Raw genomic sequence first — 461,373 nt, forward strand, 5'->3', positions numbered from 1 at the left:
CCGCGATCACCCGGCAGGCCGCCGCGCGCTCCAGCAGACCCGCGGCGTAGGCGGCCGCCACCTCGCCCACGCTGTGGCCGCACACCGCATGGGGGCGGATGCCGCGCGCACCCAGCGCGGCCACCAGGCCCGCCTGCACGGTGAAGAGCAGCGGATGGGCCACCTCCGTGGTCCCCCAGTCGTGCGCGTCGTCGGGTCCGGTGAGCGCTTCGAGCACCGAGAAGCCCATCAGCGGGGCCAGTTGGGCATCCACGGCCTCGGCCTCCGCCCGGAAGGCCGCGTCTTCCGCGAGGAGTTGACGCCCCATGCCGGGCCACGACGCGCCGCTGCCGCAGAAGACGAAGCCGACCCTGCCCCGCTCGACCGCCCGGGCCCGTGCCCCTCCCGGCACCGCCTCCCCCGCGGCGAAGTCCCGCAGCCGCCCGGCCGCTTCCCGCGCGTCCGGGGCGAGGACGGCGAAGCGCTCCTCGCGCCGACCGCGCCGTCGACAGGCCGTGTACGCCACGTCATACCAGGACTGTGAGCCGTCCCCGGCCTCCAGGAAGTCGGCCCACTGCCCGGCGGCCTCGGCCAGCGCGGCCGGGGTCCGCGCGCTGACCACCAGAGGCACCCGTCCCCCGGGGCCGGTGCTCGCGGGCCGCACGGACGGCTGCGGAGCGGCGGCCACGACGACATGGGCGTTGGCGCCCCCGAATCCGAAGCAGTTGACGCCCACGACGCCGCGCCCCATGGGCGTCAACGGCCTGGCGTGCGGCACCGGTTCGAGCCCCAGACCGGCGAAGTCGATGGCCTCGTTCACCGGTTCGCTGTGCAGCGTGGCCGGGATCCGGCCCTCCCGCAGCACCAGCATCGCCTTGAAGAGCCCCGCCATACCGGCTGCGGCCTCCAGGTGACCCAGGTTCGACTTCACGGACCCCACCGGCAGCGGACCGCCATCCTCCCGGTGACGGCCCAGCGCCTCGCCCAGGGCCCGGCACTCCACCGGGTCCCCGGCCTGCGTCCCCGTGCCGTGCGCCTCCATGTACGCCACCTCGCGCGGGGCGATGCCGGCCCTGTCGTACACCTGGCGCAACAGTGCGGCCTGGGCCCGCGCGCTGGGCAGCGCCAGCCCCTCGGTGCGGCCGTCCGCGTTGACCCCGCCGGCGACGAGCACCCCGTGCACCCGGTCCCCGTCCGCCAGGGCCTGCGCCAGCGGCTTGAGGACGACCACCCCGGCGCCCTCGGCGCGTACGAAGCCGTCCGCGGCCGCGGCGAAGGGCCGGCACCGCCCCGTCGGCGAGAGCATGGCCGCCATCGAGAACCCCGCGAAGGAGTTCGGGCTGAGGAGCACGTTGACCCCGCCCGCGAGGGCCAGGCGGCTGCGTCCGGTGCGCAGCGCCTCACATGCCTGGTGCACGGCGCTGAGCGCGGAGGAGCAGGCGGTGTCGACGACCAGTGATGCCCCGTGCAGGTCGAGCGCGTAGGAAATCCTGTTGGCCGCGTTGCAGTTGGCCGCGCCGCTCATCGTGTAGGGGCTCACGCCCCGTGGCCGGTACTGCTGGAGGTCGGCGAAGTCATGGGTGGCCACCCCGATGATCACGGCGGTGTCACCGCCCGCCAGGTGCGCCGGGTCGATACCGGCGTCGTCGAGCGCCTCCACCGCGCATTCCAGCGCCAGCCGTTGCTGGGGGTCCACCCGGGCGGCTTCCCTCGGTGCCATGCCGAAGAACCCGGCGTCGAAGCCGGTCACGTCGTCGAGGAAGGCGCCCGCGGTGGTGTACGACTTGCCGGGCCGCAGCGCCCCCGGCTCTCCGGGCATACAGAACCGCCGTACGTCGAACCGGTCCGGAGGCACCTCGCCCACCAGGTCACGGCCTTCGGCCAGGGCGTCCCACAGCCCGTCCAGCGAGGAGATGCCGCCGGGGAACCGCAGCCCCACCCCGACCACCGCCACCGCGTCACCCGACACCGTCACGCGCCACCTCCGGGTCCGAGCCAGCCAGGCACATGTCGTTCTGTCTGCTCGGCGGAGGACGCATCCATGGCGGGGCGGACCGTTGATCCGCCATCAGCAAAAATTCATATGAACTCCCCAGGGGGAGGCGGTCGAGGCCCCGGTTTCCCGTGGGCGATCCCCGGCGGGGCGCGTCGAGGCAACCCGGCACGTCCGGAACCCCGAGGTGAACCGCCCGGCTGCCGGGCCCGGCGGCGGCGACGCCCGGCCCGGCGGCGGCCGCTCCGACTACCGCGGGTGCGTAGCCGGGTAAGTCCGGCGATCCGTCCACGGCAGCCGTTCCTGACGAAATCCCACTGCGCCCGGCGGTCCTCGTTCGTCGAGTCGGACGGGCCGGGGAGCGTAGCCCGGGTCCGCACGACGGGGGACTTTCCGGAGCCCGAACGGTCCGCAAGCACCCCCCTGTACCGCGCAGCGCAGGCGGGTTCGGCCTGATCCGGCGGGTCACCCCTCCAGCACAACACCACCCATGGGTGGTCGAGAAGTGAACTCCCGGTTCGACATTCGAATTAAGGAGAACTTGCCCTGTCAAAGGCGAAGAGGGTCGCGCGTTCCGTGGCCGTGGCGTTCGCCGCGGCCGCCGCGTTCACCGCGGCCGTGCCGACCGGCAACGCCTTCGCCATCGACCACGTCACCTGCCGCGGTGGCGAGAACTTCTTGAAGATCTGGTCGCACAACAGCGGAAGCCAGAGCGTGGACTGCTACGCGAACGCCGGGAAGACCAACTTCGGCGGCTGGTGGGTCGACAAGATCTCCACGGGGAACAACGACTTGATCTACTACGACGCCAATGGCGACTCGGTGAAAATCGAGCGGTGGCACGAGATCACCTTCCCGAACCGTCCGCCGAAGGTCGACGCCATCGAAATCCTCTGACGGAGCAAGAGGGCGACTGCCCGGGACAGTTCAATTCACCGGCTGTCCGACTCCGGGCACCGTCGATTCCCGGTCGAGCATCGTCATTTCCCGCAATCACCATTTCCCGCAGGGGGATTCCTGTTCGCAGTCGGCCCGCCGATGCCGGCCATGCCTTTCGGGCGTGGCCGGCACCGGTTTGCTTTACGGCCGCTATTGAGACGCTATTGAGGTGCGACCGCCTTGGCCCACTCGTCGATGGCGACCACATCGGCCCACTGCGGGAACAGCCGCTCGACGAGGACCCGGTGCAGCTCCGGGTCGGTGTCCAGGCAGGCGTCGGAGAGGACGGTGAGGCCGAAGTCCAGGTCGTTCGCCTGGCACAGGGTGGACAGCACCACGGCGCTGGTGGCGATGCCGGTGAGCACGAGGCTGTCGATACCGCGCGCCCTCAGCACCACGTCGAGATCGCTGCCCGAGAACGCGCTCGCCCGCCTCTTGGTGACCACCACGTCACCCGGCCGGGGCGCGACTTCGGGGTGGATCCCGGTACCCGGGGCACCCTCGACGAAGAGGCCGGCCCGTGCGATGGCGGCGAGAGGCCTGTTGCGCGTGCCGACCTCCGGGAAGCCGGGACGCAGCGCGATGACCACATAGATCACGGGGATGTCCGCCGCCCGGGCCGCGTCGATCGCCCTGCGCAGACGCGGCAGGTATCCGGAGCCGTCATCCGCGATGTCCACGATGGCCTGTTGGACGTCCATCACGAGAAGGGCGCTGCTCATGTCGTCTCCAGGAACGAAGTCGGTGCGGCGTCGGAACGGTCCGGGTTCCGAACGGCCCGGTTCTGATGTTCGGATCCTACGCGGCACGTCGACGAGCCCGAGGGCCCGTCCATCCGGCATGGCCCCCTCATGGTGCGCGCGATGAGCCATGCGCGTCCGCGGCGCCGGCCTCGTCCAGCAGCCGGGCCAGTTCCTGGTGCCCGGACCTGTTCGCGTCGTCCAGGGGCGTACCGCCCCAGCGGTCCACCGGTCGCGGGTCGACTCCCCTGGACAGGAGGAACTCCACCGTGTCCCGGTGCCCTTCGGCAGCGGCCAGATGCAGGGCGGTGCGTCCGTCGTAATCGGCCGCGTCGAGCGGGACGTTGCAGGCGGCCAGTCGGCGGACTTCGTTGAGATCGCCCCTGCTGGCGGCGAAGCACAGGCCCACGATGCCCTCGGTGGCGCTCTGATGGCGCTTGAGACGGGGATCGCGTCTGCCCGCCTCGGCGCCGACGCCCGTGAGCAGGTCGTAGGTGTGCACGTTGTAGCACTCGACCAGCCTTCGGCAGACCTCGATCCCGCGTACCGAATTCCCGTGGCTGTCCAGACGGGGTGACCAGATGGCGATGCCCATCAGCTGGGGCACGACCAGCATCAGGGCACCCGAGACGCCGCTCTTGGCGGGCAGGCCGATGGTGAAGGCGAACTCCCCGGAGAAGTCGTACATCCCGCACGAGGACATCAACGACAGGCAGTGGCGCACCGTTTGGGCGGAGAACACCGGGTCCTCCGTCAGGGGGCACACCCCGGCGTTGGCCAGGGAGGCTGCCGCGACGGCCAGTTGTTGCGCATCGACCTCGATGGAACAGCACTGGAAGTAGAACTCCAGGGTGGTCAGCAGATCCGTGCCGGGAGGGAACGCGCCGCGTTCCCGCATCGAGTAGCCGAGCGCGAAGTTCCTGTCCGCGGTGTTGCGTTCGGACAGGTACACGGAATTGTTGAAGCCGACACCGCGCCCGCCGGCGAGTCGCTTCCAGGTATCGGCCACGTAGTCGAAGCGGTCCGCGGCGGCCAGACCGCGCCGGATGAGAGCGCAGCTCATGATGGCACCGGCATTTATCATCGGGTTGTGCGGCAGCCCCGCCTTGTTGAAGGTCAGCTCGTTGAACCCCTGGCCGCTGGGCTCCCTTCCCACGTGACGGTGGACGGTGTCGGTCCCGTGCTCTTCCAGGGTGAGGCAGTAGCTGACGGTCTTGGACACCGACTGCAGACAGAAGTTGACGTCCGCGTCGCCGATGGAGAACCGCTGCCCGTCCACCGTGCACACCGAGATCGCGAACTGGTCCGGGTCCACCCGCGCGAGCTGGGGGATGTACGTGGCGACGGCGCCGCCCTGGTCGGCGCGGACCTCCTGGTAGATGCGCCGGAGGTCGCCCACCAGCGCGGGGAAGTCGGGAACGGCGAGTCCCCCGCAGGCGGCCCGCTCGATGATGCCCCGGTTGTGCCGGGTCGCGGCGGTGAACTCCTCCACGGTCAGCAGCGACCGCTCGGCCTCCGGCAACACGGGCCGAATACCGTCCAGTTGGGCGACCGTCTCGGCGATCCGGGGGTCGTCGGGCAGGATGCCCGCCTCGCGCAGCACCTTCAGCAGCCGGTCCGGAGAGAACCGGCCGGACTCCTCCTGGAGGAAGCAGCCGATGGCGTTCGTACGGACTCCACTGCTCCGACTGACAGGCATGGCACCCCTCCGTCGATCTCCGGTCGATCTCCAGGAGCGCACAGACCCCAGAACCCTCCATCGCGCCGATGATTTCCGGCCACAAGCGACGATAATCAGCCTGACGATGGGTCTGCGTACGCAAGTTGGTGGTGCGGATGCAGACACCAGCGCGTGCTGCCTTCCGCGCGCCATACGGGTGCCGGCTCAGCCGGGCGAGTCGAGGGACGTCGGCATCCAGGCCCGTTGGAAAAGGGAAATGTGCGGTCGGCCGGGATGCGGTAGAACCGGCGCATGGAAGGACAGCGTCTGCCCGGCGGGAGAACTGTGGGGGCGGTACGGATCGGGGACGCGGTCCACCGGCCCCTGCAGCCGTGGACGCCCGGCGTGCACGCGGTGCTGCGCCACCTGGAAGCCGTGGGGTTCGAGGGCGCGCCCCGAGTGCTGGGGGTGGACGACCGGCAACGCGAGATCCTGACCCGTCTTGAGGGCGAGACGGTCGGTGAGGACCTGCCCTGGCCTGCGTGGGTGTACTCGGACACCGCGTTGGAAGGCGTCGGCCGGTGGGCCCGGCGGCTGCACGACGCGACGGCGGGGTTCGTCCCGCCGGAGGGCGTGCGATGGCTCGCCGGGCAGACCTGGCGTCCCGGTTTGATCATCGGTCACCATGACGCGGCCCCGTGGAACGCGGTGTGGCGCGACGGCAGTGTGGCCGGGTTCTTCGACTGGGACACCGCCGGGCCCTCGTCGCGCGAGTTCGACCTGGCCTTCATGGCGTTGACCTGGGTGCCCTTGCACGCCCGCCGGTTGGCCGAGAAGACCGGGTTCACGGCGTTCGAGGACCGGTCCCGGCGCCTGCACCTGCTGCTCGACGCTTACGGGTACGACGGTGATCGGGCCGCATTCGGGGCCGTCGTCGCGCAGCGGGCCCGGACCAATGCCCACGTCATCGAGCGTATGGCGACCGGCGGCGACCCGGTCTGCACGGCCCTGCTGCCGGTCGCCGCCGATCTTCGCCTCGCGGCCGTCGAGGTCGAAGACCTGCCCGTGGGCTTCTGGCTCAGGCCGGCAGACGCTTGACGGCCGCCGCACGGACTGCGGCACGAGGATCTTCGGCTGCACTTCTCGGAGGCCGGCCGGAGTACGGCAGAAACAGGCAACAGGCTCCTGAACCGCCGGTGATGCGTCTGCTCAGAGGTTCTTGCGCCGGGCGGCGGGGTCGCGTTCGGCGCCGTGTCGGACGACTGTGCCGACGCCGGGGCGTGCGTAGCGTTCGAGGGACCGATCCGAGCGCGGATCCCGCGCCCTGCGACTTCTGCGCCCGTCCCCTGCAAGCAAGGAGCGAGACCATGAAGGCTGTTGTGATGACCGGCGCGAACAAGCCGTGGGAGGTCCAGGAGGTCCCGACACCGACGGCCGAGCCGGGGCAGGTGCTGGTGAAGGTCCGCGCTTCGGGCATGTGCTACACCGACGTGTGGGCCACACAGGGCTACGGCGGCGACATCTACCCCCAGACCCCGGGCCACGAGGTCGTCGGAGAGGTCGTCGGGGTCGGCGCGGGCGTGCACACCCGCCAGGTCGGCGACCGGGTCGGCACCACCTGGGTGCAGTCGGCGTGCGGCCGGTGCGACTACTGCCGTGAGAACCGGCCGCTGACCGGCCAGACCGCGATGAACTGCGCCGCGCCGCGGACCACCGGCTTCTCGGCGCAGGGCGGCCATGCGGAGTACATCGCGGTCTCTGCCGGGGGAACGGTGCTGCTGCCCGACGGCCTGCCCTACGAGGACGCGGCGCCGATGATGTGCGCCGGCTACACCACGTGGAGCGGCCTGCGGGATGCCGACCCGCAGCCAGGAGAGAGGATCGCCATCGTGGGCATCGGCGGGCTGGGGCACGTGGCCCTGCAGCTCGCCAAGGCGTCGGGCTTCGAGACCATCGCGGTCACCCACTCGCCCGACAAGCACGATCTGGCCACCCAGTTGGGTGCCGACCACGTCGTCGCAGACGGCAAGGAACTGCACGACCTGGGCGGGGCGGACGTCCTGCTCATCACCACCAACGCCTTCGAGGCGGCGGAAGAGGCGATGGCGGGCCTGAGGCCCAGCGGCCGTGTCGTGCTGAGCGGTCTGGACTTCACCCGGCCGTTCTCGATCTCCTCCGAGGGCATCCCGTTCCACATGATGCGCCAGAAGGTCATCGGCTCCACCCACGGCGGCCGGCACTACCTGTCCGAGGTCGTCGGCCTCGCCGGCCGGGGGAAGGTCAAGCCGATCATCGAGACCTTCTCCCTCGACCAGGCCACCGACGCCTACGACCGGCTCTCCACGGGCAAGATGCGCTTCCGCGGCGTGTTCCTCCCGCACGGCGCCTGACCGGTGCACGTCTGCCCGGCCGGCTGACGCGCGGGCCGGGGTGCCGGGCGGCGGACCGCGCCGCCCGGCACCCCGGCGCCTTTCACACCTTCTTCGGACAAGGACCCCGCCATGCGTGAAGCGCAGCACCTGTACATCAACGGGGAGCGGACCGCGCCGGTCGACGGCACCGTCCAGGAGCTGACCGAACTCGGCGGCAAGGCGCCCCAGATCGTGCTGCCCGACGACCTGCCCGGCTCGCTGAAGGTCGCCGTCGCCGAGCGGATGCGTACCGGCTACGTGCTCATCAACGACGCCGACTTCGACTTCAACACCTTCTGGGCGGCTACAAGCAGTCCGGCAACGGCCGCGAGTGGGCCGGCTTCGGCATCGGCGAGTACCTGGAGACCAAATCCATCGTCGGTGTCACCGCCTGATACGCCACCCGCGTCGACGCCGACGCACGCGTCGACGGAACGTCCCGTAACTACGCGCTGTAAGGCAACATCGGCTCATGAGTGACTCCCGGGGCAGCAGCGCCCCAGGCAAAGGCAAGCTCGCACACCGACTGCTGCCGATGGCCGGGCGCGACCCGGACGAGACGCACCGGGTCGCCACGCCGCTGGAGCTGCTGTTCGATCTGACGTTCGTCGTCGCGGTCGGTACCGCGGCCCACGACTTCGCCGAACTGCTCGCCGAGGGGCACCCCGCACCGGCTGTCCTGGCGTTCCTCTTCTCCATGTTCGCGATCAGCATCGCCTGGATCAGCTTCAGCTGGTTCGCCTCCGCCTTCGGCACCGACGACTGGCTCTACCGGGCGCTGACGATGGTGCAGATGATCGGCGTCGTCATCTTCGCGCTCGGCATTCCCGCACTGTTCCACTCCGCCGAAGAGGGCGACCACCTGAACCTGCGGATCATGGTCCTCGGCTACATCGTGATGCGCGTCGCGATGGTGCTCCAGTGGTCGCGGGTGTACCGGGAGTCCCCCGAGTTCCGCAAGGTGAGCAGGGCGGAAGTCATCTGGACCCTGATCGCCCAGGTCTGCTGGACGGTCGTCGCATTCGCCCAACTGCCGTACCTGGCCGTCATCGTCGCCGTCGTCGTGATCGGAACCCTGGAGCTGCTCCTGCCGGTCCTCTCCCAGGGCGGGGCCGGCGGCACCCCCTGGCACCCGCACCACACCGCCGAGCGCTACGGCCTGTTCGCGATCATCGTGCTCGGCGAGAGCGTGGTCGGCACCGCAGCCTCCTCAGGGGATCTCCTCGGCGGCCCGGACGGCACACAATGGACCGTCAACGCCGTCGCCGTCATCGTCGCCGGCATCGGACTGACCTTCGGAATGTGGTGGGTCTACTTCGCCACCCCGTTCGGCGACATCCTCGCCCACCGCCGCAGGCGCGGATACCTCTTCGGCTACGGGCACATCCCCGTCTTCATCGGCATCGCGGGCGTCGGAGCAGGACTGCACGTGGCCGGCCTGTACATGGAACACCACGCACACCTCGGCCCCACCGCCGTCGTCCTGTCCCTGGCTCTGCCGACCGGCCTCTACCTGCTCATGGTCTACCTGCTCCACACCCTGCTCCTGTCGGCGGCGGACCGCTTCCATCTCCTGCTCATCGCCATCACCCTCGCCGTGCTCGCCGCCGCGGCACTGCTGTCGGCCGCAGGAGTCTCCGTCGCCGTGTGCCTGCTCGTGGTCATGCTCGCCCCCTACGTCACCGTGATCGGGTACGAGACGATCGGCTACCGCCACCAGCAACAGATGCTGGACGAGGTGCGCTCCGGACACCGGCGAACCGGCTGACCCCACCCGCCGCCGGCGCGATCTGCTCAGCATGCACGGGGCGGTGTGGCGCTGCCCCTTCCGACCGGTTCGACTCACGCCGCGGCACCGAGCGGCTGCTCGCTCGGCGACTCCCGCGGCGACCACCGGCAGGCCGCGCGGATCCTGGACTCCGCACTGGCCCGCGACGACGCGGTGAGCACCGTGGACCTCGTGGAGGCACTGGTCTACCGGGCCGAACTCGCCATCGCACTGCGCGACGGCGGGACCGCGGACACCCTGCCGGCCCGCGTGCGCGCGACCGCGCTGGACGGCACCGACCGCGAGCGCCTCGTCGAGGCCCTGGACAACGCCGCCGAACTCGAACGCGTCCGCGACACCGAGCGCTGAGCCTCGGCGGAAAAGTCGCACGGGTCACCGGCGGCAGCCGGGCGTCGCCGAACGCCCTGCCCGACAGCCCACCGCCGGGCAGGGCCACAAGGGCCGGACGGCGTCCGGAAGATGAGGCTCCGGATCCGCCCGGGGCCGTGTGCACACGCCCGCTCACAGGGTGGGCAACCGCGCCGCAAGGGGCGCCGCAAGCAAGTCGTCGAACGGACTGCAAGCGCGCTCCAGAATTCTGTGCACATGACAGCCGAAAGCATCTTCGCGGGTCGTTTATCCTCCCCGTTTCCCCCCACCGACACGGGCGACGTGCTGCGGTTCTCCCTGCTCGGGCCGGTGCGCGCCTGGGCCGGGGACGAAGAAGTCGATCTGGGCTCCCCTCAGCAGCGGGCCCTGCTCGGGGTCCTGCTGCTGCGGCGGGACGAACCGGTCTCCTGCGAGCGCGCGGTGCAGGCGCTCTGGGGAGAGGCGGCTCCGCGCCGGGCCGGCGGGACCGTCCGTACGTACATCTGCCGGCTGCGGCGCGTCCTGGGAGAGGCCGTCGGCCCGGGCGGGCTGGAGATCCGGTCGCGCGGAGGCGGGTATCTGCTGACGGCGTACGGGGCGACGGTCGACGTCGACACGGATCGGTTCCGGGAACGGGTGGCGCTGGCGCGCCGGGCCCGCGGGCAGGGTGATCCGGACGCGGCGCTGGGCCACTTCCAGGACGCCCTCGCGCTGTGGCGGGGAACGCCCTTCGCGGAGGCGCAGACCACGTACTTCCTCACCGAGCGGGAGCAGTGGCTGCGGGCGCGGTCGGCGGCGGTGGAGGAGATGGCGGCCGTGCAGGTGCTGCTCGGGCACCACGCGGAGGCGATGGCGGCGCTGGAATCGGCGCTGGCCGCCGAGCCGTTGTGCGAGCGGCTGTGGGAGCTGCGCATCCAGGCGCTGGCGGGGATGGGGCGGCGGGCCGATGCCCTGGCGGCCTATCAGGAGGTCCGCCGGCTGCTCTGCGCCGAGCTGGGGCTGGAGCCCGGTCCCGGGCTCCGGGAGCTGCACCGCGGGCTCCTCGCGCGGGAACCGGAGCGGCAGGAGCCCGCGGTGGCCCCGGGACCGGGGCCGTCGTGGCCCGCGCCCGCCCAACTGCCCGACGCCCCGGAGGGTTTCGTGGGGCGGGCGGCCGAACTGGCGGAAATCGCCGCCCGGCTGGACCGCGGGTCCCCCACGGCGCTGGCGCTGACCGGCCCGGCCGGGGTCGGCAAGACCGCCCTGGCGGTGCAGGCGGCGCACGCCCTGGAGGCGCGCTTCCCCGACGGGCGGCTGTACGCGGCGCTGAGCGGGCCGGACGGCGCCCCGGTGGGACTGCGGACGGTGCTCGCGGAGCTGCTGCGCGCCGTCGGTGTTGCCCGCGCCCGGCCGGACGGGCCGCTGCCGGAACTGGCCGGGCTGTGGCGGTCGGCGACGGAGGGCAAGCGCATGCTGCTGGTGCTGGACGATGTGGCGGACGGTGCCGACGTCCTGCCGCTGCTGCCCCGCTCCCCCGGTTCCGCGGCGCTGGTGACCGGCCGCCGCGCACCGGCCGGGGTGCCCGGCCTGCACAGCATGGTGCTGGACGGGCTCACCCTGCCGGACGCGCTGCATCTGCTGGGTGCCGCGATGGGGCACGAGCGGCTGCGGCGGGAGGCGGTGGCGGCGGCCGGGCTGGCCGATGCCTGCGGTTACCGGCCGTTGGCGCTGCGCGGTGCGGCGGCGCGGCTGCTGGCCGCGCCGGGGCTGGGCGTGGACGAGGTCGTGCGGTGGTGGCGCGCGGGGGCCGGGGTTCAGCCGGCCGACGTCTGTCCGACCAGGGAGGCGGGCCTCATGTCCGTCCAGTGACGCTCGATGTGGTCGAGGCATTCCTGCCGGGGGGCGGGGCCGTGTGCCACGGTCCACCCGGCGGGTACCTCGGCGAATTCGGGCCACAGGGAGTGCTGGTTCTCGTGGTTCACCAGGACCTGGTAGGTGGCGTCCTGGTCCTCGAACGGGTTGGTCGACATGGGGTGGGCCTTTCGGTCGTCTCGGTCGGCAGAGTGGTGGTCGGCGGAGCGTCAGTTGTCGGAGTGCCGGCCGTGGGGGGTGGTCAGCTTGCCGTAGTCCTGGTCTCCCCTGCTCAGTGCTCCGAACAGGCCCGCGTGGAAGCGGAAGTAGGACTTCTCCTGGACCGGGTGCGGGTCGGGCATGGCCCGGTGCAGCTTGTGCAGGTTGACGGAGGCCACCGCGGGGTAACGGTGGTGCTCGGCGTGGTAGTTGGCGTTCCAGACGACGTAGCGGACGAGCCGGTTGGAACGGACGGTACGGGTGTTGCGGGAGATCTCGGGGACGCCCCACAGCCCGTAGTGCTCCGGCAGGCTCAGGAAGACACCGGCCGGCAGGGAGAACACCAGCGGCAGCCAGTAGGCGATCAGCAGCGGGTACGGGAAGAGGACGGTGAGGACGGCCGTCAGGACGATCCAGGCGCAGATCGCCGTGTTGTCCTGGCGGGCCTGGCGCCGGCGGTCCTCGGTGCCGACGCTGGCCGGGAAGTCGTTGCGCCAGGTCTTCCAGATGCGCCGGGGGAAGCCGGGCCAGAAGGGCACCCCGGACAGCGCGTAGAGGTAGGCGCGCAGGGTGGTGAAGGTCTCCTCCGGCTCGGTGTCCCCCTCGACCCCGGTGAAGCGGTGGTGCACCAGGTGCTGGTGACGGTAGATCGTGAAGTTGAGGAGGATGGGGGTGGACCAGGCGGCCCCGGCGACCCGGTTGGCCCGCTTGGAGCGCAGATGGCTGCCGTGGACGCAGTCGTGGGCCGCGTTGATGAACCCGGCGAGCACGAAGCCCAGGACCACGGAGCCGAGCAGCGCCCACCATCCCGAGTCCGCCCACAGGGCGAGCGCGGCCACCACCGCGTAGCCGCCGAGCAGTACGGTCGTGCGGGCCGTGACCCGGCCCCGGTCGGCGGTGGCCAGGCTGCGCAGCAGGGTCTTGTCGATCCCCTGCCGGTGCGTTCGTCCGGTCATCGCCGTACACCTCCCACCGGTACGGCCGGGGCCGTGGCCCGGCGCAGAGCGGCCTCGATCTCGCGTGCCCTGGCCCGTGACGCGGCGATGGCGACGCACTCCAGTGGGGCGCCCAGTTGGGGATCGGTGCCGACGACGACCACGCCCTCCTGGGTGTCCGGGGAGAAGGCGAGGCCCTCGGTGCGCAGGATGTGGAGCGCGTCGGGCAGCGGCAGCGGGGGGATGTCCCGCAGCCCGGAGATCACATGGTGGTCGGCGTAGTCCGGTCCCAACAGGCGTGCGCCGATGGTGTGCAGGGCCAGGCTGCCGCCCCAGCGGGCGTTCACCTCGTTGAAGAGGACGGCTCCGTCGGTGGTGCGGATGGCGTCGATGTTGATGTGGCCGCGGTAGCCGATGGCCGCGGCGAGGGCGACCATGCGGGCCGCGGCGGTCAGGGCGTGGGAGGCCGTGCCGGGCGGCAGGTCGGCGGGGAGTTCGAGGCCCACCCAGACCAGTTCGCCCGCGGCGGGGTCGGCGTCCGGGCGGCGGCGGATGCCGCCGCTGTTGAGGAAAGTGATGCCGCCGTCGTCGGCGATGAGGTATTCGGCGTAGAAGCTGTGGTCGGCCGGGTGGTAGCTCTCCACGACGGCCACCCGGTTGTGCTCGTCGGCGAGTTCGGCCCACAGCGCGTCGGCGGTGGCCCGCGGGTCGGTGACGGCCAGGGTCCGGTGGACCCCGGGCAGGGGGTCGGTGGAGCCGAGGGTGAGGGCGGTGTTGCCCTGCCCGCCGAGGTCGTCGTCGCGTTTGAGGATCACGGTGCCGGTGCGCGGCAGGTGGCGTTCGACCGCGGCGGCCAGGGACCTGGCGTCGGTGACGACCGAGCCGTCCGGTACGGGCAGCCCGGCGCCGACGGCGAGTTGGCGGAAGTGCGACTTGCGGTTGAGGAGGACGGGGCCGCGCTGGTCGGCGAAGCGCAGTCCGGGGACCGGCGGCAGGTCCAGCAGCCGGGCGAGCGCGGCGACGCCCTCGGTGTGGGCGGCGGGCAGCAGCTCCGCGGTGCCCCGGCCGTCGAGCGCGGACCGCAGTCGTCGTACGAGGTCCGGGGCGACCAGGGCCTCGTCGGTCAACTCGCCGTGGTGGGCGACGACCTGGACGGTGTCGCGGTCGACGCCGAGCTCCCCCAGGACGTACCGCAGGAAGGGCTCGTCGAGGGTGATCGGGCTGACGACGATGTCGTGCTCTTCGACCAGCCAGAGCTGGCGGTGGACGGCGCGGGGGGCCGCCGTGCCCACGTTCAGGAGGAGGATCCTCATCGGGTCACCGCACCATCCCGTAGCACTGGGCGCCGCGGGGGCTGGCGGCGGCGAAGACGCCTCCGGTGGCGTCGGGCCCGGTGGCGCAGACCTTGCCGAGGGTCATGGCCGGCGCGACGGTGACCTGGTGGCCGCGGCGGCGCAGTTCGGCCACGGTGGCGGCGGGGATGCCCTCCTCGGCCTTCACGCCCAGGGGGGTGAACTCGCGGGGCGCGAAGGAGGTGGGGACGTGCTCGGTGTGGAACGTGGCGGCCTCCACGGCCTCTTGGGGGGACAGCCCGAAGTCCACGTGGTTGACGAAGAAGTTGAGCGTCCACTGGTCCTGCTGGTCGCCGCCGGGGGTGCCGAAGGCGAGGTAGGGCTTGCCGTCGTCGGTGCTGACCAGGGTGGGGCTGAGGGTGGTGCGGGGCCGCTTGCCGGGGGCGAGGCAGTTGTTGTGGCCCTCGGCCAGCCAGGCCATCTGGCCGCGGGTGCCGAGGGGGAAGCCGAGGCCGGGGATCACGGGGGAGCTCTTGAGCCAGCCGCCGCTGGGGGTGGCGACCACCATGTTGCCCTCACGGTCGGTGGCGCTGACGCAGGTGGTGTCGGACTTGGCGGAGGTCTTGCGGAGGACGGTGCGGAGGACGGTGGGGACGCCGTTGGCGATCTCGGCGCGCCACTCCGGTTCGAGGGGGCCTTCCGTGGCGTCGAGGACCGGGGGGATCCAGGGGGTGCGGCCGTCGGGCGAGCCGGGGCGCAGGTCGGCCGACGCCTCGCCGGTGATGAGGGCGCGGCGGGCGGCGGCGTAGGCGGGGTCCAGCAGGGCGTCCAGCGGGACGTCGGCGTGGTCGGGGTCGCCGTACCAGGCCTCCCGGTCGGCGAAGGCGAGTTTGGCCGACTCGATGACGGTGTGCAGGTGGTCGGGTCCGGCGAAGTCCATGGCGCCGAGGTCGAAGCCGGAGAGCAGGGACAGCTGCTGGAGGAAGACCGGGCCCTGGGACCAGGGGCCGGACTTGTGGACGAGGCGGCCGCGGTACTCCAGGGAGACGGCCGGCTCGGCGGTCGGCCGCCAGGAGGCGAGGTCCTCGCCGGTCAACAGGCCCTTCTGGGGGCGGCCGGTGGAGTCGAGGACCTCGGCGGTGGCGAGGAAGGCGTCGATGGCCTCGGCGACGAAGCCCTCGTGGAAGGCGCGGATCGCGGCGTCGGCCTGTCCCTGCCGGTCGGTGGTGGCGGCGGTGGCCTCGGCGACGATCCGGCGGAAGGTGCGGGCGAGGGCGGGGTTGCGCATCCGGGCACCGACGGCGGGGGTGTTGCCGTGGTGGAGGTAGGTGGCGCCGGACTCGGTCCAGTGCTCGCGGAAGAGGGGGGCCAGGGCCTCGATCATCAACGCGGCCCGGGGCAGCAGCGGGTAGCCGTCCTCGGCGTAGCCGATGGCGGGTTCGAGGACGTCGGCGACGGTGAGCCGGCCGCGGTCGCGCAGCAGGGTCATCCAGGCGCTGAAGGCGCCGGGGACGCTGGCGGCGAGGAGGCCGGAGCCGGGTATGCCGGTCAGGCCGCGCTCGCGGATGGCCTCGACGGTGGCGGCGCGGGGCATCGGGCCCTGGCCGCAGATGACCTCGACCTCGCCGGTGGCACCGTCGTGGACCATGATCGGTACGTCGCCGGCCGGGCCGTTCTGGTGGGGTTCGACGACCTGGATGACGAAGGCCGCGGCGGCGGCCGCGTCGAAGGCGTTGCCGCCGCGGTCGAACATGGCGTTGCCGGCGGCGGAGGCCAGCCAGTGAGTGGAGGCCACGGCGCCGTGGTAGCCGTGGAGTTCGGGTCGGAAGAGCACGGAGGGAAGCCTTTCGGGACAGGACGGGACGGGCCGTACGGCCATGGGGTGGCGGGCGGGGCCGGTCAGGCCGGGCGGGCGGGGGTGAGGACCTCGGCGGCGATGTCCTCCAGCACCGAGAGGCTCCCCTGGTAGGGGAAGTCGGGGCGCGGCCAGTGGACGACGAGGTCGGTGACGCCGATCCCGGCGAACAGGCCGGTGGCGTCCCGGTGGGTCTCGACGGACTCCAGTACGCCGTCGATCATGGCGCCGGTGACCACCAGGCGGCGGACGGTCGCCGGGTCGCGGCCGATGGCCTCGCACTCCTTGTCCAGGAGCGCGGACTGCTGCCGGACGACGGGTACCGCCTCCTGGTACGGGAGGGGTTCGCCGTGGCCGGGCCACGCGATGGTGATCCAGATGTCGGCGTGGCGGGCGGCCAGCCGGATGCCGCGCGGTCCGAGGGCCGCCACGGCCAGCGGGAGGCGGGGGCGCTGGACGCAGCCGGGGTGCAGGCGGGCGCCGGTGGTGGTGAACCACTCGCCCTGGTAGGTGGTTTCGGGTTCGCGCAGCAGCCGGTCGGTGAGTTCGACGAACTCGCCGAAGCGGTCGGCCTTCTGGCGCGGGGGCAGGGCGGGGATGCCCAGGGCGTCGTCGTCGAAGCCGCCGGCGCCGGCGCCGATGCCGCAGATCGCCCGTCCCCCGGAGATGTCGTCGAGGGTCATCATCTCCTTGGCGAAGGCGACGGGGTGACGGATGCCGGGGCTGGCGACCATGGTGCCGAGGCCGATGCGGGAGGTGGCGGTGGCGGCGGCGGTCAGGGTGGGCATGGTGGCGAACCAGGGCTTCTCGCGGAACCAGCGCCACATCAGGTGGTCGTAGGTCCAGGCGTGGTCGAAGCCCAGCTCCTCCGCCCGCGTCCAGACCTTGCGGGCCTCGGTCCACCGCTTCTCCGGCAGGACGATGACTCCGTGTCGCATGTCGTGACTGCTCTCTCTTCGGTACGTGTCGGTCAGCGCAGCGGCGGGCAGCCGGTGGCGAGGGCGGCCACCCGGAGCACGATGTCGGACAGTTCGCTCTCGCAGGTCAGCGTCTCGGGGGTGCACAGCTCCTCCGGGGTGGGCCCGGTGTAGTCGGCGACGCGGGGGTAGAGTCCGTTGGCCGCCAGGTCCATGGCCACCGCCTTGCAGCGGCGCAGGAGTTGGGCGAGCACCTCGTGTCCGGAGACCGGGGCGCGCAGGGTGAGGAAGTAGCAGTCGAAGACGCTCGTCCACACGCGCGGCTGGCGCTCGGGCGGGTTGTCGACCAGGTGCTGGAGCAACGACCGGCCGTCGACGACCAGTTTGGCCGCGACGCCGAGGTGGATGCGCTGGCTGAGCGCGATCTCCCGGGCCAGGGCGTCGGCTTCGCCGTCGGGCACCGGGGGCAGTCTGCGGCCCCGGAAGAGGCCGCGCACGGCGGCGTAGTCGGCGGCCCAGGTGCCGCTGAAGGTGCTGTGCATCCGGTACATGCTGGGCCGGATGGTGTCGTTGTAGATCTCGCGGGTGCTGGAGCCGGTGTAGAGCATCATGGCGCTGTAGGCGCGCACATACTCGGTGATCTCCCGGGCGATGGCGGCGCGGTCGCCGTGGCCGGCCGCGAGCTGTTCCAGGCGGGCGGCGATCAGCCGCCAGATGACGAACGAGATGTGGTGGCCGGTGATCCACCGGAACCAGAACAGGCGCTCCAGTTCGGGCGCGGTGGCGGGCGGGGTCACCAGGGCCCCGTCGGCGGCGGCGGTCAGCAGCTCGCGGCAGGACTCGGTGAGGTCCTCCCCCGCGGTGCCGTCCGCGAGCCAGGGCTCGCCGGGGTGCGGCAGGGTCAGCGGTTCCAGCGCGTAGGGGTAGTCCCCGAAGTCCCAGCCGAGGGCGGTGGGCAGGGACAGGGCGGCGGTGGCGGAATTCCTGCTCATCATGCGCTTTCCGGAAGGTCGTTGGTCGGGAGGTAGGTGGTCGGGAGGTAGGTGAACTCGATTTCCAGGCCGTTGACGTCGAAGCAGTAGAAGCTCTGGACGCCCTCGGCATCGGTGACGATCTCGGTGGGCGGGTCGGTCCGCAGGAACTCGTAGGCACCGGAGGCGTACAGCTCGTGCCAGAGGGCGAGCTTGGCGCGCAGGTCCTCGGGCGAGTCGACGGCGATACAGAGGTGCTGGAACTGGACGCGGTCCTCGGGGCCGTGGCGGCGTTCGCGGCCGGTGCGTTCGATCAGGTGGAGGCGGATGCCGTCGGTGACGATCTCGGTGATGCGCGAGACGCCGGGCAGCCGACTGACGGTGAGGTCGGAGAAGGTCTCCGCGGTCCAGGTGGGCCGGCAGCCGAGGAAGTCCCGGTACCAGGCGAGGGAGTTGTCGAGGTCGAAGGTCTGCACGCCGATGTGGTGCAGGCGGGCCGGGGGCAGGGTGGATGTCACGGGGTCTCTCCGCTGGGGTCGTGGTCGGCCGGCGTGGCGCGGGTCAGCCGCTCGTCGAGCACCGGTCCGACGACGGCGGTCGGGTCCGGCCGGGTCATCTCGCCGTGGGTGCAGTCGACGGGGTGGACGTGCAGGTCGCCGGTGAGGTGCGGACGCCAGAGGTCCGGGGTGTACGGGGAGCCGGCGGGTTTGTCGGCGGTCGCCCGGAACAGCAGCAGGTCTCCCCTGAACCGTCCCAGGACGGGTTCCGCGTAGGTGTGGCTCATCTCCCGGTAGACCCGGACCAGGTCGGACACCTCCACGTCGGCGAGGCCGGCGAGGGTGCCGTCTGGGGTGACGTCCTGGCCGAGGGAGGCGGCGAGCTGGCGCAGGGCCGTGGCCTCGTCGGCGTCCCCTTGCTCGTCCTCTCCGTCCTCCGGTACGCGCGGATAGCTGTCGAAGAGGGCGAGCAGGGCGACGTCCTCGCCCTCGTCCTGGAGGCGGACCGCGAGCATATGGGCAATCAGCCCGCCCACGGACCAACCCGCCAGGGCGTACGGGCCGTTCGGCTGGACCTCGCGGATACGCGCCAGGTAGTCCTTGACCACGTCCTCCGGCGAGCCGGCCGCATGGCCGGGGGTGCCGAGGCCGGGTGCCTGCAGGGCGTACACCGGCCGGCCGGGCTCCAGATGGCGCAGCAGGCCCGCGTACACCCAGCCGATGCCGGCGGCCGGATGGACGCAGAACAGCGGGGTGCCGCGGCCGCCGCGCAGGCGCAGGACGGGTGCCAGGGGGTCGGCCGTTCCGGCGCCGCCGTCGGCGGCGAGCCGCTCGGCGAGGGCGGCCGGGGTGGGCGCGTCCAGCAGGTCCCGGATGTTGACGGCCGTGCCCAGGGCGGTCCTGATGCGGTCGGCGAGGCGGATCACCAGCAGGGAGTGCCCGCCCAGGTCGAAGAAGGAGTCGTCGACCCCGGCCCGGGGCACGCCGAGGACCTCGGCGAACAGGTCGCACAGGAGCTGTTCGCGCCGGGTGCTCGGGGCGCGTCCGGCGCCGGTGCCGGTGGATGCGGGCAGCGGCAGGGCGCGGCGGTCCAGTTTGCCGTTGGGGGTCAGCGGCAGTTCGGGCAGGGCGAGCAGGGCGGACGGCACCATGGGGGCGGGCAGCATCCGGGCGGCGCGCCGGCGGATCACCGTGAGGTCGGGGGTGGTGCCCGGTTCGGGCACCACGTAGCCGACCAGGCGCCGGTCCCCCGCGCCGAACGAGTGCACTGTGGCGGCGGCCCGCGCCACGCCGGGCTGTTCGCGCAACACGCCCTCGATCTCGCCGAGTTCGATGCGGTGGCCGCGCACCTTGACCTGGGTGTCGGCGCGTCCGGCGAACTCCAGGACGCCGTCGGGCAGCCAGCGGGCCAGGTCCCCGGTGCGGTACAGCCGGGCGCCGGGCGGTCCGAAGGGGTCGGCTACGAAGCGTTCGGCAGTGAGCGCCGGACGGCCGAGGTAGCCGCGGGCCAGCTGGTCGCCGCCCACGTACAGCTCTCCGGCGGTCCCGACGGGGACCGGCCGCAGGCGGTGGTCCAGGACGTACATCCGCACGCCGGGGAAGGGACGGCCGATGGGCACCGGTCCGGGGCCCACGGGTTCGCCCGGGGGCAGCCGGTGGTCGCAGCAGTTGACGGTGGTCTCGGTGGGGCCGTAGGCGTTGACGACCGTAACCTGCGGGTGGCGGTCGCGCCAGGTGCGCAGGGCGGCTCCGGTGAGCGTTTCGCCACCGATGACCAGGCACCGTTCGGGCGAGGCGTGTTCGGGCAGCGCGGACAGCAGTTCCAGGTGGCTGGGTGTCACCTTGGCGAAGTCCGGCCGCGTGGTCCCCCGTACGCCGTCCTCGGTCAGCTCACCGATCCGGACGCAGCCGCCGGTGGTGAGCTGGCCGTGGAGGGTGGTGACGGTCAGGTCGAAGGAGAACGAGGAGTGCAGGGCGCCGGTGCCGGGGACGCCGGGGTAGGCGGAGCGGCAGTGCCGCAAGTAGGCGGCGAGCGCACGGTGTTCGGTCACCACGCCCTTGGGGCGGCCGGTGGATCCGGAGGTGTAGATGACATAGGCCGGGTGTGCGGGGTGGAGCGGGCCGTTGCGTTCGGCGTCGGTGACGTCGTGGTCGGCGTGGCCGCGGGTGTCGACGGGGCCGTCGAGCACCACCCGGGGCGCGGCGTCCCCGGTCATGAAGGCGATGCGCTCGGCGGGGTAGGCGGGGTCGACAGGGAGGTAGGCGGCGCCGGCCTTCCAGACGGCGAGGAGGGCCACCACGAGGTCGGCGGAGCGGGGCAGTGCCACGGCGACGCGGTCCTCGGGGCCGACTCCGCGGGCGATCAGCCAGCGGGCCAGGCGGTTGGCCCGACGGTTCAACTCGGCGTAGTCGAGGCCTACTTCGCCGCAGACCACGGCCGGTGCGGCCGGGACGCGTGCGGCCTGTTCCTCGAACAGCCGGTGGGCGAAGGCCGTTTCACCCTCCGGGGCCGGGGCGCCGTTCCACTCGGTCAGCAACTGCCGTCGTTCGTCGGCGCCCAGGACGTCGATGTCCGACAGGGCGGCGGAGGGGTCGGCGAGGACGGCGCCCAGGACCCGGTGCAGGCGTTCCGCGACGGCGACGACGGTGCGGTGGTCGAACAGGTCGGTGCTGTAGTCGATCGCGCCCCACACACCGGTCGGTTCCCCGGCCGGGTCGAACTCCTCGCGGAGGTTGACGGAGAGGTCGAACTTGGCGACGGCCAGCGGTTCCGGTTCGGTGTGCGCCTCCAGCCCGGGCAGGGGGATGCCGGTGTCGGCGAGACCGCTGTTGAAGGGCATCATCACCTGGAACAGCGGGTGACGGCCCGCCGACCGGGCCGGGTTGAGCTCCCTGACCAGGTGCTCGAAGGGGATGTCCTGGTGGGCGAAGGCCGCGAGGTCGGTCTCGCGGGTCCGCTCCAGGAACTCCTCGAAGGTCGGGTCGCCGGAGAGGTCGTTGCGCAGGACGACGGTGTTGACGAAGAAGCCCACCAGGTCGTCCAGCGCCTCGTCGGCGCGTCCGGCCACCGGGGTGCCGACGGGGATGTCGCTGCCGCCGGTCAGCTTGGACAGCAGCACCGCCACCGCGGCCTGGAAGACCATGAAGGTGGTGACCCCGCAGCGGCGGGCCAGTTCCATCAGGCCCCGGTGGGTGTCCGGGTCGACCCGGAAGTCCACGGTGGCGCCGCGGTAGGAGGCCACGGCGGGCCGGGGGCGGTCGAAGGGCAGGCCCATCTCGTCGGGCAGGCCGGCCAGTTCCTGTCGCCAGAAGTCGGCCTGGTCGGTCATGTCGCCGAGGGCCTCGCGCTGCCAGAGGGTGTAGTCGGCGTACTGCACGGGCAGTGGCGCCCACTGCGGTGCGGCGCCGGAGCGGCGGGCCGCGTAGGCGGTGCCCAGGTCGCGGCCGAGCGGGTCGAGTGACCAGCCGTCGCTGGCGATGTGGTGGACCAGGATCATCAGGACGTGCTCGTCCGGGGCCAGTTCGAAGAGCCGGGCACGGACGGGGATGTCGGCGGCGAGGTCGAAGGTGTGCCGGGCCGCCTCGCGCAGCCGCTCCTCCAGCCCGTCGGGCGTGGCCCGTTCGACCGTGAGGACCGGTACGGCCTGCTCGGCCGGCAGGATGTGCTGCACGGGTTCGCCGTCGGTCTCGGGATAGACGGTGCGCAGGGCTTCGTGCCGTGCCACCACGTCCCGCAGGGCCAGCCGCAGCGCCTCCTGGTCGAGCGGGCCCGAAAGCCGGGAGACCAGGGGGTTGTTGTAGGTGGGGCTGGGGCCTTCGAGCCGGTCGAGGAACCACAGGCGCTGCTGGGCGAAGGACAGCGGGATCCGCTCGGGGCGGGGCCGGGGAGCCAGCCGCGGTCCGGCGGCGTCGGCGGCGTCGACGAGTGCGGCGAGCCCGGCCGGGGTGGGGTGCTCGAAGAGCGCCCGGACCGGCAGGTCGGCGTGGAGCCGGGCGCGTATCCGGCTGATGGCCCTGGTGGCGGTCAGGGAGTGGCCGCCCAGGGCGAAGAAGTCGTCGTCGATGCCGGCCACGGGGGCATCCAGGACGTCGGACCAGATCTCGCAGAGCGCCTTCTCGACGCGGGTGCGGGGTGCGCGGGCGGTCGTCTCCGCCACGGGCGAGGGGAGTTCGCGGCGTTCGAGCTTGCCGTTGGGGCTCAGCGGCATGCGGTCGAGGGTGATGAAGGCGGAGGGCACCATGTAGTCGGGCAGGGCGGCGGCGACGTGGCGGCGCAGTTCGTCCGTCCCGGGTGCCTCGCCGGTGGGCACGACGTAGGCGACGAGGCGTTTGGCGCCCGGCCGGTCCTCGAAGGGGATCACGGCGACCTGGGCGAGGCCGGGGTGCTGCCGGAGCACCGTCTCGATCTCGCCGAGTTCGATGCGGAAGCCGCGGATCTTGACCTGGTGGTCGGCGCGGCCGATGAACAGCAGTTCCCCGTCGGCCCGCCAGCGCACGAGGTCGCCGCTGCGGTACATCCGGGCGCCGGGCGGGCCGTACGGGTTGGCGACGAAGCGGCCGGCGGTCTGGCCGGGCCGGTCGACGTAGCCGCGGGCCAACTGGTCACCGGCGATGTACAGTTCGCCGACCACGCCCGCGGGGACCGGCTGGAGCCAGCGGTCGAGGACGTAGACCTGGGTGTTGCCGATGGGGCCTCCGATGGGCGGGTCCGCGGGCCAGTCCTCGGCCCGGGCGGGCATGCGGTAGCCGGTCGCCATATGGGTCTCGGTGGGGCCGTAGCAGTTGTCCAGCCGGCGGCCCTCGCCGGCGCGGAAGATGTCCTGGACGGCGCCGGAGAGGACGAGGGCCTCGCCGCCCTGGCCGACGTGCCGCAGGGCGGGCAGGCTCGTGCCCGCCGTCCGGGCCGCCTCGCACACCGCGTTGAGCACCAGGTTGGGTACCACCGTCAGGTCGCTGATCTCCTGGTCGGCGAGCCAGGCGACGAGCCGCTCCGGGTCCTTGCGGATCGTGTCGTCGGGGACGACGATGCAGCCGCCGGACGTGGTGGCGATGAGCAGTTCCATCGGGGAGACGTCGAAGCTGATGGCGGAGAACAGGGCGATGCGGCGGGGCGGCTCCCAGGTGGCCCACCAGACGACCAGGTTGACCAGGGCGGCGCCGGGCATGGAGACGCCCTTGGGCACACCGGTCGATCCGGAGGTGTAGATGACGTAGGCCGGGTGCGCGGGCAGCAGCGGGGCGGTGCGTTCGGCGTCGGTGAGGTTGCCGTCCGGCAGGTGGGAGACATCGACGGGTTCGGTGAGGACGAGGGTCGGCCGGGCGTCGCGCAGCATGAAGGCGTTGCGCTCGGCCGGGTATTCGGCGTCGATGGGCAGGTAGGCGCCACCGGCCTTGAGGACGGCCCAGATAGCCACCACCAGGTCGGCGGAGCGCGGCAGTTGCAGCGCCACGAGCGCTTCCGGGCCGACGCCGTGGGCGACCAGGTGCCGGGCCAGCTGGTTGGCCCGGGCGTTGAGCTGGGCGTAGGTCAGGGTGAGGTCGCCGGTCTGCACGGCGGGCGCGTCGGGGGTGCGGACGGCCTGGGCCTCCAGGAGGTCCGGGAGGGTGGCGGCCGGGACGTCGAGCGCGGTGTCGTTCCAGGTGGTGAGGATGCGCTCGCGCTCCTCGGGGGCGAGGACGTCGAGGGCGCCGCAGGGCCGGGACGCGTCGTCGGCGACGGCGGTGAGGAGGCGGACGAGCCGGTCGGCGATGTCCTGCACGGTGGCGGTGTCGAACAGGTCGGCGTTGAACTCGACGTTTCCGCCGACGCCGTGGTCCTGCTCATGGAAGTTGACGTTGAGGTCGAAGCGGGAGACGCCGAAGGTCTGCTGCCGGCCGGTCACCGCGAGTCCCGGCAGGGACAGGGCGGTGTCCAGGTCGTTCATGGTGATCGACACCTGGAACAGCGGGTTGCGGGCCAGGGAGCGGACGGGGTTGACGGCCTCCACGACCTGCTCGAAGGGAATGTCCTGGTGGGCGAAGGCCGCGAGGTCCCTCTCGCGGGTGCGCTCCAGCAGGTCCTCGAAGGTGGGGTGGCCGGAGAGGTCGTTGCGCAGGACGACGGTGTTGACGAAGAAGCCCACCAGGTCGTCGAGCGCCTCGTCGGCGCGTCCGGCCACCGGGGTGCCGACGGGGATGTCGGTGCCGCCGGTCAGCTTGGACAGCAGCAGGGCCAGGGCGGTCTGGAAGACCATGAACATGGTCACGCCGCGGCGGTGGGACAGTTCCACGAGCCGCCGGTGGACGTCGGCGGGCACCCGGAAGTCCACGGTGCCGCCGTGGTAGGAGGCCACGGCCGGGCGGGGACGGTCGAAGGGCAGGCCCAACTCGTCGGGTATGCCCGCCAGTTCACGCTTCCAGAAGTCGGCCTGTGCGGTGGTGTCGTCGAGGGCCTCGCGCTGCCAGAGGGTGTAGTCGGCGTACTGCACCGGCAGTGGCGCCCAGTCGGGCTCGGCGCCGGAGCGGCGGGCCGCGTAGGCGGTGCCCAGGTCGCGGCCGAGCGGGTCCAGCGACCAGCCGTCGACGGCGATGTGGTGGACCAGCACCATCAGGACGTGCTCGTCCGGGGCCAGTTCGAAGAGCCAGGCACGGACGGGGATGTCGGCGGCGAGGTCGAAGGCGTGGCGGGCCGCCTCGCGCAGCCGCTCCTCCACCTCCGAGGACGCGACGTGCTCCACGGTGAGCACGGGTACGGCCTGTTCGGCCGGCAGGACGTGCTGCACGGGCGCGCCGTCGGTCTCGGGGAGGATGGTGCGCAGGGCCTCGTGCCGTGCGACCACGTCCCGCAGGGCCAGCCGCAGCGCCTCCCGGTCGAGCGGGCCCGAAAGCCGGGAGACCACGGGCACGTTGTAGGTGGGGCTGGGGCCTTCGAGCCGGTCGAGGAACCACAGACGCTGCTGGGCGAAGGAGAGCGGGATCCGCTCAGGGCGCGCTTCAGGCCGCAGTGGGGCGACGGGCATGGTGGACAGGCCGTCCAGGGCGTCGGCGAGCCCGGCGGGGGTGGGGTGCTCGAAGACCTCGCGGACGGTGGCCCGTACGCCGAGGGCGGCACCGATCCGGCCGGTCAGCCGGATGGCCAGCAGGGAGTCGCCGCCCAGGGCGAGGAAGGAGTCGTCGGGCGCGACCCGGGGCAGCCGCAGCACCTCGGCGAACAGCTCGCACAGCCGGCGTTCCCCGGCCGAGCGCGGGGCCGCCGCGGGGGCGGTGTCGCCGGGGTGCGGTGCGGGCAGCGCGGCGCGGTCCAGCTTGCCGTTGGCGGTCAGCGGCAGGGCGTCCAGGGGGACGACGGCGGCGGGCACCATGTGGCCGGGCAGGTGGCGGGCCGCGTGCCGGCGGACGTCGTCGGGGGTGGCGCCCCCGGCGACGGGGACGACGTAGGCGATCAGCCGCCGGTCGTTGCCGCCGAAGTCGTGGACGTGGACGGCGGCTTGGGCGACGGCGGGGTGCTCGCGCAGCACCGTCTCGATCTCGCCGGGCTCGACCCGGAAGCCGCGGATCTTGACCTGGTCGTCGGCGCGGCCGGCGTAGCGCAGCAGGCCGTCCTCGCCGCGGCGCACGAGGTCGCCGGTGCGGTACATCCGGGTGCCGGGCGGGCCGTACGGGTCGGCGACGAAGCGGTCGGCGGTCTGTCCGGGCCGGTCGAGGTAGCCGCGGGCCAACGCGGCACCGGCGACGTAGAGTTCGCCGGTCTCGCCGGTGGGCACCGGACGCAGGCGCTCGTCCAGGACGTGGGCGGTGGTGTGGCGGACGGGGCCGCCGACGACGACGTCCTCGGCGGCGGTGGACGGGGCCCACAGGGCGTCCACGGTGCACTCGGTGGGGCCGTAGAGGTTGTGGGCGGTGACGCCCGGGGTGTCGCGCAGCTCGCGCCACAGCGGTTCGCCCAGGGCCTCGCCGCCGAGGACGACCAGCCGGGGGCGGGCCCCCGGGTCGCGGATCAGCCCGTACGGAAGGAGCTGTTCGAGGTGGGAGGGGGTGAGGTCGATGACGTCGAGGCGGTGGCGGCGGACGTAGTCGGTCAGCGCGGCGGGGTCGCGGCGGGTCTCCTCGTCCAGCAGGTGCAGTTCGTGGCCGGCGACCATCCACAGCACCGGGTCCCAGGAGGCGTCGAAGGCCAGCGGCGCGATGCCGCCCACCCGCAGCCGCTCGCCGGCGGCCGCGAGGTCGGCGTACTGGGTGTCGGTGTGGTGGTGGAACAGATTGGTCAGGCTGCGGTGTTCGACCACGACGCCCTTGGGCGTCCCGGTGGATCCGGAGGTGTGGATGACGTAGGCGGGGTGGGCGGGGTGCAGCGCGGCGGTGCGGTCGGCGTCGGTGAGGTCCGTGGCCGGGTGGTCCGCGACCGCCGCGAGCGGGGCGTCGAGCACGGCCGTGGGGGCGGCGTCCCGGAGCAGGGCGGCGGTGCGCTCCGCGGGCTGGCCGGGGTCGACCGGCAGGTGGGCCGCTCCGGCCTTGAGGGTGGCGAGCAGGGCCACCAGCGCGTCCACCGAGCGGGGCAGCCGCACGGCCACCCGGTGTTCGGGGCCGGCCCCGAGCGCCACGAGGTGGCGGGCGAGGCGGTTGGCGCGGGCGTTGAGGTCCGCGTAGCCGACCGTCTCGTCCCCGCACACCACGGCGGTGGCGTCGGGGGTCCGGCGGCACTGCTCCTGGAACAGTTCGTGCACGAAGGTCATCGGATCACCGGGGCTCGAGTTCGAAGATGACCTCGTTGGCCACCATGTCGATGGAGTGCTTGCGGCGCAGCTGCCAGCCGCCCTCGGCGAAGACGGACTCCCAGTCGGCGGCGGTCGGCATGAAGGTGTCCATCAGGTCGTGGGCCACCTCGAAGCCGAGGGTGAAGACCCGCATGTCCTGGTCGGCGACGCCCACCGAGCGGGTGGCGTCGCCGAGGAGGAAGCGCCGGACGTTGGGGAAGAGCTGGCGCAGCCGGGCCAGGGTGGCGACGCACTGCTCGCGCGGCCAGAAGTCGTGTCCGGCCATGAAGCAGGTGAGCAGCTCGACCTCGGCGAACTCCGGTCGCGGGTCCATGGCGAGCATGTCGGCCTCGACGAAGGAGATGCGTGCGCCCAGTCCGGCCGCGGCGGCGTCGGTCTCGGCGACCTTGAGGGAGTCGCCGGCGATGTCCACGCCGATGGCCCTGGTCCCCGGGTGGCGGCGCAGGATCTGCAGGAGGCGTTCGCCGCTGCCGCAGCCCAGGTCGGCGGCGACGCGGGGGACGAAGCCCAGGCCGTCCATGGCGGTCCAGAACCAGGCGTCGTAACAGAAGGTGCTGATCTCCTTGCAGGAGCGGGAGATGGCGATCGCGTCGCGCTGGTAGAACGTGCCGTGGCGGTTCTCGTTGCGCAGCACTGTGGGCATCTGGCGGAACAGTTCGCCGCTGCCGCGTACCAGCCAGTGGAAGAGCGAGCGGGTCCGGTTGATCTCGGCGAAGGACTCGGCGGGGGTGATCCGGGTGCCGTCGCGGTGGACGATGCCGACCGAGGCCAGGGCGCGGAACATGCCGAGGGTGGCGGCGGGGTCGAGGTCGTGGCGGGTGGCGAACTCCTGGGTGTCCAGGGCGCCTTGCTCGCCGAGCTCGTCGAGCGCGCCCAGTTCCCAGGCGGCGCTGATGGCCCAGGAGGCGACGGTGGAGTTGTAGATGCGGGCGGCGGTCGTCCAGGAGCCGGCGTCCGTGTCGAGGGCGGTCTCCGTGTCGATGGCGGTCTCTGTGCCGACGGTGGTCTCTGTGTCGATGGTGGTCATCGTCTTCACCTGTTCAGGTCGAGGGCGTGTCGAGGGTGGGTTGTCTGCGGGGGGAGCCGAGGCGGGCTCCGCCGGTGCAGAGGGCGGCGGCCGTCACGAAGAGCAGTCCGCCGATGCCGGAGGCGGCGAAGCCCCAGGCGGGCGTCGACCGGTCGATGACGATTCCGATCAACGGGGAGCTGAGGGCGCCGCCGATCCGGGTGGCCGAGTCCTGCAGTCCCATGGCCGCGCCGCGGGCGTGCGGCGGGGCGAGGTTGCTGACGTTCTCGGAGATGGCGGCCAGCGTCGGCGCGCAGACCAGCTGCATCGGCACCAGGGCCAGGCCGAGCAGCCACCACGGGCCGGTGATGAGACCGACCGGGATCACCAGGACCGCCAGCAGGGTCATCAGGGCGGACTGGGGCAGGGAGCGGCGCACCGCGCCGTGCACGATGCCGCCGACGATGGAGGCCAGGGCCATGATGGCGACGGCGGTGCCGGTCCAGGCGACCTCGCCGCTCGCGCGCAGGGCGGCCATGAGGGCGAGTTCGGTGCCGCCGAGGACGAACAGCACGGCCATGGACACCAGCAGGGTCGCGGTCATCCGGCCGTCGAGCCAGGAGCGCACTCCCCCGGGCACGGGTGCGGCGGGTTCGCGGCTGCTGCGCAGCGGGGGGTTCTGCAGGTGGAGCAGGAGGGCGGTCAGGGCGACCACCGCGCCGATCCCCGTCAGCACGATCCGGCTGGAGAGGTTGGCGGCCAGGAAGAGGGCGACGGCGGGGCCGACGACGAAGGAGGTCTCCATGGCGATGGCGTCCACCGAGAAGGCGGTGCGGCGGGTGTGCTCCGGCACCAGCGCGGTGAGCACCTGGCGGGAGAGCGAGCTGACGGGGATCACCAGGGCGCCGGCCGGGAACGCGGCGATGAGCAGGGCCTCGTAGGGCAGCCAGGGCGTGCCGATCCAGTAGGCGGTGGCCACGGTGCCGCACACCGCGAGGACGGGGCGCAGCCCGTGGCGGTCCAGGGCGCGGCCGACGAGCGGTGCGCCGAGCATGGTGCCAACCGTGGTGGAGGTGGCGACGAGTCCGGCGGCGACGTAGCCGCGGTGCAGGTCGGTGACCACGTGCAGGGTCAGCGTCAGGCCCATGGCGGTGACGGGCAGGCGGGCCACGAACATCAGCAGGATGGAGCGGGCCACGCCGGGGACGGCGAACAGTTCGCGGTAGCGCCCGGTGCCGCTGACGGCGGGTTGCTGTGCGGTCATGGCCGGCCCCCGAGTCCGAGGGTGATCTCGTCGGCCTTCAGCGCGTAGTGCTCGTGGCCGAGGAGGCTGTTGAGGATGACGGCGGAGCGCCAGGCAGCCAGGCCCAGGTTGGGGTCGGCGATGCCGTGGGTGGCGCGGGCGGCGTTCTGCACATGGATCCGGTTGGTGTCGGGGCCGTCCCAGGGCACCCGGTAGTCGGCGGCCACGGCGTAGCCGTCGCCGTCGAGCGGCATGCGGTCCTCCAACGGCGCCATGAAGGAGGGGCGTTGAGGCCGGTAGCCGGTGGCCAGGACGACGATGTCGCTGCGGTGGGGGCGGCGGGTGCCGGTGACGGTGTCGAGCAGCGTGGCCCGGAAGCCGTCGTGGTCCTGCGCGAGCTCGTCCAGCCGGGTGCCGGCGAGGAGTTCGTGCCGGAAGGGGGTGTCGGTGAGGTAGTCCAGCTCGTAGAGACGCTTGTAGACCTGGGCGAGGAGTTCGCGGGTGATGCCGGTGCCGGCGCAGCGCTGCCGTGCGAGCTGGTCCGCCCGTTGCTCGGGCGGCAGGTCGCGGAAGTACTCCACGTAGCGGGGGTTGAACCACTCGTCGGCGAAGGGCGAGTCGTCGAGCGGGGCGAAGCCGCGGCGTCCGGTGACCCAGGTCAGGCGGCGGGGCGTGCCGGCGCGGCCGGACATGAGGTCCAGGGCCACTTCCGCGGCGCTCTGTCCGCCGCCGACGAGCAGGACGTCCCGGCCGTCCAGCGGGACGTCGCGGGTGAGGTGCTCGGCGGCGTGCCACAGGCGGGGGTGGGTGATGTCCCGGGCGCAGTCGGGCAGTCGGGGGGTCTGCCCGACGCCGAGGACGAGGTGGTCGGCGTGGCGGGTGCCACGGGTGGTACGGACCAGGAAGCGGTCGCCGTGGTGTTCGACGGCCTCGACGTGCTCGCCGAGGCGTACGTCCAGCAGCTGGGCGGCCCAGGTGAAGTACTGGTCGAACTCCTTGCGGCTGACGTGGTCGGCGGCCGCGATGAGGTGGCGGTAGAGCCGCCCCTGTTCGTGGAGGAAGTTGAGGAAGCCGAAGCGGCTGCGCGGGTCGACCAGGCTCACGAGGTCCTTCACTCCGCTGACCTGGAGGCGGGAGCCGCTCCAGAGCAGGCCGGGGTGCCAGGTGACGGAGGTCCTGGACTCCAGGGCGGTGACGCGGAGTCCGTCCAGGGGCGCGGCCAGAGCCGCCAGGCTGAGGTTGGCGGGTCCTCCGCCGAGGGCGAGGACGTCGGTGGGGCGGTCGTGGTTCATGCGCAGTCGGATCCCTGTAGTTGCCAGGAGATGTCGGCGGAACGGGCGGTGCTGATGAGGTCGCGCACCGGGGAGTCGGCGAAGGCGGCGCGGACGAGCTCCTCCAACTCGGCCTCGGTGCCCGGTTCGGCGTCCTGGGGCAGGTGCACGGTGCAGGAGACGTCCTGGAGGTGGACGACGGCCGAGGGGACGGCCTGGAGCAGTCCGCCGACGTCCTCCCGGCCGGCGGCGGTCACCTCCCAGGTCAGCGGCCGGCCGGTGGTCTCGCGGCTGCGGCGGCCCAACTGGGCGGCCACATCGGCCGCGAGGCCCATGAGCAGGTACTCCTGCGGGTTGGGCCCCCAGTCGACGCCGGTGAGCTGCTTGGGTGCGTCGATCCGCAGGTCCTCCCCGGCGCCGGGGCCCAGCGGGCGGGAGAGGAGCTGGGTGCCGCTGACCCAGCGCACCAGGCAGGCGGCGGTGCCGGTGGCCGGGACGTGCCCGTCGGCCGCGTCGGCCGCGTCCGGCAGGGGGCGCGAGGCGAACTCCAGGGCCACCGGGGCGTGCTGGGTCAGGGTGCGGTAGTTGGGGCTGAACTGCTCGACCTGGCCGACGAGTTCGGCCACGACGTCGCCGTCCGGGACTCCCCCGATGGCGATCCGCGAGCTGTACGCGCCGTCCTGGCAGGTCAGTTCCATGTCGGCGCTGTCGAAGACGATGCCCTGGGCGCTGCCGCCGCCGACCAGGGTGGTCAGCGCGCAGGAGGCGATGCCGGTGAGCGCGAGGTGCAGGGGCAGCGGGCCGTCCGCGCCCGGGGTGCCGGCCGGGTCCCCGACGTCGACCTGGAAGCGGCGCGCGGACTTGATCGAGCCGAACAGCGCGGGGCCCAGGCTCGCGGACAGGCCGCGGTGGGGCGAGGACCGGGCCTTCGCGGTGTACCAGAAATCGGCCTCGGCGGGGTCGTTGCGGATTTCGTGGACCACTTCGCTGAATCCGGCGGTGTTGAAACTGTTCCTCATGACATGCCCTTCTCGTCCGACGCGTCCTCGGCCGGCGTGTTCTCGTCCGGCGTGTTCTCGTCCGGCGTGTTCTCGTCCGGCGCGCCGAGTGCGTTGTCCAGGTCACGGATCAGGTCCTGGGCGTTCTCGATGCCCGCCGAGAACCTGACCAGTCCGGGATTGATGCCGATCTGGGCCCGCTGGCGTGCGGTGAGCGAACTGTGCGAGGTATTGCTGGGCATGCTCACCAGGGATTCGACACCGCCGAGGCTGGTGGCGACATAGGGAATGCTGAGTTTCTTCATGAAGTCCAGCGCCGCCTCGTCCCCGCCGCGCACCTCGAAACTGACCATGCCGCCGTATCCCGCATAGTCCTCGCGCTCCAGATCCGCATAGCGCGCGCCGCCGATTTCGGGGTGGTGGACGGCGGCTATCCGCGGGTGCCCGGCGAGATGGCGGGCGATGGCGCGGGCGTTGTCGTTCTGGGCCCGCATGCGCAGGGGCAGGGTCTTCAGGCCGCGTTCGAGGAGGAACGCGGTGAGGGGCTCCAGGGTGCCGCCGAAGCGCAGCGCCTGCGCCCAGATCCGGTCGAGGAACTTCCGGCGGCCGACGACGGCACCGGCGGTCAGGTCGCTGTGCCCGCCGAGGTACTTGGTGGCGCTGTGCACGACCACGTCGGCGCCCAGGTCCAGCGGCCGCATGTTCACCGGGGAGAGGAAGGTGTTGTCCACCACCAGCAGGGCGTTGGCCTCCTTGGCGATCCGTGCGATGCGCCGGATCGAGGGGGCCTTGAGCAGCGGGTTGGTCAGGGTCTCGAAGAACAGCAGCTGGGTCTCGGGGCGGACCGCGGCCTCGATGGCGTCGAGGTCGGTGGGGTCGACGAAGGTGACCTCGCGGCCGGCCGAGGGCATGTCCTCGCGCAGCAGGTTGTAGGTCCCGCCGTAGGCGTCGTAGGCGGAGATGATGTGGCTGCCGGCGTTGGTGAGCGCGTAGATGGTGCTGGCGATGGCGCTCATCCCGGAGGAGGTCACCAGGGCGCTGCGGCTGCCCTCCAGGGCCGCGATCTTCTCCTGGACCGACCACTGGGAGGGGTTGCCGTAGCGGGTGTAGATGGGGACGTCGCGCGAGGTGCCGTCGGAGAAGGCCGCGTAACTGGCGTCGTCCAGCAGGAAGGTGCTCGTCTGGAAGACCGGGGTCCCGACCGCACCGGTGACCGGGTCCTCATAGGTGCCGGCGTGCACGGCGAGCGTCTCCGGGGAGACCGAGCGCGACAGGACCCGGTGGTGCGGGGTCACGGGCCCCGCGAACCGCGACCGGGTGAGGTCGTTGAACCATTTCGCTCCTCCGGTACGGCCCTCTTCGAAGCCGACCGCCGTGCGACTCTCTTTCGTCACGTGCTCCCCTAGGTGAAGTCAATCAGGGCCGGAACGGCGTTGCCCTGCCGCCTTCGAAAAAGTTAGGGGAGCGGCGCCGACGAGACGTCAACGCCGTGTCAACGCACTGTCAACGGCGGCGATTCGACGGGCACTCCCCGGTAAATGCGCGGCGGTTCCGGGGACTTGACACCCCGATCCGGACGCACCTAACTTTTGCCGCGGAATGCGACACGGTCCCCCGTCCGGACCATTCACAGGGACCATTCACAGGGAGGTTGCATGAAAACCTCGGAAATCAACCCGGCTGTTTTCGCGGAAATCAGGGACATCAAATCCCGGTACATACGCGACCGGTCGGTCTTCGTCGAGGGCCCGCGGATGGCGGGCATTCTCCGGTCGTTGGGGGCCTCGGCAGCGGATCTGGAGAGCCTGGAACTCGTCAGCGACGGGCTGAGCAGCGATCCGACGCTGCCCTTCCGGAAGTCCCGGAACGGCCGCTTCCGGCTCGATCCGGTGGCCCGGCGGGCCAGTCGGCTGGAGTTCCAGCCCTTCGTGCTGTCCAAGGAGGAGGACTTCGTCCGGCACGACTCGGGCGAGCTGCGCGTCTTCGAGGAGGTGCAGGACGACCTCCAGCTGAACACCGCCTTCCAGGCGCTGCTGGCCTTCAAGCTCCTGGTCGTCGACGGCGTGCGGACGGCTCATCGCCCGTTCCTGGACTACGGGTCGACGGACTGGATCTGTACGTTGTTCAACCTCAGGACGGTCACCGACGCCGCCCTGCTGGGCGAGCCGGCGCTGGAGGGCGTGCACAGCGACGGCGTGGACCACACCATGACCACGCTCCTCGGCAGCACCAATATGACCGAGGACAGCGCGGTGACGTACCTCCACGACATGGGCGAGACCAACGGCGTCCGGTGGCACGAGACCGACCCGGAGCTGGTGCTGGGCCACGTCCGGCACGGCCGCTTCCTGGACACCCTGCTCGTGGTCGACCACGAGCGCAAGCACAGCGTCTCCCCTGTGACCGCCGCCGACCCCGGGCAGCCCTCCACCCGGGACATGCTGATCTTCTTCACCCGCCGGCCGGCCGCCGCGGGTCATGTGTCCCACCACTACGACTCGTTGCGGCCGCACACCGGCCTTCCGATGTCGGTGGACCTGCCGACGCTCGACGCCGAGCCGGCCGGGGCGGAGTGCCATGTCTGAGCCGTCCACCGTGTCTGAGCCGTCCACCATGTCCGAGCCGTCCGCCGTCACCGACGGCGGGATCGAGCGGGTGTGGTACGAGGGCTCCTGCCACTGCCGGGGCGTACGCTTCTCGGCCCGCGCGAGCCGCAACCTCACCCTCACCCTGTGCAACTGCGGGATCTGCTACAAGTCGGGGCACCAGGAACTGATGGTCCCGGAGGAGCGGTTCACCCTGCACCAGGGGCAGGAGTACCTCAAGCCCTACCGGTTCGGCAACCGCATCGCCGACCACACCTTCTGCGCGGTCTGCGGGATCATGCCCTTCTACCGTCCGCGCTCGCACCCCACCGGGTACTTCAGCGTCAACGCCCGCTGCCTGGACCTCTCGGCTGCCGAGAACGTCGAATTCGTCGAATTCGACGGGCAGAACTGGGAGGAGAGCATCGCCGCCGGACAACACGTCCTCAGCGAATGACGCGCCCGCCCGCCCCCTTCCCCGGCCCCGGCCCGGCCGCCCCCGCCCGGCCCACAGGGGACCGGCTCAAGTGGGAGACGGCCGGTCCCGGCGGACTGGGGGCCTGCGCCGCCGAGATGGACTACGGCACCGCACCGGCGGTGACCGCCGCGCTGCGGACCGCCGTGACCCGGGACCAACTGGGCTACCTCACCCCGTCCTTGGCGGCCCGGGCCGGTGCGGCCTGCGCGGCCTGGCAGGACGAGCGCTACGGCTGGCGGGTGGACCCGGAGGACGTCCGGCTGCTGCCCGACGTGGTGCGCGCCTTCCACGTGGCCGTCGCGCACTTCTCCCGCCCCGGCTCGCCGGTGATCGTCCCGGTACCGGCGTACACGCCGTTCCTCACGGTGCCCGGGCTGCTCGGCCGCCCGGTCCTCCAGGTGGAACTCGTCCGCTCCGGCGGCCGGTACGTCTACGACCTGGACGCACTGGACCGCGCCTACGCGGCCGGCGGACACCTGCTGGTGCTGTGCAACCCGCACAACCCCCTCGGCAGGGTCATGGAACGCGGTGAACTGCTGGCCGTCAGCGAGGTGGTGGAACGGCACGGCGGACGGGTGTTCGCCGACGAGGTGCACGCGCCCCTGGTGCTCCCCGGGCACCGGCACGTGCCGTACGCGTCCGTCTCGCCGACGGCGGCCCGCCACGCCCTCACCGCCACCTCGGCGTCCAAGGGCTGGAACCTGGCCGGGCTCAAATGCGCCCAGGTCCTGCTGACCAACGACGCGGACCGGGACCGGTGGACCCGGCTCGGACGGCTGGCCACCGACGGGACGGCCACCCCGGGCGCCGTGGCCGCGGTGGCCGCCTACCGCTCCGGACGCCCCTGGCTCGAATCCGTACTCGCCCAACTCGACGACAACAGACGGCTGTTGGCCGATCTGCTGGCCGAGCACCTGCCGGGGGTGGGATACGTCCCGCCGGAGGGCACCTTCCTCGGCTGGCTGGACTTCCGGGGACTGGGCCTGCCGGAGGACGGCCTGGCGGAGTTCTTCGCCCGCCGGGCCGGGGTGACGCTGGTCGACGGCACCGACTGCGGCCCGCCGGGCCGGGGTTTCGTCCGGCTCAACTTCGCCACCACCCCCGAGGTGCTCACCCGGATCGTGGAACGGCTGGCCGCGGCGGCCGGGTGAGCGGGTTCGGGCAAGCGACGCCGCCGTCAGCGCCGCGGGACCGGGTCCACCAGACCGGGGGGCATGATGTGCGCACCGGCCACCAGCGTCTCGATGAAGACGGTGGCCACCGCGTCCGGGCGGCCGCAGGAATAGGCGGCCAGGGTGCGGCGGATGGGCGGCTCGGGCAGGAAGACGCGGCCGGCGAAGTGCGGTGGAAGCATGTTCGCCGGAATCAGCGAGGGACCGAGCCCGGACAGCGTCAACAGCGGTGCGGCGGCGCTCTGTTCGGTGTAGATGGCGGTGCCGGGACGGAATCCGGCCGCGGCGCAGGCCTCGTCGAGGAAGCGGGCGAGGCCGTTGCGCGGGGCGAGGCGGACCCACTTGCGGTCGCGCAGCGCGGAGAAGGGCACCCGTGTGCCGACGGGCAGGGTGCACGGGTCGTCCGGGGGCAGCACGATGACGAACTCCTCGGTGCCCAGCAGGTGCACCGGGTGGTGCCACATGTCGGGCAGCGGGCCGACGGCCAGGTCGGCCTCCCCGGATTCCAGCGCGGCGTGCAGCTCCCCGGCGTTGATGTACTCGGTGAGGACCAGCCGGATGCCGGGCTGCTCGCGGTTCAGGATGCGCAGGGCGGGCGGCATCACGCCGATGCTGATCGACTGGAGCGTGGCCACCCGCAGCACACCGGTGAGGCGCCGGGGGCCGCCGTCGTCGCCGGGACGGTCCGCCGGGGAAACGTCGTCCGGCCGTACCGCCCCGTGCTGCGCGCCGGACAACGACGGCCCGGGGACCGGACACGGACAGCCGCTCCCCGCCGGCACACCGACCACGTCGACCTCGCCGCGGAACACCTCGCTGCCGCGAACGGGGACCCGCACGGAGACGACGGGCCCCGGGGCCGCGACGGCCGGAACGGCGGTACGACGACGGGACTCCTGCCGCAGGACCGCCGCGTGCACCCGCTTGAGCTCGGCACCGGCGTCCACCCCGAACTCCTCGGCCAGACAGGCGCGGGTCCGTTCGTAGACGCGCAGCGCCTCGGCCTGGCACCCGATGTCCGACAGGGCGGTCATCAGGTGGCCGATCAGATGCTCGCGCATGGGGTAACGACGCGCTTCCGGCGCGAGCTCGGTGGCGACCGCGGCGGCCTCGCCGAGCGTCAGACGGGCCTGGGCCAGCGACTCCACGGCCGTCAGGCGGACCTGTTCCAGCCGGGCGTACTCGTCGGCGAGCACCGGGAGTTCCTCGAACTCCTGGTAGGGGCATCCGTCCCAGAGGGACAGGGCCTCGGTGAGCGCGTTGCGCGCACCGGACGCGTCCTGCCCGTCCAGCAGCCGGCGGCCGGACCGGACCAGCGTCTCGAAGCGGTGGGCGTCCACCTGTTCCGGGGAGAGCTGCAGGATGTAGCCCGGCGCCCGGTAGTTCAGCACGGAGGGGCTCTTGCACCCAGTGACCGGGTCCAGTGCACGGCGCAGGTGGCTGACGTAGGTCTGGAGGGTGGCGACGGGGCGGCGCGGCGGCGCGGCGCCCCACAGTTCCTCGATGAGCAGCCCGGTGGGGACCACCCGGCCCGGTCTGATGGTCAGCAGCGCCAGCAGCGCCCGGTGCCGGCGCGGCCCCAGGACCAGGTCGCTGGCGCCGTACCGGGCCGATATCTGCCCCAGTACGCGCAGCCGTAACGCGGACGGACCGGCTGCGGCCGGCCGGTTCACGGTGCCGACGCCCTCACAACTGTCCAGAGGAATCGTGGTCTCCCGCACGGACATCGTTCACCGTCCCCCAGAACTGTGCCGAAAAGCGCGCCTGTGCCCGCGGCACGCATGTGGGGATGATCTTGGCATATGGCTGTCCGAATCCCATAGGTCTCGGAAGCCGATTTTTTTCACCAGTCGGTCGTACGGATCCTACCCATGGGCTCCCTCTCCTCCCTTGGTGCACCGTACGTCACATATTTCCGCTCCCTGCCCACCAGTTGGAACGGCCCGGGGCGGCTCCGCGGCCGGCAGGTTCCTCGCCCCGGCCGACGCGGTCCCGCTCCTGCGTGGAGTGCTCGATGAGGCGGTCGGCGCGGTCGGCGGTCTCAAGGGCGAGGCGGAGGCTGCTGCCGGACCCGGCCGGTCAGCAGGGACTTCGTGGCTTCATGTATCTCAAACAGGCGCCCAGTGCGACAGTGAGAGCGGCAACGCCATAGGCCCATGCCTGCAAAGGGAATCCGGGCAACAGTCGCCCGGCGAGGTAGAGGACCGTGCCGGCCACGGTGACGGCGAGCCACTCCCAGCGGCCGTCCAGAGCTGCGAGGGCGATGACGAGCAGGGAGTACCAGAAGTAGCTGGGCGAGGACAGCAGCAGAGCCGTGCCGGTCACAAGGAGGGCACCGCTCCAGGGGCGTGTCGGGTCGCCGCGCCACCATACGAACAGGGCCGTCAGGGCGAGCAGGACGACAGCGGCGATTCCGGCGGCCGAGTCCGGCAGGATCAGCCGTAGCAAGGCGAAGCGGCGTACGTTGCCGGGTTCGTAGCCCTCTTCGTTCAGATAGCCGGGGAGATAACCGAGGACACCGGTTCCGGAGGCCAGGACGTAGGGCAGGTAGGCGAGCGCGACCGCGCCGAGGGCGGCTGCCGCCACGCTCCCGATGCGTCGCGCGCCGCGCTGTCCGGACAGAGCGCCGGGCAGCGCCAGTACGGGCAGCAGTTTGACCGCGATGGCCGCGCCGAGCAGGGCGCCGCGACGCGTCCCGGCGCTGACGGTGCCCAGTGCCAGCACGGTGAGCAGGACGCCGAGGGTGTCGATGTGTGCGTTGTTGACGGCTTCGAAGGGGACGGCCGGGCACCAGCCCCACACCGCAGCCCGGGCAGGGGCCCGTTGGGGGTCGCCGCGTCGCCGCAGGACGGCGAGCAGGGCGACGGTGGTGGCGAACGCCAGGACAGCGCCGCCCACTTGGAGCGGCTTGTGACGAGCACCGGGTGGCGAGAGGGTGTGGACGACGAAGAACCAGCCCTCCGCGACGGGCGGGTAGATCGTCGGCACGGCGGGCCGGTTGATGCGGACGCACGCGCCGCTGTCGGTGCGCCTCAGTCCCCAGCCGTCGCAGGCTCCGTCGGCGGGAAAGAGCCACTCGTCCCGAAGACGGGCGAGCTGGGGGGCGGCCGGCGGGTGGGCGTAGGGGGAGACACCAGCCGCCTGCACACGGCCGTCCCAGGCGTAGCGGTACATGTCGTCGCTGGTGCGGGGCGGTGCCGCCAGGCCGGAAAGCACGACGGCGGCCGAGCCCGCGAGCACCAGGAAGGTCGCGGTGCGCGCGGGGACCTTGCGTACGGCCCGGACCCCGGCGGCGAACAGTGCCCAGGCGATGGCGTATCCCACGAGCAGACGGCCCGGGGCGCTCCGGTTGTCGCCGGCGTGGAGGGTGCCGATGACAGCGGCGCTGAGTGCGACGAGCACCGCCACGACCAGGGTGGTCCGCGCACGGCCGGCGCGGCGGTCCACCGGCTCCGCGGGGTGGTCGGGCAACGGCTCGGCGGGCCGGGGAGCCGACCGGCGCGTGGGGGCGCTGTCGGTCATGAGTGATGGGACCTTTCGGTGATCGGGGGCTGTGCATCGGGGTGATGCGCGCGCCTGCGGCGTAGTTCCGCGAACGGGCGCCCCTCGGCCGTCCACCTGCCGGTCAGGATCCAGCCGGCGGAGTCCGCGGCGTTCAGGAGCGCGGTGGTGCCGAGTCTGGCCCAGGGGAAGGGCCGCCCGTGATGGCCGTGGGTGTCCTCGACATGCACGGTGAGACGTTGGTCCACGTCCTGCGGGGCGGCCTCGGCCAGCAGGCGCCCGCCGGGGGCGACGAGTTCGCGCATGCGGCGGAGCAGGGCGGCGGGATCGCCGCCGATGCCGATGTTGCCGTCCATCAGCAGCACGGTGCCCCAGCGGCCTTCGCCCGGGAGGCGGTCGAAGGCCGACCGCCGGACGGCGGCGCCACCACTGCGCCGGGTCCGCTTCACGGCGTCCCGGCTGAGGTCCACACCCAGCGCCGGTACGCCGCGGGCGGCCAGTGCGGCCACCATGCGTCCCGGTCCGCATCCCACGTCCAGGACGGGGCCCGTACATCGGTGCAGCACGCTCATGTCCGCCGCGTCGGGAGGCGCACACCAGCGCTCCATGTCCAGCGGCAGCATGTGCTCCTCGTCGAAGCCGCCGAAGCCGCCGAAGTCGTCGGGGCGGTCGGGGCGGTCGGGGTGCGACAGGCGGCGCAGGAACAGCGGGCCGCGCCCGGTGCGCAGAGCGTGGGCATAGGGATCGCCGACCCACGGAGCGCCCGGTTCCGCGGGCCCGGCGGGGCGGCCGGGGAGCGTCGGCATGCGCTTCCCGGCCCTGACCACCGCCGGGTCCTCCGCCCGGGGCTCCGCCACGGCCGGTTCCGGCCGCTCGGCCACGGCGGAGTCGACGCCGACCGCCGTCCCGCTCATCGGACCACCTCTGCCATCGAGTTGAGGACGGCGGCGAAGCAGGAGCCCCGTGCGCAGCAGGCGGCGACCGCGGCGGCATCGGCCGCGGTGTCCACATCACGCAGTACCGGCAGGTCGGTGACGGTCAGCCCTGCCTCGGCCAGGCGGATGCGCTGGATCGCGCCCGTACGGTCCGTGGACATGGGCACCCCGCGGACCAGGGCACCGGCCCGGGCGGGATCGGCGAGGCCGAGCGCCCAGAAGCCGCCGTCCGCGGCCGGACCGAACCAGGCGTCGCGGCCGTCCCGGCCGAATCCGGCGATCATGTCGGCGGCCAGTTGCGGGGTGTCCATGCCGACCAGAAGCGTCGGACCGTCGCAGTGGGCGAAGGCGGCGACGATCCGCTCGTCCAAATCGCCGGGGCTCTGGGGTACGACGTCGTAGCCGGGCGGCAGCCAGGGGCCGGAGGCGCCGTCGAGAGCGAGCACGCGACGGCGTGCGGGGGCTTGCAGCAGGGTGCGGAGCGTGTCGGTGAGGGCGGCCTCGGCCAGGGCGGCCGCTTCCTGAGGGGTGCAGGGCGGGGTGAGCCGGGTCTTGACGCGGCCGGGCACGGGTTCCTTGGCGATCACCAGCAGGGTCACCGGAGGCAGGGCGTTCATCGTCCGCCTTCCCGCACGCCGGCGACAGCGGTCGTGGCAGTGGGCATCTCGGCGAGCACGGCACGCATGTCGTGCACCGCCTGCCAGGTGCCCCGCCAGGTGCCGGTGACCTTGGAGCGGCCGGTGCGCGGGTGATAGGGCACCTCCGTCTCGCGCACCCGCCAGCCGGCGTCGGCGCCGCGCACCACCATCTGCAGCGGGTAGCCGGAGCGCCGGTCGGTCAGGCCGAGGGCCAGCAGGGCTTCGCGGCGGACGGCCCGCATCGGGCCGAGGTCGTGCAGGCGCACTCCGGTGCGCCTGCGGACGAGCCGGGCCAGCTCCAGGTTGGCCAGGCGGGCGTGCACGGGCCACGCCCTGGGGGACGTGGGGCGCCGCCGGCCCAGCACCAGGTCGGCGGTGCCGCCCAGCACGGGTGCGGCGACGTCCGGCAGCAGGGCGGGATCGAGGGAGGCGTCGCAGTCGCAGAAGCAGACGACATCGGCGGTGGCCGCCATCAGGCCGGCGTGGCAGGCGGCGCCGAATCCGCGCACCGGCTCGGTCACCACGTGGGCGCCGAGTGCGCGGGCGATGTCCGCCGAGCCGTCGGTGGAGCCGTTGTCGACCACGATGGCGCGGCCGCCGGGCGGGATCCGGTCGAGCACCCACGGCAGGGCCTCGGCCTCGTCCAGACAGGGCAGCACCACATCGACCCGGGCGGGAGAAGAGGGGGAAGTCGGGATCACCCCACTCACCCTACGAACGCAAAGGGTACGTAAGGGACTTGAGGTCCTTACGGATCTCTGACGTCGGCGGCAGTCCTTACGAATCCCTGACGTTCGCCACTACTCCCCCTGACGGCCGGGGGACGGTGTGAGACTCGATACCGTGAAACGCGTACTCGTCGTGGACGACGACCCGACCGTCTCCGAGGTCGTCGCCGGATACCTGACCCGGGCGGGCTTCGACGTCGATGTGGCCGCCGACGGTCCCTCCGCCGTGGCCAGAGCTACCGCGCAGCCGCCGGAACTGGTGGTGCTGGACCTGATGCTGCCCGGCATGGACGGGCTGGAGGTCTGCCGCCGTATCCGCGAGACCGGTCCGCTGCCCGTGATCATGCTGACGGCCCGGGGTGACGAGGAGGACCGCATCCTCGGCCTGGAGGTCGGGGCGGACGACTATGTCACCAAGCCTTTCAGCCCGAGGGAGCTGGTCCTGCGGGTGGAGTCGGTGCTGCGCCGCGCGGGGGCGCCGGCGACGGCGCAGGGCGCACCGTCCGTACCACGCCTGACGGGGCTACGGGCCGGACCGCTCACTCTGGACCCCGCGGCTCGCCGGGCCACCCGCTGCGGTCGGGAACTCGCCCTGACCATCAGGGAATTCGATCTGCTGGAGTTCTTCCTGCGCAATCCCGGGCGGGCCACCAGCCGGGAGGAACTGATGCGTCGTGTGTGGGGCTGGGAGTTCGGCGACCTGTCCACCGTCACCGTCCATGTACGCCGGCTGCGCGAGAAGATCGAGGACGACCCGGCCCATCCCCGGCTGATCAGCACCGTGTGGGGCGTCGGCTACCGCTTCGACCCACCTGCGGCGAACGGGGCGGACGATGCTGCGTGACACCTCCCTGATCGCCCTGTACGCGACGATCGGCGCGGGCGCCGCCGGACTGTTCGGTGTGGCCGCCCTGAGGCTGCTGCACAACCGCTCGGTCGCGCTGTCACTGGCCGTGGTCGCCGCCGTCGCCGTGGCCGCGATGCTCGCCGGGACGATGCTCGTGTCATGGGCGATGCTGCTGTCGGATCACGACCTGTGGGTCGTCACCATGGTGTGCTCCATCGCCGCGATCGCCTCCCTCGCGGTGGCGCTCGTCCTGGGCCGCAGTGTCGTCAAGGGCAGCCGGGCCCTCGCCGAGGCCGCCCGCGCCCTCGGCGACGAGGGCCGCTTCACCCCGCCCAGCACCGCCCCGACGGCCGAACTCGCCCAACTGGTCCGCGAGCTGGACGCGACCAGCGCGAAGCTGGCCGCCTCCAGGGAGCGCGAGCGGGCCCTGGAGGAGTCCCGTCGGGAGCTTGTCGCCTGGATCTCCCACGACCTGCGCACCCCGCTCGCCGGGCTGCAGGCGATGACCGAGGCGCTGGAGGACGGCATGGTCGACGACCCGGGCGTCTACCACGCCCGGATCCGCACAGAGGTCGAGCGGCTCGGCGGGATGGTCAGCGACCTGTTCGAACTCTCCCGCATCCAGGCCGGCGTGCTCGCCCTGAAAACGGCCCGTATGTCGGTCTACGACCTCGTCGGCGACGCGATCGCGGGCGTCGGCGCTCTCGCCAGGGAACACGGCGTACGGCTCATCGGCGACGGAGTCGAGCCGGTGCCGATCGAGGTCGACGGCCGCGAGATGTCCCGCGTCCTGGCCAACCTCCTCGTCAACGCCATTCATCGCACGCCCACCGACGGAACGGTCGCCGTCTCCGCCCGGGAGGAGGGCGGCAGCGTCGTCGTCTCGGTGACCGACGGCTGTGGCGGCATCCCGGCCGAGGACCTGCCCCGCGTCTTCGACACCGGCTGGCGCGGCACCGACGCCCGCACCCCGCCCGCCGGTGCGGGCCTGGGCCTGGCCATCGTGCGGGGCATCGTCGAGGCCCACAGCGGCCGGGCCGCCGTCCACAACGTGCCCGGCGGCTGCCGCTTCGAGGTCCGCCTGCCGACAGCCGCCTGAGCCCGCTTTCCCCTTCCGAGAAGGGCTGCCCCTGTGAAGTGCGAAGGACAGCCCCCGAGTTGTCACCGGGCAAGGCTCAACCGGCCCGCAGCGCAGCCTTCGCGAACTCCGCCATTCCCTCGGCGAAACCCACCACCGGCTTCCAGCCCAGCTCGTCGCACAGCCTGCGCGAGGAAGCGGTGATGTGACGGACGTCGCCGAGCCGGTACTCCCCGGTGACGACGGGTGCGTCACCGCCGTGTGCCGCGGCCAGCGCGGAGGCCATCTCCCCCACCGTGTGCGGCTCGCCGCTGCCGACGTTGTACGCCCGCAGGACACCCTCCGGCAGAGCGGACAGCCCGTCCATGGCCGTGAGGTTGGCCCCCGCGACGTCCCGCACATGCACGAAGTCCCGGCGCTGACCGCCGTCCTCGAACACCTGAGGCGCCTCACCGCGCGCGAGCGCGGACCGGAACAAGGAGGCGACTCCCGCGTACGGGGTGTCCCGCGGCATGCCCGGCCCGTACACGTTGTGGTACCGGAGCGCCGCCGCCCGGCCACCGGTCGCCCGCGCCCACGACGCGGCCAGGTGCTCCTGCGCGAGCTTGGTGGCCGCGTAGACGTTGCGCGGATCGGCCGGCGCCTCCTCCCCCACCGGCCCGGCGGCCAGGGGCTCGCCACAGTGCGGACACGGTGGTTCGAAACGGCCCGCCTCCAGATCGACGGTCCTCCGCGGCCCCGGCCGTACGACGCCGTGCCGGGCACACTCGTAGCGGCCCTCGCCGTAGACCACCATGGAACTCGCCAGCACGAGCCGGTGTACCCCGGCCGCGGCCATGCCCGCCAGCAGCACGGCCGTGCCGAGGTCGTTGCAGCCGACGTAGTCGGGCGCGTCCGCGAAGTCCTTGCCGAGACCGACCATCGCCGCCTGATGGCAGACGGCGTCCACGCCCCGCAGAGCGTCCGCCACCGCTCCCCTGTCGCGCACATCCGCATGGCGCCAGTCGACGCCGTCGGGGACGGGCGGCGGCGTACGGTGGACGGCGGGCAGGAGCGCGTCGAGCACCCGTACTTCGTGCCCGGTACTGGTGAAAGCGCTGACGATGTGCGAGCCGATGAAGCCCGCACCTCCGGTGACCAGGATCAACATGCTCCGACGCTAAGCCCGATCGCACGCCTGCGGATGCCGGCGGGGAAATCCGTCAGGGGTTCGTAAGCCTTCCGGACCGGCGGATCCCGTGCCGGCGGTGCGCAGGACACCCGTTGGACGCCGTCGCTACGAAGGTGGACGCCGTCGGCTGCGACGGACCGTCTTCGCCACCACCAGCAGGGCCGTGAACGTGGCCACGGCCACCAGGGTCAGCAGCCAGTTGTGCGGGTAGTCGAGCGGCAGCACCGTCGAGTTGGGGCGGGGCCCCGGTCGCAGCAGCACCGGCAGCGCCACCAGGGTGAGGGCACCCCCGACGAGCAGCGCCCCGCGGACGGGCCCCCGCGCCTGGCCACGGACCAGCGCCGGCCCGACGAGCAGCACCAGCGGCGCGATCAACGCGTCGTGCAACGCCACCGCCCCGCCGAGCCACTCCAGCACACCCACCAGGTCCTGCTGCCTGTCCAGCAACAAGGACGCGCCGACACCCATCAGCGCCAGCCCGGCGGCACCGGCCAGCAGCCGCAGCACCTTGACGCTCATGACAACACCTCCAGCCGGCCGACCCACTTGGTCTGCAGTACGCCCGGACGGTTCGGAGCGATCAGACGCACCGGGTAACCGTGGTCGGGCGACAGTTCCTCACCGTTCAGCCGCAGAGCGAGCAGGGTCAGCGGGTCCCGGGCGTGCTCGTGACCCATCTCGGAGACCCGGTAACCTCCCCGGGTCTGCAACGACACCACCCGTACCCGCGCATGGACCGGGGCTCCCGCCCGCTCCAGCAGGTCCACGACGCGCACCCCCGTCCAGTGCGCCGACTTGCTCCAGCCCTCCACGCAGGCGATCGGCAGCTCGACCTCGTGCTGGGGCAGTGCGCGCAGTTCGTCCAACGTCAGCGTGCAGGACCGCGGTCCGGCGACGGTCAGGCGGTAGCGCTCGGCGTGGACCGGGCCGACCCCGGCCGCGGCGGCGGTCCGGTTGACCGGCAGGCCCTCGGGACCATGGTCGGGGTGGCGGGGTGCGAGGAGGGCCAGGTCCTTCAGCGGGGTGAAGGACTGCCCCACCGTGGTCACGGTGACGACGCCGACCGCCGCTGCCACCGCGGCGAGCAGGGAGCGCCGGTCCGGGGCGTCCTCGGCGGGCAGGGACAGCGTGCCCGCCGAGCGACGGCTCCAATGTGCCGCGATCTCGGGCGCCTTGACCGCGATGTGCAACACCAGCGATCCTGCCAGCAGCCAGGCCACGGCGTAGTGCGCCTCCACGAAGGAGAAGGGCCACGGGTACCACAGGGCGGTGTTCAGCAGGCCGGTCGCCGACTCGAAGAGGGCGGCCGCGACAAGGACGGCCACCGACACCCGTTCCAGGGCATGCCGCACCGAGCGCACCGGGGGCCACGCGAACAGGCGGGGATACACCGTCCACAACTTGGCGAACAGCAACGGGATCGCGGCGATACCGGACGCGACGTGGAGCCCTTGCGTGAACCGGTAGCCCCACACCGGACGGCTGGGCAGCTCGCTCGCGAGCCATCCCGGCGGGTGCTGCATCAAGTGGCTGATCAAACCGGTGCAGAAGCACACCGCGAACGCCAGGCCGAGCCACCGCCCGATCGAGGTCGCCGTACGGGCGTCATGCAGCCGGCCCTTGAACACGGGCGGGAAGAAGCGCGATCTCATGCCTTCCATCCCACCCGGAGGAAGACCGCCATGGAACGTCCGACCGCCTTACGGAACAGGAACGTCTCCCGATGCCGCGATCCCGAGCTGTGCTTGCGCGGCTAGCGTGCCGGGCATGACGAACGCGGAGATCGGTGTCATCGGCGGGTCCGGCTTCTCCTCCTTCCTCGACGAGGTGACCGAGGTCCAGGTCGACACCCCTTACGGAGCACCCAGCGACTCCCTCTTCCTCGGCGCGATCGCCGGCCGGCAGGTCGCCTTCCTCCCCCGCCACGGCCGCGGCCACCATCTGCCCCCGCACCGCATCAACTACCGCGCCAACCTATGGGCGCTGCGCTCCGTCGGCGTACGTCAGGTGCTCGGCCCGTGCGCGGTGGGCGGACTGCGCCCGGAGTACGGGCCGGGCACACTGCTGATCCCCGACCAGCTGGTGGACCGCACAAAGTCCCGGGTGCAGACGTACTTCGACGGGCTGCCGCTCGCGGACGGCACCGTGCCGAACGTGGTGCACGTGTCACTGGCCGACCCTTACTGCCCCGTCGGACGGGCGGTCGCGCTCGAGGCCGCGTGCGGACGGGACTGGATGCCGGTGGACGGCGGCGCCCTGGTCGTCGTCGAGGGGCCACGGTTCTCCACCCGTGCGGAATCCTTGTGGCACCGGGCGCAGGGCTGGTCCGTGGTGGGCATGACCGGTCATCCCGAAGCCGCGCTCGCCCGTGAACTGGAGTTGTGCTACACATCGTTGGCCCTGGTCACGGACCTCGACGCGGGGTCGGTGACCGGGGAGGGCGTCTCGCACGACGAAGTGCTGAAGGTCTTCGCGGCGAACGTGGACCGGTTGCGGGGCGTGCTGTTCGACGCGGTGGCCGCGCTGCCCACCACCGAGGGACGGGATTGCCTGTGCGTGAACCCGCTCGGCGGAATGGCCCCGGGCTTCGAACTGCCCTGACCGCACGCAACACCGGTTCTTACACGCCTTTGCCATCGCTCTGCCGTGCCTGCGAAGTACGCACGGCAACGTGGTGCCCGCACCCGAGGAACACGGGGGATCCGGGAAGTCCGGGGAACCCGGGGCGGAGGAGAGGGCAATGACGTACAAGAGCAGCACGGCTCGGCGCGCGGGCGTGGCGGTCGGCATAACGGCGGTGATGGTCTCGGCACTGCCGGCGGCGACCGCCACCGCCGCCGCGCCCATGAACCGCCCCGAGGCCACGGCGGCGCCCGCCTGGTGCCCGACGGTGAGCGGGCACCGGGTCGACTGCGGCCGGCTGGACCGCCCGCTCGTCGCGGGGAAGCCGAAGTCCGGCACGGTCAAGGTGAGTTACGCGGTCGTACGCCACAGCGCCCCCGGCCCCGCCGAGGGCACCGTCGCCGTCAACCCGGGCGGCCCGGGCGAGACCGCGGTCGACAAGGCCGAGGCGTTCGCCTGGGGCCTGGAGAGCCTGCTGAAGGACCACGATCTCCTGCTCGTCGACCCGCGCGGCACCGGGACGTCGCAGCCGATCCCGTGCGGGGTCACCGACGCCGAGTACCGCTTCGGCACGCGGGCCCAGCAGCGTGCCGCGGTCGAACGGTGCGCCAGGAACCTCGGACCCAAGGTCGCCGGTTACACCTCGGCGGCCACCGCCGACGACATCGACGCGATCCGCGCCCGCCTCGGAGTGCCGCAGCTCAGCCTGTACGGACTGTCCTACGGCACGTATCTGATGCCGGTGTACGCCGCGCGCCACCCCGAGCGCGTGCGCTCCATCGTGCTGTCCGGCGCCTACCCCCTCGCCCTCGACCCGCTGGCGCGGCCCAGCGCCCAGGCGGTCTCGTCGTCCCTGAAGCGCGTGTGCGAGCGCAGCGTCCCCGTCGCCTGTGACGGCGAACGGACCGTGAAGGACCTGGCCACGACGGCCGCGCGGCTGCGGACCGAGCCCATGACGGTGCCGGTCACCACCGGACACGGCGTCCACCAGAAGCGGTTCACCGAGGACAAGCTCGCCAACCTGCTCTTCGAGGCGGCCAGCAGCCAGGTCGGCCTCGAACCGGACAAGCCCTCGCTGCTGGGGCAACTGCCCCGCGCCCTCGACCGCTTCGTGAAGGGCGACGCCGCGCCGCTGCGGAAGCTGGTCCAGGAGGAGGGGAGGACGGGCAGCACGGTGGACCAGGCGCCGTACATCGCGGTCACCTGCAACGACTACCGCAAGGCCTGGCCGAAGGACGCGCCGCTGTCCGAGCGGTGGCGCCAGTACAACGCCGCGCTGGCCTCCGTACGCCCCGGCGCGTACGGGGCGTTCAGCGCCAAGGGCTTCACCGAGGGCACCACGGACGCCGGCGACGTGTGCATCGGCTGGCCGCGGGAGAACACCCCCGACCCGCAGCCCACGAAGGTCGAACTGCCGGACGTCCCGGTCCTGGTGCTCTCCGGGGACCTCGACGCCAACACGCCCGTCGCGAGCGGCAGGAAGGCCGCCCGGCAGTTCCGCGGCAGCCGGTTCCTCACGGTCCGCAACATGGGGCACGTGCCCGAGCTGGAGCAGAGCCGCTGCGTCACCGGCATCTCCTCCCGCTTCCTCCGCACCGGCGAGCTGGGTGACACCTCCTGCCTGCGCGCCCTCCCGCCGATCACCGTCGCCCTGGTCCGCGGCTGACGGCCCGGGCCGGTGCCATGACCGCCTCCACCGCCGACAAAGATGATCACATGATCGATGGAACAGAGAGCCGCCGGACGGTGCTGGTCGTCGAGGACGACCCGGGAGTGCGCAGCACCCTGGACCAGCTGCTGCGCTTCGAGGGCTACCGGGTGCTGATGGCCTGCGACGGCCTGGAGGCCCTCGGCCTCCTGGAACGGGAGCGGCCCGACATGGCGGTGGTGGACGTGGTCATGCCGGGCCTGGACGGCCTCGGCCTGTGCCGGATGCTGCGCAGGCGCGGCGACCGGCTGCCCGTCCTGGTCCTGACGGCCCGGCACGAGATCGGCGACCGGGTCGCGGGGCTCGACGCGGGTGCCGACGACTACCTGGCCAAACCATTCGCGACGGAGGAACTCTTCGCCCGCATCCGGGCGCTGCTGCGGCGCACCGACCCACCGGAGGACAGCGGGACCCTGACGGTCGCGGACCTGGCCCTGGACCCCGCGTCCCGGCAGGCGTTCCGGGGGAGTCGCCAACTCGACCTGACCAAGACCGAGTTCGATGTCCTCGAACTGCTCCTGTCCCACGCGGGCGTGGTCCTCGGCCGGTCGCAGATGTACGAGCGCATCTGGGGCTTCGACTTCGACACCACCTCCCGCTCCCTCGACGTCTACATCGGCTACCTGCGCCAGAAGACCGAACAGGGCGGCGAGCCCCGGCTGATCCACACCGTCCGCAACGTCGGCTACACGATCCGGCCCGCATGACGCTCCGTACGAAGATCACCGCCGTCGTGGCCACGGCCGCCGCGCTCGCCATGTCCCTCGCCGCCTTCATGTCGTACCGGGGCGTGAGCACCTTGGTCGCCGACGAGCTCGACCGGGGCCTGGACGACCGTACGAACACCGTTGTCGCCTTCCTCGCCGCCGGCCTGACCCCGCCCGCCCGGACGGACATGATCGAGCAAGTCGTGTCCGCCCGGGGGACGGTGAAGCCGACGGCGCCCGGCCGCGACACCCTGCCGGTCCCGCCGGACGCGCTGCGGGTGGCCCGGACGGGGAAGGGCGAGAGCCGCGCGGACGTCGTCGTCTCCGGCACCGAGTACGGCACTCTGACCAGGCCCCTGCCCGGAGGCGGGGCGGTCATGGTCGGCCAGAGCTACGAGGGCGCCGCGCGCCTCGACCACCAGTTCCTGTGGCGGATCTCCTGGACCACGGCGGCCGCCGTCGGTTTCGCGGCGCTCGTCGGCTGGCTCGTCCTCGGACGGATCCTGCGGCCGGTCCGCCGGCTGGCCGTCACCACCCGGCGCATCACCACCACGCAGGACCTCGCCACGCCGCTGCCGCCCGCCGGCTCCGACGAGATCGGCCAACTGACGCACAGCTTCGAGCACATGCTCTCCGCGCTGCGCCGCTCCCGCGCCCAGCAGCAGCAACTGGTCCAGGACGCGAGCCACGAACTGCGCACGCCGCTCACCTCGGTGCGCGGCAGCGCCGAGCTGCTGCAGCGGGCACGCGGCAGGCTCGCCCCGGAGGACGAGGAGCAGATCCTCACCACCCTGGTCACCGAGACCGCCGCCCTCGACGCCCTGGTGCGCGAGCTCGTCGAACTGGCCACCGACCGCCACACGCAGGAGGATCCCGAGGCCGTCGACCTGGCCGCCGCCGCGGAGGACGGCGCGCAGCGCCTGCGCCGCCGGACCGGCCGCACCGTCCTCGTCGTCGGGGACGACGCGAACCCGCCGGTGCCGGTACGCGCCCGGCCCCGCGCGCTCCAGCGGTGCATCGACAACCTGCTGAGCAACGCGGTGAAGTTCAGCCCCGAGGGCACCGCGGTCGTCGTGCACATCGGCGGGGGCACCCTGACCGTACGGGATCAGGGCCCGGGCATCGCGCCGGGCGAGCGGCACGCCGTCTTCGACCGCTTCTACCGCGGCCCCCGCACACAGGCGACACCCGGCTCCGGCCTCGGTCTGGCCATCGTGCACGACATCATCACGGCCGACTCCGGAACCGTCTTCGCCACCACGGCGGACGGCGGCGGTGCGGAGGTCGGCTTCCACCTCCCGCCCCACGGCCGTGAAGGCCCGAAGGGCCCGACGGGAGGGAGGCGTTCGCGGAGAGCGGTGTGATCGGGCGAGGCGGGACGCGGCCCGGGGCACTCGGCCTCGCCTGCACGGCTCTCGCCGGGCCGAGGTTCCGCTCCGCGGGCCCCGACTCCGGCGGTTACGGATTCCTCCGGAAGGACGGCAGGACCGTCGGGGCGATCGGCCCCCTCACCGAGAAGGGCGCGAGCCCGGCGTGGACGGAGCACGGCGGGCGGGTGCGCAGCGCGCCGTTCGACGTCTTCGAGGATGATCCGGGCGATACGCGTGCCGCCCTCCGGGAGCCGAGATCGTCCGACTGCTCCAGCGCGGGTCGGAGACTGTTTCCATGAGGAGCCTGACGCCATCCTACGGACAGCCCGCGATACGGCGTATGCGCCGTCTTGTCCCACTGCCATCCCAGGGCTGACCAGCAGTTCCGGACCAGTCACGGCCCAAGCCTGGTGGAGGCCAATTTTTTCCTACCCCGATCAAGTGCCTGCGCACGGCGCGGGCGCGCGCCACCTCTGCAGCGCGGCCTGCCTCCTGTCTGCGCCCCGGCCGGCCGCGCCCAGCGGCGCGCTCGGCGACTGCGGGCACATTGGAGGAGAAACCCTAGGCAGCAACCCAGCCAATTTCGAGACCGCGTACGGGCTTGGGGAACATCGGTACAGCCATTAACGCTAAGCACTTGATCATGGTCGTGAGCTGAGCGTTGTGGCGTCCGAGCGGGGTCGGCGTTCTGGAGTGCGGCGAAGTCGGTGCGGGCCGCCTCGATGGCTTCGGGGTACGCCTGGGTCTTCTCGCGTTCGGCGAGGGCCCGGTAGATGCTGGCGACGCTCGGGCTGAGACCTTTGCGTTTTCCGGTGGGGATCATCAGGTCGGGATCTGCTCGACGGACTCGCCGCCCGCGCGGCGCCGCAGCACGGTGTGCAGCATGTCGTCAGTGATGACCGGCGGCTGGCCGCCGTGCTTGCCCTTGCGGGCCGCGATGTCGAGGCCCTCCATCGTCGATTCGCGGATGTTCTCCCGCTCGGTCTACGCCATCGCGGCGAAGAACGCGAACAGCAGTGGCGCCGCGCCGATGGCGGTCGTAGCGGGGCCCGGCGAGCATCTCCAGGATCAGGCCGTGGGCGGTGAGATGGTCGGCGAGCACCGTGAGTTCGGCGGCGCCGCGGCCTCATCGGAAGCGACCATCGGGAGGGTGGTCAGACTGGGTGGTGATCGGGGACGGCGTTGAGTTCGATGTCGTGTTCGAGTAGGGCCTTCATCGCGCAGAGCGCGGTGGTGAAGCCGCCGACGGTGTCGTTCACCCAGCGGACGGTGTCGTCTCCCGAGCCCTGGAAGCCGGTCTCGGTGGCCTCGACGAAGGTGACCTGTTCCGTGTGCGGGGTGAACTTCAGCTCGACCGTGGTCGGCTGCTCGTAGTTGCCCCACTCGAAATGGCTGCGGTGCGTCGAGGGCGGGGCAGGTGCGTGACCTGCCGGTGTGATCCATCGCTCAGCTGTTGACGCAGGCTTTCGATCTCAAGGTGCTGTGCGGCCAGCTGCTGGGAGGGCCGCACCCTGGCGTGCCGTCCGCTGGAGATGGTGCCCGTCGAGTGCGTGGCCCGCGGCTATCTGACCGGCTCCGGCCTCACCGAGTACGAGCAGACCCGCACCGTCTGCGGGCTCGCCCTGCCCGAGGGGCTCACCGACGGTTCCGAGCTGCCGTCGCCGATCTTCACCCCCGCCACCAAGGCGGCGGTCGGCGAGCACGACGAGAACGTCTCCTACGAGGAGGTGGCCCGGCAGGTGGGCGCGGAGACCGCCGCCCAGCTCCGCCAGACCACCCTCGCCGTCTACGGCCGCGCCCGGGACATCGCCCGCGACCGGGGCATCATCCTCGCCGACACGAAGTTCGAGTTCGGCTTCGCGGACGGGGACCTCGTCCTCGCCGACGAGGTCCTCACCCCGGACTCCTCGCGCTTCTGGCCCGCCGACGAGTGGCAGCCGGGCCGCGCGCAGTCCTCCTTCGACAAGCAGTTCGTCCGCGACTGGCTCACGTCCCCGGCCTCCGGCTGGGACCGGCACGGCGAGCTGCCGCCGCCGGAGCTGCCGCAGGAGGTCGTGGAGCGGACGCGGGCGAAGTACGTCGAGGCGTACGAGCGGCTGACGGGCCTGAACTGGTCGTAGCCGCCGAGCCGTTCGTACGCGCCCGTACGGGGCGGGGGTCGGATCCGGCCTGCGACAACTGCCGGTGGCCCGGTCCGGCCGGCCGCCTCGGGGCCCGCGGCCCCGGAATCAGTGCGAGGGCGCCACGTCCCACACCCAGACGCCGCCCTCCTTCTTCGGCTCCTGCCCCGACAGGGCGGTCACCGCCTCGCGGAGCGGCGCCCCGTTCACGCCCGGGTCCAGCACGAGCGCGTCGGCCTTCCAGAAGCGGAGGTCCGCACGGAACGCGCGGCGCTGCTGCTCCCCGATCTCCGGGAGCTTGCCGGTCTCGTGGACCTTGCGCAGGAGCTCGGACATGAAACGCGGCTCGGGTCCGTAGATACCGATGCGGTCGGGGCCGTAGGGGCCGTTGAAATAGCCGCCCGGGAAGGCGAAACCGAGATCCGCGCGCACCTGCCAGTGCAGCGCCTCCACATCGGCCGGGCTCGGCACGGGCACCGGCACGAGCGTCCGGCCGGGGCGTACGTGCTCACGCCAGGTGCCGTCCGTGATGAAGGCGGGCACCGGGACGCGCTCGACGGTGCGGTACGGCGTGGGCACGAGCGGCAGCACGGCCACGGCGAGCGCGGCCCAGCCGAGCAGCCGGTGCGAGCGCTCGCGTTCGCTGCGCAGGCGGCGCGTGGCGAGCCGGTCGCAGGCGAGGGCGAGGAGGATGCCGAGCGCGGGCACGCAGATCATCGCCACGCGGGACTCGATGACCGACTCGAAGAACGGAAGGTCGCCGATCATCCGCCAGGGGCCGGGAAGCGTCTTGTCCGTACCGAGCAGCGGGATGTTGCGGCCCATCGAGAGGACGGCGGCGGCGAGCGCGGTGAAGCCGAGCGCACGCACCAGGGGCCGCCGCCACATGCGGACGACGACGATGACGGACAGGACGACCAGCGGCCAGCCGAAGAAGGCGTTCTCCTCGGTGCGGTTGACCGACAGCGCGGCCGCCTTCGCGTCGTCACCGGCCAGCGACCGGGTGGCGTACTCCAGCAGCGCCATCGGGTTGTTGCCGACCTCGCCGTGCAGCACGCTGTGGTAGCTCTGCGGCCCGAGGAACTGCCAGCCCACGGGGACGGCGACGATGGGCGCGGCGACGAGCGCGGCGACACCGAGGCCGCGCAGCAGCCGCCCGGAGACGGCGCGCGCGGCGTCCGGGTCGGCGACGGCGTAGCCGAAGGCGAAGAGCAGGAGACCGGTCACGGCCAGCAGCAGCGCCTCCTCGCCGAGGAAGACCTGGTAGGCGAGGAAGAGGCCGAGGAGGACGGCGTTCCGCGTCGGCCGTTCGCCCTCGCACAGCCGCACCGCCCGGTCGATGATCAGCGGGATCATGAACAGGACGAGGAAGTTGGGGTGCGCGTTGCCGTGCGAGATCATCGGCGGCGCGAAGGCGCAGAAGGCACCGCCGAGCGCGGCGGCCCAGCGGGAGCGCACGAAGCGCTTGGCGATCAGCCAGTACCAGGAGCAGGCCGTCACGGCCAGACCGCCGGTCAGCACGATCGCCCAGGTGACGTGCGCGCCGAAGGCGAGCGTCACGGGCGCGAGCGGTACGGAGAGCCCGAGCATGACCGTGTTGGCCATGAGGTTCACGCCGAGCGGGGCGTTCTGCAGGTGGGTGAAGAGCGGGTTCCGCAGGTGCGCGACGTTGTCGGCGGTGACGGCGAAGAACCACTCCCACTGCGTCTGGTCGGAGCCCGAGTCGGCCAGGTAGGCATGGCCGAGGCCGCCCCACAGCCCGCCGTAGAGGACGAAGGCGGCGAGGAGGTAGAGCAGGGGGATCGCCAGGCGCGCGCGGTCGCCGTGGTGCCAGCGGAGCCGGACGAGGTCGGCGAGCACGGTGGGGTAGGCGGACGGCCGGATCTTGGAGCCGGGCTGGTGGGCCCAGCGCACGGGCACCTCCGCGACCTCCCAGTCCCGGCGGCGGAAGAAGTGCAGCAGCTCGACGTCGTAGCTCCAGCCGTCGAGGCGGGACTCGGCGCACGCGGCGCGGACCTTGTCGCCGTCGAAGAGCTTGAAGCCGCACTGGGTGTCCCGTATGCCGGGCACGGCGGCGGCCCGTATCAGCCGGGAGCCGGCGCGCCCCATGAACTCGCGCACGGCGTGCTGGCGGACGGCGATCCGCGAGCCGGGCAGCGCGCGGGAGCCGACGGCGGCGGCCGCGCCCTCGTCCAGACGGCGCGCGAGGAGGGCGAGCTCCTCGATCGGGGTGGCCAGGTCGGCGTCGGTGACCAGGACGCGGCGACCGCGCGAGGCGAGGACGCCGGTGCGGACGGCGTGGCCCTTGCCGCGGTTGTCGGGGGTACGGATGAGCCGCACGCGCGGCTCGTCGGCAGCGGCGGCCTCGGCGATCCGCGCCGTGGCGTCGGTGGAGCCGTCGTCGACGACGATCAGCTCCCAGGTGACCGCTTCTTCCGTGCTGCCGAGGTGGGTGCGGATCGCTTCGAGGGTGGGGGCGAGGCGGTCCTCTTCGTCGTAGGCGGGGACGATCACCGTCAGGTCGACCGCTCGGCTCGCCGCCGGTCGGCTCACTGCCGTGGCTTCGGGGCGCCTTCGCGTCTGCTCGGGAAGGCCAGCGGGCGACTGCGGGTCCACTTGGGTTGCGCGCGCCCCCGCGGCGGAGCCGCATGACGCAGCACTGCCCCGCGCCCCTGATGGAGCGCCCGGCTGCGGGGCGCCCGAGGGTGCGTCATCGGACGGCTGCGCGGTCATTCCTGATCCCATCCCTCGGCCGATGGGTGGTGGTCGGGGACGGCGTTGAGTTCGATGTCGTGTTCGAGTAGGGCTTTCATCGCGCAGAGCGCGGTGGTGAAGCCGCCGACGGTGTCGTTCACCCAGCGGACGGTGTCGTCTCCCGAGCCCTGGAAGCCGGTCTCGGTGGCCTCGACGAAGGTGACCTGTTCCGTGTGCGGGGTGAACTTCAGCTCGACCGTGGTCGGCTGCTCGTAGTTGCCCCACTCGAACCGGATCAGACGTCCCTCCCGTGGCCCCGCCCCGTCCGGATGGCCGTACTGGTTCATTCCCGCTCTCTCTACTTTCTTCCGTCGAGGACGTCGCCCGCCTGTCCCCGCTGAAGTTCAAGAACCTCAACGTCCTGGGCCGCTACAGCTTCACCCCTCCACCCCGACCCAGGGCCTGCGCCCGCTGCGCAACCCCGACGCTCCCGAGCTCGACGACGAAGACGGCGCCGAGGACTGAACCGCCGGGCAGCTCAGCCTGCGTGAACCGCCTCCGTTCCGGTCAGGAGGAACGAAGTTGCGAGCCACTGCACGTCGGTCGTGCTCTGGTGGAGGTGGTGCCCGCTGCCAGGTCAGAGGCCGTGATCGATGACGTCGTGGAGGTACTGCACGGCGAGCTTCTCGGCATTGCGGTGCCGTTCAACGACCGCTGCGTCAGCATCGGACCATCGGCGGTAGAGATCTACAGTGGCGAGGAGCGCCTGTCCGGCCTCGTGGCGGTCGTAGCCGCACAGCGTCGCCTGAAGGTCGCGTGCCTCGTCGGGCGCGATGGACTCCAGGTGGCGCACACCGCGGGAAGGCGCACCCACCCGTCGGGCGGCCAGTGGGCCGAGCACGCTGTCACGCAGGTAGGCGAGGAAGCCGATGGTCTCGAACAGCTCCCCGCGGCCGAGCTTCGTCGCGCCGTAGTGCACCCAGACCCAGAACCGGTCCTCGATCCATTGGAGGTCGAACGCCGGATTGGCCGGCGGCTGCTGGGCGAGGGCACCCGTCAGCTGGCCGTCGCGGTCCCACAGGATCTCCGGGTCCTCGATCCGCTCGGCAAAATCGGAAGCCCGCACGAACTTGAAGTCCACGTGCAGGAGAGGCGGCCCGACGAGCGTGATGATCACACGCGGCTCGCCGACATGCTCCCCGGTGAACCCGGCTACCAGGGAAGCCCAGGAACTGATCAGTACGAGCCGCTCCCGCATGACCGCCTCGTACGCCTCGTCATCGATGGCCAGGATGAGGTCCACATCCGAGTAGACATCGGGGCGGCCGCCCACGAACGACCCGGTGATCGCCACACCGGCCACACGCGCATCCTTTTGGATCCGGGGCAGTACGTCGCTGAGGAACTGGCTGTGCAGGGAGGGGACGTCCATCTGCTTTCCTTCCGGTCGGAGCAAAGCAGATCAAAGTAACACTTAGGTGGGCGAGAATCGCAACCCAAATTTCTCACAAACGGTCCTTTTCTCGAACAAGATCAAAAGTGACTGTGCGGAGATCGCGGACTGCCGGATCGGTTCGCAGAACTCGTTCTCACTCAAAGGTGGGTTCGGGGCACTTCTGAGAATCGTTTGTGACAGCATCCGTGGGCATGATGGCCCCTCAAGAGGCTTCCCCGAGCGACGCCGACGACGTCGAGCGCCACCTCTGTCCCCGCTGCAAGGCCGACCCGGGTTCGCCGTGCCGCTCGCGCTCCGGCGCGGTCGCCAGCACCTACCACACCGGCCGCTTCACCAAGGTGCCCCGGCTCGCCAAGCTCCTGCGGGTGCCGACCCCCGCCGACCGCGGGCCCGGCCAGCCGTGGCGCCCCGGCACCCCGGTCCCGCTCGCTCTCGCGCCGGACACCCCGACCGCTGACATCCGCATCGGGTACGCACGGTGCTCGACGGTCACCCAGGAACTCCAGTCGCAGCTGGACGCCCTCGCCAAGCACGGCATCCCGCGCGACAAGGTGTTCTCCGAGAAGATCAGCACCCGCGTACGCGTACGCCCGCAGTTCGAGGCCGCGCTCGCGCTGGCCCGCCAGATCAAGGCCCACGCCCCGCACTGCCGCGTCATCTTCACCGTCTACGAGATGAAGCGCCTCGGCCGCGACGCCGCCGAACTCACCGCACTCGCCGACCACCTCACCGCCCACGGCCTGGTCCTGGAGATGCTCGCCGGACCCCTGCCCGGGATGTACGACCCGAGCGGCCCCGGCCGCCTGCTGTTCGCGTTCTTCGCGGCGATGGCGGAGACCGAGCGGGAGAACATCCGGGAGTCGACCCTCGAAGGACTCGACGCTGCGGCCCGCAAGGGCAAGCACGGCGGCCGCCCGCCCGTCATCACCGACGACATGCTGCACACCGTGCTCCGGCGCCGGGCGAACGGTGAATCGGTCGAGCAGATCCAGCCCGACCTGATCATCCCCACCGGCAAGCGCAAGGGCCAGGCCCCCAGCGTCGCGAGCATCTACCGCGCGCTCGCCGAGCACGAGAAGACCGAGGCGTACCCCGAGGCCGTCGCTCAGGCGCACGCCGACTTCGCCGACCTCCGGGACGTCGACGACATCCCTCGCCCCCGCCGGGTCCGTATCCGACGCCCTGACGACCCGCTGGCAGCCGACGAAGCCGACCTCCGCCAGCGACTCCAGACCCAGCCTCACCCGCACGCGGAGACCGCCACCCAGGAACCTTGATCGTTCTCGGCGCCAACCGCTGTACCGATGTCCCAAGCGCCGCCAATTGCATCGGATGCGAACTCGCGACGGTTTGCGAAGGACTGCCGAGCGGATGTGGGTGGCCCTGGATGACCAGGGTTCTTCCGCATGGAGATGACGGTGACGGTAGCTGACACCGGGCCGTCGCTACCAGCCGCTGTCACTCGTACGACTGGATGACCTGCGGGATCTTCACGCACTCGCATCTGATGCGGTTTTCTCGCATCGGGTGCGAGTGACGGAGGGTGGCGGGCCAATGGGGTTCGGGACGGTGCCGGGGGCGGCGAGGTTGCATCTGGTGGACGGGGTCGCGTTGCTGCGGCCCGAGGAGCAGGTCTTCTCCGCGATGCTGAAGGGGTTCGCCAACCAGCAGCTCGCGCGGAACCTGGCCCGCTCCACGGTCGAGGGCCGGGAGAACACGGTGAAGGCGTTCACCGCCCGCGTGAACGCCTTCCCCTGGCAGTGGACGCCGGCGATGGTCGACGAGTGGCTCGGGGACCTGCGGTCGCTACGGGACCTGAAACGTTCGACGATCCGCTCCTACTCGGAAGCGGTCCGCGCGTTCTGCCACTTCGCCACCGACCCGCTCTACGAATGGGCCGCCACCTGCGAAGAACGCTTCGGCACTCATCCCGTCCAGGTCGTGCATGAGTGGAACACCGCCGTACACGTCCAGGAGAACGAGTCGGACGCGAAGAAGCGCCCCTTCACCAAGGCGGAGTTGCACGCCTTCTTCTCTTACTGCGATGACGAGGTCGCCCGCATCCGGGCTTTCGGCCGCAAGGGCTGGCTGCCCGCCTTCCGTGACGCGACGCTCTTCAAGACTGCGTACTCCTACGGGACGCGGCGCAACGAGACGCGCATGCTGGACGCCGCGGATTTCGGCCGCAATCCGCACGGGGCCGAGTTCGGCGAGTACGGCCGGTGCCAGGTGCGGTTCGGTAAGGCGAAGAAGGGCTCGCCGCCCAAGCGCCGCAGCGTGCTGACCGTCTTCGACTGGACCCCCGACGTCCTGGACGAATGGTTCACCGAGGTCCGGCCCCTTCTCGGCGCAGACGGAAACCCGGCGGCCTGGCCGTCCGAGCGGGGCTTACGGATCGGCTGCCAACGGCTCAACTCCCGCTTCATCGCCTACCGCGAGGCCCTCGGCCTGGACGAGGGGCTGGACTTCCACTCCTTCCGCAGGTCCTACGTCACACACCTGATCGAGGACGGCTGGGACCCGCGGTTCGTCCAGGAACAAGTCGGCCACGAGCACGCCAGCACCACCTCGATCTACACCTGCGTTGGCTCGGACTTCCGCACCCGCACCCTGCGCCGGCACCTGGACGCCACCATCGCGGCCGCCCTGGAAAGCCAGAACGGGAGGCAGGCATGAAGCGCAAAGTCAGCTACACGTGGAAGCTGCGTGAAGTGATGGCAGCCCACGACATGTTCACCACCACCGCACTTGTCCCGCTGCTGCGTGACCGCGGCATCGAGCTGTCCGCCTCACAGGTCCACCGCCTCGTCTCCGGCACCCCAGAACGGCTCTCGCTCCAGGTCATGGCCGCGCTCTGCGACATCTTCGCCTGCACCCCGGCCGACCTCGTGACCACCACCGCCGTCAACGCCGGTGTCCGCAAGACCGCCTCCGATGACGCCCCGGCCCCACCGACGGCGGTCACAAAGCTCAGGCCCCGCCCCGCCCGGATCCTGCCCGACGCATGAGCCCCTCCTACACCCCTGAACAGCGCGAACGCTGGCACAAGAAGACCTGCTGTCGCTGCGGACGCCACGGCTGGTTCGCCGCCTGCTGGCCGGACGGCTACGTCTGCCGCACCTGCCATGACAAGGCCCTGCGAGTCCGCGGCTGCTGTCCAGACTGCGGCACCGACCGGGCGCTTCCCGGCCTGCGGCCCGGCGACCGCACCCCCGTCTGCCCGGCGTGCGCAGGCTTCACCGTCTCCTACGAGTGCTCCCGATGCGGCTTCGAGGGAAAACTGCACGGCCGACATCTGTGCACCCGGTGCACCTTCGCCGACAAGCTCGCCGAGCTCCTGGACGACGGCTCCGGACGCACCCGCCCCGAGCTCGTCCCGCTGGCCGATTCCCTACTCGCCATGGACAACCCGCTGTCCGGCCTGACCTGGCTCTACATGCGCAAGGGACGCACCGGTTCCGCCGGCGACCTGCTGCGTCGGCTCGGCCGCGGGGACATCCAGCTCACCCACGAGGCATTCCACACGCTCCAGCCCTGGCGAGCCGCCGCCCACCTGCGCGAGCTCCTCATGGACTGCGGCATCCTGCCCGCCATCGACAAGCAGATCTGCTCGTTCGAACGATGGCTCGTCAGCCACCTCGCTACCATCCCCGATCTTGAACACGCTCAGGTCGTCCGCCGGTTTGCCACCTGGGAAGTCCTCGCACGGCTTCGGACCCGCGCGGAGAGGAAGCCGGTCACCCCCGCCAGCCGCCGGTTCGCTGGAGACCAGGTCAAACACGCCACGGCCTTCCTCAACTGGCTCACGGATCACCGCGTCACCCTGATCACCTGCCGCCAGGCTGACATCGACGCCTGGCACGTCGAGCACAACGAACACGCCCGCAACTGCATCCGGGGCTTCCTGCTGTGGTGCATGACCAGCAAGCTCACCCGGCGCTTCCAGCTGCCCACGGCCGCCATCCGCCGGGCGTCCCCGATCACGCAGCACGAGCGCGTGAACCTGCTCGGCCGCCTCCTCGCCGACCACAGCCTTCCCCTGCGGACCCGCATCGCCGGAACCATCGTCCTGCTCTACGCACAACCGCTCAGCCGCGTCGTCCGGCTCACCATCGACGACGTCACCAACGACAACGGCCTCGTGCTGCTACGGCTCGGCGACCCGCCATCCCCGGTCCCCGAGCCGGCCGCGGGGCTCCTGCTCCACTGGATCGACAACCGGGACAACATGAACACCGCGACCAACCGCGACTCCCGGTGGCTGTTCCCCGGCCGCAGGGCCGGGCAGCCGATGCACCCCGACACCCTCGCGGCCCTCATTAACGACCTGGGCATCCCCACCGTCGCCGGCCGCACCGCGGCCATCCGGCAACACGTCCTGGAGATGCCAGCCAGCGTCGTCGCGGAGGCCCTCGGCTACCACCACGTCACCACAACCAGGATCGCCTCCGAAACCGGAGGCACCTGGAGCCGCTATGCCGCTGGAGAACACCTAAAGTCACCATCAGGCTGGACACCACGGACAACACGCGAGCGTTGAATACATAAGCTCATCAGTCGATCTCTCACAAAACGCCCCTGCGCTCCCAATACTGAACCGGAAGGGCATGCGAGTTACGGTATCGCTGCACTAGTTTCTCGAAATTCCGCCCTTCCAGCGGAGACGCTTCGGCCCGACGCTTCCGAATGTACGGCTCGATGGCTTCCCATACTCGTGGAGGTGATCTGTGAAAGCAGGCGAGCACTAAGTTGAATTCCAGCAAACGATGCTCGACGAGGACACCGAGGACTTCCAGCTGATCGTGCAGTTGCCAGAAGCTATGAAAGTCATCAGCACTCAAGCATGCGGGGTCAAATTGCTCTGGAGAGCCGAATTCGCCAGCTAGCAGGCGATGTCGGAAGGTGCGCGCCTCAGGGCTGTGGTATTTGTCCTGGAAGGAAAGCAGTAGATTTATGTGACGCGCGTGGCGCGCTTCCTTAATCTGCGAGTAGGCAAAGAAGCCTGCCACGATCACTACAACGGTGCCGAGAGCGGAACTCACAGCACTGACAACGGACCACACATCCCCCATGGCGGCAAGTACAGCACCACGAGGGGCTAACGAACAGGCCGCCTAAACATACGGTGTCTGTGTGATTCCAGCGCACTGCTGTTGTGGTCAAAATCGGCTACCACCACGTTGCCATGCACCGCCTCACACCAAGGCTGGAAGCACCTGGAGTCGACCCAGGTGATCACTCACGGTTGCCGACGGCGTGTACCCCACGAGGAACTGGCGGCAGTTGAATAGGCGAGCTCACCAGTCCCAAGCCCGGCGTAGCTACAAGGATTGCTGCGTGACCCGTGCGTGCGGGGTGCGTTCATCGGCTACGCGAAAGATCATCGCGTGCGGCCGCTGGATCGGTGTGCTTCGGGAATCGGCATTCTCGGTAGCGTGACCCTCTGTTGTATGGGGTGCCCACGTGTCCGGCTGATCCGTGCGGGGGCTTTCGACGAAGAGTGATGAGGTTGCAATGGGTGAACTGACGAAGCCCGAGGTCGACGTTCCGGAGGGTGCCGCTCCTACCGAGCTGACCATCCGGGACCTGATCGTCGGGGACGGGGCTGAGGTGAAGCCCGGCATGGTGGTCAGGGTCCACTATGTCGGGGTGACCTTCGAGTCCGGGAAGGAGTTCGATGCCTCCTGGGACCGGGGCCAGCCGTTCAAGTTCGCCCTGGGCAGTGGCAGGGTCATCAAGGGCTGGGACCGAGGGGTGACGGGGATGAAGGTCGGCGGTCGACGCGAGATCATCGTTCCCCCACGTCTCGGCTACGGCAAGCAGTCGCCCTCGCCGTTGATCCCGCCGGGCTCGACCCTGGTCTTCGTGGTGGACCTGCTTGACTCGTATTCCAGCACAGCCGGGTGGAGTAATGCCTAGGGAGTGTCGTCAAAGGGCTACGCCCACATGAGAAGTGAGGCGAGGGTGACGGCTGCCTGGTAGCACTCGGCGATCTTGTCGTAGCGAGTTGCGATGCCTCGCCATTGCTTCAGCCTGTTGAAGCAGCGTTCGACGAGGTTACGGCGTTTGTAGATCTGCTTGTCGAAAGCGGGCGGGCGCCCGCCGGAGCGGCCGCCTCGGAGGCGGTTGGCGATCTGGTCCGCTCGTTCGGGAATAGTGTGGGCGATGTTGTGCTGCCGAAGCCAGGCGCGGATCGCCTTCGGACTGTAGCCCTTGTCGCCGATGACATGAGCGGGTCGGGTCCGGGGCCGTCCCGGACCCGACCGGGGCACCCGGATGGCGCCCATCACAGCGGTGAACCGCGTGCAGTCGTTGACATTGCCGCCGGTCAGGACCAGGCCGAGCAGGCGGCCGACTCCGTCGACCGCCAGGTGGAGCTTGCTGGTCAGCCCGCCGCGCGAGCGGCCGAGAGCCTGGTCGCGGAGCCCCGTTACCTTTTTCGTGGCCCCGCAACGGGGTTCCCGGCCTCTGGTCCCGGCATGACTTGCAGCCCCTGTCGATCATGATCGAAAAGGTGGTGTCACCGGGTACCGGAGGCATTGGCAGACCGCTGATTAGGGGCACGAGCGCCGATCCTGTTCCGGGTGAGGCAGTCTCTTCGTAACGTGGATGCCGGCACGCTGATGCCGCAGGTGAGGCCGGGGAGGGCGCGACCGCTGTGGAGAGTGCACGTGATCGACACGGGTGACATCGACGTCTACCTGGGCCTGGACGTGGGCAAGGGCGAGCACCATGCCACCGCCCTGACTCCGGTGGGCAAGCGGGTCTTCGACAAGCGGCTGCCCAACACCGAGCCGAAACTGCGTGAGGTGTTCGCCAAGCTCCAGGCCAAGCACGGCACTGTGCTGGTGGTGGTCGACCAGCCGGCTTCGATCGGAGCTCTGCCGCTGGCGGTGGCCCGTGACATGGGCTGCAGCGTCGCCTACTTGCCCGGCCTGACGATGCGACGGATCGCCGATCTGTACGCCGGTGAGGCCAAGACCGATGCCCGGGACGCGGCGATCATCGCCGATGCCGCGCGGACGATGCCGCACACGCTGCGAAACCTGGCGCCGTCCGACGAGACCATTGCCGAGCTGGAGATGATCGTCGGCTTCGACGACGACCTGGCTACCGAGTCCACGCGGATCAAGAACCGTCTGCGTGGCCTGCTCACCCAGATCCACCCGTCGTTGGAGCGGGTCCTCGGTCCCAGGCTGGATCATCCCGCCGTCCTGACACTCCTCGAACGTCACGGATCCCCGGCCCAGTTGAGGAAAGCCGGGCGACGCCGACTGGTGACCCTGCTCAGACCCAAGGCCCCGCGGCTGGCCGAGCGCCTGGTCGAGGACGTCTTCGACGCCCTCGACGAGCAGAGCGTCGTCGTGCCCGGCACCGACGCAGCCTCGCTGATCGTCCCCAGCCTCGCCGGCTCACTCACCTCCGTGCTCGACCAGCGCAAACTCCTCGCCGCCCGCATCGAGGAACTGCTGGAGGCCCACCCTCTTTCCCCGGTCCTGACCTCCATGCCCGGCATCGGGGTCAGGACCGGAGCCCGCATCCTCATCGACGTCGGCGACGCCAGCGCTTTCCCCACGGCCGGCCACCTGGCCGCCTACGCCGGACTGGCACCCGTGACCAGGAGCTCCGGCTCCTCCATACGCGGCGAGCATCCCTCCCGACGAGGCAACAAACAGCTCAAACGAGCCTTCTACCTCGCTGCGTTCGCATCGCTGTCCCAGCCCGAATCACGCACCTACTACGACAAGAAGCGACGGCAGGGAAAGCACCACGTCGCCGCCCTCGTCTGCCTCGCCCGGCGGCGCATCGACGTGCTCTTCGCCATGCTCCGCGACGGCACCTTCTACGCGCCCCCTACCGCCATCGCCGCTTGACGAAAACCATAGGGGCACCTTTTCGGGCTCCGGCGGCATGCTGGTGGGCTCGGACAATGGTGGAGTCGACCGAGGCGAGCCGGTCGATGTCGCCGGCTGCGTCCGCCTTCGCCTGCGCGGCTTGCAGCATCCGCTCGAAGGTGCCGTCCTTGGCCCACCGGCGGAAGCGGGTGTGCAGGGTGGCCCAGAACCCGTACCGCTCGGGTACGTCCCGCCAGGCAACCCCAGTGCGGAACTGACCGCAGCAGGTCCCACTCGGCATCGGACAACTCCTGGCGACGTGTCACCCAGCCATGGTCCACTGCCCAAGATCACGGGTCGATGCCGTGACGGCCTGAGCGCCAAGGTCTACCTGGCCTGCGTCGGACCGTGCGGGCTCAGACTGCGAAGCCACCGTCCACCGCCAGCTCCGCGCCTGTGATGTATCGAGCGCTCTCACCGGCCAGGTATGAGACGGCGTCCGCGACCTCCGCCGCCGTGCCGTAGCGGCCGAGCGCAGTGAAGCCGCGCTGGAAGTCGGCGGAATCGCCGTCGCCCGGGTTCATGTCGGTGTCGATCGGGCCCGGGTGGACCAGATTGACGGTGATCCCGTGCGGGCCGAGCTCCCGGGCCATGCCCTTGGTGAAGCCGATCAGAGCGGCCTTGCTGGTCGCGTAGAGCGCGCTTCCGGGGAAGGCCACGCGCTGGGCGATGCAGCTGCCGATGCTCACGATCCGTCCACCCTCGGCCAGGTACTGCAGCGCCGCCTGGGCGTAGAGGTAGGGCGCGCGAACGTTCACCGCCAGCACCCGGTCGATCTGGTCGCCTGTCACCGCCTCGATTGGCCCGACGGCGCCGACACCCGCATTGTTCACCAGGATGTCCAGCCGCCCGAACCGCTCGGCGACCGCCGCCACCGCGCCGCACACCGCCTCCGGGTCTGCGCTGTCCGCGCGGACGGCCCAGCCGCTCCGCCCCATCGCGGTGATCTTGGCGACCACCTCCTCGGCCAACTCGGCCGAGCCCTGGTAGGTCAGCGCCACATCTGCGCCGTCCTCGGCCAGCCGCAGCGCGACCGCCGCCCCGATCCCCCGACTGCCGCCGGTAACCAGCGCCACCTTGCCGTCGAGCGCCGTCGCACCCTTCATCGTCATCTCCGTAAAACTCCTTGTTCCGGTCTTGGACACGCTCAATCCAAGACCGGAACGCCCTGCGAGTCCGGCGGCATTCAGACGTCACGTTCAATCTTCAACGACGAATCCGTGCACCCCGGAAGTACGAACCGACCCCGGCTGCCCGGTGCAGTTCGGTCCGCCCGCCGGATCGGCAGCAACGCGGACCAAGGGGCTGGCGGCCGGCCGACCGCCACCGTCCAGCACCGCGCACGCCGAGCTGGTCAACGCCGGTCAGCTCGGCCTCCGCGGGCAGGTCCCGGCCGGACGGCGCGAGTTTGAAGACGTGCCCTAGCTTGATCTTTAACCTGTGCGGCGGGGCTTCGGGGTGGTCGTCTTCTTCTTTTGTCCCTGTGCTGGCTGTGTCTTCTTGGGTGTGTGCACGTCGTGGCGAGGTGCAGGACGCGTGTTTTTTCGGCCCGCCGGTCGTCCGGGGCCAGGGCGGGTGGGTTTCGGTGCTCTGGCCGGGCAGGCGGTCTGTGGGCGGATGTGCCGGAAGTCGCGGCGGACACGCGCGGGAGTGAGCCTGTCCGGAGGGCTGGGTTGCTCCCAGGGACGGCGCCGGTCGGCTGCGAGGGGGCGGACGAGACGCAGTTGGGTGTAGGCGGCGAGGATCAGCCAGGTCCAGCGGTCAGCGGCCTCGGGCGTGCGGATCTTTGGGGAGGTCCAGCCGAGGGTCTGTTTGAACAGTCGGAAGGTGTGCTCGATGTCGAAGCGCCGCAGGTAGGCCTGCCAGAGACGGTCGGTGTCTGCCGCAGTGGCGTCGGTGCCTGACCACCACAGCCAAACTGGCTTTGGTGTTGCGCCGCTGTGAGCTTCCCCCGAGATGCGGAGTCAGTTGACAGAGGGTCAGATGGGACTCATGAGAGGACCTTCGACCATGGCTGCCCCGAGAAGATATCCGCTGGAGTTGCGTGAGCGTGCGGTGCGGATGTACCGCACCTCCGACCCGAGGCCGCAGATCAAGAAACTGGCCGTCGACCTCGGCGTGCATCCGGAGGCCCTGCGCGGCTGGATCCGCCAGGCCGAGGCCGATGCCGGCGAGCGCGACGACCGGCTCACCACCGACGAGCGGGCCGAGCTCACGGCCCTGCGCAAGGAGAACGCCCAGCTCAAGCGGGCCAACGACGTGCTGCGGACGGCCTCGGCGTTTTTCGCGGCGCAACTCGACCCGACCCGGCCCAGGTGACGGCGCTCGTTGACGAGCATCCCCGCCTGGGGGTCGAGTGCGTACTCCGGGAGCTCCACATCCCTTCCGCCACTTACTACCGCTGGCGCCGCGCGGAGAAGGAGCCGTGCGAACGGCGCCGCCGGGACGTCGAGCTGACCGAGCAGATCCGCACGATCCACGCCGACTCCGGCGGGATCTACGGCTCGCCGCGGGTGCACGCCGTCCTCAAACGGGAGGGCGTCCGCGTGGGCCGCAAGCGGGTCGAACGGCTGATGCGCGAGGACGGTCTTGCGGGCGTGAGCCCACGCCGCAAGAGCGGCTTCACGCGCCGGGACCCGAAGGCCACCTTGGCCCCGGACCTGGTCAACCGGGACTTCACCGCACCCGCGCCGAACCGGCTGTGGGTCACCGACCTCACAATGGTTCCGACCGGCGAGGGGCCGCTGTGGCTCTCGGCGATCCGCGACGCGTTCTCCCGCCGGGTGGTCGCCTGGGAGACCTCCGCCCGCGCCGATGCGGACCTGGTGCTGACCACCCTCGAGTACGCCCTCTCGTCCCGCGAGGTCGAGCCGGGCAAGCTCATTCACCACGCCGATCACGGCTGTCAATACACGTCCATCAAGCTCACGACCCGGTTGGTGCGGGCGGGAATTGAGGCGTCCATGGGGTCCGTGGGGGACTCGTACGATAACGCCCTCGCGGAAAATCTGTGGATGCTGATCAAGACCGAGGGCCTGCGCGGCCGCACCTTCGCCACACGTGCCGAGGCGAACCTCGCGCTCTTCGAGTACATCGACGGTTTCTATAACCCCCGCCGCATCCAAGAACGGCTCGGCTACCTCAGCCCGATCGAGTTCGAGGAGAAGCACTACACCGACCAGGCGACGGCCGAACCAGCGAACCTGAACACCCATCAACCCGTCCCGACCTGCTGATCAGCAACTCTCACGCAGCGGGGGAACCTCACTGGGCAGGTGGCCGATGTCCAGGCGGATCACCGTCCCTTCGATGACCGGGAGGGTGCCGTCGTCGGTGGCCCAGGAGGAGCGGTGGGTGAGCCTGGGGTGCAGCCGGTCCCAGGAGCGGGCTCTGGCGGTGCCGTAAAGACGTGTGTCGGTGACAGTTTCGGTGTCCGGGACGCCCCAGGTGTCGGGCTGCCCGAAGACGAATTCGCCGCCGTGCCGGGGTGGGCGGCCCATCGTGTGTGGCTGGCGGGGTGGAACAGCCCGGCGCAGGACTCGGTCGGAGCGCATCCGGGCGAGGACCTGGACCGGCAGGTCTTTGAGGAGGAAGGCGAGACGGGGTGCGTCGTATCCGGCGTCCGCGATGACGAGCACGTCGGGGTCGCCCTCCTGCCACTGCCCGGCGGTGATCAGCCGGTGGAGCAGGTCACGCAGCTGCCGGGCAGTGACGGTGGCGCTGTCGTCCCCGGGGGCCAGGCGAAGCGCGTCCAAAGGCGCGGTCCAGGAACTGCGGCCCGGCTCGAGCGCGCAGATGATCGAGTACGGCCAGCCAGGGACAGGGATGTGCTGGTCTTTGCCCCGGCCGTATGTGTGACACAGGATCCGCTGCGGTGAGGTGTGGGCATCGGGGCGTAGCCAGCAGGTGATGTCGATGGCCAGGACCAGCCGGCCGTCGACAGCCCGCGGCAGTGGCACCGCGGCCAGGGCCCTCCGCAGCCGGCCGGTATCGACCCTGCCACAGGCGAGCGCCGCATAGAGCCCGCCATGACCACGACGGTGTTCGCCGACCAGCGACAGTTCAGCCAGCGACCTCACCGGTCCGTCACCGCACAGAACGGCGTCAGCCAGCTCGAACAACGCATCCGAACGAGCGGTGAGACAGGAGTAGAACTCGCCCCGGAAGCATGACAGTTCCGCCAATGCCTCTTGCCGGGCATCGCGATGCAGCAGAGTCATCCTCACGGCCTTCGTGCTGGACATGTGCGTTCCTTGGTCGGAGCACATGTTCAGGCGAAGGCCGCTTTGGTGTACGGCGGTTACCGAACCGAGTGATCAAGTTCGAGGCACCATTCGACGTCGGCCGTTAAAGATCAAGCTAGGGGCGATCGAGCAGAAATCTCACCCGGGATTAGATGCGAATCCGTTGGGAGGAGCGGCGGTTCGGGCGGCGGTGACGAAAGCGTCGCGGGCGGATTCGGCACTCTCGATGAGGGGGTCCCGGATCCAGCCGCCGATCAGTTGGTTCCAAGTCGAGGGGCACTCGTCGGCGAGAGCGAGGGTCTGGTCCACCTGCGTGCCGGTCAGGATGCCGCTGTCACGGAGGCAGAAGTCCAGCAGGTCCCGGTCATTCCATCTTTCCTCTTCTTCCTTGTTGGCCCAGCCAACAAGGAAGTCCCACGCAAGGTGAGCCGCGTTGTGACGGTCGTCCTCGCAGGTCTCTGCGTCACGGGGGCACCATCTGCGTTCCAAGGCGGCGATTGCGAATCGAAGCACGGCCCGATCAACCGCCACCTTCTCCAGGTACTGACAGCGTTCGCGCAGATGCTCGGCTGCGGACAGGAGGTCTGGAGGGGCCATGAGCTCCAACGGCGCGTACGTATCCTCCACCGCCGTGGCGTATTCGAGCAGGCGCAGCTTGCGCTGCTGTTGCTCGACATCGGGCAACTGCTTCACCGTCCGAATCATGGAATCCGTGGCACGGAGAAACTCCGCGGCCACATCGCCGAGTTGTGCGCGGCGCCGCTGCTCGCGTTGGTTTTGGGCCTGGACCTGCACAGCAGCCAGAGAGGCGACGGCCTGGTGGCGCCCGGCCGTGAGCGCGGCGTCCGCTGCTCGCTCGGCGCCGCGCTTGCTCCACCACGCCGACGCGAAGGCGACGGGAACGGAGAGAAGGGCGGCGATGGCGCCCATGTCCGCCATGTCCATGAGGCCATCTTGCCTGGGCACGGGGCGGCTTGGTGGACGTTTGGCGCAAGCGGTCGGGGTGGCGCCCCCGAGGCGCAGAAGGAGCTTCCTGCTTCCCCGCCGACGGTCACATCACGGAGCATAGATGTTTGCGATTGGCCGGGGCCAAGAGCGCCTGGGGTCCTGTCTCGCCGGCTCCCCCAACGCGGTGTGTGCTGGCGTCGGGGTTGTTCAGATCGGGCTTGGGGTGGTTGCGGGTGAGCGCACGCCAACGCACTACGACTGGATCGTCGAGGTCGTCCATCCGGTGCCCCGGGGCCTCCATCTGCTTGATCCGCCGCTCGCCTATCCGCGGTGCCCCCTACGTTCCGCACGGGATGAGCTCCCGCACGATGGGGAACGCTACCCGACCGGCGAACAGCAAGGTTAAGTAGCGGTGGTTCGCGTGTGGTTGGGTCCTCCATCCTTCGGGGCGTCAGCAGGCATCAAGCTCGGCGACCAACCGAGCGGCTTCTCGGCGCACGGGTCCAGCCGTGGGTCCTGCGGGTGAGCGTGCCGCCCGGCGACCTTCGCGCAGAAGAACAGCGCAATTCAGCCGTCCCGTTCGGGTCTCCAGGTCCTGGCGGCGTTCGTTCCACACGCGCTGGGCCAGTTTCGGTGCGGCGAGGGAGTTCCCCCACAGTGTCGCGGCGTCGAGCCCGCGGGGCGCCGTGCCCCAGTCTTCCCAGTCGATCACGAGCGCGGCCTTCCCGACCGGTGCAGCCGGGGCCAGTTCGAACTCATCGGCCCGCCACATCAGCGGCTCGTCCTGCTCGCGCCAGGTGAAGCCCGCGAACCAGCGCGACATGGCGACGCCGGAAAGCACCGCAGCGGTCTCCGGACCGTTCCACCCTTGGGTGCCGATCCGGTCGAACCCGTGCCGCTCGATTCGCACCCACGTGTGCCGGTCCGTCCGGGCTCCGACGGAGCGGCGCTTACGCACGATCGTCTGCTGGTCGAGCCTCACCTGAAACGACTGCTCGACTCGGTCCAGGACCTCGTCCACCGGCTCACGGCGGAGATCGACACCACGCGACACAGAGAGCGTCATAGCCGGACCGTAGCAACGGCGCGCCCCCGCTCACGGCGGATTCGGCGACCGGTCGCCATGAGGGCGAACGCGGAGCGCGACCCAGACAGGGGCCCGTTCGCCGAAGAGCCGTCGTCGGTTGAGGAAGGGTACGGGCGAGGGGGAACCGGCAAAGGAGAGAGAGAAGCGGTGCCTGTGGCCACAGCAGGTAGCGGAGGCTCGGCGCTCAAGCGGGCACGGTTGGCGCGGAACATGACGCTCGAGGAGGCCGCTGACGCCTTGAACGCGATCACCGGGCTGGCGGCGGACGCGAGCTTGCTCAGTGCTTTCGAGTCGGGTCGGCGCCGTACAGGGAAACGGAACGGCTCCGGGCTGTGCGAGCTGTACCGAGAGCGGCCGGAGGTGCTGTTCGCCCATCAAGACGGGGCTGCCACCAGCATGCTGGAGGTTTCTGGCACGGCGGAGGTCGTCAAGCTGCTGACCCGCTGGACCGACCTGATCGAGGCGATGGTTGGGGTCGCCGCCGGCGCCCGGGAATACCTGGTCGTGACCGGCAGCCGGTCGCGGGAGAAGGCGTATCTGGCCGCGATCGAGACAGCGGTGGCCCAGCACCCGGATCTGGTGCACTACCGGGTGCTGTACGGGACGCCGAGGCACCGTGCCCTAGCCGATCATCTGGTGCGGCTGCTGACGCTGCGAGACCCGACGTCCCGGCGCAACGGAGTGAAGACGTTGCACATCAGGGTGGTCGAGCAGCCGGAGGCACTGGAACGGTTCTTCGTGGCATCAGAGACAGCGGCAGTGGCGCCACTGCCGAGTTTTCACGGGGCGGAAGGGTTCGACTGCGGAGTGCTGCTGGGCCGGGAGGCGGCGGTGGGGCTGGTCCAGCACGGGCGGGAGGCGTGCGCCTCCGCGCGGCCGGTGGAGACGATCGAGGCCGTACGCGCACTGCCTGTACGGCACACCTGACAGCAGGGCAAGGAGAACAGCGTGGGCGAGAACCTTCAAGCAGCGGCTGCCGAGCGGTGCGCGTCCGTGATCGGCCTGGCGCAGGAGTTGATCCGGCTGCCGAGTCGGGGCGGTATCGACGGCTACGGCCCCGTCCTGGGCGTCCTGGAAGGCTGGCTGGCGGGCCGTGCGCTGCCACACCGGCGCCTGTACGACGATACCGGTGCGCTCGTCGGCCTGCTGGTGGAGATCGCGGGCGGGAAGCCCGGCCCGTGGTGGGCCCTGGATGCCTGCATGGACACCGCCCCGTTCGGGGACGAGAGCGCGTGGTCATTCCCGCCGACGGCCGGGGACGTGGTGGACGGCTGGCTGCGCGGACGCGGCGCCGCCGATTCCAAGCTCGCCGCCTCGGTGTTCTGCCACATCGCCGCCGACCTCCACTCCCACGCCGCCGGCCTGCCCGGCGGTCTGGCCGTACTCCTGGACGTGGACGAGCACACCGGCGGCTTCGGCGGCGCCCGCGCCTACCTCAACGACCCCACCGCGCCCCGCCCCGCCGGGGTGATGATCGGCTACCCCGGGCTGGAGGACCTCGTCGTCGGCGGTCGGGGACTGTGGCGCGCCGCTATCGCGGTCCATGCCCCCTCCGGGCACTCCGGGTCCAGCCGCACGGTCGTCGGCGCGATTTCCCGCGCCGCGCACCTCGTACGCCTCCTCGACGCGGCCGACTTGCCCGGCGTCGATGGCGCATCGGGGTTTCCGCTGCCGCCGAAGCTGTCGGTGACCGCCTTCCACAGCGGCCAGGGTTTCTCGGTCACCCCCGACCTGTGCGAGCTGAACGTCGATATCCGCACCACGCCGGCCTTCGACGCCCACGACGCCGAGACGCTGGTGCGCAAGGCCGTGGCTGAGCTCGACGCGGAGCTGCCCGCCCCTCGCCCGACCGGGATCACCCCGGTGGCCAGCTGGCCGCCGTTCCGCCTGGCGACGGACGAACAGCCGGCCGCCGCTCTGCTGAACGCCGCTGCGACCGAGGGGCTGGTGGTGCGACCGAAGACGGCGGGCCCGTCGAACATCGGCAACCTGCTGGCCGGCGAAGGCATCCCGGCCACCGCCGGGTTCGGGCCGGTCTACGAGGGGCTGCATGGCATTGACGAACGGGTACGCCTTGCCGAGCTGCCGCAGGTCTACGCCGTCTACCACCGGGCGGTCCTCGATCTCCTCCACGCAGGCTGACGCCTTCTAAGCGGTCTTGGCGAAGTTCGCTGCGGCCCCCGTCAGGTCCTCACCCGGCGGGGACCGTCTCGTCAGCCGCAAGTGAGTTGCCCTCGGCGATGCTGCCGCAGGAGGACAGGGCCTCCTTGCCGGCGAACCGGGCGCGCAGCCAGGCGAGCGCGGTGGGCACCGTGGCCGTGGGCGCGGTCAAGTGGCTGAGGGCGTCGTACTGCTTGTACCAGACCGCGGCGCCCTCGGCGCAGTACTTCCGTGCCAGCGCCCGTGTGTCCCCGGCGACCGTGATGCCGTCGCCCGAGCCGATGCCCGCGATGTTGCTCGTGGTTCCCTCGAGGGAGCCGGCGTTGCCCTGGCCGATGTAGCCGGGGACGGTCGGGGTCGGTGCCAGGCCGAGGTTGGTCTTGTTGACCGCCTCGACGAGCTCGGGTACGGAGTTCGGGTTCGCGTACTCCGGCTTCGCCATCTTCTTCCACGTCAGACCGGGGTAGTGGCCCAGCGCGTCGGCGATCGAGGCGTGCTGGTGCTCGTCGACCAGCTGCTTGCCGTAGCCGTTCAGGTACTTCTTGAGGTCGAAGTCGTACGAACGCGCTTGCCCGATGAGCAACTCCGGGATGAGCCCGGACCACACCTGACTGCCTTCGATGTACCTGAGGATGTGTGAGGGCTTCACGAGCACCCCGCCCTCGGCGTATCCCACCAGGCGCTTGTTGATGTCGGGGGCGTATGTGGGCGCGAGGGAGGCGGCCCAGTTGGTCGCGACGGCGCCGCCGGAGTAGCCCATGAGGCCGACGCGCGCGTCGGGGCTGATGCCGGTCCTCGACGCCGCGCCGGAAGCGGCACGCAGGGAGTCCAGCGTGTTGTACCCGTACTCGCGGGAGGCCGTGAGGTGGGCGGCCTGCCCCTCGGTGTCAGGGAGGACGACGTCGTAGCCGGACAGCAGGAGCGGCGCCACGAGCGTGGACTCGCCGTTCGCGATCAAGCCGCCGGGCAGCTTGACGTTGCCCGCGACCGCCCGGGACGGACCGTCTTCGGGGTCGAGCGAGTCGTAGAACGACTGGTACGACACGACTTTGCGGCCGTCGCCGCCAGGGCTGCGCAGCACGGAGGTCACGCCTGCGGACGGGTGGCCCTGCTCGTCGGTGGTGCGGTAGAGCAGCTGCGTCGCCTGGAGAGGTGTCGCGATACCCAGGACGTGGTACGGCAGCGTCCGGACCTTGAGCACGTCCCCGGGCCTGTACGAGGACAGCGGCTTGCTGCCGTTGTAGGTGTAGAACGCGTCGCTCCCGGCAGTCGTCGACGAGGACTGCTCCTGAACGCCGGACGCGACAGTGGGCACGGCGGCGACGGCGAGGGCGACGACACCCGCGATCGCGGCGTGCCGCACTCTGAATTTGCGCATGACTCTCCCAAACGGTGTAAGCGGATTCAGAGAGATGACCGCTACGGCCCGAAGGGGGGGAGTGGCCAAAGGTCGGTTCCGGCGCAACCTAACAAAGGCGCACGGCAGTTGACCAGGGGTGCGCCAGAGTCTTCACGGGACGAACGGCGGCTGAGTCAGTGACCCCGCTCCGCCAATTCCCTTGGGGTGCGGCTCTCCTCCGGTGAGGTCGTTGTTCAGGCGGTGAGTTTGTAGTTGGCCTGGTCGGCGGCGGGATGGAGGCCTCGGTGTTCGGCCTGGACGTGGAAGTTCCAGTACGCCGGGAAGTCGTCGTTACTGATGACGGCGCGGAGGATGAGGAGGGCCTCGGCGCCCGGGACGCTCCATCTGCTGCCGGTAATGTCGAGTCTGTCGGTGAGGTGGCGGGCTGCGCCTTCGATGACGCCGCTGGCGATCGGCCGGCCGGCGGCGAGTGCCCGGTCGTAGTGGACGAAGTCGGCGTTGCTGTTGAGGTATTGACAGGCTTTGTCGGCGGCCGTGCGTTAATCACCCGTCAGCTTGCAGTGGTCGGACTCGGCGCGGATCTCGTCGGCGGCCTGCTGGGCGTATCCGCGGAGGATGCGGGCTGCCTTGACGGCGATCCAGCCCTCGGCGTCCGCATCGGCGGGGGCGTGGAAGCAGCGGGAGGCGGCCCACTGGGTAGGCCGCGCGGCGAGGTGCCCGTTGCCGGGTCCTTTTCCGCACGGCCCCCCACCGAACCACGCGGGCAGTTGGGTAGGCCGCCAGCGAGGTGCCTGTGACCAGGCCCTTTTCCGACGGCCCCCACCGAACCCACCGTGCTAAGCGATCTTGAGTATTTGGGCTGTGGCTGGCGTCATCGCAGCAGCCCGCCTGTTCAGGGCACGGTCGACGGCGGTGTGGAGCTCCTTGGCGGTGGTGTAGGCACGGACGGGCATGTCCTGGTACTTGACCGAGCGCCAGATGCGTTCGATGCGGTTCAACTCCGGTGATCTGGGAGGGAGGTAGAACAGATGGACTCCTATGGCGGCCAGTTCCTCGCGACGTCCCTTGAAGGCGTCGGCGTGGTGGATGGAGGCGTTGTCCAGCACGATGGTGCAGGGCCGAGAGCGCTTGAAGCCAACCGGCGACGTACTGAGTCGATCCGCTCCGCCGGGCAGCCTGGCGATGTGGTTGCAGACGAAGTCGAGCACCGTCGCCGCGTCAATCCGGTGCTCGACCGTGGTCCACAGCAGTTCGGGCTCGGGGCCGGTGTCGTTGAGCGCGCCGAGCACGTTGACCCGGCGGTTCTTGGTGTCCTCGCGGTTGACCACGACTCGTGTTCCGGTGCGGGCCCAGGTGTAGCCGGTCGGCAGGGTCGGGGAGAATCCACACTCGTCGAGGTAGTACAGGTCCTCGATGCCGACTTCGGACCTCAGCCGTACAGCCGCAGACCCTCCAGTCGTGCCCATGCGGCAGCCTGGGGCCGGGTCGGCCTGGTGCCGGATGCTGTCCCGAGTGCATTTCCAGCGGAAACCGTCCCGGTGCAGCAGCACTGACAGCCACGAGGAGTCGAGGACGACACCGCGTTCGCGGCGCAGCCACTCGGCCAGTGCCGGCAGCGTCCAGATCTCGCCTCGCACCGCGGCCTCGTCCAGCATCGCCTCCAGGGCATCAAGGTCCTCGCGCCCCCAGCGTGGCGGACGCCCCGGCCGCGCGGCGTCCGCCAGAGCCCCGAACCCTCCATCGAGAAAACGGTGCAGGGCTTTGCGCACCGTGACCACGTGTTTGTCGAGAATCGACGCGATCTGGGGCGCGGTGCGGCCCTGGGCCGCGAGCCGCACGCAGTCCAGCCGCATCCGTTCGTTAGGTACGAGATCCCGGCACTTCAACCGCCGCCGCAGCTCGGCGACTTGCTGCGTCGACAGCTCCAGACCCAGCGGCTTCATCACCATGGCAGCCCCCTCACGAGGTGGCCTACCCAAGCCGCACCACAAATCACCAAGATCGCTTAGCCCGGTTCCAGAAACGTCCCAGATCCGCTCCCAGGAAGTCCCCACTTCTGTCCCTGGGAACGGACCTTCGATCGCGGTGACATGGAGTCAGCACCACCGCACCACCTTCAGGTCAACCGATGCGAAGGAGGGCCGGTCATGGTCCTGAACACGCCCGACACGCACAGTCCCGCCGAGCAGGAGACCGCCGCCGCACCGAGCCGGGGCAGCTTCGCGCCGCGGTTCAGCACCCATGCGGTGGCTGACCTGACCCTGGGCCGCAAGAAGGAGAACGACTCGGACAAGTCGAACTACTTCGAGTGACCTGTCCCAGGGTGTGACCGAACAACCCCGGGGGCACGGCCAGGCCGTGCCCCCCGGGCGCGTCACAGCAGCCGGGAGCCGAGGAGGTTGAGGGATGCAACAGGAGTGGTTGGCGAGCGGAAACGCTGTCGGTGGTGTGCGGGTCGAAGGGCTGGACAGCCTGCGCCGTGGGGCCGGTGCGCAGGTGCGGGTCGTCACCGAGGGGCATGTGCGACTGGCGGTGATGGGCGACTGCCCGGTCGCCGAGAAACAGATGAAGGCCGCGCTGTCGGCGGCGGAGTCGGGCCGGTGGGAGGAGCTGGCATCTTGGCCGGGCTCGTACTGGGTGGTCGCGGACAACGGACTTCAGCGGTTCGTGTGCGGTGACCTGGCCGGCATCAGGCCCGTCTACTACAGCCTGCGCACGGGGCGGGTGGAGTGGTCGACCGAGATCCGACTGCTGGCCGAAGGCATGAATGCCGTACCGGATCTGGGGTGGCTGGTGGCCCGGCTGACCGTGGGCGAGCAGCACTGGCCGCACCGCACCCCGTACGAGCAGATCCGCCTGGTGCCTGGCGGGTACGGGCTGCTGCTCGCCCCCAGCGCGCCTCCTCAGCTCGTGGACGTCAGCGGCGCGTGCCCGGTGGTGGGGCTGCGGGAGGGTGCCCGGCGCTTCGGCCAGGCGCTCACCGAAGCCGTCCAGCTCCGGCTCCACACCACCGAAGGGCCAGTGGGCGCGGACCTGTCCGGGGGGCTGGACTCCTCGACGGCCGTGATGCTGGCGGCCGAGGCGGGTGAAGTGCGGGCGGTGACGTACACCGACGGCTACACCAGCGGCGAGGACATGGTGTTCGCCGCCCACGTCGCCCGCCATCTCGGCATCACGCACACGGTCGCCACCGGAATGGAGGCCGAGCTGCCGTTCTCCTTCCCCTCCCCCCAGCCGGCCGGGAGCGAGCCGGTACTGGAGGCGGCGATGTTCACGGTGGATGCCGCCTACCTGCACCCGGTGCGCGGGCTGGCCCTGCATCTGACCGGGCATGGTGGGGACGTCGTGCTCGACTCCTCCTCGGCCTGCTGGGTGCGGCTGATCCAGGACGGGCACCGCCGGGAGGCCCGACGGCAGGTGGTCGCCTTCGCCCGACTGCGCAACACCGCACCCGGCCCGTACTGGAAGGCCCTCACCCGGGCCGTCACCCTCGGGCGCGTCGGTGCCCTGGCCGAGGCCGCCGACGCGCTCGAACGCGGTCCCGTCACGCCGGGCACCCCTGGCGGGTGGTCCTGGTGCAGTTTGGGCCCGGCCGCCTCGTGGCTGACCACCAACGGGCGCCAGCAGGTTGCCGCTCTCGTCCGGCAGGCCGCGCACACCCGGCAGCCGGAGCGGGCAGACGAGTTCGACCAGTGGGCGGCCCTGCGTTCCGTCGGAGCCTCGGCCCGCGGCTGGGCACCATACGGCGACGCCCTCGGCATCCAGCCGGTCTACCCGTACTTGGACAACCAGGTCGTACGGGCGGGGTTCGCCGTCCCGGCGCCGGCCCGACGGGGCATGGTGGCCTACAAGCCCCTGCCGGCCGCCGCACTCCCCCAGCTGCCCGCGTGGCTGACATGCCGCCGCTCGAAGGGCTCCTTCACCGCCCAGCGCATCGCCGGCCTGGCCCGCAACCGGGGCCGACTCGACGCGCTGATCTCGCACAGCCCCCTGGTGTCCGAAGGGTTCGTCGACCTGGATGTGGTTCGTACGGCGCTGGCCGAGGCGGCAGGCGGGGGCCCGCCTGTTCCGCACCTCATTGTCCCCGGACGACTGGGCACGCTTCCTCACCGTGGCGAAACCGTGGGCCTGCCGCCGGGGCACCGCTCAGGTCACCGAGGGCGGGCCTCAGGTCATCAGCGCCACGAACGTCTCCTTCACCTACCCCGGCGCAGCCGAGCCCGCGCTGAAGGACATCAGCCTGGACCTCAAGCGGGGCGAGGTCGTCGCGCTGGTCGAGGAGAACGGCTCCGGCAAGACCACCCTGGCCAAGGTGCTGACCGGCCTGTTCCTGCCCACCTCGGGCACAGTGGCTTGGGACGGCATCAATCTCGCCGACGCCGACCCGATTGGTGTTCTGGCCCATCTCGCGCTCGTACCGCAGGACTACACCCGCTGGCCGCTGGCCGCCCGCGAGAACATCACCCTCGGCCAGCCCCATGCCGAAGGCGATACCGCCGTCCATGCCGCTGCCGAGGCCGCTGGGGCCGACACCGTCATCGCCGCCCTCCCGGACGGGCTGGATACCTCACTGGCCCGCTCCTGGTGGGGGGACACGACCTCTCCGGCGGCCAGTGGCAGCGCGTCGCCGTGGCCCGCGCCTTCCACCGCGACGGCGCTGTCCTCGTCCTGGACGAACCGACCGCCGCGCTCGACGCCCGTGCCGAGCACCGCATTTTCACCCGGCTCAAAACCTCGCCGGCAGCCGGGCCACCGTCTTCATCACCCACCGCCTGGCCAACGCACGCCTCGCTGACCGCATCATCGTCCTCGACCACGGCCGTATCGCCCAGACGGGCACCTTCGACGAACTCGTCACCCAAGGGGCAGGCATCTTCTTCGAGCTCTACAAACTGCAAGAAGACCGGTAAGGACCTGCTGTGCGTTCCCTCGACACCGCTCTGCTCGACGACCTCGCCAGCGCCGCGGAACGCGATGGCGTCGCCAAGACCGTCGTCGGCGCCGTCCTCGCCGACCACGACGGCAAGGTCCTGCTGCTGCACCCTCCGGCCGACGACTACCTCGGCGGGCTGTGGGAGCTGCCCTCCGGCGGCGTCGACACCGGTGAGACCCTCGTCGAAGCCCTGCGGCGGGAGGTCGCCGAGGAGACCGGGCTGACGGTCACGGACATCAGTGGCTACCTCGGCTACTTCGACTACCGCTCCGGCAGCGGACGCGCCACCCGCCCGTTCAACTTCACCGCCACTGTCACGGGTGAGACGGTCACGCTCACCGAGCACGACGCGCACCTGTGGGCCGAACCGCACCCAGCAGAACCAGGTCTCCAGCGCCGTCCAGACCGCTCTCAACACCCGGCGCCACCAGGCAGCCTGACCAACTCCCCACCCCGACCGCCCCGGTCTCTCTCCCCTCGGAGAGCGACCGGGGTTTGCTTCAGGGCTGAACCCGGACGGCCGGCGGGACCGTACCAATGATGTTGTCCTCGTTGTCCAGCCACACGTGCTGTCCTTACTACATCACTCTCACCCTCGACGGTCGCTGCATCGGCTCTCTCCGCATCCGCGGCCCCGAACTCGACGAGGTGTTCCACGACTTCGCCCGCCCCCGACACGTCCATCTTCTCCGCCGGTCCATCGCCGACAACTTGGCTCATCGCGCCCTCCCCGCGCCTCCCTCCGCAGCTGCCCGACAGAGCGACACTCCTCACGATCCGTTACCTCCGGACAGCGCCGACCCCGTGGAACCACAACTCCTATGACGCCTTCTGATCAAGAACAACCGAATCACCCAAGCCGCAGCCCCTTCCCCGGCGCGGCCAGCATCCCGTACGGTCGGGCCCGAACACTTCATGCGCACTGCCCTCAGCAACGAGGGCGCCGCGGCCGCCGCGCAGCAGCTCGCCTGCGACGTTTACAACGAGCAGGCGGACCCCGAGTCGGACGGCCCCGACGCACTCGTGGGCCTCTTCACACCGCTGGCGTGCTACTCGGTGGTGGCCATCGGGCACATCTCGGAGTCCCACCAGCGGCCGGTAAGCCACCTCTATAGGAAGGGCAGTTGCTGGTCCGGTCGCACAGGGAGCCTGACTTCCACCACGCCGAACAGTCACCCACCAATGGCTGCGCGGCTTCCAGCAGTGCCCGACCTACTTGGAGCAGGTCTGGTCGCGTGCGGGCAGCTTGCCGGTGGCGAGGTAGTGGTTGACCTTGCTGTCGATGCACGCGTTCTCGTAAAGGCCGTAGACCGCGTGCCGGTTGGCGCCTTCGAGGGTGACCAGCCGGGAACTCGGCAGCAGTCCGTGCAGGGCGACGGCGCCCTTGTGCGGAGTGCGCGGGTCGCCGGTGGCCGACACGATCAATACCTCGGCGTCCTGCTTCACTTGGGTGGGTTCCTCTCGGGGACGGTCCCAGAATGCGCACGGGTTGATGTTGTTGGTCAACGCGCCGAAGCGCGGGTACGCGGCGCGGCTGCGTTCGATGTCCCGCCAGTAGACCTCGGGATCACGCGGAGCCGCCACGTCACCGCAGATGATCGAGGACTGCACACTGCCGTGGGGCGACTGCTCGCCGGTCGTCGCGAGCCGCAGGGTCTCCGCGAACCGGGGCGACAGCCGGGTCGGCAGCCCGGCCGCGGCCTTGGCCAGCACGGATATCTGCTCACCGAGCGCCGCCCGGGAGGTATCGGTGTCGCTGTCGACCCCGGCGAGCAGGATGAACGGGATGTGGGTGTCGTCCAGTCGGAAGGTATCCGGGGCGGTGCCGACGGTCAGTGGGCCGCGCGCGGATGCCCGGATGATGCGGTCGACGGTGGCGAGCACCTGGGCACGGGTGCGGCCGAGGCCGTAGGTCCCGTTGCGGGCGGCGGCCCAGGTGGCCCAGTCGGCGAGCGCCCGCTCGTTCTCGCCGACGGCTTCCTGGAGCAGCCGGGGGCCGTACTTCCGCGGGTCGATGGCACCGTCCAGGACCATGCGGTCGGTGCGGCCGGGGAACATCTGGGTGTAGACGGTTCCCAGGTAAGTGCCGTACGAGTAGCCGAAGTAGGAGATCTTCTTCTCGCCGAGCGCACCGCGGATGACGTCCATGTCGCGGGCCGTGTTGCGCGTGTTGACGTGCGGGAGCACGGAGGCGTTGGTGGCGCGGCACTTGGCGGCCAGGTCCTTCTGGAGGGCGACTTGGCGCTCGAAACTCGCCCGGCTGAGACCGGCCGAGAAGAGGTTGGTGCCGACGGGCCAGCCGCAGTCCAGCGGGGTGCTGCGGCCGACGAAGCGCGGGTCGAAGCCGACGATGTCGTACCGCGGGCCGGCCTTCTTCATCCATGGACGGAATTCGGGCGGGGATTCGAGGGCGGTGCCGCCGGGGCCGCCGTTGTTGAGCAGGATCGAGCCGATGCGGTGGCGGGTGTCGGTGGCCTTGAGCCGGGACACCGCGACGGTCAGCGTACGGCCCTGCGGGTCGGCGTAGTCGAGCGGTACGACGACGTCCGCGCACTGCACACCGGCCTTGTCCAGGTCGTGGCCCTCGGTGTCGCCCGGGTTCTTGGCGCAGCTTCCCCAGCCCAAGTGCTGGCTGTAGTAACGGTCGAGCCCCGTTCCGGATTCCGGCGCGGTGGGGGCTGCCGCAGCCGTGACCGTGGGAGCCGTGCCGAGGCAGGCGGCGAGGACAAGGCCGACGATCGAGGTGCGGGGCAAGGCCGGGCTGGGGGTGATCACGAAGCCTCCTTGAGATGCTGAGGGGTGTGGCGGGGAGCGCCTGCCACATGTGCTGCGGGGACGGCAGCCCCGTCACAGCGGACACGGCAGTCACCGTCAGACGCTAAGCGGAGCAGCCGTCCTCACTCACTACCGCTGTCCCCCCAACCCGCAGTGGGGCCACCCCCACCGGCGACCCCGTGCACGCCCGGTCAGGGCGAAGCGCTCAGTTGCTGAGCGTTCGGTCCGGCAAGGTGTCCCAGGTGTCCCCTACCAACCGCAGCGCCAGGTTCCGGCTGTGGAAGGCGTGCACGCCGTCCACGCTGACCATGGCTTCCGCGTACAGCACCGGCTCGGGGCCGGTGGTCAGGCCGCCGACGTGGATCTCGTAGACCATCTGCCGGCTCTGCGGGGTCGCTTGGCTGCGGCAGCGGGACTGGGCGGTGACGCCGGGCAGGGGCTCGAAGCGGGCCGCGTCCCGGTCGATGGTCAGTCCGAGGGCGGCCAGGTGGAAGGCCATGACCTGGTGCACGCCGTGGCCCATCAGGGATCCGGGGAACACGGGGTCGTTCTTGAAGTGGCCCTCGAAGTACCAGCCGTCGGGGCGCAGTCGCGTCTCAGCGCGCAGGTAGCCGCGGCCGAGTGCGCCCCCGGCCGGTTCGAACGCGGTGACCTCGTCGATCAGCAGGAGCCGCCCGCTGTCGATGCGGGGCGTCCGCACGTGGGCGCGGGTGGTGTCCCAGGCGGGTCCGAAGCAGTCGTACGGCCGCCCCTCGGCGAAGGCCCGTACGGCCTCGGCGTCGAAGCGCGCGGTGCTCGTGGGCGGCGTGACGGGGTCGAAGGGAAGGTCGTGGGAGAGGCCTTCGCCCGGGGTCCAGCGGATGCCTCCGGCGGCGGCGAGCTCGGTGTCCGTGAAGAAACCCGCCTGCGCGTTGCGGAGGCTGACGACGAGGTCGTTGCCGGTGAAGCAGTCGTAGCGGAAGAAGAACAGCCGGGTGCCCCGGTGTTCGGCGTGGCCGTCGATATGGATCTCGTAGCGCAGGGTCTGCCCCACCCTGGGGGTGGGGCCGTGGTGCGTGGCCTCGCAGCCGAGGAGCCGGTAGACGCGCTCGCCCCGGTTGAGGAGGTCGACACCGAGCCAGCTGATGAGGAGCAGGTCCGCCTGGCCTGCTTCGACGAGGAGGCCGAGGGGGATGCGCCCCGCGTGGTCGAGGTACCAGGTGTCGGGCCGCAGGTCGGTCTCGGTCCAGATGGTGCCCGTGCCCATGGAGGCCGGTGCCGCGTCGATGCCGGTGACCCGGTCGGCCAACAGCAGCGGTGGCCCGGGGAGTCGGGTCTGGCGTCGGTAGCCGTCCTGGGCGGCGAACAGTGGCCCGAAGAGTTCGGAGACCGGGCCGTCCGCCAGCCGTTCCAGCTGGGCGCGGTCGAACTTGGGCCCGGGCAGCGCGGGTTGCCGTACCGGCGGCGGAACGGCCGGGTGGAGTGGCGGACTTCCCCGAAGCGGGGTGGGCAGAGCGTCCTCCGTGGTCCGTCGGCCGCGCAGGTAGCGCTCGTGCAGTGCGGTCTGTTCCGTCAGGTACTGCCGGTGGAGGGCGGTCACCCGGCTGTGGTGCCGGGCGGCGGCCGCCCTGCGGGCCGCCGCCGTGTCCGGCTCTGCGGCCCGCGGTCCGCTCGCCGGGGTCACAAGGGGCAGGGTGGGCGCGGGAGTCATCACCGTGGCGAGGCGGTCCGGCACGGGCAGCCGGACAGCGGGCGCACGGGCCGGTAGGCGCAGCACTCGCCCGGCCGCCGGTGTGTCGGCCCGTCCCCGGTCGAGCAGGCGCAACAGTGGTGCCGGGTCGCACAGTCCGGCCGCCGCCAGTTGCTCCACCGACCGGCGCAGACGGGGCAGGGCCTGCCCGCCGGGCTCGTCGAGTGCCACGGCGAGATGGTCCCGGCCTGCCAGGGTGCGGCCGATCCACTCGGTGCACAGGGAGCCGGGGCCGTGCTCGACGAAGACGCGGACGCCGTCGGCGTAGGCGCGTTCGATCACCGCCGGGAAGTCGATCGTTCGCGTGGCCTGTGCCGTGATGGCGTCGGCGGCGCTCTCCTCGATCGGCAGGTACGGCTCGGCGGTGTCGCCCCGGTAGAAGCGGACGCCCGGAACGGACAGGGTGGGCCGGCGGTGCAAGCGGTGCCATGCCTCGCGGATCCCCTCCAGTTCCGGGACGTGGGCGGCGATGTCGTAGTCGAGCTGGATCGCCGCGTGGGGGAAGCGGTTCCGTACCAGCGTGTCGCAGGCGTTCTCCTCGCCGCCGACGACGCAGACGCCGGGGGCGTTGATCGCCATCAGATGTACGGCCGGCTGGTCGGCGACGGCCTGTCGTACCTGGTGCACCGGTGCGGTGACCAGGTAGTTCCGCCAGCGGTGGCCGGTGATGCCCCGGGTGTGCCAGGCGTGCCGGGCCGCCCGGTGCTCGCCCGTGATGTCGTGGGTGAACAGCCCGCTGCGCCGGGCGTCCTGGGCCAGGGCCGCGGCGTCGGGCCATGCTTCCAGGGAGATCAGCGCGGAGGTCTCGCCCGAGGAGTAGCCGAGGGCCGCGTCGGGCCGCAGGCCGAGCACGAACCGGGTGATCAGGGTGTGCAGCGCCGCGAGCCGGGTGGTGGCCCAGATCCTGCCGAGCACACCGGTGTCGGTGAAGTCCGGGGGCGGCCAGGGCATGTCCTCGGCGTCGCAGCGGCTGCGGACGACTTCGGCGAAGTCCGGTAGGGAGTCGGTCAGTTCGCGGCCCATGTGGGGGTAGGCGGCCGAGCCGTTGGTGTAGACGAAGGCGACCTGGCCGTCGCGGCGTACGGCCGCGGGGGCCGCTCGCAGCCGGACGCGGCGTTCCGGGCCTTCCAGGACCGGCACGACGACGTCGGCCGTGCGCGGCGGCGCGGTGCGGTCGGCGAATCGTCCCGGGCGGGGGCGGATGCCGTAGCGCAGGGACGCGACGGCGGTGGCGACGGCCAGCAGGCCGGCGGCGGCGTGCGGGGTGCCGAACCATGCGGAGTTGTCGCAGCGGTCCGGCGCGCTGCCGTCGGGGGCGGTGCTCACCCTCAAGTCCGGTGGTTCGTCACCCTCTTCTTCGTCGAGGATCGCCAGGACCGTTTCCCCGGCCCGCTCGGCGTCGGGCAGGCGTTTGAGGACGAGGACGACGGCGGCGTCCCCGGGGGCGCGGCCCGCTCCGAGCTCGCGCAGTGCCTCCTGGTGCACGAGGTCGTGCGCGAGGTCGGTCGCCCCGACGACCACGGCGTCCGCCTCGTGCGACCGCAGCAGGCGGGCGGCCGTGGCGAGGGCCGCGGTGCCGGAGTCCTCCTCGGCGGAGACGGTCCAACCGGGCCCGGACAGGTCGAGTTGGCTGTTGATCCGGTTGGCGACGATGTTCAGCATGGTGCCCATCGCCGTCGCCGGGGTCATCGCGGGAGCGAAGGCGTCCCGGAGCCCGGACGGCGGGCCGGGGGCGGGGGCAGCCCGGCCCGCAGCCAGTGGGCGTCGATGCGCCGCCCCGCGATATGCAGTCCCACCTGCGGGTCGACCCCGGCCCCGACGACGACGGCCGTACGCGGCGGCGGGAGGGTCAGCCCGTGGGCCGCCTCCCGCGCGGCGTCGAGCACGAGGATTTGCTGCGGCAGGGTCTCCCGCAGGTCCAGGGGAGGGAACCGCAGGCCCTTGACGGCGAGTGCGACGGCCTCGCGCGGCTCCCGGCACGGGCGTCCGGTGCAGAGCGCGGCGATGAACTCCTCGGTGCCTCCTTCCCGGCCGACCCGGGCGGCGAGGGCGACGACGGCGAGCGGAAGGGGCGCCGGACGGGACGGGGCCGGGGGCGGGGACGCGAGCGCGTCCCCCGCGTCGAGGACGAGGTGGGCGTCGGTGCCGCCGAAGCCGAACGCGCTGACCGCGGCGCGCCGGGGCCCGGACCAGTCCTCGTGTTCCGTGAGGAGCCGGAGCGGCCCCTCCCCCAGGGCCGCCGGGGTGCCGTCGTGCGGGGTCGCCGGACGGATTCCCGCGTCGAGCGCGCCGATCACCTTGAGGAGCGCCGCCGCGCCCGAAACCGTCAGCGCATGGCCGATGTTGGCCTTCACGGAACCGACCGGCAGGTCCCGGTGGGCGACGAAGACCCGGCCGGCCGACCTGGCCTCGACGGCGTCCCCGACCGCCGTGCCGGTGGCGTGGCACTCCAACAGGCCCACGGATTCCGGGGGAACCCCGGCCGAGGCGTAGGCCGCGCGCATCGCGCGTTCCTGGCCGGTCGCATCGGGGGCGACCAGCCCACCGGCCCGGCCGTCGTTGCCGAGGCCGATGCCGCGCACCACCGCGAGCACACGCCGTCCCTGGGCCAGGGCGTCGCCCAGCCGCATCAGGGCGAACAGAACGGCACCTTCGGCGGGCACCAGACCGTCGGCTTCACGGTGGAACGGCCGACTGCGGCCGGTGGGGCTGAGCGCTCCGAGGAGGGCGAAACCACCGTGGACGAGCAGAGGTTCGGAGCAGGCCACCGCACCTGCCAGCATCAGGTCGGCCGTCCCGTCCTGGAGCCGGTCGCAGGCGAGCTTGACCGTGTAGAGCGAGGTGGCGCAGGCCGCGTCCACGGCGTACGCGCCGGCGTCGAGGCCCAGCGCGCGGGCCGCGAGCAGGGCCGGCATGCCGGAGGAGAAGCGGTTGAGGGCGTGCGGGCGGGGTGCCACCGACTCCAGCAGGGCGTCCCGTACCGAGGGGTCCTGGGCCGAGAGCCACAGGTGTTCGGCGTAGCGGACGGCGGTGGCCGTGGGGTACGAGAGGTTGCCGAGCACCAGTCCGGAGCGGGGCGGTGCAGTGAAGTGCCCTGCCTCGGCAAGGGATTGGCGGCCGACGTGCAGCACCCACTGGAAGAGCGGGTCCAGACGCAGGACTTCGGCGGGGGCAAGACCGTACCCGGAGGGGTCGAAGACCTCGTCGAAACCGTTGACGAACCCGCCGACGCCGGGAGTGAAGCGCTCCGGACGCCCGGTGCCCGGCACCATGCCCAAGCGGTCCGGAGGGGCCGGGCCGAGGCTGACCCGGCGGGCAAGGATGTTGCGCCAGAATTCGTCCGGGCTCAAGGCGTCGGGCAGCACGCAGCCGCGGCCGACGACGGCGACGGGTTCGAACGGCATCTACGCCTCGCCCCCCTCGTCGGCCGCCGCCGGGTCGGGCCGTCGGATCAGCTCCACGTCGAGCAGGTCGGCGAAGGGGGTGCCGTCCTGCCCGGTCAGCCGCACGTGGCACCGGGCGTAGGCGCCCTCGGCGCGCACCGGCAGGACGGCGCACTTCACCGGCCCCGGCGCGGGGCCCCGGTGGTGGGCGCGGAACGTGCCGACCGCCATCGGGAGAACGGCGTGCCCGAGTGCCTCCCGGGCCCAGATCACACCGATTTGCAGGCCGCCGTCGAGCACGGCGGGGTCGCTGTGCCAGATGTCGCCGGTCCAGCCCAGGGCGGTCACGCCGGAGAGAGTGCCGCGGGCGCCGTCCGGTCCCGCCGCCTCCATGGCCGTCACCGCGCGCATCAACGGCCCGTAGGAGAGGACTTCACCGTCGTAGAGGTCGGCCCGCCCCCAGGGCGGCAGGCCGTCGGCGGTTTCCGGCGCACCGAGGGGCGCCGGGTCCGGCGGGGCGTCCCCGGCCCCGGCGCGACCCGTGCAGTGCAGGGTGCCGTCCGCGTGCCGCAGCTCCACGGAGAGCTCGCCCGGGTCCGTCCCCTGGGCCCGGCCGGTGACGGTGAAGTCCGTACCGCTGCTGTCGGACGCGTTCCAGACCGCGGGCCGGAGCACCCGTACGTCCCGCAGCGTCACGGCCGCGGCGCCCGGGGCCCAGTCCCGGACGGCGGCGAGGAACCACTCCAATACTTGGGCGAGCGGCAGAACCGCCCTGCCGCCGATGACGTGGTCGGCCAACTGCGGGTGGGTTTCCCCGGAGACGTGCACCCCGGCGGGCCGGGGGTGGCGCAGGCCGGTCGGCGGCAGGGGCCCCGGGCGGCCTTCCTCCGGCGGTACGGCCAGGAGGAGCACCCTGTGGTGGCCGTCCGCCGCGCCCAGTTCGTCGACGAAGGCCCGCGCGCCGGTGTCGGCCGGCAGCAGAGGCACCCCGGCCGACTCGAAGTGGCCGGCCAGGGAAGGGGTGACCATGCCTCCCCGCCACGGGCCCCAGTCCAGGGAACGGACCCGGCAGCCCGCACGGGCCACCGCCTCGACGGCGGCGGCATGAGCGAGCGTCTCGTTGGCCATGGCGTAATCGCTCTGCCCCGGGTTGCCGAAGCGGCCCGCGACCGAGGAGAACAGGCAGATGGTCCGCACCGGGTCGGCGGCGGTCGCCTCCAGCAGGACGCGCAGCCCGGTGACCTTCGTCCCGAAGACCTGGTCGAAGTCCTCGTCGGTCTTGTCGGCGATCCGCTTGTCCGCCAGCACCCCGGCGCCGTGGACGAGGCCGGTCGCCGGGCCCCACTCCGCGCGGACGGCCTCCAGGGCGGAGCGTACGGCGGCGCGGTCACGGGTGTCGGCCCTGAAGTAGCGCACGGGCGCACCGGCCCGCTCGATCGCGGCGAGGGTCGCCCTGATCTCCCGGACGGCGAGGATGTGGCGGGCTCGCCGGGCGAGGGCGAGCGGCGGTTCCTCGGTGCGCCCTGAGAGGGCGCGGACGAGAGCGGCCTCGTCGGCGTCGGGCGGCAGGCCCGCGGGCTCCTCGTCCAGTTCGGTGCGGCCCAGCAGCGCCAGGTGGGGCCGCCCGGTCCGGGCGAGCGCGGTCAGCGCGGCGGCGGTGACGCCGCGGGCGCCGCCGGTGGCGACGAGGATGTCGTCGGGGCCCGGTCCGACGGAGGTGGTGCCGGGCGGGGAGGCCGGGACGGCCAGGGTCGTCACCCGGCTGCCATCGGCGGGCAGCCCTGCTTCCAACAGGGCCCCTCCACACAGCAGTTCACCGGCCACCGCGGCGGCGACCGCCTGCGGGGAACGGCCCGAACGGGCGCAGTCGACGGCCTTGACGGCCGCCGCTGGCCACTCCGCCGCGAGCGTACGGACCAGCGCCGTCAGGCCGCCGAGCCAGGCCCGCTCCCCGTGGGTGCCCCGTACTCCGAAGTCGCCCCCGGTGTCCTGCGCCGTGACGAACACCCCGCCCTGGTCCGCGAATCGGGGTGCCAGCAGCCGGGCGGTCCGGAAGGCGGCGCGCTGGACCTCCAGTGCGGCCTCGGCGGTCGGGTTCTCCGCGAGGCCGCCCAGCAGCAGCACCGCCCGGCTCTCCGGCGACGGCTCCACGACCGCTTCGGCGCGGACGCCCCGCTCGCCCAGGCACTCGACGACGAGCCCGGCGAGCCCGGAACCCCCGTCAACCACCTGCAGGATGTGCTCCCTCAGGCCCGGCATCGCCAGCCCGCCGGGCGGAGCGGGGACCGTGCGCGTCACGAAGCGCCCCAGGGCCGGCTGCCCCTGATCCGAGCCGGGAGGGAGCTCCGGCACCACGACGGGACCAGGAGCAGGACCGGGGGCGGGACCGGGGAGGGGCACCGTTGTCCCCGAGGCCTCCACCGCACCCCGCAGCCGCTCGACGACCTGCCGGAGTGTCCGCAGGGACGCCAGCTCCATCGGGTCGCCCTGGATGTCGGGCAGTTCCCCCGCCCGCTGCCGCAGCACGGAGAGGATCTCCACGCGTTTGATGGAGTCGATGCCCAGCTCCGCCTCCAGTTCCATGTCCAGGTCGAGCATGTCCGCCGGGTAGCCCGTCCGTTCGGCCACGACGGCCAGCAGCGTCTCCTCCAGCCGCGTCGCGTCGGGCTCCGGTGCGGGTGGCCCGACGACCACTGCGGCGGGAACCGGCGCGAGGGCCGGGGTGGCGGGAGCTGTCGGGGTGTCCGGCCCGGCGGCCGGGAAGGTGTCAACGGGCATCACGGGGGCGCCGTACGGCTCTGGAGCCGGCGCTCCCGGCGAACCCAGCAGTGCCGCGAACGACATCTCCGACATTTTCAGGAAGGCCGTGTGCGCCTCGCTCATGGACCGCAGGAAGACGGCGTGGGCGTCGGCGGTCCGGCGCTGGGCGTCCTCGATGAGGGCGGTCCGCCCGTCGTCCTCCTCCGGCGGCGGTCCGGGGGAAGCCGCCACCGGCGGGACGCCGGGCAGCGGGGGCGCGATGGGCATCTCAAAAGAGACCGGAGGCGGCGCGCCCGGAAGGGGGTCCGCCATGGCGGACGGCGGCGCGGAAGGAGCCGGTGCGGCGGGCGCGCGAGGTGACGGCGGCTCCGCCGGGGCGAGTTCCGTGGAACCGCCGGGCGCGGGAAGCGGTACGGCCGTCGCCCTCCCCCCGTCCGCTTCCTCGGGGAGCGCCGTCCGCGGCGGATAGCGCCGCCCGTGGTTGCCGCCGTCGATGGGTACGGTCATCCTCGGTCGCTGCTGCCCGTCGGCGGGACTCGGCACCGCGAAGTGGCGCCAATAGGGTGCGAAGTCCAGGGGGATGCCGCCAACGGCGAGCCGGGCCAGGGCGTCCTGGAAGGCGGTCACGCCGTGCACACCGCGCCGGTCGAGAGGAACGGCCAGGTGGGGCCGTTCCCCGAGGATCCGGTCCACGAGCGAGGTGAGGACCGTGCCCGGGCCCGCCTCGACGAACGTGCGCGCCCCGGCCCGGTACATGGCCTCGATCTGGTCCGCGAAACGCACGGGCTCGGTCAGGTGCCGTGCCAGGCGGGCGCGGATCCGGTCGGCGTCGGCCGGATAGGGGGTGGCGTCGGCGTGGGAGAGAACCTCGGGTCCGGGGGGTGAGATCACCGCATCCGCCAGGGCCGCGGCGAAGGGGAGACGGGCGGCTTCGACGAGCGGGCTGTGGAAGGCGGCGGGCGCGGCGAGCGGCAGGGTGGCGATGCCCGCGGCCCGCATCCGCTCGGTCGTCGCCGCGATCGCCGCGGGCGTTCCCGAGACGACCGTCTGTCCGGGCCCGTTGTCGTTGGCGATCCACACGTCCGTCGTACCGGCTGCCGCCAGCGCCTCGCACGTCTCGCGGCAGTCCGCGCGCACCACCAGCATCGCGCCCGGGGTCACGGCCGCGGCGTCGCGCATCGCCTTCCCGCGGGCGAGGGAGAGGCGCATGAGCGTGTCCGCGTCGTAGGCCCCCGCCGCGTGCAGGGCGATGAGCTCGCCGAGGCTGTGGCCCGCGACGCAGTCCGGCCGCAGGCCGAGCTCCTCCAGCAGGCACAGCAGGGACAGGCTGTGGGCGGCCAGGGCAGGCTGTGCCCACTCGGTGGCCGCGAGCAGTCGCGTCTGTGCGTCCCGCGCGTCCTCCGGTACCGGCGGGGGGAAGACCACACGGTGCAGTGCGACGTCCCCATGGCCCGTCCCGCCGACCGTGTCCCAGATCGCGAGGGCCCCGGGGTGGTGGCATGCCAGGTCGCCGCCCATGCCGACGTACTGGGACCCCTGGCCCGGGAACAGCCATGCCAGTCGGCCCGGTTCGGGGGTTCCGGTGCCCCAGTGCAGGCCGGACGGCAGCGACGGGCTTCGTCCGGCGTCCAGGGCGGCGGTGGCCAGGTCGAGCCGTTCGACGAGCTGGTCGGTGTCGGCGGCCAGCACGCCGAGCCGCTGGGTGGCACCGGGCCGGAAGTCCTGCTGGCTGCGGCACGCAAGGCCGGCGAGGACCGCGCCGGGCCGCTGCCGGGCGTCGCTCCCCTCCCCCGACCGCCGCAGCTCGGCGACGCGTTCGCGCAGTTCCCCGGTGGAGTCGGCGCAGAGCAGCAGGAGTTCGGTCGGGGCGGCCCGCAGTCGCGGCCGGGAGCCCGCCGGAGCGGAGGCCGTCGGCCGGTGTTCCTCCAGGGTGACGTGGAAGTTGCTGCCGCCGAAGCCGAAGCTGGAGACGGACGCGCGCCGGGGCGTGGCGCCGGGGCGGACCCACGGGCGGGTCCGCGTGCTGAGGTAGAACGGACTGGCCTCCATGTGCAGGGCGGGGTGCGGGCGTTCTGCGTTGATGGTGGGCGGCAGCACCTTGTGGTGCAGGGCGAGGACGGCCTTGAGGAGGCCCACCGCCCCGGCGGCGGTCTTGGTGTGGCCGATCTGGGACTTGACCGACCCCAGGGCGCACCACTGCCGGCCGGCGCGGCCGGATTCCTCGAACACGTCGCGCAGGGCGGTGAATTCGGCCTGGTCGCCCGCCTTGGTTCCGGTGCCGTGCGCCTCGACGAGCTCCACCGTGTCCGGTGCGTATCCGGCTTCCCGGTAGGCCCGGCGCAGGGCGAGGGCCTGGCCCTGCGGGCGGGGTGCGTAGATGGCGGCTCCCCGTCCGTCCGAGGAACTGCCCATGCCGCGGATGACCGCGTACACGCCGTCCCCGTCGCGTTCGGCGTCGACGAGTCGTTTGAGCGCGAACATCACGACCGCCTCGCCCAGCATGGTGCCGTCGGCGTCCTCGGCGAACGGCCGGCACTCCTGGGTCGGGGAGAGCACCGGGGTGGTGGTGAAGCAGCGGAACATGCCGATGTCGTTCGTCACGTCCACACCGCCGCTGATCACCAAGTCGGCGCGGTTCAGGGCGAGTTCGTCCAGCGCGGTGGACAGGGCGGCCAGCGATCCGGCACAGGCCGCGTCGGTGGTGTGGTTGGTGCCGTGGAAGTCGAAGCGGCCCGCGATGCGGCCGACGACGACGTTGGTGAGCAGACCGGGGAAGGTGTCCTCGGTGGGGTCGGGGTAATGCGCCAGGATGCGCTCGCACACCGCCTGGGCCTCCGCCTCGGGCAGGCCGTGCTCGCGCAGGGCCTTGAACCACACCGGCCGCTGGGTCGAGGCGTAGGTTTCCGTGAGGAGGGACAGCCCGGCCGCGCCGAGCACCACCGCGACGCGGTCACGGTCGGGCAGGGCCGATCCGCCGTCCGCGGCGTCCCGCAGCACTTGGTCGGCGACCGTCAGCGCGAGCAGTTGCGCCGTGTCCGTCGACGCGAGGCTCTGCGGCGGGATGCCGTAGGACAGGGGGTCGAAGTCCACGGCGGGCAGGAAGGCGCCGCGGCGGGTGTAGACCTTCCCCGGGGTGCCGGGGACAGGGTGGTAGTGGTCGTCGACCAGCCAACGGGTGGGCGGGATGTCCTGCATGAGGTTTCGCCGACCGAGGATCAGCCTCCAGCTCTGTCCGACGTCCCGGGCGTCCGGCAGCAGGGCGCCGAGACCGACCACGGCAACGGCTGCCCGGCCCGGGAGTTGACGGTCCGACATGGCGTGTCCTCGCGACAGGGGGCGGGTCGGGAGTCGGGGCACGGCACCGGGCCGCGCCGGGCGGGTCAGGCGAGTCGGCGGGGGCGGAAGGCGAACGCGGCGGCGGGGACGGCGACGCCGTGACTGCGCAGCTGGTGGGCGCGCGTGATCACGGCCGCGCCCTCGAGGAAGTTCAGCGCGATCTGGACCACGTCGCGCCGGGCGGGGTCGGCGAGGAAGCTGTCCGCGGCCCAGCGGTTGAAGGCTCCCATGGCCGGGCCGCACCAGATCTGGTAGTCCGCCCGGCGCTCGGTGTGCCCGGTGACCGCCCAGCGGCTGGACATGCCCAGGTACCAGCGGAAGGCCAGGGCCATGCGGTGCCGGGGTTCGCGCCGGGCCCGATCGGCCTGGGACGGGTCCCGCTGCTGCCAGAACCGCAGGGTCTCGGCCCAGACCGTCTCGAACGGGGCCTGGAGGACGTCCTGTTCGACGCGGGCCCGCCGCCGGTGCGGGATGTCCTCCCAGCTCTCGTGGTCGCGGTAGAGCTCGTAGAGCTGGGTGGCGCGGGCGGCGAAGAACGTGCCCCGGCGCAGGACTTGGAGCTTCACTCCGAGCTCGAACATGTCGGCCGCCGGGGCCATGGTCACGTCGGCGATGCCGGCCTGCGCGAGCATGGCCTTCGCGTCGTCCGACAGGCCCGATTCGCGGGCGGCCTGGTTGACGGTGCCGGTGAGTACGTACGCCGCCCCCAGGGCGAAGGCCCCGGCCACCGCGGCGGGAGTGCCGAGGCCGCCGGCCGCGCCGACACGGACGGGGCGGTCGTAGCCGCGCGTGGCGGTGATCTCGTTGCGCAGGTCCAGCAGGGCCGGCAGCAGGACCGTGAGCGGCCGGTTGTCCGTGTGGCCGCCGCTGTCCGCCTCGGCCGTGACGTCCTCGGCGACCGGCACATGGCCCGCCAGTTCGGCCTCGTCCGCGGTCAGCTTCCCCTGGTGCACGAGGACGTGCAGCAGGGGCCCGGGGGCGGGGGACATGAAGGGTTCCGCGACCTCGGGCCGGGACACCTTGGCGAACAGCCGCGCACCCCGCAGGATCCGGCCGTCCGGCCCCCGGCGCAGGCCGCTGGCGGCGATCCGCACCACCGCGGGGGTGAGGGCCATGAACGCCGAGGCGGAGACGGCGGGTACGCGGTGGCGCAGCGCGATGTCGACGACGCGGTCCTCCAGGTCCGGTTCGCCCGGTGAATGGATCAGGTTGACGCCCCAGTTGGGCCTGCCCGCGAGGGCGGAGGCCAGCTCGGCCACCGCCTGCTCGACCCGCTCCGGGCCCAGCCCCGCCGCGCCGAAGAAGCCGAGCATCCCCGCCCGGGCCATGGCGCCGACCATGGCCACGGTGGCGATGCCGCCCGCCATCTCCCCGGCGACGTAGGGGAATCGCACACCGTGCGTCTCACGGAACGACCGCTCTCCGAGCCACTCCGGGTAGAGCGGCGGCAGCGTGCCCAGCAGGGGCAGCCCGCGCCGGCCGACGGCGGGCGGGCCCGTGGAACCGCCGACAGCGACCCCGATATCCCCCCTTCCCGTGGGGGCGGCCACGAGGTGAACCGTTTCCCTGATGCCTGCCGCCACACTCGCGATCTCCGTCGGCGACCAGACGGCCGGGCGGTCGACGGGGTACCACAGCACGGGTGCGGCGCGGCGCGGAGCGGCAGTCGTCATGGCGCGCCCCACGGCACCCGGCACCGCCCCGGGACCGGCCGCGCTCGTCCGGCGCCGACGACCCGGCACCGCCCGGTCCGCCGCCCGGTCCACCGGATCGTCCTGGACGGGGGATCCATCACGATGCACACCTCTCGAGGACACTCACGGGCATCAGGAGAAGGGAGGACCAGGAGAGCAGCGATGGCCCCGCGGCCACGGGCATGAAAGGCCGACGGGGCTTCCCGGATTCGGCTCGCACCGGCCGACAGGGCGCCGGTCGCGTATCTCCCTTTATAAAGCCGTGCACGTCGCGAAAGCCATCACTCACCAGAGTGAGACCGGCGATCCGGCGATCACCGACGACTCGATCGCCACCTTCCAGGGCACCGGGCGGAGAACCTCGCCATGCCGGCCCGTCCGGCACCGGCAAGAGCCACTTCGCCGAGGCCCTGGCCCACAAAGCCATCGATCAGGGCACGCAAGTCGCCTGGTTCAGCCTCGAATCGCTCACGGCCCACGTCGGCCGGGCCACCGTCGACAATTCCGTCGCCAAGGCGATCGCGAAACCCGGGCCCGCCTGACCATCCTGGACGACATCGGCATGCTGCCGTCCGGCCAGGCCGCCGCCGAGACGTTCTACCGGGTGATCGACGCCGTCTACGAGCGCAGGTCCGTCATCGACCTCGAACCTGCACCCAGATAGCTTCGACACGATCATGCCCAAGACACTCGCCACGGCCGCGGTCGACCGGCTCCTGCACCACGCGCACATCGTCCTGACCGAAGGCACCAGCCTCCGGCTCACCCAGGCAACCACGGGCAAGGGCGTCGAGCCCCTCCACTGGCTCCTCAGACAGGCTCCGGAAGGGGACCGAGGTGCTTGATCACGCGTTCGCGCAGGAGGAGATAGTCCTCCCACCGGCGCGGCAGCGGGCCCGACGGGCGCTCGATGACACGGGCAGCCGTGACAGTCTGCCCGTGCTGGAACTGCTCGCGTGTCGGGTCGAGTTCCATCCCGCTGGGCAGCCGGTTCCACCAGTGGAAACCGTGCTGAGACCCGTCATGATGCACCTCGCCGACCACGAGGTCGCCGCCGAAGATGTCGTTGACGACCAAGGCCGTGATGTCGCAGTGCCCCCAGGCCGGGTTGCCTGGCTGCCATTCGGCCTGGTTGTCGGGTGAGCAGGTATCGGCGGCCCAGCTGGCTCGCAAGGCCGTGTCGAGATCGAGAAGGTTCCAAGGGATCACGTCGGCAGCATCGCAGCCGCCACTGACATCACCGACGGGCCAACCCGAACTCGCATAAGCCGCCGAACAGGGGACGAGTAGTCACACCGGACAGGGAGATCAGGTGTCCGCCCGCAAGGATCTGAAATGTCCACCCAGAAGGACGTCAGCGTGTCCGTTGGCAACGAGGACATCGCCCGCCTGTCGCCGCTCAAGCACCGCAACCTGAACCTGCTCGACCGCTACAGCTTCACCGCCTCCACCCCGGCCGCCAGCGCCCTGCGCCCGCTGCGCGACCCGGGCGCCCCAGAACTGGACGAAGACGACGACGGCCGGGCAGGAGTGAGTATCAGGAGCCGATCGGATCAATCCGTGACGGGCAGGCACTCGGCGAGCAGGGCGACGATGTCACGCCAGGCTCGCTGTGCGTGCCGCGGGTGGTAGCCGACGCCGGGAGGCGCGGCGTGGTCGACCGGTGGGTGGTGGAAGGCGTGAAGGGCTCCTCCATAGACCGTAAGGCGCCAGTCGACGCCCGCGGCCTGCATCTCGGCGGTGAACGCCTCCCGTTGCGCGGGCGGCATGATCGGGTCTTCCGACCCGACCCCGGCCCATACCGGGCAGCGAATGCGCGCCGCCTCGCCCGGTCGGCCCGTGGTCAGTGCGTTGACCGTCCCGATCGCGCGCAGGTCGACGCCATCGCGACCGAGTTCCAGGGCGACTGCGCCCCCGGTGCCATAGCCGACGGCGGCAATCCGGTCAGGGTGGGTCCGCGGTTCGGTGCGCAACACGTCTAGCGCCGCGTGCCCGATTCCCCGCATGCGGTCGGGATCGGCGAGCAGCGGCATGCAACGGGCCAACATTTCCTCCGGGTCTTCCAAATAGCGTCCGCCGTGGAGGTCGAAGGCCAGCGCCACGTACCCCAGCTCGGCCAGGGCCTCGGCCCGCCGGCGCTCGACATCGCTGAGCCCCATCCCCTCGGGTCCGATCAGGACTGCGGGCCGGCGCTCGGCACCGGCCGGGAGCGCGAGGTATCCGATCATCGTCAGGTTGTCGGCCGGGTATTCGACCGTACGGGTTGTTACCGTCGTCATGCGACTGGACGGTAATGACCGTTGCGCCCGCTCGGGGTGGTGTTCACCGATGGCAGACAGCAGCCTGTCCCGACTACACCTCCCACGGACGCGTCGTCCGCCTGTCCAATGAACCCGCGCAATCTGGGGGCTCACGGCGCCGCGAATCCAATCAGATCCGATGGTGATTGCTGGCAGGGTTCACGGCGTGTCCGACGGGTCGTGCAGCGAGCTCCGAGACCTCGCGGACCGCCAAGCCTGGTGGGGTGCTCGATGTGTTTTGTGCGCTCTGGGTAGCGCCGGTGCGCCCCTGCACGGGCATATCGATGGTGGGCCGGGCGGGCCGACCATGGCCGGTATTCGACGGGGCCATCGCACCCCGCACCGGACGAAAGAGGTCTGCCATGCGCGCGCTGAAAACCATGAGAACCGCACGTGCCTCGGCGACGGCGCTGTTGCTCGCCGTTGCCTTCCCGCTGGCGGGGCCGGCGACCACCGCGCACGCCGTCACCGTCGACGTCCTCTGCAAGGGCACAGAAGACGGGACCTACACCCCCGGTCTGACACTGGAGCCCCAACTCGTGCACTTCCGCGGGGAACAGCACATGAGCTGCACGTCCACCGACCCCACGCTGACCAGCAGGACAGAGATATTCGAGGGCGACTTCGTCATGTCCTGCCTGACGCCGCTCTTCACCGGTCCCGTCACCCTGACGTTCCACTGGAACAACGGCCGGACCAGCACGGCCGACGGAAAGTACATCGCGGACTCGACCGGCGGCAACGTGCTCAGCGTCTTCCGAGGCAAAGTGACGGCCGGTGAGTTCCTGGGAGACGCCGTCGAGACCGTCCTCGACGACACCCAGCGGAACATGCAGCAGTGTCTGCGGCCCGAAGGGCTGACCCACGAGACCGGTCCCTACAGCGTGTCGTTCCAGAGACTGTAGCCACAAGCCCGGACGTTGCGTCGCAAAAAAACAGGCGCAACGTCCGGGACCCATCGGACAGGCCCTAGCGGTGGTGCGGCGGGTGGGGCGGCGGTGGCGGGATGGTGGCCGTGCTGGGGGCGGTCTCCGGCCAGACCAGCAGAATGGGGCAGGGGGCGTGGTCGACGATGAAGCGGCTGGCGGGGCCGAGGCTGCTGGGGCCGAGGTGGGTGCGGTCGCCGTCCCGGGCGAGGATGAGCAGGTCGGCGCCTTCTGCGGCGGCCACGACTTCCCGTTCGACGCGGCCCGAGCGCTCTCGCCGGGTACACGGGCGTCCCAGCCGCTCGGCCGCTCTGGCCAGGAGCTGTTCTGCTGAGGCGGCGGCCAGGTGTTCCACTGCGGTGCCGGGGTCGCGGTCGGGGCGTGCGCGGCCCAGCAGTCCGGCGTAGGCACCGTGTGCGGCACCCGGCACCTCGTGGCCGGTGACGTGCAGCAGCACCAGGTCGGCGACTGCGGGCGTGCGGGTGCGCGCGGCGTCGACGCAGGCGGGCCAGGTGCCCTCCACGATCCAGACGATGACGGTCACGGGTGTTCAGCCTCCGATCGATTGGAGCGAGACCCACAGTGCCACCACCGCAAGCAGCAGGGCGGTGGGCACGGCGATCAGGCCGAGCCGGGTGAACTCGCCCAGTTCCACGTCGGTGTCGTGTTCGCGCACGATGCGCCGCCACAGCAGGGTGGCCAGCGAACCGGCGTAGGTGAGGTTCGGGCCGATGTTCACACCGAGGAGCACGGCCAGGACAGCGCCTGGGCCGGTGGGGGCGGTCAGTGGCAGCAGTACCAGGACGGCGGGCAGGTTGTTGATGACGTTCGCCAGTACGGCAGCCAGTGCCGCGATGGCCAGAAGGGCCGCCAGGCCGGTGCCGCCGGGCACCAGATGGCCCAGCGCACCCGCGAGGCCGTTGTCGACGACCGCGCGGACCACGATGCCCAACGCCAGGACGAAGGCGCAGAACGGGAGGGCCGCGGCCCGGACGATCGCCGTAGGAGTGGTGCGGCGCCGGGCGAGGGCGCGGACCGCCAGGACGGCTGCGCCCGCTGCCGCCGCCCAGGCCGGGTTGACGCCGACCGCCGAGGTCAGCACGAAGCCCGCCAGGGTGCCCGCCACCGTGATCAGGGCGAACAGCGGCAGTTCGCGGGGCTCGTCGGCGGGCGGGGACTCGGCGCCCGCGTCCAGGTCGGTGACGAAGAAGCGGCGGATCACCACGTACTCGGCGCCGATCGCGACCAGCCAGGGCAGCGCCATCAGCGCGGCGAAGCGGGTGAAGGTCAGGCCGCTGGCGGCGAACGCCAGCAGGTTGGTCAGGTTGGAGACCGGCAGCAGGAGCGAGGCGGTGTTGGACAGGTGGGTGCAGGCGTAGACGTGCGGCTTCGCGCGGGCGCCCAGCCGGGCGGCGGTGGCGAACACCACCGGGGTCAGCAGCACCACCGTGGCGTCCAGGCTGAGCACCGCGGTGATCAGCGAGGCCGTCACGAAGACGAGGACCAGCAGGCGGCGGGGGCGGCCGGCCGCCCGGCGGGCCATCCAGGCGCCGCAGGCGTGGAACAGGCCCTCGTCGTCGCACAACTGGGCCAGGACCAGGACGGCCGCGAGGAAACCGATCACCGGGCCCAGCCGGGCGGCCTCGGCCGCCGCGTGGTCGAGCGAGATCGCGCCGGTGGCGACGACCACCCCGGCGGCGGGGACGGCCACGACCGCCTCCGACCGGCCCCACGGCCGGATCACCGCGCAGGCCAGCACCGCCAGGAGCAGGACGACGGACAGTGCTTCTGCGAGTGAGGCGTTCAGGGTCGGAGCCTTTCCGGGTGGAGTCCTGGCACGAGGAGTTCGTCGTGCACCTTCGCGCGTACGGTCGCGACGTCACCCACGGGGGGGGGTGCCTGTGGCGTTCGGATGGGGCCGGGCCGGGAGTCGGTCGCGCAGATCGATCTCTTCGAGGGTGAGCGGGTCCTCGGGCCGGCGGATGCAGACAGGCTAGGGCCTGAGCGGCAGGCCGTCGTCCGCTGCGGTGTGCTCGGCTTCGGCGAGGGCCCGGTAGAGGGAGGCGACCGACGGGGAATTGCCCGCGTTCTTGCCGGTCTTGATGGTGAGTTTCTTCGCGATCTCGGGGACGGGGACGCCCTTGTCCCTCAGCGCGACGGCGAAGGTGAGCATGTCTGGCGTACCCGATCCTCACCGGCCGCTCAGTGCGGGGCCCGGGCACGACGGCGAGCGCCGGACCCTGCTTCCAGCGCGGCCGGGCCCGCGGTCGGCATCGAAGCGTCCTACCGCCAAAGCTGCCTGATCAGGCATCACATCCATGATCGGAGTCTCTCAGTGGAGGTTTCATCCTGGGCGTGGTGTCTCATCCTCGGGCGTTGAGGTGCGCCAGGTTTGGGTGGTTTCTCCGGTGATCCGGCGGGCCATGGTGTCGATCATTGCAAGGTAGATCATGGCTTCAGAGCTGGCGGTCAGCGTCTCGTAGTCGCGGGCCAGACGGCGGTGCATCATGATCCAACCGAAGGTCCGCTCTACTGGCCAGCGGTGTGGAATCGGAGCGAATCCCCTGGTCCCGGGCTTGCGTTGGACGATTTCCAGGTCGATGCCCAGCCGGGCGGCGCTCTCGACGAGGTGCTGGCGGTAGCCGCCGTCGACCCAGATCTTCCGCAGCCGCCGGTGTGCCCGGGAGGCCTGCCTGATCAAGGGTGTGCCGGCGGTGGAGTCCTGCACGCTGGCGGCAGTGACCAGCACGAACAGCAGCAGGCCGAGCGTGTCGGTCAGGATGCTGCGCTTGCGGCCGACGATCTTCTTCGCGGCGTCCGTGCCCTGTGTGGCGGACGGGACGGTGTGGGCGGTCTTCACGCTCTGCGCGTCGATGATCCCCGCGCTCGGCTCGGCGTCCCGTCCGGCCTGCTCACGCAGCCGGTGCCGCAGCAGCCCGTTCAGCTTCTCGAAGACTCCCTCGTCACGCCAGTACGCGAAGTAGTGGTAGGTGGTCTCCCACGGCGGGAAGTCGTGGGGCAGGTAGCGCCAGGGGATGCCGGTGCGGTCCACGTACAAGATCGCATCCAGCAGGTCCCGCAGCGCGTACTTCGGTGGCCGCCCACCGGGGATGCCGGCCTGGCGGCGCTTGGCACGCCACTCGCTCAACACCGGCTCCACCAGGGCCCATCGGTCATCGGACAGATCGCTGCCATACGCTCGGCGTTCGCCCATACTCTTGGCGTACCGCGTTGGGGAACCCACCGCCAGGGCCCGGAGGTCCACTCGCCGATTCCTGGGTGAGACCGGGCATCCTTGAATGAGACAGACTCCAAGGCTGATGTCGGAACCCAAAGCGCATAACGCGCCGCAAGTCCGATGCCGTGGTGCACCAACAGGAACGAAAACCACACGTGCCTCACTGACCGCTCTTCAGAATCGGTCTGCCACGGGGGATTCCAGGATGAAACCTCCACTGAGAGGGCGTTTAATCTAGGCGGATTGCCGCTTATGCCCTAGTAGGTTCCTCGCCAGGTTGGTGTGGTCTCGTCCGTTATGCGCTTGGCGAGGTTGTCGATGGACGCGACCTGGATCATGGCCTCGGAGCTGGCGGTAAGAGTCTCGTAGTCGCGGGCGAGGCGTCGGTGCATCATGATCCACCCGATACTCCGTTCCACCACCCAGCGCCTTTTCACGACATGAAATCCGCGAACTCCGGGGTTCCTGTTGACGACTTCGACGTCGATTCCGAGCTTCGCCCCGTGCTCGACGACGGCGTTCTTGAAGCCGGTGTCGACCCAGCTCTTGGAGATGGTCGGATACGTTTCCTTCGCTTGGTCGAGGAGGCGTATTCCCAGGGCGTTCTCGTGGAGGCCGGCGGCCGTGACGGTCACGGCGAGGATGAGGCCGAGCGTGTCGGTCAGGATGCCGCGCTTGCGGCCTACGATCTTCTTGGCGGCATCGGTTCCCTGGCTGGTCACGGGCACGTTGGTGGAGGTCTTCACGCTCTGGGTGTCGATGACGGAGGCGGTGGGTTCGGGCTTGCGGCCTTCCTTTACGCGGGCCAATCCCGTGAGGTCGTAGTTGAGTTGGGCGAAGATTCCCTCGTCGCGCCAGGCCGCGTAGTAGAAGTAGACGGTGCCGTGTCCGGGGAAGTCGTGCGGGAGGTACTTCCAGGGGATTCCCGTGCGGTTCAGATAGAGAATCGCGTTGAACACATCGCGGAGTTCGACCGTGGCCGGCTTTCCGGTGGGGCGACGGTCGAGCCGGGCTTTCCGCCAGGCCGTCAACGTCGGCTCGATCAAGGCCCATCGGGCGTCGGACAGGTCGCTGGGGTACGGCTTCCGCTGGCTCACGCCGTAGCGTGATCATGGTCGAGACGGACGGTGTCGTTCCGCTGCATGTTCGGCGATTCTCCCTGATCTTGAAACCAGACGGACTCCCGGCGTCAGAAGCGAGCGAAACGGACGACAGGTCCCGAGCAGCGACGGGGCACGAAGTCTGCATACCTCGCGAAGCCAAGCAAACTAGGGCAGCGGCAAAGGCCATTTATCGGAACAGAACTAGGTAAACGCCCTCTCAGAGGGCGATTCGTAAGCTGATGTCCGTTCACATGATCGCGAGGTGTTCGAGATGGGTCTCCTGCGTATATGCCAGGCCGGTGGCCGGCTCCTCGCCGCAGGCCAACAGGTCGGCCTCTACCGCCCGACGTCACCCCCGTCGGCCTGTTCGCCCGCGCCAACGCCCTCAGCTGGATCGCCGACCGCCGCGATCGCCTCTTCTGCCTCGTCCTGGACGGCCTTCGGCCGAGGTGATGAGACCGGGCGACGAGAGATCCCCCGGGCGGGGGACGAGGTGAACACTCCAGGCGGATCCGGCGGATGCGGGCCGCTGAACAGGATGAACACCATGAAGACGACAAGCAGCGCCACCATGGAACCGGCCTCGCCCCGCATCCGCCGGATCGCCTACGTGGGCGCGATCGCGTCGCTCCCGTACGCGGCGATGAAGCTGTACTGGTCCCTCGGCGGCACCTGGGGCATCCCGGACGGGTACCCGAACCTGCTGGCGCTGATGGAGCACAACGCGCAGGGCAAGCACTTGGACCCGTTCAACGCCGCGTTGGTGTGGCTGTACGAGCATGGGGTGGACATCACCGTGGTCATGGCCGGGATGGGCATCTTCCTGCTGCTGGGGCTGGTGAGCCCGTGGGGCCGGATCTTCCCGCGCTGGGTGCCGTTCGTGGCCCGCAGGCCCGTTCCTCGGTGGCTGCCGCTGACGCCGGCCTGGATCACCGCCTCGATCATGGCCCCGGTGTTCGGCGTCGCCGCCCTGACCGGCGTGGTGCTCGCGGCCTTCGGCCTCTTCGAATTCAACACCGGCGGGTTCTCGCCCGTCGTGTTCTACATCGCCTACTCGGGCATGGGACCCTACGGCCTCGCCCTCGGCGCCGCCGCCTGGTCCTACCAGCGCCGCACCCGCCGCCAGGCGGCGTGAAGCACTCAGTGGGTGTTCCGCGAGCGTTCGAATTTCAGCTTGAGTCGGGCCTCTGGGGCGCCTGGTGCCGACTTGGCGAGGGTGAACAGGCCGGGCTTAGGTTCGGTGACGATGTCGCGGGTCACCAGGCGTTTCAGCTTGGCCTGGGTGATTTCGGTATGCCGTGGCTCGGGGCCGAGGCCGAGCGCCCGGGAGACCTCCCTGGCACGGAGTCCTTCTTCGGCCTGCTCGAAGAGTGCCAGGATCTCGCGGTATCCGGCGGGCAGCGGCTCAGGTGGCGGGGGGCCGTCCTCAGCGGCCAGTTCCAGGATGGTCTCCCGGGTGGTCTCCGGACGGCTCAGCGTCTGCTCTGCCGCAGCGAGTTGCCCGGTGAGCCGGGCGATCCGGTCACGCAGTCGTCCGGCCGTCTCGCGGACGAGCTGCTGCCGGGTCTCGATCTTATCCAGGAGTTCCCTCATCGGCGCTCCCGCCGGTCGGGGGTACTGCGTGCCAGGCCGGCGGATCGCGCCAGGTCGGAGTGGAGACGCGGGTGAGGCGGCGGAGCATGACGTCGGTCATGGGCCAGTGGATCATTGCCACCGAGCCGGCCGGCCGTGCTTCGTAGTCGCGTGCCGGACACCGGTGGAGCATAAGGGTGCCCCAAGTCTGCTCGGCCACCCACCGCTTGGGCTCCGGCACGAACCCTCGTGCACCGGACTCGCGTCGGACGGTCCCGACATCGATACCGAGTCGAGCGCCGTGTTCGACCACCTGGTTCTTGAACCCGGCGTCCACCCACGCTTTCGTCACGGTCGGCGCGGAAGCGGCGGCCTTGTCCAGCAGCGTGATGCCGATGGCGTTGTCGTGGACACTGGCCGCGACCACCACGGCAGCGATGACCAGGCCGAGAACGTCGGTGGCGATGCCTCTCTTGCTGCCCCGGCTCTTCTTCCCCGGATCCAGCCCGGTCGTCCCCTTCGGTGCGTTCACCGACGCGCGCACGGTCTGGGAGTCCATCACGACCGCGGTCGGGTCCTCGCTCCGTCCGCGGCTTTCGCGGACCTGCCGGCGCAGCAGGTCATGGATGGTTTCGGCGGTGCCGTCGTCGCGCCATCTGCCGAAGTAGTAGTACACCGCGCTCTTCGGCGGCAGGTCGTGGGGAAAGGTAGCGCCACTGGCAGCCGGTGCTGGCCCGGTAGAGGATCGCGTTGACGATCTCCCGCATCGCGTACTGCCCCTCGTGCCCGCTGACCGAGGGATGCCGGGCCTTCCAGGCGGTGGTGACCGGCCGGATCAACTCCCAGGCCCCATCCGACAGATCGCTCGGGTACGCAGGACGCTCACCCACGTCACCAGCACACCGCAGCCGCAGCGAACCGCAAGGCCCCGAACCGGACAACCGGCCGTCAACAGCTCCGAGAACAAACCGAACGCTCGCGGAACACCCACTCAGAACCCCGTCGCACAACACGCAGGTCTTGAGAGGGCTTTTGCGGGCGGTCACCTGCGGAAACGGATCACGTTCCGGGACTCTCGCAGAACTCTCACAGATGGTCATTTGTGAGAGGTGCGGAGCATCATCCTGTTGGCCGGGAGGCGTCCCGCCGGGGGAACATCCGGCGGGACGCCTCCCGGCCAAGCTCGGTGTCACCGTCAACGGCTGTTCGCGGATGCCTTGTTCGGGGTGGTGACCGCATCCGAACCGGCGGAACGTTGCAGCGCCGCGGAGCCTTGCGCGGGCTTGGACTTCGTCAGCCACAGGCCGGTGAACACGGCGGTGGCCAACGTGACGGTGCCGGCAGCGAGGAAGGCGCTGTCGAGGCCGGCCTCGAAGGAGGCGCCGTCGGACTGCCGGGTGCGGACGACGGCTCCGAGTACCGCCACGCCCAGCACCGCGCCGATCTGCCGGGTGGTGCTGCTGATGCCTGATGCGAGGCCGCCTTCCTGCGGGCTGACCGCTTGGATGGCGGCTCCCGTCAGTGGGGACATGGTCAGGGCGAAGCCGATGCCGACGACGCCCAGCCGCCACCACACGTTCCCGTAGCCGGTGTCGGCGTGCACCATGCCGAGCGCCAGCAGTCCCAGGCCGGCCAGGGCCAGGCCGGTGGTGACCACGATGCGGAAGCCGTACCGGGCGGCGAGCCGGCCCGCGTACGGGCTGACGACCACCATGGCGACGGACAGCGGCAGGGTCTGCAGGCCGGCGCGCAGGATCGAGCTGCCCTGGACGTACACGAAGAACTGGGAGAAGAAGAACGACGAACCCATGAGCGCGGCCCCCACCACGACCATGGCGGTGTTGGACACGGTGAACAGGCGCTGCCGGAACAACCGCAGCGGCATCATCGGAGCGGAACGACGTGCTTCGACGGCGACGAAGGCGGCGAGAAGGATCACCGCGGCAGTGAAGCTGCCCAGGATCAGCGGCGAGGTCCAGCCGCGGGCACCGCCCTCGATCAGCCCGTAGGTCATCGTCCCCACCCCCAGAACGGACAGCACCGTCCCCGGGACGTCGATCGCGGGGGCGCCGGGATTGCGGGTCTCTTCGAGGCTGCGCAGACCTACCAGCAGAAGGACCACGCCGATGGGCAGGTTGACCAGGAAGATGGCGGGCCAGCCGAAGGCATCCGTCAGCGCACCGCCGGCCACGGGGCCTGCGGCCAGACCGATTCCGCTGAATCCGGCCCACAGCCCGATCGCCTTGACGCGTTCTTGCGGCACGGGATAGGCGGCGACGAGCAGGGCGAGCGAGGCGGGGCTCAGCGCCGCGGCCCCGATGCCCTGCAACGCCCGGCCGGCGACCAGCCAGCCGACCGAGGGCGCGAGGCTGCACAGCACCGACGCGGCGGTGAACACCGCCACGCCGGTCAGGTACACCCGCTTGCGGCCGAACCGGTCGGCGAAGACACCGCCGGACAGCAGCAGCATGGCGACCAGCAGTACGTACGCGTCGACGATCCACTGCAGACCGGTCAGTTGAGTGTGCAGCCGATGCTGCATATCGGGCAGCGCCGCTCCAACGATCGTGTTGTCGAGCAGGACCATGAATTGGCCCAGGCAGGTCACCGTGAGCAGCACGACCCGGTTCGGTCGACCGCCTACGGCCGCGGGCGATGCAGCCATGGGGATTCCTCTCACTCGTCGGTTGCGCCTCTCCACGGCGGACGCGGGCAGGCTCTGAGCGCTCTAAAGCAGCCAGCGGCTGCGTTAGGAGACTGTAGGGAAGGCCACCCCACAAACGCAAGTCACCACTGCGTTAAAGTGGGGAGCATGAACGAGCGACAGCGAGCCCGGCGGCCAGGCGGGCGCAGCGCCCGCGTCGGCGCGGACGTGCACCAGGCCGTCACCGACCTGATCGGCGAGCGCGGCTACGGCAACTTCACCGTCGGCGAGGTCGCAGCCCGCGCGGGCGTGGCCGACAGCAGCATCTACCGCCGGTGGGGCAACCTGGAAACCCTGCTCACCGACGTGGCGCTCACCCGCCTCAACGCGCGGTCGCCGATGCCCGACACCGGGAGCCTGGCCGGCGACCTGCGCACGTACGCGGCCCAAGTGGCCCGCGAAATCACCGGACCCGACGGTCCGGCGGTGCTGCACCTGGCCGTCGCCCTGTCGAGCAGCGGTCAGCGGGGCCTGCAGGCCGGTGCCGACCTCCGCGCCGAACGCACCCGGCAACTGCAGTCCATGCTCGATCGCGCCCGCGAACGTGGCGAGCACGCACCCGACGCGCTCGTCGTGCTGGACCACGTCCTGGCCCCGATGTACATCCGCGTCCTGTTCGGCATGGGCCCGCTCACCCCGGAATACGTCGACGGGCTGGTCGACCGATTGCTGTGACCTCGACCCGGGCCCCTTGCCCAACTCCTGTTCCAGCAGCGCAAACAGGGCTTCCGCAGAAACCTGTTGGCGGACCACGCCGACCACTGCTACGTTTCCAGAGGCCGTGCGAGAGAACGAGGAGGTGGTACCCGTGAACGCAGTATCGACATGGGTGCTCTCCTTCGGGGTCACGGTCGGGCGATAGGTCGTCCGGGAGCGCCGTCCAGTGCACTCCCGAAAGGCACGACCATGCACTTCACTTCTGAACAACGCCTCGACGACGGCATCCTCCAGCGCGAGTTCACCCTCGGCGAGATCCCCGGCACCCTGTGGACGCCCGAATCCGCCGCACCGCTCCCGCTGATCCTGATGGCCCACAACAACGGCCTGCCCAAGGGGGAATCCCGGCTGGTGGCCCGGGCCCGGCACACCGCGGCGTCCGGCTACGCGGTGGCCACCATCGACGCCGCCGGGTGCGGCGACCGGCCCCGTTCCACCGCCGAGGAGCAGGCTCGCGCCGACCTCCGGCGGGCGTTCCAGGCCGGCGAGCCGGTCGATGAGATCTTCGAGTCCTTCATCGGCCCGCTGGTCGAAAAGGCGGTCCCGGACTGGCAGACCGCCCTGGACGCCCTCCTTGCGCTGCCCGGGATCGGCGGCCCGGTCGGGTACTCGGGGTGGACCGCCGTCGGCATCCGCCTCGCGGCGGTCGAGCCGCGCATCGCGGCCGCCGGCTTCTTCGCCGGGGGTTACGTGCCCCACGCCCAGCGCGCGGAGGCCCGGCAGGTCACCGTTCCGCTGCTGTTCCTGCTGCAGTGGGACGACGAGGGGAACCCCCGGCAGGCGGCCCTGGACCTGTTCGACGCTTTCGGCAGCAAGGAGAAGACGCTGCACGCCAATCTGGGCGGGCACACCGGCACCCCGTGGTTCGAAGTGGAGGACGGGGACCGGTTCTTCGGCCGGCACCTGAAGTGAGGCCGGGCCGCCAGGCCGACGGTAGGCGGTGGGCGGTGCGGTAGCCGTCGGCGCTGTTCCCGCGCCCTGCCAGGGCGTTGCCGAGGGGGCTCATCTCGCGGCGCACGGACACGGATACGAAAGAGGCGGTCGGCGACAGGAACCCCTCGCGCCCTGTCGCCGACCGCCGTGCCGCAGTCCCCGCCTCACCCGATGGGGATACCGGGTCCTCCGGCCGTCAGCCAGACGACCATCCCGGTTACCGCTGTGCTCAACACGGTGATCGCCTTGGTGGGCCGCCGGTCGAGGGTGATGGTGAGGCCACCGATGTGGAGGTGGAGGAACGGCTTGCCGCCGGTCGTCTTCTTGGCGATCGTCATGCTTCGACTCCAGATGACTACGGGACGTTCAAGGCCGGAGGGTGCCCGGCCCATGGGATTCCTATGCCAGGTCCGTGATCCGCCGGGCGAGACGGTTGTCCGGCCGGCCGATGATGGTGCCGCTCGCCGCCGCGGCCAGGCGGTGGATCTCGTCCTTGAGCCCCTCGGTCGTAAGCGGGCCGGTGGTCCCGTGCTCGCGGATGAACTGGCGGGCTTTCTCCGGGAGTCCGTAGTAGTCGGGCGGCAGGGAGGCACGGTGACCACCGGACGTACCGGAGAACTGCTCCAGCCACAGCCACGCTCTGCTCTGTTCGTCGCGTTGGACGTGGTGCAGGTGGAGGCAGTACGCGGCGATGCGGTTGCCCGCGCCGGCCGCCAACTGCCACCAGAACTGGGCGCTGTCGGGGTAGCCGGTGAGCCGGAGCAGACAGGCGAAGACCAGGACGCCGTCCACGTTGACGCGGTCCCCGACGGCGAGGTCCTCAAGCTGTGCGGGTGCTTCGGGACGTGTGACGGTCCAGCGGGACACCATGTCCAGCATCTGCCGGGCTTTGCGGGCCTGTCGGCCCTGCAGGGCTTCGCGGGTCTGCCGGTTACGAGCGGCGTCCGCCGCCAAACGCCGCAGGGCCACGCCCACGTCGAAGCCATGGACAGGGGTGGTGGGGACGGCGGCGTCGGCCAGGAGGTCGTCGATGCCGGGGGGTGTCACGGGTTCTCCTTGCGGGGACGGCGGCGGGGGGTTTCGGGGATGCCGAGCTGGCGGCCGAGCCGTTTCTTGCCCTTGCCCCCGTGGTAGTTGACGGTGTTCTTGTCCAGCCCGAGGAACCAGGCGATCTTGCGGGTGTCGTACCCGAGCAGGTAGCGAAGGACAATCACGTCGAACTGCTGCGGCGGCAGGTCTGCAATGGCCGAGTACAGGCCCATGCCCTCCTCCAGGGCACTGAGCCGGTGGCGGGTCGCGTCCATGGCCAGGGTGAAGGCGCCCTTCGCAATGAAGGCCGGCCGCCGCCGATGGCCGCGCAGCCGCCGGACGGTCGTGTCGCGCAAGATCTCCCAGACGTCCGCTTCGAAGTCCCCGCTGCCGAGCAGGTCCTCCCACGACGCCAAGATCTTGCCGAAGACCTCGTGGATCAGCTCCTCGGCCTCGCCCCGGTCGCCGAGGAGCTCCGTGGCGTAATCGTGATAGAACTCCTGCCGGCTGAGGTAGAACGCCTCGAATTCCAGCGGCAGTTCGAAGGTCTGCTCGTTCTCCTGGGGCTCAGGCGGCAGACCGAGCGGAAGGTTGTCGTTCACCGGGCGACCTCGGGCAGCGCCGGATCCGTGTACATGGGCGGGGGAAGCTGTGCCGCCACCCATTGGCGGGCAACGCGCGCCGGAAGGGCTGCGGAGGGCGTGCTGTCCATCGTTCCTCACTGTGCAGGAGGGCGTTGCCGGATCAACTCACCGGCTTGGTCGGACGGTTGGTGGAGCACCGCCCGCTCACCAGCTAAGCGATTCCGGCCCCCGAAAACCCACGCCCCACCCGACCAATATCCCGCACCGCATCCAGCACATCACCGACCGTGACGCCACCCCCATGGATCACCTACGGCGAACGGCGGCCGTATGCACATCGTCCAAAGCATTTCGAGTAGTCGAACAGCAATGGACTGTAATTTTCGCCCTCTTGAATGTGACGCACGTCATGCGAGGGGGTGCGCGTGGATCACCGAACCCGTGAGCGACCATTCGCAGATCTGTAGGACCGCACGTACCCCCGGCCGTCGCTCCACGTCCGGTGACGCACTGTCATCCCGGTGGGTGCGGCGACTGCCTTGCCCACCTGGTCGGACAGAAGGCGCGTGTCAGCGGCACAGGCCCGCTTTCATGACGTTCTCAAGGTGCTTCATGGCTTCGTTGCTGCGCGGTTCGAGGGTCATCGTGACGCCGACGGCGCGGCCGTCGTCGGTGGCCCCGGCCCAGGTCCCGTAGCCGGGGATGCCGCCGCTGTGGCCCCAGGCAACGCACTTGTCCGACAGCTGCACCCTCATAATCCCCAGTCCCATGTCGTAGCCGTCCCCCACGCGGACGGTGGTGCGCATCTGGTTGAGCTGGGCCGGGTCGAGGAGGATGTTGTCCTTCGCTTTCAGCAGTGCGGAGAAGAAGCGGTCGAGGTCGGAGGTGGTGGAGACCATCGCGCCTGCCGCCCAGGACGCGGAGGGGTCGATCTCGGTGACGTTGCGCGGCTTCGTGCCCGGCCGGTCCTGGCGGTAGCCCTGGGGGTGGCGTTCCCGGATGGTCGTCTCGCCGGGGGCGGGGAAGTAGGTGTGGCTCAGCCCGATCCTCTGGATGACGCGCCGGTCGATCTCCTCGGCGAGGGGACGTCCGGTGACCTTCTCCACCATCAGCCCGGCCGCCAGGTAGTTGGTGCTGCTGTACCCCCAGTCCTTGCCGGGGACGAAGACGGCTTCGCGCCTGAGGGCGACATCCAGGGCGTCACGGGGAGAGAGGTAGCGGCGTTCCAGGATGTCGTCGGTGACGTCGTCCTCGTAGTCGGGAAGTCCGCTGGTGTGCCGCAGGAGTTGACGCACCGTGATGCGGTTCCCGTCGATTCCCTTTCCGCGCACGAGGTTCGGCAGGTAGGTCTCGACCGGCTCGTCGAGGCGGATCCTGCCCTCGCCGACCAGTTGCAGCACAACCACCGCGGTGAACGTCTTGGTGACGCTGCCGATCCGCACCTGCCCGTCCCGGGGCATCTTCGCGTGCGTGTCCCGGTCCCCCTCCCCCGCGGTATAGGTGCGGTCGCGCCCGTCCTTCGTATCCCGCACGCTCGCCAGTGCACCGGGTGCGCCGGTGGAGCGCAGCAGTGTCTCCAGCCCCTGCTGCACGGGGTCCGGCCCGGCGGCGGTCGCGGGTACGGCCAACCCGGCGGTGACGGCGGTGGCCAGGGCGAGGGCGGTGACGGCGAGGCGGGTACGCATCGAGGTTCCTCCGGAACAGAGTTGACAGATCTCGGTGGCAAGATCAACTCTGCTGGGAGGAACCGTCGTTGCCCATCAGTGATCACCCTGACCGGCTCCCTGATTCGCCCCTGAGACACGATCCACCGGCATAAGCGGGTCGGCCCGCCGCGGGGCGTCGGGGCGTCAGTCGAGGTGGCCGCCGGCCTTGGCCCGGTCGTTGGCCCAGCCGCCGAGGAGGAGGCCGATGACGACGATGGCGACGTGGCCACCGAGGGCGGCCGGGAATCCGCCGGGGAGCCAGCCGAGCAGTCCGGGCTTGTCGTGGTCGACGAGCAGTCGGATCACGCCCTGCCCGCCGACGGCCATCATGACCATGCCGAAGATCTGGAGAAGGATGAACTTCACGATGCCCCCTACGGCCCCTGCACAGCTTTTAGCAATGCACTTGCATTGTAATAAACTGCTGACAGCGATGCAATGCGACCGCATTGCATGAAGGAGCAAGATGCCGAAGATCGTGGACCACGAGGAACGCCGACACCGTCTGGCCGAAGCCGTCTGGACACTGACGCTCCACGACGGGCTGGAGTGTGTGACGCTGCGCAAGGTCGCGGCGCAGGCCGGGGTGTCCATGGGGCAGGTGCAGCACTACTACGCCACCCGGGAGGACATGGTCCGCGACGCGATACACCGCGCCGTACAGGCGCTCAACGCCCGGATCGAGTCGTCCATCAAGGCGTCCGGCTCGACGAGTGCGGAGACGACGCTCCGCGAGTGCCTGCGCGCGACGCTCGGCCGCGATCCGGAAAGCCTGCGGCTCCTGCAGCTGTCGGTCGCGGTGGTCGGCAAGGCGATTTCGGAACCGGCCCTGGCCGGCGTGCTGGGGCCGGGTGACGACGAGCTCAAGGACTTCACCGCAGGACTCATCGCCGCCGCCCGACAGGAACGCGGCACTCCCTCACGGGGGGACGGACGTATCGACGCCGACATCTGCTGGACGTTGGCCACGGGCCTGGGCGTCGACGTCGCGTTGGGGCAGCGTTCCCCGGACGAGGCCTTGGGAGTGCTCGACTACCACCTGGACAACCTGCTGGGCTGACGGAACCCGGCGGCGGTCGGCCGCCTCAGCCCCCGACGGGCGGGGGCGGGCCGGCGAACGCCGCCAGCCGGTCCACGACTTCGGCGAGGGGCCGGCGCGTGTCGATCTCCACGGTCGCCGACGAGCGGAGCAGCGGCTCGGCCTCGGCCGTGTCCGCCACGATCCGCTCGCGTTGCTCCGCGGTCTTCCCGAAGGGGTTGGTGTCACGGGCGGCGATGCGTTCGAGCATGACCTCCAAGGGCGCGCTGAACAGAACGATCTCGTCGAACCGGGGGGAGAACGTGTCCTGGTTCCAGACGGTGCCCGCGATGAACAGCGGCTCACCCGATGGGGCTAATCCTGAGATCAGCGGCCCGTATTCGGTGCAGTGCCTGGGCATGGCCTCCTGAGGACCGGAGGCGAACGCGCCGGTCGGCGGAAGGTGGGGTGTCGTGAGCACGGAAGAGAAGACCGTGGAGACCGCAGCCTGCAAGATCGCGGATGGCGAGGAGGAGGTGGACCGCGTAGAGGCGCGGCGCATTGCCGGCGAGGAACTGGCGGAGGCGCGGCGGCTGGCGGAGGAGCAGATCGCGGAGCTTCCGCTGGAGGATCGGGAAGCGATCCGCGAGGCCCAGGCCGAACTGACCGCACAGGGCGTCGAAGTCCACGCGGTGGCGTACTGGTGGGGCTTTGAGATCTATCTGAACGCCGAGGCTGCCAAGCTCGCGGCGCAGATCACAAAGATCATCGGCGCGGTGGTGTCCAAGCTCCCGCCGCTCAAGCCGATCGCGCCGATCATCAAGGCGTACTTCGAGCTCAGGGCCCTGTGGATCAAGCAGGCCGGGGATCCGCACGGCTGCAAGCTGGTCTCTCCCTGGGTCGCTCCGGGCATGCTCATCCCGATCCCTCTGGGGCGGAAGGAGGACACCAGCCTGTGGTGGACGGTCTTCGAGCCCGAGCAGGGCTGGACCAACGACAAGAAGTTCACCGCGCACCACAGCGGCTCGCACCCGGCGCTGGCCGAGTTCCAGGGGCGCCTGTACTGCGTGCACCGCGGCTACGGCGGGGACGACAACCACCTGTGGTGGACCGTCTACGACCCGAAGAAGGGCTGGTCGGACGACACGAAGTTCCCCGGCCACACCAGTGCGGACGGCCCCGCCCTGGCGGTGTTCGGCGGGAAGCTGCACTGCGTGCACCGCGGCGGCGGCAGCGATTCGTCGCTGTGGCACACCACGTTCGACGGCACCGACTGGTCCGCCGACACCAAACTCCCCCACCACACCAGCAACTCCAACCCCGCGCTGGCCGTGTTCGGCGGAAAGCTGCACTGCGTGCACCGGGGCAGCTCCGACACGAACCTGTGGCACACGACGTTCGACGGCGCGAGCTGGTCTTCCGACACCAAACTCACCCAACACCTCGGTATGGAAGGACCCGGGCTCGCCGTGTTCGACAACAAGCTGTACTGCGTGCACCGGGGCAGCGAGGACCAGCACCTGTGGTGGGCCGCCTACGACGGCGGATCCTGGAGCAGTGACCAGCGCCTCCCGGGCCACGCCAGCGTCTCCGGCCCCGCCGTGATCGCCTACCGGGACAGCAACGGCACCCGCGACCAGCTCCTGGTCATCCACCGCGGACACGGCTAGCACCGCTGGAACCGGCATCAGCCCCAGCACGCCGGAAGAGCGCCACGGCAGAGGAACACGCAGAGGCATAAGAAGCCACTCGGAACCCTGCTGAATCAGCCACGCTGGTTCAGCAGGACCGCCCACAGCGAGGGTGCGCTCGCACTGGCTGAACAACACCTGACGCTGATCCCGGGGAAGCGTTCGCGAAAGCGTCCCGCTTCCGGGAGGACATATTCGACTGCCTGACCATGCGCGGGGACGAGCTGTTCGAGCTCGTGGATGCATTGGTGTGCGCGGAGGGTCCGGTGACATTGCCGGTGGGCCTGACGCTGGTGGCCGAGCACCGGCGTGGGCACGGCGCGATGTACGAGGCGTTGAACAGCGGGAACGCGGACGTACCCCGGCTGCGGCAGGTGCTCGCTGGTCTGCCGCGCCCGCAGGCCGCCGACGGACGCCTGGTCCTGGCCGTCGACATCAGCAACTGGCGCCCCGACGCGCCGACCAGCGCGGACCGCCTGTTCTGCCATGTCTACGGCCGCAGCGGCCGGTCCTCGGACCAGTTCATCCCTGGCTGGCCGTACTTGGCACTTCGGCGACCGCGACATCCTCATCGTCTTCGACGCCGGCTACGACGCCCCGCGCATGGCCCACCTCCTCGACGGCCTCCCCGTCGAGGTCCTTGGACGCATGCGCTCGGACCGGGTGATGCGACGGCCGACGCCCTCGCTCAAGGAGTACGCCCCGGCCTGTCCCCGGGGCCGGCGAGCGCTGGACCTGGCTGATCATCGCCGCGCACACCCAGATCCGCCTTCTGCGCGACGCCGCCGACTTGCGGCGCGGCCATGGGAGAAGCCCGCCGAGCCCGGCCGTCTCACCCCAGCCCGAGTCCGCCGGGGGTTTCGGAACCTCCGCCCGAACCTCGTCTGCCCGGCCCGTGCACCCAAACCCTCAACTCCCGGCTCCGGACGGCCGCCCGGAGCGAAGAACCGGCGACCCACCACCCGCTACGACGTGGACAAGACCGCGAAACGCTCAGAATGCATCACCGAACGAAATCGACTCGGATCATAAAGGACAAGCTCAGGCGGAGCGCCGCGCAAGATCCTCCAGTACGGAAACCGCCTGGCCTGCGCGCTCGTACGGCACAAACAGGTGGTCGTGGTGGAATCCGGCGACGACGTTGCAACTCAGGCCCGCGCCGGCGAGTTCGACGGCCACCGCGGCGGTCAGGCCCACTGCCTCCAGGGCCGAGTGGACGCGCAGGGTGATCCACCCTGCCACGTAGTCGTACTCCAGCCCCGCCGCATCGGCGTCCTCCTCCCGTACGACCAGGGTCAGGCCCTCGGGTTCGGCGACCGTGACGACGGGGGTGACGTCCGGCGGGACGACGCCGTCGACCGTCGTGAACACGTAGCGCCCAGGATTCAGTTCCGGACGCATCCCGCTCAGCAGAGTCCGCAGATCGCTCTCACCAGCCATGGTCGGCACACTACGCGACGTCACGGCCTTCGGCCTCAGCCGGGGAACGGCCCCGCCACCGGCGGGAACCACGCCCGTACCACCACGCCCCCGTCCTCCCCGCCGGCGACCGTGCACCGCCCGCCCAGCTCGGCCGCCCGTTCCTCCATGGACCGCAGTCCCAGACCGGCGCCGGTCGAACGGCCCGTCAGTCCGCGTCCGTTGTCGCTCACCTCGACGGTGACGGAGTCGGGGACGACGCGGACGGTCAGCCCGGCGCGGTCGGCGCCGGAGTGGCGTACGGCGTTGTTGAGCGCCTCGCCGCCGATGAGGTAGACGGCGACCTCCACGGCGGCGGGCAGCCGGGGCAGGGGGTCGGGGGTGAAGTCGACGGTGATGTGCGGGGGTTCGGCGAGACGGTCGACCAACTGGCGCAGGGCGCCGCCCAGTCCGCTGCGGTCCAGGGCCGCGGGGGTGAGGCCGGCCGAGATGCGGCGGAGTTCGGCGATGGCCTCGCCGATGCCGGCCGAGGCAGCGTCCAACGACGGCGCGGCGGCCGAGTCGTCCGGTACGGCGTAGCGCGCGGCGTCGATCTGGAGCCGCGCTCCGGAGAGCGCCGGGCCGAGCCCGTCATGCAGGTCGCGGCGCAGGGTGCGGCGGGCCTCCTCGCGGGCGACGATCTCGCGTTCGCGCGCGGCCCGCAGGTCCTCGTAGAACTGCAGCGAGGCGAGCGCCGGGGACGCCTGGTCGGCGAGGAACTGGAGCACCTCCTGGTCCTGGCGGTCCAGGGTCTGGGTGCCGGGCCGGAGCGTGACGTCGAGGCTGCCGATGACGCCGCCCTCGTAGGTCAGCGGGAAGCCGGCCTCCGGCCGTCGTTCGCCGACGGCGGCCAGGACACGGGGGCCGCCGCGCGTATTGACCGTGACGGTGGCGCCGGGGAGGCGGAGGGCCTGGGTGACGGTGTCGCACAGCAGTTGCGGGGCGGCGCCGGGGGCGGCGGCGCGGCTGAGGCGTTCGGCGAGTTCGCGGACGACGTGGTACGGGCGGGCGCGGTCGCCGTAGTAGACGTGGTCCACGATCCGCGCGGCCCCCCGGGCGCAGGGGTAGGCGAGGGCACCGAGGGCCAGTCCGACGGCTCCCGCCACGAGGGCTCCCCGGCCCGGCGGGTCCGGGAGGGCCTTGAGCACCAGCGCGGCCACGACGGTGTACAGGGCGATCAGGGTGGTGGCGAGGACGAGGGAGACCAGGGCCTTGCGGGTGGCCCGGTCCAGCCGTCCGGAGCGGTCCCGGCCGATGCCGTACACGGCGCAGAACGGCCAGACGACCGCCGCCGCGTACGCGACGTACCAGAGGCTCTCCCCCAGCGGGTAGAGGTAGGCGACGTAGACGAAGACGAGCCACAGCACATACGGCAGGAGGGGAACGATCTGGCGCCGGTCGGGCGCCCGCCACCAGCGCACCGTCATGACGGTGAGGCCGATGAGCAGGATGCCGGTCATCATCGGGACGAGCGGGACGTCGGCCTCCAGCGTCGCGCGCAGGCGCGCCCACGTGCCGTGGTCCGAGGGGCGCGGCAGCGTGTAGGTGCGCGAGGGGAAGCCGCCGGGGTCGGTGAAGGCGTGCACCAGGCTCCATACCGCGACGAGGGCCAGGTACGGGCGCCAGAGGCGGTGCCGGGGCAGTTCGCCGCTGGGCAGGTACAGCGGCAGGGCGTAGAAGGCGAAGACGGCCAGGGCGAAGGAGCAGAGGGCGGCGGCGTACAGGACGTCGGTGACGGCGCGCCCGGCGTGGGTGGCGGCGGCGCCGAGCAGCGCGGCCTCCGATGCGACGTGCCCGGCGCCGGCGGCGATCAGCAGCGGGCCGGGGACGCTGTGCGGCCGGTGGACCGTCATGAAGGCCCCGAGCAGGACGAGCCCGACGGCGGCCAGGACCAGGGCCCCGCGGTCGACGATGTACGGGGCCAGCCGTGCGTCGTCGAGGTGGGTGAGGGCGAGGAGGCCCCAGACGACGGCGGAGACGAGCGTCAGTCCGTACGCCGCGAAGGCCGGGCGGATCCGCCGGCCGCGCACCGTCCGTTCCTCGGTCACCCGTCTCCCCCGGCCTCCTCCTCGCCCAGCCCCGCGTCCCGGGCCCGGGCCACGGCCTCGGCGCGGGAGGTGACCTGGAGCTTGTCGAAGATGTGGGTGATGTGGTTGCGGACGGTCTTCTCGGAGAGGACCAGGCGGCGGGCGATGTGCCGGTTGTCCAGGCCCCGGGCGATCAGCGCCAGGATCTCCACCTCGCGCGCGGTGAGCGAGGGGAAGAGCTGTTCCGCGTCGCGCTGCCGGCCGTGGCGGAAGACCGCGGTGAGGCGGGCGGCGGTGTCGGGGCCGAAGACGGCGCCGCCGGCGGCGACCGTGCGGACCGCGTGCAGGACCTCGTCGGCGCCCGCGCCCTTGACGAGATAGCCGCGGGCCCCGGCCTGGAGGGCGGCGAGCAGGCTCCCGTCGTCGTCGGACATGGTCAGCATCAGCACCGGCAGCCCGGGGTGGCGCTCGGTGAGCCGCCGGGTGATGTCGATGCCGGAGGCGTCGGGCAGGGAGAGGTCCATGACGACCGCGTCCGGCCGCTGCCGTGCCACGGCGTCGAGCGCCTCGGCGCCGGTCTCGGCCTCGGCGACGACCTCGGCGCCGGCGCTCTGCAGGGCGGCCTTCAGGCCGCTGCGGAACAGCGGATGGTCGTCGCAGATCAGGACGCGCGGCGAGCGGGCCTCTTCCTCGCTCACGTCCTCTTCCTCGCTCACATCCCCTTCTTCGCTCACACACCGACGCTAACGGCCGTCCGGGGCAATCTCTCGTTGTACCGGGCGTCAGGCGGAGTGGGTCCCGATCATCAGTCCGGCCAGGTCCTCGGGGGCGAGCCAGGACGGCGAGGGCGGCTGGCCCCAGCTGAAGAAGCTCTCGTTGACGTCGAAGACCTCGGGCTCCCAGAGCTGGTCGTCGATGATGCAGTCCATGTCGGAGTAGTACTCGGTGAAGTTGCCGGCCGGGTCCTTGAGGTACCAGAAGAAGTTCGACCCTATGTGGTGCCGGCCGAATCCCCAGATGTGGCGTTCGGGGTGGTCCTCCAGCATGGTCATGGCGCCGCGCCCGATGTCGTCGACGTCGTCGACCTGCCAGGAGGTGTGGTGCAGGAAGGTGAACGGGGCCGCCAGGATCAGGATGTTGTGGTGGTCGGTGGAGCAGCGCAGGAATCCGCCGGCGTCGCCGAGCGAGTCGCTGACCTTGAAGCCGAGGCCGTCGCGGAAGAAGGCCGTGGTCACCGGGGCGTTCGGGGTGCCCAGGACGGCGTGTCCCAGCTTGCTGGGGTGGACGGGGCCGGTGCGCAGGAGGCCGGGGGCCCGGCCGTCGGTGCGTTCGTGGCGCCCGGGTCCGTTGTACGGGGTCGGCGCGGTCGTCGGCGGGGCGGGGCGCGGTTCCACCTGGAGCACGGCCCGTACGCCGGTGGCGGGCTCGGCCGCGGTGAGCGTCCCGGCGTCCCGGGACGGGGGGACGCCGAGGCGGCGCAGGCGGGCGGCGGCCGCGTCGAGGTCGTCGGGGTCGTCGACGCCGATGCGCATCTCGACCAGCCGCCGGGTGGGCGCGGGGACGATGCGCAGCTGGCGGCCGCCGTCCCGGGTGGAGAACCAGCCGTCGGGCTGCGGGCGCAGACCGAGCTGGGTGTAGTAGGGGGCGGTCGCGGCCGGGTCCGGGACGCCGATGGTGACGGAGGAGAGGCGGTGTGCGGGCATGATGAACTCCTTTACCAGGAGGGGCGGTTGATGAGATGAGAGGCCGTGCGCAGGGCCTGGGCGATGATGGTCAGGGTCGGGTTGACGGCCGCGGACGACGGGAAGAAGCCGCCGTCGACGACGTAGAGGTTGCGGACCTCGTGGCTGCGGCAGTACGGGTCGAGGACGGAGCGGGCCGGGTCGTGCCCGGACACAGTGGTGCCGCACTGGTGGCCGGTGTGCTCGACGCCCATGCGGTGGGTGAGGACGAGCGGGTATCCGGCGCGGCGCATCATGCGGGCGCCGGTGCGCACCAGGCGGCGGTGGGCGCGGGCGCCCGCCGGGTGCCAGTCGAGGGCGATGCCGCCGTCGGGCCGGAGCAGGACGCGGTTGCCCGGGCGGGGCAGGTCCTCGGAGATGAGCCACCAGTCGACGCTGCGCCCGGTCAGGGCGTCGAGGACGCGGCGGGGCACATGGGGGTGCGCGGTGGCGACGGCCGCGGTGTGGACCTTGCCCATGAGCTGGAGGTTGCCGAGCGGGTACGGCCCGTGGGGGCCGGCCCGGTAGAAGTCGTTGACGGCGAGCGTCTTCTGGAAGACGGAGGGGTTGGGGCGCCGGGGGGCGACGGCCATGAGCATGCTGTTGTGGTGCAGCATGAGGTTGCGTCCGACCAGCCCGCTGCCGTTGCCGAGCCCCTGCGGATGGGCGGAGGAGGCCGAACGCAGCAGCAGGGCGGCCGAGTTGATCGCGCCGCAGGAGACGACGACGGTGCCGGCGGTGAGGGTGACGGACCGGCCGTTGCGGCGGGCCTCGACGGCGGTGACGGTGCGCCCGTCGGCCCCGGTGCGCAGCCGGGAGACATAGGTGTGGGTGAGCAGGCGGACCGTGGGGGCGCGCAGGGCGGGGCGCAGGGCGCAGGTCTCCGCGTCGCTCTTGGCGCCGACGCGGCAGGGGAAGCCGTCGCAGGTGCCGCAGCGGACGCAGGTGCCGCCGTCGGCCAGGTCGATGCCGAGTTCGAGGGGGTAGGGGTGCAACCCCTGGGCGGCGAGCCGCTGTTCGAGTTCGGCGATGCGGGGGGCGTGGGCGACGGGCGGGTGGGGGTACGGGCCGGAGCGGGCCGGTTCCGTGGGGTCGCGGCCGGGGCTGCCGTGCACCCGGTAGAGGCGTTCGGCCTCGGCGTAGTGGGGCTCCAGGTCGGCGTAGCCGAAGGGCCAGGCCGGGGAGGTGCCGTCCAGGTGCTCGACGGTGGCGAAGTCGCTCTCGCGCAGCCGGGGCAGGCTCGCCCCGTAGACCTTGGTGGTACCGCCGACGTAGTAGTGGGCGGCGGAGGTGAAGGGACGGCCCGAACGGGTGTGCCAGGTCTCGGCGTTGCGGTAGCGGCCGTCGCCGAAGACGGCCCCGGGCGACCAGTTGGCCTTCTCGCGGGGGAGGAAGCCGCCGCGTTCGACGACCAGGACGCGGGCCCCGGTGCCGGCCAGGGCCCAGGCCGTGGTGGCTCCGCCGGCTCCGGAGCCGATGACCACGACGTCGGCGTCGTAGCGGTCGGCGTCGCCCTGCACGACGGGCGGGGTGCCCGGTCCCCAGATGCCGTTCACCGCTCTCCACTCCCCTGCGCGGCGGGACTCCCCTGCGCGGCGGGCCGGAAGAGGCGTACGGCGGTGTCGCGTTCGTAGGGCTGCCGGTCCGGCGCGTGGACGAGTTCGAGGTGCATGCCCCAGGGGGTGGTGAAGTAGACCCACCGGGTGCCCTCGATGGGCCCCTCGCCGACCTGCTGGGGTTCACCGAGCAGGCGCACGCCGGGAGTTGCGGCGAGGCGGCGGACCGTGGCGTCGAAGTCGTCGGTCCACAGGGCGAGGTGATGGCCGCCCCAGTCGTTGTTGCGGGGCATCTCGCGGCGCCGGCCGGGGCCTTCGTACTGGAAGAGTTCGAGGTTGAGGGCGGGGCCGAGGCGCAGCATGGCGATGCGGACGACGGAGCGGGGGTGGGCGCCGAGCTGCCGCTGCATCCAGTCGCCCTCGCGGTCCTCGTACGGCCCTTCGCGGTAGGCCAGTTCGGCACCCAGGACGCCGGTGAAGAAGGCGACGGCCTGTTCGAGGTCGGGGACGGTGTAGGCGACGTGGTGGACGGCGCGGACGCCGGGCACGGTCGGGGCGGTCATGACGGGGTCCTCACGAGTGTCGGGGGTGCGGGGCGGGAGGTGCCGGGTGACGGCCGGGGGCGTCACGGTCAGGCACAGGAGTGCGGCGCCCTCCGGCCCGGCGCGCAGGGCGACGCCGTCGCCCCGGCGGGCCAGCAGCAGGTCGCGGGTGCGCAGGGCGACGCCGCCGGGTTCGGCGGTGAGCGGGCCGCGCAGGACGTACCAGGCCGCTTCGGTGCCCTCGCGCCCGGCGAGGGCGTAGCGGGTCCAGGGGCCCAGGTCCACCCGGTCGGCGGCCTCGCACTCGCTGTGCAGCATGCCGCGCCGGGCGAGACAGCGGATGCGGACGCGTTCGCCGTCGGGGGCCAGGAGGACGGTCGTCGGCCGGCCGGCGTTGGTGATCATCTCGGTGCTCCTCGGGGGACGGCCAGGACGGCGTGGAAGCACTCCAGCCCGTGGCCGCCGGCCGTCAGCCGGGCGGCCGTGCCCAGCGGCAGGGTCAGGGCGGTGCCGGGGGCGAGCGGCACGGTGGTCGGTCCGGTGCGCGCGGTGCCGTCGCCGTCGGTGACGAAGACGGTGTGCTCGACGCCGTCGGCGCGCAGTTCGGCGGTGGCGCCGGACGGCAGCCGGGTGACCTCCACGGTGCGCAGGGGGCCGGTGAGCACGGTGGAGGCGTCCACGGGTCCGGTGCGGCGCAGGTCGGCGATGACGGTGGTCGCGGTGGTGGCGGTGTCACGCATGAAAGGTCCTTTCGGGGCGGGAAGTTCGACGACGAGCCAGGACAGCGGCCGGTCGCCGGTGTTGCGCAGGGCGTGCCGGTGGCCGAGTCCGGTCAGGACGGCCGCGCCCGCGCCCACGGGCCGGGCGACGCCGTCGAGGGCGACCTCGCCCCGGCCGTCGGCGATGAAGTACAACTCCTCGGTACGGGAGTGCAGATGCTCGCCGCTGACGCCGCCGGGCGGCAGCCACGCCCACTCGACGGCCTCCCAGCCGCCGTGCAGCCCGGTGCGCCGGGCCAGGCACGTCCAGCGGGAGTGCCCCTCGGCGGCGTGCACGCCGTGGACGTCGGCGGGGTCGTGGACGGTCGCGACGACGACGGCCTCACGCATGGCCGTTCCCTCCGTACTCCTTCAAGTACCGTGCGGCCTCCGCCAGTTCTCCCGGCATCAGGTCGCCGACGAAGACGGCGTCGCCGATGCCGGAGGGCAGCGGCAGCCGCTGGCTGCCGTCGCGGTGGCGGACGGTGTCGGCGAGCGCCTCCCGAAGGACGTCCGGCGCGCACAGCGGATGCCACACCGGCAGGCCCAGCCTGCGCATCACGTCCAGGACGCGGATGCGTTCTGACGGCTCGACCAGGCCGCGCCGTTCGGCGATGACGGTGGTGAGCGCCATGTCGAGGCAGACCGCCTCGCCGTGCAGCAGCTCGGGCAGGGCCCGCATCTCGATCGTCGGACTGAAGGAGTGGCCGTAGTCGACGATCCGCTCCAGCTCGCTCTCCCACAGATTTCCCTGCAGCTCCTCCAGCATCCCGTGCACGGCCCGGCCCAGGACCTCCTCCGCGACCGGGCGCAGGCTCCGCCCGCCCCGGAAGCGCTCGGTGACGAGCCGGCTGCCGTGCTCGTCGAGCAGCTCGAAGAGGGCGCGGTCCTTGATCAGCGCCATCTTGAGGATCTCGGCCATGCCGTTGCTGAGGTGCCGCCGGTCCAGGGTGACGAGGAAGCCCGGGTCCAACAGGGTCTCGGTGGCCGGGTGGTAGGTGCCCAGCCGGTTCTTGTACGGGCCGAAGTTCACCCCGGTCTTGGCGCCCACGCCCGCGTCGACCAGCCCGATCAGCGTGGTGGGGACACGGACGTAGGGGGTGCTGCGCCGGTAGAGGCTGCAGGCCAGGCCGACGATGTCCAGCAGCACGCCGCCGCCGAGCGCGACGACCGGCTCGCTGCGCCGGGCGATGCCGAACCGGTCCATCGCCTCGACGACGGAGAAGACCGAGTTCATGGTCTTGAGCCGCTCGTGGGCGGCGAGGACGTGGATCCGGTGCCGCAGGCCGCGGGCGGCGCAGTAGGCGCGGATCCGTTCGCCGTACAGGTCGTGGACGGTCGCCTCGACGACGAGCAGCCGGCGCGCGGGGGCGGGGCCGTCGCGGGAGGTCCCCGCCCGGGCGAGCGCGGGGTTGCGGGGGTCCAGCACGTCCGGGGTGAAGGCGACCTCGTAGCGGACGGGTTTGGCGGTGCTGACCGTCCAGGAGCGGACGGGCTCGCCGGAGGTGAACAGGCCGTGCGGGATGCGGGGGGCCAGGGTGGTCACGGTGATCTCCTCACAGAGGGTGGGTGTGCGGCGTCCCTCACCACGCTCGGCGTCCCGGTGCCCCGGGCGCATGAGCGGACGGTCCCGGCCGTGTCCCGGGCGGCGCGGGGCGCCACGGCGTCGAGTCCGGCGCGCAGGAGGGCGGTGCCGACGTCGGTGACGGCGCGGCCGTGCGCCACGTGCGGCTGTCCCAGGCCGTCGAGGAGAACGAGGCCGGCCGTGCCGCCGGGGGCGACGCGCAGGACGTCGTCCGCGGTGACGGGGGACGGCAGGACGGTCGGCGCGCCCCAGCGTTCCAGCAGTTCGCGGTGGGCGGCCTCGCCCTGCGCGTCCAGGAGGCCCAGGAGGCGGGCGCACCGCGCCGCGACGAGCAGCCCGAGCGCGACGGCGTCGCCGTACCGCAGGGCCCCGACGCCGAGCGGCCGCAGGAGATCGGCGACGGCGTGCCCGTACCGCAGCGCCGCGGCCGGGCCGTCCTCGCACGGGTCGTAGCAGGTGAGGGCGGTGCGGGCATCGACGCACAGGGCGATGAACGCGGCCGGGGCGGCCCGGTCGTAGCGCCCGTCGGGGCGCAGCCGGGCGCACACCTGGTCGTAGGAGCCGGGGCAGACGGCCAGGACATTCCTGACCAGGGCGTACAGCCCCGGCCGGAGGGCGCCGGGGGCGAGGGTGGAGAGGAACTCCAGCTGGGCGCGGACGAGGAGGGGGGCGGGGAGCATACGCCCCGCCCGCCCGGCCAGGGACAGCGCCGAGTCGGTCATGGCGGGGAGCGTGGTGGGCAGCAGCACCGGCCCGCGGCCGCCGCGCGCGGCCAGGCGGCGGGCGGCGTCGAGGACGCCCGTACCGCCGAGCGCGACGACCAGTGCGCCGTCGTCGGGAACGCCCTCAAGGACGTCGTCGGAGGCGTCCTCGTGGATGTCCTCGGCGGACAGCGGACGGGCGGGGGCGGCACGCCGCAGGTGCCGCAGCACCCGCTCGGTGTGCACCGCCGGAACGCCGGGTCCCACGACGAGCAGGAACCGCCCGGCATCCAGCGCGCCGACGGTCCGCGTCAGTTCGTCCCAGGTCTCCTCCCCCGCCCGTATCTGGACGGGGAAGGAGACGGGTCCGGCGGTGACGCGCCGGTCCAGGGTCACCGGGGGGTTGTCGGAGGCAGACATCGTGTGTCTCGCAGAACGGTCTGTGCCGGACGGGCCGGATGGATCGGTTGCTTCTTGCAGACCACGCTCCGCGGCCCGACGCCCCAAGGGCATGGGACGACGGCCCCGTCGACGCCTCATACCGATGAGTCGACGCTTCACGCCGACGAGTCGACGCCTCATACCGACGACATGCCGAATGCGGCGGGGCGTCCGGGCTTCCTGCACAGCCTGGACGCCGACGACCGCCGCGCCTACCGTGGCGATACCGCCCGAGCCACCGTCCACCGCGCCCCGGCGGATACCCCGGGACACTTCCCAACCCCGCACGCCCCTCGGCGCGTTGAGCGGACCGCGAGCGTCCGCCGGGCTTCATGCGCCGCGTGTCTTTCCCCCATTCGGACGAGTTGGTCACCGGGTGTCCGCGAACGGCACCTGAACGAGTGGAGGGAGAAACGTGATGACGACGACCGAACGGGCCGGGCAGGGGCTCAGAGGAACAGCGGATCCCGGCCGTCCCCCGATGCCCGAACCCAAGGAAGTCCGATGCAGGAACGCCGGAGTGCGGAACGCGTTCGAGGACGCGTCCTTCCTCCGGCTGTGCGCCCGGATCCCCGCCCTGCTGCGGCAGATCGCCACGATGGCGTGGCGGATCGACCGGCGGGACGTACTGGTGCTGCTCGGCTGCCAGCTGGCCTCCGGCACGGCGGCGGCGGTCGGCCTGGCCGCGACGGCCGACGCGATGGCCCCGGTCCTCGGCGGCGGGCTCGTACCCGACCGCATCCGCGAGGCCCTCCCGGCGCTCGCCGTCGTCGCGGTGGCCGCCGCCGTCGCCCGCGTCACCTACGGCATCGCCTCCTGGGCCGTCGGCCGCCTGAAACCCCGCCTGATGACCGCCGCGGACGTGGCCCTGGTCGAGGCGGTCGTCTCGGTGGAACTGTCCGCGCTCAACCGGGCGGACTTCGCCGACGAGCACGAGGCCGCCGAGACCGGCGCCCTGCGCTGCGACCGGATGCTCTACGACGCGCAGGCGTTCATGTCCGCACTGATCCGGCTGATGGCCGCCTTCGGCGTGCTCACCGTGCTGCACCCGCTGATGCTGCCGGTGCTGGTCCTGGCGGTCCTGCCGTCCGGCGCGGGCGCGGTGGCCGAGGCGAAGATCGAGCACCGCACGCACTACGCCAACGTCTCCAGCCGCAACGTCAAGGGGATGATGCGCTGGCACGTCACCACGCCCCGGCTCGCGGACGAGGTGCGCGCCAACAGCATGAAGGCGTACCTGCTGTTCTGGTACCGCACGATCTCGCACCGCATCGACGCCCGCGTCGTCTCGGCGGCGGACCGGCAGCTGCGCGCCAACCTCGTGGCGGCGGTGGCCGGCGGGGTGTGTCTGACGCTGGCCTGGTGCACGCTGCTGTGGCTCACCGTCACCGGCCGGGTGTCGTTCGCCGTCTCGGCCACCGCCGTCGTCGCGGTGCGCGCCGCACTGGGCAACCTGACCAACGTGGTGCACTACTGCACCAGCCTGTTCCACTCCACGCTCTATCTCGGCGACTGGAAGCGGTTCGTGGACGACACCCGGACCCTGGCGCCCGCCCGGGGCCGCGTCCCGGCCCCCGTCCACCCGGAGACGATCCGCTTCGACGAGGTGAGCTACTCGTACCCGAACAAGGCGCGGCCCGCCGTCGACGGCCTCTCGCTCACCCTGCGGCGGGGCGAACTGGTCGCGGTGGTCGGCGAGAACGGCTCCGGGAAGTCCACGCTGATGCGCCTGGTGACCGGGCTGTTCGTCGCCGACAAGGGGACGGTGTCCTGGGACGGGGTGGACTTGGCGGCCGCCGACCCGGAGACGGTGTGGGCGCGCACCGGGCTCGTCCCGCAGTTCTTCGCCTACTGGCCGCTGACCGCCCGCGAGAACATCACCCTGGGCCAGCCGCTGACGCGGGACGACGGACGGGTGTGGGAGACCGTGGACACGGTGGGGCTGCGCGAGACGGTCGAGGAGTTTCCCGAGGGTCTCGACATGCTGCTGGCACGGGAGTTGTGGGGCGGGGTGAACCTCTCCGGCGGGCAGTGGCAGCGCATCGCCTGCGCCCGCGCCCTGTACCGCAGGCCGCCGGTGCTCATCCTGGACGAACCCACCAGCGAACTCGACGCCCGCGGTGAGCACATGATCTTCCAGGCGCTCAAGGACATGGCCAAGGACCGGATCACGATCGTGGTCACGCACCGCCTCGACAACACCCGCATCGCGGACCGCATCGTCGTCATGGAGCGGGGCCGCATCACGGAGAACGGCACGTTCGACCAACTCGTGACGGCCGGCGGGCTCTTCCAGGAGCTCTATGCGCTGTCGCAGGACCGCTGACGGCGCGGATCGCGCCACCGGGTGCCGTGACCCGCGCCCCGGCCCGGCCGACGGGCCGGGTCACGGCACCCACAGCGTCCGCGCGGCACCCGGTGGATTCCCGCCATATGCGCGGAGCAGTGGTGGCGCACCCGTCCCGTCCTACGACGACGAAGCGCCCGCCCCGTCGTTGTACGACGGGACGGGCGCTCGGCGCGTACGGAACCGCTCAGACCCGCGCGTCGGTCCGCAGCAACCGCCGACGGCGCAGCAGCACGAGCGGGACGGCGCCGGCGATGCCCAGCGCGGCGGGGGCGGTGGCGGCCGCCGCCTTGTCGATGCCCTTCTGGCCGAAGGTGTCCGGCACCGGCAGGGTCGACCAGCGGTCGATCGGCCAGGCGACGACGATCGCGCGGCCCACGACGTTGTCGACGGGCACGAAGCCATTGCCCGGCTCGTCCTGGTGGTAGCGGGAGTCCGCCGAGTTCTGCCGGTGGTCGCCCATCACCCACAGCTTGCCCTTGGGCACGGTGACCTTGAACTGGCCCTGGATGCCCAGGCTGCAGGGGGTGTTCCCCTCGAAGACGTACGACTGCTCGTCCAGCGGCTTGCCGTTGACCTTCACCGGACCGTCGCCCTTGCACTCGACGGTGTCGCCGCCGACGCCGATGACGCGTTTGATGAGGTCCTTCTCGTTGGCCGACGGCATCAGGCCGATCCAGCTGAGGACCTTCTGCACCGCGTTGGGCTGGGGGGTGGGCTCGTCCTTCAGCCAGGTGCCGGGGTCGTGGAAGACGACGACCTCACCGCGCTCGGGCTCGGCACCGAACCAGGGCGTGAGCTTGTCCACCAGCACCCGGTCGCCCCGCTGCAGGGTGTTCTGCATGGAGTCCGAGGGGATGGAGAAGGCCTGCACCAGGAACGTCTTGATGAGCAGCGCCAGCACCAGGGCGACACCGATGAGGAGGGGCAGCTCCTTCCAGAACGGACGCTGCTGCTTCTTCGCCTTGCTCTCCTTCGTCCTCACGGGCTCTTCGGGCCGCTCACCGGGCCCGTCCTGCTCCGACCGCGCACCGACCGCCACGTCCCCCACATCCACTCCTTACCTCGACCACCGTCCGCCCGGTCCGCGGGACGGCCCCGCACCCCCCGCACAGCGGGGAGTGCCGAAGGGGCCACCCTATGCGAAGAGGCTGTGCTTGGTTTCCTCCTCATGGCCACGGCCGGGGGATTCCTCCCCGTGACGCGGGTTCGCCTTTCCCCGGCGCCGGGGTCGGTGGTACAGGGGGGTCGCTCTCGTGGCCGATCCGCGCCGGGCGCTCACGTCCACCGCGAGGGCGGCCGGCGCAGGCTCAGTTCCATGAGCTCGTACGGTACGAGCTCACTCCGCCCGCTCGCGCCACTGCGAGCAGCCGTCCTGGACCCCGGCGATGCTCGGGTGGCGCACGGCGTCCAGCCCGTCGTCGGCGAGGAGGTCGGCGATCAGGGCCGAGGGGCCGAAGACCTCGGTCGCGCTCAGGTCCCAGTTCGTGAGCACGAACCAGGAGCCGTCCAGGGGCCACCAGTGCGCCGGGAACTGCATGCTCGTGGTCCGGCCGGGCCATGCGCAGGCGTCGTGGTGGCCGAGCGCCTCGTCCAGCCGCCCCCTGCGGGCCGGAACCGGGCGGCATGCGTCCTCGATCATCGCCTGGGCCCAGTAGCACTCCGTGCGCGATCCGTCGGGACTGTGGCGGGCGAGGATCTCGACGAGGCGGGCCAGACTGCCGCGGTCGATCTCCCCCAGCATCGGGTGCTCGAAGCCCTCGGGCAGGTCCAGATGCTCGAAGACCCGGAAGGAGGGGGTGTACTGCCAGTCCTCCAGACGTTTGCCGGCATGGGCCAGCGCGTCGTTCCAGCGGGTCCTTCGCCCTCCCACAGCGGCGGCGTGCAGGACCCAGCAGCGGTCGGGGAAGCCCTCCTGGGGCTCGTAGCCCAGGATGGCCTCGACGTCCTCCAGGGCCGGGCGCATACCGCCCAGCGAATCGTCGTCCGGCACGAGCTCCAACGCGAAATCCCTCAACACTTCGATCATGTACGTACGTTCTGTAGTCAATCGAGGTTAAAGGACGAGCCAAGGTGCTCAAAACCGCCCCTGTCGCTGCGCAGGAAGACCGGCCGGCAGGGCACCGAGGGTGCGGGAGCCGGTGCGGGGTGCAGCGATGGCGGACCGCCCCGCCGAATGTGCCCACGGCAAAGGCCCTTTCCTCGTGCGACGGGTCGGTGATGCGGCCGGGACGGAGGTGACCGCAGGACTTCAAGCGCGCTTGAAGTCAAGGAGGGAGATCGGCCGCGGATGCCACAACGACCCTTCCCTTCCGGCACCTTGAGGCGCCCGGCCTGCGGAGGGCCTTGTTCCAGAAACCGTTGCACAGACCGATCGGACCCACTTAGTGTTCCCTTACTTCACCGATGCGACAGTGGGAACCTGACCACTGCGCACCCCGAAAGGAGCCACACGATGGCGTCGGAACGGGAACGGACCACCCACGGCCGGGCCGCACGGTCGGTCATCACCGACCTGATCTGGGGAAAGATGATCTCGTCCCTGCTGTCCAGCACCCTGAGGCTGGGCATCCCGGACGTCCTGGGCGACGAGGCCCGCGGCGCCGCCGAGGTGGCGGAGCGGTGCGGCACCCTGCCGGACACCACCCTGCGTCTGCTACGGGCCCTGGCCGGGCTGGAGTTGCTCGCCGAGGAGCGGCCGGGGGTCTTCCGCCTGACGCCGGCCGGCGCGCTGCTGCGCACCGACAACCCCGAGGGCATGAGCACCCTCGTGCACCTCTACACCGACTCCGTCATCGTCGGTCCCTGGGAACAGCTCGACCACAGCCTGCGCACCGGACTGCCGTCGTTCGACGAGGTCTTCGGCCACGACTACTTCACCCACCTCAAGGAAAACCCGGGCCTCTCCGCGGACTTCAACCGGGCGATGGGCCAGTCCACCCGGCTGACCGCCGAAGTCGTCCCCTCGTGCTACGACTTCTCCCGCTTCCACACCGTCGTCGACATGGGCGGCGGCGACGGCACGCTGATCGCCGGCATTCTCGGCGAACACCCCGGGCTGAACGGGGTTATCTACGACACCCCGGAGGGACTGGCCCAGGCGACCACCCTGCTGGAGCGCGCCGGAGTCGCCGACCGCTGCACGCTGGAGACCGGCGACTTCTTCGCCTCCGCCCCGAAGGGCGGGGACCTCTACCTGCTCAAGAGCATCCTGCACGACTGGAACGACAGCCAGTGCCACGCGATCCTCTCCGGGATCCGCCGGGTCATCCCCGACGGCGGGCGGGTCCTGGCCATCGATCCGGTCCTGGCGGACGTCGTGGACCCGGCGACCGTCCGCGTCCACCACTACCTCAGCGACCTCAACATGCTGGTGAACGCGGGCGGCAGGGAACGCACACAGCAGGACTTCCGGGAGCTGTTCGCCGACGCCGGCTTCGGCCTGGCCTCGGTCACGCCGCTGCCGGAGCCGAGTCCGCTCTCGCTGATCGAGGCCACCCCCGTCTGACCTCCGCACCGGGTCCGGCGCAGTCAGGATCGTGTCAACGTCGCGGTGCGGAACGGCGATCGGGCGCCCGTGACGAGCGACGATGGCTTCTCGAACACCGTTCCGGCACACCGCCGCGCGGCACGGGCTCCCCCTCGTGCCGCCCGGTGGCGTGCCGCCAGGCGTGCAGAGGAGCGACGGGCGATGGCGCAGGGCAGCCTCCCGACCGGGACGGCCGAGGCGACCGGGACCGCCGGGGCGACCAGGACTGCCGAGACGGCCGGGGCACCGGGCCGGCGGCCCGGCCGGCTCAAGGTCTTCCTCGGGGCGGCCCCCGGCGTCGGCAAGACCTACCGGATGCTCGACGAGGGCCGCCGCCGGGCCCGGCGCGGTGCCGACGTGGTGGTGGCGCTGGCCGAGTGCCACCGGCGGCCGCGCACGGAGGCGATGCTCGCCGGCCTGGAGCTGCTGCCCCGCCGCCGGGTCACCCACCGGGGCGCCGCGCACACCGAGCTCGACCTCGACGCGGTGCTGACCCGCCGCCCCGAGGTGGCGCTCGTCGACGACCTGGCGCACACCAACGTCCCGGGCGTCCTGCACACCCGCCGCTGGGAGGACGTCGAGACGCTGCTCGCGGCGGGCATCGACGTGCTGACCACGCTCAACATCGAGCACCTGGAATCCCTCAACGACGTCGTACGGAAGATCACGGGAGTGCCGCAGCGGGAGACCGTGCCGGACGACATGGTCCGCCGGGCCTGGCAGATCGAGCTGGTGGACCTGCCGCCGGAGGCGCTGCGCCGCCGGCTGGCGCACGGCGACGTGTACCCGCCGGAGAGGATCGACGCCGCCCTCTCGCACTACTTCCGGCTCGGCAACCTCACCGCCCTGCGCGAACTGGCCCTGCTGTGGGTCGCGGACCGGGTCGACGAGACCTTGCAGCGCTACCGCAGCGAGCACGGCATAGGGGGCGTGTGGGAGACCCGTGAACGCGTGGTCGTCGCGCTGACCGGCGGTGCCGAGGGCGCGACCCTCATCCGGCGGGCGGCGCGCATCGCCGCCCGCTCCTCCGGCGGCGACCTGCTCGCCGTCCATGTGGCCCGCAGCGACGGGCTCGTCGGCTCCTCCCCCGCCGCGCTGGCCCGCCAGCGCCAGCTGGTCGAGAGCCTCGGCGGCAGCTACCACACGGTGGTCGGCGACGATGTCCCCGCCGCCCTGGTCGAGTTCGCCCGCGCGGAGAACGCGACCCAGCTGGTCGTCGGCGTCAGCCGGCGGGGACGGCCGGCCCGGCTCGCCACCCGCGGGGTGGGCGAGCGGGTCGTCGAACGGTCGGAGGACATCGACGTCCACCTGGTCACCCACGAACGGGCCGGGCGCGGGCTGCCCCGGCCGGCCGGCACCGGACGGCTGACCGGGGCGCGCCGGACCGTCGGCTTCGCCGCCGGGCTCGTCCTGCCCGTCCTCCTCACGGTGCTGCTGCGCCGGCTCTCCCCCGACCTGCACTTCAACCTGACCAGCCAGACGCTGCTGTTCCTGCTCGCCGTGGTCGCCGTGGCCTGCGTCGGCGGGGTGGTCTCGGCGCTGCTGGCCTCCCTGACGGCCTCTCTGCTGCTCAACTACTACTTCATCCCGCCGACCGGCCGGTTCACCGTCCACGGGGTCAACAACGTCCTGGCCCTGGTCGCCTTCGCGCTGGTCGCCGTCACCGTCGCCGCGGTCGTGGACCGCTCGCTGCGGCTGGGGCGCAGGGCCGCCAGCGCCGCCGCCGAGGCCGCGACCCTCTCGTCCCTGGCGGGCGGCATCCTGCGCGGCGAGCACTCCGTCCCCCTGCTGCTGCAACGCACCCGCGAGACGTTCGGCATGGAGACCGCCGAGCTGCGCCCGCGCGGGGAGGGCGGCGGGCGGCCGGACGCGCCCGAGATCGCGGTGCCGGTGGGCGACGACGGCGAACTGGTGCTGCGGGGCCGGGCCCTGCCCGCGACCGAGCACCGGGTCCTCACCGCGTTCGCCGCGCATCTGCGGGCCGCGCTCGACCACGCCCGGCTGGCCGAGGCCGTCGCCGAGGTGGAGCCGGTCAAGGCGGCGGACCGGATGCGCACCGCCCTGCTCGCCGCCGTCAGCCACGACCTGCGCACCCCGCTGGCCGGCAGCTGGGCGGCCATCAGCTCGCTGCGCAGCCGCGAGGTGGAGTTCTCGCCGGAGGACCGCGAGGAACTCCTCGCCACGGCCGAGGAGTCGCTGGCCAAGCTCAACCGGCTGGTGGACAACCTGCTGGACATGAGCCGCATCCAGGCCGGGGCGCTGACCCTGCGGCTCCAGCCCACCGCGTTCGCCGACGTGCTGCCGATGGCGCTGGACACCCTGCCCGAGGCGCCGGCCGCCCCGGTCGCCGCCAAGGGGCTGGACGCCGTGCCGGACGTGCTGGCCGATCCGCCGCTGCTGGAGCGGGTCGTCGCCAACCTGGTCGCCAACGCCACCCGGCACTCCCCTCCCGGGCGCCCCGTCACGGTGGCGGCCAGCGTCCTGGACTCGCGCGTCGAGCTGCGCGTCATCGACCGCGGCCCGGGCATCAGCCCCGCCCATCTGGAGCGGGCGTTCGCCCCGTTCCAGCGCCTCGGCGACACCGACAACACCACGGGCCTGGGGCTGGGCCTGGCGCTGTCGCGGGGCCTGACCGAGGCCATGGGCGGCACGATCACGCCCGAGGACACCCCCGGCGGCGGCCTGACGATGGTGGTCTCCCTGCCGGCCGCCCGGCCTCCGGCGGACTGCCCTGTTCCCGCGCTCTAGGGCGTGTCCGATGGGGCGGTGCGGGCCCTGCGGCGTCTGGTGCGGTGCATCGCAAGGCGGAGCACCACCCGCGTACTGGACGTACTCGGGTGATGCGACAACGCGGCGAGGTGCCGTACCAGGCGTCGCAGGGCCTGTGCCGCCCCATCGGACACGCCCTAGGAACACCCGGGCGGGCACTCACGACGCCGGGAAGGGCGGCGGGGAACCGGAACGAGCCACTTCCCCGTCACCCGCCACCTCGCGTGTTCCTCGGTGCCGCCGCCCAAACCCGCCATTACGGTGGGTTGCTGTGCATGCGCCCGACCCGACGCCCCTGCGTCCGCCCCCGCTGATCAGAACACGTCATCGAACGCAATGAAGAAGCCGTCAAAAAGACGTGCCGGGGCGTCAGAAGACCGCTAAAGGGCCTCGCCACGGCCGCGTCCCGGCGCTTCGCTACGGATGGCTCGAACCCGTCGGTCCACCGTCTCCGGCCCCCGGCACCCCCTCCCCGTTCCGCCCGGCCGGGAGACGCATCCCCCCACTCCTCCGACACCACGGGGTGTATCGCCCATGGCGGATCTGGCATTCATCGGCATCGCCGTTCTGGCGTTCGGTCTCCTCCACTACGCCCTCAAGGGAGTCGAGCGCCTGTGAGCATCGACAACGCCGTCGGGCTGGCCGTGGCCGTGGCCCTCGTCCTGTACCTGGTGTACTGCCTGCTCTTCCCGGAGAGGTTCTGATGGGCGCCACCCTCGCGGGCTGGCTGCAGGTGCTCACGCTGGTGGCCGCGCTCGCCCTGTCCCACCGCCCGCTGGGCGACCACATCGCCCGCTGCCTGACCGCCCCCCGCCATCTGCGTGCCGAGCGGCTGGTCTACCGGGCGGGCGGGGTGGGCGCGGACACCGAGCAGACCTGGGCCGCCTATCTGCGCGCGGTCCTGGCCTTCTCCCTCGTCTCCGTCCTCTTCCTGTACGGATTCCAGCGGCTGCAGGACCATCTGCTGCTGTCGCTGGGTATGAAGCCGGTCGCCCCGGACCTGGCCTTCAACACGGCGGTCTCGTTCGTCACCAACACCAACTGGCAGGCGTACGCGGGCGAGTCGACGATGGGCCACCTGGTGCAGACGGCCGGGCTCGCCGTGCAGAACTTCGTCTCCGCCGCGGTGGGCATCGCGGTCGTCGCCACGCTCATCCGGGGGTTCACCCGCGAACGGGCGGACCACGTCGGCAACTTCTGGGTGGACCTCACGCGCATCGTGGTCCGCGTCCTGCTGCCGCTCGCGTTCGTCTTCGCCCTCGTCCTCGCCGCGGGCGGGGTGATCCAGAACTTCCACGGCTTCCAGGACGTCACCACGGTCGCCGGCGGCCACCAGAGCATCCCGGGCGGGCCGATGGCCTCGCAGGAGGCCATCAAGCAACTCGGCACCAACGGCGGCGGGTTCTTCAACGCCAACTCCGCCCACCCCTTCGAGAATCCCACCGCCTTCACCAACCTGCTGGAGATCTATCTGCTGCTGGTGGTCTCCGTCTCGCTGCCGCGCACCTTCGGCACCATGGTCGGCGACCGGCGCCAGGGCTACGCGGTGCTCGCCGTCATGGCCCTGCTGTGGACCGTGTCGGTGATCGGGGTCACCCTCAACGAGCTGCAGAGCGACGCCAGTTCGGCGGGGCACGCGGCCGGCGGCATGATGGAGGGCAAGGAACAGCGGCTCGGCGTCTGGGCGTCCGCGCTGTTCGCCGTCTCCACCACGCTCACCTCGTGCGGGGCGGTCGACTCCGCCCACGACTCGTACTCCCCGCTCGGCGGCGGACTGCTGATCTTCAACATGATGCTCGGCGAGATCGCGCCCGGCGGCACCGGCTCCGGCCTCTACGGCATGCTCGTCCTGGCGGTGGTGGCCGTGTTCGTCGCCGGCCTGATGGTCGGCCGCACGCCCGAGTACCTCGGCAAGAAGCTCGGCAGCCGCGAGATGCGGTTCGCCTCGCTCTACATCCTCACCACCCCCGCCCTCGTCCTGGTGGGAACGGGCCTGGCCATGGCCCTGCCCGGCGAGCGGGCGGCGATGACCAACGCGGGCCCGCACGGCTTCTCCGAGGTCCTCTACGCCTTCACCTCGGCGGCCAACAACAACGGCTCCGCCTTCGCCGGTCTCCGGGCGGACACCGTCTGGTACAACACGGCCCTCGGCCTGGCGATGCTCTTCGGCCGCTTCCTGCCCATGGTCTTCGTCCTCGCCCTGGCCGGGACGCTGGCCCGGCAGCGCGCCGTCCCCGTGACCGCGGGCACCCTGCCCACCCACCGCCCGCAGTTCGTGGGCCTGTTGACGGCCGTGATCCTCCTCGTCGTCGGCCTCACCTACTTCCCGTCCCTGGCCCTGGGGCCGCTCGCGGAAGGACTGCACTGATGACCCCCACAGCGCCCGCCGCCCGTCCGCCGCACCGGGTCGCCGCCGGCCTCCTCGACCCCCGGCAGCTCCTCACCTCCTTCCCCGGCGCCCTGCGCAAGCTCGACCCGCGCCGGATGGCCCGTCAGCCCGTGATGTTCGTGGTCGAGGTCGGAGCGGTCCTGACCACCCTGTCTGCCGTGCGGGATCCCGGCGTCTTCCCCTGGGTCATCACCGCCTGGCTGTGGCTGACCGTGGTCTTCGCCAACCTCGCCGAGGCGGTCGCGGAGGGCCGGGGCAAGGCCCAGGCCGACACCCTGCGGCGGACCCGGACGCAGACGACGGCACGCCGTCTGGCCGACTGGCGGCCCGGCACCGGGAGCGTGCGCGAGGAGGAGGTGCCCGCCGCCGCGCTGCGGCCGGGCGATCACGTCCTGGTGGAGGCCGGGCAGATCATCCCCGGCGACGGGGACGTCGTCGAGGGCGTGGCGAGCGTCGACGAGTCGGCGATCACCGGTGAATCCGCCCCGGTCATCCGGGAGTCGGGCGGTGACCGCTCGGCCGTCACCGGCGGCACCAAGGTGCTCTCCGACCGCATCGTCGTCGTCATCACCGCCAAGCCCGGCGAGACGTTCATCGACCGGATGATCGCCCTCGTCGAGGGCGCGGCCCGGCAGAAGACGCCCAACGAGATCGCGCTCAACATCCTGCTCGCGGCCCTGACCATCGTCTTCCTGGTCGCGGTCGTCACGCTCCAGCCGTTCGCGGTCTACGCCGACGCCGAGCAGAGCATCGTCGTGCTCGTCGCGCTGGTCGTCGCGCTGATCCCGACCACGATCGGCGCGCTGCTCTCCGCGATCGGCATCGCGGGCATGGACCGGCTGGTCCAGCGCAACGTGCTGGCCATGTCGGGGCGCGCGGTCGAGGCCGCCGGGGACGTCAACACCCTGCTGCTCGACAAGACGGGCACCATCACGCTCGGCAGCCGGGAGGCCGCCGAGTTCCTGCCCGTGACCGGGGTCGGCGCCGGGGAACTCGCCGAGGCGGCCCAGCTCTCCTCGCTCGCCGACGAGACGCCCGAGGGCCGGTCCGTGGTGGTCCTCGCCAAGCGGCAGCACGCGCTGCGGGCCCGCGGCGAGGGCGAGCTGGCGCGGGCGGCGTTCGTGCCGTTCACCGCGCAGACGCGGATGAGCGGGGTGGACGTGGAGGGGCGGCGCATCCGCAAGGGCGCGGCCGGGGCCGTCGCCCAGTGGGTGACCGACGGCGGCGGGACCGTGCCGGAGGAGGTCCACGAGACCGTCGCACGGGTCTCGCGCGGCGGCGGGACGCCGCTCGTGGTCGCCCTGCAGGACGGCCGCGGCACCCGGGTGCTGGGCGTGGTCCACCTCAAGGACGTCGTCAAGGAGGGCATGCGCGAACGGTTCGGCGAACTGCGGCGCATGGGCATCCGCACGGTGATGATCACGGGTGACAACCCGCTGACGGCGAAGGCCATCGCCCAGGAGGCCGGGGTCGACGACTTCCTGGCGGAGGCCACGCCCGAGGACAAGATGGCGCTCATCAAGCGCGAGCAGGCCGGCGGCAAGCTCGTCGCGATGACCGGCGACGGCACCAACGACGCTCCGGCCCTGGCCCAGGCGGACGTGGGCGTGGCGATGAACACCGGCACCTCGGCCGCCAAGGAGGCCGGGAACATGGTGGACCTGGACTCCAACCCCACCAAGCTCATCGAGATCGTCGAGATCGGCAAACAACTCCTCATCACCCGGGGCGCCTTGACGACCTTCTCCATCGCCAACGACGTCTCCAAATACTTCGCGATCATCCCCGCCATGTTCACCACCGCCTACCCGGGCCTGGACCGCCTCAACGTCATGCGGCTGCACAGCCCGACGTCGGCGGTGACCTCGGCGATCGTCTTCAACGCCCTGATCATCGTGGTGCTGATCCCGCTGGCGCTGCGCGGCGTGCGCTACCGCCCGTCCTCGGCGTCGGCCCTGCTCGGCCGGAACATCGGGCTCTACGGACTCGGCGGGCTCGTCCTGCCGTTCGTCGCCATCAAACTCATCGACCTCGCCGTCCAGTTCGTACCCGGCCTGCACTGACGGCCGAGAGAGGCGGATACCGTGCTGCACCTCCCGCCGTCAATGCGGCGGCACTTGTCGGCCCTGCGGATGCTCCTGGTCTTCACCGTCCTCACGGGCATCGCCTATCCCCTCGCCGTCACCGGCATCGCCCAACTCGCCTTCCGGGACGCGGCGAACGGGTCGCTCGTCGAGGAGGACGGCCGCCCGGTGGCCTCCGCGCTGCTGGGCCAGAACTTCGCGCTGCCGAAGCGGAATCCGGGCAACGCCGCGGAGAGGCTCCGCCCCGACCCGAGGTGGTTCCAGCCCCGGCCCTCGGCGGGCGACTACGACCCCAGGGCCTCCGGAGCGTCCAACCTCGGCCCCGACAACCCCGCGCTCATCGCCTCCGTCGAGGAACGCCGCGCCGCCGCGGCCGCGTTCGACGACGTGCCGCCGGCCTCCGTCCCCGTCGACGCCCTGACCGCGAGCGGCTCGGGGCTCGACCCGGACATCTCCCCCGCCTACGCCCGCGAGCAGGCCGCGCGCGTCGCCCGGGCGCGCGGCCTGCCGGTACGGCGGATCGAGGAGCTGGTCGCCGCGCACGTCCAGGGCCGCTTCCTCGGCTTCCTGGGCGAGCAACGGGTCGATGTCGTCGCGCTGAACCGGGACCTGGCGCGGCTGCGGTGACGCTCAGCGGCCGCCCAGCGCCGCGCCGGCCTGGTCGGCGAGGGTGACGGCGACGAGACGCGCCTCCAGCGGCGGGGTGACGCCGGGGGTGGGCCGGAGCATGAACCGGCCGAGATAGCGGCCGTTGCCGTAGGCGCGCAGCTCGATCTCCTCGTCCGGCAGGCCGAGCCGGTCCACGTCCCACTCCCGGCGGCCGACGGCCACGCTCCCGTCGGCCGTAAGGCGCGGCGGATGGCCGATCAGCGTGCCGTACTCGAACCGGCAGCCGCGCAGCGTCAGCAGTTCGACGAGCTGCTCGCGGACGTGGCCGACGACCTCGTCGCCGGACTTGGCGGCCTGCGCGACGTCGGCGGTGGCCCGCAGGCGGGAGAGGTGACCGGCGTCGGTGATCGCGACGACGCGGAAGCGGCGGGCGCGGAAGGCCAGTTGGGACACCGCGATGCCGACGAGGAGCAGGAGGATGTCGATGCGGATGTCCTCGCCCTTGCCGATGGCGAAGCTCTGGTAGGGGCGGGTGAAGAAGAAGTCGAACCAGGCGGCGGCGGAGACCGCGGCGAGCACCCCGGCGGGCCGGTGTCCGTTGGCGGCGACCGCCACGACGACCACGACGAGGACGAGCGCGACCTCCGCGCCGGTGAGCGTGGAGCGCAGCGGTACGAGCGCCGCCGCCACGGCGAGCGGGGCGAGCAGCGCGGCCGCGAGCGCGATGCGGTCCCGGTGGCGCCGCACGAAATCGGGCATGGCCGGACCACCTCCTGGATTCCAGAGTGCCTCGGGGGCGGCGTACCCGCCGACCGGAGCCGGGCGGGCGGTCCGCCGGCCGGGGGCGGACGCGCCGGGGTGCCCACCCGGGCGGTCCGGGGGTCCGCAACCGGGTAGAAGGGTCCCACAGCGGGTTCGTACCGCTCTACACCCGGGAGGTCACGGCACCAGCACCGGACGGCCCCGTGGGCGCCCGTACGGTGTACGACGGGCGAACGGCCGAGGGACCGCCGCAGCGGGCGCGCGGCGCCTCCTGGCCCGTCACCGCACCGGCACGGGCCCGCGCACGGCAGCGGCCCCCACCGCGTAGTGCACATACCCCTGCTCCGGTCTGAAGCCGGCCGCCGCCGCCAGCCGGCGGCTGGGGTGGTTGTCGCGGGAGCAGGTCCAGCTGGGGGTGCGGCCGCGGGCGGTGACGTCCGCGCACAGGGCGGTGACGCAGGCGGCGGCCAGCCCGTGGCCGCGCTCGCCGGGCCGGGTGGCGGCGGCGAGGTCCTCGTAGCGGCTTCCCGTGAAGTAGACGCAGGCGAGGGAGAGCAGCCGGGGCCCGCGGAAGGCGCCCCAGGCGCGCCCGGGCGCGGCGACCCCGGCGGGCCCGCCCCAGCTCTCGGTGATCCAGGCCAGATCGTCGCCAAGGCCCCGTACGGCCGGGGCGTCCAGGCCGTTCAGGCGGCGGATCCGGATGCCCGGGGCGGGCCGTGCGGCCCGCCCCGGTTCGCGGTGGATCCAGATCATCCGTTCCCAGGGGACGATCCGCTCGAAGGCGGCGCCGAGCAGTGGCAGGAAGCGGTCCGGCGCGAGGACGTAGTGGTGGGCGAGGCCGCCCAGGCCCGCGGGGTCGGTCGTGCGCGGGTCGCCGCCGAGGACGGCGTGCCGCGCACAGGTGACGGCGGCGGCCCGGGGGGCCGCCGGATCGTCGACCCACCAGTGGCCGTGGCCGGTGGTCCGGACGTGCTCGGCGAGCGCGCCCGGGCCGGGCCGGCCGGCGGGGAACCAGGACGTCCACGGCCCGGCGGCCGGGACGGCAGCACACCACTCGATCACGGGAGTCCGGCTTTCTCGACGCTGTGTCAGCTGTTCGGTTTCTTGCCGTGGTTGGCGCCCTTCTTGCGGCGCGCCTTCTTCTTGCGGGCCCTCTTGGACACGGTCACACCTCCTCTCTGGTCGTCAACGGGGCCCGTTTCAGGCGGCCTTGGCGACCAGCTGGTCGGCGAGCCTGCACAGCCGGCGGACGGTGCGGTCCTCCATCGCCACGGGGGCGGCCGGGGAGAGCGCGGTGCGGTCGTAGTACGCGCCGGGGACGAGCTCGGTGGCCGGGTCGCACAGCCGCACGACGCGCCGGGCGCCGTCGGCGGCGGACTCGCCCTCGTGCGCGTACATCGGCAGCAGGGCGGTGTCGCACACGCCGGGGTGGACGCTGACCGAGGTCCAGGAGGCCTCGGCGCGGGCGAAGACGGTCAGGGCGAGCTGGGACTGGGCGTAGGCGGCGAGGCGCGAGTAGCGCTTGGCGCGCTGGGGGTCGTTCCAGGCGATCGACGCGGTGCGGTGCATGGAGGACGACACGTTGACGACGCGGCCGCCGGGGCGGGCGCCGAGCGGGCCGGCGAGTTCGCGGGTGAGCAGGTAGGCGGCCAGGAAGTTGACCTGGAAGGCGAGTTCGTTGCCGTCGTCGGTGACGGTCCGCCGTTCGGGGGCGGCGACGGCGGCGTTGTTGACGAGGACGTCGAGGGCCGGGTGCCGGTCGGCGATGTGCGCGGCCATGGCGCGGACCTCGTCGAGGCGGGTGAAGTCGGCGACGGCCAGGTCGAGTTGACCGGCCGCGGCGCCGGATGCCACGAGACGGGCGACGGCGTCCTCGCCGGAGGCCCGGTCGGGCGCGTGCACGACGACGGTGTCGCCGCCCGCGGCGAGCAGCCGGGCGGTCTCCCAGCCGATGCCGGAGGTGGCACCGGTGACCAGGGCGGTCCTGGGGGCAGGGGAGACGGCTGAAGACATGATGATCCACTCCGGGAACGGTTCGATGCGGCAGCGCCCCGCCGGTGCGTTCCGGCGGGGTGCTGCCATGGGGAGGTAGGGAAGGTAACGGTGCGGTTATCGCACCGAGTTGAGCGAACAGCGCGCAGGACCGGGCACCGCCGTATGAGGCGGCCGGTCGTCATGGCGCAGATGGCTGTTCACGCGGACCATCAAAGGGAGCGGGGGGCGCGGGTTCAAGCGACACGCCCGATCCCTGACGCCGCCCTGACGGTCCGGATTCCCGGTGGAGTCCCTCAAGTCCCAGGAGAACCGTGCGGCTCAGCCGTCGCGGGGCGGACGGCAGCCGAGGTGGCGGACGGCGGTGCCGAACTGTTCGGGGGTCAACGGCGGTGCGGGCAGCGGGCGTCCGCCGGAGGCGCGCAGTCCGTCGAGGGACATGGCGAGGTAGCGGCGCCAGGCCCCGGGCGCGGCGGCGGCCGCCGCGGGGACGGCGCGGCCGAGGGCGGCCAGCAGGAACAGCAGGTCCTCGGTGGTGAGGTCGCCGCGCACGGCGCCCTGTCGGCGGGCGCGGCGCAGGAGGGTGTCGATCGTCTCGTAGTTGTGCGGGTGGAGGGCCTCCAGGGAGGGGACGCCCTCGATGGCGGTGGTCATCAGGTCGCCGGCGCCCCGGTCGGAGGCGAGGAGTTCGAAGATGTGCTCCAGGTAACCGGTCAGGCCGGCCCAGGCGTCGGCGTTGCGCCGGGCCTCCTCGCCGGCCTCCAGGACGGCCGTGAGGGAGTCGCTGAAGACGGCCTCGACGAGGGCGGCGCGGCCGGCGAAGTGCCGGTAGAGGGTGGCGTTGCCGACGCCGGCGCGGCGGGCGATGTCGTCGAGCGGGGCGTCGACCCCTTGCTCCGCGTAGACCGCGCGGGCGGCCGCGAGCAGCATGTCCCGGTTGCGCCGGGCGTCCCGGCGCAGGGGTGGGCGCCTGTCCTCGTTGCCGCTCATGGACCGCACTCTACAGGAAACGGGGAGTCATCCCCGGTTCGTGTTAAGGTGATCATGCGTTGTGGGGAGTGGTCCCCGATTCCGCCCCTGCACCTCTCTGTTGGACGAAACCGTTGTTGGACGGGACCGCCTTCCGGTCCCGTCATTCGAGCTAGGGACTACCGCCATGACTGCGTCTCCCGTCGAGGACCTCTCGGCACTCGGCACGCCCTTCGTCTCCGACCCCTACCCCGTCTACGCGCGGATGCGCGCACAGGGCCCCGTGCACCGCGTGCGGACCGACGCGAACGGCGAGTTCTGGATCGTCGTCGGCCGCGAGGAGGCCCGGGCCGCCCTCGCGGACCCGCGGCTGAGCAACGACATACGCCACTCGGCCGGCTGGGAGGACGACGGCGGCAACGCCATCGGCCTCAACATGGTGCAGACCGACCCGCCCCAGCACACCCGGCTGCGCAAGCTCGTCGCCAAGGCGTTCACCCCGCGCCGCATCGAGGCCATGCGCCCCGGCATCCAGCGGATCGCCGACGAACTCGTCGACGCCATGCTGCCGTCGGGCCGCGCCGACCTCGTCGAGGCCTACGCCCTCCAGCTGCCGCTGGCCGTCATCTGCGAGCTGCTCGGCGTCCCCGCCCGGGACCGCAAGGCGTTCCACGACTGGTACCTGGAGAGCAGCGACGTCACCCGCCCCGAGGCCGCCGGGGCGGCCGTCATGGCGATGACCGGCTACCTGGCCGAACTCATCGAGGCCAAGCGCACCGAGCCGGGCGACGACCTGCTGAGCGCGCTGGTGCGGGCCATGGACGACGACGGCGACTCGCTCTCGGCCGAGGAGATGCTCGGCATGGCGTTCCTCCTCCTCGTCGCCGGCTACGAGACCGCCGCCAACCTCATCTCCAGCGGCACCCTCGCCCTGCTGCGGAACCCGGAGCAGCTCGCCGCGCTGCGCGCCGACTGGTCGCTGCTGGAGAACGCCGTCGAGGAGATGCTGCGCTTCGACGGCGCCGTGGAGACGGCCGCGTTCCGCTTCACCAAGGAGCCCGTGGAGATCGGCGGCACCCTCATTCCCGCCGGGGAGTCGGTGGCCGTCGTCCTGGCCTCGGCCTCCCGCGACGGCGCGCACTTCCCGGACCCGGACCGCTTCGACATCCACCGCGACACCAAGGGCCACCTGGCCTTCGGGCACGGCGTCCACCACTGCCTCGGCGCCCCGCTGGCCCGCCTGGAGGGCGGCATCGCCTTCCGCACCCTCCTGGAGCGCCTGCCGGACCTCGCGCTGGACACCGACCCGGCCGGACTCACCTGGCGGCCCAGCCTGATGCTGCGCGGCCTGCACCACCTGCCGGTCACGTTCTGACGGCATGACGAAGGGGCGGACGGCCGGTGGCCGTCCGCCCCTTCACCACAAGGCAGTTCAGCGCGGGCGCGGCACCATCGGCAGCGGTCCGGCGCTCAGGCTCATATGGGCCTGCGGGCGCACGGTCCGGCCCGGGACCGGCCGCAGCCGCCAGCGGGACGCGAGGGCGGCCAGGGCCAGCGTCGACTCCGTCATCCCGAAGACGTCCCCGATGCACTTGCGGCTGCCGCCGCCGAACGGCATGTAGTGGCCGCGCGCGGTGTCCTTGGAGCGCTCGGGCAGCCACCGGTCGGGGTCGAACTCCTCGGGATCGGGGAAGAGTTCGGGGTTGTGGTGCAGGACGTAGGGGCTGATGAGGATGTCGGACCCGGTCGGCAGCCGCCGCCCGGCCAGCTCGGTGGGCTCGGCGGTGGTGCGGGTGTACAGCCAGGCCGGCGGGTACAGGCGCAGGGTCTCGGTGAACACCCGGCGGGTGTAGTCGAGTCGGGGGATGTCGGCGTATCCGGGGGCCCGGCCGCCGAGCACCTCGTCCACCTCGGCATGCAGCTTCTCCTCCACCCGGGGGTTCCGTCCCAGCAGATGCCAGGCCCAGGTGAGGGCGCTCGCCGTGGTCTCGATGCCGGCCATGAGCAGGGTCATGACCTGGTCGTGGATCTCCTGGTCGCCGAGCTTCCCGCCGGTCTCGGGGTCCTCGGCGGAGAGCAGGGCCGACAGCAGGTCGCCCTTGTCGCCGCCGGTGCGCCGGTAGTCCTCGACGATCCGGTCGATCAGGCGGTGCAGCCGCGTCAGGGCCCGGTCGAAGCTGCGGTTGGCCTCGATGGGGAGCTTCTGGAACAGGCCCGTGGGGTCGATGGCCCGGCGGTAGGCGCCGTGCACGACGACCGGCAGGCTGCGCTGGATCTCGGCGATCGCGCCGGTGGCGATGTCGGTGGAGAACAGGGCGCGGGCGGTGACGCGCGCGGTCAGCGCCAGCATGGTGTTGCCGACGTCGATGGTCTTCCCGGCTCCCCAGTTCTGCGCCTCGGCGGCGCACTCCTCCTCCATCACCGTGGCGTAGGTGGCGATGCGGGAGGTGTGGAACGCGGGCTGTACCAGCCGCCGTTGCCTGCGGTGGTCCGACCAGTCGGAGGTGATCAGCCCGTTGCCGAGGATCGGCCGGGCCTTCTCCTTCACCGGTCCGCCCGTGTCGTAGACCCGTGCGTTGACCAGGACCTGCTGGACGAGGTCGGGGTGGCAGGGCAGGTAGGCGGGCTTGGGGCCCATCTTCAGCTCGACCAGGTCGCCATGGGCGGGCAGCGAGGCGACGAACTCCAGTGGCCTGCGCCCCATTTGGAGGGCGTGGCCGATCAGCGGGAGCCCGCCGGGCGCGGCGGCGACCCGCCAGGGGCGCCCGTCGGTTCGGGACGCGGTCCTCATAGGTGAATGTCCTTCGCTCGGAAGAGAAATGGGCCGGACGGCGGGCCCGCGGCCCGCCGTCCGGACACCGTCAGCGTGCCTCGCACACCATGGGCAGCGGGCCGGGTTCCAGCGTCGCCTTGGGCTCCGGCCGCAGCCGGGAGCCGGGGACGGGACGCAGCCGCCACCGGCCGGCGATCGTGGCGACGACGAGGGCGGTCTCGGCGAGGGCGAGGACGTCGCCGATGCACTTGTGACTGCCCGCGCCGAACGGGAGCAGGGCCCCGCGCGGCACGTCCTTGACGCGGTCGGGGAGCCAGCGCTCCGGGTCGAACCGCTCGGGGTCGGGGAACAGTTCGGGGTTGTGGTGGAGCGCGTAGGCGCTGTAGAGGACCATCGTGCCGGACGGGACGCGCCGTCCGCCGAGTTCGGTGTCCACCGCCGCGACCCGCATCGACATCCACGACGGCGGGTACATCCGCAGCGACTCGGTGATGACGGCGCGGGTGTACTCCAGCCGGGGCAGGTCCTCGAAGACGGGCACGCGGCCGTCGAGCACCGCGTCGATCTCGGCGTGCACCCGGCGCTCCACCTCGGGGTGGCGGCCCAGGAAGTGGAAGACGAACGCGAGGGTGGACGCCGTGGTCTCGCTGCCGGCCACCAGGAAGGTGACGACCTGGTCGAGCACCTCTCGGGGGCTCAGACGCCGCCCCGTCTCCGGGTGTTCGGCCCGCAGCAGGGTGGAGAGCAGGTCGCCGTGGTCCTCGGCGGACCCCTGGCGCCGGCGGACCATGTCGGCGACGATCTGCCGCAGCCGGACGTTGGCCCGGTCGTAGCGCTTGTTGTCCGGGGTGGGGAGCTTCTGCATGATCCCCAGCGGGGCGACGGTGCGCTTCTGGATGCCGTGCGAGACGATCCGCAGGCAGTGCCGCGCCTCCTCGATCGTCGCCGCGTCGACACCCGCGGAGAACAGGGTGCGGGCGGCCACGCGCATCAGCAGGGCGTGCATGGTGTCGCTGATGTCCCGGGTCTGGCCGGCCCGCCAGGAGCCGATCACGGCCCGGGTGTCCTCGCCGACCGCCGCCGTGTACTCGGCGATCTTCGTGGAGTGGAACGCCGGCTGGATGAGCCGCCGCTGGTAGCGGTGCTCCTCGCCGCGGGAGACCGAGAGGCTGTTGCCCAGCAGCTGGCGGGCCTTGTCGAAGACGCCGCCCTTGTCGAAGGTGCGCGGATTGAGCAGGACGTGCCGGACGAGCTCGGGATGGCAGGCGAGGTAGGCCGGCTTGGGGCCGAGCCGGAGTTCGACGACGTCGCCGCGGGAGGGCAGGTCCGCGAGGAACTCCAGGGGGCGGCGCCAGAGTTCGAGGGCGTGCCCGGCCAGCGGGAGCGCGCCCGGCGCGATGCCACTGGTCCAGGAACGGTCGGTTTTTTCCGGGGATTTCGAGGTTTTGGCCGGGGTCACGGGGTCTGGTTCCTCACTGGATCCGCGAGTTGACGTCGTTGACCGCGGCCTTGTAGCGCTTGTTGGACGTGGTCCAGACGAAGTTGCCGTGGATGAGGTCCAGCAGCACCGGCCGGGTGACGTCGTCGAAGGACTTGATGACCTCCATGTCCTCGACGATGTCGTCCAGGCGGGCCTGGAAGAAGGCGTCGAACTCGGCGTCGTCCGAGACGTCGCAGAGCCGGAAGCAGTTGGTGATCTGGCCCAGGGACAGCTCGCGGTCGTAGGAGTAGAAGTCGTTGACGATGGCGAGGCCGCGGGTGGTCATCCGGGCGGCGAGCCCCGTCTTGGCGTGCTCGGTGAACTGCGGGTCGGCGTAGATGGGGTAGGACATCTTCATCCAGAAATCGACGCCGACGTCCGTGACGCGGAACCGGAAGTACTGCTCGGGGGAGGTGGAGCAGAGCACCTCCTTGATGGGCGAGCCGCGGAACATGTGGTCGCTGGTGACGAAGGCCCGGGCGGCCTCGTACGCGAACCAGACGTCCTCGCCGCGGTAGTACCTCTCGCACACCTTGCGCACTTCGGGCAGGAACAGGTCGAAGTCGTGCAGCGACGGGTCCATGTCGTCCCACACGAAGGTGATGCAGTTGAGGATGCAGACGGCCTTGAACGCCTCCATGTCCCGGATGTTGGGGGCGCTCTGCGACCAGCGGACGACGTCCATATAGGACACCCAGCGCTCGTCCGAGACCTGCTTGCCGAGGGGTGCCACCGCCGTGTTGCACGCGTCGATGACCTCCCGCAGCTCGGCGTCGGTCATCGGCACGAACTGCGGCTGGTAGCCGATGTGCTTGTCGAAGGCCTCCGCGAACCGGCGGGTGCTCCGCTCCCAGTGGCGCCGCACGCCCCGGTCGGCGATCTCCCGCGGCATGGTGGTGTCGGTGGTGATCACGAGTTCCTCACAGTGGCCAGGTGGGCGATCTCTTCCAGGGCGGCGAGGGCGTCCGGGGCGAACGGGAACGGCGAGTCCTCCAGGGCCGCCAGGGCCTGCCGGTGGCGCTCGTCGATCATCCGCTCGACGGTCGCGCGGGCGCCGGTGGCCTCGAAGATCTCCCGGACATCGGCGGCACCCCGCTCGTCCAGGAGGGGGTTGCCGAGCGAGCTGCGCAGCCGCGCGGTCTGGGCGGCGTCGGCGCCGCGCAGGGCGAGGGCGGTCAGCGTGGTGTTCTTGCCCGCCCGCAGGTCGTCCAGCCGGGACTTGCCGGTCGTCCCCGGATCGCCGTAGATCCCGAGGAGGTCGTCGCGGAGCTGGAACGCCTCTCCCAGCGGCAGGGCGAAGGCGGTGAACGCCGCCATGGCGTCCGCTCCGGCGCCCGCGATGGCGGCGCCGATGTGGAGGGGGCGTTCGATGGTGTATTTCGCGGTCTTGTACCGGTTGACGTTGAGGGTGGCCTCGATGTCGTCCGTCAGTCCGCCGGTGGCGTCCAGGTCGAGGAACTGACCCACCATCAGCTCGGTGCGCATCTCGTTCAGCAGCGGCAGCACGGCGCCCAGTTGGACCGGGGTGAGCCCGGCCTCGTGGAGCAGCTCGTCGGACCAGGTGAGCGCGAGGTCGCCGAGGAGGACCGCGGCGCTGTGGGCGAACCGCTCGAGCTCCTCCTCCCCCCGGCGTCCGGCGCTGTGCTCGGCCAGGGTGCGGTGGACGGTGGGCCGGCCGCGCCGGGTGTCGCTGTTGTCCATGACGTCGTCGTGGATCAGCGCGAAGGCGTGGAACATCTCCAGGCAGGCGGCGACCTGGAACACGGACCGGGGGTCCTCGCCCCCGCCGACGGCGTACCAGCCGGTCGCGCACAGCAGCGGGCGGATGCGCTTGCCGCCGGCCATGAAGTCCTGGAGCAGTCCGGACAGATAGCCCAGCTGCGGCTGGGAGGTGGCGGTGCGGGCCTTGGCCGCCAGGAAGTCCGCGAGCGCGGTGTCCACCGAGCGGCGGACGGCCTCCCTGTCCAACACGTCCCGGACAACGATGGATGGAGCCATAGGACTGGTTTCTCCCCGTGTTTGACTGACGAACTGCGCCGATTGCCTGATGTATGGGAGTCGTCGGCATTTCCCTCGCCGCTGGGGAGGAAAACCAAACCCTGCCGTGACCGTGCTCACAGAATCCCCGCCATGCGAAAGCGGGCGAATTCGGGGCACCGCACAAGTCCCGTGGGAAGTGCGGTCGTTCGGACCACGACCGCGCACTCCCCGGACCAACAGCTACGCACACCCGGCAACCGGGACGCAATGAAAAGCGGGTCAAGAACGTCAAGTTGACACCGACGGCCCGGGAAACGCGCGGCCCGGCATCCGAATGCCGTACCGCACAACGACCGACCGGGCTCGCCGTCGCGCCGCCACCATAACCCCAACCTGACGGACAAGGAAGGGAGTTCTGTATTCCGCATAGCCCCTCACAACACGCAGGAGCGCGCCGGTGACCAGCGGTGATGGCATCAAAGATGCTTGCACCCCGCTTCCGGCGTGGGGTACCTTCCAGCCAGTTGATCTCGACATCATCACCATCCAGCCGAATCCCGGGCGGTTCTCAGATTCGACCCCCTCGGGTTCTCCGTACGGCATTCCGGTCCCTCACCCCATGGTTACGGCCCGTTCCACGGGCCCTGGTTCCGGATTCTCCGCACGGCGGCTGGGATGCACGTTTCAGGATCACGGGGGAGAGTGTTTCTTTTGTCCAGAGTTGCCGATTCGTCGCGCCCTCGTCCGGCCGACGGCCCGATCGCGGATGCCGAGCCGGTCGCGGCCGACGGTCCGGTCACGGCCCATAGTCCGATCGCGGTCATCGGGATAGCCTGCCGCCTGCCGGGGGCGGAAAATCCGGACGAGTTCTGGCAACTGCTCGAAAAGGGCATGAGTGCGGTCACCTCCATACCCGCGGACCGCTGGCCCCGGCCCTCCGGCGCGGAATCCGCCGCGATACCCGGCAAAGGCGCCTTCCTCCGCCAAGTGGACGAATTCGACGCCGCGTTCTTCGGCATTTCGCCCCGCGAGGCGGCCGCCATGGACCCCCAGCAGCGGCTGGTGCTCGAACTGGGCTGGGAAGCCCTGGAGGACGCGGGCCTGACCACCGCCCGCCTCGCCCGGCGGCGCACCGGCGTCTTCGTCGGCGCCATCAACGACGACTACGCCGCCCTGCTCCACCGGCACGGCCACGAGGCCGTCACCCACCACACCCTCACCGGCCTGACCCGCGGCATGATCGCCAACCGGCTCTCCTACCTGCTGGGCGCCCACGGCCCCAGCATGGTCGTCGACTCGGGGCAGTCCTCCTCGCTCGTCGCCGTGCACGCCGCCTGCCAGAGCCTGCGCGCCGGCGAATGCGAGACCGCCTTCGCCGGCGGCGTCAACCTCAACCTCACCTTCGACGGCACCCTCGGCATCACGCGCTTCGGCGGCCTGTCACCGGACGGGCGGTGCTTCACCTTCGACGCCCGCGCCAACGGCTACGTCCGCGGCGAGGGCGGCGGCCTGGTCCTGCTCAAGCCCCTCGACCGGGCCCTCGCCGACGGCGACCGCATCCATGGCGTCCTGCGCGGCAGCGCCGTCAACAACGACGGCGGCGGCGACACCCTCACCACCCCCAGCCGCACCGCCCAGGAAGAGGTGCTGCGCCGGGCCCGCGCCGCCGCCGGCACCCGCCCCGACGAGATCCAGTACGTCGAACTGCACGGCACGGGAACGGCGGTCGGCGACCCCATCGAGGCCGCCGCACTCGCCGGAGCCATCACCTCCGAGCAGTCCGGTGACCACCCCCTGCGGGTGGGCTCCGCCAAGACCAACGTGGGCCACCTGGAAGGCGCCGCCGGCATCACCGGCCTCATCAAGGTCCTGCTCGCCCTCAAGGCCCGCCGCCTCCCGCCCAGCCTCAACTTCCGCACCCCCAACCCGGCCATTCCGCTGGACCGTTGGAAGCTCCAGGTGCAGACCGCCACGACCGACTGGCCGCGCCCCGGCGAACCGCTCGTCGCCGGCGTGTCCGCCTTCGGCGTCGGCGGCACCAACGCCCACGTCATCGTCGCCGAGGCTCCCACGAACGACGCCCCCTCCCCCGCCAGCGCCCCCTCCCCTGCCGACGGCCGGGAACCGGTGCTGCGCACCGACGGCCTCCTGCCGTGGCCCGTCTCGGGCCGCTCCGCGGACGGGCTGCGCGGACAGGCCGCCCGCCTGCGCGGCTTCGCCTCCGACGGCGACCACGCGCCCGCCGACCTCGCCTGGTCCCTCGCCGCGCACCGCACCGCACTTGAGCACCGCGCCGTCGTCCTGGCCGGGACCCCGCAGGAGACCCTGACCGGCCTGGACGCGATCGCCGCCGGCGGCCCCGCCGCCCATGTCGTCGGCGGCATCGCCGACGCAGGCGCCGGTCCGGTCTTCGTCTTCCCCGGCCAGGGCTCCCAGTGGGTCGGCATGGCCGCCGAACTCCTCGATTCCTCACCGGTGTTCGCCGCCTCCGTCGAACGGTGCGCGCGGGCGCTGGAGCCCTACCTCGACTGGAACGTCCTCGACGTCCTGCGGGAGACCGCCGACGACACCGTGCTGGCGCGCGTCGAGGTCATCCAGCCCGCACTGTGGACCGTGATGGTGTCGCTGGCCGAGCTGTGGCGCTCGCTGGGCGTCGAACCGGCCGCCGTGGTGGGCCACTCCCAGGGCGAGATCGCCGCCGCCTGCGTCGCGGGCGTCCTCGGTCTGGAGGACGGCGCCCGGCTGGTCGCCCTGCGCAGCCAGGTCGCCGCCGAGGGGCTGGCCGGCCGCGGCGGCATGGCGACCGTCGCCGCCTCGGCCGAACGGGTCGGCGAACTCCTGGCCGACCGGGACGACGTGTGGATCGCCGCCGTCAACGGCCCCGCCGCCACCGTGGTCGCCGGACGCCACGGGGGACTCGCCGAGGTGACCGCCCGGGCCGAGGCCGAGGGGCTGCGGGCCCGTACCGTCGTCGCCGCCTGGCCCTCGCACTCGCCGCTGGTGACGCACGTCCGCGACGCGCTGCTGGAGGTGGCGTCCACGGTCACCCCGCGGCCCGGCACCGTGCCGGTGTACTCGACGGTCACCGCCGGACCCGTCGCCGGGGAGAGCCTCGACGCCGAGTACTGGTACCGCAACGTCCGCGAACCGGTCCGCTTCCAGGACACCGTCCGCGCCCTGGCGGACGCCGGCCACACCGTGTTCCTGGAGGTCAGCCCGCACCCCGTCCTCACCAACGCCGTCCTGGAGACCGGCCACGCCACCGGCACCCCGCTGGCCGGCACCGGGACCCTGCGCCGCGGCGAGGGCGGCGCCCGCCGCCTCCTGACCTCGCTGGCGCAGCTGTGGACGTACGGCGCCGAGCCGGACTGGTCCCGGGTGTTCGCCGGTACCGGCGCGCGCCGCACCGACCTGCCGGGGTACGCCTTCCAGCGGCGGCGGTACTGGCTCGACGCGTCAACTCCCGTTGTCCCGGCCGTCGTCGCATCCGCCGCACCGGCAGCCGTGCCCACCGTGGACGAGCCCGCCCTGAACGAGCCCCTCGCGGCCGGACCCGACGTGGCGTACCAGGTACGGGCCCACTCCGCGGCCGTCCTCGGCCACGCGACGCCGGACGACCTCGACGCCCGGCGGACGTTCAAGGACCTGGGCTTCGACTCGATCATGCTCGGCGACCTGTGCGGCCGCCTCAACGGCGCGCTCGGCTCCCGGCTCTCCACCACCGAGCTCTTCGACCACCCGACGCCGGCCGGGCTCGCCGAGCATCTCGCGGCCATGGGCAGTCCGGTCCGGCGTCCCGGCCCGGGGGAAGCGGCCACCGCCGCCGTGGCGTCCGTTGAGTCCGTGAAGTACGTGGAATCCGTGGCGTCAGCAGGGTCCGTGGACCCGGTGAAGTCCATGGACCCGGTGAAGTCCACGGACCCGGTCGAGTCCGTGGCCGGTGACGAAGACCCGATCGCCATCGTCGCCATGAGCTGCCGCCTCCCCGGCGGCGTGCGGTCCCCCGAAGACCTGTGGCGGCTGGTCGCCGCGGAACAGGACGCGATCTCGGCCTTCCCCGAGGACCGCGACTGGGACCTGGAACAGCTGGCCGCCGGCGGCACCACCGCCACGGGCGGCGGATTCCTCGACGGCATCGCCGACTTCGACGCCCGCTTCTTCGGCCTCTCCCCGCGCGAGGTCCTGGCGATGGACCCGCAGCAGCGCCTGCTGCTGGAGACCTCCTGGGAACTGCTCGAACGCGCCGGAATCGACCCGGAGTCGCTGCGCGGCAGCCGCACCGGCGTCTTCGTCGGCACCATGGACCAGGAGTACGGCCCCCGCCTGCACGAGGCGCCGGAGGAGCTCGCCGGCCATCTGCTCACCGGCAAGACCGCGAGCGTGGCCTCCGGCCGCATCGCCTACCACCTCGGCCTCACCGGCCCCGCCATCACCCTGGACACCGCCTGCTCCTCGTCCCTGGTGGCACTGCACCTGGCGATCCAGTCGCTGCGCCGACGGGAGACCTCGCTGGCCTTCGTCGGCGGCGTCACCGTCCTCAACACCCCCGGAATCTTCACCGAGTTCAGCCGCCAGGGCGGCCTCTCCCCCGACGGCCGCTGCAAGGCCTTCGCGGCCGCCGCCGACGGCACGGGGATGGCCGAGGGCGCCGGAATGCTCCTGGTGGAGCGGCTGTCCGACGCCCGCCGCAACGGGCACCGGGTGCTCGCCGTCATCCGCGGCTCGGCCGTCAACCAGGACGGCGCCTCCAACGGCCTCACCGCCCCCAGCGGCCGCGCCCAGCAGCAGGTCGTCCGGGACGCCCTGGCGAGCGCCGGGCTCCCGGCCACCGAGGTGGACGTCGTGGAGGCGCACGGCACGGGCACGGCGCTCGGCGACCCGATCGAGGCCCGGGCGCTGCTGGCCACCTACGGCCGGAACCGGCCCGCCGGCCGGCCCGTCCTCCTCGGCTCGGTGAAGTCCAACATCGGCCACACCCAGGCCGCCGCGGGCATCGCCGGTGTCATCAAGATGGTGATGGCGATGCGCGAGGGCGTCGTCCCCGCCACCCTGCACATCGACCGGCCGACCCCCGAGGTGGACTGGTCCTCCGGCACCGTCGAACTCGTCACCGGAACCCGCCCCTGGCCGGACACCGGCCACGCGCGACGGGCGGCCGTGTCGTCCTTCGGCATCAGCGGGACGAACGCCCATGTGATCGTCGAGCAGGCCCCCGCCGGAGGCCCCGCGCCGGAGGAAGCCGTACGGGAAACGGCCGCCCTCGACACCGGCGAGGTGCTGCCGTGGGTGGTCTCCGGCCGGACGCGGGCCGGGCTGCGCGGACAGGCCGAGCAGCTACGGGAGTTCGCGGCCGCGACCGGCCACCGGGACGCCGACGTCGCCCGCTCGCTGATCGACGGCCGGAGCGCCATGGAGCACCGCGCCGTGGTGGTGGCCGGGGACCGCGAGGGCTTCCTCTCGGGCCTGGCCGCGATCGCCGCGGGGGAACCCGCCGAGCACGTGGTCGACGGGACGGCCGCCGAAGCTCCCGGAAAGGGACCGGTCTTCGTGTTCCCGGGGCAGGGTTCGCAGTGGGCCGGCATGGCCACCGAACTCCTCGACGCCTCAACGGTGTTCGCGGACTCGATCGACCGGTGCGCCCAGGCTCTCGCCCCGTACGTCGGCTGGGATCTGCACGAGGCGCTGCGGGACGAGGAACTGCTGCGGCGCGTGGACGTCGTCCAGCCCGCCCTCTGGGCCGTCATGGCCTCCCTCGCCGCACTCTGGCGCTCCCTCGGCATCGAACCCTCGGCCGTCATCGGCCACTCGCAGGGCGAGATCGCCGCCGCCTGCGTCGCAGGCGCACTCGAACTGACCGACGGAGCACGGCTCATCGCCCTCCGCAGCCAGATCATCGCCCGCGAACTCGCCGGACACGGCGGCATGCTCTCCCTCGCCGCGTCCGAGGAGCGCACGGGCGAACTCCTCGCAGGCCACGACTGCGTGTGGATCGCCACGGTCAACGGCCCCGCTTCGACCGTCGTCGCAGGCGACCCGGATGCACTCGCCGCCGTCACCGCCGAGGCCGAAGCCGCCGGTCTCCGCCCCCGCACCATCGCCGTCGACTACGCCTCCCACACCCCCCACGTCGAACGCATCCACAACGAACTCCTCACCCTCGCCGCCGAGATCGAGCCCCGCGACGGCGACATCCCGCTCCACTCGACGGTGACCGGCGAGCCCGTCCCCGGCTCCGGACTCGACGCCGCGTACTGGTACCGCAATCTCCGCGAGCAGGTCCGTTTCGACGAGACCGTCCGCGCCCTCGTCGCGGCGGGCCACACCTCGTTCCTGGAGGTCAGCCCCCACCCCGTCCTCACCACTCCGCTCCAGGAAACCGCCCACGCCACGCAGAGCCGGCTCCGCGCCACCCCGACGCTCCGCCGCGGCCACGGCGGCCCCGCCCAACTCCTCGCTTCCCTGGGCGCGCTCTGGGCGCAGGGACACACTCCCGACTGGAACCGCGTCCTCACTCCCGGCGCCTCCGTCCCCGTCGACCTGCCCACCTACGCCTTCCAGCGCGACCGCTACTGGCTCTCCACCACGGGCCCCGAAGCCACGACGAAGGTCGAACTGCCCTCTGCCTCCGAGGCGTTGGACGGGTTCCCGCGGCGCGTCGCCGATGCCGCGACCCCCGCCCGGCAGCGGCGTGTGGCGCTGGACGAGGTGCGGCGGCACGCGGCCGCGGTGCTGGGCTGGCCCTCGGCGGACGACGTCGAGGCGGGCGAGGTCTTCCGGGAGATCGGCTTCGACTCGCTGACCGCCGTCGAGCTGCGCAACCGCCTGGTCGCCGCGACCGGAGCGGCGCTCTCCCCGACCGCCGTCTTCGACCACCCGACCCCGGCGGCACTCGCCCGGCACCTCCTCGGCCTGGTCACCGGCACGGACACCACCGTCGCGTCCGTCTCCGGCGCCCCGGCGCCCTCGGACGAGCCGATCGCGATCGTGGCGGTCAACTGCCGCTTCCCCGGCGACGTACGGTCGCCCGAGGACCTGTGGCAGCTGCTCACCTCCGGGCGCGACACGCTCTCCGGCTTCCCGGAGGACCGCGGCTGGGACCTCGGCGCACTGCTCCACCCGGACTCCTCGCGCCCGGGCAGTTCCTCCGTCCACCGGGGCGGATTCCTGCACGACGCCGCCGACTTCGACGCCGGGTTCTTCGGGATCGCGCCCCGCGAGGCGGTGGCCATGGACCCGCAGCAGCGCCTGCTGCTGGAGACCTCCTGGGAACTGCTCGAGCGCGCCGGGATCGACCCGACGTCGCTGCGCGGCAGCCGCACGGGCGTGTTCGTCGGCGTCGTCCAGCAGGGCTACGGCACCGGCGCCGACACCAAGGGCTCCGAGGGCTACCTCTTCACCGGTTCCACCGGCAGCGTGGCGTCCGGCCGGATCGCCTACTCGCTCGGGCTGACGGGCCCCGCCCTCACCGTGGACACCGCCTGCTCGTCCTCACTGGTCGCGCTCCACCTGGCCGTTCAGTCGCTGCGCAACGGCGAGTGCGGCATGGCGCTCGTCGGAGGCTCCAGCGTGATGTCCACGCCCGGCATCTTCACCGAGTTCAGCCACCAGCACGCGCTCGCCCCCGACGGCCGCTGCAAGCCCTTCGCAGCGGCGGCCGACGGCACGGCCTGGGCCGAGGGCGTGGGCGTGCTGCTGGTCGAGCGGTTGTCGGACGCCCGTCGCAACGGGCACCAGGTGCTCGCCGTCATCCGCGGCTCGGCGGTGAACCAGGACGGCGCGTCCAACGGCCTCACCGCCCCCAACGGGCCGTCCCAACAGCGTGTCATCCGCGAGGCGTTGGCGAACGCGGGCGTGGTCGCGTCCGAGGTGGACGTGGTGGAGGCGCACGGCACGGGCACCGCGCTCGGCGACCCCATCGAGGCCCAGGCCCTCCTGGCCACCTACGGCCAGGACCGGCCGGAGGACCGCCCTCTGCTACTGGGCTCGATGAAGTCCAACATCGGCCACACCCAGGCGGCGGCCGGCGTCTCAGCCGTGATCAAGACGGTGCTGGCCCTGCGCGCGGGCATGATCCCCGCCACGCTCCACGTCGACCGGCCGACCCCGCACGTGGACTGGAACTCCGGTGCCGTAGAGCTCGTCACCGACACCGTCGAGTGGCCGGTGAACGACCATGTGCGCCGCGCCGCGGTGTCGGCGTTCGGCGTGAGCGGTACGAACGCGCATGTGATCCTGGAGGCGGCCCCGCCCGTCGCCGAACCCGAGACCGTCACCCCGGCCGGCGGAGCGGTGCCGTGGGCGATCTCCGCCCGATCGGAGGCGGCGCTGCGCGAACAGGCTGCACAGCTACGGGAGTTCGCGGCCGACGACACTCACACCCCTGCGGACGTCGCCTGGGCCCTGGCCACTCAGCGTGCCGCTCTGGAACACCGGGCGGTCGTGGTCGCCGAGGACCGGGACACCCTGCTCGCCGGACTCGACGCGATCGCCACCGGGGAGCCCGCTCCCCACGTCGTCAACGGCACGGTCACCGACGCACCCGACGAAGGCCCGGTCTTCGTCTTCCCCGGACAGGGATCCCAGTGGCCCGGCATGGCCACCGAACTCCTCGACACATCAAAGGCGTTCGCGGACTCGATCGACCGGTGCGCCGAAGGTCTCGCCCCGTACGTCGACTGGGATCTGCACGAGGCACTGCGGGACGAGGAACTGCTGCGACGCGTGGACGTCGTCCAGCCCGCCCTCTGGGCCGTCATGGTCTCCCTCGCCGCACTCTGGCGCTCCCTCGGCATCGAACCCTCGGCCGTCATCGGCCACTCGCAGGGCGAGATCGCCGCCGCCTGCGTCGCAGGCGCACTCACCCTCGACGACGGCGCACGACTCGTCGCCCTCCGCAGCCAGACCATCGCCCGCGAACTCGCCGGACACGGCGGCATGCTCTCCCTCGCCGCATCAGAGGAGCATGTGAACAAGCTGCTCATGGGCCGCGAGAACGTGTGGATCGCCACCCTCAACGGACCCGCTTCGACCGTCGTCGCAGGCGACCCGGACGTACTCGCCGCCGTCACCGCCGAGGCGGAGACCGCCGGCCTGCGCCCCCGCACCATCGCCGTCGACTACGCCTCCCACACCCCCCACGTCGAACGCATCCACAACGAACTCCTCACCCTCGCCGCCGAGATCACGCCCAAGGCCGCCGACGTCCCGATCTACTCCACCGTCACCGGCCGGCCCATATCCGGCGACGCGCTCGACGCGGACTACTGGTACCGCAACCTGCGCGAGCAGGTCCGTTTCCACCCCACCATCGAGGCCCTGACCGACGACGGCCACACCACCTTCCTCGAAATCAGCCCCCACCCCGTCCTCACCCACACCAACACCACCACCATCCCCACCCTCCGCCGCGACCACGGCGGACCCACCCAACTCCTCACCTCCCTCGCCACCCTCTGGACCCACGGCCACACCCCCAACTGGCACCACACCCTCACCACCGGCACCCCCCTCAACCTCCCCACCTACCCCTTCCAACGCAGCCGTTACTGGCTGGACGCTCCGGCCCCGCTCCCCACCACTCCCCCGGACGCCCACGCCGATTTCTGGGAGCTCGTGGAGCACGGGGACTTGGAGGAGCTGGCACGTACACTCCGGCTCGATGCCGACGCCCGGGACGGCCTGGCCTCCGTCGTCCCCGCCCTCTCCGCGTGGCATCACCTCCGCACCACCGCCTCCGCGCTGGACGCCTGGCGGTACCGGGAGGACTGGAAGCCCCTGCCCGAGAGCCCGGCGGCCCGCCTCACCGGCACCTGGCTGGTCGTGGTCGCCCCGGGCCAGGCGGACGGCGAGATGTACGAGGCGGTCACCACCGGCCTGCGCGAGCACGGGGCCGCGGTGGAGACGGTCGTGGCTCCCGAGCGCGCGGAACAGTGGCCCGGCGTGCTCGCCGCTCATCCGGACACCGCCGGCGTGCTGTCCCTGCTCGCCCTCGACGAGACGCCGGTCCCCGACGCCCCGGCGACCCCGGCCGGTCTGCACCGGACGCTGCTCCTCGTCCAGGGGCTGGCGGCGGCGGCCGTCCCGCTGTGGTGCGTCACCCGGGGCGCGGTCTCCGTCGGCGACCACGACCCGCTGACCGCCCCGGCACAAGCGCTGGTGTGGGGCCTCGGCCGGGTCGCGGCACAGGAACTCCCGGACGCATGGGGCGGGTTGATCGACCTTCCGGCCTCGGCGCCGGACGGGCGGATGACGGCCGGGCTGTGCTCGGTGCTGGCTTCCGGCTCCCACGAGGACCAGGTCGCGGTCCGGGAGTCCGGCGTCCTCGGCCGCCGGCTGGCCCGGGCGGCGCGACGTGACGGCGCACCGGCCGGCGACTGGACGCCCGGTGCCGGAACCGTGCTGATCACCGGTGGCACCGGTGCGCTCGGCGGTCAGGTGGCCCGTCGGCTGGCGGAGCGCGGCGCCGAGCACCTGCTGCTCGTCAGCCGACGCGGTGCCGACGCACCGGGCGCGGCGGAGCTGGCGGCCGAACTGACCGCAGCGGGCGCCGGGGTGACCCTGGCGGCGTGCGACGTCGGGGACGCCGAGGCGCTCCGCGACCTGATCGGGGCGATCCCGGCGGGCCGTCCCCTCACCGCCGTGTTCCACACGGCCGCGGTGCTGGACGACGCGGCGCTGGAGTCCCTGACACCCGATCAGGTGGACCGTGTGCTGCGGGCCAAGGCCGCCTCGGCATGGCATCTGCACGAGCTCACCCGGGACTTGGACCTCTCGGCGTTCGTCCTGTTCTCCTCCCTGGCCGGCACCGTCGGCATGACGGGGCAAGGGAATTACGCCCCCGCGAACGCCTACGCGGACGCGCTGGCCCGCTATCGTCGCTCGCAGGGGCTGGTGGCCACGTCCATCGCCTGGGGCGCCTGGGCGCAGGGCGGTATGGCCGACCGCGACGCGGTGGCCGACAAGCGGGTCCGGCACGGCGTACCGCCGCTGCTCCCGGAGTCCGCCGTCCTCGCCCTGGAGGCGGCGCTGGAGCAGGACGACACCGCTCTGGTGATCGCCGACATCGACTGGGACCGGTTCGCCCACGTCTACACCGCCACCCGGCCCAGCCCCCTCCTCGACGGCATCCCCGAGGCCCGCCAGGTGCTCGGGGACAGCACGGACCGGGTGGCCGAGGCCCCCGGGGGCGCCACCCTGCGCGACCGGCTGGCCGACGCCGACCCGCGCGAGCGCGCACGGCGGCTGCTGGAGGCCGTACGCGCCCAGGTGGCGGCCGTGCTCGGCCACGACTCGGCCGAAGCCGTGGAAACCAAACGGCAGTTCCTCGACCTGGGCCTGGACTCGGTCACCGCCGTGGAGCTGCGCAACCGGCTCGGCGCGGTCACCGGTCTCCGGCTGCCCGCCTCGGTGGTCTTCGACCATCCGACCGTGACCGACCTCGTCCGCCACATCACCGCCGAGCTCTTCGACGACACGGCGGCGGACACGGACACCTCCGGAGCGGCCGAACTCGACAGGCTGGAGGAGCTGTTGACGGCTCTTCCGGACGACTCCCCCGCCCGGGGCGACATCGCGACACGCCTGCGCCGCCTCCTGCGGACCGCGACGGCCGACGACGCGCCCGCGGCCGAGGAGCTCGAAGCCGTCACCGACGACGAGCTCTTCGGCTTCATCGAGAAGGAATTCGGGATCTCCTGAGCCCTCCCGATCAGGGGCGGCCCGTGAAGAGGCCGCCCCTCCCTCCGCCGTACCCGGCCGACGGCCTTCCCTTCGCACCACCGAACTCATCGCATGGAGCACGTACATGGACGACGCCAAGAAACTCCGCCGCTACCTGACCAGGGTAACCGCCGAGCTCCAGGAGACGCGGGCGCAGCTGCGGGCGGCGGAGTCTGCGGCCGGTGAGCCGGTGGCGATCGTCGGGATGAGCTGCCGCTACCCCGGCGGCGTCACCTCGCCGGAGACCCTGTGGGACCTGGTCGCCGACGGCGGCAGCGGCATCTCCGGGTTCCCCGGCGACCGGGGCTGGGACCTGGCCGGGCTCCTCGACCCGGACGGCGAGCGGCCGGGCACCTCGTACACGGCCGAGGGCGGATTCCTGCACGACGCGGGCGAGTTCGACGCCGGGTTCTTCGGGATCTCGCCGCGCGAGGCGCTGGCGATGGACCCGCAGCAGCGGCTGCTGCTGGAGACCTCCTGGGAGCTCTTCGAACGCGCCGGGATCGACCCGACGTCGCTGCGCGGCAGCCGCACGGGCGTCTTCATCGGCGCCAGCTTCCACGACTACGGCAGCCGGCTGCCCGCGATCCCGGCGGAGATCGAGGGCCACGCCCTCACCGGCGTGGCGGGCAGCGTCCTGTCCGGGCGCCTCTCCTACACCTTCGGGCTGACCGGTCCGGCCGTCACGGTGGACACGGCCTGCTCGTCGTCCCTGGTCGCGCTGCATCTGGCGATGCAGTCCCTGCGGCAGGGCGACTGCTCCCTCGGCGTGGTCGGCGGTGTCGCCGTGATGTCCACGCCGGACCTCTTCACCGAGTTCAGCAGGCAGCGGGGGCTGGCGCGCGACGGCCGGACCAAGGCGTTCTCCGGCGACGCGGACGGCATGGTCGCCGCGGAGGGCGTCGGGCTGCTGCTGGTCGAGCGGTTGTCGGACGCCCGTCGCAACGGGCACCGGATCCTCGGGGTGATCCGCGGTTCGGCGGTGAACCAGGACGGCGCCTCGAACGGCCTCACCGCCCCCAACGGACCGGCTCAACAGCGCGTCATTCGCGAGGCGTTGGAGAGTGCCGGGCTGTCGGCCGCCGAGGTGGACGTGGTGGAGGCGCACGGCACGGGCACCGCGCTCGGCGACCCGATCGAGGCCCAGGCCCTTCTCACCGCCTACGGCCAGGACCGGCCGGAAGACCGCCCCGTCCTCCTCGGCTCGGTCAAATCCAACATCGGCCACACCCAGGCCGCCGCCGGTGTGGCAGGCGTCATCAAGATGGTCATGGCCATGCACCACGGCCACGTACCGGCCACGCTCCACGCCGACGAGCCCACCCCGCACGTCGACTGGACCACCGGAGCCCTCGAACTCGCCACACATGCCCGCCCCTGGCCCGAGACCGGACACCCGCGCCGCGCCGCCGTCTCCTCCTTCGGCGTGAGCGGTACGAACGCGCACATCATCGTCGAGGAGACCCCGCCTGCGACCGCCCCCGAGACCACCGCCGCTCCGGTGGTCGGGGTCATGCCGTGGGTGCTCTCCGGCCGCACGGAGGCCGCACTCCGCGAACAGGCCGCGCAGTTGCGGGAGTTCGCGGCCAACGGCGATCACGCATCCGCCGACATCGCCTGGGCCCTGGCCACTCAGCGTGCCGCTCTGGAACACCGGGCGGTCGTGGTCGCCGAGGACCGGGACACCCTGCTCGCCGGACTCGACGCGATCGCCACCGGGGAGCCCGCTCCCCACGTCGTCAACGGCACCGTCACCGAGACTCCCGACGAAGGCCCGGTCTTCGTCTTCCCCGGACAGGGATCCCAGTGGCCCGGCATGGCCACCGAACTCCTCTCCTCTCAGCCCGTGTTCGCCGACTCCATCGACCGGTGCGCCGAAGCACTCACCCCCTTCATCGACTGGGATCTGCACGAAGCGCTGCGGGACGAAGAACTGCTGCGACGCGTGGACATCGTCCAACCCGCCCTCTGGGCCGTCATGGTCTCCCTCGCCGCACTCTGGCGCTCCCTCGGCATCGAACCGGCCGCCGTCATCGGCCACTCACAAGGCGAAATCGCCGCCGCCTGCGTCGCAGGCGCACTCACCCTCGACGACGGAGCACGACTCATCGCCCTCCGCAGCCAGACCATCGCCCGCGAACTCGCCGGACACGGCGGCATGCTCTCCCTCGCCGCCACCGAAGAACGCGCCACCGAGCTCCTCGCAGGCCACGACGACGTGTGGATCGCCACCGTCAACGGCCCCACCTCCACCGTCGTCGCAGGCAACCCGACCGCGCTCGCCGCCCTCACCACCGAAGCCGAAGCCGCCGGTCTGCACCCGCGCACCATCGCCGTCGACTACGCCTCCCACACCCCCCACGTCGAACGCATCCACAACGAACTCCTCACCCTCGCCGCCGAGATCACGCCCCGCGACGGCGACATCCCGCTCTACTCCACGGTCACGGGCGGCCTCGTCCCCGGCCGGAGCCTGGACGCCGCGTACTGGTACCGCAACCTGCGCGAGCAGGTCCGCTTCCACCCCACCATCGAGGCCCTGACCGACGACGGCCACACCACCTTCCTCGAAATCAGCCCCCACCCCGTCCTCACCCACACCAACACCACCACCATCCCCACCCTCCGCCGCGACCACGGCGGACCCACCCAACTCCTCACCTCCCTCGCCACCCTCTGGACCCACGGCCACACCCCCAACTGGCACCACACCCTCACCACCGGCACCCCCCTCAACCTCCCCACCTACCCCTTCCAACGCGAGCACTACTGGGTCCCGTCCACCGGTGGCGTCTGTGACGTCGCCGGGGCCGGGCTGTCGGTCGTCGGGCATCCGCTGCTGTCGGCCGGGGTGAGCGTGGCCGGTGGCGGGTTCGTGTTCACCGGGCGGCTGTCGACGGGTTCGCACCCATGGCTGGCCGACCACGCGGTGGCGGGCCGGGTCCTGGTGCCGGGCGCCGCTCTGGTGGAGCTGGCGCTCCGGGCGGGTCAGCAGGTGGGCGCGGAGCGGCTGGAGGAGCTGGTCCTGCACGCCCCGCTGGCCGTACCGGACGACGGTTCGGCCGTCGACCTCCAGGTGGGCGTCGACACACCGGACGAGCACGGAGCGCGCGCGGTGCGGCTGCACTCCCGCCCGCACCGGCCGGGGCCGGAGGACGACCAGGCCGACTGGACCTGCCACGCGACCGGTCTGCTGACCGTGGCGCCGTCGTCCGACGGCGCCGGGGAGTCCGACGCCGCCGGGGAGCCGGAGACCGTGTGGCCGCCGGCGGGTGCCGTCCCGGTGGAGACCGAGGGCTTCTACGAGCGGGCGGCGGAGCACGGTTACGCCTACGGGCCCGTGTTCCAGGGCGTCCGGGGCCTGTGGAGGCGTGGCGACGAGTTGTTCGCCGAGGTGCGGCTGCCGGAGTCGGCCGTCGGCGCTGCCGCCCGGTTCGGGGTGCACCCGGCGCTCGTGGACGCGGCGCTCCAGACCCGTCTGCCGGACCTGTTCGCGTCCGGCGCGGAACGGATGATGCCGTTCTCCTTCACCGGGGCCCGTCTCCACGCCACCGGTGCGACCGGCGCCCGCGTACGGGTGTCACCGTCCGGTCCGGACACCGTGTCGGTGCTGATGACCGACCTGGCCGGGCTGCCGGTCCTCACCCTCGACGGCGTCGTCTCGCGTCCGTTCGCCGCCGACGCCGCGCCCGTCGCCGGGCCGGTCGCGGACTCGATGTACGAGGTGCGGTGGACGCCACAGCCGGCCGGCGCCCCGGAGGGGCCGGTGGCGGTGCTCGGCCGTGCCCTGCCCGGGCTGGACGCACCCGTGCACACGGACGTCGCGGCGCTGCTGGCCGCCGTACGGGCGGGCGAGCCGGCCCCCGCGACGGTGCTGTTCCCCTGCCCCGCGGACGAGGCGCAGGAGGAGCAGGGCGACGACGTCCCCGCCGTGAGCCGTACCCTCCTCGCCACGGCACTCGCCACGGCCCAGGAGTGGCTGGACTGCGCCGAACTCTCCGAAGCACGCCTGGTGTTGGTGACCTCGAACGCCGCGCCGGTGCTGCCCGGCGAGCGGGGCGGCGTGGCCGTCTCCGCCGTCCGCGGCCTGTGGCGCACGGCGTGTGCGGAACACCCGGACCGGTTCGCGCAGGTGGACCTCGACGCCGATCCCGCGTCCGCGCGGGCGCTGCCGGGTGCGGTGGCCGCCGGGGAACCCGAACTCGCGGTGCGTGGCGGTGCGGTGTCCGTGCCGCGGCTGGCGCGGGTGGCGCCGTCGGACCCGGCGGTGCTGGCGGTCCCCGCGGGGACCCGCGCCTGGGGGCTGGACCTCGGCACGGCGGGGACGATCGAGGGGCTGCGTCTGGCGCCCCGTCCCCGTGCGGAGGAGCCTCTGGCCCCCGGACAGGTCCGCGTCGGCGTCCGCGCCACGGGGGTCAACTTCCGTGATGTGCTGGCCTCGTTGGGGGTCGTCCCGGACCGGGAGTCGATCTTCGGCAGCGAGGGCGCCGGAGTGGTGCTGGAGGTCGGTCCCGGGGTGGACGGCCTCGCGGTGGGCGACCGGGTGATGGGGCTGCTGTCGGGCGCGTACGCGGGTCCGGTGGCGGTGGCCGATGCCCGGATGGTCGTGGCGATGCCCGACGGCTGGTCGTTCGCGCAGGCGGCGACCGTTCCGGCGGCCTTCCTGACCGCCTATTACGCCCTGGTCGACCTGGCGGACGTCCGGCCGGGCGAGTCGCTGCTGGTCCATGCGGCCGCCGGCGGTGTGGGCATGGCCGCGGTGCAGCTGGCGCGGCACCTCGGCGCCGAGGTCTATGCGACGGCGAGCGAGCCGAAGTGGCCGGTGGTGCGCGCCTCGGGCGTTCCGGCCGGGCGTCTGGCCTCGTCCCGTACGCCGGAGTTCACCGAACGGTTCCTCGCGGAGAGCGGCGGGCGCGGTGTCGACGTCGTACTGAACTGTCTGGCCCGTGAGTTCGTGGACGCCTCGCTGGCGCTGCTGCCGCGCGGCGGCCGGTTCGTCGAGATGGGCAAGACGGATATCCGTGACGCCGACGAGGTGGCCGCGGCCCGGCCGGGCGTGCGGTACCGGGCGTTCGACCTCGGCGAGGCCGGTGCGGACCGGCTGGGGGCGATGCTCCGCGAGCTCAAGGAGCTTTTCGGGCAAGGGGTGTTGTCTCCCCTGCCGGTGACGGCCTGGGACGCGCGCCGGGCCCCGGAGGCGTTCCGGCACATGAGCCGGGCGCAGCACACGGGCAAGGTGGTGCTCACCGCTCCCCCGGCGGCGCTCGACGGCACGGTGCTGGTCACCGGCGGTACGGGCGTGATCGGGTCGGCGGTGGCCCGCCGGCTGGTGACGGACCACGGGGTGACCGACCTCGTCCTGGCGGGCCGCAGGGGCACGGAGGCTCCTGGTGCCGAGGAACTCGCGGCGGAGCTGGCCGAGTTGGGTGCCACGGTCCGCGTGGTGGCCTGCGACGTGTCCGACCGGGACGCGCTCGCCGCTCTGGTGGACGGCCTGCCGCGGCTGCGGGGCGTGGTGCACGCCGCCGCCGTGCTGGACGACGGTGCGGTCCCGTCGCTGACCCCGGAGCGGCTGGACGCCGTGCTGCGCCCGAAGGCGGATGCCGCCTGGCATCTGCACGAGCTGACCCGGGGCCGCGATCTGGCGCTGTTCGTCCTGTTCTCGTCGGCGGCCGGGGTGTTCGGCTCGGCGGGCCAGGGCAACTACGCGGCGGCCAACGCGTTCCTGGACGCCCTGGCCCGGCTGCGGCGTTCCGAGGGGCTGCCGGCGCACTCCCTCGCCTGGGGCCTGTGGTCCGAACGCAGCGCCTTGACGGGTGACTTGGGGACCTCCGACCTGGGCCGGATGCGTCGTCTGGGCGTGCGTCCGCTGTCCTCCGCCGAGGGCCTGGCCCTCTTCGACGCGGCGGTGCGGGCGCCCCGTGCGCTGGCGGTTCCGCTGCGGCTGGACGTGGCGGCGCTGCGCGAGCGCGGTGAACCCGCCGCGCTGCTGCGCGGGCTGGTGCGGCCGGTGACGCGGCGCGGCGCGGTGAACGCGGCGCCGGGCGCGGCGGGCGGGCACCGCGAGCGGCTGGCCGCGCTGCCCTCGGCGGAGCGCGAGCGCGCCCTGACCGGGCTGGTGCGCGCCCACGCGGCCGTGGTGCTGGGGCACGCGGACGCCGGGGCGCTGGCGGAGGACCGGTCGTTCAAGGACCTGGGCTTCGACTCGCTGACGGCCGTGGAGCTGCGCAACCGGCTCGGCACGGCGACGGGTCTGCGGCTGCCGGTGACGGCGGTGTTCGACCACCCGACCGTGGCCGCGCTGGTGGCCGAGCTCGGCCGGCTGCTCGTACCGTACGGGGGCGACGCCGCCCCCGTACGGACGGAGCGAACGGCGGCGGCCCCGGACGACGACCTGATCGCGATCGTCGGGATGAGCTGCCGTTTCCCCGGCGGGGTGCGCACGCCCGAGGAGCTGTGGCGGCTGCTGGCGGACGGGCGGGACGCCATGGGGCCCTACCCGGACGACCGCGGCTGGCAGGCCGATCTGGACGGCGCGTTCGCGCCCGTCGGCGGTTTCCTGCACGACATGGCGGAGTTCGACGCCGAGTTCTTCGGGATCTCGCCGCGCGAGGCGCTGGCGATGGACCCGCAGCAGCGGCTGCTGCTGGAGACGGCGTGGGAGGCGTTCGAGTCCGCGGGCATCGATCCGGCCGCCCTGCGGTCCACGTCGACGGGTGTCTTCGCCGGGCTGATCTACAACGACTACGCGGCGCGGTTCCCGCGGCTGCCGGAGGGCTTCGAGGGGTACCTCGGCAACGGCAGCGCCAACAGCGTCGCCTCGGGCCGGGTCGCGTACGCGCTGGGCCTGGAGGGTCCGGCGATCACGGTGGACACGGCGTGTTCGTCGTCCCTGGTGGCGCTGCACCTGGCCGCGCAGGCGCTGCGGCAGGGCGACTGCGCGCTCGCCGTGGCCGGTGGTGCGACGGTGATGTCGACGCCGCGGCCGATCGTCGAGTTCAGCCGGGTCGGCGGACTGGCCCCCGACGGCCGGTCGAAGGCGTTCGCCGCCGACGCGGACGGGATGGGCTTCGCCGAGGGCGTCGGCATGCTGGTGGTGGAGCGGCTGTCCGACGCGCGCCGCAACGGGCACCGCGTCCTGGCGGTGATCCGTGGCTCCGCGCTCAACCAGGACGGGGCCTCCAACGGCCTCACCGCACCCAGCGGACCTGCTCAACAGCGAGTCATCCGGCAGGCGTTGGAGAGTGCCGGGCTGTCGGCCGCCGAGGTGGACGTGGTGGAGGCGCACGGCACGGGCACCGCGCTCGGCGACCCCATCGAGGCCCAGGCCCTCCTCGCCACCTACGGCCAGGACCGGCCGGAAGACCGCCCCGTCCTCCTCGGCTCGGTCAAATCCAACATCGGCCACACCCAGGCCGCCGCCGGCGTCGCCGGAATCATCAAGACGGTCCTGGCCATGCACCACGGCCATGTTCCCGCCACCCTCCACGCCGACGAGCCCACCCCGCACGTCGACTGGACCACCGGAGCCCTCGAACTCGCCACACACGCCCGCCCCTGGCCCGAGAGCGGACGCCCGCGCCGCGCCGCCGTCTCCTCCTTCGGGATCAGCGGCACCAACGCCCATGTGATCCTGGAGCAGGGCCCCGTGGCGCCCCCCGTTCCCGGTGTCCCGGATGTGCCGGTGCCGTGGGTCCTCTCGGCGAAGAACGCGGAGAGCCTGCGCGAGCAGGCCCGCCGCCTGCTGGAGCGGGTGACGGAGGACCCGGCGCTGTCCCCGGTGGACGTGGCGCGTTCGCTGACGGCCCGTTCGGTGTTCGCGCACCGCGCCGTGGTGGTCGGCCGGACGCGTGCGGAGTTCCTGGACCGCCTGGCGGCCCTGACCCGTGACGAGCCCGTCGCGGGCGTGGCCGAAGGGGTGGCGGGCGGACCGGCCGGGCCCGTGTTCGTCTTCCCCGGGCAGGGGTCGCAGTGGGCCGGGATGGCCGTCGATCTGCTCGACGCGTCACCGGTGTTCGCCGAGTCGCTGCGCGAGTGCGCCGAGGCGCTCCGGCCCCACACCGGCTGGGACCTCCACGAGGCGCTGCGGGACGAGGAGTTGCTGCTCCGTGTCGATGTCGTGCAGCCCGCGCTGTGGGCGGTCATGGTGTCCCTGGCCCGGCTGTGGCGGTCCCACGGGGTCGAACCGGCCGCCGTGGTGGGGCACTCGCAGGGCGAGCTGGCGGCGGCGTGCGTGGCGGGGGTGCTGTCCGTCGCGGACGCGGCCCGGATCGTCGCCCTGCGCAGCCGGCTGATCGGCCGTGAACTGGCGGGCCGCGGCGGCATGGTGGCGCTCTCCATAGCGGCGGACCGGGCGGAGGAGCTGCTGGCGCCGTGGGGCGAGCGGATCGCCGTGGCGGCGGTGAACGGGCCGCGGTCCATCGTGGTCGCCGGTGACGCGCCGGCGCTGCACGAACTGCTCGCCGTCTGCGAGCGGGACGGGGTGCGGGCCCGTCGCGTCCCGGTGGACTACGCCTCGCACACCGCGCAGGTCGAGCGCCTGCGCGAGCCGCTGCTGGAGCTGGCCGGGCCCGTCGTGCCCCGGTCCGGCGACGTGCCGATGCACTCCACGGTGACCGGCGCCCTCCTCGACGGCGAGGGTGCCGACGCCGCGTACTGGTACCGCAACCTGCGCGGGACCGTGCGCTTCGAGGAGGCGACCCGCGCCCTGGCCGAGGCCGGGCACCGGGTGTTCGTCGAGGTGAGCCCGCACCCGGTGCTGCTGCCCGGGCTGGAGCAGACCCTGGAGGAGGCCATGGAGAAGGCCGGGGACGGCCGGGCGGCGGTCGTCGGGACGCTGCGCCGCGCCGAGGACGGCCACGAGCGGTGGCTGACCGCGCTGGCCGAACTGTTCGTGGCCGGTGGCCCGGTGGACTGGACGGGCACCTTCGACGGCGGCCGTCCGGTGGACCTGCCGGCGTACGCCTTCCGTCGGCGCCGGTACTGGCTGGACGCCCCGGACCGCTCGGGCGGCGCGGACTCCACCGGGCTCTCCGCCGTGGACCACCCGCTGCTGTCGGGTTCCGTCTCCCCCGCCGGGAGCGACACCCTGCTGTTCACGGGCCGGCTCTCCCGTACGGTCCGGCCCTGGCTCGGCGAGCACACCGTCATGGGCGGCGTCGTGCTGCCGGGCAGCGTCTTCGTCGACTGGGCGCTGTACGCCGGGCGCGCGGCCGGCTGCCCGCAGCTCGCCGAACTCGCCCTCCAGGAGCCGCTGTTCCTGGACGCCCCGGGCGGCGTGGACGTCCAGGTCCACATCGGGGCGCCCGATGCCGCGGGGCAGCGGGAGCTGACGGTGCACTCCCGCCCGGAGTCCGCGGGCGACGGCGACGACTGGACGTGCCACGTCCGGGCGGTCGTCACCCCGGTCGTCACCCCGGAGGAGGGGGCGGACGGGGACTTCGGCGGCCTGTCCGGCGCCTGGCCGCCGGCGGACGCGTCCGCCGTCGCGCTGGACGGCCACTACGACGTACTGGCGGAGCGCGGCTTCGCCTACGGCCCCGCCTTCCGCGGGCTGCGCGCGGCGTGGCGCCGGGGCGAGGAGGTCTTCGCCGAGGTGGTGCTGGGCGAGGAGGCGGGCTCCGCGGACGGGTTCGTCCTGCATCCGGCGCTGCTGGACGCGTCGTTGCACGCGCTGGGCGCGGGCGGGGCCGCGGACCCGGAGGTGCGTATGCCGTTCTCCTGGTCCGGGGTGCGGGTGCACTCCGCGGCGCCCGGCGCCGTCCGGGTGCTGCTGTCGCCCACCGGGGCCGACGCCGTCGCCGTCCGCGTCGCCGACGGCATGGGCGAACCCGTCCTCTCCGTCGAGGAGTTGACGCTCCGCCCGGTGGACACCGACCGGTTCCGGGAGGCCGCCGGGGCACGTCCCGCACGGCGGCGGGCACCGGTCGACCCGTCCGCGGGCCGCCGCGTCCTGGACGCGGCGCCGCAGGAGCGGCCCGCGCTCCTGGTCGAGCTCGTCCGCGAACAGCTCGGCGCGGTGCTCCACCACGACGACGCGGCGGGCATCGGCCCGGAGGTGGAGTTCCTGGACCTGGGGATGGACTCGATCGGCGGCATCGACCTGCGCGACCGGCTCGGCCGGCTGCTGGGCCTGCGGCTGCCGGCGACGACGACGTTCGAGCACTCGACCGTCGCGCAACTCGCCGCCCACCTCGCCGGTCTCGTGACCGAACAGCCCGTCGCCGAGACGAGCATCGAGGCGGCGCTCGCCTCGGCCATGGCGCCGTCGTCGGCCTTCGACAGCATCGCGGCGCTCTACCACCAGGCGTACGCGCTCGGCCGGGCCCAGTCCGACGGCATGGCGCTGATCCAGGCCGCCGGGCGGCTGCGGCCCTCGTTCACCGCCGCGGACGCCGCGGACCACACGCTGCCGCCGGTGCGGATGGCGTCCGGTGACGGGACGCGGGCCATGCTGATCTGCCTGCCCGCCATCACGGCGACGGCCGGACCGATCCAGTACGGCATGATGGCCCAGATGTTCGGGGGCAGGCGCGACGTCCTCTCGCTCGTCAACCCGGGCTACAACGAAGGCGAGTTGGTCGCCGACAGCTTCGCCTCCCTCGTCGAGCTGCATCTGCACCAGCTGCGCACGACCGTGGGCGACAGGCCGTTCGTCCTGGTCGGGCACTCGATGGGCGGGCTGATCGCCCACGCGCTGGCGGAGCTCGCCGAGCGGGAGGGGCCGGCGCCGAGCGCCGTCGTCCTGCTGGACACCTTCCAGGCGACGCACCAGTTCTCCGAGAAGACCATGATCGCGATGAACGAGGGGCTGGACTCGCGCGAACAGCTCCTCGGCCCGCACGCGCTGACCGGGACGAAGCTCACCGCCAGCGGGCGCTACAACGCCCTGCTGATGGAGGAGTGCGTGCCGCAGCCGATCGCCGCCCCGACGCTCTTCCTGAGCGCCGCCGACCCGATGCCCCATCAGGACGAGGGGTTCGAGGACGGCGGCTGGCGGGCCGAGTGGCCGCTGCCGCACACGGGCGTGGCGACGCCGGGCGACCACTTCACGCTCATGGAGCACAACCTCCCGCTGACCGCCGAGGCCATGGAGAGCTGGCTCTCCGAGCACGGTCTCTGACCCCGTTCCCCTTCCGCACCACGTTTCCTACCGATCCCACCATCAGGCAAGGAACCCATCATGACCATGCCCGCCCTCGACCGGGTGGCACCCCCCGGCACGGACCTCGTCTCCGACCCCTTCCCGCTCTACGCGCACCTGCGGGAACAGGGCCCCGTGCACCGCGTGCCGACGTACGACGAGGGCCATGTGTGGCTCGTCGTCGGACACGAGGAGGCGCGTGCCGCGCTGACCGATCCGCGGCTGCGCAACGACATCCGGTACTCGTCCTCCTGGCAGGACGACGGCGGCCACGCCATCGGGCTGAACATGCTCCAGACCGACCCGCCGCACCACACGCGGCTGCGGAAGCTGGTGGCCCGGGAGTTCACCGCGCGCCGGATCGAGGCGCTGCGCCCGCGGGTGCAGCAGATCACCGACGAACTCCTGGACGCCATGCTGCCGGCGGGCCGGGCCGACCTCGTCGAGGCGTTCGCGGCGCCGCTGCCCATGGCGGTCATCTGCGAGCTCCTCGGCGTCCCGGCCGAGGACCGCAAGCAGTTCGGCGCCTGGTCGAGCGAGATCGTCTTCCCGAGCTCCCCGGAGGCGGCGGGCGCCGCGGTGATGGGCATGACCGGCTACCTCGCCGAGCTCATCGAGGCCAAGCGGCAGGGGGACGCCGACGACCTGCTGAGCGCGCTGGTACGCACCATGGACGAGGACGGCGACTCGCTCTCGCCCGAGGAAATGCTCGGAATGGCGTTCCTGCTGCTGGTCGCCGGGCACGAGACGACCGTCAACCTCATCGCCAACGGCACGTGCGCGCTGCTGCGCCACCCCGGGCAGCTGGCGGCGCTGCGGGCGGACATGACGCTGGTCGACGGGGCGGTGGAGGAGATGCTCCGCTACGACGGCCCGTCGCAGACCACGGCCCACCGGTTCACCGCCGAGCCCGTGGAGATCGGGGGCGTCACGATCCCGAAGGGCGACCCGGTGATGGTCTTCCTGGCTGCGGCCAACCGCGATCCGAAGCGCTTCCCGGAGCCGGACCGCTTCGACATCCGGCGGGACGCGCGCGGCCACCTCGGCTTCAGCCACGGCGTGCACCACTGCCTGGGCGCCCCGCTGGCCCGGCTGGAGACGACGATCGCCCTGCGCACCCTGCTGGAGCGGTGTCCCGGGCTGGCCTTCGACACCGATCCGGCGGAGCTGGCCTGGCGGCCGAGCCTGATGCGCGGCCTCTTCCACCTGCCGGTGCGGTTCTAGCACCGGTGTGTGCCCTCGACGCTCCGGCACCGAGGGCACACACCGGCCCCTTCCCATCACCCTCCGTGAGGCCGTCGTCCGCATAACGGACGTATCTGCGCACCCCTGTCCGAGATCGCATACTCATGGTCTTCCGATCTCGCATATTGGACAGGTAACGCCCATGAGCCGGACACTCACCTCACCGCCCCCGACGCCGACGGGGAGCCCGTCTCCGCAGCACACCCCGCTGTCGAACGGGCTCAAGCAGCGCCACCTCTCGATGATCGCCCTCGGCGGCGTCATCGGCGCCGGCCTCTTCGTGGGCTCCGGCGCGGGCATCGCCGCGGCCGGTCCGTCGATCGTGCTCGCCTACGCCGTGTCCGGCCTGCTCGTGATGTTCGTGATGCGCATGCTCGGCGAGATGTCCGCCGCGAACCCGTCCTCGGGCTCGTTCTCCGTCCACGCCGACCGGGCCATCGGCCCCTGGGCGGGCTTCACCGCCGGCTGGATGTTCTGGACCCTGCTGGTCGTGGGCGTGGGGATCGAGGCCATCGGCGCCGCCCACATCCTGCAGGGTTGGTTCCCCGGCACCCCGTCGTGGATGTGGGTGCTGATCCTCATGGCGCTGTTCTGCGCCACCAACCTGGGGGCGGTCGCCAACTTCGGCGAGTTCGAGTTCTGGTTCGCCGCCCTGAAGATCGGCGCCATCGCGCTCTTCCTCGTCCTGGGCGGACTGGCCATCTTCGGCCTGCTGCCCGGCACCCACGCCCCCGGGGCCGCGCACCTGGTGCACGACGGCGGCTTCATGCCCGCGGGCGCCAACGGCCTGCTCGTCGGCCTGCTGGCCTCGCTCGCCGCCTACGGCGGCCTGGAGACGGTGACCATCGCCGCCGCCGAGTCCGAGGACCCGGTGCGCGGCGTCGCCAAGGCCGTCCGTACGACGATGTGGCGCATCGCCATCGTCTACGTCGGCTCCATGCTGGTGATCGTCACGCTGGTCCCGTGGAACGACAAGGCCGTCACGGAGTCCGGCCCCTACGCCGCCGTCCTCGACCGCCTCAATGTCCCCGCGGGCGGCCAGGTCATGAACGTCGTCGTCCTCATCGCCCTGCTGTCCGCGATGAACGCCAACATCTACGGCTCCTCGCGCATGGCCCACTCGCTGGTCTCCCGCGGCCAGGGCCCGAAGATCCTCGCCAAGGTCTCCGGCCAGGTCCCGCGCCGCGCGGTCCTCGCGTCCTGCGCCTTCGGCTTCTTCGCCGTGCTCCTGTCCTACTGGTGGCCCACCACCGTCTTCGCCTGGCTGCTCAACATGGTCGGCGGCGTCGTCCTCATCGTCTGGGGCTTCATCGCCGCCTCGCACCTCCTGCTGCGCCGCCGCCTGGAGCGCGAGACCCCCGGCCAACTGGTCGTCCGCATGTGGGGCTTCCCCTATCTGACCTGGCTGACCCTGGCCGGAGTCGTCGGCGCCCTGGCCCTGATGACCCTCCAGGCCGACACCCGCGTCCAGCTGTACTCCACGGGCGGCCTGGCCATCGCCCTGGCCGTGATCGGCCGCCTGCGCCAGCGCACCGCGGGCTGACCCCCGCCCGTCCCCGAAGGCCCCGCCGACCTCGCGTCGGCGGGGCCTTCGGCTTCGGCAGCGGCGAACTGCCGGCCACCGCCCGTTCTCGCCTGCGTGTGCGGCGAGCACATCCGCCTCGCCCGTCATGCACAGCGCTGCCGACGTGATGTTCGCGCAGCGGCCGCACCAGGCCCGCTACGGCGCTATGTGCCTCGGTGGACGCCGCCTGCCCACGACCGCGGGCCGGCCGTCGCGCCGCTCCCTGCTTCCCGGCCACGGGACTCCCCGGCCGCGCGCCCGCCCGAACGGGGCGACCGCCAGGGCGGCAGCCGCCGCGAGGCAGGTCAGGCCGCCGAGAATCAGGCTGTAGCGGGCCCCGAGGGCTTGGGCGGTCCAGCCGGCCAGGGGGGCGCCCAGGGGGGTGCCGCCGAGCAGGACCAAGAGATACAGGGACATGATGCGGCCCCGCATCACGGGCGGAGCATGGCATTGGGTCATGGCGTTGGCGGCCGTGGTCACCAGGACGGCGGCAAGACCGGTCGGGACCAGCAGGGCCATGAAGGTGCCGTAGGTGGGCATGACGCCGACGGCGGCTTCGAGCAGGCCGAAGGCCGCGACGCGGCCCAGCAGGACGGGTGCGGTGACCGGGCCGCGGCGGGGCGCACCGAGCAGCGCGCCGAGCAGGCCGCCCGCGGCATAGGCGGTGGTCAGGGCGCCGAAGGCAGTGGCGTCGGAGTGGAACACGGCCTTCGCGGCCATGGGGATGGTGACCTGGAAGTTGAGACCGGCGGTGCCCACCACGGCCGCGGCGGTGATGGGCACGAGCAGGTCCGGGTCGGTCCGGACATGGCGCAGGGCCACCGATACCCGAGTGGTGCGCCGTTCGGTGCCCGGTGCGGGCGGCTCGTCGTACCGGCGCAGGGTGGCCAGGACGGCCACGACCGTGAGGTACGAGGCGGCATTGAGCAGGAAGACCGGGCCGGTACCGGCCGCGGCGATCAGGACGCCGGCCAGGCCGGGGCCGAGCAGCCGCGCGGCGTTGAACTGGGCGGCGTTGAGGGACACCGCGCGGGGGATCCCGTCGCGGCCGACCAGCTCGCCGATGAAGGCGTGGCGGGCGGGGCCGTCCAGAGCGGTGGCCGCTCCGAGGGCGAAGGCGAGGCCGTAGACGTGCCAGAGGTGCGCCGAACCGGTCATCGTCAGGATGCCCAGCACCAGTGCCTGCAGGCTCATCGAGGTCTGGGTGACGAGCAGCAGCCGGCGTTTGGGGCGGCGGTCGGCCAAGGCGCCGCCGTAGAGCCCGAACAGGGTCTGCGGCAGGAACTGCAGGGCGACGACGATGCCCAGGGCGTGGCCGCTGTCGTGCGTGAGCCGGAGCACCAGCCAGCCCTGGGCCGTGCGGTGCATCCAGGTGCCGACGTTGGACACCGCCTGTCCGGCCAGATAGCGCCGGAAGGCACTGCTCCCCGGCGCGCGGACCGCACCGTCACGCCGGCTCACCGGGTCGCCTCCTGGGTGAGCGTCCGTCCCAGGGGGTGAGGCAGTGCGACATAGCCGGCATGCCGGTCGGCCTCACGGGCCCAGCGCAGCAGCAGGTTGGCCTTGGCGGGCAGGGGGACGCCCGAGAGCAGGGCGCGCAGCTGCGGCGGGTTGCCGACGTGCCGGGCGTACTTGTCGAGGTGATCGCGGACCCGCGCCCACAGCTCCGGTTCCAGGGCGGGGTGCAGGTCGGCCAGCGCGGCGAGCATCTCCGCAACGTGGTTGACCAACAGGCAGTACGCGACCCGGTTCCAGCCACGGGCGGCGTCGTAGGTCAGTGGCTCCCGGACGTCGGCGGGCAACTCGGCCAGGGTGCTCCGATGGTGGCCGGGCAGCAGTTTGACGCCTTCCAGGTCGCGGAAGAGCACCTGGGCCGGTGTTCCGTCCGCGTGCACCCCCACGACGACATTCTGCAGGTGGGGCTCCAGGACGACGCCGTACTCGAAGAAGGCGGCCAGCACCGGTGGCAGCAGCAGCCCGAGATAGGTGTCCCACCAGGCCAGCGCGTCGCCGTCACCGAGGGCCAGCAGCCGGGAGACCTGCGCCGCACTGGTGGGGTACTCATCGGCGACCGCGGCGGCGAGCAAGGGAGTCACGCCGGGCAGCAGATGGGAGCGCAGGCCCTCGCGCACGATCACCCCGAACCCCTCCACGACATCCCTGTCGCCGTACAGGTCCAGGCTGCGGTAGCCGAATTCGGCCAGTATTCCGCAGCCGGGAAACCGGAGTGCCAGTTCGACGAAAACCGGCTGCACGATCCTGTTCAGCACGACCGCCCCGGACAGTTCGTAGAGCGCATTCCTGCGGACGCAGTTGGTGAGCCGGACATCGAGGCTGAACTTCAAGAACACGTCCAGCGTGGGCTGGTACAGCGTGCGGACCGAGGCGGTCGCCGCGAAAACGGGACCGCCACTGCCCAGGTCCCGTATCTGGCCGCGCTCCAATGCCCGTCTGAGACCCGGGTGTTCGAGCAGCATCCGGTACTGCCAGGGATGTGCCGGCAGGAGTGCGGCCTCCCGGTCCGGCAACGGGTGCAGGCGGTCCAGCATCCGGTGGTCGCCTTCGCCGGTCAGCAGGTCCGGGCGGACGGCCAGGTAGCGCAGCGGAAACCGTGCACCGGTCTCCGGCCCGTGGAGCAGCCACCTCCGGGCGTCTCCGCTACGTGCCTTGGGGGTGGGGTGGAACCGGTGCCCGTAGATCAGCGACTGCTCGGATTCCAGATACGGCTGCCGTGGCGGACTCCGACGCGCGCGTCCGGCCACCGCGATGCCGATCACCTCGTGGCTGTTGGCCACTTGGTCCAGGAATTCCTCGTTGCCCGTGCCGGTGCGCACTTCGAGCTCGTCGCGGACGCAGCAGGCCAGTTCGTGCCAGCCGATGGGTCTCCACGTCAGACCGTCATGCCGCTCGACGGGCCCGGAGAAGCGGTGTGCGCCGATCATCGAGGCCCGGCGCACGGCGACCCGCAGCAGCACGCCGCACCGGGGCAGCCGCAGCAGAAGGTGCCGCCCGGCGATGGCGGTCTGGCCCTCGGGGGCACACACCTCACGCACCAGACAGTTGAGCAGGGTGTGTGCGGTGACGAGGCCGGCGATCCCGGCCGGCATGCCGGTGACCGGTCCCGTGGTGGGCGCGGTCATGCGTCCTCACCCCCGCCGGTCGCCCGGCCCGGCAGCGGGTTGGGGATCGCCGCCCACTGCGCGGGGCGCGGATCGGGGGCCAACCGCATCGCGGTGGTCGCCTTCAGCGGCCAGGTGGCACCGAAGAACGCCTCGGCGTCCCCATTGGCGGGCAGCGTGGCGAAGACGTCCCGGGCGACGGCGGCCACCACCGCCCACAATGCCTCGGGCTCCCTGCGCCGCGCTCTCGCCAGCGCCGTGACCAGTTCGCTGAACAGCCCGCTGAGCAGCGACCCGAACAGTTTGACCCGCAGGGCGTGCACGTCCTTGCCGACGCGGTCGCCGGCCAGCGGCGGCAGCGTGATCCTGTGCTCCGCCAGACGGTGCGGGTTGAGCCGCAGCCCGTCGAGATCCCGGTAGAGCACCCGCACCGGCCGGCCGTCGCGCAGCACGACGAGGGTGTTCTGCCCGTGCGCCTCCAGCGCGATGCCCAGGGACAGCAGCGTCAACGCGGGCGGCAGGACCAGTTCGGCGAACTCCGCCAGCCAGCCGGCCGCGTCGCCGGCCACCCACGCCGCCCCGGTGGCGTAGACCGCGGTCAGCGGTGCCGCGACCTCTCCCCCGGCGAGATCGTGGTCGCTGGACTGCCGCAGCATGACCGCCAGACTCGGGCTCGGCCGCCCGTCGACGTACACCGCGCCGCCGCCCACCTCGTGCAGAACACGCAGCCGGTCGCCGTATCCGGCCCGGTCGACGACCTCGGCGAGCAATGCGGACAGTGCCGGCCCGTCGGCGACCTCGACCGGCGAGATCGTGCGCCTGCGGCTGGTCATCTGCACGTCCAGGGCCGTCTTGATGTGATAGCCGTGCAGTGTTTCCCGCGGTGCCAGGGTCCGGAACGACAACAATGGCCGGGCGGGAATCGTGCGACGGGTGACCACGAGGCCCGGGTGACCGCCGACGACATGATCACGCTGCCAGGGATGCACTGGCACCAGCACCGTTCCTCCCTCGCGCAGTTCCTGTGGCCAGGTGCCGCTGCTCCGCCACAGAGCGGCGGGTACCGCCAGCACGGCGAGATCGACGACCGGATGGTGTTCGGGGGCGTAGGCCAGGACCTCGGCCACCGACAGACCGCTGCGGGTACGGCAACAAGGATGCTGCGGGTGACCGTCGGTCACCACCTGCTCGGCGGCCACGGAATCGGCCACCGCGGCGCAGGTGCCATCGGCCGCGGTGCGGGCGAGGGCGAGGTTCACGACGCTGTTGTCCAGCTCCTCGGCGAGCCGCAGCGAGCCCGGGGTGCCCAGCTCCAGCGCCTCCAGCAGCCGGGCCGGCTGTTCCACCGGCCCGCCCGGGCCCATGACGCCGAAGTCGGCGGGCACTTGGGCGAATCGTGCGGCAGCGCTCGCCGGACCGACCAGCCGGCCGCCGTTGGCAAGGGTCACCACCAGTTCCTCGCCGCACCGACGCCGTCGTGCGATGCCCGGTAACCGCTCCCGGGCGAACGCCCCCCATAATCGGCCCAGCACTGCCGCCCGCGCCCCCGGCAGTGCCGCCGTGAACGGCCCGACCAGATCAGGACGTACCGAACACAGCTCGTCAACGGTGTTCGGCGCAAGGTTCTTGCTCAATGGTTCGCCGACCTCCCCATGCAGACCCTGCCGATCAGGGGATGTGACTCTGCGGGAAGTGTTGTCCGCATGACGTGAAGTGCCGGTGAAGACAAGGGGAGTTGGATATGATGACGGCCGGTTTTTTTGCCCCGGGTTCCCGCCCGGTCGCGGGCGGACCGGTTTCGGCCAAGAGAATGCTTTCAAACAGCAATGACATAGATATGTGAAATCCGTTCTCGCGGCGCTCAATGGCCGGATCGGCGCAGCCGGGGCTCCGCGGCCAGGGGGCGCAGCCGGTGGGCGTCGTCGAACAGGGCCTGTTCGGCGAAGCGGGCGGCGGTGAGTGCGGCGAGGGCCGCTGCGGCGAGGAACATGTACATCACGACGATCTGGTAGCGGATCGCGGTGAGCGGGTCGACACCTGCGAGGATCAGGCCGGTCATGGCGCCGGGGAGACCGATGAGGCCGGCGGTCTTGGTGGAGTCGACGGCGGGGATCAGGGCGGTGCGCAGGGTGTCGCGCAGGTGGGGTGCGAAGGCTTCGCCCGCGGGGAGGCCGAGGGAGAGGCGGGCCTCGATGGCGGACCGTGCGGTGCGGGCCTCGTCCCGGAGGCGGATCAGGACGAGGGCGGTGGCCTGCATGGCGCCGGAGACGACCATGCCGCCGACGGGGATGACCACACGCGCCTGGGCCGCGATCACGCCGAGTACGAGCAGGGTGCCCAGCGTTGCCGCCGTTCCGGCCACCACGGCGGCGGTGGCGATGGGCAGGGCGCGGGGCAGGCCGGCGGCGCGGTGGGCGGCGACCCGGCCCGCGATGAGCACCATGACGGCCAGCCAGCCCGCGGCGCCGGCCAGTCCGGTGTGGCGGAAGACCAGCAGCAGGAGGGCGCCGACGGCGGCGAGTTGGACTCCGGCGCGCAGGGCGGCGACGGTGATGTCCCGGGACAGGTGCAGGCGTCGGCGCCGGACCGCGGCCACGGTGAGCGCGACCAGGGCCAGGGAGGCGGCGACTCCGGCCCAGGTGGGGACGGCGGGGTTCATGTCCCCTCCTTCAGATAGGAGATCCGGTCGACGGGGCCGGAGTCGGCCAGCCGTCCGCCGTCCAGGACGAGGACCTGGTCGGCGACGCGGCGGGCCTGTGGTGAGTTGTGGCTGACCAGGACGACGGCCAGGCCCGCGGCGACGAGGTCGCGGACCGTGTGCTCGACGGCCCGCGCGCTGGCGGCGTCGAGGGCGGAGGTGGGCTCGTCGAGGAGGAGCACCTCCGGGTCCAGGGCGAGGGCCCGGGCCAGGCAGACGCGTTGGGCCTCGCCGCCCGACAGCCCGGCCGTGGGGCGGTCGAGCATCGCCGGGGAGAGACCGACCCGGCCGAGGAGGCCGGCTGCCCGGCGGTCGTCCAGATCCGGGCGGCCGACGCGCAGGTCGTCCGCGATGTGGGTGGTGAGCAGCACCGGTTGCTGGCTGAGCAGTTGGACCCGGCGGCGCAGGGCGAGGACGTCGGCCCCGGTGAGCGGTCGGCCGTGGAAGCGGACCGTGCCGGAGCTGGGTTCCTCCAGGCGGTTGAGCAGCCGCAGGAGTGTGGACTTGCCCGCGCCCGAGGGCCCGACCAGGGCGGTGCACGCGCCGCCCACGATCCGGCAGGACACGGCGTCGAGCAGCAGCGCGCCCCCGCGCCGTACCGTCACCCGGTCCAATGTGAACACGGGGCTGTGCTCATGGGCATCCGTGATGTCCGCCTCCATCGGTTGCAGGATCACATGAATGGCCATTGTGGGGTTCCGGCAGAGGCGGACGCCGACGGTCGGGGCGGGGCGGGGCCGGTGGCGTCCGGGGCGGGCCGGAGGGCCCGGGCGAGGGCGACGCCGTCGGCGGCGGCCCAGAAGTGCAGGTAGAACAGGCGCGGTTGCTCGGTGAGGCTGTGCTGGTGAAGCTCCACGACATCGATGTGGCCCTTGCGCAACGCCTGGATGACCTTCTGCACTTCGGGTGCGGTCATGACGAAGTCGCCGTTGACGGCGGCCTTCCTGTCGCCCACGGAACGCAACTTGAAGTTGACGCAGCGGCAACCACTACCGTCCACGCCATGAAAATCATCGTTCATGACACCGCGTCCGCCATGCTCGACCTCCTGCAACGCCCTCGGGAACAGCGTCCCGACGCCCTGCGCGACATGCTCGCCCCGCTCCAGGACGTCATGTCCCGGGTGGGCATCCCCGACCAGGTCGAGATGCACCGGCAGGGCTCCGGCTTCCGGCTCGACCGCGAGGACCCGCGGTACGCGGACGCCGTGCGGCGGATGCGGGACGCGGGCGTGTGGAGCAGGGTCGAGGACTCCCTCGCCGCCGCCTGGGAACGGATCGACGGCGCGGTCCCCGGCGTCCGGCACGCCGACACCGTGCACGTCGTCCTGGTCCTCGGCGACCCGGACGACCACCATCTGACCGTCCGCAGCGGCGGCTACCTCGGCATGGGCGGGATCCCCGGCGCGATCCACCTGCTGATATGGCCCACCGACACGGCCCTGGAGAAGATCGGCCACGCCGCCGCCCACGAACTCCACCACAACGTCCGCTACGCGAACGTGGCCTGGAACCCCATGACCGTCACGGTCGGCGAACAGGTCGTCGCCGAGGGCCTGGCCGAGGCCTTCGTCCGCGAACTCTCCGGTGAACAGGCCATGGGCCCCTGGGCCACCCGGCTCACCGGCGCCGAACTGGACACCGCCCACGAGAAGATCACCGCCGCGATCGACGTGGCCGGGATGCAGAACCTGCCCCCGTACATCTACGGCGACGACAGCGCGCGCCTCATGGGACACGAGCCCGTGGGACTCCCCGACTTCGCCGGCTACGCGGCCGGACTGCGCATCGCGGACGCCCACCTGGCCGCCACCGGCCTGACCGCGGCCGCCAGCGTGGCCCTGCCTGCGGGGGAGGTCCTCGCCAACGCGGGCGTGCCGACGGCCGGTTGACGGCTGCTGGTCGTACGCATGCGCGCGACCGGCCTTTCGGTGCCCGCGGTGAAGAAGTCACCGACTGTAACGGCGTGGCCCTCGGAGAGAGTCTGTGGGCCGCTGCCGATCCGGCCACGTCCCATCCGACATCATGATATGCGGCGCCTCGCCACATGATGACGCGACAGGACCTGACGAGGGAACACATGGATCAACTGCTGAGAGTCATGAACTTCAACGTCTCGAGTGACGGAATCGGTGCCGGTGAGCACCAGAGTCTCGAGCGGCCGTTCGGCCAGGATCATCCCGAGAGGCTGTTCGCCTGGGCCGGAGCGACGGCGAGTTGGCCCATGCGCACGGACCCCGGGGGGAGCCGGGGCCTCGACGACTACTTCACGCGGGACTTCGCACGCAACATCGGCGCCGAGATCATGGGCCGCAACAAGTTCGGGCCCCAGCGCGGGCCCTGGCAGGACCATGAGTGGCGCGGCTGGTGGGGTGAGGAGCCCCCGTTCCGCACGCCGGTGTTCGTCATGACCCACCACACGCGTCCGTCGTTCACGCTCTCCGACACCGCATTCCACTTCGTCGACGGCGCCCCGGCCGTCGTCCTCGAACGGGCGCGGGAAGCGGCACAGGGCAAGGACGTCCGGCTCGGCGGCGGGGTCACCACCATCCGGCAGTTCCTCGACGCCGACCTCGTCGACACCATGCATGTGGCGGTCTCGCCGGTCAAGCTCGGGTCCGGACTGCGCCTCTGGGAGTCCCCCGACGAGCTGCTCGACCGGTTTCACCTGGAAGTCGTGCCCAGCCCGAGCGGCGTGACGCACCACCTGTTCTGGCGAAGGTGACGCGAGGGGACATCCGTCCCATCGAACGCCCTTCCCACCGCGGATGCGGGCACGTTCCTTGCACGGGGCGGCGATCCCACGTGCCGTCGATCACTCGTCCCCGGAGGGGATGGACTTACTAGGACGTCCAACTATATCGTCGTGACCAAGGCCCGCGGTGCAGGGAAGCCGGTGTGAATCCGGCACGGTCCCGCCACTGTGACCGGGGAGCGCACCGTCGCGAACACGCCACTGGCACAAGGCTGTCGGGAAGGCGGACGGGGCGCGGGGATCCGGGAGTCAGGATACCGGCCGCGGGGTGTTCCGTGTTGTCCACGAGGATGGAGCAGACACGCATGGCACCGGTCCGCACCCACGACCCGGGTGATCCGACGGAGCGCACGCGCCCCCGCGCGTTGTCGTAACGCTCCCCCGGCCCTTCGGCCTTCGCGTCCCACGGCCCGCCCCGCAGGGGCTCTGCCGTGCCGTCCCCTGGATCTCACCCGACGAGAGCAGGCTCCCCTTGGTCCGCGAACTGACCCACTTCATCGGCGGCGTGCGCACCCCCGGAACATCGGGGCTCCACGCCGAGGTGTACGACCCCAACACCGGTTCCGTACAGGCGCATGTGCCCCTCGCCTCCTACGAGGAGACCGCGGCCGCCATCACGAACGCGGCGGCCGCGCAGCCCGCGTGGGGCGACTGGAACCCGCAGCGCCGCGCCCGCGTCCTGCTGCGCTTCCTCCAGCTCGTGGAGGACGAGCGCGACTCCCTGGCCCGGCTGCTGTCCGCCGAGCACGGCAAGACCCTCGCCGACGCCCATGGGGACCTCCAGCGCGGTCTGGAGGTCGTCGAGTTCGCGGCCGGAATTCCGCACCTGCTCAAGGGCGAGTTCACCGACAATGCCGGCGGCGGGATCGACGTGCACTCGCTGCGCGCCCCGCTCGGTGTCGTGGCCGGGATCACGCCGTTCAACTTCCCCGCGATGATCCCGCTGTGGAAGGCCGCGCCCGCCCTCGCCTGCGGCAACGCCTTCGTCCTCAAGCCGTCCGAGCGCGCCCCCTCCGTCCCGCTGCGGCTGGCCGAGCTCTTCGCCGAAGCCGGGCTGCCGGCGGGTGTGTTCAATGTGGTCAACGGTGACAGGACCGCGGTGGACGTGCTGTTGGAGGACGCGCGGGTGCAGGCGGTGGGCTTCGTCGGGTCGACACCGGTCGCGGCGCACGTCTACGCCACCGCCGCCGCCCGCGGCAAGCGCGCCCAGTGCTTCGGCGGCGCCAAGAACCACATGATCGTGATGCCGGACGCCGATCTCGACCAGGCCGTCGACGCTCTCGTCGGCGCCGGCTACGGGGCGGCGGGCGAGCGCTGCATGGCGATCTCCGTCGCCGTCCCCGTCGGCGAGGAGACCGCCGACCGGCTCGTCGCCAGGCTCAAGGAGCGCATCGGCGCGCTGCGCGTCGGCCGTTCCGACGACCCCGGGGCCGACTTCGGCCCGCTGGTGACCCGCGACGCCCTCGACCGGGTGCGCCGCTACGTCGACATCGGCGCCACCGAGGGCGCCGAACTCGTCGTGGACGGACGCGGTTTCACGCTGCCCGGCCACGAGAACGGCTTCTTCATCGGCCCGACCCTCTTCGACCGCGTCTCCACCGGCATGCGCGTCTACCGCGAGGAGATCTTCGGCCCGGTGCTGTCCGTGGTGCGCGCCGCCGACTACGCCGAGGCCCTGCGTCTGCCCAGCGAGCACCCCTTCGGCAACGGCGTGGCGATCTTCACCCGCGACGGGGACACGGCGCGGGACTTCGCCCGCCGGGTGAACACCGGCATGGTCGGGATCAACGTGCCCATCCCGGTGCCCGTCGCCTACCACACCTTCGGCGGCTGGAAGCGCTCCGGCTTCGGGGATCTCAACCAGCACGGCCCGGACGCCGTCCGCTTCTACACCCGGACCAAGACCGTCACCTCGCGCTGGCCCTCCGGGGTCAAGGAGGGCGCGAGCTTCTCCATCCCGACGATGGAGTGACGGCCCCATGACCACCACCACTCTGCTCTCGGACGAACAGGCCGCCATCGCGGAGACCGCGCGGGACTTCGCCGCCGAGCACCTCGCCCCGCACGCCGTCGCCTGGGACCGCGACAAGCACTTCCCCGCCGACGTCCTGCGCAAGGGCGCCGCCCTCGGCCTCGGCGGCGTCTACGTCCGCGAGGAGCACGGCGGTTCGGGCCTGACCCGCTCCGACGGCGTGCTCGTCTTCGAGGAACTGGCCACCGGCTGCCCGTCGATCGCGGGCTACTTCTCCATCCACAACATGGTCGCCTGGATGATCGACCGCTACGGCGACGACGCCCAGCGCGCCCGCTGGCTGCCGGGCCTGTGCGCGATGGACGACTTCGGCAGCTACTGCCTGACCGAACCCGGCGCCGGGTCCGACGCCGCCGCGCTGCGCACCCGTGCCGAGCGCGACGGCGACCACTACGTCCTGACGGGCGTCAAGCAGTTCATCTCCGGCGCCGGCACCTCCCGGGTCTACGTCGTCATGGCCCGCACCGGTGGGCCCGGGCCGCGCGGTGTCACCGCGTTCGTCGTCGAACGGGGCGACGCCGGGCTGTCGTTCGGTCCGGACGAGCGGAAGATGGGCTGGAACGCCCAGCCCACCCGGCAGGTGGTCCTCGACGCCGTCCGCGTCCCCGCGGACCGCCGGCTCGGCGCCGAGGGCGACGGCTTCCGCATCGCCATGCACGGCCTCAACGGCGGCCGGCTCGGCATCGCCGCCTGCTCCCTCGGCGGCGCCCGCAGCGCCCTCGCCCGCAGCCTGGCCTACCTCGCCGACCGCGAGGCGTTCGGCGCCCCGCTGCTGGACGCCCAGGCGCTGCGCTTCCGGCTGGCGGACATGGAGACCGAGCTCGCCGCCGCCCGGGCCCTGGTCCACCAGGCCGCCGAGGCCCTGGACCGGGGGCTGGAGCAGGCCGCGCAGTGGTGCGCGATGGCCAAGCGGTTCGCCACCGACACCGGCTACGCGGTCGCCGACCACGCCCTGCAGCTGCACGGCGGTTACGGCTACCTCAACGAGTACGGAATCGAGAAGATCGTCCGAGATCTTCGCGTGCACCGGATCCTGGAAGGAACGAACGAGATCATGCGCCTCATCGTGGCCCGCGGGCTGACGGGAGCCGGCCGATGACGACGGCCGCCGACGAGCACGTACTCCTGCGTACCGAGGGACGCGCGGGTTACATCACGCTCAACCGCCCCAAGGCCCTCAACGCCCTCACCCATGACATGGTCCGTGCCCTCGACGAGGCACTGGCCCTGTGGGAGAAGGACCCCGCCGTCGAGACCGTGGTGATCGCCGGAGCCGGCGACCGCGGCCTGTGCGCCGGGGGCGACATCCGCGCCATCCACGACGACGCCCGCACCGGCGGCACCGCGTCGGCGGACTTCTGGCGGGACGAGTACCGGCTCAACGCCCTGATCGCCCACTACCCCAAGCCCTACGTCGCCCTCATGGACGGCATCGTCATGGGCGGCGGCGTCGGCGTCTCCGCCCACGGCAGCGTCCGCGTCGTCACCGAGCGCTCCCGCGTGGCCATGCCGGAGACCGGCATCGGCTTCGTCCCCGACGTCGGCGGCACCTATCTCCTCGCCCTCGCCCCCGGCGGGCTGGGCACCCACCTCGCGCTCACCGGCGCCGCGGTGGGCGCGGCGGACGCCCTGCTGTGCGGGCTCGCCGACCACTTCGTCCCCTCCGGCCGGCTGCCCGCCCTCGCCGCGGAGCTGGCCCACGCCCCCGTCCACGACGTCCTCGCCCGCCACGTCCGCCCGGCCCCGCCCGGGCTGCTCGACGGGCAGCGGGCGTGGATCGACCCCTGCTACGCGGCCGGCTCGGTCGAGGAGATCGTGGCCCGGCTGCGGGCCCGGGACGAACCGGCCGCGCAGGAGGCCGCCGCGACGCTCCTGGCCAAGTCCCCCACCTCCCTCAAGGTCACCCTCACCGCACTGCGCCGGGCCCGGGAACTCGGGCCCCTGGAGCGGGTCCTGGAGCAGGAGTACCGCGTCTCCTGCGCGGCCCTGTCCTCCCCCGACCTCGTCGAGGGCATCCGCGCCCAGGTCGTCGACAAGGACCGCGACCCCAAGTGGTCCCCCGCGCGGCTCGCCGACGTCGAGGCGGAGGACGTGGCCCGGTTCTTCACCCCGGTCCCGGGGCGCGAGCTGCGCCTGGCCGGCCCTGGTGCGCCGCAGGAGGTGCCGTGGTGAGCGGGACCACCGTCGCGTTCATAGGGCTGGGCCGCATGGGCGGCCCCATGGCCGCGCGCCTGGTGGCGGACGGACACCGCGTCGTCGGCCACGACCTGGTGCCGGAACTGCTCGACGCGGCCGCCGGACGGGGCGTCGAGCCCGCCGCGTCCGCGGTGGCGGCGGTGGCGGGCGCGGACGCGGTCGTCACCATGCTGCCGACGGGCCGGCACGTCCTCGCCCTCTACCGGGACGGGGGGCTGCTCTCCGCGGCCCGGCCCGGCACGCTCTTCCTCGACTGCTCCACCATCGACGTCGCCGACGCCCGGACCGCCCACGAGGCCGCCCGGGACGCCGGCCACCGGGCGCTCGACACCCCGGTGTCCGGCGGCGTGGCGGGCGCCGAGGCCGGCACCCTGACCTTCATGGCCGGCGGCGACGCGGAGGACTTCGCCCGCGCCGAACCACTGCTGTCCGCCATGGGGGCGCGGTCCGTGCACTGCGGGGCCGCCGGTGCCGGACAGGCCGCCAAGATCTGCAACAACATGATCCTGGGCATCTCGATGATCGCCGTCAGCGAGGCGTTCGTCCTCGGCGAGAGCCTGGGGCTGAGCCACCAGGCGCTCTACGACGTGGCCTCCACCTCCTCCGGCCAGTGCTGGGCGCTCACCGCCAACTGCCCCGTCCCCGGCCCCGTCCCGGCCAGCCCGGCCAACCGCGACTACCGGCCCGGCTTCTCCGCCCCGCTGATGGCGAAGGACCTGCGCCTGGCGGCGGACGCGGCGCGCGCGGGCGGGGTGGCCAGTGAACTGGGGCTGCGTGCGGCCCAGTTGTACGCCGAGTTCGCCGGGAGCGAGGGCGCGGAGCAGGACTTCTCCGGCATCGTGCGCACCGTCCGGCAGCGCTCGGCCCCGCCCACCGATTCGGCCCCGCCCACCGACCCGAACGGAACCCCCGCATGACCACCACCGCGTACGAAACGATCCTCGTCGAGCGCAAGGGCCGCACCGCGCTGCTGACCCTCAACCGGCCCAAGGCCCTCAACGCGCTCAACCTCCAGGTCATGGACGAGGTCGTCCGGGCCGCCGAGTCGCTCGACCGCGACCCGGACGTGGGCTGCATTGTCATCACCGGCTCGGTGAAGGCGTTCGCCGCCGGGGCCGACATCAAGGAGATGCAGCCGCGGAGCTACATGGACATGTATCTGGAGGACTGGTTCGCGGCCTGGGACCGGCTCGGCCGCGTCCGCACGCCCACCGTCGCCGCGGTCGCCGGTTACGCGCTGGGCGGCGGCTGCGAACTGGCCATGCTCTGCGACATCCTGCTCGCCGCCGACACGGCCGTCTTCGGCCAGCCCGAGATCAAGCTCGGCGTCATCCCCGGCATCGGCGGCTCCCAGCGCCTGACCCGCGCCGTCGGCAAGGCCAAGGCCATGGAACTGTGCCTCACCGGCCGCACCATGGACGCCGCCGAGGCCGAACGCGCCGGTCTGGTCTCCCGGATCGTCCCGGCCGACGACCTCCTCGCCGAGGCCCTGGCCGTCGCGGAGACGGTGGCCGGCATGTCCGCCCCCGTCGCGATGATGGCCAAGGAGGCCGTCGACCGCGCCTTCGAGACCACCCTCGCCGAGGGCGTCCGCTTCGAACGCCGCCTGTTCCACGCGGTGTTCGCGACCGCGGACCAGAAGGAGGGCATGTCCGCGTTCGTGGACAAGCGTCCGCCGGAGTTCACCCACCGCTGACGGACACCGTCGGCTCATGACAGGCAGGCCCCCGGGCAGCGGCAGAACGAGGCGTGCTCCCTTCCGAGAGGAGCGCGTTACACCTCCGAGAGGAGCGCGCCACACCCCGTACCGCGCACATGACACCGGCACGCGCCCCCGTCTCCCCGCCGCGGAAGCCTCCTTGACCCCTCCCGGGCCCACACCTAGCCTTACCAGGGTGCGCCGAAATCGAATTCGGCCAACACCTGTGCGTGGAGCAGCAGTTCGCCAGGGATTGAGACCCCGGTGACGACTGCGCGCGAACGCTCCGCCATCGATGGCCGTCCCCGGCCGCGGCCCCCGCGACAGGCCGCTACGACAGCGCCGTCCCCCACCGCCGAAGGAGAATCGGCATGGATGCTGAGCCCATTGCGTTAGTAGGGATCGGGTGCACGCTTCCCGGTAAGGTGCACGGCCTCGACGACATCGACACGGTCCTCCGCGAGGGCCGTGACTGCGTCGAGGAGATCCCCTCCAGCCGGTGGGACGTGGACGCGTTCTACGATCCCGATCCCCTGGCCCCGGGCAAGACCTACATCCGTCACGGCGGGTTCGTCGACGACGTCGACCGCTTCGACGCGGCGTTCTTCGGGATCTCGGACGCCGAGGCCGTCCGCATGGACCCCCAGCACCGCCTCCTCCTGCAGACCGTGTGGCACGCCCTGGAGCACGCCGGGCAGAACCCCGACGAACTGCGCGGCAGCAACACCGGTGTCTTCCTGGCCCAGATGAACAGCAACAACTACTTCCTCCTCAAGCACGACCGCGAGGGCCTCAAGGGCATCACGGCGTACGACGCGATGGCCGACGCGATGAGCATCAGCGCGGGCCGCATCGCCCACTTCCTCGACCTGAAGGGGCCGACGTTCACGGTCGACACGGCGTGTTCCGGGTCGCTGGTCGCCCTGCACCTGGCCCGGCAGTCCATCCTCACCGGCGAGTGCGACTCGGCGATCGTCGCCGGGATCAATCTGGTCCTCAATCCCCAGGTCCACATCGCCTTCTGCAAACTGGGGCTGTTCTCCCCCAGCGGGCAGTGCCGGGCCTTCGACGCGAAGGCGGACGGCTATGTCCGCAGCGAGGGCTGCGTGGCCGCGCTGCTGCGCCGCCAGTCGCTCGCCGAGGAGCGCGGCGACCCCATCCTGGCCGGCATCATCGGCACGGCGATCAACCACGACGGCCGGACCCCCGCGCTGACCGCCCCCAACGGCCGGACGCAGGAGCAGGTGATCCGCACCGTGCTCTCCCGCACCGGCGTCGACCCCGCCGAGGTCGACTACATCGAGGCGCACGGCACCGGGACGCCGGTCGGTGACCCCATCGAGATGGGCGCCATCGCCCAGGCGTACGGCACGTTCCACACCGCGGAACGGCCGCTGTACGTCGGCTCGGTGAAGAGCAACTTCGGGCACACCGAGGCCGCCGCCGGGCTCCTCGGCGTCGTCAAGGCCGCCCTCTCCCTGCACCGCGAGACCATCTACCCCAGCATCCACCTGGACCGGCTGAACCCCAAGATCGACCTCGCCGGCGCCGTGGTGGAGATCCCGACGGAGTCCGTGCCCTGGCCGCGCGGGGACGCGCCGCGGCTGGCCGCCGTCAACTCCTTCGGCTACAGCGGCACCAACGCCCACGCGATCCTGCGGGAGGCCCCGCTGCCGAAGCCCTGTGATCCCGGGGCGAAGCCACGGCCCGCCGAACTGCTGGTGCTGTCCGCCAAGTCGCCCGCGAGCCTGGACGCCCTGGCCGAGCGGTGGGCCGAGCACCTCTCCCGGACCGACCGGGAGACCCTGCCGCCGGCCGTCTTCACCGCCGCCGCCGGACGCGCCGCGCACCGCCACCGCCTCGCGGTGACCGGCCGGGGCGGCATCGAGATCGCCAATGACCTCCGGCTGTGGCGGACCCGTCGCACGCCTCCGTCGGTCACCGCCGGCCATCCCGCCAAACCGGCCCGGACGGCCTTCGTCTTCACCGGCCAGGGCGTGCAGCACCCGGGCATGGCCCGTGAACTGTACGAGAACGAGCCGGAGTTCGCCGCCGCCGTCGACCGGTGCGCGGACGTGCTGGACGGCGAACTGCCCGTACCGCTGCGGCAGGTCCTCTTCGAGGACCGGTCCCCGGAGGCACTGGACGACACCCGGCTGGCCCAACCGGCGCTGTTCGCCGTCGAGTACGCGCTCGCGGCCCTGCTGCGGTCCTGGGGCGTCGTCCCGGACGCGGTGGTCGGGCACAGCATCGGCGAGATCGTCGCCGCGTGCGTCGCCGGCGTGCTCCCCCTGGAGGACGCGGCCCGCTTCGCCGCGGTGCGCGGCCGGCTCATGGGCGAACTGCCGCGCGACGGCGTGATGCTGGCGGTCGCCGCGGACCTGCGGACCGTCGAGGGCTTGCTGTCCGGGCGGGAGTCCGACGTCTCCGTCGCCGCGGTCAACGGCCCGCGCGCCGTGGTCGTCTCGGGCCGGGCCGGGGCCGTGGACGAGGTGGCGCGCCTCGCCGGGGAGCAGGGCTGCCGGACCACGCGGCTGCGCACCTCCCACGCCTTCCACTCGCCGCTGATGGACCCGGTCCTGCCCGAACTGGGCAAGGCGGCCGCCACGCTCCGTCCGGCCGCCCCGGACCTGCCGGTGTTCTCCGGCGTCACGGGCGAGGCCCTGACCGGCGCGGAGGGACCCGAGTACTGGAGCCAGCAGGCCCGCCGGCCGGTCCTGTTCCACGAGGGCCTGCGCGCGGCGGCCGCCCTGGGCTGCACCGCGGTCGTCGAGATCGGCCCGCACCCCGCCCTGGGGACGTACGTCCCGGAGGCGTTCGGCACGGCCGTGACGGTGATCCCCACCCTGCGGCGCGACGGACGGGACGTACGCAACCTCCTCGCCGCCGCCGGCGCCCTGTTCACGGCGGGTGCCGCCGTCGACCTGACCGCGCTGCACCGGGGTCCGCGCCACCGCCGCACCTCGTCCGCCCCGCAGTACCCGTTCCGCAAGGACCGGTACTGGCTGACGCCCGCGCCGGACACCGGCCGCGACGAGCCGGCGGAAGCCGCTCCGCGCCGGAAGGCGGAGCCGGACGGGCCGCAGCGGCCGCCCGCCCGGACCGTCCACCGGCACGAGCTGCAGCCGGGCACGCCGTGGGCCGACCACCGCATCCTCGGATCCACCGTCTTCCCCGCCACCGGCTACCTGGAACTGGCCGTGGACGCCTACGCCTCGGCCGACGGCGACGGCTCCGCCCCGGCCGGCTCCGCACCGGTCGAGCTGACCGACGTCGACTTCGTCCGGCCGCTCGTCCTGCCCCCCGCCAGGGCCAGCCGCGTCCGGGTGGACCTGGAGGAGGACGCCGGTCCCGCGCGCTTCCGGTTCACCGTGGCCGGCGGCGACGGGGACGGCCCGCCCCGGTACTGCCACGGGAAGGTCGGACCGGCCGCCGCGCAGAACGGCTCCGGCGAACGCCCCGAGGAGCTGCGGGCCGCGATGCCCACCGCGCTCACGCCCGGGAAGCTCTACGGGCTCCTGCGGGAGGACGGCATGGAGTACGGCGCGAGCTTCTCCACCGTCCGCGAGCTGTGGCTGGACGAGGCCGGCGGCCGGGCCCTCGGCCGGATCACCGCCGCTCCCGACGGCGCGCAGCGGGTCGGCCACCCGCACCGGTTCGCGACCATGCTCGACGGCTGTCTGCACCTGACCGCCGCCGCGGCGCGCGAGGGCGCGGCCAAGGGCGCCTACATCCCGGTCGGCGTGGGCCGGATGGTGCTGCGCGGCCCGCTGCCCGAGCAGGTCTGGGGCCATGTCCGCCTGCACCCCAACGACGAAGGGACCGCGTTCACGGCGCAGTTGAGCGTCCTGGACGACACCGGCCGCATCCTCGCGGACCTCGACGACATCGAGTTCCGGCGCATCGCCTCGCTGACCGACACCTCGGCCGTTCCGGCCGCGCCGCCCGGCGGCCGCTCCCGGGAGGGCGGCGACTCCCGGCGGGAGCTGCGGGAGCGCATCGAGCCGCTCGCCGCCGGGGAGCGCCTCGGGGCGGTCATCGGCTGGCTCACCGACGAGATCGCCGACACCCTCGGACGGATGACGACCGAGCTGGAGATCGACATCCACGACCTCGACCCCTCCCTGGCCCTGCTGGAGATCGGTCTGGACTCGCTGAGCATCACCGAACTCCAGCGGCGCATCCAGGAGAAGCTCGACTTCCGCTTCAAGGCGATGGAGGCACTGGAGTACCAGAGCATCGAGGAGCTGGCGGAGTACCTCCTCCACCAGGTGATCCTCGCGGACCCCACGGACTCCTGAGCCCCGCCCCACCCCCACATCCGGCAGATCCCACCCAGAGGGGAAGTGCCCGCGACGTGTTGAGTACCGACTACGTCAACAGCTACCTCGACAGCCATCTCGGCGAACGCCAGGTCAACAAGATCCAGCACGGCTTCCCGTCACCGCGGTTCTGGAACGAACTCTCCGTCCCGCTGGAGGAGATCGGCGAGGACCGCCGCCGCCTGCGCGACGAGCACGGCAAGTCCCCGGTGTTCCTGTACGTCGGCGTCCCGTACTGCATCCAGACCGACCCCGGCAAATGCGGCTACTGCCTGTTCCCCGTCGAGGAGTTCCAGGGCAACGCCGCCCTGGAGAACTACTACGGCTACGTGGAACGCGAAGCCGAGATGTACCGGGAACAGATGAAGGACAGCGTCCTCGCCGGGGCGTACTTCGGCGGCGGCACCTCGAACCTCTACAAGGCCCCCGTCTACCACCGCCTGATGGACATGACGCGGCGCCTGTTCCCGGAGATCTCGGAGGCGGCGGACCTCACGCTGGAGGGCATCCCCCAGCTCTTCTCCCGGGAGAAGATGCAGGCGATCGCCGATTCCGGGTTCAACCGGATCAGCATGGGCATCCAGCAGGTCAACGAACGGCTCAACAGCCTCAGCGGGCGCAAGCAGACCACCAAGCACGTCATCCAGAGCCTGGAATGGGCCCGCGAGCTCGGGCTGGCCGCCAACGTCGACCTCATCTTCGGCTGGCCCCAGCAGACCGTCGAGACCATGCTGGAGGACCTGGAGACCCTGGTCTCCTGGGACGTGTACGACATCACCCACTACGAGCTGAACGTCGGCGGCCCGACCGACTTCGCGCTCAACCGCTTCCACGAACTGCCCAGCACCCTGGCCAACCTGGAGATGTACCGGGCCGGACGCGACTTCCTGCTCGACCGCGGCTACGAGCAGCTGTCCACGTACAACTTCCGCCGCCCCGGCGACCCCGCGGCCCGAGACTTCCGCGAGGGCTACACCACCCGCTTCGACCACCTGGACACCCTCGGGCTGGGCTACGCGGCGATCACCTTCTTCGGCAACCCCTCGCTGCCGTCCGGCCGTTCCTGGTCGTTCATCAACCAGCGCAGCCTGCCGCAGTACAAGGCGGCCGTCGACAACGGCCGGTTCCCGGCCGAGCGGGGCTTCCGCCACACCCCCGAGGACTTCCTGCTGATGCTGCTCTTCCGCAGCCTCATCAGCACGGAGGTCGACCGGACCCAGTACCGCACCGCCTTCGGCATCGACGTGTACGAGAAGTTCGCCACCATCTGGGACGTACTCGCCGGACGGGGCTACGCCGAGATCACCCCCGAGCGGATCAGGCTCGTCGGCGACGGCCCCTTCTACGCCCCGATGTTCTCCACCCTGATCGCCGAGGAGCGCTACCGCGAACTGCGCGAGGAGGCCGCGCAGCGCAAGAAGGAGTCCCGCCTCGCCGCTCAGGCGTCCCGGAGCGACCGGTGACGGACGACCTCCCCCTGGCCGGCCGGGGCGTCGTCGTCACCGGCGGGTCGCGGGGCATCGGCGCCGCGGTGGTACGGCTGGCACTGGCGCAGGGCGCCGACGTCGTCTTCGGCTACCACAGCGGGGAGGAACGCGCCCGCGCCCTGGCCGACGAGTTGCGCGCCGCCCACCCCGGGCGGCGCTGCACCCCGCTGTACGCCCACGTCGCCGACACCGCGGAGGCCCAGCGCTTCGCCGCCGCGGCCCTGGACCGCCTGGACCGGCTCGACGTCCTCGTCAACAACGCCGGCATCACCCGCGACACCCTGTTCGCCCGCATGGGCCCGCAGCAGTGGCACGAGGTCATCGGCACCAACCTCGACAGCATGTACACCGTCACCAAGCCGCTGCTGATGCCCCTGGTGAAGCAGCGCAGCGGCGCCATCATCAACATCGCCTCCTCCTCCGGGCTGCACGGCATCCCCGGCCAGACGGCGTACTCCGCCGCCAAGGCCGGGGTCATCGGCTTCACCAAGGCGCTGGCCAAGGAGATCGGCGCCCGGGGGGTGACCGTCAACGCGGTCGCCCCCGGGCTCATCGAGACCGACATGACCGCCGACATACCCAAGGACAAGGCGGAGTTCCTCAAGTCGCTGATCCCGAGCCAGACCTTCGGCACCCCGGAGGACGTGGCCCACCTGGTGTGCTTCCTCGCCTCCGACCGGGCCCGCTACATCACCGGACAGGCCATCGAAATCGCCGGCGGCCTGGTCGTCTAGGACACCTCCTGACGGCCCGGCCGTCCCGGCGGACCGCACACACCCACCGAAATCCCGCGGACCGCCCGCACAGTACGGAGAAACGGGGGACAACCCATGAGCGCCGACGACGCCATACCCGGACACCCGACGCCGCTCCAGGTCTTCGGAGCGGCGACCGTCCCGGAGGCACTCGCCCTCGCGGCCGCCGGCCCCTCGGGCATCACGGTCATCGACCGCGAACTGGCGGAACAGAACCTGCCCTACGCACAACTCGCCTCGTCCGCACGCCGGGCGGCCGCCCTCCTGGCCGCGCACGGCGTCGGACGCGGCGACCGGGTCGCGCTGGTCTCCTCGACCTCACCGGCCATGCTGGTGTCGCTGTTCGGCATCTGGCACGCCGGTGCCGTACCGACGATCCTGCCGCCTCCCCACCGGATCGACGAACTGCCCGAGACCATGCGCGAACTGGACCGGCGGCTCGACTTCGTCGGCGCCCGCTGCGTCGTCGTCGCCGACGCCCTCCACCGCTTCGTCACCCGCCGGCTGCGGGACACCGGACGGCCGGTCCTCACCTGCGGCGAACTGGCCGCGGCACAGGCTCCCGGAACGGAGAAGCCCGCGGCCGGGCCCGACGACCTGGCCCATCTGCAGTTCACCTCCGGGACCACCGGCCCGGGACGGGCCGTGCCACTGACACACCGTCAGATCCTCACCAACGCCGCCGCCTCTTGGGACAGACTCGGGGCCCGCACCGGCGAGAGCGTCCTGGTCAACTGGCTCCCGCTCTACCACGACATGGGCCTGGTCTCCTTCCTCGGCATGGTCGCCGGCGGCGGCCGCGCGGTCCTCCAGCCCCCGGAGGAGTTCCTGCGCCACCCGGACTCCTGGGTCGACGCCCTCTCCGTCCACCGGGCCACCCACACTGTGGCGCCCGACTTCGCCTACGGGCTGGCGGCCCGCAGCATGACCGAACGCCCGCGCCCCCTCGACCTGTCGGCGCTGCGCATGTGCGGCGACGGGGCGGAGCCGATCCGGCTGGGCAACGTCGAGGCCTTCACCACGGCCGGTGCCCGGTACGGGCTCCGCCCCGAAGCGCTCACCCCCATGTACGGCCTCGCGGAGGCCACCCTCGCGGTCGCCCTGCCCCGCTTCGACGAACCCCTGCGGTGCGACCGCGTCTCCCGCACGGCCCTCACCGACGCCGCCGTCGCGGAGCCCGTGCCCGCCGACGACCCGGACGCGCGCGACCTCGCCGTCTGCGGCGGACCCGCCCCCGGCGTCCGCATCGCCATCAAGGACGAGCGGGGCACGGACCTCGGGCACCGCCAGGTCGGCGAGATCTGCGTGACCGGACCGTCCGTCATGCGGGGCTACTGGAACGACCCCGAAGCGAGCGAACAGGCGCTCCGTGACGGCTGGTTGCACACCGGGGACCTCGGCTACCTCACCCCCGAGGGACTGGTTGTCTGCGGACGGCTCAAAGACATGATCATCGTCGGCGGCCGCAACCTCTACCCCGAGGACTACGAACAGGTCGCCGGCGAGGTCGAGGGCGCCGGCCGGCTCTGCGCCGCCTTCAGTCTGCCCGACCCCGAACGCATGGTGCTCGCCGCCGAGATCGGCCGGACCGGCACGCCCCCCATCGAGCTGGCCAGGAGCATCATGACCCGCACCCGCGAGCGGCTCGGCCGCGCCCCGGACACCGTCCTGGTCGTCCCGCGCCACTCGCTGCCGCGCACCTCCTCCGGAAAGCCCCGGCGCGACCACTGCCGTACGGGCTTCCTGAGCGGCCGGCTCGGCGAGCTGGCGAGCGTCACCCGCCCCGGCGCCCGGGCACCCCGCCCGCGGACCGGGCCCGCCCGCGAGGATCCGTCAGGCCGTCCCGGCATGGCCCCCACGTACGCGGAGTAGCCCCTCCTGGGCGAGGGTGGCGACCAGACGTCCGTCCCGGCCGAAGACCCGCCCCAGCACCAGCCCTCGCCCCCCGGAGGCCGCCGGGGTCTCGTTGGCGCACAGCAGCCAGTCGTCCGCACGGAAAGGGCGGTGGATCCAGACACTGTGATCGATGCTGCTGCCACTCGCGTGGCTCCAGGAGGCCCCGTGCCGGACCATGACCGTCTCGAGCATGGTGACGTCGGAGATGTACGCCAACAGGCAGGCGTGCAGGAGCTGTTCATGCTCCCCGCCCGCCCCGGCGGGCAACTCGCCCTTGGTGCGCACCCAGATCCGCGTCCGGGGCGACGCCAGCGAGGGGTCCTTCGCCGCGTCGAAGCTCAACGGGCCGACGAAGCGCAGCTCGTAGGGATTGCCCAGGGAGTGCACCACCTCGCCGAACGCCTTGGTCAGCCGCTCCTCGTAGGTGGGCAGCCCCTCCGGGCCGGGCACCTCCGGCATCGGGTCCTGGTGGTCGAGACCCGGCTCGGAGCGGTGGAAGGAGGCGGTCAGGGAGAAGACCTCCCGCCCGCGCTGCGTCGCGTACACCCGCCGTGTGGCGAAGGCGACGCCGTTGCGCACCCGCTCGACCCGGTACTCGAAGGGCGCCGTCGGCAGGGCGGGCCGCACGAAGGAACAGTGCACGGAGTGCACCGGCAGACCGGCGGACACCGTACGGCCCGCGGCGGCCAGCGCCTGGCCCGCGAGATGCCCCCCGTACACCGGGGAGGACTGCTCCACCGGCGGACGCCCGACGAAGCGCTCGCCGTCGCCCCGGTCCGGTGGCGCGGGGTCGAGATCGAGATGGCCGAGCAGGTCCAGCAGCGCACGTTCCCGATCCATCGGCCCACTCCGCCCCTCGGTCCCGCCGGGTGGCAGCCAGTATCACCACCGCGGCTCGCGAATATCAACCAACTGCCGGGTATCCGTGGCCGAGTTGCCCCCGTGACAGCACGCGCCGCCGTGCGGTACCTCGGAACCACACCCGACGATCGTCATGGACACGGCAGCCGTGCACGGCCCACCGGACGGGTGGGCGCGCGGCGAAGGAGGCCCCCTCATGTTCGACCGCCTCGGCGCGGTGCTGCACCGGCGGCGCACCGTCGTCCTGTGGGTGAGCGCCGTCGCCCTCGTCCTGGCCGGGATCGGCGGTCTGGGCGTGGAACACCGGCTGGTCCACGGCGGGTTCTCCGATCCCGGCGCGCAGTCCACCCACGCGCAGCGGCTGGTGACCGAGCACTTCCCCTCGTCCGGCGACGACCTGGTGCTCCTGCTGCGCGGCGACGGCCCGGTCGACTCGCCGGCCATGGTCTCCGCCGGCACGGAACTGACCCGGCGCGCCGCCGGGACCCCGGGTGTACGGGCCGCCACCTCCTACTGGACGGCGGGCCGGTCACCGGCGCTGCGCTCCCGGGACGGCTCCCTGGGGCTCGTCGCCCTCTCCCTGAGCGGTGACGAGGACGACCGGGCGCGCACCGCCGAGCGGCTGGTGCCGGACGTCCGGCGGCACGCGCGGGGGGTGACCGTGATGGCCGCCGGGCCCGCGCAGGTGCAGTCGGAGGTCGGCAAGCGCACCGGGGACGACCTGCTGCTGGCCGAGGCGATCGCCCTGCCGGTCACCCTCGTCCTCCTCCTGCTGGTCTTCGGCAGCGCCGTGGCCGCCGCCCTGCCGCTGGTCATCGCGCTGCTCTCGATCCTGACGACGCGGGCCGTGCTCAACGCCCTGGCGGGCACCGTGTCCGTCTCGGTGTACTCGATGAACTCCACCACCGCGCTCGGCCTCGGACTCGCCATCGACTACAGCCTGTTCATCCTCGCCCGCTTCCGGGAGGAGCTGCGCACCGGCGCCACGGTGCGCGAGGCGCTGGGCCCGACGGTGCGCAGGGCCGGGCGGACGGTCGCGTTCTCCGCGCTGACGGTGGCCCTGTCCCTCGTCGCCCTGCTGGTCTTCCCCCAGTTCTTCCTGCGGTCCTTCGCGTACGGCGGCATCGTGGTGGTCCTGTCCGCGGCGGCGGGGGCGACCCTCGTCCTGCCCGCGCTGCTGGCCGTCCTGGGCCACCGGGTCGACCGCTACGACGTCTTCGCCCGGCTGCGCGGCCCCGCGCGGCCCGCGGCCTCCCCGGAGAGCGGACGCTGGTACCGCTTCGCCACGGCGGTGATGCGCCGCCCGGTGCTCTGCGGCGGGGGCGTGATCATCCTGCTCCTGCTCCTCGCGTCCCCGTTCACCCGCGTCTCCTCCGGCCTCTTCGACGACCGCTCGCTGCCCGCCGACTCCCAGGTGCACCGCGCGACACAGCTGCTGCGCGACCGGTTCGACGCCGGTGCGCTGGGCGCCGTCCCGGTGGTGGTGCGGGGCGCGGGTGACGGTCTGGACGCCTACGCCCGCGCGCTCTCCGCCGTACCCGGCGTCCGGCAGGTGACCACGGCCACCGGCTCCTACGCCGCCGGACGGCGGGTGCGGGAGCCGGGCCCGGCCGGTGCGGCCCTGGCGAAGGGGGACTACGCGCTGCTGTCCGTGGTCTCCCCGGTGGAGCAGGACTCCGCCGCGGGCACCCGGCTCGTCCGCCGCCTGCGGGAGACCGCCCCGCCGGACTCCGCCCGCGTGTGGGTGGGCGGCCGGGCCGCCGAGGTCGAGGACAGCACCTCGGCCATCGCCCGCGCCACCCCGGCGGCCGTCGGCATCGTGGTGGGCTCCTCCCTGGTGCTCCTCTTCCTCTTCACCGGGAGCGTGCTGATGCCGGTGAAGGCGCTGGTGCTCAACACCCTCAGTCTCAGCGCCACGTTCGGGGCGATGGTCTTCGTCTTCCAGGAGGGCCATCTGTCGTTCCTGGTCGGCAGCCCCCAGCACACCGGCACGCTCGACGCGACCATCCCGATCCTGACCTTCTGCGTGGCCTTCGGACTCTCCATGGACTACGAGGTGTTCCTCCTCTCCCGGATCCGCGAACGCCACCTCCGCACCGGCGACAACACGGAGTCGGTGGCCTTCGGCCTCCAGCACACCGGCCGCATCATCACCGCCGCGGCCGTCCTGGTCGCGGTGGTGCTGTTCGTCTTCGCCATCTCCGGCGTCACGCTGCTGAAGCTGCTGGGCGTGGGCCTCGCCCTGGCGGTGGTCCTGGACGCGACCCTCGTCCGCGCCGTGCTCGTCCCCTCCTTCATGCGCCTGGCGGGGAGGGCCAACTGGTGGGCGCCCGGGCCGCTGCGGCGCCTGCACGACCGGGTGGGGCTGCGGGAGGAGTGAGGGCCGGTCGTACGGACGCGGCGGCGGCCGCCGCGCCGCCGTGCGTTCAGAGCGCGGCGAGCGCGCCTTCCACGACGTCCTCGATTACCCGCCGGTCGTCGTGGGCCCTGCTGAGGACGTGCAGGCCGTAGTAGGTGCTCAGCACCTGGCGGGCCAGGCCCGCCGCATCGCGGTCGGTACGGATCTCGCCGGCCCGCTGGCCACGCGCGACCGTATCCTTGAGCGCCTCCTCCACCCTGGCGAAGTGGCGGTGCACCTGCTCCTTGACGTCCGGGTCCGAACTGGCCATCTCGATGGCCGCGTTGATCGCGAAGCAGCCGACGGGGCGCCCGGTGCCGGAGGTGTCGGCGCCGACGCCGATGTCGCGGAGCATCAGCTCGCGCAGCCGGTCCTTGACCGGTCCCGGCCGCTCCAGGATCTCGATCTGCGCGTCGGTGGCCGTCTCGTAGTACCGGCGCAGGGCACGCAGGTACAGCTGCCGCTTGTCGCCGAACGTGTTGTACAGGCTCGACGGGCCCAGCCCGGTGCCCTCGCTCAGGTCGCGGGTGGAGGTCGCCTCGTAGCCCCGGCGCCAGAACGCGTCCATCACCGCGCCGATGACGCGGGTCTCGTCGAACTTCCTCGGCCTCGCCATACCCAGCACATTAGAGGTTTTGAAGCGATCGTCCAAAAACCGGGGACCTGACAGAGTCCTCTCCCCCGTGCGCGGGGCGGGCCGGACGCTTCGCATGTTTTGAAGCACTCGCTTCAAAACATGCTAGCGTCCTGCCCGTGGAGTCGAGGGCGCCGTACGTCCGGTTCGTGAACCCGACTCAGAAACCGCTGAATCCCCAAGCGTTGGAGGGCCTTTCATGGCAGTCGACTCGAAATCCACGGATCCCGGGCGGGCCGGGAAGATGCCACTCGCCGTCCACATCCTCGGACTTGGCATCTTCACCCAGGGCACCTCGGAGTTCATGCTCTCCGGCCTGCTGCCCGACATGGCCGACGACCTGGGCGTCTCGATCCCCGACGCCGGGCTCCTCATCTCCGCCTTCGCCATCGGCATGGTCGTCGGAGCGCCCCTGCTGGCCGTCGCCACGCTGAGCTGGCCGCGCCGCACCGCGCTGGTCGCGCTCCAGGCCGTCTTCATCGCCGCCCATGTGGTCGGCGCGGTCGCGCCCGGCTACGGACTGCTGTTCGCCACCCGCATCGTGAGCGCGCTGGCCTACGCGGGATTCTGGGGCGTCGCCGTGGCCACGGCCGTGAGCATGGTGCCGGTGAGCGCCAAGGGCAGGGCCGTCGCGGTCGTCGCCGGCGGACTCACCCTCGCCACCATCGTGGGCGTCCCGGCCGGCACCGTCCTGAGCCAGTTCGCGGGCTGGCGCGCGGCGTTCTGGGCCGTTGCCGTCCTCACTCTCGTGAGCCTCTTCTGCTCGGTGCTCGCCATTCCCGGCGGGAAGGGCACTCAGGAGGAGACCCGTACGCTCACGTCCGAGCTGCGCGCCATGGCCCGGCCGCAGCTGTGGCTCTCCTACGCCATCACGGCCTTCGCCTTCGGCGCCGTCATCGTCACCTTCAGCTACCTCGCCCCGGTGCTCACCGACGTGACCGGCCTCTCCGAGGGCTGGGTCCCGGCCGTCCTGTCGCTGTTCGGCGTCGGCGGACTGATCGGCATGACGATCGGCGGCCGCGTCGCCGAGTCGCACCCGATCCGCACCCTCGTCCTCGGCCTCGGCGGCCTGGTCGTCGCCTCCATGGTGCTCGCGCTGGCGGCGCGGAACGTGACCGTCTCGGTCGTGGCCGTCTTCTTCCTGGGCATGGCCGGCTACGTCACCAACCCGGTCCTGCAGTCCCGGGTCTTCACCGTGGCCCCCGGCGCCCCGACCCTCGTCGGCGCCGCCAACACCTCCGCCTTCAACATCGGCAACACCCTGGCGCCGCTGCTGGGCGGCCTGGCCATCGGCGCCGACTGGGGCTACGCGTCCGTGGCGTGGGTCGGTGCCGCCCTCGGCGTGCTCGGCCTCCTGGGCACGCTGTGGGCGGGCGTGCTCCAGCGCCGCACGGACAACGCGCCGGCCGCCGCGCCGGACCTGCGGCAGGAGCTCACCGGGGCCGACGTCTGACACCGCCCGCGCGGGACGATACCCGCGCCCTCGCGGCGCCGACCTCGTCGACCCGACCCCGCTCGGCCTCCTCCTCCGGCCGCTCCTCCAACTCCCGGCCGCGGCAACGTCAGTGACGACCAGGGCATGTCCGATGGGTCGGCGCAGGTCCATCGGGCAAGCCCTGGGCGCGGGAGCCGCCGGAGCGCGCATCCTGGCGCTCTGCGCAACGCCGACCGTCAACCACACGTTGACGACAGGCGGTTGTCAACTTAGAGTTGACGCATGAGCCCACTCGACATCAGCCTCGCCGACCTGATCGCCCGGCTCGACGAGGAACTCCCCGAAGCCAATGAGCTGGACCGCATCAGCGAGGCGCGACTCCGCGCCCAGACGCTGTCCGACCTCGGTGACCAGCTCATCGACCACTACGTCAGCAAGGCCAAGCAGACCGGCGCGTCCTGGACCGAGATCGGCGACGCCATCGGCGTGTCCAAACAGGCCGTCCAGAAACGCCACGCACCCGCCCCGTTCGAGCGGTTCACCCACCTGAACCGGCACAGCATCGTGCTGGCACAGGAAGCCGCCCGGACGCACAAGCACGACTTCATCGGCACCGAACACATGCTGCTCGGCCTGCTCGGCGAACCGCGGGGCCTGGCGTACGAGGTGCTGATGGCGAAAACCGAGTCGGAGCAACGCATCCGGGACGCGATCGAGGAAGCGATGCCGCCGGCCGGGGAGAAGGCGCTGCGGGGGCACATCGCCTTCCGGCCGGAGAGCAAGGAGGCCATCGAGCAGGCGCGCCGCGCGGCGGCCGACCTCGGCCACGACTGGGTCGGCACGGAGCACACGCTGCTCGGCCTGATCCGCGCCGAGAAGAGCCCGGCCGCGCGGATCCTGCGCAACCTCGGCTTCACGTCGGACGAGTTGCACGAGACGGTCAGGACCGAGATCGCCGAACGGGTCACCGAGCGCGACGAGCAGTAACGAAACGATCGGTCACCGCAGGGGACCGGTCCGGCACGGGGGCGGTGCGCTCGCGCCGCCCCCACTCCCACCCACCCGACGTCGTCAAAAACCGTCGGTCAGCGGACCCGTGGGAGGGATCTCCGGGTGATCGGGAAGTCGAAGTACGTGTCCGGGAAGGTCTCCGGCTTGCAGGTGTAGTGCCACCACTCTTCTGGCAGGTTGACGAAACCCGCCTTCTCCAGACCGTTCTTGAGCAGCAGCCGGTTGCTGTGCTGCTTGCCGACGACCCGCGGGTCGAGGGTGTGCGAGAGGGTGTCGAAGCAGTCGAATCCGGTTCCCATGTCGAGGGAGTTGTCCGGGAAGCGGTCCCGCTTCGGGCCGTAGCACGAGGTGAGCGGCTCGCCGGGGATGTACGGACGCGTGGGCCACGCGGGCAGCCGGACGAGGGTCAGGTCCACCGTACTGCCCCTGCTGTGGCCGGACTTGGCGGCGATGTACCCGTCCTCGAACAGCCTCGTCTTGTCGACGCGCGGATAGAACTCGGTCTTCATCCGCTGGTCGTCGAGGTCCTTGGCCCAGCGCACGAAGTGGTCGACGGCGCGCTGCGGGCGGTAGCAGTCGTAGACCTTCAGCGTGTAGCCCTGCCGGAGGAAGGTCCGCTGCGCCCGGCGCAGGGCGTTCGCCGCGTCCCGGGTCAGGATGCACAGCGGCTGACGGTAGCCGTCGATGCGCTCGCCGGTGAAGTTGTGCCGGGTGATGTAGCGCATCTCCTGGAGGATGGTGGGGTCCGCGTCCCGGAGGGCGACGAACTCCGGTGGTGCCTTGGGCTCCGTGTCGGCCCTCGCGGTGGTGGCGGGTACGGCCAGCAGGGCGGCCGCCGCGCCGGCGACCAGGCTGCGGAGAAGTCTTCGCATCGGATCGGGCCCCTTCGCGCTCCGGGGACGGGATTGTCCCTCGCAGGCGGCATGGTGGCGGAGTCACGGCGGATTCGTCCAGCGCCTCTGCGCCCGCCGGGCGCAGAGGCGCTGGAACACGACGGACGGACGACGGCCGCCGGCCGTCATGCGCGCCGGGCGTGGAAGATCCCCCAGCGCAGCCGCCCCCGCCGGGCCGCGTCCGTCCACAGGGGCAGGTTCACCAGCAACTGCTCCACATAGTCCGGGCTGATGACCTTGCTCAGCCCGGCCTTCCGGGCCTCGGTCTCCTCCGTCAGCCGGACGTAGTGGTGCACCAACTGCTCGCTGTGGTCGTCGAACCCGATCCCGTCCGCCCCGAGCCCGGCCAGTCCGTCCCGGTAGAAGGAGGGCGTGGCCAGCGCGTCGACCCCGAGCCGGGCGACGACCGGGCGCAGCACCTCGGGGGGTGTGTCCTCGGCGGCCATGACGTCGGTGAACGCCAGCGTCCCGCCGGGCTTCAGCACCCGCAGCGCCTCGGCCAGCGCCCGCCCCCGGTCCTCGCTGTGGCAGAGCGCCTCCAGCGAGCACACGGCGTCGAACTCCCCGTCGGCGTACGGCACGTCGTGGAACGAGCCGGTGACGACCTCGACGAGCCCGTCGAGCCCGCGCTCGGCGTTGGTGCGGCGGTGCCGTTCGTTCTGCGCCTCGCTGAGGTTGAGCGCGACGACCCGGCAGCCGAACCGTCCCGCCAGGTACCGCGCGGTTCCCCCGTATCCGGAGCCCAGGTCCAGCACCCTGGTCCCGGGCCCCGGTCCCAGCCGGGCGGCCAGTCGCTCGACGGTCCTCCGCGACGCGTCCGCGACCGGTTCCCCGGCCCGTTCGTAGATCCCGGTGTGGATGTCCTCCCCGCCCCAGACCTCGTCGTAGAAGGCGTCCACGTCGTCGGACTCGTAGTAACGCCGCGTCGCGTCCTCGCTCATGCGCACTTTCCTCCCTCGCCTGTCCCGTCGGATCCAACCTGTCCGTTCCGCACCGGTGGGAAACAGCGGGCGGAACAGAGGGCGGATCGGCCGGGTTTCAGCGGTGGGCGGACGGGGGCCCGTCCCAGAGGGCGGTGCTGTGGGCGCCGACGAGGGCGCCGACGCGGCCGAGGAACTCCTCGGCGGGGCAGGGCTCCAGACGGCGGCCGTCCCGCAGGCGCACCGCCACCAGGCCGTCCGCGGCCTCCTTGGGGCCGATCACGACCTGGTAGGGCACGAGGCGGGCCTCCCGGATCCGTGCTCCCAGGCTGCCGCGTTCGGGCCCGGCGGTCCCGGCCCGCAGTCCGAGTCCTTCGCAACGCCGCGCGAGCGCCTCGGCGTCCGGCCGCTCGCCGTCGGAGACGGGAAGGATCACCAGTTGGGTGGGGGCGAGCCAGGCGGGGAAGGCGCCGCCGTGCTGTTCGACGAGGTGGGCGACCGCGCGTTCGACGCTGCCGATGACGGCGCGGTGCACCATGACGGGGCGGTGCTTGGCCCCGTCCGGGCCGGTGTAGTGCAGGCCGAACCGCTCCGGCTGGTGGAGGTCGACCTGGACGGTGGAGAGGGTGGACTCCCGCCCGGCGCTGTCGGCGACCTGGACGTCGATCTTGGGGCCGTAGAACGCGGCCTCGCCCTCGGCCGCCTCGTAGGCCACCCCGGAGCGGTCCAGGACGTCGGTCAGCAGGGCGATGGAGCGCTGCCAAAGCTCCGGCGCGGCCACGTACTTGCCGTCGGCGCCCGGCAGGGAGAGACGGTAGCGGGCCGGGACGATGCCGAGCGCCCGGTACGCGCGGCGGATCATCTCCAGCGCGCCCCGCGCCTCCTCGGCGACCTGGTCCAGGGTGCAGAAGATATGGGCGTCGTTGAGCTGGATGGCCCGGACGCGGGTCAGCCCGCCGAGCACGCCGGACAGTTCGGCGCGGTACATGCCGCCCAGTTCGGCCATCCGCAGGGGCAGCTCGCGGTAACTGCGGTGACGGGAGCGGTAGATCACCGCGTGGTGCGGGCACAGACTGGGCCGCAGGACGACCTGTTCGCCGCCGCCCAGGTCCATGGGCGGGTACATGTCGTCGCTGTAGTGCGACCAGTGCCCGGAGATCTCGTACAGCTCCCGTTTGCCGAGCACCGGCGAGTACACGTGCCGGTATCCGGCGCGCCGTTCCTCGCCGCGGATGTACTCCTCCAGGGCGTGACGTACGGCGGCCCCGTCGGGGAGCCAGTAGGGCAGTCCCGCGCCGATGAGCGGGTCGGTGTCGAACAGGTCGAGCTCGCGGCCGAGTTGTCGGTGGTCGTGCACGGTGGTCTCCTCGTCTGCGGTGCGGGCGAGGACGCCGTGACGAAAGCCCCGGGGCGCTCGCCCCGGGGCTTCGGACTCATCTCATGGGTCAGCGCGCCGGGACACTCTCCGGCGTCGTCGTCACAGCGGCGCGCTTGGTCATGGCGGCGACCGTAGCAGAGATCCGGTGGACTCCTCACCGCCTTTTGCCGGTGACTCAGGTCTCCTCCTCCATGACGCTGGCGCAGTCGTCGCAGACCCTGTCGGCGTGCTCCGACGGGTACCACGGCGACCCCGGTTGCCCCGAGGGCTGCCACGAGGCCCGGGCCATGGCGAAGGTGTCCCGGCCGCAGACGGTGCGCGGGCCCGGCGAGGAAGGGGCACCGGGGGCGCCGGGGGCCGCGTGCACCCGGCGCACCGGGGTCCTGGTCCCGCCGCCGGGTCCGGTGCCGGCCGTGCCCGCCGACGGGTCGAGCTCGTACACCACGATGATCTCCATGCACCGACCGTAGTCCGCGGGCGGGCGTGCGGGCGGGAGCCGACCCCGAGGTGGTGTCGGGGGAACACCGGGTCCGGGATCAGGGGGACGCCGGGGACGGATGGGGGCCGTTCCCGGATGGCGGGCCGGACCCTCGCCGGAATCATGATCAACATGACCTCGACATTCCTGTCCCGCCGGGCCCTCGTGGGCACCGCACTGACCGCCGCCCTGTTCGCGGGCGCCGCGGCCCCCGCCTCCTTCGCCGCCACCGCACCGCCCACGACCACGACAACGGCTCCCTCCCTCCCCCCGCTCGACCCGGCGGCCCTGCGCGCGGCCATCTCCGACCTGGACCACCCGCAGGCGACCGGCGCGCAGCTGCGGGTCGGCGGCTCGGCGGGACACTGGTACGGCACGGCGGGCGTGGCGGACCGGAGGACGGGCGCGCCGATCCGGCAGGACGACGCCTTCCGGGCGGGCAGCATCACCAAGGTCTTCGTGGCCACCGTGGTGCTGCAGCTGTCGGCCGAGGGCCGGGTGGACCTGGACAGGCCCGTCCAGGACTATCTGCCCGAGCTGCGCGCCAAGGGGTACGCCCCGATCAAGGTCTCCCAGCTCCTCGACCACACGAGCGGTCTGCCGAGCGAGAACGGTCCGGAGAAGAACACCCCGGAGCAGATCCTCCAGCACCGCTACGACCGGTGGACGCCCAGGACGATCCTGGCCACGCTGCCCGACCGCACGATGAAGTTCACGCCGGGCACGAAGCAGGAGTACCGGGGCATCAACTACGTCCTGGCGTCCATGCTGATCGAGAAGGTGACGGGCAAGCCGTACGGCAAGGCGATCGGCGAGCGCGTCCTGCGCCCGCTGGGCCTGCGCCACACCTCCTTCCCCGGCGACGACCCGAGGATCCACGGTCCGCACGTCCACGGCTACCAGGCGATGTCGGACGGGACGCTGAAGGACGCGACGGAGTACAACCAGTCCGAGGCGTGGGGCGAGGGCGAACTGATCTCCACGACCGGCGACCTGGAGCGCTTCATCACGGCCCTGTTCACCCCCGGCAGGCTGCTGCCGAAGGCGGCGCTGGAGAAGATGTTCACGACTCCCGGCGACGACGTGCGGATGACGAACGGCTCTCCGGCCTCCTACGGCATGGGCCTGCAGAAGGTCACGGTGAACGGCGTGACCATGTGGGGCAAGACGGGCGAGCGGTACGGCTACAACTCGGCGGTGACCGCGACCAAGGACCTGCGGCGCACGGTGGCGTACTCCTGGAACCCCACGCACCGGGACGACAGCCAGGGGCGGATGATCCTGCGCATCGCGAACGCGGTCACGAAGCCGGCGGCACACCGGTAGGCCCGGGCGGCGCGTGGGGGCTTGGCCGTCCCCTCCGGTCAAGCCCCCACGCCTGCAAAGGCGTTCAGCCCGCCATGGTCTTCCGCATGACGAGGTCGTACGTCGCCCGCAAGGACGTCGCCTCGCCCAGGTCCGCCTCCGTGAGCTGGACGCCGTACTGCTCCTCCAGGGCGATCTGCATCTCCAGGGCCAGCAGGGAGTCGACGCCGAGGTCCTCGACATAGCGGGCGTCGTCCGTGACCTCCTCGGGGTCGAGTTCGAGGACCTCGGCGATGGTGGTGCGCAGGTGCTCGAGGTCGACGGTGGTGCTGTTGGTGTTCATGGCGAGCAACTCCTAGAGGTTGTCTACGTGTTGTCGGGGAGTCGGCGGGGGTGGGCCAGTGTCACGGCGCAGGCGCCGTCGGGACTGCCGGTGGCCAGGAGGCGGGGGTGGCCGGGGCGGGAGAGCGTGCGGGCGAGGTGGAGCACCGGGAGGAGGGTTCCCGCGGCGGCCGGGGCGGTGTCGGTGGGGATGCCCAGGTCGTCGCGCAGGTGACGGGCCAGGGTCGCGGCCACGGGGGACGCGTCGGCGATCACGAGGGCGGCCTCGGGCGTCGGGGCGTCCTTAAGGAGGCGGATCAGCGTCTCCTCCAGCTGCGGCTCGGCGGCCGGGAGGGAGAAGGTGACGGTGCGGCACGTGCCGTAGTGGTCGGCGCGGGACCGCGAGCGGGGCTGGAGCACGAACACCGCCGCCCCCGCCTCGGAGTCGGCGTGGGCCGGGTGGTGCGCGGGGAGGGCCGCCTCCGTCGAGCCGGCCAGCAGGAGCGTGGAGCGGCCGGCGGCGACCGCGCGCGAGCCGGCGAGCAGGCTCTCCAGGCCCGCCGTGCGCGGTGAGGTGAGGGTGAGGTTCCAGCCCTTGACGCCGTGGTCCATGGCGACGCGGCCCGCGAGGGTGTTGATGGAGAAGTACGGGGCGGTCGCCGGGCTGAGCCGCTCGGCGCCCGGGCCGGTGACGGTCTCGTCCATGGCGTCGATGAGGGCGGCGATCCCGCTGTTGGTGCCGAGGGCCATGCCGCGCTCCGTCTCGGGCACCCCGGCGAACGGGTCGCCCGCGTCCGCGACGGCCCGGCGCGTGGCGGCGAGCAGGTAACGGCACGACGGGGGAACGTACTTGTAGCCGCGGGCGCCCAGCTCGGCCGCGACGTCGAACCACGCGTCGTCGGCCCCGGCGGCGCCGTCCAGGACGAGGGCGGCCGGGTCGCAGCCGCGGGGCGAGACGACACCGATGCCGGTCACCACCAGATCGATCACGTTCATATCGATCGCCGTCACGGCGTCCGCCCTTCCAGGACCAGCGACACGTTGTTCCCTCCGAACGCGAAGGCATTGACCATCACATGACGGCCCATCAGGGGCTCCGGGCCGTCCTGCGGCAGATGGACCGGGCACTTGGGGTCCTGGTCGGCGCCGAGCGGCACATTGGGCGGCACCGTGCCGCGGTCCAGGACGAGGGCCGCCGTGACGGCGCCGAGCGCGCCCGCGGCTCCCGCCGTGTGGCCGATCAGCGCCTTGAGGCTGTACAGCGGCAGGCGGGCGAGCCGTTCGCCGAAGACGGCGCCGAGGGCCTCGCTCTCGACGACGTCGTTCAGCCGGGTGCCCGTGCCGTGCGGCACGACGCACCCCACCGACTCCGCCGGCGCCCCGGCGTCCGCGAGCGCCTCCGTCATGGCCCGCCGGATCTGGACGCCGTCCGGGTCGGGCGCGGTCAGGTGATGCGCGTCGCAGCTCCAGCCGCAGCCGGCCAGCGTCGCGTAGGGGCGCCGCGCGCCGCGCCGCCGGGCGTGGCCGGCCGACTCCAGGACGAGGACGGCGGCGCCCTCGCCGAAGACGGTGCCCACGCGGTCGCGGTGGAACGGGCGGCAGGCGTACGGGTCGACGGCCCGCATGCGGTTGAAGCAGCCGAGCGCGACCCGGCTGTACGCCTCCGCTCCCCCGGCCACGACGACGTCCGCCTCCCCGGAGCGGATCATGTCGGCCGCGATCCCGAGCCCGAACCCGCCGGCCGAACAGGCGTTGCTGACGCACGTCGCACCACCGCCCGCGCCCAGGTCCGCGGCGACCAGCGAGGCGACCGTGAACGCCGGGGCGTCCGTCCGGCCGGGGTCCAGCGGCCGCTCCCAGAGGTCGGCGTTGCCGCCGCCGGTGCCCATCACCACGGCGCTGCGCGCCCGGTGCGCGGCGTCGAGCCCCGCGTCGGCGACCGCCTCCCGCGCGGCCGTCAGGGCCAGCCGCGTGGTCCGGCCCTCGGGGCCCTCCTCGGCGGGAGCCAGGTGGATCAGTGGCAACGGCATCCGGGCGCCGGGGTCGGGCGCCCGCTGCGGGGGGCTGTCGGGCGGGGCGCACAGGGTCCGCCACATGGCCTCCGCTCCCGTTCCGAGGCCGGACACGGCCCCTACTCCGGTGATCAGGACCTGCGTCATCCGTCTCCCTCCGATTCGCCCTTCGATACGCCGTCGTACGGTGCGGCGGCGGTGAGCAGGACGGCCGACGCCGCGTCGTCCGCGGCGCCGCCGCCCGCCACGGCGAGCGCGGTGGGCGGGACGCCGTCCGGCGTCCCGGCGTCGAACCAGGCGGTGGCGGCCAGGCATTGGAGCACCCCGAAGGCGCCGGAGGCCGGCGGGAGGGTGCGGCCGAGGTCGTGGACGACGGCGGGCGGGGGCGGTGCGGCGGCGTCCGCGCCGGACTCCGGCGGCAGCCACAGCCCGGGCCCGGCTCCGCCCGCCGCCCTCGCCGCCGCCCCGGCGGCCGCCGCCCCGTCCCGCCGCCGCGCGTAACCCGCCACCACCGCCCGGGCGCGGCGCCCCCGTGCGGCGGCGGTCGCCGCGCGCTCCAGGACGAGCGCGGCCGCGCCGTCGAACGCCCCGTCCCCTCCGGCCGGTTGACGGACCGCACCGTCGGCGGGCTCCACGCCCACGACGAGCACGTACCGCGCCCGTCCCGCCGCCAGGGCCAGATCCGCCCAGCCGACCGCGTCCAGCCCGGACGTGGCGCCGTTGCAGAGCATCAGGTTGATGCCGCGCAGACCGAAGCGGATGGCGACGTTGGAGGCGGTGGCGTTGCTGCACGCGTTGGGGAGGTCCACGGCGCGCAGGGCGGCGGGGCCGTCGCGGTCGAGGGCCGCGGCGACGCGGCGGACGGTGTCCAGGGTGGCGAGGTTGGAGCTGACGACGGTGCCGACGTCCGTCCCGGGCACCGTCAGCGCGCCGTCGGCCAGCAGTCCCGCGTCGGCCAGGGCGGCCTCCGCCGCCGCGACGGCGAGCCGCGTCGCACGGTCCTTGAAGCGCAACGCGCGGTCGTCGTGGGGATGTTGCACCGTACCGGTGCCGGTGACGACCGTCATGCCGCCCTCCCCAGGACCGCGACGGCGTTGACCCCGCCGAAGCCGAACGAATTCACCTGGGCGTACACCGGATCGGCCGACTCCCCGACGCTGAAGCGCAGTCCTTCCGCCGCCGCGATGGGCTTGTCGAGTCCGACGACGGGAGGCACCCGCCCGCTGCGCAGGCACTCGACCGCCAGCACCGTGTTGAGCAGCCCCGAGCACCCGGAGGTGTGCCCGGTCATCCCCTCGACCGCGGCGATCAGCGGGCCGCCGCCCTCCCGGCCGAAGACCCGGCCCAACGCCTCTGCCTCGGCACGGTCGTTGTGGGGCGATCCGGTGCCCTGGGCGTGGACGAGGCCGATGTCGGCGGCCGTGACGCCGGCGCCTGCGTGGGCCCGGCGCTGGGCGGCGACGAGCCCGTCCGCGGACGGCGCGGTGACGTGGCCCGCGTCGCAGTGCAGCCCGACGGAGCGCAGCACCGCGCGGGCCGGGCCCGCCCCCGGGCGGCGCAGGACGAGGGCGGCGGCCCCGTCGCCGAGCAACTGGCCGCCGCTGTCGCGGTCGAAGGGGCGGACCTCGCGCGGGGCTGCGGGCTGGGCGCGGTCGAGCAGGGCGTACATGCTGGCGGTGACGGTGTCGACGCCGGCGACCACCACGGTGTCCGCGCGCCGGGCGGCGAGGAGGTCGGCGCCGAGGGCGAGCGCGTAGAGGGAGGCGGAGCACGCGCCGCCGAAGGTGTGGGTGTCGCAGGCTCCGAAGCGTGCGCGCAGGGCGGCGCCGAAGTGCGGCTCGGACGGGCGGTTCTGCTCGGCCCCGCGCAGGTCGCGCAGGGCGCTGCCGACGAGCACGGGCACGTCGGAGAGGTCCTCGGACAGTCCCGCCCCGGCGAGGGCCTCGGCGACGGCCGCGCAGAGCCAGGCCGCCGGCCGCCGCGGGCGGCCGGTGATCTCGTACCCGTGCCGGGTGCGGAGCCGGGAGGTGTCGAAGGAGCGTACGGTGCGCGGTGCGCCGCGTCCGGCGCACAGGGCGGTGAAGAGCTCGGTGGTCCCGGCACCGGCGCCGGTGACGACGCCGGTGCCGGTGACGGTCCAGCCGGTCACGGCCTCGTTCATCCCTTCCGCCAGGAGGCCGCCACCTGATCGGCGAGGCCGCGGAGGGTGGGCGGGTCGTCGAACGAGGTGGTGAGGGCCAGGTCCAGGGCGGTGCCGAGGGTGGCGACGATGTCGATGAGGATGAGGGAGTCGGCGCCGAGGTGGAAGAGGTTGTCGTCCGCGCCGGGGAGCCGCCCGTCCTCGGGTTCGAGGAGGCGGGCGGCCAGCGGGCGCAGGAACTCCTGGAGGATCGCGCTGCGTTCGGCCGGGCCCGCCTGCTCGACGCGGCGGCGCAGGTCGTCGGGGGCGTCCGTGGCGGTGCGCCGGGACGGGGGCTCGATCCAGTGGCGCCGCGGCTCGTACGGATAGGTGGGCAGGGGGACCCGGCGCCGTCGGCCGGGCCCGTACCAGTGCTCCCAGCGGACGTCGGCGCCGTGGGTCCAGGCCCGGGCGAAGACGTTCAGCAGGACCTCGGTGGCGCTGCCGTCGGCGGGGTCGAGGACGAGGGGGACCAGCCCCTCCTCCTTCAACAGGGCTTCCGCCCGCGCCCGGTCGGCCTCCCCCGTCGCGGGCCGGGTCCAGGTCCCGGGGTCGGCCGCTTCGCCGGGCCGCAGCCAGCGCGTGCCGGGGCTCACGGGGACCTCCGGAGCGGCGCACGCCGGGACGACGGGGCGTCCGGCGCTCAGGGCCAGCGCGTCGTCGGGCCCGAGCACCCCTGCCAGGCAGCCGGCGACGGTCCGTCCCGTGCCCCAGCCGACGAGCGCGGCGGGCCGTACGCCCCAGGCGCGGCACACGCGGGCCAGGGCGTAGGGCACGACGAACGCGGCGAGGCGGCGGTCGGCGAGTACGGCGGCGGGGTCGGTGCCGAGCGTCCCCGCGCAGGTGTCCACGATGTCCCGGAAGTCGCCGAGTCCGTCGTACAGTTCGACGGCTCCGGCCGTGCGGGAGGCGTCGGGCAGGACGAGGGCGAAGCCGTCCGGTTCCTGGTCGCCGCGCCCGGTCCAGACCCGGCCGGGGTCGAGGATGGCCAGGGAGAGCGCGGCGTCGCGGGTGCCGGTGCAGACGACGGCCCGCCGGTGGAGGTGGTGGCGGCGGCCGGCGGCCAGGGTGTGGGTCACCGCGTCGAGGTCCAGTCCGGGGCGGCGGCGCAGATGGCGGGCCAGGTCGCCGGTGGCGCGGGCGAGGGCCCCGGGGGTACGGGCGGACACCAGCAGCGGCTCGGCCGGGCGCGGCACCGGAGCGGGCCCGGCGGCGGGCGGCTCCTCCAGGACGACATGGGCGTTGGTGCCGCCGACGCCGAACGAGCTGACGCCGGCCCGCCGGGGTCCGTCCCTGTCCGGCCAGGGCACGGTCTCCGTGCCGACCCGGAAGGGGCCCGCGGCGAAGTCGATGTCCGGGTTGGGGGTGCGGAAGTGGAGGCTGGGCACGAAGGTGCGGTGGCGGAGCATCAGCGCCGTCTTGATCAGTCCGGCCATGCCGGCGGCGGCGTCGAGGTGCCCGATGTTGGTCTTGACGGAGCCCAGGAGGGTGCGGCCCGCTCCGGTGGGGCCGAACGCCCGGTTGAGGGCGGCGACTTCGACGGGGTCGCCGAGCGGGGTCCCGGTGCCGTGGGCCTCGACGTAGCCGATCGTCTCCGGCGGGCAGCCGGCGACGCGCTGGGCCTCGCGGACGGTGGCGGCCTGGCGTTCGACGCCGGGCGCGGTGAAACCGGTCTTGGCGGAGCCGTCGTTGGTGACCGCCGTGCCCTTGACGACGGCGTGCACGGTGTCGCCGTCGGCCAGCGCGTCGTCGAGCCGCTTGAGGACGACGACGCCGACGCCGCTGCCGAGCACGGTGCCGCGCGCTCCGGCGTCGAAGGCCCGGCAGTGCCCGTCCGGCGAGAAGATCATCCCTTCCTGGTACAGGTACCCCTCGTCCTGCGGCAGACGCAGATGCACCGCGCCGGCGAGGGCCGTGCCGCACTCCCCCGCGAGCAGGCTCAGGCAGGCCAGGTGGACGGCGACCAGCGAGGTGGAGCAGGCGGTGCCGACGGTGACGCCCGGGCCGCGCAGGTCGAGCTTGTAGCAGACGCGGGTGGCCAGGTAGTCCTTGTCGTTGGCGAGCATCAGGCGGTAGCGGCCGAGGGTGGAGCCGGCGGCGTACCGGTCGGCGAGGTTGCCGGGCAGATAGGTGTTCATGCCGGCGCCGGCGAAGACGCCGATCTCGCCGGGGTGGGTACCGGGGTCGTAGCCGGCGTCCTCCAGGGCGGCGAGCGCGCACTGGAGGAAGTGCCGGTGCTGGGGGTCGAGGAGTTCGGCCTCGTCCTCGGGGATCTGGAAGTGGGCGGCGTCGAACAGCTCGACGCCGTCGATGGCCTGGGCGGCCCGGACGAACCCGGGGCGGGCCAGCTCGGCCGGGTCGGCGCCGGCGGCCAGCAGTTCGCCCTCGGTGGGGAAGCGCACGCTCTCCCGGCCCTCGCGCAGGAGGTCCCAGAAGGCCTCCACGGTGGGGGCGCCGGGGAACCGGCAGGCCATTCCGATGATCGCCACATCGCAGTCCGTCATGTCTCCGCCCCAGTGCTCCGCAGGGTGATGCCGAGGTCCGCAGCGGTCTTCCGCATGGCGAGGAATCCCTGCGCGACGAAGCGCGCCGCGTCCTCGGTGGCGTCCAACCGCTGGAAGAGTCCGATGAGTTCGCGTTCCTGCGCGGCGGGGTCGCCGCGGTTGCCCGCGATGTCGAGGACGACCTTCTTCAGCCGCTCCTCGATCAGCGGGAGGTCGGCCGCGCGCGGGAAGGTGATGCTGAAGGTGGACCGGGAGTGGTTCTCGTCGCGCCGCACCGAACGCCGGTGGCTGGCCGCGTTCAGCTTGTAGAACATGCAGTCCCAGTTGGCGAAGGAGTAGTAGTTGAGCAGCGGGAAGAGGGTGCAGTGGGTCTCCAGCGGGGACGAGGTGTACAGCCCCTTCGCCTTGAGCTCGGCCACGATGCGGTCCGGGTCGTAGGCGTAGCGCATGGCGATGAACGGGAAGACGATGCGGGGCAGTTGCTCCTCGTCGGCGAAGAGCAGCTCCTCCAGCACGCCCCCGAACAGCTCCCCGGTCAGCTCCCGTCCGAAGGTCCGGTAGAAGCCCCGGACCACCTCGCGCACGTCCGATTCCATGGTGAGGATCTGCTGGGGGTCGGCGCACAGCACGATGTAGGGGATGCGGTGGCGGAAGGCGTAGAGGATGGCCCGGATGACGAAGAAGGAGCGGCACGAGACGCAGGGCAGCTTCTCGTCCAGGTACTTGCCGGGTTTGGCGGGGGTCCGGTTGAAGACCTCCCGCATCATGGCCTTGATGTTGTCGTCGTCGGAGTCGACGACGAAGGTGGCGGGGATCCGCTCCCTGGCCAGCTTGATGTTCTCGGCGGCGTGCGCGCTCTCGAAGGGGACGTCGAAGGTGTAGGAGAGGACGCGTTTGCCGTATTCTCCGGCGAACTTGTCCAGCATGTAGGTGCTGTCCTTGCCGCCGCTGTACATGAAGAGGCAGTCGTGGTCGCCGTGCGGGTTGGGGCCGCTGCGGGTGAACTCCTCGAAGACCCGGCTGGTGTAGGCGAAGTTCTCCATCAGCTCGCCGGCGAAGTCCAGGGTGCACAGGCTGCAGACGCCGTCGTCGCCGATGGTGATCCCGGGGTGGTTCTCCTTGAGGGCGCAGACGGTGCACGCGCGCATGGCCGTTCTCCCTTCCCCGTCCTGGTGGCGGGTGTCGGTGGTTCAGTCGTGGCGTCGCCGGCGCAGCTCGCCCAGCGCGGTGCGCCCGCCCGTGCGGCGGGCGGGTTCCGGCGGGCCCGGACGGGGGGCGTCGGGCGGTGCGAGGCGGCGGGCCAGTGAGCGGACGGTGGGGTACATGAACATCTCCACGCGGGTCAGGGGCTGCCGGGTGCGGTCCCGCAGCCGGGCCATGACGCGCATCAGCAGCAGGGAGTCGCCGCCCACCTCGAAGAAGTTGTCCTCGACGCCGACGTGGTCCAGGCGCAGCACCTCGCGCCAGACCTCGGCGACGAACCGTTCGGAGCGGTCGGGCGGCCGGGCGTCGGCGGTGGGCCGGGGCGGTACGGGGGCGGGCAGGGCGGCGCGGTCGGTCTTGCCGTTGGCGGTGAGCGGGATGCGGTCCAGCGTCACGAAGACCGAGGGGATCATGTAGCCGGGCAGGCCGCCGGCCAGATGGGCGCGGAGCTCCCCGGCCGTGGGCGGGGTGCCGTGCGGGACGACGTAGCCGACGAGCCGTTCGTCGCGCAGGGCGACGACGGCGCGGTCCACCGCGGGGTGGGCGCGCAGGGCCGCCTCGACCTCGCCGGTCTCGACGCGATGGCCGCGGATCTTGATCTGTCCGTCGGCCCGGCCGAGGAACTCCAGGTGTCCGTCGGGGCGTTGGCGGACGATGTCGCCGGTGCGGTAGACGGTTCCGGGGTCCTGGGGCACGGTCACGAACCGTTCGGCCGTCAGCTCCGGCCGGTCGAGGTAGCCGGCGGCCACGCCCGCCCCGCCGATGTACAGCTCGCCGGGCACGCCGGGCGGCAGCGGGCGCCGGTCCCCGTCCAGGACGTGGAAGCGGGTGTTGGCGATGGGCGGACCGATCAACGGCCGTCCGTCGGGCGGCACTTCGGTGACGGCGGACCAGATGGTGGTCTCGGTGGGCCCGTAGAGGTTCCACAGCCGGCCGCCCCGGGCGAGCAGGTCCCGGGCGAGGTCCGGGGGCAGCGCCTCGCCGCCGCAGAGCATCCGCAGCGGGGCGTCCTGCGGCTGCCCCCGCCAGCCGGCGTCGATCAGCATGCGCCAGGTGGCGGGCGTGGCCTGCAGGACGGTGGGGCGGGAGCCCTCCAGGAGGGTGCGCAGCCGGAAGCCGTCGGCCGCCGTCCCGGCCGGGGCGATCTCGACCTGTCCGCCGGTGGCCAGCGGGACGTAGAGCTCCAGGCCGGCGATGTCGAAGCAGAGGGTGGTGACGGCGAGCAGCCGGTCGCCGGTGGTGAAGCCGGGCGTCCGGGCCATCGCGCACACGAAGTTGGCCAGGGCCCGGTGGCCGACGCGGACTCCCTTGGGGCGGCCGGTGGAGCCCGAGGTGAAGATGACGTACGCGTCGCCGCCGGGGTCGACGTCCGCGCCGTCCACGGGTTCGGCGGCGGCGCGCTCGCGGTCCAGGACCAGGACGTCGGTGCCCGTCGCGGGCAGCGTCCCGGCGAGGCGTTCCTCGGTGACCAGCAGGGCCGGGGCGGCGTCGGCCACCATGGCGGCGATGCGGGCGGGCGGGTAGACGGGGTCGAGCGGGACGTACGCGGCGCCGGACTTCATGACGCCGAGGAGGGCCACGAGCAGGTCGGCGGAGCGGTCGAGGTACACGCCCACCCGCTGCCCGGGCCCGGCGCCGAGGGCCCGCAGGTGTCCGGCGAACTCCGAGGATTCGCGGTCGAGTTCGCCGTAGAAGAGAGTCCGCCCGGCGCAGGTGACGGCGGGCGCGTCGGGGCGCAGCCGGGCCTGCCGGGCGACCATGCGGTGGACGGTGGTGCCGAGGGCGAGGGGGGCCGCGGTGTCGTTCCGGGCGGCCATGGCGCGCCGGGTCTCTTCGGTGCCGAGCGGGACGCGGGCCGGATCGGCGCCGGGTGCCCGGTGCAGGTCACGCAGGTAGGCGGCGGCGTAGGAGGCGGGCGGCCCGTCGGGGCCGGTCCACTTGCAGGGGCCCGCGCCCCGGGGGATGCGGATCAACAGGCCGGTGCCGGGCGGGGGTTCGGCCTCGTCGTCGAAGGTGAAGCAGACGGGGAGGGTCCGGGGGGCCGTGCGCAGCCGGGGGTGGCGGGACCACAGGTCGTACGGGATGGGCCCGCGGCCGGTCGCCTCGCGGGCGGCCTCGTCGCGCAGGGCGGCCATGCCGCGCCCGTCGAGGGCCGGTACGCGCAGCGGGATCCAGTCGGCGTAGAGGGTGTCGACGGCGGGGTGGCCGGTGTCCGGGGCCGGGCGGTGCAGCCGTACGTCCGTCCCGGGGGCGACTCCGGCCCGTACGAGGAAGGCGAGGAGCGCCGCCAGCACCCAGTGGGGGTCCTGTACGCCCTCGGGTACGGGGATGTCGGACTCCGTGAGGGCGTCGTCGCTCCGGTGGGGCAGGTCGGCGGGCTCGATCCGGCTCAACCGCCGTACCCAGTAGGCCTCGTGGGGCAGGCTCGCGGCCTCGGCGCGGCCGGCGGCCTCCAGCAGGGCGGCGCCCGGCACGGGGAGCCGGTCGCCCGGGCGCAGGCCGTGGCCGGGGGGTGCGCCACGCAGGGTCAGCCGTATGTCCCGTCCGGCCGTGGCGACGTCGACCGTACCGTCGACGGCGAGCACCGTTCCCGGGGCATGCCCAGACCGGCCGGGCAGAACGGTCAAGTCGCCGACGACAAGAGCACGTTCGCCGATGACGGCCTTGGCGGATCCGAAGGTGTTGGCGTGCGGCCCGAAGTCGCGGGCGCGCACGGCGGCGTCCAGTTCGCCGTCGGGGCGGTCCCAGCGCAGCAGGCCGCCGCCCGGCGGCCGGTCGTGGCGGCCGTGGTAGGTGCGCCGCGCGAGGTCCTGGGGGCGGCGCCGGACGCGGCCGGACGCGAGCGCGTCGGCGAGTTCGCCGAAGGCGTCGATGCCCGCCTCCAGGCACTTCACGTTGAGCGTCGCGCTGGTCTCCCCCGGCGCCACCGGCACCTCGCGGTGCACCAGGACGTCGCCGGTGTCGGCCTCCTCGGTCATCACGTGCCAGCTGACGCCGTGGACGTCCGCGCCCTCCAGGAGGGCCCAGGCGGTGGCGTGCACCCCGGCGTGCCGGGGCAGCGGGCCGTCGTGGAAGTTGACGGGCAGGCCGCGCGGCAGCTCCAGGATGCGCCGGGGCAGCATGCGCAGGTTGGCGACGCTGAAGAGGTGGTCGAACGGCTCGGCGGCGAGCCGGTCCTCCAGGTGCGGGCCGAAGGCGAGGGCGGGCAGTCCGGCCCGGACGGTCCAGTCGCGGACCCCGGGGTCGGCGGAGACCACTCCGAGGACCCGGTGGCCGCGCTCCAGGAGGAGTTCGGCGCAGGAGGCGACCATCGCGTTGCCGCCGACCAGGAAGCAGCTGAAGCACGTCATCCCGGTCATCCCAACCCCAGCCTCGTCATCGTCCGGCGCAGCGCGGTGAGCCGCTCGGTGTGGCGCTCGGGGTCGGCTCCCGGGCGGGGGTCGAGGACGTCCGCCCGGGCGCGGGCGACGACTTGGAGGTCGGTGTACTGCAACAGGCCGCCGGGGCCGTGCCGGTGGCCGGTCCCGGAGTGGCCTCGGCCCCCCATGGGCACGGCGTAGGAGACATAGGCGGTGCGGAAGCCCTCGTTGATGTTGACGGCACCGGCGGAGAGCCGGGCGGCGAGCGCGGCGGCCCGGGCCGGACTGCGGCTCCAGACGCTGGCGTTGAGGCCGTACGGGCCGTCGTTGGCGAGCGCTATGGCCTCCTCGTCGTCGCGGAAGGGACGGACGGAGACGACGGGACCGAAGGTCTCCTCGCGGTGCACGGCCATGCCGGGGGCGACCTCGGCGAGGACGGTCGGTTCGTGGAAGAGCGGGCCGACGTCGGGGCGCGGACGGCCGCCGCACAGCAGGCGGGCGCCCTTGTCGAGGGCCTCGCCGACGTGGAAGGCGACGCGGTCGAGCTGGCGCCGGGAGGTGAGCGAGCCCATGTCGGCGCCGAAGTCGAAGGCGGCGGAGAGGCGGAGGGCGGTGACGCGGTCCAGGAAGCGGGCGAGGAACCGGTCGTACAGGGAGATGTGGACGAGGATCCGCTCGGCGGCCATGCACAGCTGCCCGGCGCTGGTGAAGCAGGCCCGGACTGCGCCGGCCGCGGCACGTTCGACGTCGGCGTCGGCGAGGACCACCAGGGGGTTCTTGCCGCCGAGTTCGAGCATGCAGCCGATGATGCGGTCGGCGGCCATCCGGCCGAGGACCCGGCCCGCGGCGGTCGAGCCGGTGAAGGCCAGATGGTCGGCTCCGGCCAGCAACGCGGGCCCGACGTCGGCGGGTTCGCCCACGACGATCTGCCAGACCTCCTCCGGCAGCCCGGCCTCGGTGCACAGGGCGCGCACCCACAGGGCGGTGCAGGCGGTCTGGGTGTCGGGCTTGTGGACGACGGCGTTGCCCGCGAGCAGGGCGGGGACGACGTCGGCGACGCTGAGGCTGAGCGGGTAGTTCCAGGGGGTGATGACGGCCACGACGCCCTTGGGGTGGCGCAGTTCGCGCACCGCCGTCAGCAGCGGCAGCGCGCCGGGGCGGCGGCGCGGGGCGAGGAGCCGGGCCGCGCGGCGCGCGTAGTGGCGGCAGACCCCGGCGGCGTCCACGACCTCCTCGAAGGCGTGGACGCGGGCCTTGCCGGTCTCCCACTGGAGGAGGTCGAGGGCCTCGTGCCGGCGGTCGAGGAGCAGGTCGTGCACGCGGCCGAGGACGCGGGCCCGTTCGCGCACGTCCCGGGCGGCCCAGTGCCGCTGGGCTGCGCGGGCGCGCTCGTGGGCCAGGGCGACGTCGTCGGGGGTGGCGCCGGGCAGGCGGGCCGTGACGTCGAGGGTGAAGGGCGCCCGGGGGGTGAACTCCGGTCCGCTCGCGGTCAGTTGTCCGGCCAGCCGGGCGGTCGTGGCGGCGACCGGCGGGGCGGGCCTGGGGGTGTTCGTCAGGGGCCGCATGGGTCAGTCCTCGAGGGGGGTCAGGCCGCCGCCGGCGTAGAGGGTGTCGATGAGGTCCCGGTAGTGCCGGCCGATGGTCCGGCGCCGCACCTTGAGGGTGGGGGTGACCAGTCCGCTGTGCGGCGTCCAGGCGTCCTGGACGACGGCGAACCGCCGCACCCGCTCGGGCCGGGACAGGTGCCGGTTGCCGCGGGCGACGGCGCGGCGGATCCGCTCGGTGCCGGGGTCGGCATCAAGGCCGGTGCCCGGGTCGCCGCCGAGGGTGATGAGGGCGACGTTGTACGGGCGGCCGTCGCCGATGACGCAGACCTGGTCGATGAGGGGGTCGCCGTGGCCGATGCGGGCCTCGATGCGGGCGGGCGCCATGTTCTTGCCGTAGGCGTTGACGATGATGTCCTTCTTGCGGCCGGTGATGCGCAGTGCGCCGTCGGCGGCCAGCTCGCCGAGGTCGCCGGTGTGCACCCAGCCGTCCGCGTCGAGGACTTCGGCGCTCTCGCGGGGCCGTCCGCGGTAGCCGAGCATCGCGTTGGGGCCGCGGACGAGCACCTCGCCGTCGGCGGCGGTGCGCACCTCGACGCCGGGCAGGGGCGGTCCGATCCAGCCCACCCGGTGCTCGCCGGGGACGGTGACGCAGGCGGCGGCGCAGAGTTCGGTCATGCCCCAGATCTCGCCGACGGGCAGGCCGAGGGCGCGCAGGAAGGCCATGGTCGCGGGGGCCACGGGGGCGGCGCCGACGTGGACGAAACGGGTCGCGTCGAGCCCGAGCAGGCTCCGTACCGGGGCCAGGTGGCCGGGCTCCAGGCGCGCGTACTCCGCCCGGGCGTCCGCGTCGTCGGCGGTGGCGAGCGCCTCGCCGAGCTCCAGGGCGCGCAGGGCTCCGCGGCGGAACTCCTCGGGCGCCGCGTCGAGTTCGGCGAGCAGCCGGGTGTGCAGCTTCTCCCACATCCGGGGGACGGAGAACAGCCAGTGCGGGCGGACCTCGGGCAGGACGGAGAAGAGCCGCTCGGGGCCGGGGCAGCAGGTGACGTCGGCGCCGAGGACCATGGGCAGGTAGTGCGAGCAGCAGCGCTCGGCGATGTGGGCCATGGGCAGGTACGAGACCAGGCGGCTGCCGGCCGGGAGGGGGACGCGCTCCAGGAAGGCCCGTCCGGTGGCGCGGACGGCGCCGTGGGTGAGCTCGACTCCCTTGGGCGGTCCGGTGGTTCCGGAGGTGTAGACGACGGTGAGGACGTCGTCGGGGCGCGGCCGGTGGTCGTACGGGACGGTGCCGTCGGCGTCCGTCAGCGGTCCGGGCCCGTCCCCGACGAGGAGGGTCTCCCGCAGCCCCGGGCAGTGGCGCCGCAGGTCCGCGGCCCGTTCGGGGTCGTCGGTGACCAGGACGGCCATGCGCGAGTCGTCGACGAGGTGGCGCAGTTCGTCCCGGGGGGAGGTGGGGTAGAGCGAGCAGGTCGTCACCCCGATGGTCATGGCGGCGGCGTCGGCGATGTGGAACTCGGGCCGGTTGCCGAGCAGCAGGCCGAGGGTGTCGCCGGGGCGCAGTCCGAGGCGGGCCAGTACGGCGGCGCAGCGGTGCGCGGCGTCCCGGTAGGCGCCCCAGGTGTACGTCCGTCCGTCGGCTCCGTGGAGGGCCGGGCGGTCGGCGTGCGCGGCGGCGGTCAGCTCGAAGGCCTCGGCCACCGTGGGTGCGTCCAGGGCCTGTTGGAGTGCACGGCTCATCGGGCACCTCGCCGGGCGCTGGGGGATTCGGGCAGGCAGCGGTACTCCAGGGCGGCGAGGGCGAGGCGGGCCCGGGGGGCGGCGACGCCGAGGAGTTCGCCGAGGGTGCCGAGCCGGGTGGAGACCCGGGGGCTGCCGGTGACGAGCGCGGTGCAGACCATGCGGGCGGCCTGGCGCGGGTCGAGGGCGGGCAGCCGGGCGAACGCGGTGGTGGGCGCGCTCATCGGGGTGCGGACGAGGGGCAGGTGGACGGTGCTGACGCGGATGCCCTCGCGGCGCAGCTCGGGGGCGAGGGACTGGCCGAAGGCCTCCAGGGCGGCCTTGGAGGGGTTGTAGGCGGTGAAACGGCCCATGCCGAGCTGGAGTCCGATGGTGGCGACGTTGACGATGTGCCCGTGGCCGCGTTCGCGCATGCCGGGGAGGAGGCGCAGGGTGAGGTCCACGGCGCCGAAGTAGTTGACGGCCATGGTCCTGCGGTAGTCGTGGGGGCGCTCCACGGCGCGGTCGGCGCCGCGCCGGATGGAGCGTCCGGCGTTGTTGACGAGGATGTCGGCGCCGCCGCACTCCTCGGCGAGCCGGTCCGCGAAGCGGGCGATGTCGGCGGGGACGGTGAGGTCGGCCACCTGGACGCGGACGGTGCCGGTGCCGATGGCGGCGTGCCGGGCGGTCTCGGCCAGGGCCCGCCGGTCGCGGCCGAGCAGGACGAGGTCGGCGCCGGCCTGCCCGAGGAGGACGGCGAGCTGCCGGCCGATGGCGCCGGAGGCGCCGGTGACCACCACCCGGCGGCCGCCGGCCCGGGCGGCCAGCCGGGCGGTGAGGCGGTCGGCCCGGGCGGGCCTGCGCCTGCGCGGGCGGGGGCCCGGGGGCGCGGCGGCCGCCGGCCGTTCCGGGGCCGGCCGCTGCCGCTCCTGGTCGCACGGGGTGCGCATGGTGTCCATTCCTCCGGTTCCTTCGGCCGGGAGCGGCCCGGGGTCAGGCGGGGATCACACGGGGGTGGGGCGGGAGCCGTCGGTGACGACGGACACGCCCTGCAGGTGGGAGGTGCGCAGGATCGGGTAGTTGAGCTCGCCGTACGGTCCGCCGGTGCGGCCGGTGCCGCCGTGCGTGCCGAGGTAGGGGACGAAGCCGATGTGGGAGTCGTTGACCTTGAGCAGGCCGGCGTTGGTGACCTGGCGGGCGAAGGTCTCCACGACCTTCTCGTCGCCGGACCACAGCGAGTTGCGCAGCCCGTACTCGTTGTCGTTGACGAAGTCGACGACGGCGCCGAGGAGTTCGCGGGTGTCGTCGCGCTCGTCCGGGACGACGACGGGCAGCAGCGGGAAGAAGGTCTCCTCGCGCACGGCCCGGACGCGGCGGGCGTCGCGCAGCCCGTTCACGCGGACGACGGTGGGCTCCAGGAACGTGCCCGTCAGCGACGGTTCGCCGTCGACGTCCACCCGCCGGCCGCCGCACAGGACGGCGCAGCCCTGCCGTTCGGCGTCGGCGAGCACCTCGTGGAAGCCGCCCATCTTCAGCACGGGGCTGAGCAGGACGTCGGGGTCGTCGGGGTAGCCGGGGCGCAGGGCGCGGCAGCGGGCGGTGAGCTTCTCCAGCAGGGCGTCGGCGATGTCGGGGTGGACGACGGCGCACTTGGGCACCATGCAGATCTGCCCGGAGCCGTAGAAGCACTCGGTGAGGGCGTCGACGGCGCCGTCCAGGTCGGCGTCGTTCCAGACCACCAGGCTGTCGTTGCCGGAGAGTTCGAGGACGGGCTTCTTGCCGTGCGCGACGCACTCGCCGCCGAACTCCAGGCCGGTGTCGCTGTCGCCGAAGAACATGATGTCGTCGACGTGCGGGCTGTTCAGCCACTGGCGGAGCATGGGGCGGGTGGCGCCGGAGACCAGGTTGACGGTGCCGGGCGGGGCGCCGAGCCCGTCGAGGATCGGGGCGACGATCTCCCGGTAGAGGAAGGCGACGCCGAGCGGGGCGGTGCGGGGTGCCTTGACGACGAGGGCGTTGCCCGCGCCGAGGGTGGCGGTGCCCAGGAAGGAGTTGGAGGCGGCCGCGTTCTGCGGCGGGTTGAGGCAGACGACCCCGTCGGGCTTGCGCAGCAGGGCGATGGAGCGGCCGGGGCTGTCGAAGCGCTGCTCCAGCTGGCTGCGGTAGAAGGAGACGGTCTCCGGGCTGCTGCCCATGAGCATGCCGGCGATCTCCCACTCGGCCAGCCGGCGCGGGTGCCCCTCGGAGATCAGGATGTCGAGCAGTTCGTCGTGGCGGGCCTTGAGGGCGGCGTGCAGCCGGGGGCCGAGCTCCATGCGGGTGTCGAGGTCGGTGCGGCCCCACTCGCGGGCGGCGGCGTGCGCGGCGCGCAGCGCGTCCGCGACGTCGTCCGGGCCGCTGAGCGCGACCCGGCCGGTGATGCCGGCGGTGTCGGCGTCGGTGCCGGGGGCCTCGCCGCCGGCCCGTTCGAGGCGGCGCTTGCGGCCGAAGGTGCCCCTCGGGTCGGCGAGGAAGGCGCCCGCGTCCAGGCAGTAGGTCCAGGCGGTGCCGGGACGGTCCTGTCCGTCGATGTACTGCGCGTAGGAGTACAACGGGTCACCTTCCGGCCGGGACGACGAGGGAGGGGTCGCCGGCGGCGAGAGCGGCCTCGTACGGCTCGGTGTCGGCCATCTCCCCCGCGGTGTAGGAGCCGTAGGCCCCGAGGTCGAGCAGTCCGTGGCCGCTGTAGCAGAAGACGATGACGGCCCGGCGGCGCTGTTCGCGGCACTCGATCGCGAGGTCCATGGCGGCGCGGATGGCGTGGGCGCTCTCGGGCGCGGGCAGCAGTCCGTGCAGCCGGGCGAAGAGCGTGCCCGCCTCGAAGACGGACTTCTGGGCGTAGGCGCGCGAGTCCAGGATGCCCTCGTGCTTGGCGAGTCCGACGAGCGGGGCGGCGCCGTGGTAGCGCAGGCCGCCGGAGTGGATGGGCGGCGGGACGAACTCGTGCCCGAGGGTGTAGGTGCGGGCCATCGGGCCCAGTCCGCTGGCGTCCGCGAAGTCGTAGCGGTAGGTGCCACTGGTCAGGGTGGGGCAGGCGGCCGGTTCGGCGGCGAGGATGGTGATGTCCTGCCCGGCCATCTTGTCGCCGACGAACGGGAAGGCGAACCCTCCCATGTTGCTTCCGCAGCCGACGGAGGCGACGAGGAAGTCGGGCTGTTTGCCGAGCTCTTCGAGCTGTTCGCGGGTCTCCAGGCCGACGACGGTCTGGTGCAGCAGGACGTGTCCGGCGAAGGCGCCCATCGAGAAGCGGTCGCCCGGGTTGAGCCGGACGGTCTCCAGCGCCTCGGAGACGGCGGTGGCCTCCGAACCGGGGTGGTCCGGGAACTCCTTGAGCAGGTTGCGGCCGAACTCGGTGTGCGGGCCGGGGCTGGGCAGGACCTCCTGGCCGAAGGTCTCCATGAAGTGCCGCCGGTAGGGCTTGCTCTCGTAGCTGGCGCGGACCATGTAGACGAGCGCCTTGATGCCGAACAGGCTGCACGCCATGGACAGGGCGCTGCCCCACTGGCCGGCCCCGGTGTCGGTGACGAGCCGCTCGCAGCCCTCCAGCCTGGCGTAGTACGCCTGTGCCAGCGCGGAGTTGAGCTTGTGCGAGCCGGAGGGGCTGGCCCCCTCGTACTTGAAGTAGATCTCCGCGGGCGTCTCTAGGTGGCGTTCGAGGGCGAGGGCCCGGTAGAGGGGCGTCGGCCGCCAGAGGCGGTAGGCCGCGCGGACCTCCTCGGGGATGGCGATCCACCGCTCCGGGGAGGTCTCCTGGGCGACCAGGGCCTTGGGCAGCAGACGTTCCATGAACTCGGTCTCGACCGGTTCCCTGGTGTCCGGGTCGAGGAAGTCGTCGGGGGCGCGGGGGAGGTCGGGAAGCACGTTGTACCAGCGCTTGGGGATCCTTGCGACCGGAAGGTCGTGGCGCTCCAGGGAGTTCACCGGGCTCTTCTTCCTTTCGTGCTGTCGTGCGTCCCGAGTTGCTCAGGGAGCCGGCAGGCGGCAGTGGTAGGTGAACGCGGCTTCGGCGACGGGTTCACCCTCGGCGTCGTGCAGCAGGGAGGTGGTCGTGACCTCGAACCGTTCGCCCGGGGCCAGTTGGGCGGCCCTGGCCGGCAGGTCCGCGTCCGGGACCGCGGCCACCGCCCGGATCTCCCCACGGGCCTTCCTGCGGTAGGAGATCTCCGACGCCCGCAGGACGAAGGAGATCTCGGCGATCCGCTCGCGCAGCGCCCCCGCGAGGGCGGCCCCCGAGGCGGCCTCGGCCACCAGGAAGAGGGCGGCGGCGTGCCGGGTTCCCACATGGTTGAGGGTGTCGCCGGAGTCCGGCAGCGTGGCGACGGCACGTCCGGCGGCGATCTCGGTCACCTCGACTCCGGCGAACTTCTGGAAGGGCACAAGGTCGTTGACGACCGTGCGGATCTCCTCGAGGGTCGGGCCGGGCGACGGATCCGGTCCGGGAGACGGGGAATTCAGGGCGGGCTCCGATCGGCACAGGGGTGCAACGGATGCAGGGCAGGGAGACGTTACGGGCCGTCAGGGCGGTTCGCCCGATGCGGTCGTCTCGTCACCAACGGTCCCGACTTGGGCAGTACGCCGTCAAGAGAGCCCTGAAAAAACAATGCGTACGCTTATATGACTACTTGCTTCACTGTTCGTCCTTCCCTACCGTTGTCGCGTTTATGGGACCACCCGGAGGGGGGATGCGGAGCTCCCATGCTGCAGAACAAGACCGGACACGCGGTGTCCGAGGAGACCGCGGCCGAGCCGCGGCGCTGGCGGATCCTGGCCTGCCTGGTGGTCAGCCTGGTGCTGGTGGTCCTCGACACCTCCATCATCAGCGTGGCGCTGCGCGCCCTCGCCCTGCCCGCGCCCGACGGACTGGGCGCCTCCTCGGGCGACCTGCAGTGGTCCGTCGACTCGTACACCCTCGTCTTCGCCACCCTGCTCATCACCGCGGGCCTCGCCGCGGACCGCTTCGGGCGCAAACGGGTGCTGTTCGCCGGGCTGTTGGTCTTCGGGTTCTTCTCGGCCATGGCCGCGTACGCGCACGACGCGTCCCAACTCATCGTCTACCGCGGCGGGATGGGCATCGGCGCCGCCCTCGTGGTGCCCGCCACCCTCGCGATCATCAGCCATGTCTTCCCGCCCGCCGAGCGCCCCCGGGCGATCGGCCTGTGGGCCGCCTCGGCCGGACTGGCCGTGGCCATCGGGCCGGTCACCGGCGGACTGCTGCTGGAGCACTTCTGGTGGGGCTCCATCTTCCTCATCAACATCCCCGTGGTGCTGGTGGGTTCGGCGGCCGTCGCCCTGGTGGTGCCCGAGTCCGCCGACCCCGCGCCGCGCCGCTTCGACCCCGTCGGCGTGCTGCTGTGCGTCGCCGGCCTGGGACTGCTCGTCCTGGGCATCGTCGAGGGCGGCGAGCTCGACGACTGGGCCTCGCCCCGGGTATGGGCGAACTCCCTGGGCGGCCTGCTCCTCCTGGGCGCCTTCGTCCTGTGGGAACGCCGCAGCAGCCACCCCGCGATGGATCTGCGCTGCTTCCGCGACGCCCGCTTCTCGGCGGCCACGGCCGTCGTCGGCATCGCCTTCTTCGGCCTGCTCGGCTCCTCCTTCTACATGATCTTCTATCTCCAGAGCGTGCGCGGCTACTCGTCGCTGCAGGCCGGCTGCTGCCTCCTGCCGCTCGCCGTCGCCCAGCTCGTCGCCTCCCCCAACAGCACCGCCGCGACCCGCCGTTTCGGCGTCCGGGCCGTGTGCACCGCCGGACTGACGCTGACCGCCCTGACGTTCTTCGGCGTCGGCCTCATCGACCAGCACTCACCGATCTGGCAGTGCGAGGTGCTCTTCTTCCTCATGGGCGGGGCGATGGGCCTCGCCATGCCCGCGGCGACGGCCTCCGCGATGTCGACCCTGCCCCAGCGGTCGGCCGGCGTCGGGGCCGCCATGCTCAACTCCCTGCGCCAGGTGGGCGGGGCACTGGGCGTCGCGGTGCTCGGCTCCCTGCTGTCCTCCCACTACCGCGGCCGCATCCGGGACGCGCTGCGGCCGCTGCCGGCGGCACTGCGGCCGGTGGCGGAGGAGTCGGTGGAGGGGGCGCTGACGGTCGCGGCCCGCCTGGGCGGTACGGGGGGCGATGCGCTCGCCGCGCGGGCCGTGGACGCGTTCGTGTCCGCGATGCGGGTCACGTCGCTGGTGGCGGGCGGGGTGACGTTGGCGGGGGCGGTGGTGGTGTGGGTGTTCCTGCCGCGGAAGGGTTCCGCGGCGTAGGGGGTGGCCCCTGCCCCTCCCCGGAGGGGCACCCCCCACGCCGTACCCCCACTCATCCGCACGCCGACCCCGCCCTGGACGCCGCCGACCCCACCGTCTCCCCCATGGGCCGTCCCCCGCCCACCCCCAACCGGCCCGGCCGCCCCCATACGGCACCCCCGTAGTGGCACACAGGATCCCGCCCGACGATGCTGGAGCGGAGCACACGCACGAGACACCGGGAGCAGGCTGGTGAGGACACCGGGCACAGGGGGCGTCCTGATGCCCTGGTTCCTGCGCCACCTCCGGCTCGTGCCCGTCCTCCTGCTGGTCGCGGGCCTCCTCACCGACTTCTACACCCCCGCGCGCTTCAGCCTGGAGGCCCTCTACGTCGCCGCGCCGATGACGGCCGCGGCACTGCTGTCCCTCCGCGCGACGATCCTCGCGGGGATCGGCGCCTGCGCCGCCGACGCCGCGATACTCACCCACTTCGGCTTCATCGGGGACTCCAGCGGACACAGCGAGCTGGCGGCGGTGGCGACCGTCTCGGCCCTCGCCGTCGTCGTGAACCGGCTCATGCGCTACCGGGACGTCCGGCTGCAGTCCGCGCGGGAGATCGCCCTCGCGGTCCAGCGCGCCGTGCTCCCCCGGCCACCGGCCTCCATCGGCCCCCTGCGGATCGCCGTGCGCTACCAGGCGGCTGTGAAGGAGGCACAGATCGGGGGCGATCTCTACGGCGTGCAGGACACCCCGTACGGCGTGCGCTGCCTGGTCGGCGACGTCCGGGGCAAGGGCATGGAGACGATCAAGGCGGTGGACGTCGTGCTCGGCGCGTTCCGGGAGGCCGCCGAGGACGAGCCGACGCCCCTCGGGATCGCGGCCAGACTCGAACGCGGACTGCTCCGCGAGGCGGCCGGACCCGCCCGGACCGAGGACTTCGTCACGGCCGTCCTGGCCGAGATCCCGCACTCCGGCGGCGAACTGCGCCTGGTCAACCGCGGCCACCCGGCCCCGCTGCTGTACGAGCGGCGGGGCCGGGTACGCGGCCTGGAGCCGTCCGAGCCGGCCCTCCCGCTGTGCCTGGGCGGACTGGCCCCCCGCGAGGACGTGTCCGACACTGTGCCGTTCCCTCCCGGAGCGACCCTCCTGCTGTACACCGACGGCCTCACCGAGGCCAGGGACCGCTCGGGGACCTTCTTCGACCCCGTCGCCACGCTGGCCGGGCACGACTTCCCGGGGCCGGACGAGCTGCTCGACACGCTTCTGGACGGCGTCCTCCACCACACGGGCGGCCGTATCACCGACGACATGGCACTACTGGCGATCACCCGCGGCACGGAACACGAAGCCCCTTGATCCGGCGGGCCGTTCGCCGCCGTCCGTCACCAGGACGACTTCGTCACCCCCGGCAGCAGCCCGGCGTGCGCCTGCTCCCGCAGCCTGATCCGGGAGAGCCCGAACCGCCGCAGATGGCCGCGCGGGCGGCCGTCGACGGCGTCGCGGTTGCGCACCCGCGTCGCACTGGCGTCACGCGGCTGCCGGCGCAACTCCCGCACGGCGGCCGCCCGTTCCTCCTCCGGCGTGGACGGCCTCCGGATGATCTCCTTGAGCTCGGCGCGCCGCGCCGCGTGGCGCGCGACGACCTCCCGCCGCTTCTCGTTCTTCGCGATCTTGCTCTTCTTCGCCATCAGACCCTCACTCCCCGGGCCCGGATGCGGGCGACGGCCGCCTCGACGCCGATGAGGTCGACGGTCTTGATCGCCCGGGCGCTCAGCGTGAGCCGGACGTACCGGCCCTCGCTCGGCAGCCAGTAGCGCTTGCGCTGGATATTGGGGTCGAAGCGGCGGGAGGTGCGCCGGTGCGAGTGGGAGATGGTGTTGCCGAAGCCCGGCCGGGCGCCGGTCAGTTGGCAGTGGGCGGACATGGGGTGACCTGCCTCTCTTTGGAGCCCTCCCAGGGGAGGGCGTAAATGGAAATGATTTCCATTGCCGTATAGTAGCGCCCATGGCACGCAACGAACTGCGCCCGGTCATCAAGCTCCGCTCCACCGCGGGCACCGGACACGTCTACGTCACCCGCAAGAACCGCCGTAACGACCCGGACCGGCTGACCCTGCGCAAGTACGACCCCGTCGCACGACGACATGTGGACTACCGCGAAGAACGCTGACCCACGCACAGCCCGGCCCCCGCCCGCCCCCGGAGAAGGACACCCACCATGAAGCCCGGAATCCACCCGCCGTACGGCCCCGTCGTCTTCCGCGACAAGGCCGCCGACTTCGCCTTCCTCACCCGGTCCACCATGACCAGTGACAGGACCGTGGAGTGGGAGGACGGCAACACCTACCCCGTCGTCGACGTCGAGATCTCCTCCGCGAGCCACCCCTTCTACACCGGCAACGCCCGGGTCGTGGACACCGCGGGCCGGGTCGAGCGCTTCGAGCGGCGCTACGGAGCACGGAGGGCCGGCCGATGAGGAACCCCTCCGCACTGGCCGTCGCCCTCGTCGGCGGCCTGCACGCCGACGCCCGCCGCGCGGCGGTGGAAGAGCTGCTGCGCACGGTGCCCGGGAGCGTCGCCCTGCACCACGACCTGTCACCGGCCGCCGAGGGCCGGGTCCTGCGCACCGTGCGCGACGCCGCCGGTGTCACCGGCTCCGGCGAGGCGCCGCTGGTCAACGACTGCGCCTGCTGTGCGCTGCGGGAGGATCTCGTCCCCGAACTGGAGCACCTGGCCGCCGGCGGCTCCGCCCGGCTGGCCGTCGTCGAGCTGTGGGACTCCGTCGAGCCCAAGGCGATGGCCGAGGTGGTCGCGGCCCACGCCGGTCCCTTCGAACTCACCGCCGTGATCACGGCCGTCGACCCCGCGCTCGCCCTCCCGTACCTCGGCGACGGGGACGACCTCGCCGAGGCCGGCCTCGCGGCGGCGGCCACCGACCGGCGCACGGTGGCGGACACCTGGGCGCGGCAGCTGGAGTACGCCCCGGTGCTCGCGCTCGTCGACGACGGGAGGGCCGACGACGAGGACCGCGCGCTCCTCGCCCAACTGCACCCCACCGCCCGCCGGATCCGCCTCGGCGCCGGGGAACTGGCGGCCGCGGCCTTCGCCGGGTTCGACGCCGGGGCGGCCGCCGCGGCCCAGCACCCGTCCTGCGCCCTCCTGCCCCAGGAGGCGGACGAGGCGGGGGTCGCCACCCTAGTGTGGCGCCGCCGCCGGCCGTTCCACCCCGGGCGGCTGCACGCCGCGCTGGAGGACCTGAGCTGCGCGGCGGCCCGGAGCCGCGGGCGCTTCTGGCTCGCGGACCGGCCCGACACGCTGCTGGGCTGGGACTCCGCGGGCGGCGCCCTGTGCGTGGAGAGCGCGGGCCCGTGGCTCGCCGCGCTCCCGGACGCGGCCTGGGAACTGGTCCCGGCCGAGCGCCGGGCCGCCGCCGCGCTGGACTGGGACGCCGAGCACGGCGACCGCTGCCAGCACCTGGTCTTCACCTCGCCCGGACTGGACCGGGACGGCCTGGTGCGGCTGCTCGACTCCTGTCTGCTGACCGACGCGGAGTACGCGTCCGGCCGCGCGGGGTGGAAGCGCTTCCCCGCCGCCTTCGGCCCCCTCCTCGACCCCGTCCGCTGACCCCTTTCCCCCTCCGGAAGGAGCCCCCATGACCCGCCACCGCACCCCCCGCACCCCGTCGAGGACACGCCCCAACCCCCTCGACGCGGCCGGGATCACCTGCGTCGACTACAAGGACACCGACCTGCTGCGGAAGTTCCTCTCCGACCGCGGCAAGATCCGCAGCCGCCGGATCACCCGCGTCACGGCACAGCAGCAGCGGCAGCTGGCCGCGGCGGTCAAGAACGCCCGGGAGATGGCGCTGCTGCCGTACCCCGGCCGGTGACCCACGGCGGGAGCCCGCCACCGTTCCCGGTGACGGGCTCCCGCCGGACGCACCGGCGTTACTGGCTCAGCGGGCCCGGGGCCTGCGTCAGACGCAGGCAGCGGTGGCTGCCTTCCATGTTGCGCCACTGCCACTTCATCTTGTCGCGGGTGTTGGGCCCGTAGACGCCGTCCGCGTCGAGCCCGAGGGCCGACTGGACGCGCCGGAGGGCGTTCTCCGTCTTGGCGCCGAAGTCGCCGTCGAAACCGCCGACGTCCTGGCCGTAGCAGCCGTTGAGGGCGATCTGGAGCTGGTACACGGCGTCGCCCGACGCGCCGCGGCGCAGCGTGCAGAAGTTGCTGCCCAGGGAGCTGGTCGTGGGGACGTCCACGTAGTAACCGGCGGTGTCGTAGTACTTGGTGGAGCCGCCGCAGACGGTGGCGGCCTGGGCCGACGGGCCGGTGACGACGAGGCCGGCGGTGATGGCCGCGGCAGCTCCCAGGCAGGCGAGGAAACGCTTCATGGGTGGGTGGAACTCCCCCGAAAAGATGTCATGAACAGGACCACCGAGCGGTGGCGAGCGGAAACCTACCAGAAGCGGAGCCCTTCATGATCACTTCGCGGACGCCTCGGGCCGCGAGGCGTTCCACGGCCTCCCGCAGCGTCTTCCCCGCCCCGCCGACCAGGGGTGCGCCGTGGCCGAAGCACGCCACGTCCACGTCCAGCTCCGCCTGCCGCCGGAAGGAGGCCACGGCCCGCGACCGGTCGAGGTTGAAGGGGCCGAGCATCACCTCCGGGTGCCGGGCGACGGTGTCACCGGTGAACAGCACGCGCGCCGCGGGCAGATGGAGGGCGATACTGCCGGGCGTGTGACCCGGCACGCCCACGATCCGCACCTCCCGCCCCCAGTCCAGGACGTCGCCGTCGGCCAGTTCCCGGTCCACCCGGCAGGGCGGCGGGGGCGGCGCGCCCGCTCCGGCGATGACGCCCTGGACGGACTCGAACACCGGGACCTCCCACTCCTCCAGGACGGGCGGCGCCTCCGGCGCCTCACCCCGGATCACGGCCGCGTCGCCCGCACCGGCCAGCACCCGGGCGCCGGTCGCCCCGGCCAGGGCCGCGGCGTTGCCCCGGTGGTCGAGGTGGCAGTGGGTGAGCACGATCTCCCGCAGCTCCCCGGGGCCGGGGAGGGCGGCCAGCGCCTCGAGCACCTCCTCCGCCCGGCCGGGGCCGCCCAGGCCCGTGTCGACCAGCGCCCAGCCGTCCGGCAGGCGCACGGCGTAGGCCTGGCCGACGGGGAACTCCAACATCCATATGTCCGGCGTCACTTGCCGCACCTGAAGCTTCGTCATGCGATCACGCTAGGCAGGACTCCCCCGCGCGCCGACGGTTTGCGCCCTGGGCGGATTGAGCGGCGGGCGAACGGGGGCTTCCGGGTGAACCGCCGGGGCGCCCGGTGTCGCGGCGCGGCCCGGGAGGAACACATCGTCGGACGCCGTTGCCGGGCCGTCCGCGCCGTTCGAGCCGCCGGAGGAGCATCACATGGACATGCCGCAAGTAGCCGTGTGCGAGGTGGACGCCTGCGCCTACAACCAGGACAGCGCGTGCCATGCGCTGGCCATCACGGTGGGGGACGCGACGCACGCGCGGTGCGACACGTTCTTCACGTTCCCGACGAAGGGCGGCGACGCGGGGGCGACCGGCCGTGTGGGGGCGTGCAAGATGGCCGGGTGTCTGCACAACCGGGGCCTGGAGTGCCAGGCGCCGGGGATCACGGTGGCCGCGCTGCAGGACACGGCGGACTGTCTGACGTATACGGCGCGGTAGGCGGACGACCGAGGGCCCCGACTCCTCGCCCCCTCATGCGCCGCCGTCCCCGTCTCCCGTGAACAGCCTGTCCAGGTACTGGTCGACGGCGGCGAGCACCTCCCGGGGCTCGATCACGTCCAGTTCGAGGAAGGTCGTGAAGCCGGTGAGGGCGAGGAGGAGGTTCGTCTCGGTCACCGGGTCGCGGTCGGGCCCGATATAGCCGTCCTCGATGGCCTGGCGGACCAACTGCTCGACCAGGGAGCGCCCTTGGGCGAGGCTGTCGCGCGCCCGTGCGTGGATCTTCTTGTCGTGCAGTGCCTCCAGGACGTAGGCGGCGCTCATCCGGCTGGTCGCGCGGGCGTCGGCGTACAGGGGGAGCATCTCTATGAGCATGAGCCGGAGGACATCGCGGGGGTGCGGGTGCTCCCCGAGCTCCTCCAGCCCCCGGCCGACGCGCTGCGCGGTCTGCTCGGACGCGAAGTCCATGGCGAAGGAGAGCATTTCCTCCCGGGAGGCGAAGTAGTGCTGCACATGCCCGTGGGAGAAGCCCGCCTCCCGGGCGACCTCACGGACGGTCAGATGCATCACTCCGCGCTGTCCCACCACCCGCCAGAGCGCCCGGGCGATTGATTCGCGGCGTTCACGGTGGTCCACCTGCTTCGGCATCGTCGGGCCTCCTGACACTTTTTTACATTACGGTTGACATAATACAACTGGCCTATAACCCTGGGAGTCTCCTGAGGAAGCCTCCTGAGAAGGAAGGAAGCCACATGCCCGAACAGCCGAGGGTGCGTACGACGGAGGGCCTGGTCGAGGGCCGCCGGCGACTGGGGAACGCGGTCTTCCGCGGCATCCCCTACGGCCGACCGCCGGTGGGAACGCTCCGTTTCGCCGCCCCCGCTCCCCCGCACCCCTGGGACGGGACACGGCAGGCGGCCGAGTTCGGCCCCGCGGCCCCGCTGGGGGACGGGAACTGGCTGACCCTCAACGTCTGCACCCCGGACCCGGGCGCGGCAGGGCTGCCGGTCCTCGTGTGGATACCCGGGGGCGGCTACCTGACGGCGGACGCGAGCGATCCGATGTACGACCCGTCGACCCTCGCCGCGGCCGGGATCGTCGTCGTGAGCGTCAACTACCGGGCGGGCGCCGAGGGTTTCGCGTTCCTCGACGGGGCCCCGCCCAACCGCGGCTTCCTCGACCAGCTCGCCGCGTTGCACTGGGTGCGGCGGAACATCGCCTCCTTCGGCGGGGACCCCGCCCGGGTCACCGTGGCCGGACAGTCGTCGGGGGCGGGGTCGGTCGCCGCCCTGCTGACGATGGAACGGGCCCGGGGCCTGTTCCGACGGGCCGTCGCACACTCCGTGCCGGGCCTGCACTGCACCCCCGAGCTCGCCGAACGGACCGGCGCTGAGCTCGCGGCCCGGCTCGGCACGGTGCCCACGGCCCGGGCCCTCTCCGAGGTCGGCCCCCAGCGCCTGTCCGAGGAGCTGATGGCGCTCTGCGCCGACCTCCCCGCCCACCGGGAGAGCTGGGGACGGCTCTCCCACGCCGGCATCGCCGCCTGCCCCGTCGTCGACGGCGAGATCCTCCCCGAAACCCCCTGGACCGCGCTGACCGGTGGCCGCGCGAACGGGACCGAGCTCCTCGTGGGCCATACCCGCGACGAATTCCGGCTGTTCAGCGTCATGACCGGACGGCACGGCACCTTCACCGGGCAGGACGCCCGTACCGCCCTGGACGTGTTTGCCCCCGCGCCGGACGGCGCGGACGCCTACCGTGCCGCCCACCCCGGTGCCACCCCCGAGGAACTGCTGGAGACGGTGTACTCCGACGCCCTCTTCCGGATGCCCTCGCTTCTCCTGGCCGGGTCGAACACCACGGCCGGGGGCACCTCGTACCTCTTCGAGGTGGCCCTCGACGGGGTCCTCGGCGCCTGTCACAGCCTCGATGTCCCCCTGGCGTTCGGCACGTTGGACAGCCCCACCGGCAGACAGCTCGTCGGCGACCCGCCCTCCCCCGGGGCCGTCGCGGCGTCCCGGGAGCTCCAGCAGGCGTGGATCCGCTTCGTCACCTCCGGCGACCCCGGCTGGGCGCCCTACACCCCGGACCGCCGGCTCACCCGCGTGTTCGACGCCGGCACGAGGACGGCGCCCTACCCCGAGGACGCCTCCCGCCGCATCTGGGAGGACCGGCCCCCGGCCCCGTTCGGCCTCGTGCGGGACGGCCGCGTCCGGTCGTAGCCCGTCAGCCGCACTGCCAGGTGAACATCGCCCGGTCGAAGCGCCGTTCGGCCAGGTCCTCGGGGCGTATGAGCCAGTACAGCACGCCCGCGTCGCCCCACATCATGTCGGCGTCGTCGTCCGAGCCGAACTGGGCGAGCAGCGTCCAGCGCAGGGCCTCCTCCTGGATACGGGGATCGTCCCAGGGCGGGCCGCCCAGGGCACCCCGGGCGACCTCGGCCTCCACCTCGTCCTGCACCGGGTCCGCGTGGCCGCCGACGCGGTGCTCCGTGCCCTCGGAGTGGTCCCACAGGGCCTCCCGGAAGTCCTCGTCCCACACCGGGTGGTCGTCGGGCATCGGGGCGAACTCCCGGTACACGACGGGGTGCCAGGGATAGGGAGCGGTCGCCTCCGGACGTGCCGTCAGCGGCACCTCGAGGTAGGGCCGGATCCCCTCCGGCGCCTCCCGCTCGGTGACATGGACGCCCGCCGGTATGTACAACACCCGTGCTCCCGGGCGGCTGTCGGGGTCGTCGGGCTCGACGAGCGCGCAGCCGTCGTCCAGTTGACCGTCGAAGTAGAAGAAGGCCAGGGTGCCGTCGGCCGGCAGGGCGATGTCGAGGGCGGCGGAGGGGAGGGCCGCGCAGTCGAGCGAGGCGACGAAGGAGAGCGCGCCGTTCCCCTCCCACACCGGCCACTCCTCGTCCTCGGGCAGCTCGGGGAGGCCGCCGAGCCGGCCGACGATCGGGCCCGTGCCCGCTCCCGTGGCCTTCTCCAGGCGCAGGCCCGGCCGCAGCAGTCCGATCCAGCGCTCGGCGATGTCCTCGGGCAGGTGCTGATGGGCGAGCGCGTGCAGCGCGTCGGTGATGCTCCGTGTCATGGGAACGATGATGCACGGCCCCACTGACAACGGGCCGCGCGCACCGTAACCGCCGGGTCAGGCGCAGGACGCCGCCGCGTAACAGCGGACGGCCACCGTCCGCCCCGGGCCCCACCGCTGCTCGACCGTGGCCATCAACTCCCAGCCCAGCCGCTCGTACAGCGCCACCGCCGCGGCGTCGGACGCCACGACGTCGAGCACCGGCTGCAGACCGCGGCGCCGCGCCTCCCGGACGGCCCGGCCGAGCAGCAGCGCACCGGTCCCGTACCCCCTGGCCCGCGGGGAGACGAACAGCCGGCCGACGACCGCGGTGAGTTCCCGCCCCGCGCCGTGCCGTTCGCTCCACAGCCCGGGGGCGAGGTCGCCCTCGCCGCTCGGGAACAGGCCGGCATGGCCGACGACACGGCCGTCGCGTTCGGCGACCCACGCCCCCAGGGCGGTGGATCCGGAGATCCAATCCCCGGGCCGCTCGGGCCAGTTCACGGGGTAGCCGTCCTGCCGGTGGACCTCGGCGAGGACCCGTACGCACTCCTCGATGTCGCCCTCCGCCCTGGGGCGGACCGGGCTCCCGGTGATCACGCTCATCCCGGAAGGAAAGCACAGGGGAGAGCGCGGGGGAGAGCACGGGCGCCGCCGGGCAATCACCCCATCGACGCACCGAAGTCCGGCGACTTCTCCCTTCCATGTGTTTATGTCGGATCTGATCATCTGTGAGGGAGTGACGCATGAGACGGCTTTCGGTGATTTCGTCCCTGGTGCTTCCGCTGACGCTCGCCGCGTGGCTGTCCCCCGCGACGGCGGCGGGCGGGCACCACCCTCCGGCGGCCGCCAAGGACCCCTCCGTGGCGTGGGGGGCGTGCCCCCGGCTGTCCGAGGGCGCCGTCCCGGCGGGCTGGCAGTGCGGGTCCCTGGAGGTCCCGCTCTCCTGGTCGGCCGGCGGCCGGCAGACCGTAAGGCTCGCGCTGGCGCGCCGCCCGGCCCGCGGACCGGGCCGGAAGCTGGGCGTCATCTTCGGCAACCCCGGCGGCCCCGGCGCCGACGGCCTGGGCTTCACCGGGCTCTTCCAGGCCGTCGTGGGCAGGGCCGCCGACCGCTACGACCTCGTGACGTGGGACCCGCGCGGTGTGGGGCACAGCAGGCCGTCGCTGCGCTGCGGCCCCGAGGAGCGGATGGAGGAGCTCTACACCCACCAGTCCGACACCCGCGCCGACCAGGGCGTGCGGGAGAAGGTCCGCACCGATCAGGAGGCGGCCCGGCTGTGCCGGGCCAACGCCGCGGCGCTGGTGGCCAACATGTCCACGATGGACACCGTCCGCGACCTCGACCGGCTGCGGCAGGCCCTGGGCCGGCCGAAGCTCGACTACATCGGGTTCTCCTACGGGACGGTGATCGGCGCCGTCTACGCCAACCGCTTCCCCGGCAGCACCGGGAGGATGGTCCTGCACGGCGTGGTCGACTCACGCCTGTGGTTCGACGACCTCCCCGCCTTCATGCACAGCGACACCGTGGAGGGGGAACGCACGCTCCGGGCGGCGCTGAGGGCCTGTGACGACCACCCCGGCGACTGTGCCTTCGCCGGCGGGGCGAACCGCAAGTTCGACCGTCTGACCGACCGGCTGCGGCCCGCCGGGGCCCGGGTGCCCGACGCCCGCATCACCTGGCGCCGTCTCGTGCACGACGCGCTGGTGGTCTCCACCCCGGGCACCACGGCGCGGCAGGCGGCCGAGGACCTCCAGGCGATGTACGGCGCGCTGTTCCACAACCGGCCCTACCGCCAGGCCCAGGCGCTCCCCGAGATGGAGGTCGGGCTGCCGCCCTGGGGGCTCCCCGCCCCGTACCGCCGGGACGCGGACGGCTACTCGTTCAACATGTACGACAGCCGCAACGCCACGCTGTGCCTGGACTTCCCGGCCGCGCCCGCCGATCCGGGCTGGTGGCTCCGGCAGGTCCGGGGCGCGGAGCGGGCGAGCAAGGTGTTCGGGGCGTTCCGCGTCCTCGACAACGCCGTCTGCGCGGGATGGCCGTCCCGCCAGCCCCGCGGCTACACCTACACCGGCCCGTGGAACCGGGGCTCCGCGCACCCGCTGATCGTCAACGAGCGCTGGGACAACGCCACTCCGCTCGCCTGGGCCCGGGCCATGCGGGCCGCGATGGGGCCGGGGGCGCGGCTCGTCGTCAACGAGGGCTTCGGCCACGGTGCCGTGACGCGGTGCAGCGTCGGCCATGTGGCCACGTACTTCCTGACGGGCCGGCGGCCGGCGGACGGGACCGTGTGCCGCGGCGGGCACGGCAGCCCGTTCACCGACGGCTGAGGCCGGGGATGAGCAGCCCGCCCGTCTCCCGGCGGGAGTTCGACGCGCTCTTCGGCGGGGTCCGTTCCTGGGGCCGCTGGGCGGACGCCGGGCGGGGGGCCTGGAACCGGGTCACGCCCGGGCACGTCCTGCGGGCCGCCGCGCTCGTCCGCACCGGGAACGTCGTCCCCCTGGGCCGCCCCTGGGACACCGCGTCCGGTCCGGACAACGCCAGGCCCGCGCTGCACTACATGTCCGACCTCGGCGACGTCGAGCCGCCGGAGCCTTCGACGCACAAGGACTTCATCGGCGCCGACTACCACGGCAAGGCGGTCAGCCACCTGGACGCGCCGGCCCATGTCGCCTACCGGGGGCGGCTCTTCGACGGCGGTCCGGCGCGGGAGCTCGTCGGCGCGGGCGGTGCCCGGTTCGGTGACGTCGCGGGGCTGGGCCCGCTGGTGACGAGGGGGGTACTGCTGGACCTGCCGGCCGTGCGGGGGACGGCCTGGCTGGAGCCGGGGGAGGCCGTGCACCCCGCGGACCTGACCGGCGCGGAGGCGGCGCTCGGGGTGACGGTCGGCGAGGGCGACGCGCTGCTGCTGCGGACCGGCCGCTTCCGGCGCCGCCGGGAGCGGGGCGCCTGGGATCCCGGCGCCGCGAGCGCGGGCCTGCACGTGCGCAGCGTGCCCCTGCTGGCCGAGCGCGGCATCGCGCTGCTCGGCGGCGACGGCGACAGCGACGTACGGCCCTCGCCGGTCGAGGGCGTGCACTCCCCCGTCCACACCCTGGCCGTCGCCGCGATGGGTGTGCCGCTGCTCGACAACCTCGATCTGGAGGCGCTGTCGGCCGCCTGCGCCGAGGCGGGCCGTTATGCGTTCCTGCTGGCCGTGGCGCCGCTCAACGTTCCGGGCGGGACGGGTTCGCCCGTCAATCCGATCGCGGTGCTGTGACGGCCGTCCGTTCCCCGGACGTCACGTCCCGTGCCGGGCGGCCACGCTCCGCAGCCCCTGCTCCTACTAGGACATAGTTCTAAAATGGAACACCAGTAGCACGGCTCCGACGCTCGGGAAGTGATCCGGATGGGGCTCGTGGCGGACGAGTTCGGCCCCGTGATCGCCCGGGAGCACTTCCTCCTCGGCGAGACGGTCGACGGGGTGCGGAACCCGATCCTGAGCTCATGGGAGCGCTCCCGCTCGCTGGGGCTCTCCCCCGACGGCTGCGAACTCCCCTACACCGAGGACCTGGACCTCGACGGCCGCCTCATGCATGCCGCCGCGCCCGTGCTGGACCGGCTGGAGGCCAGGTTCGCGGGCGCCAGCATGAACATCAGCCTGGCCGACAGCCGGGGCGCGGTGCTCCAGCGCCGCTTCGGCGACCCCGTGTCGGCCCGGCGGCTCGAACCGATCCAGAGCGTCCCCGGCTTCGTCTTCGCCGAGAAGTTCGGCGGCACCAACGGCATCGGCCTGGCCCTCGCCGAGCGGCGGCTGGTCAACGTCTACGGGGCCGAGCACTTCGCCGAGCGCTCGCAGTCCAACGCATGCTCCGCGATTCCCGTCCGGGACCCGCTCAGCGGCCGCATCGAGGGCGTGCTGTGCTTCGGCTACCCCCGGGACCGGGCGGACGTGGCCCTCGACATCGTCATCAGCAGGGCGGCCGAGGCCATCGAACGGCGGCTGCTGGAGGAGAGCTCGGCCCGGGAGCGCGCCCTGCTGCGCGCCTACCTGGACCTCAGGAACCATCTGCCGGCCGCCCCCGCCGCGGGCGGGCTGGGCGCGGAGGACCGGGTGCTCCTGGAGGAGCGGGCCACCGAGCTGATCTCGTCGGCCCGGCGGGCCTCCGTCGAGGTGGCCCTGCCCGGCGGCCGCCGGGTCACCCTGCTCAGCCGCCCGGTGACCAGCGCCTCGGGGGTGGAGGGCGTCGTCGTCGAGGCGGCCTTCCCCGAGCGGCTCCACCTCCTCGCCGCCACCGGCACCGACGTGGCCGAAGGCGCGGCCCGGGAGCCTCCGGACCTGCACGCCCCCGCCCCCGGAGCCGCCGCCCGGCCCGGGGAGACCGTGCCCCACGGACCGGAGGCCGAGGCACTGGTGCTCGTCGGGGAGCCGGGCGTGGGCCGGTTCGCCGTGGCGGCCCGCCGCCGCCTGGAGCTGCTGTCCGAGGCCAGCACCCGCATCGGCACCACCCTGGACGTCACCCGCACCGCCCGCGAACTGGCCGAGATGGCCGTCCCGCGCCTGGCCGACTACGTCACCATCGACCTGCCCGAGGCGGTGCTGCGCGGGGACGAACCGGCCTCCCCGGCCCGGGACCTGCACCGCGCGGTCGTCCACGGCATCCGCGACGACTGCCCCTTCTACCCCGCCGGCGAGCGCCTGGACCTGCAGCCCACCACGCCCCAGCTCCCATGTCTGACCGGCGGACGGACCGTGCTGGAGCCCGACCTGCGGTCCGCCGCGGGCTGGATCGCCCAGAACCGGGTGAACGCCCAGCGGATCCTGGCCCACAACGTCCACTCCCTCATCGCCGTCCCGCTCCTGGCCCGGGGCATCGCCCTGGGCATCGCGAGCTTCTACCGCGCGCGGGACCCCGCCCCGTTCGGCGACGACGACCGCGCCCTCGCGCAGGAACTCGCCACGCGCGCCGCCATCTGCATCGACAACGCGCGCCGCTACACCCGTGAACACGCCATGGTCCTCGCCCTCCAGCACAGCCTGCTGCCGCAGGGCTTCCCCGAGCAGAACGCCGTCGAGGTCGCCCACCGCTACCTGCCGGCCGAGTCGGGGGTCGGCGGCGACTGGTTCGATGTCATCCCCCTCTCCGGCACCCGCGTCGCCCTGGTCGTCGGCGACGTCGTCGGCCACGGCCTGCACGCCGCCGCGACGATGGGGCGGCTGCGCACGGCCGCGCGCAACTTCGCCGAGCTGGATCTGCCTCCCGACGAGGTCCTCACCCATCTCGACAACCTGGTGGCCCGCCTCGACCGCGAGGAGTGCGGCGACGACCCCTTCTCCGGCATCACCGGCATCATCGGCGCCACCTGCCTCTACGTCATCTACGACCCCACCTCGCAGTGGTGCACCATGGCCCGGGCCGGCCATCTGCCGCCCGCCCTCGTCCGCCCCGACGGCACCGTCACCTTCCCCGACCTGCCCGCGGGCCCGCCCCTGGGGCTGGGCGGACTGCCCTTCGAGACCGCCGAGTTCCACCTCCCCGAGGGCAGCCAGCTGGTCCTGTACACCGACGGGCTCCTGGAGGACCGCGACCGCGACTTCGACACCGCCGTCGAGCAGCTGCGCGCGGCCCTGGCGCACCCCAGCCGCCCGCCCGAGGACACCTGCCGGGAGGTCGCCGAACGTGTGGTGCCCCGGCACCCCGCCGACGACATCGCCCTGCTCGTCGCCCGCACCCACGCCCTGGACCCGCACCGGATCGCCTCCTGGGACCTGCCCGCCGACCCGGCGCTCGTCTCCTCCGTCCGCGGCGCCGTCACCGGCCGGCTCACCGCCTGGGGGCTGGACGAGATCGCCTTCGACACCGAACTGCTGCTCAGCGAGCTGGTCACCAACGCCGTCCGCTACGGCACCGGCCCCATCCGGGTGCGTCTCCTCTACGACCGCGCCCTGACCTGCGAGGTCGCCGACCACAGCAGCACCGCCCCGCACCTGCGCCACGCCGCCACCACCGACGAGGGCGGCCGCGGCCTGTTCCTCGTCGCCCGGCTCTCCCAGGCCTGGGGCACCCGCTACACCGACGACGGCAAGGTCATCTGGGCCGAGTGCCCCCTGGAGATGTCCGCCGGGAGGAGCGCCGCGGCGGAGATCTCCCTGGACGACATTCCCGCGATCTGACGGCCCGTCCGTCCGGGGCGGGAGCACCGGAGCGGCCTAGCATGACCCCGACCGACGGGAAGAACCGCACTCCCGGAGAAGTCCGTGCACCACACTCCTGCACCCGGCGCCCGGCCCGACTCCGCCGGGCCGCTCGTCCGCGTGCGCGGCCTCACCAAGCGCTTCGGCGGAACCCTCGCCCTGGACGCGGTCGACCTCGACGTCCGCGCCGGCAGCGTCCTGGCCCTGCTCGGCCCCAACGGCGCCGGAAAGTCCACCCTCATCAAGATCCTCGCCGGCGTCCACCGCGCCGACGCCGGCGAGGTGACCGTCGCCGGCCACCCGCTCGGCACCGGGGCGGCCTCCCGCGCCCTGTCCTTCATCCACCAGGACCTGGGACTGGTCGGCTGGATGACGGTCGCCGAGAACATCGCCCTGGGCACCGGCTACCCGCGCCGGGCGGGCCTGGTGTCCTGGCGGGACACCCGCCGCCGGGCCGCCGGGGCCCTGGACGCCGTCGGTGCGCACCTCGACCCCGGCGCCCCCGTCGCCGGCCTCTCCCGCGCCGAACGCTCCCTCGTCGCCCTCGCCCGCGCCCTGGCCGCCCGGGCCCGGATCGTCGTCCTGGACGAGCCGACCGCCAGCCTCCCCGCCGCCGACTGCGCCCGGCTCTTCGCCGTCCTGCACTCCCTGCGCGACCGGGGCCGCGCGGTCGTCTTCGTCACCCACCGGCTCGACGAGGTGCACCGGGTCGCCGACGCCTTCGCCGTCCTGCGCGACGGCCGCGTCGTCGACCACGGCCCGCTCGCCGGCACCTCCCCCGAGCGGCTGGTGCACGACATCGCCGGCGGCACACCGGCCGCCCACCGCGCCGCCTCCCCCGCACCGGGCCCGGTCGTCCTCCGCCTCGACGGCGTACGGACCGAGGACACCGGACCGGTGGACCTCCGCCTCCGCGCCGGCGAGGTCCTCGGACTGGCCGGCCTCACCGGCGCCGGGCACACGGCCCTGGGCCGCGCCCTCGCCGGCGCCGCCCCGCTCCTCGGCGGAACGGCCCTGCTCCAGGGCCGCCCGTACCGGCCCGCCACGGTCGCCGCCGCCGTCGCCGCGGGCACCGGCCTCGTCAGCGCCGACCGGCAGGACGAGGGCTGCGCCCCCGAACTGACCGTCCGGGAGAACCTCCTGGCCAACCCCGGGGCGGACCCGTCCGGCCCGCGCTGGATCCGTCCCGGGCGCGAACGCGCCGAGGCCGCCGCCCTGATCGACCGGTTCGCCGTCCGCCCCCGGGACACCGAGGCCCCCATCGCCACCCTGTCCGGGGGCAACCAGCAGAAAGTCGTGCTCGGCCGGTGGCTGCGGCTGCCCCGGACCCTGCTGGTCCTGGAGGAGCCGACCGCCGGCGTGGACGTCGGAGCCAAGGCCGAGGTCCACCGCCTGCTCCGGGACGCGCTGGCCGGGGGCCTGGCCGTCCTGTACGTCTCCGGCGACTTCGAGGAGATCGCCGCCGTGTGCCACCGCGCCCTGGTGTTCGCCCGCGGCACGGTGACGCGGGAGCTGGGCGGCGCGGCCCTGACCCCCGCCGCGCTCACCCGCGCCGCCTCGGCCCTTCCCCCGCTCACCGGGACGCCGGGGTGACCCCCTCGCCGGGCCGCCGGGCGGGCCGACTCGCCGGTGCCTACGGCCTGTTGACCCTCGCCGCCCTGCTGTTCCTGGCCTTCTCCCTCGCCCTGCCGGACACCTTCCCCACCCTGGACAACGTCTCCGCCGTCCTGTCCACCGACGCCATCCCCGCGCTCCTCGCACTGGGCGCCACGATCCCCATCGCCACCGGCAAGTTCGACCTGTCCCTCGGCTACGGCCTCGGCCTCGCGCACGTGGTGACGATGCGGCTGATCGTCACCGAGGGCTGGCCCTGGCCGTCCGCCTGTGCGGTCGTCGTCCTGGGCGGGGCGGCCGTCGGCGCGCTCAACGGGACCGTCGTCGAGTTCGCCCGGATCGACTCCTTCATCGCCACCCTCGGCACCGGCAGCGTCCTGTACGCCTGCACCGGCTGGATCACCGGCGGCGCCCGCGTCGTCCCCGGCCCGCACGGCCTGCCGGCCGCCTTCACCGACCTGTACGACTCGCGGTTCCTGGGCCTCCCGGTGTCCGCCTTCTACGTCCTGGCGCTCGCGGCCGCCCTGTGGGTGCTGCTCGAACGGCTGCCCGCGGGGCGCTACTTGTACGTCATCGGCTCCAACCCGCGCGCCGCGGAGCTGGTCGGCATTCCCGTCCGGCGCCATGTCGTGCGCGCCTTCGCGGGATCGGGTCTGGTGGTCGGCATCGCCGGTGTCCTGCTCGCCGCGCAGCAGCGGATCGGCAACCCGAGTGTCGGCATGGACTACTTGCTGCCCGCCTTCGTCGGCGCGCTGCTCGGCTCGACGGCGGTCCGGCCCGGCAGGGCCAACGCGGCGGGCACGCTCGTCGCCGTCACGGTGCTCGCCGTCGGCCTCGCGGGCATCGGCCAGCTCGGCGCCCAGTTCTGGGTGACGCCGCTGTTCAACGGCTGCACGCTGCTGATCGCCGTCGGCCTGGCCGGTTACGCAGCGCGCCGGCAGGTGCGCAGGCGCCGGACGGGACCGCCGTGAGGCGCGCGGCCGTCGTGGCCCTCGCCTGCGCCCTCGCCGCCTCCGCCCTCGTCGCCTGCGAACGCGGCTCGTCCACCGGCCCGGCGCCCGGCCTCCCGGAGCCGACGAGGGCGGGCTGCCCCGCCGGACTGGCGCGGGCCGAGGCGGCGGTGCGGCGGGCCGAGCGCACCGATACGGCCTGGGACGGCCCCGTCGCCGGCCCTCCCGCCGTGCCCGGTGAACGGATCGTCTATGTCGCCCAGACCATGACCAACCCCGGTGTCGCCGGAATCGCCGGTGCCGTACGGGAGGCCGCGCGCGCGATCGGCTGGGGCGTGCGGGTGATCGACGGCCAGGGGACGCCCGCCGGTGTCCAGGGCGCCTTCGCCCAGGCCGTCGCCCTCCGCCCGTCGGGCATCGTCCTCGGCGGCTTCGACCCGCGCCTGACCTCCCAGCAGGTCGCCAAGGCCGTCGGCCGGCGGATCCCGCTCATCGGCTGGCACGCGGTCGCCTCCCCCGGACCGAGCCGGACCCCCCGGCTCTTCACCAACGTCACCACGCGCGTCGAGGACGTCGCCCGGATCAGCGCGGACTGGGTCGTCGCCGACTCGCACGGCCGGGCCGGCGCCGTCCTGTTCACCGACGCGTCGATCCCGTTCGCCCACCACAAGTCCGACCTGATCAGGCAGCGGCTCGCCGCCTGCCCCGACGTCCGGCTCCTGTCCGTGGAGAACATCCCGGTCCAGGACACCGGCACCCGCACCCCCCAGGAGGTCTCCTCGCTCCTCGCCCGCTTCGGCCGCCGCTGGACGCACTCCGTGGCCATCAACGACGTGTACTTCGCCGACGCCGCCCCGGCCCTGCGCGCCGCCCGCCGCAAGGGCGCCGGGGCGCCCTTCAACATCGGCGCGGGCGACGGCGATCCGTCGGCCTTCCAACGCATCAACAGCCGCCAGTTCCAGACGGCCACCGTCCCCGAGCCCCTGTCCCAGCAGGGCTGGCAGATCGTCGACGAGTTCAACCGCGCCTTCTCCGGGGCACCGCCCAGCGGCTACACCGCCCCCGTCCGCATCGCCACGGCCGCCAACAGCGCGGGCGCCACCGCATGGGACCCGCCGGGCTTCCGGGCGGCGTACCGGCGGATCTGGGGCGGCGGATGACGCGTCACCCCCCGGCGGCCACCCGCCGGCGCCACCATTCCACCGTCGCCCGGAACTGTTCCCCGACGGGCGTCGCGGCGGATCCGAACGCGGCGGTGTACGCGGCGGAGTCCACGACGAAGGGCCGGTCGAACTGGTACTGGATCTCCCGGAGTTCACGTATCAGGGGCGAGAAGAGCCCCAGGACACGCGATGCCGCCGGAGGCAGCCGGCGTACGCGCACCGGTGCCACCCCGGCCGCCTCCGCGAGCCCGTCGGTCATCTCGCGGACGGACAGCGGGGGCGCCGTGGGGACGTGCCAGGCGCGCCCCCAGGCCCGCTCCTCCTCCGCCGCGTCGGCCAGGGTCCTGGCCACGTCGTCGAGGTACGTCCAGCTGTGCGGGACGCCGGGGTCGCCGAGGGCGAGGACCGGCCTGCCGCGCAGGAGTTGCGGGACCACCCGGGCGGCCAGGTGCCCGCCGTCGGTGACGCCGGGGCCGAAGAAGTCGGAGGCGCGGACCTCGACCGCCCTGATGCGGCCCTGCTCGTGCAACGACCGGGCCTGCTCCCACAGACCGGCCCGCAGGCGCCCCTTGGGCCCGGTGGCCGCGAGCGGCAGGGACTCGGTCATCGGGCCCCGGACCGGTCCGTAGCCGTAAAGATTGCCGAGCATGACGAGCACCGCACCGCTCGCCTCCGCCGCCGCGTTGACCGACGCGGCCAGCGGCGGCCAGTCGTCCGCCCAGCGGTGGTACGGCGGCGCGGCGCACTGGTGGATGGCCCGCGCACCGCGCACGGCCTCGGTCAGCCGCCGGGTGTCCGTCGCGTCCAGTGCGACGCGCTCGATCCCGGGCTCCGCGCTCCCGGGTGACCGGGTGATCACCCGTACCGCTTTCCCCCGCTCGGCCAGGAGCCGGGCGGTGGCCGCCCCCGCGGGCCCATGGCCGATGACTACATGAAGATCCATACGCGCAGGCTAGCGGCACCCTCGGACATCGAAGGAGTCGCGGCCCCGCGCGCCCCGCGCACCCTACGCCCCCATGCTCTGCGTGACCCCGCGGACGTAGTGGCGCTGCAGGAGGAGGAAGAGGGCCAGGACGGGCAGGGTGCTGAGCACCAGGGAGGCCATCAGCAGCGGCGTGGTGCGCTGCGGGTCGAGGCGGCCCTGCAGGAGCTGCATGCCCACGGGCAGCGTCATCAGGCGGGGGTCGGCGGTGGAGATCAGCAGGGCCCAGATGTATTCGTTCCAGGTGGCGGTGAAGGTGAGGAGGGCGAGGGTCACGACGGCCGGTGCGGTCTGGGGCAGGACGACGCGCCACCACAGCGTGAGCTCCCCGGCACCGTCGAGACGGGCCGCCTCCAGGATCTCGTCGGGGATGGCCGCGATGAACTGGCGCATCAGGAAGATCCCGAAGGCCGAGACCGAAAAGGGCAGGGCCAGGGCGGCGATGCTGGTGGTGAGACCGGAACCGCCGTGCCCGTAGAGGTCGTTGCCGCCCGCCAGGGGCCAGTGCGCCAGGATCAGGAAGTGCGGGATCAGGAGCAGGAACGGCGGCAGCATCATCGTCGCCAGGACGAGCCGGAAGAGTGGCCCGCGGCCGGGGAAGCGCAGTTTGGCCAGGGCGTATCCGGCCAGCGAGGAGGTGCACAGCACCGAGACGGTGACGGCGAGGGACGTGAGGACGCTGGTGCGGGCCAGCGCGGGCAGGTCCAGCCGGTCCACCGCGTCGCGGTAGTTGGCGAGCCCGAAGGACGAGGGAAGGAAGCGATAGGGCAGCCGGGCGTAGTCGCCCGGCCCCTTGAACGAGGTGAGCAGCATGTCGGCGTACGGCAGCGCCATGACGAGCGCGCCGGTGACGGTGACCGCCCACGGCAGCACGGGAGCACGGCGCCGATCCCTCCTGCGCCTCATGCGTCCCCTCCCCCGGGTTCGAAGAGCCGCAGCTGCGCCAGGGTGATCACCAGGGTGACGAGGAAGAGCACGAAGGCCGCGGCCCCGGCCGTTCCCCAGTCGCCGTAGGTGAAGGCGCGCCGGTACATCTCCAGCGCGGCGACGTCGGTCGCGTCGCCGGGCCCGCCGTTGCCGGTCATGACCGCGATGAGGGCGAAGGACTGGAGTCCGGCGAGGAGTTGGGTGACGCAGACGAAGAGCAGGGCGGGCCGCAGCAGCGGGAGCGTGACGCGCACCAGGACCGTGAGCGGTCCCGCGCCGTCGAGTGCGGCGGCTTCCAGGCAGTCCCGGGGGACGGTGGTGAGCCCGGCGGTCAGGATGAGGACCGCGCTGCCCAGGGAGGCCCACGACTGGACGACCACCACGGCGGGAAGGGCGGCGGAGGGGTTCTGGAGGAAGCCCACGGAGTCCAGGCCGACGGCGTTGAGGGCGGCGTTGACGGGCCCGTCCGGCCGGTAGAGGTGCTTCCAGGCGTTGCCGGTGGCGACGACGGTGGTGACCACGGGCAGGAAGTAGAGCGTGCGCCAGAGCCCCTGGCCCGGCAGGCGGACCAGGCACAGGGCCGCCACGAGGCCGCCGCCGGTGGTGAGGACGACGGTCCCGGCCGCGTACAGCAGGGTGTTGGTGAGGACGGGGAACAGGAAGGACGAGTCCGGCGCGAACAGGGCGGTGAAGTTGTCCGGTCCCGCGAACGTCATGCCGGTGAGGCCGGGGCGGGGCCCGGTGGACAGGGCGAGCACCCCGGTGAACAGGACCGGCAGGACGATGAAGACGGCGTAGAACAGCAGGGCCGGGAGGAGGAAGAGGAGGGCGACGGCGGCCTGATGACGGTGTGGTCCGGTATGCCGTGCGACGACCGGGAGTTCTCGGATCCTCATGGGTCAGCCCGGGCGGGAGAGTTCCCTGTCGACCTGCGTGCAGGTGGCGTTCAGGGCTTCGGCGGCCGACAGCCGGCCGTTCCACATCTCCTCGATGTTCTTCCGCAGCACGGACTTGGCCTGTTGTGCGCGCGGGCCGTTGGGTTCGGGGGTGGCGTGGGCGAGGGCGTCGAGGAAGGGCACGGCGTTGGGGTCGCCGTGCGCGCCGAGCAGGGCGCGCATGTCGGCGGTGCGTCCGGTCATCGAACCGGCCGCCCATTGCAGGGCGCTCATCCTGGTGACCCGCGCGCCCCCGCCCCCGGGCGGGGCCACGGCATCGGCGTTGAGCCAGCGCACGAACTCCCAGGCCGGACCGGGGTGCCGGCACTGGGTGTTGACGCCCATGAGGAACGCCGTGGCCAGAGTTCCCCGGTCGCCCGCGGCAGGGCCGGGCAGTGCGGCGGTGACGACGTCGCGGTACCGCTCCCCCATCGACGCGGTGAGACTGCCGCACCACCAGCCGCCGTTGACGGCCATGGCCGCCCGGCCCGCGGGAAAGGCCGCGTACATGTCGATCGCCGGATCGCCGGCGCCGGTGCGCACCAGCCGCCGCTGGAGACCGAACACGGCGTCGCCGGCGGGAGACCCGAGGGCGCACCCCCGTCCGTCGGCGGTGAGGAAGGCGCCGCCCCCGGAGGCGAGGAGGGCGAGCACCGGGTTGACGGTCTCGGAGTCGTCCACGCGGGACAGGGCCAGCCCTTGGACCACGGTGTTGCCATGACGGTCCTTGCGCGTCGCGGCGCGGGCGACGGCCTCCAGCTCCCGCCAGGTGCGCGGCGGCCGGGCGGCCCCGGCCGCGGCGAGGAGACGGCGGTTGCAGTACAGCCCGTACGTCTGCACCTCGGTGGGGTAGCCGAAAGGAACGCCGTCGACGCCGACCGCCCCGGCGACGGCGGCGGGGAACCCGTCCCGTACGCGTACGGCGTCGCCCGGCGGCACGGGACGCAGCACTCCGGCGCGCACCAGCTGCCCCGCCCACAGCGCGTAGAGGTGCAGGATGTCGGTCCCCTGCCCCGCCGCCTGCCGCACCACGACGGTGGTGAGCAGGTCCTCGAACCGGACCGCCACCGTCTCCACCCTGCTGCGCGACTGCCCGGCGTTCCAGTCGTCGACGGCGCGCCGCAGCCCTGCCTCCAGGGGCCCTTCCCCGTAGTGCGACAGCAGCTTCAGGTCCACGGGACCGCGCCCACCGCCCCGGTCCGGACGCGCCGTGCAGCCTCCGGCGGCGAGCCCCGCGATCCCGGCCAGCATCCGGCGCCGTCCCACCCGGTCCGGCATCGGCGATCAGTCCCTCCGGGACGGCCCGTCGGAGCGCATCCGGCGCCGGGGACGGGCGAGTGGTTCCCCGGCCTCTTTGTACCGGCCCGGCCCGGCCGTTCCCGGAAGGCACGCGGTGACGCCCGGCACCTGTCAACGGGGCAACAGGGGCCGCCGATCGATCATTTGACGATCCGGTGGTAGTCCCCCGGCGGCGGAGCGCGGGCCGTGGATCAGTCGCCCCCGACCACCGGATACGGCACCTGCGTCCGCCGGTCCGCGTCCACCGCCAGGCGTCCGCCCGCCGGCGGGCGGGCCCGCTGTGCGCAGTCGCGGCGTTCGCAGATGCGGCAGCCGAGGCCGATCGGGGTGGCGGCGCGGGGGTCGTCGAGGGCGATGCCCTCGGCGTAGACGAGGCGGTGGGCGTGGCGGAGTTCGCAGCCGAGGGCGACGGCGAACTCGGCGCGGCGGGCGCGGTGACCGAAGCCGCCGCGGGTGACGGTGCGGGCGGTCCAGAAGTACCGCTTGCCGTCGGGCATTTCGGCGACCTGGGTGAGGATGCGGCCGGGGGCGGAGAACGCCTCGTAGACGGTCCACAGGGGGCAGGTGCCGCCGAGGCGGGAGAAGTGGAAGTCGGTGGCCGACTGGCGTTTGGAGATATTGCCGGCCCGGTCGACGCGCAGGAAGGAGAAGGGGACGCCGCGCCGTCCGGTGCGCTGGAGGGTGCTGAGACGGTGGCAGACGGTCTCGAAGCCGACGCCGAAGCGGGCCTGGAGGAGCTCGATGTCGTAGCGGAGTTCCTCGGCCGCGGCGTGGAAGGCGGTGTACGGCATGAGCAGGGCGCCGGCGAAGTAGTCGGCGAGGCCGATGCGGGCGAGGGCGGCCGACGGGCCGGGGCTGACGTCGGCGCGGGCGACGAGCGCGTCGAGCAGCGGGCCGTGTTCCAGGAAGGCGAGCTGGGTGGCGAGTTGGAAGGCCCGCCGCCCGTCGTCGAGCCGGGGCGAGAGGAAGAGCAGCCCGCGGTCCGGGTCGAAGCGCCGGACGTCGGCCGCCCGTTCGGGTGCGGCCCGGACGACCGTCACCCCGTGGCGGTCGGCCAGGCGGCGGGCGAGCGCGTCGGCCGCACGGCCCGCGGCGGGCAGGCCCAGGGCGTCGGCGGTGCGCTCGGCCGCGGAGTCGAGCGGTTCGAAGTGGTTGTGGTGGGCGTAGAAGAAGTCCCGTACGTCGTCGTGGGGTTCGCCCGGCGGCAGGGCGGCGTCGGTGTCGCCCGGCGCGGCGAGGGCGGCGGCCCGCTCGGCCGCGTCGCGGTAGCGGCGGTGGAGGGCGACCAGGGCACGGGCCACCTCGGGGTGGTCGCGCGCCACGTCGGCCACGTCCTCGGCGGGCACCGTGACCCCGCAGGCCTCGTCGCCCAGCGCCGCGCGCAGATCCGTGGCGAGGCGCTCCTCCCCGGCCTCCGAGAAGAACTCGGCGTCCACGCCGAGCACTTCGGCCAGCCGCAGCAGGACGGGCGCCGTGAGCGGGCGCCGGCTGTGCTCGATCTGGTTGAGGTAGCTGGTGGAGATGTCCAGCCGGCGGGCCAGCTCCACCTGGTTGAGTCCGTGCTCGCGGCGCAGCCTGCGCAGCTTGGCGTGTGCGTAGACCTTGCGGCCCTCGGGGCGTCCCATGCGGTGTGCCGCTCCTCTCCCCCGCTCTTCTCCCCGTCCCTCTCCCCCGTTCCTGCGAAGTTACCATTCGCAGCTTTCGCAGAATTCGCAGTTTCGCACCGCCGGTCTGGACGGATTCCACAGAGTGGACCTCTCGCGGACCGGGCCGCGACGGGGAAGGCTCGTCACGACAAACCTTCCTTGAGGCCCCGAGGAGCCCCGTGATCGCCCATCAGGTACGCGTCCACCCCAGCTCGGCCCGGCTCCCCCGCGAGGAGCAGCTCGCCTGGAAGCTCGCGTCCGTCGCCACCGCGACCCAGGAGGCACCGGACCTGGACCCGGCCGCCACGGCCACGGCCGTCGACCGGGTCGTCGACAACGCGGCCGTCGCCGTCGCCTCGCTGCTCCGCCGCCCGGTCGCGGTCGCCCGCGCCCAGGCCCTCCCGCACACCGCCGCGCCCGGCGCCTCGGTCCTCGGCACGGCGCCCGGCGTCCGCGTCTCCCCGGAATGGGCGGCGTGGGCCAACGGCACGGCGGTCCGGGAGCTGGACTTCCACGATGTCTATCTGGCGGCCGACTACTCCCACCCCGGCGACAACATCCCGCCCCTGCTGGCCGTCGCCCAGCACACCGGCCGCTCCGGCGCCGACCTGCTGCGCGGCATCGTCGCCGCGTACGAGGTGCACGTCGCCCTGGTGAAGGGAATCTGCCTGCACGAGCACCGCATCGACCACGTCGCCCACCTGAGCGCGGCCACCGCCTGCGGCCTCGGCGCCCTGCTGCGGCTGCCCACGGAAGTCGTCCACCAGGCCGTGCAGCAGGCAGTGCACACCACCACCGCCACCCGGCAGTCCCGCAAGGGCGAGATCTCCAGCTGGAAGGCGTTCGCGCCCGCGTTCGCCGGGAAGGCGGCGGTCGAGGCCGTGGACCGCGCGATGCGCGGCGAGGGCGCCCCGTCGCCCGTCTACGAGGGCGAGGACGGCTTCCTCGCCCGGATGCTGGGCGGTCCCGGGGCCACGTACACCGTCACGCTCCCCGGGCCGGACGAGCCGCGGCGCGCCATCCTCGACACGTACACCAAGGAGCACTCCGCCGAGTACCAGGCGCAGGCGTTCATCGATCTGGCCCGGCGGCTGCGGGAAAAGGCCGGACCGCCGGACCGGGTGCGCTCCGTCGTGCTGCACACCAGCCACCACACCCACCACGTGATCGGGTCCGGCTCCGGCGACCCGCAGAAGTACGACCCGGCGGCGTCCCGCGAGACGCTGGACCACTCCGTGCCGTACATCTTCGCGGTGGCCCTGGAGGACGGTGTCTGGCACCACGAGCGCTCGTACGCGCCCGGGCGCGTCCGCCGTCCGGAGACCGTTGCGCTGTGGCGGAAGATCACCACCGTCGAGGACCCGGAGTGGACCCGCCGCTACCACGACCCCGACCCGGCGCGGCGCGCGTTCGGCGGCCGGGCCGTGATCACGCTGGACGACGGGGCGGTCGTCGAGGACGAACTGGCCGTCGCCGACGCCCATCCCAACGGGGCGCACCCCTTCGACCGCGCCGGGTACACCGCCAAGTTCCGCACGCTGACGGAGGGCCGGGTCCCCGCGGCGGCACAGGACCGCTTCCTGGCGGCCGCCGCCGGACTGGCCGGCCTCGACACCGCCGGCCTCGCCGCGCTCTTCCCCGCCGTCGACACCGGCGAGGTCACCGCCTACGACGCCGGGCTGCCCGGAGGGCTGTTCTGATGCTGCACACCCGCACCACACCCGTCGAACGCCGCCGCTCCTTCCGCGAACGGCTCGCCTCCGGGCGCCTGTTGCGCGTCCCCGGAGCCGTCAACCCGCTCTCCGCCCGGCTGGTCGAGGAGACCGGCTTCGACGCCGTCTACCTCTCCGGTGCCGCGCTCTCCGCCGACCTGGGGCTGCCCGACATCGGACTGACCACCGCGGGCGAAGTCGCCGACCGCGCCCGGCAGATCGCCCGGGTGACCGGCCTCCCGCTGCTCGTCGACGCCGACACCGGCTTCGGCGAGCCGCTGAACGCCGCCCGGACCGTGCAGCTGCTGGAGGACGCGGGCGCGGCCGGACTGCACCTGGAGGACCAGGTCAACCCCAAGCGGTGCGGCCATCTCGACGGCAAGACGGTGGTGCCGCGCGCGGAGATGGTCCGCCGGATCCGGGCCGCCGCCGATGCCCGCCGCGACCCGGACCTGGTGCTGATGGCCCGTACCGACGCCCGCGGCCCCGAGGGGCTGGCGGCGGCGATCGACCGCGCCAAGGCGTACGTGGACGCGGGCGCCGACGCCGTCTTCCCCGAAGCCCTCGCGGACGAGGCCGAGTTCGCGGCGTTCCGCGCGGCCGTGGACGTACCGCTGCTCGCCAACATGACCGAGTTCGGCAAGGGCCCCCTCCTGGACGCCCGCACCCTGGAGAACCTCGGCTACAACATCGCCCTCTACCCCGTCACCCTGCTGCGCCTGGCCATGGGCGCGGTCGAGGACGGCCTGCGCACCCTGGCCGCCGAGGGCACCCAGGCCTCGCTCCTCCCCCGCATGCAGACCCGCTCGCGGCTGTACGGACTCCTCGGCTACGAGCAATATGCGGCCTTCGACACGGCCGTCTTCGACTTCACGCTCCCGCCCGGCGCCTGACCTCTCTCCCTTCCGGAGGCACTCCCATGACCACCACCGCGCCCGAGATCCACCGCGGGCTCACCGGCGTCGTCGTCGACAGCACCACCATCTCCACTGTCATCCAGGAGACCAACTCCCTGACCTACCGCGGCTATCCGGTGCAGGACCTCGCCGCCCGCCGCTCGTTCGAGGAGGTCGCGTACCTCCTGTGGCACGGCGAACTGCCCGGCCGTGAACAGCTCGTGGAGTTCCGGGCGCGGGAACGGGCCCTGCGGCCCCTCGACCGCAGCACGGCCGAGCTGCTGGACCGGCTGCCGCGCACCTGCCACCCCATGGATGTCCTGCGCACCGCCGTCAGCCTGTTCGGCGCCGAGGACCCGACGGAGGACGACGGCAGCCCTGCGGCCCACCGCGCCAAGTCCCTGACCCTGCTCGCGAAGCTGCCGGTGGTCGTCGCCGCCGACCACCGCCGCCGTCAGGGCCTCGCGCCGATCCCGCCCGACCCGTCCCTCGGGCTGGCCGAGAACTTCTTCCACATGTGCTTCGGCGGCGTCCCCGGCCCCGAGGTGGTCCGCTGCTTCGAGACCTCCCTCGTCCTCTACGCCGAACACAGCTTCAACGCCTCGACGTTCACCGCCCGCGTCGTCACCTCCACCCTCTCCGACCTCTACAGCGCGGTCACCGCGGCCATCGGCGCACTGAAGGGACCGCTGCACGGAGGAGCCAACGAGGCCGTCCTGCACATGCTCCACGAGATCGGTGACCCGCAGCACGTCGACCGCTGGCTCGACGAGGCGCTCGCCGCCAAGCGCAGGATCATGGGCTTCGGCCACCGCGTCTACAAGCACGGCGACTCCCGCGTCCCGGTCATGCAGCAGGCGACGGACCGTCTGATCGCCCTGTCGGACGCCCCGGACACACCCCGCCTGGCCGCCCTCCACGCCGCCCTCCGCACCGCCATGCTCCACCGCAAAGGCCTCCACCCCAACCTCGACTACCCCGCCGGTCTCGCCTACCACCTGATGGGCTTCGACGTCCCCACGTTCACCCCCCTCTTCGTCATGGCCCGCATCACCGGCTGGACGGCCCACATCACCGAACAGCTCGCCCACAACGCGCTGATCCGCCCGCTGGGGGCGTACACGGGGCCGGGGCAGCGGGCGGTCCCGGCGTAACGGGCCGATGGGACGTCCTGTCCCTCTTCCTCAACAGCAGCCGTCGCACCTCTCGCGCTCGTGGGAGGTTGCGGCAGTGAGGCGCCGGTAGCCGGCGAGGAGATGCGTACAGCATCTTTCCGTGGCGAATTGGGCGGCGTCGAGGCGTGCTTGGCCGGTGACGCGACCGTTGTCGTCGAAAGCTGCGCGGAGGGCGCCGAGAAGTGCGTCGGGGTTGTCGGGCTGGAAGAGGTAGGCGTTGCGGCCGTTGGAGAGGATGCTGGTAATGCCCCCGCTGGAGGGGGTGACCACAGGAATTCCGGAGGCCATCGCTTCGACGACGGTACAGCCGAAGGTCTCGTAGGGGCAGGCTGTACAGAACACGTGGCAGGAGGCGTAGAGGGCGCTGCGGTCGGCGCCGCGGACGAAGCCGAGGAGATGGATCCGGGGCGAGGCCGCGGCCAGTCGTGCGATCCGGGCGGTGATGTCGGGCGGGCCGTCACCGGCGATGAAGAGGGAGAGGTCTTCGTTGCCGGGCATGGCGCTCAGTTTGAGAAACGCCTCGACGATGAGGTCGAGGCGTTTCTCACGGGCAAGTCGGCCCAGGTAGAGCATGCGTTTGCCGCGGCCGTCGTAACCAGGTGCCAGCCTGGAAAGAACGGCAGGGTCGGCGCGGTCGGTGCCGAAAGAGTCGATGTCGACGCTGTCGAAGGGAACTTGTTCGATCCGCACGTCGCTGAGTCCGCTCAGGGTGTCCGCAGCATAGGGGGTCGCACAGATGGCGGTGTCGAAATGGCGGTACACGTGACGCATGATGGGCGGGAACATCGAGGTCACCAGATGACGCAGGACCGGGTAGCTGCGGGCGGAGTTGAAGTGGTCGCCTTGATACTGAGCCACATAGGGCACACCGTGCCGCCGTGCGTAAGCGTGTCCCGGTATCCCCCACGAGCCGAACACAAAGGACCGTTCAGGGTCGATGACGACCACCAGGTGCGGCGCGATCTTCTCCAGCGCAGCGTCGATCTGCGCGAGTGCGGCCCGGCGCGGGGTGCGCAGCATCGGATAGGGCAGCCATGGCTTGGAGTCATAGGGGAGCAGTTCCAGACCGGACACGCCCGCACCGGTCGGAAGACTGTCATGGGCGACTTCGGGGACCAGCAAAAATAAACGCACATTCGGCTGCGAAGCGAACCACCGAGCTCGCTCGATATTCCCCAGCGAGATGCCGCTCACCTCGGGTGGAAAGCTTGCGGTGATCCACGCCACGGTCTTCGGGGATGATTCAGCACGTGGAAGCAACTGAACAACCTCTCCATCAGAATGAGGACTCTCCAGAATTCACGGAGCAAGCTTCTCCGGGTTCGTTCGACGACATTGGCAGCGAGCGATGAAACCCCAATGAAGCCCGGGGCCCGCCCCGGGGCGGTGCGGGCCCAGCAAAGCCCTTTCCCTAGGAGATGACCTTGCCCGGGCACAGCCGCTGAGCCGTCTTCCCCCTCAGCCGGGCGTCCACGCAGCCGCCCGGCAGCCCCTCGTGGGCCTTGGTGCCGAAGTTGGCGGTGACGGTCAGGGTGCCGTCGCCGAAGACCGTGCGCTGGACCAGGTGGTCGCCGGTCAGCCAACGGAAAGAGGTCAGCTGCCGGGTGCCCGCAGCCTGGTGCAGGGGGGCGAAGTACTTCTGCAGGGCCGCCAGTTCGCGCAGGTTCTGCCGGTCGCGCTTGTCCTTGTCGCTGAGCACGAAGTTGAGCGGGGTGTTGTAGAGCATGGCCAGCAGGGCCCGGTCCCGCTTCTGGTCGGGGAGCTTGCCGAAGGGGAGTTCCCAGCGTTCCGCGTTGACGAGCGAGCCGTGGAGGGCCGTCCCGTACAGGGGCACGCGGTACGCCGGGTCGTACATGGCCTTGAGCGTGTGGGCCACGGCGGCCCGGTGCTCCGGCTTGAAGTCGCCGACCCGTACGGGCTTGAAGAAGGTGGCGGCGGCGTCCTCCGGCATGTAGCCGCCCCAGGCGTCGTCGTCCTTGGGGTCCTCCGGCCTGCTGTCGAAGTGGCCCGTCTCCATGCCCCACAGCCGGCCGTCCACCGGGGTGCCGGCACCGTGCTCGAAGGCCAGTACCTGATTGGCCCAGGCGGAAGCGGACTCCGAACCCAGGACCAGCGGATTGCGCTTCTTCGTGGTCGGGTCGTACGTGCCGTCCGCCAGGCGCTTCATCCGGGCGAGCCGGTTGGTGCGGTCCTGGGCCTTGGTCATGGGGTGCTTGGGGTCGAAGTCACGGAAGAGTTCGCCCGCCGCGTCCACGTCGAGGAAGTAGCTGTCGGCGCCGTTGGCGACCAGCGGGCGGGTGCGGTCGGCGAGGTAGTGCTTGACCGGCTCGGCCTGTTCGAAGGCTTGCGAACTGAGGTAGCAGCCCTTCTTCCGGAAGCCGGGCTGGGGCGTCCCGTCGGCCCGCTGGACGCAGAAGGTGGGGTAAACATCGTCGGGCCAGATGGTGTTGGGCGAGGATTCGGGCGTCTTCCGCTGACCGTCGGCGAAGGAGTCGTACGGGCCCACCAGGTAGCCGGCGGCCTTGGCGGCGTCGGCGTCCGCCTTCTTCATCGGGGTGTCGTCCGAGTCGTAGCCGAGCCAGAGGCGGGAGACGCCCAGGTCCTTGAGGCGCTTCACATAGGAGGCCCGGCGGGCGCCGCCCCAGGCGTAGGCGTGGAACGCGCCGAGCAGCCTGCCCGTCGCGGGGTTCTTCCTGATCTTCTCGCTCAGGCTGCCCAACTGTCCGTGCTCGGAGAGCCAGTTACGGTAGTCCACGGCCGGGGCCACCGGGGAACCGTCGGTGAGGGAGAGCGCCACAGTGTAGACGCGGGTGTCCTGCCGCCGGGAGAACTCGTGCCGGGCGGTGGCCCGCAGTCGTCCTCCCCGGGAGGCGAAGGTCAGCGAACTGCCGATGTCGGTCGGGGTGATGTAGCTGACGCCGCCGTGGCCGGAACGGAGCGTATGTCCCCATACCGGCAGGGAGAACTGGGAGCTGATGTCCTGTTCCTCGCCGACCAGTCCGCCGTCGGCCGAGTTCCAGAAGGGGTCGGCGACGGGCACGGAGAGCCCCTCGCCGCGCGGGAACTGGAGGGCCTCGACGGCCGGGTCGGTGGCGGTCACCGGCCACTGCAGAGAGGTGTCGCCGCCGGTGGCGGTGAAGGTGACCAGCAGCCGCCCGTGATCCGCGCGGGCCTCCGCCTTCAGCCCCTTGCCCGGGTACGACCAGGTGGCGCCGCGCTTCGTCCGGATCGGCCCCGCCGGCTTCCCGGGGGCCTGCGGCGCGGGGGCGGACAACAGGACGGTACGGCCGTCGCGGGTGCGGGCCTCGGTCTTCAGAGTGGCGGGGTCGACGGTGACGGTGCCACCCGGCAGCGGGATGTCGACCCGGCCGTCGTGGATGCGCACCTCCGCCGGGGCGGTGGCACCGGCGGCCGGCACCGGGGCGGTGGCCGCCTCCGCGGTGGTGGCCGTGAACGCGGTGGCGATGGCGAGGGCGAGGACGGTCTGCCGGGCGTACCGGCGGGACGGTTCTGCGCTGGGCGTGTTCCGGATGGCGGTGTGCATGACACAGTGATACGGAACGTTTCTAAACGATCTTTACGAGGGCGTTTACCTAGTTCTGTTCCGATAAATGGCCTTTGCCGCTGCCCTAGTTTGCTTGGCTTCGCGAGGTATGCAGACTTCGTGCCCCGTCGCTGCTCGGGACCTGTCGTCCGTTTCGCTCGCTTCTGACGCCGGGAGTCCGTCTGGTTTCAAGATCAGGGAGAATCGCCGAACATGCAGCGGAACGACACCGTCCGTCTCGACCATGATCACGCTACGGCGTGAGCCAGCGGAAGCCGTACCCCAGCGACCTGTCCGACGCCCGATGGGCCTTGATCGAGCCGACGTTGACGGCCTGGCGGAAAGCCCGGCTCGACCGTCGCCCCACCGGAAAGCCGGCCACGGTCGAACTCCGCGATGTGTTCAACGCGATTCTCTATCTGAACCGCACGGGAATCCCCTGGAAGTACCTCCCGCACGACTTCCCCGGACACGGCACCGTCTACTTCTACTACGCGGCCTGGCGCGACGAGGGAATCTTCGCCCAACTCAACTACGACCTCACGGGATTGGCCCGCGTAAAGGAAGGCCGCAAGCCCGAACCCACCGCCTCCGTCATCGACACCCAGAGCGTGAAGACCTCCACCAACGTGCCCGTGACCAGCCAGGGAACCGATGCCGCCAAGAAGATCGTAGGCCGCAAGCGCGGCATCCTGACCGACACGCTCGGCCTCATCCTCGCCGTGACCGTCACGGCCGCCGGCCTCCACGAGAACGCCCTGGGAATACGCCTCCTCGACCAAGCGAAGGAAACGTATCCGACCATCTCCAAGAGCTGGGTCGACACCGGCTTCAAGAACGCCGTCGTCGAGCACGGGGCGAAGCTCGGAATCGACGTCGAAGTCGTCAACAGGAACCCCGGAGTTCGCGGATTTCATGTCGTGAAAAGGCGCTGGGTGGTGGAACGGAGTATCGGGTGGATCATGATGCACCGACGCCTCGCCCGCGACTACGAGACTCTTACCGCCAGCTCCGAGGCCATGATCCAGGTCGCGTCCATCGACAACCTCGCCAAGCGCATAACGGACGAGACCACACCAACCTGGCGAGGAACCTACTAGGGCATAAGCGGCAATCCGCCTAGATTAAACGCCCTCTGAGTGGAGGTTTCATCCTGGAATCCCCCGTGGCAGACCGATTCTGAAGAGCGGTCAGTGAGGCACGTGTGGTTTTCGTTCCTGTTGGTGCACCACGGCATCGGACTTGCGGCGCGTTATGCGCTTTGGGTTCCGACATCAGCCTTGGAGTCTGTCTCATTCAAGGATGCCCGGTCTCACCCAGGAATCGGCGAGTGGACCTCCGGGCCCTGGCGGTGGGTTCCCCAACGCGGTACGCCAAGAGTATGGGCGAACGCCGAGCGTATGGCAGCGATCTGTCCGATGACCGATGGGCCCTGGTGGAGCCGGTGTTGAGCGAGTGGCGTGCCAAGCGCCGCCAGGCCGGCATCCCCGGTGGGCGGCCACCGAAGTACGCGCTGCGGGACCTGCTGGATGCGATCTTGTACGTGGACCGCACCGGCATCCCCTGGCGCTACCTGCCCCACGACTTCCCGCCGTGGGAGACCACCTACCACTACTTCGCGTACTGGCGTGACGAGGGAGTCTTCGAGAAGCTGAACGGGCTGCTGCGGCACCGGCTGCGTGAGCAGGCCGGACGGGACGCCGAGCCGAGCGCGGGGATCATCGACGCGCAGAGCGTGAAGACCGCCCACACCGTCCCGTCCGCCACACAGGGCACGGACGCCGCGAAGAAGATCGTCGGCCGCAAGCGCAGCATCCTGACCGACACGCTCGGCCTGCTGCTGTTCGTGCTGGTCACTGCCGCCAGCGTGCAGGACTCCACCGCCGGCACACCCTTGATCAGGCAGGCCTCCCGGGCACACCGGCGGCTGCGGAAGATCTGGGTCGACGGCGGCTACCGCCAGCACCTCGTCGAGAGCGCCGCCCGGCTGGGCATCGACCTGGAAATCGTCCAACGCAAGCCCGGGACCAGGGGATTCGCTCCGATTCCACACCGCTGGCCAGTAGAGCGGACCTTCGGTTGGATCATGATGCACCGCCGTCTGGCCCGCGACTACGAGACGCTGACCGCCAGCTCTGAAGCCATGATCTACCTTGCAATGATCGACACCATGGCCCGCCGGATCACCGGAGAAACCACCCAAACCTGGCGCACCTCAACGCCCGAGGATGAGACACCACGCCCAGGATGAAACCTCCACTAAGAAGCGTCGGCGTCGCTTCCGTCCTCGTCCGCCCCCGGCCGCAGGCACTGCGCGTTCCGCAGCAGCCCCTCGATGACCTCGTCCATGTCGAGCCGTTTCTCGACCCGTTGCACATCGGGGACGCGGGCGCGGGTGGTGACCCGTTCCGGGGCGAGGAGCTTGCAGCAGTCCTCGTCGGGGAGGACGGAGACGGCGGCGGTGCCGATGGCCCGGGCCTCGTCGATGATCTCCTGTTTCTCCCAGCCCAGGAGCGGGCGGAGGACGGGCAGGGAGGCGGCCTCGTCGATGGTCGCCATGTTGGCGAGGGTCTGGCTGGCGACCTGGCCGAGGCTGTCGCCGGTGACGACGGCCTCGGCGCCGGTCCGCCGGGCGAGGGCGCTCGCCGTGCGGATCATCAGGCGCCGCTGGGCGATCACTTGGAGCTTGCCGGCGCCGGCGACGGCCAGCTGCTTCTGGGCCGTGCCGAGGGCGACGACATGGAGCCGGCCTCCCGGCTGGTAGCGGTTGAGTTCGCGGGCGAGGGCGTATGCCTTGTAGACGGAGGAGGCGTTGGTGTACGGGGCGCCGGTGAAGTGGACGAAGTCGCAGCGCAGGCCGCGGCGCATGGCGCGGTAGGCGGCGACGGGCGAGTCGTAGCCGCCGGAGAGCAGGACGAGGGCGCGGCCGCCGCTGCCCACGGGCAGGCCGCCCTGTCCCTTGTGGCGCTCCCACGACAGGTAGGTCTCGTGCCGGCCGACCTCGACGGAGACGCGGACGTCGGGTGTACGGAGGTCGACCGGCAGCCCGAGGGTCTCGTGGACAACGCCTCCGACGTGGCGTTCGAGCTGGGTGGAGGTGAGGGGGAAGTCCTTGTCGCGGCGGCGGGCGCGGACCGCGAAGGTGAGGCCGGGGCGTCCGGCGCGGAGTCCGTCCAGGGCGTCCAGCACGGTCGCGCCGATGTCCTCGACCGTGCTGGGCACCCGGACCGCGGGTTCCACGACGCTGAACCCGATGACGCGGAGGGCCCGTTCGACCAGTTCCGCCACGGGGACCTGCCCGCCGAGCACGGTCACGCTCTGGGTGGTCCTGATCCAGGTGGATCCGCCGACGCCGCGTAGGGCGTACCGCAGGTTGTCCTGCAGCCGCTGCTCGAAACGCTCCCGGTTGCGGCCCTTGAGGAACGTTTCGCCGGGCTTGAGGAGGACACAGGGGGCGGGCCGGGGGGATTCCCCGGTGGGGGCGGTCGGCTGCCGGGGCACGGAGTTCTCCTTCGCGCGTCGCGTCGCGGGCCCCGGGCGGGCGCGGAGGGCCCGGCGCGCGGTGCGGTGCGTGCCGGTGTGTTCCCCGCGTCGCCCTCCCTCGGGGCCACCGGTCGGACCGCGCGTGGCGGTCACGCGCGGGCAGCGGCAGGTCTTCGGACTCGCGGGCATCCTTCACTGACCTACTGGCCGTCGCTTCCCGGGGGCCTCGCGGATCCCAGTGCTCATGACGGCGGTCGTTCCCGCTCACCGCTGCGGGGCAGTCCCGGATTCCCACCGGGTTCCCTCTTGCGACGCGCCTGCCTGGCGGGCAGGGCGAACCGGCTGCGTCCTCCAGGTTAAGTCACAGCAGGCGTCCGCTGCCCGGTGTGTCAGTCGGCGACGGTCACCCGCTCGGGCCGGACGTGCGCGCTCCACTTCTCCTCGATGCGGGCGGCCTTCCACACCACCAGGGCGAGGATCCAGGTCGCCAGGAACAGCCCGACGACGACGAACCCGACGACGTTGAGGTCCAGGCCGGCGATCCAGTCCCAGAAGGGCCCGTGGAGACCGAGCTTGTCGGCGAGGAGGCCCAGGAGTTCGACGGTGCCGATGAGGAAGGCGACGGCGACGGACAGGCCGGTGACGGTGAGGTTGTAGTAGACCTTGCGGACCGGCTTGGAGAAGGCCCAGCCGTAGGCGAAGTTCATGAACGTGCCGTCGACGGTGTCCAGCAGCGTCATGCCCGCCGCGAACAGTACGGGCAGGCAGAGGATCGCGTACCAGGGCAGGCCGGAGGCGGCGCCGGAGCCCGCCAGCACGAGCAGGGCGACCTCGGTGGCGGTGTCGAAGCCCAGGCCGAACAGCAGGCCCAGCGGATACATCTGCCAGGGCCGGGTGATCGCCTTCGTCACCCGGCCCAGCAGGCGGTTCATCAGGCCGCGGTTGTTCAGCTGCTCCTCCAGCGCCGCCTCGTCGAAGTGGCCGGAGCGCATCCGCCGGAAGACCTTCCAGATCCCGGCGAGGATCACCATGTTGATGATCGCGATCGCGTAGAGGAAGGCGCCGGAGACGGTGGTGCCGATCCAGCCGGTGACGGCGTGCAGCCCGGAGCCCTCGTCCGCCACCGGCCCGGCCAGCTGCCGGACGCCGAGCGAGAGCAGGAAGGCGAGGGCGAAGACCACGCTGGAGTGGCCGAGGGCGAACCAGAAGCCGACCGACAGCGGCCGCTGTCCGGCGTGCATCAGTTTGCGGGTGGTGTTGTCGATCGCGGCGATGTGGTCGGCGTCGAAGGCGTGCCGCAGTCCGAGGGTGTAGGCGGTCACGCCGATGCCGATCCCGAAGGACTTCGTGCCCAGGCTGTAGTGCCCGGGGGCGACGAGCGCGACGAGCGTGAACCAGCCGACGATGTGCAGGGCGACGACGACGGCCGCCATCCCGCCGAGCCGTCGCCATTCGTGGCGCGATATCGCTCCCGAGACCCGGTGCCAGCGGGACGGTCGCAGGCCCGTGACGGTGGAAGAGCCAGTGGTCATCGCGGGTTCCCTTCCTTGGGCGTACCAGGAAGGGCACACCGTAGGCGCGGCCGATTTCCACCTGCAATACCTATGCAACAACGCATGGGAGCGCGCGGCAAGTGCGGGCGTGCGGCCGCCCGTTCGCGCCGGTGCACGGCAGTGCGAGGGGTCAGCCGCCCAGGCTCCAGGAGACGGTGTGGTCCGCCAGGGTCAGGGCCAGGAGGACGAGCAGGTCGGCTGCGCCCAGGGTCAGGCCGAGGAGGGCCCGGCCGCGGCGGGCCGTGCCCCGGGCGAGGGCGAGGCCGCCGAGGGCCAGGGCCAGCGGGCCGAGCACCACGTTGAAGACCAGCAGCCCCATCAGGCCCAGGACGAAGGCGGCGACGGCCATGCCGTCGGCCTGCGTACCGCGCGGGGGGCCGCTTGGTGCGCTTTGCGCACGGGGACGCCGGTCCGTCGTCGATGTCGTCATGTCAACGCCCCTCCGTCCGCGCCCGGTTGCGCTCGCGGAGCGCGAAGACCAGCAGCCACAGGGCGACGACGGCGGCGGCCGGCAGCAGGACCGGGAGCGGGGTGTGGGCCGCCGCGCCCATCAGGACGCCCATGACGAGGATGGCGGCCATGAGGAAGAACACGGGTCTGCACCTCCTTGAGTGAACAGTTGAAGAAACAGTCGTTCACTGAAATCAGCGTACTCGCGACTGGCAGGCCCTGGCAAACAGTTGTTTACTGACTCCATGAGCAGCAACACCCTCGGAACCCGCCAGGCACAGAAGTTGAGGACGCGTCGGGCCCTTCTGGACGCCGCTCTGCGGCTGTTGGAGGAGCAGAGCCTGAGCAGCCTCGGGCTGCGCGAGGTGACCCGCGTCGTAGGGGTGGCACCCGCCGCGTTCTACCGGCACTTCAGGGACATGGGCGACCTCGGCGTGGCCCTCGTCGAGGAGTCGCTCCACAGCCTGCACGGCATGTTCCGGAGGATCCTGGCCGGACAGGAGGACTCCGAGGAGCTCATCGACCGCTCCGTCGAGGTGGTCGCCGAGCACGTCCGCGCCCACCGGGCGCACGTCCGCTTCCTCGCCCGCGAACGCCACGGCGGCGTACGGGCGGTGCGCGAGGCCATCGCGGCGGAGCTGGAGCGCTTCGGCGACGAGGTCGCCGAGGCGCTCGGCGCGCAGGAGGCGTCGCGCGGCTGGAGCCGGGAGGACGTCCGGATGCTCGCCGGCCTCTACGTCGACCATCTCGTGATGACCGCGTCCGCGCTCCTGGAGGCGGCGCCCGGGGGCGAGGGCCGGATCGCGGACACCGCACGGCGGCAGCTGCGGCTGATCAGCCGCGGCCGCCGCCACTGGTAGGCGCGGGCGCCGCCGGGCTCAGCCGGTGAACCTGCCGAACTCGGCGCTGAATCCGTAGTCCTTCTGGTCCGGGATACTGGAACAGTTCAGCTCGACCTTGGCGCTGGCGCACGGGTGGTCGCGCTGGATCTGCCACATGGCCAGGCGGCCGATGTGCTTCTCGTTCGCCCACGTGGTCAGGCGGGCGGCGTCGTCGATGGTGAAGGTCTCCTCGGGCTGGTCGTTCTTCCCGAGCATCGGGGTGATGCCGACCTTCTTCCACAGATCGGCGTCGGAGGCCCCGGGGTGGAACGGCTTCAGCTGGTCGTGCAGGGCGGTGCCCGCCGATATCGCCGCCGCACCCATGTCCTTGACGGGGTGCCCGTAATCCATGGTCATGACGTTCCAGGTCCCGATCCTGAGGCCCTGGGCCACCGCGTCCCGGACGACCGCCAGGCCTTCCGCGGTCAGGCCGTCCTCCATGACGGGGAGGGTGTAGGAGATGTGGAGGGGCTGCCCCTTCGCGTCGTACTCCCGCTGGAGCGCGGCGAGGGCCTGGGCCCGGCGGGTGTTGGCCCGGGCGTCGAGGATGGCCGTGCCCTCGATGTCGAAGTCCAGCTTGGTGGCCTTGAGGCGCTCCACCACGCCGCGGTAGGCGGCGGTGAGCCGGTCCGTGTCGCCGATGGTCAGGGCGAGTTCCTGGTTGCTCGCGCCGCCGAAGGACACGACCACGTCGCCGCCGGCCCTGCGCAGCTTGTTGATCTGCGGCACGAGGAAGTTGCCGGAGACGGGCTGCGAGTGCTGCCCGGACCAGACGGGGACCGAGCCGTCCTGGGGGTCGGCCACGATGAAGGCCGTGGTGAACTGCCGGGCGCCGGAGGCCTGGTGGAGGGCCTCCAGGTCGGGCGTCGGATAGAGGCCGGCGTCCGCGTAGGGGGCGAACGGGGCGGCCTCCTTGGGGTCGCCGGGAACCGCGTCGATCAGCCGGTCGTCGGCCTTCCACTCCAGGACGATGCCGAGCCCGGCGGCCGGGACGTTTCTGCGGTAGCCGTCCTTGGGGGTGATCGTGACGGAACTGCCGTCCTGCACCACGGAGTCCTGCTCGTACTCCTGGGCGAGGATCTGCCCTTCGGGCAGGGTGAGACGGAGCTTCCAGCCGACGTCGGAGGTGTCCTTCCCCGGGGTGGGGAGGATCCTGTAGTGGTAGTTGCCGCCGGTGGACCAGTCCCTGTCCGGGGAGCCGGTCTGGTCGCCCACCCACTGCACGGACACCTTGTCGGCCCCCTCCAGCAGCACGGCCCGCAGCGGGTCGGGGGCGGCGGCCGGTCTCACGGCCTCCGCCCGGACGGTGTGCTCCGCCGTCGCGGGGGCGGCGGCCGACGGGCCCGCCGTTCCCGCGACGGCGGCCAGCAGGACGGGGGCAGCGGCCGCGGCGGCCAGAACCGGGCGCACTCGCATGGTTCCTCCTCGTGGGGGGTGGCACGGCACGGCGGCATCCCGCCGGCCGCGGATTCGGTTCCCCGTTCAACATGCTGATCACCCCCGGGGGAGGCCGATTCCCGCCACGAGCGGGCCGTCCGCCGCCCCGAACGCGCCACATGCCCCACAGGAGCCTCCCGAGGAACCGGAGTTGCCCCGGGATTCGCAAACAGGCACCCTTTCCGGCCGACCCGTTCCGGACAGCGTCCGGGCCCTGGCGACGGTATTGGTATAGACCGCAGCCCCCGGGGTGCGACGGGGGCTTCGCTTCCGGAACCCTTCCGGAGGGAGTCCGAAGGGAACGGGGGCCGCCGGCCCGGGCACGGCACCGGGCGGGCGCACAGCGGATCGGCACCCCGGCGGCGGACCGTCAAACCACGGCAAGATCAGCAATAAGGGTGCAACCGAACCCTGTGCGAACGAGAACAGATATTGGCCGAAAGTCAGGGCGAACAAGGGAAGTTCGCGCGATCGTCGGACCGTCCGTGACGGACCGCCCCCGTCACGCGAACAGGGCCCGGACGCGCCGGACGGGAAAGGTCGGTACGACACTTCCCGCCGGCGCGGCCGGGCCCCGGGCCGGGCGCACATGCCGTCACACGAGCCCTCGACCGGTCGTCGTCCGGTCGCGGGGGCGCGGAACAGGCTTCAGCGCTCCCTTACTGGGGACACGAGTCGCCACAGTGGCAGGCGCGACCCTGCTGGCAGCCACAGGTGCAGCCGGGGCCGCAGTTGCAGCTGGCGCTGGGCGTGGCGATGTCCGTCAACTGAGCACTGTTCACCATGAGTTGATCCTCCTTCCGGCCGGCCGGACGCCGGCCTGCGACGATCTTGGCTGAGCTCGAAGCCCTCAGTCTGCAATCGATCTCACGGGACTGGCTGCACGTTTTCCGGCCATGCGCGCGGTCCCGTGCGGAATCCATCCCTCAGCACCACCGGTCGCGACCGCCCGCGACACCGGTGAACCACCGCCCCATCAGGGCATCCGCCGCGCCGGACAGGACCTTCCCTCCCCCGCGCGCATGCAGCGAGTAACCGACTACACACACTTCGCCCAAGAGCGCGAATCAGCCATCTCTTACCTCCGAACTTTCCACGCATAGCCGGAAACTGACTACTGAATGCGAGCCTCCACTCTTCGGAGGCCGTCCGGCGGCGACCCCGAGAGCCCTCTCCACCGCCCTCCGCACCTCAGGAAACAGCGGCCCCGACCAGCCCTGAGCTGCCCGGAAACCCCGGAATTAAAGATTCCGTCATGATCGATTCACGCCAACTCGCAGCGCATTACGGTCCGTTTGGCAACGGTAATCGGGGACAGTCCGATAATCGGTGCCCAGGCTGGCCGAAGATCACCGCATGAGTCAGAATCCAGTTCGAGCCGTACTCCTTACAGGTGACTCACTGTGCGTGGGGACCTGTCAGCGGACGGCATGGATGCAGAGGGGCCGCCACCACGCCACCCACTTCACATGGGGCGCGTGACACGGGGATCCACTATGCACAGGTTCAGTGGGTCAAGGGGGAATTTCCGCACATGCCTGGATTAAAGTCGCCGAGCGCCCCTGCGCGCACGCGACTTGGACTGGTCCTGCTGGTCCTCGCCACCGCGCAGCTGGTCATCTCGCTCGACTTCAACATCGTCTACGTCGCCCTGCCGAGCATCGGCTCGGGGCTGGGCTTCTCCGGTCAGGACCTGCAATGGGTGGTCAGCGCCTATGTGGTGGCCACCGGAGGGTTCCTGCTGCTGGGCGGACGGGCGACGGATCTGCTCGGACGGCGCCGGGTCTTCGTCGTCGCCTCGCTGCTGTACGCCGTCTCGTCGCTGATCGGCGGTCTGTCCGGCTCGGCGGGCGTCCTGGTGGCGGTCCGCGCGGTCCAGGGCATCGGCGGGTCCCTGCTCTTCCCCGCCACCCTCTCCCTGATCAACACCCTCTACGAGGAGGGCCCCAGCCGTAACCGGGCCCTGTCCGTCTGGGGTGCCGCCGGCGCGGGCGGGCTGTGCTTCGGCTCGCTCCTGGGCGGCGTCCTGGTGGACGCCTTCGGCTGGCCGTCCGTCTTCGTGGTCAACGTCCCCCTCGCCGGCGGCCTGGCCCTGGCGGGGTGGCTCCTCTTCCCGCCGGACGAACCCCTGGCCCGCCGGGGCGACTTCGACCTCCTCGGCGCCCTGACCGCCACCGGCGGCATCACCCTGCTGGTCTTCGTCCTCGTGCACGGCCCCGAGGCCGGCTGGGGCAGCAGCACCGTCCTGGTCAGCGCGGTCCTGGCCCTCCTCCTGCTGGTGCTCTTCGCCGTCGTCGAGAAGCGCACCCGTGACCCGCTCACCCCGACCCGGCTGTTCCGCAACCGCGGGCTGCTCGGCGCGATGGCGATGACCGCACTGTTCAACGCGACGTTCAGCTCGGTCCCCTACTTCCTGACCGTCTACTTCCAGACCGTGCGCGGCTACAGCGCGATCGGCACCGGACTCGCCTTCCTGCTGCCCGCGGTGGTCGTCGCCGTCGGGACGCAGGCCGGGGAGAGAGCCGTGGCCCTCCTCGGAGTGCGGACCATGCTCGTCGGCGGCCTGGCCGTCGGGGCCGTGGGCGTGCTGACGCTCGCCCTGTCCTTCGACGACCACGGTTCCTATCTGCGCCTGGTGCCCGGCATCGTCCTCATGAGCCTCGGCCAGGGCGCCGCCTGGACCGGCATGTGGATCACGGCCTCGGCCGGGGTCGAGCCGGGCGATCAGGGCGTGGCCTCCGGCATGGCGTCCACCACGATGCAGGTGGGCGGCGCCGTGGGCCTGGCGGCCCTGATCGCCGTGGGGGACGTGGGCAACCACGGGCTCTCCCCGGACGAACTGCTGGACGGGGTGCGCGCCGCCGTCTATGTGATCGCGGCGGGCATCGGTGCCGGTGCCGTCGCGGTCCTGGCCCTCCGCGGGCGTCCCGGCCGGTAGGAGTGCCCCGGTCCGCCGCCGTACCCGGCGGCCCCTTCCGGTCCCGGCTTCCGCGTACCGGCATCCGCAAGCAGAGCGTGTGATTTCGAGGAGACACCGTCGTGCCCAGCCTGCCCCCCACCCCTCCGTCCGTACTGTCCTCCCCCCGAACGCCGCAGGGCCGGGCCGCCGTCCTGTGCGGGCTGGCCGGGTGGGTCCCGCCGCGCGTGGTGACCAACGAGGAGCTGTCCCGGCGGCTCGACACCAGCGACACCTGGATCCGTACCCGTACCGGGATCGGACAGCGGCACTTCGTCGAGCCCGGCCAGGCCACCTCCGACATGGCGGTGGAGGCGGGCCGCCGGGCCCTGCGCTCGGCGGGCACGGACACCGTGGACGCCGTGGTGGTCGCCACCACGACCCCGGACCGGCCGTGCCCGGCGACCGCTCCGGTCGTCGCCTCCCGGCTGGGCCTCACCGGGGCGGCCGCGTTCGACGTCAGCGCCGTCTGCACCGGCTTCGTCTACGGACTGGCCTCGGCCGCAGGTCTGATCGCGGCGGGGGTGGCCGAGCGGGTCCTGCTCATCGGCGCGGACACCTACTCGGCGATCGTCGACCCCGACGACCGGACCAACGCGATCATCTTCGGGGACGGGGCGGGCGCCGTGGTGCTGCGCGCCGGCGACCCCGACGAGCCGGGCGCCGTGGGCCACTTCGACCTCGGCAGCGACGGCGCCAACGAGGAAATGATCATGGTGGCGGCGGGCGGCTCCCGGCAGCGCACCTCGGAGGCCGAACCGAGCCGGGCCGACCGGCACTTCTCCATGCGGGGCAAGGAGGTCTTCCGGCACGCGGTCACCCGCATGGCGGCGTCCGCGCGGACCACGCTGGAGCTCGCCGACCGCAAGGCCGAGGACATCGACCACTTCGTGCCGCACCAGGCCAACCTCCGGATCCTGCGCTCGGTGGCGGACGACCTCGGACTCCCGGCGGACCGCTGTGTGTCCAACGTCGAGTCCGTGGGCAACACCGGCGCCGCGTCCATCCCGCTCGCCCTGTCCGACGCTCTCGCCCGCGGCACGCTCCGCCCCGGCGACAACGTCCTGCTCACCGCTTTCGGCGGGGGCCTCACCTGGGGCTCCTGCTTCCTGACCTGGCCTGCCCTCCCTGAGCCGGGCCCGTCGTACGACCAAGGAGAAGAACCCGCGTCATGAGCACCACCTACGACCAACTGGTCGGCATCGTGAACACGTTGCACGACGCCCCGGCCGAACTGATCGCCCCGGGGGCGACCTTCGCACAGCTGGACGTCGACTCGCTCACCCTGGTGGAGATCAGCATGCGCATCGAGCGCGATCTCGGCGTCACCATCGAGGACAACGAGCTTCAGGAGGACCTCACTCTTGACGCGACGGCCCGGCTGATCGACTCCAAGCTCGCCCAGTAACCGCACGTCTACGGAACGGAAAAGGAACCATGGAGATCAAAGCGCAGTCCGGCGCCTTCGGGGCCACGGTCGAGGGATTCGACCACACCGTCGCCACGGCCGAGGACATCAAGGCGATCAAGGAGACGATCTACACCCAGAAGATCGTCGTGCTGAAGGGGCAGGACCTCACGCCCCCTCAGTACCTGGAGCTCGGCAAGATGTTCGGCCGCCCCGAGGTCTACTACGAGCCCATGTACAAGCACCCCGAGGTCGAGGAGATATTCGTCTCCTCGAACGTGCCCAAGGACGGCAAGCAGATCGGTGTGCCGAAGACCGGCAAGTTCTGGCACGCGGACTACCAGTTCATGCCCGACCCCTTCGGGCTCACGCTGATCTACCCGCAGGTCATCCCCCAGAAGAACCGCGGCACGTACTACATCGACATGGGCAAGGCCTACGAGGCCCTGCCGCAGGACCTCAAGGACGAGGTCGCCGGCCTCGTCGGCGTGCACTCGGTCCGCAAGTACTTCAAGATCCGGCCGCACGACGTCTACCGTCCGATCTCCGAGATCCTCACCGAGATCGAGGAGCACACCCCGCCGGCCCGCCAGCCGCTGACCTTCAAGCACCCGCTGACCGGTGAGACCGTCCTCTACATCAGCGAGGGCTTCACCGTCGGCCTGGAGCACGCGGACGGCACGCCGGTCGAGTCGGACCTGCTGGACCGGCTCTTCGAGGCCACCGGCCAGCTGGACAACACCTTCACCCACGAGAACATCCACCTGTTCCACCCCGAGCAGGGCGACCTGCTCATCTGGGACAACCGCAGCCTGATCCACCGCGCGCTGCACACCACCACGCCCGAGCCCGTCGTCTCCTTCCGCGTCACCGTGCACGACGAGCACAAGCTCTACGACGGTCTGACGGCATGACCGCTCAGCAAGACACCGCGCCCCGGGAGTTCGGGAACGACGCCGAACTCCTGGAGCGGGTGCTCGTGCCGTACAAGGCGCACTGCAAGTACCTCACGTCCGCGACGGTCTCGGTCAAGGACGGCCGGGTCACGGCCCGCTGCGAGTTCGGCATCCCGGAGTCGTGCTACATCGACGACACCGGCCACCTCAACGCGGTCGAGGTCAACATCAGCTACAACCAGATGATGTACTACGCGGTCGCCAAGTCGGTGAAGGAAGGGCTGCTGGAGGAGTTCGGCAACTGGACGCTGGAGGACTACTGGCGTCACCAGCTGCCCGACATCCTCATCGCGCGGTTCGGCGGCAACTTCCGGCGTCCGATCAACGCCCGCGCGTTCTCCGGCGAGTTCACCTTCACCTCGGTGGAGCGCCGCTCGCCCGGCGGGTCCGCCCCGATGATCCTCGCCGACACGCAGTACCGGTACTGGGACGAGGCGGGCGGGCGCTGCGACGGCGAAGTGAAACTCGCCTTCGTCAACGCCGAATAAAACGCCGAATAACCCGCCGAACAGCAGGACCCCTGTCCATGGTGCGCCGCCGCCTCCCGGCGGCGGCGCACCGACGAACGGCCGAGAGCGGAGTGGCCTGGGAATGGCCGAATTCACCAACAAACAGACCACTGGCGAAAAGCTGTACCACCCGGAACTCCGGACCCTCGTGGAGACGGCACGCTTCCACGCGGAGCGGCAGCCCGGGACCCCGGCGATCCTCTTCGAGGGCCGCAGCACCACCTACGGGCAGCTGCACGTGGAGAGCAACCGCATCGCCCACGCCATCCGGGCCGCCGGTGCCGCCCCGGGCACCCGGATCGCCTACCTCGGCAAGGAATCCGCGCACTACTACGAGATCCTCTTCGGCTGCGCCAAGAGCGGGACCGTGCTGGTGCCCATCAACTGGCGGCTCACGGCCCACGAGGTCAGCCACATCCTCCAGGACTCCGGGACCGAACTGCTCTTCCTGGAGGAGGAGTTCGCTCCGGTCCTCGACCGCCTCCCGGCCGGCCCGCCGGCCACCGTGGTGCGGCTCGGCGTCCCCGAGGGCTTCGAGGCCTGGAAGGCCGCCCACCCCGGGACCGAGCCGGAGGCGGAGGCCGGACCCGACACCCCGGTCGCCCAGATCTACACCAGCGGCACCACCGGCCTGCCCAAGGGCGTCGTCCTCGCCCACCGCAGCTTCTTCGCCATCCGCGACGCGCTGGCGAGCGAGGGCCTCGACTGGATCGACTGGCGGAGCGGGGACGTCGCGCTGGTCGGCATCCCCGGCTTCCACGTCGGCGGTCTGTGGTGGGCCACCCAGAACCTCAACGCCGGCACCACCCTCGTGGTGATGCGGGCCTTCGCCGCCAACGCCGCGGTCGAGCTCATCCGGGACCTGGGGGTGACCACCGCCTGCGTGGTCCCCGCCATGCTCCGGCTGATGCTGGCCGAACCGGACGTCGCACCGGAGCACTTCACCGCGCTCCGCAAGATCGTGTACGGCGGCTCGCCGATCTCCGAGGCGCTCCTGGAGGAGAGCCTGGCGATGTTCGGCAGCGAGTTCGCGCAGATCTACGGACTCACCGAGACCGGCAACACCGCCTGCTGTCTGCCGCCGTCCGCCCATGTCCCGGGCAGCCCGCGGATGAAGGCCGCCGGCCACCCGTACCCGGGCGTCCGCGCCAAGGTGATCGACGACGAGGGACGGGAACTGCCCACCGGCTCGGTCGGCGAGGTCTGCCTCCACACCCCGGCCCGCATGGTGGAGTACTGGGGCCTGCCCGACAAGACGGCCGAGACCCTGGTCGACGGCTGGATCCACACCGGGGACGCCGGATACGTCGACGAGGACGGCTACGTCTTCATCAGCGACCGGATCAAGGACGCCGTCATCGTCGCGGGCGAGAACGTCTACCCGGCCGAGATCGAGAACGTCCTGGAGGCGCACCCCGGCGTGGCCGACGCCGTGGTCGTCGGTGCCCCGGACGAGCGCTGGGGCGAGACCGTCCACGCCTTCATCGTCCCGGCCCCCGGGCACGAGCCCACCCCCCGCGACCTGCACCGCTTCCTCGTCGGCCGGCTGGCCGCCTTCAAGCTGCCGGCCGCCTACGAGTTCATCGACGAGGTGCCGCGCAACCCCAGCGGGAAGATCCTGCGCCGGGAGCTGCGCGAGCGCTTCTGGAGCGGTTCGGACCGCAAGGTCAACTGACCGGCCCACAGCTACCACCCCGCAGCTACGAGAGAGAACGACAATGGCTGAGCCCCTGACCCCGGCGGTCTTCCGCGCCGACCTGGCGGAGTTCCTGCACCAGCGACCCGAAGAGGTCGATCTGGACGAAAACCCCCTGCTCGCGGGCCTGGACTCGCTGCGCATCACCACCCTGGCCGAGCGCTGGAGGGCCGCCGGTGTCCAGGTGAGCTTCCTGGAGCTCGCCGAGCGCACCTCCTTCGCCGCGTGGTGGGAGCTGCTGTCCGAGCGCCAGTCGGGAGCCTCCCGTGGCGACGTCTGAGCAGGGGACCGGGCGCAGCCCGCTGCTGGCCGCCCAGGAGGGCATCTGGACCGGCCAGCAACTCGACCTGGACAGCCCGGCGTTCAACACCGCCGAGTACGTCGAGATCCACGGCCCGGTGGACACCGCGGTGTTCGAGCGGGCCCTGCGGGCCACCGTCGCCGAGACGGAGGCGCTGAACGTCCGCTTCGTCGTCGACGACGGGCAGCCGTGGCAGCTCACCGAGCCCGTGACGGACTGGCAACCGCACACGGCCGACCTCACGGGGCTCGCGGACCCGCGCGCGGCGGCCCTCGACTGGATGGCCCGTGACATCGACCGCCCGGTCGACCTCACGCGCGAACCGGTCTTCGGCCACGCGCTGTTCAAGATCGCCGAAGACCACTTCCTGTGGTACCACCGCGTCCACCACATCGCGCTCGACGGCTTCGGCCTCGCCCTGGTCGCCCGCCGCGTCGCCGAGACCTACACGGCCCTGGCGGAGGACGCACCCCTCGGCCCGAGCGGCTTCGGCACCCTGCAGTCGGTCCGGGACGAGGAGAGCGCCTACCGGGAGTCGGAGCGCTGCGCCAAGGACCGCGCCTACTGGACGGAGCGGTTCGCCGACCGTCCGGCGGTGGCCAGCCTCACCGACCGGCACGCCCTGCCCGCGCGGACCTTCCTGCGCCGCGTCGTCGACCTCGGCCCCGCGGACGTCGAGCCGCTGCGCGCCCTGGCCCGCGAGCTCTCGGTGACCTGGTCCGACGTGATGGTGGCCGCCACCGCGGCCTACATCCACCGGGTCTCGGGGGCGCGGGACATCGTCCTGAGCCTGCCGGCCATGGGCCGCCTCGGCTCGGTGTCGCTGCGGGTGCCGAGCATGGTCCGCAACGTCCTCGCGCTGCGCGTCACCGTCGAGGACGGGGACGGCCTGCGCGAGCTCGCGCTGCGGGTCTCCGGCGAGCTCCGCTCCGGGCTGCCCCACCAGCGGTACCGCTACGAGCAGTTGCGGCGCGACCTGAAGCTGGTCGGCGGCAACCGACGGCTGTCCGGCCCGGGCGTCAATGTGATGCCCTTCGAGTACGACCTGCGCTTCGCGGGCCACCGGAGCACGGTCCACAACGTGTCGGCCGGTCCCGTCGACGACCTGTCGGTCAATGTGTACGACCGGGCCGAGGGCGCGGGCCTGCGGATCGCCGTGGACGGCAACCCCGACCTCTACACCGAGGCCGAACTCGCCGCCCACCAGCAGGGGTTGCTGGACCTGCTGCGCGAGGCCGTCGCCCGCCCCGACGAGGCGCTGGGCGAGCTCCGGCCGCTGACCGTGCTCGACGGCGGGCCGCTCCCCGGCCCCGTCCGCCCGGTCCTGGCCCACATCGCCGGGCACGCCGCCCGGCGCGGGAGCGCCACGGCCGTCGAGCACGACGGCCGGAGCATCACCTACGCGACGCTGTTCGGCAACGCGCGGGCCGTCGCCCAGCGGCTCGCCGACCGCGGGGCCGGCCCCGGCGACCTGGTGGCCGTGGCGCTGCCCCGGGGCATCGAGGCCGTGACCGCGATCCTGGGCGTCCTGCTCTCGGGGGCGGCGTACTGCCCGCTCGACCCGGCCGCCCCGGCCGCCCGTACCCAGGCCCTGCTGGCCGACGCCCGGCCGTCCGCCGTCCTCACCTCCGCGGCGCACGCGTCCTCGTTCGACGGCCACGCCGTCGTCCTGATCGACGGGGACGACGAGGCCCGCGCCGCGCTCCCCTCCGCCGGGGCGCCCGACGACCTGGCGTACGTCATCTACACCTCGGGCTCCACCGGCAAGCCCAAGGGCGTCGAGATCACCCACGGCGCGCTGGCCCACTTCGTCACCGGGGCGGCCCACCGCTACGGCCTGCAACGCGAGGACCGCGTCCTGCAGTTCGCCCCGCTGCACTTCGACGCCAGCGTCGAGGAGATCTTCCTGACCCTGTGCACCGGGGCGACCCTGGTCGTGCGCACGGACGACATGACGGAGTCGGTGCCCCGGCTCCTGGACGCCTGCGGGCAGTTGGGCATCAGCTTCCTCGACCTGCCCACGGCCTACTGGCACGAGCTGGCGTACGCCGTCTCGACCGGGGCCGCGGCGCTGCCCGCGGGGCTGCGGACGGTCGTCATCGGCGGCGAGGCCGCCCTGCCCGAGCGCGTCGACCGCTGGCGCGGTGCCGTCGGCTCCTCCGTGCGGCTGTTCAACACCTACGGCCCGACCGAGGCGACCGTGGTCGCCACCGTCGCGGATCTGCACGACCCCGCCCTGCCCGCCGGCCACGTCCCCATCGGGCTTCCGCTGCCGGGTCTGCGGGCCGCCGTCCTGGACGGCGAACTCCACCTCGTCGGCGACGCGCTGGCCCGCGGCTACCGCGGCGGCCGCGAGGCGGACGAGGCGCGCTTCGCCCCGTTCCACCGGCTGACCGGAAGCCCGCGCGCCTACCGCACCGGCGACCTGGTGCGGCTCGGCGACGACGGACAGCTGTACTTCGCCGGGCGGGCGGACGACGAGTTCAAGATCAGCGGCCACCGGGTGCAGCCGGCCGAGGTCGAGACCGTCCTCCTCGCCCACCCCGGCGTCCGCGAGGCGGCCGTCGTGGGGCAGGTCCTGCCCGACGGGACCCGCCGGCTGGTGGCGCACGTGGCGGCGGACGACCCCGCGCCGGACGCGTCGGCGCTCCGGGAGTACCTGCGGGCGGCCCTGCCCGCCGCGATGGTCCCGTCCGCCGTCGAGTTCACCGACCGGCTCCCCCGCAACGCCTCCGGCAAGATCGACCGCAATGCGCTGCTCGCGGTACGGACCCCGGCACCGGCCGCCGCGGCGGACGTGGCGGACGACTCGGTCGAGCGCGTCATCACGGGCATGTGGGAGCAGGTCCTCGGGCTGGAGAGCATCGCCGCCGGCGACGACTTCTTCGACCTCGGGGCCCAGTCGCTCCAGGCGATCCAGGTCGCGAACCGGCTCGGGGTGGAACTGGGCCGGGAGGTGCGCGTCGCCTGGCTGTTCCAGTACCCGACGGCCGCCGAACTCGCCGGTTTCCTGGACCGGGAGGCGCGGCAGAACGCGGCACCGGAGCCGCCCGCCACCGGCCTGCCGGCGGCCCTCCTCGCCGACACCGTGCTCGACGAGGACATCCGGCCCGGCAACGGCCCGCGCCCGTCCGGCACTCCGCGCAGGATCCTGCTCACCGGTGCCACCGGCTTCGTCGGCAGCCATCTGCTGGCCGAACTGCTCGCCGTGACCGACGCGGAGATCGTCTGCCCGGTCCGCGCGGCGGACGGGGCGGAGGCCACCGAGCGGCTCCGCCGGTCCTTCGCCGAGCAGCGACTGCCGTGGCCGGCGGACGGGAAGCGGATCACCGCCGTCCCGGCCGACCTGTCCCGGCCCCTGCTCGGCCTGAAGGACGGGCTGTTCGCCGAGCTGGCCGCGACCTGCGACGCGATCTGGCACAACGCCGCGACCGTCAGCATCATGCGGGACTACTCCAGCCTGCGGGCCGCCAACACGGAGGCCACCCGGCAGCTGCTGCGCATGGCGGCGGAGCGCTCGGTCCCGCTGCACCTCGTCTCGACCCTGTCCGTGGCCCCTCCGCGCAGCCACAGCCCCGAGGTGCCGGAGGCGTTCCTGCCGGCGCACCCCGGGCTGGTCTACGGCTACCAGCAGAGCAAGTGGGCCTCGGAACGGCTCCTGGAGCAGGCCGCGGAGCGCGGGCTCCCGGCCACCCTGCACCGCCTGGGGCGGGTGACCGGCCCGGCCGGCACCGGCTTCGTCAACCAGCGGGACTTCCTCTGGAGCGTCCTGCGCTCCGGGATCCCGGCCGGCATCGTGCCGGAGCTGTTCGAGGCGGAGGTCTGGACGCCGGTCGACTACGTGGCCCGGGCCGTCGTACGGCTGTCCCTGACGGCGGCATCCGGAACGGTGTTCAACCACGCGCCCGTTCCCCAGGTGCGGCTGAACGACCTCTACGACTGGGTGCAGGAGTACGGGTACGCCGTGAAGCGGCTGCCGCTCGGGCGGTGGCGCGAGGAGCTGCCCCGTTCCGCCGACGTGGCGGCGACGACCGGCGCCTTCTTCGACTCCTGGACCGACGGGGGCGAGGACGACGGCGACGGGCCGGACCTCGGGCTGGGCCGGGTCAGGGCGGACAACGTCCTGCGCGGCCTGGACGGCACCGGGATCGCCTGCCCGGAGGCCGACCGCGCCCTGATGTTCCGCTATCTCGACCACTGTGTGGAGGCGGGTGTGCTGCCCGCTCCCCCGGAGAAGAAGTCGCCGGAGGAGAAGTCGGGCGTCGCGGGGAACTCCGACGGGTCCTCCTCCGACTACTGAGAGGAAGTCAGTCCCCGTCCTAGGAGCCCGAATTGCCATCGAAACGGTCCGTAGCGGGAGCAATCCTGGCAGGGTTGCTCTGCCTGGCCACCGCGGCCTGCGGGTCCTCGTCCTCGTCGAACGACAGAGCGTCGTCGGCGGGGACGGGTGGCCCGGGCTATCCGGTGACCCTCACCAACTGCGGGCAGACCGTCACGATCCCCAAGGCACCCAGCCGTGTGGTCCTGATGAACGGCGCCTCCGTCGCCGAGGTCTCCTCGCTGCTGGCACTCGGGCTCGGCGACCGCGTGGTCGCCAACACCCAGTCCTACGACCGTTCCGAGGTCAAGGGCAGGGCCGACGCCATCAAGGCCCTGCCCACCGGGAACGTCAAGCTCAACGACGCCTCCGACATCCCGCGCGAGACGATGCTGGGCCTGCGCCCGGACCTCGTCCTCACCCCCACCTCCTACGGTCTCGACGCCAAGAACGGCGTCGCGACCCGCAAGGACCTCTCCTCCGTCGGCGCCAACGCGTATGTGTCCCCGCAGGGGTGCGACCAGGACACCTCGCACGCGACGATCGCCGACAGCTACCAACTGCTGCGCGACCTGGGCAGGATCTTCAACGTGGGCGACCGCGCCGAGAAGATCATCACGGCCTCGCGGAAGGCGATCGACGCCACGTCCGCCAAGGTCCGGGGGAAGAAGGTCCCCCGGGTCCTGGTGGGGTTCTCCAACACGGGTGACGACTTCAGCTACATCGCGGCGAACGGGGTCTTCAACGACATCCTCGCGAAGGCGGGCGGCAGCAATGCCTTCGCGTCCGCCTCCAAGGGGCCGTTCGCCAACGTCAGCAAGGAGAAGGTCGCCTCGGAACCGGTGGACGCCCTCGTGGTGATCAGCTACAAGGACGCCGACCCCGCGGCCTACGCCCGTAAACTGTTCAAGGAGTTCCCCCAGTGGCCAGCCGCGAAGAACAATCGCTTCGTCGTCCTGTCCGACTCGATCTACCAGGGCCCGAGCAACGACGTGGCCGTGGACCGGATCGCCAGGATGCTGCACCCCGAAGCCTTCACCAACGGCTGAGCCCCGCACTGGTCCTGATCGTCCTGCTGGCCCTGCTGCCGGCCGTCATGATGGTGGCGGTCAGCATCGGGGCCGTCGACGTGCCGCTGGGCGACGTCTGGCGGATCGTGCTCAACCATGTGACGGGCGGCGGCGCGTCCGGCGACCCGGCCCTTGACCAGATCGTCTGGAACTTCCGGGTCCCCCGCGTCGTCCTGGCCGCCCTGGTCGGCGCCGGTCTCGCGGTGTCCGGGGTGGTACTGCAGGCCGTCGTCGCCAATCCGCTGGCCGACCCCTATGTCATCGGCGTCTCCTCCGGCGCCTCGCTGGGCGCCGTGCTGGTCATCACCCTCGCCGGCGGCGCCCTCGGCGGACTCGGCGTCTCCGGCGCCGCGTTCCTGGGGGCCATCGCGGCGGTGGTCCTGGTCTTCCTCCTCGGCCAGCGCCGGGGCCGGCTGGCCCCCACCCGGCTGGTGCTGTCCGGCGTGGCCGTCGGCTACGTCTTCCTCGCCGCGACCAGCTACCTCCAACTCCAGGCCACGCCCACCGAGTTGCGGCAGGTGGTGTTCTGGCTGCTGGGCAGCGTCTCCGGCGCCCAGTGGAGCCAGCTCCCGGTCGTCACCACGGTCGTCGTCGCCGTCACCGCGGTCCTCTCGCTCTTCGGGCGGCGGCTCAACGCCCTGCTCGCCGGGGACGAGTCGGCCACCGCGCTCGGCGTCGACGTCAACCGGCTGCGGGCAGTGCTGCTGCTGCTCGCCGCCCTGCTGACCGGCACCGTCATCGCCGTCGCCGGGGGCATCGGGTTCGTCGGGCTGATGATCCCGCACCTCGTCCGCCTCACCTCCGGCGCCGACCACCGGCGGCTGCTCCCCCGGGCCGCGCTGGTCGGCGCCATCTACCTGGTGGTCGTCGACCTGCTCTCGCGCACCGTCAACAGCCCCAACGAGCTGCCCATCGGCATCCTCACCGCCCTGTTCGGCGCGCCCTTCTTCCTCTGGCTCCTCCGCCGCAACAAGAGCCTGGACACCGCATGAAACTCACCGTGGACCGGCTCCACATCGCCCTCGACGGCCGGCCGATCCTGCACGACGCGTCCCTGGACGCCGGCCCCGGGGACATCGTCGGTCTCGTCGGCCCCAACGGCAGCGGAAAGTCCACCCTGTTGCGCGCCGTCTACCGCTCCCTGCGGCCGCAGCAGGGTGTGGTCCGGGTCGGCGGGGACGACGTGTGGGCCCTGTCGCCGCGGGCCGCCGCGCGCCGTACGGCCGCCGTCCTCCAGGACGGCGGGTCCGGCCCGGCCGGGCTGTCCGTCACCGAGGTCGTCGCCCTGGGCCGCACCCCGCACCACGGCCTGCTCGGCCGGGACGGGGCCGACGACCACGCGGCGGTCGAGGGGGCGCTCGACGCGTGCGGGGCCCGCCCGCTGGCCGGGCGGGACTTCACCTCGCTCTCCGGCGGCGAGCGCCAGCGCGTCCTGCTCGCGCGGGCGCTGGCCCAGCAGCCGGAGCTCCTCGTCCTCGACGAGATCACCAACCACCTCGACATCCGCGCCCGCTTCGAACTCCTCGCCCTCATCCGCTCCACCGGCATCACGACCCTGGCCGTCCTGCACGACCTGGACCTGGCCGCCCGGCTCTGCGACCACCTCGTCGTGCTGCACGAGGGCGTCGTCGTCGCCGCGGGCCCGGTCCTGGACGTCCTGACACCCGGCCTCCTGCGCGAGGTCTTCGGCGTGGCGGCGACCGCGGACCGTCACGCCGACGGCGTCATCCGCATCACCTACGGGGCCAACCCGCTCGGCCTGGACGTGGTCCCGGAGAGCGCGGCCGGCTGACGCAGCCGTCCGTTCCGCGGTCCCGTTCCGCACCACCCGTTCCGCACAACCTGGAGAGATCCCCATGACACCGGAGATAGAACTCGCCTTCGCCGCCATCCGGGACGAGTACGGCCGCGACTCGCTCGCACGGGTCGACGAGATGCTGGAGCCGCAGAAGCAGCAGCGGCACCAGCGGCACCCCCTGCAGAAGGACGCGAAGTGGATCCTGCCGGGGATCTCCCAGCAGCCCTGGCACGACCCCCACGGGCACCCGGAACTGGCCCCCGTGGTCGACGCGTTCGAGACGGCGCACGCGGCGATCAAGGAGGAGCTGGAGACCGCCTGGGCCGGGCGGCGCAGCGCGTTCTCGGACTACGAGCACTACCTGCAGCGCCAGGAGGACTGGCAGGCCCTGTACCTCTACCGCAAGGGCGGCCTCGTCGAGGAGTCGGCGGCCACCGTGCCGACGGCGTACCGGGTGCTCAAGGAGTCGGCCGTCGACACGGAGCTGCTCTGCCCGCTCCTGGAGTGCCACTTCTCGACCCTGCTGCCCGGCGCCTCGATCGCCCCGCACTGCGACCTGTGGAACTTCAGCATCAACCTGCACCTGGCCGTGGACATCCCCGAGGACTGCGGCATCACGGTCGCCGGGGAGACCCGGGCCTGGGAGGAGGGGAAGACGCTGCTCTTCGACTACTCCTTCGAGCACGAGGCGTGGAACCGCGGTACGCGCCCGCGCACCTGCCTGCTGATGGACCTCTGGCACCCGGAGACCACGGTCCCCGAGCGCAAGGCCCTCACCACGCTCATCACCGAGATCCGCAAGATGATGGGCGAGGGCTGAGGCGGGACGGAGCGGGCCCGGCCGGGCCCGCTCCGCGGGAACTACCGGGCCGTCGTCCCCGGGGCGCGCCAGACGGTGCCGCGCCGCTCGTACTCCAGCATCAGCTCCAGCGAGGTGGGGATGGTGGAGTTGTCCAGTTCCCGCTGGACCAGATAGAGGGCGAGATCGAGCCCCGAGGTGATCCCGCCGGAGGTCACCAGGTCGCCGTCGTCCACGATGCGGCCGTCACGGACGACCCCGCCCTGGTTGCGCAGTTCGTCCTTGACCTTGTGGTGCGTGGTGCAGTTGCGGCCCTTGGTCAGCCCGGCGGCGGACAGCAGCATCGCCCCGGTGCAGATGGACGTCATGACGAGGTCCGGGCGCTTGGCGTCCGCCAGCGCCTTGGGCAGGGCTCCGCGGCGGATCTCCTGCGGGACGCCCCCGGTGGGGGATCCCCAGCCGCCGCCGGGCACCACCAGCAGGTCGGCCGACTGCGGCTCCCAGCCCTTGCCGACCACGATCTTGGTTCCGTAGGCGGACTCCACGGTGCGGGGGCCGTCGAGCGAGACGTACGACGTCTCGACGGCACCACCGATCTTCTTCGCCGCGGAGAAGACCTCGAAGGGCGCGATGTAGTCCTGCTCCTCGACCCCGTCGAACATCACGATCTGCACCCGCAGCGGCCCCGAACGGGCCGCCGCCCCCCGCTTCCTGTCCTCCGGCGCCCGCGCCGGCCGCTCGGCGGCCGAGGCGATGCCCCCGGCGCCCACGGCCCCCACGGCCGCCGCCGCGGCCGGGGCCATCGCCGACTTCAGAAGATTCCTGCGACGCACTGAGTTCCCCCCTGTTGTTCCTGTAGCAACACCGGGACAGCGTCATCGCTCAGTTGGCCGAAAAACAGTAACTCCAGCGCCACGAGTGATCAACTTCTGGCCAGAATCGACCACTTGTGGCCGGAATCCCATCTTCCCCTCCTTGCCGGGGCCACCTTGCCGTCCGACCAGTGCTCTCGTAGCCTCCCTTCGACGTTCCAAGGACCACTCGTCCGATGACTGCGGGGCGGCAGCGCCCCGGGCAGAGGGGGTGCGCGCCATGAAGTCCGTCGCCAAGAAGTCCGTCGCCGTGAGACCCGCCGCGGTCCGTACGGCCGCCGCGGCCCTGGCCGTGATCGTGGCCGTGGGGCTCACCACCGCGTGCAACCGCGGGAGCGACAACGGCCGGGCCGGGAAGGCCGGTCCACCGGTCGGCGTCGACCTGCCGCGCTCCGACTCCGACTTCTGGAACGCCTACGCCAAGTACCTCCGCGCGTCGGAGCGCAGGGCCGAGGTCGAGCTGCTGCCGGCCAGCAACTCCCAGAACGACATCGGCAAACTGGTCTCCAACGCCCTGGTGTTCGCCAACACCGGCGCGAAGGCCGTCGTGATGGCGCCGCAGGACACGGGCGCCGTCTCCGGAGCGCTGAAGAGGCTCGCGGACCGGAAGGTTCCGGTCATCAGCGTCGACACCAGGCCCGACGCGAAGGCGGGACCGGTCTACATGGTCGTACGCGCCGACAACCGGGCCTACGGCACCAAGGCGTGCGCGTTCCTGGGCCAGCGGCTGGGCGGCAAGGGCAAGGTCGCCGAGCTCCAGGGCGATCTGAAGTCCGTCAACGGGAGGGACCGTTCCGAGGCCTTCGCCGACTGCATGGCGAAGGACTTCCCCGGCATCACCGTCTTCCCGCTGCCCACCGACTGGAAGGGCGACGTCGCCTCCCACAAGCTGCAGACCCTGCTGACCCAGCACCCCGACATCGACGGCATCTACCTGCAGGCCGGCGGGGTGTTCCTCGACCCCACCCTCGCGCTCCTCCGGCAGAAGGGCCTGCTCAGACCGGCGGGCGCGCCGGGGCACATCAGCGTCGTCTCCAACGACGGCATCCCGCAGGAGCTCGACGCCATCCGCAGGAGGGAGATCGACGCCACGGTCTCGCAACCCGCCGACCTCTACGCCGAGTACGCCCTCTACTACGCCCGGGCGGCGGCCGAGGGCAGACGGTTCAGCCCCGGGAGAACCGGCCACGGATCGACCGTCGTCAGCATCCCCAACGGGCTGGAGGACCGGCTCCCCGCGCCCCTGGTGACCCTGGAGAACGTCGACGACGCCTCGCTCTGGGCCAACGGCGCCAGGTGACCGGCGCCCGCGCGGCCTCCCCGGTCCCGGTGGCCGAGGCGAAGGGCCTCTTCAAGCGCTTCGGCGCCACCGTCGCACTGCACGACGCCCGCATCACCGTCCTGCCGGGGGAGGCGCACGCGCTGGTGGGCCGCAACGGCGCGGGCAAGTCCACGCTCGTCTCCCTCCTCACGGGGCTGCGGAGACCGGACGCCGGCACCCTGGCCTTCGGCGGCGAGCCCGCCCCCGCCTTCGGCGACACCGACGCCTGGCGGTCCCGCGTGGCCTGCGTCCACCAGCACTCCACCGTCCTCCCCCACCTCACGGTCGCCGAGAACCTCTTCCTCGGCCGCGGGAGCGCCTCGGCCCTGCGGCCCATCCGCTGGCGGGAGTTGCACCGCCGGTCCGCGGAGCTGCTGGGCGCCTACGGCGTGGACCTCGACCCGCGGCGCCGGGCCGGTGATCTCACCGTCGAACAGCGGCAGTTCGTGGAGATCGCCCGTGCGCTGTCCTCCGGGGCCGCGTTCGTCGTCCTCGACGAGCCGACCGCCGCTCTCAACGCCCAAGGCATCGCCCGGCTCTTCGCGAAGCTGCGCGAACTCCGGTGCCGGGGGGTGGCGTTCCTCTTCATCTCGCACCACCTGCGGGAGGTCTACGACCTGTGCGACCGCGTCACGGTCTACCGGGACGCGCGCCACGTCGTGACCGCGCCGGTGTCCGAACTCGGCCACGCGGCACTGGTGGAGGCGATGACCGGAGAGGCGGCGGCCGCCGCGCGGGACCGGCCCGCGGCCGCCCGCACGGCCGGACCGGAGGTGCTGTCGGTCGACGGGCTGACCCTCCCCGGCGCGTTCCACGACCTCTCCCTCACCGTGCGGGCCGGAGAGGTCGTGGGCCTGGCGGGCTCCGCGTCGAGCGGCGCCGTCCGGGCCGCCGAGACCGTCGCGGGGCTGCACCGCGCCCGGGCCGGGCGGATCGTGGTGGCGGGCCGCACGGTGCGCGGCGGCGATGTGCCGGCGGCGCTGCGGGCGGGCGTCGGCCTCGTACCGGAGGACCGGCATCTGCAGGGCCTGGTCCCCGGCCGCAGCGTGGCGGAGAACGCCACGCTCACTCTGCGGGGCCGGCTCGGGCCGTTCGGCACCGTTCTCCCGTCCCGGGCCCGGGCGTTGACCGAGCGCATGATCAGGGACCTGGACATCACGGCGCCGGGCCCCTCGGCGCCCGTCGCGGCCCTGTCCGGCGGCAACCAGCAGAAGGTCGTCGTCGCCCGGGCGCTGGCCACCGGCCCGCGTCTGCTCGTCGCGATCCGCCCCACGGCCGGGGTCGACGTCAGGGCCAAGGAGTTCCTGCTCCGCAGGATCCGGCAGGCCGCCGACGAGGGCGGGGCCGCGCTCGTCGTCTCCGACGAGCCGGACGACCTGCGGGGGTGCGACCGGGTCGTGGTCATGTTCCACGGCCGGGTCGTGGCCGGGTTCGGACCCGGCTGGAGCGACGACCAACTGGTCGCCGCGGTGGAAGGCATGACCGGAACGCACGAGGAGGGACGCTGATGGCGGCCACCGTGGACGCTCCCCCGGCGGCCGGGCCCGGGCGCAGGGGTTCCGTCCTCGCGCACCACCGGGGCCTGTCCCTGCTCCCGGTGCTGCTGGTCCTGGGGGTGGCGGGCTTCGTCGTCTCGCCCGCGTTCCTGACCTCCGACAACCTCGTCGATGTCGCGCAGAGTTCCACGGAGCTCGGCCTGCTGGTGCTGGCGGAGTCGCTCGTCCTCGTCGCCGGGCGCATGGACCTCTCCCTGGAGTCCACGGTCGGCGTCGCCCCCGTCGTGGCGATGTGGCTCGTCCTGCCGTCCGCCGACGGCCGGTTCGGCACCGCAGGGCTGCTGCCGGGGGCGTTCTCCGTCCCGCTGTGCCTGCTCGCCGGGGCGCTGATCGGCGGCCTCAACGCCTTCCTGATCCTCGTTCTGCGGCTCAACGGCTTCATCGTCACCCTCGGCGGGCTGACCATGTGGCGCGGCCTGCAGATCGCCGTCTCCGAGGGGCAGTCCGTCGTGGACCTGCCCGGGTCGTTCACCTACCTCGGGCGGGCCGACTGGCTCGGTGTGCCCGCCGCGATCTGGATCACCGGTCTGCTGTTCCTGGCCGGCGGAAGCGCGCTCGCCTGGTTCCGGCACGGGCGCGCCCTGTACGCGATCGGCGGCAACGCCGAGGCCGCGCGCACGGCCGGCATCCGGGTCGACCGCGTCGTCTGCGTCGTCCTGGTCCTGGCCGGAGTGCTCGCGGCCTTCGCCGGCGTCCTGTACGCCGGTCACTACGGGGCGGTCTCCGCCGGCCAGGGAAGCGGCTGGATCTTCCAGGTGTTCGCCGCCTGTGTCATCGGCGGGGTGAGCCTCGACGGCGGGAAGGGCACCCTGTTCGGGGCGCTGACCGGGGTGCTCACCCTTCAACTGGTCGTCAACATCATGACCTTGGCCGGTGTCCCCCCGCTGTGGAACCAGTTCCTCAACGGGGGGATCATCATCGCCGCCCTGGTCGTCTCGCGCTTCGCGTCCGGCGAGAAGCAGGAGTGAGACGGCGGGTGTACGGGGCCGTCCGGGTCACCGCGTCCGGTAGGCGTCGACGACGGTCTGGGCGAGGGTGTTCCCGGCGGTGTCGGTCAGCTCGGCGCGCAGCGAGACTCCGGTGCCCGCGCGCGGGTTGCGGACCGTCACCGCGTCGCGCTCGACCGGGACCCGGGTCCAGGACTTGCCGCCGTCCATGGAGACGGAGACCTTGAGCGACCGGACGCGTCCGCCCGCGGCGGCTCCCTCCACGGCGACGGGGATGCGGAGGTCGCCGCCCGCGACGGCGGTACCGCCCGGGGCGAGCCGGGGTGAGAACCGTACGACGCTCACCGGCAGCGGGGTCGGGCGGGTGGTGGCGCGCGAGACGAAGGTCCACGCGGCGGTCACGCGGGTGGCGGCGCCGGAAGCACCCTTGCGCTGCGCGGTGCTGGTGACCCGGTAGGACGCGCGCCCCGGCGGCACGGTGAACTCGGCGCGCCCGGGGGCGCCGGACCGCGTCCCGACGGGCTTGCCGTCGCGGTGCAGCGTGGTCGAGGCCGTGGCGTACGCCGATGCCGACGGCGCATGGCCACTGCCGTCGGCGAGCAGCGGCACGTCGACGGCGAGGCGGTTGCCGGAGCGCACGACGCGGTGACGGCCGGTCAGGGTGGGGCCGAGGACGGGGTTGTCGAAGGCGAGCGTGGTCGTGGAACCGGCGCGCACGGCGAGGGGGCCGGCGGTGTAGCGGGTGGCCGGGGCGCCGGGCGCGGTGGGGGCCCAGTAGACGAACTCCCAGGGGCCGCGGCCGGGCGTCACGAGGAAGGTGGTGGCGCCGGGGACCGGGAACTTCCGCGAGGCGCCGATGGAGAGGCCGGCGGGCTGTACGTCGGCGGTGGCGGACCCCTGGGCGCCCGGCCGGGCCGCGCCCTGGACGCGCACCGTGGCCAGGTCCTTGGCGGCGGGGTGCCGGGTGAGCCCGGTCAGGGCGCGGTCGCCGGTGACGCTGTCGCCGAGTGCGTAGGTGGTGTTCTTGGTCGTCCAGTACGCGTCGTACCACTGCTTCACCGAGCCCGCTTCGGCGGCGGGGCCCAGGTGGCCGACGCGCAGCCGGGGCGAGCCCGCGAGCCGGTTGACGACCCGGGCGGTGCCGCCGTGCGTGACCTGGACGAACATCGCGCCCTGCAGGAAGTCCGCGGAGCGGTCGGGCGGGCTGACGTCGACGGGGGCGGTGGTCCGCGCGTCGACGGTGACGGTGGTGTTCCGGTCGAGGTCGAGGCGCGGCTGCACGACCCAGTCCGCACCGGCGGCGGCGCTGCCGCCGGGCAGGTAACTGTCCAGCAGATAGCGGCCCTTGGGCAGGCGCACGGTGGTCGTGCCGGAGTCGCCGTGCGGCTTGACGGCCCGCCCGGCGCCCGGCCCCGAGAGGCCGGTGACGGTGGTCTCGTAGGACCCCGTCGAGCGGCCCGCGCGGTCGAGGTGGCGGACCGTGAGCGTGTACGTCTCCGGCCCGGCGGCGTGGGCGGCAGGGATCGCGCCGTCGGCCAGGGCGAGGGTGAGCGTCAGGGCCGCGAGGACGCTCCGGCGGGATGCGGAAGAGCGGGATACGGAAGAATTGATCATGACCTGCACTGCACCGTCGAGCACCGGAGTTCCCGTGAGCCACGTCACACCGCCCGGGCGGGTGTGGCGCACGTCACCGGAACCCGGGGGACGGATGTGGCAGAGCAGAGAGTGGAATCACTGTTGAGGAATCGCTTCCGCCGCGGGGACCGCGACGCCCTGGGCGAGCTGTACGACGAGCACGCCCAAGTGCTGTACCGCTATGCCCTGCGGGTGACGGGCGACTGGGCGGAGGCCGAGGACGTCGTCTCGGCGACCTTCCTGGAGGCGTGGCGCAGCCGGGAGGGGGTGCGGCCGGAGGGCGACGGCCTGCGCCCGTGGCTGCTGGGCATCGCCACCAACATCATGCGCCGCAACGCCCGGGCGCGCCGGCGCCGGGAGTTCGCGCTCGCCCGCGTCCCGGAGCGCGGCACGGTTCCCGACTTCGCCGACGACCTCGTCACCCACCTCGCGGACACCGAGCAGCTGCGCGCGGCGCACGCCGCCCTCGCCCGGCTGCGCCGCCGCGACCGGGAGGTCTTCACCCTCGTGGTGTGGGCGGGCCTGGACTACGCGGCGGCGGCCGAGGCGCTGGGCGTGCCGGTCGGCACGGTCCGCTCCCGGCTGTCCCGGGCCCGCACCCGGCTGCGCGAGCTCGCCGACGCCGAGGCGCGCGCCGCCGGTTCCCGCTCACGGCCCCCGCGGGCCGGGACGGGGTCCGGACGGCCACCCGCCGCCGGCACGCCGGTTCCGGGCCGCTCCCCCGTGGCCACGTCCTCGTCGACCCAGGAGAAGCACGGATGACCACCACCCCGCGCCGCCGCCCGTTCCGCCGCTCCCGGCCCGACGGGTCCGAACTCCCCGGCCCCGGCGATCTGTTGCCCCCGCCGCCGGTCCCCGGCCTGGACCCCGGTCGTGAACGGCTGCTCAAGGACGCGCTGTTGCGCGAGGCCGCGCGCACCGGGCCCGCCGACGGCCGCACCGCCCGTGCCGCACTCCCCCGCCGGCCGCTGCTGCGGATCGCCGTGCCCGCCGTCGTCTGCGCCCTGGCGGCCGGCGGCGTCGTGGCGGCGAACCTCACCGACCCGCCCGCGCGCGGGCGCGGCACGATCGCCGACGGCGTCCCCCGGGAGGCGCCCGAAGCGGTGCGGCTCCTGGACCGTATCGCGCTCGCCGCCGCCCGGGAGCGGCAACAGGCCGTCGGGTCCGGCCAGTTCGTGTACATCGAGAGCAAGGTCGCCTACGCCGCGCAGAGCGCCGCGGGCGGCCCCGCGACCGTACCCCCCGCCCATCGGCGGCAGGTGTGGCTGTCGGCCGACGGCAGCCGCCCCGGCCTGCTGCGCGAGGCGGGCGGGCCCGACACCCCGCTCGGCGCCGACGCGCCCGTCTACACCCTCGACCGCCCGGGGGCCACGCCGAAGCGGGTCTCCCCGCGGGCGGAGGGTCCGTCGGTCGTCGACCCGACCCCCGCGTACGTCGCGTCGCTGCCCACCGACCCCGACGCCCTGCTGCGGCTGATCCGGAAGGAGACCCGCGGCCGGGGCCAGGACCCGGACCAGCAGGCCTTCACCACGATCGGCGACCTGCTCGCCGAGAGCTGGGCGCCGCCGCGGGTGGCCGCCGCCCTCTACCGGGCCGCGGCGAAGATCCCCGGGGTGACGGTGGTCCGCACGGCCGTCGACGCCGCGGGGCGCGAGGGCGTCGCCGTCGCCCGCACGGCCCGCGGACAGCAGACGCAATGGATCTTCGACCGGAGCACGCACGCGTTCCTCGGCGAACGCACGGTGCTCACCGCGTCCGGCGGGGCGGGCCCGGCCGGGACCGTGGTCGGCTCCTCCGCGGTCCTCACCAGGGCCGCGGTCGACCGGGCCGGCGAGCTGCCGCGCCGGTGACGGACGGGGTCGACGACGGTCGGACGACCGTCATCGGCCCTGCTGTCCGAGTCCGGGGGACGGATCAGGTGTCCTCTTCCCCGCGTACCACGCACAGGCCCCAGATGACGAAGGCGCACAGCGCCATCACCACGATCGACCAGAGCGGGTAGTACGGCGCGGAGAGGAAGTTGGCGACGAGGGTCAGGGCCGCGATGGCGACCCCCAGGATCCTCGCCCACAGGGAGACCCTGAACAGCCCGACGCCGATCATGATGGCCGCGATGCCCAGGAACAGATGCACCCAGCCCCAGCCCGCCAGGCTGAACCTGAAGACGTAGTCGGGGGTCTTGAGGTAGACCGCGTTGTGCAGAATGCCCATGATGCCGCGGAAGAGGTTCAGAAACCCCGTGATCAGTATCATCACGGCCGCGAACACCGTGAGACCGGCGGCCGCCTTGGACTTCCCGCCGGGGGATTCGGGAGCGGTGACCATGGGCGTCCTCCTTTGCCCGCATGGTGCCCCAGGCATGGGGAGTGTCCCTTCCATCGTCGCTCCCCGCCGTCCCTGATCGCACGCGGGCGGCGGGGACGTCACCCCGGGGGAACGGCCACGGACACACCGTGACCGCCCGTCCCGCGCCCGAGGTGCGCGCCGGCGGCGGTGTCGGCACGCTGGAAGGACAGCTTCGGGCGTACGACCGGACGGGAGTGGGCCATGCTCTCCGCCACCGCATCCGCACCACCGGAGGACCGGTGATGGCCAGGGCCGGGATCTTCGCGGTCCTCCCCGAGGGCCGCCGCGAGCCGCTGCTGGCCACGGCGCGCGAGGTGTCGTTCCCGATCGGCACCCGGATCTTCGAGGAGGGCGGCCACGCCGACCGCTTCTGGATCCTGCACACCGGCACGGTCGCCCTCGACCTGCACGTGCCCGGCCGCCGCCCCGCCGCCATCGAGACCATCGGCACCGGCGAACTCCTCGGCTGGTCCTGGCTGTTCGCACCCCGCCAGTGGCACCTGGGAGCCGAGGCCACCGGCCCCGTACGCGCCTGGGAGTTCGACACCGAGAAGGTCCGCGAACTGTGCGCGGGCGACCCGGAGCTCGACCACGCGCTCCTCCTGTACGTCGCCGAGACCATCGGCAAACGCCTGAGGTCCGCCCGCACCCGCCTCCTCGACCTCTACGGCCCGGCCGGGAGCGGACCGCCGCGCTAGGACACGCCCTGACGCCGCATCAGACGGGCCCAGGCGTCCCGGTCGTACGGGCAGCGGGCCCGCAGCTGGATGCGTTCGCTCAGCAGCGTGCGCGCCAGGTCGTGGCGCCCGGCGTGCAGGGCCGCCTCCACGAGGGTCCTCTGGAGGGCGTCCCGCTGCGCGTGGCTGCCGCCGAACTCCTGGAAGCGGCGCCGCAGGGGAAGCAGCAGCTCGACCGCGTCGGCGTACCGCCGCCGCCCGTACGCCACGAGCGCCCGGCACACCGGCAGGCCGATCCCGGCGGTCATCGCGGCGTTGGAGAGCTCCGGAGCGGCGTCGCGCAGCCACATCTCCCGGTCGCGGACGAGCCGTTCGGCCTCGGGGATGCGGCCGGCCCCGACGTAGGCCATGACGGCGTGGGCGTCGTTGAAGGCGTAGTGGGCGCCGTCGCGCCGCTGCGCCCAGGCGTCGGCGAGCGCGGACCAGCGGCCTCCGGTGTCCGCGCCCGCCAGGTGGAGCCGCCACAACAGCGAGGCGGCGTCCAGGAGTTCCATCGCCGCACCGGCCGAGCCGTCGTGGTGCAGGGCGGCGTCGTAGACGGCCAGGACCTCGTCGGTGCGGCCCGTCTCCAGCAGGTACAGGGCGTAGTGCCACCAGTTGTGCACGTTCAGGGAGTTGCCGGACGCCCAGTCGTCCGTGCGGGCGTCGAGGTAGCGGATGCCGTCCTCGTGGCGGCCCTGCATCTCGTAGGCGTGCACGACCGCGTGGATGCCCCACACGTCGCGGGCGTCGCGTTCGACGGCCTCCAGGCCCGTCCGCTCGGCGAGGGTGTAGTGCCCGGCCTCCTCCAGGCCGAACGCGTACATGCCCTGGAGCAGGCCGTAGTGCGGATCGTCCCGGTCCCAGGCGGACAGCGCACCGCCGATGCGGTCGCGCAGCAGCACGGCGTTGCCGGTGAAGAAGTCGATCTGGTGGCCGACCGCGAGGGCGAGGGCGTCCTCGGGATGCGCCACGACGAGCTCGGCGAGGAGGTGCCCGGCACGGTGCATGTCGCCGTCCAGCCAGGCGGAGGCGGCCTCGACGTGCATCCGCTCCCTCGGGGTCGGGCCGGAGCCGGGCAGGTCCCGGAGGTACGCCCCGAACGCCGCGGCCGCCTCCGCCGCGTCCCTCTCCTCCGTGCCCAGCAGCCCGAGGTACGCCCGGAAGACGTGGCCCATGACCGACCGGGGCGAGTCGTCGAGCAGCGCCCCGACCTCCGCTCCGGTCTCCTCGCGGAAGTGGAGGAGGGCGTCGAGGGCCTTCTCGTAGTGCCGCACGGCCTCGGCACCGGTGTGCGTCATCGCGTGGGCGTGCCGGTCCGTGATCACTCTGACCTCCTGCCGGGTTGCCGCGTGCCGCAGGGATGCCTGCCCCGCGGCGGCGGGAGGGACACCCCGGCCGGTGCGCCGACCGCGCTCACGTACTCACGCGCTCACCCGGAGCGGCGGGAACCGCCGGTGCCGAGACTCCCGATCAGCTCCGCGAGCTGCCCGGCGTAGTGCTCGACCAGCTCGGGGGAGCGTCCGTCGGCGCCGAACAGGCCGCGGGCGAGCTGGGGGTAGACCGCCAGCGCGTTCGCCGCGCTCATCTGGATCAGCAGCAGTGCGGCCGGGTCGAACCGGTCGTCGAGCTCACCGGCCGCCTGGCGCCGCCGGATCAGCTCCACTTCCTGTCGCAGCCGGGCGTTGCGTTCGGCCACCCCCTCCTCGTCGTCCTCGCCGGTGCCGGCGAGGCCCTCCCAGGCGAGGAGGCGCCCGCCGAAACGGGGGTCGAGGCTCGCCCGCACATAGCTCTTGATCATCTCGGCCTGGTCCATACCGTCGGGGAACGCCCGGGCCTCGTGGGTCCGCCACCGCCGGCCGATCTCCCGGTACAGACCCTCCTTGCCGTCGAAGTAGTACGTGATGAGCTGCTGGTTCACCCCGGCGCGCGCGGCGATCTCCGACACCCGGGCACCGGCGAAACCCTTGGCGGAGAACTCCTCGGTCGCGGCGTCGAGGATCAATGCCTTGGTGCGCTCGGGGTCACGCCGCCGCTCGTGCGCGGCGGGCGTCCGGCGCGGCGCGCGGCGGGCGTCCTTGTCACTCTTCTTCGTGGTCACGGCCAGGATTCTGCCATCCGTCCGGCCAACTCAATCATCCAAACGTTTGACAGACTCATCCGTACGCCTGATTCTGGCGTCATGGACCGCAATGAGACCCACGTGCTCATCGTCGGGGGCGCCCTCACCGGGCTGAGCGCCGCCGTCTTCCTCGCCCACCAGGGCATCCGGGCAACGGTGTTGGAGCGCCACCCCGATCTGCTCATCCACCCCAGGCTGCGCGGCATCACGCCGCGGACCGTCGAGGTCCTCCGCCAGGCCGGGCTCGGTCCGGCCCTCCGCGCGGAGAGCTTCCACAACGAGGGCAGGCCCTTCGTGCCGCTGCGGGCGGACACCCTCGCGGACGCGTACGAACCGGTGACGGAGGTCGTCGACGAACCGTTCGTCGATCCCCGCACCTACAGCACGTCGTCCTACGTGATGATCGACCAGGACCGGCTGGAGATCCTGCTGCGCGACCGGGCCCGCCAACTCGGCGCCGACGTCCGGTACTTCACCGAGGCGACCGCCCTCGACCAGGATGCCGACGGCGTCGGGGTCACCGTCCGGGACCGCGCGAGCGGCGCCGAGGAGACGATCCGCGCGGACTACGTCGTCGCGGCCGACGGTTCGAAGAGCCGGATCCGGGCGTGGCTCGGAATCGCGTCCGACGGACCGGGAGTGCTGTTCGACACGGTCACCGCGATCGTCGACGCGGACCTCTCGGCCACCGTGCGCGGCCGGCGGATCGGCATCGCCTACCTCCAGAAGCCGCGCCCGTTCACCTCGATGATGCCGTACGACGACCATGGCTCGCGATGGCTGTTCAGCACCGGGTACGACCCGCGGCACGAGTCGGTGGCGGACTTCACCGCCGAGCGCGTGGCGGACATGGTGCGGGACGCCGCCGGAACGGAGGGGGTCGACGTCTCGCTGCGGCCCCAGATCCCCGGCACCGACGTCACCGTGCTCGGCTTCCCGATCGGCGCCCAGGTCGCGCGGTCGTACCGCTCGGGCCGGGTGTTCCTGGCCGGGGACGCCGCCCGCACGCAGCCGCCCACCGGCGGGTTCGGCGGGAGCACAGGGATCCAGGACGCCCACAACCTGGCCTGGAAGCTCGCCGCCGTCCTCACGGGAACCGCGGGCCCCGGACTGCTCGACACCTACGACGCCGAACGGCGGCCCTACGGCAGGCTCGCGATGCAGCAGGCGTTCGCCCGTTTCGGCGACCGGATGGCCGATGGCGCACAGGTGGAGCTGCTCGACTTCCCCGCCCTGACGACGGGCTTCCGGTACGCCTCGGCGGCCGCGCCCGGGAGTCATGGAACCGATCCGGTCCCGGTCGGCGAACTGCGCGCGCAGCCCGGCACGCGGGCTCCGCACCGCCCGACCGCGGACGGCGGTTCCACCCTCGACCTGTACGGCAGGACCTTCGTCCTCCTGGCCGGTCGCGAAGGGCGGGAGTGGGCGGAGGCCGCGAAGGAGCTCGGCACCGCCCTGGGCGTGGGGATCCGGCCCTGCGTCCTCGGCACGGACATCGACGTCGAGGCCGGCGAAGAGGCGCACGGCATCGGGGCCCGCGGAGCGGTGCTCGTCCGTCCGGACGGCTTCGTCGCCTGGCGCAGCCGGGCCGCCGCGACGGAACCGGCCGCGGTGCTCGCCGGAGTCCTCCGTACGGTTCTCGCCAGGCAGGACTGACATGCCCGGCGGGGCGGCCGCCCGCCGCGCGACCCTCGTCGCCGGCGGGCGGCCGCCCGGCCTTCGTCCCCCGGACCGACCGGTCGGGGAGACCCTGCTCGGTCGTGGTGACCGCTCAGTCGTGGTAACTGCTCAGTCGTGGTAACCGGGGTTGGTCCACCGGCTCGGGCTGGCCTGGATGTCGTTCCACATCTCGGTCCACCACCGCCGGCCGTCCTTGCCCGTGATCGTGGTCAGCACGCGGTCGCCGTCGGCGCCGAAGCCCTGCGCCCGCACCTCGTTGTTGATCTTCTGGATGATGCCCTCGCCCGACGGGTGCTTGTGGGCGATGTAGTTGAGGAGGAAGGCGGTGGAGTCGTAGCCCCTGTTGTAGTCGGTGCCGCGGATGCGGTCGACGCCCGGCTTCTCCTTCACGTTGTAGACGTACTTGCGGTAGTAGTCGGCCTGGCCCTCGTTCAGCCATGCCCCGTTGGCGGCGTCCTGCACCTGGTGGGTGAGCTCATGGATGAGCGATCCGATGTCGCCGGGGTTCTTCATCACGTACTCGGGGCGCAGGACGATCGACTTCTCGTTGTTGTACTGGGGCTTCGCGTTGGGCTCGAAGAGGGCCGCGACGCCGGGGTTCTTGAAGGCCTCGTGCCCGGCGTCGTAGACGACGTTGATGCCGGGCTTGATCTCGTACGCGCCGCCGGTCATGAACTGCCGGATCTTCCCGTACTGGTCCTGGAGGAGGCCCTTGTTCTTCTCGAACCAGGCGCGCAGGGCGTTCGGGTCGTAGCCGCCGGCGTCGACCATCTGCAGGGTGACGGGGACGGAGGGGGACGGTGTGGTGGTGACCTTGTCGAGCTTCCACTGCTGGGATTCGAGGCCGTCCGTGGTGGCGCAGGAGGCGACCGTCAGCGAGCCCTCGCCGTCGGGGGCGCCCAGGCACTGGTCGCCCCGCTTGCTGCGGATCGTGTACCAGCCCGGGCGGCCGGGAGTCGCGCGGAACTTCCAGAGCTGGTTGTCGGAGCCGCCGTTGCCGTTCACCCGGTGCGAATAGGCGGTGCCGTTGGAGAAGTTGTAGTCGAGGACGCGGGCCTCGGAGCCGCTGAGGCCCTGCTGCTCGGTGTAGCGGTTCTCGATGAGGAAGTAGCCGTCGCCCTTGTCCCACAGATGCCACTGCTGGTTCTGGCCACCGGTGTTGTGGTAAGCGTAGACCGGCACGCTGTTGTTCTTGTTGTACTCGTAGAGGTCGGCCAGGTTGCCGTTGGCGTTGGTGAGCGTCGTGACCATGTCGTGGGCCGGGCCCTGGCCCTGGTCCTGCAGGGAGCGGAAGACGGCGTAGGCCGCGTCGCGCCAGACCGCGGCGGCGGCGTCCTGCAGGTAACTTCCGGAGTAGTCGCCGATCTGGACGGGACCGCTGTCGAGAGTGTCCCCGTTGAGCAGCGGGCCGCCGCTCGCACCGCCGGAGAGGTCGCTGTCGCCGGTGCAGGGGCCGCCCTTGCCCAGGATCTGGGGCGGGTTGTCCGGACCCCAGTAGGGCTCCTTCGCACAGGTGTGGAACTGGTTGGAGCTGGCGGGTATCCCCGCGAGCACCACCCGGTTCGGCAAGGTGGAGATGCCGAACTGGAAGCCGGAGGCACCGACCTTGTCCTGGATGTGCACGCCGTCCTGGGTGTTGAGCGTCAGGAACGCGGAGTCGGAGGTCTGCAGGGAGCTGGAGTCGTCGACGACGCCAAGGGAGCGGAAGGTCCACTTCCCGTACGGGGTGTGCTCGGTGCCGTCGGCGTCCTTGGAGTAGCCCGGCATGAACTCGTACTGGGCCGGGATGATCCGGTTCTGCTTGTCGTGGGGGATGCAGTGCCGGGCGGTGGCTATGGTGTCCTTGCTGTCACTGGTGATCACATTGGCGGTGCACGAACCGACCCACCATACGCTGGGGTTGTTCTCGTCGGGCCAGGCGATCCGGAGACGGCCGGTGGTGCCGCGCAGCCAGTTCTCGCCCGAGGAACCAGCCGCGAGCCGGCTCCTCCCCTTCTGCCGGGGCGGGGTGGCGGGCGCCTTCGCCGCCACCTTCGACTTCCCCTCCGGCTTCGCCTTCGACTTCCCCTTCGCGGGCTCGGACTTCGGCTTCCAGTCCTTCAGCTCCCCCTTGAACTCGCGGAGGGTGCCCTTCTTCTCGTGCTCGATCCAGAAGGCACGCTGCTGGGCGTCGGTGGCCGTGGCCCGGACCTGGACGCCGCCGTCCGCCGCGCGCGGCGCGGAGGTGGCGGGACCGGCGGCCGGGGTGGCGGCGTACGCCTGGGCGGTGGGGAGAGCGGCGGTCAGACTCGCTGCGGCGAGCGCCAGCGTGACGGCATGTCTGCGCAACGGGATGCTCCATCCATCTACGGGTGCGGGTGGTGATGCCCGGACCGTAGGCGGAGGAGTTCACCGCTCGATTGACGGCCGGTCAACGACCGGCCGTCGGATGCCTCAGGGAGCGAGGGGCAGTTGGCGCTTGTGGTCGGTGAGGCGGTAGCGGCGGACGATCGTCCCGAAGGCCCGCTCGTCCACCGGCTTGCCCTCCAGGAAGTCGTCGATCTCGTCGTAGGTGACCCCGAGCGCGTCCTCGTCGGCCTTGCCCGGGTCGAGGGTCTCCAGGTCGGCCGTCGGGGTCTTCCACACCAGCTCGGCGGGCGCGCCCAGCGCGTCCGCGACGGCGCGCACCCGGCGCTTGGTCAGGCCGGTCAGCGGGACGAGGTCGGCGGCGCCGTCGCCGAACTTGGTGAAGAAGCCGGAGACCGCCTCGGCGGCGTGGTCGGTGCCGACGACGAGGCCGTCGTGCGCGCCGGCCACCGCGTACTGGGCGATCATGCGCTGCCGGGCCTTGATGTTGCCGTGCACGAAGTCCTGGTGGTGGGCGTCGCGGAAGGCCACGCCGGCGGCCAGCGCGGCCTGGAGCGCGGCGTCGCTCGCGGGCTTGACGTCCACGGTCAGCACCCGGTCGGCCGCGATGAAGGAGAGCGCGAGCTGGGCGTCGCGCTCGTCGGCCTGGACGCCGTAGGGCAGGCGCATCGCGTAGAAGTGCGCCTCGTGCCCGGCCGCCCGGGCCCGCTCGACCGCGAGCTGGCACAGCCGGCCGGCCGTGGTGGAGTCGACGCCGCCGCTGATGCCGAGGACGAGGGAGCGCAGACCGGTGGAGGTCAGCCGCTCGGCGAGAAAGGCCACCCGGCGCTCGATCTCCCGCTCGGCCTCGAAGATCTCGGCGACCTGGAGTTCCCGGGCGATCTCCTGCTGCAGGGCCATGGACGCCGGCTCGCTCACGTCTGCTCCTCGTACTTGTCCTACTGATGTGCTGTTCGCGCCCCACCCTACCCAGGGCGGTGACCGGCCCGGTCCGGCCGGTCCTGTGCTCCGGCCTGCGCTCCGGTCACAGCCGGAAGAGGGCACCGCGCCAGGTCCACCCCGCGCCGAGGACCGCGTCCCGCAGCGGGCCCTTGATCTCCGCGGAGTCGAAGCGGGACACCTCCGTCATCCGCAGACGGCCCTCGGCGTCCCGCCCGACCGTCCACTCGCGGGAGACCGTGGTCATCTGCCCGCGGCCGTACTCGCGCGACAGCACCACCCTGGGGGTGTCCCCGATCCACTTGACCTCCCGCTCCTCGTCGAGGGCGCGCACCTCGTGGCGCGCCGGGACCAGGCGCATCCGGGTCTTCACGGTCCGGCTCATCCTGGCCCCGGCGAAGAAGGCGTGCCAGGCGGGCTCCCGGATCCGCCACTCCGCCACCAGGTCGGCGCCCTCGGCGGGGGTGCCGGTGCGCACGACGTACGGCACGTCCGGCCCGTTGAGCCCGAGGAGCGCCGCCCGGACGTCCCCGGCCGGACGGGGTGCGACACCGCTGCCGGGATGCGCGGTGCCGGTCAGTCTGTCGAAAAGGCCCATCGGGGCAATCTAGGGACGGGCGGTGGGCAGCGGCAAACCCGCGGGGAGCCGCCGTGAAAAGCCTTGGCGGCGTGGACGTCCGCCCTCCTAGAGTGAACGGCGTCCGGACGCGATGAATTCGGTGGATTCGGGGGGAATTCATATGGCGCGCTTCAACACCCGTACATCCGGGGCGGTTTCCCCCGTCTCGCCCGTGACCACGGCGGGGCGGACCCGTACCCACCTCGGCGGCGAGGGGTACGTACGGGACGACCGCTCCGAGCTGTTCCTGCTCGCGGTCGCCAACTTCGTCTCCCAGCAGACCTTTCACGAAGGCGCGGCCGAGCGCGACGACCGGTTCGCCGCGCTCGTGCGCAAGCTCGCCGTCGAGGACCCCGTCTGGACCGCCGGTCTCCTGCGGTGGCTGCGCGGCGACGGCGGGATGCGCACCGCCTCCCTCGTCGGCGCCGCCGAGTACGTCAGGGCCCGCCTCGACGCCGGTGCCACGGACGGCCCGGCCAACCGCCGGGTCGTCGACTCGGTGCTGTGCCGCGCCGACGAGCCCGGCGAGATGCTGGCCTACTGGACCTCCGTCCACGGGCGGAACGTGCCGAAGCCGGTCAAGCGCGGCATCGCCGATGCCGTACGGCGCCTCTATACCGGGCGCAGCCTCCTGAAGTACGACACGGCGTCCAAGGGCTACCGCTTCGGTGACGTCCTCGACCTCGTCCACCCGACGCCCGATCCGGACAGGCCGTGGCAGGGCGCCCTGTTCCGGTACGCCCTGGACCGCCGCCACCACCCGGACACCGCCGTGCCGCCCGCCGCGGAGCGTACGCTCGCCGCGCACCACGCGCTGATGGCCGTCCCCGTCGAGGAACGCCGTGCCCTGGTCACCGGGGACGGCGGTGCCGAGCGGCTCGCCCGGGCGGGTATGACGTGGGAGGCGCTGGCGGGGTGGCTGCAGGGCCCGCTGGACGCGGCGGTCTGGGAGGCCGTCATCCCGTCGATGGGCACCATGGCCCTGGTCCGCAACCTGCGGAACTTCGACGAGGCCGGGGTCGGTGACGAGGCCGCCGGGCGCGTGGCGGCCCGTATCTCCGACGCCCAGGAGGTCGCCCGGTCCGGGCAGTTCCCCTTCCGGTACCTGGCCGCGTACCGGCACGCGCCGTCGTTGCGCTGGGCGTATCCGCTGGAGCAGGCCCTCGGCCACTCGCTGGCGAACGTGCCCGCGCTGCCCGGCCGGACCCTGGTCCTCGTCGACCGCTCCGGCTCCATGGGGGCGCCGATGTCCGGCCGTTCGCGGCTCGACCGCGCGGATGCCGCCGCGGTGTTCGGCACGGCCGTGGCGCTGCGCGCGGCCGACGCCGACCTCGTCCAGTTCGGCACGTCCAGTGCGCCCGTGGAGCACCGCAGGGGCGAGTCGGTCCTCAAGGTGCTGGAGCGGTTCGGGGACCTCGGCGGGACCGACACCACCGAGGCGGTGCGCCGGCACTACCGCGGTCACGACCGGGTGCTGATCGTCACCGACGAACAGGCCTCGTTCCACTGCGCGGGCGACCCGACCGGGCAGGTCCCGGCCGACGTCCCGGTCTACACCTGGAACCTCGCCGGCCACCGGCCCGGCCACGGCCCGTCGGGGTCCGCGCACCGGCACACCTTCGGCGGGCTCACCGACGCGGCGTTCCGCATGGTGCCGCTGCTGGAGGACGGCCGGGACGCCCGCTGGCCCTGGGAGGGCTGAGCGCCGGGGGTGAGTACACGTACTCATGACGCCCGCCGGGCGGCGGGAGAGGATCGGGGCATGAAGGCGATCAGGACGACGAGGCCCCGCACCGGGATTCCGGCGGTGGTGGTGCTGGCTCTGCTGGCGGCGGCGGGGTGCGGGACGCAGCGGCCGGGCGCCGCCGCCGCGGCCGGGTCCGCCCGGACCCCGGTGGCGGCGCCGAGCACCCCGGCGGACGCCCCGTGCCCCGGCGAGAGCACCGCGCCCACCCCGCCCGCGCGGCCGCCGGCCGCGCCGCCCGGCGACCACTACGCCGAGAACCACGGCTTCAGGGTGCCCATCCCGCTGCACGGCCCGCTCCGCTGCGAGGGCCTCGCCGCCGTCAAGCGCGTCGAGGACGCCCTCGAACCCCTGCGCAGACGCGGCGACTTCACCACGGCCGGCACCCGCGGCGCACTCACCGGCCTCGGCTACGCCGCGGGAAAGGTGCGGGTGTACGAGAACGGCCCCACCGGGGTCGGTTTCCTCGTCGAGGCCCCCCGGATGTGCCTGGAGGGCACCTGGGACCAGGACGCCACCCGGGCCGAGGCCTTCGGCGGCTACCCCGACCACTCCGGCTGCGAGGTTCCTTCCGGCGGCCATTGAGCGGATCGCGGCGGGAGGGCGGCAAGGGCCCGCCGGCCGGGCCGGAACCATCCCGTCCGTGACATTTGTCAGCGCGCACCGGTGACGCGGGACTCTGCCGCCCGGCGGCCGCCCCGCGAGAAAGTGATCTTGCATCACCGGATCGCGAGAGGAACTGCACCATGTCGAAGCGCGTCATCGCCCTGGCCGCCGCTGCCGCGGCGCTGGCCGGGCCGGTCGCGGCGCCCGGCGCCACCGCCGCGGAGGCACCGGCCCGGGTGGACGTCACCGTGGGCCGCGCGGTGGCCAACACCGTCTCCCCGACGGCCGTCGGCGTCAACACCCCCTTCTGGAACGGGCTCCTGACCCGCCCGGACACCCCGGAGCTGATCCGCAAGGCCGGCATCAGGACCCTCTCCTTCAACGCCGGTGGCCCCAGCGACCTCTACCACTTCGAGAAGGGCGGCTGGCTCAGCCCCGACCCCCACGGGCCGGACAACGGCAGCTACGAGAAGCTCACCCCGGAGTTCAGTTTCGACCGGTTCGCGAGGACCGCGCAGGCGGCGCACGCCGGCATGCTGGTCCACGTCAACTACGGGACGGGGCCCACCGCCACCAAGGACGCCCCCAGCACCCCGGAGCACCCCAAGCCGGGCGACCCCCGGGAGGCCGCCGCCTGGGTCCGTTACGCCAACCGCACCCACCACTACAACGTCCGCGACTGGGTGATCGGCGAGGAGACGTACTTCAACGGCTGGCACCCCATGCCCCCGGGCATGCCGCTCAATCCCGACGCGCACACCGACAAGTCCCCGGCGGCGTACGCCCGCAACTCCATCGCCTACGCCAAGGCGATGAAGGCCGTGGACCCGGGCATCCGCATCGGCATAGAGCTCGGGACGTACGACCCCGCGAAGACGGACAAGCCCGGTCCCGACCGGAACGCGAAGCTGTGGAACGACGCCGTGCTCGGCACCCCGGGGCTGGCGGCGGCCGTCGACTTCGCGGACATCCACTGGTACCACGCGGCCCGCACCGGCGGCTCCGACGCCGCCGTGCTCGCCGACACCGCGTCCGTCGGCCCCGCGCTGCGCACCCTGCGCAAGGACCTGGACCGCGCCTCGGGCCCCCGGCACCGCATCGCCGTCGTCGCGGGCGAGAGCAACTCCGCCGCCGTGCCCGCCACCCGGCAGCAGGACACCGCGGTGGGCGCGCTCTATCTGCTGGACGACAACCTCACCCTGCTGGAGAACGGCGCCTCGGCCGTGGACTGGTGGGCCCTCTACAACGGCCCCAACTCCACGGCCGACGGCGGCTGGGGCGACCTCGGGCTGCTCTCCTCCGGCACCTGCCCGGGCGAGAAGCCGGGCACGACGGGCAGGACGAAGTGCGAGCCGCCGGCCGGCACGCCCTTCGCCCCCTACTACACGATGCAGTTGCTCACGACCGCGCTCAAGGGCGGCGGCAGCCTGCTGACCACCACCGCCACCGGCGACGGCACGCTCTCCGCCCACACGGTCCGCCGCGCCGACGGCACGCTGGCCGTCGTCCTGGTCAACAAGGACCCGAAGCAGGCCCGGAACGTGCACCTCACCGTCCCCCGCGGCTACCGCGCCACCCGCACCCTCTCCTGGCGGCAGGGGCAGGCGGCGCCCACCGCCCGCACCGGCCCGGCGCCGACCGCGCTCGCGCCGTACTCCGCGGCCGTCGTCCTCCTGACTCCCGCGAAGTAACAACAGGAGGTCTCAGCGCATCGCAAGGTCCACGATGCGCCCGATCAGATCGGGGTACGTCCATCCCGCCCCGGCCGCCGCCAGCGGCAGCAGGCTCGTCGCCGTCAGGCCCGGAAGCGCGTTCGTCTCCAGGCACATCGGCTCGCCTGCCGCGTCGCAGCGGAAGTCGGTGCGGGAGTACGCCCCTTCGCCGAACCCGAGCACTTCGTGGGCGCGCAGGGCCAGTTCCTGCAGCCGTGCCGCGAAGCCGTCCGGCACCCGCGCCGGGCAGACCTCGTCGACGGCCCCCGGCTGGTACTTGGCCGTGTAGTCGAACAGCGGTGTCGTCAGTTCGATCTCTATGACGGGGAGCACCCGGTCGCCCACCACCGCGACGGCGAACTCCCGCCCCGGCAGGAACGGTTCCACCAGCAGCTCGGCCCCCTCCGACGCCCTCGCCACCTCGGCCAATCGGGACAGCGACTCGACCCGGTGGACGGACACGCTCGACCCGTCCGCCACCGGCTTCGTCACCACCGGCCCCGCCGCCACCAGCCGCTTCACCTCCTCCGGCACCTCGCCGGCCCCGGGCCGCCACAGCACCCGCTCGGCCACCGGCAGTCCTGCCGCGCCCAGCGCCGCCTGCGCGCGGCCCTTGTGCCAGGCCGCCGCACAGGCCGCGCCGTCCGCGCCGGTGAACCGGACACCCGCCTTCCGCAGGAGGTCCTGCACCTGCCCGTCCTCGCCCCAGCCACCGTGCAGCGCCAGGAACACCAACTCCGCGCCGCGCAGCACCTCCAGCACCGGCCCCCCGGTCAGGGCGGCGTGCATCCGCCGGCGCAGCGACTGCCGGTCCAGGAGGGCCGGCGGTTCCTTCCCCACCTCGAACCCGTCCACCGCGTCACCGGGACGCAACGGCCCGGCCGCCACCGGCACTTCGGCGGCCGGATCGACCAGCACCACCTCGTGCCCCCGCTCCAGCAGCGCCCGGGCGACCGAGCCGCCCGAGGCCAACGAGACGTCCCGCTCCGGGCTTTCGCCACCGCACAAGATCACTATTCGCATGAGGGGATTGTGGCGCACCACGGATTCCTCCCGCGCTCCACCACCCGGGCGCGCGGCCGGTGTTCCACGCCACCGCGCGCACACCGGACCATATGGTGCGCGCCTGACGCTCCCGGTTCACCACCCACGCCGGGGCGGAAGACCGGCGAGCGGCGTACGTCACCCGCGCACGACGACTAACCTGTCACTACCCAGAGCGATGACGCATTGACTGCGGGGCGGGGTATATGGCGCTTCCGGAGGCCCGGGACGGCACACGGCAGGCGGCGGGAGCAGGCGGCGGGGACGAGGCGCGGCGGCTCTCGGTCCACGAGCTGGCGGGCCTGGCCGTGGGAGGCATGATCGGCTCCGGCTGGCTGTTCGCCTCCCTCGAGTCGCGGCACCGCGGCCTCGCCGCGCTGTGGGACTGGGGCCTGTGCGGCGCGATGATGGTCGTGCTGGCCGCGGTGATGGTCGAGTTGGGGACGGCCCGGCCGAAGACCGGCGGACTGATCTTCCTTCCGCTGCAGAGCAGCGGAACCCTGGTGGCCACGGTCATGGCAGCCGGGTTGTGGATCTTCTACCTGACCAACGGGGTCAGCGAGTCCCTCGCGACGACGAAGGTCTTCGCCCTCTCCTTCCCCGGCCTCCTGCACTCCCCCGGCAAGGAGCTCAGCGGCTGGGGACTGGCCTGCGCCACGGCCCTTCTCGCGGTCATCGCCGCCGTGAACCTGCTTCCCCCACGGCCGTTCGTCAGGATCGTCCTCGGTCTGGCCGTGTGGAAGGTGCTCGCCCTGGTGCTGGTCGTCGTCGCGCTGTTCCGGGCCGGGGAGTACCACCGGGCCGAGCTGTACCCGGCGGCTCACGATCCGGGCCCGGGGGACGGCGGCGCCCTGCCGGCCCTGGTGAGCTCCAGCATGCTCTTCGCGTACATCGGCTTCCAGGGGCCGCTGGACTTCGCGGGGAACGTCAAACGGGAGGGGATCGGCGAGGCGGCCCGGCTGCGCAGGGCGGTGTACGGGACCCTGGCCGGCGCCACCGCGCTGTACTTCGCCGCCCAGGTCGCCCTCCTCGGCCACCCGGAACTCTCCGGATACCCGGCCGGTGACCCGCACGTGCTGACGGGCATCGTGGACAGGGTGGGCTGGCCGGGGTACGTCCTCCTGGCCGACGCGGTGGTGGCCCCGCTGGGGACGGGGCTCGTCTACGCGCATGCGCTCACCCGCGAGGTCGACACGCTCGCCAAGGCCCACCTCACGCACCGCGGGCTGCAGACCGCCTCGGGAAGGTCCCTCACGGTACGGGGCCGCCCGTACGAGGTGTACTGGAAGGTGCTGCTGGTCAATTTCGTCCTCGGTTCGGTGATCCTGCTCGCGGTGCGCGGGACGTGGGAGACCATCACCTCGGTCAACGGCATCCTGACGCTGGTCGTCTACGCCATGCCCGGCGTCGTGCTGGTCGCGCTGGGCCCGGCGTGCTCCCGGCGCCGGGAGGCGGTCCGCGGAATCCTGGCGCGCACCGGCTTCCTGACCATCGCACTGGTCCTGTACTGGGCCGAGAGCTCCCGGCTGTGGTACGGGATGGCGGCCCTCATGGCCGGCTTCCTCCTCCTGCTGGGGCTGCCCGCGCTGGCCCGCACGGGCCTGCCGCTCGTCGGGCGGGGCGCCTACGACGCCAAGGAGCAGCTGACGCTGTTGCGGCAGTGGCGCACGAACCCGGCCGCCGGGGCGGCGGTGCTGTTGCTGGGCTATCTGGCCGCCCTGACGGCCCTGCACTCGCTGACCCAGCAGTGGCCGTCCGACGCGAGGGCGGGGACGAGCCTGTTCGTCCTGGTGCTGGCCGCCGCGGTCTTCGAAGGGCTGGTGAGGCTGTCACGAAGGCACAGGCGGCCGGAACCCGCCCCCGAGCCCGGTCCGGCCGACCCGGTCAGCCGGTGACCGCGGCGGCCTCCGCGTGGAACCCCGCCTCGCGGAGCTGCCGGACCGCGCCGTCGCGCAGATGGGCGTCGGTCCAGCGGCCCACCGTCGCCGACAACAGGGCCAGCCAGCCGGCCGGTTCCGCCATGCCGCTCCGGAGGCGTCCGACGACGAGCCGGACGTCCTCGGGGGTGATCCGCTGCTCGTTCTCCAGACAGCGCTCCAGCAGGTTCGCACCGTCGGCGGTCAGTCCCGACCGGTACAGCCGGTCGGCGACCTCGGTGATCAGCGCGACCCACGCCCGGTGGTCGTGCCCGGAGTGCGGCTCCGCGTGCGAGGAGTCGGCGACCTCCTTGAGGGTCGTGTCGATGGTGTGCGTGTCCCGTGCCGCGCGGAGCGCCTCGACGTAGCCGACGATGACGCCGCCGACCTCGCCGTCCGCGCCGAGGGCACGGGCGGTGAGCCGCTCGGCGATCGTCCGCGACGCCCGCCAGCGGTCCCCCCGCCGCTCGACCCGGTGGAGCAGGGCGGCGAGTTCGGCCCCGGAACGGCCTTCGACGTGTTCCGCGGCGACGATCCGGAGCATGCGGCCGCACTCCGGGTCGGCCCCGACGTGGCGCAACTCCCCGGCCAGGTCGTCGAGATCGTCGAGCGACCGCGGCCCGTCCGCCCGTGCGGTGCCCATCGCGACGACGTCCCTCAGCAGGTCCCGGACCGTCTTCGTCAGCCTCTCCGAGCGCCGCCAGTCGGTGATGATCTCCGCCAGCTCCCGCAGGCGGCGGCGGGACGCGGCGCACTCGCGGACCGTCCCGCACTTCTCCGGCGCGTGTTCGCTCAACTGCTCGCAGAGCCGGATGAGTCCGTATCTCTCCCAGCGGAGGCCGATGTGCGCGGTGAGGGGGTCCGGGTCCGGTCCCGGGGGAAGGGCGGCGATCAGGCGTACGACGAGCCGGATGGTGTCCGGTACGCGCTCCACATCGGCCAGTTGCCCGTCGATCCAGTCCTCCAGGATCCGTTCGGAGGGGCTGATCTCGTGCAGGGCCCCGACCAGGTCGTCGAGTTGCTCCGCGGGCCCGGTGCCGGGGGCGCACCCGGACGCGTCGTCGTCGATCGCCGCCAGCGTCCGGCGGAGCAGTTCGGCGGCCTCCTCGGCACAGTCCTCGTCGCGCAACGCGACGTAGAGCAGGGCCTTGTCGAGGTTCCTGCGCCCCGAGCTGCCGTGGGTGAAGGCACCGAGCGTCTTGGTCACCAGCGGGGTCCCGTCGAACCGGCGGCACTCCCGGACGAACGCCGCGACGTCCGGAACGGTCCGCTGACGGGCGATGTCACGGATGATGTCGTCGGTCTGCGGGGTCTCTCCGCCGTCGCCCTCCCCGCCTTCCGGGCCCGATTCCGCCTTCCACTGGAGGTGCGTCAGATCGGCGGCCTCCTTCACGCTCCGGCACAGCGCGGCGGTCGCCAGGACGTTGACGGCGTCGCGGTAGCCCAGGTGTCTCTTCTTCGCGGCCTCGATCAGGTCGGGGGTCTTCCGCCTGATCGCGAAGGCGTGCAGGGCCCTCAGGGCGGCGGCGGGCCGGGGCGGTTCGCTGGTGCCGGTGACGGGACGCTCGCCCTCCCGGATGGCCTGCACCCTCCGTGCGAACTCGCCGATCCCGCACTCCGTCACCCAGCTGTAGGTGAAGTCCGGCCAGTCGCCGGACCCGTTGGCGGCGTTCCGGGCGTCGGGGTCGTGGCTCATGGGCGCGGTGCCCGCTCCGCCTTGTTCCAGTACCGGGCGAAGTCACCGGGCTCGGTGAACCGTTCGGACGCCTCCTTGTCGATGCGCCGCGCGATCGAGGCGGCGCCGTCCCGTGAGGAGGCCCGCAGCCGGGCGACCACGTCGCCGGTCCTGCGGGGGTCCTTCAGCAGTTCCCTCAGGTCGCAGTCGTTCCCCTGCAACAGGGCGGTGACCCATTCCCCGGTTCCGGCCGGGACGTCGGGGCGCGGAGCCCGCTTGGCGGGGTCCATCCGGTTGGTGAACAACGCGCGGCTCTCCCGGGCGTCGTTGAGGAGCATGCGCGGCCTGTCGTGCTGGATCGGGCAGAGGCTCATCTCCTCTTCGACGGCGTCACGGAGCAGTCCCAGGGTGAGCTCGGGCCGGTGATCGGTGGTGCCGTTCCCGAGGACGTTCAGCAGGTGCCCGCTGAAGGGGGTGCAGTGGGCCAGTCGGCCCGGCAGCCGCTCGCAGCCGTGGGGCCAGGCCCTGACGTTGTCGTCCTTCAGGGCGGTCAGCACACAGGTGCCCTGGCCGGCGTCGTCGAGCACTCCCGGGAGGCTGCGGATGCCGTTCCCCAGGTGGGGGAGCATATTGGAGTAGCAGCAGTCGGCGATGAGGACCTTCAGGCCGGCCCTGCACAGGCGCATCGCCCGGTACAGGTACCAGCTCGACAGCCAGGTCCACGGCTTGTCCTTGTACGACGAGCCGACGGAGAAGTGCACTTCGGCGCCCGGCACGTCGTTCCAGTAGGCGCCGTGCCCGATGTAGACGACCATGAAGATGTCGTCCGGTCCGGTCCGCCCGGCCTCCTCCTCCAGCGCCGCCATCACATCCCCGGCGGTCATGACCTCGTCCGGGCCCAGCACCCGGCAGCGGTCCCCGCCCCACATGGGGTTGCCGGCCAGGACCTCGCCGTACTGGACCGCGCTCACGCCGATCTCCGTGTACGCGCGGACGCCCGATTCCCCGGCGTACTCGGCGGGCCCGATCACCAGCGCCCGGGAGGTCATCTCAGCCGCCGGTGCCGTCGGGTCCGGGCTCGTCGGCGGAGGAGGTCCGGACGTCCATCCGCGGTGGATCGAGCCGTTCGGCGCGCCAGCGGCCGATACACCGCCTCACGGCCTCCACCGCGTACTCCACCGACATCTCCACGCCCTTGCCGATCACGGCTTCGAGCACGATCTCCGGGACCCCGCCCAGGGCGGGCTCCCGGTCGGCCTCCTCCCGGCGCCAGGACAGCCGTGTGGCCTGCTCCAGCTCCCGGAGCATCCGGTCCGGATCGTCCAGCCCCAGCCGGCCCTCGACGGTCACGCTCACCCTCGTCGCCAACGCCCGCGCCCCTGTCCCCCGGGCCGGCCCCGATGCCGGCCACGGCGAGTATCCCACCGGGCGATCGGCCTCAACGGGCATACGAGGGCACGCGCACAGCGCAGAGGGGGCAGAACAGGCGCGCGGCGGCTGTGCACACGCCCTGGCGCTTCCGCGCCAGGGGGCGGGTCCCGGGGATCAGCCGGGCGGCAGCCGGAGGGCGAAGACCTTGCCGGACCCGTCGAACAGTGCGGTGGTGCCGGCGCCGTCCACGGAAAGGGAGTTGGGCGACCAGGAGAGGTTCACGCCGTCCTCGCCCATGCCGATCCGTTCGATCCGGCCGGTCCGCAGGTCGCGTCGGAAGATGTCCACGGCCTGATCGGTGTCGCCGGGCACCAGGTTGTCGGCGCCCGAGCCGAAGACCACCCGGCGGCTGTCCGCCGTCATGGCGCCGCGGTACGCGTCGTGGACGGTGCGGGTGCCGGGCAGCGGGGGGCCGGCCTTCGTGGTCGTGCCCTCCCGCAGATCACGGACATAGAGCTCGGCGTGCGTGCCCTCCGCCTCCGTCCCGTTGGGCTCGAAGACCCTGAACATGGCGTACCGTCCGTCGGGGCTCAGCGTCGCGTACGGGAACGCGTCGCGCAGCACACCGGCGGGGTCGACGGAGGCGGCCTGGATCCGGCCGGTGCGCGCGTCCCATACGTAGGACGGGAACGTGTGGCGCGCCGTAGGGGGCTTGGACCCGGCGACGGCGGAAGCCCGGTGCGGGGGAAGCAGGTTGGTGGCCTTCGAACGGAAGCCGACGGTGCCGCCGTCCGCGCTGATGACCGGGTCGTCGGAGGCGTTGTCGGCCCGGGAGCCGTCCGCACCGGCCGTGACCAGGCGGGTGGTCCCCGACCGGCGGTCGGTGACGTGGATGTCGCGCCGCTCCGAGGTGTAGGCCACGTACCGGCCGTCCCCGCTGATGGCGGGCCTTTCGAAGTTCCCGCCACCGGCGGTGATCAGCTCGGTGTGCCCGGTCCCGCGGTCCCGGACGAAGATCTTCGAGCCGCCGTTCGCCGGCTGTCCCGGCACGACGTCGGCCGCGTCGGAGCCGAACGCCACGTACCGGCCGTCACCGCTGATGGCCGCCGTGCTCGTGGACGCGTTCAGCTGCGATCCGTCGTCGGCGACGCTGACCCGCTCGGTACGCCCGGTGCGCAGGTCCCGGACGAACACGTCGTACAGGCGATTGGTGTCGCCGGGCACCAGGTTGGACGCCAGGGAGGTGAAGAGGGCGTATCTGCCGTCCGCGCTCAGCCCGCGCGCTTCCGACCAGTTGTCGGGCTGGGCGCCGTCGGGAGCGAGGTCCACCTGTACGACGTCGTCCCGCTCCGGTTCCGCCTGCGCCGGTGACGCCGTTCCCGCCAACAGCCCGGCGGCGGCGAGCGCACAGGCCCCGCGCACCAGCCACCGTCTTCCGTCCCGGGTGTTCGTCCGTCTCACGATGATCGGTCCTCCCCTGTCGTCGGGCCGGCCGCGTCCGCGGCTCCGGCCGGTCGGCCGGGAAGAGCCAATCGGCGACGGCCCGCCGGGTCAACGACACCGGCGGGTCACGGCGGAAACGCGCCAACGCCACGGCCTCACAGGGGAGTCGGCGACCGTCGTGGCGGAGGATCCGCCCCTCAGAAGCCACCGGCGCCGGCCGCCGCGTCCGCGGATTCCCGGACGTGGCCGGCGCAGGCGAGGGCGAGGAAGAGCCCGGCGAGGGCGAAGAGCGGGACCAGCGGTCCCCACCGGTCGGCCATGGACCCGACCACCGTGGTGAAGGCCCAGTTCAGGCTGCGGGCCGCCGTCATCATCGTCATGGAGATCCGCCCCGTGAGCCGTTCGGGGACCGTCCGGACCATGTACTCCATGAAGGACACGTTCACGGCGGGGGTGAGGAACAGGGCGCCGGCGTAGGCGAGTCCGCCGAAGGGGGCGGAGAGGGGAACGGCCATGGCCACGGTTCCGGCGAGCAGTATCCACGACGCCGCCCTCAGCAGGCGCGCCCCGGTCGTGCGCGCGGTCAGCCGTTCGCACGCCCACGCCCCCAGTACGGCCCCCGCGGAACCGACGGCCTGGGTGAGGCCCACGGCCGCGGCCGACGCGCCCCGGGCGTGGCAGAGGACGACGAGCAGCAGTCCGAGCCCGGCGAACGCCCCGTTGACCAGGGCGAACCACACCAGCATGTACCGCAGGAAGGGGCTGGCGCGCACATGGCGCAGCCCGGCCAGGGGAGTTGCCCTTCGGGGGGCGTCGCCGGGCGTGGGTTCCCGGACCGGCGGTCCGAGCGGGGCGCGGAGGGCGAGGGCCGCCCCGGTGACGCCCAGGAAGCACAGGGCCGCCGCCGCGAAGGGCGCCCCGGGCGACCAGGAGAACAGCAGGCCGCCCAGCGGCGGCCCCGCCAGCTGGGCCGTCGCCTTGCGCGACTGCTCCCGGGAGAGGGCGGACCGCCGCTGTTCCTCGGGCACGATCCTTCGCAGGAGCGGCAGTTCGGTGGCGGTGTGCAGGGAGTATCCCAGCCCTTCGACCGCCGCGGCCGCGACCAGGTGGGCGAGGCCGATGTGGTGGCGCACGGCGGCGCCCAGGACGGACGCGGCCGCCAGGAGTTGGAGCGCGGAGGCCGTCAGCAGCAGGGCGCGCCGGTGGCAGCGGTCGGCGAGCGCTCCGGCGGGCGACGACCCGACGAGTTTGGCCACGGCCGCGGCCCCTGCCACGAGTCCCGCCCGGCCGGCGGATCCGGTGGTCTCCAGGACGAGCAGGGGGACCGCCGTGGCCAGGAGGCAGCTGCCGGTGCCGGAGACCGCGGCGCCCGACCACCACACCTGGTAGTCGCGGTTGCGGCGGAGCGGCTCCCGGGCCGTGCGGCGGGCGACGCCGGAGGTCAACGGAGCACCTGCCGGGTGCCGGGCGTGAGGGTCAACAGGCTTGCGGGTGGAGGGAGAGGGCGGCGGCGACGCGCCGGGCCCGCTCGCGCGGCCCCAGGGCGGAGACGTCGAGGACGAGGTCGAAGTCGTCCGGGGCGCAGACGTCGTAGTGGCCCCTGCTGAGACCGCGGAACCTCTCCGGATAGCGCTCGGCCTCCCTGCTCTCCAGGGTCGCCAGAGGGCCGGTCAGATGCACCCACAGCACGCGCCGCCCGGCCAGCGCGGTCCGCCACGCCGGCATGACCGACGCGTCGATCGGCATCTCGTCGACGATGACGTTGTTGCCCTCCCGGAGGAGGGCGGCGACCGCCCGGCGCATCCCGGCCAACAGGCGTGCGCCCACGGGTCCGTAGTCGATGCGCAGGCGGGTGTGCCCCTCCGCGTCGGTGTCCCTGACGTAGGAGAAGCCGTCGGCGCTGTCGGCGCCCTCGCTCGTCCAGCGGTGCGGGAGCGTGCCGAAGAAGGTGTCGAGGCCCAGGGCGAGGAACGGTTCCGGGAGGATCTTCTGGAGTTCCGCGGCCGTGGTGCTCTTGCCCACGCCGGAGGTGCCCGCGAGGAAGACGGCCTGTCCTGGTTCCCGCATGCGCGTCGCTTCCCTTCTGTCACGTCCGTGTCCGCGGACGGACTGGGAAGCTTACGCCGGTGGTCAGGAGTCGAGCCCGAGCGCGGCGATCGCGCGGCTCGTGATGTCGTCCGCCGGACGGGTGTACGACGTGCCGTCGTCCGCGATGGCGGGGCGGTGACGCAGGACGGGCGGGAGGCCGGGCACGGTGTTCCCCCACAGCACCGACTCGTAGGCGTCCGCCAGGGCCCGCATCTGCCGCGGGTTCTCGTGGGGTTTGCGCCGGCGGTCGCGCTTGGCGAGGTTGGCCAGCGCGGTGTCCGGCGGCACCTCGACATGGATGATCAGGTCCGGCAGGCGGACCCCGTGCCGGCGGTAGAGCGCGAACGTCCCGGCGGCGGGGATGCCGTCCAGCACCTGGAGGTAGACCATGTCGCTGACCAGGGACCGGTCGCCGATGACGGGGACCTCCCGCAGCACGCGGGAGAGGATGTGCTCGCTCTGCGTCTTCCGGTCGTCGAGGAAGGCGAGGCGGACGCGCTCGGGCGGGTGGGCGCGGCGGCGTTCCTTGACGTCGAGGATGATCCGGGCGGCACCGGGTGACTGCCAGGAGTGCTGGCCGATGGTGTAGACGTTCGTGCCCATGGCCCAGAAGGACTGTTCGAGCCGGTTCCTGAGGGTCGACTTGCCGGCCCCGTTGAGTCCTTCGAGGGCGATGTAGGGGAACCTCCCCGGGGCGCTCCGGCCGGCGAACGGAGCGCGGCCGCGCGCGCGTTCGGGGCGGGTCGTGCCGTCGTCGTCCTGTGCCGGTCGCACGTCCGTCTCCTTTTCGCACGTGTCGTTTAGAGTGAACCGAGCCCGTCGAAGGGCGAGTCGAGGCAGAAGCGCACCCGGTCCCACAGCGGGTAGGCCAGGGAGAGGAGTTCGTTGACGACGGATCCCTGGACGCCGCCGGGCAGCCGGTCCCGCAGCGCGGCGGGGGGCGGCAGGGCTCCGGCGGCCTCGTCCAGCAGTTCCCCGGCCTCGTGCCTCCGGGCGGGGGCGTGGCCGGGTTCGTCGCGTACCCTCCGGCAGAACTCGTACCGGACGGAGAGCGAGAAGATCTGGCGCGCCCAGGCCGGCGGGGGGAGCGGATACGCCTTCGCGGACTCCCCCGCCTGGTGGTGCGCGTCGTACCACTGGGAGAGGAGTTCGCGAGCCGTCGACGCCAGCAGGGCGGCGGCCCGGCCCACCGGCGCACCGTCCTCGGGGAGGAACGCGGTGAACGGGGTGCGGCTGCCCTGGTCCGGATGGTACGGGGCGCCGGAGCGGACGATGCCGACGGCCAGCTCGCACAGGTATCCGCTGTGGGTCCGGCGGATGAGCTCGAAGGCCTCGTCCTCCGGGTCGGCGCCCACCGCGTCGGCCGCCCGGGCGGGCAGGGCCGAGGCGGCCGGCACCAGCGGTGCCAGCGGCCTCGGGACCGGTGCGCCGGGGGGCAACGGGCAGAGGCGCAGGGCCCGTTCGCGGTTGACGCCGGGGTCGTGGCGGTCTCCTCCGTACCGGCGTTCCAGCTCGGGTTCGATCCACAGGACATGGGCCCAGGTGATGCGTCCGGACACCCCGCGGGAGCGGCGGGCGTTGCGCTCCAGGACGGGTGCGGTCAGCAGGTCGCCGCGGCTGTCCTGCGAGGGGTGGTAGGGGAAGGCGGTCTGCACGGGCGTCCATACCTCCGGGGGTGGGGGGTCAGGATCCGAGGAACCCGATGAACTTGCCGTTCCGGCCGGCGGATACCGGCTCGGTGCCGTGCACGAGCTGGGTCCCCCAGCACAGCGCGTCCCCCGCGGCGCAGGTGACGCGCCACCGGGTGCGCCGCATGCCGGCGAACCAGGGGCTGTGGACGTTGGCGTTCTCCTTGATGCCGCCGTCCTCGGTCCACAGCGCGTCCCCTCCCCCGGTCTCCACGTAGAACTCGCCGCCGGATTCCGCCTCGTGGAGGACGATCCCGATGGCGGCGACCTTGGGCCTGCCGGGGGCGATCTCGTTGTGCGGGTAGTCGACGTGCGGCGTGACGTACTGGCCGGGGCCGTACTCGACGTACAGCCAGTCCATGGAGCGCCGGGCGCTGGGGAAGGTCCTGCGCAGGTCGCCCATGCGGCGGGCGACGGCCGCGTCGAGCATCCCGGTGACGTCGGCGGGGAGTTCGTCGTACTCGACCCGGCCGCGCGGTTCGTACACCTCCTTGACGCGCTCCAGGCCCTCGCCCGCGACGGAGTGCACCGAGCGGGTTCGTCCGGCGACGCTGTAGCGGTTCCCGTCCCCCAGCTCCTCGGCGATGCGGGCGGTCAGGTGGTCGATCTCCGCCGCGCGCAGGAGCCCCTCGACGCTTCCGATCTTCAAGGAGTCGTGCAGCAGCACGGGTTGTCCCTTCTGACGGTCCGTCGGTTCCCGGGTCATCGGCCGTCCGGCGGCTTGCGGAACTCGGCGAAGGCCAGGTCCCCCGCGCCGACGAGCACCCGGCGCCGGGCCGGGACGTCGGCGAAGAACGCGTCGCAGGCCTTCTTCACCCCGGGCAGGCCGTCCCAGGCCCGGGGGCTGAGCCGCCGGTCGCAGTAGTCGTCCACGATGACGGAGCCGCCGGGGGACAGCCGGGGCCAGACGTGGGTCAGACTGGTGAGGATGGACGCGTAGAAGTCCCCGTCGAGATAGGCGAAGGCCACACGGTCGGGGAGGTGCCGCGGCAGGGAGTCCTCGAACCATCCGGCGTGGATCTCGGGCCGCCGGAGGCCCCGGCGCGCGAAGGCCGCGAGGACGTCCGCCTCCGTCGCCTTGCAGTCCCCCTGTTTGAGGTAGCGGTCCGCCGCCGAGGGGGCGGGGAGGCCGTCGAACGAGTCGTACAGATGCAGGGAGCGGTCGGTCTCCCCGGCCTCTTCGGATGCTTCGGACACTTCGGCCTCCAGGACCATCTCCAGCAGCACGCTGGTGCGTCCCGCGTTGCAGCCCAGTTCGACGACATCTCCCGGTGTTCCGGCTCTCAGGACGGAGCAGAGGGACCAGTAGAGATTCGTGAGCCGGTCGAGGTCCGTCATATCGGGGTTCTCCGCGGCGAGTTCGTACATCACCGCGTTGGAGGCGGCCAATTGCGGCATGGTGCTCCCCTCGCACATGCGCTGTTCCGTCCTGGGAAACCTTCCCCTCGGCAGCGGGGCCGAAGCGGAGTGCCACGGCTCGTTCCCGCCATGGTCCCTCCGGTGCGAGCTGCAGGAATCCGGACGACCTGGCACCGTCTTCGGCCGAAAGAATGCCTGGCCGCATGTCTAAGTGCGGCATACATTAATTTTCGCCACCCCTGTCCGGCATCACCACGCGGACCCCTCCGCCGGAGCGCCGGACTCCTTCACCGGCTGTCGCTCTCACGACAGTTCGCCTTTCGCGATCCCATTCCCCCCACGCACCAGGAAGGATCGCCCCACGAGGTTGTTCACGCCCCTTTCCGAGTCCGGAACATCAGGGATTTCCGAGGCCGCAGGGAGGCGAGCCGATGAGCCGCAGCGCCGCTCACGGAGAGAAGTTCGACCACATGTACCGGAGTCTCGATCCGGGCGACACCCGGCACGCCGTCTCGGTGATCATGAAGCTGCGGGGCGAGACCTGCGACATCGACTGCCTCTACTGCTACGAGAAGCGCAAGGAGGCCCCCGGCGGGGCCCGCATAGGGCCGGGCCAGGTGCGCGATCTCGCGAGGATCTTCCACGGCCGGCCGCTGGCCGTGGAGCTGCACGGCGGGGAGCCGCTCACCGTGGGCAGGGAGCGGATGGCGGAGATCCTGGCGGAGCTCGCCCGCCAGCCCTCGGTCCGCCGGGTGACCCTGCAGACCAACGGCGTGCTGCTGGACGCCGCGTGGCTCGACCTCTTCGACGCGCACTGCCCGGACCTCCGGATCGGCATCTCGCTGGACGGGGACGCCCGGGGCAACGCCTGGCGGGTGGGCTACGACGGCAAGCCCGTCTACCCCCGCGTGGCGGCGGCCCTGCGGCTCCTGGCCACACGCGGCCGGCGGGCGGGGGTCATCGCCGCCGTCACCCCGGCCGTGCTGGGCAGGGCCGAGGCCGTGCTCGACCACATCGCCGGCTTCGGCTCGGTCGACGCCGTCAGCTTCGTCCCCTGCTTCGACGCGGGCGTCCGGCGCGCCACCGCCTCCACGGGACGCCGCGCCACCGTCAGCCGACGACTCCAACGGGCCGGCGTCGCCGAGGACCGGGCCCCGAGCTGGGCCGTCCACCCGTCCGACTACGCGGACTTCGTCCTGGCCACCACCGCGCACTGGATCTCCGCCGGGCACTTCTCCCGGATGAAGCTCGAACCGGCCGTCTCGACGATCCGCCGGATCAGGGGCCTGGACACCGCTTTCTGCCACTTCTCCGACATGAAGTGCGACCACGTCTTCACCCTCTACCCCGACGGCCGCTTCGGCAGCTGCGACGAACTCCCCTGGCCGCAGGCCCGGTTGACACAGCTCGACCGCACCGCGGACCAGACGGCCGTGGCCGCGGCCCAGCACTCCAACCGCCTCCTCTCCCAGGGCAGATCCCTGATGGAGCGCTGCACGACCTGCGACTACCGGGACACGTGCGGCGGCGGCTGCGTGGCCACCCGGTGGCGCCACGACCTCGCCGGCGAGCAGGACGCCTACTGCGACCACCGCATGCGCCTCGTCGACGGCATCGCCGCCCTGCTCGCCCAGCCCTCCGCGCCCCGGGGGGCCTGGTGCCGCACCCTGCGGTGGCGCCCCCGCGACCCCAACTCCATGGCCGATGTCGGGGGGTTCCTCGCCCGCTGGCACGACCCGCACGCGCCCCGGCCCCCGGTCCGGCTGCGCACCAGCGCCCACGGCAACATCAACACGGCCGGACTCCCCGGGACCCACGAGGCCGACGACCTCGACCCCCGGCACCCCCAGTGGGACCGGGCCATCGAGCCCGGGGTCCGCCCCCTCGTCGCCGTCTGCACCCGGCAGTGGGGATGCGTGACCTACGACAGCTGCCAGGGGCACGAGTACCGGGGGACCGCTCTCGACCCCGTTCCCCGCCGCGTCGGCCTGCTGCCGCGGAACAGGGACGAGTACGCCGCCGTCGCCGCCGCGCTGTGCCGCGCGCTCCACGCGGTCTCCCCGCTGCTCCCCCCGGCGGTCACCGCGGAGGCCGGCCGGTCCGACCTGCTCTGCCGCACGAGCGGGCGCACGACACCGGTGCTCGACCTCGTCCTGCGCCCCGCGCCCGGGCGGCCGGTCCAGGAGTTCTTCGCGGAACTCGACGCCGCCACCGCCCTGTTGACCGACGCCCTCGCCGCCGAGGACCCCGCCGGGGACACCGTCTGCGCCTGTCCCGTCCCCGCCGACGCGCCGACGGCGGCGGCCCTGCCATGACGCCGCCGGACCCGCCGCGCCCCGCCGCCGGACGCCCGCCGGACAGCGCACGACTGCCCCGGGCGCCTCCCGGGGGCACCGCGCGCCCCGCCGCGGCCCCACGGCACGGGCCGGGAGGGGCGTCCCCCGCACACCCGCACTCACCTGGAAGGGCACGGATATGAGCACCAACGACCGCTTCGCGGACTTCCTGTCCGCCGTCGACGAACTCCGGGCGGACGACGAGACCGTACGCAGCACCGCCCACACCTCCAGCGTCTCCGCCGAGGGCTGGCCGAGCGCCGACGAGTCCCGGACCGAGGACTGACCGAGGACCGACCCGAGCACCCGGCACGCCCGGGTCACCCAGTACACCCCGGGGCCGGATCGCACCGCGGCCCGGTCCCGGCCTGCCGCGGAGGTCCCCCGTGCAACCCCTGTGCCCCGTCCTCGACTTCGCGCCCCTCCGTACGCTGCACCGTGAACGCACCCGCCGGATGGGCGAGCTCGTCTCCCCCGGCGCGCCCCCGCCCCCGGGGGACGGTGCCCGGCAGTACGCCCTGTCCCACCACGTCTTCGAGGGCGCCGAGGCGGCCGCCCGGGCGGGGGACGCGGAGACGTTCACGTGGTACCGCACGCATCCGGACGCCGGCGCCGCGGACCTGGGCGCCCCGGCGGACGGCCGCCTCCCGGTCGTCCTCGCCCCCGGCACCGGCGGACTCGTCCGCTCACCGGTGTCCGAGACCCCGTACTACGTCCTGGGGCCCGGCACCCGCCCGGCACCGGCCGCGGAGCGCGAACTCACGGCCGCGGCGGCCGCCTTCGCCGCCGGCGCCGACGAGGGTCTGGGCCGGCTCGTGACCGACCACGCCGTCGTCCTCTGCCTGCTGCGGCGCAAGCGGCTCGGCGAGACCCTGGACAGCTGGTCCATCACCCGGCTCCCCGGAACCGTCTTCTGCGACTACACCGACGAACCCGCCGTACTGGCGCGGGATCTGGTCCACGAGGCCGGGCACAGCTGGCTCAACGACGCGCTCGCCGCGGTCCACGCGAAGATCGACGACGAGGTGCGCTTCCCCTCGCCGTGGAAACGCGCCCCGAGGCCCGCCTACGGATTCCTGCACGCCTGCTGGTCGTTCCCGCTCATGATGCTCTACACGGCCGCGGTGCTGGACCGTTGCTCCGGCGACGTCCGGCGCTTCCTGCGGGCCTACCTCGACGAGCAGCGCGAACTGCTGGCCCCCACCGCGTCCGACCACGCCGCGGCGCTGTCCCTGGTCCCCGACGCGGGGCTGCGGGACCGGCTGCGCACCGTGCACCGGGAGGCCCTCGCCCTGTGACCTCCCACCCTTCCTCACGTCCGATGGCACGGCCGGGCGTCGCCCTCCTCGTGCAGCGGCCCGGGATGCCCGACGCGCACGTCCACACCGGTACGGCCGCCCTGGAGCAGCCCTCGGCCGTCGACGCCACGACGGTCTTCGACACCGGCTCCGTCGGCAAGCAGTTCACCGCCCACCTGGTCCTCCTCTCGGCCCGGCGGAAGCTCCTCCGCCTGGACCGGCCCGTGTCCGCCTTCCTGCCCCGCTTCCGGCTCCCCTCGGTCACCGTCGAGGACCTCGTCCGGCACCAGGGGGGCGTGCGCGACGCCGAATCACTGCTGTCCCTGGCCGGTTTCCGCGACCTCGACCACTACACGGCCGACGACCTGCTGCAGCTCGCCTACCGCCAGTCCCGCCGCTGCACGGAACCCGGCACCTTCCTCTACAGCAACACCGGCTACCTGCTCCTCGCCGCGATCCTGCGCACCGTCCACGGCACGGAGCTCCAGGACCTCGCCGCGCACTGGGTGTTCGGGCCGCTCGGCATGGCGTCGGCCCGCTTCGTGTCCGACCCGCGCGAAGTGCTGCCCGGGGCGGCGAGCAGTTACGCGCCCACGGCACACGGGTGGATGCGGTGCCAGCGCCCGGTGGCCCTGCCCGGCCCCGGATCCCTCTGGTGCTCGGCCACGGACCTGGCCCGCTGGCTGACCCACCTGTGGACGTCCTGGCCGGCGGCGCAGCGCCTCGTCCACGAGGACGAGATCCCGTACTGCGCCGGCGACCACGCCCCGTACCTCTACGGGCCGGGGCTGTACGGCGACGGGCGCAGGCCGGGCGACGAATCCGTCTTCCACTACGGGCACGAACAGGGCTTCTCCGCCGCCGCCCTGCTCTTCCGGAGCGGCCTGCGGGTGATCTGCCTCAGCAACCACGCGTCCGTCCACGCCGACCGGGTGGCGGACGGGGTCGCCACGGCGCTCAGGCGCCCGGCCCCCGGCGACGTGCGCGACCTGCTCCCCCGGATCGTCGACGACGCCCTCGACCGGTCCCGGGCACCGCGGACTTCCGCCCCGGACCGGTGCCGGGAGGCGGACCACACCGTCCTGGGCACCTACGCGTGCGAGGACGTCCCCGGCACCCTGCGGCTCTCCACGGCCGGCGGGTCCCTCCACCTGTGGCGCCGCGGCACCTGCTCGCCCCTCGTGCCGACGGGGCCCGTCGACTTCCGCGGGGACGGGCTGCGCCTCGTCCTCCCCGGCACGGCGGCGTCCCCGCACACCGGCGTCGAGCGCTTCACCCTGCACCTCGACCGCGCCCCGGACCTCCGCTACCGCCGCACCACCGGCTGAGAATGCGCGGTCTCCCCTTATGTCAGGATTCATCCATGGATCATGTCGAGATCGTCCCCATGCAACTGTCCCATCTGGAGAGCGTCCTCAACCTCGGCTACCGCGCCTACGACGTCGACGCGATGCCCTACACCTCATGGTCGCTGTCCACCGTCGCGGTGCACTGGGACGCACAACCGGAGGCCTGCTGGGTCGCCATGGACGAAGAGGGACTGCTCGGATTCGTCCTCGGTTCGCTCTCCTACGACGAGCGCGAGGACTGGGGCTATCTGGAGTGGATCGCCCTCGACGAGCGGGCCCGCGGCAAGGGCATCGCGAGCGGGCTCGTCGAGCGGTGCTGCGCCGCCCTCTTCGCGGCGGGCGCCTCGCGCATCATCACCGACGTGGAGTCCGACAACAAGGCGTCGGCGGCCATGATGCGCCGCAACGGATTCACCGAGGGCGTCACCGTGACCCTGTTCGTACGCTCCAACCCCGACCGGCCCGCTCCCCCGGCCGGCCACCCCGCGCGGGACCCGGCCCGCGCCCGCCTCCGCCGCGCGGCCCGCACCACGTCCTGAACCACGGGGCCGGGCAGGGGCGTTGACGCTCACGGCGGCGCCTCCGCGGAGGCGCCGCCGTGCGGTCACCGGCTCAGAACCCGCAGAAGGGCGGGATGATGTTCTTGTGGGCCACCCAGCCCCGGGCGCCCTTGGACAGCCCGCCCTTGCTCCTGGCCTTCAGCTGGACGTAGTCCCAACTGCCGGACTTCTTCAGGATGCGGATCGGGTCCCCGAAGTACAGCTGGCCCTTGACCGCGCCGGACGTGCTCGCCTTGGCGCGCAGCCGGGTGCCGTTGGTGTAGATCATGGCGTTGTCCTCGTGGCACGCCTTGGCGGCGGCGCGAGGGGCGGCGGGCGCGGTGGCCGCCTGGGCCGGGACGGCCAGGGCGGCGGTGCTGCCGATGAGGGCGGCGGTGGTGAGTGCGAGGGATATGCGTCGCACGGTTCCTCCGTTGATGGTTCTCGTGGGGGGTGCGGCGGGACGCCGCGCGATCACCTTAAATGCCGCCCGGCGGCGCTCCGCCGGAGGGCCCCGGTCGCATTACGGGCGAACCGGAGATCGCCGACACATCGGCCGCCAAGGGCGAGGGGAAGCGGAACGGCGGGGTCAGGCCAGGCCGCCCAGGGTGTACCGGTCGAACGCGTCGTACAGGTCCTCCTCGTCGGGGACGGCGGCGTCGACCGAGGGTGCGGCCGCCGAGGCGAGGAGGGTGGTGAGGCGGGCGAGCGCGGGGAAGCGGGCTTCGGCGTCGGGGTGCACGGCCCGGGCGGCGGCGAGGAAGGGGGCCGTCGCCGCGTCGCCGACGGGGTGCCCGCCGGTGACGTACACGGTGTACGGCTGTGCGGCGACCACGGCGAAGGAGCCGCCCTCGGCCAGACTGCGCAGGCAGTCGGCCAGGGGGGAGGCGGACCGCGCCGGTGCGCGGTCGTGCTCGGTGTGGTCGACCGCGTAGTGCGGCACCGAGCGCACCCGGGTGACGACCTCGCGCCGTACGGACGGATCCAGGCCGGGCCAGGCCGCGTCGGGCGCGAGTCCCGCGAGCGCCGCCGCCGCGCGTTCCTCGGCCTCCTCCAGGCGTCCGGTTTCCACGGCGAGCGCGGTGAGGGCGAAGGCCGGCTCGGTGAGACCGGTCCGGTCGGTGACCGCGAGGAAGAGGGTGTACCCGTTCATGGTGTCCGCCTCGGTGCTGGAGGAGCGTGGCCGGCGGGCCGCGATGGCCGGACCGGCCACGGCGGACGCCTACTTCTTGATGCAGATCTTGCCCTGGCTGTGGTTCTCCAGGGTGGTGGTGTGCGACTTCCCCCCGGCCTTGATCGTAAAGGTCGCCCTGGCCGAGTAGGCGTGGCACTCCCCCTTCGGAGGGGGCCAGTTGGCCACGACCCGTGCCTTGAACTTGTTCTTGCCGGAGCCGCTGTTGTGCGCGACCTGGGTGCCTTCCTTGTAGAGGGTGACGGAGATCGAGTACTCCGGCATCTTCTGCTTGCAGCCCTTGAGGTCGGCGTGGACGTTGATGACGTCCGGGTTGGTGTGCGACTCGTGCGGCGAGTCGAGCGCGGCCTCGCACTTGTCCCACAGGGCGGACGCCGCCTGCGGCGCCGGGGCCGACGGTGCGGCGGCCTGTGCCGCCTGGAACGGTATGAACAGACAGGCAGCGGCGATCGTGCCGGTGAGGATGTACTTTCTCATGGCGCACCTCCGGAAGGCGGGGAACACCGGGCGAACCTATGCCCCGGCGCGGAGCATCACCATGACGTATCAGGCCAGTTGGGATCGCCGCCGCATCCTCGTACGGCGTACACCGCCGCAACTCCCAAAAGTTCAGCTGCACTTCATCAGCCCGACAGACGGGTCGGCGCATCCGGCCGAAAACATGCCGGCCCCCACGGGGTCGTTGACCGGAATCCGCAGGAAACACCGACCGGAACGTTTCCTCATACGCTTCCGCGGCTGACGCAAAACGGCCCGTCGACTCCGGCGCACTCGTCAACTCACCCTGCGCCGCACAGCACTTGAGGCCGCACTCCAGATGGATCGGTGAGCGATTTTAGATCGGTTTGTACACTCTTGAGAATGAAGGTCCGCGTGGCCTCACGGGTTCGCCGGACGGCAGGGGTGTCAACTGGGGCCGACGAGAACACCGAAGTCGGACCGGACCGTCATCCGTACGGATCCGGTCTTTCGAAGGGACTGGTATGGCAAGCACCCGCAAGGCCCGCACCCTCACGCTCATGGCTGCTGTTCCGTTCGCGGCAGCACTCTTCATGACGGGAGCGGGAGCCGCTTCGGCCGCCGATTCCACCTCCGCCGACGCCCGGTTCGGCAACACCGCGGTCACGCCCCCGTGCGACCACGACCGCGACGGCGACCACCAGCGGCAGGACGACCACGGGCGGCACGACGACCGCGGCCGGGGCGACGACTGCGACCACGGCCACGGGCGTTGGGACGGCGACCACCACCACGGCCGGGGCGAGAACTGTGACCACGGCCACGGCAGGGGCGACGACCGCGACCGCCACCACGGCCAGGGCGAGGACCAGGACCGCCACGAGCACGGGCACGGGCACGGGGAGGACGGCGACCACCACGAGTAAGTGACGTGAACTGCCGCGCGGCGGCTCCCGGACATGTCCCGGGTGCCGTCGCGCGGATGCGTCCCGGGCTCCTCGAAGCGGTGCGGCCCCGGCCCTCCGGCCGCTCACCCGCCCGGCACCGTCCACCCCAGGACCGGCGTCGACTGCAGCCACGCGAGCAGGCACAGCACGGCCAGCACGCCCAGGCTCCAGCCGATCACCCGGCGGAGGATCTCGCCCTCGCGCCCGGAGATGCCCAGCGCGCCGGCGGCGATCACCAGGTTCTGCAGGGCGGCCGCCTTGCCCTGGACGCCGCCGCTGCTGTTGGTGGCGGCCATGAGCAGGGGGGACAGGCCCGCCTGCCGGGCGGCGGAGATCTGCATGGCGCCGAAGAGGGCGTTGGAGGAGGTGTCCGAGCCGGTCAGAGCGACGCCGAACCAGCCGAGGAAGCCGGAGAGCAGGGCGAACGCGCTGCCGAGGCCGGCCAGCCAGGTGCCCAGGGAGACGGCCATGCCGGAGAGGTTCATGACGTAGGACAGGGCGAGGACGCACGCGACGGTGAGCGCGGCCCGGCGCAGTCGGCACAGGGTCTGCGCGTAGCAGCGCACGGCCCTGCGGGCCGGTACGCGCAGGACGACGGCGGTGAGGACGCCGGCGATCAGCAGCAGGGTGCCCGAGGCGCCGAGCCAGCCGAAGTCGAAGACGGTGACCTTGGCCGGGCGGCCGTCGGCGTCCAGGACCCCGAGGCCGGGCCAGGAGAAGGTGATGTCCTGGGAGTCGACGAAGCGCCGGACGGGTCCGTGGGACGAGGTCAGGGCGAACAGGGCGATGAGGAGCGCGTACGGGGAGAAGGCCCGGACGACCTCGGGGAGCGGGTCGGGGCGCTCCTGCTCCGCGGCGGCCGACGGGGCGGAGCGGCGGTGCCGTGGTGTCCAGACCCGCAGGAGGGCGACCACCGCGGCCGTCGAGAGCAACGCGGCGACGGTGTCGGTCAGTTGGTAGGCGAAGTAGTTCGAGCACAGGAACTGTCCCGCGCCGAAGCCCGCCCCGGCGGCCAGTGCCGCGGGCCACGCCTCCTTGAGCCCCCGGCGGCCGTCGAGCATGAGGAGCAGGACGAACGGTACGAGCGCGGCGATGACGGCGGACTGCCGGCCGACCATGGCGCCGAGGTCGTGCGCGGGGTACGCGGTCACCTTGGCCAGGGCCTGGATCGGATTGCCGACCGAACCGAAGGCCGCGGGCGCGGTGTTGGCGAAGGTGGCGACCGCCGCGGCCTTGAGCGGCCCGAGGCCGAGGGCGAGCAGCAGCAGGGAGGTGACGGCGATCGGCGTTCCGAAGCCGGAGAGGGATTCGACCATGGCGCCGAAGCAGTAGGCGATGAGGATCGCCTGGACGCGCAGGTCGCCGGAGAGCGCGGAGAAGGTCCGGCCGACGACGTCGAAGTGGCCCCCGACGTGCTGCAGCCGGTTGATCCAGACGGCGTTGAGGACGATCCAGACGATGGGGAAGAGGCCGAAGGCGGCTCCTTCGGCCGCGCCGTCGGCGATCTGGGACGGCGGCATGCGGTAGACGGTCGCGGCGATCAGCGCGGCCGTGGCGAGGCCGCCGAGCGCGGCGCGGTGCGAGGCCGTGCGCAGGACGCCGAGCAGGGTGAGGAGCACGAGCAGGGGGAGAGCGGCGAGGAGCGCGGTGAGGGCCGGATGCCCGAGGGGGTCGGGGACTTGTCGGAACACGGATGCGTCTCGCTTTCTCCGGCTCCCGGGCATGCCGAGGAGGCGGGCGGGACTGAATGGGCGTGCGCGACCGGAGAGTTCCGCCATACGGAAGCGGGGTGTCGGTAGTCGGCAGCATGGGTCGCCGGTGCCCCGGCGTCAAGAGCCCCGCTCCGCACCGTCCTTCACTCCACCGCCCCTTCGACGCGCCGTCCCTCAACAGCCCTCCAGCGCGGCGCCCAGCGCCTTCGCCGCCTCCACGACCAGCGCGCCGAAGGCCGTCCGCGAGGTCTCGGTCATCCGGCTCGTGGGGACGTTGACGCTGATGCCGGCCACCGGCAGCCCGGCCCCGCCGACGACCGCCGCCGCGACCGCCGAGACGTCCGACCGCCACTCGCCGCCGTTGGTCGCGTAGCCCCGCGCCCGGATGACGGCCAGTTCCGCCCGCAGCCGTTCCGGGTCGGTGATCGTGGTGTCGGTGTAGCGGGGCAGGCCGTCGGCGAGGTAGCGCTCGACGGCCTCCGGCGGGCTCGCGGCGAGGACGGCCTTGCCGTTGGAGGAGGCGTGCAGCGGCAGGTTCTGCCCCAGGGGCAGGACGATGCGCACGGGCCGGGACGTCTCCAGCCGTTCGATCAGCACGACCCTGCCGCCCTCCGGCACGGTCAGGTGGACCGTCTCGTCGGTGCGCCGCCGCAGCTCCTCCAGCACCGGGACGGCGACGTCCCGCAGCCCGAGTTCGCCGGTGGCGCTCCGGCCGACCCGCAGCGCCTTGGTGGTCGGGACCCAGCGGGTGACCGGTTCGCCGGTGGGCCGGATCCAGCCCGCCTCGTGCAGGGTCAGCAGGGCCCGCTGCACCGAACTCTTCGGCAGACCCAGCGCCCTGGCCAGTTCCGCGACGCCGACGGGCCGGCGGGCGGCGACCTCCTCCAGGGTCCGGAGCGCGTTGAGGACGTTCTGCATCCGTTGACTCCTTCCGCCGGCCGGGCCTACGCTCCGGCATGCCTCATCACGGTACGGCGTGCCGTAACACGGCACAATCCCCTGGGAGTTGACGCCCATGGCCTCCCGCATCGGACAGCACTTCCTCCAGATCCCCGGCCCCACCAACGTCCCCGACCGGGTGCTGCGCGCCATCGCGGCTCCGACGACCGACCACCGGGGGCCCGAGTTCGCCGCGCTCACCCTGCGGTTGCTGGACGCCCTCAAGCCGGTGTTCGGCACCGAGGGCCCCGTGGTGATCCACCCCGCCTCCGGCACCGGCGCCTGGGAGGCCGCCCTGGTCAACACCCTCAGCCCGGGCGACCGGGTGCTCTTCTGCGAGACCGGCCACTTCGCCACTCTCTGGCAGGAGATGGCCCGCTCCCTCGGCCTCGACGTCCTCTTCCTGCCCGGCGACTGGCGGCACGGCGCCGACCCGGACGCCGTGCACCACGAACTCGCCGCCGACAGCCGCCATTTGGTCAAAGCGGTGTGCGTCGTGCACAACGAGACCTCCACCGGGGTCACCAGCCGCGTCCCCGAGATCCGCCGGGCCATGGACGCCGCCGGCCACCCGGCCCTGCTGCTCGTCGACACCGTCTCCTCGCTCGCCTCGATCGACTACCGGCACGACGCCTGGGGCGTCGACGTCACGGTCGCCGGCTCGCAGAAGGGCCTGATGCTCCCGCCCGGGCTCGGCTTCAACGCCGTCGGCCCCAAGGCGCTCGACGCCGCGCGCACCGCCCGGCTGCCCCGGTCCTACTGGGACTGGCGGCCCGTCATCGAGGCCAACCGGCAGGGCCGCTTCCCCAGCACCCCCGCCACCAATCTCCTCCACGGGCTGGAGGAGGCCCTGCGCCTGCTGTACGCCGAGGGCCTGCCGCAGGTCTTCGCCCGGCACGCCCGGCACGGCGCCGCCACCCGGGCCGCCGTACGCGGCTGGGGACTCGAGGTGCTGTGCGCCGACGAACGCGAGCACTCCGCCACGCTCACCGCCGTCGTCCTGCCCGACGGCCACGACGCCGACCACGTACGCGCCGTCGTCCTGGACCGCTTCGGGATGTCCCTGGGCGCGGGCCTGGGCCGGCTCGCCGGACGCGTCCTGCGCATCGGCCACCTCGGCCGGCTCGGCGACCTGACCCTCGCGGGCACCCTCGCCGGGGTGCAGATGGGACTGCAGCTCACCGGCGTCCCCGTGGACCCGCGCGGCCTCGACGCCGCCCTCGACCTGCTCCGCGCCCCCTGAAGGGACGCACCCCCCTGAAGGGAGACGCCCGTGCCCCCGACAACTCCCGGCAGCCGCACGGCCGACGGCCTCGCCCGCCGGCTGCGGCACGACCTCGACGGCGAGGTCCGGTTCGACGACTACACCCGCCACCTGTACTCCCGCGACGCCAGCATGTACGCCATCACCCCGCTCGGCGTCGCCTTCCCCCGCCACGCCGAGGACGTCCGCGCGGCCGTCGCCGCGGCCGCCGGACACGGTGTGTCCGTCACCGCCCGCGGCGCGGGCACCAGCCTCGCCGGACAGACCGTCGGCCCCGGCCTCGTCCTGGACCTCTCCCGCCATATGCACCGCATCGTCGCGCTCGACCCCGGGGCCCGTACCGCCGTGGTGGAACCCGGAGTCGTCCAGGAGCAGCTCAACCGGGCCGCTGCCACGCACGGGCTGATGTTCGGCCCCGACACCTCCACCGGCAACCGGGCCACCGTCGGCGGCATGATCGGCAACAACTCCGCCGGCAGCGGCTCCCTGCGCCACGGCATGACCATCGACCACGTCCGCGCCCTGGACGTCGTCCTCTCCGACGCCACCACCGCCCGCCTCGCCCCCGTCACCGAGGACGAACGCGCCCGCCGCGCCGGCCCGCCGACCCTCGAAGGCCGCATCCACCGCGAGCTCCCGCGTATCCTCGCCGCCAACTCCCGTGCCGTCGCGGAGGACTTCCCCGCCTTCTGGCGGCGCGCCTGCGGCTACCGGCTCGACCGCCTCGGCCCCTCCGCGGGGGACGCCTCCTTCGACCCCGCCGCGCTCCTCGTCGGCTCCGAGGGCACTCTCGCCCTGACCACCCGCGCCGAGGTCACCCTCGTCCCCGCCCCCGCCCGTACCGCGATCGCCGTCGGGCACTTCGCCTCCGTCGCCGCCGCCGTCGAGGCCACCGGGGACGCCCTGGCCTGCGACCCCGCCACCGTCGAACTCCTGGACCGCACCATCCTCGACCTCTCCCGGCAGAAGATCGAATACGCCTCCCTGGGCGCCCTCCTCGAAGGCGACCCCGGTGCCCTGCTCTTCGTCGGCTTCACCGGCGACGACGAGGAGCAACTCCGCGCCCGCCTCGGCGAACTCACCGCCCTCTGGGCCCGCCACGGCCACGGCTACCACACCCTCCACGCCACCACCCCCGACCGGCAGGCCGCGCTGCTCAAGGTCCGCCAGGCCGGGCTCGGTCTGCTGATGTCCGCCGGCGAGGGCACCCGCCGCCCCCTGGCCTTCGTCGAGGACACCGCCGTACCCCCCGAGCACCTCGCCGAGTACACCCGCCGCTTCCGCGCCGTCCTCGACCGGCACGGCCTCACTGCCGGCTTCTACGGCCACTGCTCCGTCGGCTGTCTGCACATCCGGCCCTTCGTCGACCTCGCCGACCCCGCCCAGGTCCGCACCATGCGCGCCGTCGCCGAGGAGATCAAGGACCTGGTCGTCGAGTACGGCGGCGTCAACTCCAGCGAGCACGGCGACGGCCTGGCCCGCGGCGAGTTCAACCGCGAGCTCTTCGGCCCCCGTCTGTACGGGGCCATGCGCGAGGTCAAACGCCTCTTCGACCCCGACAACCGGCTCAACCCCGGCAAGATCGTCGACTCCCCCGCCATGACCGACCACCTCCGCGACGCCGCCCTCCCCCCTGCCGCGCCGCTCCCCACCCGGCTCTCCTTCCCGGTCGTCGGCGGCATGCGCGGCGCCGCCGACCGCTGCATGAACATCGGCGCCTGCCGCAAGACCGGCAGCGGCACCATGTGCCCCTCCTACATGGCCACCCGCGAGGAGCAGGACTCCACCCGCGGCCGCGCCGGCGCCCTCGTCAAGGCCCTCTCCTCCCCCGACCCCCGGCGCGCCCTGGGCGACGAACGCCTCCACGAGATCCTCGACCTGTGCCTGATGTGCAAGGCGTGCAAGAGCGAATGCCCGCTCGGCGTCGACATGGCCGCCCTCAAGGCCGAGACCCTCTCCCACCACCACGACCTGCACGGCGTCCCGCTCCGCTCCCGCGTCTTCGCGGCCGTCCGCACCCTCAACCGGCTGGGCTCCGCCACCGCGCCGCTGTCCAACCTCCCCGGCCGGATCCCCCTGCTGCGCACCCTCCTCGACCGCACCCTGGGCATCACTCCGCACCGCCCGCTGCCGGTCTTCGCCCGCCGCAGCCTGACGCACTGGTCCGGGCGCCGCGACCGCGCCCTGCGACCCGCACCCCAGGGCCAACTCACCTTTCTCGCCGACTCGTTCACCACCTACACCGAACCGGGCATCGGCCGCGCCGCGATCGAGCTGCTGGAGCACTGCGGCTGGGAGGTCCACCTGGAGAGCGGCGGCTGCTGCGGCCGCGCCGCGTTCTCCAAGGGCCTGCTGGACGACGCCGCGGCGCAGGCCCGCACTCTCGCCCATCGCATCGCCGCCGCCTCCGCCCCCGGCTCGCCGGTCGTCGGCTGCGAACCCTCGTGCCTGATGACCCTGCGGGACGAACACCGCTCCCTGCACCCCGACGACCCCGTCGTCCAGGACATCGCCGGACGCGTCCGCCAGGTCGAGGAACTGCTCCTGGCGGCAGTCGCCGACGGCCGTCTCCGGCTGCGCCCCGACTCCTGGCCCGCAGGCCGCCGTCTGCTCCACCACGGCCACTGCCACCAGAAGGCCGAGGTCGGCACGGCAGCAACCGTCGCCCTCCTCAAGGCCGTTCCCGGCACGGAGGTCGTCGAACCGGACACGGGCTGCTGCGGCATGGCGGGCTCCTTCGGCTACGAGTCGGAGCACTACGCCCTGTCGATGACCGTGGGCGGGGACCGCCTCTTCCCGGCGGTACGGGCCGAGCCCGACGACACCGTGGTCGTCGCCGCCGGGACTTCGTGCCGCCAGCAGATCCTGCACGGGACGGGGCGGAGGGCCTGGCATCCGCTGGAGATCGTGCGGGCCGCCCTGTGAAAGCAGCAACCTCAGGCCGTTGTCGTGCCTATGCCAAAACTTAACCTTCCGCATCTACCCGCGTAAACTCCGCCGGTCGCATCATGGGCTGTACGCGCCCCAGGCGCACCGCAATCCCCCCACCACCCGTGCGTGCGAACGGAGTTCGGCATGCCGTTACCCTCCACCGCCCACCGGGCCGCCCTCTCGGCGGCCGCCCTGCTGCTGTCCTCGGCGTCCGTCCTGGCAGGCGCCGGCGGCGCCCTGTCCGCCCCCGCCTCCGCCCTCCTCGTCTTCCCCGGCCAGGACCACTCCGCCGTCCACGACTTCATCGGCTCGGCCACCAAATCGGTGGACATGACCATGTACGAGCTGCGCGACGCCAAGACCGTCGACGCCCTGGTGGGCCGCGAGAAGGCCGGCGTGAAGGTCCGCGTCGTCCTGGACGCCAAGCACACCTCCGTCAACGGCTCGGCCTACAAGGCGCTCAAGGCCGCGGGCGTCGGCGTGGTCTACTCCTCGTCCGACTACGTCTACACCCACCAGAAGACCGTCACCGTGGACGGCGCCAAGTCCCTGATCCTGACGGGCAATCTGGACTCGAAGTACTACGCGAGCAGCCGCGACTACGGCGTCTTCGACACCGACGCCGCCGACGTCGCCGCCATAGAGAAGACCTTCGACGCGGACTACGCGAGAACCGCTGTCACCCCCTCCGACGGCGACCACCTGGTCTGGTCGCCCACCGACTCGGAGGAACGCCTGCTGGGCCTGATCAACGGCGCGCAGCACTCCCTGGACCTCGAACAGCTGGAGTTCGGCGACAAGACCCTCGTCGACGCCGTGGTGGCGGCGGAGGGCCGCGGCGTCGCCGTCCGGGTCGTCGGCATGAACCCCGACAGCTACGGCGGCTACTTCGACCAGGTCAAACAGGCCGGCGGCAAGGTCGTCACCTTCTCCTCCACCGAGGGCCTCTACATCCACGCCAAGGCGATCGTCGCCGACCACGGCACCGCCACGGCCAAGGTCTTCGCCGGCTCGGAGAACTTCTCCGACAACTCGCTCAACAACAACCGCGAACTCGGCCTGATCGTCAACAGCCCCGAGGTGCTCGACGGCATCGAGTCCACCTTCGCGACCGACTTCGCCGACGGGACCCCGTACTGACGGCCGTCAGGGCCGGGGTTCCAGGAATTCCAGGCGGTTGCCGACCGGGTCCCGGCTGTAGAAGCGGCGGTACCCGGGGAGGAGTTCGTCCCGGACGACGGGCGCGCCGTGGGCCGTGAGGCGGGCGGCGAAGGCATCGATGTCCCGGACGCGCAGTCCCGGGTGGGCCTTGGCGGGCGGCCGGAAGGACTCCTCGATGCCGAGGTGCAGTTGGACGCGGTGGTCCTTGTCCGTGAACCAGCAGCCGCCCCGGGCGGCCAGGGCGGGCGGCTTGGGAATCTCGACCAAGCCAAGGGCGCCGACGTAGAAGGCCCGCAGGAGGTCCTCGCTGCCGGCGGGGGCCGTCAGGTGGACGTGATCGAGCGCGATGATCATGTCGTTGGCTCCTCGGGGACGGGTACACATGCGTCAACGGTTCGACAGAACATGCTAGTTGTGTCGCTCCGGCACGTGACCCTCCGGCGTGGACGCCGGATCCGTCAGCCACCCCCGGGGCCGGTCAGCGCGTCGTTCACCAGACGCAGACCGGCGAGGGCCTGGGCCCGGCCGCGCGCCTCGTCCGTGTCCAGCGTGAACACCGCGGCCGCCGCGGCCCGTTCGCCGTCCGGGGTGACGCCGCTCTCGGAGACCACGCCCAGATGGGTGCCGCCGTGGAACCAGATGCCGGAGGCGCTGCCGGCCACCGGGCGCCAGGCGATGCCGAGGCCGTACCGGACGCCGGGGGCGAGGATCCAGCCGGGCGCGGGCACCGTCCGCCGCATCGCCGCCAGTTGCGCGGGGCGCAGCACCCGGCCCCCCATCAGGGCCCGCAGGAAGGCGGTCAGATCGTGCGGGGTGCTGATGATGCCGCCGTCGGCTCCGCCCGGTGCGGCGAGGGTGGTGTCGGTGGGCCGTGTGTCGCCGGGGAAGCGGGTGTACGCGGTGGCCGTGGGCTGCGGCACGTACGGCGAGGTGCCGGCCGTGAACGTACGGCGCAGGCCGAGGGGTTCGACGACGCGGTCGTGGAGGAGCTCGGCCCAGGAGTGCCCGGTGGCCTTCTCCAACAGCATGCCGAGGACGACGTAGTTGGTGTTGGAGTAGGCCCAGCGCCGCTCACCGGCGGGGTCGTCGCGGCCGGGCAGCCAAGCGGGCGGTCTGCGCAGGGCGGCCGCCACCTGCTGCTCGGGGGTGTCCGGCGGCCGGAAGCGGGTGGCGCGGTAGGCGGCGGCGGTGAAGTCGGGCAGCTCGACGTAGTCGTTGAGTCCGCTGGTCTGCCGCAGCAGGTTGACGACGGTGATCCGGCGGCCGTCGTTGCCGTTGCCCCGGACCAGCCCGGGAAGCCAGTGCTCGACGGTGTCCGTGAGGTGGATCCTGCCCTCGCCGACGAGCTGGAGCGCGAGTGCGGCGGTGAAGGTCTTGGTCTCGCTGCCGATGCGGTAGTACGCGTCCCAGGGCACCGGGCCGCCCGTACGCAGGTCCGCCACTCCGGAGCAGGCGGCCGCGGTGCGGCGCCGTCCGTTCCGCAGCACGGCGAGGACGCCGGTGGCACCGGCGTTCCGGATGGCGTCGGCGCCGCGTTGCAACCGGCCGTCGGCGGGGGCCGCGGCCGCCGTTCCGCCGGGAAGACCGCCCGCGAGGATGGCACCGGCGGCCGCTGCCACGACCGCCCTCCGGCCGGGCCTCATCGCCGCCCGCCCGGGGCGGGGCAGGTGACATCCGCGGCGGGCAGGGCTCCGCCGCCCAGGTATTGCGTCACCGCCCGGTCGGCGCACGGCACCGCCGTCCGGTGCTCGGCGCCGCGCCCGAAGACGCCGTGCGAGCGGATGTCCGCCGTCACCAGGCGGGATCCCCGCAGCTTCCGGTGCAGCGCGAGTGCCCCGTCGTAGGGGACGTTGTTGTCCCTGCGGGCCTGGAGCATGAGCACGGGCACGTCGTTGCCGATGCGGACGGCGGGCTCCCGGGGCGTGGTCCGCCAGAACGCGCAAGGTGCGGTCATGTCGTTGACGAGCGGCCCGAAGACGGGCTGGTCGCCGCGGCTGCGCTCCATGTTCCGCCAGTACGTCTCCGGGTCCCGCGGCCAGCCGCCCGCCGGCCAGCCGGCGTCCCCGCACATGAAGACGGCCCCGCCGGTCATCGAGTCGGCGATGTCGGGCGAGTTGAGGAAGTCCAGCATGCCGGCGAGTTCCGGATTCGGCCGGGCGTCGTGGCCCGCGGCGGCGTCGGCCAGGGTACGTACCGTACGGGCGAGCGCCACGTTGTCCTCCTGGTGCTGCACGAACTGCCGCAGGAACAGGCGCAGCAGCGGTGCGCCGAGCCGGGTGCCCGCGATGGCGACGGGCCGGTGCTCGGCGCCGTCGAGCAACTTCTGTACGGTCGCGCGTACTTCGGGGCCGGTGCGGCCGAGCCGGTAGGTGTCCGCGCGCCGGGCGGTCCAGGCCGCCCACTCGTCCAGCCCCTCCTCCAGCGGCCGGCCCGCCCGCCGGAACAGCTCGTACTGGGTCGCGTCGGGGTCGGTGGAGGAGTCGATGACGATGCGGTCGGCCTGCCGGGGGAACATCTGGGTGTAGACGGCGCCCAGGTCGGCTCCGTAGGAGACCCCGTAGTACGACAGCTTCCGCTCGCCGAGCGCGGCACGGATGGCGTCCATGTCGCGGGCGACGTTGCGCGACGAAGCGTGCGGCAGGAGCGCCGCGTTGCCGTCGTGCCGCGCGCAGCGCAGGGCCGTCGACCGGGAGCGCCGCACGCCGTCCTCGAAGTCCAGGCGGGGCGAGGTCGTCGTGCGGGGTGGCTCGGGGGTGCCCGCCGGATCACACCGGACCGGGGTGCTCCCGCCCAGGAACCTCGGGTCGAATCCGATCAGGTCGTACTGATCGGCCACCTTCTCCAGCGTCGCGCGCAGCCCCACCGTGGTGGCCAGCCCTGCTCCTCCCGGCCCGCCGGGATTCGACAGCAGGATGCCCCGCCGGTGCGCCCGGTCCTTGGCCTTGACGCGGGAGACCGCGATGCGGAGGGTACGGCCGCCGGGGTCGGAGTAGTCGAGGGGGACCGTCAAGTGGGTGCATTCCGCGCCGGCTTCGACGAGTTCCTTCTGTTCCCCGGGGCAGGGGCCCCAAGTCAGGGCGGAGGATGTGGGGGGTACGACGGGCTTCGCGACGGCGGGGACGGCACCGGCGAGCAGGCCGCCGATGCCCAGCCCGACGGCGAGTACGGGCGCGAGACGCATGTGGTTCCCAGGGCTGAAGTGATGGACAGCCCGACCGTAAGGAACAGCTCCGGCCGGGAACCATCCGGCCAACAGCAGGTCGGAGAAGGGGGTTTACCCCATGGACGCCGCCGGAAGTTCGACGGGGTACTCCGCACCGAAGTCGGCGGAGACGGAGACGGCCTGCCAGGCCTCGGCCTCGGCGGTCTGCCGCCGCGAGTGATCGAGCGCCATCCGGGCCGCGTTCTCCCCCAGGAGCAGATGCGTGGGGAGGTGGTCACCCTTGACCACGCGGACCAGGATCCCGGCGGCGCGGTCCGGGTCTCCGGCGTGCACGCTGTCGCGGCGCCTGTCGTTGAAGGCGGCGACGGTCCCCTCGTACTCCGGCGGGACGTCCTGGACCTCCATGGAGGCACCGGCCCAGTCGGTGGCGAAGCCGCTGGGCTCGACGACCAGCCAGCGGATGCCGAACGGCGCGGTCTCGGTGGCGAGTACGCGGGTGAGGCCGTCGATGGCGAACTTGGCCGCCTGGTAGGAGCCCAGGCCGGCACTGCCGCCCACCCGGCCGCCGATGGAGGAGAACTGGACGACGATGCCGCCGCCCTGCGCCCTCAGCACGGGCAGCGCCGCCTTGGAGACGTTGTACACGCCCCAGAAGTTCGTCTCGAACTGGCGGCGGAAGTCGTCCTCCGGAGCCGTCTCGACCGGGGCGAGGTTCGCGTAGCCGGCGTTGTTGACGACCACGTCGATGCGGCCGAAGCGGTCACGGGCGGCGTCGAGCGCGGCGGCGGCCGCGGCGGCGTCGGTCACGTCGAGTGCGACCGGGAGGACCTTGTCACCGAACCGCTCGACCAGGTCGGCGATCTGTTCCGGTTTGCGGGCGGTGGCGACTACCTGGTCGCCCGCCTCCAGGGCGGTGATCGCGAGGGAGCGGCCGAAGCCGCGGGACGAACCGGTGATGAACCACGTCTGGATTGCCATGGGCGATAGCAAAACACGGTTTCGTTAATACCGCAACCTGGTTGCGTTAGAATGCGGCATGGCCACCCGCAGTCAGTCCACAAGAGCCCGCAGCCCCGAGGCCAAGCGCGCCCGAGAAGCCACGATCCTCGCTGCGGCGGCCCGTCTGGCCACGGCGAACGGCATCCGGTCGGTGACCCTGACCGACATCGCCACCGAGGTCGGCATGCACAAATCGGCGATGCTCCGCTACTTCGAGACCCGGGAAGAGATCTTTCTCCGCCTGGCCGCCGCCGGCTGGATGGAGTGGTCGCAGGCGGTGCGCGACGCCCTGGACGACGCGGGACAGGAGCCGCACCTGCACGCGGTCGCCGGCCTGCTGGCCGAGTCACTGGTGGCGCGCCCCCTCTTCTGCGACCTCCTCGCCCACACGCCGATGAACCTGGAGCGCAACGTCTCGCTGGACAGCGTCCGGTCCTTCAAGGTCACCGCCATCGCCGAGGTCGCGGCCGTGGGCGAGGCACTGCGCCGGGTGGCCGCACTGAGCCCGGCCCAGGCCGGCGACGTCGTCGCCACGGCCACCGCGATGGCCGGAGCACTGTGGCAGATGGCCGCCCCGGGGACCGAACTGCGCCGCCTCTACGAGACGGACCCGGACCTCGCCCACGCCGTCGTCGACGTCGCCCCCCGGTTGACCGGCATCCTGGGCGCACTGCTCCAGGGCTACAGCGCCGGGGGCGAAGCCGCGTAGCGTGTCAGCGGTTCATGCGTGCGGGGCCCCGGTCTCGGTCAGTTCGCCGTCGGCGACCCGCAGCCACCGGTCGACGCCGATCCGCGCGAGGAACCGCTCGTCGTGACTGACCACCACGAACGCACCCCGATAACACTTCAGGGCACTCTCCAGCTGACCCGCGCCGACCAGGTCGAGGTTGTTCGTCGGCTCGTCCAACAACAGGAGCTGCGGAGCCGGTTCCGCACACAGGACGCAGGCCAGGGTGGCCCGCAGGCGTTCCCCGCCGGAGAGGGCCCGCACCGGCAGATGCACCCGCGGGCCCCGGAACAGGAAGCGCGCGAGCAGGTTCATCCGCTCCGCCTCCGACCGGTGCGGAGCGAACACCGCGAAATTCCCCGCCACCGTCCGGCCCGGATCCAGCAGGTCCAGGCGCTGGGACAGGGAGGCGATCCGCCCGTCGGCACGCCTGATCTCCCCGCCGTCCGGGGCCAGTTCACCGGTCAGCAGCTTCAGCAGGGTGGTTTTCCCGGCGCCGTTGGGTCCGGTGAGGGCGATGCGTTCGGGTCCGCGGATGGTGAGATCGACGCCGTCGCCCGCGAACAGGTTCCGTTCGCCGCGGCGGATCTGCAGGTGTTCGCCGAGGATGAGGGTGCGTCCGGCGGGGACGTGGGTGTCGGGCAGGTCCAGGACGAGCCGCTGCTCGTCGCGCACGGCGCGTCCCGCCTCGTCGAGGCGGGCCTGCGCGTCGTGGACGCGGGTGGCGTGCATCTGGCCCGCGCGGCCTGCGGATTCCTGGGCGCCGCGTTTCATGTTCCCGGCGAAGATCCGCGGCAGGCCGGCACTCTTGAGGTTGCGGGCCGCGTTGCTCGCGCGGCGCTCGGCCCGCTCGCGGGCCTGCTGCATCTCGCGCTTCTCCCGCTTCAGCTCCTGCTCGGCACTGCGCACATTCTTCTCCGCAACCTCCCGCTCCGCCCGCACCACCTCCTCGTACTGCGTGAAGCCGCCCCCGTACAGGCGCAGTTCACCGCGGTCGAGCTCGGCGATACGCTCCATCCGGTCCAGCAGGGCCCGGTCGTGGCTGACCACCAGCAGACTGCCCTTCCAGTCCGAGAGCACGTCATAAAGCCTGTGGCGGGCCCCGAGATCGAGGTTGTTGGTCGGCTCGTCCAGCAACAGGACATCAGGGCGCTCGAGCAGCTGCGCCGCCAGTCCGAGGCTGACGACCTGACCACCGCTGAGCGTGCCCAGCGTCCGGTCCAGGGCGAGACCGTCGAGGCCGAGCCGGTCGAGCTGGGCACGGGTGCGCTCCTCGATATCCCAGTCGTCCCCGATGACCGCGAAGTGCTCCTCGCCCACGTCACCGGACTCGACGGCATCGATCGCACGGATCACCGCATCGACACCCAGGATCTCCGCCACCGTCGGCTCACCGGCCAGAGGGAGAGTCTGCGGGAGATAGCCGACCGCACCGTTCACCGTCAACGAACCTGCGCTGGGACGGAGTTCACCGGCAATCAGCTTCAGCAGCGTACTCTTCCCGGAACCATTCGGCGCCACCAGACCCGTACGACCCACACCCACGGTGAAGGACAGGTCCTCGAAGACCGGAGTGTCGTCCGGCCAGGAGAAGGACAACTGAGAGCAGACGACAGAAGCATCGGACATGGAAATGACCTCACGAGGGAAAGACGGCAGGCCACTCCACAGGGAAACCGCTGAGTGAAGGGCGCTGCACCTGAGACAGGCGAAAGGGAACGACGAAGTGACCACAACGGCGGCACTGCCAAAGGTGCGCCCACCGGTGGTCGATCACATCCGGGTATCACCCGGAGATGTCGTCGTCACTCACCATGTCTGAACTCCTCAACGAAAGATCACCAACACGGCAACCGTACCAGGCCCCCCACAGCCACCCGCAAGCCCTTTTCGCCCCATGGGCGACTGACTGCGGTCGCACGCACAACCGGAGCCGCTGTGTGCACAGTTCGCACCCCCGGCAGTCCGCCGATGCGCCGCCACAGGAGTGGCGACGGAATCATCCGTCCCGCCGACACTCGTATCCCCAACACAAGGGAGGCGCATGATGCACGGCATGACCATGGCCAGGCGACTGGGCATCTGGGCGGGTTCCGCAGCCCTGCTGGCCGCAGCGGCGGTCACAGGGCCCGCGGTGGGCCGGGCCCAGGCCGCCACCGGTGACCTGAGCTGCTCGGGGCAGTTCAAGATGACGTTCGCCCCGGGGCTCAAGCCCGGCGGAAGCTCGGCGATCAGCGTCGTGGCGTCACTGGGCAACTGCACGTCGGCCAACGGAAAGTACACGAACCTGACGTCCGCCACCGGGAGCGGCACCGGCTCGGCCACGGCCAATGGAAGCGGGCCGGGGCCCTGCGGCCTGCTGTTCCGGGGTACCGGCACCGGAACGATCAAGTGGGCCGGTGCCGGGGTGCCGGACAGCACGATCTCGTTCACGGTGAACACCGATCCCTCCACCGGTGCGGTCACCTTCAAGTGCGTCATCACCGGCGGAACAATGAACGGCGACGGGGACGTCGTGGCACCCGTCATCACGAGCACCACCTGCTCCACGGGCAACGGCATGGGGACGATGGGCGCCAACATCGCAGTCAGCTTCAGCTGAGGCGATTACCGCGGAATGAGCGACCGGGTGCTGCTGTCGATCCGGTTCGACAGCAGCGGGCCCGCGCACAGGAGCGTCCCTGAGCGGTGCGTACGCCGAGCGCGTCCCTGCCGCCGCGGACAGAACTCCGCCCCACCGGGGGCACGCATGAGGGCGGACAGGCCCGAACCACTCGCCGCCTCCTTTGACGCTGCCGCCGACGGCCCCGTGTTCCTGGCCCCCCGCCCAGGCGCCCGCGCACCTCTCGTCGCGCGCTCTCGCCCCTCCAGGAGCGACACAAGAGCCCGCCGTGCGGGCCCTTGTGATCGGCGGCACCCCGGCTGGAAGGGCGCTCATTTCAATCTCTCGTGGCCCCCGCAGGCCACAGCACGCGCACAGGGACCCCCATACGTTCGGCGTAGGCCACAACGTCCGCAGTTCCCCCGTAACCACGGGCGGGATTCCCGTCCCAGACCGCGATGAGTTCGTCAACCAACCCCACGAGTAGTTCGCTGCCGGCCATGTGGGCCGAAGAGGTTGATTCCACAAGGTTGGTGTGGTGCACGTCTGTGGCCCTTTGAATCAATTCGTCGTATTCCGGATGGTGCCACTGGGGTAGACCCTCGCGGTACTCATGTGCCGGGATGACCACTTCGATGCAACCTCCGTGATCGAGCACGGCCCGCGCAAACCACGAGTCCGGACCGTCGGCCACGCAGCTGACACCAATGAGGTCTTCGGGCCGTACCGCCCCCACCGCACCCCTCAGCGCATGCTTGACCTTTTCTTCAACGGGCCTCGGCAGCCCTCGGTGACCAGTGATGCCAACTCGCATGCTTCTCTCCTCCCTCAGAGGTACGCATCCCTCGATAAGGCGTCGAACTCTCGCACGACTGCCAGGGAGTTGAGGACTCCTCGCCGCCCCCATTGTGACCTCACAAGTCCCCCTCTGTCGGTCCGAAACCGGCACCTCGGTGGGCGGAGTCGGCGCAGCGCAGCGCAGCACGTCAGCCTTGAACAGAGCCCAGACAACGGTTCACCCAAAACAGGGAGGACCGGCCCTTATGTTCGAAACAGTAGCGAATACATGGATCGGTGCTGACCCATCGGACACGCCATGGCACTGCCGATCCGATGACGGCAATGGCACAGCGGATGAGAGGGTTCGTCAACCAGCCGATAAGCGCTGTCGGTTCGACCCTCGGCCCCTCTGGCGGATGCGCGTACCCTCGTGCTATGACGAGCGCTAGCGACCGACTCAAGTCCACTCGAAAGCGACGTGACCTGACGCAGCGGGAGCTGGCCGAAGCGTCGGGCGTATCCCTGTCGTTGCTCCGAAAGATCGAACAAGGTGAGCGGGAGACAGCCCGCCTTGAAACGTGGCGCAAGCTCGCCTCTGCCCTCCGGGTGCCCACGATGTCCCTCGTGACAGACCACGAAGAGGAGGGGGCAGTCGAAGGGACGGCCGAGACCTGGGCGGGGGTCAGGAAGGCTCTCAACGCCCCATCGGGCTTGCGGGAGGAGCTTGACGAGCCTCCGACCATTGAGGGGATGACTTCGGCTCTCGACGCCATGATCCCGCTGTTCGTCGGGGACCGGTTCGCAGAGCTCGCCACCGTCCTTCCCCCGCTCATCCGTGATGCCGATGCCCTCGGGCCGGAGGGGCGCGATCTACGCGTACGGCTCCTGCAACGAGTCGGGTGGCTCATGATCCAGGTCCGGCAGTTCCAGGACGCCGAGGACGCGCTCAACAGGGCCAAGGACGAAACACGTGATCGGCTGCACGCCACCGAGACCGTCAATCACTTGTGCTGGATGATGCTCCGCATGGGGCGCCTTGATGAAGCCCGCGAACTGGCCACTGTCTGGGCGGACGACGCCGAGCCGGTACGGATCTCCCGAGCAACCCCCACCGAACTCTCCCTCTGGGGTTGGATGCTGCTCCGCCTCTCCGCTGCCTGTGTCCGGGACAACCGGCCCGGGGAGGCCGAGGACGCTCTCCGTCTGGCTCGTGCCGCGGCCGAAGCGGTCGGCCGTGAGTATCAGATCCCCCAGCACCTCAGCGGGAGGACCTTCGGTCCGCTCACCGTCCTGATGAAGACCGCTGAGAACGCCCAGATCATTGATCGGCCTGACGTGGTGCTCCGACTCGGCGCCAAGGTCGAAAGGATCACCAAGAGCAAGTCGAAGCGCCTGCGCGTACGCCCTACATCGAACAACTGGAACCGTCATCTGCTCGACCTGGCAGACAGCCACGCCAAGACAGGCAACTACGGCCAAGCTGTCGAGAAGTTGACGGACATCCTGCGCCGTTCCCCGGAGTGGATGCCGAACCAACGGTTCGCCCGGGACATCGTGCGCCGGGTGATCGAGGAGCGCCGTACGTTGACGCCTGAGATGCACGACCTGGCTACGGCGGTGCGTCTCCCCATCTGAACGATCTCGTGTGGCACTCCCGCGGCAGGGAAACCGGAAGTGCCACAGACACTGCGCCACAGCCCTCCTAGCGTGTCTCGGCACAGCCAACAGGAGGGGAAGGCGAGAGAGTTGACGGATGCTCCCGCGCGCCGCCGCAACATCGCGAACGCGGCCAGCTACCCGAACAGGGTCAGCGTCGTGCTCTATGCCCGCGTAGGCGGGGACAGTTGCCCGGACGTGGCTCTTGCCCACGCCCGCCGGTTCGCCGAGGCACAGGACTGGGACGTGCACAGCGCCTTCTTCGACGTCTGCGGTCCCACCACGCCCGGGGCCGGGCGCCAGTTCTGGCCCAAGGTGGAGCGCCTGCTCTTGGATCGTGAAGTTGAGGGCGTCGTCGCCCTCAGCGAGGACGAAATCGCCGGTTCCCCCGAGGACAAGGCGCAGTTCAAGGAGCTGCTGCTGACGCAGGCGGCCTTCGTTGAGTACGTGGGTGAACCGCCGTTCGGGTCCGCGGCCGGAGAACCCCCGGCCGAGGTCGTTCGATGACCTACCGCAGAGAGACCTTGCTCAAGGAAGCGCAGCCCGAGGAGGCCCGTCCCACCGTCGCCGAGGAGAGGCGGGAGTCAGAGGTGCCCCCGTTGGAACCCGTTCTCGTCTGCAGCCGTGTGCCATTCGTCGTGAACCGGTACGGCGGCATCACGAGAGGAGCGAACGTATGAGCAGGAGCACGCTTCCGGCTCCCATGTGGGATCTCCCTGCACTGGATGCTCCCGAGGGCTGCACGGGCTGTCGCCGGTTCGACATCGCCATCGAGCGGGCGCGCCGGGACGGGGACGCCGACCTCATTGCCGTGCACGAGCGGAAGAAGAGGGCCCACCTTGTCCAGCACAAGCACACGAAGGCCGAGTGACATGGCAGGGGACAGCCCGGGAGGGGCCTTGGAGAAGCACATGGCAGTCGGCAAAGACGACATCGGAAAGTGGGTCCGGGACAGCGCCGGCCGTGAGGGGGTCCTCAAGCGTCTGACGCGCTGGGAGGACAAGGCTGCCCCGTCCTGGGAGCGTCGCCGCTCCAAGGAAATGGCCATCATCCGGCCCGCACAGAGCGGCGTCGAGCGGGCGGTGCCTGTGGACGAGGTGACCATTGTCCGCACGGTCCCGTCGTCCGACGGCCGCCTGAGACGTCAGTGAGGCGGACCGGGCAAAGGTTACGCCGCTGATCGCCTTACCCCGGTCGTGTCCCGTGCTGCGTATCCCGTCGGCGAGGGCGGAGAAGGTCGTCGCGGGCATCTTCCGCGAGGGGAAAGTCCGAGGCACCGAAGCCCACTTGCAAGGGCTGACGGCGATCTCGTGGAGCAACGCCCGACCGGCCACGCTTCGCTTTCACAGTCGGCCGGGCGCCCCTTCCGACTGCACGGGGAGCCGGAACATTCCGAGACTCCGTCCCCTGCCAGGTGTGCTGCATCCCTGGCAGGGAGTCGGGCAAGACGCCGGCCCAGCCGTCACGGTTGGGAAGGCGAAGCAGTTCCAGTCCGCGAATCCAGGAGGTTCCCGTGAGCGAGAGCTTGATCCCGTTCGGCGCTCAAGTACTGGCACCCTGCTACGAAGTACACATCGACCAATCGTCGTTCGCTTATGACGATGACCGTCAGGTGAACGTCACCTCAGGCGGCGGCCTCTGGGCCGACACACCCATGGCGGCGTCCTCCACGGCCACGAACAACGACACCTCGCCCGGCAACCCCCCGGACGAGCAGGCCGACCCGTACGCGTTCCCCGAGATCAACCCTCAGCAGGTTCCGGCGTCGAGTCTCGTGCTCGCCGGCCCGGCCGCCGCGTAGTCACCCGCTGTGCCGCGCAAACAGGTACTGGTCATCGCCGAGCGACTCGACGCCACCGCGGACCTCGTGGTTCACGCATTGACCGAGCGCAAGGTCCCGGTACTCCGGTTCGACATGACCGAATTCCCGCAATCGCTCGTCCTCTCCGCCGAGCACCGGGGGAACACCCCGGGGTGGAGCGGTAGTTTGAGGACCGACCGGCGCGCGGTGCAACTCGAAGAAGTCCGGGCCGTCTACTACAGACGGCCCGGACTTCCGATGCTGTCACCGCGCGTGGACCCCGCATACGCCGACTGGGCAGTCTCACAAGCGCTGGTCGGCATGGTGCAGATCCTGACATCCCTACCGGTCACATGGATGCATCACCCGGACGTATACCGCGCAAGCGCCCACAAGCCCGGACAGCTGGTCACCGCCACGGCATCCGGCCTCGAAGTGCCTCGATCATTGGTCACGAACGACCCTGATCAGGCACGCACTTGGGGCGCAGGACTGGGGGCTCCCATGGTGTGCAAGCCGATTGCCGCTGCCTCCATCACCCTGCCGGACTCCGCGCCCGCCATGCTGCCGACGCGGCTCGTTTCCCTCTCCGACCTGGATGAGTCGGTCACCCTGACCGCTCACTACTTCCAGGAGTGGATCCCGAAAGCCTATGAGGTCCGCCTCACCGTTGTAGGCGAGGAGATGTTCCCGGTGGCGATCCACGCCGGCAGCGATCAAGCCCGGGTCGATTGGCGAAGCGACTACGACGCCTTGGAGTACGCGCCCACGGTCATCCCCAACCGCGTGGCCGAGGGCGTTCGACGCTTCATGCGCCACTACGGGCTCAATTTCGGCGCCTTCGACTTCGCCGTGACCCCGGACAGGAGATGGGTGTTCTTCGAGTGCAACCCCGCAGGCCAATGGCAGTTCATCGCCAAGGCCACCTCCCTGCCCATCGCCGAGGCCCACGCCTCTCTTCTCCAAGGAGCGCTCGCTTGACTCTCCTCGACACCGGCGCGACAAGGGCTCTGCGTGCCGCGCTGGCCCAACAGCTCACAGATCAGGGAGACATCCAGTCCGATGCCTGGCGCCGGGTGGTCGAAGACGTTCCCCGCCATCCCTTCGTGCCCCTGTTCTACCGGCAGGTCGGAGCGGACTGGGAGGAGGTCACTCCGCGCCACCCGGAGTACCTCGATGCCGTGTACTCGAATCGCGCCCTGACCACGCAAGTCACGGACGGCACACCCACGTCGTCATCCAGCGAACCCGGGCTCATGCTCCAGATGCTTGAGGCCCTGGACGTTACCGAGGATCACAGGGTGTGCGAGATCGCGACGGGCACCGGATACAACGCCGCGCTGCTGAGCGCACGAGTGGGCAGCAAGAACGTGGTCACCGTCGAAGTGGATACGAACCTTGCGCAAGCCGCCCAGGAACGACTTGCGCAATGCGGGTACAAGCCCACGGTCCATGCCGGTGATGGGCGACAAGGCCATACAGCCGGCGCACCGTACGACCGCCTCATCGCTACGTGTGGCTTCAGCACCCTCCCCTACGCATGGGTTCAACAGATGCGGCCTGACGGCATCCTGGTCTGTCCGCTGGGATGGGGCAATGCCCGATTGACCGTGCAGCGGGACGGCACAGCATCGGGCAGGTTCCTCCCCGGAGGGTCATGCTTCATGAGCGTCCGGGAAGAGGGGAGCAGCGGCGGGGTTCCCTACCCGGGTACCCCTTCCGCACCCCAGGAAAGAGCGACGCAGATCGATCCAGCGCTTCTGACCGACGAGGGCGTTCAGTTCCTCCTGTCGGTGGCGCTCCCTGATGTGATTGGAGCCTCGGAACAAGACGGCAACGGCAGCCTGACAGGGCATCGCCTCTGGTCACGTGACGGCTCGTGGGCCCATGCATCAGAGGGTCGAGTGAAGCAGTCCGGACCCACGCGGCTGTGGGATGTCGTGGAAAACGCCCACGCCTGGTACGTCTCGCACGGGATGCCCCAGCGGGGCAGGTTCGGAGTCACCGTCACTCCGACCGGTCAAACCATCTGGCTCGACAGCCCGGACAACCCCGCTCCGGCAATCCGAGGAGCGGAAAGCCGCAAGGCGTAGGAGAGAGCGGTGAAGCCCTGGCCGTCGCCGGGGCTTCACCCTTGATCGATCCCTCGCCGCCCGAAGCGAAGGTTTTTCAACGACTCGATGTCGTCCCTGACGGCGTCGCGCCCCAGGCCGTCAGACGTCTCAGGCACCATGGGTGCGTTCCCGGCGTCGAGGCGCCTGACGATCTTCGGGAGAGCCTGTTCCTCTCCCCCAGTGATGCGGAAGTCCACATCTCGCCTGGCCGCTCGCGTCTGCACCCACAGCCGCCGCACACGCAGCAACCGCAAGAGAGCGGCGCAGCCCCCGGCCGCGCCGCTCCCCCGCCCCGCCTGCCTCAGCCCGCCGTCCAGGCGCGCCAGATGCCCACGCAGCCGCGGGACGTCAGCTGGAAGCGGTCGAAGTGCTGGGTGAGTTGGTCGCGGAGGTCCTCGTAGTTGTCGTCCTGGTTGTGGAAGTCGCCGCGCTTGTTGAGGTAGTTCATGGTCCAGCGGCCGCGGGCGCTGACGGGGACGCCGGAGGAGAGGACGGTGGCGCCGAAGACGACGCCGCCGGGGCGGACCACGGCCGCGGCATGCTTGAGGGCGATGCCCTTCTCCTTGATGCTGCCGGGGACGCAGTGGAGGAGGTAGCTCATGCCGACCGAGTCGTAGGTGCGCTCCTCGAGCGGGAGGGGCTCCAGGACGTTGGCGCGGACCGTGGTCACGTCGTAGCGGCGCAGGCGGTGGGCCGTGTGGGCCAGGGAGTTGGGGTTGAGGTCGACGAGGGTGATCCTGGGGGCCGCGACCGGGAAGGTGGCGTTGTCGAGGAGGTAGCCGGTGCCGACGCCGATCTCGACGTGGTTGGCCCCGAGGCAGGTGTCGTACATCTGCCGGGACGTGTCGGGCGAGCAGTGCCAGGCGAGGGGGGCGGTTCCCTTGAACACCGCGAAGTCGTAGATGTTGAGGAACGACTTGGTGTAGCCGGCCTGGCCGTCGATGACGCTCTGGTCGATGCCTGCGTTGCTGATGGTGGTCATTTCATTCCTGTCGTGTTCGGGACGTCGTTCCTCGGAGGAGGCCGTCGAGCCAGGTGTGTATCGAGCGGAGCGCGGGGCCGCCGTGCTCGCGAATGAGGGAGAAGTGGGTGCCTTCCGTGTCGACGGCGGTGTGCGGGAGGGGCCACTGCGGCCGCCAGTCGTCCGGCGCCCCGTCGAAGGGCGGCTCACCGGCGCGGACCAGGAGGGTGGGGACGTCCGTGTCCTCCGGGGTCCAGGAGTGGAAGAGGCGGGCGTAGTGGGCCATGGCGGTGAGGTACGCGTCGTCGCCGGTCCCTGCGGTCCAGAGGACGTCCTCGCGGGCGCCGTCGATGTGGGCGTGGAGGTGCGGGAGCATCGCGCTGTCCGGGCGGTGGCTGTCCAGGAGGACGACGGCGGCGGGGGCCGCGCCGCGTTCCCGGAGGACGGCCGCGGTGGCGTGGGCGATCCAGCCGCCCGCCGAGTAGCCGACCAGGACGGCCGGGCCGCCGTCCGCGCACGCCTCGACGCTGTCCGCCTGGAGGCGGGCCAACGCATCGACGGAGGCGGGGAGTTGTTCCTGCCAGGTGAAGCCGGGGGCCGGGAGGACCCAGATGTCGCGTTCGCCGCCGGACGCGGCGGCCAGGCGCGCGTACTGGTGGGCCCCCGAGCCGCCGGCGAACGTCGGGAAGCAGATCAGCTTCGCGCTGTCGGTGCCGCGCGCGAGGCGGACGTGCGGGACGCGGAACCGCTCCTCCGGGGTGTCGAAGGTGGGCCGGAACTCCGCTATGCGGTGCACCAGTTCCTGGAAGTCCTCGCCGCGGCCCAGCTCGCCGGCGCGGGCGAAGAGCGGGGCCAGGGTGGAGGGGGCGGCAACGGCAGCGGGTTCCTCGGTGGCCGTGCCCGTCGCCGTCCACTGTTCGGTCAGGTGCCGGGTCAGGTCGGCGACCGTCGGGTACTGGAAGACGAGGGACGGGGGGAGGCGGAGGCCGGTGTCGGCCCCGAGCCGGTTGCGCAGGTCCACCGCGGTCAGCGAGTCGAAGCCCAGCTCGGGGAGGGGCGTCGCGTCGTCGACGGACGCGGCGTCGGACAGGCGGAGCACCTTGGCGACGTGCTCGCGGACGAGTCCGGCGACGATCTCCGTCCGTTCGTCCCCGGCCGCCGCGGCCAGGCGCTCGCGGAGCTCCCGGCCCCGCCCGGTGCCTCCGGGACCCGGACGGCCGTCGTCCTGGGGACGGGCCGAGACCCCCGCCAGCTCGGGCCAGTACCGCTCGTGCTGGAAGGCGTACGTGGGCAGTTCCACCAGCCGCGCACCGGAGTCGGCGAGCATCCTCGCCCAGTTCACCGCTGCTCCCCCGACGTGCAGGCGGGCCAGTGAGGCGAAGAGGGCGGACTCGTCGTCGGTGGGCAGCAGGGCGGCGGCGTCGGAAGTCCCGTGCTGCGCCGGGCCGATCAGCAGGATGTCGCGCACGCCCTCGGAGGCGAGCCATTGCAGGCCGTCCTCCTGCTCCGGGCGGGCCCAGTGCTCCGGGGAGCGGAGTTCCTCCCGGGTGACGGGGCGGCCGGTCCGGTCGGAGAGGAGGGGGACGGCCGGTGCCCGGACCGTCAGCGTGGTGATGTCGGTTTCCGGGTCGGCGACGAGCGTCACCGCGTCGGCCAGGGACAGCGCGCCCGCGCAGTGCGCGGCGGCCGGCTCGCCGTCGGCGCGGCCGTGGACGAAGGCGGGGGTGACGCCCCAGTGCTCCAGCAGCCGGAACAGCGCCACGCCTTCGGTGAAGCGTGCGGCCCGCAGGAGGAGCGGGTCGTCGCCCGGCTCCAGGATCTCGCCCAGCGGGCGGCCGAGGTGGGTGGCGAACGCGGCGGCGACCTCGTTCACGGCCTCGGCGAAGGCCGGGATCCGGGGGTACAGCCGGCGTCCGATGCCGGTGCCGGTCCCGTCAAGGAAGGAGGGGAAGGAGAACGCGACCGTGCCCCGTGAACGGGCCGTGCCCCGCACCAGGTTGGCTGCCTCGCCCTCCTCCGCCAGCAGGGACAGTGCCGCCAGGGCCTCGTCCCGGTCGCGGCCGAGGATCACGGCGCGGTGGTCGAGTCCGGTCCTGGTGGCCGCCAGCGAGCGGGCCACGTCGGCCGGTTCGAGGGCCGGACGGTCCTCGACGAAGCGGCGCAGGCGGTCGGCCTGGTCGCGCAGGGCCTGTTCCGTGCGGCCGGAGAGGACCCAGGGGACGGTGGGCAGGGAGGCGCCTCCGGTCGGCCCGTCCGCCGGGGCCTCGTCGTCCGGGGCCTGTTCCAGGACCACGTGCGCGTTGGTGCCGCTGATGCCGAAGGCCGAGACGCCGGCCCGCCGCGCGCGCCCCGTGTCGGGCCACTGCCGGGCCTCGGTGAGCAGTTCCACGCCGCCCGAGGACCAGTCCACGTGCGGCGTCGGTTCGTCGACGTGGAGGGTGGGCGGCAGGACGCCCTCGCGCAGGGCCATGACCATCTTGATGATGCCGCCGACACCGGCCGCGGCGGCGGTGTGGCCGACGTTGGACTTCAACGAGCCCAGCCACAGGGGCGCGTGGGCCGGGCGGTCCTGGCCGTAGGTGGCCAGCAGGGCCTCCGCCTCGATGGGGTCGCCGAGGGTGGTGCCGGTGCCGTGGGCCTCGACGGCGTCCACGTCCCGGCCGGTGAGACCGGCGTTGGCCAGCGCCTGGCGGATCACGCGGCGCTGGGCGGTCCCGTTGGGCGCGGAGAGGCCGTTGCTCGCGCCGTCCTGGTTGGTGGCGGTGCCGCGGATGAGGGCGAGGACGGGGTGGCCGTGGCGGCGGGCCTCCGAGAGGGGTTCGACGAGGATCGCGCCGACGCCCTCGCCCCAGCCGGTGCCGTCGGCGGAGGCGGCGAACGCCTTGCAGCGTCCGTCGGGTGCCAGTCCGCCGGCCTGGCTGAACTCCACGAACGCGCCCGGGGTGGAGAGCACATTGGCCCCGGCCACCAGGGCGGCCGTGCAGTCGCCCTGGCGCAGTGACTGGATGGCCAGGTGGAGGGCGACGAGGGAGGAGGAGCAGGCGGTGTCGACGGTGACGGCCGGGCCTTCGAGGCCGAAGGTGTAGGCGATGCGGCCGGAGGCGACGCTGGTGGAGGTGCCGGTCATCAGGTGGCCGGCGCCGTCCTCCTCGGGGGCGGTCTTCATCAGCGGCAGGTAGTCCTGGCCGGCGATGCCGACGAACACGCCGGTGCGGCTGCCCCGTACGGACTCGGGCGACAACCGCGCCCGTTCGAAGACCTCCCACGCCACTTCGAGGAGGTGGCGCTGCTGCGGGTCCATGGCGAGGGCCTCGCGCGGGCTGATGCCGAAGAGGAGGGGGTCGAACCGGTCGGCGTCGCGCAGGAAGCCGCCGCGGTTGACGTACGTCCGGCCGAGCCGGCCGGGCTCCGGGTCGTAGAGGCCCTCGATGTCCCAGCCGCGGTTGCGCGGCATGGACGAGGTGGCGTCCCGCCCCGAGGCGACGAGGTCCCACAGCTGCTCGGGGGAGGCCACGTCGCCCGGGTAGCGGCAGCCCATGGCGACGATGGCGATCGGCTCGTCGGCGACGGGCACGGTCCGCGCGGGTTCCGCGGGGCGGTCGTCGGTGTCCGTGAAGTGGGCCAGCAGGTGGGCGGAGAGCTTCTCGGGGGTCGGGTGGTCGAAGGCGGCCGCCGGGGAGAGGCGGACGCCGGTCGCGGTGTCGAGGCGGTTGCGCAGCTCCATGGCCGTCATCGAGACGAACCCGAGGTCGGTGAAGGGCTTGGCGATGTCGACGTCCGCGGCGGAGGCCAGGTTGAGGACGGCGGCGGCGTGCTCGCAGACCGTCTCCAGCACCAGGCGTTCCCGCTCGGCGGCGGGGAGGTCTGCCAGGCGCCGCCGGAAGCCGGTGGACGCGCTGTCGGCCTCCGTCTCCTCCCGTGCGGAGGCGGCGAGTTCACGTGCGGAAGCGGCGGAGGCGGCGGAAGCGGCGGGCGCCGCGTCCAGCCAGTACCGGCGGCGCTGGAAGGCGTGGGTCGGCAGGTCCACCACGCGCCGCCGCGGCCCGACATGGGCCGACCAGTCCACCGGGACGCCGCGGACGTGGGCCTCGGCGACGGAGGTCAGAAAGCGCTGGAGGTGTCCTTCGTTGCGGCGCAGGGAGGCCAGGACGACGCCGTCCGTGGCGGTGTCGTCCAGGACCTCCTCGACCGACACCGCGATGACCGGGTGCGGGCTCATCTCGATGTACGTGCGGTGCCCGGCCGCGACGAGCGCGCGGACGGCGGGGTCGAAGCGGACGGTCTGCCGCAGATTGCGGAACCAGTAGGCGGGGTCGAGGCCGGAGGTGTCGACGAGGGCGCCGGTGACGGTGGAGAAGAACGGGATCCTGGCCGTCCGGGGGGTGATCCCGGCGAGCAGCGGCGCGAGTTCGGCCTCCAGGGAGGCGACCTGGGCCGAGTGGGAGGCGTAGTCGACCGCCACACGGATGGCCCGGACGCCGTCCTCCTCGGCGGCGGCCAGCAGCTCGTCCAGTGCCCCCGGTTCGCCCGAGACCACCACGGAGGAGGGGCTGTTGACGGCCGCGACGGACAGGCGCTCGCCCCACTGCGCGAGGCGTTCCCGGGCCCGGTCGGCGGGTTCGGCGAGGAAGGCCATGCCGCCCTGCCCGGAGAGGCGTTCGGCGACGAGGCGGGAGCGCAGGGCGACGATCCGGGCGCCGTCCTCCAGGGAGAGCGCGCCCGCGACGCAGGCGGCGGCGATCTCGCCCTGGGAGTGGCCCACCACGGCGCCGGGTTCGACGCCGTAGGAGCGCCACAGTGCGGCGAGCGAGACCATCATGGCCCACAGCGCGGGCTGGACCACGTCCACGCGCTCCAGCGACGCGGCTCCTTCGGCGCCGCACACGACGTCCACGAGCGAGAAGTCGGCGTGGGCCTCCACGGCCGCGGCGCACTCGTGGAGCTTGTCGCGGAAGACGGCCGAGTCGCGGTACAACTCCGCTGCCATGCCCGCCCATTGGGCGCCCTGGCCGGGGAAGACGAACACGGGCCGGCCCGCGTCCGCCGCGACGCCCTCGACCGCGCCGGGGGCGCTCCGGCCCTCGGCCAGGGCGGCGAGGCCGGTGAAGTAGTCGTCGTGGTCCGCGCCGAGGACGACGGCGCGGTGGTCGAAGAGGGTCCGGGACGCCAGCAGGGAGTGGCCGACGTCGGCCGGGGAGAGCTCCGGGTGGTCGAAGGTGTGGTCGCGCAGCCGGGCCGCCTGCTCCCGGAGCCCGCGGGCGCTGCGGGCGGAGATCACCCAGGGCCACGGGGCGTCGGCGCGCGGCGGCTCGCCGGCCGGGTCCTCGACGGCGGGGGCGGGCGTCTCCTCGGCCTGCTCCAGGATCAGATGGGCGTTGGTGCCGCTGATCCCGAAGGACGAGACGCCGGCCCGGCGGGGGCGGCCGGTCCGGGGCCAGTCACGGGCCTCGGTCAGCAGCTCGACCGCGCCCGAGTCCCAGTCGACGTGCGGGGTCCGCTCACCGGCGTGCAGGGTGGGCGGCAGGACGCCCTTGCGCAGCGCCATGACCGTCTTGATGACGCCGCCGACGCCGGCGGCGGCCTGGGTGTGGCCGATGTTGGACTTCAGCGAGCCCAGCCACAGCGGTTCCCCGTCGGCCCGCTCCTGGCCGTAGGTCGCCAGCAGCGCCTGGGCCTCGATGGGGTCGCCGAGCGAGGTGCCCGTGCCGTGCGCCTCGACGGCGTCCACGTCGGACGGGGCGAGCCGCGCGTTGGCCAACGCGGCCCGGATGACGCGCTGTTGGGACGGGCCGTTGGGGGCGGTCAGCCCGTTGGAGGCGCCGTCCTGGTTGACGGCGGAGCCGCGGATGACGGCCAGCACCGGGTGCCCGTTCTTCCGCGCGTCCGAGAGCCGCTCCAGCAGCACCATGCCGACGCCCTCGCCCCAGCCCGTGCCGTCGGCGGACGCGGAGAACGCCTTGCACCGGCCGTCCGCGGCCATCCCGCGCTGCCGGCTGAACTCGGTGAACATGCCGGGCGTCGCCATGACGGCCGCCCCGCCGGCCAGGGCCATGCCGCACTCGCCGGAGCGCAGCGCCTGGACGGCCTGGTGCATGGCCACCAGGGACGCGGAGCAGCCCGTGTCCACGGTGACCGCCGGTCCTTCGAGGCCGAAGGTGTAGGCGATGCGGCCGGAGAGCACACAGGCGAGGAAGCCCGTCGAGTAGCCCTCCAGGTTCTCCCGGGCCTCCCGGACCAGGTAGGCGTACTCCTGGCTGCTGGTGCCGACGAAGACGCCGGTGCTGCTGCCGCGCAGGGAGGCGGGGGTGATGCCGGCGCGTTCGAAGGTCTCCCAGGACACCTCCAGCAGCAGGCGCTGCTGCGGGTCCAGGGCCAGCGCCTCGCGCGGGCTGACCCCGAACAGGCCCGCGTCGAAGGAGGCGACGTCGGCGAGGAAGCCGCCCTCCTGCGCATAGGTCCGGCCGGGCACGTCCGGGTCCGGGTCGTAGAGGTTGTCCAGGTCCCAGCCGCGGTCGGCGGGGAAGGGCGTCACCGCGTCCTGTCCGGTGACGACCAGGCGCCACAGGTCCTCCGGGGAGCGGACGTCGCCGGGGAAGCGGCAGCCCATCGCCACCACCGCGACCGGCTCCGCGGCCGCCTCCTCCAGCTCCTTCAGCCGGCCGCGCGTCTCGTGGAGGTCGGCCGTCACTTTCTTGAGGAAGTAGCGGATCTTGTCGTCCGTAGCCATCAGTTGCCACCTCGTGTCGAAGTCACCGTTGTCCCCTCGCATCCGGGATGCGACACGGGGTCAGGAGATGCCGAGTTCATTGCTGATGAAGTCGATGACTTCGTCGTCCGTCGCCTCGTCGAGCTCGTCGGCGACCGAGGTCGCCTCCTCGTCCTGCCCGCCCCACTGCCGGGCGAGTTCGCGGAGCCGGGCCGCCACCTGTTCGCGTCCGTCGTCGTCGAGCGCGGTCGCGGCGAGTCCCGCGGCCCAGTCGTCGAGGCGGGCGAGGAGGGGGTCGGCCGGCGAGCCCAGTCCGGCCAGGAGCACGCTCTCGACGTGGCCGGTCAGGGCGGCCGGTGTCGGATGGTCGAACACCAGCGTGGCGGGCAGGGTCAGTCCGGCCGCCGCGTTCAGGCGGTTGCGCAGTTCCACGGCGGTGAGCGAGTCGAACCCGAGGTCCTTGAAGGCGCGTTGGGGGTCGATGCCGTCCGGTGCGCCGTGGCCGAGGACGACCGCGACCTGGCTGCGGACCAGGTCCAGGACGGCCTCGTGGCGCTCCTCGGGCGCGAGCGCCGCCAGGCGTCCCCGCAGGGCGTCCGCGGCCGGGAGCGGTCCGCTCTCCGCGGCGGGGACATGGACCAGGCCGCGCAGCGGGGCCGGGAGGGACCCGCCCTCGGCGGCGGTGCGCAGGGCCTTCGCGTCGAGCCGCACCGGCAGCCACACCGGGCGGGCGGCGGCGAGGGCCACGTCGAAGAGGGCGAGCCCGTCCTCGGTGGAGAGGCCGGTGATGCCGGAGCGCCTCATCCGGTCCAGGTCGGCCTGGGAGAGGTTGGCCGCCATGCCTCCGGTGCCGGCCCACATGCCCCAGGCGAGGGAGGTCGCGGGCAGGCCGTGGTCGCGGCGGTGGGCGGCCAGGCCGTCGAGGAAGGCGTTGGCGGCCGCGTAGTTGGCCTGGGCCGCGGCGCCGAGGGTGCCGGCGACGGAGGAGCAGACGGCGAACGCGGCGAGGTCCAGGTGGCGGGTCAGCTCGTGGAGGTGCCACGCGCCGTCGGCCTTGGGCCGGAAGACCCCGTCGATCCGTCCGGGCGTCATCGTCTCCAGGAGTCCGTCGTCCAGCACGCCCACGGTGTGCACCACGGCGGTCAGCGGGTGGCCGTCCGGGACGGAGGCCAGCAGATCGGCCACCGCGGCCCGGTCGGTGCAGTCGCAGGCCACGACCCGGACCGTCCGGGCGCCCGACTCCCGCAGCTCGGCGACGAGTTCGTCCATGCCCTCGGCGTCGGGCCCGCGGCGGCTGGCCAGCAGCAGGTGCCGCGCCCCCTGGGTGCGGACCAGGTGCCGGACCAGATGCGCGGCGACGCCTCCGGAGGCGCCGGTCACCAGGACGGTCCCGTCCGGGTCCCAGGCGGGCGGCACCGTGAGGACGATCTTGCCGACGTGGCGCGCCTGGGCGAAGTAGCGGAAGGCCTCGGGGGCCTGGCGGACGTCCCAGGTGGTCACCGGGACCAGCTGGAGCTTCCCGCCCTCGAAGAGCGCGAGGAGCTCGGCGAACATCCCGGCGATGCGCTCGGCCCCGCCGTCCATCAGGTCGAACGCGCGGTACACGACGCCCTCGTAGGCGGCCGCGACCTCGTCGGCGTCCCGGATGTCGGTCTTGCCCATCTCGATGAACCGGCCGCCGGGCCGCACCAGCCGCAGCGAGGCGTCCGCCATCTCCCCGGCCAGGGAGTTGAGGACGACGTCGATGCCCCGGCCGCCGCCGGCGGCGAAGCGGGTCTCGAACTCGCCGGTGCGCGAGGAGGCGAGGTGCGCGTCGTCGACACCCAGCGCGCGCACGGCGTCCCACTTGGCGGGGCCGGCCGTGGCGAACACCTCGGCGCCCAGGTGCCGGGCGAGCTGGACGGCGGCCATGCCGACGCCGCCCGCCGCCGCGTGCACCAGCACGCGGTCCCCCGGCCGGACACCGGCCAGGTCCACCAGGCCGTAGTAGGCGGTGAGGAAGGTGACGGGGACGGACGCGGCCTGCGGGAAGGACCAGTCCTCGGGGATCCGGGCGATCAGGCGGTGGTCGACGACCGCGACCGGTCCGATGCAGCCGTCCGCGATGCCGAACACCCGGTCGCCCGGGGCGAGTCCGGTGACGTCCGGGCCCACCTCGGTGACCACGCCCGCGATTTCGCCGCCCAGCGCCCGCTGGTCGGGCACCATGCCCAGGGCCATGACGACGTCGCGGAAGTTCAGCCCGGCCGCGCGCACCGCGACGCGGACCTGTCCCGGCGCCAGCGGGCCGGCGGCCTCGGGGTACGGGGTGAGGGCCAGGTCGTCGACCGTGCCCCCGCCGGTCAGTCCGAGATGCCACTCCCGTGTCCCCGGCGGCACCACGAGGCTGCCCGCCGGGATGCCGCGGGCCAGCTTCGGCACCAGCACCGCCCCTTCCCGCAGGGCGAGTTGGGCCTCTTCGCCCGAGGCGGCCCCGGCCAGGATCCCGGGGAGGGCCGCCGTCGATCCGTCGGTCCCGTCGATGTCGGCGAGGACGAACCGTCCCGGGTGCTCCGCCTGCGCGGAGCGCAGCAGCCCCCAGACCGCAGCGGCGGGCAGGTCGGTGATCTGTTCCCGGTCGGCGACGGACACGGCGCCCCGGGTGACCAGGGCCAGCCGGGTGCTGCCCAACCGGCCGTCGGACAGCCAGCGTTGGAGCAGTTCCAGCACGCGCGCGGTCAGGGCACGGGCGGCACCCGCCCGGTCCTCGGCGTCGTCGCCGTGGCAGGGGTGGAGCACCAGGTCCGGCACGGGCTCACCGGCGTCGATCGCGGCACCGAGCGCGCCGAGGTCCGCGAAGCCCGGCACCGACAGTTCGGCAGCGAGGGCGTCGTCGCCCAGGACGACGCAGCGCGCGGCGGACGCCGTGATCGCGGTCTGCTCCCAGTCGAGGCGGAACAGGGTGTCGTGGGTGCGGGTGGCCCTCAGCTGCCGGGCGGAGACCGGGCGGCTCACCAGCGATCCGACGGACGCCACCGGGGTGCCGTGCTCGTCCCACAGGGCGAGGGACACCGTGTCCGTCCCGGCGGGGGTCAGCCGGGCGCGCAGCACCGGGGCGCTACCGCCGTGGAAGGACACCTCGTGCCAGGCGAACGGGATGCGCACCTGCGAGGTGTCGGCCACGTCCGCGTCGAGGAGGGCGGTGTGCAGCGCGGCGTCGAGGAGGGCCGGGTGGACGCCGTAGCGGTCGGCGCCGGACCGCGCCCCTTCGGGGAGGGCGATCTCCGCGTGGATCTCGTCGCCGAGCCGCCAGGCCCGGGTCAGTCCGCGGAAGGCGGGGCCGTAGGCGAAGCCCTCGGCCTCCAGGCGCTCGTAGAACCCTTCGAGCGGCACCGGTTCGGCGCCGGGGGGCGGCCAGGCCCCGCCGGGGGCGGCCGGTACGGGCGCGGGACCGGGGGCGAGGACGCCGCGGGCGTGGCACGCCCAGGGCTCGTCCGCCTCCGCGTACTCGGGCCGGGAGTACACGCCGACCGGGCGGTCGCCCTGCTCCCCCGCCGGCCCGACCCGCACCTGGAGGTGCACGGCGCCCTGTTCGGGCACGGCCAGCGGGGCCTCCTGGGTCAGCTCGGCGAGACGCCCGCAGCCGGTCTCGGCACCGGCGCGGACGGCCATCTCGACGACGGCGGTGCCCGGGACGAGCGGGGAGCCGAGAACGACGTGGTCGGCCAGCCAGGACGCGGTCCGCCGCGACAGCCGGCCGCTGAGGGCGATGCCCTGGGAGTCCGCGAGGTCCAACGAGGCGCCCAGCAGCGGGTGTCCGAGCCCGGCGAGACCGGCGGCGGTCACGTCGGCGTCCGGCGCCGCCTGGGCCCAGGGGAAGGTGCGGCGCTGGAAGGCGTAGGTGGGCAGGTCGATCCTGCGGGCGCCGGTGTCCGCGAAGAAGCGGTCCCAGTCGACGCGGACGCCGTGGACGTACGCCCCGGCCACGGCCGCGAGCGCGGCGTCGGCCTCGGGGCGGCCGCTGCGCGACACCGCGGCCGCCACCACGCCCGGTTCGTCCGCGAGGCACTCCTGGGCCATGGCCGTCAGCACCCCGGAGGGGCCGACCTCCAGGAGCACCGAGGCGCCCTCCGCCACCAGCCGGCGCACCCCGTCGTGGAACCGCACCGCTTCGCGGACGTGGCGGACCCAGTACTCCGGCGAGCACAGCTGCTCCGCGGTGGCGATCCCACCGGTGACGTTCGAGACGACGGGGATCCGGGGCGGGTGGAAGGCCAGCTTCTCCGCGACGCGGCGGAACTCGCCCAGCATGCCGTCCATCTGCGGGGAGTGGAAGCCGTGGCTCACCCGGAGCCGTTTGGCCTTCCGCCCCTCCTTCTTCCAGTGCTCGGCGAACTCCAGCACGGCGGGCTCGGCGCCCGACACCACCACGGAACGCGGCCCGTTGACCGCGGCGACGGACAGCTCGTCCGCGTGCTCCGCGACCCACGGCAGCACCTCCGCCTCGGTCGCCTGCACCGAGACCATGGCGCCGGCACCGGGCAGTTGCTGCATCAGCCGGCCACGGGCGGCGACGAGGGCGCAGGCGTCCTCCAGCGACAGGACACCGGCGAGGTGCGCGGCGGTCAGCTCGCCGATGGAGTGGCCGAGCAGCAGGTCCGGGGTGATCCCCCAGTGGGTGAGCAGGTGGTGGAGCGCCACCTCGTGGGCGAAGAGAGCGGTCTGGGTCCAGGCGGTCTGCTCCAGCAGCGCGGCCTCGGGCGTTCCCCCGTCGGCGAACAGGAGCTCCCGCAGCGGACGGTCCAGATGCCGGTCCAGATGGCCGCAGACCTCGTCGAGCTTCGCGGCGAACACCGGGAACGCCTCGGCCAGCTCCCGTCCCATGCCGGGGCGTTGGGCGCCCTGGCCGGAGAAGAGGAAGGCCAGGCGGCCGTCGGTCACCGAGCCCTGGACGAGGCCCGGGGCGGGGCGGTCCGCGGCCAGCGCGGCGAGACCTTCGAGGAGGCCGTCCCGGCCGTCCGCCCACACCACGGCCCGCTGGTCGAGGGCCGCGCGGGAGGTCGCCAGCGACCGGCCGACGTCCACCGGCCGCAGCTCCGGCCGGTCCTGGACGGCGGCCAGCAGCCGCTCCGCCTGGGCCCGCAGGGCCTGTTCGCCGCGGGCGGCGAGCACCCACGGGATGCGGGCGGGCGTCGCGCCGTCGGATTCCGGCTCCGACTCCCCTTCCTCGGGGGCCTGTTCGAGGATCAGGTGGGCGTTGGTCCCGCTGATGCCGAACGAGGAGACGCCGGCCCGGCGCGGGCGGCCGTTCTCCGGCCAGTCGTGGTTGCCGGTCAGCAGCCGGACCGCGCCGGAGTCCCAGTCCACGTGCGCGGAGGGCTCGTCGACGTGCAGGGTCATCGGGAGCACTCCGTGCCGCACCGCCATGACCATCTTGATGAGTCCGGCGACGCCCGCCGCGCCCTGGGTGTGTCCCAGGTTCGACTTGACCGACCCCAGCCACAGCGGCCGGTCCGCCGGCCGGCCCCGGCCGTAGGTGGCCAGCAGCGCCTGGGCCTCGACCGGGTCGCCCAGCCCGGTGCCCGTGCCGTGCGCCTCCACGGCGTCGACCTCGTCCGCCGACAGGCCGGCGGCGGCCAACGCGGCCCGGATGACGCGCTGTTGGGACGGGCCGTTGGGGGCGGTCAGCCCGTTGGAGGCGCCGTCCTGGTTGACGGCGGAGCCGCGGATGACGGCCAGCACCGGGTGCCCGTTGCGCCGCGCGTCCGACAGCTTCTCCAGCAGCACCAGGCCGACGCCCTCGCCGAACCCGGTCCCGTCCGCCCCCGCCGCGAACGCCTTGCACCGCCCGTCGGGCGCCAGTCCGCGCTGCCGGCTGAACTCGGTGAAGACGCCCGGCGTCGTCATGACCGTGGACCCGCCGGCCAGCGCCAGGGAGCACTCGCCGGAGCGCAGCGCCTGGACGGCCTGGTGCACCGCCACCAGGGACGCCGAACAGGCCGTGTCCACAGTGACCGCGGGGCCTTCGAGGCCGAACGCGTAGGCCAGGCGCCCGGACAGCACGCTCGCCGCGTTGCCGGTCATGTGGTAGCCCTCGGCGCCCTCGGCCACGCCGGCCCCGTTGCCGCCGGCCACGAAGAGGGAGCCGACGAAGACCCCGACGGGCCGGCCGCGCAGGGAGGCGGGGTCGGTCCCGGCCCGCTCGAAGGTCTCCCACGCGGTCTCCAGCAGCAGCCGCTGCTGGGGGTCCATCGCACCGGCCTCGCGCGGGCTGATCCCGAAGAGGTCGGCGTCGAACTCCGCGGCGCCGTCGACGAATCCGCCTTCGAGGGCGTACGTCCGGCCGGGCCGGTCGGGGTCCGGGTCGAAGAGGTCCTCGGCGTCCCAGCCGCGGTCGGCCGGGAACGGCGCGATCGCGTCGGTCCCGTCCGCCACCAGCCGCCACAGGTCCTCCGGCGAGGACACCCCGCCCGGATAGCGACATCCCATGGACACCACCGCGACCGGCTCCCGGTCCGCCGCCTCCGCGGTGCGCAGGCGCTCACGGGTCTCCAACAGCTCGGCGGTGAGGCGCTTGAGGTATTCCAGCGTCTTGGCGTCGTTGGTCATGTCGAACGTGCTGCCCTTCGAAGCAGATTCAGGCGAAGGAGATTCGGGGCCTCCGGGGCCCGCCGCCGACGGCGGGCCCCGGAGGCCGGGGAACGTCAGGCCGCGCCGAAGCGCAGCGGCATGGTGTCCGGCCCGGCGACGCCGAGCTCGTGCCGCCAGGAGATCTCGCCGGTGAGCTGCGGCGGGTCGAAGCGGGCGGCCAGCGCCGCGACGGCCTCGGTGAGTTCGAGCCGGGCCAGCGCGGTGCCCAGGCAGAAGTGGGGGCCGCCGCCGAAGGCGAGGGACGGCGCCTCGCGCTTGACGGTGATGTCGAAGGTGTTCGCGTCGGCGAAGACGCGGGGGTCGCGGTGCGCGGCGTGGGCGCACATGAAGACGGGGGTGCCGGTGGGGATGCGGACGCCGTTGACCTCGAAGTCCTGGGCGGCGGTGCGGGTGGCCGTCACGGGCAGCGTGGGGCTCCAGCGCAGCACCTCCTCGACGGCCTGGGGGGCCAGCTCGGGGTTCTCCTTGAGCTTCATCCACTGGTCGGGGTGCTGGGCGAAGTCGTACATGGCCAGGGCCAGCTGGTGGTTGGTGGTCTCGTAGCCGGCGACCAGCACGGTGGCGACCAGGGTGCGGAGCTCGTAGTCGTCGAGGACGCCGTCGTGGAAGGCGCGGACGATGTCGGAGGTCAGGTCGTCGCCCGGCTCGACCTTGCGCTTCTCGATGGCGGCCACCAGGTAGTCGAACATCCGGCCGAGGCCCTGCTCGACCTTGACGAGCACGTCCGCGTCGTTGGAGAGCGCCAGTCCCAGGTTGGTCTCGACGGACAGGCGGCCGACGGTGTCGTAGTCCTCCAGCGGGAAGCCCAGCAGCTGGCACATGACCATGGCGGGCAGCGGGTGGGCGAAGTGCTGCACGAAGTCGAAGTCGCCCTCCGGCAGCCTGTCGACGAGCTGCTGCACGGTGGACCTGACGAAGGGCTGCACCGCCGTGATGCGGCGGGGGGTGAACGGGTGGGTGGCCAGCCCGCGCAGCCGGCGGTGGTCCGCGCCGTCCAGGCTCTGCAGGAAGTCGACCATGAAGTCGCGCACCGGGCCCTCCGGCGTCCCGACCATGTCCACGAGGCCGCGGAATCCGGAGATCAGCCGCTTGTCGCGGGCCAGTTGGTCGGCCTCCTCGTACCGCAGCACCAGCAGGGCCAGCGGGGTGCGGGCGATCCAGGACTTCTCCCGCGCCTCGGCCACCTCGGCGGAGTTCCAGTCGAAGGCGGGGTCGGTGAAGTCCAGGAACGGCAGGTCCGCCCAAGACGGCTCGGTGTGAGCGGTGGTCGACATGTTCGATCCTTCCCAGGGGGTACGGGCGCGCTGCCGCCCCGCATTCTGTGCGACGGAACTTGATGCGATCTTGAAGCCCGTGGATGGTTTTCGGCCGGGGGCCCGGGGGGGTGCCCCCGGGGAACCGCCGTACGGGCCGGACGGCGGGCTACGGGGCTTCGCCGGTGCCCTCCAGCAGCCCGTGGGCCCGCACCAGCGCATGGCCCTTGAGCAGCACCTCGTCGAACTCCTCGTCCGGGTCCGAGTCCAGGACGATGGCGCCGCCGGTGCCGATCACCGTGCCCGAGGCGGTGCTGACCGCGGTGCGGATGACGATGTTGAGGTCCGCGGCGCCGGAGAGCCCGAAGTAGCCGATGGTGCCGGAGTAGATGCCGCGCGCCTCCTGCTCCAGCCGGTCGATGATGGCCATCGTCCGCAGCTTCGGGGCGCCCGTCATCGAGCCGCCGGGGAAGCAGGCCCGGACGCAGGCGACCGGGTCCACGTCGTGCCGCAGGCGGCCGCGGACCGTGGTGACCAGCTGGTGCACCGTGGCGTACGTCTCGGTCACCATGTAGGCGGGGACATCGACGGAGCCCACCTCGCACACCCGGCCGAGGTCGTTGCGCAGCAGGTCGACGATCATGAGGTTCTCGGCCCGGGTCTTGGCCGAGGCCGCCAGCGAGGCGCGGAGCTCCTCGTCCCGCTCGGGGGTCGCGCCGCGCGGCGCCGTCCCCTTGATGGGCCGGCTCTCCACGACGCCGTCCCGGCCGATCCGCAGGAACCGCTCCGGGGAGGAGCACACGACGCTCACGCCCTCGTGGCGCAGGAACGCGCCGTAGGGGGCGGGGTTGAGGCGGCGGAGCAGGAGGTGGTAGCCGAGCGGGTCCTTCAGCTCGGGCAGCCGGATCCGGTTGGTCAGGCAGATCTCGTAGCTCTCGCCGCTGTGCAGTTCGTCGAGGCAGTCCTTGATGTCGCCGACGTACTGGCTCCGGTCGCGGGCGATGTCCAGCTGCTCGGAGGGGGCCGTGGCGGGCGGGGCGGGCGCGGTGTCCGGTTCCGGGTCGGGCAGGTCGCGGGCCCGGCGGGCCGTCTCCCGGGTCCAGGCCCGGGCCTTGTCCTCCTCACCGGGCCCCGTGCCGGTGATGGCCACGACGTAGGTCTTCTCCTCCAGGTGGTCCACCGCGATCAGCCGGTCGGCGAACGTCCATACGGCGTCCGGGGTTTCGGACCGGTGGACGTTCGGGCTGCCGCAGTCGCCCTTGAGCTCGTAGCCGAAGTAGCCGACGTAGCCGCCGTTGAGGTCGAAGGGCAGCTCCGGGGCGGCCAGCCGGCGGGAGCCCAGCCGCTGCTGGAGCACCTCGAAGATGGTGCCGGGCTCGGTCCGTCCGCCGGTGGCGTCGCGGACCGCGACCGCGTTCTCCCCGGTGCGGTACGTCAGCGTCTCGGCGAGGGGGCCGGAGTCGTCGCCGAGGAAGGAGAAGCGGGCCGGGCCGATGCCGGGCGCGCTGCTGTCGAGCCAGAAGCAGGTGGCGCTCTCCGCGTACAGCGCGGTGAAGAGCGCCGCGGTGTCCACGGCCCGGTCGAGGACCTCGACGACCGTCCGCAGCTCCGGGGCGTCGGCGGGGGCCGCCTCCAACGGGGCGGCCCACCGGGCCGGTTCGCGGCGCGCCGCGGCGGCGTAGTCCGCGCCGACGAGCTTCGCGAAGTTCTGGAGCAGCTGGGCGCCCCACTCGCTCGCTATGGACTCCGGGTGGAACTGCACGCCCCAGCGGGGCAGCGTGCGATGCCGCAGCGCCATGACGGTGCCGTCCTCGGCCCAGGCGGTGGCCTCCAGGTCCCCGGGCAGGGGCTCGGTGGCCTTGAGCGAGTGGTAGCGCACCGCCGTGAAGTTCTGCGGCAGTCCGTCGAACAGGTCCCGGCCGCTGTGCCGGACCCGGGCCAGGTGGCCGTGCTTCGGGATGCCCTCCACCACGTTCGCGCCGTGGTAGTGGGCGATCGCCTGGTGTCCCAGGCACACCCCGAGGACCGGCACGTCGTGCCAGCGGTCCAGGACCTCCTGGCAGAAGCCGAGGTCGGCCGGGTGCTGGGGGCGGCCCGGGCCGGGCGAGATCACGACGCAGTCGAACATCGCCGGGTCCAGCCCGGACCAGGACGGGTCGTCGTTGACGAGGACCGTCGGTTCCTTGCCGTACACCTCGGAGAGGAGCTGGAACAGGTTGTAGGTGTAGGAGTCGTAGTTGTCGATCAGCAGCACACGCATCGGGAGCCTCCCTGTCGGTTCGAGCGGGGTCGGCTACTTGCCGAGCTGGTCGTCGAGGAGGTCGAAGACCTCTTCCAGGGAGGCCGCGGAACGGAGCTGTTCCATGGCCTCGTCGTTCCCCTCCGGTGCCGCGGGGGGCGGCGTCGCCGCGTCCTCGGCGTCCCGCGCCGACGGCGCGTCCGGCACGAGCAGGGTCCGCAGATGGCGGCCGAGCTCGACGGGGGTGGGGTGGTCGAAGACCAGCGTGGCCGGAAGGCGCAGTCCCGTGGCGCCGTTGAGCCGGTTGCGCAGTTGCAGGGCGCGCAGCGAGTCGAAGCCGATGTCGGTGAATGTGCGGCGCTCGCCGACGGTCCGCGGGTCGTCGTAGCCGAGCACGGACGCGACGTGGGTGCGGACCAACGCCAGCATCCTGGCCTCCTGTTCGGCCTCCGGGAGGCCGGCGAGGGTCTCCGCGGGGGAGTCGCCGTCGGCGGGCCGCTCGTCCCCGGTGCGGACGGTGGCGCGCCGGACCGGGGTGCGGGCGAGTCCGCGCAGGACGGGCGGGACCTCGTCCGGGTCTCCCCCGCCGAGGGCGGCGGTGTCCAGGTGCAGCGGGAAGACGACCGGGTCGGCACCGGCGCGGGCGAGGTCGAACAGGGCGAGTCCCTGGTCGCTGGAGAGCGGCTGGACGCCGGACCGGGCCATGCGCTTGAGGTCCGTCTCGTCCAGGTCGCCCGTCAGCCCGGACCGGGCGCCCCACAGGCCCCAGCCCAGGGCCACGCCCGGCGATCCCGCGGCGCGGCGCCGCTCCAGCAGGGCGTCCACGAAGGCGTTGGCCGCCGCGTAACTGCCCTGGCCGGCGGGGCCGAGCACGCTCGACAGCGAGGAGAACGCCAGGAGCGGGACGTCCGATCCGGCGGTCAGCTCGTGCAGGTGCCAGGCCGCGTCCGCCTTGGGGCGCAGCACGCGGTCGGCGCGCTCGGGCGTCAGCGACGTCAGCACGCCGTCGTCCAGCACACCGGCCATGTGGACCACGGCGGTCAGCGGGCGTTCCGCCGGGATCGAGGCCAGGGCCCCTTCCAGCACGGCGCGGTCGGCCGCGTCGCCGGTGACGACGGTCAACTCGGCGCCCATGGCGTGGAGTTCCCCGGCGAATTCGGCCACGCCCTCGCCGGCGCTCCCCGAGCGGGACACCACCGCGAGGTGCCGGATGCCGTGCGCGGCGGCCAGGTGGCGCACCACGAGCCGGCCGAGCACGCCGAGTCCGCCGGTGACCAGCACGGTGCCGTCGGTGCGCAGGGCCGCGGCCGGGGTTCCCCGGTCGGCCACCCGCGCCAGGCGCGGGACCAGCAACGCTCCGTCCCGCACGGCCAGTTGCGCCTCCCCGCTGTCCACGGCGGTGGGCAGCGCGGCCAGGGACTCGTCGTGCGCGTCGAGGTCCACGAGGACGATGCGGCCGGGGTTCTCCGCCTGGGCCGACCTGACCAGGCCCCACACGGCGGCGAGGACGGGGTCGGGCACGGCCCCGGCCGCGGTGGCGACCGCGCCGCGGGTGAGCACCAACAGACGCGATCCGGCGAGCCGTTCGTCGGCCAGCCAGTCCTGGACGGCGGCCAGGACGCGGTGGACGGCCCGGTGGGCGGCGGCAGGCGCGTCGGCGTCCCCGTCGGCCGGGGGCTGCGCGAGGACGACGACGTCGGGCGCGGCGGCTCCGGCATCCAGGCCCGCCCGCAGGCCGGCGAGGTCCTCGTGGCGCTCCATCTGTCCGCCGGGGGCGCCGTCGCCGACCCACACCCAGCTCACCTCGTCCGCGGCGCCGGGCTCGGGCCGCGCCGCCGGCTGCCACTCCAGGCGGAGCAGCGAGGTCCCGGCGGAGGCGGCGGCCCGGTGCAGGGCCTCGGCGGTCACCGGGCGCATCCCGAGGGAGCCGATGGAGAGGACCGGCCGTCCGGTGGGGTCCGTGGCGGTGACGGACAGGGAGTCCGGGCCGGTGAAGCGGATCCGGGCCCGCAGCCGTCCGGCGCCGTCGGCGTGCAGGGCGACGCCGTTCCAGGAGAACGGCAGCCGGGTCACGGCGTCGTCCGCGGCCGCGCCGGGCAGGCCGACGAACGCCGCGGCGTGCAGGGCCGCGTCGAACAGGGCGGGGTGCAGCCCGTAGCCGCCGGCGTCGCCGCCGCCCGGGGGGAGCTCGACCTCCACGAAGACGTCCCCGTCGAGGCGCCAGCCTCGCTTCAGCCCCTGGAACGCGTCCCCGTAGTGCAGCCCGCTCTTGGCCAACTGGCGGTAGCAGTCGTCGAGTTCGATGACCTCGGCACCGGCGGGCGGCCAGGTGGCCGGGAGGCCCTCGAAGCGCTCGCCGCCGCGGGCCAGGGTGCCCTCGGCGTGCAGGGTCCACGGCTCGTCGGCCCCGGCCCCGCCGGACCGCGCGTGCACGGTGACGGGGCGCCGTCCGGAGTCGTCCGGTGCCCCGAGGGCCAACTGGACGCGGACGGTGTCCTGTTCGGGCAGGATCAGCGGGGCCTGGAGGACCAGCTCCTCCAGTACGTCGCAGCCCGTCCGGCCGCCGGCGTGCAGCGTCAGGTCCACCAGCGCCGTGCCCGGGACGACGAGGACGTCGGCGACGCCGTGGTCGGTGAGCCAGGGGTGGCTGCGCGCCGAGAGGGTCCCGGTGTACAGGATCCCGCCGTCCGGCAGGTGGAGCGCGGCGCCCAGCAGCGGGTGGTCGACGCCGTCGAGTCCGGCCGACGCCAGGTCGGCCTCGGGGGCGGCCGCCTCCTCCAGCCAGTAGCGGCTCCGCTGGAAGGCGTAGGTCGGCAGGTCGACCGCCCGGGCGGCGGGGCCGAAGGCCTGCGACCAGTCGACGGCGACGCCGTGCGCGTGGGCCTCGCCGAGCGCGGCCAGCAGCCGTGCCGGTCCGCCCTCGTTGCGCCGCAGCGAGTCGAGGGTCAGGATGTCGGCCGCCTTGTCGTCGGCGGTCTCCTGGATGCCGACGGTGAGCACCGGGTGCGGGCTCGTCTCGACGAAGCCGGTGAAGCCGTCGTCGATGAGCCGGCGGACGGTGCGGTCGAACTGGACGGTCTCGCGGAGGTTGGTGATCCAGTACTCGGTGTCCAGGACCGTGGTGTCGACGGGCTCGCCGGTCACCGTGGAGTAGAACGGGACGTCCGACGGGCGCGGCGCGATGCCGGCCAGCGTCTCCCGCAGGGTCTCGCGGATCTCCTCGACCTGCGCCGAGTGCGAGGCGTAGTCCACCGGGATCTTCTTGGCGCGCAGGCCGTCGGCGGTGAACGCCTCGATCGCCCCGTCCAGTGCCGCGGGCTCGCCGGAGATGACCACGGAGCGCGGCCCGTTGACCGCCGCGACCGACACGGACCCGTCCCAGCGCTCCAGTTCGCGCAGCACCCGCTCGACGGGGGCGGCGACGGAGACCATCCCGCCCCGGCCCGACAGCACCCGCAGCGCACGGCTGCGGACGGCGACGATGCGGGCCGCGTCGTCCAGAGAGAGGGCGCCCGCGACATGGGCCGCGGCGATCTCGCCCTGCGAGTGGCCGATGACGGCGGCCGGTTCCACGCCGTAGGAGCGCCACAGCGCCGCGAGGGAGACCATCACCGCGAACAGCGCGGGCTGGACGACGTCGACGCGCTCCAGGGTCGGGGCACCGGACCTGCCCCGCAGCACCTTCGTCAACGACCAGTCGACGTAGGGGGCGAGGCTCTTCTCGCACGCCTCGATGGACTCCCGGAACACCGGGGAGGCGCTCATCAGCTCGGCGGCCATGCCCGGCCACTGGGACCCCTGCCCGGGGAAGACGAAGGCGAGGCGGTCGTGGTGCGCCGCGACGCCCAGCGCCACCTGTTCGCCCTGTTCGCCGTCGGCGAGGGCGGCCAGGCGCGCCATGGCCTCGGTGCGGTCCGCGGCCACCACGACGGCCCGGTCGGGCAGGGCCGCCCGGGTGGCGGCCAGCGAGTACGCCACGTCCGCGGCGGGGAGTTCGGGGTGGTCCGCCAGGAACTCCCGGATCCGCGCGGCCTGGGCGCGCAGGCCCTTGGGGCCGCGCCCGGAGACGGGCCAGGGCAGCGGACGCGCGTCGCCGTCCGCGGCGGACGGCTCGGGCTCGGCCTCCGCCTGCTCCAGGATGACGTGGGCGTTGGTCCCGCCCACGCCGAAGGAGGAGACGCCCGCCCGGCGCGGCCGGTCCCTCTCGGGCCAGGGCCGGGCCTCGGTGAGCAGTTCCACGGCGCCGGAGGTCCAGTCGACCATCGGTGTCGGCTCGGTGATGTGCAGGCTGCGCGGCAGGACGCCGTTGCGGATCGCCATCACCATCTTGATGACGCCGGAGACGCCGGCCGCGGCCTGGGTGTGGCCGATGTTGGACTTCAGCGAGCCGAGCCAGAGCGGCTGTCCGTCGGGACGGTCCTGGCCGTAGGTGGCCAGCAGCGCCTGGGCCTCGATCGGGTCGCCGAGCCGGGTCCCGGCGCCGTGCGCGTCGACGACGTCGACGTCCGCCGTGGAGAGTCCCGCGTGGGTCAGCGCCTGCCGGATCACCTTCTGCTGGGCCGGACCGTTGGGCGCCGTCAGGCCGTTGGAGGCGCCGTCCTGGTTGACCGCGGAGCCGCGCAGCACGGCGAGGACGCGGTGCCCGTTGCGCCGGGCGTCGGAGAGCCGCTCCAGGACGAGCACGCCCACGCCCTCGGACCAGCTGCTGCCGCCCGCGTCCGCGGAGAACGAGCGGGCCCGCCCGTCGGGGGCGAGGCCGCGCTGGCGGCTGAACTCGATGTAGCCCCAGGGGGTGGACATGACGGTGGCGCCGCCGGCCACGGCGAGCGAGCACTCGCCCTTGCGCAGCGACTCGGCCGCGAGGTGCATGGCGACCAGGGAGGAGGAGCAGGCGGTGTCCACGCTGACCGCGGGGCCCTCGAAGCCGAAGGTGTAGGCGAGGCGGCCCGAGGCGACGCTGGGCATGCTGCCGATGACGCGGTAACCCTCGGCGGCCGGCGGCACGTTGCGGATTCGGGCGCCGTACTCGCTGTACATGAGGCCGACGAACACCCCGGTCTTGCTGCCGCGCAGCGAGGTCGGGTCGAGCCGGGCCCCTTCGATGGCCTCCCAGGTGGTCTCCAGGAGGAGCCGGTGCTGGGGGTCGATCGTCACGGCCTCGCCCGGGCTGATGGCGAAGAAGTCGGCGTCGAAGTCGGGGGCGTCGTAGAGGAAGCCGGCGTGCCGGGTGACGGTGGTGCCGATGCGGTCCGGGTCGGGGTCGAACTCGACGTCCCAGCCGCGGTCGGTGGGGAACTCGGAGATCGCGTCCGTCTCGGAGCGGACCAGCTCCCACAGGTCCTCGGGGGACTTCACGCCGCCGGGCAGCCGGCAGCCCATGCCGACGATGGCGATCGGCTCGTCCGCGGCCGCCGCGCCGTGGCCGGCCGCCGACGGGGCGGCGGTGCCGTCGCCGAGCAGCAGGTGGGCGAGGTGCTCCACGAGCGCGCGCGGGGTCGGGTAGTCGAAGACGACGGTCGCGGGGAGCGCGAGGCCGGTCGCCTCCGACAGCAGCTCCCGCAGCCGTCCCGCGGACTTGCCGCGGACCCCCTGCTCGCCGAAGGCCCGCCCGGCGTCGAGGGACTTGGTCCTCCCGTCCGTGGCGGCGGCGGTGTGCGTGCGGATCAGGTCCAGCAGCAGACGGTGGCGCTCCGCCTCCCGGGCGGCCGCCAGCCGCTGACGGAGCGGCCTCCCGCCTCCCTCGTGCAACTCCATCATCGCTTCCTTCCTGGCAGGGTGAGGCGGCCGGTGGTCGTGTTCTGCACTGCGCAAGGCTGGTTCTCCGCCGCGTGGTTCGGTAGGGGTGCCGGGCCGGGGGGCGTCAGCGCTGGGTTCCGCTGTGGGGCGACCAGTCGGGCCGCTCCGGGAAGTCGAAGTCGACGGCGTCGTCCAGCCCCAGCTGCTCGACCATCTTCCGGGCGCCGGAGAAGTCGCGGACGAGCCGCTTCCCGCCGGCCGTCGCCCGCAGATCGCCGACGATCTCCTCCGCACCGCGGACGCCCGCCGCGTTCAGTTCGAGGAGCAGCGCCGACAGGTCCTGTTCGGCGAAGGCCTCCAGCGCGATCGGCAGACAGCGGACGAGGGCGCGGCGCTGCTCCTCGTTCATCCGGGCGTACAGCTCGCGGACGACCTCGATGACGATCGAGCCGTGCGCCGTCTCGTCGCGCAGGTGCAGGGTGGTGATCAGGGCGTGCATGGGCTGGATCGTCGTGTCCCGGGCCAGCAGCGCCAGCAGGGCGTTGATGCAGGTCTCGGCCACCGCGCCCCAGACGAGGACGGCGATGTCCCGCTCCCACTTCTCCGGCATGTCCGCCAGGACGCGGCGCAGCCGCCGGTAGGTGACGAGTTCGGGCTGGGGCGGCCGTTCGCTGATCTTGCGCAGCTCCCGGGTGCGGTCGATGGCGAGCATGTGCATATAGGTGTGGAAGCTCTCGTCCACGACGGCCTGTTGCACGCTCTTGCGGATGAGCGGGTCGTCGCTGCCGGGGAACACCCCGTGCATCACGAGGTCGAAGGCGGGCTCGGCGATGAGCTGTTCGGTGGCGATGACGCGCTCGTTGTAGCCGATCCACATGCCCGTCAGCACCCGTTGCCGCTGGTGCGGTTCGGCCGCGAGGAACAGGGGGTGCTCGGCGAACGGCACGATCTCCAGCGGGTAGTCGGGGACGAGGGTGTCGTAGTCGGCCCACTCGTCCAGGATGTCCGCCTTGTTGACCACCGCCGCGCGGCGGGGCCAGGCGCGCACCAGCCGGCCCAGGGTGGCGCTGCCGATGCCCTCCTCCTCGACCCACCCCCGGGCGGCCCAAGTGGTCGCCAAGTGCGGCTGCTCGTCTCGCATCATCTCTCCCGACCTCGTCGCCCGTGCCCACCGCGGAACCGGCGGGGACCGGCCCTTCCCGGTGCTCCGAGCACGCTCGGTGGAGGGACGGCCCGCGGTGTGTTCGCATCGTCGCCGACCGCTCTTGATGCTTTCTTGGACGCAACTTGGCGCCGAAAGATCGAGGCTTTCTGGATGGCGACCGGGAGTGCCACTATGGGCGTCTGAAGCGATGGCGCGGCCTCGGGCGACCGGAGCGTCCGCTGCGCACGGGGCGCACCCGCCCCCTTTCTGTTCGCCCCTTCTCCCGGTACTCCCGTCGGAGGACACCTCATGCTCGTTCCGCTCACCACGGCCGACTTCCTCGACCGCGCCGAGGCAACGGCCGCCTCCCGCACCTCACTTGTCGACGAGCCGCACCAGCCGGCCGCCGCGCTGCCCACCGCCACGTACGGCGAGACGCTGCGGCGCGTACGGGCCTGGCAGGCCGGCCTCGACGCGCTGGGGGTCGGCGAGGGCGAACGGGTCGCCGTCGTCAGCCCCAACTCCTCCCGGCTGCTGGAGCTGCTCTACGCGGTCACGGCGAGCGGACGGATCTGCGTCCCGGTGAACTACCGGCTCACGCCCGAGGAGATCTCCTACATCCTGCGCCAGTGCGACGCCTCCGTCGTCTTCGTCGACCCCGACGTCGAGGCGGCCCTGGGCTCCGTCGACGTGCCGAAGCGGTTCGTCCTCGGCGAGCAGACCGAGCGGGAGGTCATGCGCTTCGACGTCGCGCCCCGCCCCTGGTCGCGGCCCGACGAGAACGCGGTCGCCACCCTCAACTACACCTCGGGCACCTCGGCCCGCCCCAAGGGCGTCGCGCTCACCCACCGCAGCATCTGGCTCAACGCCATGACCTTCGGCGTCCACGCCCGCATCTGGGAGGGGGACGTCTACCTCCACACCCTGCCCACCTTCCACTGCAACGGCTGGGGCGTGCCGTTCCTCCTCGCCGGGCTGGGCGCCAAGCAGGTGCTGATCCGCCGGATCGACGGCATGGAGATCCTGCGGCGCGTCGAGGAGCACGGTGTGACGCTGGCGTTCGGCGCCCCCGCCGTGTGGGACGCGGTGCTCCAGGCCGCCCGCGACTGGCCGGGCGAGATACCCGGACGCGGCCGGGTCCGCGTGGTCTGCGCGGGCGCGCCCGTCGGCGAACAGCTGGTCTCCCGCGTCGAGAAGGAACTGGGCTGGGAGTTCCTCCAGGTCTACGGTCTGACCGAGACGACGCTCCTCACCTTCAACCGCCGCCTGCCGGGCGCCCCCGGGGACGGCGGGCTCACCCGGGCCGGCGCGCCCGCCCTGGGGGTGCGGCTGCGGACCGGCGAGCGCGGCGAGGTGCTGGCGCGCTCCAACATGGTGCTCGACAGCTACTGGCGGGACGAGCGGGCGAACGAGGCCGCGGTGGAGGACGGCTGGTTCCGCACCGGCGACGTCGGCTCCTTCGACGACGAGGGGCATCTCGCCCTCTTCGACCGGGTGAAGGACGTCATCGTCACCGGCGGCGAGAGCGTGTCCTCGGTGGAGGTCGAGGACTGCCTCCAGAGCCACCCCGGGATCGCCGAGGTGGCCGTCGTCGGCGTGCCGGACGAGCGGTGGGGCGAGACCGTCAAGGCGGTCGTCGTGCCCGCCGCGGGCACCCCGGTCACCGAGGAAGAGGTCATCGCCTACTGCAAACAGCAGCTGGCCCGGTACAAGGCGCCCACGTCCGTGGACTTCCGGGACGCCCTGCCCCGCACCAGCAACGGCAAGATCCAGAAGGGCCGCATCAGGGAGCCCTACTGGGCCGGCCATGACCGGCGGATCCACTGAGAACGGTCCGGATGCCGCCAAGGGCGTGTCCGCCGGGCCCGTACCGGCCCGTCGGACATGCCCTGGGGCTCGCCGGGGGGCGGTTGGAGCGTCCCCCGGCGGCCGTCAACTCTGCAGGCAGGCCCGTCCGACGCATTCGTCGCGCAGGATCCGGGCGAACAGCGACCGCAGCTCCCGGCCCGGGTCCACGCCCAGCTCCTGGGCCAGCGCCTTGCGGATGCGGTTGTACACCGCCACCGCCTCGGCCTGCCGGTCCACCTCGCACAGGGCGACCATCAGCAGCCACCCCAGCCGTTCACGGGTGGGGAACCGGGCGCTCAGCGCGGCCAGTTCGGCGATGGCGGTGACATAGTCGTGGCCCCAGGCCAGCTCGGCCTCCCACAGCGCCTCCATCGTGGCCAGGCGCAGCTCCTCCAGGCGTGCCGCCTCGCACACGGCGGGCTCGTAGTCGCCGAGTTCGGCGTAGGGCGCACCGCGCCACAGCTCCAGGCAGGCCCGCAGGGCCCGGCTCGCCTCCGGGTAGCGACCCTCCCTCAGCAGCTGCCGCCCTTCGCGCAGCAGGCCCTCGAAGCGCCGGGCGTCCACCCGTTCCGCCTCGACGGCCAGGACGTACCCCTGCGGCTCCCGCCGCAGGATCCGGTTCCGTCCCCAGGGCGGGCAGTCCGGCTCCAGTTGGCGGCGGAGGTGGGAGACGTAGCTGTGGAGACTGGCGACCGAGTTGCCGGGAGGGCCCGCCGGCCATATCGCCTCTGTGATCCGCTCCGCCCCGACCACCTGCCCCGGCGCGAGCAACAGCGCGGACAGCACGGCGCGTTGGCGGGCCGGGCCCAGCGGGAGCGGACCCTCGGTCGACGACACCGCCACCGGCCCCAGGATGTTGAAGGATAACTCGGTCGGTAGGTTCGCAACGGCATTCACCAGGAAAACGCCCTCTCTCGCAAACTGTTGGTCAATGACCACGGGTTCATCGCCCGTGACGGACAGTGGCACCTTTGCCGACGGACACGGTTCTCCCCCGGGTCCGCGGCGGAATTCCCCCCGATTCTGTGATCTTCGTCATCCGGGCGCGGGCGGCGACCGCCGGGGCGGGGGCGGGCCGCGCGCCGGATCACCCACGGGCCCGGAACGGGCCGCGCGCCGGGGGACCCTCGGACGCATCGTCGTGATTCACCGCCCAACCTCGAACCGCGGCGGCCGACTTCACACCCTCCGCACCGCACACGAGCGGACGGGCCACGCCGCCACGGACCCACCGATGATGGCAATCAATTCGCCCCCCGGCGTGACGGAGCAGTGAACAGCGCATTGCGCACCGCCCACCGGGCCGCACCCCGGGCGCCCGCCGCCCGCCGGTCTCAGACGACGGGCTTCCCCCTGTACACGAGAACGGCCGCCGTCCGGTTCGCCGATGCGTTGCATATGGGCCATACGTAGATCACGGCGGGATGCTTGCACGCCACCCACTGTGCGTCCAGCGCCGACCACGGCCACTGGCGCGATACGGAGCGGCGCGCATCCACCGCCGCAAGCCACGTCACCCGCATGAGGGCCGTTCGGCATGTTTGACATTCCGAATCCCCTGCTGACCTCGGGTTACCGGCAAGTACAGAGAGTGACCCGACGGCAGGGGCGGCAAGGACCCTTCAGATGACAGTGCGCATTTCGGCCATTCACCCGGACCGCGAAACGACGCCGACCACCGGCAAAGTGGCCCGATATCACCGTTTGAATGACCGAAACCCTACAGCAGAGGAGTAATTACCAGCCCGTCACCAACAAGGACAGAGCAGGCCTTCTCGCCTCAATCACCCTCATGCACGGTGTCCGGACCTCGACCATGAAGTGCGTAATCTGACAGCTCTTCCGACGGACAACGACCCACCCCGCGCGGCGAATCGCCGGACCGCCGGGACGGCAGGAGTGATGCGCGTGAAGCTGCGGGAACGGCTGCGGTACTGGTTCGACAGCACGATGGACCGCGGCACCCCGGCTCTGATCGGCTGGCTGGGCCTCGCCTCGGTGGTGCTCATCGCGGTCACGGCGACGGCCGTGACCCTGTTCACCGACTCCGACACCGAGGCCAACGGCGGCTGGCGGGGCGTCGCCTGGATGAGCCTGCTGCGCACGCTCGACCCGGGCACGATGGGCGGCGACACCGGGGGCCCGGTGTTCCTCGGGCTGATGCTGACGGTCACGATCGGCGGGATCTTCATCGTCAGTTCGCTCATCGGTGTGCTCACCACCGGCCTGGACCACCGCATCCAGCGGCTGCGCAAGGGGCGTTCGCGCGTCCTGGAACGCGGGCACACGATCGTGCTGGGCTGGTCGGACCAGATCTTCACCGTGATCGAGGAGCTCGTCGAGGCCAATCAGAGCGAGCGCCGCTCGTGCGTGGTCGTCCTCGCCGACCGCGACAAGGTCGACATGGAGGAGCAGATCCGGGCCCGCGTGCCCGAGACCGGCCGCACCCAGGTCATCTGCCGCTCCGGCAACCCCCTCAAGCAGGCGGACCTGGAGCTCGCCAGCCCCGACACCGCCAAGGCGGTCATGGTGCTGCCGTCCTTCGGCGAGGAACGCGACACCCTGGTCATCAAGGTCCTGCTCGTGCTCAACAACCGCGCCTGGACCGGGACCCGGCCCCCGGTCGTGGCCTCCGTGCAGGACTCCGGGAACCTGGCCGCCGCCCGGCTCGCGGCCGGCGAGGGCGGACTGGTCGTCGACGCCGAGGACCTCGCCGTCCGCCTCGTCGTGCAGTCGCACCGCCAGTCCGGGCTGTCCGCCGTCTGGAACGAACTGCTCAGCTTCTTCGGCAACGAGATCTACCTCCGCCCCGAACCGGCGCTGGCCGGCCTGACCTACGGCGAGGCCCTGCACCGCTACCGCCGCGGCATCCCCGTCGGACTCCGCACCGACGACGGCCGCATCCTGGTCAACCCGCCCATGGACACCGTGATCTCCGCGCGGGACGAGATCATCCTGATCGCCGAGGACGACGTGCTCATCGAGCTCGCCGACGCCCCGCCGGCGATCGTCGAGTCCGCCGTCGTCCTGTCCCCCGGCCGCCCCGCGGCCCCCGACCGCACCCTGCTGATCGGCTGGAACTCCCGGGCACCGAAGATCATCGACCTGCTGGACGACTTCGTCCGGCCCGGCTCCGCCCTCGACATCGCCGCTCCCCGCCGCCCCGCCACCCGCTGGACGACCCCGCTCGACAACCTCACCATCGGCCACAAGCGCTGCTCACCGACCAGCAGGCCCTCGCTGGAGTCCCTCGACCCCGGCGACTACCAGCACATCCTCGTCCTCTCGGACGAGACCGTCGACCCCGAACGGGCCGACAACCGCACCCTGGTGACGCTCCTTCACCTGCGGGACATCGAAGTCCGGCTCGGCGACCCGTACTCGATCGTCTCCGAGATGAACCACGACGGCAACCGCGAGGTCGCCCAGGTCACCAAGGCCGACGACTTCATCGTCAGCAACCGGCTCGTCAGCCTGCTGCTCACCCAACTCGCCGAGAACAAGGACCTGTACGGCGTCATCAGCGCCCTCTTCGACCCCGCCGGATCGGAGATCTACCTCAAGCCCGCGCCCCACTACCTCCGCCCGGGCGTCAAGGCCGACTTCGCGACGGCCGTCGAAGCGGCCCGCCGGCGCGGGGAGACGGCCATCGGCTACCGGCTCGGCCACGACCGCGACACCCCGCCCGGATACGGCGTGCACCTCAACCCGCCCAGGACGGCACCGCTCGCCCTGGGCGACGGCGACCACATCATCGTCGTCGCGGAGGGGCCCTAGGGCGCGTCCGATGGGTCGGCACAGGCCCTAACCCGTACCCGGTGGTGGGAGTCCCGCCGGCCCGGAAGGGACTCCCACCCCGGCCTCACACCCGCACGGCCCCGGGCGGCGTCAGCGAAGCCCGGGTGTTCAGCTTCTCCGCCTCCCCCGCCGCCCTGCGGTACGCCTCCGTGACCTTCTCGATCGACTCGCCCGAAGGCCCGCCCGGGGCGGCCGACCTGTTGCGGCCCACCCGGTCCATCTCACGGTTCGCCAGCACGATCGCCGACGTCGCCGCACGGCGCTCCGCCTCGTAGGCGGCCAGCGCCCCGACGACGTCCGGCCCGGCCGCCAGGTGGTACGCCAGCACCCGCGCGTCGATGATCGCCTGCGTGCCGCCGTTGGCGCCCGACGGATAGCCGGGGTGCGCCGCGTCGCCCAGCAGGGTCACCCGCCCCCGGCCCCAGAACGGCAGCGGGTCGCGGTCGACCATCGGGTATTCCAGGATCTGCTCGCTGCGCGCGAACAGCTCGGGCAGGTCCGTCCAGTCGAAGTGCCAGTCCGCGTAGTGCGGGAGCAGGTCCTCGATCGTGCCGGGCGCGTTCCAGTTGACGCCCGTGCCCAGCGCGCCGGGCTCGCCCGTCGGCACCAGACAGACCCAGTTGACGAGGGTCCGGCCCCGCTCCAGGGCCGTGCCGGAGATCTGGTACGCGACGAACTGGGTGTTCTTGTCGTCCGCCGCGATCACCACGGAGTTGCCGGGGGCGAACGACTCCGTCTCCGTCACGCCGCGCCACATCGTGACGCCGTTCCACCGGAGCGGCCCCTGGTCGGGGTGGAGGAGGGAACGGAGGGTGGAGTGGATGCCGTCGGCGGCGACCAGGGCCCCGGCCGAGAAGTCGAGGGAGTCGCCCGTCGACCGGTCCGCGGCGTGCACCCGGACCCCGTCGCCCGTCTCCTCGAAGTCCACGGCCCGGACGCCGGTGCGCACCGCCCCCGGGCCCAGCCGCTCGACGACCGCGTCCAGCAGCATCAGCTGCAACTCCCCGCGGTGAACGGAGAATTGCGGCCAGTTGTAGCCCGCGGCCGTGCCGCGCGCCTCACCGAAGAGCGTACGGCCGCGACTGTCCGCGAAGACGTGCTCGACGGCGGGCACGCCGAGCTCGGCCAGCTCGTCGAGGAGGCCGAGCTCGTCCAGCTCGCGGACGGCCGCCGGCTGGAGGTTGATGCCCACACCGAGCGGCCGGATCTCCCGGGCGGACTCGAGGACGAGCGGCTCGATCCCGGCCGCGTGCAGGCTGAGGGCGGCCGTCAGACCGCCGATGCCGCCGCCGCCGACGACGACATCCGCGGAGTGTGTTGTTGCCATGGTTCCTATCCAGAGCGAAGGAGGTGCACCGGGGCGCGAAGGGTGGGCGCGCCGCGGCGGGGGCGGAGAGTTACGCCGGGGTCTTCTTCAGGATCAACGCCGTGTTCTCGCTGGGCAGTTCGACACTGCGCTCGATGGTCAGCCCCGTCCGCGCGAACAGGTCCCGCGTGCTGTCGAGCGTCCGCTGCCGGCCGCCGTTGAGCACATACAGGTGCAGGTCCCACAGCGCCGGCAACAGGCCCGTGCCGTCGTCGCGGGTGAGCCGCTCGACGACGACCAGCCGCGAGTCGTCGGACATCGCCGAACGGAGGTTGGCGAGCAGGCGCAGACAGTGCTTCTCCTCCCAGTCGCCCAGCACGCGCGACAGCAGATAGGTGTCCGCCCCCTCCGGCAGCTGGCCGGAGAACATGTCGGTGACGACCAGGTCGACCCGGTCGGCGCCGACCGTCTGCTCGAAGTGCGCCCGGGCGATGGGCATGGTGTGCTCGAGGTCCACGAGCGTGCCGCGGGCCTGCGGGGCCGCGCGCAGGACCGTGGAGAGCAACTGGCCACTGCCGCCCGCGATATCGACGATGTGCCGGTCGCCGGAGAAGTCGATCTCCCGCGGGACCGAGTCGAAGTAGAAGTTGCTCGCCTGCATGGCCCGCTGGAAGCGGCCCGCCGCCTCGGAGTTGGCGCGCAGGTAGGGGATGAGCGGCTGGCCGTGCACCTTCTCGAAGCCGGACGCCCCGGTGCGGAACGACTCCTCCGCGTGCCCCCAGGCCGAGTAGAACTCCTCTCCGTACAGCAGGCACATGTCGCGGAGCGACTCCGGGCGGTCCCGCAGGAGTTCGCCGACCTCGGTGGTCCTGTAGTCGTGGTCCGAGGCGAACACGCCAAGCAACACCAGCAGCCGCATCAGGCGGTGGACGACGTCCTCGTCCATCCCGGTGGCCCGGGCGAGCGAGGCGTCGTCGGTGTTGCCGGCGGCGACGAGGTCGGGCAGGCCGAGTTGGGCCGCGGCGTATACCGCCTGGGTCCTCCAGGCGGCGGTGATGAGGTCGACGGTGGTGCGCGAGGCCTCTGCGCCTATGGCCATGTCTCCTAAGTCCTTTGCTGTGATAGGGCTTCGGGGGATGTTCGGAACTGCTGGCTTCTGAGCCGCTAGTGGTCCGTCGGGATCCAGTCGCGGTTGATGTGCGGCGTCTCGATGCTCAGCGACCGCATGTGCTCGATCGGATTGGCGTACTCGCGGCTGGACTTGATCCTGCCGTCCTCGAGCGTGAAGCCGTGGATGAAGTGGTTGCGGTAGTGACCTTCGGGGTACTGGGGGAAGCGGATCGTCCCCTCCCCGTCGCACTCCACCCAGATCACGTTCGGGTCCTGGGTCTCGTAGATCCGGACGTCGATCCACTCCCAGTCGGGCAGGACCTCCAGCGAGAGCTCGTTGTGCCGCCGGAGACGGTCCCGGCCCTTCACCACGATCGGCCGGCCGATGTCGGTGTAGAACAGGGCCGTCTCACCGTCCTCGGTGTAGAGCGTGTACCGCTCCAGGCGCGCCTCGGCACCCGTCCGCAGATACTTCTCCACCGCCTCCCGGTTGCGGGCGCGCAGATCGAGGTCACTGGTGAAGACGGACGGGGCCACGGTCGTCGATGACATGCTGTCGCTCATATCGTCTCGCAAGGGGCGTCGGGGTACGGGAGTCCTGATGGTCCGGGACGCGGTGAACGCACCCGGTGGCGCCGGTCGTCAGGCGTTCACGGCGGATCGGGTCTTCCAGGAGGAGACGACGCTGACGGCCTGCCACGGGTTGAGCCGGGGGTCGCAGTAGGACGTGTACCGCTCGCCGACCCCGGACAGCCCGGACGCGTCGACGACGCACTCCGTCACATCGTGCGGCGTGGTCTCCAGATGCAGCCCGCCGGCCACCCCGCCGGCCGTCGTGACCGCCTCCAGGAACCGCGCGACCTCCAGCGACACGGTCTCCACCAGACGGGTCTTGTAACCCCCCGGCGCGGACACGGTGTTGCCGTGCATCGGATCGGTCAGCCAGATCACCGGATGACCGGCCGCCCTCACCGCCTCGACCAGAGCCGGCAGCCGCTCCGCGACATTCTCCGCACCCATCCGGGCGATCAGCGTCAGCCGCCCCGGCTCCCGGTACGGATCCAGCCGCTCGCACAGCGCGAGGAGTTCGTCAGGTGTCATCTTCGGACCGACCTTGCACGCCACCGGATTGCTCACCTCGGCCAGCAGCGCCACATGCGCCCCCTCGACCTGACGGGTCCGCTCCCCGATCCACGGGAAGTGCGTCGACCCCAGGTAGAGCCGGTCCTGCTCGTCGGTGCGCAGCATCGGCACCTCGTAGTCCATCAGGAGGGCTTCGTGGCTGGTCCAGACGACGGGCTCGATCACGTCGCGGCCGGCGGCGCGTTCGCGCCAGCCCAGGTGCTCGACGATGTCGCCGGCGGCCATGTAGCCGGTCAGGATGCGCAGGGGGGCGGGCCACCGGCTGTCCGCGTCCGCCTCCGGGCCGTTGACCATGTGGCCGCGGAACGAGGGGAGTTCGACCCCGTCGACCATCTCGGTCGGCTTCGAGCGGGGCTTGGCGAACTGCCCCGCGATCCGCCCGACCCGGATGACGGGCCGGTGCGCCACCAGGCGCAGGGCACCGGCCAGCAGGTCCAGCAGCGCCGCCTTGCGCGCCACATGCGCGACCGTGCACTCCTGGGGATCCTCCGCGCAGTCACCGGCCTGGACGATCAACGCCTGCCCGGCGGCGACCTTGGCCAGATGCCCGCGCAGCGTGGCCACATCCGAGGCCTGCACCAGCGGCGGACGCGTCATCAACGCGTCCCGGACACGACTGACCTGCAGAACATCACCCCACTCGGGCTGCTGCAGAGCATCACGCATCCTGATGTCTTCTAAAACGTTATCCATGATCACGAACTCGAACTCCAATCCGGCGATGGGGAGCGGTGGATCGAGAAGAGGTGGGGGGTGGCGAAACGACAGGCGAGACAGTCCCTGGTCCGGCCTCGGGCCGGCGGGACCGTCGGACGGCTTCGGGGCCGTCGGACGGGAAGGCTCTCGCGGTTGACCTCCGGGAGCGGGACGCCCGGAGCGCACAGCGGCTCGAACGGCACGCCGGTGTCGGCGGCCCCTGCAACTGCGCAGAATCAGACACTAGTGCCCTTCCGTGGGTGGTCGATGAAATGCGGATGTACGGACGATGCAATCCGTCAGGTCGGCCCGGGACCCGCTCCCCACCCCAACGACGCATCACTGAACGGAACTTGACGCGCCGGGACGCTCGTGCGCACGGCTGGACGCGTACGGACGGACGCGTACGGATGGATGAGGCGGCCTGGTGGACGACGGACCGGCAGGACGGGTCGGCTCGGCTGGGCATCATGGAGCCGACCGGGGCGACACGGTCGCACACGGGTCGGCCCACGCCGACCGGGTTCTCTAGCGCGAAGCTGTCGCGACACCCGCTCGACGGGCAACGGCAACGGCAGCGCGGAGCGCGCTGCCGGGCGGCACAGCCATGGATGGACACAAGGTGGCGCTCATATGGATCCCCCGTTCGGGAGTGCCCTTGCGTAGCCACAACGCCGGCACCCCTGGATACACCTGTCCCGTTGGCTCCACCGGAACCAACGACCCGGTCGATTCTGCCCCACGCCGAGGCGTCAGACAACGGACATTGATGTACACCGCACGAGGAATATTTGACACGCAGGGGTCTTGACTCGCAAACGCCTTGGGAACAATCGGGACGCACATCGGACGGATGCATTCAAAATCACGGCCCCCGCAGGGTGGTTCGTCCCTCTGTAATGGCCGCCACGGGCAACTCCCGGCCCTCCGTCCAGCCTTGGCGCACCCCTCGGGAATCCGCCATGGCTCGATTTCACCGGCAGGCGGGAAAAGCCGTTCGCACTCCCGTTATTCGTTTTCGATATGACCCCCATACTCCCTTCGTATTGGCACTCCGCCCATAGTTGGGGGAAGCTCGAACCACCGGCCTAGGTCCCGGGACGGATCTTGGTCCCGAGATGGATCTACGCCGGAGCAACGGGGACCAACGGGGGAAATCAGAAAATGAACGTCTTCGCGCCCGGGTGCGCGTTTACGTGGTGTCACCGCGGCGGCCCGCGCGACTGCGCCGGCCGCGCACGAGGAGCGCCACGCAATGGCCGGCCCTCCGGAGAACGACCGCGGCCCCGCCGCCGCCCCTCCGGTTCTGCCCTCGCCCTGGGGCAGGTCTTCCCGTCTGGCGACCCGTTCCGCGACGCGATCCCGCATCAGCGTCGCAGGACCATCCCTCGGCTCGACAGGAGGCAGCTGTCCATGACCACTTCTTCCCGGAGCACGTCGACCACGGCCGCCACGCACGACGCACCCTCCCGTACGGAGCTCGTCGCACGGGCCGCCGCCCTGCGGGACCGGCTGTGGGCGGACGCCCCGCAGGCCGACCGCGACCGCAGGCTCGACGAAGGCACCGTCGCCGCCATCAAGGACGCGGGGCTCTTCCGGCTGCTGACGCCCCGGCGCTTCGGCGGCTACGAGACGGACGCCCGCACCCTGCTGGACGTCGTCACCGAACTCGGCCGCGGCTGCGGCTCGGCCGCCTGGGTCACCGGCGTCCTCAACGCGGGCAACTTCGTCGCGGCGCTCTTCCCGGACGAGGCGCGGGAGGAGGTCTGGGGCGACAACCCCGACGCCGGGGCCGCCCTGGTCCTGGGCCCCGGCGCCCCGGCCCGGAAGGTGGAGGGCGGCGCCCTGGTCACCGCCAAGTGGCCCTACTCGTCCGGTGCGTGGCACTGCGACTGGGCCGTGGTCGTCCTCCCGGTGCAGGACGGGGACGCCGCGCCCGAGCTGTTCCTCGCGCTCGTCCCCATGCGGGACACGACCGTCGAGGACACCTGGTTCATCACGGGCCTGCGGGGCACCGGCAGCAACACCATCGTGGTGGACGGGAAGACCGTCCCCGACCACCGGCTGATCCCGCTGGCGCAGGCACTCGACAGCGCGATCCCGCCCCGCCACCCCGAGGAGACCCTCTACCGCAGCAGCTTCTCCGGCATGCTTCTGACCTCACTGCTCGGCGCACAGCTCGGCGAGGTGAGGACCGGCCTGGAGCTGGTCCTGGAGAAGGCGCCGAAGCGGTCGATCAACGCCTCCAACTACACCAGCCAGGTCCAGTCGGTGACCTTCCAGACCACCGTCGCCGAGGCGGCCACGAAGATCGACACCGCGCTGTTCCACGCGTACCGGCTCACCGGGGACATCGACGCGCACGCCCGCCGCGACGAGGCACCGGACGTGCCCACCCGCGTCCGCGTCCGCACCGACTCGGCATACGCCAGCAGGCAGTGCCGCGAGGCGATCGACCTGCTGGTCAGTGCCCATGGAACGTCCGCCTTCGCCGAGTTCAACCCCCTCCAGCGGATCTGGCGGGACGTCAACGTGGCGAACCGGCACGCGGGATTCGGGGCCGGAATCCCGGAGGAGATGTACGGCCGGGTGCTGCTCGGCGAGGACCCGCAGGCCGTCAGCTTCCTGCTGTAACGGTTCCCCGGGCCGCCGCCCTCCGGGGCCGCTGTCCGGGCACACCGCGCACCATCACCGGCCGGGCAGCGCCGGCGGACGGCCGCGGGACGGCGGCCCGGTCCGCCGGTGCTGCCCGACGGCCTTTCCACGGCCTTTCCGGTGTTCCGCGCCCGCCCCGGCGGCCGCGGACCCCCTCACATCCGAACGGGAGAACACATGCTGGAGCAGCGCTCCTTCCGCGACATCCTCGGCCGGTTCGCCACCGGCGTCGTGCTGGTCACCGCGCAGACGCCGCACGGTCCGGTGGGCATGGCCGTCAACTCCTTCATGTCCGTGTCGCTGGAGCCACCGCTGATCGCCGTGTGCGCCGCGCGCTCCTCGACCACCTGGCCGGCCGTCCGGTCCGCCGGGGGCTTCGCGGTCACCGTCCTCGGGGGACAGCACGAGGACGTGTGCCGGGCGTTCAGCACCCGGGGGGCGGACCGGTTCACCGGCGGGGAGTGGGGGTTCACCCGGGGCGGGCACCCGGTGCTGCGCGACGGGCTGGCCTGGCTGGACTGCCGGATCTCCACCATCCAGCCGGCGGGCGACCACGAACTGGTCGTCGCCGAGGCCCTGGAGGGCGGGCTGACCGGCCGGGAGGGCCCGCTGGTCTTCTACGCCAGCCGCTACACCGAGCTGGCTTCCGCCCCCGAGTGCGTCTGACGCGGGGCGGCGCCGCGAGGACGCGGAAATGCCCACGGCCGGTGGGCGGCCCCTGGATGGAGGGGCTGCGCACCGGCCGTGGGCCGTTCGCCTCGGGCGTCCGGTCAGGACGTGACGGCTGCTTCCTGCGCCGGTTCGGCGGAGCCTGCCACAACGGCCGCCTTGCGCTGGGTGAGGCGGTGGGCGAGTTCGGAGAAGGCGAGGCCGAGGACGGCGATGACCGCGGCGATGTAGCCGAGGCTGCCGGAGCCGCCGATGGACAGTCCCGCACCGCCGATGGCCCCGGCCAGGGCGATGGCCACGTACAGGATCGAGGAGTGCAGCGAGACCAGCACCGAGGCCAGCGGCGGGTTCAGCCCGATCAGCCGGTGCTGCTGCGGGGCGCTCATGCTGAAGCAGGCCACCGCGAAGACCGCGATGAAACCGACCGACGCCGGGAACGACCCGCTGAACACCTGCACCAACGCCAGGCACACCGCGACCCAGACCAGGCAGATCGCCATCACACCCCGGCCCCCGATCCGGTCCGTCACGATCCCGGCCAGATAACTGCCCACGATCGAGATCACCCCGAGCACGAACATCAACGTCGCCGTCCTACCGCCCGAACCACCCGTGGCACCGTCGAAGATGTCCGCAATGTAGGTGTAAAGGACGTACACCGACGTGAACGCCAACGCCGTCGTCGCCAGCGTCGTCAGCACCCGCGGATCCGCCAGCGGCACGAACCGCCTCCGCAGACTCTCCGCCGGCGGCACCGGAATGTTCCGCGGCACCAACGTCAACAGCCCCACGATGCCCACCACGGCCAGAGCCGCCACGAACCACATCGTCCCGCGCCACCCGAACCGGCTCCCGAACGCCGTACCGATCGGAGCACCGAACGCCGTCGCCGCCGTGAACCCGGTAAGGACCGTCGCAATGGCCCGCCCCCGCTTCTCCGGCGGCACGAGCGAGGCGCCCGAGGAGGCGCCCACGGGCACGAACAGACCGGTACCGGCGGCCGCGACCGCCTGGGCCACCAGCAGCAACGCATAGTTCGGCGCCACAGCAGCACCCACCGTACCCACCAGATACACCAACGCGGCCCCCAGCAGCACCACCCGCCGCGACCACGCCGCCGTCACCGTCGCCAGCACCGGCCCGAGGATCGCACACGCCAGCGCGTAGACCGTCACCACCTGACCCGCGGCCGCCGTCGAGACATGCAACGAGTCCTCAAGATGCGGCAACATCCCCGCCAGCACGAACTCGTTCGTGGCGACCGCGAACACGCCAAATCCCAGGAGCGGAACGCTGAACCGGGACACCTGCCCCAGTCCTGCGTCAGTGGCATTTGACACTTACTTTCCTCCCATGCAGAGTCCACTTTTCAGCGGGCGTAACAAAAGGTCACCTCACGCGCATTTCCGGGCCGGACACTGCGGGGAACAACGGCGTCCGGGGACGCGGAAGTTGGCGACGCCGTCGGCAGCGCACCCGCCGCGGTCACTGGCCGGCATGGAGGACGGACGCGCGGCGGGTAAGACCTGCGCATCCCAGCACCGAAGATCAACACCCCTGCTACGCACGGCGTATGCATGCCGTCCGATGTACCGGCACAACTGGTGGCATCACGCCAGAAGTACCTGACTCGTATCGTCCAGGACCTCTGTTCACAAGTCCAATACGGAGTCGGTCTGACCGGCATAACGGATCCTTATAAGGACCTGAATTCACCCGATCGGAAAAGAAAACGAAACAGAGGACTTTTCCGGACAGAGGACTTTTCCGGACCGAGCCGGACGCACGACGTCGCCACAAGGGCCGGGCCGGACCGCCTTCGATCCGGCCCGGCCCGTCGGACGTCCCGGGCGGCCGTCAGGCGTCCGGGGTCTCCGGCAGGAGCGGAGGCGCGGAGAGCGGGGCGGGAACGGGACTGAAGAGGACGGCCCGGAGGACCTTCGGGGTGAAGAGCCTCGTGTTCGGGGCCGCGAGGGAGCCGACCTCCCGGAAGGCGTCGCCGACGACGGGGTTGCCGGGGACGCGCCGGATGACGCGGTCGAGGTACCAGGCGACGGGACGGTCGACCGCGCGGGGCCGCACCGCGTTGCCGGTGACGCCGGGGACGGCGCGGTCGCCTCCGGTGGAGATGTCCCACGCCCGCCGGGCCACGGCCGCCATGGCGCGCTGCACGCGCCGCGTGGTGGGGGTGCGGCGGGGGTCGCCCAGGGTGTCGCGCAGAGCGACGGCGCACAGCGCGGCCACCGACATGCCCTGACCGTAGACGGGGTTGAAGGCGCACAGCGCCTCGCCGGTGGCGAGGAAACCCGCCGGGCGGCGGCCCGGGAGGTCGTAGCGGCGGCGGACGTTGGACGCCTTGCGGAAGCCGTGGATGGAGCCGAGGGGTTCGGCCTTCTCCAGCCACTCGCGTATCACCGGGTGCGGGAGGCTGGCCGCGAAGTCGAGGTATCCCGCCTCGTCCGTGGGCGGTTCGTTCCCCCTGAAGCCCGACATGAGCACGATCCACCGGTCGTCGCCCTCGACGGGCGCCAGGATTCCGCCGCGCGGCTGTCTGCCGTCGATCGCCATGTAGACGGCCCTGTAGGGCAGTTCACCCGTTCCCGGTCCGGACCGGTAGAAGCGCGTGGCGTAGGCGAGTCCCGCGTCGATCGTCTCCTCGTGCGGCGGCTCGGCACCGATCGCCCGCAGCCAGGCGGGGGCCCGCGAGGAGCGGCCGGAGGCGTCGAGGACCAGGTCGGCGGTGAGCGTGCGGGTCTCCTGACCCGCGCCGCGGGCCCGGACCCGGACGCCGCGTATGCGCGCGGCGTCACCGACGAGGCCGGTCACCTCGGTGCCCTCCAGGACGGTGATCCGGGGGTCGGCGAGGACACGGCGGCGGACCACCCACTCGGGCAACGGCCGGGAGCCGGTGAGGACATGGGTGCTGGCGGCGGTGCGCCGGTACCAGTCGCCCCCCTGCCACTGCAGGATGTCGGTGGGCATCGCGAGGCGGGGGGCGCCCTCCTGGAGCAGCTCCTCCGACAGGCCGGGCAGCAGCTTCTCCAGCGCGTCCACCCCGCCTTTGAGGAAGAGGTGGGCGTGCCGGTCCTGGGGCACGCCGGGGCGGTGCTCGGGCCCGTCGGGGTAGCGGTCGCGCTCGACGACGGTCACGGAGTCCGCGTGATCCTTGAGGACATGGGCCGCCAACAGCCCCGCGAGGCTTCCTCCGATGACGACCGCGTGCCGCTTCGCTCGGTCGGGTCCCTGGGTGCGCTCGGCGCGCGGTAAACCGATTCCCATGAGTCGATCCCCTCTTTCCGGCCCGCCGCGTCCCGGCGGCGGTCCCTGTTCCCGGACGTGATCAACCCTACTGATCGATCACTTACTTCAACGGGGCGGGTGATTTCCTTGTCAGGTCCGGGGGGAGATGACACCGGAAATCCGGACTCGCCCGGCAAGGGGCCGGGCGAGCGGGTCGGGGCGAGCGGGCCGGGCCCGTCGGTATCGGGCCCGTCGGTAAATGCCTCGACACCGGCCGCGGCGATCGGGAACGCTTCGCGCGATGACCAGAATCGACGACACACCGCCCGCGTGGGACGAGCGCACCCAGCTCGCCACGTTCCTCGACTACGCACGCGACACGGCCCGCGCCAAGTGCGCCGGCATCTCCGCGGAGAACGCCCGCAAGGCGCTCCTGCCGAGTTCGCCGCTGATGACCGTGAGCGGAGTGATCAACCACCTGCGCTGGGTGGAGTACCACTGGTTCCAGGTGGTCTTCCTCGGCGAGGAGGACCGGGGCCCCTGGACCGAGGAGGACCCCGACCGCGAGATGCGGATCGCCGTCGACTTCCCGCTCGCGCAGCTGCTCGACGAATACGCCGAACAGAGCGCCCGTTACCGCGAATTGGTCGCCGGGAACGACCTGGACACCCGGGCCCGACGGGCCGTCCGCAACGGCCTCCGTGTCGACCTGCGCTGGATCCTCCTCCACCTCACCGAGGAGACGGCCCGCCACAACGGCCACCTGGACATCCTGCGCGAGATGCTCGACGGCACGACCGGCGGCTGAAGTCGCGTCCGGTGCGGCCCGATCCACGCGCAGCACGGGACCCGGCGAACAACTCCCCTTCCGGCGTCAGGGCTTCCAGGGGAGGCGGAGGGCTTCGAGTCCGGGATGACCGAGGAGCGCTTCGATCAACGGGGTGGGGCCTGCGACCTTGGTGCCGTGGAGGTCGAAGTGGGTGAAGGTGACCCAGGACCGGTCCACGGGCCAGATGTTGGAAGGGCTGTAGGCCATCAGGTCGGGGTGGTAGGAGAGGTCGTGGGCGTCGCCCAGGCGGCCGGTGAGCACCGTGGGGACGTGGTAGTAGAACATGTTCCGGCAGAAGTGGACCAGGCAGCGGGTGTCCGGGCCGTCCGGGCTGTATGCGATGAGCAGGTCCACGAGTTGGTGCCAGGTCTCCGCGTCGAGACTGCCCTCGTCCGACCACAGGATGTTGTCCGGCCAGCGGCGGTCCGCGGAACGGCATGAGGGCAGTTGGTGGCGGTCGGGGTAGGCGCCTTCCTCGACGACCGGGTCGCCGGTGCGCCGGGCCAGCTCGGACCAGCGCAGGCGCTGCCAGTCCGGCCCGGGGCGGGTGGCCCAGCTCGATTCCTCGTCGTCCCCGTCATCCCCGTCATCGTCGGCATCGTCGGCATCGTCGGCGAAGGCCGGGCGGCGCGGGTCCTCGTAGAGGGCGTGCAGGATCCAGGCGCTGTCGGGAAGGGCCGGCGGTTCGAAGCCGAGGAGGCCGTCGTCGCCGGACAGTTCGGCCGGCCAGCGCGTCTCGGCCCCGGCGGAGACACGCGTCCAGGCGGCGAAGGCCGCGGCCTCCTCGGGGGTCAGGACCCGCGCCGCCCGCTCGGCCTTGTCCTTCGCGAGGATGTCCCGCATGACGGGGGGCACCTCGTCGATGTCGGGATAGCCGTAGATGTCTTGCATACGACCATTGTCGCAAGCTCCGGGACCGGTCCGCCTTCACCACGGCTGTCCCGGCGGCGGGGCGCGCGTACTCTCGGAGCCATGAGCGATCTCCCGGCGCTTCTGGCGGTCTTCGGTGGCTTCGCCGCGGTCCTCGCCGGTTTCGTGTGGCTGGCGGCCCGCGTCCGCCGCCGCGGCACAGCAGGCTCGGCCGTCACCGCAGCGTTGGCCTCATGGGAGGAGGCGTACCGCGTGACCTCTCATGCGTCCTACTGGGAGATCAAGGCGCAGGAGGAGCGCCGGGCGCCCGTTCTGTCGCCGGACGGCCACTGGCGGCCGAGCGGCGGCCCCGGAACGGGGCGGGTGGGCGGGAGGAGCCGGGCAGCCCTTCCGCCGCGCCCCCGGCACCACCGTGCGGGCCTCCGGCGCCCGGCACGGCGATGGCGTCGGCGGCACTGACCGGAGCGTGCTGATCCCGGTGAACTCCGCACCGAACGTGCGGCGTTGAGCCGGGGCACATCTGCACGCCCGGCTCAACGCCGCTCCCGCCCACGGGCCAAGGGACGGGCTCAGTCGTCGAACGCCTCATTGAGCAAGGCCCCGCCGACCAGACCCGCCGCTCCCGCGGCGGCCACGCCGCCCCATCCGGGTCCCTGGCGCCGCTGCTGCGGGTTCGGGTAACCCTGCTGCGGCTGGGGCTGTCCCTGCGGCATCGGCTGCGGAGCCGGCGCCTGGGGCGGCGCGTAGAAGGGCGGGGCCGTGGTCTGCACCCGCTGTGCGCAACCACCGCAGGCCTGGACCGGGCGGGGTGCGCCCCACTGCGGGGAGTAGGTGACCGTCGTCATGCCGGGGCCGTGGCCGGGGTCGAAGAAGCACGGCACGGTAGGGGCCGCGACCGGGGCCGCCGCCATGACGGCCGGGGCCTGCGGCGGCATGACCATGGTCGGGGTCGGTGCGGGAGGGGCGGACGGAGCGGGCGGCATCTGGGCCGCGGCGGGAACGGTCTTGCGGAGCTGCCCGGGCGCGGGCTGCTGCGGCGCGGCACCGCCCGGGTCCGGCGTCTCGCGCAGGACGTCGACGCCGTAGTCGGTCGCGATGCCCGCGAGCCCGGAGGCGTAACCCTGCCCCACCGCGCGGAACTTCCACTCCGCGCCGTGCCGGTACAGCTCGCCGAAAACGAGCGCCGTCTCGGAGTCGAGGCCGCCGGCCGCGAGGTCGTAGCGGGTGATCTCCTGGCCGTCGGCCTGGTTCACGACGCGGACGAACGCGGCGCGGACCTGGCCGAAGCTCTGGTGCCGCTGCTCGGCCCCGTAGAGGGAGACCGGGAAGACGATCTTCGCGACCTCGGCCGGCACCGCGGCGAGGTTCACCTGGATCTGCTCGCCGTCACCGCCGCTTCCCGCGTGCCGGACGGAACCGTCCGGGCTGGTGAGGTTGTTGAAGAACACGAAGTGCCGGTCGGACAGCACCTTCCCGGACGGGCCGCACAGCAACGCGCTGGCATCCAGGTCGTACCCGGGCCCGGCCTGCCAGCCCAGCCCGACCGTGACCGCGGTCAGACCGGGCGCCTGCCTGCTCAGCGAGACATTGCCGCCCTTGGTCAGGGGCACACCCATCGACTTCCTCCGCAACTGCTCCGTCCGCGGCCACGCCTCACGTGGCCACCTCACATGCCATTTTATTGCTTGCGCAATACCCGAACCATACGGGCAAGGAGAACCGGACGCCCTGACGTACCGTGAACGGTGATGATCAGCGTGTATCGAACTTACAGGTACTAATGGCCCATTGACCCCCATTGCTAGCATCCCCCATCATCTGTTGTGGATCATGTAGGGGAGCGATGAACGCCCACGACGCCCTGGCAGACCTGGTCATCAGCAGCAAGCTCGTCCCGCCGGACGTCTCGCACGCGATCCACCGGCCCCGTCTCACCGAGCGGCTGGACCAAGGCGTCACCGGGCGGCTCACGTTGGTGATCGGACCGGCCGGGTCGGGCAAGAACTGGGCGCTCTCCTCCTGGGCCGGGCGGAGCGAGCGGCTGCCCGGGCCACTGGCCTGGCTCACGCTCGACGAGGAGGACAACGATCCGCTGCGGCTGTGCGCCCATCTGATCGCGGCGCTGAGGGGCGCCGTGGCACGGACCGGGGGCGCGGCGCCGCTGACGGTGAGCGTTCCGCCGCTCGCCTCGGCCGATTCGGTGGGCAGCCTGGTGACCCAGCTGCTCAACCAGCTCTCCGGGCTGCCGTCGCCCGTCGTCCTCGTCGTCGAGAACCTCCACGAGCTGACCGCGGGACCGGCGTCCGCGCTCCTCCTCCGGCTCGTCCGGCACGCGCCGGACCGGCTGCGCGTGGTCCTGTCGGCACGGACCGTCCCCGAACCCGCCCTGCGCGACGCGCGCCTGCGCGGGGAACTCACCGAAATCCGCAGCGCCGAGCTGGCGTTCCGCATGCCGGAGCTGCGCGAGCTGCTCGCCGCCAGGTCCGTCGAGCTCTCCGGGGCGGAGGCCGGCCGGCTGCTGTCCGGCACGGGCGGACAGCCTCTGGCCCTGCGGCTGGCGCTCGCCACCCTCCCCGAGGGCGATGACGGCGGCACCCGTTCCTGGGCCGCCATGCCCAAGCAGCTCGACCTGGTCCACCTGCGCCGGGAGGTGGTCGACCGGCTGCCCGAGGAGTGCCGCGAGGTGCTGCTGCGCACCAGCATCGTCCGCGAGGCCTGTCCGTCCCTCGCCCAGGCGTTGTCCGGCCGCAAGGACGCCGGTGCGATCCTGCACCGCCTCGCCGCCGAGTACGACCTGGTGACGGCCGTCGACCCGCAGGAGCCCGGCGGTCCCGTCCACTACCGGCACCACCCGATCGTCCGGGAGCTGCTGCGCGGCGAGTTCGCCGAGCGGACGGAGCGGCGCGGCGTCGAGGCCGTGCACCTGGCCGCGTGCGACTGGTACCGCCGCGACGGCCAACTCCTGCAGGCCGCGCGGCAGGCCGTCGCGGCGGGCCGGTACCGTCTGGGCCTGAGGCTGGTGCGTTCGGTCGGCTACCGGCTGTGCGTCAGCGGCCGGGCCCGCGCCGTGCTGGACGTCCTGGAGTCCGTACCGGCCCGCCGGCTGGAGGGCGACGCCCACGCCGTCCTGCTCGGTGCCGTGGCCCGGATCGCGGTCGAGCCCGGAACGGACGTCTCGGAGCGGCTGCGGCGGGCGGAGGAGCTGTTCGAGCGGGCGGCGTCCGCGAAACCGGCATCGGCGAAACCCGCGTCGGCGACGGCGTTGATCGCCTTCTGCCGCATGGTCGGCGACCAGTACCACGGGCGGGTGGAGGCGAGCCTGCGCCATGCCCGGGAGGCGGAGGAGCACCTCTTCCTGCCCGACCGGCCCTACCAGCTGGACGACGACACCCGGGCCGCCTTCTTCCTGCCGTACTTCGGCGAGTTCCAGTGGTGGAACGGACGGACCGACGAGGCCCGCGAGTCCCTGCGGCGCGGCCGGGCCGGGGCCGAGCGCGCGGGGGTCGAGTTCGCCGCGCTGCACAGCCGGCTCGTTGCACTGCGGATGGACATCGGGACGGGGCGGCCCGGGGGCGACGACTGCGTGCGCGAGCTGCTGCGCACCATCGAGTCCCGCGGCTGGGCCCACCAGCAGCCGCTGTGCGCCGTCTATCTCGCGGCCGGGTGGTGGGCATGGTGGCGGCACGAACTCGCCGAGGCCCGGGCCATGCTGGGCGCCTTCCGCTCCGCGACCGGCCGGCCGGGCTACGGGCAGCTGCTGGAGTCCGGCCTCCTGGAGGCCGAACTCCTCCTGGCGGAAGGGCAACCGGGGCGGACGCGGGACTGCCTCGCCGTGCTCCGTGCCCGGCTGGAGCACGGCGAGCCACCGGCGGCCTACCGTTCCCGGCTGCTGGCGACGGAGTGCCGCGCCGCGCTGGCCCTGGGCCTCGTCGACCAGGTACGGGCCCGGCTGCGCGGTGCGGACATCGGCCCGCCCGCGTCCGCCCGGATAGCCGTGGTCGCGGCACGGGCCCGGACCCTCGGCAAGGAGCCGCACGGGGCGCTCGACATCCTGCGCCTCCACTCCTCCGCCAAGGGCGCGCACAGCGCGCTGCGCGCGGACGTCTTCGTCGAGGCCGCCTACGCGCACTGGACGCGAGGCTCCCGGCACGCGGCGCTCGACGCGGTGGAGCGCGCTCTCGAAACGGCGGAACCCCTCGCCTACCACCGGCCGTTCGCCGACAACGGGACCTGGCTGCGCCCGCTGCTGCGCGCGCACCGCGCGGAGCGCCGGACACACGCCCGGTTCGTGGACGGGCTGCTGGGCGGGGACGACGTGCCGGCGGCCGCGGCCCCGGCCGCGGCCACGACCGTGCTGCTCACCCCGCGCGAGGCGCAGGTGCTGGCGGCCCTGCCGAGCCATCTGAAGCTCGCGGACATCGCGAAGGGCCAGTACGTCACGGTCAACTCCATCAAGACACAGGTGAAATCGCTGTACCGGAAGCTGGGCGTGTGCAGCCGCCGGGAGGCCGTCGAGGCGGCCGAGCGGCTCGGGCTCCTCGAATAGAGTCCTTCGCATTTCGGATGGAGCGCTTCAAGCGAATCGATCTTTTCACCCGCTTCGGGTGAAGCCCCTTCACCCGGGCTCTGGTTCCCTCGGAGGAACAAGATCCGTCATTCGCCTGAAGGGCCGTTTCGCATGACCGCCGTGTGCGCGTTGTTTCCCGGGCAGGGGAGCCAGAGCGTGGGCATGGGCCGTGACCTGTGCGCGTCGTTCGCCGAGGCCGCCGCCGTGTTCGACGAGGCGGGCGACGTCCTGGGGCTGGATGTACGGGAGTTGTGCTGGCGGTCGTCCCCGGCGGTCCTGGCCGCGACGGAGAACGCCCAGCCGGCGCTGCTGACCTGCTCCGTCGCGGCGTGGCGGGCACTCGGCACCGGCGGGGTGACCGCCGCCTCGGCGGCCGGGCACAGCGTCGGGGCGCTCGGCGCCCTGGTCGTCGCCGGGTGCCTCGGCTTCGGCGACGCGGTCGCGCTCTCCCGGCTGCGCGGCGAGCTGATGGCCGCCGCGCCCGGCGAGGGCGCCATGTGCGCGGTGCTCCTCTCCCCCTCGATGCCGCGCGAGCGCGTCGCGGAACTCGCCGGGGACTGCGGTGTGGACCTGGCCGCGGACAACAGTGCGCGTCAGGTGGTCTACTCCGGCGACCGGGAGCGGATGCGCGACTTCTCCTCCCGGGTGGGCGCCCGCGCGAAGGCCCTGGACGTCTCGCACGCGTTCCACAGCCGCTTGATGAAGCCGGTCGAGGAGGACTGGCGCGCCGCGGTGGACCGCGTCGGCATCCGGCCGCCGCGCATTCCGGTGGGCCTCATCAGCCGGGGCGTCTTCGGCACGGATCCGGCGGCCGTCCGGGCCGACCTGGTCGCCTCCCTGTGCGCACCCGTGCGCTGGCGCGAGGTCATGGCCGCCGCCGGGACGCGTCCGCGCGTGGCCCTGGGACCGGCCCGTTCGCTGGCCGGCATGGAACGCGGGGCGCACACGGCCGCGCCCGTCCGGGCGGCCGACACCTCCGCCGCGGTACGGGCCGCCCTGGCGGCCCTCCGCCCGCAGGCGGACCCCCACATCAACGATCGAGCCGACAGGCAAGGAAGTTGGGCATGAGCTCCTTCGGGTGTTTCCCCGATCCGTCGGTGGCCCTGGTCACCGGTTCGTCCAGAGGGATAGGCCGGGCCTGCGCCCTGGCCCTGGCCGAGGCCGGGTGCGACGTCGTCGTCCACTATGTGACGCAGCGTCAGGCCGCCGAGGACACCGCCGGGGAGGTCCGTGCGCTGGGCCGCAGGGCCCTGGTGGTACGGGCCGACGTGGGTGTGGAGGACGAGGTCCGTGCCCTGTTCCGGGAGATCCGCGGGGAGTTCGGCCGGCTCGACGTGGCCGTCGTCAACAGCGGCATCGTCGCGGACGGCCTGCTCGCCGCGATGAGCCTGGACAAGTGGCAGCGCGTCCTGACCACCAATCTCACCGGCGCGTTCCTCACCTGCCGGGAGACGGTCAAGCTCATGCACCGCACCGGTGGCTCCCTCGTGCTGATCGGTTCGACGAGCGGTCTGTCCGGGACGCCCGGCCAGGCCAACTACAGTGCCAGCAAGGGCGGTCTGCACGCCTTCGCGGCGAGCCTGGCCCGCGAGGTCGCCGACCGCGGGATCCGGGTGAACGCCGTCGCCCCGGGGTTCACCGAGACCGACATGCTGCGGGCCGCCGCGCCGGTCGTCCGCGAGAAGTACCTCCGGCTCATCCCCGCCGGCCGGCCCGGCACCCCGGCCGAAGTGGCCGCCGCCGTGCGCTTCCTCGCCTCCCCGGCCGCCGGTTACATCACCGGGCAGGTCGTGGTGGCCGACGGCGGCCTCACCGCCTGACCGTCCGCCCCCGCCTCCCCCTTCTCCCCCCGCCTCAAGGAAAGGTGCCCATGTCCACGACCCATGCCGACCTGCGCAAGCGCGCCGAGGCGCGCACCGCGCTCAACCAGCGGCTCAAGAACCTCCTCGTCGACAACCTCGAACTCGCCACCCCCGCCGGGGAGATAGGCGACGACCAGCCCCTGTTCGGCCGCGGTCTGGAGCTCGACTCCCTCGACACCCTGGAGATCGTGGTGATGGTCGAGGAGAACTTCGGCGTCTCCATCAGCGACGACGACTCCGGTGTCTTCGGGTCGGTGAACAAGCTCGCCGATTTCATCGTCGAACAGGGCGGCACCATTGAACAGAGCGGCATTGTCGAACAGGGCGGCATCGTCGAGCGGTCCGGGGAGATCCCCGCGGTGGAGAACGCCTGATGCCCGACCTGCTGTCCTTCGACGCGGACCGGATCCGCGCGATGCTGCCGCACCGGTGGCCGATGCTGCTGCTGGACCGCGCGTTCGACGTCGACCCCGGCCGCAGCGGCTCGGGCATCAAGAACGTCACCGTCTCCGAGCCGTTCTTCGCCGGGCACTTCCCCGCACAGTCCGTCATGCCCGGCGTGCTGCTGATCGAGTCGATGGCCCAGCTCGTGGCCGTCATCTACGGCGCCCAGCACCCCCAGGACGGGTCCGGCGGGGCCGCGGAGCGCGTCGGATACCTGGGCGCCATCCGGCAGATGAAGTTCTCCCGGCTCGTCGTTCCCGGAGACCAACTCCTGCTGCACGCCCGGCTCGGCACGAAGTTCGGCGCGCTGACGGAGGTCTCCGTCCGGGCGAGCGTGGGGTCCGAGATCGCGGCGAAAGGCTCCCTGATCGTCAGCGAGCGCCCGGGGGCGGATGCGGCGTGAGCGAGGTCCGTGCGTTTCGCCGCGGCGACGCGGAGCAGGTCGCCGGCCTCTTCCACCGGCAGCAGGTCGGTCCGCACACGGCACGCGAGCACCCCATGGACGCGGCGGGGCTCCTCGCCGTCCTCGACGAGCGGGGCGTGCGCCGGATGCAGGTCGCCGAGTCCGGCGGGAGCGTCATCGGCACGCTGGGTTTCTTCCGCACCTCCGGGCAGCGGGTGGCCGCGCCGGACGAGGCGTTCGCCGGCATGTTCGTCATCGACGCACGCCACCGCGGCGGCCTGATGGCGGGACGGCTCTTCGCCGAATCGATCCTGCCGCTGCTGGACGACGGGGTGGATGTGCTGCGCACCGAGGTGCGCCCCACCAACCGGCGGGCCGCCCCGCTCTACGAACGCGTGGGATTCGTCGCCCTCGACGGCCCGGCCGCCGACGAGGACGGCTACACCGAGCTGGTCAGCTTCCTCCCGCGCGTGCTGCGCGGGCTCCGGGAGCGCTACCCCGACCTGGACTGGAACTCCCTTGCCGTGGGCGCCAGTTGGCGCAGCCTGATCAACCGGTCGGACCCGGACGCCACGCGCGTCGAGACCGTCGACGGCCGCGCCGTCGTCCGCTACCGCTTCGCGGTCGGCGACGCCTCGGTGTCGGCGGCGGTCGACGGTCCGACGGGCACGCTCACCGAGCTCGACGTCACCGTCGCCGGGGCCGTCACCCGCAACCGCGCCGTCCCGCCCCACCCGGAGCCCCCGGCCCCCGTGCACCGCCACAGCGACGGCACATGGAGCCTCGCCCTCGACGGCGGTACGGGCCTGGTGACCGTCCACCACGACGCCCACCTCGGCGCGCTGCTGCTCGACCCGTGGCCCGTGCTGGGCCCGCCCTTCCTGACCGGCTGGCGCCGTCAGGCCCGGCGGCGGCTGACCGTCCGGGAGACCGACGGCGGCTGGCACGTCACCGAGGGCGACGGCCGGGCGAGCCTGCACCGGGAGACGGTGCTCCGCGACGGCGTGCTGCACCAGCGCGTGTGGTGGCAGGGCCCGACCCCGCCCATGGACTCACTGCTGGCCCTGCCCTGGCACCAGTTGCGCCAGGCCCGCCTGGTCACCGGCGACGGCGTCCTCCCGTCGGTCCGCGGGCTCTGCCCCGAGGACCTCACCGACTACGAGGCGCTGTCCGCCGCCCGCCCCCATCCGCTGTGGGGCGGGCGCGTCGCCCGGGGCATGGCGTGGTGGGACCCGGCGAGCGGGCTGACCCTGCGGCCCGAGTGGGACGCGGACACGGAGGCGCGCTTCGGCGGCGCGGCCCTGCCCGCACTGCGCCACCGCCTCGCGCAGGGACCGGAGTTCGGCTACCGCGTGCGGCTGTCCCGGACGGGGAGCCCGGCGCTGCCGGCGCCCGGAACCGTCCCCGCCGCGCTGCCGGGCCTGCGCCCCTGCGCACCGGCCCCCGAGGCGGCTCCGTCCCGGGCGCCGGCCCATGTCGCCTTCGGGCGGCGGACGGTGGCCCGCCGCACCGTCGCCACGGCCGCGACGCCCGACGGCGAGCTGCTGCTGAGCGCGCCGGACGGAGGTGTCGTGGCATGGCGCGACGCCGGCGGACGGATCCTGTCGAGCCCCTTCCCGCGCCGCCGCCCCCTGGGGTCCCTCACCGAGTGGCGCGCGGGACTGTGGATGGACCGGCAGGGCCCCCGGGAGAATCCGGAGACGGGTCTGGGCTGGGGCGAGACCACCCCCACGACCTGGGAGCCGGACGGTGGCTTCGGGCTCACCGCGCACCATGCGCACTGGTCGATGTCCCCTTACCGTGACGGGAGTTGGGCGCTCCAGCTGACCGGCGCGCCCGCCCCGGCGGACGGCGAGGCCGTCGTCCACCTCACTCCCGCCGCACCCTCCTCGCCCGAGCTGCTGCTGGCCGGTGCCGACGGCGCCGTCTGGCACACCACGCCGCCGCCCGCGGGGCGGCTGTGGGCCTCGGCCCTCGCCGTGCGGCTGACGGACGGCCGCTGGCTCGCCTGCCGCCCCGCGGGCGGTACGCACCAGGAGGTGCTGTGCCGAATCCTCGACGGCGGCGTCCTGGTCAGTCTGGTCGGCCGACACGCGGCGGGCCGCGAACTGGCCGCCGCGTGGACGCTGACGGTGGCGTCCGGCGAGCAGGAGGCGGCACTCACCCTCACCCACCGGACCGCACGGGAGGCCGTCGGCACATGCGCATCATGATCGTCTGCCCCGGCCGGTTCAGCCTGGGCGAACTGCACAACGCCATGCTGCTGGCCGGGCAGTTGCGGCGGGCAGGGATGTCCCCGCTGCTGGTGGTGGCGCCGCAGAACGCGGCGTACGCAAGCGCCGCCGGCGTACCCGTACGCGAGTTCGCGCCGCGCCTGACCCGGCAGGACGCACAACTCGCCGCCATTGCCGAGGAGTTCGGCCCGGACGGCGTCATCCTCGCCGACCACCACCTGCTCACCCTCGAACCGGCCCCCGTCACCCTGGACGGCCTGCGCGCCCTGGGCCGGCCGCTCGCCGCCGTCGACTCCCTCGCCCTGGGCGCCGGCGCCCCCGGGATGACCATGGAGATCGCCCGGCTGCCCGGCGCCGAGGCCGTACGCCGCTGGTACGCGCCCCGGATCGACATCCCGCCGCTGCCGGAGGACGTCACCCCGCTGCGCCCGGTGCCGGTCGCCCCGCCGAGCCGGACCGACGGGGCGTTCCGGCTCTACGACACGCCGCCCGTGGTGGACCGCGACCGGGCCCTCGCCGTGCGCGCCGCCCATGGGGTGGGCGAGGACGGGCTGCTGGTGGTGTTCCCCAAGTCCGCCTGGGCGTCGACCGCGTTCGACTACATCGCCAAGGCCACCGGCTCGCGCTGCGACCACCGCGGCCTGTTCCGGGCCTGGCTGGCCCGGATCCTGCGGCGGCTGGACCGCCCGGTCACCGTCGTCGGCGTCGGCCGCGGCCCGGTAGCGTCCGGTCCGGCCGACGACGCGGTGCGGTTCGTGAACAGTGCACCGCTGCCGCTGCGGGACTTCACCGAACTGCTGGGCGCAGCCGATCTGTTCCTCACCGACAACATCACCTCGTGCGCGATGGCCCGCGCGACGCTGTTGGGCACCCCGGCGGTCGCCCTGCTGCACGAGGGCGGCACGGTCCCGCCGCAGGACCCCGCCGACCGGGCCGTCCTCGACGCCTTCGAGGAACATCTGCCGGGGGTGCTGTTCCCGTACGCGGTGTTCCCCTACGGCTGGCGGGCGGAGCTGGCGCCACTGCTCACCGGCAACCCGTTCCTCGACGCGGTGGCCCGCGCCCCCGTCTACCACGCGGCCGCCGCGGCGGAGCGCATCGCCGAGGTCCTCGCCGCATCCGGGCGGGGCCGCGTCCCGGGCCGCGACGAGCTGCTCGCGTCCATGACCCACCTCCCCGACGGCCCGCAGGCCGTCGCCGCCTGGCTGCACACCCGCCGCTGAAGACCCCCCGCAGCCACCGACCCACCCGGCACAAGGAGCCACCCCATGACCACCGTTGACACCGACTACCACATGCTGCGTACGACCGTGGGGGTCTACGAGCGGGCCGACGCCCTCCTCGAACTCACCGGCCTGGAGCGGGCCGAGCTGCTCGCCCGCGTGCTGGCCCGCGACACGCAGTACGTCGAGCCGCTGACCGTCTCCGACAGCCTCGTCCTCACCGAGGACGGCCTGCCGCAGGACATCGTCGGCCACCTCGAACTCGACGAGTCCACCTGGCTGTTGGCGGGCGATGCCCGGCTGTCCGACGTGCTGCGCGAGGAGGCGGCGACCGCCGGTCTCACCGACGTCACCGTCACCGACCGCACCGGCGCGTACGAGGCGGTCGCCTTCGAGGGCCCGCTGGCCTGGCGGATCGCGGCCCGGCTGACCGACTTCGAGGTCTCCAGCCTCGTCCTGGGCGGGGTGTGCGAGGTCCAGGCGCCCACCGGCTCCGCCCCGGCGCTGCTCGCCCGTACGGGCACCACGGGCGAGTACGGCTATGTGCTGCTCGCCCCGGCGGGCCTCGGCATCCGCGCGTGGGCCGAGGAGGCCGCCGCGGAGCTGGCGGGCGGGCCGGTCGGGTCCGCCGCGCTGGAGCGGGCGCGGCTGGAGGTCCGGCACCCCTGGGTGTCGGCGCGCGGCGCGGGGCTCTCGGCGCGCGAGGCGGGGGTGCAGTGGCTGATGACCGCGGGCCGCGAGGATCCCTTCCGCGGCGGCGAGGCACTCGCGACGCTGCCCGTTCCGCGGCGGGGCACGGTGCTGCTCGCGTCGGACGGGCCGCTCGCCGAAGGGGCCGACGTCTTCGCGGGCGGCGAGAAGGTCGGCACCGTACTGTTCACCACGGCCGCTCCGCAGGGCGGGCCGGAGCTGGCGATGGGTCTGCTGGAGCAGCCGTTCGCGGTGCCGGGCCTGGATCTCACCGCGGGCTCCGGCGACGCCGTGCGGACGGTGTCGTCACCGGCCGTCGTGCCGGTGTCCTGGTCCCGCCGCATCGGGGAGTGACCGTGCGCGCCAACCTGCATGCTCCCGGGGGCCGTTGCGGTGCGAGGCCGACCGCGGTCATCACCGGTGTCGGCATGGTCTCGGCCCTCGGGTCCGGCGTCGAGGAGTCCTGGGACAACCTCGTCGCCGGCCGCGGCGGCATCGTCGAGGCCGACCGGATCGATCTCACGGGCCTGTCCACCGGATTCGCCGGACAGGCCCCCGGCCTGCCCGCGCCCGAGGGCGGCGACCGCCCCGACCGGGCCGTCGAACTCGCCCTCGCCGCGGCCGGGGAGGCCGTGCGCCGCGGCCGTCTGGCCGGGGCCGGATACCGGCCCGGGCGGCTGGGCCTGGTGGTGAGCACCTCGCTGGGCGGCACCCCCACCGGCGAGACGTTCCACCGCGCGTGGCTGGCCGACGGGCTGGCCGCCGCCGACCCGCGACCGCTGTCCGCCTACACCCTGCACGCCTGCGCCGACGCGGTGGCCACGGCCCACGGTCTGCACGGGCCGCGGTCGGTGGTCTCCAACGCCTGCGCGGCGGGCGGCGTCGCCATCGGCTACGCCCTGGAGCTGCTGTGGGGCGGGGACGCGGACGCGGTGCTGTGCGGCGGCGTGGACCCGCTGAGCCTGGTGTCCTTCAACGGCTTCAACTGCCTGGGCGCGCTGGACGAGCACCCCTGCGCCCCCTACACCCGCTCGCAGGGCCTCACGCTCGGCGAGGGCTCGGGCTTCCTGCTGCTGGAGCGCGAGGACCGGGCCCGCGAGCGCGGCGCCGAACTCGTCGCCGCGGCCCTCGGATACGGGCTGACGGCGGACGCCCACCACCCGACCGCCCCCGACCCCGGCGGAGCGGGCGCGGTCCGGGCGATGGCCGTGGCCCTGGCCGAGGCGGGGCACGAACCCGCCGAGGTGGACTACGTCAACGGCCACGGCACCGGGACCCCCACCAACGACGTGGTCGAACCCAAGGCCATCCGCGGCCTGTTCGGCACTCCCCCGCCGGTGAGTTCGACGAAGTCCCTCATCGGCCACACCCTGGGCGCGGCCGGCGCCATCGAGGCCGTGTGCTGCGCGCTCGCCGTGCAGCGCGGCGTGCTGCCGCCCACCCTCACCGACGGCCCCTCCCCCGGGGACCTGGACATCGTCCCGGACCGCGGGCGCCCGGGACCGGCCGCGCTCACCCTGTCCAACTCCTTCGGCTTCGGCGGCAACAACGCCTCCGTCGCCATCGGCGCCCCCGCCCGCCCCCGTACCGTCCCCGCCCGGGACGAGCCCGCCCGGCGGGTCGTCGTCGCCGGGGCCGCCGGGCTGGCCGGCAACGCCGTGGACGACGCGGGCCTCGCGGCCGCCTTCGACACCGCCTCCCCGCTCTACGGCGGCGAACCGGTGACCCTCGACGGCTTCGGGCCGTATCCGCTGGGACAGCCGGATCTCAAGGCCATCACACGGGGCATCAACCCGGCCGTGCTGCGCCGCATGGACCCGCTGGGCCGGCTGGCGGCCGCCGCCGTCAAGCAGTTGCACGACCGGTGCGGGCGGCCGGGCCGCGCGGAGGCCGAGCGCACCGCGCTGCTGTTCGCCACCGGCACCGGGCCGATCAGCACGGTGGAGCGGTTCCACCGCGACGTCGTTCTGCACGGCCCGTCGGCGGCCGACACCCGGCTGTTCCCCAACACCGTGATGAACGCGGCCGCGGGCCATGTCGCCGTGCTGCACCGCTTCCGCGGCGCCACCGCGACCGTCTCCAGCGGCGGCACCAGCATGGCCGGCGCCCTGCACTACGCCTACCGCCTCGTCCGCCGGGGAGCGGCCGAGCGGGTGCTGGTGCTGGGCGCGGACGAGGCGCCGGACGTGCTGCTCGCCGGCTACCTGAAGCGGCGCGGCTACCTCGGCCGCGAGGGCGTCCGGCCCTTCCACGGGGGCGGCACGGTGCTGAGCGCCGGGGCCGTGGCGGTGCTGGTCACCTCCCAGGCGGAGGCGGAGCGTTCGGGGCTGCGACCGCTCGCGGAGATCACCGGGTTCGGGCTGACCGGCGACTCCAGCGGGATCGCCGGGATCGACCGGTCCGGGACGGCCTGGGCGGACGCCTTCCGCACGGCGCTGGACGCGGCGGGCATCGGCCCGGACGAGGTGGACCTGGTCTCGGCCGCCGCCATGGGACATGTCGTGGCCGACCGGGCCGAGTTGTCCGCGCTGCGCCGGGCGGGCCTGGACTCCCGTCCGGTGGTGGCGTCCAAGTCGGTCGTGGGCGACGCGGGCGGGACCGCGCCCGGGCTCGCCCTGCTCGCGGCCCTGCGGGCCATGGACACCGGCCGGCTGCCCGGCACCTGGGGCGTGGACACCGCGCCGCGCACGCTGCCCGGGCTGGTCCCGGCGGCGGGCCGGGAGTACGGAACGGTGCGGCATGCGCTGGTCTCCGGCTTTGCGTTCGGCGGCAGTTACCAGGCCATGACCGTCTCCCGGTGGCCGGCATGAGCGCGGTGCAAGGACTGATACCGCAGCCGTCGGGCCTCGACCGGGAGGACGACGTCCTCACGGCCGAGGGGCTGACGAAGACCTTCGGCACCCGCACGGTCGTCGACGGCCTGTCCCTGCGGGTCGGCGCGGGCGAGATCCTGGGCTTCCTCGGCCCCAACGGGGCGGGCAAGTCCACGGCCATCGCCATGCTCACCGGCATCCTGCCGCCGGACCGGGGCGCCGTCACCATCGACGGACTCCCCCTCGGCGGCCGGACGGCCCGCACCGCCAAGTCCCGCATCGGCGTGGTGCCCCAGGAGATCGCCCTCTACCCGAGCCTGACGGCCCGTCAGAACCTGCGCTTCTTCGCCGGGGTGCAGGGACTGCGGGGCGCCGCGCGGGACGGACGCGTCGACTGGGCACTGGAGGTGACCGGGCTGACCGACCGCGCGGCCGACACCGTCTCCTCCTACTCCGGAGGCATGCAGCGCCGCCTCAACATCGCCGCCGGGCTCCTGCACCGGCCCAGGATCGTCTTCCTGGACGAACCGACGGTCGGCGTCGACGCCCAGAGCCGCGGCCTCATCTTCGAGACCGTGCTGCGGCTCCGCCGCGAACTGGGCATGTCCGTGGTCTACACGAGCCACTACATGCCCGAGGTCGAGCAGCTCTGCGACCGCATCGTCATCATCGACCGGGGCAGGCTGCTCGCCGAGGGCACCCGGGACGAACTCGTCGCCCCGCTCGGCGACGGCCTGCTGCGCTGGGAGCTCCCCGGCGGCGCCCCCGAGGCCGTGCGCCGCGAACTGGCCGCCCACGGACGGGTGGAGAGCGAGGACGTACCCGGCGGCACGGCCCTCGTCATCACGGCGCACGACCTGGCGCGCGCGCTGCGTGCCGTCACCGACCTGGCCGTCCGGCACCGACTGCCGCTCACCGGGCTGCGCCTGGACCGGCCCGACCTCGAATCCCTCTTCCTCCATCTCACCGGCCGCGCGATCAGGGACGGTTCCTGAATGTTCACCGTGATCCGCAAGGAACTCGCCGTCGTCCTGCGCGACCGGGCGGCGATCCTCACGCTGTTCCTCTCCCCCCTGCTGTTCATCACCGTGATGAGCCTGGCCCTCGGGCAGGCGTTCGCCGGCCTCGGCGAGACCGCCAAGGTCAAGGTGGCCGTCGTCGACCACGACGGGAAGGAGGCCGGCCGCGCCCTGATCACCGCCCTCAAGAGCGGCAGGGACCTGGAACTGGTGACGGGAGGGATCGACGAGGCGGACGCCGACCGGCTGGTCCGGACGGGGAAGAGCACGCTCGCGATGGTCATCCCCGCCGGATTCTCCCGGGACACGGCCGCCGGGCGCGTCCCCCGGGTCGGCTTCGTGGTCGACCCCGCGGCCTCCGGCCAGGTCGTCCAGCCCCTGGAGGCCGCCCTGAAGGCGACCGCAGACCTCGTCGCCACGAAACAGCACGCCGTCGCCGCGCTCTCCGCACAGCTCGCGAGGACCAAGGACCCGGCAGCACAACGCAAGTTGAGCGCGGACATCGAGGCACTGCGCAAGCAGCAGGCGGGCGCCGCCGCCAAGACCCGCTTCCCCGCCGGCACCGAGCAGACCGCCTACCCGACGGTCTTCCAGCAGAACGTCCCCGGCTACACCGTCATGTACGTCTTCTTCATCGTCACCACGATGGCCGGCTCGATCATGACGGAGCGGCGCGAGGGCACCTTCCGGCGCCTGCTGTCGACACCGCTGCCGCGCTCACGGCTACTGCTCGGCAAGATCCTGCCGTACGTCCTCGTCACGATCGTCCAGGTCGTCCTGCTGACGGCGTTCGGTCGCCTCGCCTTCGGCATGTCCCTGGGCGACCATCCCCTCGCCCTGATCCCCGTCACCCTCGCCCTGGCGTTGTGCGCCTGCGCGCTGGGCGTCCTGCTGGCCGCCTGGGCCCGTACGGACTCCCAGGTCAGCGGGCTCGGCACGATCGCGGTCCTGGTGCTGGCCGCCCTGGGCGGCTGCATGGTGCCGCTGGTCTTCATGCCGGACTTCATGAAGTCCATCGCCCGATTCACGCCGCAGGGGCAGGCATTGACGGCCTACCAGGACGTCCTGGTGCGCGGCGCGGGCGTCACGGACGTGCTGCCCGCGACCGGCATCCTCTGTGCCCTGGCCGCCGTCTTCGTGGCCCTGGCCGTGCCCAGGTTCCGGTTCCTGCGGTGAGCGTGCTCCTGCTGGCCGACGCGCCGGGGATGCCGGCCGACGACTTCGGGCGCGCCCGCAGCCCGGCGGGGCGCACGCTCGTCGACGCGGCGGCCGGCCAGGTGCCCGCGCTGGACGGGCTGCGCGCGGTCCGGGACGAACGGGGCTGGCACTGGCCGGGCACGTCCTGGCGGGCCGGCGTCTCGCACACCGGCCCGGCGGGGGCGGTCCTGCTCGCCGAGGGCACCGGCATCGGCGTCGACCTCCAGCGCGAGTGCCGCCGCCCGGCGGCACTGCGCTGGCTCGGGCGCGTCCTGGCCGCCGGGGCGGCCCCCGGCGAGGACGTCCCGGCGCCGGACCTGCGCACCTGGGCCGAGGTGGAGGCCCTGCTCAAGGCCCGGGGCACCGCCGGGCGCCGCCCCGACCGCGTCCCGCCCCCGCCCGCCCGGCGGCCGGGCTGGCGCGAGTGCCACGACGGCCTGTGGCTGCTGAGCACCTCCGCCGCCCCGGCCCCGCCCGGAACCCACCTCGCCGTCGCCGCCGACCGCCCGCTCGCGTTCCGCGTCCGGATCCAGCCCCACCTCTCGCACCGCAGGAGCGTCCGCCCATGAAGGCCCTCGTCCTCGCCGGCGGCACCGGCAGCCGGCTGCGCCCCATCACCCACACCGCCGCCAAACAACTCCTGCCCGTCGCCAACAAACCCGTCCTCTTCTACGGCATCGAGGCCATCCGCGACGCGGGCATCACCGAGGTGGGCGTCGTCGTCGGCGACACGGCACCCGACATCCGGGCCGCGCTCGGCGACGGCTCCCGCTTCGGGATCCGCGTCACCTACATCCCGCAGGAACGCCCCCTGGGGCTCGCCCATGCGGTCCTGATCTCCCGCCGGTTCCTCGGCGACGACGACTTCGTGATGTACCTCGGCGACAACTTCGTCGTCGGGGGCATCGCCCCACTCGTCGACGAGTTCCGCGCCGAACGCCCCGACGCCCGGATCCTCCTGACCGAGGTGCCCGACCCCGGCGCCTTCGGCGTCGCCGAACTCGACGCCGAGGGACGGGTCGTGGGCCTGGAGGAGAAACCGGCCGCGCCCCGCAGCGACCTCGCCCTCGTCGGCGTCTACCTCTTCACCCCCGCCGTCCACGCCGCCGTCCGCGCCATCTCCCCCTCGGCCCGCGGCGAACTGGAGATCACCGACGCCCTCCAGTGGCTTCTCGACACCGGCCACGAGGTGCGCTCGACCCGCATCACCGGCTACTGGAAGGACACCGGCAACGTCGACGACATGCTGGAGGTCAACCGCTCCGTCCTCGACACCCTCGCCACCCGCGTGGACGGCACCGTCGACGCCGCCTCCGAACTCGTCGGCCGTGTCGTCGTCGAGCCCGGCGCGCGCGTGACGGCCTCGCGGATCGTCGGCCCCGCCGTCATCGGCTCCGGCACGACGATCACCGGCTCCTACGTCGGTCCGTACACCTCCATCGCCGAGGACTGCGAACTCCGCGACAGCGAGATCGAGTTCTCGATCGTGCTGCGCGGCGCCCTCATCGACGGCGTGCGCCGCGTCGAGGCGTCCCTCATCGGCCGCGAGGCCAGCGTCACCCCCGCCCCCCACGTCCCCGCCGCCCACCGACTGGTGCTCGGCGACCACAGCAAGGTCCAGATCCACGCATGACGTCCACCGCTCCACGCCTCCTGGTCACCGGCGGCGCCGGTTTCATCGGCTCCGCCTACGTCCGCATGCTGCTCGGCCCCGAGGGGCCCGGCGACATCGCCGTCACCGTCCTCGACAAGCTCACCTACGCGGGCTCCCTCGGCAATCTGGAACCCCTGCTGGGCGACCCGCGGCTGGAGTTCGTGCGCGGCGACGTCTGCGCCCCAGGGCTCGTCGGCCGGCTCGCGGCCGGGCACGACGGGATCGTGCACTTCGCCGCCGAGTCCCACGTCGACCGCTCCATCGACGGCGGCACCGGCTTCGCCCGCACCAACGCGCTCGGCACCCAGACCCTCCTCGACGCGGCCGTGCGCCACGGCGTCCGCACGTTCGTCCACGTCTCCACCGACGAGGTGTACGGCTCCATCGACCGGGGCTCGTGGGCCGAGGACCAGCCCCTGGCCCCCAACTCCCCCTATGCCGCCTCCAAGGCGGCCGCCGATCTCCTCGTCCTCGCCGCCCACCGCACCCACGGCCTCGACGCCCGCATCACCCGCTGCTCCAACAACTACGGGCCGCGCCAGTTCCCCGAGAAGATCGTCCCTCGCTTCGTCACCCGCCTCCTCGACGGGCACGACGTACCGCTGTACGGCGACGGCGCCTGCGTGCGCGACTGGCTCCACGTCGACGACCACTGCCGCGGCGTCGAACTCGTCCGCACCCAGGGCCGTCCCGGCCGCGTCTACCACCTCGGCGGCGGCACCGAGCTCACCAACGAGGAGCTCACCGGGCTGCTCCTGGACGCCTGCGGCGCGGGACGGGAGCGGGTGCGCCACGTCCCCGACCGCAAGGGCCATGACCGCCGCTACTCCCTCGACTGGACCCGCGCCCGCGACGAGCTCGGCTACCGGCCGCGGACCGGCTTCGCCGCCGGGCTCGCCGCGACCGTCGCCTGGTACCGCGAGAACCGCTCCTGGTGGGAGCCGCTGCCGCGATGACCTGTCTGATCACCGGGGCGCGCGGCATGCTCGGCCGCGACGTCGCCGCCGCACTGCGGGCCGCCGGCCACGACGTCGTGCCGCTGGGCCGCGACGTCCTCGACATCTCCTGCCCGTCGTCCGTCCGTTCCGCCCTCGCCGCCGTCCGGCCGCGCACGGTCGTCAACTGCGCCGCGTACACCGCCGTCGACGCCGCGGAGCACGACGAGCCCACCGCGTACCGCGTCAACGCCGACGGCCCCCGCCACCTCGCCGAGGCGTGCGCCGACAGCGGCACCCGGCTCGTCCACATCTCGACCGACTACGTCTTCGCGGGCGACGCCGCCAAAGGCGCGTACGACGAGAGCGCACCGACCCGTCCCCGCACGGTCTACGGACGCACCAAACTGGCCGGGGAACGCGCGGTGCTGGAGACCCTGCCGGAGACGGGCACCGTGCTGCGCACCGCCTGGCTCTACGGCGCCCACGGCCCCAACTTCGTTGCCACCATGGCCCGGTGCGCGGCCGGGGAGGGGACGGTCGACGTCGTCGCCGACCAGTACGGACAGCCCACCTGGACCGTCGACGTCGCGGCACGCGTCGCCCGGCTGCCGCCCGTGCCGGGCGTGCTGCACGCCACCTGCGCGGGCGAGACCACCTGGTACGGCCTCGCCCGCGAGGTCTTCGCGCTGCTGGGCGCCGACCCCGGCCGCGTACGCCCCGTCACCACGCGGGACATGCCCCGCCCGGCACCCCGCCCGGCCCGCTCCGTCCTCGGCCACGCCCGCTGGGACGCCGTCGGGCTGCCGCCCCCGCGGCACTGGCGCGAGGCCCTGCACGCCGCCTGGCCCGCCCTGGGCCTCCCCGGGAGGACCGTGTGAAGCCGCTGTCCATCGAGGGGGCCTGGCTCCGGACCCCCACCCTCTTCCCCGACGACCGCGGAACCTTCCACGAGGCGTTCAGGGCCGAGGAGTTCACCCGTCACCTCGGCCGTCCGCTGGACCTCGCGCAGATGAACGTCTCGGTCTCCCGGCGCGGGGTCGTGCGCGGGGTGCACTTCGCCGACGTGCCGCCGGGGCAGGCGAAGTATGTGACGTGTCCGCGTGGGGCGGTCCTCGACGTCGTGGTCGACGTCCGCACCGGATCGCCCACATACGGGAGTTGGGAGGCCGTCGAACTCGACGAGCGCAACCACCACGCCCTCTTCCTCGCCGAGGGCCTCGGACACGCCTTCGTCGCCCTCACCGACGACGCGACGGTGACGTATCTGTGCTCGCAGGGCTACGCCCCGGGACGCGAGCACGGTGTGCACCCCTTCGATCCGGCACTGGCCGTCGCCTGGCCGGACGGCATCGTCCCGGTGCTCTCGCCCAAGGACGCCGCCGCGCCGACCCTGCGGGAGGCGGAGGAGGCGGGGATCCTGCCGTCGTACGAGGAGTGCGTGGCCTACGCGACGGGCGGGCGCGCCTTCTGACGGCCGCCGGGAACCCAGTTGCCGTGGAGGCCGAGAGGAACCCGCACGGGAAGGTGGATACGGGCGACCGGCTCGCCCGTGAAGTCCTGGGCGGACAGGATCACCAGATCCGCCGCGCCGCGCACGGGGTCGTGCGCGTACGCCATCACATAGCCGTCGTCCTCCGCGGTGGGCGACTCGGCGGGCACGAACACGCCCTCCCCGACGGCCCCGAACCGGCCGAACTCGTGCGTCTCGGTCGTGCCGCGGACCAGGTCGTGCTTGAGCAGCGCACTGGTCAACTTGACCCGGCCGTGAACGGCCGGACTTGGAGGTAGCGCCCAGCTGGCCGCTGGGTGAACTCCCCCGTCCAGACACCCCTATGGGGTGGCAGGGACGCGTGACTCACGCCCCGTTCTCCACACAGCCTCACCCTTGCGGGCAAGGTTGCGGGAAGCATTCCGGTCCGCGTGGGCAACGACCCCGCAATTCCGGCAGATGAAGAGGGCCTGGCCTGCCCGGTTCTTCTTGTCGATGCGGCCGCACTCGCTGCACTGCTGCGAGGTGTAGGCAGGATTGACGAAGACTACGGGCACGCCCGCCCGCCTGGCCTTGTAGACGATGAAGTCTCCGAGCTGGGCGAAAGCCCAGGAATGGAGCGCGACCCGTTGGGGCTTACGGAGCCGTACCCTCTGCCGGATTCCCCTGAGTTCTTCCAGGGAGATCCCGCACGAGGTGCGTTCAGCCTCGGTCACGATCGTCTTGGCGATGATGTGGTTGGTGTTGGCAGCGTGGCGCTGCTCGCGCCGACTGCGCTTCTTCAGGAGCCGTTTGGCGGACTTGGTGCCCTTACCCTGGAGTTTCCTGCGCAAGTCGAGCTGCCGCTTGCGGTGCCGGGTCAGGCCGCGCCCAGCGGCCAGATAGCCGGTGGACGTAGTGGCGATGTTGACGATGCCGAGATCGACGCCGATGAAGCCATCGGGCTCGTACTGCTCAGCCTCCGGGACGTCGCAGGTGGCGATCAGGTAGAACGCGCCGTCGCGTGCGATCAGGTCGGATTCACCCTTGCGATACGCCTGGAGCGTCTTGAGCGCATCGGCGGAGCAAGCGAAGCGGACGTTCTTGATGCGCCCAGCAGTGGTCCAGATGCTCACAGTTCGAGCGTCGTACTGCCACGACAAGCACCGGTCGTCGTACGGCTGCGCGGCCTCGGGCCGGAACGTCACCGGCTTCGCCCCGGCCTTCCGGCGCCGCTTCGAACCCGGCCTGCCGAGGTTCCCGGCCTTGATGTTGGCCTTGAGCGTGGTGTAGGCGTCGCGGGTCTTCTTGATCACATGCTGGGCGGCCTGCGATCCCAGCCCCCGCGCCCTCAACTCGGCGTAGGTGTGCTTGCGCAGCTCGTACTCACGCGGGACACCCCGCTCGAACGCAACCGAAGACACCCAGTTCGCGGCCTCGTTGACGGTGCGCAGGGTCGCCAATAGCGCGGCGGCCTGCCCGGCCTCCGGCATCACCTTCACCTGCACGACGATCCTCACCCATGCAGTCTATCGAGAGGCGCTGACAACAGGGCGCAGATCCGTGAACACGCGTAGATGAGAACAGTGTTGGGGAACCATTTCTCCCCGGGCCTGAACACCCGGGAATCCTCAATAGGTTCAGCTGATCCCCGCGTCCGGCCGTGTGCCCCCGGGCCGGCGGGCGGCGCGTACAGCGCGGCGACGACCACGTACCCGTACCGGTGGGGACGCCCCACGCACAGGGAGTGGCCCGGGGGGGAACTCCTGCGTGCGGTCGTCGAGGCGCCTTTCCTTGCGGCAAGGTCGATCCGCCAGCGATCCGGGGTGGGGCAGCTGGCGCCGAAGTTCCTGATGCCCAGGCTCTCAGGGTGTCGGATGATGCCGACGGCGCTCTCCGCTTCGCCTCGTAGGCGTTGAGGTCTGACGCCGCAGGCCCGGCGTGACCTCGAACCAGCGCACCGCGCCGCCTTTCAGGGGCATCACGCCCACCCGCGCCGAGTGGGACGCGTCCCAGACGAAAGACACTCCGATGGCCAGGTGCGTGGCACATAACACGACGAGCGTGCCAAAAAGGACCATATAGACGCCCTTTCCACCGACTTTGTCACGGAGCATCCCGTTCGGGTGAGGAAGCAACCGATCCCGGGACGCGACGAAAGGCCCCGGCTACGGTCGAGCGGTCGGGTGGGCCGTGATGCCGGGGGGCAGGCATGGAGCTGAAGCGCTGGCTGGAACGCGGGGTCGACGCCTTCGAGGCGTGGACGGGTTCCTACGAGGAGTACGCCGCCCATCCGGCCACAGCGGTCGACGAGGACGCCTGTGCCGCCGGGTTCGACGAGCTGGTCGCCCGGCTGCACGGCAGCTACCCCTTCTTCCACCCCTGCTACGCGGGGCAGATGCTCAAGCCTCCGCACCCGGCCGCCGTCGCCGGATACCTCGCCGCGATGCTCGTGAACCCCAACAACCACGCCCTGGACGGCGGCCCGGCCACCTCCGTGATGGAGGAGGAGGCGGTACGTCAACTCGCCGACATGATCGGCCTGGAGGCCTCTCTCGGGCACCTCACCAGCAGCGGCACGATCGCCAACCTGGAGGCACTGTTCGTCGCCCGGGAGAGCCGTCCCGGCCGCTCCGTCGCCGTCAGCGCCGAAGGCCACTACACCCACGCCCGGATGTGCCATCTTCTGGGCCTGCGGGTGCACCGCGTACCGGTGGACGACCGGGGGCGCATGGACCTCTCCGCGCTGGAGTCCCTGCTGGCCACGGGTGACGTGGGAACGGTGGTCGCCACCACCGGGACCACCGCGCTGGGCGCCGTCGACCCCGTGCACCGCATCGTCCCGCTGGCGCGCCGCCACGGCGCCCGCGTCCATGTGGACGCCGCGTACGGCGGCTTCTTCGCGCTCCTCGCCGACGACCCGCTCATGGACGGGGCAACGGGCCGGGCGCTGCGGGCCGTCGCGCACTGCGACTCCGTGGTGGTCGACCCGCACAAGCACGGCCTGCAACCCTACGGCTGCGGCGCGGTGTTGTTCGCCGATCCCGAGACGGCCCGGTTCTACCGGCACGACTCCCCCTACACCTACTTCACCTCGGACCGGCCGCACCTGGGCGAGATCAGCCTCGAATGCTCCCGCTCCGGAGCGGCCGCGGCCGCCCTGTGGCTGACCCTGCGGCTCCTGCCGCTCACCCGGCGGGGCCTGGGCGGCGTGCTCGCCGCCGGGCGCAGAGCCGCCCTGCGCTGGGCCGGACTGATCGGCGGCTCCGAGCTGCTGGGGCTCTACCAGCCCCCCGAGCTCGACATCGTGACGTACTTCCCGCGCACGGAGCCCGCCGCCCTGTCCCGCATCGACGCGGCGTCGCGGGAGATCCTGCGGCAGGGGATGGAGGACGGGAGGAACCCGGTGTTCCTCAGCGTCGCGCGCGTGGGCGCCGAGGCCTTTACCGGCCGCCACTCCTCCGTCGTCCCGGACCTCGATCACACCCGCGTCCTGCGCAGCGTCCTGATGAAACCGGAGAGCGAGCCGTATCTGGACACCCTGCACCACCGCGTGGAGGACCTCGCGAAGGCGGCCCGGTGACCGTCCACGACGCCGCGTACGACCGGTACTTCGGCCTGCTGAGGACACCGGGGCGGCTCCTCACCGCTCCCGTGGTCGCGGCCGTGACCGGCGACCTGCCGCACACCGGCCTCACCGGGGACCGGCGCGGCGCCCTCGCCGAGGGGATGTGCCTCGCCTCCCGCATCGTCGCCGCCGGGCACTCCCGCACGCCGTTCGGCACGGAACCCGTCGACGGCCTCCCGGACCCGCTGCGCCGCTGGAAGCTCGGCCACCAGGTGTTCCATCTGCTGCTTACGGCCATGAACTCCGGCCTGGACGACGCCCTGGCCGCGACGCGGACCGCCGCCTGGCCGTCGCTGCTCGACGGCATGGAGCAGCTGCGCCTGCTGTACGACGCCGCCACCGCCGCCATGGAGTACGCCTCGGACTTCCCCGCCGCCGTCTACCGGGACGAGGTCCGCCCCACCATGGCGCCTCCGCATCTGCCCCCGGGATTCTCCGGAGTGTTCAACCGCGACCACCGCGTCATGGTCCGCCGCATGCGCGGCCTCGAACACGCCGTGCGGGCCCTGTCCCCGGACGTCCCGCCGCTCGCGGCGGTCCACCGCGGGGCGGCCGCCCTCCACAGCGCCCAGCGGCGCAACCGCCGTCATCACGTCCGGATCTGCCGTCGCTGTGTACCGGACGGCGCGTCCCTGCTGCAACTCCACCTCGTCCGGGAGGACTCGGCGTGCGACACCGACTGACCGACCGTCAGAACGTCACCGCACCGGCCGTCGACGCGATCGAGGGCATCGACGCCCGGACGGGCCTGCGGCTCCTGGACGGTCTGCTCGACGAGGCCGTATGGCTGGACCACTGCCCGTTCGTCAGCGCGTCGTTCGGCCCGGCACCGCCCTGGCTCCGCCATGAGCCGGTCTCCGCCTGGCACCCCGTGCCCGCGCCACCGCCCGGCGCGCCACCGGGTGTTCCGGGCCCGCGCCGCGTCTGCGTCTCGTTCGCGCCCGAGCACGGCACGAACGTCCACGACTGGGCCCGCGCCCACGGCTATCTGCTGCTCGCCCCGGAGCCCGGGATCACCGACCGGGCCGCGGACAAGATCCGTGTGCTGGAGCTGTTCTCGGCGGCGGGCGTGCCCGCCCCGGACTCCGTGCTCGTCCCGGCGGCCGGCCGGGCACCGGCCCGGGCGTACTGGAACGACCGGTGGCCCGGGGCGGTGGTCCAGCGCCGGCAGAACAATCTCATCGGCCGGGGCACCGCCTCCGTCGACTCCCCTGCCGAACTGGAGCGTCGGCTGGCCGCCTGGCCGGACGAGGCCCTGCGGCTGAGCCGTCGCGCCTCCGGGATCTCCCTGACCGTCACCGCGTGCGCCGGGCCGGACAGGACCGTCGTCTCGGCCGTGTCCCATCAACTGGTGGGGCTGCCCGAGCTCGCCGCCTCCTGGGGACAGCACTGCGGCAACCGGCTCGTGCACCCCGGCGACCTCCCGGAGGGGCTGTACGCGCAGGCCCGCGACGCGGCCCGCCGCGTGGGCGAGGTGCTGCGCGCCCAGGGCTTCCGGGGCGTCTTCGGCCTGGACCTCGTCGAGGACGGCGGACGGCTCCTCGCCGTCGAGGTCAACCCCCGCTTCCAGACGGTCGTTTCGCTCGTCCACGCCGCCGAGCGCGCCACGGGGCTGCTGCCGTCCCTCGGGCTGCACCTCCTCTCCTTCCTCCTGCCCGCACTGCCCGTGTCCACGTCCCGGTCGCTGCCGTCGGGCCTTCGCCGGCCGAGCCAACTGGTCGTCCACGCCGCCGAGGACACCACGGTGCGCGTGCTCCCTGCGGCCGGGCGCTACCGCCACGACGGCCGGACGGCGAGCGGTCCGCTCGCCGCGCCTCCCGACCTCGCCGGGCTCGGCGACGACGAGGCCCTGTGGTGGGTCATCGCCCGGCCGGGCCCGGTCACCGCCGGCCAGGAGCTCGCCCTGCTCCAACTCCCGCTCCCCGTCGCCCCCCTCGCACCACGGCCCCGCCTCCACCCCGGCGCACGGGCCTGGACCACCGCCTTCCGCGAGGGGACCACGACCGGGGCGGCGGAGCCGCCTCCGCCCCCGCTCCGCCTGCCCGAGGGGCTCATGCGCGAGGCGGGCCGGCACGCGATCGACCTCGTCGTCGACCGGTTCACGGGCGCGCGCGACCGCCCGCCCCTCCGCGTCCCCCCGCCCGACGCCCTGCGGGCCGCCCTGGACGAGCCCCTGCCCGAGGACGGCACCGGCGACCTGTGCGCCCTCCTCGACCGCGTCACCCGGGACGCGCTGGGCGAGGCCACCCGGCTGGACCACCCCCGCAGCTTCGCGTTCACCCCCGCCACGGGCAACTTCCCCGCCGTGCTCGCCGACGCCCTCGCCTCCGCCCACCTGTCGGTACCGGGGGCATGGCTCGTGGGAGCCGGACCCACCCAGCTCGAACTCACCACCCTGGACTGGCTCAAGACGCTCCTCGGACTCCCCGGGGAGACCGGCGGCCTCTTCGTCAGCGGCGGCTCCGTGGCCAACCTCACCGCCCTGGCCGTCGCACGCGACCAGCTGCTCGGCGACGACCGGACCGGTGCCCGTCTCTACTGTTCCGCCCAGGCCCATCCCTCGGTCGCGCGCGCGGCCCACCTCGTCGGCCTCACCCACGACCGGCTCTCCGTCGTCCCGGCCGACGACGACCTCCGGCTGGACCCGGTGGAGCTCGCCCGGCGCGTCCGCCGCGACCGGGCCACCGGCCTGCGGCCGTTCGCCGTGGTCGGCACCCTCGGCACCACCGGGACCGGCGCCGTCGATCCCCTCGACGCCCTCGCCGACCTCTGCGCGCGGGAAGGGCTCTGGTTCCACATCGACGGCGCCCACGGCGCGGCGGCCGCCGCCACCGTGCGGGGCCACGGGCTGCGTCCCGCGCTGCGCCGTGCCGACTCCCTCACCGTCGACCCGCACAAGTGGCTCTTCCAGCCCTACGAGATCGGGTGCGTGCTGCTGCGCCGCCCCGAACTGCTGCGCGCCACCTTCGATCTGGCCCGCCACGCCCTGGACAGCGGCTATCTCGGCCCCACCGTTCCCCGGGGAGCCGAGGTGAACCTCTCCGACCACGGCCCCCAGCAGAGCCGCGGGCTGAGGGCCCTGAAGCTGTGGCTGTCGCTGAAGACCTTCGGCGCGCGGGCCTTCCGGGAGGCGATCGACCGCGGCATGGACCTGGCGGAGCACGCTGCCGCCCTGATCGCGGACCGCCCCGAGCTGAGGCTGGTCACACCGCCCAGCCTCGCCGTCCTCACGTTCCGCTACCACCCGGAGGACGTTCCGCCCGGCTGGGACGCCGACCGCGCACAGGAGTACATCAGCCGGGCGGTCTGCGCACAGGGCGAGGCCCTGTTGCTCACCACCCGGGTGCGCGGTGCCGCGGTGCTCCGGATGTGCACCGTCAACCCCACCAGCACCCGGGACGATGTCGCCCATGTCATCGGCCAAGTGGCCCTCCATGGCCGCCGTTTGCTCATGGAGGTCAGGGAATCAGCAGCGCCGAAGGACCCGTGATCCGCCGCACCCCGTGCTCCGTGGCACACGCCGGGACGTCGAGGGTGAGCTGGAGGCCGGGGGAGGCGACCGCTCCGCCCCGGAACTTCCCCGACACCACCTTGCCCATGACCAACACCACTGCCTGACCGGCTACTTGCCGCACATCCCCCAGGGGGTAGACGATCACGCTCCGCTCACCGGTGTTCCAGGTGACCGTCTCCACCGTGGTGGCCTCGGAGGTGAAGCAGCCGTTCGTCCCGCCGCCATGGATCACGGACCGCCCCGAGGTGAGGCCGGGAACGGTGGACGCGCAGTGGTAGGTGCCCGAGCCGCCGATCCGTGTCCTGCGAGGCAGAAGGCTCAAGCCCGGTGAGAAATCGATCGAGTTGGTGCCGAGGCAGCTCACCGTCGCCTTCTCCTCCCGCTCCCGCGCCGACGCCTCCGTGGCCCCCGCCGCCATCAGTCCCATGGCCAGGGCGAGACTCGCCCACCTCCGCGCCCACAACCTCAACCGCTGCATGTTTCACGCCCCTTGGTCACTCCGGCCCACCGCCGGCACCCGCATCCTCCCGGACGCCCGGGCCCCCGGCGGCCCCATGGCGCGTGTCCCCCGGACGGCCGGGTGCACGGACGCACCGAGGGGGCGCGTGCGTCACGTCCACCGCCTCTCCCCCGGACGGCCGCCCCGGGGCCACACTGGACAGCCACACACCCCGCGGGGAGGATCCGTGAAGGTCAGTTCCTGGAACGAGTGGGACCCGCTCAAGCACGTGATCGTCGGCCGCGCGGACGGCACCATGGTGCAGGCGCCCGAACCGGCCGTGTACCGCGACTGGCCGCAGGAGGGCTTCCCCCGCGGCACGTACGGCCCCCTGCCCGCGGAGATGACGGCCGCGGCCAACGGGCAACTGGACGCCTTCGCCCGCGTCCTCGAAGGCCGCGGCATCCGGGTCGACCGGCCCCGGCCGCTGGACTTCGGCCGGCCGGTCGCCACCCCCGAGTGGTCGCAGCCGACCATGTTCGGCGCCATGCCGGTCCGGGACGTCCTCGTGACGATCGGCAACGAGCTGCTGGAGGCGACGATGTCCTTCCGCAGCCGCTGGTTCGAATACCTGGCCCACCGCCCGCTGATCGAGTCGTACTTCCGCGCCGACCCCGGCATGCGCTGGGAGGCCGCCCCCAAGCCCCGGCTGACGGCGGCCTCCTACCACGACGGCTTCTGGGACGTCTACGACTCCCTGCCGTTCGAGGAGCAGGTCGCGCGCGTCAAACGCGGCGAGCTGCTCCTGACGGAGACCGAGCCGCTCTTCGACGCCGCCGACATCGCACACTGCGGCAAGGATCTCTTCGTCCAGCGGTCCCTGGCCACGAACCGGGCGGGGATCCGCTGGCTGCGGCAGCACCTGCCCGAACACCGCGTCCACGAGGTCGTGTTCGGGAACGCCCACCCGATGCACATCGACGCCACATGGGTGCCGCTCCGCCCCGGGCTCGTCCTGCACTGCGCCGAACGACCGGCCGAAGAGGAGCTGCTGCACCACTTCAAGGTCAACGACTGGCAGGTCGTCCAGGCCGCCGCCCCGCGGCGGACGGCCGCGCCGCCGCTGTCCGCGTGCAGCCGCTGGCTGTCCATGAACGTGCTGGTCCTGGACCCCGGCACGGTCTGCGTGGAGGCGAGCGAGACCGCCCAGATCGAGCAGTTGGCCGGTCTCGGCTTCGAGGTCGTTCCAGTGCCGTTCTGGGACGTGGCCCCCTTCGGCGGCGGACTGCACTGCGCCACGCTCGACGTCCACCGCGAAGGGGCCCTGGAGGACCACTTCCCCAGGCGTACCGGCCGGTTCTGACGGTGCGTCAGCGCCTGAGCTGGATGTCCTCGGTGTGGCAGGTCGCCTCGGCGAACACGGCGCCGTTGGGGTTGCCGCAGTTGTTGCTGTGCCCCGTCGCGTTCCAGGTGGCGACGTGGGACAGCGGCCCGCCGACCACGTGCTCGCCGCCCGGCCGTTCGCCGTCCTGGTGGACATGCCGGGTCCCGCACGTCGACTTCAGGCCGGCGCTGCCGATGGGGGCCCCGCACTGATTGGCGTGTCCGGTGCTGGTACTGCTGCCGACCACCGACAGGACACCGCCCACAATGTCCTCGCCTCCACTCGCCGAGGCCGCGCTCGCGCCGCCGCACACCGTGATCGCCGACAGTGCCAGCACGGCCAGGACCCTGGAGCCACGAATCATGAACGACCGACCTTTTCCTCGTGGTTGCGTCCTTCGGACGCGGACCGCCCCGCGCGGTCCGCCTGCATCAACCTCCGAAGACAGGAAAAGACACGCCCGTTCTCCTGTGCGGAACGCCCTTACGGCGCCATCTCGTACGCCCCCGACAGCGCCTCGACCCGCTCCCACACCCGTGCCGAGCGGGCCTCGTCGACGACCGGGCGGCGCACCGCGCCGAGCGCCCAGGTCTGCTGCTGCCCGGTGGCGGAGTCCTTGCCGTGGAGCTCGACCGCGTAGGCGGAGAAGTCGCGGACGAGCACGGCGAACAGCTCGTCGAGGACGTCCTCCTCGGCCCCGGTCAGGGCGGCCTGCTCAAGGATCAGCTGGCCGTGCACGACCAGGGCGAAGAGCTGGCCGACGGCCAGGAGCAGGTCGAGGTCGCGGCTCTGCTCCTCGTCGGGGGCGGCCGCGGTGACGAACGTACAGAGTGCGTCGGCCTGTTCGCGGAAGCGGGCGACGTTCGGCAGGTGGGCGTAGCCGTCGTAGGCGGGGCGCCAGTCGTGGAAGCGGACGGAGCCCAGGCCGCGGGCCGGGCCCTGGCGGAAGAGGAAGGTGTCGTCGGCGGCGTCGAGGCGCGTCGGCACGGGCGGGTAATCGGCGGGGGCCAGCAGGTGGTTGGCCATGAACTTCAGGATGAGCGCGAGGTTGACGTGGACCGTGCCCTCCAGCTTCGGCAGGCCGCGGATCTCGGTGGCGGCCTGGGCGAAGTAGGTGTCCCTCTCGAAGCCCTTGGCCGCGATCACGTCCCACATCAGGTCGATGACCTTCTCGCCCTCGGTCGTCACCTTCATCTTCGTCATCGGGTTGAAGAGGAGGTAACGGCGGTCGTCGGGGCCGGCGGTGCGGAAGTAGTCGACGGCGCGGTCGCTGAACAGCTTCATGCCGGCGAGCCGGACGTACGCGTCGGTCAGCTCGCGGCGCACGTGCGGGAAGGCGGTGACGGGACGGCCGTAGAGGATGCGGTGGTGGGCGTGGGTGACGGCCTCGTACATCGCGTGCTCGCAGATGCCGATGGAGGCGGTGCAGAGGTTGAACTTGCCGACGTTGACGGTGTTCAGGGCGGCGTCGAAGGCGGCGCGGCCGGTGTGCAGGACGTCCTCGGCGCGGACCGGGTAGTCCTCCAGCCGGAACTCGCTGACGTACTTCGACGAGTCGACCACGTTCTTCACCAGGTGGTACGCCTCGTGGCGGCTGTCGGCGGCGAAGAAGACGTAGCCGTCGGGTCCCTCGACGTCGGTGCGGCGGCCGAAGACGGAGACGAGCCCGGCGGCGTTGCCGTTGCCGATGTAGTACTTGGAGCCGGTGGCGCGGAAGCCGCCCTCGCCGTCGGGCTCCAGCAGCATGTCGGTGGAGTAGATGTCGGCGCCGTGGGTCTTCTCGGACAGGCCGAAGGCGAACACCTCGCCCTGGTCGAGGAGTTCGGCCGCGCGCGCACGGGCGGCGGCGTTGTCGCTCTGCCAGACGGGGCCGAGGCCGAGGATGGTGACCTGCCACGCGTACCAGTAGTCGAGCCCGTAGAAGCCGAATATCTCGTTGAGGGCGGCGATGCGGGCGGTGTCCCAGCGCTTGTCGGGCCGGCCGGACGCGTCCGCGGAGGGGGTGAGGAAGGTCGCGAACAGCCCTTCCTTGGCCGAGAATTCGAGGAAGTCCGCCAGCCAGGCGCGCGACCGGTAGTCCTCGATCAGCCGGCGCTTGCCGCGGCTCTCGAACCAGTCGACGGTGGCGCGCAGCAGCCTGCGGGTCTCGGGGTCGAAGTGCGCCGGGTCGTAGGTGCGCGGGTTGAAGAGGAGCGGGTCGGCCATGGCTGTCCGCCTTTCCTGCTGCGGGTCGATGGGTGGGATGGGGTGCTCAGTGGCCCGTGCGGGCGTGGATCCGGTGGAGGGTGGCGAGGACGTCGTCGAGCCAGGCGAGCGTCATCCGCTCGTAGGCGATGCCGCCGCGCAGCACGACGTGCTGCAGCTCCCCCATGCCGTCCGGCTCCGCGGGTGCGTCGGGCCCGGTGAAGTCGCGCAGTTCTCCCGCGAGATAGTGCGCCAGCCGCTCGGAGTGCACCTGCCGGTAACGCTCCACCTGGCGCATGAGGGCGGACGGATCCCCGAAGGCCGCGCCCCGGATCTTCACGGCGAGGTCGTGCCGGACGCTCTCGGGCTCGATCGGCTCGTGCAGCCACGCGTCGAGCACGGCGTGCCCGGCGGCAGCGACCGCGTAGTGCTTCTTGTCCGGCTTGCCCTGCTGCGGCACCTCACGGGCCGCGACCCAGCCGTCGCCCTCCATCCGCTTGAGGACGCGGTAGATCTGCTGGTGGGTCGCGGTCCAGAAGTACCCGATGGACCGGTCGAAGCGCCGGGCGAGCTCATAGCCGGACCCCGGCTTCTCCAGCAGTGAGACGAGGATCGCGTGCTCGAGCGCCATGCGTCGGATCCTCTATGCAACTCGTTTCATAGGCAAGGGGGGGCCGGGGCGGTGAGACGCGGGTCACGCCGGGGCCGTCCGTCCGGTCAACGGGTGCGGCGCCGGTCCGGGGTGACCAGCCGCCCCGGGCGGCGGTCCGTGAACGCCGTGGTGCCGGCGGGCTGGTCGGCGGCCAGGGCGGCGGCGCCGGTTCCGGGCCAGTGGCCGGTATCGAGGCGGCGGACCAGGGCGTGCAGGGCCGCGAGGATCTCCTGGGGCGTGAAGGCGCAGTGCCCCGGGCGGGCGGCGAAGGCCTGCCGCAGCAGGCGGTCGTCGCCGTGGGCGCGGACGCGGGCGGCGAAGGCCGTCTCCTGTTCGGCGGGGACGAGCGGGTCGGCCGTGGTGTGCAGGTCGAGCAGGGGTACGCCCAGCCGCCCGCCCGCCGTGGAGGTCCGGGCCGTCCAGCGGGTCGCGGCGGGGTCGGCGCGGTGGGCGGGCGTACGGGACAGGGCCCCGAGGTCGGTGTCCAGGTCGAGGCCGGCCGCCCGGTAGAGGGCACGGACCTCGCCGCGCCGGGACGAACGGGCCAGCAGAGCCGCCCAGTTCACTCCCTCGGTCGAGCCGCTGTCCCCGCCGGCGGCCTGCTCGACGGCGTAGCGTGCGCTCATGATGAAGCCCAACTGCCCGGACGCCAGCCAGCGGTACTGCTGTGCCTCTTGTCCGGCCGGGTCGCCGGCGCCGGGCGGGTCCTGGCCCGCGGCCCAGGACGGCAGGTTGAGGTAGGCGGATGCCAGGGCGATGCGGGCGCGGCCCTGCGGAGTCCGCTGGGCGGAAACGACCGCGGCGGTCAGGGAGTTCGCGGCCGCGGTGGCCGCCGCGGCGTCGGGGTAGCCGGTCAGGGGGATCCGCTCGTCCGGGGCGAGCAGTGCGGCGAGGGCGGTCTCGCCCGCGAGTTGGTAGTCGTTCAGGTCGAGGCCGCCGGCGACGAGTCCGCAGAGCCCGAGCGCGCCGGCGATCCGGCCGTGCGGGCGGGCGGCGATCCGGGCGTTGACCAGGCCACCCATGGACTGGCCGACCGAGAGGGTCCGCCGGGGGCGGCCGAGGTCGGCGGTGAAGGCGTCGAGAGTGGCGAACTGGTCGCGTACGGCGCTGCCGAGGGCCCACTGCGAGCCGTGCGGGTCGTAGGAGGAACCGGCGAGCGCGTAGCCCTCGGCGAGCAGGGCGGCTCCGGTGGCGGGGTCGGGGGCGTCCTGGGCGCGGGCGGGTCCGTAGCCGTGGGCGAAGAGCAGCAGCGTGCCGTTCCAGTGCGCGGGGACGTCGGCGACCCAGGTCGCGCCGTCGGCCAGGGTGCCGGTGCGATGGACCCCGGCGGTCGCGGCGGGGGCGGTGACCGCCGGGGCGATGGTGAGCGCAAGGGCTGCGCAGCCGATGGCGAGGTGGCGTGCGAGGCGTCGTACGGGGCGGGTGCGCATGAGGGAGTGCTCCCGGGGGCGGTGGGCGGGAGGAGCAGTACGTACCCCGGCGGTGCGCCGGCGCGGCCGGGAGCCCGTCGAATGTAGGGCGGCTTGGCGACCGCGGTCAAGAAGATGTCGAGGGATCGGGTGCCGGAACGGTGTCGAGGACCCGTTCCGCCTCGGCGCGGGCGGCGGTCGCGCAGCGCCGGGCCAGCGTCTGGAAGAGCCGTTCGGCGCGGATCGCGGGCCAGTCGGCCGGCAGGTGCTCGGCCGGCAGGCGGGGATCGGCGCGGACCAGGTCCAACCAGTCCGTGTGCAGCAGCAGTTGCTCGCCCAGGGGGTCCGCGCCGATGACTCCGGGCCGGTCCCAGCGGTCCAGGAAGGCGCGGTACCGGTCGGCGGTCGCGGCGGTGTCGAAGGCGGACTCCATCACCTGCCGGGCCTCCGTCGGGGCGAGCACCGTACCCCGGAAGACCCGCAGATGAGCATCGAGGGAGAGGTCGCCGAGCAGCGCGGCCACGTCCACCACGCCGGGCGCCACCCACAGTCCGTTCTGCAGCGGCCCGAAGCCGCCCCAGGTCAGCCGGGAGCGCAGGTCGTGCCGTTCGCGGCGCCAGGACTCCGGCAGGGAGAAGCCGACCAGGGTCCACTGCCCGTCCCAGTCGCGGTTGACCGCGCCGGTGCGCCAGACCCGGTCGTGCCCGTCCCGCAGGACCGTCACCGCCCGCGGGGTGAGGGCGAAGTACATCCTGCGGCCCCTGCGGTGGCGTTCCAGGAGTCCGCGGCCGACCATGCGGGACAGCGTCGAGCGGACGGCCTCCTCGGTGACGCCGACCCGGGCGAACACGTCGATGACGCTGCCGGCGGACAGGGCGGTGTCCCGGCCGAGCACATGGATGCCGAAGAAGTTCAGCATCAGCGACTGGGGGCGCGGGGTGGGATCGAGGCTGGTCACGCGCACAGCGTAGGGGGCGTGGCGGCCGGTGCGCGGAGTCAGGGCAATATTCGGCACTCCATTGACGGCCTACAAGATTCCTGCCTAACGTGAATGCGTCCCTCCACCCCAGCCGAGGAGCAATCCCATGGATCTGAGCGGGAAGGTGGCCGTCGTCACCGGCAGCGGACGCGGGCTCGGGCTCGCCTACGCCAAGGCCCTCGCGGCCGCCGGAGCGGCCGTCGTGGTCAACGACGTGGACCCCGATGCGGCGGCCGCCGCCGTCGAGGAGATCGAATCGGCAGGCGGCCGGGCCGTGGCCGAGGCCGCCGACGTCGGCACCACCCGGGCCGCCACGGCGCTGGTGACCCGCGCCGTCGACGCCTTCGGACGGCTCGACGTGATGGTCACCAACGCGGGTGTGCTGCGCGACCGGATGCTGTGGAAGATGACGGACGACGACTTCGACACCGTCGTCCGCGTCCACCTGCGCGCCACCTTCACCTGCGTGCGCGCGGCGGTCCGCCGCATGCGCGAGCAGAACGAAGGGGGCCGGATCGTCGTCGCCGGCTCCCCCGCCGGACAGCGCGGCAACGTCGGCCAGACCAACTACGCCGCTGCCAAGGCCGGCATCGCGGCGATGGTGCGCACCTGGGCCATGGAGCTGGCCCGGGACCGGATCACCGCCAACGCCGTGATACCGGTCGCCGCCACCGCCATGACCCGTACCATCCCTGCCTTCGCCCCGTACGTCGGCGCCCTGGAGCGGCACGGCACCCCGCTGCCCGACGCCCTGCGCAAGGGCGAGGGCTTCGGCACCCCCGAGGACGTCGCCCCGCTCGTCGCCTTCCTCGCCTCGGACGCCGCCGCCGGGATCACCGGCCAGTGCGTCGGCATCGGCGGCGACCGGCTCGCCCTGTGGTCGCACCCGAGGGAGACCGCCGTCGCCTACGCGGACGGCGGCTGGAGCGCCGACGCGATCGCGGCGGCCTGGCCGGTCTCCGTCGGGCGCGTCCCGGAGGACTACGGCATCCCCGCGCCCTCCTTCGCCGGGGAGTCCGGGGAGTCCGGGAAGTCCGGGAAGTCCGGGGAGCCCGCCCGGTGAACGTGGAACGGCTCGTCGCCATCGACATGCACACCCACGCCGAGGTCTCCTCCGACGGGCGGACCTCCCTCTCCGGGGAACTGGACGCCGCGGCCGGGGCGTACTTCGGTACGGAGCACCGCCGCCCCACCCTCCCGGAGATCGCCGCCCACTACCGCGAACGCTCCATGGCCTGCGTCGTGTTCACCGTGGACGCCGAGGCCGCCACCGGCACCCCCGCCGTCCCCAACGAGGAGGTGGCCGAGGCCGCCCGGCTCAACCCCGACGTCATCATCCCGTTCGCCAGCGTCGACCCGCACAAGGGACGGCTCGGGGTGCGTCAAGTGCGCCGCCTGGTGGAGGAGTTCGGGGTCAAGGGCTTCAAGTTCCACCCCAACCTGCAGGCGTTCCGGCCCAACGACCGGCTGGCCTACCCGCTGTACGAGGCGATCGAGGAGGCGGGTGCCGTCGCCGTCTTCCACACGGGCCAGACCGGCATCGGCGCCGGAGCGCCCGGGGGCGGCGGCATCCGGCTGAAGTACGCGAATCCCATGGACGTCGACGACGTCGCCGCCGACTTCCCCGGCATGCCGATCGTCCTGGCCCACCCCTCGTTCCCCTGGCAGGACGAGGCCCTGGCGGTCGCCACCCACAAGCCGCAGGTGCACATCGACCTGTCCGGCTGGTCCCCCAAGTACTTCCCGCCACAACTGGTGAAGTACGCCGACAGCCTGCTCCAGGACAAGGTGCTCTTCGGCTCCGACTACCCGCTCATCAGCCCCGACCGCTGGCTCGCGGACTTCGCCGCGCTCCCGCTCAAGGACGAGGTCCGCCCGAAGATCCTCAAGGAGAACGCCGCCAGGCTGCTCGGCCTGGGCCGAAAGGAATGAGGCCGACCGGGCATGAACGACCAGGAGTGAAGCCGACCAGGGGAGTTACGCGTTGCAGAACCACGGCATCGGTTCCTGGCCCGCCCGCCGGGCCCGCTCGACCCCGCACCGCACCGCCCTGCTCCACGAGGGGCGCGCCACCGGCTACGCCGGACTCCACGACCGCGTCACCCGGCTCGCCCACCTGCTGCGCGCGCACGGCGTGCAACGGGGCGACCGGGTCGCCTTCCTCGGCCCCAACCACCCGGCGTTCCTGGAGGCCCTGTTCGCCGCCGGTCTGCTCGGCGCGGTCTTCGTCCCGCTCAACACCCGCCTCGCACCACCGGAGCTGCGCCACCAACTGCGGGACTCCGGCAGCCGATTACTCCTGACGGTACGTCACCCCGGAGCGCCCGGGCTCGACGACTGCGTCGAGGTACTGGAGGCCGAGGGGGAGACGTACGAGACGCTGCTGGCCGGATCCCCGGACGACCTGGTCGACCAGCCGGTGGGGCCCGACGACCTGTGCATGATCATGTACACCTCCGGGACCGGCGGCACTCCCAAGGGCGCCGCGCTCACCCACGGCAACATCCTGTGGAACAGCCTCAACGTCCTCGTCGACGCCGACCTCACCGCCGACGAGATCACCCTCGTCAGCGCACCGCTCTTCCACACCGCCGCGCTCAACATGACCTGCCTGCCCACCCTCCTCAAGGGCGGCACCGCCGTCCTGGAGTCCGCGTTCGACCCCGCCCGCACCCTGGAGCTGATCCAACGCCGCGGGATCACCTGTCTGTTCGGCGTCCCCGCCATGTACGACGCGCTGGCCGACGCGCCCGGCTGGGACGGGGCCGACCTCGGCAGCCTGCGGACCCTGATCTGCGGCGGCGCGCCCGTGCCGGCCCGGACCGTCCGCCGCTACCTCGACCGCGGCCTGGCCTTCCTCCAGGGCTACGGCATGACCGAGGCGTCGCCCGGCGTGCTGCTGCTCGGCCGGAACGACGCGGTCTCCCACGCCGGTTCGGCGGGCGTCCCGCACTTCTTCACCGACGTCCGCCTCCTCGGCCCGGACGGTGCGCCGGCCGGTCCCGGGGAGCCGGGAGAGGTGCTGGTCGCGGGGCCGAACGTCACCGCCGGCTACTGGGGCCGCCCCGGGGAGACCGCCGCCGCCTTCCACGACGGCCACTGGTTCCGCTCCGGCGACCTCGCCACCGTCGACGCCGACGGCCGCTACCGGCTGGTGGACCGGCTCAAGGACGTGTACATCTCGGGCGGCGAGAACGTCTGCCCCGCGGAGGTCGAGGAAGCCCTCCTGGACCATCCGGCCGTCGCCGAGTGCGCCGTCTTCGGCGTCCCCGACGCCCGTTGGGGCGAGGTCGGCCGCGCCGTCGTCGTCCTGCGTCCCGGCCGCACCGCGGACCCCGGCGAGCTGCTCGCGCACCTGGACGGCCGGCTCGCCCGCTACAAGATCCCCAAGTCGGTGGTCCTCGCCGACGCCCTCCCGCGCAACGGCGCGGGCAAGCTGCTCAAGTCCGCGCTGCGGAACGCCCACGGGCAGCACTGACCCCCCGTTCCGGTCCCCCGTCCCCATCCCCCGAGAGGCCCCGCCATGCCCCGTACCGTCAACGGCATCGCCGAACTGCTCGCCCTCACCGGCACCGACCTCGGCCGCAGCGACTGGCTGGAGATCGGCCAGCCGCGCGTCGACGCCTTCGCCGACGCCACCGACGACCACCAGTGGATCCACGTCGACGTCGAACGCGCCAGGAAGGGCCCCTTCGGCGGCACCATCGCCCACGGCCACCTCACCCTCGCCCTCCTCATCCCGCTCTGGAACCGGCTGCTGGAGGTCCGGGGCGTCGGCATGGCCGTCAACTACGGCCTGAACAGGGTCCGTTTCCCCGCCCCCGTCCCCGTCGGCTCCCGGATCCGCGCCCATGGCGTCGTCGCCGGGGCGAAGGAGGTCGGCGGCGGTGCCGAGGTCGTCGTCGACCTGACCGTCGAGATCGACGGCCGGCCCAAACCCGCCGCCGTCGCCCAGGCCGTCTACCGCTTCTCGGCGTGAACGGCGTGAACGGCGTGAACGGCCCGGACAAGACGGTGTCCACCGCCGCGGAGGCGGTGGCCGACATCGGGCACGGCGCGTCGGTCGCCGTCGGCGGCTTCGGCCTCACCGGCGTGCCGGGCACCCTGATCCGGGCGCTGTACGAGCAGGGCACCGGCGGACTGGACATCGTCTCCAACAACTGCGGGGTGGACGGCGACGGCCTGGGCATCCTGCTCGCGGCGGGCCGGATCCGCCGCGTGACGGGCTCCTACATCGGCAACAACGCGGAATTCGCCCGCCGTTACCTGTGCGGCGAGCTGGAGGTGGAGCTCACCCCGCAGGGCACCCTCGCCGAACGCCTGCGGGCCGGCGGCTGCGGCATCCCCGCGTTCTTCACCCCGGCGGGCATCGGCACCCAGGTCGCCGACGGCGGACTGCCGCGGAGCCACACCCCCGACGGCCGGGTCGCGGCCGTCTCGCCGCCCAGGGAGATCCGCGTGTTCGACGGCCGCCCCCACCTCCTGGAACGCGCCCTCACCACCGACTTCGCCCTCGTCCGCGCGGCCCGGGGCGACCGCCACGGAAACCTGGTCTTCGCCAAGACCGCCCGCAACTTCAACCCGCTCGCCGCGATGGCCGGCCGCATCACCGTCGCCGAGGTCGAACGCCTCGTGGAACCAGGGGAGTTGGACCCCGACCAGGTGCACCTTCCCGGTGTGTTCGTCCAGCGCGTGGTGCCCCTGACACCACGTCAGGCGGCGCACCGGCCCGTCGAACGCAGGACGGTGCGCACCCCATGAGCTGGACCCGCCACGAGATGGCGGCGCGCGCCGCCCGGGAACTGCGCGCCGGCTCGTACGTCAACCTCGGCATCGGACTGCCCACGCTGGTGGCCGCCTTCCTGCCGGAGGACGCCGGTGTCGTCCTCCACTCGGAGAACGGGCTGCTCGGCGTCGGCCCGTACCCGTACGAGGACGACGTCGACCCCGACCTCGTCAACGCGGGCAAGGAGACCGTGACGGCCCTCCCCGGCGCGGCCTTCTTCGACTCCGCACTCTCCTTCGGCATGATCCGCGGCGGCCACCTCGATACGGCCGTCCTCGGCGCGATGCAGGTCTCGGCCCACGGCGACCTGGCCAACTGGGCGGTGCCCGGACGGACGGTCAAGGGCATGGGCGGTGCCATGGACCTCGTCCACGGCGCACGCCGGGTGATCGTGCTGACGGAGCACACCGCCAAGGACGGCTCCCCGAAGATCGTCGAAACGTGCTCGCTGCCGCTCACCGGACGGGCCTGTGTGCACCGGATCATCACCGACCTCGGTGTCCTCGACGTCACCGCGGAGGGTCTGGTGCTGGCCGAGGCCGCACCGGGCGTCGGCGCCGACGAGATCGCGCGCCGGACGGCGGCGCCCGTCGCCCTCCCCCCGGCACATCCGGCGGCACGCCCGACCGCACGCCCCGAAAGGTGACCCTCCCCATGCACCCCGCCCAACAGGCCACCCAGCAGGACATCTCCCGGGAAATCGACCGGCTGGACCGGGAGTACGCCGCCTCCGGCGTCCCCCGCCACCACCCTCCGCGCGACTACCCGCCCTACCGCAGCAGCCTCCTGCGCCACCCCCGGCATCCGCTCACCGCCGTCCAGGACCCGGAGGCGGCCGAACGGTACGGCCCCGTCTTCGGCGCCGCCGACGTCGAAGCGTCCGACGCCGATCTGACCCGGGGGCACCCCGGCGCACCGCTCGGCGAGCGCATCACCGTCACCGGCCGCGTCCTCGACCGGGCCGGACGCCCCGTCACCGGCCAGCTCGTCGAGATCTGGCAGGCCAACGCCTGCGGCCGCTACGCCCACCGGCACGACCGCCACCCCGCCCCGCTCGACCCCAACTTCACCGGCGCGGGCAGATGCCTGACGGACCGTCAGGGCTACTACCGCTTCACCACGATCAGGCCCGGCTCCTACCCCTGGCTCAACCACACCGGCGCCTGGCGGCCCGCGCACATCCACTTCTCGCTCTTCGGCACCGCGTTCACCCAACGCCTGGTCACCCAGATGTACTTCCCGGGCGATCCCCTCCTGCCCCTCGATCCCATCCTGCGGTCCGTCACCGACGCCGGTGCCCGGGCCCGTCTGATCGCCGGCTACGACCACAACCTGTCCGCCGCGGGTGACGCGCTCGGCTACCGCTGGGACATCGTCCTCGACGGCCCCGCCGCCACCCGTACCGAGGAAGGCCGCCGATGACCCTCCCGCCCACGCCCGCCCAGACCGTCGGCCCGTTCTTCGGCCTCGCCCTGACCGCCCCCGACGGCCACCTGGTCGCCCCCGCCGGACATCCGGAGACGCTCACCGTCCACGGCCGCGTCCACGACGGCGCCGGGGAGCCGGTCCCCGACGCGCTGCTGGAGTTCTGGCAGCCCGCCCCGGACGGCGGCCGCACCGGCGCGCCCGGTTCGCTGCGCCGCGACGGCACCGCCTTCACCGGCTTCGGCCGCGCCGCCACCGACGCCGACGGCCACTACACCCTGCGCACCCTGCCGCCCGGCGGCGTCCCGTACCTCTCGGTGTGCCTGTTCGCCCGCGGCCTGCTCCACCACCTCTTCACTCGCGTCTATTTGACGGCATGTCAGGAAGACGATCCCCTCCTGTCCGCGCTCCCTCCCGAACGCCGGCGGACCCTCCGGACCGTCCCCGAGGGCGGCGGCACGCACCGCTTCGACATCCACCTCCAGGGGGAGAAGGAGACGGCGTTCCTTGCCTTCGACTGAGCCTTCGTCGCCTGAGCCTTCGTCGCCTGAGCCTTCGTCGCCTGAACCTTCGTCGCCTGAACCTTCGTCGCCTGAACCTTCGCCCGAGCCTTCGACCGGCGGCCTCCTCCACCACCGCGTCGACGGCCCCGACGACGCCCCCGTCCTGTTCCTCGGCCCCTCCCTGGGCACCTCGCTCGCCGTATGGGAACCGCAGCTCCCGGACCTGGCCCGCGGCCACCGGACCGTGCGCTGGGACCTGCCCGGCCACGGGGGCTCGCCCGCCTCCCTCCTCGCGCCCGACGCCACCGTCGCCGACCTCGCCCGCCTGGTCCTCGACCTCGCGGACGCGCTCGGCGCCGGGCGCTTCGCCCACGCCGGGATCTCCCTCGGCGGCGCCGTCGGCGCCCACCTGGCCGCGCACCACCCCGAACGCGTCGCCTCCCTCGCCCTGGTCTGCTCCTCCGCCCGGTTCGGCACGCCGCGGATCTGGCACGAGCGCCGGGACCGCGCCCGGGAGGAGGGCCTCGGCGCGCTCGCCGCCTCGGCCCCGGCACGCTGGTTCACCCCGGCCTTCCGGCAGACCCCCGCCGCCCGGGCCCTCGTCGCGGACCACCGCTCCGTCGACCCGGCCGGCTACGCCGCCTGCTGCCACGCCCTCGCCGCGTTCGACCTGCGCACCGGGCTGTCCCGCATCGCCGCCCCCACCCTGGTCGTCGCCGGCCGCGACGACCGGGCCACTCCCCCGGCCGACGCCCGCGAACTGACCGACGGCATCCCCCACGCCACCCTCGTCGAACTCCCCCACGCCGCCCACCTGGCAGGCGTCGAGCAGCCGCGCCCCGTCCTCGCCGCCCTCCTCCGCCACCTCGCCGGAGCCCCCGCCCCCACGGCCGCCGCCGCGGGCACGGCGGTCCGCCGCGAGGTCCTCGGCGCCGGCCACGTCGAGCGGGCCGCCGCCGGAACGACCCCCTTCACCGCCCCGTTCCAGGACTTCGTCACCCGCTGCGCCTGGGGCGAGATCTGGACCCGCCCCGGCCTCGACCGCCGCACCCGCAGCTGCGTCACCCTCACCGCCCTCGTCGCCGGCGGCCACCACGACGAACTCGCCCTGCACGTCCGCGCCGCCCTGCGCAACGGACTCACCCCCGCGGAGATCGCCGAAGTCCTCCTCCAGACCGCCGTCTACTGCGGCGTCCCCGCGGCCAACGCGGCCTTCGCCGTCGCCCAGCGGGTCATCGACGGGCCCGGCGCGGGCTGACGGCGGTCAGGCCCGGTCGTACCAGGCGACCGCCACGATCCGCCAGCCCTCCGGAGTGCGCACGAACTGGATGTTCTTGGTCCCGCCGCCCTCGAACGGCTCGCCGTCCAGGGTCCCGGACTTGTGGTACTCGCTGAACCGCGACGCGATGTCGCCCACGACCTCGGTCCGTTCGGAGGTCTCCCACTCGGAGAACTCCACCAGCCGGCCGTCGGTCAGCAGCCGCTCACGGGGCTCGATGAACTCCTCCACGGTGTAAGTCGTCGATTCCGAGCCAGTCTTGGCGATCACTCCGCCGGGCAGCAGCAGCCTGCGGATCCGTGCCACGTCGGCGGCCCTGCCGCCCCGGTTGTCGAACGCGCCGTAGAACTCGGCGGTCACCGCGTCTATTTCGATCTTGGACATGGGGCGACAGTACCCCCGGGCCACGCCGACCGCGACGGCCGGTCAGCCGCTCTCCTTGGGAGGGATGCAGTCGGTGGGCGGCCTGCCCTCGGGCCAGGAGATCCTGACGAACACCGGGGTGCCGTCGGCGGACAGCTCCATGACGGGTACGGCCTTGTTGTACGGGTTCCCGTGCACGTCCAGGCAGATCCACCCGCCGGCGCCCTCCACGCGCTGGGGTCCCATCAGCCGGGGCCACTCGTTGGCCACGCTGACCAGCCGGGGCACATGGCCCGGGTCCGGTGTGCGGATGCCCTGCACGGCGGTGGCCATCGCGTCGTAGGCGACGATGGCCTGGCCGTCCGTGAGGTCGCCGCGGGCGAGGGTCCCGATCCCCAGGTCGTCGCCCTTCGCGGCCAGCCGGGCGAAGGTGTCGTAGGCGTTCCGGGAGCCGCCCGCGGCCGGTGCCGGGGCGCCGCGCCAGGCGTCGGGGTGGGCGAGGGCCGTGTAGCGGACGGTGACCTTGTGCTTGACCGCGTTCCTGTCCAACCGGGCGTCGCTGCCGAGGTACGAGCCCTCGTCGCCGGTCAGGACGGTCACCGGCCGGTCCTGGCAGGGGCGCGCGCTCAGCGCGTTGACGAACTCGCGGAGCTGGGTGTGCCGGCCCGCGAAGAAGACGTTCTCCGCGTCCTTCGCCCCGCAGACGAACAGCGCGATCTGCCGGGCGGTGCTCGCCGTGCTGCCGGCGTCCGTGGAGTCGATCGGCTGCGGCTGGTACGGGGAGTCGGCCAGGAGCCGGTCGAACACGTCGCGCAGGGTGCGGGCGTAGCGGTCGTCGGGGTTCCTGTCGTGGACGAGCAGCGACTTCCGGGGGTCCGTCCGGCCGAAGTGGGTGAGGGCGCGGGCCTCGTCGCGGTTGGTGGGGACGACGCGGGCGAGGCCCGGAAAGGGCTCCTGCCGCTCGCTGTTGGCGATGTCGTCGGCCGTGATGGTCGTCCCGACCACGGGAACGTGCTTCCCGGTGAGTGCGGTGACGGCGTCCTTCGTCGTCTGCCCGCTGGTGGAGACGCCGGTCACGGCCCGCAATCGGTCGGGTCCTTCGGCCATGGCGACGAGCCGGTCCACGACCGGCTTCCAATACGCGCTCTCCTTGCCGGTGTTGGCCAGGACCAGGCGGATCGGCGGCCGTTCCCCGTTGGACTCGTGGTTGGCCCGGTACTGCTGGAGGAACGCCCCCTGCACCGCGTGCACGATCGTCGGGCGGCGGGTGGGGTCGTCCGAGAGGAACGGCATCATCACGGCGACGGTCGCGTACGTACCCGGCTCCAGGGTGGCGTTCTCGCGCGCGATGGCCTCCCCGACTTTCCTCAACTCCTCGTTGCCGAAGACGAATCCGTCCCCGGACACCCCGACGCACTCCTGCTCCGGCCCGGTCTTCTCGACGCCCTCGGCGCACGAGGTGTCGGGGTGGAGGAAGCCCCAGCCGAACCAGGCCGCGGCGCCGAGGACGGCCAGGGCGGCGGTCACGGCGACGATCCGGGTGAGGAGGTTGGGGGCGAACAGGTTGCGGAAGGCGTCCACCAGTCTGTGCATCGCGCGCTCTCCGGTTTCGGAAGCGGATGGGGGGAGGTTTCAGAACGTGCACTGCTGCCCGGCGCGGAGCGCCCATTCCCTCGACGCCTGCCAGAGCACGTCGCTGCCGGTCCGGTGCAGGTCGGAGAGGCGCGCGAGTTCGTGGGCCATGCGCTCGGCGACCTCGGCGTCATGGAGCGCCAAGGGGTCCCGGGTCAGCCACACGGCGTGCAGCAGCCGCCGGATCCGGAAGTGGAGGACGGGGTCGTCGCCGTGGTCCTGGGGCGGCTGCCGGGGGTCCACGGCTCCCAGGGCGATCGCCCGCCGGTGGTCGGGGACGGCGAAGTACGGGGCCGAGGTGATCGCGAGCAGTTCGTCGAGCCACTGCCGGGCCGGCACCTCGGGCCGCCGGAAGGACTCCCGCAGATGCACCACCGCGGACTCGGCCCGTCCCAGGGCGAGTTCGTGGTGCAGCCGGAGCGGCTCGGACGGGGCGTGGCGCTGTCCGCGCCACTCGCCGCTCGCGTGGTAGTCGCGCAGGGTGTGGTGGACGGCCCGCCAGCTCGCGGAGTCCGGGTCCTGGCGGTGGAGCCGGTGCAGGAGCGCCGACCGCAGGAGGAGGTCGGCGACGAAGAGCTCCGGGTCCTCGTCCCAGCCCTCCCGCCGCAGCAGGTCCCTGGCCCGGTGCATCCCGTTGACGCCGCCCCGGTCCCGCAGCCGGACCGCGGCGAGGGCCTCGGCGGAGCCGGGATCGCGGGCGGCCGCGAGGATCACCAGGCCCTCCAGGCAGTCCGCCGGCACCAGCCGGTGGAGGAGTTCCGCCCCCGTCGTCCGCCCGGTGGCCCGGACGGGCGCGTCCAGGAGGGCGCCCGGGGTGGGCTCCCGGCCGTCCGGTATCCGGTGCACGGCCTCGGCGAGCAGGCCGACGGCGAGCGGGTGGCCGCCGGTGAGGTGGTGCACGCAGCGGTACAGGCCGGCGGGGACGCCGGGCGCGTCCTCCGCCCGGTCGAAGACGCGGCGCACGTCCTCGGCCTCCAGCGGCGGGAGCGCCGTGGCCAGGGCCCCGGATCCGGGCTCCTGGCCGCGGCGCCAGCGGCCCGGGCGGGCGAGTTCCGCGAAGCGGACGCGCACCGCGTGCTCCGGTGCCGCGCCGTCCCCGCCGCGCGGGGCGGCGATCACCACGGTCCGGTCGTGGACACCCTCGTGCCGGTCGTGCAGCACGGACTCCACGATCAGACGCCCGGGCCCGGCCTGCGCGTTGTCGAGCAGGACCAAGGGGCGGCCGAATCGTCTGAGGCGGCCGGGGCCGGTGTAGGCCGCCGTCAGATCGGCGCGCAGAGCGCCGACGAGATGGCGTTCGGCGACGGCCCGGTGCCCGTCGCCCCGGTGGAAGTGCCGGCCCAGGAGGACCAGACCGCGGGCGGCGTTCCCGCCCGCGTTGGGGTAACTCCCGTACCAGTCGGCGGCCTTGCGCTCACTCCGGTCGAACAGCTCCTCCAGGAGCGACTCGACGGTCGCCTCGACGACGATGTCGACGGCGGGTATGCCGGTGGCGGCCAGGTCGCTCAGCCTGGTGACCACCTTGCCCAGCCAGGCGCGGCCCCGCTTCTCCCACCGTGACTCGGGCGCGAGGAGCGTGCCGAGCCGGGCCGCCTCGGCCTGGATGCGCTCGTTCTCGTCCGGCCCCCATCCGCTGCTGGCCACCGCCAGCAGACCGGCGGCCAGCCGGGGGAAGCGCATGTCACCGGCGCCCGGCACCCTGGGCACCAGCTGTTCGGCCAGGACGTAGAGCGCCTCGGTCACCGGCGTCCACGACACGTCGTTCCCGTGCGGCGGGTCGGTGAGCTCCGGCGACTCGCAGTCGAGCAGGGCGACGGGGACGCACCTGCGGTGCGTGTTCCGCAGCCGTTCGAGCAGAACGGTCTTGCCGAGTCCGCGGGCGCCCGTGAGGATCACCACCGGCAGGTCCTCGCCGTACTCCATGCGGACGCGATGACATTCCGGCGTCACCCCGACGAGCCGGGGCACCAGCCCCTTGAGCAGAGCATCACGTCCGTACATGCGTCCCCCCGGCATGTCCGACCCCTCGGCCGCCACGACGGCCCGGCCGCCCCGGCAGCACCCGCAGAAAGAGCTTCGCGGTGGATCGAGGGTAGTCACAGCAGGGCCGGTGGCCCAGGGGTTTCACGGGAATGACATCCCGATTCCCCGGTGAAGAAGGGGAGTTCACGGCTCCCGTGCCCGCCGCGCGTCCCGCGTCCTTGGCACATGCCGTCCGCCTGTGCGACGCTCGCCGCCCGCCGCGGTGACACCGCGGCCGGGGAAGCCCGAGGAAGCCCGAGGAAGCCCGAGGAGGTCCGCATGACGACCGCTCCACGGCACGACCACGAACACCACGCGCACGACCACGACCACAACCACGACCACGCCCCCGACCCGACGATCTACCGCACCCCGGCCGACGCCGCCGCCGCGCCCCCGGAGAAACTCGCCTATCTGGTCGGCTTCGACCGCACGGCACAGCGCCCGGACGCCCTCTTCACCCTCGACACCGACCCCGCGTCCGCCTCCTACGGGCGGGTGCTGCACGTGTCCGAGGTGCCGGGACTCGGCGACGAACTGCACCATTTCGGCTGGAACGCCTGCTCCAGCGCGCTCGCCCACGCCGGCCACCACCACGCGGAACGGCGCTGGCTGCTGGCCCCCGGGCTGCGCTCCTCCCGCATCCACGTCTTCGACACCCACCCCGACCCGGCCCGCCCCCGCCTGGTGAGGACGATCGAGGCCACCGAACTCGCCGACAAGGCCGGCTACTCCCGCCCGCACACCCTGCACTGCGGCCCCGACGGCGTCCTCCTGTCCTGCCTCGGCGGAGCCCACGGCGCCGACGGCCCCGGCGGCGTCGCCCTGCTCGACCACGACACCTTCGACGTCCTGCGCGCCTGGGAGACCGACCGCGGGCCGCAGCGGCTGGCGTACGACGTGTGGTGGCACCTCCGCCACGACATCGCGGTCACCAGCGAGTGGGGCACGCCGTCCATGATCGAGGACGGTGTCGACCCCGAGCTGCTGCTCGGCCGCAAGTACGGCCACGCGCTGCACTTCTGGGAACTCGGCACCGGCCGCCACCTCCAGCGCGTCGACCTGGGCGACGCCCACCAGATGACGCTGGAGCTGCGCCCGGCGCACGACCCGGAGGCGTCCTGGGGGTTCGTGGGCGTCGTCGTCAACGTCGAGGACCTGTCGGCGTCGGTGTGGCTGTGGCACCGGGAGGACGGCGGCCGGTTCGCCGTGCGCAAGGTGATCACGATCCCCGCGGAGCCGGCGAAGACGGACGATCTGCCGCCCGCGCTGCGGCCGTTCGGCGCGGTCCCGCCACTGATCACCGACATCAACCTGTCCGTCGACGACCGCCGGCTGTACGTCTCGGCGTGGGGGACGGGCGAGTTGTTCCAGTACGACGTGAGCGACCCCTTCCACCCGCGGCGCACCGCGTCCGTGCGCCTGGGCGGCGTCGTCGACCGCGCACCGCATCCGGCGGCGCCGGACCTGCCGCTGTCGGGCGGGCCGCAGATGGTCGAGATCAGCCGCGACGGCCGCCGGGTCTATGTGACGAACTCGCTGTACGGCTCGTGGGACGACCAGTTCTATCCGGACGGCGTCGAGCCGTGGCTGGCCAAGTTCGACGTGGACCCCGTGCGCGGCGGGCTCGTGCCCGACCCGCGGTTCTTCCCGCACGGCGCGGAGTTCCAGGGCCGCCGCGTCCATCAGGTGCGCCTGCAGGGCGGCGACGCGTCGTCCGATTCGTACTGCTTCATCTGAGCCGCCATTACAGGGGACTTGTCCTCAACAGCCCTGCGACCAGGGCCGTTCGGCCCCTTCCGGCCGGGCTCCGCACACGGTCTTCTGGCGGGGCGGCCGGGTGCGCCGCCCCTGCATCGGCGGCCCGGGCCCTCCGGGAGGCGGGCGGCGCACCCGGCACGTGTCCTGTGCCGAGGGTGTGACGAAGGTGAACGGAGTCGACTGGTGATCGCTGTGGTGGGCCATCCGGACCTGGCCGTGGGCGCCTCGCTCGCGGACGGACTGCGCGATGCGCTGGAGGGGTGCGCCACGGGGGCGTCCGTTCTCGTACGGGCCGGGGCGGGCCTGCCCCTGCTGGTGGGGCAGGCCGTGCGCGAGGCGGGCCGCAAGCTCGTCGTGCTGCTGCCCCGGCCGTTCCCCGGGACGGCCACGCTCCCCCCGCGGGACCGGGCGGCGGCCGGCGAACTGCTGCTGCTCGCCGAACACGTACGGCTGCTCCCGTACGACCCGGCCGACCGCGACGCCTCCGTGAGCGCCGACGAGCAGCTCATCGCGTCCTGCCGGCAGGTGGTGGCCGTCTGGGACGGGTCGCCGTCCAGCGGACGGGACGCCACCGCGCATCTCGTGGCCTTCGCCCGCGGCCGCGGCATCCCGGTGACCGTCCTCCGGCCCGCCGGCGCCGCGCCGGTACGCGTCCGGGACGGCAAGAGGCAGGAGACCGACACCTATGTCGCACCCAGTGGTTGACCCGGCGAGGACCGAGGACACGCCCCGGGGCGGTGCCCGGTCCCGCGCGGCGGGCGGACCGCTCGGGGCCGGGCGCGCTCTCGCCTGGGCGCTCGTCGTCACGGGCGCGCTCGGTGTGCTCGCCTCCTTCGTGATCACCGTCGACAGGTTCCGCCTGCTGGAGGACCCGGGGTTCCGGCCCTCGTGCAGCGTCAACTCGGTGCTGTCGTGCACGGACGTGATGAGCAGCCCGCAGGCGTCGGTGTTCGGCTTCGCCAACCCGCTGCTGGGCCTGGCCGGTTACGCCGGTGTCGTGTTCATCGGCTCGGGCCTGCTGGCCGGGGCCCGCTACCGCCGCTGGTACTGGATCGGGCTGAACCTGGGCACCCTGCTCGGCTCCGCGTTCTGCATGTGGCTGATGGCCCAGGCCCTCTACTCCATCGGCGCGCTGTGCCTGTGGTGCGTGCTGACCTGGGTCGCCACGATCGCCATGTTCTGGTGCACCACCCTGCACAACCTCAGGCACGGCGTCGTCCCGGCGCCCCGCCGGCTGGTGGCCGCGCTGCTGGAATTCCCCTGGGTGGTGCCGGTCGTCTGGTACTTCGTCGTCGTCCTGCTGATCGCGACGCGGTTCCGGGCCTTCTGGCAGTCCCTTCTCTGAACCGGGACCTTCTCTGAACCGGGACGTTTTCCGGCCCGGGCTGCTCTTCGGCCCGGGCTGTTTCCGACTCGGACTGTTTCCCACTCGCGACTCGGCAGGGAACAACGGCCCCTGTTCCCGGGACTGACCGGCCCATCTGGTCCCTTTCCGCCACGGCCGATCATGTGAACGCGGCACGGCCGGGAAGGGATTCCCCCCTCACGCGAATCTCGCACGAATCCCTTCCCGGCTGCCGTCTTCAGCAGCACGAGAACGGAGGTCACCGGCCAGTGGACGCGGTGGGAACGAAGGACAGGGTGCCCGTAGAGGGTCGCCCCGCGGCCGGCGGAAAGGCCGGGGAAAGGGCCGGGGGAAAACCTCGCAGCCCCATGGTGGAGTGGCTGACGACCACCGACCACAAGAAGATCGGGACGCTTTATCTGGTGTCGGCGTTCGGGTTCTTCATCGTCGGCGGGCTCATGGCCCTGCTGATGCGTGCGGAACTCGCCCGCCCGGGCACGCAGATCATGTCGAACGAGCAGTTCAACCAGGCCTTTACTATGCACGGTTCGGTCATGCTGCTGCTGTTCGCGATGCCGTTGTTCACCGGGTTCGCCAACTGGCTCATGCCGCTGCAGATCGGCGCCCCCGACGTGGCGTTCCCCCGGCTGAACATGCTGTCCTACTGGCTCTTCCTGTTCGGCTCGCTGATAGCGGCCGGCGGGTTCCTCACACCCCAAGGCGCTGCGGATTTCGGCTGGTTCGCCTATGCACCGCTCTCGGACGCCACGCACTCCCCCGGCCTCGGGGCGGACCTGTGGATCATGGGTGTGGCGCTCTCCGGATTCGGCAGCATTCTGGGCGCCGTCAATTTCATCACCACCATCATCTGCATGCGCGCCCCCGGCATGACGATGTTCCGGATGCCGATCTTCACCTGGAACGTCCTGCTGACCGCCCTGCTCATCCTGCTGGTCTTCCCCGTCCTGGCGGCGGCGCTGTTCGCCCTGGAGATGGACCGCAAATTCGGGTCGCACATCTTCGACCCGGCCAACGGCGGCGCGCTGCTGTGGCAGCACCTCTTCTGGTTCTTCGGCCACCCCGAGGTGTACGTCCTGGCGCTGCCGTTCTTCGGTATCGTCTCGGAGGTCATCCCGGTCTTCTCCCGCAAGCCGATGTTCGGTTACTGGGGTCTGATCGCGGCGACCATCTCCATCGCCGGTCTCTCGGTGACGGTGTGGGCGCACCACATGTACGTCACGGGTGGCGTGCTGCTGCCGTTCTTCTCCTTCATGACCTTCCTGATCGCGGTCCCGACCGGGGTGAAGTTCTTCAACTGGATCGGCACCATGTGGAAGGGCTCGCTGTCCTTCGAGACCCCGATGCTGTGGGCCGTCGGCTTCCTGATGACCTTCACCTTCGGTGGTCTGACCGGCGTCATCCTGGCCGCCCCGCCGCTGGACTTCCACGTCTCCGACTCGTATTTCGTGGTCGCGCACTTCCACTACACGCTCTTCGGCACCGTCGTCTACGCAATGTTCGCCGGATTCCATTTCTGGTGGCCCAAGTTCACGGGGAAAATGCTGGACGAGCGCCTGGGGAAGGTCACATTCTGGACGCTCACCGTGGGCTTCCACACCACGTTCCTCGTCCAGCACTGGCTGGGCGCCGAGGGCATGCCGCGCCGTTACGCCGACTATCTGGCGGCCGACGGCTGGACCGTGCTGAACACCGTCTCCACGATCGGCTCGTTCCTGCTGGGCCTGTCGCTCCTGCCGTTCTTCTACAACGTCTGGAAGACGGCGAAGTATGGCAAGAGGGTCGAGGTCGACGACCCCTGGGGCTACGGCCGTTCGCTGGAGTGGGCGACCTCCTGCCCGCCGCCGCGGCACAACTTCCTCGCGCTGCCGCGCATCCGCTCGGAATCCCCGGCGTTCGACCTGCACCACCCCGACATCGCCGAGGCCGAGGCGGCGTCCCTCTGAGAGGCGGGAGGAAGCACATGTCCCATGTCGCTCTCGCGCTGGGCGCCGCGATGATCTGCGCGGCCGGCTGCGTCTGGTATCTGCCGGCCCTGGAGGACCTGCGCTCCGGCGACGACCGGCCGCGCTCCGTACGGACCGCCGCCTCCGCCTGCCTGACCGGCTGGGGAACCGGGGCGGCGCTCGCGGTCCTGCTGTTCGCCGCCGCGCCGTGGTGGGCCCTCGGGCTCACCGCCGGGACGGGCGCGGCGGCCGTGGCGGCGGTGTCCGTACGGGCCCGGTCGCACCGGCGGCGCGAGGCCGCCGACTGCTGGACGGCGCTGCTCGGAGGGGCGCCGGACGGCCGTCCCGTCCGGGCGGGCCGCATCGCCTGGGCGTGGGCGCTGTCCGGGCTCGTCGTCGTGTCCGCGAGCGCCGGGGTCCTGCTGCTGGTTCCCGCCCCGTAACAGGGGAGCCGTGGTCCGGACATGAAAGCGGCGAGGCCGATGACATCGGCCTCGCCGCTTTCATGTCCGGACTCTCACACCAGTTCGGGCTGTGGTTCCGGCTGCCGCACCGGTACCGCCTTCGACTCCCACTGCCTGGTGGTCCGTACATAGCCGTAGATCACCGATGCCATCGCCAGCAGCAGAAGCGGCCCGAACACCCACGGATATTCGGCCATTTCCATCGGCAGCCAGCGATACGACACCAGGAGCGCGGTGAAGACCGCCGCGCCGTGGACGACGATCCGGGTTCCCGACCGGTCCCAGCCGCGGGCGAGCGAGCGCAGACCCGCCTCGATCGTGAGCGTGAACACCACACCGGCGACGAGGTCCGCGCCGTAGTGGTAGCCGAAGCCCAGCGTCGCGCTGAGCGTGGCGATCAGCCAGAACGTCCCCGCGTACCGCAGCAGGCGGGGGCCCTTGCGGGTGTGAATGAAGATCGCGGTGGCCCATGCCGTGTGCAGGCTGGGCATGCAGTTGCGCGGGGTGATCCCGTCGTACAGCACCGGGTGCGGGACGGAGACCGGCGGCAGCGTGTCCGGCCACAGGTTGGCCACCGCCCACTGCACGCCGCCGGTGCCGGAGGCGCCCGGGCCGTAGGCGAAGACCGGTCCGACCACCGGGAAGATCATGTAGATGGCCGGCCCGAGGAGGCCGATCACCAGGAAGGTGCGCACCAGATGGTGCTTCGGGAAGCGGCGCTCGGCCGCCACGTTGCGCAGCTGGTACAGCGCGACGGCGACCGCGGCGACCGCGAGCTGGGCGTAGACCAGGTCGAGGACATGGGTGCCGATCGGGCCGGTGGCCTCAAGGATCCGGCCGGCGAGCCACGACGGGTTGCCCAGCGCGTGATCGGCGACCGCCACGTACGGGTCGAGCACCGTGGGGCGGGTCTTCGCCGTGATCAGCAGCCAGGTGTCGCCGATCTTCCGGCCCACCAGCAGGAGCAGGCCCAGGCCGACGCCCTTGAGCAGCAGGGTGCGTTCCCGGCCGGTGCGGCGTGTGACGGCGATGGCCGCGCAGCCCAGCATCACCCACAGCGCACCGTTGCCGAAGAAGTGGCCGTCGGGCACCTCGGCGTCGATCGCCCACCGCACCAGCACGAAGACGGCGTCGATGCCGATCGCAGCACCGGCCGCGACGAACCGCTGCCGCCAGGTGAGCACCACCATCATCAGCGCCAGGCCGCCGTAGAGCGGCCCCGGTTTGGGGGCGAGGATCACCCCCTCCGCCAGGTCGGTCATCGGCCCCGGTACACCGGCGCAGCGACGCGCGACCACCTCCAGCGCGACGAGGAAGCCGAGGGCCACCACTCCCGCCGCGGCCCACAGCATCGTCCGCGGCCGACGCCATGCGGCGAAGGAAATTCTGGCGTTTATTCGCGAAAACACCCGCCACACTATAGATGTCGGTCGCTTGACAGATTTATTGGCCGTTGGTTATCGAGGTCACTTTCCCCGGCACCGTTACCGGTCCGTCCCGTCGGCCAGCGCCTGCTCGTACCGGTGGAAGCCGTCCTCGACGCCCAGGAAGATCTCGCCGAAGGTGAGGTAGCCCCCGGCGACGACGGGGGTGTCGCGCAGCGCCTCGATCAGGAAGTAGTAGGCGCCGAGGTCCTCGGTCTCCAGCACGACGAAGTCCGAGATGCGGCCGCTGAACGCCTCGGCGTCGAAGAAGCGGGCCCGGACCCGGTCGGCGTGGGCGGCGAAGGCGGGCTCCAGGTGTGCCTCCCGCATCGCGTTGCGCTCCTCGCGCGACAGGGCCAGCCACCGCTCGGTGACGGTGTAGGTCAGGACGATGCCGTACTTCATGACGAGCTCCCCCGAAGAGATTGCTAACGGTGTTAACTTTCGGGAGAAGCTAAAGTGACAGGCGTTAACTTTGTCAAGGGAAGGCAGGCCAGTCCCCATGTCCGGCACCGCGGGAACCCCTACCGGCCGCCGTCACCGGGTGCGCGAGGAGGCGCTCGCGGAGATCCTGCGCACCGGCCGGCGGCTGCTGGTCGAGGACGGGCCCGGCGCCGTCACGCTGCGGGCCATCGCCCGCGAGATGGGCATGACCGCGCCCGGCCTCTACCGCTACTACGCCGGGCACCGGGAACTGGTCCAGGCGCTGGCCTCGTCCCTCTACGACGAGCTGGCCGCCGCCCTGGCCGCGGCCCGCGACCGCCACCCCTCGGCCGGGCCGGGGCGGCAACTGCGCGAGGCGGGCCGCGAACTGCGCCGCTGGGCGCTCGCCCATCCCCGCGAGTTCGGGCTGCTGTTCGCCAAGCCGGTCGCGGACGCCGACACCGCTCCCGGCAGCGTCGCCCACGACTCCGGCTGGCGCTTCGGCGGCGTCGTCCTCGACCTCATGGTGCAGCTGTGGCGCGACGGGACGGTCGTCCCGCCCGCCGGTCTCGACCCCGTCTGGACGGCGCAGTTGGAGGAGGTGCGCGAGCATCTCTCCGGAGAACCGGTGCCGTTGGAGGTCATCTATGTGTTCGTCGCCTGCTGGGCCCGGCTGTACGGGACGGTCGCCGTGGAGGTCTTCGGACACCTCGACTTCGCCCTCACCGACCCCGGACCGCTCTTCGAGCACACCCTCGACGAGATCCTGACCGCCCTGGGCGACACCGACCGCCTCACGGAGCGATGAGCACGGCGAGCCGGCGGGGGCCGTGTACGCCCCGGACGCGGATCATCTCGATGTCGGCGGTCGCGGAGGGCCCGCTGATCCAGGTCAGGGGGCGGCGCGGGTCGAGACGGGGCATCGCCTCCGGCAGGGCGGAGACGACCTGGTCCTCGCGGACGACGCACACATGGAGGTCGGGCAGGAGGGTCGGGGCGCGGCGGCCCTGACCGGGGCCGCCGTCCAGGACGAGGGTGCCGGACTCGGCGACGGCGACGGCACAGGTGGTCACGACGGCATCGACGGCGGCGAGCTGATGGTGCGTCAGGGGCGGTTGATCGCGATGGAGTTCGCCGTCCCACCCGGCCGTCCAGTGCTCCGGCAGGCCGTCGGGGACGACCGCACTGCGGGCGGCTTCCAGGGCGCGGGTCACGGCGGCGGGCAGCCCGGGCGCATCGGTGCGGCGCACCTCGGCCCCGTACTCCTCCAGCCGCTCGACGAGCAGTGCGACGGCCCCCTCCCGGTCGCCCGGGGCGACCGTCGGGGCGTGGCGCAGATAGGAGCGCGGGACGGTGGTCCGGGTTCCGGACAGGTCGGCCGTGGCCCGGCGGATGCGGCTCAACACGGTGTCGCGCGCGTTCACTTGGCGCCTCCTTCGGTCCGCTTCCACCAGGCGCGGAAGGACTCCTTGGGGATGTCGGGCAGGGCGCGGCTGTCGGTCCAGCCGTGCAGGGGCCCGGGCAGCTTCATGCCCTTGGGCACGGCGGCGCCTACGGTCCCGGCCGCCCTGACCGCCGCGTTCCACAGCGGACCGTGGTCCATCACGGCCCCGACGGCCTTCAGGGCCGCCTTCTCGGCGCGGTGCTTGACCTTGGCGTCGCCCTCGGCGACGTCGGAGCGCAGCTTCAGCAGGACATCGGTGAAGCGGATCCTGACGGGGCAGACCTCGTTGCAGGCGCCGCAGAGCGAGGAGGCGTAGGGGAGGGAGGCGGTCTGGGGGTCGTCGGGGCCCTTGAGAAGGGGGTTGAGGATGGCGCCGATGGGGCCGGGGTAGACCGAGCCGTAGGCCTGGCCCCCGGTGCGTTCGTAGACGGGGCAGATGTTCATGCACGCTCCGCAGCGGATGCAGCGCAGCGCCTGCCGGCCGACGGGGTCGGCGAGCGCGCGGGTGCGGCCGTTGTCGACCAGCACCAGGTGGAAGGTGCCCGGCCCGTCGCCGTCGGTGGTGCCGGTCCAGGTGCTGGTGTACGGGGCCATGCGCTCGCCGGTGGCGCTGCGGGCCAGCATCTGGAGGTAGACCTCCAGGTCGCGCCAGGTGGGGACGACCTTCTCGATGCCGACGACCGAGATGAGGGTGTCGGCCAGGGTCAGGCACATCCGGCCGTTGCCCTCGGACTCGACGACGCACAGGGTGCCGGTCTCGGCGACCACGAAGTTGGCGCCGGAGACGGCGACCTTCGCCTTGAGGAACTTCTCCCGCATGTGCAGCCGGGCCGCCTCGGCCAGTTCCCCGGGGTCGTCGGTCAGCCCCTCGGGGGCGGGGCGGCCGTGCCTGCCCATCTCCCGTACGAAGATGTCCCGGATCTCGCTGCGGTTGCGGTGCAGCGCCGGGACGACGACGTGCGAGGGGAGGTCGTCGCCGAGCTGGACGATGGTCGCGGCGAGGTCGGTCTCGCGGGCGCTGATCCCGGCCGCCTCCAGGGCGTTGTCGAGGCCGATCTCCTCGGTGAGCATCGACTTGACCTTGACGATCTCCGTCTCGCCCGTGTCCCGGACGAGCCGGGTGACGATGCGGTTGGCCTCGTCGGCGTCCACCGCCCAGTGCACGGTCCCGCCCGCCGCGGTGACCCGTTCCTCCACCTGTTCCAGATAGGTGTCGAGGTGGGCGAGGACGTCGTCCTTGAGCGCGGCCGCCGCGTCCCGCAGGTCCTGCCAGTCGGGCCGCTCCTCGACCAGTGCGGCGCGCTTGCCGCGGATGGTGTGGGTGGCGCGGCGTACGTTCGTCCTCAACTGCTCGTCGGCGACGGCCGTTTCGGCGGCCCTGGGGAAGGCGGGCCAGCCCATGAAGGTCTTGCTCATCGCAGGACTCCTCCGCTTCGTGCGACGGGGATGCCGGCCAGCGGTCCGTCCGCCTCGGTCCGGGCCAGGATCTCCACCAGGTGCAGGGTGCGCACCGCGTGCCCGTCCTTGGCCAGGCGGCCGCCGATGTTCATCAGGCAGGAGTTGTCGACGGCGGCCAGGACGGACGCTCCGGTCTCCAGGACGTGCCGGGCCTTGTCGCCGTTCATGGCGCCGGACACGGCCCCGTTCTTGACGGAGAAGGTGCCGCCGAAGCCGCAGCACTCGTCCCGGGCGGGCAGTTCGACGACGTCGATCCCCTTGACGGCCCGCAGCAGCCGGTAGGGCCGCTCCCCCAGGGGCGTCGCGCGCAGGCTGTGGCAGGTGGGGTGGTAGGTGACCCTGTGCGGGAAGTAGGCGTCCACGTCCTCGCGGCCGAGGACGTCGGTGATGTACGAGGTCAACTCGTGGACCTTGGGGGCGAGTTCGCGGACGTCCCGCAGCAGCCCGGCGTCCCCGGCCGCCTCGGCGGCGATCTCGTACGCCTCGGAGGGCAGCCCCCCGCAGGAGGCGGACGGCACGACGATCTCGTCGTACTCCCCGAAGACGTCCACGAAGTGCCGGGCCAGCCTGGCCGTTTCCCTGCGGTAGCCGGTGTTGTAGTGCATCTGCCCGCAGCAGCTCTGCCCGTCCGGGAAGTCCACCTCGACCCCGAGCCGGCGCAGCAGCGTGACCGCCGCCTTTCCCGTGCCGGGATGGAGCGCGTCGTTGATACAGGTCACGAAGAGCGCGGTCGTGCGCATCGTGCCTCCTTGATCGTGGGGGACAGCGACCACATGATGGATACAACCATAGACGGAAGCTTGGACGGATGTCGGCCCGACCTGCACAATGGGGGGCATGACACACCCGAAGCCCACGGCCGAACGGGCCTACGCCCATGTCCGGGAGCGCCTGCTGGACGGCCGCTACCCGGGCGGCGAACTGCTCTCCGAACGCGGCGTCGCCACCGAGCTGGGCCTGTCCAGCACCCCGGTCCGCGAGGCGTTCCTGCGGCTCCAGGCGGAGGGCTTCCTCCGGCTCTACCCCAAGCGCGGCGCCCTCGTCGTGCCCGTGGCCCCGGACGAGGCGCACTCCGTCCTCCAGGCCCGGCTGCTGATGGAGCTCTTCGCCCTGGACTCCCTGGCCGCGCGCGGCCCCGAGGCGATGCGCGCGGCGGCCGAGGAGCTGCCGCAGGCGGGCGGCGGGGAGGGCGCGGACCCCCGGAAGGCGCTGGACATCGCCCGCGAGTTCCACACCCGGCTCATGCGCGCCGGCGGCAACCCCACCCTCGCCACGCTCCACGAGCGCCTGTGGGACCAGCAGGTCCGCGTCGCCGCCGCCTCCACGACGGGCCCCGGCCACGCCGCCGACGACATCGGCGAGCACGCCGCCATCACCGACGCCCTCCGCCGCGGCGAGGGCGCCCGGGCCCGCGAGCTGCTCGCCCGCCACATCTCGGCCGTGCTCCGCCGCACCGGCCTGGGCGGGGAGCCGACGCTGCCGCCGCCCGCCGCCTGACCGCCGGGGGACGCGTTCGCCCGCCGCCCTGCTCGATCGGGTGAATCGGGCTACGGCACCCGGCCCAATGGCCTCCGGGACCCGCGCGGCACGCTTGGATGGCCTGCGTGATCATCTCAGCAGCCGCAGGGGTGCCCGTACCCCTCGACCGCAGGGCCGACGGCCCTCTGCCCGTTCACCGCGCCTTCGCCGCCGCCGCACGGCGCACGCCGGACGCGACGGCCGTCGTGGAGGAGACCGGGGGACGCCGGTCCTACCGCGAACTGGGCTCCTGGGCCGCCGGGACGGCGGCCGGACTGCGAGCGGCGGGCGTGGGCCCGGGGGCCACGGTCGCGGTACGGCTGCCCCGTTCGGCGCGGCTCGTGGCCGCGCTGCTGGCCGTCTTCGAGACCGGTGCCGCCGCGGTCGTCCTCGACCCGCGCACCCCGGCCGGGCGGCTGGCGGCCATCGAGGCGGACGCGGGCTGCGCGGCCGTGCTCGTCCCCGCCGAGGCGCCCGGCGGGCCGGGCGGCGGCCCCGTACCCGTGCCCGTACCGGCTTCCCCCGGTGGCACGGACCCCGGCGCGATGCTCGCCGCAGCCGGTCCGGACGGCGAACTCGACCGCGTCGCCTGCGTGTTCTACACCTCGGGCTCGACCGGCCGCCCCAAGGGCGTCCAGGTCACCCACCGCAACCTGGGGCGCTTCGCCGCCGGGCCGCACTGGGACGGGCCCGGCCACCGGGTCACCGCGCTGGTCTCGGCGCTGGGCTTCGACGCGCTCAGCCACGACCTGTGGGTGCCGCTCACCCGGGGCGGCAGCGTCGTCGTCCCCGCCGAGGACCGGGTGGACGCGCACCGGCTGGCCGCCCTGGTCGCCGCCCACGGCGTCACCGGGGTCTTCCTCACCACCGCCTGGTTCGACCAGATCGCCGCCGACGACCCCGGCGCACTGCGCGGGCTGCACACCGTGCTCGTCGGCGGCGACGCCGTCGATCCCCGGGCCTTCGCCCGGGTCCGGGCCGTATGCCCGGAGTTGACGCTCGGCAATGGCTACGGTCCGACCGAGTGCACCACCTTCACCACCCGCCACATGCTGCCGCCGGGGAGGCCGCTGCCCGGCGGCCGGGTGCCGATCGGCACCGCGCTGCCCGGGGTCGTCGTGCGACTGCTGGGCCCGGATCTGACCGAGGTCCCCGACGGCGGGCCCGGCGAGGTGTACGTCGCCGGGGAGCAGGTCGCCCGGGGGTATCTGGGTCTCCCGGCGCGGACGGCCGAACGCTTCGTCGCCGACCCGCACGGCCCGGCGGGCTCCCGCATGTACCGCACCGGTGACCTCGCCGTACGGGGGCCCGACGGGGCGCTGGAGTATCTGGGCCGCGACGACGACCAGGTGAAGATCCGGGGGCACCGGGTCGAGCCGGGCGAAGTGCGCACCGCCCTGGCCGCCCTGCCCGGTGTGGCCCGGGCGGCCGTGGCGGTGCGGGACGGGCGGCTGATCGGCTACGCGGTCCCCGAGCAGGGCGGCGCCTGCGGAACCCCGGACCAACTGCGCGACCGGCTCGGGCAGTTGCTGCCGGAGTACCTGGTGCCCTCCGCCGTGGTCCTGCTCGACGAGCTCCCGCTGACCGTGAACGGCAAGGTGGACCGGGCGGCGCTCCCGGCGCCCGCGGCCGCACACGCCGGGACGGGTGTGCCGCGCACCCCCGCCGAACGGGCGCTGTGCGCCGCCTTCGCGGAGGTGCTGGGCCTGCCCGGGGCGGGCACCGAGGACGACTTCTTCGCCCTCGGCGGCGACAGCATCACCGCGATGCGCCTGGTCAGCCGGGTCCGCCGGGAGAACGTGGCGATCAGCTCGCAGGACGTCTTCCGGCTGCGCACCCCCGGGGCCCTGGCCGGAGCCGGGGCCCGGGCGGCGGTTCCGTCCGCGGACCTGCTGCACCGGTCGGCCACCGGTGCGCTGGGGCTGCCGCCCATCGCGCTGTGGCTGCGCGAACAGGGCGAGGGGACGGCCGAGTTCGTCCAGTCGGTACTGGTGGAGACGCCCGCCGGACTGGAACGCGAGGCACTCGTCGCGGCCTTGCGCACGGTGCTGGACCGCCACGACGCCCTGCGCACCCGGCTCCCCGACCCGTCCCCCGGGGCCGTGTGGCAGCCCGAGGTCCTGCCGCCGGGCGAGGTGGACGCGGCGGGGCTGCTGGACGTCGTGGACGTACGGGCCCGGCCCGGTGTGCCGTCGCCGCGCGGCGTCCAGGAGGCGGTCCGGCACGCCATGCGGTCGCTGGACCTGCCGGCCGGACGGACGCTGCGCGCGGTGTGGTGGGACGCCGGTCCGGCGCGGGCGGGCCGACTGCTGCTGGCCGTGCACCACTTGGTGGTCGACGGGGTCTCCTGGCAGGTGCTGCTGCCCGACCTGGCACGCGCCGCCGAGGACCCGCGCGCACTGGATGCCTGGGGAGCGGCCACCCCCTACCGCCGGTGGGTGGAGACGCACAACGCCCGGGCCGGCAGCCCCGATGTGCTGGCGACCCTGCCGCACTGGCGGGCAGCCGTCGCCCCGGCACCCACGCCGTGGCCGGCGCGCGGACCGCTGGTCCCGGAGCTGGACACCGTCGCCACCTCGCGCACCCTGGAGTGCGTCCTGCCGGCGGAGGTCGGCCGGGCCCTGCTCACCACCGCCCCCGCACACTTCGCCGTCACCACACAGGAGTTGCTGCTGACCGCGCTGACGGTGGCCGCCGCCCGCCGTGGCGGGCCGCGGACGCTGGTGCTGGACACCGAGGGGCACGGCCGGGACGCCACCGGGCCGTCGGCCACCGACGTCTCCGCCACGGTCGGCTGGTTCACCTGCCTGTACCCGCTCCGGCTGGAGTGCCCCGAGCGCGCAGCCCGCCGCCCGGACGGTCCCGCCGAGGAGGACGCCGCCCTGGCCGAGGCCGTCCGCGGGATCCGGTCCCAGTGGCGACGCCTGCCGGAGGACCGCTCGTCCTACGGGCTGCTGCGCCACCTGCACCCGCAGACCGCCGCCCTGCTGGCGGCCGCGCCGGGCCGGCCGCTGCTCTTCAACTACCTGGGCCGGTACGCCGGTCCGGGCCGCGACCCATGGCCGTACGCCGCCGAGGCCCCCGTCCTCGGCATCCACCGGGCCGCCCGGCAGCCGCTGTCGCACCCGCTGGAGGTCAACGCGGTCGTCGACGAACGCACCGGGGAGCCCGTCCTCACCGCCGTCTGGCGCTGGTCGGCGCGGCTGGTGGACGGGGACGACGTGGCGGGCCTGGCCCGGGAGTGGGCCGGCGTACTGACCGCACTCGCCCGCGCCTCGGCCGCCGGCGCGCGGAACCGGACCGCCGCACCGGCCGTACCCGCTCCGCGGGAGCAGGAGGGGGAAGGGGAGCAGTGGCCCTGCTCACCGCTCCAGGAAGGGCTGCTCTACCACGCCCACCGCGGCGAGGGCGCCCCCGACCCGTACCATGTGCAGACCGTGCTGGACCTGGAAGGGCCGGTGGACACGGCCGCGCTGCGCGCCGCGCTCTCCGCGCTCACCGCCCAACACCCGGCATTGCGCGCCGGGTTCCGGTGGAACGGCCACGGGCAGGCGGTGCAGACCGTGCCCGGGAGCGTGGAAGTCCCGCTGCGGGAGGCCGACTTGTCGCATCTTCCGGAGGAGGAGCGGGAACGGGCCGCCGACGAGGCGGCCCGCCGGGACCGCGACGAGCCGTTCGACCCGGCCGTTCCGCCCCTGCTGCGGGCCGCGCTCCTGCGCCTCGGCGGGACGCGGTCCCGGCTGCTGCTGAGCTACCACCACATCCTCATGGACGGCTGGTCGATGCAGGTGGCCCTGGCCGACCTGGCCGGACTCTACGGGCAGGCCGCGTCGGGCGCCGCGCCGAGGCCCGCAGCACGGCCGTCCGCACTCGCCTATCTGCGCCATCTGGCCGACCAGGACGCGGAGTTGGCGGTCAAGGCGTGGCGGGCGCTGCTGGACGGAGTGACCGAGCCGACGCTGCTGACCTCGCCGGGCCGCGAGGAGCGGGGCCGCCCGCGGACGGTGCTGCTGGAGCTGCCGCCGGAGCGCACGGCCGCCCTGCGGGCCCGGGCGCGCGAGCGGGCGCTCTCGCTCAACACCCTGATCCTGGGGGCCTGGGGGCTGGTGCTGGCGCAGCTGACCGGCCGCGCCGACGTGGTGTTCGGCACGGTCGTCGCCGACCGTCCGCCGCACCTGCCCGGGGTCGAGTCCATGGTCGGGCTGATGAACAACGCGGTGCCGGTGCGGGTGGACACCGCGTCGTGCGACGACCGGGGCGGTCTGCTCGCAGCCCTGCAGGAGCAGCGCACCGCGATGATGCCGCACCAGCACCTCGGCCTGGCCGAGATCACCCGGGCCGCCGGGCTGCGCGAACTCTTCGACACCGTCGCCGTGCTGGAGACGTACACCGATGCCTTCGCCACCACCTGGGGGACGGACCTGCGGGTGGCGTCCAGCAGGGTGGAGAACGGCACGCACTACCCCCTGTGCCTGTTGGTCTCGCCCGGCGAGCGGATCGCCGTCCGGGTGCAGTACCGGCCGGGGCGGCTGACGGAGGAGGGCGCGCGGGAGGTGGGCGAGCGGCTGCTGGAGGCGCTGGACGCCCTGGCCGGGGAGCCGTCCGTGCCCGCCGCGTGCCCGGTCGGTGCGGTGCGGCGGCCGGCCGCGGCGGAACCCGGCCGACCGGCTGCGCCCGTACCCGTGCTGGAGCGTTTCGCGGCGCAGGCGCGGGCGGTGCCCGCCCGGGCCGCGGTGGTGGACGGCGCCGGGGTGCTGGACTACCGGGGCCTGGACGCGGCCTCCGACCGGCTGGCCGGGGAGCTGGCCGCCCGGGGCGTCGGGGCGGAGGACGTGGTGGCGCTGTGCCTGCGGCGCGGCCGGGACGCGGTGACGGCCATGCTGGCCGTGCTCAAGGCCGGTGCCGCCTACTTGTGGCTGGATCCGCGCCATCCCGCGCGGCGGGTGGCGACGCTGGCCGCGGAGGGGCGTCCGGCGCTGCTGGTGCGGCACGCGGAGTTCGACGACGCCCTGGCGCTGGTCCCCGCCGAGGTGCCCCGGATGCTGCTGGAGCCGCGGCACGTGGCACCCGAACCGCCGGTGGCCGCCTGCCGGGCGGGGCGGCTGCCCGGCCATCCGGCCTATGTGGTGCACACGTCCGGGACGCAGGGCGTGCCGAAGGCGGTGATGATGCCGGGCGCCGCCCTGGACCGGCTGGTGGACTGGCACGAGCGGCGTTTCCCGGCCGAACCGGGCGCGGTGACGGCCCAGTTCACCTCGATGGCGTTCGACGTCGCCACCCAGGAGGTCCTCACCGCGCTGTGCACCGGGCGGACGCTGGCGGTGCCGGACGCGGACACCCGTGCCGACGTCGCCGCGTGGGCCGCGTGGCTGCGGGAACACCGGGTGACCGAGCTGTTCGCCCCCACCCCCGTGCTGGAGGCGCTGTGCGAATGCGCCGACGGGGAACGGGAGTCGCTGCCCGATCTGCGACATCTGGTGCAGGCCGGCGAGGCGCTCGTGGTCGGCCCGCGGCTGCGTACGCTGTGCGCACGCGGCGGCAAGCGGCTGCACAACCACTACGGCCCGGCCGAGACGCATGTGGTGACCGCGGGCGAGGTCGCGGGGGATCCGGCCTGCTGGCCCGCGCGCCCCGGCATCGGCGCCCCGGTGCCGGGCTCGCGGGTGATGCTGCTGGACTCCGGCTTGCGGCCGGTTCCCGACGGGCTGACCGGGGAGCTGTACCTGGCGGGCGACCAGCTGGCCCGTGGCTATCTGGGCCGGCCGGGGCCGACCGCCGCGCGGTTCGTCGCCGACCCGTGGGGGCCGCCCGGCTCGCGGATGTACCGCACCGGCGACCTGGCCCGCCGACTCCCCGACGGAACGCTGGAGTTCGCGGGCCGCAACGACGACCAGGTCAAGATCCGCGGACACCGGATCGAGCCGGACGAAGTACGCGCCGCCCTGGCCGCCCTGCCCGGTGTGACACAGGCGGCGGTGGTGGCCCGTCCGGACGGACACGGCGGCAAGGAGCTGACCGGGTACGCGGTGGTCCCGGACCGGTCCGGGACCGCGCCGGACGGGCCCGCCCTGCGGGAGGCGCTCGCCCGCGTCCTCCCCGACTTCATGCTGCCCGCCCGGGTGATGGTGCTGGACCGGATGCCGCTGACCGTCAACGGCAAGGTGGACCGACGGGCCCTGCCCGCGCCCGGGCGCGGGCCCGCCGGGCGCGAACCGCGCTCGGCCGCCGAGCGCGTGGTGGCCGGGGCGTTCGCCGAGGTGCTGGGCCTGGAGCGGGTGGGCGCGGACGACAACTTCTTCCACCTGGGCGGGCATTCGCTGCTCGCGGCCCGGCTGCTGCAGCGGCTGCGGGAACGGCTGGATCCCGCGGTCACCCTGGCCCAGGTGATGGAACGGGCCACCCCCGCGGCCCTCGCCGCCGCGCTCGCACCGGCACCGGCCGGCGGACCGCCGCCGGCCCGCCGCCGGCCGCAGTAACCGCTCCCCCCTCCGAGGAGACCCGTGAACCCCTTCGACGACCCCGACGGCGTCTTCGTCGTGCTCGCCAACAACGAGGACCAGCACAGCCTCTGGCCCGCCCGCCTCACCGTCCCCGACGGCTGGCGCGAGGTGCACCCCCGCGCCGACCGCGTCACCTGCCTCGCCTGGATCGAGACGGCCTGGACCGACCTGCGGCCGCGTTCGCTGCGCACCGCTCCGCCGCGCACCCCCGGGAGCGTCCGGTGACCGCCCCGGGGACCGCGCGGGACGTCCCTCCCCTGCGGGTCGCCGTCGTGGCGGCGCTGCCGCAGACGGCTCCCCCGCTGGTCGAGGCGGTGCGGGCGCTGGGGCACGAGGTCCCGGTGGTGATCGGCTCCCGGCGCCCGGCCGACTGGCCGGGGCATGTGCTCGGCGAGCAGGACCTGCCGCCGGGGGTGGACCTGGCCGTCCCCTCCCGCCCGGAGGCGGTCGCCGCGCTCCTGCGCGCGTACGCCCCGGACGCGGCCGTGAGCTACGGCTACCCGAGGAAGCTGCCCGCCGACGCCGTGTCCGCCCCCCGCCTGGGAACGGTCAACTGCCACCCCTCCGCCCTGCCTTCCTACCGGGGACCGAACCCGGTGGGGTGGGCGGTGCGCAACGGCGAGCGCGAGATCGGCGTGACCTGGCACCGGATGGACGCGGACCTGGACACCGGGGCCGTGCTGGCCCGTACGACGATCCCGCTGGACGACGCCGTGTGGTCGTTCACGGGCGTCAACGCGCGGGTGCTGGAGGCGGCTTCGGCCATGCTGCCGCAGGTGCTGCGACGGCTGGTGCGCGGGGACGCGGGCGAACCGCAGCCGCAACGGGACGGCAGCTGGGCCGGGTTCTTCGGAGCGGACTACGCCGCGGTGGACTGGTCGGCCCCGGCCGTACGGATCCACACCCAGGTGCGGGCCTGGAACATCGCCGGCCATCACCCCCGCATCGAGGGGCCGGTCGCGGTGATCGACGGGACCCGCTGGCGGCTGCGCCGCACCGCGCTGGAGCAGCCCCCGGCGGGTACGGGCCGCAGGATCGCCTGCGGCACCGGCGACCTGTGGGTCCTGGCCGCCGACGCGCTCGGCTGAGCCCGGGCATGGCCTTCGAATTGCAGGCACATATCCACATAGATACGCTCTGGCTACACACAGTGACGCCAAGGAGGCGAATCATGGGCAGCCAGGCAACTTCCCCTCGTCGGTCGCTCCCCCGGTTCGACGAGGCCCAGGGGCTGGGTCCGCAGGACGACGCGTTCGTGCGCGATCTCGTGGCCGTACTGGACAAGCACGGGAACCTCGACCGGTTCGGCCTGTGCCTGCTGCACGACCACTTCCCCCTCGCCCCCGGCGAAGTGCTGGTCGAGACCCATGACATCGACGCGCGCACCCTGCACGTCAAGGTCGAGAAGGCCGCCACGACCACGCACACCAGACCCTCGCAGTGGCGCTTCGCGAAGGCCTCCCGCAAGGCCGGCGGGGTCGACGTCGAGGACCATGTCCACCAGGCGATCCTGCAGTGCAGCCTGATCAGCGGATGTCCGGGGAAGCCGGGGCAGAAGAGCAAGCGGCGGTGAGGGCGCGGGCCGTCCCGGGCGGTCACCGGCGGTGAGGACCGCAGGCGTCCGCCGGGCGGGGCGGTGCGCGGCACTGCTGCTGGCGGGGCTGGTGTGGTGGTCGGGCGCCTGCGGGCCCGCCCACGCGGAAGTCCCGGCCGGGACCCGCGCCGCCTCCGCCGACTGCCACACGGAGCGGCTCACCGCGGCCCGTACGGAGGCCACGCTCCGGATCGACAACCATGCCCAGTCCCTGGTCGACGCCGTCGGCACGATGACCGTCCGGGTCCCCGTCTCCTGGCCGTACGCCAGTGCCCTGCTGCTGAGCGAGAACTCCGCCGACCATCAGCGCGCGATGCGCTGCCTGTTGCGGTCCCCCGGGGCCGTCCTGCGCCCCGCCGAGTACCGCCCGCACAGCCCGCAGGTGACCGCCGAGGCGTCCTGGGTCAAGGTGCAGTACGACACGCTCTTCGAGTTCCAGAACAGCGGAACGTTCCCGGTCGGGCCATGGGTGATCAACGTGCAGTCCAAGCGCTGGACCCTGACCCTGGCCCCGCCCCGGGCACTGGAAGGCGCGCACTGGGACCGCGTCGAGATCGACCCCGGCGGTCTGGACACCTCCCAGGTGACCCCACGGCCTTCGCTGGCGGGGGGCGGGCACCTGGTGTGGAACGGCCTCGCACCGCCCGGAACGGCGGGTCCCGAAGTGACGGTCCAGCTGATGCCCCCGTGGCAGCGCGCCTGGGTGGCGAGGTTCGCCAGCAGCGCGCCCTGGGTGACGGCCAACGCGGCCGGGATGACCACCTGGTGGCTGGGAACGGCCGCCATCATCGTGTTCGCCGCGCTCCGGGCCCGCCGTCAGCCCGTCGGCCCCGGGCTCACCGCCCTCGAGGAGAGCAGCAGCACCTCCCTGCTGCGCTGGGGAGTGATGAAGGCCGTCCTGGGCGTGCTGATCCTGCTGCTGTACAGAATGGTCATCAGCAGCGCCAAAGCCCTGAAGATCGCGCCGACTTGGCTGCTGGACAACTTCCGCTGGCCCATCCTCATCGGTTTCCTCGCGGGCTGGGCCCTGGCCGTCACCGCCCGTCCCAGGAAGAGCATGCTGGCGGCCACGACCGTGGTGACCCTCGCCGGAGGGCTGGTGGCCGCCGCGCCGACCCTGTTCGGGCTGCCCCCGCAACTCCTGCCCAAGAACCCGGCCTCCTTCAATGGCGCGCTGGTGGTGATGGCCGCGGCCATGCTGTGGCTGTGGCTCGCCGGGATCGCGCTCTGGTCCTGGACGCTGACCCACGACGGCGGTCTGCTCCGGCCGACGGCGTCCCCCCTGCGGCTGCGCCGGGCGGGGATCTGGCTGATCGTGCCCACCGCGCTGCTCCTGGGGTGGGCGGTCTGGGCCGCCCAGCGCCACTGGCAGCGGATCAGCTGGCTCAGCGACCGTCACGCCCCGGGCTACGACGCACAGTATCTCGCCTCCTTCAGCAAGGACTTGGTGAACTACACCGGGGAACTCGCCACCTGGTGCTACTCCCACACCTGGGTGCTGACGGGCATCGCCGTCGTGGCCCTGCTCAGGGCGCGGGACCTGGCACTGCCCGTGCCGTACGCGAGCCCCGCCAAGCTGGACCGGCTGCTGCTCGCCGTGTTCTTCGCCGTCGTGGTGGCCTGGCGCCAGGGCTCGTACGCGGGCAGTCAGTTGCTCGCCAGTCTCTGGCTGGCGCTGGACATCGCCGCGCTGTACGGGCTGCTGGCGGTGGGACAGCGGCGGGCGGTCCTGGTCCAGCGCTTCGAGGGCGGGCCGCACGCCCCGGCCCTGGGCGAATCGATCACCGAGACGGGCCTCACCGACCTCATCGCGCGCGCCCGCCGTTACCGGGAACTGATCGGTGTCCTGCGCGGCCTCGATCAGGGCCAGCACCCCGACACCACGAGCACCCGGCACGCGGTGGAGAAGGAACTGAGCCGGCTGCACCACTGGCGGCCGCAGGGCGGAGCACGCGGAGCCCCGCGGTTCTGGCTGCCGGGCGAGATCACGGTCGTGGACGTCGCCCTGAGCTGGGGACCGTACGCCAAGTG

At 72.6% G+C, this 461,373-nt stretch carries 345 protein-coding genes, 16 pseudogenes and 2 riboswitches (2 of these 363 only partly in view); of the genes and pseudogenes, 175 read left to right on the forward strand and 186 right to left on the reverse strand.

Annotated elements, in window-relative coordinates:
* Positions 1–1,954, reverse strand: the 5' portion of a protein-coding gene (locus AB8735_RS03760) for an SDR family NAD(P)-dependent oxidoreductase (protein ID WP_372405346.1). 5,480 nt of this gene lie to the left of the window's left edge; the window shows 1,954 of its 7,434 coding nt (coding positions 1–1,954); it begins with the start codon at positions 1,952–1,954; the stop codon falls past the left edge of the window.
* Between the two features lie 600 nt (positions 1,955–2,554).
* On the opposite strand from AB8735_RS03760, the gene AB8735_RS03765 reads away from it, so the two are divergent.
* Positions 2,555–2,869, forward strand: a complete 315-nt coding sequence (locus tag AB8735_RS03765) for a beta/gamma crystallin domain-containing protein (RefSeq protein ID WP_372411769.1) — start codon at positions 2,555–2,557, stop codon at positions 2,867–2,869.
* Positions 2,870–3,072: 203 nt separating this feature from the next.
* Here the strand turns inward: AB8735_RS03765 and AB8735_RS03770 are convergent, their stop codons facing one another.
* Together AB8735_RS03770 and glsA are read right to left on the reverse strand one after the other, a co-directional pair.
* Positions 3,073–3,633 carry an isochorismatase family cysteine hydrolase gene (locus AB8735_RS03770; RefSeq protein ID WP_344027045.1) on the reverse strand — a complete coding sequence of 187 codons (561 nt, stop codon included), beginning with the start codon at positions 3,631–3,633 and terminating at the stop codon, positions 3,073–3,075.
* A gap of 127 nt (positions 3,634–3,760) precedes the next feature.
* Complete coding sequence (gene glsA, locus AB8735_RS03775; RefSeq protein ID WP_372405347.1) at positions 3,761–5,350, reverse strand: glutaminase A; 1,590 nt, start codon at positions 5,348–5,350, stop codon at positions 3,761–3,763.
* 273 nt (positions 5,351–5,623) lie between these two features.
* Between glsA and AB8735_RS03780 the strand changes: the two genes are divergently transcribed.
* The 6 genes from AB8735_RS03780 to AB8735_RS03805 all read left to right on the forward strand — a co-directional run bounded on the left by AB8735_RS03780 (position 5,624) and on the right by AB8735_RS03805 (position 11,707).
* The gene (locus AB8735_RS03780; RefSeq protein WP_344027049.1) at positions 5,624–6,409 is read left to right on the forward strand and encodes a phosphotransferase; all 786 of its coding nucleotides are present in this window, start codon (positions 5,624–5,626) and stop codon (positions 6,407–6,409) included.
* A 269-nt stretch (positions 6,410–6,678) separates the two neighbouring features.
* Positions 6,679–7,701 carry an alcohol dehydrogenase catalytic domain-containing protein gene (locus AB8735_RS03785; RefSeq protein ID WP_372405349.1) on the forward strand — a complete coding sequence of 341 codons (1,023 nt, stop codon included), beginning with the start codon at positions 6,679–6,681 and terminating at the stop codon, positions 7,699–7,701.
* Between the two features lie 111 nt (positions 7,702–7,812).
* Complete coding sequence (locus tag AB8735_RS03790) at positions 7,813–8,202, forward strand: hypothetical protein (protein WP_372405351.1); 390 nt, start codon at positions 7,813–7,815, stop codon at positions 8,200–8,202.
* Positions 8,195–9,490 carry a low temperature requirement protein A gene (locus tag AB8735_RS03795; protein ID WP_372405352.1) on the forward strand — a complete coding sequence of 432 codons (1,296 nt, stop codon included), beginning with the start codon at positions 8,195–8,197 and terminating at the stop codon, positions 9,488–9,490. Before AB8735_RS03790 ends, AB8735_RS03795 begins: the two co-directional genes overlap by 8 nt.
* Positions 9,491–9,535: 45 nt before the next feature.
* Positions 9,536–9,859, forward strand: coding sequence for a hypothetical protein (locus tag AB8735_RS03800; protein ID WP_372405353.1), 324 nt, complete (start codon positions 9,536–9,538; stop codon positions 9,857–9,859).
* A 303-nt stretch (positions 9,860–10,162) separates the two neighbouring features.
* Positions 10,163–11,707 (forward strand): BTAD domain-containing putative transcriptional regulator, encoded by a 1,545-nt coding sequence (locus AB8735_RS03805; protein ID WP_372405354.1) that lies wholly within the window; start codon positions 10,163–10,165, stop codon positions 11,705–11,707.
* On the opposite strand, the gene AB8735_RS03810 is transcribed toward AB8735_RS03805, so the two are convergent.
* From AB8735_RS03810 to AB8735_RS03870, 13 genes are all read right to left on the reverse strand, one after another.
* Positions 11,653–11,868 (reverse strand): MbtH family protein, encoded by a 216-nt coding sequence (locus AB8735_RS03810; RefSeq protein ID WP_372405355.1) that lies wholly within the window; start codon positions 11,866–11,868, stop codon positions 11,653–11,655. The two genes, AB8735_RS03805 and AB8735_RS03810, sit on opposite strands and share 55 nt — an antisense overlap.
* 51 nt (positions 11,869–11,919) lie before the next feature.
* The gene (locus AB8735_RS03815; protein ID WP_372405356.1) at positions 11,920–12,864 is read right to left on the reverse strand and encodes a fatty acid desaturase; all 945 of its coding nucleotides are present in this window, start codon (positions 12,862–12,864) and stop codon (positions 11,920–11,922) included.
* A complete protein-coding gene (locus AB8735_RS03820; protein WP_372405358.1) occupies positions 12,861–14,156 on the reverse strand; it encodes a peptide ligase PGM1-related protein in 1,296 nt (431 codons plus the stop codon). Before AB8735_RS03820 ends, AB8735_RS03815 begins: the two co-directional genes overlap by 4 nt.
* A gap of 4 nt (positions 14,157–14,160) precedes the next feature.
* A complete protein-coding gene (locus AB8735_RS03825; RefSeq protein WP_372405360.1) occupies positions 14,161–15,969 on the reverse strand; it encodes a gamma-glutamyltransferase family protein in 1,809 nt (602 codons plus the stop codon).
* A gap of 65 nt (positions 15,970–16,034) precedes the next feature.
* Positions 16,035–16,928, reverse strand: coding sequence for an LLM class flavin-dependent oxidoreductase (locus AB8735_RS03830; RefSeq protein ID WP_344027067.1), 894 nt, complete (start codon positions 16,926–16,928; stop codon positions 16,035–16,037).
* A gap of 32 nt (positions 16,929–16,960) precedes the next feature.
* Positions 16,961–17,902: a hypothetical protein gene (locus tag AB8735_RS03835; protein ID WP_372405361.1), complete on the reverse strand. Its 942-nt coding sequence runs from the start codon at positions 17,900–17,902 to the stop codon at positions 16,961–16,963.
* Entirely contained in the window at positions 17,899–18,396 is a 498-nt protein-coding gene (locus AB8735_RS03840) for a VOC family protein (protein ID WP_372405362.1), read from the reverse strand. The genes AB8735_RS03835 and AB8735_RS03840 overlap by 4 nt, the downstream gene beginning before the upstream one ends.
* Complete coding sequence (locus AB8735_RS03845) at positions 18,393–27,086, reverse strand: amino acid adenylation domain-containing protein (RefSeq protein WP_372405364.1); 8,694 nt, start codon at positions 27,084–27,086, stop codon at positions 18,393–18,395. Before AB8735_RS03845 ends, AB8735_RS03840 begins: the two co-directional genes overlap by 4 nt.
* A gap of 4 nt (positions 27,087–27,090) precedes the next feature.
* Positions 27,091–28,155, reverse strand: coding sequence for a class I SAM-dependent methyltransferase (locus AB8735_RS03850; protein WP_372405365.1), 1,065 nt, complete (start codon positions 28,153–28,155; stop codon positions 27,091–27,093).
* 13 nt (positions 28,156–28,168) lie between these two features.
* The gene (locus AB8735_RS03855; protein WP_372405366.1) at positions 28,169–29,398 is read right to left on the reverse strand and encodes an MFS transporter; all 1,230 of its coding nucleotides are present in this window, start codon (positions 29,396–29,398) and stop codon (positions 28,169–28,171) included.
* On the reverse strand, positions 29,395–30,669 hold the full coding sequence (locus tag AB8735_RS03860) for a SidA/IucD/PvdA family monooxygenase (RefSeq protein WP_344027080.1): 1,275 nt from the start codon (positions 30,667–30,669) through the stop codon (positions 29,395–29,397). Before AB8735_RS03860 ends, AB8735_RS03855 begins: the two co-directional genes overlap by 4 nt.
* Positions 30,666–31,667: a hypothetical protein gene (locus AB8735_RS03865; RefSeq protein ID WP_372405368.1), complete on the reverse strand. Its 1,002-nt coding sequence runs from the start codon at positions 31,665–31,667 to the stop codon at positions 30,666–30,668. Before AB8735_RS03865 ends, AB8735_RS03860 begins: the two co-directional genes overlap by 4 nt.
* Positions 31,664–33,040 carry a PLP-dependent aspartate aminotransferase family protein gene (locus tag AB8735_RS03870; protein WP_372405369.1) on the reverse strand — a complete coding sequence of 459 codons (1,377 nt, stop codon included), beginning with the start codon at positions 33,038–33,040 and terminating at the stop codon, positions 31,664–31,666. The genes AB8735_RS03865 and AB8735_RS03870 overlap by 4 nt, the downstream gene beginning before the upstream one ends.
* Positions 33,041–33,301: 261 nt before the next feature.
* Here AB8735_RS03870 and AB8735_RS03875 point away from each other — a divergent pair, with 261 nt between their 5' ends.
* Genes AB8735_RS03875 through AB8735_RS03885 form a run of 3 tightly spaced genes read left to right on the forward strand, consistent with a single transcriptional unit; the run spans position 33,302 to position 35,860 of the window.
* Positions 33,302–34,231 (forward strand): 2OG-Fe dioxygenase family protein, encoded by a 930-nt coding sequence (locus tag AB8735_RS03875; protein ID WP_372405371.1) that lies wholly within the window; start codon positions 33,302–33,304, stop codon positions 34,229–34,231.
* Complete coding sequence (locus tag AB8735_RS03880) at positions 34,224–34,688, forward strand: GFA family protein (protein ID WP_372405373.1); 465 nt, start codon at positions 34,224–34,226, stop codon at positions 34,686–34,688. The genes AB8735_RS03875 and AB8735_RS03880 overlap by 8 nt, the downstream gene beginning before the upstream one ends.
* Positions 34,685–35,860: a MalY/PatB family protein gene (locus tag AB8735_RS03885; protein ID WP_372405374.1), complete on the forward strand. Its 1,176-nt coding sequence runs from the start codon at positions 34,685–34,687 to the stop codon at positions 35,858–35,860. The genes AB8735_RS03880 and AB8735_RS03885 overlap by 4 nt, the downstream gene beginning before the upstream one ends.
* Before the next feature lie 26 nt (positions 35,861–35,886).
* On the opposite strand, the gene AB8735_RS03890 is transcribed toward AB8735_RS03885, so the two are convergent.
* The 5 genes from AB8735_RS03890 to AB8735_RS03910 form a co-directional block, all read right to left on the reverse strand.
* Positions 35,887–37,608: a BTAD domain-containing putative transcriptional regulator gene (locus AB8735_RS03890; RefSeq protein WP_372405376.1), complete on the reverse strand. Its 1,722-nt coding sequence runs from the start codon at positions 37,606–37,608 to the stop codon at positions 35,887–35,889.
* 352 nt (positions 37,609–37,960) lie between these two features.
* Positions 37,961–39,403, reverse strand: a complete 1,443-nt coding sequence (locus AB8735_RS03895) for a glycosyltransferase family 87 protein (RefSeq protein ID WP_372405378.1) — start codon at positions 39,401–39,403, stop codon at positions 37,961–37,963.
* Positions 39,400–40,296: a class I SAM-dependent methyltransferase gene (locus AB8735_RS03900; RefSeq protein ID WP_372405380.1), complete on the reverse strand. Its 897-nt coding sequence runs from the start codon at positions 40,294–40,296 to the stop codon at positions 39,400–39,402. The genes AB8735_RS03895 and AB8735_RS03900 overlap by 4 nt, the downstream gene beginning before the upstream one ends.
* A complete protein-coding gene (locus AB8735_RS03905) occupies positions 40,293–40,934 on the reverse strand; it encodes a DUF2064 domain-containing protein (protein ID WP_372405381.1) in 642 nt (213 codons plus the stop codon). Before AB8735_RS03905 ends, AB8735_RS03900 begins: the two co-directional genes overlap by 4 nt.
* Entirely contained in the window at positions 40,931–41,656 is a 726-nt protein-coding gene (locus AB8735_RS03910; RefSeq protein WP_372405382.1) for a glycosyltransferase family 2 protein, read from the reverse strand. The genes AB8735_RS03905 and AB8735_RS03910 overlap by 4 nt, the downstream gene beginning before the upstream one ends.
* 142 nt (positions 41,657–41,798) lie before the next feature.
* Here AB8735_RS03910 and AB8735_RS03915 point away from each other — a divergent pair, with 142 nt between their 5' ends.
* Positions 41,799–42,527 (forward strand): response regulator transcription factor, encoded by a 729-nt coding sequence (locus AB8735_RS03915; RefSeq protein ID WP_372405384.1) that lies wholly within the window; start codon positions 41,799–41,801, stop codon positions 42,525–42,527.
* Positions 42,517–43,629 carry a sensor histidine kinase gene (locus AB8735_RS03920; protein ID WP_372405385.1) on the forward strand — a complete coding sequence of 371 codons (1,113 nt, stop codon included), beginning with the start codon at positions 42,517–42,519 and terminating at the stop codon, positions 43,627–43,629. Before AB8735_RS03915 ends, AB8735_RS03920 begins: the two co-directional genes overlap by 11 nt.
* Before the next feature lie 76 nt (positions 43,630–43,705).
* Here the strand turns inward: AB8735_RS03920 and AB8735_RS03925 are convergent, their stop codons facing one another.
* From AB8735_RS03925 to AB8735_RS03935, 3 genes are all read right to left on the reverse strand, one after another.
* Positions 43,706–44,758, reverse strand: a complete 1,053-nt coding sequence (locus tag AB8735_RS03925) for an NAD-dependent epimerase/dehydratase family protein (RefSeq protein WP_372405386.1) — start codon at positions 44,756–44,758, stop codon at positions 43,706–43,708.
* 126 nt (positions 44,759–44,884) lie between these two features.
* Positions 44,885–45,298 carry a hypothetical protein gene (locus AB8735_RS03930; protein ID WP_344027105.1) on the reverse strand — a complete coding sequence of 138 codons (414 nt, stop codon included), beginning with the start codon at positions 45,296–45,298 and terminating at the stop codon, positions 44,885–44,887.
* The gene (locus tag AB8735_RS03935; protein WP_372405387.1) at positions 45,295–46,431 is read right to left on the reverse strand and encodes a molybdopterin-dependent oxidoreductase; all 1,137 of its coding nucleotides are present in this window, start codon (positions 46,429–46,431) and stop codon (positions 45,295–45,297) included. Before AB8735_RS03935 ends, AB8735_RS03930 begins: the two co-directional genes overlap by 4 nt.
* A gap of 115 nt (positions 46,432–46,546) precedes the next feature.
* Here AB8735_RS03935 and AB8735_RS03940 point away from each other — a divergent pair, with 115 nt between their 5' ends.
* The 4 genes from AB8735_RS03940 to AB8735_RS03955 all read left to right on the forward strand — a co-directional run bounded on the left by AB8735_RS03940 (position 46,547) and on the right by AB8735_RS03955 (position 51,180).
* Entirely contained in the window at positions 46,547–47,380 is an 834-nt protein-coding gene (locus AB8735_RS03940; RefSeq protein WP_372405389.1) for an S-methyl-5'-thioadenosine phosphorylase, read from the forward strand.
* A 139-nt stretch (positions 47,381–47,519) separates the two neighbouring features.
* Positions 47,520–49,067 carry an alpha/beta fold hydrolase gene (locus AB8735_RS03945; protein ID WP_372405390.1) on the forward strand — a complete coding sequence of 516 codons (1,548 nt, stop codon included), beginning with the start codon at positions 47,520–47,522 and terminating at the stop codon, positions 49,065–49,067.
* Between the two features lie 50 nt (positions 49,068–49,117).
* Positions 49,118–49,816, forward strand: coding sequence for a response regulator transcription factor (locus tag AB8735_RS03950; RefSeq protein WP_372405392.1), 699 nt, complete (start codon positions 49,118–49,120; stop codon positions 49,814–49,816).
* The gene (locus AB8735_RS03955; RefSeq protein WP_372405394.1) at positions 49,813–51,180 is read left to right on the forward strand and encodes an ATP-binding protein; all 1,368 of its coding nucleotides are present in this window, start codon (positions 49,813–49,815) and stop codon (positions 51,178–51,180) included. The genes AB8735_RS03950 and AB8735_RS03955 overlap by 4 nt, the downstream gene beginning before the upstream one ends.
* 828 nt (positions 51,181–52,008) lie before the next feature.
* Here AB8735_RS03955 and AB8735_RS03960 read toward each other — a convergent pair.
* Positions 52,009–52,140: a hypothetical protein gene (locus AB8735_RS03960; protein ID WP_372405396.1), complete on the reverse strand. Its 132-nt coding sequence runs from the start codon at positions 52,138–52,140 to the stop codon at positions 52,009–52,011.
* Positions 52,141–52,670: 530 nt separating this feature from the next.
* On the opposite strand from AB8735_RS03960, the pseudogene AB8735_RS03965 reads away from it, so the two are divergent.
* Positions 52,671–53,306: pseudogene (locus AB8735_RS03965) on the forward strand (phosphoribosylaminoimidazolesuccinocarboxamide synthase); the annotation flags it as partial.
* Positions 53,307–53,414: 108 nt separating this feature from the next.
* On the opposite strand, the gene AB8735_RS03970 reads toward AB8735_RS03965, so the two are convergent.
* The 3 genes from AB8735_RS03970 to AB8735_RS03980 all read right to left on the reverse strand — a co-directional run bounded on the left by AB8735_RS03970 (position 53,415) and on the right by AB8735_RS03980 (position 57,432).
* Positions 53,415–55,859 (reverse strand): glycosyltransferase, encoded by a 2,445-nt coding sequence (locus AB8735_RS03970; RefSeq protein ID WP_372405397.1) that lies wholly within the window; start codon positions 55,857–55,859, stop codon positions 53,415–53,417.
* A gap of 176 nt (positions 55,860–56,035) precedes the next feature.
* Positions 56,036–56,347: a hypothetical protein gene (locus tag AB8735_RS03975; protein WP_372405398.1), complete on the reverse strand. Its 312-nt coding sequence runs from the start codon at positions 56,345–56,347 to the stop codon at positions 56,036–56,038.
* Between the two features lie 290 nt (positions 56,348–56,637).
* Positions 56,638–57,432 (reverse strand): nucleotidyltransferase domain-containing protein, encoded by a 795-nt coding sequence (locus AB8735_RS03980; RefSeq protein WP_372405400.1) that lies wholly within the window; start codon positions 57,430–57,432, stop codon positions 56,638–56,640.
* A gap of 215 nt (positions 57,433–57,647) precedes the next feature.
* On the opposite strand from AB8735_RS03980, the gene AB8735_RS03985 reads away from it, so the two are divergent.
* The 4 genes from AB8735_RS03985 to AB8735_RS04000 all read left to right on the forward strand — a co-directional run bounded on the left by AB8735_RS03985 (position 57,648) and on the right by AB8735_RS04000 (position 61,996).
* Positions 57,648–58,733, forward strand: coding sequence for a recombinase family protein (locus AB8735_RS03985; RefSeq protein WP_372405402.1), 1,086 nt, complete (start codon positions 57,648–57,650; stop codon positions 58,731–58,733).
* Positions 58,734–59,010: 277 nt separating this feature from the next.
* On the forward strand, positions 59,011–60,132 hold the full coding sequence (locus tag AB8735_RS03990) for a tyrosine-type recombinase/integrase (RefSeq protein ID WP_372405404.1): 1,122 nt from the start codon (positions 59,011–59,013) through the stop codon (positions 60,130–60,132).
* Positions 60,129–60,464: a helix-turn-helix domain-containing protein gene (locus AB8735_RS03995; protein WP_372405406.1), complete on the forward strand. Its 336-nt coding sequence runs from the start codon at positions 60,129–60,131 to the stop codon at positions 60,462–60,464. Before AB8735_RS03990 ends, AB8735_RS03995 begins: the two co-directional genes overlap by 4 nt.
* Positions 60,461–61,996: a hypothetical protein gene (locus tag AB8735_RS04000; protein ID WP_372405407.1), complete on the forward strand. Its 1,536-nt coding sequence runs from the start codon at positions 60,461–60,463 to the stop codon at positions 61,994–61,996. The genes AB8735_RS03995 and AB8735_RS04000 overlap by 4 nt, the downstream gene beginning before the upstream one ends.
* A 25-nt stretch (positions 61,997–62,021) precedes the next feature.
* Here the strand turns inward: AB8735_RS04000 and AB8735_RS04005 are convergent, their stop codons facing one another.
* Positions 62,022–62,498, reverse strand: coding sequence for a hypothetical protein (locus AB8735_RS04005; RefSeq protein ID WP_372405408.1), 477 nt, complete (start codon positions 62,496–62,498; stop codon positions 62,022–62,024).
* 472 nt (positions 62,499–62,970) lie between these two features.
* Between AB8735_RS04005 and AB8735_RS04010 the strand changes: the two genes are divergently transcribed.
* On the forward strand, positions 62,971–63,375 hold the full coding sequence (locus AB8735_RS04010) for an FKBP-type peptidyl-prolyl cis-trans isomerase (protein ID WP_372405409.1): 405 nt from the start codon (positions 62,971–62,973) through the stop codon (positions 63,373–63,375).
* Between the two features lie 17 nt (positions 63,376–63,392).
* On the opposite strand, the pseudogene AB8735_RS04015 reads toward AB8735_RS04010, so the two are convergent.
* Positions 63,393–63,908, reverse strand: a pseudogene (locus tag AB8735_RS04015) (IS5 family transposase); the annotation flags it as partial.
* Between the two features lie 171 nt (positions 63,909–64,079).
* Here AB8735_RS04015 and AB8735_RS04020 point away from each other — a divergent pair.
* The gene (locus AB8735_RS04020; protein WP_372411747.1) at positions 64,080–65,330 is read left to right on the forward strand and encodes an IS110 family transposase; all 1,251 of its coding nucleotides are present in this window, start codon (positions 64,080–64,082) and stop codon (positions 65,328–65,330) included.
* Between the two features lie 19 nt (positions 65,331–65,349).
* Here AB8735_RS04020 and AB8735_RS04025 read toward each other — a convergent pair.
* From AB8735_RS04025 to AB8735_RS04035, 3 genes and pseudogenes are all read right to left on the reverse strand, one after another.
* A pseudogene (locus tag AB8735_RS04025) lies at positions 65,350–65,562 on the reverse strand (transposase); the annotation flags it as partial.
* A gap of 145 nt (positions 65,563–65,707) precedes the next feature.
* Positions 65,708–66,463, reverse strand: coding sequence for an SDR family NAD(P)-dependent oxidoreductase (locus AB8735_RS04030; RefSeq protein WP_372405410.1), 756 nt, complete (start codon positions 66,461–66,463; stop codon positions 65,708–65,710).
* A gap of 321 nt (positions 66,464–66,784) precedes the next feature.
* Positions 66,785–67,291 (reverse strand): annotated as a pseudogene (locus tag AB8735_RS04035) (transposase); the annotation flags it as partial.
* A gap of 70 nt (positions 67,292–67,361) precedes the next feature.
* Here AB8735_RS04035 and AB8735_RS04040 point away from each other — a divergent pair.
* Positions 67,362–67,670, forward strand: coding sequence for a transposase (locus tag AB8735_RS04040; RefSeq protein WP_372404934.1), 309 nt, complete (start codon positions 67,362–67,364; stop codon positions 67,668–67,670).
* Entirely contained in the window at positions 67,667–68,587 is a 921-nt protein-coding gene (locus tag AB8735_RS04045) for an IS3 family transposase (protein WP_372404936.1), read from the forward strand. Before AB8735_RS04040 ends, AB8735_RS04045 begins: the two co-directional genes overlap by 4 nt.
* Before the next feature lie 18 nt (positions 68,588–68,605).
* On the opposite strand, the pseudogene AB8735_RS04050 reads toward AB8735_RS04045, so the two are convergent.
* The 3 genes and pseudogenes from AB8735_RS04050 to AB8735_RS04060 all read right to left on the reverse strand — a co-directional run.
* Positions 68,606–69,571, reverse strand: a pseudogene (locus tag AB8735_RS04050) (transposase); the annotation flags it as partial.
* Positions 69,572–69,733: 162 nt separating this feature from the next.
* Positions 69,734–70,540, reverse strand: coding sequence for a hypothetical protein (locus AB8735_RS04055; RefSeq protein WP_372405412.1), 807 nt, complete (start codon positions 70,538–70,540; stop codon positions 69,734–69,736).
* A 454-nt stretch (positions 70,541–70,994) separates the two neighbouring features.
* Positions 70,995–71,609 (reverse strand): annotated as a pseudogene (locus AB8735_RS04060) (hypothetical protein).
* Between the two features lie 417 nt (positions 71,610–72,026).
* On the opposite strand from AB8735_RS04060, the gene AB8735_RS04065 reads away from it, so the two are divergent.
* Complete coding sequence (locus AB8735_RS04065; protein ID WP_372405413.1) at positions 72,027–72,557, forward strand: hypothetical protein; 531 nt, start codon at positions 72,027–72,029, stop codon at positions 72,555–72,557.
* A gap of 21 nt (positions 72,558–72,578) precedes the next feature.
* Positions 72,579–73,772, forward strand: a complete 1,194-nt coding sequence (locus AB8735_RS04070; RefSeq protein ID WP_372405414.1) for a M20 family metallopeptidase — start codon at positions 72,579–72,581, stop codon at positions 73,770–73,772.
* 49 nt (positions 73,773–73,821) lie between these two features.
* Here the strand turns inward: AB8735_RS04070 and AB8735_RS04075 are convergent, their stop codons facing one another.
* Positions 73,822–75,168 (reverse strand): lipase family protein, encoded by a 1,347-nt coding sequence (locus AB8735_RS04075; protein ID WP_372405416.1) that lies wholly within the window; start codon positions 75,166–75,168, stop codon positions 73,822–73,824.
* Positions 75,169–75,434: 266 nt separating this feature from the next.
* Between AB8735_RS04075 and AB8735_RS04080 the strand changes: the two genes are divergently transcribed.
* Positions 75,435–75,947: a hypothetical protein gene (locus tag AB8735_RS04080; RefSeq protein WP_372405418.1), complete on the forward strand. Its 513-nt coding sequence runs from the start codon at positions 75,435–75,437 to the stop codon at positions 75,945–75,947.
* 39 nt (positions 75,948–75,986) lie between these two features.
* Here the strand turns inward: AB8735_RS04080 and AB8735_RS04085 are convergent, their stop codons facing one another.
* The gene (locus AB8735_RS04085) at positions 75,987–77,099 is read right to left on the reverse strand and encodes an IS630 family transposase (protein ID WP_372405419.1); all 1,113 of its coding nucleotides are present in this window, start codon (positions 77,097–77,099) and stop codon (positions 75,987–75,989) included.
* A 198-nt stretch (positions 77,100–77,297) separates the two neighbouring features.
* On the opposite strand from AB8735_RS04085, the gene AB8735_RS04090 reads away from it, so the two are divergent.
* From AB8735_RS04090 to AB8735_RS04105, 4 genes and pseudogenes are all read left to right on the forward strand, one after another.
* Positions 77,298–77,462, forward strand: a complete 165-nt coding sequence (locus AB8735_RS04090; protein WP_344027133.1) for a hypothetical protein — start codon at positions 77,298–77,300, stop codon at positions 77,460–77,462.
* 451 nt (positions 77,463–77,913) lie between these two features.
* Positions 77,914–79,143 (forward strand): annotated as a pseudogene (locus AB8735_RS04095) (asparagine synthase-related protein); the annotation flags it as partial.
* 25 nt (positions 79,144–79,168) lie between these two features.
* Positions 79,169–79,609, forward strand: a pseudogene (locus tag AB8735_RS04100) (ATP-binding cassette domain-containing protein); the annotation flags it as partial.
* A 460-nt stretch (positions 79,610–80,069) separates the two neighbouring features.
* Positions 80,070–80,624, forward strand: a complete 555-nt coding sequence (locus AB8735_RS04105) for an NUDIX hydrolase (RefSeq protein WP_372405421.1) — start codon at positions 80,070–80,072, stop codon at positions 80,622–80,624.
* Positions 80,625–81,295: 671 nt separating this feature from the next.
* Here the strand turns inward: AB8735_RS04105 and AB8735_RS04110 are convergent.
* From AB8735_RS04110 to AB8735_RS04130, 5 genes are all read right to left on the reverse strand, one after another.
* A complete protein-coding gene (locus AB8735_RS04110; RefSeq protein ID WP_372405422.1) occupies positions 81,296–82,858 on the reverse strand; it encodes an alpha/beta hydrolase in 1,563 nt (520 codons plus the stop codon).
* 205 nt (positions 82,859–83,063) lie between these two features.
* Positions 83,064–86,276 carry a beta-ketoacyl synthase N-terminal-like domain-containing protein gene (locus AB8735_RS04115; RefSeq protein WP_372405424.1) on the reverse strand — a complete coding sequence of 1,071 codons (3,213 nt, stop codon included), beginning with the start codon at positions 86,274–86,276 and terminating at the stop codon, positions 83,064–83,066.
* On the reverse strand, positions 86,273–87,991 hold the full coding sequence (locus tag AB8735_RS04120; RefSeq protein WP_372405425.1) for a polyketide synthase: 1,719 nt from the start codon (positions 87,989–87,991) through the stop codon (positions 86,273–86,275). Before AB8735_RS04120 ends, AB8735_RS04115 begins: the two co-directional genes overlap by 4 nt.
* Positions 87,992–94,045, reverse strand: coding sequence for an SDR family oxidoreductase (locus AB8735_RS04125; protein WP_372405427.1), 6,054 nt, complete (start codon positions 94,043–94,045; stop codon positions 87,992–87,994).
* A 65-nt stretch (positions 94,046–94,110) separates the two neighbouring features.
* Positions 94,111–95,739, reverse strand: coding sequence for a PfaD family polyunsaturated fatty acid/polyketide biosynthesis protein (locus AB8735_RS04130; RefSeq protein WP_372405428.1), 1,629 nt, complete (start codon positions 95,737–95,739; stop codon positions 94,111–94,113).
* A 203-nt stretch (positions 95,740–95,942) separates the two neighbouring features.
* On the opposite strand from AB8735_RS04130, the pseudogene AB8735_RS04135 reads away from it, so the two are divergent.
* Positions 95,943–96,605, forward strand: a pseudogene (locus tag AB8735_RS04135) (ATP-binding protein).
* On the opposite strand, the gene AB8735_RS04140 reads toward AB8735_RS04135, so the two are convergent.
* Positions 96,571–96,969 (reverse strand): hypothetical protein, encoded by a 399-nt coding sequence (locus AB8735_RS04140; RefSeq protein ID WP_372405430.1) that lies wholly within the window; start codon positions 96,967–96,969, stop codon positions 96,571–96,573. The pseudogene AB8735_RS04135 and the gene AB8735_RS04140 overlap by 35 nt on opposite strands.
* Positions 96,970–97,313: 344 nt before the next feature.
* A complete protein-coding gene (locus AB8735_RS04145) occupies positions 97,314–98,039 on the reverse strand; it encodes a dienelactone hydrolase family protein (protein WP_372405431.1) in 726 nt (241 codons plus the stop codon).
* A gap of 401 nt (positions 98,040–98,440) precedes the next feature.
* Here AB8735_RS04145 and AB8735_RS04150 point away from each other — a divergent pair, with 401 nt between their 5' ends.
* On the forward strand, positions 98,441–98,965 hold the full coding sequence (locus AB8735_RS04150; protein WP_344027168.1) for a hypothetical protein: 525 nt from the start codon (positions 98,441–98,443) through the stop codon (positions 98,963–98,965).
* A gap of 64 nt (positions 98,966–99,029) precedes the next feature.
* Here the strand turns inward: AB8735_RS04150 and AB8735_RS04155 are convergent, their stop codons facing one another.
* From AB8735_RS04155 to AB8735_RS04175, 5 genes are all read right to left on the reverse strand, one after another.
* The gene (locus tag AB8735_RS04155; protein WP_372405433.1) at positions 99,030–99,530 is read right to left on the reverse strand and encodes a universal stress protein; all 501 of its coding nucleotides are present in this window, start codon (positions 99,528–99,530) and stop codon (positions 99,030–99,032) included.
* Positions 99,531–99,536: 6 nt separating this feature from the next.
* Positions 99,537–100,793: an SLC13 family permease gene (locus tag AB8735_RS04160; protein WP_372411770.1), complete on the reverse strand. Its 1,257-nt coding sequence runs from the start codon at positions 100,791–100,793 to the stop codon at positions 99,537–99,539.
* Positions 100,794–100,979: 186 nt separating this feature from the next.
* The gene (locus AB8735_RS04165; protein ID WP_372405435.1) at positions 100,980–101,159 is read right to left on the reverse strand and encodes a hypothetical protein; all 180 of its coding nucleotides are present in this window, start codon (positions 101,157–101,159) and stop codon (positions 100,980–100,982) included.
* A 171-nt stretch (positions 101,160–101,330) separates the two neighbouring features.
* Positions 101,331–102,200, reverse strand: coding sequence for an IS5 family transposase (locus tag AB8735_RS04170; RefSeq protein ID WP_372404158.1), 870 nt, complete (start codon positions 102,198–102,200; stop codon positions 101,331–101,333).
* Positions 102,201–102,481: 281 nt separating this feature from the next.
* Positions 102,482–103,321 carry an IS5 family transposase gene (locus tag AB8735_RS04175; protein ID WP_372404156.1) on the reverse strand — a complete coding sequence of 280 codons (840 nt, stop codon included), beginning with the start codon at positions 103,319–103,321 and terminating at the stop codon, positions 102,482–102,484.
* Positions 103,322–103,874: 553 nt separating this feature from the next.
* On the opposite strand from AB8735_RS04175, the gene AB8735_RS04180 reads away from it, so the two are divergent.
* On the forward strand, positions 103,875–104,462 hold the full coding sequence (locus AB8735_RS04180) for a hypothetical protein (RefSeq protein ID WP_372405437.1): 588 nt from the start codon (positions 103,875–103,877) through the stop codon (positions 104,460–104,462).
* Between the two features lie 5 nt (positions 104,463–104,467).
* On the opposite strand, the gene AB8735_RS04185 is transcribed toward AB8735_RS04180, so the two are convergent.
* The 3 genes and pseudogenes from AB8735_RS04185 to AB8735_RS04195 all read right to left on the reverse strand — a co-directional run bounded on the left by AB8735_RS04185 (position 104,468) and on the right by AB8735_RS04195 (position 107,564).
* Positions 104,468–104,920: a hypothetical protein gene (locus AB8735_RS04185; RefSeq protein ID WP_372405439.1), complete on the reverse strand. Its 453-nt coding sequence runs from the start codon at positions 104,918–104,920 to the stop codon at positions 104,468–104,470.
* Positions 104,901–105,789: pseudogene (locus tag AB8735_RS04190) on the reverse strand (IS5 family transposase). The gene AB8735_RS04185 and the pseudogene AB8735_RS04190 overlap by 20 nt, the downstream one beginning before the upstream one ends.
* A 305-nt stretch (positions 105,790–106,094) precedes the next feature.
* Positions 106,095–107,564 carry an MFS transporter gene (locus AB8735_RS04195; RefSeq protein ID WP_372405441.1) on the reverse strand — a complete coding sequence of 490 codons (1,470 nt, stop codon included), beginning with the start codon at positions 107,562–107,564 and terminating at the stop codon, positions 106,095–106,097.
* A 147-nt stretch (positions 107,565–107,711) separates the two neighbouring features.
* Here AB8735_RS04195 and AB8735_RS04200 point away from each other — a divergent pair, with 147 nt between their 5' ends.
* Positions 107,712–108,278, forward strand: coding sequence for a TetR/AcrR family transcriptional regulator (locus AB8735_RS04200; protein ID WP_344027176.1), 567 nt, complete (start codon positions 107,712–107,714; stop codon positions 108,276–108,278).
* Positions 108,279–108,509: 231 nt separating this feature from the next.
* Positions 108,510–109,232: a dienelactone hydrolase family protein gene (locus tag AB8735_RS04205; RefSeq protein WP_372405444.1), complete on the forward strand. Its 723-nt coding sequence runs from the start codon at positions 108,510–108,512 to the stop codon at positions 109,230–109,232.
* A 185-nt stretch (positions 109,233–109,417) separates the two neighbouring features.
* Here AB8735_RS04205 and AB8735_RS04210 read toward each other — a convergent pair whose 3' ends face one another.
* From AB8735_RS04210 to AB8735_RS04230, 5 genes are all read right to left on the reverse strand, one after another.
* Complete coding sequence (locus tag AB8735_RS04210) at positions 109,418–109,591, reverse strand: hypothetical protein (RefSeq protein ID WP_372405446.1); 174 nt, start codon at positions 109,589–109,591, stop codon at positions 109,418–109,420.
* Between the two features lie 61 nt (positions 109,592–109,652).
* Positions 109,653–110,300 (reverse strand): hypothetical protein, encoded by a 648-nt coding sequence (locus AB8735_RS04215; protein WP_372405447.1) that lies wholly within the window; start codon positions 110,298–110,300, stop codon positions 109,653–109,655.
* On the reverse strand, positions 110,297–110,884 hold the full coding sequence (locus AB8735_RS04220; protein ID WP_344027184.1) for a sigma-70 family RNA polymerase sigma factor: 588 nt from the start codon (positions 110,882–110,884) through the stop codon (positions 110,297–110,299). Before AB8735_RS04220 ends, AB8735_RS04215 begins: the two co-directional genes overlap by 4 nt.
* A gap of 551 nt (positions 110,885–111,435) precedes the next feature.
* The gene (locus AB8735_RS04225) at positions 111,436–112,551 is read right to left on the reverse strand and encodes a serine hydrolase domain-containing protein (protein ID WP_372405449.1); all 1,116 of its coding nucleotides are present in this window, start codon (positions 112,549–112,551) and stop codon (positions 111,436–111,438) included.
* A gap of 165 nt (positions 112,552–112,716) precedes the next feature.
* Positions 112,717–112,938, reverse strand: a complete 222-nt coding sequence (locus tag AB8735_RS04230; RefSeq protein ID WP_372405451.1) for a hypothetical protein — start codon at positions 112,936–112,938, stop codon at positions 112,717–112,719.
* Between the two features lie 100 nt (positions 112,939–113,038).
* Here AB8735_RS04230 and AB8735_RS04235 point away from each other — a divergent pair, with 100 nt between their 5' ends.
* Positions 113,039–113,632 (forward strand): TetR/AcrR family transcriptional regulator, encoded by a 594-nt coding sequence (locus AB8735_RS04235; RefSeq protein WP_372405453.1) that lies wholly within the window; start codon positions 113,039–113,041, stop codon positions 113,630–113,632.
* A gap of 25 nt (positions 113,633–113,657) precedes the next feature.
* Here AB8735_RS04235 and AB8735_RS04240 read toward each other — a convergent pair whose 3' ends face one another.
* Complete coding sequence (locus AB8735_RS04240) at positions 113,658–114,011, reverse strand: hypothetical protein (RefSeq protein WP_372405454.1); 354 nt, start codon at positions 114,009–114,011, stop codon at positions 113,658–113,660.
* A gap of 52 nt (positions 114,012–114,063) precedes the next feature.
* On the opposite strand from AB8735_RS04240, the gene AB8735_RS04245 reads away from it, so the two are divergent.
* Both AB8735_RS04245 and AB8735_RS04250 read left to right on the forward strand, forming a co-directional pair.
* The gene (locus AB8735_RS04245; RefSeq protein WP_372405456.1) at positions 114,064–115,260 is read left to right on the forward strand and encodes a hypothetical protein; all 1,197 of its coding nucleotides are present in this window, start codon (positions 114,064–114,066) and stop codon (positions 115,258–115,260) included.
* Between the two features lie 224 nt (positions 115,261–115,484).
* A pseudogene (locus AB8735_RS04250) lies at positions 115,485–116,052 on the forward strand (transposase); the annotation flags it as partial.
* Positions 116,053–116,322: 270 nt separating this feature from the next.
* Here the strand turns inward: AB8735_RS04250 and AB8735_RS04255 are convergent.
* The 9 genes from AB8735_RS04255 to AB8735_RS04295 all read right to left on the reverse strand — a co-directional run bounded on the left by AB8735_RS04255 (position 116,323) and on the right by AB8735_RS04295 (position 126,049).
* A complete protein-coding gene (locus AB8735_RS04255) occupies positions 116,323–116,721 on the reverse strand; it encodes an ACT domain-containing protein (RefSeq protein WP_372405457.1) in 399 nt (132 codons plus the stop codon).
* A 35-nt stretch (positions 116,722–116,756) separates the two neighbouring features.
* On the reverse strand, positions 116,757–118,787 hold the full coding sequence (locus AB8735_RS04260) for a histidine kinase (RefSeq protein ID WP_372405459.1): 2,031 nt from the start codon (positions 118,785–118,787) through the stop codon (positions 116,757–116,759).
* Positions 118,784–119,482: a response regulator gene (locus AB8735_RS04265; RefSeq protein ID WP_372405460.1), complete on the reverse strand. Its 699-nt coding sequence runs from the start codon at positions 119,480–119,482 to the stop codon at positions 118,784–118,786. The genes AB8735_RS04260 and AB8735_RS04265 overlap by 4 nt, the downstream gene beginning before the upstream one ends.
* A 66-nt stretch (positions 119,483–119,548) precedes the next feature.
* Positions 119,549–120,469 (reverse strand): VOC family protein, encoded by a 921-nt coding sequence (locus AB8735_RS04270; protein WP_372405461.1) that lies wholly within the window; start codon positions 120,467–120,469, stop codon positions 119,549–119,551.
* An 11-nt stretch (positions 120,470–120,480) separates the two neighbouring features.
* Positions 120,481–122,043 (reverse strand): GMC family oxidoreductase, encoded by a 1,563-nt coding sequence (locus tag AB8735_RS04275; RefSeq protein ID WP_372405463.1) that lies wholly within the window; start codon positions 122,041–122,043, stop codon positions 120,481–120,483.
* The gene (locus tag AB8735_RS04280; RefSeq protein WP_372405465.1) at positions 122,040–122,990 is read right to left on the reverse strand and encodes a VOC family protein; all 951 of its coding nucleotides are present in this window, start codon (positions 122,988–122,990) and stop codon (positions 122,040–122,042) included. The genes AB8735_RS04275 and AB8735_RS04280 overlap by 4 nt, the downstream gene beginning before the upstream one ends.
* On the reverse strand, positions 122,987–123,694 hold the full coding sequence (locus tag AB8735_RS04285; protein WP_372405466.1) for a cupin domain-containing protein: 708 nt from the start codon (positions 123,692–123,694) through the stop codon (positions 122,987–122,989). Before AB8735_RS04285 ends, AB8735_RS04280 begins: the two co-directional genes overlap by 4 nt.
* Positions 123,687–124,880 carry a sedoheptulose 7-phosphate cyclase gene (locus tag AB8735_RS04290; RefSeq protein WP_372411771.1) on the reverse strand — a complete coding sequence of 398 codons (1,194 nt, stop codon included), beginning with the start codon at positions 124,878–124,880 and terminating at the stop codon, positions 123,687–123,689. Before AB8735_RS04290 ends, AB8735_RS04285 begins: the two co-directional genes overlap by 8 nt.
* Before the next feature lie 5 nt (positions 124,881–124,885).
* On the reverse strand, positions 124,886–126,049 hold the full coding sequence (locus AB8735_RS04295; RefSeq protein WP_372405467.1) for a hypothetical protein: 1,164 nt from the start codon (positions 126,047–126,049) through the stop codon (positions 124,886–124,888).
* Positions 126,050–126,488: 439 nt separating this feature from the next.
* Between AB8735_RS04295 and AB8735_RS04300 the strand changes: the two genes are divergently transcribed.
* Positions 126,489–128,396, forward strand: coding sequence for an ABC transporter ATP-binding protein (locus tag AB8735_RS04300; protein ID WP_372405469.1), 1,908 nt, complete (start codon positions 126,489–126,491; stop codon positions 128,394–128,396).
* Between the two features lie 208 nt (positions 128,397–128,604).
* Here the strand turns inward: AB8735_RS04300 and lepB are convergent, their stop codons facing one another.
* Both lepB and AB8735_RS04310 read right to left on the reverse strand, forming a co-directional pair.
* Entirely contained in the window at positions 128,605–129,468 is an 864-nt protein-coding gene (gene lepB / locus AB8735_RS04305) for a signal peptidase I (RefSeq protein WP_344027211.1), read from the reverse strand.
* Positions 129,469–129,756: 288 nt separating this feature from the next.
* Positions 129,757–130,446, reverse strand: coding sequence for a hypothetical protein (locus AB8735_RS04310; protein WP_372405471.1), 690 nt, complete (start codon positions 130,444–130,446; stop codon positions 129,757–129,759).
* A 426-nt stretch (positions 130,447–130,872) separates the two neighbouring features.
* On the opposite strand from AB8735_RS04310, the gene AB8735_RS04315 reads away from it, so the two are divergent.
* The 6 genes from AB8735_RS04315 (at position 130,873) to kdpC (ending at position 139,815) form a co-directional block, all read left to right on the forward strand.
* Positions 130,873–131,925 carry a methyltransferase gene (locus AB8735_RS04315; protein WP_344027215.1) on the forward strand — a complete coding sequence of 351 codons (1,053 nt, stop codon included), beginning with the start codon at positions 130,873–130,875 and terminating at the stop codon, positions 131,923–131,925.
* Between the two features lie 183 nt (positions 131,926–132,108).
* Positions 132,109–134,694, forward strand: coding sequence for an ATP-binding protein (locus tag AB8735_RS04320; protein ID WP_372405473.1), 2,586 nt, complete (start codon positions 132,109–132,111; stop codon positions 134,692–134,694).
* Between the two features lie 635 nt (positions 134,695–135,329).
* Positions 135,330–135,419: a K(+)-transporting ATPase subunit F gene (gene kdpF / locus AB8735_RS04325; RefSeq protein ID WP_199895710.1), complete on the forward strand. Its 90-nt coding sequence runs from the start codon at positions 135,330–135,332 to the stop codon at positions 135,417–135,419.
* Positions 135,419–137,083: a potassium-transporting ATPase subunit KdpA gene (gene kdpA / locus AB8735_RS04330; protein ID WP_372405475.1), complete on the forward strand. Its 1,665-nt coding sequence runs from the start codon at positions 135,419–135,421 to the stop codon at positions 137,081–137,083. Before kdpF ends, kdpA begins: the two co-directional genes overlap by 1 nt.
* Positions 137,083–139,167: a potassium-transporting ATPase subunit KdpB gene (kdpB, locus tag AB8735_RS04335; RefSeq protein ID WP_372405477.1), complete on the forward strand. Its 2,085-nt coding sequence runs from the start codon at positions 137,083–137,085 to the stop codon at positions 139,165–139,167. Before kdpA ends, kdpB begins: the two co-directional genes overlap by 1 nt.
* Positions 139,168–139,209: 42 nt before the next feature.
* On the forward strand, positions 139,210–139,815 hold the full coding sequence (gene kdpC, locus AB8735_RS04340; RefSeq protein ID WP_372411772.1) for a potassium-transporting ATPase subunit KdpC: 606 nt from the start codon (positions 139,210–139,212) through the stop codon (positions 139,813–139,815).
* A 3-nt stretch (positions 139,816–139,818) separates the two neighbouring features.
* Here the strand turns inward: kdpC and AB8735_RS04345 are convergent, their stop codons facing one another.
* From AB8735_RS04345 to AB8735_RS04365, 5 genes are all read right to left on the reverse strand, one after another.
* A complete protein-coding gene (locus AB8735_RS04345; protein ID WP_372405478.1) occupies positions 139,819–140,556 on the reverse strand; it encodes a DUF4118 domain-containing protein in 738 nt (245 codons plus the stop codon).
* A gap of 282 nt (positions 140,557–140,838) precedes the next feature.
* On the reverse strand, positions 140,839–141,621 hold the full coding sequence (locus AB8735_RS04350; RefSeq protein WP_372405479.1) for a GNAT family N-acetyltransferase: 783 nt from the start codon (positions 141,619–141,621) through the stop codon (positions 140,839–140,841).
* Between the two features lie 26 nt (positions 141,622–141,647).
* The gene (locus AB8735_RS04355) at positions 141,648–141,728 is read right to left on the reverse strand and encodes a 50S ribosomal protein bL37 (protein ID WP_372411773.1); all 81 of its coding nucleotides are present in this window, start codon (positions 141,726–141,728) and stop codon (positions 141,648–141,650) included.
* Positions 141,729–141,759: 31 nt separating this feature from the next.
* Complete coding sequence (locus tag AB8735_RS04360; RefSeq protein ID WP_344027230.1) at positions 141,760–142,572, reverse strand: SDR family NAD(P)-dependent oxidoreductase; 813 nt, start codon at positions 142,570–142,572, stop codon at positions 141,760–141,762.
* A 300-nt stretch (positions 142,573–142,872) separates the two neighbouring features.
* The gene (locus AB8735_RS04365; RefSeq protein ID WP_372405480.1) at positions 142,873–143,541 is read right to left on the reverse strand and encodes a TetR/AcrR family transcriptional regulator; all 669 of its coding nucleotides are present in this window, start codon (positions 143,539–143,541) and stop codon (positions 142,873–142,875) included.
* Positions 143,542–143,707: 166 nt separating this feature from the next.
* Here AB8735_RS04365 and AB8735_RS04370 point away from each other — a divergent pair, with 166 nt between their 5' ends.
* Positions 143,708–144,895, forward strand: a complete 1,188-nt coding sequence (locus AB8735_RS04370) for a cytochrome P450 (RefSeq protein ID WP_372405482.1) — start codon at positions 143,708–143,710, stop codon at positions 144,893–144,895.
* Between the two features lie 57 nt (positions 144,896–144,952).
* Here the strand turns inward: AB8735_RS04370 and AB8735_RS04375 are convergent, their stop codons facing one another.
* The 4 genes from AB8735_RS04375 to AB8735_RS04390 all read right to left on the reverse strand — a co-directional run bounded on the left by AB8735_RS04375 (position 144,953) and on the right by AB8735_RS04390 (position 149,771).
* The gene (locus AB8735_RS04375) at positions 144,953–146,311 is read right to left on the reverse strand and encodes a cytochrome P450 (RefSeq protein WP_372405484.1); all 1,359 of its coding nucleotides are present in this window, start codon (positions 146,309–146,311) and stop codon (positions 144,953–144,955) included.
* A gap of 70 nt (positions 146,312–146,381) precedes the next feature.
* Complete coding sequence (locus tag AB8735_RS04380) at positions 146,382–147,752, reverse strand: cytochrome P450 (RefSeq protein WP_372405486.1); 1,371 nt, start codon at positions 147,750–147,752, stop codon at positions 146,382–146,384.
* Between the two features lie 13 nt (positions 147,753–147,765).
* A complete protein-coding gene (locus AB8735_RS04385; RefSeq protein WP_344027240.1) occupies positions 147,766–148,686 on the reverse strand; it encodes a hypothetical protein in 921 nt (306 codons plus the stop codon).
* Positions 148,683–149,771: a polyprenyl synthetase family protein gene (locus AB8735_RS04390; protein WP_372405488.1), complete on the reverse strand. Its 1,089-nt coding sequence runs from the start codon at positions 149,769–149,771 to the stop codon at positions 148,683–148,685. Before AB8735_RS04390 ends, AB8735_RS04385 begins: the two co-directional genes overlap by 4 nt.
* Before the next feature lie 693 nt (positions 149,772–150,464).
* Here AB8735_RS04390 and AB8735_RS04395 point away from each other — a divergent pair.
* From AB8735_RS04395 to AB8735_RS04410, 4 genes and pseudogenes are all read left to right on the forward strand, one after another.
* Positions 150,465–161,450, forward strand: coding sequence for a type I polyketide synthase (locus tag AB8735_RS04395; RefSeq protein WP_372405490.1), 10,986 nt, complete (start codon positions 150,465–150,467; stop codon positions 161,448–161,450).
* Positions 161,451–161,601: 151 nt separating this feature from the next.
* Positions 161,602–172,593, forward strand: a pseudogene (locus tag AB8735_RS04400) (SDR family NAD(P)-dependent oxidoreductase); the annotation flags it as partial.
* Between the two features lie 60 nt (positions 172,594–172,653).
* On the forward strand, positions 172,654–173,838 hold the full coding sequence (locus tag AB8735_RS04405; RefSeq protein ID WP_344027248.1) for a cytochrome P450: 1,185 nt from the start codon (positions 172,654–172,656) through the stop codon (positions 173,836–173,838).
* A gap of 163 nt (positions 173,839–174,001) precedes the next feature.
* Positions 174,002–175,402, forward strand: coding sequence for an amino acid permease (locus AB8735_RS04410; RefSeq protein WP_372405492.1), 1,401 nt, complete (start codon positions 174,002–174,004; stop codon positions 175,400–175,402).
* A 177-nt stretch (positions 175,403–175,579) separates the two neighbouring features.
* Here AB8735_RS04410 and AB8735_RS04415 read toward each other — a convergent pair whose 3' ends face one another.
* The 6 genes from AB8735_RS04415 to AB8735_RS04440 all read right to left on the reverse strand — a co-directional run bounded on the left by AB8735_RS04415 (position 175,580) and on the right by AB8735_RS04440 (position 182,195).
* On the reverse strand, positions 175,580–176,884 hold the full coding sequence (locus AB8735_RS04415) for an MFS transporter (RefSeq protein WP_372405493.1): 1,305 nt from the start codon (positions 176,882–176,884) through the stop codon (positions 175,580–175,582).
* The gene (locus tag AB8735_RS04420; protein ID WP_372405495.1) at positions 176,881–178,563 is read right to left on the reverse strand and encodes an IucA/IucC family siderophore biosynthesis protein; all 1,683 of its coding nucleotides are present in this window, start codon (positions 178,561–178,563) and stop codon (positions 176,881–176,883) included. The genes AB8735_RS04415 and AB8735_RS04420 overlap by 4 nt, the downstream gene beginning before the upstream one ends.
* Positions 178,560–179,990: an IucA/IucC family siderophore biosynthesis protein gene (locus AB8735_RS04425; protein WP_372405496.1), complete on the reverse strand. Its 1,431-nt coding sequence runs from the start codon at positions 179,988–179,990 to the stop codon at positions 178,560–178,562. Before AB8735_RS04425 ends, AB8735_RS04420 begins: the two co-directional genes overlap by 4 nt.
* Before the next feature lie 413 nt (positions 179,991–180,403).
* Positions 180,404–181,201, reverse strand: a complete 798-nt coding sequence (gene fetB / locus AB8735_RS04430; protein WP_372405498.1) for an iron export ABC transporter permease subunit FetB — start codon at positions 181,199–181,201, stop codon at positions 180,404–180,406.
* Positions 181,198–181,902 carry an ATP-binding cassette domain-containing protein gene (locus AB8735_RS04435; protein ID WP_372405499.1) on the reverse strand — a complete coding sequence of 235 codons (705 nt, stop codon included), beginning with the start codon at positions 181,900–181,902 and terminating at the stop codon, positions 181,198–181,200. The genes fetB and AB8735_RS04435 overlap by 4 nt, the downstream gene beginning before the upstream one ends.
* Positions 181,903–181,913: 11 nt before the next feature.
* On the reverse strand, positions 181,914–182,195 hold the full coding sequence (locus AB8735_RS04440; protein WP_372405501.1) for a DUF1259 domain-containing protein: 282 nt from the start codon (positions 182,193–182,195) through the stop codon (positions 181,914–181,916).
* A 48-nt stretch (positions 182,196–182,243) separates the two neighbouring features.
* Here AB8735_RS04440 and AB8735_RS04445 point away from each other — a divergent pair, with 48 nt between their 5' ends.
* The 11 genes from AB8735_RS04445 to AB8735_RS04495 all read left to right on the forward strand — a co-directional run bounded on the left by AB8735_RS04445 (position 182,244) and on the right by AB8735_RS04495 (position 198,357).
* Positions 182,244–183,131, forward strand: a complete 888-nt coding sequence (locus AB8735_RS04445) for a DUF2268 domain-containing protein (protein ID WP_372405503.1) — start codon at positions 182,244–182,246, stop codon at positions 183,129–183,131.
* 188 nt (positions 183,132–183,319) lie between these two features.
* Positions 183,320–183,964 carry a dihydrofolate reductase family protein gene (locus AB8735_RS04450; protein ID WP_372405504.1) on the forward strand — a complete coding sequence of 215 codons (645 nt, stop codon included), beginning with the start codon at positions 183,320–183,322 and terminating at the stop codon, positions 183,962–183,964.
* 131 nt (positions 183,965–184,095) lie between these two features.
* Positions 184,096–184,275: riboswitch (cobalamin riboswitch) on the forward strand.
* Between the two features lie 191 nt (positions 184,276–184,466).
* Positions 184,467–185,966 (forward strand): CoA-acylating methylmalonate-semialdehyde dehydrogenase, encoded by a 1,500-nt coding sequence (locus AB8735_RS04455; protein WP_344027276.1) that lies wholly within the window; start codon positions 184,467–184,469, stop codon positions 185,964–185,966.
* A gap of 7 nt (positions 185,967–185,973) precedes the next feature.
* Positions 185,974–187,125: an acyl-CoA dehydrogenase family protein gene (locus AB8735_RS04460; RefSeq protein ID WP_372405506.1), complete on the forward strand. Its 1,152-nt coding sequence runs from the start codon at positions 185,974–185,976 to the stop codon at positions 187,123–187,125.
* Positions 187,122–188,198: an enoyl-CoA hydratase/isomerase family protein gene (locus tag AB8735_RS04465; protein WP_344027280.1), complete on the forward strand. Its 1,077-nt coding sequence runs from the start codon at positions 187,122–187,124 to the stop codon at positions 188,196–188,198. Before AB8735_RS04460 ends, AB8735_RS04465 begins: the two co-directional genes overlap by 4 nt.
* Positions 188,192–189,139, forward strand: coding sequence for a 3-hydroxyisobutyrate dehydrogenase (gene mmsB / locus AB8735_RS04470; RefSeq protein WP_372405508.1), 948 nt, complete (start codon positions 188,192–188,194; stop codon positions 189,137–189,139). Before AB8735_RS04465 ends, mmsB begins: the two co-directional genes overlap by 7 nt.
* Positions 189,136–189,918 carry an enoyl-CoA hydratase gene (locus AB8735_RS04475; protein ID WP_372405510.1) on the forward strand — a complete coding sequence of 261 codons (783 nt, stop codon included), beginning with the start codon at positions 189,136–189,138 and terminating at the stop codon, positions 189,916–189,918. Before mmsB ends, AB8735_RS04475 begins: the two co-directional genes overlap by 4 nt.
* Before the next feature lie 374 nt (positions 189,919–190,292).
* Complete coding sequence (locus AB8735_RS04480) at positions 190,293–194,222, forward strand: type I polyketide synthase (RefSeq protein WP_372405511.1); 3,930 nt, start codon at positions 190,293–190,295, stop codon at positions 194,220–194,222.
* 56 nt (positions 194,223–194,278) lie between these two features.
* On the forward strand, positions 194,279–195,706 hold the full coding sequence (locus AB8735_RS04485) for a coproporphyrinogen-III oxidase family protein (protein WP_372405513.1): 1,428 nt from the start codon (positions 194,279–194,281) through the stop codon (positions 195,704–195,706).
* Complete coding sequence (locus AB8735_RS04490) at positions 195,703–196,464, forward strand: SDR family oxidoreductase (RefSeq protein ID WP_372405514.1); 762 nt, start codon at positions 195,703–195,705, stop codon at positions 196,462–196,464. The genes AB8735_RS04485 and AB8735_RS04490 overlap by 4 nt, the downstream gene beginning before the upstream one ends.
* Before the next feature lie 96 nt (positions 196,465–196,560).
* The gene (locus AB8735_RS04495; protein ID WP_372405516.1) at positions 196,561–198,357 is read left to right on the forward strand and encodes an AMP-binding protein; all 1,797 of its coding nucleotides are present in this window, start codon (positions 196,561–196,563) and stop codon (positions 198,355–198,357) included.
* On the opposite strand, the gene AB8735_RS04500 is transcribed toward AB8735_RS04495, so the two are convergent.
* Complete coding sequence (locus AB8735_RS04500) at positions 198,319–199,221, reverse strand: acyl-CoA thioesterase (RefSeq protein ID WP_372405518.1); 903 nt, start codon at positions 199,219–199,221, stop codon at positions 198,319–198,321. The genes AB8735_RS04495 and AB8735_RS04500 overlap by 39 nt on opposite strands.
* 217 nt (positions 199,222–199,438) lie before the next feature.
* Between AB8735_RS04500 and AB8735_RS04505 the strand changes: the two genes are divergently transcribed.
* The gene (locus tag AB8735_RS04505; RefSeq protein WP_372405519.1) at positions 199,439–201,622 is read left to right on the forward strand and encodes an MMPL family transporter; all 2,184 of its coding nucleotides are present in this window, start codon (positions 199,439–199,441) and stop codon (positions 201,620–201,622) included.
* Between the two features lie 46 nt (positions 201,623–201,668).
* On the opposite strand, the gene AB8735_RS04510 is transcribed toward AB8735_RS04505, so the two are convergent.
* Entirely contained in the window at positions 201,669–202,256 is a 588-nt protein-coding gene (locus AB8735_RS04510; protein ID WP_372405521.1) for a TetR/AcrR family transcriptional regulator, read from the reverse strand.
* 217 nt (positions 202,257–202,473) lie between these two features.
* On the opposite strand from AB8735_RS04510, the gene AB8735_RS04515 reads away from it, so the two are divergent.
* Both AB8735_RS04515 and AB8735_RS04520 read left to right on the forward strand, forming a co-directional pair.
* Positions 202,474–203,727 carry a Cmx/CmrA family chloramphenicol efflux MFS transporter gene (locus AB8735_RS04515; RefSeq protein ID WP_372405523.1) on the forward strand — a complete coding sequence of 418 codons (1,254 nt, stop codon included), beginning with the start codon at positions 202,474–202,476 and terminating at the stop codon, positions 203,725–203,727.
* Between the two features lie 264 nt (positions 203,728–203,991).
* The gene (locus AB8735_RS04520) at positions 203,992–204,696 is read left to right on the forward strand and encodes a Clp protease N-terminal domain-containing protein (protein ID WP_372405524.1); all 705 of its coding nucleotides are present in this window, start codon (positions 203,992–203,994) and stop codon (positions 204,694–204,696) included.
* A 98-nt stretch (positions 204,697–204,794) separates the two neighbouring features.
* Here the strand turns inward: AB8735_RS04520 and AB8735_RS04525 are convergent, their stop codons facing one another.
* From AB8735_RS04525 to AB8735_RS04540, 4 genes and pseudogenes are all read right to left on the reverse strand, one after another.
* Positions 204,795–205,592 (reverse strand): M15 family metallopeptidase, encoded by a 798-nt coding sequence (locus AB8735_RS04525; protein ID WP_372405525.1) that lies wholly within the window; start codon positions 205,590–205,592, stop codon positions 204,795–204,797.
* 146 nt (positions 205,593–205,738) lie between these two features.
* A complete protein-coding gene (locus AB8735_RS04530; protein ID WP_372405526.1) occupies positions 205,739–206,554 on the reverse strand; it encodes a cyclopropane-fatty-acyl-phospholipid synthase family protein in 816 nt (271 codons plus the stop codon).
* 97 nt (positions 206,555–206,651) lie between these two features.
* Positions 206,652–207,899, reverse strand: a pseudogene (gene thrS / locus AB8735_RS04535) (threonine--tRNA ligase); the annotation flags it as partial.
* A 187-nt stretch (positions 207,900–208,086) separates the two neighbouring features.
* Positions 208,087–208,368 (reverse strand): hypothetical protein, encoded by a 282-nt coding sequence (locus tag AB8735_RS04540; RefSeq protein ID WP_344027308.1) that lies wholly within the window; start codon positions 208,366–208,368, stop codon positions 208,087–208,089.
* A gap of 153 nt (positions 208,369–208,521) precedes the next feature.
* Between AB8735_RS04540 and AB8735_RS04545 the strand changes: the two genes are divergently transcribed.
* The gene (locus AB8735_RS04545; protein WP_372405527.1) at positions 208,522–209,715 is read left to right on the forward strand and encodes a serine hydrolase domain-containing protein; all 1,194 of its coding nucleotides are present in this window, start codon (positions 208,522–208,524) and stop codon (positions 209,713–209,715) included.
* A gap of 64 nt (positions 209,716–209,779) precedes the next feature.
* On the opposite strand, the gene AB8735_RS04550 is transcribed toward AB8735_RS04545, so the two are convergent.
* The 14 genes from AB8735_RS04550 to AB8735_RS04615 are packed head-to-tail and all read right to left on the reverse strand — an operon-like array spanning position 209,780 to position 229,047.
* Positions 209,780–210,037 carry an acyl carrier protein gene (locus AB8735_RS04550; RefSeq protein WP_344027312.1) on the reverse strand — a complete coding sequence of 86 codons (258 nt, stop codon included), beginning with the start codon at positions 210,035–210,037 and terminating at the stop codon, positions 209,780–209,782.
* Between the two features lie 23 nt (positions 210,038–210,060).
* Positions 210,061–211,026: a beta-ketoacyl synthase N-terminal-like domain-containing protein gene (locus AB8735_RS04555; protein WP_372405528.1), complete on the reverse strand. Its 966-nt coding sequence runs from the start codon at positions 211,024–211,026 to the stop codon at positions 210,061–210,063.
* Positions 211,023–212,174 carry a beta-ketoacyl synthase N-terminal-like domain-containing protein gene (locus tag AB8735_RS04560; protein ID WP_372405529.1) on the reverse strand — a complete coding sequence of 384 codons (1,152 nt, stop codon included), beginning with the start codon at positions 212,172–212,174 and terminating at the stop codon, positions 211,023–211,025. Before AB8735_RS04560 ends, AB8735_RS04555 begins: the two co-directional genes overlap by 4 nt.
* On the reverse strand, positions 212,171–213,094 hold the full coding sequence (locus tag AB8735_RS04565; RefSeq protein WP_372405530.1) for a beta-ketoacyl synthase N-terminal-like domain-containing protein: 924 nt from the start codon (positions 213,092–213,094) through the stop codon (positions 212,171–212,173). The genes AB8735_RS04560 and AB8735_RS04565 overlap by 4 nt, the downstream gene beginning before the upstream one ends.
* Positions 213,091–214,188 (reverse strand): beta-ketoacyl synthase N-terminal-like domain-containing protein, encoded by a 1,098-nt coding sequence (locus AB8735_RS04570; protein ID WP_372405531.1) that lies wholly within the window; start codon positions 214,186–214,188, stop codon positions 213,091–213,093. The genes AB8735_RS04565 and AB8735_RS04570 overlap by 4 nt, the downstream gene beginning before the upstream one ends.
* Positions 214,185–216,710 carry a type I polyketide synthase gene (locus AB8735_RS04575; RefSeq protein ID WP_372405532.1) on the reverse strand — a complete coding sequence of 842 codons (2,526 nt, stop codon included), beginning with the start codon at positions 216,708–216,710 and terminating at the stop codon, positions 214,185–214,187. The genes AB8735_RS04570 and AB8735_RS04575 overlap by 4 nt, the downstream gene beginning before the upstream one ends.
* Positions 216,707–217,858 (reverse strand): OzmP, encoded by a 1,152-nt coding sequence (locus AB8735_RS04580; protein WP_372405534.1) that lies wholly within the window; start codon positions 217,856–217,858, stop codon positions 216,707–216,709. The genes AB8735_RS04575 and AB8735_RS04580 overlap by 4 nt, the downstream gene beginning before the upstream one ends.
* 42 nt (positions 217,859–217,900) lie before the next feature.
* Positions 217,901–221,272 carry an amino acid adenylation domain-containing protein gene (locus AB8735_RS04585; protein WP_372405536.1) on the reverse strand — a complete coding sequence of 1,124 codons (3,372 nt, stop codon included), beginning with the start codon at positions 221,270–221,272 and terminating at the stop codon, positions 217,901–217,903.
* The gene (locus tag AB8735_RS04590) at positions 221,269–222,837 is read right to left on the reverse strand and encodes a succinic semialdehyde dehydrogenase (RefSeq protein WP_344032754.1); all 1,569 of its coding nucleotides are present in this window, start codon (positions 222,835–222,837) and stop codon (positions 221,269–221,271) included. The genes AB8735_RS04585 and AB8735_RS04590 overlap by 4 nt, the downstream gene beginning before the upstream one ends.
* Before the next feature lie 3 nt (positions 222,838–222,840).
* A complete protein-coding gene (locus AB8735_RS04595) occupies positions 222,841–224,553 on the reverse strand; it encodes a long-chain fatty acid--CoA ligase (protein ID WP_372405537.1) in 1,713 nt (570 codons plus the stop codon).
* A complete protein-coding gene (locus tag AB8735_RS04600; RefSeq protein ID WP_344032758.1) occupies positions 224,550–225,491 on the reverse strand; it encodes an SDR family NAD(P)-dependent oxidoreductase in 942 nt (313 codons plus the stop codon). The genes AB8735_RS04595 and AB8735_RS04600 overlap by 4 nt, the downstream gene beginning before the upstream one ends.
* Positions 225,492–225,536: 45 nt before the next feature.
* Complete coding sequence (locus AB8735_RS04605; protein ID WP_372405539.1) at positions 225,537–227,123, reverse strand: aldehyde dehydrogenase; 1,587 nt, start codon at positions 227,121–227,123, stop codon at positions 225,537–225,539.
* 4 nt (positions 227,124–227,127) lie between these two features.
* Complete coding sequence (locus AB8735_RS04610; protein WP_344032762.1) at positions 227,128–228,492, reverse strand: TrpB-like pyridoxal phosphate-dependent enzyme; 1,365 nt, start codon at positions 228,490–228,492, stop codon at positions 227,128–227,130.
* 42 nt (positions 228,493–228,534) lie between these two features.
* Positions 228,535–229,047: a DUF4442 domain-containing protein gene (locus tag AB8735_RS04615; RefSeq protein ID WP_372411774.1), complete on the reverse strand. Its 513-nt coding sequence runs from the start codon at positions 229,045–229,047 to the stop codon at positions 228,535–228,537.
* Between the two features lie 219 nt (positions 229,048–229,266).
* Between AB8735_RS04615 and AB8735_RS04620 the strand changes: the two genes are divergently transcribed.
* Both AB8735_RS04620 and AB8735_RS04625 read left to right on the forward strand, forming a co-directional pair.
* The gene (locus AB8735_RS04620; protein ID WP_372405541.1) at positions 229,267–230,820 is read left to right on the forward strand and encodes an MFS transporter; all 1,554 of its coding nucleotides are present in this window, start codon (positions 229,267–229,269) and stop codon (positions 230,818–230,820) included.
* Positions 230,821–231,081: 261 nt separating this feature from the next.
* Positions 231,082–232,155: a PP2C family protein-serine/threonine phosphatase gene (locus tag AB8735_RS04625; RefSeq protein ID WP_372405542.1), complete on the forward strand. Its 1,074-nt coding sequence runs from the start codon at positions 231,082–231,084 to the stop codon at positions 232,153–232,155.
* 26 nt (positions 232,156–232,181) lie between these two features.
* Here the strand turns inward: AB8735_RS04625 and rpsN are convergent, their stop codons facing one another.
* Positions 232,182–232,487, reverse strand: coding sequence for a 30S ribosomal protein S14 (rpsN, locus tag AB8735_RS04630; protein ID WP_372405543.1), 306 nt, complete (start codon positions 232,485–232,487; stop codon positions 232,182–232,184).
* Positions 232,487–232,723 (reverse strand): 50S ribosomal protein L28, encoded by a 237-nt coding sequence (gene rpmB / locus AB8735_RS04635; protein WP_344032771.1) that lies wholly within the window; start codon positions 232,721–232,723, stop codon positions 232,487–232,489. The genes rpsN and rpmB overlap by 1 nt, the downstream gene beginning before the upstream one ends.
* 80 nt (positions 232,724–232,803) lie before the next feature.
* Here rpmB and rpmG point away from each other — a divergent pair, with 80 nt between their 5' ends.
* Genes rpmG through rpsR form a run of 4 tightly spaced genes read left to right on the forward strand, consistent with a single transcriptional unit; the run spans position 232,804 to position 234,687 of the window.
* The gene (rpmG, locus tag AB8735_RS04640; protein ID WP_344032773.1) at positions 232,804–232,968 is read left to right on the forward strand and encodes a 50S ribosomal protein L33; all 165 of its coding nucleotides are present in this window, start codon (positions 232,804–232,806) and stop codon (positions 232,966–232,968) included.
* A gap of 48 nt (positions 232,969–233,016) precedes the next feature.
* Positions 233,017–233,274: a type B 50S ribosomal protein L31 gene (locus tag AB8735_RS04645; protein ID WP_344032775.1), complete on the forward strand. Its 258-nt coding sequence runs from the start codon at positions 233,017–233,019 to the stop codon at positions 233,272–233,274.
* Entirely contained in the window at positions 233,271–234,422 is a 1,152-nt protein-coding gene (locus AB8735_RS04650; RefSeq protein WP_372405544.1) for a GTP-binding protein, read from the forward strand. The genes AB8735_RS04645 and AB8735_RS04650 overlap by 4 nt, the downstream gene beginning before the upstream one ends.
* A 28-nt stretch (positions 234,423–234,450) precedes the next feature.
* On the forward strand, positions 234,451–234,687 hold the full coding sequence (gene rpsR, locus AB8735_RS04655; protein WP_372405546.1) for a 30S ribosomal protein S18: 237 nt from the start codon (positions 234,451–234,453) through the stop codon (positions 234,685–234,687).
* Positions 234,688–234,745: 58 nt separating this feature from the next.
* Here rpsR and AB8735_RS04660 read toward each other — a convergent pair whose 3' ends face one another.
* Positions 234,746–235,189 (reverse strand): peptidoglycan-binding domain-containing protein, encoded by a 444-nt coding sequence (locus AB8735_RS04660; protein ID WP_344032781.1) that lies wholly within the window; start codon positions 235,187–235,189, stop codon positions 234,746–234,748.
* A gap of 28 nt (positions 235,190–235,217) precedes the next feature.
* Positions 235,218–236,018 carry an MBL fold metallo-hydrolase gene (locus AB8735_RS04665; protein WP_372405548.1) on the reverse strand — a complete coding sequence of 267 codons (801 nt, stop codon included), beginning with the start codon at positions 236,016–236,018 and terminating at the stop codon, positions 235,218–235,220.
* A 190-nt stretch (positions 236,019–236,208) separates the two neighbouring features.
* Here AB8735_RS04665 and AB8735_RS04670 point away from each other — a divergent pair, with 190 nt between their 5' ends.
* A complete protein-coding gene (locus AB8735_RS04670) occupies positions 236,209–236,493 on the forward strand; it encodes a DUF1540 domain-containing protein (RefSeq protein WP_372405549.1) in 285 nt (94 codons plus the stop codon).
* A gap of 33 nt (positions 236,494–236,526) precedes the next feature.
* Here AB8735_RS04670 and AB8735_RS04675 read toward each other — a convergent pair whose 3' ends face one another.
* Positions 236,527–237,141: a TetR family transcriptional regulator C-terminal domain-containing protein gene (locus tag AB8735_RS04675; protein ID WP_344032788.1), complete on the reverse strand. Its 615-nt coding sequence runs from the start codon at positions 237,139–237,141 to the stop codon at positions 236,527–236,529.
* Positions 237,142–237,245: 104 nt separating this feature from the next.
* On the opposite strand from AB8735_RS04675, the gene AB8735_RS04680 reads away from it, so the two are divergent.
* Positions 237,246–238,715 (forward strand): carboxylesterase/lipase family protein, encoded by a 1,470-nt coding sequence (locus AB8735_RS04680; protein ID WP_372405550.1) that lies wholly within the window; start codon positions 237,246–237,248, stop codon positions 238,713–238,715.
* Between the two features lie 4 nt (positions 238,716–238,719).
* On the opposite strand, the gene AB8735_RS04685 is transcribed toward AB8735_RS04680, so the two are convergent.
* The gene (locus AB8735_RS04685) at positions 238,720–239,574 is read right to left on the reverse strand and encodes a YwqG family protein (RefSeq protein WP_372405551.1); all 855 of its coding nucleotides are present in this window, start codon (positions 239,572–239,574) and stop codon (positions 238,720–238,722) included.
* A 57-nt stretch (positions 239,575–239,631) separates the two neighbouring features.
* Entirely contained in the window at positions 239,632–240,159 is a 528-nt protein-coding gene (locus AB8735_RS04690; protein ID WP_344032794.1) for a GNAT family N-acetyltransferase, read from the reverse strand.
* Between the two features lie 140 nt (positions 240,160–240,299).
* Between AB8735_RS04690 and AB8735_RS04695 the strand changes: the two genes are divergently transcribed.
* The 6 genes from AB8735_RS04695 to AB8735_RS04720 all read left to right on the forward strand — a co-directional run bounded on the left by AB8735_RS04695 (position 240,300) and on the right by AB8735_RS04720 (position 249,455).
* On the forward strand, positions 240,300–241,886 hold the full coding sequence (locus tag AB8735_RS04695) for an alpha/beta fold hydrolase (protein WP_372405553.1): 1,587 nt from the start codon (positions 240,300–240,302) through the stop codon (positions 241,884–241,886).
* A gap of 8 nt (positions 241,887–241,894) precedes the next feature.
* Positions 241,895–242,815: a cyclase family protein gene (locus AB8735_RS04700; protein ID WP_372405554.1), complete on the forward strand. Its 921-nt coding sequence runs from the start codon at positions 241,895–241,897 to the stop codon at positions 242,813–242,815.
* Between the two features lie 129 nt (positions 242,816–242,944).
* A complete protein-coding gene (locus AB8735_RS04705; RefSeq protein WP_372411775.1) occupies positions 242,945–245,710 on the forward strand; it encodes a SpoIIE family protein phosphatase in 2,766 nt (921 codons plus the stop codon).
* An 84-nt stretch (positions 245,711–245,794) separates the two neighbouring features.
* Positions 245,795–247,324, forward strand: coding sequence for a sugar ABC transporter ATP-binding protein (locus AB8735_RS04710; protein ID WP_372405555.1), 1,530 nt, complete (start codon positions 245,795–245,797; stop codon positions 247,322–247,324).
* The gene (locus tag AB8735_RS04715) at positions 247,321–248,316 is read left to right on the forward strand and encodes an ABC transporter permease (protein WP_344032802.1); all 996 of its coding nucleotides are present in this window, start codon (positions 247,321–247,323) and stop codon (positions 248,314–248,316) included. The genes AB8735_RS04710 and AB8735_RS04715 overlap by 4 nt, the downstream gene beginning before the upstream one ends.
* Positions 248,313–249,455 (forward strand): substrate-binding domain-containing protein, encoded by a 1,143-nt coding sequence (locus AB8735_RS04720; RefSeq protein ID WP_372405556.1) that lies wholly within the window; start codon positions 248,313–248,315, stop codon positions 249,453–249,455. The genes AB8735_RS04715 and AB8735_RS04720 overlap by 4 nt, the downstream gene beginning before the upstream one ends.
* 4 nt (positions 249,456–249,459) lie before the next feature.
* Here AB8735_RS04720 and AB8735_RS04725 read toward each other — a convergent pair whose 3' ends face one another.
* From AB8735_RS04725 to AB8735_RS04745, 5 genes are all read right to left on the reverse strand, one after another.
* Positions 249,460–250,401 (reverse strand): NAD-dependent epimerase/dehydratase family protein, encoded by a 942-nt coding sequence (locus AB8735_RS04725; protein ID WP_344032806.1) that lies wholly within the window; start codon positions 250,399–250,401, stop codon positions 249,460–249,462.
* A gap of 63 nt (positions 250,402–250,464) precedes the next feature.
* On the reverse strand, positions 250,465–251,346 hold the full coding sequence (locus AB8735_RS04730; protein ID WP_372405557.1) for a carbohydrate ABC transporter permease: 882 nt from the start codon (positions 251,344–251,346) through the stop codon (positions 250,465–250,467).
* Positions 251,343–252,263 (reverse strand): carbohydrate ABC transporter permease, encoded by a 921-nt coding sequence (locus AB8735_RS04735; protein ID WP_372405558.1) that lies wholly within the window; start codon positions 252,261–252,263, stop codon positions 251,343–251,345. The genes AB8735_RS04730 and AB8735_RS04735 overlap by 4 nt, the downstream gene beginning before the upstream one ends.
* A gap of 3 nt (positions 252,264–252,266) precedes the next feature.
* Complete coding sequence (locus AB8735_RS04740; protein WP_372405559.1) at positions 252,267–253,580, reverse strand: extracellular solute-binding protein; 1,314 nt, start codon at positions 253,578–253,580, stop codon at positions 252,267–252,269.
* A 212-nt stretch (positions 253,581–253,792) separates the two neighbouring features.
* Complete coding sequence (locus tag AB8735_RS04745) at positions 253,793–255,226, reverse strand: short-chain fatty acyl-CoA regulator family protein (protein WP_372405560.1); 1,434 nt, start codon at positions 255,224–255,226, stop codon at positions 253,793–253,795.
* A gap of 200 nt (positions 255,227–255,426) precedes the next feature.
* Here AB8735_RS04745 and AB8735_RS04750 point away from each other — a divergent pair, with 200 nt between their 5' ends.
* From AB8735_RS04750 to AB8735_RS04760, 3 genes are read left to right on the forward strand one after another with little or no spacing between them, the layout of a single operon-like run.
* A complete protein-coding gene (locus AB8735_RS04750; RefSeq protein WP_372405562.1) occupies positions 255,427–256,947 on the forward strand; it encodes an MmgE/PrpD family protein in 1,521 nt (506 codons plus the stop codon).
* Complete coding sequence (gene prpB, locus AB8735_RS04755) at positions 256,947–257,852, forward strand: methylisocitrate lyase (RefSeq protein ID WP_372405564.1); 906 nt, start codon at positions 256,947–256,949, stop codon at positions 257,850–257,852. The genes AB8735_RS04750 and prpB overlap by 1 nt, the downstream gene beginning before the upstream one ends.
* 26 nt (positions 257,853–257,878) lie before the next feature.
* Positions 257,879–259,009: a bifunctional 2-methylcitrate synthase/citrate synthase gene (locus AB8735_RS04760; RefSeq protein WP_372405565.1), complete on the forward strand. Its 1,131-nt coding sequence runs from the start codon at positions 257,879–257,881 to the stop codon at positions 259,007–259,009.
* 30 nt (positions 259,010–259,039) lie between these two features.
* Here the strand turns inward: AB8735_RS04760 and AB8735_RS04765 are convergent, their stop codons facing one another.
* Positions 259,040–260,257: a glycosyltransferase gene (locus tag AB8735_RS04765; RefSeq protein WP_372405567.1), complete on the reverse strand. Its 1,218-nt coding sequence runs from the start codon at positions 260,255–260,257 to the stop codon at positions 259,040–259,042.
* Between the two features lie 184 nt (positions 260,258–260,441).
* The gene (locus AB8735_RS04770; protein ID WP_372405568.1) at positions 260,442–262,574 is read right to left on the reverse strand and encodes a glycoside hydrolase; all 2,133 of its coding nucleotides are present in this window, start codon (positions 262,572–262,574) and stop codon (positions 260,442–260,444) included.
* Between the two features lie 260 nt (positions 262,575–262,834).
* Here AB8735_RS04770 and AB8735_RS04775 point away from each other — a divergent pair, with 260 nt between their 5' ends.
* Entirely contained in the window at positions 262,835–263,674 is an 840-nt protein-coding gene (locus AB8735_RS04775; protein ID WP_372404156.1) for an IS5 family transposase, read from the forward strand.
* 281 nt (positions 263,675–263,955) lie between these two features.
* On the forward strand, positions 263,956–264,825 hold the full coding sequence (locus tag AB8735_RS04780; protein WP_372404158.1) for an IS5 family transposase: 870 nt from the start codon (positions 263,956–263,958) through the stop codon (positions 264,823–264,825).
* A gap of 8 nt (positions 264,826–264,833) precedes the next feature.
* Here the strand turns inward: AB8735_RS04780 and thiI are convergent, their stop codons facing one another.
* The 4 genes from thiI to AB8735_RS04800 form a co-directional block, all read right to left on the reverse strand.
* Entirely contained in the window at positions 264,834–266,075 is a 1,242-nt protein-coding gene (thiI, locus tag AB8735_RS04785) for a tRNA uracil 4-sulfurtransferase ThiI (protein WP_372405569.1), read from the reverse strand.
* 149 nt (positions 266,076–266,224) lie between these two features.
* Positions 266,225–266,365: riboswitch (cobalamin riboswitch) on the reverse strand.
* An 81-nt stretch (positions 266,366–266,446) separates the two neighbouring features.
* Entirely contained in the window at positions 266,447–267,523 is a 1,077-nt protein-coding gene (locus AB8735_RS04790; RefSeq protein WP_344032891.1) for a HoxN/HupN/NixA family nickel/cobalt transporter, read from the reverse strand.
* A 217-nt stretch (positions 267,524–267,740) separates the two neighbouring features.
* Complete coding sequence (locus AB8735_RS04795; protein ID WP_372405570.1) at positions 267,741–268,040, reverse strand: hypothetical protein; 300 nt, start codon at positions 268,038–268,040, stop codon at positions 267,741–267,743.
* A gap of 1 nt (position 268,041) precedes the next feature.
* Positions 268,042–268,203 (reverse strand): hypothetical protein, encoded by a 162-nt coding sequence (locus AB8735_RS04800; RefSeq protein ID WP_344032833.1) that lies wholly within the window; start codon positions 268,201–268,203, stop codon positions 268,042–268,044.
* Between the two features lie 102 nt (positions 268,204–268,305).
* Here AB8735_RS04800 and AB8735_RS04805 point away from each other — a divergent pair, with 102 nt between their 5' ends.
* Entirely contained in the window at positions 268,306–268,920 is a 615-nt protein-coding gene (locus tag AB8735_RS04805) for a TetR family transcriptional regulator (RefSeq protein ID WP_372405572.1), read from the forward strand.
* An 18-nt stretch (positions 268,921–268,938) separates the two neighbouring features.
* Here AB8735_RS04805 and AB8735_RS04810 read toward each other — a convergent pair whose 3' ends face one another.
* The gene (locus AB8735_RS04810; RefSeq protein WP_372405573.1) at positions 268,939–270,357 is read right to left on the reverse strand and encodes a chitinase; all 1,419 of its coding nucleotides are present in this window, start codon (positions 270,355–270,357) and stop codon (positions 268,939–268,941) included.
* Positions 270,358–271,912: 1,555 nt separating this feature from the next.
* Here AB8735_RS04810 and AB8735_RS04815 point away from each other — a divergent pair.
* The 12 genes from AB8735_RS04815 to AB8735_RS04870 all read left to right on the forward strand — a co-directional run bounded on the left by AB8735_RS04815 (position 271,913) and on the right by AB8735_RS04870 (position 286,210).
* Positions 271,913–273,316, forward strand: coding sequence for an MFS transporter (locus AB8735_RS04815; RefSeq protein ID WP_344032839.1), 1,404 nt, complete (start codon positions 271,913–271,915; stop codon positions 273,314–273,316).
* 110 nt (positions 273,317–273,426) lie between these two features.
* Positions 273,427–274,509 (forward strand): beta-ketoacyl-ACP synthase III, encoded by a 1,083-nt coding sequence (locus tag AB8735_RS04820; RefSeq protein WP_372411776.1) that lies wholly within the window; start codon positions 273,427–273,429, stop codon positions 274,507–274,509.
* On the forward strand, positions 274,506–274,742 hold the full coding sequence (locus tag AB8735_RS04825) for an acyl carrier protein (protein WP_344032841.1): 237 nt from the start codon (positions 274,506–274,508) through the stop codon (positions 274,740–274,742). The genes AB8735_RS04820 and AB8735_RS04825 overlap by 4 nt, the downstream gene beginning before the upstream one ends.
* Before the next feature lie 29 nt (positions 274,743–274,771).
* The gene (locus tag AB8735_RS04830; RefSeq protein WP_344032843.1) at positions 274,772–275,656 is read left to right on the forward strand and encodes a TauD/TfdA family dioxygenase; all 885 of its coding nucleotides are present in this window, start codon (positions 274,772–274,774) and stop codon (positions 275,654–275,656) included.
* Positions 275,653–276,186: an FcoT family thioesterase gene (locus AB8735_RS04835; RefSeq protein WP_372405575.1), complete on the forward strand. Its 534-nt coding sequence runs from the start codon at positions 275,653–275,655 to the stop codon at positions 276,184–276,186. Before AB8735_RS04830 ends, AB8735_RS04835 begins: the two co-directional genes overlap by 4 nt.
* 103 nt (positions 276,187–276,289) lie before the next feature.
* On the forward strand, positions 276,290–277,882 hold the full coding sequence (locus AB8735_RS04840; protein ID WP_372405577.1) for a long-chain-fatty-acid--CoA ligase: 1,593 nt from the start codon (positions 276,290–276,292) through the stop codon (positions 277,880–277,882).
* Positions 277,883–277,925: 43 nt separating this feature from the next.
* Positions 277,926–278,183 carry a phosphopantetheine-binding protein gene (locus AB8735_RS04845; protein WP_344032850.1) on the forward strand — a complete coding sequence of 86 codons (258 nt, stop codon included), beginning with the start codon at positions 277,926–277,928 and terminating at the stop codon, positions 278,181–278,183.
* On the forward strand, positions 278,170–282,504 hold the full coding sequence (locus tag AB8735_RS04850) for an amino acid adenylation domain-containing protein (protein WP_372405578.1): 4,335 nt from the start codon (positions 278,170–278,172) through the stop codon (positions 282,502–282,504). Before AB8735_RS04845 ends, AB8735_RS04850 begins: the two co-directional genes overlap by 14 nt.
* A gap of 74 nt (positions 282,505–282,578) precedes the next feature.
* Positions 282,579–283,571, forward strand: coding sequence for an ABC transporter substrate-binding protein (locus AB8735_RS04855; protein ID WP_372405579.1), 993 nt, complete (start codon positions 282,579–282,581; stop codon positions 283,569–283,571).
* A 47-nt stretch (positions 283,572–283,618) separates the two neighbouring features.
* Positions 283,619–284,584: an iron ABC transporter permease gene (locus tag AB8735_RS04860; protein WP_344032856.1), complete on the forward strand. Its 966-nt coding sequence runs from the start codon at positions 283,619–283,621 to the stop codon at positions 284,582–284,584.
* Complete coding sequence (locus AB8735_RS04865) at positions 284,581–285,384, forward strand: ABC transporter ATP-binding protein (RefSeq protein WP_372405580.1); 804 nt, start codon at positions 284,581–284,583, stop codon at positions 285,382–285,384. Before AB8735_RS04860 ends, AB8735_RS04865 begins: the two co-directional genes overlap by 4 nt.
* A gap of 64 nt (positions 285,385–285,448) precedes the next feature.
* The gene (locus tag AB8735_RS04870) at positions 285,449–286,210 is read left to right on the forward strand and encodes an aspartyl/asparaginyl beta-hydroxylase domain-containing protein (protein WP_372405581.1); all 762 of its coding nucleotides are present in this window, start codon (positions 285,449–285,451) and stop codon (positions 286,208–286,210) included.
* 41 nt (positions 286,211–286,251) lie between these two features.
* Here AB8735_RS04870 and AB8735_RS04875 read toward each other — a convergent pair whose 3' ends face one another.
* A complete protein-coding gene (locus AB8735_RS04875) occupies positions 286,252–287,022 on the reverse strand; it encodes a DJ-1/PfpI family protein (RefSeq protein WP_372405583.1) in 771 nt (256 codons plus the stop codon).
* 289 nt (positions 287,023–287,311) lie between these two features.
* Here AB8735_RS04875 and AB8735_RS04880 point away from each other — a divergent pair, with 289 nt between their 5' ends.
* From AB8735_RS04880 to AB8735_RS04890, 3 genes are read left to right on the forward strand one after another with little or no spacing between them, the layout of a single operon-like run.
* Positions 287,312–288,361, forward strand: a complete 1,050-nt coding sequence (locus AB8735_RS04880) for a sugar ABC transporter substrate-binding protein (protein WP_372411777.1) — start codon at positions 287,312–287,314, stop codon at positions 288,359–288,361.
* Entirely contained in the window at positions 288,358–289,890 is a 1,533-nt protein-coding gene (locus AB8735_RS04885; protein WP_372405585.1) for a sugar ABC transporter ATP-binding protein, read from the forward strand. The genes AB8735_RS04880 and AB8735_RS04885 overlap by 4 nt, the downstream gene beginning before the upstream one ends.
* Positions 289,890–290,906, forward strand: a complete 1,017-nt coding sequence (locus AB8735_RS04890; RefSeq protein ID WP_372405586.1) for an ABC transporter permease — start codon at positions 289,890–289,892, stop codon at positions 290,904–290,906. The genes AB8735_RS04885 and AB8735_RS04890 overlap by 1 nt, the downstream gene beginning before the upstream one ends.
* A 27-nt stretch (positions 290,907–290,933) precedes the next feature.
* On the opposite strand, the gene AB8735_RS04895 is transcribed toward AB8735_RS04890, so the two are convergent.
* The gene (locus AB8735_RS04895; protein ID WP_372405587.1) at positions 290,934–292,499 is read right to left on the reverse strand and encodes a serine protease; all 1,566 of its coding nucleotides are present in this window, start codon (positions 292,497–292,499) and stop codon (positions 290,934–290,936) included.
* Positions 292,500–292,622: 123 nt separating this feature from the next.
* Here AB8735_RS04895 and AB8735_RS04900 point away from each other — a divergent pair, with 123 nt between their 5' ends.
* On the forward strand, positions 292,623–293,282 hold the full coding sequence (locus AB8735_RS04900) for an RNA polymerase sigma factor (protein ID WP_344032871.1): 660 nt from the start codon (positions 292,623–292,625) through the stop codon (positions 293,280–293,282).
* Positions 293,279–294,370 carry a CU044_5270 family protein gene (locus AB8735_RS04905; protein ID WP_372405589.1) on the forward strand — a complete coding sequence of 364 codons (1,092 nt, stop codon included), beginning with the start codon at positions 293,279–293,281 and terminating at the stop codon, positions 294,368–294,370. Before AB8735_RS04900 ends, AB8735_RS04905 begins: the two co-directional genes overlap by 4 nt.
* Before the next feature lie 64 nt (positions 294,371–294,434).
* Here the strand turns inward: AB8735_RS04905 and AB8735_RS04910 are convergent, their stop codons facing one another.
* Positions 294,435–294,845, reverse strand: a complete 411-nt coding sequence (locus AB8735_RS04910; protein WP_372405590.1) for a hypothetical protein — start codon at positions 294,843–294,845, stop codon at positions 294,435–294,437.
* 263 nt (positions 294,846–295,108) lie between these two features.
* On the opposite strand from AB8735_RS04910, the gene AB8735_RS04915 reads away from it, so the two are divergent.
* Positions 295,109–295,564, forward strand: a complete 456-nt coding sequence (locus AB8735_RS04915) for a cyclic nucleotide-binding domain-containing protein (protein ID WP_372411778.1) — start codon at positions 295,109–295,111, stop codon at positions 295,562–295,564.
* Here AB8735_RS04915 and AB8735_RS04920 read toward each other — a convergent pair.
* Both AB8735_RS04920 and AB8735_RS04925 read right to left on the reverse strand, forming a co-directional pair.
* Complete coding sequence (locus tag AB8735_RS04920) at positions 295,561–296,910, reverse strand: tetratricopeptide repeat protein (protein ID WP_372405591.1); 1,350 nt, start codon at positions 296,908–296,910, stop codon at positions 295,561–295,563. The genes AB8735_RS04915 and AB8735_RS04920 overlap by 4 nt on opposite strands.
* A gap of 104 nt (positions 296,911–297,014) precedes the next feature.
* On the reverse strand, positions 297,015–297,683 hold the full coding sequence (locus tag AB8735_RS04925; protein WP_372405592.1) for a TetR/AcrR family transcriptional regulator: 669 nt from the start codon (positions 297,681–297,683) through the stop codon (positions 297,015–297,017).
* A gap of 81 nt (positions 297,684–297,764) precedes the next feature.
* Between AB8735_RS04925 and AB8735_RS04930 the strand changes: the two genes are divergently transcribed.
* Positions 297,765–299,360 carry an FAD-dependent monooxygenase gene (locus AB8735_RS04930; RefSeq protein ID WP_372405594.1) on the forward strand — a complete coding sequence of 532 codons (1,596 nt, stop codon included), beginning with the start codon at positions 297,765–297,767 and terminating at the stop codon, positions 299,358–299,360.
* A gap of 132 nt (positions 299,361–299,492) precedes the next feature.
* Here AB8735_RS04930 and AB8735_RS04935 read toward each other — a convergent pair whose 3' ends face one another.
* The 3 genes from AB8735_RS04935 to AB8735_RS04945 all read right to left on the reverse strand — a co-directional run bounded on the left by AB8735_RS04935 (position 299,493) and on the right by AB8735_RS04945 (position 303,267).
* On the reverse strand, positions 299,493–301,712 hold the full coding sequence (locus AB8735_RS04935) for an RICIN domain-containing protein (protein ID WP_372405596.1): 2,220 nt from the start codon (positions 301,710–301,712) through the stop codon (positions 299,493–299,495).
* Between the two features lie 105 nt (positions 301,713–301,817).
* Positions 301,818–302,648 (reverse strand): ammonia-dependent NAD(+) synthetase, encoded by an 831-nt coding sequence (gene nadE, locus AB8735_RS04940; RefSeq protein WP_344021692.1) that lies wholly within the window; start codon positions 302,646–302,648, stop codon positions 301,818–301,820.
* Positions 302,649–302,754: 106 nt separating this feature from the next.
* The gene (locus AB8735_RS04945) at positions 302,755–303,267 is read right to left on the reverse strand and encodes a hypothetical protein (RefSeq protein ID WP_372405598.1); all 513 of its coding nucleotides are present in this window, start codon (positions 303,265–303,267) and stop codon (positions 302,755–302,757) included.
* A gap of 142 nt (positions 303,268–303,409) precedes the next feature.
* Between AB8735_RS04945 and AB8735_RS04950 the strand changes: the two genes are divergently transcribed.
* From AB8735_RS04950 to AB8735_RS04960, 3 genes are all read left to right on the forward strand, one after another.
* Positions 303,410–304,990, forward strand: a complete 1,581-nt coding sequence (locus tag AB8735_RS04950; protein ID WP_372405599.1) for a TROVE domain-containing protein — start codon at positions 303,410–303,412, stop codon at positions 304,988–304,990.
* 60 nt (positions 304,991–305,050) lie between these two features.
* On the forward strand, positions 305,051–305,617 hold the full coding sequence (locus AB8735_RS04955) for a hypothetical protein (protein ID WP_372405600.1): 567 nt from the start codon (positions 305,051–305,053) through the stop codon (positions 305,615–305,617).
* Positions 305,618–305,778: 161 nt separating this feature from the next.
* Complete coding sequence (locus tag AB8735_RS04960) at positions 305,779–307,329, forward strand: hypothetical protein (RefSeq protein WP_372405601.1); 1,551 nt, start codon at positions 305,779–305,781, stop codon at positions 307,327–307,329.
* 12 nt (positions 307,330–307,341) lie between these two features.
* Here the strand turns inward: AB8735_RS04960 and AB8735_RS04965 are convergent, their stop codons facing one another.
* The gene (locus AB8735_RS04965) at positions 307,342–308,373 is read right to left on the reverse strand and encodes a D-alanine--D-alanine ligase (protein WP_372405602.1); all 1,032 of its coding nucleotides are present in this window, start codon (positions 308,371–308,373) and stop codon (positions 307,342–307,344) included.
* A gap of 227 nt (positions 308,374–308,600) precedes the next feature.
* On the opposite strand from AB8735_RS04965, the gene AB8735_RS04970 reads away from it, so the two are divergent.
* Positions 308,601–310,289 (forward strand): APC family permease, encoded by a 1,689-nt coding sequence (locus AB8735_RS04970; RefSeq protein ID WP_372405603.1) that lies wholly within the window; start codon positions 308,601–308,603, stop codon positions 310,287–310,289.
* On the opposite strand, the gene AB8735_RS04975 is transcribed toward AB8735_RS04970, so the two are convergent.
* The 10 genes from AB8735_RS04975 to AB8735_RS05020 form a co-directional block, all read right to left on the reverse strand.
* Entirely contained in the window at positions 310,279–312,006 is a 1,728-nt protein-coding gene (locus tag AB8735_RS04975) for a hypothetical protein (protein WP_372405605.1), read from the reverse strand. The genes AB8735_RS04970 and AB8735_RS04975 overlap by 11 nt on opposite strands.
* The gene (locus tag AB8735_RS04980) at positions 312,003–313,034 is read right to left on the reverse strand and encodes a hypothetical protein (protein ID WP_344021707.1); all 1,032 of its coding nucleotides are present in this window, start codon (positions 313,032–313,034) and stop codon (positions 312,003–312,005) included. Before AB8735_RS04980 ends, AB8735_RS04975 begins: the two co-directional genes overlap by 4 nt.
* 1 nt (position 313,035) lies before the next feature.
* Positions 313,036–313,353 (reverse strand): hypothetical protein, encoded by a 318-nt coding sequence (locus tag AB8735_RS04985; RefSeq protein WP_372405607.1) that lies wholly within the window; start codon positions 313,351–313,353, stop codon positions 313,036–313,038.
* Positions 313,354–313,530: 177 nt separating this feature from the next.
* Complete coding sequence (locus AB8735_RS04990) at positions 313,531–314,817, reverse strand: hypothetical protein (RefSeq protein ID WP_372405609.1); 1,287 nt, start codon at positions 314,815–314,817, stop codon at positions 313,531–313,533.
* 179 nt (positions 314,818–314,996) lie between these two features.
* Positions 314,997–316,244 carry an MFS transporter gene (locus AB8735_RS04995; RefSeq protein ID WP_372405611.1) on the reverse strand — a complete coding sequence of 416 codons (1,248 nt, stop codon included), beginning with the start codon at positions 316,242–316,244 and terminating at the stop codon, positions 314,997–314,999.
* A 31-nt stretch (positions 316,245–316,275) separates the two neighbouring features.
* Complete coding sequence (locus tag AB8735_RS05000; RefSeq protein WP_372405612.1) at positions 316,276–316,866, reverse strand: AAA family ATPase; 591 nt, start codon at positions 316,864–316,866, stop codon at positions 316,276–316,278.
* 63 nt (positions 316,867–316,929) lie between these two features.
* Complete coding sequence (locus AB8735_RS05005) at positions 316,930–317,661, reverse strand: deoxynucleoside kinase (RefSeq protein ID WP_344021717.1); 732 nt, start codon at positions 317,659–317,661, stop codon at positions 316,930–316,932.
* 26 nt (positions 317,662–317,687) lie between these two features.
* Positions 317,688–318,542 carry a hypothetical protein gene (locus AB8735_RS05010; protein WP_372405614.1) on the reverse strand — a complete coding sequence of 285 codons (855 nt, stop codon included), beginning with the start codon at positions 318,540–318,542 and terminating at the stop codon, positions 317,688–317,690.
* Positions 318,543–318,570: 28 nt separating this feature from the next.
* Positions 318,571–319,242 (reverse strand): phytanoyl-CoA dioxygenase family protein, encoded by a 672-nt coding sequence (locus AB8735_RS05015; RefSeq protein WP_372405616.1) that lies wholly within the window; start codon positions 319,240–319,242, stop codon positions 318,571–318,573.
* Positions 319,243–319,277: 35 nt separating this feature from the next.
* On the reverse strand, positions 319,278–319,973 hold the full coding sequence (locus AB8735_RS05020) for a TylF/MycF/NovP-related O-methyltransferase (protein ID WP_372405617.1): 696 nt from the start codon (positions 319,971–319,973) through the stop codon (positions 319,278–319,280).
* Between the two features lie 392 nt (positions 319,974–320,365).
* On the opposite strand from AB8735_RS05020, the gene AB8735_RS05025 reads away from it, so the two are divergent.
* The 5 genes from AB8735_RS05025 to AB8735_RS05045 all read left to right on the forward strand — a co-directional run bounded on the left by AB8735_RS05025 (position 320,366) and on the right by AB8735_RS05045 (position 325,456).
* On the forward strand, positions 320,366–322,249 hold the full coding sequence (locus AB8735_RS05025; RefSeq protein ID WP_372405619.1) for a radical SAM protein: 1,884 nt from the start codon (positions 320,366–320,368) through the stop codon (positions 322,247–322,249).
* Positions 322,250–322,409: 160 nt separating this feature from the next.
* Positions 322,410–322,556: a hypothetical protein gene (locus tag AB8735_RS05030; protein ID WP_344021727.1), complete on the forward strand. Its 147-nt coding sequence runs from the start codon at positions 322,410–322,412 to the stop codon at positions 322,554–322,556.
* Between the two features lie 100 nt (positions 322,557–322,656).
* Entirely contained in the window at positions 322,657–323,568 is a 912-nt protein-coding gene (locus AB8735_RS05035) for an HEXXH motif-containing putative peptide modification protein (protein WP_344021730.1), read from the forward strand.
* A gap of 23 nt (positions 323,569–323,591) precedes the next feature.
* Entirely contained in the window at positions 323,592–324,896 is a 1,305-nt protein-coding gene (locus AB8735_RS05040; protein ID WP_372405620.1) for a serine hydrolase domain-containing protein, read from the forward strand.
* A 35-nt stretch (positions 324,897–324,931) separates the two neighbouring features.
* Positions 324,932–325,456: a GNAT family N-acetyltransferase gene (locus AB8735_RS05045; protein WP_372405622.1), complete on the forward strand. Its 525-nt coding sequence runs from the start codon at positions 324,932–324,934 to the stop codon at positions 325,454–325,456.
* A 73-nt stretch (positions 325,457–325,529) separates the two neighbouring features.
* Here the strand turns inward: AB8735_RS05045 and AB8735_RS05050 are convergent, their stop codons facing one another.
* From AB8735_RS05050 to AB8735_RS05060, 3 genes are all read right to left on the reverse strand, one after another.
* Entirely contained in the window at positions 325,530–325,880 is a 351-nt protein-coding gene (locus AB8735_RS05050; RefSeq protein ID WP_372405624.1) for an SH3 domain-containing protein, read from the reverse strand.
* A 165-nt stretch (positions 325,881–326,045) separates the two neighbouring features.
* Entirely contained in the window at positions 326,046–326,609 is a 564-nt protein-coding gene (locus AB8735_RS05055) for a hypothetical protein (RefSeq protein ID WP_372405625.1), read from the reverse strand.
* Between the two features lie 69 nt (positions 326,610–326,678).
* Positions 326,679–327,125, reverse strand: coding sequence for a hypothetical protein (locus tag AB8735_RS05060; protein ID WP_372405627.1), 447 nt, complete (start codon positions 327,123–327,125; stop codon positions 326,679–326,681).
* A 506-nt stretch (positions 327,126–327,631) separates the two neighbouring features.
* On the opposite strand from AB8735_RS05060, the gene AB8735_RS05065 reads away from it, so the two are divergent.
* Positions 327,632–328,033, forward strand: a complete 402-nt coding sequence (locus AB8735_RS05065) for a hypothetical protein (protein ID WP_372405628.1) — start codon at positions 327,632–327,634, stop codon at positions 328,031–328,033.
* A gap of 104 nt (positions 328,034–328,137) precedes the next feature.
* On the opposite strand, the gene AB8735_RS05070 is transcribed toward AB8735_RS05065, so the two are convergent.
* Positions 328,138–329,778, reverse strand: coding sequence for an L-lactate permease (locus tag AB8735_RS05070; protein WP_372405630.1), 1,641 nt, complete (start codon positions 329,776–329,778; stop codon positions 328,138–328,140).
* A gap of 162 nt (positions 329,779–329,940) precedes the next feature.
* A complete protein-coding gene (locus AB8735_RS05075) occupies positions 329,941–330,684 on the reverse strand; it encodes an IclR family transcriptional regulator (RefSeq protein ID WP_372405631.1) in 744 nt (247 codons plus the stop codon).
* 97 nt (positions 330,685–330,781) lie between these two features.
* On the opposite strand from AB8735_RS05075, the gene AB8735_RS05080 reads away from it, so the two are divergent.
* The 3 genes from AB8735_RS05080 to AB8735_RS05090 all read left to right on the forward strand — a co-directional run bounded on the left by AB8735_RS05080 (position 330,782) and on the right by AB8735_RS05090 (position 336,040).
* Positions 330,782–331,948: an alanine--glyoxylate aminotransferase family protein gene (locus AB8735_RS05080; protein WP_372405632.1), complete on the forward strand. Its 1,167-nt coding sequence runs from the start codon at positions 330,782–330,784 to the stop codon at positions 331,946–331,948.
* Between the two features lie 30 nt (positions 331,949–331,978).
* Positions 331,979–334,894, forward strand: coding sequence for an FAD-binding and (Fe-S)-binding domain-containing protein (locus AB8735_RS05085; RefSeq protein ID WP_372405633.1), 2,916 nt, complete (start codon positions 331,979–331,981; stop codon positions 334,892–334,894).
* A 150-nt stretch (positions 334,895–335,044) separates the two neighbouring features.
* Positions 335,045–336,040 (forward strand): phosphatidylserine/phosphatidylglycerophosphate/cardiolipin synthase family protein, encoded by a 996-nt coding sequence (locus tag AB8735_RS05090; RefSeq protein ID WP_372405634.1) that lies wholly within the window; start codon positions 335,045–335,047, stop codon positions 336,038–336,040.
* A gap of 6 nt (positions 336,041–336,046) precedes the next feature.
* Here AB8735_RS05090 and AB8735_RS05095 read toward each other — a convergent pair whose 3' ends face one another.
* From AB8735_RS05095 to AB8735_RS05110, 4 genes are all read right to left on the reverse strand, one after another.
* A complete protein-coding gene (locus AB8735_RS05095) occupies positions 336,047–336,415 on the reverse strand; it encodes a VOC family protein (RefSeq protein WP_372405635.1) in 369 nt (122 codons plus the stop codon).
* 104 nt (positions 336,416–336,519) lie between these two features.
* The gene (locus tag AB8735_RS05100) at positions 336,520–337,680 is read right to left on the reverse strand and encodes a serine hydrolase domain-containing protein (protein WP_372405636.1); all 1,161 of its coding nucleotides are present in this window, start codon (positions 337,678–337,680) and stop codon (positions 336,520–336,522) included.
* Positions 337,681–337,700: 20 nt separating this feature from the next.
* Positions 337,701–339,242 carry an alpha/beta hydrolase gene (locus tag AB8735_RS05105; RefSeq protein ID WP_372405637.1) on the reverse strand — a complete coding sequence of 514 codons (1,542 nt, stop codon included), beginning with the start codon at positions 339,240–339,242 and terminating at the stop codon, positions 337,701–337,703.
* 93 nt (positions 339,243–339,335) lie between these two features.
* Positions 339,336–340,202, reverse strand: coding sequence for an SDR family NAD(P)-dependent oxidoreductase (locus tag AB8735_RS05110; RefSeq protein ID WP_372405639.1), 867 nt, complete (start codon positions 340,200–340,202; stop codon positions 339,336–339,338).
* 58 nt (positions 340,203–340,260) lie between these two features.
* Between AB8735_RS05110 and AB8735_RS05115 the strand changes: the two genes are divergently transcribed.
* Positions 340,261–340,932, forward strand: coding sequence for a TetR family transcriptional regulator (locus AB8735_RS05115; RefSeq protein ID WP_372405640.1), 672 nt, complete (start codon positions 340,261–340,263; stop codon positions 340,930–340,932).
* 12 nt (positions 340,933–340,944) lie between these two features.
* Here the strand turns inward: AB8735_RS05115 and abc-f are convergent, their stop codons facing one another.
* Positions 340,945–342,579 carry a ribosomal protection-like ABC-F family protein gene (gene abc-f / locus AB8735_RS05120; protein ID WP_372405641.1) on the reverse strand — a complete coding sequence of 545 codons (1,635 nt, stop codon included), beginning with the start codon at positions 342,577–342,579 and terminating at the stop codon, positions 340,945–340,947.
* 427 nt (positions 342,580–343,006) lie between these two features.
* Between abc-f and AB8735_RS05125 the strand changes: the two genes are divergently transcribed.
* Positions 343,007–343,552, forward strand: coding sequence for a hypothetical protein (locus AB8735_RS05125; RefSeq protein WP_372405642.1), 546 nt, complete (start codon positions 343,007–343,009; stop codon positions 343,550–343,552).
* Positions 343,553–343,889: 337 nt separating this feature from the next.
* Here the strand turns inward: AB8735_RS05125 and AB8735_RS05130 are convergent, their stop codons facing one another.
* Complete coding sequence (locus AB8735_RS05130; protein ID WP_344021764.1) at positions 343,890–344,366, reverse strand: hypothetical protein; 477 nt, start codon at positions 344,364–344,366, stop codon at positions 343,890–343,892.
* A 401-nt stretch (positions 344,367–344,767) separates the two neighbouring features.
* On the opposite strand from AB8735_RS05130, the gene AB8735_RS05135 reads away from it, so the two are divergent.
* The 7 genes from AB8735_RS05135 to AB8735_RS05165 all read left to right on the forward strand — a co-directional run bounded on the left by AB8735_RS05135 (position 344,768) and on the right by AB8735_RS05165 (position 349,882).
* Positions 344,768–345,967, forward strand: coding sequence for a helix-turn-helix transcriptional regulator (locus AB8735_RS05135; protein WP_344021766.1), 1,200 nt, complete (start codon positions 344,768–344,770; stop codon positions 345,965–345,967).
* A 111-nt stretch (positions 345,968–346,078) separates the two neighbouring features.
* Entirely contained in the window at positions 346,079–346,495 is a 417-nt protein-coding gene (locus AB8735_RS05140; protein WP_372405644.1) for a hypothetical protein, read from the forward strand.
* 169 nt (positions 346,496–346,664) lie between these two features.
* The gene (locus AB8735_RS05145) at positions 346,665–346,859 is read left to right on the forward strand and encodes a hypothetical protein (RefSeq protein ID WP_344021770.1); all 195 of its coding nucleotides are present in this window, start codon (positions 346,665–346,667) and stop codon (positions 346,857–346,859) included.
* Positions 346,860–346,899: 40 nt separating this feature from the next.
* Positions 346,900–347,139, forward strand: coding sequence for a hypothetical protein (locus AB8735_RS05150; RefSeq protein ID WP_344021772.1), 240 nt, complete (start codon positions 346,900–346,902; stop codon positions 347,137–347,139).
* Between the two features lie 362 nt (positions 347,140–347,501).
* A complete protein-coding gene (gene tgmA / locus AB8735_RS05155) occupies positions 347,502–347,789 on the forward strand; it encodes a putative ATP-grasp-modified RiPP (RefSeq protein WP_344021774.1) in 288 nt (95 codons plus the stop codon).
* Between the two features lie 9 nt (positions 347,790–347,798).
* Complete coding sequence (gene tgmB, locus AB8735_RS05160; protein WP_372405646.1) at positions 347,799–348,770, forward strand: ATP-grasp ribosomal peptide maturase; 972 nt, start codon at positions 347,799–347,801, stop codon at positions 348,768–348,770.
* On the forward strand, positions 348,767–349,882 hold the full coding sequence (locus tag AB8735_RS05165; protein ID WP_372405647.1) for a methyltransferase domain-containing protein: 1,116 nt from the start codon (positions 348,767–348,769) through the stop codon (positions 349,880–349,882). Before tgmB ends, AB8735_RS05165 begins: the two co-directional genes overlap by 4 nt.
* A 322-nt stretch (positions 349,883–350,204) precedes the next feature.
* Here AB8735_RS05165 and AB8735_RS05170 read toward each other — a convergent pair whose 3' ends face one another.
* From AB8735_RS05170 to AB8735_RS05200, 7 genes and pseudogenes are all read right to left on the reverse strand, one after another.
* Entirely contained in the window at positions 350,205–350,885 is a 681-nt protein-coding gene (locus AB8735_RS05170) for a class I SAM-dependent methyltransferase (RefSeq protein WP_372405648.1), read from the reverse strand.
* Between the two features lie 61 nt (positions 350,886–350,946).
* Positions 350,947–357,633: pseudogene (locus tag AB8735_RS05175) on the reverse strand (type I polyketide synthase); the annotation flags it as partial.
* 18 nt (positions 357,634–357,651) lie between these two features.
* Positions 357,652–364,158 (reverse strand): annotated as a pseudogene (locus AB8735_RS05180) (SDR family NAD(P)-dependent oxidoreductase); the annotation flags it as partial.
* 95 nt (positions 364,159–364,253) lie between these two features.
* Positions 364,254–365,474: a cytochrome P450 gene (locus AB8735_RS05185; RefSeq protein WP_344021786.1), complete on the reverse strand. Its 1,221-nt coding sequence runs from the start codon at positions 365,472–365,474 to the stop codon at positions 364,254–364,256.
* Positions 365,475–365,622: 148 nt separating this feature from the next.
* The gene (gene pabB / locus AB8735_RS05190) at positions 365,623–367,713 is read right to left on the reverse strand and encodes an aminodeoxychorismate synthase component I (protein WP_372405649.1); all 2,091 of its coding nucleotides are present in this window, start codon (positions 367,711–367,713) and stop codon (positions 365,623–365,625) included.
* Positions 367,714–367,746: 33 nt separating this feature from the next.
* A complete protein-coding gene (locus tag AB8735_RS05195; protein ID WP_372405651.1) occupies positions 367,747–373,449 on the reverse strand; it encodes a type I polyketide synthase in 5,703 nt (1,900 codons plus the stop codon).
* Positions 373,450–373,552: 103 nt separating this feature from the next.
* Positions 373,553–374,572 carry a 4-aminobenzoate N-oxygenase gene (locus AB8735_RS05200; RefSeq protein ID WP_344021791.1) on the reverse strand — a complete coding sequence of 340 codons (1,020 nt, stop codon included), beginning with the start codon at positions 374,570–374,572 and terminating at the stop codon, positions 373,553–373,555.
* A 309-nt stretch (positions 374,573–374,881) separates the two neighbouring features.
* Between AB8735_RS05200 and AB8735_RS05205 the strand changes: the two genes are divergently transcribed.
* Positions 374,882–376,399, forward strand: a complete 1,518-nt coding sequence (locus AB8735_RS05205; protein WP_344021792.1) for an AMP-binding protein — start codon at positions 374,882–374,884, stop codon at positions 376,397–376,399.
* A gap of 105 nt (positions 376,400–376,504) precedes the next feature.
* Here AB8735_RS05205 and AB8735_RS05210 read toward each other — a convergent pair whose 3' ends face one another.
* On the reverse strand, positions 376,505–377,263 hold the full coding sequence (locus AB8735_RS05210; RefSeq protein WP_344021794.1) for an AfsR/SARP family transcriptional regulator: 759 nt from the start codon (positions 377,261–377,263) through the stop codon (positions 376,505–376,507).
* Between the two features lie 1,065 nt (positions 377,264–378,328).
* Between AB8735_RS05210 and AB8735_RS05215 the strand changes: the two genes are divergently transcribed.
* Entirely contained in the window at positions 378,329–380,197 is a 1,869-nt protein-coding gene (locus tag AB8735_RS05215; protein WP_372405653.1) for a potassium transporter TrkA, read from the forward strand.
* An 85-nt stretch (positions 380,198–380,282) separates the two neighbouring features.
* Here AB8735_RS05215 and AB8735_RS05220 read toward each other — a convergent pair whose 3' ends face one another.
* The 4 genes from AB8735_RS05220 to AB8735_RS05235 form a co-directional block, all read right to left on the reverse strand.
* Complete coding sequence (locus AB8735_RS05220; protein WP_372405654.1) at positions 380,283–381,545, reverse strand: FAD-dependent monooxygenase; 1,263 nt, start codon at positions 381,543–381,545, stop codon at positions 380,283–380,285.
* Between the two features lie 70 nt (positions 381,546–381,615).
* Positions 381,616–382,623, reverse strand: a complete 1,008-nt coding sequence (locus AB8735_RS05225) for a methyltransferase (RefSeq protein ID WP_372405655.1) — start codon at positions 382,621–382,623, stop codon at positions 381,616–381,618.
* Positions 382,624–382,688: 65 nt separating this feature from the next.
* Positions 382,689–383,186 (reverse strand): PhzA/PhzB family protein, encoded by a 498-nt coding sequence (locus tag AB8735_RS05230; protein ID WP_344021803.1) that lies wholly within the window; start codon positions 383,184–383,186, stop codon positions 382,689–382,691.
* 90 nt (positions 383,187–383,276) lie between these two features.
* On the reverse strand, positions 383,277–384,470 hold the full coding sequence (locus AB8735_RS05235; protein ID WP_372405656.1) for a 3-deoxy-7-phosphoheptulonate synthase: 1,194 nt from the start codon (positions 384,468–384,470) through the stop codon (positions 383,277–383,279).
* Positions 384,471–385,886: 1,416 nt separating this feature from the next.
* Here AB8735_RS05235 and AB8735_RS05240 point away from each other — a divergent pair.
* Both AB8735_RS05240 and AB8735_RS05245 read left to right on the forward strand, forming a co-directional pair.
* A complete protein-coding gene (locus tag AB8735_RS05240; protein ID WP_372405657.1) occupies positions 385,887–387,107 on the forward strand; it encodes an acyl-CoA dehydrogenase family protein in 1,221 nt (406 codons plus the stop codon).
* A 198-nt stretch (positions 387,108–387,305) separates the two neighbouring features.
* Positions 387,306–387,794, forward strand: coding sequence for a flavin reductase family protein (locus AB8735_RS05245; protein ID WP_344023067.1), 489 nt, complete (start codon positions 387,306–387,308; stop codon positions 387,792–387,794).
* Between the two features lie 104 nt (positions 387,795–387,898).
* Here the strand turns inward: AB8735_RS05245 and AB8735_RS05250 are convergent, their stop codons facing one another.
* Both AB8735_RS05250 and AB8735_RS05255 read right to left on the reverse strand, forming a co-directional pair.
* Positions 387,899–389,068 (reverse strand): MFS transporter, encoded by a 1,170-nt coding sequence (locus AB8735_RS05250; protein ID WP_372405658.1) that lies wholly within the window; start codon positions 389,066–389,068, stop codon positions 387,899–387,901.
* Between the two features lie 586 nt (positions 389,069–389,654).
* The gene (locus tag AB8735_RS05255) at positions 389,655–391,076 is read right to left on the reverse strand and encodes an FAD-dependent oxidoreductase (protein ID WP_344023063.1); all 1,422 of its coding nucleotides are present in this window, start codon (positions 391,074–391,076) and stop codon (positions 389,655–389,657) included.
* A 262-nt stretch (positions 391,077–391,338) separates the two neighbouring features.
* On the opposite strand from AB8735_RS05255, the gene AB8735_RS05260 reads away from it, so the two are divergent.
* Positions 391,339–391,845 carry a DinB family protein gene (locus AB8735_RS05260; RefSeq protein ID WP_372405659.1) on the forward strand — a complete coding sequence of 169 codons (507 nt, stop codon included), beginning with the start codon at positions 391,339–391,341 and terminating at the stop codon, positions 391,843–391,845.
* Between the two features lie 66 nt (positions 391,846–391,911).
* Here AB8735_RS05260 and AB8735_RS05265 read toward each other — a convergent pair whose 3' ends face one another.
* On the reverse strand, positions 391,912–392,757 hold the full coding sequence (locus tag AB8735_RS05265) for a hypothetical protein (RefSeq protein WP_372405660.1): 846 nt from the start codon (positions 392,755–392,757) through the stop codon (positions 391,912–391,914).
* 81 nt (positions 392,758–392,838) lie between these two features.
* Between AB8735_RS05265 and AB8735_RS05270 the strand changes: the two genes are divergently transcribed.
* Complete coding sequence (locus tag AB8735_RS05270) at positions 392,839–393,195, forward strand: hypothetical protein (protein WP_372405662.1); 357 nt, start codon at positions 392,839–392,841, stop codon at positions 393,193–393,195.
* Between the two features lie 611 nt (positions 393,196–393,806).
* Here AB8735_RS05270 and AB8735_RS05275 read toward each other — a convergent pair.
* Positions 393,807–394,352 (reverse strand): annotated as a pseudogene (locus AB8735_RS05275) (TerD family protein); the annotation flags it as partial.
* Between the two features lie 227 nt (positions 394,353–394,579).
* Between AB8735_RS05275 and AB8735_RS05280 the strand changes: the two are divergent.
* The 16 genes from AB8735_RS05280 (at position 394,580) to rfbC (ending at position 413,251) form a co-directional block, all read left to right on the forward strand.
* The gene (locus AB8735_RS05280; protein ID WP_372405663.1) at positions 394,580–397,282 is read left to right on the forward strand and encodes a LuxR C-terminal-related transcriptional regulator; all 2,703 of its coding nucleotides are present in this window, start codon (positions 394,580–394,582) and stop codon (positions 397,280–397,282) included.
* Positions 397,283–397,414: 132 nt separating this feature from the next.
* Positions 397,415–398,371 (forward strand): ACP S-malonyltransferase, encoded by a 957-nt coding sequence (locus AB8735_RS05285; protein WP_372405664.1) that lies wholly within the window; start codon positions 397,415–397,417, stop codon positions 398,369–398,371.
* The gene (gene fabG / locus AB8735_RS05290) at positions 398,368–399,123 is read left to right on the forward strand and encodes a 3-oxoacyl-ACP reductase FabG (protein ID WP_372405665.1); all 756 of its coding nucleotides are present in this window, start codon (positions 398,368–398,370) and stop codon (positions 399,121–399,123) included. Before AB8735_RS05285 ends, fabG begins: the two co-directional genes overlap by 4 nt.
* 50 nt (positions 399,124–399,173) lie before the next feature.
* A complete protein-coding gene (locus tag AB8735_RS05295) occupies positions 399,174–399,539 on the forward strand; it encodes a phosphopantetheine-binding protein (protein WP_344023049.1) in 366 nt (121 codons plus the stop codon).
* The gene (fabZ, locus tag AB8735_RS05300; protein WP_344023047.1) at positions 399,539–400,012 is read left to right on the forward strand and encodes a 3-hydroxyacyl-ACP dehydratase FabZ; all 474 of its coding nucleotides are present in this window, start codon (positions 399,539–399,541) and stop codon (positions 400,010–400,012) included. Before AB8735_RS05295 ends, fabZ begins: the two co-directional genes overlap by 1 nt.
* Positions 400,009–402,225, forward strand: coding sequence for a GNAT family N-acetyltransferase (locus AB8735_RS05305; protein WP_372405667.1), 2,217 nt, complete (start codon positions 400,009–400,011; stop codon positions 402,223–402,225). The genes fabZ and AB8735_RS05305 overlap by 4 nt, the downstream gene beginning before the upstream one ends.
* Complete coding sequence (locus tag AB8735_RS05310) at positions 402,213–403,469, forward strand: DUF6365 family protein (RefSeq protein WP_372405668.1); 1,257 nt, start codon at positions 402,213–402,215, stop codon at positions 403,467–403,469. Before AB8735_RS05305 ends, AB8735_RS05310 begins: the two co-directional genes overlap by 13 nt.
* Before the next feature lie 45 nt (positions 403,470–403,514).
* Positions 403,515–404,513, forward strand: coding sequence for a hypothetical protein (locus tag AB8735_RS05315; protein WP_372405669.1), 999 nt, complete (start codon positions 403,515–403,517; stop codon positions 404,511–404,513).
* Between the two features lie 2 nt (positions 404,514–404,515).
* Positions 404,516–406,969, forward strand: coding sequence for a beta-ketoacyl synthase N-terminal-like domain-containing protein (locus AB8735_RS05320; protein ID WP_372405670.1), 2,454 nt, complete (start codon positions 404,516–404,518; stop codon positions 406,967–406,969).
* Complete coding sequence (locus tag AB8735_RS05325) at positions 406,966–407,967, forward strand: ABC transporter ATP-binding protein (RefSeq protein WP_372405672.1); 1,002 nt, start codon at positions 406,966–406,968, stop codon at positions 407,965–407,967. Before AB8735_RS05320 ends, AB8735_RS05325 begins: the two co-directional genes overlap by 4 nt.
* Positions 407,968–409,167, forward strand: coding sequence for an ABC transporter permease (locus AB8735_RS05330; RefSeq protein ID WP_344023035.1), 1,200 nt, complete (start codon positions 407,968–407,970; stop codon positions 409,165–409,167). It abuts the gene before it with no gap.
* Positions 409,164–409,757, forward strand: a complete 594-nt coding sequence (locus AB8735_RS05335; protein ID WP_344023033.1) for a hypothetical protein — start codon at positions 409,164–409,166, stop codon at positions 409,755–409,757. Before AB8735_RS05330 ends, AB8735_RS05335 begins: the two co-directional genes overlap by 4 nt.
* Entirely contained in the window at positions 409,754–410,821 is a 1,068-nt protein-coding gene (locus AB8735_RS05340) for a glucose-1-phosphate thymidylyltransferase (RefSeq protein ID WP_344023031.1), read from the forward strand. The genes AB8735_RS05335 and AB8735_RS05340 overlap by 4 nt, the downstream gene beginning before the upstream one ends.
* Entirely contained in the window at positions 410,818–411,798 is a 981-nt protein-coding gene (gene rfbB, locus AB8735_RS05345; protein WP_372405673.1) for a dTDP-glucose 4,6-dehydratase, read from the forward strand. The genes AB8735_RS05340 and rfbB overlap by 4 nt, the downstream gene beginning before the upstream one ends.
* Positions 411,795–412,658 carry a dTDP-4-dehydrorhamnose reductase gene (gene rfbD / locus AB8735_RS05350; RefSeq protein WP_372405675.1) on the forward strand — a complete coding sequence of 288 codons (864 nt, stop codon included), beginning with the start codon at positions 411,795–411,797 and terminating at the stop codon, positions 412,656–412,658. Before rfbB ends, rfbD begins: the two co-directional genes overlap by 4 nt.
* The gene (gene rfbC, locus AB8735_RS05355; RefSeq protein WP_344023025.1) at positions 412,655–413,251 is read left to right on the forward strand and encodes a dTDP-4-dehydrorhamnose 3,5-epimerase; all 597 of its coding nucleotides are present in this window, start codon (positions 412,655–412,657) and stop codon (positions 413,249–413,251) included. Before rfbD ends, rfbC begins: the two co-directional genes overlap by 4 nt.
* Here rfbC and AB8735_RS05360 read toward each other — a convergent pair.
* Both AB8735_RS05360 and AB8735_RS05365 read right to left on the reverse strand, forming a co-directional pair.
* Positions 413,224–413,532, reverse strand: coding sequence for a carotenoid oxygenase family protein (locus AB8735_RS05360; RefSeq protein ID WP_344023023.1), 309 nt, complete (start codon positions 413,530–413,532; stop codon positions 413,224–413,226). The two genes, rfbC and AB8735_RS05360, sit on opposite strands and share 28 nt — an antisense overlap.
* Positions 413,533–413,610: 78 nt before the next feature.
* Positions 413,611–414,741: a transposase gene (locus AB8735_RS05365; RefSeq protein ID WP_344023097.1), complete on the reverse strand. Its 1,131-nt coding sequence runs from the start codon at positions 414,739–414,741 to the stop codon at positions 413,611–413,613.
* A 719-nt stretch (positions 414,742–415,460) separates the two neighbouring features.
* Here AB8735_RS05365 and AB8735_RS05370 point away from each other — a divergent pair.
* From AB8735_RS05370 to AB8735_RS05380, 3 genes are read left to right on the forward strand one after another with little or no spacing between them, the layout of a single operon-like run.
* Complete coding sequence (locus tag AB8735_RS05370; protein WP_372405676.1) at positions 415,461–416,831, forward strand: aspartate aminotransferase family protein; 1,371 nt, start codon at positions 415,461–415,463, stop codon at positions 416,829–416,831.
* Complete coding sequence (locus AB8735_RS05375; protein ID WP_372405677.1) at positions 416,828–417,559, forward strand: hypothetical protein; 732 nt, start codon at positions 416,828–416,830, stop codon at positions 417,557–417,559. Before AB8735_RS05370 ends, AB8735_RS05375 begins: the two co-directional genes overlap by 4 nt.
* A complete protein-coding gene (locus AB8735_RS05380; protein WP_372405679.1) occupies positions 417,544–420,366 on the forward strand; it encodes a pyridoxal-dependent decarboxylase in 2,823 nt (940 codons plus the stop codon). Before AB8735_RS05375 ends, AB8735_RS05380 begins: the two co-directional genes overlap by 16 nt.
* Here AB8735_RS05380 and AB8735_RS05385 read toward each other — a convergent pair.
* Positions 420,335–420,868: a hypothetical protein gene (locus AB8735_RS05385; protein WP_372405681.1), complete on the reverse strand. Its 534-nt coding sequence runs from the start codon at positions 420,866–420,868 to the stop codon at positions 420,335–420,337. The genes AB8735_RS05380 and AB8735_RS05385 overlap by 32 nt on opposite strands.
* Positions 420,869–421,076: 208 nt before the next feature.
* Between AB8735_RS05385 and AB8735_RS05390 the strand changes: the two genes are divergently transcribed.
* Positions 421,077–422,192 carry a serine/threonine protein kinase gene (locus tag AB8735_RS05390; protein WP_372405682.1) on the forward strand — a complete coding sequence of 372 codons (1,116 nt, stop codon included), beginning with the start codon at positions 421,077–421,079 and terminating at the stop codon, positions 422,190–422,192.
* A 7-nt stretch (positions 422,193–422,199) separates the two neighbouring features.
* Here AB8735_RS05390 and AB8735_RS05395 read toward each other — a convergent pair whose 3' ends face one another.
* From AB8735_RS05395 to AB8735_RS05415, 5 genes are all read right to left on the reverse strand, one after another.
* Positions 422,200–422,577 (reverse strand): hypothetical protein, encoded by a 378-nt coding sequence (locus tag AB8735_RS05395; protein ID WP_344023011.1) that lies wholly within the window; start codon positions 422,575–422,577, stop codon positions 422,200–422,202.
* Between the two features lie 119 nt (positions 422,578–422,696).
* On the reverse strand, positions 422,697–424,418 hold the full coding sequence (locus AB8735_RS05400) for an acyl-CoA dehydrogenase family protein (RefSeq protein WP_372405683.1): 1,722 nt from the start codon (positions 424,416–424,418) through the stop codon (positions 422,697–422,699).
* A gap of 46 nt (positions 424,419–424,464) precedes the next feature.
* Entirely contained in the window at positions 424,465–425,028 is a 564-nt protein-coding gene (locus AB8735_RS05405; RefSeq protein WP_372405684.1) for a PadR family transcriptional regulator, read from the reverse strand.
* A gap of 86 nt (positions 425,029–425,114) precedes the next feature.
* Complete coding sequence (locus AB8735_RS05410; protein ID WP_372405686.1) at positions 425,115–426,479, reverse strand: alpha/beta hydrolase; 1,365 nt, start codon at positions 426,477–426,479, stop codon at positions 425,115–425,117.
* A 106-nt stretch (positions 426,480–426,585) separates the two neighbouring features.
* On the reverse strand, positions 426,586–427,416 hold the full coding sequence (locus AB8735_RS05415) for a PaaX family transcriptional regulator C-terminal domain-containing protein (protein ID WP_372405687.1): 831 nt from the start codon (positions 427,414–427,416) through the stop codon (positions 426,586–426,588).
* A gap of 127 nt (positions 427,417–427,543) precedes the next feature.
* On the opposite strand from AB8735_RS05415, the gene AB8735_RS05420 reads away from it, so the two are divergent.
* The 9 genes from AB8735_RS05420 to pcaD are packed head-to-tail and all read left to right on the forward strand — an operon-like array spanning position 427,544 to position 435,409.
* The gene (locus tag AB8735_RS05420; RefSeq protein ID WP_372405688.1) at positions 427,544–428,500 is read left to right on the forward strand and encodes an SDR family oxidoreductase; all 957 of its coding nucleotides are present in this window, start codon (positions 427,544–427,546) and stop codon (positions 428,498–428,500) included.
* A gap of 26 nt (positions 428,501–428,526) precedes the next feature.
* Positions 428,527–429,369: an amidohydrolase family protein gene (locus tag AB8735_RS05425; protein ID WP_372411779.1), complete on the forward strand. Its 843-nt coding sequence runs from the start codon at positions 428,527–428,529 to the stop codon at positions 429,367–429,369.
* A gap of 52 nt (positions 429,370–429,421) precedes the next feature.
* Entirely contained in the window at positions 429,422–430,915 is a 1,494-nt protein-coding gene (locus AB8735_RS05430; RefSeq protein ID WP_372405690.1) for a long-chain fatty acid--CoA ligase, read from the forward strand.
* A gap of 45 nt (positions 430,916–430,960) precedes the next feature.
* A complete protein-coding gene (locus AB8735_RS05435) occupies positions 430,961–431,416 on the forward strand; it encodes a MaoC family dehydratase (RefSeq protein ID WP_344022994.1) in 456 nt (151 codons plus the stop codon).
* On the forward strand, positions 431,413–432,198 hold the full coding sequence (locus AB8735_RS05440; RefSeq protein ID WP_372405691.1) for a CoA transferase subunit A: 786 nt from the start codon (positions 431,413–431,415) through the stop codon (positions 432,196–432,198). The genes AB8735_RS05435 and AB8735_RS05440 overlap by 4 nt, the downstream gene beginning before the upstream one ends.
* Positions 432,195–432,869: a 3-oxoacid CoA-transferase subunit B gene (locus AB8735_RS05445; RefSeq protein WP_372405693.1), complete on the forward strand. Its 675-nt coding sequence runs from the start codon at positions 432,195–432,197 to the stop codon at positions 432,867–432,869. The genes AB8735_RS05440 and AB8735_RS05445 overlap by 4 nt, the downstream gene beginning before the upstream one ends.
* 8 nt (positions 432,870–432,877) lie before the next feature.
* Positions 432,878–433,645: a protocatechuate 3,4-dioxygenase subunit beta gene (gene pcaH, locus AB8735_RS05450; protein WP_372405694.1), complete on the forward strand. Its 768-nt coding sequence runs from the start codon at positions 432,878–432,880 to the stop codon at positions 433,643–433,645.
* A complete protein-coding gene (gene pcaG / locus AB8735_RS05455; protein ID WP_372405695.1) occupies positions 433,642–434,169 on the forward strand; it encodes a protocatechuate 3,4-dioxygenase subunit alpha in 528 nt (175 codons plus the stop codon). The genes pcaH and pcaG overlap by 4 nt, the downstream gene beginning before the upstream one ends.
* Entirely contained in the window at positions 434,156–435,409 is a 1,254-nt protein-coding gene (gene pcaD, locus AB8735_RS05460; protein ID WP_372405697.1) for a 3-oxoadipate enol-lactonase, read from the forward strand. Before pcaG ends, pcaD begins: the two co-directional genes overlap by 14 nt.
* A 6-nt stretch (positions 435,410–435,415) precedes the next feature.
* On the opposite strand, the gene AB8735_RS05465 is transcribed toward pcaD, so the two are convergent.
* From AB8735_RS05465 to AB8735_RS05475, 3 genes are read right to left on the reverse strand one after another with little or no spacing between them, the layout of a single operon-like run.
* Complete coding sequence (locus AB8735_RS05465; RefSeq protein WP_372405699.1) at positions 435,416–435,814, reverse strand: DUF4440 domain-containing protein; 399 nt, start codon at positions 435,812–435,814, stop codon at positions 435,416–435,418.
* A gap of 42 nt (positions 435,815–435,856) precedes the next feature.
* The gene (locus AB8735_RS05470) at positions 435,857–437,386 is read right to left on the reverse strand and encodes a hypothetical protein (RefSeq protein ID WP_372405700.1); all 1,530 of its coding nucleotides are present in this window, start codon (positions 437,384–437,386) and stop codon (positions 435,857–435,859) included.
* Between the two features lie 39 nt (positions 437,387–437,425).
* The gene (locus tag AB8735_RS05475; protein ID WP_372405702.1) at positions 437,426–439,426 is read right to left on the reverse strand and encodes a hypothetical protein; all 2,001 of its coding nucleotides are present in this window, start codon (positions 439,424–439,426) and stop codon (positions 437,426–437,428) included.
* Positions 439,427–439,726: 300 nt separating this feature from the next.
* Here AB8735_RS05475 and AB8735_RS05480 point away from each other — a divergent pair, with 300 nt between their 5' ends.
* From AB8735_RS05480 to AB8735_RS05500, 5 genes are all read left to right on the forward strand, one after another.
* A complete protein-coding gene (locus tag AB8735_RS05480; RefSeq protein WP_372405703.1) occupies positions 439,727–441,187 on the forward strand; it encodes a selenium-binding protein SBP56-related protein in 1,461 nt (486 codons plus the stop codon).
* 204 nt (positions 441,188–441,391) lie between these two features.
* Complete coding sequence (locus AB8735_RS05485) at positions 441,392–441,913, forward strand: hypothetical protein (protein ID WP_372405705.1); 522 nt, start codon at positions 441,392–441,394, stop codon at positions 441,911–441,913.
* Positions 441,894–442,553 carry a vitamin K epoxide reductase family protein gene (locus AB8735_RS05490; RefSeq protein WP_372405706.1) on the forward strand — a complete coding sequence of 220 codons (660 nt, stop codon included), beginning with the start codon at positions 441,894–441,896 and terminating at the stop codon, positions 442,551–442,553. Before AB8735_RS05485 ends, AB8735_RS05490 begins: the two co-directional genes overlap by 20 nt.
* A 368-nt stretch (positions 442,554–442,921) precedes the next feature.
* Positions 442,922–444,517, forward strand: coding sequence for a cytochrome c oxidase subunit I (gene ctaD, locus AB8735_RS05495; protein ID WP_344022970.1), 1,596 nt, complete (start codon positions 442,922–442,924; stop codon positions 444,515–444,517).
* A 17-nt stretch (positions 444,518–444,534) separates the two neighbouring features.
* Positions 444,535–444,960 carry a hypothetical protein gene (locus tag AB8735_RS05500; RefSeq protein ID WP_372405708.1) on the forward strand — a complete coding sequence of 142 codons (426 nt, stop codon included), beginning with the start codon at positions 444,535–444,537 and terminating at the stop codon, positions 444,958–444,960.
* Between the two features lie 74 nt (positions 444,961–445,034).
* Here the strand turns inward: AB8735_RS05500 and AB8735_RS05505 are convergent, their stop codons facing one another.
* Together AB8735_RS05505 and AB8735_RS05510 are read right to left on the reverse strand one after the other, a co-directional pair.
* Positions 445,035–446,333: a phosphatase PAP2 family protein gene (locus AB8735_RS05505; RefSeq protein ID WP_344023093.1), complete on the reverse strand. Its 1,299-nt coding sequence runs from the start codon at positions 446,331–446,333 to the stop codon at positions 445,035–445,037.
* Positions 446,334–446,465: 132 nt separating this feature from the next.
* Entirely contained in the window at positions 446,466–446,810 is a 345-nt protein-coding gene (locus AB8735_RS05510) for a darcynin family protein (RefSeq protein WP_344022966.1), read from the reverse strand.
* 97 nt (positions 446,811–446,907) lie between these two features.
* On the opposite strand from AB8735_RS05510, the gene AB8735_RS05515 reads away from it, so the two are divergent.
* The gene (locus AB8735_RS05515; protein ID WP_372405709.1) at positions 446,908–447,636 is read left to right on the forward strand and encodes a TetR/AcrR family transcriptional regulator; all 729 of its coding nucleotides are present in this window, start codon (positions 446,908–446,910) and stop codon (positions 447,634–447,636) included.
* Here the strand turns inward: AB8735_RS05515 and AB8735_RS05520 are convergent.
* The 3 genes from AB8735_RS05520 to AB8735_RS05530 are packed head-to-tail and all read right to left on the reverse strand — an operon-like array spanning position 447,623 to position 450,470.
* Positions 447,623–448,252 (reverse strand): lactate utilization protein C, encoded by a 630-nt coding sequence (locus tag AB8735_RS05520; protein WP_372405711.1) that lies wholly within the window; start codon positions 448,250–448,252, stop codon positions 447,623–447,625. The two genes, AB8735_RS05515 and AB8735_RS05520, sit on opposite strands and share 14 nt — an antisense overlap.
* On the reverse strand, positions 448,249–449,688 hold the full coding sequence (locus AB8735_RS05525; protein WP_372405713.1) for a LutB/LldF family L-lactate oxidation iron-sulfur protein: 1,440 nt from the start codon (positions 449,686–449,688) through the stop codon (positions 448,249–448,251). Before AB8735_RS05525 ends, AB8735_RS05520 begins: the two co-directional genes overlap by 4 nt.
* Positions 449,685–450,470 carry a (Fe-S)-binding protein gene (locus AB8735_RS05530; RefSeq protein WP_372405714.1) on the reverse strand — a complete coding sequence of 262 codons (786 nt, stop codon included), beginning with the start codon at positions 450,468–450,470 and terminating at the stop codon, positions 449,685–449,687. Before AB8735_RS05530 ends, AB8735_RS05525 begins: the two co-directional genes overlap by 4 nt.
* Positions 450,471–450,567: 97 nt before the next feature.
* Between AB8735_RS05530 and AB8735_RS05535 the strand changes: the two genes are divergently transcribed.
* From AB8735_RS05535 to AB8735_RS05560, 6 genes are all read left to right on the forward strand, one after another.
* A complete protein-coding gene (locus AB8735_RS05535) occupies positions 450,568–451,227 on the forward strand; it encodes a GntR family transcriptional regulator (protein WP_372405715.1) in 660 nt (219 codons plus the stop codon).
* A 107-nt stretch (positions 451,228–451,334) separates the two neighbouring features.
* Positions 451,335–457,724: an amino acid adenylation domain-containing protein gene (locus AB8735_RS05540; protein ID WP_372405716.1), complete on the forward strand. Its 6,390-nt coding sequence runs from the start codon at positions 451,335–451,337 to the stop codon at positions 457,722–457,724.
* Positions 457,725–457,748: 24 nt separating this feature from the next.
* Positions 457,749–457,973 (forward strand): MbtH family protein, encoded by a 225-nt coding sequence (locus AB8735_RS05545; RefSeq protein ID WP_372405717.1) that lies wholly within the window; start codon positions 457,749–457,751, stop codon positions 457,971–457,973.
* Positions 457,970–458,836: a methionyl-tRNA formyltransferase gene (locus AB8735_RS05550; protein ID WP_372405718.1), complete on the forward strand. Its 867-nt coding sequence runs from the start codon at positions 457,970–457,972 to the stop codon at positions 458,834–458,836. The genes AB8735_RS05545 and AB8735_RS05550 overlap by 4 nt, the downstream gene beginning before the upstream one ends.
* An 83-nt stretch (positions 458,837–458,919) precedes the next feature.
* Positions 458,920–459,321, forward strand: a complete 402-nt coding sequence (locus AB8735_RS05555) for a hypothetical protein (protein WP_344022949.1) — start codon at positions 458,920–458,922, stop codon at positions 459,319–459,321.
* Positions 459,322–459,352: 31 nt separating this feature from the next.
* Positions 459,353–461,373, forward strand: partial view of a DUF6185 family protein gene (locus AB8735_RS05560; RefSeq protein WP_372405719.1) — the 5' portion only. Its footprint extends 556 nt past the window's final position; 2,021 of the gene's 2,577 nt are visible here — the first part of the coding sequence; the start codon lies at positions 459,353–459,355; its stop codon lies beyond the right edge, outside the window.

It is taken from the genome of Streptomyces luteireticuli (assembly GCF_041519305.1).
Classification (GTDB): domain Bacteria; phylum Actinomycetota; class Actinomycetes; order Streptomycetales; family Streptomycetaceae; genus Streptomyces; species Streptomyces luteireticuli.

Coding starts and splice junctions, on each gene's coding strand:
- AB8735_RS05515 (WP_372405709.1), top strand. CDS start 446,908: ATGTCCGGCACCGCGGGAACCCCTACCGGCCGCCGTCACCGGGTGCGC.
- AB8735_RS04695 (WP_372405553.1), top strand. CDS start 240,300: ATGAGACGGCTTTCGGTGATTTCGTCCCTGGTGCTTCCGCTGACGCTC.
- AB8735_RS03950 (WP_372405392.1), top strand. CDS start 49,118: ATGATCGATGGAACAGAGAGCCGCCGGACGGTGCTGGTCGTCGAGGAC.
- AB8735_RS05240 (WP_372405657.1), top strand. CDS start 385,887: ATGACCACTTCTTCCCGGAGCACGTCGACCACGGCCGCCACGCACGAC.
- AB8735_RS04465 (WP_344027280.1), top strand. CDS start 187,122: ATGACGACGGCCGCCGACGAGCACGTACTCCTGCGTACCGAGGGACGC.
- AB8735_RS04020 (WP_372411747.1), top strand. CDS start 64,080: ATGCCGCAGGTGAGGCCGGGGAGGGCGCGACCGCTGTGGAGAGTGCAC.
- AB8735_RS04345 (WP_372405478.1), bottom strand. CDS start 140,556: ATGCCCGATTTCGTGCGGCGCCACCGGGACCGCATCGCGCTCGCGGCC.
- kdpC (WP_372411772.1), top strand. CDS start 139,210: ATGCGGCGGCACTTGTCGGCCCTGCGGATGCTCCTGGTCTTCACCGTC.
- AB8735_RS04805 (WP_372405572.1), top strand. CDS start 268,306: ATGAGCAGCAACACCCTCGGAACCCGCCAGGCACAGAAGTTGAGGACG.
- AB8735_RS04660 (WP_344032781.1), bottom strand. CDS start 235,189: ATGAAGCGTTTCCTCGCCTGCCTGGGAGCTGCCGCGGCCATCACCGCC.
- AB8735_RS04200 (WP_344027176.1), top strand. CDS start 107,712: ATGAACGAGCGACAGCGAGCCCGGCGGCCAGGCGGGCGCAGCGCCCGC.
- AB8735_RS05090 (WP_372405634.1), top strand. CDS start 335,045: ATGCCGTTACCCTCCACCGCCCACCGGGCCGCCCTCTCGGCGGCCGCC.
- AB8735_RS05285 (WP_372405664.1), top strand. CDS start 397,415: ATGACCGCCGTGTGCGCGTTGTTTCCCGGGCAGGGGAGCCAGAGCGTG.
- AB8735_RS05220 (WP_372405654.1), bottom strand. CDS start 381,545: ATGGCAACAACACACTCCGCGGATGTCGTCGTCGGCGGCGGCGGCATC.
- AB8735_RS04625 (WP_372405542.1), top strand. CDS start 231,082: ATGCCCTGGTTCCTGCGCCACCTCCGGCTCGTGCCCGTCCTCCTGCTG.
- AB8735_RS03820 (WP_372405358.1), bottom strand. CDS start 14,156: ATGAGGATCCTCCTCCTGAACGTGGGCACGGCGGCCCCCCGCGCCGTC.
- kdpB (WP_372405477.1), top strand. CDS start 137,083: ATGACCCCCACAGCGCCCGCCGCCCGTCCGCCGCACCGGGTCGCCGCC.
- AB8735_RS03985 (WP_372405402.1), top strand. CDS start 57,648: ATGATGGCCCCTCAAGAGGCTTCCCCGAGCGACGCCGACGACGTCGAG.
- AB8735_RS03995 (WP_372405406.1), top strand. CDS start 60,129: ATGAAGCGCAAAGTCAGCTACACGTGGAAGCTGCGTGAAGTGATGGCA.
- AB8735_RS04235 (WP_372405453.1), top strand. CDS start 113,039: ATGCCGAAGATCGTGGACCACGAGGAACGCCGACACCGTCTGGCCGAA.
- AB8735_RS04975 (WP_372405605.1), bottom strand. CDS start 312,006: ATGAGCCACGACCCCGACGCCCGGAACGCCGCCAACGGGTCCGGCGAC.
- AB8735_RS05235 (WP_372405656.1), bottom strand. CDS start 384,470: ATGGATAACGTTTTAGAAGACATCAGGATGCGTGATGCTCTGCAGCAG.
- rpsR (WP_372405546.1), top strand. CDS start 234,451: ATGACCCGCCACCGCACCCCCCGCACCCCGTCGAGGACACGCCCCAAC.
- AB8735_RS04650 (WP_372405544.1), top strand. CDS start 233,271: ATGAGGAACCCCTCCGCACTGGCCGTCGCCCTCGTCGGCGGCCTGCAC.
- AB8735_RS04065 (WP_372405413.1), top strand. CDS start 72,027: ATGCTGGAGGTTTCTGGCACGGCGGAGGTCGTCAAGCTGCTGACCCGC.
- AB8735_RS04905 (WP_372405589.1), top strand. CDS start 293,279: ATGACCACCACCCCGCGCCGCCGCCCGTTCCGCCGCTCCCGGCCCGAC.
- AB8735_RS03860 (WP_344027080.1), bottom strand. CDS start 30,669: ATGAACCACGACCGCCCCACCGACGTCCTCGCCCTCGGCGGAGGACCC.
- AB8735_RS04390 (WP_372405488.1), bottom strand. CDS start 149,771: ATGGCTCCATCCATCGTTGTCCGGGACGTGTTGGACAGGGAGGCCGTC.
- AB8735_RS04475 (WP_372405510.1), top strand. CDS start 189,136: ATGACCACCACCGCGTACGAAACGATCCTCGTCGAGCGCAAGGGCCGC.
- AB8735_RS03960 (WP_372405396.1), bottom strand. CDS start 52,140: ATGGAGGGCCTCGACATCGCGGCCCGCAAGGGCAAGCACGGCGGCCAG.
- AB8735_RS05365 (WP_344023097.1), bottom strand. CDS start 414,741: ATGCCGGAGGCCGGGCAGGCCGCCGCGCTATTGGCGACCCTGCGCACC.
- AB8735_RS04575 (WP_372405532.1), bottom strand. CDS start 216,710: ATGACGGACTGCGATGTGGCGATCATCGGAATGGCCTGCCGGTTCCCC.
- fabZ (WP_344023047.1), top strand. CDS start 399,539: ATGCCCGACCTGCTGTCCTTCGACGCGGACCGGATCCGCGCGATGCTG.
- AB8735_RS04145 (WP_372405431.1), bottom strand. CDS start 98,039: ATGACGACGGTAACAACCCGTACGGTCGAATACCCGGCCGACAACCTG.
- AB8735_RS04545 (WP_372405527.1), top strand. CDS start 208,522: ATGACCTCGACATTCCTGTCCCGCCGGGCCCTCGTGGGCACCGCACTG.
- AB8735_RS04000 (WP_372405407.1), top strand. CDS start 60,461: ATGAGCCCCTCCTACACCCCTGAACAGCGCGAACGCTGGCACAAGAAG.
- AB8735_RS04435 (WP_372405499.1), bottom strand. CDS start 181,902: ATGGAGGCGGACATCACGGATGCCCATGAGCACAGCCCCGTGTTCACA.
- AB8735_RS05070 (WP_372405630.1), bottom strand. CDS start 329,778: ATGCCCGGGAGCCGGAGAAAGCGAGACGCATCCGTGTTCCGACAAGTC.
- AB8735_RS05230 (WP_344021803.1), bottom strand. CDS start 383,186: ATGTCATCGACGACCGTGGCCCCGTCCGTCTTCACCAGTGACCTCGAT.
- AB8735_RS05065 (WP_372405628.1), top strand. CDS start 327,632: ATGGCAAGCACCCGCAAGGCCCGCACCCTCACGCTCATGGCTGCTGTT.
- AB8735_RS03865 (WP_372405368.1), bottom strand. CDS start 31,667: ATGAGGAACAGTTTCAACACCGCCGGATTCAGCGAAGTGGTCCACGAA.
- AB8735_RS05200 (WP_344021791.1), bottom strand. CDS start 374,572: ATGATGCGAGACGAGCAGCCGCACTTGGCGACCACTTGGGCCGCCCGG.
- AB8735_RS04225 (WP_372405449.1), bottom strand. CDS start 112,551: ATGCGTACCCGCCTCGCCGTCACCGCCCTCGCCCTGGCCACCGCCGTC.
- AB8735_RS05135 (WP_344021766.1), top strand. CDS start 344,768: ATGACGAGCGCTAGCGACCGACTCAAGTCCACTCGAAAGCGACGTGAC.
- AB8735_RS03830 (WP_344027067.1), bottom strand. CDS start 16,928: ATGCGACACGGAGTCATCGTCCTGCCGGAGAAGCGGTGGACCGAGGCC.
- AB8735_RS05480 (WP_372405703.1), top strand. CDS start 439,727: ATGACGACCGCTCCACGGCACGACCACGAACACCACGCGCACGACCAC.
- AB8735_RS05525 (WP_372405713.1), bottom strand. CDS start 449,688: ATGAGCAAGACCTTCATGGGCTGGCCCGCCTTCCCCAGGGCCGCCGAA.
- AB8735_RS05465 (WP_372405699.1), bottom strand. CDS start 435,814: ATGTCCAAGATCGAAATAGACGCGGTGACCGCCGAGTTCTACGGCGCG.
- AB8735_RS05535 (WP_372405715.1), top strand. CDS start 450,568: ATGACACACCCGAAGCCCACGGCCGAACGGGCCTACGCCCATGTCCGG.
- AB8735_RS04565 (WP_372405530.1), bottom strand. CDS start 213,094: ATGACGGTCGTCACCGGCACCGGTACGGTGCAACATCCCCACGACGAC.
- AB8735_RS05185 (WP_344021786.1), bottom strand. CDS start 365,474: ATGTCGACCACCGCTCACACCGAGCCGTCTTGGGCGGACCTGCCGTTC.
- AB8735_RS04810 (WP_372405573.1), bottom strand. CDS start 270,357: ATGCGAGTGCGCCCGGTTCTGGCCGCCGCGGCCGCTGCCCCCGTCCTG.
- AB8735_RS04745 (WP_372405560.1), bottom strand. CDS start 255,226: ATGGGACGCCCCGAGGGCCGCAAGGTCTACGCACACGCCAAGCTGCGC.
- AB8735_RS03845 (WP_372405364.1), bottom strand. CDS start 27,086: ATGACCTTCGTGCACGAACTGTTCCAGGAGCAGTGCCGCCGGACCCCC.
- AB8735_RS04450 (WP_372405504.1), top strand. CDS start 183,320: ATGGATCAACTGCTGAGAGTCATGAACTTCAACGTCTCGAGTGACGGA.
- AB8735_RS03815 (WP_372405356.1), bottom strand. CDS start 12,864: ATGACCGGACGAACGCACCGGCAGGGGATCGACAAGACCCTGCTGCGC.
- AB8735_RS04865 (WP_372405580.1), top strand. CDS start 284,581: ATGAAACTCACCGTGGACCGGCTCCACATCGCCCTCGACGGCCGGCCG.
- AB8735_RS04585 (WP_372405536.1), bottom strand. CDS start 221,272: ATGACCGGGATGACGTGCTTCAGCTGCTTCCTGGTCGGCGGCAACGCG.
- AB8735_RS04620 (WP_372405541.1), top strand. CDS start 229,267: ATGCTGCAGAACAAGACCGGACACGCGGTGTCCGAGGAGACCGCGGCC.
- AB8735_RS04460 (WP_372405506.1), top strand. CDS start 185,974: ATGACCACCACCACTCTGCTCTCGGACGAACAGGCCGCCATCGCGGAG.
- AB8735_RS05205 (WP_344021792.1), top strand. CDS start 374,882: ATGCTCGTTCCGCTCACCACGGCCGACTTCCTCGACCGCGCCGAGGCA.
- AB8735_RS05225 (WP_372405655.1), bottom strand. CDS start 382,623: ATGGCCATAGGCGCAGAGGCCTCGCGCACCACCGTCGACCTCATCACC.
- AB8735_RS05125 (WP_372405642.1), top strand. CDS start 343,007: ATGACCATGGCCAGGCGACTGGGCATCTGGGCGGGTTCCGCAGCCCTG.
- AB8735_RS04010 (WP_372405409.1), top strand. CDS start 62,971: ATGGGTGAACTGACGAAGCCCGAGGTCGACGTTCCGGAGGGTGCCGCT.
- AB8735_RS03880 (WP_372405373.1), top strand. CDS start 34,224: ATGTCTGAGCCGTCCACCGTGTCTGAGCCGTCCACCATGTCCGAGCCG.
- kdpA (WP_372405475.1), top strand. CDS start 135,419: ATGGGCGCCACCCTCGCGGGCTGGCTGCAGGTGCTCACGCTGGTGGCC.
- AB8735_RS05490 (WP_372405706.1), top strand. CDS start 441,894: ATGTCGCACCCAGTGGTTGACCCGGCGAGGACCGAGGACACGCCCCGG.
- AB8735_RS05325 (WP_372405672.1), top strand. CDS start 406,966: ATGAGCGCGGTGCAAGGACTGATACCGCAGCCGTCGGGCCTCGACCGG.
- AB8735_RS04980 (WP_344021707.1), bottom strand. CDS start 313,034: ATGACCTCCCGGGCGCTGGTGATCGGGCCCGCCGAGTACGCCGGGGAA.
- AB8735_RS04915 (WP_372411778.1), top strand. CDS start 295,109: ATGGCCAGGGCCGGGATCTTCGCGGTCCTCCCCGAGGGCCGCCGCGAG.
- glsA (WP_372405347.1), bottom strand. CDS start 5,350: ATGCCTGTCAGTCGGAGCAGTGGAGTCCGTACGAACGCCATCGGCTGC.
- AB8735_RS04170 (WP_372404158.1), bottom strand. CDS start 102,200: ATGGGCGAACGCCGAGCGTATGGCAGCGATCTGTCCGATGACCGATGG.
- AB8735_RS05080 (WP_372405632.1), top strand. CDS start 330,782: ATGGCCTCCCGCATCGGACAGCACTTCCTCCAGATCCCCGGCCCCACC.
- AB8735_RS04300 (WP_372405469.1), top strand. CDS start 126,489: ATGACGACGACCGAACGGGCCGGGCAGGGGCTCAGAGGAACAGCGGAT.
- AB8735_RS05400 (WP_372405683.1), bottom strand. CDS start 424,418: ATGGCCGACCCGCTCCTCTTCAACCCGCGCACCTACGACCCGGCGCAC.
- AB8735_RS04670 (WP_372405549.1), top strand. CDS start 236,209: ATGGACATGCCGCAAGTAGCCGTGTGCGAGGTGGACGCCTGCGCCTAC.
- AB8735_RS04580 (WP_372405534.1), bottom strand. CDS start 217,858: ATGCGCGCGTGCACCGTCTGCGCCCTCAAGGAGAACCACCCCGGGATC.
- AB8735_RS04185 (WP_372405439.1), bottom strand. CDS start 104,920: ATGAGGGAACTCCTGGATAAGATCGAGACCCGGCAGCAGCTCGTCCGC.
- AB8735_RS05020 (WP_372405617.1), bottom strand. CDS start 319,973: ATGCCGCAATTGGCCGCCTCCAACGCGGTGATGTACGAACTCGCCGCG.
- AB8735_RS03975 (WP_372405398.1), bottom strand. CDS start 56,347: ATGAACCAGTACGGCCATCCGGACGGGGCGGGGCCACGGGAGGGACGT.
- AB8735_RS04735 (WP_372405558.1), bottom strand. CDS start 252,263: ATGAGGATCCGAGAACTCCCGGTCGTCGCACGGCATACCGGACCACAC.
- AB8735_RS04835 (WP_372405575.1), top strand. CDS start 275,653: ATGACCGCTCAGCAAGACACCGCGCCCCGGGAGTTCGGGAACGACGCC.
- AB8735_RS04665 (WP_372405548.1), bottom strand. CDS start 236,018: ATGACGAAGCTTCAGGTGCGGCAAGTGACGCCGGACATATGGATGTTG.
- AB8735_RS05395 (WP_344023011.1), bottom strand. CDS start 422,577: ATGATTCGTGGCTCCAGGGTCCTGGCCGTGCTGGCACTGTCGGCGATC.
- pcaG (WP_372405695.1), top strand. CDS start 433,642: ATGACCCTCCCGCCCACGCCCGCCCAGACCGTCGGCCCGTTCTTCGGC.
- abc-f (WP_372405641.1), bottom strand. CDS start 342,579: ATGTCCGATGCTTCTGTCGTCTGCTCTCAGTTGTCCTTCTCCTGGCCG.
- AB8735_RS04795 (WP_372405570.1), bottom strand. CDS start 268,040: ATGACGACATCGACGACGGACCGGCGTCCCCGTGCGCAAAGCGCACCA.
- AB8735_RS03920 (WP_372405385.1), top strand. CDS start 42,517: ATGCTGCGTGACACCTCCCTGATCGCCCTGTACGCGACGATCGGCGCG.
- fetB (WP_372405498.1), bottom strand. CDS start 181,201: ATGAACCCCGCCGTCCCCACCTGGGCCGGAGTCGCCGCCTCCCTGGCC.
- AB8735_RS04040 (WP_372404934.1), top strand. CDS start 67,362: ATGGCTGCCCCGAGAAGATATCCGCTGGAGTTGCGTGAGCGTGCGGTG.
- AB8735_RS05330 (WP_344023035.1), top strand. CDS start 407,968: ATGTTCACCGTGATCCGCAAGGAACTCGCCGTCGTCCTGCGCGACCGG.
- AB8735_RS04510 (WP_372405521.1), bottom strand. CDS start 202,256: ATGGCGAGGCCGAGGAAGTTCGACGAGACCCGCGTCATCGGCGCGGTG.
- AB8735_RS04895 (WP_372405587.1), bottom strand. CDS start 292,499: ATGATCAATTCTTCCGTATCCCGCTCTTCCGCATCCCGCCGGAGCGTC.
- ctaD (WP_344022970.1), top strand. CDS start 442,922: ATGGTGGAGTGGCTGACGACCACCGACCACAAGAAGATCGGGACGCTT.
- AB8735_RS05195 (WP_372405651.1), bottom strand. CDS start 373,449: ATGATGGAGTTGCACGAGGGAGGCGGGAGGCCGCTCCGTCAGCGGCTG.
- AB8735_RS05470 (WP_372405700.1), bottom strand. CDS start 437,386: ATGCACAGACTGGTGGACGCCTTCCGCAACCTGTTCGCCCCCAACCTC.
- AB8735_RS03850 (WP_372405365.1), bottom strand. CDS start 28,155: ATGACCACCATCGACACAGAGACCACCGTCGGCACAGAGACCGCCATC.
- AB8735_RS04030 (WP_372405410.1), bottom strand. CDS start 66,463: ATGACGATGAAGGGTGCGACGGCGCTCGACGGCAAGGTGGCGCTGGTT.
- AB8735_RS03810 (WP_372405355.1), bottom strand. CDS start 11,868: ATGTCGACCAACCCGTTCGAGGACCAGGACGCCACCTACCAGGTCCTG.
- AB8735_RS03900 (WP_372405380.1), bottom strand. CDS start 40,296: ATGAGCGGGACGGCGGTCGGCGTCGACTCCGCCGTGGCCGAGCGGCCG.
- AB8735_RS04840 (WP_372405577.1), top strand. CDS start 276,290: ATGGCCGAATTCACCAACAAACAGACCACTGGCGAAAAGCTGTACCAC.
- AB8735_RS04930 (WP_372405594.1), top strand. CDS start 297,765: ATGGACCGCAATGAGACCCACGTGCTCATCGTCGGGGGCGCCCTCACC.
- AB8735_RS04965 (WP_372405602.1), bottom strand. CDS start 308,373: ATGCGAATAGTGATCTTGTGCGGTGGCGAAAGCCCGGAGCGGGACGTC.
- AB8735_RS04315 (WP_344027215.1), top strand. CDS start 130,873: ATGGCGTCGGAACGGGAACGGACCACCCACGGCCGGGCCGCACGGTCG.
- AB8735_RS04690 (WP_344032794.1), bottom strand. CDS start 240,159: ATGAGCGTGATCACCGGGAGCCCGGTCCGCCCCAGGGCGGAGGGCGAC.
- AB8735_RS04950 (WP_372405599.1), top strand. CDS start 303,410: ATGGCGCGCTTCAACACCCGTACATCCGGGGCGGTTTCCCCCGTCTCG.
- AB8735_RS04075 (WP_372405416.1), bottom strand. CDS start 75,168: ATGCGCAAATTCAGAGTGCGGCACGCCGCGATCGCGGGTGTCGTCGCC.
- AB8735_RS03855 (WP_372405366.1), bottom strand. CDS start 29,398: ATGACCGCACAGCAACCCGCCGTCAGCGGCACCGGGCGCTACCGCGAA.
- AB8735_RS04770 (WP_372405568.1), bottom strand. CDS start 262,574: ATGCACACCGCCATCCGGAACACGCCCAGCGCAGAACCGTCCCGCCGG.
- AB8735_RS05145 (WP_344021770.1), top strand. CDS start 346,665: ATGAGCAGGAGCACGCTTCCGGCTCCCATGTGGGATCTCCCTGCACTG.
- AB8735_RS04730 (WP_372405557.1), bottom strand. CDS start 251,346: ATGAGGCGCAGGAGGGATCGGCGCCGTGCTCCCGTGCTGCCGTGGGCG.
- AB8735_RS04445 (WP_372405503.1), top strand. CDS start 182,244: ATGAAAATCATCGTTCATGACACCGCGTCCGCCATGCTCGACCTCCTG.
- AB8735_RS04310 (WP_372405471.1), bottom strand. CDS start 130,446: ATGATCGAAGTGTTGAGGGATTTCGCGTTGGAGCTCGTGCCGGACGAC.
- rfbB (WP_372405673.1), top strand. CDS start 410,818: ATGACGTCCACCGCTCCACGCCTCCTGGTCACCGGCGGCGCCGGTTTC.
- AB8735_RS05030 (WP_344021727.1), top strand. CDS start 322,410: ATGAGCACCAACGACCGCTTCGCGGACTTCCTGTCCGCCGTCGACGAA.
- AB8735_RS05340 (WP_344023031.1), top strand. CDS start 409,754: ATGAAGGCCCTCGTCCTCGCCGGCGGCACCGGCAGCCGGCTGCGCCCC.
- AB8735_RS05040 (WP_372405620.1), top strand. CDS start 323,592: ATGGCACGGCCGGGCGTCGCCCTCCTCGTGCAGCGGCCCGGGATGCCC.
- AB8735_RS04590 (WP_344032754.1), bottom strand. CDS start 222,837: ATGCGGCCCCTGACGAACACCCCCAGGCCCGCCCCGCCGGTCGCCGCC.
- AB8735_RS04370 (WP_372405482.1), top strand. CDS start 143,708: ATGACTGCGTCTCCCGTCGAGGACCTCTCGGCACTCGGCACGCCCTTC.
- rfbD (WP_372405675.1), top strand. CDS start 411,795: ATGACCTGTCTGATCACCGGGGCGCGCGGCATGCTCGGCCGCGACGTC.
- AB8735_RS04480 (WP_372405511.1), top strand. CDS start 190,293: ATGGATGCTGAGCCCATTGCGTTAGTAGGGATCGGGTGCACGCTTCCC.
- AB8735_RS04130 (WP_372405428.1), bottom strand. CDS start 95,739: ATGACGACTGCCGCTCCGCGCCGCGCCGCACCCGTGCTGTGGTACCCC.
- AB8735_RS04515 (WP_372405523.1), top strand. CDS start 202,474: ATGGCAGTCGACTCGAAATCCACGGATCCCGGGCGGGCCGGGAAGATG.
- AB8735_RS05530 (WP_372405714.1), bottom strand. CDS start 450,470: ATGCGCACGACCGCGCTCTTCGTGACCTGTATCAACGACGCGCTCCAT.
- AB8735_RS04970 (WP_372405603.1), top strand. CDS start 308,601: ATGGCGCTTCCGGAGGCCCGGGACGGCACACGGCAGGCGGCGGGAGCA.
- AB8735_RS05435 (WP_344022994.1), top strand. CDS start 430,961: ATGCCCCGTACCGTCAACGGCATCGCCGAACTGCTCGCCCTCACCGGC.
- AB8735_RS05105 (WP_372405637.1), bottom strand. CDS start 339,242: ATGCGTCTCGCGCCCGTACTCGCCGTCGGGCTGGGCATCGGCGGCCTG.
- AB8735_RS04530 (WP_372405526.1), bottom strand. CDS start 206,554: ATGAGCGAGGACGCGACGCGGCGTTACTACGAGTCCGACGACGTGGAC.
- AB8735_RS04085 (WP_372405419.1), bottom strand. CDS start 77,099: ATGGTGATGAAGCCGCTGGGTCTGGAGCTGTCGACGCAGCAAGTCGCC.
- pabB (WP_372405649.1), bottom strand. CDS start 367,713: ATGCGTGTGCTGCTGATCGACAACTACGACTCCTACACCTACAACCTG.
- AB8735_RS05270 (WP_372405662.1), top strand. CDS start 392,839: ATGAGCGATCTCCCGGCGCTTCTGGCGGTCTTCGGTGGCTTCGCCGCG.
- AB8735_RS03875 (WP_372405371.1), top strand. CDS start 33,302: ATGAAAACCTCGGAAATCAACCCGGCTGTTTTCGCGGAAATCAGGGAC.
- AB8735_RS04240 (WP_372405454.1), bottom strand. CDS start 114,011: ATGCCCAGGCACTGCACCGAATACGGGCCGCTGATCTCAGGATTAGCC.
- AB8735_RS05045 (WP_372405622.1), top strand. CDS start 324,932: ATGGATCATGTCGAGATCGTCCCCATGCAACTGTCCCATCTGGAGAGC.
- AB8735_RS04180 (WP_372405437.1), top strand. CDS start 103,875: ATGAAGACGACAAGCAGCGCCACCATGGAACCGGCCTCGCCCCGCATC.
- AB8735_RS04195 (WP_372405441.1), bottom strand. CDS start 107,564: ATGGCTGCATCGCCCGCGGCCGTAGGCGGTCGACCGAACCGGGTCGTG.
- AB8735_RS03925 (WP_372405386.1), bottom strand. CDS start 44,758: ATGTTGATCCTGGTCACCGGAGGTGCGGGCTTCATCGGCTCGCACATC.
- rpsN (WP_372405543.1), bottom strand. CDS start 232,487: ATGGCGAAGAAGAGCAAGATCGCGAAGAACGAGAAGCGGCGGGAGGTC.
- AB8735_RS05445 (WP_372405693.1), top strand. CDS start 432,195: ATGAGCTGGACCCGCCACGAGATGGCGGCGCGCGCCGCCCGGGAACTG.
- AB8735_RS04520 (WP_372405524.1), top strand. CDS start 203,992: ATGAGCCCACTCGACATCAGCCTCGCCGACCTGATCGCCCGGCTCGAC.
- AB8735_RS05060 (WP_372405627.1), bottom strand. CDS start 327,125: ATGAGAAAGTACATCCTCACCGGCACGATCGCCGCTGCCTGTCTGTTC.
- AB8735_RS05265 (WP_372405660.1), bottom strand. CDS start 392,757: ATGCAAGACATCTACGGCTATCCCGACATCGACGAGGTGCCCCCCGTC.
- AB8735_RS03785 (WP_372405349.1), top strand. CDS start 6,679: ATGAAGGCTGTTGTGATGACCGGCGCGAACAAGCCGTGGGAGGTCCAG.
- AB8735_RS03980 (WP_372405400.1), bottom strand. CDS start 57,432: ATGGACGTCCCCTCCCTGCACAGCCAGTTCCTCAGCGACGTACTGCCC.
- AB8735_RS04890 (WP_372405586.1), top strand. CDS start 289,890: ATGGCGGCCACCGTGGACGCTCCCCCGGCGGCCGGGCCCGGGCGCAGG.
- AB8735_RS03790 (WP_372405351.1), top strand. CDS start 7,813: ATGCGTGAAGCGCAGCACCTGTACATCAACGGGGAGCGGACCGCGCCG.
- fabG (WP_372405665.1), top strand. CDS start 398,368: ATGAGCTCCTTCGGGTGTTTCCCCGATCCGTCGGTGGCCCTGGTCACC.
- AB8735_RS04420 (WP_372405495.1), bottom strand. CDS start 178,563: ATGACCGCGCCCACCACGGGACCGGTCACCGGCATGCCGGCCGGGATC.
- AB8735_RS05025 (WP_372405619.1), top strand. CDS start 320,366: ATGAGCCGCAGCGCCGCTCACGGAGAGAAGTTCGACCACATGTACCGG.
- AB8735_RS05505 (WP_344023093.1), bottom strand. CDS start 446,333: ATGCTGTGGGCCGCGGCGGGAGTGGTGGCCCTCGGCTTCCTCGTCGCG.
- AB8735_RS04500 (WP_372405518.1), bottom strand. CDS start 199,221: ATGGATCGGGAACGTGCGCTGCTGGACCTGCTCGGCCATCTCGATCTC.
- AB8735_RS04120 (WP_372405425.1), bottom strand. CDS start 87,991: ATGCCGTTCGAACCCGTCGCCGTCGTCGGCCGCGGCTGCGTGCTGCCC.
- AB8735_RS03835 (WP_372405361.1), bottom strand. CDS start 17,902: ATGATGAGCAGGAATTCCGCCACCGCCGCCCTGTCCCTGCCCACCGCC.
- AB8735_RS04700 (WP_372405554.1), top strand. CDS start 241,895: ATGAGCAGCCCGCCCGTCTCCCGGCGGGAGTTCGACGCGCTCTTCGGC.
- AB8735_RS04540 (WP_344027308.1), bottom strand. CDS start 208,368: ATGGAGATCATCGTGGTGTACGAGCTCGACCCGTCGGCGGGCACGGCC.
- AB8735_RS04870 (WP_372405581.1), top strand. CDS start 285,449: ATGACACCGGAGATAGAACTCGCCTTCGCCGCCATCCGGGACGAGTAC.
- AB8735_RS04410 (WP_372405492.1), top strand. CDS start 174,002: ATGAGCCGGACACTCACCTCACCGCCCCCGACGCCGACGGGGAGCCCG.
- rpmB (WP_344032771.1), bottom strand. CDS start 232,723: ATGTCCGCCCACTGCCAACTGACCGGCGCCCGGCCGGGCTTCGGCAAC.
- AB8735_RS05425 (WP_372411779.1), top strand. CDS start 428,527: ATGCACACCCACGCCGAGGTCTCCTCCGACGGGCGGACCTCCCTCTCC.
- AB8735_RS04560 (WP_372405529.1), bottom strand. CDS start 212,174: ATGACGCAGGTCCTGATCACCGGAGTAGGGGCCGTGTCCGGCCTCGGA.
- AB8735_RS03795 (WP_372405352.1), top strand. CDS start 8,195: ATGAGTGACTCCCGGGGCAGCAGCGCCCCAGGCAAAGGCAAGCTCGCA.
- AB8735_RS04645 (WP_344032775.1), top strand. CDS start 233,017: ATGAAGCCCGGAATCCACCCGCCGTACGGCCCCGTCGTCTTCCGCGAC.
- AB8735_RS05150 (WP_344021772.1), top strand. CDS start 346,900: ATGGCAGTCGGCAAAGACGACATCGGAAAGTGGGTCCGGGACAGCGCC.
- AB8735_RS05055 (WP_372405625.1), bottom strand. CDS start 326,609: ATGAACGGGTACACCCTCTTCCTCGCGGTCACCGACCGGACCGGTCTC.
- AB8735_RS04125 (WP_372405427.1), bottom strand. CDS start 94,045: ATGTCGGACCGTCAACTCCCGGGCCGGGCAGCCGTTGCCGTGGTCGGT.
- AB8735_RS05500 (WP_372405708.1), top strand. CDS start 444,535: ATGTCCCATGTCGCTCTCGCGCTGGGCGCCGCGATGATCTGCGCGGCC.
- AB8735_RS05385 (WP_372405681.1), bottom strand. CDS start 420,868: ATGCAGCGGTTGAGGTTGTGGGCGCGGAGGTGGGCGAGTCTCGCCCTG.
- prpB (WP_372405564.1), top strand. CDS start 256,947: ATGCTGCACACCCGCACCACACCCGTCGAACGCCGCCGCTCCTTCCGC.
- AB8735_RS04910 (WP_372405590.1), bottom strand. CDS start 294,845: ATGGTCACCGCTCCCGAATCCCCCGGCGGGAAGTCCAAGGCGGCCGCC.
- AB8735_RS05255 (WP_344023063.1), bottom strand. CDS start 391,076: ATGGGAATCGGTTTACCGCGCGCCGAGCGCACCCAGGGACCCGACCGA.
- AB8735_RS03940 (WP_372405389.1), top strand. CDS start 46,547: ATGACGAACGCGGAGATCGGTGTCATCGGCGGGTCCGGCTTCTCCTCC.
- AB8735_RS04705 (WP_372411775.1), top strand. CDS start 242,945: ATGGGGCTCGTGGCGGACGAGTTCGGCCCCGTGATCGCCCGGGAGCAC.
- AB8735_RS04365 (WP_372405480.1), bottom strand. CDS start 143,541: ATGAGCGGCAACGAGGACAGGCGCCCACCCCTGCGCCGGGACGCCCGG.
- AB8735_RS05420 (WP_372405688.1), top strand. CDS start 427,544: ATGGATCTGAGCGGGAAGGTGGCCGTCGTCACCGGCAGCGGACGCGGG.
- AB8735_RS04725 (WP_344032806.1), bottom strand. CDS start 250,401: ATGGATCTTCATGTAGTCATCGGCCATGGGCCCGCGGGGGCGGCCACC.
- AB8735_RS04505 (WP_372405519.1), top strand. CDS start 199,439: ATGTTCGACCGCCTCGGCGCGGTGCTGCACCGGCGGCGCACCGTCGTC.
- pcaH (WP_372405694.1), top strand. CDS start 432,878: ATGCACCCCGCCCAACAGGCCACCCAGCAGGACATCTCCCGGGAAATC.
- AB8735_RS04405 (WP_344027248.1), top strand. CDS start 172,654: ATGACCATGCCCGCCCTCGACCGGGTGGCACCCCCCGGCACGGACCTC.
- AB8735_RS03955 (WP_372405394.1), top strand. CDS start 49,813: ATGACGCTCCGTACGAAGATCACCGCCGTCGTGGCCACGGCCGCCGCG.
- AB8735_RS03885 (WP_372405374.1), top strand. CDS start 34,685: ATGACGCGCCCGCCCGCCCCCTTCCCCGGCCCCGGCCCGGCCGCCCCC.
- AB8735_RS05555 (WP_344022949.1), top strand. CDS start 458,920: ATGGGCAGCCAGGCAACTTCCCCTCGTCGGTCGCTCCCCCGGTTCGAC.
- AB8735_RS03895 (WP_372405378.1), bottom strand. CDS start 39,403: ATGACCGACAGCGCCCCCACGCGCCGGTCGGCTCCCCGGCCCGCCGAG.
- AB8735_RS04090 (WP_344027133.1), top strand. CDS start 77,298: ATGGTCCTGAACACGCCCGACACGCACAGTCCCGCCGAGCAGGAGACC.
- AB8735_RS04165 (WP_372405435.1), bottom strand. CDS start 101,159: ATGCTCACCTTCGCCGTCGCGCTGAGGGACAAGGGCGTCCCCGTCCCC.
- AB8735_RS05260 (WP_372405659.1), top strand. CDS start 391,339: ATGACCAGAATCGACGACACACCGCCCGCGTGGGACGAGCGCACCCAG.
- AB8735_RS05315 (WP_372405669.1), top strand. CDS start 403,515: ATGACCACCGTTGACACCGACTACCACATGCTGCGTACGACCGTGGGG.
- AB8735_RS03780 (WP_344027049.1), top strand. CDS start 5,624: ATGGAAGGACAGCGTCTGCCCGGCGGGAGAACTGTGGGGGCGGTACGG.
- AB8735_RS04285 (WP_372405466.1), bottom strand. CDS start 123,694: ATGCGTGAGGCCGTCGTCGTCGCGACCGTCCACGACCCCGCCGACGTC.
- AB8735_RS04815 (WP_344032839.1), top strand. CDS start 271,913: ATGCCTGGATTAAAGTCGCCGAGCGCCCCTGCGCGCACGCGACTTGGA.
- AB8735_RS05405 (WP_372405684.1), bottom strand. CDS start 425,028: ATGGCGCTCGAGCACGCGATCCTCGTCTCACTGCTGGAGAAGCCGGGG.
- AB8735_RS05310 (WP_372405668.1), top strand. CDS start 402,213: ATGCGCATCATGATCGTCTGCCCCGGCCGGTTCAGCCTGGGCGAACTG.
- AB8735_RS04360 (WP_344027230.1), bottom strand. CDS start 142,572: ATGTCTTCAGCCGTCTCCCCTGCCCCCAGGACCGCCCTGGTCACCGGT.
- AB8735_RS05410 (WP_372405686.1), bottom strand. CDS start 426,479: ATGCGCACCCGCCCCGTACGACGCCTCGCACGCCACCTCGCCATCGGC.
- AB8735_RS05110 (WP_372405639.1), bottom strand. CDS start 340,202: ATGGCAATCCAGACGTGGTTCATCACCGGTTCGTCCCGCGGCTTCGGC.
- AB8735_RS04945 (WP_372405598.1), bottom strand. CDS start 303,267: ATGGGCCTTTTCGACAGACTGACCGGCACCGCGCATCCCGGCAGCGGT.
- AB8735_RS04550 (WP_344027312.1), bottom strand. CDS start 210,037: ATGAACACCAACAGCACCACCGTCGACCTCGAGCACCTGCGCACCACC.
- AB8735_RS05130 (WP_344021764.1), bottom strand. CDS start 344,366: ATGCGAGTTGGCATCACTGGTCACCGAGGGCTGCCGAGGCCCGTTGAA.
- AB8735_RS05170 (WP_372405648.1), bottom strand. CDS start 350,885: ATGACCACCATCAGCAACGCAGGCATCGACCAGAGCGTCATCGACGGC.
- AB8735_RS04115 (WP_372405424.1), bottom strand. CDS start 86,276: ATGACCCCGGCGACGGCGATGGGCACCATGCTGAACATCGTCGCCAAC.
- AB8735_RS04570 (WP_372405531.1), bottom strand. CDS start 214,188: ATGAACGAGGCCGTGACCGGCTGGACCGTCACCGGCACCGGCGTCGTC.
- AB8735_RS04495 (WP_372405516.1), top strand. CDS start 196,561: ATGAGCGCCGACGACGCCATACCCGGACACCCGACGCCGCTCCAGGTC.
- AB8735_RS04595 (WP_372405537.1), bottom strand. CDS start 224,553: ATGAGCCGTGCACTCCAACAGGCCCTGGACGCACCCACGGTGGCCGAG.
- AB8735_RS04740 (WP_372405559.1), bottom strand. CDS start 253,580: ATGCCGGACCGGGTGGGACGGCGCCGGATGCTGGCCGGGATCGCGGGG.
- AB8735_RS05295 (WP_344023049.1), top strand. CDS start 399,174: ATGTCCACGACCCATGCCGACCTGCGCAAGCGCGCCGAGGCGCGCACC.
- AB8735_RS04780 (WP_372404158.1), top strand. CDS start 263,956: ATGGGCGAACGCCGAGCGTATGGCAGCGATCTGTCCGATGACCGATGG.
- AB8735_RS03770 (WP_344027045.1), bottom strand. CDS start 3,633: ATGAGCAGCGCCCTTCTCGTGATGGACGTCCAACAGGCCATCGTGGAC.
- AB8735_RS04845 (WP_344032850.1), top strand. CDS start 277,926: ATGGCTGAGCCCCTGACCCCGGCGGTCTTCCGCGCCGACCTGGCGGAG.
- AB8735_RS05510 (WP_344022966.1), bottom strand. CDS start 446,810: ATGAAGTACGGCATCGTCCTGACCTACACCGTCACCGAGCGGTGGCTG.
- AB8735_RS04150 (WP_344027168.1), top strand. CDS start 98,441: ATGAGAACCGCACGTGCCTCGGCGACGGCGCTGTTGCTCGCCGTTGCC.
- AB8735_RS04680 (WP_372405550.1), top strand. CDS start 237,246: ATGCCCGAACAGCCGAGGGTGCGTACGACGGAGGGCCTGGTCGAGGGC.
- AB8735_RS04825 (WP_344032841.1), top strand. CDS start 274,506: ATGAGCACCACCTACGACCAACTGGTCGGCATCGTGAACACGTTGCAC.
- AB8735_RS04205 (WP_372405444.1), top strand. CDS start 108,510: ATGCACTTCACTTCTGAACAACGCCTCGACGACGGCATCCTCCAGCGC.
- AB8735_RS04525 (WP_372405525.1), bottom strand. CDS start 205,592: ATGCGAAGACTTCTCCGCAGCCTGGTCGCCGGCGCGGCGGCCGCCCTG.
- AB8735_RS04375 (WP_372405484.1), bottom strand. CDS start 146,311: ATGAGGACCGCGTCCCGAACCGACGGGCGCCCCTGGCGGGTCGCCGCC.
- AB8735_RS04675 (WP_344032788.1), bottom strand. CDS start 237,141: ATGCCGAAGCAGGTGGACCACCGTGAACGCCGCGAATCAATCGCCCGG.
- AB8735_RS04320 (WP_372405473.1), top strand. CDS start 132,109: ATGGCGCAGGGCAGCCTCCCGACCGGGACGGCCGAGGCGACCGGGACC.
- AB8735_RS05000 (WP_372405612.1), bottom strand. CDS start 316,866: ATGCGGGAACCAGGACAGGCCGTCTTCCTCGCGGGCACCTCCGGCGTG.
- AB8735_RS04270 (WP_372405461.1), bottom strand. CDS start 120,469: ATGCCCGCACACCGCCTCTCCTCCGTCACCATCGGCGTCCCGGACCCG.
- AB8735_RS04055 (WP_372405412.1), bottom strand. CDS start 70,540: ATGGACATGGCGGACATGGGCGCCATCGCCGCCCTTCTCTCCGTTCCC.
- AB8735_RS03935 (WP_372405387.1), bottom strand. CDS start 46,431: ATGAGATCGCGCTTCTTCCCGCCCGTGTTCAAGGGCCGGCTGCATGAC.
- AB8735_RS05075 (WP_372405631.1), bottom strand. CDS start 330,684: ATGCAGAACGTCCTCAACGCGCTCCGGACCCTGGAGGAGGTCGCCGCC.
- AB8735_RS05370 (WP_372405676.1), top strand. CDS start 415,461: ATGGAGCTGAAGCGCTGGCTGGAACGCGGGGTCGACGCCTTCGAGGCG.
- AB8735_RS03990 (WP_372405404.1), top strand. CDS start 59,011: ATGGGGTTCGGGACGGTGCCGGGGGCGGCGAGGTTGCATCTGGTGGAC.
- rpmG (WP_344032773.1), top strand. CDS start 232,804: ATGGCACGCAACGAACTGCGCCCGGTCATCAAGCTCCGCTCCACCGCG.
- AB8735_RS04210 (WP_372405446.1), bottom strand. CDS start 109,591: ATGACGATCGCCAAGAAGACGACCGGCGGCAAGCCGTTCCTCCACCTC.
- AB8735_RS05280 (WP_372405663.1), top strand. CDS start 394,580: ATGAACGCCCACGACGCCCTGGCAGACCTGGTCATCAGCAGCAAGCTC.
- AB8735_RS03890 (WP_372405376.1), bottom strand. CDS start 37,608: ATGTCCGTGCGGGAGACCACGATTCCTCTGGACAGTTGTGAGGGCGTC.
- AB8735_RS04830 (WP_344032843.1), top strand. CDS start 274,772: ATGGAGATCAAAGCGCAGTCCGGCGCCTTCGGGGCCACGGTCGAGGGA.
- AB8735_RS04600 (WP_344032758.1), bottom strand. CDS start 225,491: ATGGACACCATGCGCACCCCGTGCGACCAGGAGCGGCAGCGGCCGGCC.
- AB8735_RS03930 (WP_344027105.1), bottom strand. CDS start 45,298: ATGAGCGTCAAGGTGCTGCGGCTGCTGGCCGGTGCCGCCGGGCTGGCG.
- AB8735_RS04760 (WP_372405565.1), top strand. CDS start 257,879: ATGACCACCACCGCGCCCGAGATCCACCGCGGGCTCACCGGCGTCGTC.
- AB8735_RS04255 (WP_372405457.1), bottom strand. CDS start 116,721: ATGGCTGGTGAGAGCGATCTGCGGACTCTGCTGAGCGGGATGCGTCCG.
- AB8735_RS03905 (WP_372405381.1), bottom strand. CDS start 40,934: ATGAACGCCCTGCCTCCGGTGACCCTGCTGGTGATCGCCAAGGAACCC.
- AB8735_RS04280 (WP_372405465.1), bottom strand. CDS start 122,990: ATGATCACCAACGCCGGCCGGCCGACGACCGTCCTCCTGGCCCCCGAC.
- AB8735_RS03945 (WP_372405390.1), top strand. CDS start 47,520: ATGACGTACAAGAGCAGCACGGCTCGGCGCGCGGGCGTGGCGGTCGGC.
- AB8735_RS04295 (WP_372405467.1), bottom strand. CDS start 126,049: ATGTCTGCCTCCGACAACCCCCCGGTGACCCTGGACCGGCGCGTCACC.
- AB8735_RS04960 (WP_372405601.1), top strand. CDS start 305,779: ATGTCGAAGCGCGTCATCGCCCTGGCCGCCGCTGCCGCGGCGCTGGCC.
- AB8735_RS04860 (WP_344032856.1), top strand. CDS start 283,619: ATGATGGTGGCGGTCAGCATCGGGGCCGTCGACGTGCCGCTGGGCGAC.
- AB8735_RS05095 (WP_372405635.1), bottom strand. CDS start 336,415: ATGATCATCGCGCTCGATCACGTCCACCTGACGGCCCCCGCCGGCAGC.
- AB8735_RS04955 (WP_372405600.1), top strand. CDS start 305,051: ATGAAGGCGATCAGGACGACGAGGCCCCGCACCGGGATTCCGGCGGTG.
- AB8735_RS04685 (WP_372405551.1), bottom strand. CDS start 239,574: ATGACACGGAGCATCACCGACGCGCTGCACGCGCTCGCCCATCAGCAC.
- AB8735_RS05245 (WP_344023067.1), top strand. CDS start 387,306: ATGCTGGAGCAGCGCTCCTTCCGCGACATCCTCGGCCGGTTCGCCACC.
- AB8735_RS05475 (WP_372405702.1), bottom strand. CDS start 439,426: ATGTACGGACGTGATGCTCTGCTCAAGGGGCTGGTGCCCCGGCTCGTC.
- AB8735_RS05115 (WP_372405640.1), top strand. CDS start 340,261: ATGGCCACCCGCAGTCAGTCCACAAGAGCCCGCAGCCCCGAGGCCAAG.